The following is a 461,373-nucleotide window of genomic DNA, read 5'->3' on the forward strand; positions in this document are numbered from 1 at the left end:
TGGTGGGTGATCGATATGCGGATAACGCCAACACCGTGGTGTTACCGGGTTATGGCCGCTGGGATGCACTGGCCGGGTTCCGGCAGAAGGAATGGGATGTAAGGGCGGCGCTGAACAATATCAGCGACAAGACGTACTACGCCTCGGCGACCAGTGCGGCGCAGATTCAGTTTGGGGACCCGCGGAGCCTGGTGGTTACCGGAACATACAGTTTCTAAACAGCAGCGCACTTTTCTGTGGCGAGGGAGCTTGCTCCCGTTGGGGTGCGAAGCGCCCCCAAAATAAGGCGACTGTGTTTTTTCAGATAGAACCCGGTGATCTGTTTTGGGGCTGCTGCGCAACCCAACGGGAGCAAGCTCCCTCGCCACAAGGTCCAGTGCAACATTGAAAAACAACCGTCAGTCTTTCATCAACTCACACAACGCCTGCACCTCATCCTCGCTGAACAGCCCCGCCGGGTACCGTTCGCTCATCACCCGGCGCGGGTCGGGCGTCCTGATCTGCCTCGAACCGTTTGCCTTCAACCAGAGCGCCAGCGCATGGATCGCGTCGCCGTTCACCCGCAAAGGGTGGAACGTACGCGTGTACATCAGGTTGATATCGGCATTCATTTCAGCGCTCTCTCCGACGGCTTGAGCGGCTAACTTACTCAAGGTTTATGACAGAACCGCTTAGTCATACACCCTGCTCTGTGTCCCAACTGCGATACAAGAGCTATGCCAATGTGCCCGGTTTGTCGGCACATGGTCACAAAAAAGCCCACGAACCTGACGGGCCGTGGGCTTGCTGTGAGCGCCCAAACCGCGGCGCGCCCGATTGCCGCTCAACCGGGCATCACGCTGTTACAAGTGCACTCAGTTTTTGTGCGGCGCCGGCTGTTGCTGGGTCAGGCAGTGGATGTTGCCGCCCCCCAGTAACAGTTCGCGGCCAGGCACCATCACCACTTCGTGCTGCGGGAACAGGTTCTGCAGAATCTCCTTGGCGCGGCTGTCCAGCGGGTCGTCGAAGCTCGGCGCGATGATGCCGCCGTTGACGATCAGGAAGTTGACGTAGGAACCGGCCAACCGCACGGTGGGGTTGCGCTCCTGGGTGCCGTCGACCGGATCCACCCCGGCGCATTCTTCCTCGGTGGCGTACAGCGGCCCCGGGATCGGCATTTTATGCACTGTGAACGAGCGGCCCTGGGCGTCGGTGCTGCTTTGCAGTACGTCCATGGCAGCATGGCAGCGTGCGTAGTTCGGGTCTTGCGGGTCATCGGTCCAGGCCAGCAGGACTTCACCCGGGCGCACGTAGCAGCAGAAGTTATCCACATGCCCGTCGGTTTCGTCGTTGAACAGGCCGTCCGGCAGCCAGATGATCTTATCCACAGCCAGATTGGCACTGAGCACCGCTTCGATTTCCTCGCGGCCGAGGTGCGGGTTGCGATTGCGGTTGAGCAGGCATTCTTCGGTGGTGATCAGGGTGCCTTCGCCGTCGACGTGAATCGAGCCGCCTTCCAGCACAAACCCTTCGGTGCGATAACGCGGGCTGCGCTCGATCTCAAGGATCTTGCCGCCCACCTGGGAATCGCGATTCCACGGCGAATACAGGCCGCCATCAAAGCCGCCCCAGGCGTTGAAGTCCCAGTTCACGCCACGCACTTCGCCGCTGTTGTTGATCACGAAGGTCGGCCCGGTGTCGCGCACCCAGGCGTCGTCGCTGGACATCTCCACCAGGCGAATATTCGGCACGTCCAGCCGCGCGCGCGCGTTTTCGTACTGGCCGGCCGATACCGCCACGGTCACCGGTTCAAAGCGTGCAATGGCCTTGGCCACCGCCACATGAGCGGCCTGCGCCGGCTTGCCGCCGAGGCGCCAATTGTCCGGGCGCTCGGGCCAGATCATCCAGGTTTGGGTCTGTGGCGCCCATTCGGCAGGCATGTAGAAGCCGTCGGCGCGGGGGGTGCTGTGCAAAGTGGTCATGGCGATTCAGGACTCCAGGGAACCGTCGAGGGTTTTAAGCGCACCATACAGGTTCGGACGGCGGTCGCGGAACGAACCCCAGGCGCTGCGGATGTGTTCAAGTTCACCAAGGTCGAAGCGGTGCACCAGGATGCCCTCTTCGGTTTCGTTGAGCTCTTCTACTTTTTCGCCGTATTGGTTGGCGATGAAGGACGAGCCATAGAAGGTGATGTCGTAGCCGTCCTGCGCTTCGTTACCGATGCGATTGCTGGCCACCAGCGGCATCAGGTTGGCACCGGCATGGCCTTGTTGCACGCGCTGCCAATGGTCGCGGGACGAAATGCTCTTGTCGTGAGGCTCGCTGCCGATGGCGGTCGGGTAGAACAGGATTTGCGCGCCTTGCAGCGCCATGCTGCGGGCAGCTTCCGGGAACCACTGGTCCCAACAGATGCCCACGCCGATCTTCGCGTAGCGGGTATTCCATACCTTGAAGCCGGTATCACCGGGGTTGAAGTAATACTTTTCATGGTAGCCCGGGCCGTCCGGGATGTGGCTTTTCCGATAAATCCCGAGGTTGGAGCCGTCGGCGTCGATGATCGCGATGCTATTGAAACGCGCGCGGCCCGCCCGTTCGTAGAAGCTGATGGGCAGCACCACTTGCAGTTCCCGGGCTATGTTCTGGAAGTGCTTGATCGCGACGTTGTCTTCAACCGTGGTCGCCAGTTGCAGGTAGTCCGGGTTCGGCTTCTGGCAGAAGTACGGGGCCTCGAACAGCTCCTGGATCAGAATGATCTGTGCGCCCCTGGCAGCCGCCTCGCGCACCAGCCGTTCAGCGGTTTCAAGATTGGCTTCAAGGTCCCAGGAACAGGCCATCTGGGTCGCGGCAACGGTAACGATACGGCTCATGAATCATCTCCTCGGCGGCGGGCAAGTGGGTGCCTTTATAACGGATAAAAATCGGCTTTTGAAGCTAATAGTTATCCGACCATCGAAAAATAATCATATTTTACCGATAACAATCGAGTTTTTTATTACAGCCCTTCCTCCAATACCTTCGCCAGCATGTCGACGAAAAAATCCACACTGTGCCGGGAGGTAACCATCGGCGGTTTGATCTTGAGGATGTTCAGATAGTCGCCCGTAGGTTGCATGAAAATCCCCAGTTCCCGCAGCCGATCGCACAGCCGCGCGGTCTCTTCAGTGGCCGGTTCCAGGGTCTGCCGGTCGCGGACCAGCTCCAGCCCCAGATAGAACCCGGAACCATGCACCGCGCCCACCAATGGATACTGTTCGACCAGCGCTTCCAACCGGGCCTTGAAGTGCCCGCCCACCACCTGGGCGTTTTCCCACAGCTTTTCTTCCTCCATCACGTCCAGCACCGCCATGCCGATGCGGCAACTCACCGGGCTGCCGCCGGACGACGAGAAGAAGTAACCCTCGGCCTCCAGCGCCTCGGCAATTTCCCGGCGGGTGATCACCGCGCCCAACGGCTGGCCGTTGCCCATGCCCTTGGCCATGGTGATGATGTCCGGCACCACGCCCTGCTCTTCAAAGCCCCAGAAGAAATGGCCCATGCGGCCGTAACCCACCTGCACTTCATCGGCGATGCACACGCCACCCCGCTCCCGAACCCGTGCGTACACCTGCTGCAAATAGCCCGGCGGCAAGGAAATCCCACCGGCATTGCCGTACACCGGCTCACAAATGAAGCCGGCCAACTGGCGGTTCTGCGCGGCGATTTTCGCCAGGTTGTGTTCCACGCTGCGTACGTAGTCGGGCGCACTGTCCTGCCCGCGAAATTCACCGCGATAGGTGTTCGGCGCGGTCACCGGGTGCACCCAGTCCGGGCGACTGCTCAGGGCCTGAGGGTTGTCGGCGATCGAGGTCGACACCGCATCCGCCGCCACCGACCAGCCGTGGTAGGCCTCCAGCACGCTGAGCATGTCGCGCCCGCCGCTGTAGGCCCAGGCCAGGCGGATCGCCAGGTCATTGGCTTCGGTGCCGCTGTTGACCAGGAACACCCGGTCCATGGAATCCGGCGCCAGCGCCAGCAGACGCTCGGAAAATTCGGCAATCGCCGCATAGTGAAAGCGCGAGTTGGTGTTGAGCAACGACCATTGCCGCGCTGCCACCTGGGCCATGCGCGGGTGACCGTGGCCGAGCACCGCGACGTTGTTGAGCATGTCGAGGTAGGAACGGCCCTGCATGTCGATCAGGTGATTGCGCCAGCCGCGCTCGATGCGCGGCGGGTCGACGTAATAGTGCTTCTGCGAACGGGCGAAACTGGCGTCGCGGCGGGCCAGCAGGGCCTCGGGGTCCAGCTCCGGCTCGGCGTCGCAGGCCAGCCCCAGCAGGGTGGCCGGAGAGGGGCACAACGCTTGCCAGGCCGGCGCCCGGGACGGCGTGCAGAACAACGGCGGCTCAAGCTCGGCGCGGCACAGTTGCACCGTCAGCGGGCCGACAACCTCGCCGAGCACTTGGCCCTTTACCACCGCCGCGCCGTGCTGCAACAAGCCGTTCACGCCCCACAACCGAACGCTCAACTGCGCACTGTGCAGGCATAGCAGGCCGTCGGCGGCGTAACGCAAGGTGCCGGCAAACGGCGCCTCCACCGTGGCGCCCAAGGGCATGTGCAGCTCTACGTGAAGCGGGAAGGTGTCCGGTTCGATGGCGCTGTCGGGCTGGGTGCGGGACAGCCGATATTGGCCATAACGACTCGCGGCCAGCCCATGCACCAGGGCCGCCTCCTCTAGAAGCCGTCGATCAATACCTTCCTGCTGCCAATTCCCCGCCTCGAAATGCGGGCTGAGCACGCCCAGGTCGATCAGCGCGAACTCACGTCCAACCAGCCCCGGCAGCAACGGCGCAAACCCTTCGCCGACAATCGGCGGCAACTGGGCACCGACACTCCTCAGGATCGCCGCCTCCATCAGCTCAAAGGGCACCGATGTCGCCACGTCGAAAATTTCCCACTCATGCTCGGCGTTCTTCAGCAAGTAGGCGTTATCCGGGTCCAGGCCCTGCTGCTGTTCACTGCTCAGCACCAACACCGCAGCCCGCGCGACGATCAGCGGCCACAGCGCCTGCAGCTCTTCGTGCTGCAACGGGGTAATCGCGTGGCATGCCTGGATCGCCGGCAGGATGGCGAACGGATCACCCTCGGCATGGTGCAGCAGTGCCGCACAGGTCACCGACAGGTCGGCAATGCGCCAGGTGCGCACCAGGTCGCCGAAATCGATCACACCCTGCACCTGCCAATGCCGCTGGGCGTCGCGCTGCCAGACCACGTTGTCATCGGTGATGTCCATGTGCACGGCCTGCCACGGCAGGTGATCGGCCAAAGGCCGCACACGGCGTTCCACCTGCTCGGCCACTTGCTCCAGCGCAGCCCGCTGGGGGAGATTTTCGAGGGTCGAGAGCAGATGGTTGATCAGCTCAAGGGCATGACGCGGGTCCCATTGCAGGGTGCGTTCCAGCCCAGGATGCTCAAAACCGGCCAGCGCCAGGCTCATCCGCCCGCACAGTTCGCCGAAGCCGGCGATCACCTCACGGCCCAGATGAGGCAGGTGGGTGAGCGGCTGGCCGTCGATGTAGTCCAGTAACCGCAGGTGCACGGTGTGCCCGGCGACGGTTTCGGTCAGCAGTTCTTCGCCGTTAAGGGACGTGATCACCTTGGGGACCCGCACGTTCGAATGTTCCTGCAGGTGCTTGAGGGCCGCGTGCTGGGCCTGCAGTTCGACGGCGGCATAGTCGCCCCGGCAGATTTTCAGCACAAAACGGCCCCGGTCACTGTCGATGCGGTAGTTGAGATCTTGCTGGCTGCCGAGGGACTTTAGCGCGCCGCCGAGGTCGTAATGCTGCTCCAGTAGCCGTGCCGCAGGGTCCGGTCCGACTTGCGGGCATGGCAGACTGGCGCGATGAATCAACGTGGCGAGCAACATGTGACGACCCCTGGTGTTTTTATCAGGCGCTTATATCGCCATTGTTGACGGGGGTTACGCAACCCCTGCAAATGCGGTGTTTCGGCACGCAAATTGCCCTCGCCCCTTGCACCGCCTCGCTTCACAACTCAAGCTATGCTCCATTCGCTTAATGTCCGTCTAAGGAAAAGGGCTTCCGACATGCGCATTCTCATCACCGGCGGCGCCGGATTTATCGGTTCCGCTCTGATCCGGCACCTGATTCAACACACCGAGCACGAAGTGCTCAACCTCGACAAACTGACCTACGCAGGCAATCTCGAGTCGCTGACCAGCATCGCGACCAATAGCCGCTATGAGTTCGTCCAGGCCGACATCATCGACCAGACCACCGTCAGTGCCGTGCTGGCGCGCTTTGAGCCGCACGCGATCATGCACCTGGCGGCCGAGTCCCACGTGGACCGGTCCATCGACGGCCCGTCGGATTTTATCCAGACCAATATCGTCGGCACCTACAGCCTGCTGGAGGCCGCGCGCGGCTATTGGCAGAAGCTGGAGGAACCGGCCAAAAGTGCCTTCCGCTTCCACCACATCTCCACGGATGAAGTGTACGGCGACCTGCACGGCGTCGATGACCTGTTCACCGAAACCACGCCTTACGCGCCCAGCTCGCCATACTCCGCCAGCAAGGCCGCGTCCGATCACCTGGTGCGCGCCTGGCAGCGCACTTACGGCCTGCCGGTGCTGCTGACCAACTGCTCGAACAACTACGGGCCGTTCCACTTCCCCGAGAAGCTGATCCCGCTGGTGATCCTCAACGCCCTGGCGGGCAAACCGTTGCCGGTGTATGGCGATGGCCTGCAAGTGCGCGACTGGCTGTTCGTCGAAGACCACGCCCGTGCGCTGTTCAAAGTGGTGACTGAAGGCGTGGTGGGCGAGACCTACAACATCGGCGGCCACAACGAGCAGAAGAATATCGACGTGGTGCGCAGCATCTGCGGCCTGCTGGAAGAGTTGGCGCCACAACGCCCGACGGGTGTGGAGAAATTCACTGACCTGATCACCTTCGTCAAGGATCGTCCGGGCCACGACCAGCGCTACGCGATCGATGCCAGCAAGATCGAACGCGAACTGGGCTGGGTGCCCGAAGAAACCTTTGAAACCGGCCTGCGCAAAACCGTGCAGTGGTACCTCGATAACCTGGAATGGTGCCGCAGGGTCCAGGACGGCAGTTATCAGGGTGAACGACTGGGCAACACCGACGTTAAGGATCTGATCGCATGATGAAGGGAATCGTATTGGCCGGTGGCTCCGGCACCCGTTTGCACCCCATTACCCTGGGCGTTTCCAAGCAGCTGCTGCCGGTGTATGACAAGCCGATGATCTACTACCCGATCTCGGTGCTGATGCTGGCCGGCATCAAGGAAATCCTGGTGATCTCCACCCCCGTGGACCTGCCCCAATACCGCAATCTATTGGGCGATGGCAGCCAGTTTGGCGTGCATTTCACCTACGCAGAACAACCGTCGCCGGATGGTTTGGCGCAAGCGTTTTTGATTGGCGAAGAGTTCATCGGCGATGACCCGGTGTGCCTGATCCTGGGCGACAACATCTTCCACGGCCAGCATTTCGGCGACCAACTGCGCACCGCTGCAGAGCGCCCATCTGGCGCTACGGTGTTCGGTTACTGGGTGAAGGACCCGGAGCGTTTCGGCGTGATCGATTTCGACAGCGAAGGCCGCGCACTTTCCATTGAGGAAAAACCCGCCAAGCCAAAGTCGAGCTACGCGGTAACCGGCCTGTATTTCTACGACAACGACGTGATCAAGATCGCCAAGGCGGTCAAGCCATCGCCGCGCGGTGAATTGGAAATCACCGACGTCAACAACGCCTACCTCCAGCGCGGCGACCTGCACGTGGAGCGCTTCGGCCGTGGCTTTGCCTGGCTGGACACCGGCACCCACGACAGCCTGCTGGAAGCCTCGACGTACGTTCAGACCATCGAACACCGCCAAGGCCTGAAAGTGGCGTGCCTGGAAGAAATCGCTTACGAGAACGGCTGGATCGACCGTGATCATTTGCTGGAACGGGCCAAATATTTTGGCAAAACCGGCTATGGTCAGTACTTGTTCACGCTCGCTGGGGAAACTAAATGAATGTAACCGCCACTGAACTGCCCGGTGTATTGATCATCGAGCCGAAGGTTTTTGGCGATGAGCGCGGCTTTTTTTATGAAAGTTTCAACGCCCGGGCTTTCGCCCAGGCCACCGGTTTGCAACAAGAGTTTGTGCAGGACAACCATTCGCGCTCTCAAAAGGGTGTGCTGCGTGGCCTGCATTACCAAGTGGAACACGCTCAAGGCAAGCTGGTGCGTGTAACCGCCGGTGAAGTGCTGGACGTGGCGGTGGATATCCGTCGCGGCTCACCACTTTTCGGCAAATGGGCCAGCGTGCATTTATCCGCGGAGAATAATCGCCAACTGTGGATTCCACCGGGATTTGCCCATGGATTTGTGGTGCTCAGCGACTACGCCGAGTTCCTCTACAAAACCACGGATTACTACACGCCCTCGGCAGAACGCTGCATTCGCTGGGACGATCCTGACCTCAACATCGACTGGCAACTGACCGGCACGCCAACCTTGTCCGCCAAGGACCAGAACGGTAAAAGCCTGAAAGAAGCCGACCTGTTCCCATGAACAGCCCGTTGAAAATCCTCATCAGCGGCCAACACGGCCAGGTCTCCCGGGAGCTGCAACAGCGCCTCCAGGGCCTGGGCGAGTTGATCGTGTTGGGCCGCGACCAGCTTGACCTGACGCATCCCGAGCAAATCCGCCAGCAAGTGCGCGCCCATCGCCCGGGTCTGATCATCAACGCAGCCGCCCACACCGCCGTCGATCAAGCCGAGAGCGAGCCGGACGTGGCCTTCGCCATCAACGCCACCGCGCCCGGGATTTTCGCCGAGGAAGCCAAGGCACTGGGCATTCCGCTGATCCACTACTCCACCGACTATGTATTCGACGGCAGCAAGGCCGCGCCCTACAACGAGGGCGACGCAACCAACCCGCTGGGCGTCTATGGCGCGAGCAAGCTGGCAGGCGAACGGGCGATCGCGGCCGTCGGCGGTGAGCACCTGATTCTGCGCACCAGTTGGGTCTACTCGACCCACGGCAAGAACTTCTTGCTGACCATGCAGCGCCTGCTGCAGGAAAAGCCGCACATGCGCATCGTTGCCGACCAGATCGGTGCACCGACTTGGGCCGGCACCATCGCCAACAGTACACGCGCGCTGATCGAACACTGGCAAGCGGGCCAGGCCGGGGCTTGGGGCGTCTATCACCTGACGGCCCAGGGCGAGACCTCCTGGTTCGGTTTTGCCCAGGCCATTGGTGAGCAATTGCGCATCGAAGGCAAGGCGTGCGCCGAACTGGAGGCGATCCCTTCCAGCGCCTATCCAACGCCCGCCAAGCGCCCGCTGAACTCGCGCCTGGATTGCAGCCGACTGCAACAACAGTGGCACGTCTCGCAGCCGCAATGGCACGACGCATTGCGCGAGTGTCTTGCCGGGCAGGCGTAGGCATAATGCGCCTGTACCCACAGGCGCACGACTCCCATGACTCCACCCCTTCCGCGAAGACCCCGCTGGCGCAGCCTGGCCTTGCTGGCGCTGTGCCTGGCACCGCTGTTGTGGCCGCTGGAGCACTTGGCCGAGCGTTATTACCGCAGCGAACTGGCCGGGCAGAACCGCCAGACGCTGGACCTCTACGTCGCCAACCTGCTGGGCACCCTGCACCGCTATGAAGTGTTGCCGCAGATCCTCGGCGACCTGCCGGCCCTGCGCACCGCGATCGACGCGCCCCACGTCAGCACCAACCTGGTCAACGCCAACCACCTGCTCAAGGACGTCGCCGCCCAGGCCGGGGTGGAAGTGATGTACCTGATGGACACCACCGGCAAGACCCTCGCCGCGTCGAACTGGGACAAACAGGACAGCTTCGTCGGGCGTAATTTTTCCTTTCGCCCGTACTTCAGCGAAGCCATGGCCGGGCGCCTGGGGCGATTCTTCGGGCTGGGCACCACCTCGGCCAAGCGCGGCTACTTCTTCGCGGCGGCCGTGCGCGATGGCGACACGATCATCGGGGTGCTGGTGGTCAAGGTCGACCTGGACCACACCGAAAGCCTGTGGGGCAATACACCCGAACAACTGCTGGTGACCGACCACAACGGCGTGGTGATCCTCACGTCGCGCCCGCAATGGCGATTCCGCGCTACTCGGCCGCTGACTGACGAAGAACGCCGCGCCATCATCGCCATCCAGCCTTACCCGACCCGCGACCCGCAGCCGCTGAACCTCAGTGCCACGGCCTGGGTGCGCCAGTCTACCGACATCGCCGAAACCGGCTGGAAGGTCGAAATTCTCGCCCCACGCACGTTAATCAGCCGCCCGGTGCGTACCGTGGTTGCGGTAGGGGGCGCCACCTTGCTGGTGCTGATGCTGTTGCTCGGCCTGATGATGCAGCGCCGTCGTCACTACCTGGAGCGCATCGCCTTCGAAGCCAAGGCCCGTCGCGAGCTGGAAATGCGCGTGATCGAACGGACCAGCGACCTCGAAGGCCTCAACCGACGCCTGAAACAGGAAGTGCTGGAGCGTGAACATGCCCAGCAGGAACTGGTGCGCGCCCAGGATGATTTGGTACAGGCCGGTAAGTTGTCGGCGCTGGGCACCATGTCGGCGAGCATCAGCCACGAGCTTAACCAGCCGCTGGCGGCGATTCGCAGCTACGCGGAAAACGCAGGGATTTTGCTCGACCACGAGCGCACCGACGACGCCCGTGGCAACCTCAAGCTGATCAGCGAATTGACCGGACGCATGGCCTCGATCATCGCGCACTTGCGCGCCTTCGCCCGGCGCGACCGGCATGCGCCGGAGAGCGTGGCCTTGCAACCGGCGCTGGACGATGCGCTGGCGCTGCTGGCCAAGCGGCGGCGGGCGATGGAAGTGGAGCTGATCCGCGACCTGCCCGAGGCAACCTTGTGGGTGGCCGCCGGGGAAACCCGCCTGCGCCAGGTGCTGGGCAACCTGTTGGCCAATGCCCTGGACGCCCTGACCGAAAAAGGCCCGCCGCGAAAACTCTGGTTGAGTGCCCAAACCACCGAACAGGGCGTCAACCTGTACATTCGCGACAACGGCCCGGGGTTCTGCATGGAAGCCCTGGGCCGCGCCAGCGAGCCCTTCTACACCACCAAGACCCGCACCCAGGGCCTGGGGTTGGGCCTGGCGATCTGCGACACCCTGATGCGCGCCTTTGGCGGTGAACTGTTGTTCGCCAACCACAAGGAAGGTGGCGCGCTGTTAACCTTGAAACTGCGCGCCGGAGCACCGGGTGTCAGTCTGCAACCGTCCGAGGACCGCAGTGTATGAGTATCGATAACCAGATTCAGGTGGTGTTGATCGACGATGATCCACACCTGCGTCAGGCCCTGTGCCAGACCCTGGACCTGGCCGGGCTGAAAGTCCTGACCCTCGGCGAAGCCCAGGGTCTGACGTCGCGCCTGTCCCGGGATTGGCCGGGGGTGGTGGTGAGCGACATCCGTATGCCCGGCATGGACGGCCTGGAACTGTTGAGAGAGCTTCATGCCCAGGACCCGGAGCTGCCGGTGCTGCTGATCACCGGCCACGGCGACGTACCGCTGGCGGTGCAGGCCATGCGGACCGGCGCCTATGACTTCCTGGAAAAACCCTTCGCCAGCGACGCCCTGCTCGACAGCGTGCGCCGCGCCCTGGCCCTGCGCCGCCTGGTGCTGGACAACCGCAGCCTGCGCCTGGCCCTCAGCGACCGTCAGCAATTGAGCACGCGCCTGGTGGGGCACTCACCGCAGATGCTGCGCCTGCGCGAGCAGATCGGCGCGCTGGCGGCGACCAAGGCTGATGTGCTGATTCTTGGCGAGACCGGCGCCGGCAAAGAGGTGGTGGCGCGTGCGCTGCACGACCTGTCGAACCGCCGCACCGGCCCGTTCGTGGCGATCAACGCCGGGGCGTTGGCCGAGTCGGTGGTGGAAAGCGAGTTGTTCGGGCATGAGCCGGGTGCCTTTACCGGCGCCCAGAAGCGGCGCATCGGCAAGTTCGAATTCGCCAACGGCGGCACGCTGTTTCTGGATGAAATCGAAAGCATGAGCCTGGATGTGCAGGTCAAACTGCTACGGCTGTTGCAGGAGCGCGTGGTGGAACGTCTGGGGGGCAATCAGTTGATCCCGCTGGATATCCGCATCATCGCCGCCACCAAGGAAGACCTGCGCCAGTCCGCCGACCAGGGGCGCTTCCGGGCCGACTTGTATTACCGCCTCAACGTCGCGCCGCTGCGCATTCCGCCACTGCGCGAGCGGGGCGAGGATGCGCTGATGCTGTTCCAGCACTTTGCCGACGAAGCCAGCACCCGCCACGGGCTACCCATGAAAGAGCTGCAACCGGGGCAACGCGCGCTGCTGTTGCGTCACAGCTGGCCGGGCAATGTGCGCGAGCTGCAAAACGCCGCGGAGCGTTTCGCCCTGGGCCTTGAGTTGGCGCTGGACAGCACCCCGGACAACCCTTCGGCCGGCGTCCTGACCAGCACGCCCGGCGGGTTGAGCGAACAGGTCGAGCAGTTTGAAAAAAGCCTGATCGCCGCCGAACTGGCACGCAGCCACAACTCCATGCGCAGCCTCGCCGAAGCCCTGGGCGTACCGCGCAAGACCCTGCACGACAAACTGCGCAAGCACGGGCTGAATTTCGCCGACAGCGGCAACAGCCACGCTGACGACGAATGACCCTTTTCCCCCTGCCACGAGGCCACCATGAGTCGCGATAGCCGTTACCTGGAATCGATCCTTCACCACGACATTCCCCTGACCCGGGAAATGGGCCTCAAGGTGCTCGACTGGCAGGACCGGCAACTGCAACTGCGCTTGCCGCTGGACGCCAACATCAACCACAAGAGCACCATGTTTGGCGGCAGCCTGTATTGCGGCGCCGTACTGGCGGGCTGGGGTTGGCTGCATTTGCAGTTGCGTGAGGAAGGGATCGAAGACGGGCATATCGTGATTCAGGAAGGGCAGATCAGTTATCCGCTGCCGGTGACCACGGATGCGACGGCGGTTTGCCAGGCACCTGATGACAAGGTGTGGAAGCGGTTTTTGGCCACCTATAAGCGTTACGGCCGGGCGCGACTGGCGCTGGAAACGTGGATCGTCAACGAGGGCAGTGAAGAGCGGGCCGTGGCCTTTACCGGGCAGTACGTCCTGCACCGCTAGAAGCCATTACCCATAACCACTGTGGGAGCTGGCTTGCCTGCGATAGCGTACTGTCAGTCGATATTTTTGTTGGCTGGCCCACCGCTATCGCAGGCAAGCCAGCTCCCACAATTGATCGGTGTTTGGTTTAAGACCGGGCCAGGGTCAGCAACCGCTCACGCCACTCGGCCTTGGCTGGCAACGCCAGGAAAAACGGATTCAACAGCGACTCCCGCGCCGGATAGCTGAACGGCTGCCCATCCAGTTCAAGCACTTCACCGCCCGCCCCTTCCAGCACGCCTTGCGCGGCCGCCGTGTCCCACTGTGAGGTGGGCGCCAGTCGCGGGTAGCAATCGGCGCTGCCTTCGGCCAACAGGCAGAACTTCAGCGAACTGCCGATATTGGCCAGTTTCAACTCGCCCAACCCGGCACTCAAGCCAGCGAGCAAGCGATCCTGTTCAGGGCTGGTATGGCGACGACTGGCAACCACGGTAAACGCTTCACCGCTCGCCGGGGTCTGGCGCACCTGGATTTGCTTCGGCGCAGCACCTACATCGGAACGCCAGGCACCCAGCCCGGCACCACCGAAATAGCACCGACCGCTGGTAGGCATCGACACGACACCGAACACCACGCGGCCTTTTTCGATCAGCGCGATGTTGACGGTGAACTCCTCGCTGCCGGAGATGAACTCCTTGGTGCCGTCCAGCGGGTCCACCAGCCACCAGCGCTGCCAGCCAGCGCGCACACTTTGGTCGATATCGGCGTCTTCTTCCGACAGCACCGGAATGCTCGGGTCCAGGGCAGTAAGCCCGGCGAGGATCAGATGGTGGGCCGCCAGGTCGGCAGCGGTGACCGGTGAATCATCGGTCTTGGTGGTCACGGCCACGTCGGCACGCCAATACGGCAGGATGACCTCGCCGGCCTGACGGGCCAATTCAATCACGGGGGCAATAAACGGGTGACCCAGGAACAGTTCGCTCATGGCTGGAACGCTCCACGCTGGGTCAACAGGTCGCGTACCAGATACAGCGCCGCCAAGGCGCGGCCCTCGCTGAACTGCTCGTTCTGCGCCAACTGCGAAAGCTCCCGCAGGTTGACCCGGTCAACGCGCATCGGCTCCGGCTCGTCGCCTTCCAGGCGCTCTTCGTACAGTTCGGTGGCCAGTACCACCTGGATTTTCTGGCTCATGTAGCCGGGGGACAGCGACAGTTCGGTGATGTGTTCCAACTGGCGGGCGCCAAAACCGGCTTCTTCCTTGAGCTCCCGGTCTGCCGCTGCCAACACGTCTTCACCCGGCTCGATCAGGCCCTTGGGCAATGACAGTTCGTACTCGTCGGTACCGCCGCAATATTCTTCGATCAACAGCGCATGGTCCGCGTCGATCATCGCCACGATCATGACCGCGCCATAACCGGCTCCCCTGCCCACCAGGCGTTCGTAGGTCCGCTCCACGCCATTGGAAAAGCGCAATTGCAACTCCTCCACGCGGAACAAACGGCTACTGGCGACTATTTCGCGGGCGAGGACGGTGGGTTTCTGGCGCATAAGCGGCTCCTTGGCGTGATCGGGTTACTATACCGTGGCTTTTCCGATTGTCTGTGTCGGATATCTTTTCTTACATGAGTGTTCTTTATGCCTCCACTGCCCTGGCACGCCATCGACACCGTCCTGCTGGACATGGACGGCACCTTGCTCGACCTGCACTTCGACAACCACTTCTGGATGGAGCACCTGCCCCAGCGCTACGCCGAACTGCATGGCGTGAGCCGGGCCATGGCCGAAATGGAACTGCAGCCGCTGTTTGAGCGTAACGCCGGACAGTTGCAATGGTATTGCCTGGATTTCTGGAGTACCGAACTCAAGATCCCGGTACGTGAACTCAAGTTGGAAACCGCTCACCTGATCGCCTTGCGCCCGGACGCCGATACCTTCCTGGCGGCAATCAAACAGGCCGGCAAGCGAGTGATCCTAATCACCAATGCCCATCGGGACTCGCTGTCGTTAAAGCTGGAACGCATCGAACTGGCGCCTTATTTCGAGCGGTTGATCAGCTCCCATGACTACGGGTTCGCCAAGGAAAACCCGCAGTTCTGGGACGCCCTGCACGCCGACATCGCCTTCGACCCGGCCCGTAGCCTGTTTATCGATGACACCTTGCCGATCCTGCGCAGTGCCCGGGATTTTGGCGTAGGGCATTTGCTGGCCGTGAAAGAACCGGACAGCCGGAAGGGGCCTAAGGACACGGCGGAGTTTGCAGCGGTTGGGGACTATCGGGAATTGATCGTAGGTTTGTAACAACGCTGAAGATCCAATGTGGGAGCGGGCTTGCTCGCGAATGCGATGTGTCAGCCACTGAATATATTGACTGATCCACCGCATTCGCGAGCAAGCCCGCTTGTATGCTAGGACTTGAAGGGAGGAGGAGGGACAAAGCCCGATTCTGACTGTTGGCGCAGTACAGACCGTGGGAGATTTCGCCCCTCCTCCTTTCACCCAAGCGCCGATAAAGAATGCATCTGGCTATGACCGACGATAGGAACAAGCCTGCGCCTCTGGGTGAGCCCTTCAAGTGCTCAAAACCATAGCCCGGAGGAAGTCTCATGGCAATGCCAGTTCCTGTCTCAAAGCCGATCATTGGCGTCGATGTTGCTAAAAATGAGCTGGTGATTTACCACGCCGAGCTCGACCTGTTGGAAGTGATCCCCAACAACAAAACCGCCATTAAAAAATGGCTGAAAGCCCTGCCGGGCGCTGTGTCCGTTGCGATTGAAGCGACCAACACATATCACCTGGAGTTCGCTGACCTGGCCTATGAAGCTGGTTGCGTGATCTACATGGTGGGCGGTTATGAGCTCAGCCATTATCGTAAAGGTGTGAATATCCGGGCTAAGACCGACGCCCAGGATGCCAAGTTGCTTGCTCGCTATCTAAAAAACGAAGCCGATGAACTTCGCCCTGGACGCCGCCATCTCCCCTGTATCGCCAGCTTTTGAGTCTTTTTCGTCGCCGGGCGGCGCTGGTTCAGGCACGCGTCAGCCTGACTCAAAGTTGGGCGAATGAGCCGTTGCTGAAGGCCTCTTTTGCCGAGCAAATGAAGTCGATGCAAAAGCTAGAAAGCCTGATTGAAAAGATGATCGCTGATCGGCTGAAAGAAGCTGGACTATCGGATCAACTAAAGCGTTGCCTGAAAGTTGAAGGTATCGGCTTTTTGACTGGAGCCCGTTTGGTTACCAGCTTCCAACGCGGTGATTTTAGAAACGCGGACGCGTTTATCGCTTTCTTGGGTATGGATTTACGCGTTTCTAAGTCAGGACAGAAAGATAATCGTCGCAGCTTGAGCAAGCGTGGCGACTCAGAAGCGCGTCGTCTTTTGCACAACGCAGCAATGGCGGCCAGCCGAACGGCTGCATGGAAGGAGTTTTATCAAGCACAACGGGCGCGGGGTTATAGCACCACTCAGGTACTGGTAATGCTGGCCCGTAAGCTTGCTCGAGTGGTATTTGCATTGCTGAAAGGACAAAGCGAATACCAACCAAAGGTTGGTTGAGGGTTGCCCCTCAACCATAGAATCTCCCACATTTGGTCCGCGTATTACTCAGGAATACGCAGCGTCTGCCCTGGGTAGATTTTGTCCGGATGGGACAGCAGCGGCTTGTTGGCCTCGAAGATTTTGTTGTACTGGTTGGCGTTGCCATACACCGCCAGCGAAATCGCACTCAGGGTGTCGCCCTTTTTCACCACTACAAAGCGGGCGGCAGCGACAACTGGACCGGACACGGTGATCTGGTCATCAACACTCGCAACGCCGGCGATGTTGCCCAGCGCCAACAGGATTTTCTCTTTCTCTTCCTGGCTGGCGACTTCACCGGTCACGGTCACCTTGTCACCGTCAACGGTGGTTTGCACATTGGGGTTACCCAACCCGACCTTGGCCACGTGATCTTTCAACTGCTCGCTGGCGTTGGCATTACCCGGCGTCAACAGATCAATCAACTTCTCGCCTGCTTCCTTAACAAAACTGAAAATACTCATGGTGCGCTCTCCTTGGGATTTGAATTCCAGATGCCAAAGACTAGACCAGTCCTACAGAATTGGGTTCCTGCCTGACCAAAGACCCAAACGCGCTAGAATCACCCCGCATTGGAATAAGCCCTGGAGCGAAGATGGACATCAAGCAGCTGAAATTCCTCATCGCCCTCGACGAAACCCGTCACTTCGGCCAGGCCGCTGCACGCTGCCATATCACCCAGCCGACCCTGTCGATGCGCCTGCGCAGCCTGGAAGAAGAGCTTGATCTTCCGCTGGTCAATCGCGGCCAGCGCTTCGAAGGCTTTACCGCTCCGGGTGAACGCGTGTTGGCGTGGGCACGCACGGTGCTGGCGGCGTACGACGGGCTGCAGGCTGAAGCGGCGGCCTGTCGCGGCAACCTGGTGGGTACGTTGCGCCTGGGCGTGGTGCCGTTGTCGAGCTTCGATCCGCTGGCATTGATGCAGAAACTGCATAAAGAGCACCCGAGCCTGCGCTTCGAGTTGTCAGCCCTGAGTTCCGAGCAAATCCTCGAACAACTGGCGAGCAACCGCCTGGACCTCGGCGTGTCGTACCTCGAACGCCTGGACGCCGAGCGTTTCGACTCCCTGGCCTTAGGCGAAACCCGCATGGGCCTGCTGTACGACCAACGGTTCTTCAGCTTCGGTGACAAGCCCCTGAGCTGGGAAGCGCTGATCGAACTGCCCTTGGGCATGCTCACCAGCGGCATGCACTTTCGCCAGTCCATCGACCACAATTTCCACAGCCGCGGCCTCAACCCGCAGCCGCTGTTGCAGACCGATGCCGTCCATCAATTGTTACAAGCCGTGCACGGCGGCCTGTGCTGCGCGGTGATGCCGCTGGACGGCGGCCTCGATGCGCTCACCGAGCACCTGCGCCTGCAACCCATTGAAGACGCTCACACTCTGGCCCGCCTGGGGCTGATCATGCGTCGCAGCGCACCGCGTTCGGCGTTGGCAGAAGCCTGTTTTGCGCTGTATCAGAAATCGCTGCCGGCGCCTTGATCGACGTCATCTATCGGTAGATCAGTACTGACGATTAGACGCGACCCTTTGTCGCGCCTAGTCTTACAGCTGAATACTCCCGGTGGTAATGCCCAATGAACGCCCAGCGCCCAGTTTGCGCGGCGCCCGCCCTCGAAACGCCCGCGCCCGCCGCCAGCCAGAGCTACCAGTTTTGTAATCTCGAACACACCGAATCGGCCAGCACCGCGCTCGCCGAAGAAGTAGCGTTGGCGATTGCCTATAACGACATCAGCCAGGCGGTGATGCTGGTGACGCCGACCGACCTTGAAGATTTTATTGTCGGCTTCAGCATCGGTAGCGGCATTATCGAAGACGTTAGCGACATTTATGACCTGAAAATCAGCGGATCGGGCTCGACCCAATACGCGCAGGTGCAGATTTCCAGCCGTGCGTTCTGGAACATGAAACAGCAGCGCCGGCAATTGGCGGGCACCAGCGGCTGTGGCCTGTGCGGCGTAGAAGCGGTGGAACAGGCGCTGCCCAACCTCAAGGTGCTGCCCGGCGCGCCCCTGCCGCCCGCCGAATGGCTGGAGGGCCTGCGCCAGCGCATCAGCGCGTTCCAGCCCTTGGGCCAATACAGCGGCGCGGTGCATGCGGCGGTGTTCATGAACAACCAGGGTGAATTGCTGCTGGGCCGCGAAGACATCGGCCGGCATAACGCCCTCGATAAGCTGATCGGCGCGCTGATCCGCCAAAAGATTCCGACCGACGGCGGCCTGGCGATTGTCACCAGTCGCTGCAGCCTCGAACTGATCCAGAAAGTATTGCGCGCAGGCATCCAGACCCTGGTCAGCCTGTCGTCGCCCACCGGCCTGGCCCTGCAATGGGCCCGCCGGCACAACCTCAATCTCATCCACCTGCCGCAGAAAAGTGCGCCGCGGGTCTATAGCCCTGCGATGGAGAATCAAGCGTGAGCACTCATCATCAAGCCGACGACAAACCCACCCCGCGCTACAAGCCCTACAAAGGCCCGGCGGGTGGCTGGGGCGCACTGATCAGCGTGGCGCAAGCCTGGCTGACCAGTGACAACGCGCTGAAAAATATCCGCATGATGCTCAAGACCAACCAGAACGGCGGCTTCGACTGCCCGGGCTGCGCCTGGGGCGACTCGCCGGAAAGCGGCATGGTCAAGTTCTGCGAGAACGGCGCCAAGGCGGTCAACTGGGAAGCCACCAAGCGCCGGGTCGACGCGGCATTCTTCGCCAAGCACAGCGTCAGCGCGCTGCTGGAGCAGAGCGACTATTGGCTTGAGTATCAGGGCCGCCTGACCGAGCCAATGAGCTACGACGCCGAAACCGACCGTTACAAGCCCATCAGTTGGGAGTCGGCGTTCGACCTGATCGGCAAGCACCTCAATGCACTGCCAAACCCGGACATGGCCGAATTCTATACCTCGGGCCGGGCCAGCAACGAGGCGGCTTATCTGTATCAACTGTTCGTGCGCTCCTACGGCACCAACAACTTCCCGGATTGCTCGAACATGTGCCACGAAGCCAGCGGCGTGGCCCTGGCGCAAAGCGTCGGCGTGGGCAAAGGCACCGTGACCTTCGATGACTTCGAACATGCGGACGCGATTTTTGTCTGGGGCCAGAACCCGGGCACCAACCACCCACGGATGCTCGAACCGCTGCGCGAAGCGGTAAAACGTGGCGCCCAGGTGGTGTGCATCAACCCGCTGAAAGAGCGTGGGCTGGAACGCTTCCAGCACCCGCAACACCCGCTGGAAATGCTCACCAACGGCGACAAGCCGACCAACACCGCCTACTTCCGCCCGGCACTGGGTGGCGACATGGCCATTCTGCGCGGCATGGCGAAATTCCTGCTGCTGTGGGAGCGCCAGGCCCAGGCCGAAGGCAAAGAGGCCGTGTTCGACCACGACTTCCTCAATGAACACACCGCCAACGTGCTGGATTACCTGGGCAAGATCGACGACACCTCCTGGGATGAAATCGTCGAACAGTCCGGCCTGACCCTGGTGGAGATCGAGCAAGCGGCGCGCATGTACGCCAAAGGCAAGAACGTGATCATGTGCTGGGCGATGGGCATCACCCAACATCGCCACTCGGTGCCGACCATCCAGGAAATCGCCAACCTGATGCTGCTGCGCGGCAACATCGGCCGCCCAGGCGCCGGCCTGTGCCCGGTGCGTGGCCACAGTAACGTGCAGGGCGACCGCACCATGGGCATCAACGAGCGGCCGCCGGTGGCGTTCCTTGATTCCCTGGAACGTCGCTTCCAGTTCCAGGTACCGCGAGACAACGGCCATAACGTGGTGGAAGCAATCCACGCCATGCTCGAAGGCCGCTCCAAAGTGTTTATCGGCCTGGGCGGCAACTTCGCCCAAGCCACGCCGGACAGCCCACGCACCTTTGAAGCGCTGCGCAATTGCGACCTGACCGTGCAGATCAGCACCAAGCTCAACCGCAGCCACCTGATGCACGGCAAAGACGCATTGATCCTGCCGTGCCTGGGCCGTACCGACATCGACATTCAGGCCGAAGGCCCGCAAGCGGTGACCGTGGAAGACTCGTTCAGCATGGTCCACGCCTCCAATGGGCAACTGCAGCCGCTGTCGAAACAGATGAAATCCGAGCCTGCGATTCTCGCTGGCATTGCCGCCGCCACCCTGGGCAGCAAGCCGGTGGACTGGAACTGGCTGGTGGCCGATTACGACCGCATTCGCGACCTGATCGCCGACACCATTCCGGGCTTCAAAGACTTCAACGAACGCCTGAAAAACCCGGGCGGTTTCTACCTGGGCAACTCCGCCGGCGCACGTCGCTGGAATACCCCGTCGGGCCGCGCCAACTTCCGCCCGAACATCCTGCCCAAGGACCTGGTGCACGAACGCACCCGCAACACCGGGCAACTGCCGGACCTGATCATGCAGTCGATGCGCTCCCACGATCAGTACAACACCACCATCTATGGCCTGGACGACCGCTACCGCGGGGTCAAGGGTCAGCGGGATGTGTTGTTCGTCAATGAAGCCGACATCATCCGCCTGGGCTTCAAGCCGGGGCAGAAGGCCGACATCGTGTCGATCTGGGATGACGGCCGTGAGCGTCGGGTGAAGGGCTTTACCTTGCTGGCCTTTGATATTCCGGCCGGGCAAGCTGCGGCGTATTACCCGGAAGTGAACCCGCTGGTGCCGCTGGAAAGCACCGGGGACGGCAGCCATACGCCAACGTCCAAATTCGTGGCGATTCGGTTGGAAGCAGCGAGTGCGACCGGCTTGATCATGGCGAAGTCGGCCTAAGCGACACCTCGCCACAGGCAGCACCCGAGTTTTTTACGGGCACAAAAAAGGCCGCTTTTGCATAAAAGCGGCCGTTCCGAAGTAACTAAAGACTCGCAAAAACGACTTAAGTTCCCGATAAAAAACAACAACTTATAGAATTGTATACAACCCATACCACTGGTCGGGTTTCGATTGTTTCCGCCTCGATACAACCTCAGGATCGCGCCGTCATCCTCTTGAGGTTCCTCTATGAAGTTCTCCTCGATTCTCTTGTTGTCCCTTGGCCTGGTCAGTGGCGCAGCCATGGCCGGTGGCACCACCGAAGCCGGTGTGGGCGGCGCATTGGGCGGGGTTTTAGGTTCGGTCGTAGGTCAGCAGTTGGGCGGTAACACCGGTTCGGCCATCGGTGCAGCCCTGGGCGGCGCCGGCGGCAGTGCGGTCGGCGCAGACAAGCGCAGCCGTGGCGAAGCGGCCATTGGCGGCGCATTGGGCGCGGCCGGCGGCAACGTGGTGGGCCGCAGTGTCGGCGGCAGCACCGGCAGCCTGATCGGCGCAGCAGCCGGCGGTGGCGCCGGTGGCGCGCTGGGCAACTACATGGGCAACAAGAGCGATGACGACGACCGTCGTTACCGCGGGCGCGACGACCGCCGTTATGACCGCGATGACCATCGCGGGCGCGGGCATGCTTATGGGCATCGCAAGAACAAGCATCACTATCGCCACCGCTAAGACTGGAAATACCTTCCGGAAAACGCAGCAAAATAGTGTGGGAGCTGGCTAGCCTGCGATGCAGTCGCCTCGGTGTATCAGCCAAATCGCGGCGATGCTATCGCAGGCAAGCCAGCTCCCACATAAGCGGCGTTAAGCCACCAAGCGCTGCAAGGCACCTCGCAGCGCTTCTGGAATCGACACCGGCTGGTTCGACGCCCGATCCACGAACACATGCACAAACCTCCCCGCAGCACAGGCGTCCTCTTCGCCAGCCTTGAACACCGCCAGCTCATACTGCACCGAACTGTTGCCCAACTTGCCCACCCGCAGGCCGATCTCGATGCGGTCCGGAAAGGCAATCGACGCGAAGTAATCGCACGCCGAACTCACCACAAAACCTACCACCTCGCCGTCATGAATATCCAATCCGCCCTCCTCGATCAGGTAGGTATTTACCGCCGTGTCGAAGAAGCTGTAGTAGGTGACGTTATTCACATGGCCATACACATCGTTGTCATGCCAGCGCGTGATGATCGGCTGGAAGTGACGGTAGTCGGCGCGCTGCGGCATTGAGTCAGACATGGGCAAGTCTCGGGTCAGTGAATTTACAGGTCGTTCAAATGAGCTTCAGCCCATTCCCGCACTTCGGCGTAGGGATATTCCTCAAGCGCAGCGAAGCCTGGAATGCTCTTCGCCTTGAGCTTGGTAAACAACGGCACGCTGATCCCGGCCAGGAACCGCGTCAAGCGCTCAGCGCCCGGCAAGTGGCCGTTGTACTCATGATGCCTGTGGATAAATTCACCGCACAGCGACTGGAAGTTTTTATCCACAAGCGGCGGCAAGCTCGGCGGCGCTGGCAAGTGTGCAACGTTACCGTGGCACACCGAACAATGCCCGCATTGCCGGGGCGCGTTTTCGTCGCCGAAATAGTGCGCCAGGCGGTAACCCAGGCACTCCTCTGTGGCGAACAGATCCAGCATGGCGTGAATCCGCGCCACCTCTGTCACCTCGTGCTGCTTGAAGCCTGTGTATAACTCCGTGCTCAGCGCGTGTGGATCGAAGTCGGTATTCAGCAGGCCGTAAACCTCGGTCATCTGCTTGCTTTCCATCTCGATCAGGCCCTGTTCCTGGAAGTAATCCAGAGCCTTTACCACCCGATTGCGCTCGGCCTGATGCTGCTGATAAAGCGCGTCGAAATCCACCGTCGCCCAGGTTTTTGCCCGTTTGCAGACCTGGATAATTGCCGCGACAAACTGCTGCCGCTCGCCGGAAAAACGTGCCAGCAGTGCTTCAGGCTCAATCAGGTACTTGAAGCGGTATTCGGCGTAAAACGCGTAGCGCGGCGCGATCACGCCCTTGAGCTCAAGCTGCACCAGCAAGGTCTTCAGCGGCAGCTCGCGGATGTTGCTGTGGTCCGAAAGAGAGCGGAGTAGAAACTCCCACTGCCCTTCAGCACGGGCCGCCTGTATCTCCTCAAGGACGCGGCGAATGCCTTCCTGCTCCGGCGTGTCGCCGTACACAAAGTTCTCCAGGATATTGAGGCTGTCACGGTTAGCCAAGACCAGACAATCTGACGGCTGCCCATCACGTCCGGCACGACCGATTTCCTGGCTGTAATTCTCGATGGATTTAGGCAGGTCGAAGTGCACCACGTTGCGAATGTCGCTTTTGTCGATGCCCATGCCAAAGGCAATCGTGGCGACAATGCAATTGGACTGGCCGCCCATGAATCGCCGCTGAATGCCCTCACGCTTATCGTTGGGCAACCCTGCGTGGTAAGCCTCGGCCTGGATACCGTTGCGATTCAAATGCTCGGCAATCTGTTCGGCGGTTTTCTGCAGGGTGACGTAGACGATACTCGGCTGATTGGCCCGCTCTTTCATCCAGGCCACCAGGCGTCGACGCTTGTCCTGGCCGGCGACGGGCTCAACGAGCAGGTTGAGATTGGCGCGGTAAAAGCCCGTGGTGATCACATCGTCCGGCGCAATGGCGAACTTGGCCTGCATGTCGGCGATCACCTTGGGCGTGGCCGTAGCGGTCAACAGCAGCGCCTGGGGGATGCGGAACTGGCGTTGGTAGTCCGGCAGCTTCAGGTAATCCGGGCGAAAGTTGTGGCCCCATTCGGAAATACAGTGAGCCTCGTCCACCACCAGCAGCGAGATCGGCACGCTTTGCAGGAAATTGCGAAAGCGCTCGTTCTTCAAGCGCTCCACGGAAACCATCAGGATCTTCAGCTCTCCCGAACGCGCCCGGGCCATGACGTCATTGGCGTCATCCCGGCTCTGGGCCGAATCGATGCTGCCAGCGGAAATACCGTGGCGTTGCAAGAAACCCAACTGGTCCTGCATCAACGCCAGCAACGGCGACACCACCAGCGTCAGATGCGGCAGCAACACAGCGGAAAGTTGATAGCACAGGGACTTGCCGGAACCGGTGGGGAAAATCGCCGCCGCCGAACGGCCGGCCAGCACGGCGCTGATCGCCGCCTCCTGGCCCAAACGAAACTGTGGATAACCAAAGACCTGTTGGAGGGTGTTGTGCATAAGCTGTCACTCCATTGACCGCTGAACGAGCCCAAAACATAGACCAGCGCATTCAGCGAATCGAGAAAGGTCGCAAGTTAAAAAGAGTCAGGATGATACACAGCCTGGGCAATGGAGTAGGCACCAGTAGGAAACGTTCCAACCTCGCGCAGGACGCATCTCGAAACCCATTGCGCTACAATCAAGCTTCGCACCGAGAGGACGCTGTCATGGCCGAACTGACGTTTGAGCAAAAGCAGGATCACTACAACAAGATCCGCCGATCCAACTACCTGGCCAGCCTGCGCCTGGAAGGGTTCGACACCCAGCCCGCCGACGTCGACAAGCCCCTGCCGGCCCGCGAAGCCGTCCTCGCCAAGTACCGCAACACTCCACGCTGATGCTCGACAAATACGGCGTGGGCCAGGACCCGTACTGCTACCCCGGTAGCAGCGTCCTGCGTAACCGCCTGGATTTGTTCGACGAAGAGCGCCTGCACCAGGCCGAGCGGGAACTGTCTGAAATTGCCGTAGGCAGCCTGCCACTGTTTCCCCCGCCCTACGACCTTGAACGCCTGCAACACATCCACCGCACCCTGTTCGGAGACATCTACGACTGGGCCGGCGAACTGCGTACGGTCAACATCCAGAAAGGCGACACCCTGTTCTGCACACCAGAGCGTATCCCGCCCGAAGCCGCAAAGATCATCCAGCACATGGCGCAGGCCAACTGGTTTGTCGGCGTTACCCAGGCCGAGTTGGTAACCCAGATCGCCGAGGCTTATGGCGACCTCAACGTGATACACCCGTTTCGCGAAGGGAACGGCCGGGCGCAGCGGATTCTGTTCGAGCAGATCATCGTGAATGCCGGGTTTTCAGTGAACTGGTGGCTGGTGAAGAACGCAGCGTGGATACCGGCGAACATCGATGCAGTGGCGTGTGATTACCGGGGGTTGGAGGCGATTTTTGAGCGGTGCATCAGCACCCCGCGCTAGCCCTGATCGTTAAAGCTGGTAACGATCTGTTTATTGCTCTCGCCCCGCACTCCCGCCAAGGTTCGCCCCGTCGTTGCAAATTCAGCGACCGGGTTTGGTCACTCGAAAACAGCACACATAAGTGCCATCACTTGTCTGGCGGACGTCTATCGTCTTCTCAGCGCAATGTTATGGCGGCTGTGTGTGGGACGTCCTCGGACGTGCCGGATTGCTGTTTCCGGTTGGCCAACCTGCGCACAGTCCGCCACCCATCGTTTGGCCACGGTGATGATGGTTACTTAACAGCAAACCGAGTACCTTCAAATGCAAACACCTGAAGCGATAAACCGCTACCTTCCACTTGGCACCAACTTCACCGATACCCACCCCCTGCTCATCGACACCGAAGCCGCCGCCGAAGATATCCAGTCCGCAGCCCACCAACGCATCCGCGCTGCAGCCGATCTGCTCGAAACCTTCTCCTGCCTGACCTTCGAACAGGCCGACCTCAAAGACATTTCCCACATCACCAACGCCTTGTACCTGCTCGTCCAAGACGGTTGCGACCTGCTGGAAGCCGCCCAAACCGGCATGATGCAACTCACCACCACCGACGCCGTAAAGCGAACGCCATCTGAGCAGTCGCAGAGCTAAAAATGTGGGAGCTGGCTTGCCCGCGATAGCAGAGTGTCAGACAACACTTCTACCACTGACACACCGCCATCGCGGGCAAGCCCGGCCTCCACTTTTGATTCAGTCGCCTGCGAAGTATCAATCCACTGCAAATCCAGGATAAGGCCGTAAGAAAACGCCGAGCGCCATGCCATATCCTTCCCAAACTGCTTGCCGCACCAGCCAATCCCTCTACAGAACTCACCGCAGCCTGACCGAAACTAGCGCTCCGTCATCTACTCGGCAAAAACCCCGTGAACCTCGAAAGGACTCAATACATCGGCCACTATGGCATCGCGTTCACCGTGATCCGATTTACCGTAACACCCCATAACAGACACAAACTCGCCACTCTGTGCCTGATTAGCGCGCAAGTCTCTGCTGACGCTCAAGCTAAAAGCGGAATCGGCCCTCAATGCTCTACGTCCTCAATGCACGTGTACTCAAATGAGTCATAGTCAGATGCTCTACTTACAAGCAGCGTGCTTTTTCGCCGCTTACCTGCTGCTGCACTACCAAATCACCGACGCCACAATCAGAACGCGATTTGCCCTCACCTTTCTAACGACGGGGCTAATCCTGACTTTCTGGCTACTCTACGTGGCCATCATTCTCAGCATTCAACTCCTCCCTATCGCCCTGTTCTTGATAGGCTTGGCACTGTTCATCACACGAAATAAATTTCGCCGGAAACGTAACCGCCCTCCTCACCCACTCCAGCGTGCCCCCACCATGAACCTGGCCCCCCACTTCCCCGAAGACCCCGCCATGCAGCAACTCCTGCAACTGCTGCACGACGAAATCGGCTTGCCCAAACACAAAACCATCCGCCTCGAAACCTCAATCAACTTCGACCTCGCCTGCAACGGCAGCGAAGCCAAACAACTCATGGAAACGCTGGAACAAGACTTCGCCGTCGACTTGAACGACTACGACGCTTATCGTTACTTCCAGCCTCCGGTCTTCGATGTGTTCCTGAAACGCCGAGCCAAAGGTCGCGGCGATAAAATCCCGCTGACCATCGGCATGCTCTACCTGGCTATCAAGACTCAGCGCTGGGACACCCAAACCCTGGAAAATCTCAGCTGAACTGTAGGAGCCGGGCTTGCCCGCGACGAGGCCGGCAGAGTCAATACACCTATAAGCCGATACACCGCAGCCCTCAAAAAAATAACAAGGACCTTACATGGACGTACTAATGGGCCTGCTGGCCGCCCTGCTCTGGGGCGGCACGGACTTCCTTGTGGGCCTCAATGCCCGAGCCGTCGGCGTAAAACGCGCGGTGTACTTCGGCCAGGCCTTGGGCTTCCTGATCATGACCCTGCTGCTGGTCATATTCCCGACCTTCCTCATCAAATCCCTCGCAGCGCCTTTGAGTGTGTGGCTCCTGGGCGCCGCAGCAGCCCTGCTGACCGTCTCAGGCGCCCTTGCGCTGTCCAAGGCCTTCTCGCTGGGCAAAGCGGCCATTGTCGCGCCGCTGGTGACGTCCTACGGTGTCGTGACTACTTTGCTGTCATGGGCCAGCGGCGAACACATCAGCCTGATCCAACTCGGCTGCATCGCCCTCTGCGTCATTGGCGTGATCCTGTCCAGCATTCACAAGGACAATGGCGTCCCTCACAACAGCTCCAGCCGCTCGATTGCCTACGCGATGCTCGCAGCGTTGCTCTACGGCACAAGCTTTTGGGTACAAGGCCGCTACACCCTGCCGACGCTTGGCCCGGTCACGATGCTTTGGCTTGGCTATCTGTTAGGCCTGTGCGTGCTGGTGTTGATGGTGCTCAACATCAAAGACGGCCTGAAAATCCCGCCGCTGAAAAACTGCGCAACGCTGACCGGCGCGAGCCTGATGAACCTTGGCGGGTTCTCGGCATTCTCCTGGGGCGCCATGGCCGGCTCGGTTTCCGTGGTGACGGTGATCAGTACCTTATCGGGCGGGATCGCGGCGATTCTGGGGTTTGTGTTTTTCAAGGAGCGACTGTCAGCGGTACAAGTAACCGGGGTCGTATTGGTACTGGTCGGCGCTGTGGTTTTGCACCTCGTCGACTGACCCTTCACCCACAAAAAAGCCGCCCACAAGGGGCGGCTTTTTCACAACGGCCGAATCTTACAACTTCGGACCCGCAGCCTTGATCGCATCGCTCACTTCAAACTTCTTGAAGTTCTCGATGAACAGGCCCGCCAGCGCTTTCGCGGCTTCGTCGTAAGCAGCCTTGTCAGCCCAGGTGTTACGTGGGTTCAACAGGCCAGTCTCGACGCCCGGTACTGCCAACGGCACGTCCAGGTTGATGGTGTCCAGGTGCTCGGTTTCGGCACCGATCAACGCGCCGCTCTGGATCGCTGCAATCACGCCACGGGTGGTCGGGATGTTGAAGCGCTTGCCAACGCCGTAGCCGCCGCCGGTCCAGCCGGTGTTGACCAGGTAGACCTTGGAGCCGAAGCCGCGCACGCGCTTGATCAGCAGTTCTGCGTATTCACCGGCCGGGCGCGGGAAGAATGGCGCGCCGAAGCAGGTGGAGAAGGTCGACTTGATGCCGCCGCCCGAGCCCATTTCGGTCGAGCCCACCAGTGCGGTGTAGCCGGACAGGAAGTGGTAGGCCGCTTGTTCTTCGCTGAGGATCGACACGGGCGGCAGTACGCCGGTCAGGTCGCAGGTCAGGAAGATCACAGCGTTTGGCTCGCCACCGAGGTTTTTCTCGGAACGCTTGGCCACGTGCTCCAGCGGGTAGGCGGCGCGGCTGTTCTGGGTCAGGCTGACGTTGGTGTAGTCGGCGTGCTTGGCATCGTCCATCACCACGTTTTCGAGCACGGTGCCGTGCTTGATGGCTTTCCAGATAACCGGCTCGTTCTTCTCGGACAGGTCGATGCACTTGGCATAGCAACCGCCTTCGATGTTGAACACCACGCCCTCGCCCCAACCGTGTTCGTCGTCACCGATCAGGTAACGGCTTTCGTCGGCGGACAGGGTGGTTTTGCCGGTGCCCGACAGGCCGAAGAACAGGGTCACGTCGCCAGCTTCGCCGATGTTGGCGGCGCAGTGCATTGGCAGTACGTCGGAAGCCGGCAGCAGGAAGTTCTGCACCGAGAACATGGCTTTTTTCATTTCACCGGCGTAACGCATGCCGGCGATCAGGACTTTTTTCTGGGCGAAATTGAGGATCACGCAACCGTCGGAGTTGGTGCCGTCACGCTCTGGCACGCATTCGAAGTTGGCCACGTTGAGCACTTGCCACTCTTCACGACCGGCCGGGTTGTACTGGGCAGGGTTGATGAACAGGCAACGACCGAACAGGTTCTGCCAGGCAGTCTGGGTGGTCATTTTCACGGCCAGGTAGTGGTCTTCTGCGGCCCCTACGTGAACGTGGGAAACGAAATGCTCTTGCGCGTTGTTGAATGCCTCGACGCGAGCCCATAGGGCATCGAACTTGTCGGCCGGGAACTTGCGGTTGATCGGGCCCCAGGCGATGGCAGCCTGGGTGGAAGGCTCTTCAACGATGAAGCGGTCGACTGGCGAACGGCCGGTACGATGACCGGTTTCTACGACCAGCGCTCCAGTATCGGCAAGCACGCCTTCACCGCGCTGCAGGGCTTCTTTGACCAGATCGTCAACACTCAGGTCAGTGTATACGGCGTTATTGGCTTGCGTCATGAGGTTCCCCGTCGGCCTATGGCCGAGTGCTCCAAACGTTTTGTAGTAGAAAGTTGCGCACTACTACCGCGAAAAAAGTGGGCCGGATTATGCCAGAAAAGCCCAAAAAGAGTAGGGCCCTCCGGTCAGAACGGCGGAAATCCGGCGTTTGTCAGGTGATTTACCTGTGCTTAAACGTTTTAGTGGCGGGTGCCTGAAGGGGTGTCTACGCCTGCGCCGGCGAATAATTGAGCAATATCGGCGGCGTCGAACAGGTAGCGCTGGTTGCAGAACTGGCAGTCGATCTCGATGTTGCCACCGTGTTCTACCACCAGGTCCTGCGCATCTTCCAGGCCCAGGCTGACGAGGGCAGTGGCCGAGCGCTCGCGGGAGCAGCTGCAATGGAAGCGCAGGGATTGCACGTCGAACAGGCGCACGGCCTCTTCGTGGTAAAGGCGGTGCAGGATGGTTTCGTTGTCCAGGCCCAACAGCTCTTCGGCTTTCAAGGTGCCGGCCAGGGCGGTGATGTGTGCCCAGCTGTCGGCGCGGTCTTCTTCATCCTTGATGCGGTCGGCCGGCAGTTGTTGCAGCAGCAGGCCACGGGCGCGATGGCCATCGGCGTTGAGCCAGAAGCGGGTGCCCACTTGCTGGGACATCACGAAATAGTTGGTGAAGCAGTCGGATAGGGTTTCGCCGTCGAGGTCGACGATGCCCTGGTAACGCTGGCCTACGGTCGGGTCGACGGTCAACGCCAGCACGCCGTCCGGCATCAGGTCGGCCAGGGTCGCGTCAGGGGCAATGCGGTCGGCGTCGTAACGGGCCAGGCCACGGATTTCGCGCTCGCTGGAGCACTCGATCATCAGCAGCGGGATCGGGCCTTCGGAGCGCGCTTGCAGGATCAGCAGGCCATCGAACTTCAGGGTGCCCACCAGCAGCGAGGCAGCCGCCATCAGCTCGCCGAGCAATTGCGCGACCGGCTCCGGATAGGGGTGCTTGGCAAGGACTTCGGCATAGCTGCGCTCCAGCGCGACCAGTTCGCCGCGGGCGTCGCTGTCGTCGAAGATGAAGCGTTGGGTGAAGTCGGTATCCGGTAGATCAGTCATAGGTCTGGGTATCTGAATTGATGACAAAAAGATGACAACGTTTATAGAATTACACGCTTTAGCACCATTTTGGTGCGGCCTTCTACGGGAAAACGAAGCGCTTTTAAAGCAAAGAGGAAACAGTTTATGAACAATCCGGGTTTGTTCCAAGCCAAGTGGAACCTCGGGCGATTGGCCCTGTGCAATTTACTCGCTCTGGGGCTGTTGTGTTTCTGGCTCTGGCCGGCGGGCCAAGCGCTGTGTGTGGTTTTCGACGAGTGGCTGTTTCATCTGCTCAACGACCCCTTGGCGAGCAGCCCGACGTGGCTGCATGTGTGGGCGGTGGCCAGTTTGCGGCCGTTTGACGCGGTGGTCGGGGTGATTCTGCTGACGCTGCTGATCCGCGGCGATTGGGTGTTCAAGGCGATCGAAGTACGCCAGGCGTTTTTCGGGTTCCTGGGTACTCTGCTGCTGTTGCTGTTTATCCGCATGCTGTTTTCCAAGCTGGCGGCGCAGATGGGCTGGCAACACCATAGCCCGTCGATGGTGATCAGCGGGGCGATCCAGATGAGTGACTATTTCCCCGGCCTTGAAAAAACCTGGGAACTGAAGGACCGCTCCAGCCAGAGTTTCCCGGGGGATCATGCGTCAGTGTTGTTGATCTGGGGGATGTTCATGACCGTGTTTGCCAAGCGAATCGGGCAGGTCCTGGTGATCTGGGGGCTGGCATTGCTGTTCATGATGCCGCGGCTGGTAGCCGGCGCGCATTGGGGGCAAGACGATTACATCGGGGGCGTGTTGCTGGCGCTGTTGGCGTTGGGTTGGGGTTACTACACGCCGTTTGCGGCGAGGGTTTCGGGGTTTCTGTTGCGGGTGACGAGCCCCGTGTTCGAGTGGTTTCAGCGGGTGCCGCTGGTTAATCGCTTGAGCGTCATTCGCAGCGCTTGACGGGATGTGGCAGGAGCCGGCCCGGCTCCTGCGGTTCGCCCGTTAATCATCATTGCCACTGCCGCGAAACTTGAACAGGTCACGTCGTTGTTTCTTGCTGGGCTTGCCATCGGTGGTCATGCCCAGGGAGCCCGCCTTGCGCATCGCCGCCGCGTTTTCGCGCTTGGCGATGCTGGCTTCGGTTTCGGTATACAACGCCTGCGCCTCGGGAGCGCCCCTGCGCACAATCGAGAGTGCCTGGACCACGACGGTTCGCTCATCAAAACCGGCACGAATCTGGAATTCGTCGCCAATGCGCGGCTCCTTGCCCGGCTTGCAACGCTCGCCGCGCCAATGCACCTTGCCACTTTCGATAGCCGCCTTGGCCAAGGCCCGCGTCTTGAAGAAGCGCGCCGCCCACAGCCACTTGTCCAAACGGACTTTTTCTTCCTCTTCCTGCTTCTGAGCCACTTGAATTCCTCGCTCTGAAAAATGTCGCAACTTTACCGTTGAAAGCCTTCAACGCATAAACCCTTGAGCTCACCTAAGATACGCCAGGTAGCATCCTGTTTTCGCGAGGTTAACGTGTGACCGACTTTCCCCTTTCACTCACCTCGCCCAAACAAGGCTGTGCGGGTTGCCAGCAAAGTGAACCGCTGGGCTTTGAGTTTGCCTTTGCGTATCAGCCTATCGTGGACCTGCGCGACCAGTCGGTCTTTGCCCATGAAGCCCTGGTGCGCGGCGTCAATGGCGAGGGCGCGCTGTCGGTGCTGGATCAGGTCAACGACAGCAATCGCTACCGTTTCGACCAGCAATGCCGCACCAAGGCGATCGCCACCGCCGCGACACTCAACATGCAGACGCACCTTTCAATCAACTTCATGCCCAATGCGGTCTATCGACCAGAGCTGTGCATCCGAAGCACCCTGGAGGCGGCCCGCGCGCATAATTTTCCGTTGGATCGCCTGATTTTCGAGACACTGGAAAGCGAGCACGTAGATAACTATCGCCATTTGACGAATATTCTGCGTGAATACCGCGAATTCGGCTTCAAGACCGCCATCGACGATTTCGGGGCGGGCTATTCGGGGCTGAATCTGCTGGCCGATTTCCAACCTGACTTGATCAAACTCGACATGGCGCTGATCCGCGATGTCGACCGTGATCGTGTCCGTCAGGTGATCGTCCGGGGGATTGTCACAATCTGTGAGCAGTTGGGCGTTACTGTCATCGCCGAAGGCATCGAAAGTGCTGGCGAACGAGACTTTCTCGCCGACTGTGGAATATTTCTGATGCAGGGCTACTGGTTCGCCAAGCCTGCATTCAAAGCCCTGGCCAAGGTATCACCCGACGCCTGGGCGAATTAATTGCTGGTTATTCATATTGAAGACATTTGACCATTTGACCGTTGTGGGTCTGCGTGAGTGGGTGGCACTTCCCGACCTGGGAGTGGCGGGCCTGCGCGCGAAGATCGACACCGGCGCCAGTACCTCAAGCCTGCATGCCACCGAGATCGAGCCGTTTGAGCGCGACGGTGAAAAGTGGGTGCGCTTCACCGCGCACCTGGGCAGCGTGGTGCAACTGCGTCACCGGCGCTGTGAAGCGCCGCTGGTGGCGATGAAAACCATTAAAAGCTCCAACGGCCAGGCCCAGGTGCGGTATGTGATCAGCACCACCCTGGCCCTGGGCGATCGGGTGTGGCGTGTGGAATTCACCCTCGCCTGCCGCAAAGCCATGCGTTACCGCCTGCTGCTGGGTTCCAAGGCTCTGATTGACGGCCAGTTGGTGGTCAACCCCGGCCTCAAATACGTTCAAGACAAGCCGGTGTTCCCGGTCTCTACTACCTCTGCCACAGGTGTTGCATGAAGATCGCTGTGCTGTCGCGTAACCCGCGTCTGTATTCCACCCGTCGGCTGGTTGAGGCCGGCACCGAACGTGGCCATGAGATGGTGGTGATCGATACGTTGCGCGCCTATATGAACATTGCCAGTCATAAGCCGCAGATCCACTACCGGGGCAAACCGCTGGAAGGCTTCGATGCGGTGATCCCGCGTATCGGCGCTTCGGTGACGTTCTATGGCTGCGCAGTGTTGCGCCAGTTTGAAATGATGGGCGTTTTCCCCCTGAATGAGTCGGTGGCCATTGCCCGTTCGCGGGACAAGCTGCGCTCGTTGCAACTGCTGTCGCGCCGGGGGATTGGTTTGCCGGTGACCGGCTTCGCCCACTCTCCGGACGACATTCCCGACCTGATCGAAATGGTCAACGGCGCACCGCTGGTGATCAAGGTGCTGGAAGGCACCCAGGGCATCGGCGTGGTGCTGTGTGAAACCGCGACAGCGGCCGAGTCGGTGATCGAGGCGTTCATGGGCCTCAAGCAGAACATCATGGTGCAGGAGTACATCAAGGAAGCCGGCGGTGCGGATATCCGCTGCTTCGTGGTGGGCGACAAGGTGATCGCCGCGATGAAGCGCCAGGCCAAGCCGGGAGAGTTTCGTTCCAACCTGCACCGTGGCGGTAGCGCCAGCCTGATCAAGATCACTCCGGAAGAACGCATGACGGCCCTGCGGGCAGCCAAGGTCATGGGGTTGAGTGTGGCGGGTGTGGATATCCTGCGTTCCAACCACGGGCCGCTGGTGATGGAGGTGAACTCGTCACCGGGCCTGGAAGGGATTGAGACCACCACCGGCAAGGATGTGGCGGGGATCATCATTCAGCATCTGGAGAAGAATGGTGGGCCGAATATGACGCGCACCAAAGGCAAGGGTTAAGCCCCCTGTAGGAGCTGGCTTGCCTGCGATACAGGCACCTCGGTTTTTCTGGCGAACCGTGGTGATGCCATCGCGGGCAAGCCCGGCTCCCACACAAGCCCGCTCCCACATATGCTTTTCGTTGCTGGCTAGACCGCGTCTCTAGGCAACATCAGCCCAAGCGGCAAACGCACTCGTGCCTCCAATCCGCCGTCCGGCCGGTTGCGTAACTCAACATTGCCGCCATGCATCGAAGCAATCCGCCGCACAATCGCCAGCCCCAGGCCGGTGCCCTTGCCACCCCGGGCACGGTCGCCACGGGTGAACGGGTTGAAGATGCCCTCCAGCTCCGCCGGATCGATACCGGCGCCACGGTCCATCACACTCAGCACCACGTAAGGCGCGCTGGTATCCCCGGAAACATACGCCGCCACTTCCACATCGGAACCGGCGTGATGCAGGGCGTTGCCAATCAGGTTGTTCAGCAACCGCTTCATCGATACCCGGCGCAACGCGAACGGCTGGATCGGCTCCAAACGCATGCGAACCTGCTCGCCGTTCTGGTTGTAGGGCGCCACCACCTCACGGACCAGGTCCGTCAGGTCGACCTCTTCCACCACCTCGTCCCGACCGTCACGGATAAACGCCAGGAACTGGTCGAGAATCGCGTCCATGTCTTCGATATCGCGAACCATGTCGTCGGTCAGGTCGGTGTGGTTGCCCATCAATTCCAGAGACAGCCGCAAGCGCGTCAGCGGCGTGCGCAGGTCATGGGACACCCCCGCCAGCATCAGCTCGCGCTCGCGCCCCGCCTGTTCGACATCCTCGGCCATCTGGTTGAAGGCGCTGTACACCTCGGTCATTTCACTCGGCGTGTCGCTGATGGGTAGCCGCACACTCCGGCCCTGACCCAGCTGACGTGCAGCAAATACGAGGCGTTTAAGTGGTTGGTTGAGCTGGCGCACGAAGATCCAGGCGGACGCCGTTGAAAGCAGACCAATCGCCAGGAACCAGCCCAGCACGTTCCAGATCTTCTGCCCCCGCAAGGGATGCGGATACAGCGGCACCTTCAGCCAGTCCTCGCCCAGGCTCGGCGCCCGCACCCACAGCGCTGGCGACACATGCATGCGCAGCCGCACCTCGGTGTCTTCACCCAGTTCGGCCTGCATCTGGCGCTGATAGATTTCGCTGTAGGGCCAATGTTGCTCACCCTCGGGCACGCCTGCGCCCGCCACCCGAACCAGGGTGGCGGCCTTGGCGATCTTCTCGCGGTTCTCGGGGTCTGCGGCCCAATAGGCGCGCAAGGTCAGGGCGACACCGTGGCTGTACTGCCGGTCCACCAGCACGTCTTCGTTCATCAACAGATAAACCAGTGTCAGGGCCTTGGAAAACAGTACGACGATGAGCACCAGCCAAAGGGTGCGTGAGAAGAAACTCTGCGGGAACCACAACGGGGTTTTCATAAAAGACAGCTAGACACCTGGCAGGAGCGAGCGAGGCTCGCAGAATTGCAAACGCCGGGCAACCGGCTGACTCTTATCGAATCATCACCGGCAGGCCCGCTTCTGCAAATCATTGGTCACTTGGTTGCAGTGCCATCCGGCACAAACACGTAACCCACGCCCCACACCGTCTGGATATAACGCGGCTTGGATGGATCAGGCTCGATCATCCGGCGCAGACGGGAAATCTGCACGTCGATGGAGCGCTCCAGGGCGTCCCACTCGCGGCCACGGGCCAGGTTCATCAGCTTGTCTCGGGTCAGCGGCTGGCGAGCGTTCATCACCAGTGCCTTGAGCACGGCGAATTCGCCGGTGGTCAGCATGTGCACTTCATCGCCACGCTTGAGCTCACGGGTGGCCAACGACAGCTCGTAGTCACCGAAGGTCACGCTTTCGTCTTCGCTGCCGGGTGCGCCCGGTACCGGGGCGGCCTGGCGACGCAGTACGGCCTTGACCCGCGCCATCAGCTCATCCGGGTTGAACGGCTTGGCCAGGTAATCGTCGGCACCCAGTTCCAGGCCCTTGATGCGGCTCAGCTCATCGCCCTTGGCGGTCAGCATGATGATCGGGATCTGATTGTTGGCGCCGCGCAGGCGTTTGCAGGCGGTCAGGCCGTCTTCGCCGGGCAGCATCAGGTCCAGCACCACCAGGTTGAAGACTTCACGTCCCAACAGGCGGTCCATCTGTTCGGTGTTTGGCACCGCGCGGGCACGATAGCCCTTGGAGTTGAAGAAGCGCTCCAGCAGGCTGCTCAGCCCCGGATCGTCATCAACGATGAGAATTTTTTCGCCTTCAGCAGTTTGTGCAGTGCTGCTCATTAGATGCTCCTCTTATCTCGGCGCGCATTATGGCGTAGCTGCCGTTATACGCACCGTGTGCATTGTTAGCAGATTTTTCCTCTACCGCCAGCGAACCCGCGCCTTACAACCTTGGCCGCAATCCCCCCAAGGGCGGATCGCTGGTTATAATGCGGCGCCTTTGTGCAGGGCAACGTCCGTTCGTTACCGTTTACTGCCAGAGGATTTTTTTCACCCGCTTGTAGTGATTTTTTCGATTTCGAGGGTCAATAGGCTGCCTCTTGACCCAGGCAGCGGCGCCAGTCGGGCCGCTCAACCAGCCTCGCACGCCTTGTTTTCCGGGCCTGCGAGCCTGCTTTCAGAATTTCAGGTGGTTTTATGGACAGCATCAACAGCCGCATCGCCGAGGAACTCGGTGTACGCCCACAACAGGTCGAAGCGGCCGTCGCTCTACTGGATGAAGGCTCCACGGTGCCCTTCATCGCCCGTTACCGTAAAGAAGTCACCGGCAGCCTCGATGATATCCAGTTGCGGCATCTGGAAGAGCGCCTGCGCTACCTGCGAGAACTCGACGAACGGCGCATCAGCATCCTCGCCAGCATCGAAGAGCAAGGCAAGCTGACCCCGCAACTGGAACGCGACATCAAGCTCGCCGACACCAAGACCCGCCTCGAAGACTTGTACCTGCCGTACAAGCAGAAGCGCCGCACCAAGGGCCAGATCGCCCTGGAAGCCGGCCTCGGCGAGCTGGCCGACGGCCTGTTCAACGACCCGTCCCTGGCTCCGGAAAGCGAAGCCGCGCGCTTTGTCGATGCCGAAAAAGGCGTCGCCGATGTCAAGGCAGCCCTCGAAGGCGCCAAGTACATCCTCATGGAGCGCTTCGCCGAAGACGCCAACCTGCTGGAAAAACTGCGCAACTACCTGAAACAGGAAGCCACCCTCAGTGCCCGCGTGATCGCCGGCAAGGAAGAGGAAGGCGCCAAGTTCCGCGATTACTTCGAACACGACGAGCCGCTGAAAAGCATGCCGTCCCACCGCGCACTCGCGATTTTCCGCGGTCGCAACGAAGGCATCCTGAGCTCCGCGCTGAAAGTCGGCGACGAGCTGCCGGGCACCATGCACCCGTGCGAAGGCATGATCGGTCAACAATTCGGCATCCAGAATCAGAATCGTCCTGCGGACAAGTGGCTCAGTGAAGTCGTGCGCTGGACCTGGAAGGTCAAGCTCTACACGCACTTGGAAACCGACCTGCTGGGCGAACTGCGCGACGGCGCCGAAACCGAAGCCATCAGCGTATTCGCCCACAACCTGCATGACCTGCTGCTGGCCGCACCCGCCGGCCCGCGCGCAACCCTGGGCCTCGACCCGGGCCTGCGTACCGGTTGCAAGGTTGCCGTGGTCGACGCCACCGGCAAGCTGCTCGACCACGCCACGGTTTACCCCCACGTGCCGCACAACAAGTGGGACCAGACCATCGCGATCCTGGCCGCCCTGTGCGCCAAGCACTCGGTGGACCTGATCGCCATCGGCAACGGCACCGCCAGCCGTGAAACCGACAAGCTGGCCGCCGAGCTGATCAAAAAATACCCAGGCATGCAGATGACCAAAGTGATGGTCTCCGAGGCCGGCGCTTCGGTGTACTCCGCGTCCGAGCTGGCCTCCAAGGAATTCCCGGACCTCGACGTGTCGATCCGTGGCGCTGTGTCCATTGCTCGCCGCCTGCAGGATCCATTGGCCGAACTGGTGAAGATCGATCCGAAATCCATCGGCGTCGGCCAGTACCAGCACGACGTGTCGCAGCTGAAACTGGCGCGTGGCCTGGACGCGGTGGTTGAGGACTGCGTGAACGCCGTCGGCGTGGACGTGAACACCGCCTCCGTTGCGCTGCTGGCGCGTATCTCCGGGCTCAACGCCACCCTGGCGCAGAACATCGTGACGCACCGCGACGAAAACGGCGCGTTCAAGACCCGCGCAGCGCTGAAAAAAGTCGCACGTCTTGGCGAAAAAACCTTCGAACAGGCCGCCGGTTTCCTGCGCGTCATGAATGGCGACAACCCGCTGGACTCCTCGGCCGTCCACCCGGAAGCCTACCCGCTGGTACAACGCATTGCCGCTGAAACCGACCGCGACATCCGCTCGCTGATCGGCGACGCCGCGTTCCTCAAGCGCCTGGACCCGAAAAAGTACACCGACGAAACCTTCGGCGTGCCAACCATCACTGACATCCTGCAAGAGCTGGAGAAACCTGGCCGCGACCCGCGTCCCGAGTTCAAGACCGCCGAGTTCCAGGAAGGCGTCGAAGACCTCAAGGACCTGCAACTGGGGATGATCCTCGAGGGCGTGGTCACCAACGTGACCAACTTCGGCGCGTTTGTGGATATCGGCGTGCATCAGGACGGTTTGGTCCACATCTCTGCACTTTCGGAGAAGTTCATCAAGGACCCTCGCGAAGCGGTAAAAGCCGGGGACGTGGTCAAGGTGAAAGTCATGGAAGTCGACATCCCGCGCAAACGCGTCGGCCTGTCGATGCGCATGAGCGACACCCCCGGCGAGAAAATCGACGGTGCCCGCGGCGCACGCCCAGGCTCGGCGCCACGCCAGTCCCAAGGCAGCGCACCCCGCAAGGAAACCACTGCGCCAGCCCCGGCCAATAACGCCATGGCTTCGCTGTTCGCCAACGCCAAACAACTGAAGAAACGTTAATGGAACTGCCAGCCGGCTTGACCCACAGTGCTTTCAGCGAACTCATTGGCTGCCGCCTGCAACGCCTGGAAACCGGCGTTGCCGAGGTGGCCATGACCCTGGAACCGCAACTGCGCAACCGCGCTGGCAAGCTCCATGGCGGGGCGATCTTCAGCCTGGTGGACATTGCCATGGGGCTGGCGTGTTCCAGCTCCCATGGTTTCGACCAGCAGAGCGCGACCATCGAATGCAAAATCAACTACATCCGCGCCGTTTCCGACGGTGATGTGCTGTGCGCCGCCCGGGTCATCCACCCGGGCCGGCGCACGCTGGTGGTCGAGGCTGACGTGTACCAGGACGAAAAACTGGTCGCAAAAGCACAAGGCACCTTCGCTGTCCTATAGCTCCCTGTCATCGATTTGAGTTAATTTCGGCGCTGCGAAAGTTGCGCCGAACTTTTCTTCGTGCGCGATAGCCAGATTCAAGGATGAAGCGGCACTTTCCGAGTGGGTCAATCCGGCTCGAAAACCAGGCGATAACGCCAGTTTCCACTTCACCCTTGTAGACCGTCCTGCCCACCCCCATATTGGGGCGACTGACGCGTGAAGGAATCCAACTTGAGCGAACTTCTCAACCGCCGCCTGGCATTGCTAGGCAAGCACGAACACCTCTCTTTGCTCGAGCAGTGCCTGCACGGCATCGAGCGCGAATGCCTGCGCGTCACCGGTGAGGGTCGGCTGGCACAAACGCCGCATCCCGAGGCCCTGGGCGCTGCACTGACCCACGAACAGATCACCACCGACTATTCCGAGTCGCTGCTGGAATTCATCACGCCGGCCCTGCCCAACCCGGCCGACACCCTGAGCAGCCTCGACAAGATCCACCGCTTTGCCTACAGCAAGCTCGGCAACGAGTACCTGTGGAGTCCATCGATGCCGTGCCCGTTGCCGGCCGAGGAAGATATTCCGATTGCCTACTACGGCACCTCCAATATCGGACAGCTCAAGTACGTGTATCGCAAGGGCCTGGCCCTGCGTTACGGCAAGACCATGCAGTGCATCGCCGGGATCCACTACAACTTTTCCCTGCCGGAAGACCTCTGGCCGCTGCTCAAGGAAGCCGAAGGCTTTGTGGGCACCGACCGGGACTACCAGTCCACGGCCTATATCGCGCTGATCCGTAACTTCCGCCGCTACAGCTGGCTGCTGATGTACCTGTTCGGCGCCTCGCCGGCCCTGGACGCCGGCTTCCTGCGCGGTCGCTCGCACCAGCTCGAAGTGCTGGATGCCGACACCCTGTACCTGCCGTACGCCACCAGCCTGCGCATGAGCGACCTGGGTTACCAGAGCAACGCCCAGGCCGGCCTGACGCCGTGCTACAACGACCTGGCGAGCTACACCGACAGCCTGCGCGAAGCGGTGGCAACGCCCTACGCTCCGTACGTCGAAGTCGGCACCCATAAGGACGGTGAGTGGGTACAGCTCAACACCAACATCCTGCAGATTGAAAACGAGTACTACTCCAACATCCGCCCCAAGCGCGTGACCTACACCGGCGAACGGCCGATCCAGGCGCTGATGGCCCGTGGCATTCAGTACATCGAAGTGCGCTGCCTGGACATCAACCCGTTCCTGCCAATGGGCATCGACTTGCAGGAATCGCGCTTCCTCGACGCGTTCCTGCTGTATTGCGCACTCAACGACAGCCCGCTGTTTGCCGACAACGAGTGCGGCAACGCCACCTCCAACTTCCTCAGTGTGGTCAAGGAAGGTCGCCGTCCGGGCCTGCAATTGCGGCGCCGTGGCGAATCCGTGGACATGAAGGAATGGGCCGCCGAGTTGCTGGAGCAGATTGCTCCGTTGGCAGCCTTGCTGGACCAGAGCCAGGGCATCAATGAACACAGCCAGGCGCTGGACGCCCAGTTGGCGAAGGTCAAGGATTCGTCCCTGACTCCGTCGGCCCAGGTGTTGGCGGCCATGAGCGAGCGTAAAGAGAGCTTTGCGCAGTTCTCGCTGCATCAGAGCCAGGCGCATGCGGAGCACTTCCGCAGCGAGCCGTTGAAGGCTGAGGAACAGGCACGCTTCGAGGAACTTGCGCGTAATTCGCTGGCGCAGCAGGCGGAGCTGGAGCAGAACGAAGTGGGCGACTTTGACGTGTTTGTCGGCTCGTACCAGGCGAGTATCCTCGCTATCAGCAACTGACACGCCCCTGTAGGAGCCGGCTTGCCGGCGATGGCGACCTCAAGAACGCCATCGCCGGCAAGCCGGCTCCTACACTGTTTATGCATCGACGCAGCGACCGCGTTTCCCCTCATAAGCTAATTCGAAAATGTTATTTATTTTCGGATTCTTAGATCATTTAGTCTTCTCACACGCCGACCTCCGGCCGCCTGATGAGGACTCCTCCCTTGAAACTGCATTTTCCCCTTCGCCTCCTGGCGGCCTTGTCCCTGGCCGGCGCCAGCCTGTTTGCCCAGGCCGCCGACGTGACCATCGCTTACCAGACCACCGTTGACCCGGCGAAAGTCGCCCAGGCCGACGGCGCCTATGAAAAAGCTACCAACGCCAAGATCGACTGGCGCAAATTCGACAACGGTGCCGACATCATCGCCGCCATCGCTTCCGGCGACGTGCAGATCGGCTACCTTGGTTCCAGCCCGCTGACCGCTGCGGTTACCCGCAAGGTGCCGGTAGAAACCTTCCTGATCGCGACCCAGATCGGCGGTGCCGAAGCCCTGGTGGCGCGCAACGGTTCCGGGATCAACAGCCCGCAGGACCTGATCGGCAAGAAAGTCGCCGTGCCGTTTGTTTCCACCGGCCACTACAGCCTGCTGGCCGCGTTGAAGCACTGGAACATCGACCCTTCGAAAGTGACCATCCTCAACCTCGCCCCGCCGGCCATCATCGCCGCCTGGAAGCGTGGTGATATCGACGCCACCTACGTGTGGGACCCGGCCCTGGGCGTCGCCAAGGAAAACGGCAAGGTGTTGATCACCTCCGGCGAACTGGCCAAGTTCGGCGCGCCGACCTTCGATGCCTGGATCGTACGTAAGGATTTCGCCGAGAAGCACCCGGAAATCGTCACGGCTTTTGCCAAGGTCACCCTGGATGCCTACGCCGCTTACCGCAAAGACCCACAAGCCTGGCTGGCTGACAAAGGCAACGTCGACAAACTGGTGAAGCTCTCCGGGGCCAAGGCCAGCGACATTCCGCTGCTGCTGCAAGGCAACGTCTACCCGCTGGCGGCTGACCAGGTCACCCTGCTCGGCGCACCGACCACCAAGGCCGTCACCGACACCGCCGCGTTCCTCAAGGAACAAGGCAAGGTCGACGCCGTACTGCCGGACTACGCCCCGTACGTCAGCCCGAAGTTCATCACTAACTGATACCAGGAGTTAACCGCGATGGCCTTGCTACAACTGGAGCGCATCAGCGCACAGTACCCAGGCAGCCCGGAGCCAGTACTGGCAGATATTTCCCTGAGCCTTGGGCCCCAGCAATTACTGGTGGCCCTCGGCCCTTCCGGCAGTGGCAAGACTTCGCTGTTGAACCTGATTGCCGGTTTTGTCGAACCCAGTGCCGGGCGCATCACCCTTGACGGTGTGCCGGTAAAAGGCCCCAGCGCCGAGCGCGGCGTGGTGTTCCAGGACGACGCCCTGCTGCCCTGGCAGGACGTGCTGGCCAACGTCGGCTTCGGCCTGGAACTGGCGGGCGTGCCCAAGGCCCAGCGCGAAATCCGCGCCCGGGAAATGCTTGCCCTGGTGGACCTCGCCGGTTTCGACAGCCGTCGTATCTGGCAACTCTCCGGTGGCCAGAAGCAACGTGTCGGCCTGGCCCGCGCATTGGCCGCCGACCCACGCGTATTGCTGATGGACGAACCCTTCGGCGCCCTCGATGCCTTCACCCGCGAGCAGATGCAGGAGCTGTTGCTGCAAGTCTGGCGGCGTACGGCCAAACCCGTATTCCTGATTACCCATGACATCGAAGAAGCGGTGTTCCTCGCCACGGACCTGATCCTGCTGGCGCCCAACCCCGGGCAGATCGTCGAGCGCCTGAGCCTGGATTTCGGCCAGCGTTATGCCGCCGGTGAGTCGGCACGGGCGATCAAATCCGACCCGCGCTTTATCGAAACCCGCGAACACGTGCTGGGCAAGGTGTTCTCCCAACGGCAGGTGTCCGCATGAGCAGTTACGAATTACCGGCCACGGCCGCCAAGCCGGTGGCCAAACCCGTGGTCCCTGTACGCCGCAGCCTGAGCACCCGCTGGATCAGCGTGCTGACCCTGGTGACGCTGGTTGCCATCTGGTGGGCCGTGACCGCCAGCGGGCTGATCGAACCGCTGTTCCTGCCACCGCCTTCTGCCGTGCTGCAAAAAGGCTGGCTGCTGGCAACTACCGGCTACATGGACTCCACCCTGTGGCAGCACTTGGGCGCGAGCCTCAAGCGCATCGGCCTGGGCCTCGGTTTTGCCGTGCTGACCGCCGTGCCGGTGGGCATTGCCATCGGCTCCAATCGCATCGCCCGAGGCATTCTGGACCCGCTGATCGAGTTCTACCGGCCGATTCCACCCTTGGCTTACCTGCCGCTGATCGTGATCTGGTGCGGCATCGGCGAGCTGTCCAAGGTGCTGCTGATCTACCTGGCGATTTTTGCGCCGATCGCCATCGCTACCGCCACCGGCGTGCGCACGGTCGACCCGGCCAAATTGCGCGCCGCACAGTCGTTGGGCGCCACCCGGGCCCAGTTGATTCGCCATGTGATCCTGCCGAGCGCACTGCCCGACATCCTCACCGGCGTGCGGATTGGCCTCGGTGTGGGTTGGTCGACGTTGGTCGCCGCCGAGCTGATCGCCGCCACCAGCGGCCTGGGCTTCATGGTGCAATCCGCCGCGCAGTTCCTGGTCACCGATGTGGTGGTGCTGGGGATTCTGGTGATCGCACTGATCGCCTTCGCCATGGAAATGGGCTTGCGTGCCCTGCAGCGCAAACTGGTGCCTTGGCATGGCCAGGCACACTAAGCACATCTTCGACGAGAACCCCATGAGCAGCCTGACCGTAACGCCTCTCAGCACCGCCCTTGGCGCCCAGATCAGTGGCGTCGACATCACCCAACCGCTGACCATCGAACACCGCGACGCCATCGAACAGGCGCTGCTCAAGCATTCGGTGCTGTTCTTCCGCAACCAGCCGATCAACCCGCAGCAACAGGCGCGGTTCGCGGCACATTTCGGCGACCTGCACATTCACCCGATCTACCCCAACGTGCCGGAACAGCCTGAAGTGCTGATCCTCGACACCGCCGTGACCGACGTGCGCGACAACGCCATCTGGCACACCGACGTGACCTTCCTGCCCACCCCGGCCCTCGGTGCAGTACTCAGCGCCAAGCTGCTGCCGGAGTTCGGCGGCGACACATTGTGGGCCAGCGGGATTGCTGCGTATGAGGCGTTGTCCGAGCCGTTCAAAAAACTGCTGGACGGCTTGACCGCGACCCACGACTTCACGCGCTCCTTCCCGCTGGAACGCTACGGCAACACGCCGCAAGACCTGGCGCGCTGGGAAGAAGCCCGGCGCAAGAACCCGCCACTGTCCCATCCGGTGATTCGTACGCACCCGGTGAGCGGGCGCAAATCGCTGTTCGTCAGTGAGGGGTTCACCAGCAAGATCAACGAACTGGAGCCGGCGGAAAGCGAAGCGGTGCTGAAGCTGTTGTTTGCCCATGCCACCCGGCCGGAGTTCACCATTCGCTGGCGCTGGCAGGAAAATGACGTGGCGTTTTGGGACAACCGCGTGACCCAGCACTACGCCGTGGATGACTACCGGCCGCAACGGCGGGTGATGCATCGGGCAACGATTTTGGGGGATGTGCCGTTTTAGGGGGCTCCCGCCGTACATGACAACATCCCAGCCTTTAAACTGGATAAAAAAACAGTAGACCACTTCCATAACGAATAAATATGGAGTAAAAATCCGTTTACCGAATAGTGAGTGGTGTTTTCATGGTCACAAAAGAAGAAATACAAGAGTTCATTCGCGCGCAGGTAGACAGGGAGTTTTTCGAGGAGTTGGGGGTATTACTCCCTCAGACCTTTCAAAAAGCGCTTAAGGAAACTCAAGAGCTATTGATTCATACGCCACCTGAAGATTTGCGAGGGCATTTACGGCACTCTCTGATCCAAGAAGCCTTGGCGGGCATGACAAGATGGAACCCAATTCTTAAAACAACCGATCCAAAAGGGCACAACTATGTGCTCCTTGAGCTCGGCTCGCTGCGTATTACGGCTGTGGTGTTGCCATGGCAAAAAGAAATCCGCACAGCCAAACATCGAAACGAGCTAAAAACGCTGAATGAATCTCTGGCGTCGGCTCAGATGGATTGGATTGACGGGCTCACACAAACCGTCACCGAACAATTGATTCACGCGCTTGTCGTAGTCCATGCGCCCCCGCCGCGCATCGGAGATCAATCTGAACCGCGAGCAATCATGATGGCCGTGCCATATTTCAACGGCAACGGATTCCATATGAATTGCACCTTCGACGATTTGCTTCAAAGCTATTCTGAAAACGAGACAGTTCAGCAGGAACCGGTTGAACTGGTGAAGTTACGAGATAAGATGCGCCGCGCGGAAGAAACCGACGAGCAAGCTGATGACGAGCAAAACGCCAAGAGGTAAACCATGAGAACGGGAGTCGCGGGCTTTCAGTCAGAGCGCCTCAAGCAGTTGCGCCTGGCATTTGGTATGACCCAAACGGCTTTGGCCGAGATGGTGGGACGCGCCTCTGGAAATATTTCCAAGTGGGAAAATGGCCTGCAGGTTCCAGAGGTTGATGCCTTTCAGCGTTTATGCGAGGTCTTTGGCGTGAGTGAAAATTGGCTCCTTGAAGAGCAAATTGCTCATCACGAAAACACACCATTTTTCTTTCGGTCACAGGTCAGCACCACAACCAACGCGAGAGAAATAGCTGAAGTACGCTTAGAGTGGCTGCAAGAAATTTCGTACAAGCTTCAAGAAAGTCTCGAGTTCATTGAGGTCAACGTACCCCATTTGGAAGAGCGCAACTGTGAGCTGATCTCCGACGAGGAGATCGAGCAAATGGCTAGTAAGTGCCGCCAAGCTTGGGGGCTAGGAATTGCACCAATCCCAAATGTGATTGAGGTCATGGAGAACGCTGGCATCGTTTGTGCTCGTACCTTACTTGGCCATCTGAAAATGGATGGCGTATCAAACTGGTATAACCTTGATCGGCGCCCCTACGTGCTTCTTGTCGCAGACAAAGCGAATGGGATCAGAAATCGATTTGATGCCGCCCACGAGTTGGGACACATCGTGCTCCATAGGCATGTCTCAAAAGCTCAGTACGACTCAAATTACAACCTTCTTGAATCCCAGGCTCATCGCTTTGCAAGCGCTTTTTTGCTGCCTTCCGAGAGCTTTTTGAGAGAGGTACGCTGGCCTACTCTGGATACATTGCTAGCTCTGAAGCCACGCTGGAAAGTATCAGTGGCTGCAATGGTAAGACGTTGTCTTGACCTGAAAATCATCAACGACACCACAACCACAAGACTATGGAAAGCTCGCTCAGCAAGAGGCTGGGTCAAAGGCGAGCCTCTGGATGGCGACTTTGATTTTGAAAAGCCTCAGTTACTTAGCCGTGGCGTCAAAATGCTTATTGAAAACAAAGTGCTTTCTCGATCTCAGGTTAGACAGTTGCTGGGGCTTCCTATTCCAATATTGGAAAGCCTTTGCTGCTTGGACGAAGGTTATTTCAACCTCCCGGACAAGTCGCAGGTTATAGATATGCAGTTGAGAACCAGGTCCCCAAGGGAGACTTTCTTTAGCGACACCGCTGAAATACTCGGTTTCCCGAACAGGAAGTAACAGCCAGCCACCTTCCCTATTGCCGACAGCAAGCCCTCCCCCTTTAAAGGTCGGGCTTGTTGGCATCACTACTCAGCCGTAGACGGCTTCTCCCACAAGTTAATCCCGCCTTCCTGGGCAAACCGGTCAATCTCCGCCAGCTCTTGCGCACTGAAGCTCAGGTTCTGCAACGCGCCGACGTTTTCGATGATCTGCTCCGGCCGGCTCGCACCGATCAGGGCGCTGGTGACGCGTGGATCACGCAATGTCCACGCCAACGCCATCTGCGCCAGGCTCTGGCCACGGCGCTTGGCGATTTCATTCAACGCACGCGCATGGGCAATGTTGGCCTCGGACAAGTGCTTGGCCTGCAATGAACCGCCACCCGGACGATTCACCCGCGCATCCGCCGGTACGCCGTTGAGGTATTTGTCGGTCAGCAAACCCTGAGCCAACGGGGTAAACGCAATCACCCCGGCGCCGAATTCTTCGGTGACGTCCAGCAGGTCTTTTTCCACCCAGCGGTTGAGCAGGTTGTAGGCCGGCTGGTGGATCAGCAGCGGAACTTTCCACTCCTGAAGCAGCGCTGCGATCTCGCGGGTTTTTACCCCGGAATAGGACGAAATCCCGATGTACAACGCCTTGCCCTGTTGCACGGCGGTGGCCAGTGCACTGGCGGTTTCTTCCAGTGGGGTGTCGGCATCAAAACGGTGGGAATAGAAAATGTCCACGTAGTCGACGCCCAGGCGTTGCAGGCTCTGGTCGAGGCTCGCCAGTACGTATTTGCGCGAACCGCCGCCCTGGCCGTAAGGGCCCGGCCACATGTCCCAGCCGGCCTTGCTGGAGATGATCAGTTCATCACGGTAGTGCTTGAAGTCTTCGCGCAGCAAACGGCCAAAGTTGATCTCGGCGCTGCCGTACGGAGGGCCGTAGTTGTTGGCCAGGTCGAAGTGGTTGATACCCAGGTCGAACGCGGTGCGCAGCAAGGCGCGCTGGGTCTCGATGGGGGTGCTGTCGCCAAAGTTGTGCCACAGCCCCAGGGACAGTGCCGGCAGCACCAGTCCGCTGCGACCTACGCGGCGGTAAGGAATAGATTCATAGCGGTTTTCGGCAGCAATGTAAGTCATCGAATCCTCTCTGGTCTTATGAGCAAATAAGGCCTGGGAATAAGGATATTCCCAAGCCTTTTAAGCAGCTGAATCGCTTAAGTGTGCTTGCTCTTTGTACAGCAATTTCCTACCAGAGTGGAACGACGTAGCTCACATAGAAGCGGTTTTCATCTTGCACGGTGGCACCGGTGATATCCGGGCTGGCGTGGGCATTTCGCCAGGTTACGCCGAGGCCCTTGAGGGTGCCGGTGGGCACTTGGTATGCCACGGTGACGTTACGTTCCCATTCGCTGGTGGTGCCTTGGGTGGTGCGGATGTCATCACCGTGTGCGTAGGACGTGGCGAAGGTCAGGCCATTGAGGCCGAGCTTGCCGAAGTCATATTTGTACTGGGCCAGCCAAGTGCGCTCGCCGGCGTGCTGGAACTTGTTCAGTTGCATGTTGGTGAGTGCCGGGGTGTCGGCACCTGAACCCGGGCCCTGGTTGCTGGCACCGCTGTTCAGGCCGGAATCCAGGTACGGGAAGTCGCTGTCGCCGCTGTTTTTCTGGATGCCCAGGCCGACGGTATGGCCGTCCAGGCTGTAGCTTTCCAGCAGGCTGACGGTGGACTGGTTGATGCGGCCCTTGGAGGTGCCGTCACCGTAGAGACCGGCGGCGGAATAGTCTTTGTCGCCGGCGGCGTTTTCACCCACACCCAGGCTGCGGTACAGGCGCATGTCGGTGTCGATCGCGCCGACAGGCAAGGCGTCATGGCGCTTGGCACCGAGGAAGAACTGCTGGTAGTAATCCTCAAGGTTCGAGTACCACAGGCTGACGGTGGTGTCCGGCAAGCCTTTGTAGTCCGCACCGCCGTAGAGGAAGCGATCACTCTCTTTGGTGCCGCCGGCGGTGATCATGCCCTGGTCGCCGGTTTCGTTGCGGATCTTGGTCTTGAGGATGTCACCGGCGGTAAAGGTGAAGTCGGTCAAGTCTTTGGAAACCAACTGCACGCCGGTGTTGGTCTGCTGGTACAGGCGGCCGTCGGTGTTGGCCAGGACCGGGTTGTTGCCGTAGAGCGTACCGACGCGCAATTCATCCTGGGCGAAACGCATCTTGAAGGTCGGGCTGAGCACGCCGAACTGGTCGGCCGATTTGCCGTCATCCAGCGGGAACATACTGCCGGGGTAGCGGCCCTGGTGATCCTTGTCGTTGAGGTCGCCACCGGAGTCCAGTTTCAAACCGTAGAACGCCTGCAGGTCCAGACCAAAACCTACGGTGCCTTCGGTGTAGCCCGACTTGAAGTTGAATTCAAAACCCTGGCCCCAGTCACGGATGCTGTGGGCCTTGTTATTGCTGTTCACCACATCGCGCCCCTGCTGATTGAGGTAGCGGTTGAGCAGGGTCACGTCGGCGTGGCTGTCATCGATAAAATCGGCGTGGGCGGACAGCATAAAGCTCGCCATGGCGGCACCCACCATGGGGCTTAATAACGTCTTCATTGGTACCGGTCTCCGTCACTGTTCTGAAATGAAAGCGTCAAACGCTTCACACAATTAGGCGATGGCCATGTGACAGTTCGGAGTCAAAACACCCTTTACCCGGATGAAATTAAATTTAAGAAACCCAGTAAGTACGCGGGTTAGCGGGCAGTGGCGAAGATTTCGGCGAGCCAATCGACGAACACTCGCACCCTCGGCGACATGTGTCGGTTCTGCGGGTAAAGCACCGACACCGGCATCAAGGGCGGCGGTGTATCGGTGAGGATTTCCTGCATCACGCCCTGGGAAATCAGCTCGGCCATGCGGTAGTGCGGGCACTGGATAATGCCCAGTCCGGCCACCGCGCTGGCGGAATAAATCTCTGCGCCGAACACCGACAGCGCCCCCTCGATCGTGACTTCCTGCACCTGGCCGTCGACCACGAATTCGAACGGAAACAGCTTGGCGGTGGTGCGCGAAACGTAGTTCACCGCCCGGTGCTCACCCAGGTCGTCGAGGCTTTTCGGCTCGCCGTATTTGCGCAGGTACGCCGGGCTCGCGCAGGTCACCTGGCGCAGCGTCGCGACACGCCTGCCGATCAACGCCGAATCCCCCAGGGTGCCTGCCCGCAGCACGCAATCCACGCCTTCGGCGATCAAGTCGACGAAGCGGTCCGCCTCGCTGATGGACAGTTCGATTTCCGGGTAGCGCGCCATGAATTGCGGGAGTGCCGGGATCACGAAGTACTTGGCCAGGGTGCCGTGCAAATCCACGCGCAGGCGGCCCTTGGGCGCCACCGAACGGAACGCCAGTTCCGCCTCTTCCAGCTCGGCCAGCAGCTGCACGCAACGCAGGTAATAGGCTTCGCCATCGAGCGTTGGGCGCACGCGGCGGGTGCTGCGCTCCAGCAACCGCGTGCCCAGCCAGGCTTCGAACTGGTTGAGGGTGTGGGTCAGGGTCGCGCGCGGCAGGTTCAGGTCATCCGCGGCGAGCGTGAAGCTGCTGCGCTCGTAGATTCGTACGAACACCTTCATCGCTTTGACCTGGTCCACGTTGAGTCTCCATTGTTGGCGATTTTTGAACAGTCAAGGCAACTCTGGCGCATTTATCGGCTTGGGTAAACATGTGAATCTGCTTCCACACCCAGCCACTCTCCCAAGGAAACCTGATCATGACCACTCAAGTTGCTATCATTACCGGCGCCTCCCGTGGCATCGGCGCCGTGATTGCCAAACAACTGGCCGCCGACGGTTATGCCGTCGCGATCAACTACGCCAGCAGCGCCACTGAAGCGTCGAAACTGGTGGTGGAGTTGCGCCAGGCCGGGCACCAAGCCATAGCGATCCAGGGCGACGTGGCCAGCGCCGCCGACGTCAAGCGCCTGTTCGACGAGACCGAAGCCCAACTGGGCAAGGTCGATGTGCTGATCAACAACGCCGGGATTCTCAAGGTACTGCCGCTGGCCCAGCACAGTGATGAGCTCTACAACCAGAACTTCGATATCCACACCCGTGGCACCTTCAACGCCCTGCGTGAAGCGGCGACCCGCCTGAATGACGGCGGGCGCATCGTCAACTTTTCCAGCAGCACCGTCGGCCTCAATTTCCCCGGCTACGCGGTGTACATCGCCAGCAAGGCAGCCGTGGAATCCCTGACCCAAGTGTTCGCCAAGGAAATGCGCGGCCGTCGCATCACCGTCAACGCCGTGGCCCCCGGCCCGGTGGCTACCGAGCTGTTCCTGCATGGCAAAAGCGAAGAGCAGATCCAGGGCCTGGCCAAGATGGCGCCACTGGAACGCCTTGGCCAACCCGAAGATATCGCCCGCGTGGTGTCGTTCCTGGTGAGCCCGGCCGGTGCCTGGGTAAACGGGCAAATCCTGCGGGCCAATGGCGGCCTGGTCTGAAACCACACAACCACTCACTCTACGACGCACTAATATTGTGGCGAGGGAGCTTGCTCCCGCTGGAGTGCGTAGCCCTCCCAAGATTTTGGGGCCGCTTCGCAGCCCAACGGGAGCAAGCTGCCTCGCCACAGATTTGGTGTTCACTGTGAATCAGCGGGTATCAGGAGACTTCAGCCATGCACACCGCACTCGTCATCACCTCCGGCCTGATCCTGCTCGTGTTGATGCTGTTTATCGGCCAAAAGCTTGGCGTCAGCCGGCACATTCTGGCCTACAGCTTTGTCGGGGTCTGGCTGGTGGTGGCGGTGGTAAACGGCGCGGTAGGCGTGGTCACTGCCGGCCAGCCCCTGGTCTCGGAGCTGGTGATCGGCAGTGTGGTGTTTGGTGCGCCGTTGGTGGCACTGGCCCTGTTTATCAGGGCCTGAGCCTCAGCGAACCAGATGCAGGAACTGCATGTGCCGTTCGTACTGGTCGAGGATGTCGTTGATGATCTGCTCCTTGGTGTAGCCCACCAGGTCGTAGTCCTGGCTGCCCTCACTCAAGTGCACTTCCGCGCGGTAGTAGCGGCGGTTGTTGAGTTGCTTGGAACCCATGCCGCCCCGTGCGAATGACGGCGTGAAATAGCCGCGCATCTGCACCTGGTACACGAACGGATGCTGTTCACCATGACCGATTTCCAGGCTGACGCTGTCGTTGGCCGGGTCGGGCTGGGTGACGACACTCAGGCCCTTCTCGACAAACACCGCCGTCACTTCTTCGATCGCCGGACGCACCGTGGTCTCAAGGAAGCGATACACCTCATCCCGTGACGGGAAATGCACCGCCTGGCTCAAGCGCTGGCGCCAACCGCCCGTGCCTTTACGCGAGCCCGACACTGGCGCAAGGGAATGCATCTGCGCGATCTGCTTCTGCGACTCAAGGTAGAACGCCTTGTGCAGCCCCCACATCATCAGCAGCAAAATCATCGAGAACGGCAGCGAGGTCAGCACCACGGCCGACTTGAGCGAGTCGATACTGCCGGCAAACAGCAGCGCGCTGGTGACCAACGCCGTCATCGCGCCCCAGAACACCCGCAGCCACTTCGGCCCGTCTTCATCGGCGTTGCCGCCTTTGGCCGACAAGGTCGAGAGCACCACAGTGCCGGAGTCGGCCGAGGTGACGAAGAACACGAAGCTGATAAACACCGTGACCGCGATGACCGTCTTGCTCCACGGGTAGGTTTCCAGCAGCAGGTACAGGCTCATCGATGGATCATCGATGGCCGACTGCCCCAGCGCCGTGAGGCCGTGGTTGAGCACCTGGTCGATGGCACTGTTGCCGAAGATCGACATCCACGCCAGGGTGAAACCCAACGGGATCAACAGCACGCCGAAGACGAATTCGCGGATGGTACGACCGCGGGAAATACGCGCGATAAACAGGCCCACGAACGGCGACCATGCGATCCACCAGGCCCAATAGAACACGGTCCAGCCGCCCAGCCAGTCGCTGGGTTTGTCATAGGCGTAAAGGTCGAAACTCTTGGTCGGCAACGCGCCCAGGTAGTCGCCAATGTTTTGGATCAGGGTGTTCAGCAAGTGCTGAGTGGGCCCGGCGAACAACACGAACAGCAGCAGCGCACAGGCCAGCAGCATGTTGATGTCGGACATCACCCGCACGCCCTTGTCGACGCCGGAAACGGCCACCAGGATCGCTGCGCCCATCATCAAGGTGATAAGGCCGACCTGGATCCACTGGGTGTGGGCCACGCCGAACAGGTAGTCGAGCCCGGAGTTGAGGTGCAACACACCGAAGCCCATGTCGGCGCCGAGGCCGAACACCGTGGCGATGATGCCGAAGCCGTCCACCGCGTAGCCGATGGGGCCGTTGATGCGCTTGCCGATCAGCGGGTACAGCGCCGAGCGCAACGCCAGCGGCAGGTTGTGCCGGTAGGCGAAATACGCCAGGGCCATGCCGACGAAGGCGAACACGCCCCAGCCATGCAGGCCCCAATGCAGAAACAGGATCTGCATGGCCTGGCGCGCAGCGTCACCGTTCAAGGCTTCGCCCTGGGGCGGTTGCACCAGGTGCGTCAATGGCTCGGAAACGCAGAAGAAAAACAGCGTGATGCTGATGCCGGCGGCGAACAGCATGCCGGCCCAGGACAGGTAACTGAATTCGGGCTCGTCGTGGTCGGCACCGAGTTTGATCTTGCCGTAGCCCGATAACGCGGTGACCACCACGAAGACCAGATACAGGGTCATCGCCAGCATGTAGTACCAGCCGACCGTATTGGCCGCCCAGTTTTGTGCCGCCAGCAGCCAGGCGCCGGCTTGTTCGGGAATCGCGATGACGGTCAGGCCGAACAGCAGGATGAAGCTCGCGGCGAAGTAAAACACCGGCGGGTTCATGCGGACCAGACCGCTGGAAGGTGTGGACGATGCACTCATGTAGGGCGCACCTCAAGGGTGTGGGATGTGGCTGTGAAAAACAGACTCAGCAAAGGTAAGCCTCCTGTTGTGAGCGGGCAGCGAACCACCGATTTAACTTGAACGAACAGTCAAGTTAAACATGGATAGGGGTTTGAGGACTAATCGCAGGGCCGAGTGGTAGGTGTTTCCTACACTAGCTCAAGGAAAGGTATGACGTGTGGGGATGACAAAACGTTCAGCGATTGCTGAGTGAAATACTGGCCGAGACTGGAATGCGATCCATTGTGGGAGCTGGCAAGCCAGCTCCCACATTTGATCTGTGTGATCGTTAGAGAGAGCAGTGTTTTACTTCTGCGTCCCGTCATCATGCTGCAGGTTCGCCTGGGTCAGGTTCGCCCCCGCCGGCACGCTGCGCGTCAGCCACACGTTGCCGCCAATGGTCGAACCCTTGCCAATCGTGATCCGCCCCAGGATCGTCGCCCCGGCGTAGATCACCACATCATCCTCAACAATCGGATGCCGCGGATGGCCCTTCTGCAACTGCCCGTCTTCATCCGCCGGGAAGCGCTTGGCGCCCAGGGTCACGGCCTGGTAGATCCGCACCCGCTCGCCGATGATCGCGGTCTCGCCAATCACCACACCCGTCCCGTGGTCGATAAAGAAGCTCGGGCCGATCTGCGCGCCGGGGTGGATATCAATCCCGGTCGCCGAGTGCGCGATTTCCGCACTGATGCGCGCCAGCAACGGCAAGCCCGCACGGTACAGGTGGTGAGCCAGCCGATGGTGAATCACCGCCAGGATGCCCGGGTAGCACAACAGCACTTCATCCACGCTGCGGGCCGCCGGGTCGCCGTGGTAGGCGGCAAGTACGTCGGTATCCAGCAGGCTGCGCAAGGCGGGCAACGCCAGGGCGAAATCCTGAATCAGGTGGATCGCATGGGCGTCCACCTCGCTGTCATCCTGGCCACCTTGCCGCGCGGCGTAACGCAACTCCAGCCGCGCCTGGGCGAGCAACGCATTCAGCGCCACATCCAGGGTGTGGCCGACGTAGAAGTCTTCACTCTCTTCACGCAAATCCACCGGCCCCAGACGCATGGGGAACAGCGCACCGCACAACGCCTCGAGAATCTGCGCCACGGCTTCCCGTGAAGGCAGCTCGCGCCCGCCCTGCTCGCCGCTGACCCGGCCGTTGCGGGTGCGCCACTGGTCCCGGGCGCTGCGCAGCTGGCTGACGATGGTCTGTAATTGCCAATGACTGGAACGCTCACTCACGGTCTTCACTCCTGACGAAATGCCCATCACTTTACGGCAAGGCACCTGAGCGCCCTTAAGAACCAATAGTGCAATGCTAATAACCCATCGACATAAGCGATTGACGGTTGCCCACGCAAAAGTGCCTGCCTATAGTCGGTGCATCTCTGACCACCCGTGCGTAGCCATGATCAAACAACAGCTCGACCGCTTTAACCGTCTGGAACTGCTGGGCGGCGCCACCGCCCTGGAAAAACTCGAGCGGCTGTCGGCCTGGCTGGGGCGTGATATCTACGTCAAACGCGACGACACCACGCCGCTGGCCCTGGGCGGTAACAAGCTGCGCAAACTCGAATACCTTGCCGCCGATGCGATTGCCCAAGGCGCCGATACCCTGGTGACCGCCGGCGCGATCCAGTCCAACCACGTCCGCCAAACCGCCGCGCTGGCGGCCAAGCTCGGCCTGGGTTGCGTCGCGCTGCTGGAAAACCCGACAGGCACCGAAGACCCCAACTACCTGGCCAACGGCAACCGCCTGTTGCTGGAACTGTTCGACGCCAAGGTCGAGTTGGTGGAAAACCTGGACGACGTCGACGCCCAGCTCAACGCCCTCGCCGACCGCCTGCGCAGCAACGGCAAGAAGCCGTACCTGGTGCCCATCGGCGGCTCCAACGCCCTGGGCGCCCTGGGTTATGTACGCGCCGGGCTGGAACTGGCCGGGCAGATCGAAGACAGCGGTATCAAGTTCTCCACCGTGGTGCTGGCTTCCGGCAGCGCCGGCACCCACAGCGGCCTGGCATTGGCGCTGAGCGAAGTACTGCCGGACCTGCAAGTGATTGGCGTCACCGTGTCCCGTACCGACGAAGCCCAGCGCCCCAAGGTGCAAGGCCTGGCCGAGCGCACGGCCGAATTGCTCGGCGTGCCGGTACCGGACGCGTTCAAGGTGATCCTGTGGGATGAGTACTTCGCCCCCCGTTATGGCGAGCCGAGTGCCGGCACGCTGGCGGCGATCAAGCTGGTGGCCAGTCAGGAAGGCCTGCTGCTGGACCCGGTCTACACTGGCAAGGCCATGGCCGGCTTGCTGGATGGCATTGGTCGCCAGCGCTTTGAAGAGGGGCCGATCATCTTCCTGCATACCGGCGGTGCACCGGCGTTGTTTGCATATGATTCAAGCTTTTGATATTCCATAAAAGAATATCAATCTGATTTTATATTATTTTCAAGTCTTAAAAACCGGCTTTATAGTCGCGCCGTAGGCGAAGACGCGCATCTCGCTTTAAGGCAGGATACGACTACCGCGTCACCTGCATCGCTCAACATAAAAAACACAGGGGCTCTTCATGACTATTTCTGTATTCCGTCGCACGTTACTGGTTGGCACGTTGGGGCTGGCGCTAGGCGCCGGGTGGCTCGGTCAGGCAGTGGCCGGCGAGCAGTTGGATAACATCAAGAAAGCCGGCGAAATCAAGATTGGCCTGGAAGGCACCTACCCGCCGTTCAGCTTCGTCGATGAAAGCGGCAAGCTCAGCGGTTTCGAGGTCGAGTTGTCTGAAGCCCTGGCCAAGAAGCTGGGCGTCAAGGTCAAGCTGCAAGCCACTCCGTGGGACGGCATTCTCGCCGCCCTGGAATCCAAGCGCCTGGACGCGGTCGTCAACCAGGTGACCATCTCCGACGCGCGCAAGGCAAAGTATGATTTCTCCACGCCGTACACCGTCTCCGGTATTCAGGCGCTGACCCTGGCGAAGAACGTCGACACCATCAAGACCGCCGACGACCTGGCCGGCAAGAAAATCGGTGTGGGCCTGGGCACCAACTACGAACAATGGCTCAAGGAAAACCAACCGAAAGCCATCGTCAAAACCTACAACGATGACCCAACCAAGTTCCAGGACCTGCGCATCGGCCGTGTCGACGCCATCCTGATCGACCGCCTGGCCGCGCTGGAATACGCCAAGAAAGCCAAGGACACCGCCGCTGCAGGCGCTGCGTTCTCCCGCCAGGAAGCCGGCATTGCCCTGCGCAAAGGCGAGCCTGAACTGCTGGCTGCGGTGAACAAGGCCCTCGACGAACTGCGTGCCGACGGTACCTTGAAGAAGCTGTCCGAGAAGTACTTCAACGCTGACGTTACTCAATAATGGAAGCAGGTTTCCAACTCGCGCTGGACTCCGCGCCCTTTCTGCTCAAGGGCGCGTATTTCACGGTAATTCTTAGCCTTGGCGGGATGTTTTTCGGCTTGCTGCTGGGCTTTGGCCTGGCCTTGATGCGCCTGTCGCGCTTCAAGTTGCTGAGCTGGATCGCCCGGGTCTATGTGTCGTTCTTTCGCGGCACGCCCTTGCTGGTACAGCTGTTCCTGATCTACTACGGCTTGCCGCAAGTGGGCATCGAGCTGGATCCGATCCCGGCGGCCATGATCGGCTTCTCGCTGAACATGGCCGCTTATGCCTGTGAAATCCTGCGTGCCGCCATCGGTTCCATCGAGCGCGGCCAGTGGGAAGCTGCGGCCAGTATCGGCATGACCCGTGCGCAGACCCTGCGCCGGGCCATCCTGCCACAGGCCATGCGCACGGCCTTGCCGCCGTTGGGCAACAGCTTTATTTCCCTGGTCAAGGACACCGCCCTGGCCGCCACCATCCAGGTGCCGGAGTTGTTCCGCCAGGCGCAACTGGTCTCGGCCCGTACCTTCGAAATTTTCACCATGTATCTGTCCGCCGCCTTGATCTACTGGATTCTTGCCAGCGTTCTGGCGCACGTGCAAAACCGCCTGGAAGCACGAGTCAACCGGCATGACCTGGAGTCTTGAAGCATGATCGTGGTTGAAAAACTGACCAAACAATTCAAGGGTCAGGTGGTGCTTAACGGGATCGACCTTGAGGTCAAGGAAGGCGAAGTCGTCGCCATCATCGGCCCCAGCGGTTCCGGCAAGACCACCTTGCTGCGCTGCCTGAATTTCCTCGAAGAACCCACCAGTGGCCGGATCAAGGTCGGTGACATCGAGATCGACAGCAGCCGCCCGCTCAACCAGCAGCAAAACCTGGTGCGGCGCCTGCGCCAGCACGTGGGTTTTGTGTTCCAGAACTTCAACCTGTTCCCCCACCGCACCGCCCTGGAGAACGTCATCGAAGGCCCGATCGTGGTCAAGAAGATGCCCCGGGCCGCCGCAGATGCCCTCGGCCGCAAGCTATTGGCCAGGGTTGGCCTGGCGGGCAAGGAAGACGCCTACCCACGGCGCCTGTCCGGCGGGCAGCAGCAACGGGTAGCGATTGCCCGGGCATTGGCGATGGAGCCGGAGGTGATCCTGTTCGATGAACCGACCTCGGCCCTGGACCCGGAGCTGGTAGGCGAAGTGCTGGCGACCATTCGCAGCCTCGCTGAAGAAAACCGCACCATGGTCATCGTGACCCACGAGATGAGTTTTGCGCGGGACGTGGCCAACCGGGTGATCTTCTTCGACAAGGGGGTGATCGTTGAACAGGGCGAAGCCAAGGCACTGTTCGCCAACCCGAAAGAAGAACGTACCCGGCAGTTTCTCAGCAAGTTCATCAACAACTAACGTGCGCCCATCGCTTGTAAGAAACTTCGCTTTATAGAGTTGCCGAAAGGCAACTCGCCTCTTTAGTGTTTTTTGGGAAAAGCCCTTTATTCACTGGGTAAAAGTCACCTCGAAACACGCACTTGCAGCGCCCCGCCAGTCAGACCCTTCTGAATAATCCATAACCCCCTGTTTGCCCCGCCCAGCCTCTTGACGCCAACTAACCGAGCCTCTTATCTAACGCCCAGAGGATTGGATCCATTCTGGTTTTTCATTAAATCGTTCCTTTCGGACTACGTCGCCCGCCCGCGCTTAATGTCCGGAACGATTGCTGCTGGCTGCATCAAGGAGATTATTTATGACGCGTATTTCCCCCCCCGCGCTGCTCACTGCCCCGACCTTGCCTGAGGCCCATCGAGAGGGTATCAATGCCCTCGCCGCCACCCACCTGCAGGTCGATATCGCGCCTTACGATGGCATGGACGAGGGCGACCTGATCGAGTTGTTCTGGAACAACTGCTTTGCGGCTTCCCGACGCATCACCGCCGGCAAAATCGGCATGCCCACTCGCCTGCGGGTGCCGGAAAGCTTTGTGCTGGATGGCGAGGCACGGATTCATTACCGGGTCATGCAAGTCGGCCACGGCCCGGCGCGTTCGGCGACCACCCGGGTGCAGGTCAAGACTGATTATCCCGGCGGCCACCCTTCTGCATTGAGTAACGACGAAAACCAGAACCTGGCCGCCGTCGGCCTGCCCGAGACCATTCGCCGCCACGGCGTCAACAGCAGCCAGATCCGTCGTGGCGTACCGTTGACCATCGAGCCGTACCTGAACATGGCGACCGATGACGAAATCACCCTGCGCTGGGGTGACGTGCGCCTGGACCTGCCGAAGATCCAGGCCGGCGATGTGGGCAAGGCGGTGCAGGTGTGGGTGCCGTCGGCGATCATCATCGAGGCCGGAGATGACCATCGCCTCGAAGTGACCTACTGCATTCTCGACCGGGTCGGCAACAATTCGCGCTGGGCACCAACCCGCACCTTGCGCATCGCTGCGCTCGTTCCCCAGGCCCCGGCCAGTCCCGCCAAGGCCCCGCTGGTCTACCAACCCCGCCGCCCCGGCTCACCTTGTGAACCCGGGTGACAGACCTTCTATGCATATTCCTAAAAGTTAGTTTATTAAAAAATTTAACACGCTTAGGGTATATGCACCGGACCACCGGACATTCCTGATTTTTTTATCTTTTCAACGGATGTGAGGTAGGTATGGTCAAAATTACCCCGGTGCGTAACGCCAGGGCATTGCGTGCAGCCAAGGAGCGGCGCTGATGTCTAACTTGGCACAAACACCCCCCCAGAGTGATCTGGACGTCGCCCCGCTGTTGTTGCCCGCCAAGGTGCTGCGCAACGACGCCGAGGCCCTGAGCGCTGCTCATGAGCTGGCACAGGCTGCACGCCTGCAAGCGGCCAGGCGCGATCAGCAACGCAAACTGCCCTGGGCTGAAATCGAGCATTTCACCCGCAGCGGCCTGGGCAGCATTTCCATTCCCCGTGAGTACGGCGGCCCGCAAGTGTCCTTCGTGACCCTGGCCGAGGTGTTCGCGATCATCAGCGCGGCCGACCCGGCGCTGGGGCAAATCCCGCAGAACCATTTCGGCATCCTGCACGTGCTGCAAGGGGCGGCCAGCGAGCGCCAGAAAAAGCAGCTGTTCCAGAGCGTGCTCGAGGGTTGGCGCATCGGTAACGGCGGCCCGGAACGCGGCACCAAAAACACCCTGGACCTCAAGGCGCGCATTACCGCCAAGGACGACGGCTACGTCATCAGCGGCCAGAAGTTCTACTCCACCGGTGCGCTGTTCGCCCACTGGGTGGCGGTCAAGGCGTTGAACGATGACGGCAAAGTCGTCATGGCGTTCGTGCGCCGTGGCACCGAAGGCCTGCGTATCGTCGATGACTGGTCAGGCTTTGGCCAACGCACCACCGCCAGCGGCACAGTGTTGCTGGATCAAGTGGCGGTGGACGCCGAACTGGTGGTGGAAACCTGGCGACTCGGCGAAACACCGGGCATCCAGGGTGCAGTCTCGCAATTGATCCAGGCGGCCATCGACGCCGGCATCGCCCGTGGCGCGATCGACGACACCATCAGCTTTGTACGCGAACGCTCGCGGCCCTGGATCGACGCCAAGGTCGAACGGGCCAGCGATGACCTGTATGTGATCGCCGATATCGGCAAGCTGAAAATCGAACTGCACGCAGCCGAAGCGCTGTTGCGCAAGGCGGGCCAGGTGCTGGACCAAGTCAGTGCCGCGCCGATCACCGCGCAGTCCGCGGCTCGTGCCTCGATTGCCGTGGCCGAAGCCAAGGTGCTGACCACCGAGATTTCCCTGCTCGCCAGCGAAAAGCTGTTCGAGCTGGCCGGCAGCCGCGCGACCCTCGCCGAATTCAACCTCGACCGCCACTGGCGCAACGCCCGGGTGCACACCCTGCACGACCCGGTGCGCTGGAAGTATCACGCGGTGGGCGCTTACCACCTCAACGGCACTTTACCTGCCCGACATTCCTGGATTTAACCGACCAGACCTCTGGAGAATACGCATGACCCTTTCTCATCACGTCGCGGTTATTACCAGCGATGAACAAGCCCTTATTGTCGCCAGTGACCTGGCCGAAGACTTCCGCCGCGACAGCGCCCTGCGTGACCGCGAACGCCGCCTGCCCTTGCCTGAGTTGGACGTGTTTTCCCGCTCCGGCCTGTGGGGCATCAGCGTACCCAGGGAGTTCGGTGGTGCCGGCGTTTCCAACGTCACCCTGGCCAAGGTCACGGCACTGATTGCCCAGGCGGATGCGTCCCTGGGGCAGATCCCGCAAAACCACTTTTATGCCCTCGAAGTGCTGCGGGTGAACGGCAGCCCGGCGCAGCAAAAACGCCTGTACGCCGAAGTGCTCGCCGGCCAACGCTTCGGCAATGCCCTGGCAGAACTGGGCACCAAGACCGCCCACGACCGCATCACCAAGATCACCCGCGACGGTGACGGTTTCCGTATCACCGGCCGCAAGTTCTACTCGACCGGCGCGATCTACGCCCAACGTATTCCCACTTCCGTGGTGGACGAAAACGGTGTGCAGCAACTGGCCTTTGTCACCCGTGACAGCGAGGGCCTGAGCGTGATCGACGACTGGAGCGGCTTCGGCCAGCGCACCACCGGCAGCGGTTCGGTGGTGTTCGATAACGTGTGGGTCGCGGCCCAGGACGTCATCCCGTTCCAGAGCGCCTTCGAACGCCCGACCACCGTCGGCCCGCTGGCGCAGATCCTTCACGCCGCCATCGACACCGGCATCGCCCGCGCCGCCTATGAAGATGCCCTGCACTTCGTGCGCACCAAAACCCGGCCATGGATCGATGCCACCAGCGACAAGGCAACGGAAGACCCACTGACCCTGAAAAGCTTCGGCCACCTGAGCATCCGCCTGCACGCCACCGAGGCATTGCTGGAACGCTCCGGTGAGTTCCTCGACCGCGCCCAGGCCGACAGCAATGCCGACTCCGTCGCCGCCGCATCCATCGCGGTCGCCGAAGTGCGCGCCCTGAGTACGGAGATTTCCCTGGCCGCCGGCAGCACCCTGTTCGAACTCGCCGGCAGCCAGGCAACCCTCGCCGAACACGGCCTGGACCGCCACTGGCGCAACGCCCGGGTGCACACCCTGCACGACCCGGTGCGCTGGAAGTACTTTGCTGTGGGCAACTACTACCTCAACGATGAAAACCCGCCACTGCGGGGGACTATCTGATGGCGAAGAAAAAGATCCTGCTCAATGCCTTCAACATGAACTGCATCGGGCATATCAACCATGGCCTGTGGACCCATCCACGGGACAACTCGACCCAGTACAAAACCATCGAGTACTGGACCGAACTGGCGCAGTTGCTGGAACGCGGGCTGTTTGACGGCCTGTTCATCGCCGACATCGTCGGGGTGTATGACGTCTACCAGAACTCGGTGGACGTGCCGCTCAAAGAGTCGATCCAGCTGCCGGTCAACGACCCGTTGCTGTTGGTCTCGGCCATGGCCGCCGTCACCAAAAACCTCGGCTTCGGCCTCACCGCCAACCTCACCTACGAACCGCCGTATCTGTTCGCCCGGCGCATGTCCACGCTCGATCACCTGAGCCGTGGCCGGGTGGGCTGGAACATCGTCACCGGCTACCTCGACAGCGCCGCCAAGGCCATGGGCCTCACCGAGCAGGTCGAGCATGACCGGCGCTACGACCAGGCCGACGAATACCTGGAAGTGCTCTACAAACTCTGGGAAGGCAGTTGGGAAAACGACGCGGTGATCAACGACCCGCAGGCGCGGGTGTATGCCCAGCCAGAGAAGGTGCACAAGGTCGAGCACAAGGGCGAGTTCTATCAGGTGGAGGGTTATCACCTGTGCGAGCCGTCGCCGCAGCGTACGCCGGTGCTGTTCCAGGCGGGCAGTTCGGACCGTGGTTTGCTGTTCGCCGGGCGCCATGCCGAGTGCGTGTTCATCAGCGGGCAGAACAAGGCCTCGACCAAGATCCAAGTGGACAAGGTGCGCGCCAGCGCCGTGGAAGCCGGGCGCAACCCGGACGATATCAAGGTGTTCATGGGCCTGAACGTGATTGTCGGCGCCACCGAAGAAGCGGCGTGGGCCAAGCACGCCGAGTACCTGAGGCATGCCAGCGCGGAAGCCGGCGTGGCGCATTTCTCGGCCTCCACCGCGATTGATTTTTCCCAATACGAACTGGATGAACCGATCCAGTACGTGAAGAGCAACGCCATCCAGTCGGCGACCAAGAACCTGCAAAACAACGACTGGACCCGACGCAAGTTGCTCGAACAACACGCCCTCGGCGGCCGCTACATCACCCTGGTGGGTTCGCCTGCGCAGGTGGCTGACGAGCTGGAGTCATGGATCAGCGAAACCGGCCTGGATGGCTTCAACCTGACGCGCATCGTCACCCCGGAAAGCTACGTCGACTTCATCGAACTGGTGGTGCCGGAACTGCAGCGCCGGGGCTCGTACAAGACCGCGTATGAGACCGGGACGTTGCGGGAAAAAGTCTTCCAGCACTCAGCGCACTTACCTGAGCGACACACCGGTTCCACCTACCGCCACTGAACCAAAATGTGGGAGCTGGCTTGCCTGCGATTGCGGAGTGTCAGTTGAAGAAATGTCGCTGACCCACCGCTATCGCAGGCAAGCCAGCTCCCACAGTTGACCGAGTTGCTCACACAAATACCTTATGACTGGAAATCCACTATGAAAAAAACATTGCTCAGCCACCCAGTCAAAGCACTGGCTCTCGCCCTCGGATTGTTCAGCTCGGCGGTATTCGCCGCTGACGCTCCCTTGAAAGTCGGCACCACCGCCGCCTTCGCCATTCCCCTGGAGGCCGCCGTCGAAGAGGCCGGCAAACAGGGTTTGAAAGTCGAACTGGTGGAGTTCACCGATTGGATCGCACCCAATGTCAGCCTGGCGGCCGGCGATATCGACGTGAACTACTTCCAGCACATCCCGTTTTTGGAAAACGCCAAGGCCGCTGCAGGCTTTGACCTGGTGCCGTACGCGCCGGGCATCATCAACAACGTCGGGCTGTATTCGAAGAAGTACAAGAGCATCAACGACCTGCCCCAGGGCGCCAGCGTGGCGATTGCCAACGACCCGATCAACAGCGGTCGCGGCTTGCAACTGCTGGCCAAGGCCGGCTTGATCACGCTCAAGCCGGGCGTGGGCTACAAGGCCACTGAAGAAGACATCGTCACCAACCCGAAGAAGATCAAGATCCTGCAAGTCGAAGCCGTGCAACTGGTGCGCGCTTATGACGACGCCGACCTGGTGCAGGGCTACCCGGCGTATATCCGCCTGTCCAAGACCTTCGATGCCGAGTCGGCGCTGCTGTTCGACGGCCTCGACCACCCGGAATACGTGATCCAGTTCGTGATCCAGCCCAAGAGCAAAACCGACCCGCGTGTGATCAAGTTCGTCGACATCTACCAGCACTCGCCGGTGGTGCGCGCCGCGTTGGATAAATCCCTTGGCAAGCTCTACCAAGTGGGCTGGGAAGATAAAAAATGACCGCCGCCCACTCTCAACTGCGCGACCTGGGCCTGCCACCCAGGGACGCCGAGCAGACAGAACTGCACCCGGATCTGAACCGCGCGCACGTGCGCTTTATCAACCTGGGCAAGACCTATGACGGCCAATCCGTGCCCGCCCTGCAAGGCATCGACCTGGCGATCCAACGCGGCGAAGTCTTCGGCATCATTGGCCGCAGCGGCGCCGGCAAGTCGTCGCTGATCCGCACCATCAACCGCCTGGAACAACCGAGCAGCGGCCGGGTGTTGATTGACCAAGTGGACATCGGCGACTTCGACGAAGACCGCCTGGTCGCCCTGCGCCGACGCATCGGCATGATCTTCCAGCACTTCAACCTGATGTCGGCCAAGACTGTGTGGCAGAACGTCGAACTGCCGTTGAAGGTCGCAGGCGTGCCCAAGGAGCAGCGCGAGAAGAAGGTTCGTGAACTGCTGGAATTGGTCGGCTTGCAGGATAAGCACAAGGCTTACCCGGCGCAGCTGTCCGGCGGGCAGAAACAGCGGGTGGGCATCGCCCGCTCACTGGTGCATGACCCACAGATTCTGTTGTGCGATGAAGCCACTTCGGCGCTCGACCCTGAGACCACGCAATCCATCCTCGGCCTGCTGCGGGAGATCAACAAACGCCTGGGCCTGACCATTGTGCTGATCACCCACGAAATGGCCGTTATTCGCGAAATCTGCGACCGCGTGGTGGTGCTGGAACACGGCCATGTGGTCGAGCAAGGTCCGGTGTGGGAAGTGTTCGGCAACCCGCAGCATGAGGTCAGCAAAACCCTGCTGGCGCCGCTGCAACATGGCCTGCCTGAAGAGTTGCAAAGCCGCCTGCAGGCCAATCCGACCTCAAAGGACGCCGCCGTGGTGCTGCGCTTGCAACTGACTGGCAGTGCCGAAGACGAACCCGATCTTGCTGCGTTGTTCAGCGCCCTCGGCGGGCGCGTGCGCTTGCTGCAAGGCGGTGTGGAACGCATCCAGGGCCACGCCTTGGGGCAATTGCTGCTGGCGGTGAGCGGCTCGTCCCTGACCGCCGAAGAACTGCGCAGCCGCGCCGGGCGCTGGGCACAACAGGTGGAGGTGCTGGGCTATGTGGTTTGATCGTTTATTGCAGGGCGCCATCGATACGCTGTTGATGGTCGGAGTGTCGTCGTTGATTGCATTGCTGGTGGGGATTCCGCTGGCGGTGTTCCTGGTGACCAGCGACAAGGGCGGCATCTATCAGGCGCCCGCGTTGAATCGGGTGCTGGGGGCGTTCGTTAACCTGTTCCGCTCGATTCCGTTTTTGATTTTGATGGTGGCGCTGATTCCGTTCACCCGGCTGATCGTCGGCACCACCTATGGGGTGTGGGCGGCGGTAGTGCCGCTGACCATCGCGGCCACGCCGTTCTTTGCGCGGATCGCCGAGGTCAGCTTGCGCGAAGTCGATCACGGCCTGATCGAGGCGGCGCAAGCCATGGGTTGCCGGCGCTGGCATATCGTCTGGCACGTGCTGTTGCCCGAGGCGCTGCCGGGGATTGTCGGCGGGTTCACGATCACCCTGGTGACCATGATCAACTCCTCGGCCATGGCCGGGGCGATTGGTGCCGGTGGCCTGGGGGATATTGCCTATCGCTATGGATATCAGCGCTTTGATACCCAGATCATGCTCACCGTGATCGTGCTGCTGGTGATCCTGGTGGCGGTGATTCAATTGGGCGGCGATCGGTTGGCCAGGGTTCTGAACAAGAGGTGAGGTATAGTCGGGCCCTCTCAGCGCCCGGTATGACCCGCCATGAAACTCGCCCCTGATGACCTCGACCAGATCACGTCCACCACCCTCGGCCACTACAACAAGGTGGCCGAGGATTTTCGTGAAGGCACCCGCGATCACGACGTGAGCCAGAACATCGAAGCGTTGCTGCGGCATATCCACGGCGACGCGCCGTTTACCGTGCTGGATTTCGGCTGCGGCCCGGGCCGGGATTTGCAGACGTTTACCCGCATGGGCCATATCGCGGTGGGGCTTGATGGCTCGGAGCGCTTTGCGCAAATGGCCCGGGAAGACAGCGGCTGTGAAGTGCTGCAGCAGGACTTTCTGAAGCTGGATTTGCCCGCCGGCCGTTTTGACGGGATCTTCGCCAATGCGATGCTGTTTCATATCCCCAAGCAAGAGTTGCCGCGCATTCTTGGGCAGCTGCATGGGGCGTTGAAGGTCGGTGGGGTGTTGTTCAGCTCGAACCCTCGGGGTGAAAACCAGGAAGGTTGGAATGGGCCGCGGTATGGCTCGTACCACGACCTGCAGGCGTGGCAGGAACTGCTGACGGCGGCGGGGTTTGTGGAGCTGGAGCATTACTACCGGCCGGCGGGGTTGCCTCGGGAACAGCAGCCGTGGTTGGCGAGTGTGTGGAAGAAAGTTTAGAGCTGCATTGCCTGAACTGGCCTCATCGCGGGCAAGCCCGGCTCCCACATTTGATCGGTGCAAGTGCTGGCAACGCTGTCAAATGTGGGAGCTGGCTTGCCTGCGATGGATTCACAGCCCCCCCTGATCCACCTGATACACCACCGCCTGCGCACCCGGCACAAACGCCGTAATACGCCCCTCAGCAAAATTCGCCACCAACCGCGTCCCATCCGCAAACGTGGTCTGCTGCACCTGCCTGTCTGCCGTCAACCAGCGGAAATCCGTCATGGCCTGAGTCGCCAGCCGTTCATGCAGCGGACGGAAAAATTCGTCCTGGCGCTGAATCACCGGCAAGCGCTGCTTCACCGTCGCCGCACTCAGGTGATACAGCGGCGGCACGTTGTAGAGCAGTTGCGTCAGCTCGTTCTCCCGCCGCACATTGCTCAGTTTCAGGCTGTCGAACAGCCAATGGTGCGTGGTGATCACCGAGCCATGGAACACCGCCTGATACAGCGGCAGGCGCATTGCCGGGTCAAAGTAGACCGTGCGAAACGGCTCCTTCAACGGCACCGGTTTGAAGAACACCGCCGGCTGTTCCGGCGGGTACCAGGCGCCCACGTAATAGGGCGACTGCTTATCCCGGGTCATCTCCTTGTCTCCCCAGCCCAGCACCGGCGTTTGCATGCCGTGGGCAAACAGGATGCCTTGGGCGGTAATCGCGTTGCCGTCCTCGGACCCTGCCGGCAGCTTGAGCACGGTGCTGATCCAGCGGGACGCGTCGATATTGCCTTCGGCATTCTGTGCCTGGGTCATGCTCGCGCCGGTGCGATAGCTGTCGAACAGCATGCTGGTGGCGTAGGCGTCGAGGAACCAGGCGTTGAACCCGGACCTGGCCTGCACCGCCTTGATCCGCGCCTCCAGCAATGGCCGCACGCAACGCGGGTCGGTGTAGTGGCCGGACTTCTGGAAGCCGGTCTTGAACTCGCCGCCCTTCAACACGATCGCGCATTCGCGCCAGGCCTTGCTGCCCAGGTGCGCGGTGGTCCAGTCAGGGTTTTCGGTGGCGGACAAGGCGGTTTCATAAGAGTCGTAGGGCGCCATCAGGTAACCGGCGTCGACCCCGGCCTTGACCGTTTCAGGGTGCCAGAGCCCGCCTTCCCAGCCTTCGCCCTGGGTCACCAGCAGGCGTTTGAGACCCGCGCCTTTCAGCGCGTGGGTGACCGACAAGGTGTTACCCCAGGTCTCGGGCGTAGCGCTCAAGGCCCCGGCAAAGGCCACCGCCAATTCGCGGCGCAGTGCGCCATAACCCTCAGCGAGTTGGGTCATGTCCGGCTCGGTGGAGGGCTGCCAATTCTGCCGAGCTTTTTTGTTGATCGCAGCATTCAAGCCCCGCAGGAGCACGGCCTGCTCATACGGCTGCTTGACCTGTCGAACCTGAGCCGACTCCTTATCGAGCAAACCATTCAATTCAGCCGCCAAGCCTTTGCCGCTGCGCAGCAGCTTGAGCAGCTGCGGCCAGTCGCGCACATCACCCGGGCCCAGCAGGTCATTGCCCCACAGGTAGATATGGCTGGCACCCAGCAGTTTTTCCGCTTCCGGGGTTTGCCGCAGTTTGTCTGCCAACGGCTCATAACGTCCCTGCTCCACCAGCCACTGGCGATAACGCTTGGCGCCGGCGAGCGGGTCGCTCTCGCCGAGGTGCAGCAGCAGCGTCATCGGCGTCGCGGGATGCAGCGTTGTGAACTCATGGGAGGCCGACAACGCGAGTCCCTTACCGTCGGCCTGCCAGTGCAAGCGGTTGTTGTAGGGATTGGTCATCAGCCAGTTGAGGGTGAACGCACCGTGGTCCACACCCCACAACGGCAGGCTGAGGTCTTGGGTGGTGTTGACGTCGCCCTGCTCCAGCAGGAATTTTTGCCACACGGCATTGCCCGCCGGCACGTAGTGCCCTTCGGCCAGGGGCCAGATCAGGCCGTTGCCCATGGCACTGGCGGGTTGCCGCAAGATGGCCAACTCACCGGCATCACGGGCAGTAATCGTCAGCGCGAGATCACGTTGATCGAGGGTGGCGCTCAAGCGGTAGGCGCCGTTGTCCCATTCCCAGATGGCCTGGCTGGTGCTTTGGGAAAGCGGGTTGACCGTGTGCGCAGGTACTCCGCTTGAAACCTGCACGGCGCGCTGGTCGCTGGGGATAACGTGGATCGCGAGGGTCGCCGGGTCAAGCTCAACTCGCCACAGGGCGTTCTCCAGCACCGTGCCCGCAAGGGCCACAGGTGACAGCAACAACGAACAAACCAGCAGGAAATGACGCATGGCGCAGGCCTTTGCAAACAGGATCAGGCCCGGAGGGTAAAACAATCGGTCAGGTGCGAAGGGCAAAAAAATGTTTCAGAGAACATTCCCACGTCCGTGTAGGAATGTCATCGCAGTGGCTGTCAGGCTTGTTCTTTCTTCGGCTCGCGAATCTTGTACCAGGCCACATACAGCGCCGGCAAAAACAGTAGCGTGAGCAAGGTGGCGATGATGATCCCGCCGATCATCGCGTAGGCCATTGGCCCCCAGAACACTTCCCGGGCGATGGGGATCATGCCCAGGCTGGCCGCCGCTGCGGTCAGCAGAATTGGCCGGCGCCGGTGCTCGGTGGCTTCCACCACCGCGTCCCACGGCGTGTAGCCGTCGCGTTCGTAAGCGTCGATCTGCGTCACCAGGATCACCGAGTTACGGATGATGATACCGATCAACGCAAGGATCCCGAGGATCGCCACAAAGCCCATGGGCGTGCCCGTGGGAATCAGCGCCAGCACCACGCCAATCAACCCCAGCGGCGCAACGCTGGCCACCAGGAACATCTTCTGCACGCTGTGCAGCTGGATCATCAGGAAGGTCGCCATCAAAAACAGCATCAGCGGCACCACCTTGGCAATCGGGCCCTGGGCCTTGCCGCTTTCTTCCACGGTGCCGCCGGTAGCGACCTTGTAACCCACCGGCAACGCAGCGCTGAACTTGTCGATTTCCGGCTTGAGCTGTTTCACCAGGTCGGTCGGCTGCATGTCGTCCCGCACCGCCGCCTTGATCGTAATGGTCGGCTTGCGGTCGCGACGCCACACCAGCGGCTGCTCAAGTTCATAGCGCACGGTGGCAAACGCCAGCAGCGGAATCGAGGTGCCGTTGGGCGTGACGATCTGCAGGTTCTGCAAGGTCTCCGGTGTACCGCGCTCGGCGTCTTCGGCGCGGCCGACCACGTTGATCAGGTAGATATCATCGTGCACCTGGGTCACCGACGCACCGCTGACCACGCTGTTCATCAACTGCGCCACGTCTTCCGACGACAGCCCCAGTTGCCGCGCCTTGTCCTGGGCAATGTCCACCCGCAGGACTTTGCCCGGCTCGTTCCAGTCGTAGATGATCTCGCCCATGTGGGTATTTTTATCGAGCATGGTCGCCAGTTCGATCGCATGTTTGCGCACCTGGTCGATGTCCTTGCCAGACACCCGGTACTGGATTGGACGCCCCACCGGCGGGCCCATTTCCAGCGGCTGCACAAAGCTGCCCACGCCGACAAAATCTTCCCGCAGGCGTTTTTGCAGGCGGGCAATCAGCGCGCCGCGCTCTTCCAGGCCCTTGCTGACAATCACCAACTGCGCGTAGTACGGGTTCTCCAGTTGCTGGTCCAGGGGCAGGTAGAAACGGATCGCGCCCTGGCCGATATAGGTGCTCCAGCGGGCGATGTCCGGGTCGTCCTTGATGATGGCTTCAAGGCGGTCGACGGCCTTGCGGGTTTCATTGATCGAGGCGTTTTGCGGCAGGTTGAGGTCGACGAGAATTTCCGGACGGTCCGAGGACGGGAAAAACTGGTTCTGCACGAACTGCATGGAAAACACCGATGCCACAAACAACAGCACGGTGATGCCGATGGCCCACCAGCGATTGCGCATGGCCCACAGCATGCCGCCGTTGAACGCCCGGCCGACCCGGCCCGGCTCGGCGTTATGAGGTTTTACCTTGCTGCTGAGGATATGCACGCCCAGCACCGGCGCGAACAACACCGCGACCACCCACGACACCAGCATCGCCACGGCAATCACCGCGAACAAGGTGAAGGTGTACTCGCCCGCCGAACTGGCGTTGAGGCCGATCGGCACAAACCCGGCGACGGTCACCAGGGTGCCGGTCAACATCGGGAACGCGGTGGAGGTGTAGGCAAAGGTTGCCGCCTGCTCCTTGGTTTCGCCTTTTTCCAGGCGCGTGATCATCATCTCCACGGTAATCATCGCGTCGTCCACCAACAGGCCGAGGGCGATGATCAAGGCGCCCAGCGACACCCGCTGCATGGTGATGCCGCTGTATTCCATGAACACAAACACCAGCGCCAGCACCAGCGGAATCGAACAGGCCACCACCAACCCGGCGCGCACACCGAGGCTGATAAAGCTCACCACCAGCACGATGATCACCGCTTCAAACAGCGCGCTGGTGAAGCCGCCGACGGCCTCTTCCACCACTTCTGCCTGGTCGGAAACCTTGTGCACGCCCACCCCCACCGGCAGGTCGGCCGTCAGGTCGTCCATACGCTGGTGCAGGGCCTTGCCGAAGTCCTGGATGTTGCCGCCCTTCTGCATGGCGATGGCCAAACCGATGGCGGGCTTGCCGTTGAAGCGGAACATTGGCGTCGACGGGTCGACATAGCCGCGGGTGATTTCCGCCACGTCGGCCAGGCGATAGAACCGGTCATTGAGCCGCAGGTTGACGTTGGCCAGGTCTTTCTCCGAGGCGAACTGCCCGGAGGTGCGCACCGAAATCCGCTCGGGCCCGGCCTCGATCACCCCGGCCGGGGTCACCGCGTTCTGGGATTGCAGGCTCTGCACCACCTGGCGCTGGTCAATCCCCAGGGCCGCGAGTTTGCGGGTGGAGAAATTCAGGTAAATCACTTCGTCCTGCTGGCCGATCATCTCGACCTTGCCCAGCCCCGGCACCGAGCGAATTTCGGCGCGCACCTGCTCCACGTAATCGCGCAGTTGGCGCATCGACAGGCCATCGGCGGTAAACGCGTACACCGAGCCGAATACATCACCGAACTCGTCGTTGAACGCCGGCCCCTGCAAGCCCTGGGGGAAACTGCCGCGAATGTCGTCGATCTTCTTGCGGACCTGGTACCAGATCTCCGGGATGTCCTTGGCGCTGGTGGTGTCCCGCAGGAACACAAACACCGTGGATTCGCCGGGCCGGGTGTAGCTTTTCACGTAGTCGAGGGAGTCCAGCTCTTCGAGTTTTTTCTCGATGCGGTCAGTGACCTGCTTGAGGGTTTCTTCCTGGGTCGCGCCCGGCCAGCGGGTCTGGATCACCATGGTCTTGATGGTGAACGACGGGTCTTCCTCACGCCCCAGGTTCATGTACGAGAACACGCCCATCAGCAGCGCGACGAACATCAGGTACCACACGAAGGACTGATGCTTGAGGGCCCAGTCGGATAAGTTGAAGCTCCCTTTCATCGCGGGCTGTCCTCGTCGATTTTGACTTTTTGCCCGGGCTTCAGGCTGTTCACGCCGGCACTCACCACGCGTTCGCCGGGTTTGACGCCGGCGTTGAGCAAGGCGCTGTCGGCGTCACGGCTGACGATGGTGACGTCACGGGGCTGCACGGTCTGGCTTGGGGTGTCGATGACCCAGATGCGGGTCTTGCCGTCAGCCTCCTGCACGGCGCTGAGGGGCAGTTCGATGCGCGGGGCGATGGCGGAGCTGAGGGTTACGCTGATGGCGGTGCCAAGGCGAAATGCGGGCGGCGTTTCGGCCAGGGTCAAGCGCGCACGACGGGTGCGAGTGGCGCTTTGGGCCTGGGGTTCGATCTCGCGTACGGTGGCGGTGGTGCTGACGCTCGGGTCCATTTGCCCGGCCACCAGGAACACCACGTCCGGCGGCAGGCGCTCGGCAAGGCCGGCGGGCAGGTCGATCACCGCTTCCTTGATGTCCGGTCGTGCCAGGGTCACCACTTGCTGCCCGGCGCTGACCACCTGGCCGGCCTCGGCATTCCAGGCGGTGACGATGCCCGCGTGGTCGGTGCGCAGTTCGGCGTAGTTGAGCTGGTCCTTGGCCTGGTTGACCGAGGCCCTGGCCTGGTCGAGGGAAGCCTGGGTGGTTTTCAGGTCAGTCTGGGCGATGTCCAGTTGGGCCTGGGCGCCGACGCCACGGTTGAACAATTCCTGCTGGCGGCGTGCGTTGGCCTGGGCGTTGATCCACTGCGCCTGGACGCGGGCCAGGTCGCCCTGGGCAGCACGAAGCTGGTTCTGCTGATCGGTGGGGTCGAGCACGGCCAACAACGCGCCCTGCTCCACCTCAGCGCCTACGTCGACGGCGCGCCGGGCGATGCGGCCGGGCACACGGAAACCGAGATTGCTTTCGTAGCGGGCCTGGATCGTACCGGCAAAGCGGCCGAGGTTTTCCTGGTCTTCGGATTTCACTTCAATCGACAACACCGGGCGCACCGGTTCCGGCGCCGGTTCTTCCTTGGAGCACGCCACCAACAGCAGGCTGGCGGCGAGTAATACCGTCAGTTGCTTCATGGCTGCACTCCCTGGGCCTGGGCCTGATCCGGCGGCTGGGCGATTTCCACGATCATGCCGGGATGCAGCAATTGCCCGCCGGCCACCACGACTTTTTCGCCGCCCTTGAGGCCGTCGCTGATGATCACCTTGCCGGTGAGGTAGCGCGCGACCGTGACCTTGTGCAGTTGCGCCTTGCCGTCGTCGTCAATCAGCCAGACCGCCGGCGCGCTGATGTCTTTGGTCAGCGCGGCCCATGGCAACTCGATGCTGGCCTTGGCCGGCCCGTTCGCGGTGGCGCTGACCACCGAGCCCAACTGCATGCCCTTGGGCAGCGCGTCGAGGGCGATTTTGACTTGCACGGTGCCGGTATTCGCAGCCACCGCCGGGGTGACTTCGCGGACCTTGCCCACGGCAGTAATCTGCGGGTTTTCCAGCAGGCTGACGGTAATCGGTTTGTCCGGTGGCGGCTCTACCAGCAACGATTCATAGACGTTGAACACCGCGTCGCGCTCGCCGTCCCGGGCCAGGCTGAAAATCGGCACGGTGGCTTGCACCACCTGCCCCACCTCGGCCTGGCGCGCGGTGATGATGCCCGGCGCGTCGGCGATCAGCGAGGTGTAGCCCAACTGCTCGCGGGCGTTGGCCAACTGCGCCTGGGCGGCGGTCAGTGCGCTCTGGCTGCTGCGTAGCGCGGCCTGGGCGGAGTCGTATTCGCTGCGACTGGTGTAGCCCTTGGGCAGGAGTTTTTCCTGGCGCACAAACGCGGCGGCGGTCTGTTTGACCCGCGCCTGCTCGGCGACCACCTGGGCCTGGGCGGAGTCGACGTTGGTCTGCAAGTCTTTCGGGTCGAGCTTGGCCAGCACTTGTTTGGCGCTGACCCGGTCACCGACATCCACCATGCGCTGGATGATCTTGCCGCCGACGCGGAACGACAGATCGGTCTGCACCCGCGCCTGGATATCGCCGGTCAAGGTGACGGCGGCGGCAAAGTCGGTGGACTTCACGGTCTGCACAAACACCCGGGAATGTTCCTTGGGTTCGGCTTTTTCCTGGCCGCAACCGCTCAACAGCGCCAGCAGGCCAAGGCCGAAGATAAATGTCGAGGTGGGACCGCCCATGCAGGCTCCTTTTGCGTGATGCCGCCGTGCCAGTGTCTATGCGACTGTGAGCTTAGAACAGGGTTCCTTATCTGCATGGAGAATCCCATACTCCGGGGGTTCCCACGCCGATAATTTTTCTCATGCTCAAGACCCTCGCGGTGGCCAATTACCGCTCGATCAACAAATTGGTGGTGCCGCTGGATCGGTTGAACCTGATCACCGGCCCCAATGGCAGCGGCAAGTCCAACCTGTACCGCGCCCTGCGGCTGCTGGCGGAGACGGCCCAGGGCGGGGTGATCAACGCACTGGCCCGCGAGGGCGGGCTGGACTCGACCTTCTGGGCCGGCCCGGAAAACATCAGCCGGCGCATGCTCAACGGCGAAGTCGCGGTGGAGCCCGTCGTTCGCCAGGGCGCCAAGCGCCTGCGCCTGGGGTTTGCCGCCGAGGACTTCAGCTACGCGATCTCCCTGGGCTTGCCTGAGCCAAGCCAGTCGTATTTCTCCCTGGACCCTGAGATCAAGAAGGAATGCATCTGGGCCGGCCACGTGTACCGCCCGGCGAGCCTGCTGGTGCAGCGTTCCGGCCCGATGGTGCGCGCCCGGGATGGCCGTGCCTGGGATGTACTGGCCCAGCACACGCCGAATTACCACAGCCTGTTCGATCAGGTCGGCAGCCTGCGGGGTTCGCCGGAGGTGCTGCTGTTACGCGAAAGCATTCGCGGGTGGCGCTTTTATGACCACTTTCGCAGCGACATCGACGCCCCGGTGCGCCAGCCACAACTGGGCACGCGTACGCCGGTGCTGCATCACGACGGTCGGGACTTGGCGGCGGCGTTGCAGACCATCCGCGAGATCGGCGACCCCGAGGCTTTGCAGCGGGCGATCAGCGATGCGTTTCCCGGGGCGCGGTTGAATATCGAGCCGTTGCAGGGCGGTCGTTTTGCCATCGAGTTTTATCAGGAAGGGTTGCTGCGGCCCTTGTCGGCGGCGGAGTTGTCGGACGGGACCTTGCGTTATTTGTTGCTGGTGGCGGCGCTGCTGACACCGAGGCCGCCGACGATGATGGTGCTGAACGAGCCGGAAACCAGTTTGCACCCGGACCTGTTGCCGGCGCTGGCGCGGTTGATCATCCAGGTTTCGCAGCAGTGCCAGGTGTGGGTGGTGTCCCATGCCAGCCGCTTGATTGCGGCGTTGCAGCAGGACGAAGGGTGTAATTCGATTGTGCTGGAGAAGGTGATGGGGCAGACGCAGGTGGTGGGGCAGCGGGTGCTGGATGAGCCGGCGTGGCATTGGCCCAGCTAGGCGGTGCCTGACAGGGCCAATCGCCGGCAAGCCGGCTCCTACAGTTGATCGTATTCCTCTGTAGGAGCCGGCTTGCCGGCGATCGCGGTCTACCTGATCAGCCCTGCCACTTCCCGCCTTCAACAATCACGCTTTCCGGTTTGGTGTCATCGCTCAGTTCCTTGCGAACATACTGGTCATACAGCTTGAGCAAATATTTCTCCTCGCCCAGCTTGGCCAGTTCGGCATTCACCCAATCGCGCAGTTCGATGTTGCCCTTCTTCACCGCCGGCGCAATCGGCGCTTCATCGCCCAGCTTCTGCTCCAGCACACGGTAGCCCGGGTTCTGCTTGGCCCAGCTGAACAGCACCAGGTTGTCCTGCGCGTACGCATCACCACGGCCTGCCGACAACGCTTGCAGCGACTCGGAGTTTTTCTCGAACTTCAGCAGTTTCCAGTCCGGGTGGTTCTTGGTCAGCCAGATATCAGCGGTAGTGCCGGTGGTGACGATCGTGGTGCGGGTCGCCAGGTCGTCCAGGCTTTTCACCGGGCTGCCGTTGGCCACCAGCGCCTGCACCGCCACTTTCAGGTTTGGGTTGGTGAAGTCCACCGCTTCCTTGCGCTCAGGGGTCACGGTCATGTTGGCAAGGATCAGGTCAACCTTGTCGCTTTGCAGGAACGGAATGCGGCTCGCCGGTTCCACGGCGACGAATTCGACCTTGTTCTCGTCGCCCAGCAGGTCCTTGGCGAAGCGGCGGCCAATGTCGGTATCGAAGCCGACGTAGCGGCCGGACTCATCCACAAAACCAAACGGTGGTTTGTCGGTGAATACGCCGACGATCAGCTTGTCCCGCGCCTTGATCTTGTCGATGTAACTCACCGCCGCCGGTGCCGGGGCGGCCGCAGCAGCCGTCTTGGCGGGCTCTTCGGATTTATTGCAGCCGGCCAGCAGCGCGAGGCCAAACAGGGGGAATAACAACTTGGCAGTTTTCATAACAGCTCCAGTTCCTTGGTTCTTTTGGGCAGTGTTGAAACGAAGGAGAACTTCTCCAGGAACTGCTGCGCGCGTGCGGTTTGCGGGTTCGTAAAGAATGCCTCGGGGGTGTTTTGTTCGAGGATGCGGCCGGCCTCCATAAACACCACGCGGTCGGCGACCGCGCGGGCGAAGGCCATTTCATGGGTGACGATCAGCAGGGTCATGCCATCCCGGGCCAGGCCCTGGATTACTTCCAGCACTTCCTTGACCATTTCCGGGTCGAGGGCGGCGGTGACTTCATCAAACAGCATCACCTGCGGGTTCATGCACAACGAACGCACGATGGCGATGCGTTGTTGCTGGCCACCCGAGAGTTGGCGCGGGTAGGCGTCGCGTTTATCCGCCAGGCCCACCCGGTCCAGCAGTTTTTCAGCCTGGGCGCGGGCTTCGCGGGGGTCGCGTTTTTGCACTTTGAGCGGGCCGAGCAAGATGTTGTCGAGCACGCTCATGTGCGGGAACAGGTGATAACTCTGGAACACCATGCCCACGTCCTGGCGCACCTGGCGCCAGTCGGTGGCCTTGTCCAGCAGCTCCTTGCCGGCAAACCGCAGGCTGCCGCTGTGGGCCACTTCCAGGCCATTGAGGCACCGCAGCAGCGTGCTTTTGCCGCAACCGCTGGGGCCGAGGATCACCACCACTTCGCCGCTTTCGACGCTCAGGTCGATGCCCTTGAGCACCTGCTGCTCGCCGAAGTATTTGTTGAAACCCTGGAACTCGATCAATGCGCTCATGCTTGGGCCCAGCGCCGTTCCAGCACCTTGGAGGCGGCCGACAACGGGTAGCAGATAAAGAAGAAAAACAGGAACAGCGCGCCGTAGATCAACACCGACTCGTAGGTGCGCTCGATGATTTGCTGGCCGACCTTGATCACGTCCACCACGCCGATCAGCACCGCGAGGGAGCTGGTCTTGATGATGCGGGTATAGACGTTGATGGTCGGCGGGGTCATGCGTTTCAGGGCCTGGGGCAGCAACACGTAGCCGTACAGCTGCGGGTCTGACAGGCCAATCGACAGACCGGCTTCGCGCTGGCCGCGGGGCAACGAATGCAAGGCACCGCGCACCACTTCGCCGACTTCACTGGCGCCCCACAGTGACAAGACCAGCACCGCGCACCAGAAGCTCGGGATGCTCAGGCCAAAGAAAATCGGCAGGCCGAAGAACAGCAAATACAGCCACACCAGCACCGGGATCGCGCGAAACAGCTCCAGATAAACCCGCAGCACCAGGTTGATCGCTTTCGAATTCAGGGTGCGCAGCACGCCATACAACACGCCGCCGACCGTGCTGAAGGCGATGCTCAAGAATGAGATCGACAGGGTTTGCGCAGCGCCCTTGCCCAGTTGCGGCAACGACACCCAGAGTAATTCAAGACCCGAACTGGCCATGCTGGAGCCTCCTTTCAAGGCGGCTGAGCAGCAGCGACAGCGGCAGGAATAACAGCACGCAGATCAGTGTGAGCACCGCGAGCATTTCGTAGGTTTTGTAGTAGAGGGCGATGTAGCTTTTGGTGGTGTAGAGAATCTCCGGCACCGCCACGGCTGAAACGATGGTGGTTTCCTTGAGCAGGAAAATGAAGTTCGCAAACAGCGCCGGCAGGCTGAGGATCCCGGCCTGGGGCAGGATCACATGGCGCAGCAGTTGCCAGTGGGACAGGCCGATGGACTTGCCCGACTCGATCTGTGCCAGCGGTACCGCCTCCACACCCGCGCGCAGCACTTCGGTCAGGTAAGCGCCGCCCAGAAAAGTCATGGTGATGATCGCCGCCCAGAACCCGGAGATATTCAGCCCCAGGGCCGGCAACGCGAAGTAGACGAAAAACAGTTGGATCAGCAGCGGTGTGTTGCGCGCCAGCTCGACGTACAGCGCCACCAGGCGCCACACGTAAGGGGTGCGAAATACCAGCAGCGCGGCGTTGATCAAGGCCACCAGCATGGAGGTGCCGATGGCGATCAGGCCGACTTGCAAGGTCACGCCCACGGCCTTGAGAAACGCCGGCAGCGTGCTGAGGATAAATGCGTAATCGAAGGTCATCTGAAATCCCTGACGCCGCAGGGGTAATGCGGCGTTGGTGCGGTCCGGTTCAGCGTGGGTAACGCTGAGTAGCACCGACTTTAAAGGTATAAAAAGTAAAATTTAAATACCGAAATAGAATATTGATATCACCCAAATAGATAACCTGCGGATTCGCGGTGCAGGCGGATGACAGCTACTGTTCCCGTGGAAGTAGGAAGGGTCTTTTTATCGGCGCTGCACTTCAGGGATAGGCAGCGCCTGGCCAGACTGATGGCCCATCAACAGGCGAGGGAATGAGCGATGACCGAGGCAAAACCGATTGACCCGCAGGAACTGGTGAAGTGGCTGGTGGCGTTGCGCAGGGCCATTAACAGCCGGAATGTCTGACCTGACGCAGTACCAAATGTGGGAGCTGGCTTACTGTGGTGAGCGGGCTTGCTGTGGTGAGCGGGCTTGCCCCGCGCTGGGCTGCGAAGCAGCCCCATCAATCTGCGGTGTACCCGACGGTGGACAAGCCCCCTCACCACAGCAAGCCAGCTCCCACAGTTTTGACCGCATTCCAACCATAAAAAACGCCGACGCTATAAAAGCCGTCGGCGTTTAAACCTTGAAGGAGGTTTTGGGGCTCGATCAGAACGCCGGCACAACAGCGCCGTTGTATTTCTTCTCGATGAAGGCTTTCACTTCAGGACTGGTCAGGGCTTTGGCCAGCTTCTGGATCGCATCGCTGTCCTTGTTGTCCGGGCGGGCAACCAGGAAGTTCACGTACGGCGACTTGGCGTCTTCGATGATCAGCGCGTCCTTGGCCGGGTTCAGGCCGGCTTCCAGGGCGTAGTTGGTGTTGATCAGGTCCAGGTCAACCTGGTCCAGAACGCGTGGCAGCAAGGCCGATTCCAGCTCTTTGAATTTCAGGTTTTTCGGGTTGCTGGCGATGTCTTTCGGCGTGGCCAGGGCGTTGGTCGGGTCTTTCAGGGTGATCACGCCAGCCTTTTGCAGCAGCAGCAGGGCACGGCCGGAGTTGCTGCCTTCGTTCGGGATGGCCACGGTGGCGCCATCTTTGAGCTCAGAGATGTTTTTGATCTTTTTCGAGTAACCGCCGAAAGGTTCGACGTGCACACCGATCACGGTGACCAGGTTGGTGCCTTTACCCTTGTTGAAGTTTTCCAGGTACGGCAGGGTCTGGAAGTAGTTGGCGTCCAGACGCTTCTCGGCCACCTGTACGTTCGGCTGTACGTAGTCGGTGAAGACTTTGATTTCCAGGTCCACGCCTTCTTTGGCCAGGGTCGGTTTGACCAGCTCAAGGATCTCGGCGTGGGGGATCGGGGTAGCGGCAACCACCAGTTTCTCGTTGGCCTGGGCGAAGCTTGCAGTCAGGGCAGCCGCCAGTGCGGTAAACAACAGAACCTTTTTCATGCAGTGTCCTTATCGAAAATCCGGGTCGTCTGTGACGGCCGCTTTTTTAGTGGATGCCAGCGAAGTGCTATCGCGGCGTGGAGCGGACAATACCGAGGTTTTTTATTCCAGAACAATACTTTTTATTCACTTTGATATTCCATTTTGTTCATGCAGGAGCCCGGCTTGCCGGCGATGGCGGTCTTGAGCCTTGCGATGCTCCTGAGGACGCCATCGCCGGCAAGCCGGGCTCCTACAAAACAGCGTGTTCTTTCAGATAGCTTTTCAGGGCTTCAATCTCGGCGGCGCTGGCGTGGCCAAGAATTCGCCGCACCTGCTCCACAGGCGAACCCGCCACGGGCAGGTTCAAATGCTCAGGCAGAATCTCGTCGCCACTGCTGACCAACAGGGCAAAGTGAATCACGTTCTCCAACTCCCGGGTGTTGCCCGGCCAGCTGTGATGCTCCAGCACGCGCTGGGCTTCGTCGCTGATCAGCGGCACCGGCAGGTCGAGACGCTGGCTGTAGATGCCGAGGAAATACTCTGCCAGCGACAGGATGTCGCCCACCCGCTCGCGCAGTGCCGGCAACTCCAACTGGCCTTCGCTGAGGTAATGGAACAAGCGCTCGTGGAACTTGCCGGCCGCCACGGCCTGGGCGAGGTCGATGCTGGTGGCCGCCACCAGGCGTACATCCACCGGGCTTGGCTGATGGGCACCGACGCGGGTGACTTCGTGGTTTTCCAGCGCCGCCAGCAACTTGACCTGGATCGGCAACGGCAAGTCGCCGATTTCATCCAGGTACAAGGTGCCGCCGTTGGCCGAGCCAAACCAGCCGGCCCGGCTGCTGGCCGCGCCGCTGTGGCTGCCGGCGGCATAGCCGAACAATTCGGCGTCGGCGTACGTCGGGCTGATGGCGCCGCAATTGACCGAGACAAACAAACCGGTGCGGTCGCTGCCACGGTGGATGTGGCGCGCGAGCAATTCCTTGCCGCTGCCGGTTTCACCGCGAATCAGCACGGGCAAGGCACGGGGGGCGAGGTTTTCGAGGTCTTCACGCAATTGGCGCGAACGCGGGTCGACAAACACCAGCGCCTTGGCCCGGATGCTCAGGGGGCTTTTTTCGGCGTCGGGGAAGGTCAGCAGTGGCTGACCGAAGGTTTCATGCAGGCTCATGGCAGACTCCCGCCCCATCCACGAAGGGGAAGGGGCGTTTAAAAAATTTTATGCACGGCGCCGGGAGTGATGTTCCAGGCGATTTTGCAGGCGATAGAGGTAGGCGAAGCCCTGTTCCCAGCGTTGATGTCCGGACTTCACATTGATGTGCCCGGCGCCCGCGAGAATCCCCGCTTCGGCGCCCCAGTTACGCGCCAGTTCAAGGGCGCGGGTGGCGCTGACGGCGCTGTCGTTGTCGGAACTGACCACTTGGCTGGGGAACGGCAACAGGTCGCTGGGGATTGGCGCAAAGTTACGCAGGGCGGGTGCGCAGGCGGGACGTTCGACATCGGCCGGGGCCACCAGCAGGGCGCCGCGTACCTGACGCAGAAACTGCACCGGTGCGGTGGCCGCCCAATGGGCAACGGTGATGCAGCCCAGGCTGTGGGCAATCAGAATTACCGGGGTGCTGTCGGCGGCAATGGCTTCGGCCAGTGCTGCCACCCAGTCTTCGCGGCGCGGGGTGAGCCAGTCGGCCTGCTCCACGCGTGCGCTGTTGGGCAGGCTGTTCTGCCAATGACTTTGCCAATGATCTTCTGGCGATCCTTGCCAGCCCGGCACGATCAGATAACGAATCGACTCGCTGTGCATGGGTGTGCCCTCCTGCAGCGTTTAACGTTGTGGGTCAGTATAGGCACGAGGTATATATTCGTTAAGGAATAAGAAGCTATTTATTAATAACCAAAATGTTGGATTGAGGGTGGTGTGGGGGTTTAGGGGTTGAGGGTACATATCCGTTATTCAGGTAACGGCGGCTTATGGTTTCGCTCTTACAGCGACTCACTTTGGAAAAGCCCCAAAGTAAGCAAAAGGCTCTGCCCCGCCTGTCGGCACCTCGCCTAGGCTCGGTGTTCCCTCACTCCGGCATTGCTCCGCGGGCCGCCGCGACGGGGCGTCCCTGCCCCGTCGCGGCTAAACCGGCGTCCTGCCGGTTTACCCGCTCCTCAATCCCTGCGTTCGGCCTCGGGCTTATTGGGGCAGTCAGAGCCAGATCAAGATCAAAAGCCAAAGCACAGCGGCCTACAGGCCGGCTTGAGTGGTAGAAGCCACAGCAAAAGCCAAAGCGAAAACCAAATCTGAAACTGCTGCGGCTCTGCTTTTCTGTGGGAGCTGGCTTGCCTGCGATGCAGACAACTCGGTTTTTCAGGTACATCCAGTTGATGCCATCGCAGGCAAGCCAGCTCCCACATTTGGACCGTGGCCGCTTTAGATTTTGATTTTGCTTTTGCTTCACACCACTCAAGCCGGCCTGTAGGCCGCTGTGCTGTTGATCTGCTTTTGATCTTGATCTTAGGCGCCCCGTTAAACCACGCTGGCCGAACGCAGGCTTTGGAGCGTGGGTAACCCGGCAGGACGCCGGGTTAGCCGCGCTGGGCCAAGGATGGCCCATCGCGGCGGCCCACGCTCCAAAGCCGGAGTGAGGGCACACCGAGCCTAGGCGAGGTGCCGAGTGGTGGGGCAAGAGCGTTTTGCTTACTTTTGCGCTGTTCAAAAGTGAGCCGCTGTAAGAGCGGAACCCATAGCCGCCATTACCTAAATAACGGATATACACACCACCCCAAACCAAAGGCAAAAAAAAGGCCGCACCCTGCCAAGGAGACGGCCAAAAAAATTGTCGAGGCATTTGAAACTAACGTGCAGTAATCACCGACAGCTTGGTAATCCCCGCGCGCTCGATAGACGCCATGGCTCGCGCCACTTCGCCGTAGTTCACTCCATCATCAGCCTGCAGTTGCACCCGAACGTCCGGGTCCTTGGCCTTGGCCGACTGCAGGTTGAATTCCAGCAGGTCCGGCTGGATTTCGTCCTTGTTGATAAACAGTTTGCCGGCCGCATCAATGCTCACCACCAGCGGATCTTTCTGCTCCACCGGGGCCACCGCCTCGGTCTTGGGCAGGTTGATCGGAATCGCGTTGGTCAACAGCGGCGCGGTGACGATAAACACCACCAGCAGCACCAGCATCACGTCCACCAGCGGGGTGACGTTGATCTCGCTCAGCACCTCATCACTGTCTTGCGTGGAAAAGGCCATCTCAGGACGCCTCCTTCACTTTTTGCGCGCCGCCCTGAGCACCACCTGCCTTGCTCAGCGTCGGGTGCAGCAGCACGCGGAAGGAGTTCTTCTGCGCCAGGCTGTAGAAGTCGTGGGCGAAGTCATCCAGGTCGGCGGCGGTGAGTTTCAGGCGACGCAGGAAGTAGTTGTAGACCAGCACCGCCGGCACCGCGACGGCGATACCCACGCCGGTGGCAACCAGTGCCGCACCGATCGGGCCGGCCACGGTTTCGAGGCTGGCGGAACCGGCGGCGCTGATGCCTTTCAAGGCTTCCATGATGCCCCACACGGTGCCGAACAGGCCGATGAACGGCGAGGTGCTGCCGATACTCGCGACCACGGCCAGACCGGTTTCCAGGGAGCGGCGCTCACGTACGATTTGTTGGCGCAGGGCACGTTCGAGGCGGTCCTGATGGTTGATCGCCTGGCTCAAGTCCGCAGCGTGTGGCGCCTCACCGACCTGGATCGCGGCGTAACCGGCCTGGGCCACGCGGGCAGCGGCGCCGGGTTTGGTTTCGGCGAGTTCTGCGGCCGAGTCAAGACTCGATGCCGCCCAGAACTGTTTGTGGAATTTGCGATCCTGGGACTTGAGGCGGCCGAACTGGACGCCCTTGAGCAAGGCCAGGCCCCAGGTGGCGACCGAAAAGACCACCAGCAGCCAGATAACCGCGCTTTCGATGGATTCAGTTGGAGATGCTAATGCCATGATGTTTTCCCTCTGTGCAGGTCGCGATGTGTCCAACACACCGCATCCCAATAATTAATGAATCTTGAAATCGATCGGTACGCTGACCCAGCCGTCCTGGGCCACATCGCCCTGCTTGGCCGGTACAAAACTCCAGCGCTTCACGGCAGCCAGTGCGGCTTCGTCGAGTTGCTGGCGACCACTGCTCTTCTGGATCTGGATCTCACCCGGTTTGCCGGTAGCCAATACATGCACCCGCAACAACACCGTGCCTTCCCAACCCCGGCGCTGGGCCAGTGACGGGTATTCGGGCGCCGGGTTCTTCAGGTACGCGGCGTTGGCCGAGGCCGGCGTTACCGGCGCTGGCGCAGGCGGTGCCGGGGCTGGAGCCGGTGGCGCAGGTACGGGCGGCGCGGGCGGCTGCTCCGCCACCGGTTTCGGTGCGGGCTTGGGCACGGGCTTTGGTACCGGCTTGGGTTTCGGAATCTTTTTCGGCGCCGGCTTGGCGGCCAGCTCATCGACCACCGGTGGCGGTGGCTCGACGACCGGTGGCGGCGGCGGTGGCGGCACTGGCGGTGGCGGCTCCACAACCGGCGGCGCCGGCTGGGAAAATTCGATCGTCATCGGCGGAATTTCCGGCGGCACAATCGGCAGCACCGGGGTTGGCTTCTGGCTGACCCAATAGATCACCGCGCCATGCAAGGCCAGCGCGAGAATCCCCAACAGGATCGCTTCACGCCGACTCAACACACCCTTGGGGGTTTTCTGCGTACGCAACTGCCCCAACGGCGCGCGATGCGGCCGGCCAAGGTCGACCAACTCACCACCCGGTGCGTGGCGCCACTGCGCCTCTTGTGCACTGGCGGCGGTCTGGACATTGCCCATTGATTAACTCCCCTGCGGTCTTAAGCAAAAAAACCGACGGGCCTGCCTTGGCGGCCGTCGAGGGGTGAATCATCGGGGGCAGACGCTTATCTCTTAAAGTAATCTTTAAAGTTATGGATAGATCTAAAGCGAATAACCGAAACATCCGGATACGCCGAAGCCACGGCCTGCGCGGCCTGGCGCCGAGGGGCTAAATCTGAATGCTTTTGAGGCATACAAAATATTCCCTAAAGGCATGGCTCAGCGCGGGTTACTGGCACATAAATCCAGCAGTTGGCTCAACAATGCCTGCCCCGCCGCACCCAGGCCGTTACGGCCATACAGCGCCAGCCGCACGCCTTGCACGGCCGGCAAACCGCTGTCCGCGCCCAACACCACATGCCCGGGCTGCACCACCCGCACCGGCAGCAGGCTGATCCCCAGCCCCGCCGCCACCGCCGAGCACACGCTGGCCAGGCTCGCGCTGGAATAACCGATGCGCCAGCGCCAGCCGCCCACCTCCAGGTGATGCAGCATTTCATTGCGGTACAGACCGCCTGCGGGAAATGCCACCAGCGGCAGCGGGTCACGCCCCAAAGAAGGCGCACTGCGGCTGTCGACCCAGCACAACGGCTCCGGCCAGGACGCCAGGCAGTCATCGCTGTCGCCCATTTGCTTGACCAGCAGCACGTCAAACTCACCGCCGCGATAAGCCCGCAGCAACTCGGGCCCCAAGCCGCTGGTGACCTCCAGCCGCACCCGTGGATAAGCCTGCACAAACGCCGACAGCAGCGGCATCAGGCGCTCGGCCGCAAAATCTTCGGGCACCGCCAGGCGCAGCACACCGTCGCTCTGCTGATTGATCAGCACGTCGGCCGCCTCTTCGTGCAGCGCCAGGATGCGTCGCGCATACGCCAGCAACCGCTCGCCCTCCACCGTGGCCACCACGCGGCGCTGATCCCGGTCGAGCACCTGGCTGCCCAACGCCTCTTCCAGGCGGCGGATCTGTTGGCTGACCGTGGATTGAGTCAAATGCAGGCGCTCGGCCGCGCGGGTGAAATTACCGCAATCAACCACGGCGACAAAACTGCGCAATAACACGGGATCGAACATGGGCTCACCATTCCATTTGCCACTGATTGGCATGGTTATATTTAATTTCAGAATACCCCTGCGGCTGCCCATACTTCACGCCTCAATGCGCACGAGGGGTTTTGCATGACTGACGATCAACGGCACCTGCACCACGCGGTGCAACTGGCCCAGGCCAACATAGCCGCCGGTGGCCGCCCGTTTGGCGCTGTACTGGTGCGCGACGGCGAGGTGCTGGTGGAAGCGGTCAACGAAATCCACTTGAGCCAGGACCCCACCGCCCACGCCGAGATGCTCGCCATCCGCGCCGCCAGCCAACAACTCGGCCCGCGCCTGGAAGGCTGCGTGATCTACGCCAGCGGCCAGCCCTGCCCGATGTGCCTGAGTGCGATGTACCTGTGCGGGGTATCCCGCGTGGTATTCGCCGCCAGCAACGAAGTGGCTGCGCCGTTTGGCCTGTCCACAACCGCGATCTACCAGCAACTGTCGCTGCCGCTGGCGGAGCAAAAGTTGCCCGTACAGCACCTGCCGCAGGCGGCGATGCAGGCCCTTTACGCGCAATGGCAGGCCCTGCATGACGCTGAATAATTCGGTCGCCGGCAAACTCGCCGGCTGGGGCTTGCTGGTGGTGCTGGGGCTGAACCTGCGACCCATCCTCAGCTCCATCAGCCCGTTGCTGGGGGAAATCCGCCTGGCCACCGGCCTGAGTTTCCAGAGCAGTGCCTTGCTCACCAGCCTGCCGGTGATCTGCATGGGCCTGGTGGCATTGGTGGGTGTGCGCCTGGAGGCCAAGCTGGGGGAGCGTCGCGGGATCGCCCTCGGCCTGATGATGATTCTGCTGGCGTGCCTGGCGCGCTGGCTGTTTGGCCAGGCGCCGGCACTGCTGGCCACGGCGCTGTTCGGCGGCGCGGGTGTGGCGCTGATCCAGGCGTTGGTGCCGGCGATGATCAAGCGCCAGTTTCACCAGCGCGTGCCGTTGGCGATGGGGGTTTACTCGGCGTCGCTGATGGGCGGCGGTGGCTTGGCGGCGCTGCTCAGCCCGCTCGTGGCGGGGCACTTCCAGCAGTGGCAGGCGGGGCTTGGGATCTGGTTGCTACCGGCGCTGGGAGCGTTGTTGCTGTGGGCCTGGCTGCCATTGGGCGCGGCAAAAAACCCGCAGGTGACGGCGCCGTTCCAGGGCCTGCGCAACCGTCGCGCATGGCTGCTGGCGCTGTATTTCGGTTTGGTGAATTGCGGCTACATGAGCATGGTCGCGTGGTTGCCGGCCTACTACCAGCAACTGGGTTGGGACGTATTGCCCAGCGGCTCGCTGCTGGCGTTCATGACGATCTTCCAGGTCATCGCCGCGCTGTTGATGCCCGCATTGGCGCAACGCGGCATCGATCGTCGACCGCTGCTGAGCATCAGCCTGTTGGCCCAGACCGTGGGCTATATCGGCTTGCTGACGGCGCCGCTGCAATTCCCGCACCTGTGGGTGGCGCTGATCGGCTTCGGCCTGGGGGCGTGTTTTGCCCTGAGCCTGCTACTGACCCTGGATCACCGCCGCGACCCTCGGGAAGCCGGCCAGTTGGCTGCGTTCGTCCAGGGCGTGGGCTTTTTGATCAACGCCATTTCGCCGTGGCTGACCGGCTGGCTGCGGGAACTGACCGGCAGTTTCGTCAGCGCCTGGATGGTGCTGACGCTGACCGTGGTGGCGATGCTGATACTCACCCGGGTGTTCAGCCCGGCGACTTATCGCACCGCGCCGGCTGTGGCCTAGAAGTCGTAGCGACCGGTCACCCCAAGCGTGCGCGGGGTGCCCAGCAGCCCTTCATACCCACCGTTACCACCGGTCCACAAGGTGGTGTAGTAGGTCTTGTCGAAGGCGTTCTTCAGCCACAGCGACACGTCCCACTGCCCTTGCTGGTAGTTGCCCCGCAGGCCGGTGGACAGGTTGACCACCGCGTAGGCCGGGATCTGCCCGTAATCGGAATCTTCCACCGTGCCCACCGCCTTGGAGCGGAACGCATAGCTGGCGGTGACGTAGGGTTCGAAGCCGTTATCGAGGTTCCACGTGTATTCGCCATTGGCGTTGGCAATCCACTTCGAAGCCCCCACCACCTGGTGACCACTCAGGTCGCATGAAGCCGGCGCACCTGGCCGCAGGCTGACTTCCGGCGGGCACGGCGCATCCTTATACGAGAGGTATTGCACGTCGTTGTACGAGCCGTTGAGGTTGAGCGTGAGGCCCTTGATCGGGATCAGCGTGCTCTCCACTTCCACGCCCCGTGAGCGCACCGAGCCGGCGTTGGTCAGGTACTGCACGCGGTTGTTGTCGTCGTAGGCGTTGGTCTGATAGCCGTTGACCTGGGTCCAGAACAGGTTGGCGTTGAGCTGCAGCCGGCGGTCCCACAGGGTGCTCTTGAACCCCAATTCGGCGTTGTTCGCGCGCTCGGTGCCGATCAACAGCGAGTCCGGCCCGGCCGTGGGCGCGGAGCCTACCGCCAGGTTGACCCCACCGGATTTCTCGCCATGAGACAACGTGGCGTAACCCAACACGTTGTCGTTGAAGCGATAGCTCAGGTTCAACAAGCCGGACGGGCTGGTGCTGTATTGGTTGAGGTCGCCGGAGTCGTAAGCCCCTGCTCGCCCGCGTCGTGCAGTGGCCGCCGCACCGGTGACTGCGTCGCCGCCAATGGGCGCGTTACGGGTTACCCAGGCGCTTTTCTGTTCATAGGTGCCACGCAGGCCGGCGGTGAAATCCAGGCGTTCGGTGAGGTGCCAGGTGCCTTGGGCGAACAGCGCAAAACTGTCGGTGCGGATATGCCCGTTGCCCACGCTGCTGACGTTGTTCAGGGCGCCCGTGGGCGTGCCGTTCCAGATGTCGGCCTTGGGCCCGTAATAGGCGAAGGATTTGTTGTCCAGGTCGGAACCGAAGTAGTAGGCGCCGAGCACGTAATCGAAAAAGCCGCCGGTGGGCGAAGCCAGGCGAAATTCCTGGGACCACTGCTTGTCTTCCACCGACACGCCGGCGTTATAGGACGCCGGTACGTTGAGGCCGTCGTCGTTGCGCGGGGTGAAATTCCACCAGCGGTAGGAACTGACCGAGGTCAGGGTAAAGTCGCTGGGCAGGGTCCAGTTGGCTTCCAGCGAGGTGCCGCCCTGGAACACGGTGACGTGCTGGTCGCTGTCGAGGTTGACCTTGCGGTGTGTGCCGTCGACCAGGGTCGCCCCCGCCGCCGCGGCCCGCGATTGATACAGGTTGGTGCCATTGATGGTCGGCCCGGTGCTGTACAGCACGCGAGTGCCGGCGCTGGAGTCTTCTTCGTTGTAGTCGCCGATCCAGCGCAGGTTGAACGTATCGCTGGGCTTGTACAGCAGTTGCCCGCGAAAGCCCTGGCGTGAGCCTCCGTTGAGGTCGTGGCCGTTGTACTCGTTCTTGATGTCGCCGTCGCTGCGGGTGCGATACGCGGAAAACCGTCCCGCCAGGTCCTCGGTCAGCGGGCCGGAAATCGTGCCCTTGGTCTGGAAATAACCGTCCTCGCCCAGTGACGTTTCAATGCTGCGCTCCGGGGTAAAACTCGGCGCGCGGGTGCTGATATTGATCACCCCGGCAGTGGTGTTCTTGCCGAACAGCGTGCCTTGGGGACCGCGAAGTACCTCAAGCTGTTCGATGTCCATCAAGTCGAACACGGCCATCCCCGGCCGGCCCAGATACACGTTGTCGATGTACAGCCCCACGCTGCCTTCCAGGCCGTCACTGGCCGGGTTATTCCCCAGCCCGCGAATCGACACGCTGGACTGGCGCGCATGCATGTAGGCGACGTTGACGCTGGGCACCAGTTGCTGCAAATCCTGAATCCGGTAGACCCGCTGGCTCTCCAGGCCCTGGCCGCCGATCACGCTCATGGGCGTGGGCACGTCCTGGGCACTTTCGGTACGCCGCCGCGCCGTCACCGTGACCGTTTCCAGTTGCCCGCTGGCGCTCTCACCCTTGGGCGCAGGCGCGGGCTCCTCGGCCGCCTGGCTGCTGGACCAACTGGCACTGCCCGCCAGCAACAGCGCCACGGGCAAGCGTTTCAGCCGCCAGGAAGAGGGAGGGACAGCGCGATTCAACAGGCTCATAAGCGGCTCCAGTGTCAGGAAATACGCTGGATCGCATATTCCTAAAGGCTATTTATTTATGTTTTTACAAACATTTACTGCATAAGAGATAGCCTTTATAAGGAGTCGACCTAATGCATAGCCAATGCATTTCCCCGATATTTTCAATGTGAAAAATGCATATCGACCTGCGCCAACTTCGCCACTTCATCGCCCTTGCCGAGCAACGCAGTTTTGTCGCGGCGGCGGTGACCGTGAACCTGTCGCAATCGGCCTTCAGCCGCAGCATCCAGGCGCTGGAACTCAGCGCCGGGTGCCAGTTGGTGGACCGTGGCCGCAAGGACCTGGCGCCGACCAAACAAGGCCAGGTGCTACTCGAACATGCGCGGCGGCTGGTCAGTGGCGCCCAGCAACTGGCCAATGAAATCAGCCAGTTCAACGGGCTGGAGGCCGGCGAGGTGCGTTTCGGTTGCGGCCCGGCGCCCGCTGCCGGGCTGATCCCGAAAGCCATCGGCAGTTTCATCGGGCGCTATCCCAAGGCCCGGGTGCAGTTCCAGGTGGACGACTGGCAAAGCCTGAGCAAGCGCCTGCTCAGCGAAGAGTTCGAATTTTTCGTCGCCGACACCCGGCACTTCGAAGCCAACCCGGACTACCAGACCCACCGGCTGCGCCCGCGCAAATGGTATTTCTGCTGCCGTGCCGGGCACCCGTTGGCAACCCGGGAAAGCGTGACCGGTGCAGAGTTGATGAGTTATCCGCTGGCGGTGACCATCCGCCCGCCGAACCTGCGCAAGGTCATCGTCGACCTCAGTGGCCGGCCCGACTACACGCCCAACGTCGAATGCGAAAACGGCTATAGCCTGCTGGGCGTGGTGCTGCGTTCGGACGCCATCGGCATCGTCAGCGCCAACAGCGACGTGCTGCACATGGCCCGTGGCGAACTGGTGTGCCTGCGCATTGAAGGCCTGGCCGAAGACCTGGAGGAGCGCTACACCCGCTACGGGATTGTCAGCCGCGCAGGGTATCGCCTGTCACCGCTGGCCGAGGCGATGATCGAGCAGATCAAGGTGATCGACGAGCAGGATGAAGAGGTGTGTGCGCTGGAAAATTTTGCTGTCTGAACGACCGCTATCGCAGGCAAGCCAGCTCCCACAGGGGAATGCATTTCAAAGGTGGGAGCTGGCTTGCCCGCGATAGCACCGGTCGCCACACCCATGCGCCCACTGCATGAAACCCATTCCCCGAATGCACTTGCTTCAACGCCTGCCAAGCGGCGAAATCGTTCGCCTGTCCTCCGCTCGGTGAAGCCTCATGTCCCACCCCAAACCTGTGCGCAACGTGCTCTACATCATGTGCGACCAACTGCGCCGCGATTACCTCTCGTGCTATGGCCACGCCCATTTGCACACCCCCCATATCGACCGCCTGGCCGCCGCCGGCGTGCGCTTCAGCCGGGCCTACACCCAAGGCACGATTTGCGGCCCGTCGCGAATGTCGGCCTACACCGGGCGCTACGTCAGCAGCCACCAGGTGGCCTGGAACGCGGTGCCGCTGCCCCTGGAAGAACTGACGATCGGCGACTACCTGCGGCCCCACGGCATCCGTACCGCGCTGGTGGGCAAGACCCACGCCACGCCCAATCTCGAGGCCTTGCAACGCCTGGAGATCGACCCCGACAGTGCCCAGGCACAGCCGCTGAACGAAGTGGGCTTCGAGGCGTATTTCCGGCACGACGGAATCTTCCCCGACAGCCCGCTGTTCACCGAAAAACGCGAGTCCGCGCCCTACACCCACTACCTGCGCGAGCAGGGCTACGACAGCGCCAACCCGTGGCACGAATGGGCGAATGCGGCGGCCGGCGAATCCGGGGAGATCCTCAGCGGCTGGCACATGCGTAACGCTCACCTGCCGGCGCGGGTGGACGAGCAGCACTCGGAAACCGTCTACACCACCGATCGCGCCATCGATTTCATCACCGAACAGGGCGAGCAGCCGTGGTGCCTGCACCTGTCGTACATCAAGCCACACTGGCCCTACATCGCCCCGGCGCCGTACCACGCGCTGTACACCGCCGAGCAGGTGCAGGCACCGATCCGACCCGCCTCCGGAAAGGCAAGCGATCACCCGGTGTACCACGCCTTCCGGCAGCACCAGGAGAGCCTGAATTTCTCCCGGGACGAAGTGCGGCTTAACGTGATTCCGACCTACATGGGCCTGATCAAGCAGGTCGACGATCAACTCGGCCGGCTGTTTGATTTCCTCGAAAGCAATGGCCGCTGGGACGACACGCTGATCGTGTTTACCAGCGACCACGGTGACTTCCTCGGTGATCATTTCCTGGGTGAAAAGGAATTCCTGCTGGAGCCGGCGGTAGGCATTCCACTGATCGTGCGCGACCCGCGTGCCGCCGCCGATATCAGCCGAGGCACGGTGGATGAGCGCCTGGTGGAAACCATCGATGCCTTGCCGACGTTCCTGCAAGCCTTGGGATTACCAGGTGCCGAGCATCGCCTTGAGGGCCGCTCGTTGATTCCGCTGCTGCACGGCGAAGACATCGACTGGCGCCGCTACGCCATCGCCGAATACGACTATGCGTTCCAGGCCCCGGCACGCGAACGCCTGGAGCAGCCCATCGACCGCTGCCGCATGACCATGGTGCGCAGCGAGCGCTGGAAATACCTGGCCTACGACGGTTACCGCGCGCAGTTGTTCGACTTGCAGAATGACCCGCAGGAACTGCATGACCTGGGCACCGACCCGGCGCATGCCGATGTGCGCGAGGCGCATCGGGGTTATCTGTTCGAATGGCTGCGGGGCTTGAAGCGGCGCACCACCATCAGCCACGCCGAGATCGATTTGCGTGGCCAACGGTTTCGGTATGGCGAGCCGGAGGCAGAGAAGGTGGTGCAGATCGGCGTCTGGTGACGCCGAAACCCGCTTTTGTGGCGAGGGGGCTTGTCCCCCGTTGGGCTGCGAAGCAGCCCCAATAAGGTACATGCGGTCTGCCAGATACAATGACGTTGGCAGTTCCTGGGGCCGCTTCGCAGCCCAACGGGGGACAAGCCCCCTCGCCACAGCAAGCCCCCTAGCCACGAATATTGCGGTGGTTTTATAGGCCGCGGGTGGTCTGGCTGCGCTGCCCCTGCACGCTCACCGGCACATCGCCCTTGAGCGTCACCCGGCGCACGATGCGCTCCTGGGTGCCGTAGTCATCCACCGCGTAATGCTGGGTGGCGCGGTTGTCCCAGATCGCCACGTCGCCGGTGTTCCAGCGCCAGCGCACGGTGTTTTCCAGGCGTGTGACGTAGCTTTGCAGCAGGTTGAACAGGTGCGCCGAATCCACCTGTGAATAGCCCTTCAGGCGTTTGACGAAGTGCCCCAGCAGCAAGGTTTTTTCGCCGCTGACCGGGTGCACGCGCACCACCGGATGTTCGGTCTCGTAGACCGTCGAGGTGAAGACCTTGCGGTACTCCTCGAGCTTCTCCGGCGACACGTCCGGCTTGCGCGCGGCGTAGTCGTATTCATTGCTGTGCACGGCCCAAAGCTTGTCCGCCAGCTCACGCAGTTCGGCGTTCAGGTCGTTGTAGGCGGCAGCGGTGTTGGCCCAGACGGTGTCACCCCCCGAAGCCGGCGCCAGCACCGAACGCAGGATCGAGGCCTTCGGGTAGGCATCGACGAAGGTCACGTCGGTGTGCCACGAGTTGGCGCGCTGGCCACGGGCGCCGTCCAGTTCCAGCAGGAACCGGGTGCCGTCGCGCACCGGTACGGTGGGGTGGGCAATCGGCTCGCCGAGCAGATGGGCGAAGGCTTCCTGGCTCTGGTCATCAAGGTGGGTCTGCTCGCGGAAGAAGATCACCTTGTACTGCACCAGAGCCTGCTGGATGGCTTCGACCGTGGCGGCATCCAGCCCGCCGGATAACGTGATGCCTCGGATCTCGGCGCCGATGCGTCCGGCCACCGGGTGGATATCCAGCGCCAGGGCGACGGGTTGAACAGCTAGTGCGGCGTTGCTCATGGTGATGACCCTCATGTGCCAGCTTTCGGTTGGGAGTAGCGTGCAACAACGCTCTATTCATATGCATTTTAGGTCTAGCAAATGAACACATGCTTCGTTGACGGAATAAGAGCTTGCATTTAAAACCTCAGCTCCCCCGGTCGCAAATGCCTTCGACCTATTTTTCAGATGCCAGGAAAGCATATGGATCTTCGCCAACTGCGCTACTTCATTGCCCTCAACGAACACCGCAGTTTTGTGCGTGCCGCCGACGCCATGGGCATCACCCAACCGGCGTTCAGCCGCAGCATCCAGGGGCTGGAGCAGGAGTTCGGCTGCGTACTGGTCGACCGTGGCAACAAGGACCTGCGTCCCACACCCGAAGGCCAGGTGGTGCTGCAGCACGCCCTGACCCTGGTGCACGGCGCCGCGTTGCTGAGCAGCGAAGTCACGCGCATGACCAAGCTCGATGCCGGCGAACTGCGCTTCGGTTGCGGCCCGGCGCCGGCGGTGAAACTGGTACCGGACGCGGTGGCGCGCTTTATCACCGCCCACCCGAAAATCCGCACCAGTTTCCAGGTGGATAACTGGGAAAAACTCAGCCGCAGCCTGAGCCGCGAAGAGATCGAATTCTTTATCGCCGACATCCGCCAGTTCGAGTCCGACCCGAACTTTCAGACCCGGCCACTGACGCCCAAGCGCGGGGTGTTTTTCTGCCGGCCGGGGCACCCGCTGTTGGCCAAGGACAGCCTGTCCACCAACGACATGTTCGATTACCCGTTGGCCGCGCCGCTGATTTCCCAGGGCATTCGCAAACTGCTGGCGAACCTCAGCGGGCGCATGGATTTTTCACCGAGCATTCACACCGAGCACTTCCCGGCCTTGGTGAAGATCGTGTTGCAGTCCAATGCCATTGGCGTGGGCACCGAGGAAGCGTTCGCCGAGGACGTTGCCAAAGGTGAGCTGGTGCTGCTGCACTGGCGCAACCTGCCGCAGAACCTGGAGAGCCTGAATGCGCGTTGCGGGATCGTCAGCCGCACCGGTTTTCGCTTGTCGCCGGCGGCGAAGGCGATGATCGAGACGCTGGTGGCGGTGGATCAGCAGGAGGTGAGTGTGGCGGTTTGAGAACCGCCCCCTCGCTTCAGATTCCGGCTGCCGCCAGCTTCGGCGCTACCCAATCACTCACCTGGAACGGCTTGCGGATCAACCGCTGCTGGGACGCCAGGTCCACCTTGTCCTGCAATTTGGCGAGGAACACCGGGTCGAGGGTCGACGGGAAAATCTCGCTGAGTTTCTGGTCTTTCAAGTCGTTGGTCAGGATCACCGGTGGATAACTCGCCAGCCCCGACACCAGTTGGATGTAGGCCTGCTTGTTGTTGTCATCGGTCAACCATTGCACCGCCTGCTGCTGTGCCTTGAGCAGTGTGGCCACGGCTTCAGGGTGCTCATCGACAAACGTGCCACTGCCCACCAGCACACCCTGGATACTGCCGGCATCGCCCAAATCCTTGGTGCTCAGCGGTATCTCGGCCAGGCCCTTGGCTTGCAGCGCACTCAGCCCCGAGCTGCCCCAGGTCGCGTCAATCTGCTTGGCAGCCAGTGCGGCGACGGCGGCGTTGAAGTCCAGGTTGATGACTTTCAGATCCTTCTCACTCAAGCCCTGGCTGGCCAATGCGCTGTCGAACGACAGCTGGCTGGCGGTGCCTCGGAACACCGCAACGCGCTTGCCCTTGAGGTCTTGCAAGGTCTTGATGCTCGAACCGGGCACCACCCCCAGATAATGTTTCACGCCTCGGGCGCTGGCACTCAGCAGGCGCGTGTCGAGGCCGTTGGACTTGCCGATGATCGCCGCCAGGTCGCCCAGGTAGGCAAGGTCCACTTGGCCATTGGCGAAGGCCTCGTTAATCACCGGGCCTGCGCCCTTGAAGAAATTCCACTGGATCTTGATGCCCTGCTCGGCGAAGGCCTTTTCGAAGATCTGCTGTTCGCGCAGCACGTCCACCACCCCGCCGCCGCTGTGCTGGGTACCGGCGCTGAGGTCGGGCACGGCAATCCTGATTTCCTTGAGGTCGGCAGCCTGTACCAGCCCGGCCAACGCCGTACCGGCGACCAGCGTGATCAAGCGTTTGAAGGGCAGCTTCATGGGTGTTGCTCCTGAGGGCGGCGGTTGCCTGGGGAGCAGAAAGTAGGCACAAGCAGGTCAAAACTTTAAATACTATAAATTCACAATTTAATAGCTTTCGGGTCTATAGGCGGCCAAACGCAGGCTCCAGAGGGTTATGCATCAACAGCATGGAAAATATTCTTCAAATGCATTGGATGCGTGTCGGGTCGCGGCTTTAAATGGTTTTTCTTATCCCTCAATCGTCTTGATTGTTTGTTTATAAGATCAAAAAAACATAACGCCCACCGGACAACGGAGGTCATCCATGGCCCGAATCTCGCTGTTGAGCCTGCCACTGGCGGCCCCTGCCCAAGGGCGGCAGCCACGTTGGCCGCACCTGGGCGAGCGCCTGTTGCCCTGGCTGCTGCCGCTGGCATTGTTTGCCCTGTGGTGGCTGGCCAGCCGCAATCACTGGATGAGCGAACAGATTCTGCCTGCACCGTCGCTGGTGTGGAGCAGCGCCGTGGAGCTGGCTGGCGGCGAGTTGTGGAGCCACTTGGCGATCAGCCTGCGACGACTGTTCTGGGGCTTGTTGGCGGGCGTCAGTGCCGGCGCCGTGCTGGGCGCCCTTTTGGGTTTCAGTCCCCGGGCCGAGCGCCTGGTGTTCCCGACGTTCAGCGCGCTGTCACAGGTCCCGACGCTGGCGTGGATCCCGCTGTTCATGGTGTTTTTCGGGATTGGCGAAACCTTGAAACTGGTGGTGCTGGTCAAGGCCATTGTGGTGCCGGTCACCCTGCATACGCTGGTGGGCGTGCGCGATGCCCAGCCCGGCCTGCGCGAAGCCGCACGGGTGCTGCGCCTGCCGTCTCACCTGTTGATCCGGCGCCTGATTCTGCCCGCCGCACTGCCGGCGTTCATGGCCGGTGTGCGCCTGGCCCTGGCCGCCGGCTGGACCTCGTTGCTGGCGGTGGAGCTGCTGGCCTCCAGCGAAGGCATCGGCTACCTGATGGTGTGGGCGCGGCAGCTGTTCATGCTGGATATCGTCTTCGTGTGCATCGTGGTGATCGGCGTGCTGGGGGTGGTCATGGACCGTGGGGTCGGCTGGCTGGACCGCAAGTGGGTGCACTGGCCGCACCCGGCCACCGCACAGATTCGCCGTGGCCCGCGCTACCAGGGCTGGCAACGCTTGCAGCCGTGGCTGCTGCCGCTGGGTTTGTTGGCACTGTGGCAACTGGCAACGCAGCAGGCCTGGGTGGATCCGAACATCCTGGTCAGCCCATGGGCCGTGCTGCAAACCACAGCCGCTGGCGTGCTCGATTTGAGCCTGGTCAACGCGCTGACGCTGAGCCTCGGGCGCACCTTGGGCGGCTTGGTGCTGGGCGGCGGCCTGGGCTTCTTCGTGGGCTTGCTGCTGGGCCTGTCGCGCACCAGTGAACGCGTGCTCGGCCCGACCCTCGCCGCCCTGCGCCAGATCGCGATTTTCGCCTGGGTGCCGCTGCTCACCGCCTGGTTCGGCCTCGGTGAATTGGCCAAGTGGGTATTCATCGCCCTTGCGGCGTTTTTCCCGCTGTTTATCGCCACCCAACGCAGCGTGCTGAACCTGTCACCCCAACTGAACGAAGCCGCCCAGGTCCTGCGCTTGAGCCTCGGCCAGCGCCTGCGACGGCTGGTGCTGCCGGGTGCGGCAGCCGGGATTTTCGCCGGCCTGCGCCTGAGCCTGATCTACGCCTGGCTGGGCACCATCGGCGCCGAATATTTCATGCCGTCCAACGGCGGCATCGGCAGCCTGATGATCGGCGCCCAGCAGTTGCTGCGCATGGACCTGATCATGAGCGGCATGCTCCTGGTGGGCCTTACCGGCGCCACTCTCAACCTGATCGGCCAACGCATCGAAACCCGCGCCACCCGCTGGAGACACGCATGAACGCACCTATCGTCAGCTTCACCCATGTGGGCAAATCCTTTGATGTCGACGGCTTCGAACTGGAGGCCATCCGCGAATTCAACCTGGACATCGCCGAAGGTGAATTCGTCGCGATTGTCGGCTCCAGCGGCTGTGGCAAATCCACCCTGCTGCGCTTGCTGGTGGGCCTGGATACGCAGTTTCGCGGCCAGATCAGCGTAGATGGCAAGGCGGTCAGCGGCATCGGGGGCGAACGCGGCATCGTGTTCCAGGAGCACCGTTTGTTCCCCTGGCTGACGGTGGAAGAAAACATCGGCCTGGGGCTGGTCAACGAGCCCCTGAGCGCCGCCGAAAAGCAGCAGCGCGTCGGCGATTTTATCGAACTGGTAGGCCTGACCGACTTCACCCGCGCCTACCCGCACCAACTGTCCGGCGGCATGGCGCAACGGGTGGCAATCGCCCGTGGCCTGGTGGCCAGCCCGCGCATCCTGCTGCTGGACGAGCCCTTCGGCGCCCTCGACGCCCTGACCCGCCAGCAAATGCAGGACGAGCTGTTGGCTATCCGCGCGCGGGCCAGAATCACCACGATCCTGGTGACCCACGACGTGGAAGAAGCGATTTTTCTCGCCGACCGCGTGGTGGTGATGGAGCCCCGCCCGGGGCGGATCAAGCAGGTGGTGGATATCGCCCTGCCCCATCCACGCCAGCGCAGCAGTTTCGACTTTCATCAGTTGCGTGAAGAACTGCTGCACGAACTGATCAGCGATGACCACTACCAGCCACCGGTGCGCGAACAGATCCGCGACCTGCCCCTGGCCTTTATTGCCTGCTGACGAGGAGCGTATTGATGCCGCAACGTCCCAACTTTTTAGTGATTCTGGCCGATGACATGGGCTTCTCCGACCTGGGCGCCTTCGGTGGCGAAATTGCCACGCCGCACCTCGACGCCCTGGCACTCAACGGCCTGCGCCTGACCGACTTCCACACCGCGCCCACCTGCTCGCCAACCCGCTCGATGCTGCTCACCGGCACCGACCATCACATCGCCGGGATCGGCACCATGGCCGAGGCGCTCACCCCGGAGCTGATCGGCAAGCCGGGCTACGAGGGTTACCTCAACGACAAAGTGGTCGCCCTACCGGAACTGCTGCGCGACGCCGGTTACCAGACCCTGATGAGCGGCAAATGGCACCTGGGCCTGACCGCCGAACTGGCGCCCCACGCCCGGGGTTTCGAGCGTTCGTTCTCGCTGTTGCCGGGGGCGGCCAACCACTATGGCTTCGAGCCGACCTACGACGACACCACGCCGGGCCTGCTCAAATCCACCCCGGCGCTGTACATCGAAGACGACACTTTCGTCGAACAGTTGCCGGAGGATTTCTACTCCTCGGACGCCTTCGGCGACAAGCTGCTGCAGTACCTCAAGGAGCGGGACCAGAGCCGGCCCTTCTTCGCCTACCTGCCGTTTTCCGCTCCGCACTGGCCGTTACAGGCGCCGGCAGAGATCGTCGAAAAATACCGCGGCCGCTACGATGCCGGCCCCGAAGTGCTGCGCCTGGAACGCCTGGAAAAACTCAAGGCGCTGGGGCTGATCGATGCGGATGTGGAGCCCCATCCGTTGATCGAACTGAATACCCAATGGGCGGCCTTGAGCGAGGAGCAACGCCAGGTCTCGGCGCGAGCCATGGAGGTGTATGCGGCGATGGTCGAGCGCATGGACTGGAACATCGGGCGGGTGGTCGAGTACCTGCGCCGACAGGGGCAACTGGACAACACCTTTATCCTGTTCATGTCGGATAACGGCGCCGAAGGTGCCCTGCTGGAAGCATTCCCCAAGTTCGGCCCGGAGCTTCTGACCTACCTCAACCAGCACTACGACAACCGCCTGGAGAACATCGGCCGCGCCAATTCCTATGTGTGGTACGGCCCGGCCTGGGCCCAGGTGGCGACCGCGCCGTCACGTCTGTTCAAGGCGTTTACCACCGAAGGCGGGATCCGCGTGCCGGCGCTGGTGCATTACCCGCAGCTGTCCCTCAAGGGCCGGATCAGCCATGGCTTCGGCACGGTGATGGACATCACGCCGACCATTCTCGACCTCGCCGGCGTGCGCCATCCGGGCAAGCAGTGGCGCGGCAAGCCGGTGGCGCCGTTGCGTGGCAAGTCGTGGTTGGGATTCCTGTCCGGCGAAACCGAACAGGTGCATGACGAACACACCGTCACCGGCTGGGAGCTGTTTGGCCGCCGGGCGATTCGCCAGGGCCAGTGGAAAGCCGTGTACATCCCGGGGCCCGTGGGGCCCGCTACCTGGCAGCTGTACGACCTGGGCCAGGACCCCGGCGAAATCCATGACCTTGCTCAGAGCCATCCGCAAAAACTGGCGACCCTGATCGGCCACTGGCAGCAATACGTCGAAGAAACCGGGGTGATCCTCAGCGCGTCGCCGTTTCAGCCGGATTGATCGCCACCGACGGATGGGTGGCGCGCTCGAACCGATTGGCCCGTGCAAACGTGCCGAAATCGTTGAAGCGCACGCCCATTTCGGCCATCACCTTGTGCGCCGTTTTCACCGTCATCTGGCGGATGTAGAACGGCTCCTTGACCACGAAATGATGAATCCCGTGGGTGCTGCCGAAGTTGAAGCAGAACGCCTGCAACGGCCATAGCCACCAGGGGTTGAGCACCTGGGTTTGCTGGATCACATTGCCCGGCTCGATGTCGCCGTAGTAGTGCATGTTGGAGCTGACAAAGTGCAGGCAGAAGGTGCGCAGTACGTTGGGGCCGATGATCACCACGGCGGCGATGTCGATCACGTGCATCACCGCCAGCGTGTTGGCCGACCAGTCGATCGGCGCGCCCAGCAGGCTGGCGATGCCATTGGCCGCATGGAAGCCGAGGAACACATACCACGCGCCCCAATGCAGCAGCGCCAGCGGTGCGTAGACCAACGCCGTGCGCTTGAGAATGCCCAGCTTATGCTTCCAGGACGGAGCCCTAAACACCCGGATCAGCGCCGACATGATGTTGTCGCCGACCATCAACAACCGCGCCAGGCCCCAGGGTTCACCGTTGGTGATTGCCCGCTCTTCGATGTCGGTTTCGCTGCCGGACACCTTGTGGTGATTGAGGTGGAGATGGCGCCGCACCCAAGGGTTGATGGTGCTCGGCCGCGCCAGCCACACCAGGCCCATCATCAGGTTGTGGGGCAGGCGTTGCTTGCGAAAGTACATGCTGTGGATCAGGTCGTGTTCCAGCTCGTGGGTCAGTGACGCCAGGAACGCGTTGAGCAACAGGCACACCCACCACGCCATATGCCCGGTGATGTACAGCGCCGCGGAACCCAGCATGCCCACCAGGGCAAAGGCCAGGATGCCCGCGCCCAACGCGTCCTGATGCAGCAGCCAGGGGTGGCGCTGGCGCAACAACAGCCCCTCGGCCAGCACCACTTCACGGATATGCGCTGAACGCTGTTGCGCGTTCATCTGCCGGGGGCTTGCAGAAGTACCGTCCATGCTTCCATCCTCTGTCTTATTGATGCGTACATCCTGCCCTATGCGATCTGGCGGGACGCTAGCCCCACACGCCAACCTGTTGACCGCAAGCGCCAATCAACATGACCGAACCGACCTCCCTCGCCAGCTGGACCCGCGCCCTGCGCAAGCAGCTCGACGCCCTGGACCTCGACAGCGCCGCACTGTGCGCCCAGGCCGGGCTCGACCCGCAGTTGATGGACGATCCCAATGCACGTTATCCGCTATCAGCCACCACGCGCCTGTGGGAACTGGCGGTGCAAGCCAGCGGCGACCCGGCGATTGGCTTGCGGGTATCGCGGTTTGTCAGCCCCACCACCTTTCATGCCCTGGGTTATGCGCTGGTGGCCAGCGGCAGCCTGCGGGAAGTGTTCGAGCGGATCGTGCGCTATCACCAGGTGGTCAGCGACGCCCTGAGCCTGGAGCTTAGCCGGGAGGGCGAACGTTACCGCTTTCGCCTGCAGCAGCCCGCCGGCACGCCCGCGCCGGCGTTTGAGGCAATTGATGCGTTCGCCGCGATCTACGTGCGCACCTGCCGCAATCGGCTGGGCCGCGAGTATGCGCCGCTGGCGGTGTACCTGCGGCGGCCCGAGCCGGCCGACCCCAAACCGTGGCACACGGTGTTTCGCGCGCCGGTGTTTTTTGCCGCCGAGGAAGACCGGCTGGAATTCGCCGCCCGGGACTTCGACAGCCACCTGGACGATGCCAATCCGGAGTTGGCCGAACACAATGAAACCGTGCTCAAGCGCACCCTGGCGCAACTGCGCCCGCTGACCTGGGAGCGCAAAGTGCGTTCGGCCATCGAAGCGCAACTGCCCGACGGTGAGCCGAGCGCCGAGCGGATCGCCCAGGCGTTGCATTTGAGTTTGCGCAGCCTGCAGCGGCACCTGGCGGACGAGGGTTGCCGGTTCGATGCGCTGCTGAATGAGTGCCGGGAGAACCTCGCGCTCCTGCATTTGCGGGATCCCGAGTGTTCACTGGCGGAAATCAGTCATTTGTTGGGGTTTGCCGATACCAGCAGCTTTAACCGGGCGTTCAAGCGCTGGACGGGGATCACGCCGGGGCAGTTTAGGGATGGGTTAAGGTAGTGAGTATGCGGTGGTTGTGAGGGCCTCATCGCGGGCAAGCCCGGCTCCCACAGTTGACCGAGTTGTCTTGGGCAACAGTGTTCAAATGTGGGAGCCGGGCTTGCCCGCGATAGCGATGGTTCAGCCACCACAAAAGCCAAAGGCAGTCAGCGCCCCCGGTCCCGCCGCAACACCTTCTTCACCCGCGCCACTAACGCCCGGGCCTCAAACGGCTTGAGCAAATAATCATCCTCGTGCAATTCCAGCCCACGCAGCCGATCTTCAATCCCGTCGGGCGTGGTCAGAAACAACATCGGCGTCTCGCCTTTCAACCGAATCGCCTGTTGCAGCTTCCAGGCATTCAGCCCCGGCAGCATCACATCCAGGATCACCAGATCGTATTCAGTGCTTTCCACAAAGCGCAGGGCCGCCATGCCATTGGCCGCCACCTCCACCGTGTAGCTGGCCTCCTCAAGACTGCGGCCCATAGCCTCGGCCGCCTCTGACTCGTGTTCCACTAGCAGGACGCGCATAACACACCTCGAATAATCGTGAACGCAGGCTAACACCCTCAGGCGTGCGCCGCCTCGCGCAAACGCTGCGGGTCGAGGATTTCGATCTCGCCATAGCCCAGGCGCACAATGCCCTGGCCTTGCAGGTCCTTGAGCAACGCATTGGTGGTCTGGCGTGACAGGCTCAGCATCGCGGCCAGGTCTTCCTGGGGCAGTTGCAATACCTGTCGCGCCTGTTCGATGTCGCCGTAGCCTTCGGCGATCATCAGCAAGCGGTGCGCCACCCTCACCGAGGCCGGCATCAGGCTCAGTTGCTCGATGTTGATAAAGGTCAGGCGCAACTTCTGGCTCATCAACAGGGCCATGTCGCGCCAATAACGCGGTGCCTCTTCAAGGATTTGCAGCAACGCCGGCTGCGGCACCTGCAACAGCGTGCAAGGCCCGACGGCGCAGGCGTCATGGGTGCGGGGCAGCCCGTCGAACAGGGAAATCTCGCCGAACCAGTACGGCAATTCCGCCAGGCTCAACACGGCTTCCTTGCCCTGCTCATTTACCGCGCTGATGCGCAGGGAGCCTTCCAGCACCGCGTACAACCCGCACGGTGGGTCGCCGCGCTTGAACAGGTACTGCCCCGCTGTCAGCTGCCGCAGCCGGGCGCTGGTCAGCAAGCTATTCTGTAAATCAGCAGGCAGATGGCTGTACCAGTGACCGGTGGCCAGCCGCGGGTGCCATTTCTCTGCATCCATGAGAACTCCGAAGATTGTCGGCCAGCTGACAGTGTGTCGCAGGCCTACAGGGCATGATCAAACATCCTACAGGAGGAACAACAATGAAAAGCCTCGTCGACCATCTCAGTCAATACGCTGCCTACCACCGTGACCCGCGCAATATCGCCAGCCACTTTATCGGCATCCCGCTGATTGTGGTGGCGGTGGCCGTGTTGCTGTCACGCCCCGAATGGACGGTGGCCGGGCTCTGGCTCTCGCCGGCCGTGGTAGTGGCGCTGCTCTCGGCGTGGTTCTACCTGCGCCTGGAACTGGCACTCGGTGTGCTGATGACGGTGCTGATGGGCCTGTCGGTGTGGGCCGGGCATGTACTGGCAGCGCAAAGCACGCTGGTGTGGCTGAGCAGCGGCATCGGCATGTTCGTGGTGGGCTGGGTGATCCAGTTTGTCGGGCATTACTACGAGGGCAAAAAACCGGCGTTTGTCGATGACGTGTCCGGGCTGATCGTAGGGCCGTTGTTTGTGGTGGCGGAGTTGGCGTTTCTGGTGGGGCTGCGGCATGACCTGAAGCAGCAGATTGAAGAGCGCTCGGGGCCGGTGGCCGTGCGGCACAAGAACGCCACAGCCTGACAAGCAACACAAACTCACTGTGGGAACCGGTTTTCTGTGGGAGCTGGCTTGCCTGCGATACCGGCACCTCGGTGTCTCAGGCATACCGAGGTGATGCTATCGCGGGCAAGCCAGCTCCCACATAAGCCCGCTCTCACATTGGGTTTTGCAGCGGGTCTTAAGCCTTTTGCCAGACCTTGGGCTTGAAGAACAGCGTCTCGCCCCGCGCCAAACCGGTCAGGCTGTCATGGTCTTTCACCACTTCAGCTTCGATCAGTTCGCTCTGGCCTTCGACCTTCAGGGTTACCCGGGTGGTCGCGCCAAGCGGGCGAATATCACGCACTTCAGCCGCGTGGTGGTCTTCCAGCTCATGGCGCGACAACGACACTTCATGCGGGCGGAACAGCACGTGCTTGTCTTCACCCAAGTGCAGGCGGTTGGAGTCACCGAGGAAGTGATAAACGAAATCGCTGGCCGGGTTTTCGTAGACTTCGCCCGGTGAGCCGATCTGCTCGATCACGCCCTTGTTCATCACCACGATGCGGTCCGCCACTTCCATGGCTTCTTCCTGGTCGTGGGTCACGAACACCGAGGTCAGGTTGATGTCTTCGTGCAGGCGCGCCAGCCAGCGGCGCAGCTCTTTACGGACCTTGGCATCCAGGGCGCCGAACGGTTCATCCAGCAGCAGCACTTTAGGTTCTACCGCCAGGGCGCGAGCCAGGGCGATACGCTGGCGCTGGCCGCCGGAGAGTTGTTCCGGGTAGCGATCGGACAACCAGTCGAGTTGCACCATGTTCAGCAGCTCGTGGACTTTGACCGCGATCTGGCTTTCGGTCGGGCGCTGGTTTTTCGGTTTCATGCGCAGGCCGAACGCGACGTTGTCGAACACGGTCATGTGGCGGAACAGCGCGTAGTGCTGGAACACAAAGCCGACATTGCGATCACGCACGTCGTGGCCGGAAACGTCTTCACCGTGGAACACGATGCTGCCGTTATCCGGGGTTTCCAGGCCGGCGATGATGCGCAGCAAGGTGGTCTTGCCGCAGCCGGACGGGCCCAGCAACGCCACCAGCTCGCCACTCTGGATGTCCAGATTGATGCTGTTCAGGGCCTTGAAGGCGTTGAAGTTCTTGCTGACATTACGGACTTCGATCGACATGACTTATTCCTCACCAGCGCTTTTGCGCAGGCGGTTGATACGGTTCTCGCTCCACTGCTTGAGCAGCAGGATGAAGAGCGCCAGGATCAGCAACAGGCTCGCGACGGCAAACGCGGCGACGTGGTTGTATTCGTTGTAGAGGATCTCGACGTGCAGCGGCAAGGTGTTGGTCACGCCGCGAATGTGGCCGGACACCACCGACACCGCACCGAACTCACCCATCGCCCGCGCCGTACACAGCACCACGCCGTAGATCAGGCCCCACTTGATGTTCGGCACGGTGACATGCCAGAACATCTGCCAGCCGTTGGCGCCCAGCAGGCGCGCGGCCTCTTCTTCCTGGGTGCCTTGTTCCTGCATCAACGGGATCAGTTCACGGGCCACGAACGGCACGGTGACGAAGATCGTCGCCAGCACGATGCCCGGCAAGGCGAACACGATCTGGATGTCATGGTCTTGCAGCCAGGGGCCAAAGAAGCCCTGGGCGCCGAACATCAACACGTACACCAGACCGGCGATCACCGGCGATACCGAGAACGGCAGGTCGATCAGCGTCACCAGGATACTTTTGCCACGGAACGAGTACTTGCTCACGCACCAGGCGGCGCTGACGCCGAACACCACGTTGAGCGGCACCGAGATCACCACGGCGATCACCGTGAGTTTCAGCGCCGACAGCGCGTCCGGCTCGAGAATCGCGGTGAAGAACGCCCCCAGGCCATTCTTCAGGCCCTGGGACACCACGATAAACAGCGGCAGCAGCAGAAACAGCGCGAAGATCAACCAGCCGAGGCTGATCAGAATGCGTCGGGACACCGCGCTGCCGCGACGGGCAGCGTTGGCCGAGGACGCGGCGGAAATAGACGATTGGGACATGTTCCGCGCCTCCTTATGGGTGTTCGATGCGCCGCTGCAGCAAGTTGATCAGCAGCAGCAGGACAAAGGAAACCACCAGCATCATCACGCCGATGGCCGTGGCGCCGGTGTAGTCGTATTGGTCGAGCTTGACCATGATCAGCAACGGCAGAATCTCGGTTTTCATCGGCATGTTGCCGGCGATGAAGATCACCGAACCGTACTCACCCACGCCTCGGGCGAACGCCAACGCGAAGCCGGTCAACCAGGCAGGCAACAGCGCCGGCACCAGGATGTAGCGGAACACTTGCAGTGGCTTGGCACCCAGGCAGGCGGCGGCTTCTTCGATTTCCCGGGGGATATCGGCCAGCACCGGCTGCACGGTACGCACCACGAATGGCAGCGTGACGAAGGTCAGCGCCAGGGTAATACCCAAAGGGGTGTAGGCGATCTTGAAGCCCAGGTCGGCGGCGAACTGACCGACCAGACCTGTCGGCGTGTACAGCGCAGTGAGCGCAATACCGGCGACGGCGGTGGGCAAGGCAAACGGCAGGTCGATCATCGCATCGATGATCTTGCGACCCGGGAAGGTATAACGCACCAGTACCCAGGCCAGCAGGGTGCCGATAACGCCGTTGATGATCGCTGCGCAAAACGCGGTGCCGAAGCTCAGTTTCAACGCCGCCAGCACGCGTGGTGCGGTGATGATGTTCCAGAACTGATCCCAAGTGAGTTGAGCGGCATGTACAAACATCGCCGCCAGCGGGATGAGTACGATCAGGCTGAGGTACACCACGGTGTAGCCCAGCGTCAGCCCGAAGCCGGGTATGACGGGGGAGATACGACGCGACATAAGAGTCCTTGGTTAGCGGGTAGATGCCACTGTAGGAGCGAGCTTCTGTGGGAGCTGGCTTGCCTGCGATGCCGGCACCTCGGTGTATCAGTTACACCGAGGTGATGCTATCGCGGGCAAGCCCGGCTCCCACAGAAAGCTGGCTCCTACAGTTTGATTTTGCTTACTGCGCCGAGTAAATCTGGTCGAACACGCCACCGTCATTGAAGAATTTCGGTTGGGCAGTTTTCCAGCCGCCGAAGTCTTTGTCGATAGTCACCAGGTCCAGTTTCGGGAACTGCTGGGCGTATTTGGCGGCGACTTTCTCATCGCGTGGGCGGTAGAAGTTCTTCGCCGCAATCTCCTGGCCAGCCGGGCTGTACAGGTGCTTGAGGTAGGCGGTAGCGATTTCGGTGTTGCCCTTTTTCTCGGCGTTCTTGTCGACCACGGCCACGGGAGGCTCGGCGAGGATCGACAGCGAAGGCACAACGATGTCGAACTTGTCGGCGCCGCCGTCTTCTTTCAGGGCCAGGAAGGCTTCGTTTTCCCAGGCCAGCAACACGTCACCCTGACCGTTGTTGACGAAGGTGATGGTCGAACCGCGAGCGCCGGTGTCGAGGATCGGCACGTGCTTGAACAGCTCTTTCACGTATTCCTGGGCCTTGGCTTCGCTGCCACCGGCTTTCAGGCCGTAGGCCCACGCGGCGAGGAAGTTCCAGCGGGCGCCGCCGGAGGTTTTCGGGTTCGGGGTAATCACGGAAACGTCTTTCTTGATCAGGTCGCCCCAATCCTTGATGCCTTTAGGGTTGCCCTTGCGCACCAGGAACACGATGGTCGAGGTGTACGGGGTGCTGGCGTCCGGCAGGCGGGTTTGCCAGTTTTCCGGCAGGGTCTTGCCCAGTTTTGCGATTTCGTCGATGTCGCCGGCCAGGGCCAGGGTCACGACGTCAGCACGCAGGCCGTCGATCACCGCGCGGCCTTGCTTGCCCGAACCACCGTGGGACTGCTGGATCTTGACGTTGTCGCCCGGGTGCTCTTTCTTCCAGAAGCTGGTGAATTCAGCGTTGTAGTCCTGGTAGAGCTCGCGGGTCGGGTCGTAAGACACGTTGAGCAGTTCGTAATCCTTGGCAACAGCGGAACCGGCAAACACGGCACTGGCCAGTGCTGCCAGGGCATAACGGCGAATCGACGACATAGAAGGCTCCTGAAATTCTTGGGTGTTGGCTTTTTTCTTATAGTTGCGGGTCTTGCAATCGAATCGCCGATCTTGCTCAGCTCGGTTTGTTGCCCGGGTTCTGCAAACGGAATTTCTCTTTGCGTTCGATTTGTACTACCTGGGCGTTGTGCACAGTGATTTCCACCGCACCAAACCGCAGGTCGCGCAGGGCGCTCTGGATCTCGCGCAAAATGGCTGCTTCGTCCTGGCCGTCAACGCTACGTAGAGATGCGCTCATGGTCGTGCTCCTGAAATGAGAAGTGCCTCGCAGTGGCGGCACTGCTTGCGGCGTGAGGGCGATAGTAGATAAGCGCGGATATTCTTAAAAATACTATTTAAGAATGTTTATATAACCAGAAAGAATTTTCTGATGGGACGTGGGGTTGCGCGGGGTTTGGGGGCTGAAAATACCGAAGCAAGAACGAGTGCTGTATTTGTGGCGAGGGAGCTTGCTCCCGCTGGACTGCGTAGCAGTCCCATTTTTGGGGGGCGCTGCGCACCCCAGCGGGAGCAAGCTCCCTCGCCACAAAACCCACATGATGTTCAGCGAATGATCGGCGCCCTCGCCCAATCCAGCTCACTGGCCGGCATCGGCCGACCAAACCAGTACCCCTGGCCCAGGTCACACCGCTGCTCCAACAGAAACCGCGCCTGCTCGACCTGCTCGATACCCTCGGCGTGCACCTGCATGCCCATGCTCTGCGCCAACGCGATCACCACCCGCACGATCGCCGCGTCGTCTTCATCCCACGGCAACCCGGCGACAAAGCCCTGATCAATCTTGAGCTTCTGCACCGGCAACCGCTTGAGCCGCAGCAGCGATGAGTAACCGGTGCCAAAGTCATCAATGGCCAGGCGCAAGCCCAACTCCCGCAGGCGGTGCATTTGTTCAAGGGCGACTTCCGGGTCTTCCATTACCGCGCTTTCGGTGACTTCCAATTCCAGGAATGCCGGATCCAGCCCCGTATCGTGCAGCACCTTGGCCACTTGCTCATACAGCTCGCGCCGGGCAAACAGGCGGCTGGACACGTTCACCGCGAGGAACGTAAGCGGTGCGCCGCCGGCCAGCCACTGGCACATCTGGCGGCAGGCCTGGTCCATGACCCAGGCGTCGATATCGGCGATCAGCCCGGTACGCTCGGCAATCGGGATGAATTCCCCCGGCGGCACCAGCCCGCGCTCCGGGTGCTGCCAGCGCACCAGGGCTTCGACGCCGATCAGGCGGCTGTTCTGCAGGTCGTGCACCGGTTGGTAGTAAACCCGCAGCTCTTGCTGGTCGAGGGCGCGGCGCAGTTCGCCGGCCATTTCGACACGGTGCTGGGCGTGGGCGGTGAGTTCTTCGGTGTACAAGGCGTAGCCTTCGCGGCCGGCGCTCTTGGCCTTGAACAGCGCCGAATCGGCGTTGCGCAGCAGTTGCTCGGCGCTCAGGGCATCGCTGGGGAACAGGCTGATGCCAATGCTGGCGCTGATAAACAGCTGATGGCCGTCGAAGATGAACGGTTCTTTCATCCCATCGAGAATACGTTGCGCCAGGGCGGCCGCCTGAACCACCTGTGGACAACTTTCCGCCAGCACCGCGAACTCGTCGCCCCCCAGGCGCGCCAGGGTCACGCCGGGGCCGAACAGGCCTTGCAGGCGTTCGCCGACGGCCTTGAGCAACTGGTCGCCGACGTTGTGGCCAAGGCTGTCGTTGATGATCTTGAAGTGGTCCAGGTCCAGCAACAGCAAGGCGCAGCCGCGTTTATGGATCTGCGCCGAGGCCAGGGCCTGTTCGGCGCGGTCGGTGAACAGCAGGCGGTTGGGCAGGTCGGTCAGCGGGTCGTGGTGGGCGAGGTGCGCCAGTTCGTGCTCGGAGTGCTTGATGGCGCTGATGTCGGAGAACACCGCGACGTAGTGGCTGATGTTGCCCTGCTCATCGCGGATGACGCGGATGGTCTGCCACTGTGGATAAATTTCGCCGCTTTTACGGCGGTTCCAGATTTCGCCGCTCCATTCGCCTTCGCGCTCCAGGGTCTGGAACATCTGTTGATAGAAGCTCGCGGAGTGGCGCCCGGACTTGAACAGGCTCGGCTGGCGGCCCAACACGTCTTCGCCCTGGTAGCCGGTGATTTCGATAAAGGCCCGGTTGACGTGCACGATCAGCCCCTGCGCATCGGTAACCAGCACGCCTTCGCGGGTGCAATCGAACACAGCGGCGGCCTGGCGCAGCCGCTCGCGGTTTTCCTTGAGGGGCTGCTGGATCAGGTTTGCCCGGGCAAAACGGGCGCAAAGCAGATAAATCACCAGGGCGCTCAGGCCAATCCAGATATAGCCCCGCAGCGCCAGCCAATGGATCACTTGCGCCGGTTCGTCGGAAAGTTTGATCAACAGGTGCTGGCTGAGCTGTATCCACACAATGGAAACCAGCAGGTACAACAGCCCCGCACGCAGGGCACCTCGGTATGAAAACAGCATATGGTCAGTAATCCTTACTAAAAAACCAGAATCGCCCTACAAAGGGTCAGGATTATAGAATAGGAAACACCTTGTAAGTCTTATCTGAAACGGTGACTGGTTTTATCCGCAAAGGGAGTGATAATGCGGATGCTGTTTTTTTCTTTATCTGAGGGCCATACAGCCTATGTGGTACAACGGTTTTCTTGACTTGTCGGCCTGGCAACTGGTGGCAGTCACTCTGTTGATGACCCACGTGACCATTGTCGGGGTCACGGTCTATCTGCACCGCTATTCAGCCCACCGCTCCCTGGAGCTCAATGCTGGCCTGAAACACTTCTTCCGCTTCTGGCTGTGGCTCACCACGGCGCAGAACACCCGCGAGTGGACCGCTATCCACCGTAAACACCACGCCAAGTGCGAAACCGTCGACGATCCCCACAGCCCGGTGATCAAGGGCCTGTCCACTGTTCTGCGCAAAGGCGCCGAGCTGTACCGCGCCGAGGCCGAAAACCCCGAGACCCTGCGTATCTACGGCAAGAACTGCCCGGAAGACTGGATCGAACGCAAGCTCTACACCCCGTACCCGCTGCTGGGCGTGGCAATCATGGGCGTGATCGACCTGCTGCTGTTCGGCACCATCGGCATCACCATCTGGGCCATCCAGATGATGTGGATTCCGTTCTGGGCCGCCGGCGTGATCAACGGCCTGGGCCATGCCATCGGCTACCGCAATTTCGAATGCCGCGACGCGGCGACCAACCTGATTCCCTGGGGCATCATCGTTGGCGGCGAAGAGCTGCATAACAACCACCACACCTACCCCAACTCCGCCAAGCTGTCGGTGAAGAAGTGGGAGTTCGACCTGGGCTGGGCCTGGATCAAAGTGTTCAGCTTCCTGCGCCTGGCCAAGGTGCAACGGGTCGCGCCGATCGCCCACCGGGTCGAAGGCAAGGGCCACCTGGACATGGACACCGCCATGGCGATCCTCAACAACCGTTTCCAGATCATGGCCCAGTACCGCAAGTTGGTGATTGGCCCGCTGGTCAAGCAGGAACTGGAGAAGGTCGATCACTCGGTGCGCCACCAGTTCCATCGCGCCAAGCGCCTGTTGTCGCGGGAAACCAGCCTGCTGGATGACCGTCACCACGTGCGCATCCAAAGCATGCTGGAACACAGCCAGGCCCTGAAAGTGATCTACGAAAAGCGCCTGGCGCTGCAACAGATCTGGCTGAAAACCAGCACCAACGGGCATGACATGCTGGCGGCGATCAAGGAATGGGTACACGAGGCCGAGGCCAGCGGGATTCAATCCCTGCGGGACTTTGCCCACCAGTTGAAAACCTATTCGCTACGGCCTGCCGCGGTCTGATCACGGCTGTAGCGAGCCGATTTTTTGTGGCCAGGGAGCTGCTGTGGCGAGGGAGCTTGCTCCCGCTGGGCTGCGTAGCGGCCCCAAAATCTTGGGAGCGCTGCGCGCTCCAGCGGGAGCAATCTCCCTCGCCACAGCAAGCCCCTCACCCCAACAGGCTCGCTCCTACAGGTTTCTGGCGCCATTTCTTGGTCGCCTCAAATCGACGCTGATAACGGAACTTCGCTGCAAATTCCCCCTCTCAAACAACACTTCGCCATCCCGGCGGCCCTTGTTGTGACCGCTGCCCAACCCCGCGGCATGCCCAGAGAGAGTTGTGCCGATGGTCCCCGAACAGACCTTCACCGACCCACCCGTCCTCGACCAGCCACGACCGGCCGCCGCCGCTACGTTGCTGGCGCTGATGCATGCCCAGGGCGAAGTGGAGCGCTTGAGTGAACGCGAGCAACTGCTGAGTTCGCTGCTGGTCAGCGTGAACGCCGTGCTCTGGGCCATCGAGTGGGACACCCGCCGCGTGCTGTATGTCAGCCCGGCCTATGAGCGGGTTTTCGGACGTACGGCAGGCATGTTGCTCGCCGACTATCGGGAATGGCGCAACAGCATTCACCCCGAAGACCTCGACTACGCCGAACACAGCCTGGCCCAGGTGCTGCACAGCGGCGCCGTGGAAGACCGCGAGTACCGCATCATCACCGCCGACGGGCAGATCCGCTGGCTCAGCGACAAGTGCTACATCAACCAGCAGGCCGAGCCTGGCCAGCCGGTGATCGTCGTGGGCATGGCCGAAGACATCACTGAAAAGAAGCACCTGGAACTGGAGCTGCACCGCCTGGCCACCACCGACGTGCTGACCCGCAGCAGCAACCGCCGGCACTTCTTCGAGTGCGCCCACCACGAGTTCGAACGCGCCTGCCTGCAGGGCACGCCCCTGGCGTTCCTGCTGCTGGACATCGATGACTTCAAGGTGGTCAACGACACCTACGGCCACCTGGAGGGCGATCAGGTGTTGCAGCGTATCGCCGAGAGCGGTCGAGGAGTGCTGCGCCGTGGCGACCTGTTCGGGCGCATTGGCGGCGAAGAATTCGCCGCCGTGCTACCCGGCTGTGCGCCGGAGATGGCAATGCAAGTGGCCGAACGCCTGGGGCACGAGATTGCGCAACTGAGTTTCAGCCATGACGGTGAGAGCTTCGCGGTCACGGTCAGCCAGGGCCTGGCCAGCCTGACCGCCGAGGACGCCAACGTAGACAGCCTGTTCGCCCGTGCCGACGCCGCAATGTATGAGGCCAAGCGCCAGGGCAAAAACCGCGTGCTCACGGGCTGACGCACCACGACTCCCTGTGGGAGCTGGCTTGCCTGCGATAGCATCACCTCGGTGCAACTGACACACCGAGGTGCCTGCATCGCGGGCAAGCCCGGCTCCTACAAAAGCCAGCTCCCACACTGGCCCGCATCGCCTGTCAGGTTTTGCGCATACGCGCCAATTCCGGCAAACCCACCTTGAGCAAGCGTGCGGTCTTGCCTTTGGCCAGCGCCTCGACGCCTTCATGCTCGGTCAGCCGTGCCAGTTGCGCCGCCAGGTTCATCACCAGCGCTTCCCGGGAATACACCCCGCCTTCCAGCGAATAAATCGCCGCGATCAACTGGCGCAACTCCAGCGGCAAGCGCCAACGGGTGCGCAACGCCGAGCCATAGGCTGCACCGAAGGTGTAAAGAGACTCGCCTATCGCTTCGTCATCCAGTTCGCCGCCGCCCTGCAGCCAGTCTTGCAGGCACCGCAGCAAGGCCAGGTCGCCGAGGCGATGGAGGATGCCGGCGCTGTAGCAGCGCTCGTGATCCAGGTCGAGCATGCGCGCCAGGCTGCGGGCGTAGTCGGCGGTGCGTTGGGACAGTTGCCAGTGACGCTCGGCGTAATCCACAAGGCTTGGGTCGCTCAGCACCACGTTGTGCTTGAGGGCGAGCCCCAGGATCAGGTTCATGCTCTGCCCGGCCGCCAGCTTGTGCAGGGCCATGGACAGGGTTTGCACCGGCGAACCGTGATGGCCTGCGCTGTTGGCGGCAGCGATCAGCACGGCAGTGATTTGCGGGTCCATGCGCACCTGCTCTTCCAGGCGCTTGAGGTCCAGGCCTTCCGGCTCCAGGCTGTGCTGCACCGCGGCCTGCACGTCGACCCGCAGCGGCGCGCCATCGGAGGCTTCGCGGCGCCGTTCCAGAAACACCGGCAAAGTCATGCCCGGCGCCAGGGCCGGGACTTCGCAGTACACCGTCTCGCCTTCATTCAGCAGCAGGTCTTGCAGGCGCTGGGTCAGGCCTTCCATGTTCAGCGGTTTGGTCAGGTACGCCGTCGGCGCCAGGGGCAAGGCTTCGCGCACGCTGGCGCTGTCGTTGCGGGTGCTCAGCAGGATAAACGGCAGCAGCGGCGAACGCCGTTGCTGGCGCACGCTGCGCAACAGGCTCAGGCCATCGACGCCGGGCAGCTCCCAGTCGGCGATGATCAGGTCATAGGGTTTCTCTCGCAGCAGCTCGGCGGCCCGCTGGCCATCGGCACACACATCCAGCCGTGCGTCACAGCGCACATTCAGCAACACCTGCTTGAGCAAATCCCGGGACCAGGGTTCGGCCTCGGCAATCAACACACGGGGTACAGCCGGTAAATCAACAGCAGTCATCCAGCACGCTCCATCGGCAATACCAGCACCTTAGACAAAGGAGCCGCCTGCGTACAATGAACAACGGCTGAATACCGTTCATCGGGCACAAAAAAACCCGCCTGAGCGGGTTTTTTTGTCGATCAGGTCAACTTTTGATCACAGCTCGGAGAAGCACTCTTCGATGATCGCCAGGCCTTTGTCCAGCTGCTCGTCCGGCGAGGTCAGCGGAACCAGCACGCGCAACACGTTGCCGTAGGTGCCGCAGGACAGCAGGATCAAGCCCTTGTCGCGAGCCTTGGCCACCACGGAAGCAACGGCAGCGGCGTTCGGCTTGTGGCTGTCGCCACCTTCAAACAGCTCGACCGCAATCATCGCGCCCAGGGCACGCACTTCGCCGATCACCGGGTACTTGGCCTGGATAGCTTTCAGGCCGGTGACCAGGCGCTCGCCGACAGCCTTGCAGCGGTCCAGCAGGTGCTCTTCTTCGAACACTTCCATCACGGCCAGGGCCGCGGCGCAAGCAATCGGGCTACCGGCGTAGGTGCCGCCCAGGCCGCCTGGAGCAATGGCGTCCATGTATTCAGCCTTGCCGCACACACCGGCCAGCGGGAAGCCGCCTGCGATGGATTTGGCGAAGGTGGTCAGGTCGGCAGCAACGCCCATCTGTTCCATGGCGAAGAAGGTACCGGTGCGGCCGGCGCCGGTTTGCACTTCGTCGGCGATCAGCAGGATGCCGTGCTTGTCGCACAGTTCACGCAGGCGCTTCATGAAGGATTTAGGCGCGACATAGAAACCGCCTTCGCCCTGCACCGGCTCGATGATGATGGCAGCGATATCACGCGGCTCGGCATCGTTCTTGAAGATGCGTTCGATGCTGGCGATGGAGTCGTCGTCGCTCACACCGTGCAGTTCGTTCGGGAACAGTGCGCGGAACACGCCGCCTGGCATCAGGCCCATGCCGGCCGAGTACGGCACGACTTTGCCGGTCAGGCCCAGGGTCATCATGGTGCGACCGTGGTAGGCGCCAGTGAACGCGATCACGCCGGCACGGCCAGTGGCGGCACGCGCAATTTTCACGGCGTTTTCTACCGCCTCGGAACCGGTGGTGACCAGCAGGGTTTTCTTGGCGAAATCACCCGGGACCTTGGCGTTAACTTTTTCGCACAGCTCAACGTACGGCTCGTAGGCCAGTACCTGGAAGCAGGTGTGAGTCAGCTTGTTCAGTTGCTCGGTCACGGCCGCGATGATTTTCGGGTGCACGTGGCCGGTGTTCAGCACGGCGATACCGCCGGCGAAGTCGATGAATTCGCGACCTTCAACGTCGGTCACGGTGGCGTTCTTCGCCGACTCGGCGAAGATCGGGTGAATCTGGCCAACACCGCGGGGTACAGCGGCTTCGCGGCGTTTCATCAGGGATGCGTTGGTCTTGCTCATAAAGTCCTCATTCGCCACTCATCGGGTGGCGTGGTCCAAGGAATACGTGGCGGGGAGGCAACTACGGCAGCATGCGATGATCGACTGCCACAGCTTTCCCGGCCACTACGAATAACGGGGTGAAACACGCAAAGGGACAGCGCTCTCGTGCCCTCTGCGTTTACTGCAATCTCGCGCCGGGCTTAGATGCCCAGGCAGAGGTATTTGATTTCCAGGTAATCCTCGATCCCGTACTTGGAGCCTTCACGGCCCAGGCCCGAAGCCTTGATGCCGCCGAACGGCGCCACTTCGTTGGAGATCAACCCGGTGTTGACGCCGACCATGCCGTATTCCAGGGCTTCCGCCACACGGAACACACGGCCCAGGTCGCGGGCATAGAAGTAGGACGCCAGGCCGAACTCGGTGTCGTTGGACATCGCGATCACTTCGGCTTCGTCTTTGAAGCGGAACAGCGGCGCCAATGGGCCGAAGGTTTCTTCCTTGGCCACGGCAGCGTCTTTCGGCACGTTGACCAGGATGGTCGGCTCGAAGAAATTGCCATCGATGACCTTACCGCCGGCCAGCAGGGTGGCGCCTTTGCTCAGGGCATCAGCGATGTGCTCCTGAACCTTGGCCACAGCCTTCTCGTCGATCAGCGGGCCAGTGGTGGTGCCCTCTTCCAGACCGTTGCCGATCTTCAGCTTGGCCACGGCCACTTTCAGTTTCTCGGCGAACGCGTCGTACACCGAATCCTGAATGTACAGGCGGTTGGCGCAGACGCAGGTCTGGCCGTTGTTGCGGTACTTGGAAATGATCGCGCCTTCGACGGCCTTATCCAGGTCTGCGTCGTCGAACACGATAAACGGCGCGTTGCCGCCCAGTTCCAGGGAGACTTTCTTGATGTCCTTGGCGCATTCGGCCATCAACTGGCGACCGATTTCGGTGGAGCCGGTGAAGGACAATTTACGCACGATCGGGTTGCTGGTCAGCTCGCTGCCGATATCGCCGGCGCTGCCGGAGACCACGCTGAACACGCCTTTCGGAATGCCGGCACGCTGGGCCAGCTCAGCCAGGGCGAACGCGGAGAACGGGGTTTGCGACGCAGGCTTGAGCACCATGGTGCAACCGGCGGCCAGGGCCGGGCCGGCTTTACGGGTGATCATCGCGGCCGGGAAGTTCCACGGCGTGATGGCGGCGGTAACGCCGATCGGCTGCTTGATCACGATCAGGCGCTTGTCCGGCTGGTGGCCGGGGATGACGTCACCGTAGACACGCTTGGCTTCTTCGGCGAACCACTCGATGAACGAAGCGGCGTAAACGATTTCGCCCTTGGCTTCGGCCAGTGGCTTGCCCTGTTCCAGGGTCATCAGGCGGGCCAGGTCGTCCTGGTTCTCGATGATCAGTTCGAACCAGCGACGCAGCTTGTTGGCGCGGTCCTTGGCGGTGAGTGCACGCCAGGCCGGCAGGGCCTTGTCAGCGGCTTCAATGGCGCGACGGGTTTCGGCGGCACCCATTTTTGGCACGGTACCGAGGATTTCGCCGGTAGCGGGGTTGTTGACCTTGATCGTTTGACCGTTGTCCGCATCGACCCAAGCGCCATCAATAAAGGCTTGCTGGCGGAACAACTGGGTGTCTTTGAGCTGCATGTCGGCTTTCCTTAACAGCACCGCGCACGCGCGGAGCGAATTAGAGTTGTTGAAAGGCGCCTTGAGGGCTGCCGTCAGGGAAATCATTCACTGGGCTGAAGCACGTAAATAGCGCACGAAAGGACAAATGTGCGGTTCAGCACCCAGACAAGAGCGTTTGAAATCTCAAACGAATCCTAGGATCAATGGGGGTACAGGGCAATAGTCTGTTCGAAAAAAAGAACGAAAACGGCGCATTTGCTCCATTTTTCTGATCAGCGTATTTCAGGCGAGTTCCACCTCAATCCGTCGAAACGCCCGGCACAGGGCATCAGCGACGCGTAATCCTACGGGAGGGCGGCCAAAAAGCGGCATGGACGCCCATGGTCGACATGGGTATGATGTCGCCCGCACAAGCATCCGTAGCTCAGCTGGATAGAGTACTGCCCTCCGAAGGCAGGGGTCGTGGGTTCGAATCCCGCCGGGTGCACCAGATACAGACGAAAAAGCCCCAGGTCGAAAGACCTGGGGCTTTTTTTGTGGGCGCCGATTCAGGGTTTCTGCAACGCCTCCAACCGCGCCGGCAAATCCTCCTTGGGAAAGCGCTTGTGCAACTCCAGCAGTTTCTCATCCGCCGCCTTGGCCTCTCCCGCCTGCCGCAACCGCAGGATCTCCTGCAAGCCTTGCTCCAGTGGCGGCAGCACAACAGCCGCGCGTTTGCTCATCTTCGCCACCGACTCATCCGCCAGCACACCGGCGACTTCGGCCTGCACCTGCGGCGCACTGTCGGCCTGCGGAGCCACGGAGAATCGAGCCATCGGCGCGGCTGCCGGGGCCGGGCGGGCCAGTTCCTGCGGGGCGGCCGCGTAAGTCCCTGTGGATAACTCCGGCTGCGGCACCGGCGAGCGCGTGACCAAACCAATCATCAGGGCCACTCCCGCGACGGTGGCAAACGCCATCTGCCAGCGCGGCCGTTGGCAGGCCTGTAACCAGCGCTGCCACAGATTGGGCTGGCGCACCGGGGTTTCGCGGTGGGCGGTGGCCAGGATGAAGGCGTCCAGGGAAGCCGGCGGCTCGCCGCGGGTGTGTTGACGGAAATGCTCGATCAGCACGTCGTCGTTTGAATCCGGGGTCTGTCGGGAGTCAGTCATGCGGGTACCTCCTCGGCCAGCAGTCGGCGCAGTTTCTGCTGGGCGTAACGCAAGCGGCTTTTTACCGTTTCCAGTGGGGCGCCGGTGAGCGCGGCAATTTGTGGCACTTCCAGGTCGCCGTGCAGGCGCAGCAGGAACACTTCGCGCTGGTCTTCGGGCAAGTCTTGCAGTGCGGTGTCCAGGCGCGCCTGGTCGCGGCTCAGGCTCAGCAGTTGCTCGGGCCCGGCGCTGTCGTCGGGCTGGCCGTGCAGTTGCTCATCGTAGCTATCGTGCAGCGGGTTGTGGATGCCGTGCTTACGCCAGTGGTCGATCAGGCGGTTGCGGGCAATCTGGAACAGCCAGGTACGAAAACTCGCCCGGCCCTGTGGCTCGCTTGTGCTGCGGATCAGGCTGAGCCAGGTGTCCTGGAACACTTCCTCGGCCAGTTCGGCCTTGTTGCTCAAGGACACGAGGAAACGGTAAAGGCCCTGTCGATGCCGCGCATACAGGGCCTCGAACGCCGCACCATCGCCGCTGCGGTAGCGGGACAGCAGGGCTTCGTCGCTGGGTGAATCCATCAGGTGGCGCACTCCTTTGAGGTGGATCAGTGTTTGGCCGGTGCCTGGAGGCTCTGGGCCAATTCAACCAGTTGCACAAACTCGCCGCGCAAACCGAAGGGGTCGTCGCCCCGGGCGGAGCGGGCCAGTGCGGCCGTGTCCTTGAAGCTCATGCTGCCAGTGTAGCGGCCATCACCCTTGAGTTGCTGGGCGAAGGCGGCCACGGCGGCAGAGAAGCGCAGGTCGTCGCTGGGTTTGGCGTTCTGCTCGTTGTTGATCGGGTGTTCGATCAGTCGGCTATTGCCGCCTTCAGCCGGCTTGTAGCGTACTCGCAGCATGGCCAATTCGGAGGTTTTACCGTCAGCGTTGGGTGGCGATGCGTAGCGCAGTGGCTCCAGCCAGCCCTGCGCGCCCTTCGGGACAATTTCATACAACGCGGTCACCGTGTGCCCTGCACCGATCTCTCCGGCATCGACCTTGTCGTTGTTGAAATCCTCTCGCTTCAAGGCGCGGTTTTCATAGCCCAGCAGTCGGTATTCGCTGACCTGTGCCGGGTTGAATTCCACTTGCAGTTTCACATCCCGGGCCACCACCGCGAGGGTCGAGCTGAGTTGGTCCACCAGCACCTTGCGGGCTTCACGCAGGTTGTCGATGTAGGCGTAGTTACCGTCACCGGCGTCGGCCAGTTGTTCCATCAGCTGTTCGTTGTAGTTATCCACACCAAAGCCGAGGGTGGTCAGGGACACGCCGCTTTTGCGCTGGTCCACGGCCATTTGCTTCAGGCTGTCGAAGTCACTGACACCCACATTGAAGTCGCCGTCGGTGGCCAGCAGGATGCGGTTGATGCCTTTGTAGATAAACCCTTCGCGGGCCATTTGGTAGGCCATTTCGATACCCGAGGCGCCTGCGGTGGAGCCGCCGGCGGTCAACTGGTCGATGGCGTTGCGGATCGTGGTTTTGTCCCGACCCGACGTAGGCTTGAGCACCACCCGCGATTCACCGGCGTAGACCACCAGCGACACGCGGTCCTGGTCACGCAGTTGGTCCACCAGTAATTTCAGGGTGCTCTTGACCAGCGGCAGGCCTTCGCGCCGGTTCATCGAGCCGGACACGTCCACCAGGAACACCAGGTTGGCCGGTGCCAGGTCCGCCACGGCGCGGTCCGAGGCCTTGATGCCAATGCGCAGCAATCGGGTGTGGGGGTTCCACGGTGACGGTGCCACTTCGGTGGTCACGCCAAAGGGCGTGCCGTCGGTGGGCAACGCGTAGTCGTAGGTGAAGTAATTGACCATCTCCTCCAGTCGCACAGCACCTTCAGGTGGCAGGCTGCCTTGGTTGAGGAAACGCCTTACGTTGGCATAGCTGCCGGTGTCGACATCGACGCTGAAGGTGGAGACCGGCGTTTCGGCCACGCTGCGGATCGGATTGTCCGGGAGGTTCTGATATTGCTCCCGGTACTCCATGGCGGCCGAGTCACGCATCACAAACTGCGACGCCATCGGTGCCGGCGCAACCATCCGCTTGACCGTGGCACCCTCAGCGCGGACGGGTTCGCTTTGCAGCTGCGCAACGGGTGCAGATTCAGCCGGCTTGGCCACATCACGGGATGCAGAAAGCCCACATCCGGCAAGCGCCACCAGCAGGGTCACGGTGAAGCCTTGGGCGGCAGGGCGCAACAGCAGAAGAGGACGGGACATGGGCTGAACCTCGTGAATGAATGATCCGTTCACAAGGTCAGACGCAAGGGACTGGCGATTCGGGTTAACGCACTTTAGCGCGAAGGGATATCGCGCAAGTCATCGACGATAAAGCGGCTCAGCACGCCCGTATAAAACGGCTCGACGCTGGAGTTGCCGGTATTGCTGACGATCCCGCCGATCGTCTTGTATTGCTGCCATTGGCCAAACAAGCCCGCGGGAACCAGGCCGTCACGGTCCTTGGCAAAGTGCAATACCTCACCACCGGCCTTCTTGACCTTGACCAGGTAGTTGAAATCCACACTGGTCAGGACCGTGTTGTCGTCAACGAGCACGGTAGCGATCCCGCCCTTCGAATCCTGGAAATGACGGGCATAGACGACCTTCACATCCAACAGATAGTCAGCGCTTTCCTTACTGGTGGCGTAGCGCTTGGCCTTGAGCAGGCGGTTGACCAGGTCGACGCCCAGTTGCTCGCGGACTTTTTCATCCGGCAGGAAGCGCTCGTTCTTGCCCACTACGTCAACGTCGAAGGTGTCGAGCCAATAGGTGGCGGTCTTGGGGATCTGAACCGGGGCGGGGGAAATGTAGTAAGCCGGCTTGGAGGCGCAGCCCGCCAGAACGGTGAGGGCCAGGAGTAAAGCAAAAGCGCGCATGTCTGAGTTCTTCCCTGAATGATGTCAATTTGACTTCATTTTACGGAGTCGCACGTGGCTTTTCGAGCCCTGCTTCAATTTGAAGCAATAGCCCCAAAGAAACGACGTCATTACCCCGGTATTCCTGCGCGAGTCCTGGTTAAACGGCTACTCATCAATTTGGACCATCAACCCGCTCGCCACTGGCCTTGTCCCGCACTTCGAGACTCCAAACCTTGGAATTGACCTCTGCGGTCAACAGATAGCCGTGCCCCGCCAGCAAGTCGACATCCCTGATGATTGGAAAAGACAGGCCTGACCCCATCCGCGCAACCACCTTGATGCGGTGCCGGCCTGGAGCAAACTGGTAGTCCTTGTAATTGACCAGCCAAAACAGGTTGTCTTTACCATCGACTTCAACGATGACGATGGAGGGGTGAGACATCTGAAGCGTGGCAATACCTGAAGCGGGTACACCCTCAGCGCTTTTATCCACATACGAAACACAACCCGCTGACACAACCAATACCCACGCCAGGGCAATCCAGCGCGAACATCCTTTAAGGCAATGGAACATGAACACTCCCTGAGCGCCGGGCAGCCGCCGGCGCGTGATCTTCATTTCAACCGCTGTATCCGCTGCGGGCTTAAATACTTGATTGCCGATAAGCACCTTTACATCGGCATCAGCCCGCAGCGCCTGTCGCCGCTGCCACAGTCGCCACCGGGATACGCTCATTGGGCGCAGTCACGTCGTACACATGCTGCTCACAGCCCTTCCCGATAATCACGAACTCCACCAGGTAAACCTTTTGCTTCTCAGGCTTGAAGGTCGAACTCATGGGGCCGCATTCATACACATAGGTTTTGACGAGGCCGACGTAGTTAGCGTTGTAGACCCGTGACTCACCGATCACTTCAAAGGGCTGCCCCGGGTCTGCCTGCACTTCCAACTGTGGGAAGCGTTTGGCGACGGCGCTGTTGCCCACTTCGCTCATCTTGGCGATCCAGCCAAATACCTTGCCACGGCCGGAATCCACCACGGTCCCGAGAATTTCCGGACGCTGGTCTGCATCGGAACTACGGCGTACGGAGAACTGCACCGGGTAGGTAAAACCGGTCGCCTTCATGATGACCTTGGCGTGATCAGCGTCCACCTCGACCTTTTTTTGCTGCAACTGAACGCCGTCCGTGAGCAGGCTTGGCGAGGAGTTCCTGGCAGTGGAGTGGCAGCCGGCCAAGGCCAGGGCGAGGATCAAGAGTGAGGTCTTTTTCATGGTTATTTCCCTATTTCAAAACAACGAGAATCCGGCGTCGGGCTACCTGGAAATCCGTAGCCCGACGCCATTTTTTTATCGGCTGCAATGCTTAAAACGCGTACCGCGCCTTGAGCATGACGCCATCGGCATCAAACCCGCTGCGCGCCTGGCGGGTGTAACTGGCACCCACGGTCAACGCCGACACTTGGTAGTTCAGGCCCACACTGGCTTCGTAGCTGTCGCGGGCCACGGAAGCACCGGTGACGGTGAACGCCGAGCCGCCCTGCACGAAGCTGGACGTCTGCGCCACACGGTCGCCCATCAGGTCGTGGTAGGCCATCAAGGTGGCCTCCGGTTGCAGGCTGCCGGTGGACAACGGCAAGTTGCCCGCCAGGCGCAGGCCTGCACCCAACTCGCCCACTTCATAACGCTGTGAACCGGTGCTCAGCGCCGCAGAAGAACCCTTCTCGTTGAAACCGTCCATGCGCACGCTGGAATAACGGGCTGCCACCCGCGGCTCGATCAACACGGCATCCGAGAGTTTGAAGGTGTAGCCACCGAGCACGCTTGCCGACAGCACATCGCTGCCGTAGCTGCCCTTGGCCGTGGTGCCTGCTACATGGCGCTTGCTGTCGTTGTCGTTATGGCCGTAGCTCAGGCTGCCATCGACGAACCAGTTCTGCAGCGACCAGTTGCCGTACAACGACAGCGCGTTACCCTGCACTTCCGTCTTGTTGCCCAAGTCGGAATGGATATTGGAATTGAGGTAGCTGTAGGCCACGCCGAGGATCGTGGTGTCGTTCAACCGACCGTCCGCCCCCACTGCCATGCCGCTGCTGTTGGCCGAGTAACCGTTGTCACCGCCACGGCCGTCCTGGTCCATGTTGCTGCTCAGGCCTTGCACCCACACGCCAGCGGCTTCGCGATTTTCGCGCTGGCCGGTGAGGCGGTTGAGGATCGCGCCGTTGATCACGGTCTGACCCGACAGTGCCACATCCAGCGCGCCACGGTTGACGTCCGGCTTTAGCTGCTCACCGATCTGCGCCAGTTGCTGTGCGGTGCCGGCGTTGGCCAGGGACTGGAATACCGGGTCGTCCTGGCTGAGACGGCTCAGTACGCCGTTCTTGAAAGTGTTCACTGATGTAGCTGCCGTTGCGCTGGCGCCCACGCCAGCCAGCGCTTGCTGCACTTGCTGGTTGTCCTTGACCGCCACCACCGCCTTGACGGTTTGCGCGTCGGCCGAGTAGCTGAGCACATCCAGCAGCGATGACGAGCTGGCAACAGACAGGCCGTTGTCTTGCACGCTGGTGGCTTGCAGCAAGGTGTACTGCGTGCCGTTGTTGGTCGTGGCGAAGTCGCCAGGTTTGGCGCTCACGGTCAACGTCGAGGCCTGGGCAAAACTGGCGCCACCGTTAACACTCAGGTACGGCGTGGTCGGCAACACGCTGTCGGACAGGCGCATGTCGATACCCGCGCCGCTGGCGACATTGAGGTTGCCGGTGATCGCAGTGCCGGGTGCGGAGAGATTCAGCGAGCCTGAGTTGACCGATACCGGCGCGATGATGCGGCTGCCGGTGAAATCTGCCTGGCCAGCGATATTCACGGCGTTGACGTTGAGTACGTCGCCGATGATCTTCCCGCCGGTCCAGTTCAGGGTGGCCAGGTTTGCCGCGTCGATGGCGATGCCGGCGTTACTGCGGATCTCACCGGCTTGCTGGTTGATCTCAAACGCCGAAATCTGATCGGCAGCGTCCACGCGAATGGCTGTGCCATCGGCGCTGATCGTGCCGCGGTTAACGATGCCGCGCGCGCCGGTTGCGCTGTTCTGGGCAAAGGTTGCCCCGGCAAACTCGAAGGCATTGGCGTTGGTACCCGTGGCCTCAAGGGTGCCGGTGTTGAGGATGTAGTCGACCGTACCGTTTAGAAACATCACCGTCTTGGCGTCATTGCCGTTGGCAGAAAGCAGCCCACTGTTTTCGATGCGCAGAGGGTTGGTGTCAGTTTCAACCTCGATACCCCAGGCGCCTTCGCCTGTTGCCTTGAGCGTGCCGGCGTTGAGGATTTTGCCGCCGACGGTGGTGCCCAGATTGTTCTGGCGGTCGAGGATCAGGCCGATGGCGTAATCACCGTTCAAGTCGATTACGCCGGTGTTGGAGACGTCGCCGGCGATGGTGGTGCCATGCAGGTAAATGCCTTCACCGCCATCCACGTAGGAGGGTGAAGCCGGCGCCGTCAGGGGCAGTGTGGAACGGATGGTGCCGGAGTTGATGACACTTCCGCCGATAGTCGTCGCGCCGATCTCAAGCCCCTCGTAACCCCCATTTTTCATAAGAATGTTGCCCGCCTGAACCACGTCCCCGGTGACAGTTCCCGGGCTCAGATTTTGCGGGCCCGACCAGAACAGCGGGTCCAGGGCAATCGCTCGGATGGCGGCGCCCTGGGAATCCAGGGTGATGTCGGCACGGTTGATCAACGAACCCTGGATAGTGGTGTTGGCCACACCCAGTCCGGCAGGGTTGGTGGTGGTCGGCACCACTACTTGGGAGAACGTCCCGTTGATGGTCAATGACTCATTGAAGGTCTCGCCGACCCAAATGTTCTTGCCCTGCCCCAGGTCGAACTCCACCGCCAGCGCTTGCGAACTGATTGCGCCGACCATGAGTGCCAACAGGCTTTTCTGGAACTGCTTACGCTTCATTTCAAACTCCATGAACTACATTAAAAGCCGCCAATAGGCCCGGCGGCAGTAGGTGTACTGAGAAGGATCAATTGATCCGAATGCATTCCCCCGCGGTGCCTTCCTGAAACGCAGGCGCGCGCCTGTGCACCGCAGCGGGCGGTGACAGAAAAGAGGTTTGGGGGGCAAGGTTCACATTAATCCTTAATGTCATTTGAAAACGCTGCAGTCCATGCAGCCCGACCGGTTGCGGGTGGGCGAGGTAAAGACACTGGGATATACAAAATGTTCAAGGCGCTCGGCGGGCTCTATCAATAACCACCGGCGTTGAGATCAGCCACCGCAAGCCAGAGCATCTCGTCGCCACGGTCCATCCGCGCCACCACGGTGAGCGTCGGATAGACCACGCTGCTGAAGCCCCACTCGCCTACCGTCAGTTGAATCTGCGCATCGGCTGGCTCATCGTCCCCCACCACCTTGAGCGATGAGGTCTTACCCACCCATGCGCCCCTCGACGTCCTCCACGACGCCGCCGTGTACCGGATTCGCGCCGTCACCCGACTGCTGGAAAACCTGGCATTCCGCGACCCGCTCAGCAGCGATGCCGTGGTGCTTCAAGACTTCGCCCAATTGCTGGCGATTCCGCTGCGCGATGGGTGTGATCTGCTGGATGTCATCAGTCGCCGGCTCACTGCCGACCCCTCCTGAGTGAAAGCCGGGCGGCGGTAGCGCCGCCCCCTTGATGGCCAGGGCGAAGATAAAAACGGGGCTTTGACTGCTTTCATGTTCCACCAAAAAAACGCCTGTAAGCGGATTCAACCCTTACGACCAGTTCCTCAGGTGAGAAAACCAAGTGTCTCAATGCCGCCGTTCCCACGTAAAGCAGCGGGTTCGTCACGGTAGGTGATGGCAGGCCAAGCTGTTGGCGCGCCCGGTAAATCGCGCCAACCTCCACCAACAACAAATCAAACGGCGGGCTTTTGAATTCGGGTTTCCAGGCGCCGCCATTGTCCTGCGCATTGGCCAGGTGATACCGACCAAGCTCCTCCAGCACCACTGCCAACTGTTGCTCGTCATTCCAGTTGTCTATCACCGACTGATAAATGCCCAGGTTCATCGACTCGATTTGTGCAACGGCGCCTTGCTGCGAATAAACGGAGTAAAGCCACAACATGAAAGGCTCAAAGTGGCGTGCTTTCATAAAACGCGCATCAACGGCGCCCGGCACAGACAGCATCCCGGCCAACACATCGGCCGTCGATGACGCCAGGTCACGCCGGTCTGCCGCCATGAAGGCCGCGAGCAGACACGCGGCATGGCTCAGATGATTGCTCAGGTCAGGCACCGTCTTGATGCCTTGAAGAAAACGCGTGTTGGAGAAGGACCTGGCTTTTAACATCAGTGCCCAGTAGCGATACATCATCGAACGGGCGACGTTCTCCCAGCCGGTTTCATCGCCGTCGAAAATGGCAACTTCCCCCTGAATGCCATAATGAACCGCAAGCATTCCCAGTGAGTCCGAAACGTTGTCAAACCCCAGCAAAGAATCACTGGCCAAGTCCTCGTCCAGAAACTCAAGCTCTTGAGCAACCACGACAGGCGAACGGGACAGCCAGTGTCGGTGCTTTCCAAGAATGCTGCTTACTTTCTTCACTCTCGTTTTCCTCATGGAAACAGCGGAAACAGGGGTCAGACCACAATTCTTCTCTTTGCAAAACAGGGGCTAGACCACCAATACCCGCCCTCACATTAATCGTGGCCCGCCCCCGCTTTTCCTAAAGCGCTTCTTTTTATCTTGCTGAAACAGCACAAACAAAATCATTTATAGCCATTTGATCCGTATCATTTTTCGCAAAACGCTCCAGCACCGGAATTAAATAATACTGCATCAAATCACACCTGGCCGGATCCTTCGGTACAGCGTCCTTAAGGCACGCAATCATCAGTTTAATAGACATAATTGACGCGAACGCTTCATAGCCTCTTCCACTTGAAAAAGGGACATTCTTGAAATAGTACTCCGCTAAGAGTCTTTGTTCGGACTTCTTCCAAGATCGGTGAGGTATAAGCACCAAAGCCTCACTCCAATGTTCAGAATTGATAGGATACTCACTCATTATCCAAGCAGCAGCCTGATCAGAAGTCATCTTCACTATTCCTTTACAAAGTGACGTTAACCGAGCGTCCATATCAAACCTACTTTCTTGGATTAAATGTTTTTTCTGGAAGCCTCAAGTTACCTTTTAAGGTGGCCGGTGGCTGATAGTGGCCAGAACTATTATCCCCTTTAGTTTGGGATTCAAAAACACCGGCGCTAGGCCGGCGCGGAGATTGTCAGATCAAGTTGAAGTTTCTCTACAGTTCAAAGCAGCCAGCTCATCTTTCAACCATTGCTCATGCTCATGAACAACATGTTCATAGTTCGACGCAGAATGGTATTGATGCTGCGGCAAATTCACCGCACCAGGAATCATCGACAGTGGAGCATCAGCCGGCCACTCCCAACTTGACCAAAACTCAGACAAATTTATCAACCCATAGAGCGGATCCGAGTCTAGGTTCGTTAGCAATTCTTCCAATGCAACCGCTCGCCATATTCTCCTGGCTCGTTGCATATCCGCATTTTGAAACTCGCTCATTTTTTGCAGCTGCGGGAATAGCTCAGATACAGGCAGATCACTATCGGTAGCCAAGCTAACAATCACGTCGAGCAAGGGATGATTCCCTGCCACCTTTTCAAGCTCAGCGTTTGCAAAATCCTCTACACAAGACGCTGGCAATCGCCCCAAAAGGCTAGGAATACCACAGACGCCCTGAAGCAAAACGGCCCAGTCAGTCAAGCCGTGTTTGGTAATTCGTTCAAAGACTGCTTGAATCATGGTTTCACCGGTATGCCGTTAACAGTTCCATTTGGTACAAACATTCTGTGTGTTACACCGCCCAACTTCGGATCTACAATCCATTCAAATCTACCCGCCACACCATTATAGCTACCCAATGCTTGGTAAATCGACGAGCCGTTATTGAGAGGAAATTTAGTCGCGCTGTTTGCATAGTTATCAACAATATCGGGAAAACCATGCGCAACCGGAGTCGATGGGAACTCTTGGGTGGCATAAGGACCGTTGCGCGTCTCTAGCTCTGAGTACACAGGCATTGGTTTTCCATCAGCCCCAACAACTTGTTTGTTAGGAAGTTGGTCTACTTTATTTCCGCTACCTTGACCCTTCGTACCATTCCCGATACGCGCTTCGACTAGGACATCATTAGATAGCGCTGCTCCTCCTTTTACATCACCGCTGACAACATCCGCCCCGACTGCTCTGGGCTCATTACCTGCGTACCGTTGCCAATCCGAATGGTAAGGATCGGCCTTCATCTCGTCCGTAACCTTGGTAATGCTAGTCGGCTTGGGAGCTTCCGCTGTCGCTTTTGCACCAGTGGTAAGCTCTCCAGCTAACTTACCATTAAAGTATTTACTCGCGCCGCCAAACAGAGCCGCCTGAGCTGCGGATTTCGCCGTGCTCCATGCCAGGTCAGACGTTGCGCTCGACTCTCCTGGAAAGGTTTCCGGAAAGAAAGAAGCTAGCACTCGGTCGGGCTCACTGGATTTAAAATCCGCCGTAATCCGGCTAGCAGAATCCCATGCCCCCACCATCGAGGTAGTGCCAAGCGCTCCTAAGCCGATGGGTAAGGCACAGGTAACAACGCCAACACATGCGGGTGACGACATCACCATCCCGGTATATGCAGTAGCCCCTCCGACTAGGCCAAAGGCAGTGTCTTTGCTTGCTCCTACGACCTGCACCGCCTTGCCGTGAGCATTGAGCGTATCGTCGCTCCAATCCTGCCAACTACGCCCACCAAACTGGCCGGTCGCCTCAAGTAACGCGATCTCCTCACTAAAAGTGGCGCCACGATCCTGAAGTGCCTTGAAGTCCTTATAGGTTTCATCGTTGGTCGGGATCGACTCTGCGCAACTAACCAAAGCGCAGGCCGCCGCATTCAAACGATCAGCCTTTTCCGGATGGAACCGTCGCTGTTCATCCAACGCATCGGCTTGAGACTTGTGAAGCTGGTGGTTGTACTGCGTGGCATTTTTCGCCACCCAGCCACCCTTCTCCAACTTGCTAGCATCTGCATCTTTTTGTGTGGCCGCAGCTAAAACACCGACCAGTTGAGAACTCATGGACAACAATGTCTTGTCGCCCTTCACGATGTCGTTAAGCTGTACGACCAGTGCCTCATTGGCGCCGGCTGCCAATGCGCCTGTACGGAAATCTCCACCCGTTGCTTCGGCCAAGAGGCCACCGACCATCGCATGAATCGCGATCTTGGGAATTGAACCGTTTTCGATGTTCCACTTTTTCGTGTAGTCGCCGACGGCATTGAAGCTGGCCGCTGCCAGGGTATTGAACAGCGCAGTTTTCAGCGCCTCACTCCCACTGCCGCCCTGCCCCAATGCTTTACTCAACAGCGTTGAAGTACCGCCTTGCAATGTCTGGTTCGCGGCAAACTGCCCTACACCAGTCCATGTGTTGAGCTGTGGCCCCGTTATTTGCTTAGTCGCCTGATCAGTATGAGTTCCGGTCCAGCCATCAAAATAAGCTGCGGTCAATCCAGCGGTCACACCGGAAATCGTATACCCCTTCAAAGCATCCGAAGAGGTGACATCCTTGAACACCGCCCCTAAGTTGCCACGATTATTAACGACACTAACCGTCGCATTGGTCGCAGCGCCTGCCGCTACGGCTCCCGCACCTGCCGCGACAGCGACGCCCGCTCCAGCACCTGCAGCCGCAGTCATTGCCAACGGCCCGACAAATGCGGCCATCAGAATTGCTATTACAATCTGCGAACCCGCACCTAAACCGGAGTTACTGTATTTGAAGCTATCGTGGATCTCTTTGACTTGGCGCCAGTCCACGTCACCGCGCTTCTCAGCATCCTTGAGCCAAGCCAGATTCGGATCGGCTTTGACCATGGTATCGATGGTCTGACTAACGGTTTGCTGATCGATCTGCCTGACATCAATCTTCAATCCGTCGACAGCTTTGATAACGACCTGCCCTTGAGCGATCATTTCACTCTGGCGCAGCGTTTCGTCAGTGTTGCCTTTACCTTTGGCGCTGAACCAAGCGAGGTCACCCTTGCTCTTGGTATGGCTCTCGTCATGAAGGTCTTTGACGCCTTCAAAGGCGATGGCCCCGCCACTGTTAAGAATGATGTCATTACCACTATCAAGCTTCGCGACCTGGTAACGCTGGTCACCTTCGCTGATCAACGTGAGGTTGCCGCCAGTCTTGATCTCGGTCCCAACGTTCGTGGTGCGGGTTACTTCGTCTCGCTGCTCTTTCTTCGCGCCCCAGCCACCGTTCTCCTTCATGTCATACAAAGTATGCGTACTGTTCTCAGCCGCCAGCAAATTCAACTTATCCCCGCTGTACAGATAAGCCTCATTCCCCGCACTGATCTTGCTCGCCACCAGCGTAGTGTCGCGCCCGGCCTGGCTCGTAAAGTCCCTGCCCGCCGTCAACACACTGGCTAACTGCGTGGTCTGCTCATCCGCGGTCTTGATGCGTTTCTTGCCGTCTTTTTCCTTGCCTTCGACGTTGTGCACATCGCTGACAGACGCCACGTTGAAATCGCGCCCGGCCTGAATGTTCAGGTCCTTACCCGCGGTGGCGTTGCTGCCGATGATGTTGACGTCTTGCCCCGCCACCATGCTCAGGTTGCCGCCGGCCGTGACCGTGGCCGCTTGGTTTTTCACGTCGGTGGTGATGGTGGATTTGTGCCCGCCGTCGCTGATGGCGTGGATCTCGCTGGTGTCGCTGACGGCGATCAGGTTGAGGTCGCGCCCGGCTTTCAGGTCGGCATCGCCGCCGGCGGTGAGTGCACCGTGGTTGGTGAGGTCGCGGCCAGCGTCGATGGCCAGGTTTTCGCGGGCGGTGATGGTGCCGGCGCTGCTGTCGGTGAGGGTGCGCATGCCGGCGCCCTGGCGCACCTGGATGGCGGTGTTGTCGTTGGTGATGTCGCCCTTCAGGGTGGTGAGGCTGACCTGGGTGCCGCGTATCTCGCCAGCCATGGAATTGCGGATGCTGTCCTGGGCCAGCAGGCTGAGGTTGTTGCCGGCCTCGATCAGGCCGCCGGTGTAGAGGCTGCCGCTGCTGGCCACCGAGAGGTTGTTGCTGGCGCGCAGGGTGCCGACGTTGATCAGGTCGCCGCCGGTCATCAGGTTGAGGTCGCGGCCCTGGATCAGGCTGTTGCCGCGCACGTTGCGGGAGTCGGCCTGGGCCAGGTAGAGCACCGGCACGAGCACGGTCTGGCCGTCGACCACGCGGTTTTCCATCCACACGATGTCGTGGGTCAGGGCGCCGACTTGCTGGTCAGTGAGGGACACGCCGACGCTCAGGCGCAAGGCGTCCTTGCTGGCCAGGGCGTTGTCCATCAGGTAGCGGAACTGGTCGTAGTCGCTGGTCAGGCCACCGGCGAGGAAGCGTTGCCCGGTTTGCGCCAGCACCGCATCGCGGATCAGCCGTGACTCGTATTGCCCGTCACCCAGGCGACGCCAGGCGTTGTCGGGACTGTAGCCGAGCTTGCCGAGCATGTAGTCGGAGCTGAAGAAGCCCGCCACAGTGGTGAGGTTCGGGTTGGTCTCGATCAGGTAGTGACTGGTGGGGTCGGCGTTTTTGATGAACAGGCCGTAGTCGCCCTTGGGCAACTGGAAGCCGGGCGCGGTGGTGGGGTCGACCGGGGTGAAGGACTCGCCGGTGTAGTCCACGGGTACGTAGCGGCCGTCGGGCGCGATGCTGGTCACCGGCAATACGCTGCTCGGCGCCTGGGCGGTGGCGTCGTTGACGTGCTTGCTCAGGTTGATGTTGATGCCGCCGACGGGGATGCCGGTCTGGTCGTCACCGAGGGTGCCGGTCAGTTGCTCCAGGGTGTTTGTGTGCAACGTGCCATTTTGCAGGGTGCGCGCAACGTTGAGGTTGACCGCGCCACCGGCCTGTATCGTCGCGGTGTAGCCCGGGCCGCCGTTGTCGGTCCAGGTGGTGACGTTGCTTTGTTCGGAGAAGCGCCAGTCGCTGGACCGGGCCTTGAGCACCTCAAAGCGCGCCTTATCGAAATTACCCGCCGCCACCGCTGCGTTGAAGGCGGGTACGTCGAGGTATTCCATCCGGTCCCACTCATCGGTGTCGATGCGCTGCGGGGTGCCGATGACGATGGTGTTCTGCCCGGTGCGGGTCGCGGCGCCCTGGTTGAGCAGGTCGTTGGCGGTGATGCTCAGGTTGCCATTGGCCGCCAGCAGGCTATAGCGGTTCTGGACGTTGTCGCCCTGGATCAGCAGGTCTTTGCCCGCCACCAGGCGCGCAGAGGCCGAGTCCTTGATCGCGGATTCAAGGAAGGTCTGGTTGATGGTGATTTGACCGCGCTTGAACGAGTCGTGCCCGCCGCAGTGCTGGCCGCAGTGCCAATTGAGGCTGCCGGTGGTGACGGTCTGGCCCAACTCGAATTCAGCCTTGGCGTTCTCCACATTCCGCGCACTGATGCCGATATTGCCTTCGCTTTCAACCGTGCCGGAAAGGTTGCTGAAGCCTGCCGCCATGCCGCCATCGAGCGCCGCGAAACTCAGGTTGCCCTTGCTGTAGACGTCGCCGTACAGGTTGCTGAAGCTGTTCCCGCGCAGAGTCAGATCGCCGCCGCTGAACAGCAGCGTGTCCGCGCCATTGCTGATGCCATTGCTCGCGCTGAGGTTGACGTTGCCTTGTGAACCGAGGGTGCCGCGGTTGTTGATGTGTGCGGCGGCAATGTCGAGTTGCTGGCGTGCGGTGAGGTAGCCGAGGTTATCCAGCGTACCGCCCAGGGTGATCCGGGTGGTGGTGCCGCCGGCCAAACGCCCGCCGTTCTGGCTGAGGTTGTTGGCGACCACACTCAGTTTTTGCTGGGCCGAAAGGCGGCCGCTGTTGGTCATGTCGCCGGTCAGGGTGACGCTCAGGTCACCGTCGCTGAGCAACTCGCCCGCGTTATCCAGGCTGGCGACATCCAGGGTCAGACCCTTGGCGCTGGCCAGGCGATCGCCGGCCTTGAGGCTCAGGCCCTGGGTGCTGGTGTAGTGCAAGGCTTCATTGAGTTGCACGCGGCCGAGGCCATCGACCCGGCCAAACGACCAGTCGGCGGTGCCCAGGCCATTGATGCTGCCCTGGCTGCCGGTGAGGCTGGTGGTATTGAGGCTGAACACGCCGGTGCCAGCGTGCTGCAGTTGCCCGGCCTGGTTATTCAGATGCCCGGCGCTGAGGCTGAAGGCCTGGCTGCCGAATTCAAGAATGCCGTTCTGGTTATTCAGTTGGTCGGTGACCGTCAGCGTGCTGCTGGCGCCTTCCATCGCCCGCAATTGGCCACCCGCGCTGTTGTCGAGGTTACCGACATTGAAGGTCAGGCCCTGGTTGGACTCAATCAGGCCGCCCTGGTTGGTCAGCTGGGTACGCGAGGTCAGGCTGAGCTGGTTGCCGCTGATCTGGCCGTTGGCGCTGTTGTCCAGGGTGGCGCCGGAGACGGTGACGTGCTCCTTGCCGAACAGTTTGCCGCCACGGTTGGTCAAGGCCTCGACCGTCAGTTGCAGGTCGCTCTTCAAGGCGGTCATCGAGCCGGCCTTGGTGCCGTCGTGGCTGTTGTCGACGCTGTCGGCGGTGACCGTCAGGCTGTCGCCCTGCACGGTGCCGCCCTGATTGTTCAAGGTGCCCAGCGTCAGGTCTGCCGCCGCACCACCGCTGAGGATCATGCCCTGACGGTTGTTCAGGTCCTGGCCACGGTAGCTCACGCCCTGGTTGCCGGCCAGGAGTTGGCCCTGGTCGTTGTCGAGGGTTTGCGCCGCGATATCCAGGCGCTTGCCCCGCAAGGTGCCGCCCTGGTTGTTGAGGGTGGTCAAGGCCTTGACCAGCACACTGCGTTCGGCGGCGTCGATCACACCGTTGGTGTTGGTCAGCAGGTTGCTGATGTTGAGGGTGATGTCGCCGTCATTGCTGACCAGCGCGCCCTTGCTGCTGTTGTCGAGGTCTTGCGCGGTGACAGTCAGGGCCTTGCCCAGCAGGATCCCGGCGCTGTTGCCCAGGCGGTTGCCGGTCAGCAGCAGGTCACCCTCACTTTGAATGCGGCCCTGGGTGTTGAGCAATTGGTCGTTCAGCACCACGCTCACACCCGGCACACCACCGGCCAGCAACCCGGCACTGCGGTTGTCGAGGCTGCCGGCGCGCACGTCCAGTTGGTCACCGACGATACGCCCGGCGCGGTTGTCGATCTGCCCGCTTCGCGCATCCAGCAGCAACTGCTTGCCGATGATGGCGCCGCCCTGGTTATCCAGGCTCGCGGCGTGCAGTTCGATGTCGCCCTGGGCGGCCTGCAAGTGACCTTTGGCGTTGTTCAGCTGTTGGGCGACGGTCAAGGTCAGCTTGCCGGCATCCGCGCTGAGCACGCCAGCGTCGTTGTTGCTGAGGCTGCCGAGGGTCGCGGTGAGTTGCCCACCCACCAGCTTGCCGTCCTGGTTGGCGAGGTCGCCGGCGGTGAGGTTCACGTCAGTGCCAGCCTGGGCATGACCCTGGCTGTTGTTGAAAGCGTTGGTGACGGTGAGGTTGAGCGCGCCTTTTTCGGCACTGATCAAGCCCTTGCCACTGTTGTCGAGGCTGGCGGCGTTCACCGTCACGACGTCGGCGACAATCTGCCCGCCGTTGTTATTCAGCGCGCCGCTGTTGAGGGTCAAGCTGCCGCCCGCCACCTGGATACGGCCCTGACGGTTATCCAGCGAATCGGTTTGCAGCGTCGCCGCCTGCTCGGCACCGAAGCGAATCAACCCGCCCAGGTTGACGATCGCCGGCGCGCTGATCGCCAGGCTCTGCTCGCCGAACAGGCGCGCGGTGGCGCCCTGGTTGGTCAGCTTGGCGGTGCTGACGCTGACGGTCTTGGCCTGGATGATGCTGCCCTGGTTGGTCAGCGCCTGCGCGGCGGTGATCGCCAACGCGCGACTGGCCAGCAGGTTACCGCTGGTGTTCACGGTTTGCGCGTTCACCACTACATCGCCCGTGGTATTGCGGCTGTTGTCTACCTGCACCCCCGCCTCGATGATGCCCGGGTTGGTGACCTTGACCGCATTGAGTTCGATGCGTTGGCCGGCGGCCAGGCTCTTCTGGTTGACCAGTTCCTCGGCGCTGCTCACCTGCACATTGCCGGTGGCGTAAACCTTGTCGGTCAGGTTGACGCTTTGCGCGGTGACCTTGAGGTTACCGGTGGCCGCTGTCTGCGCCATGCTGAGGTGCCCATTGGCATCGAGCTGGATATCGCCGCCGCTGGCAGCCAGTGTGCCGTCGAGCTTTACGCCCACGCCGGCTTCGGTGCCCACGAGTTTGATCGCCCCGGCGTACATGCCGCCCAGCGCCGAGGAGTCGATGGCCAGCTCGGGCTTGGCGCTGCCGTCATCGGCGCGCACGGTGGCTTTCAAACTTTTGGCATCGACGTCGTTACGCCCGGCGATCACGGTCAATTCCCGTGCGTTGATCTGCGCATTGATCTTGGCCGAGCGGGTGATGATTTCGAAGCGGTCGACGTTGCTGGCATTCAGGCCCTGGCCGTCGATGGTCACGACGCCGCCGTCAACCTGATAGCGTTGCAACTGGCCACTCGCGTCGAGCACCGGTTTGCCGGTGGTGAGGGTCACGTTCGGGGTGTTGATAAAGCCGCAACCGCTGCACGTAACGCCATACGGGTTGGCAACGATGACCTTGGCCGACTGGCCCGCCACTTCGGTGTAGCCACGCAGTTGGCTGGGGCTGCCGCCGTTGACTTCGTTGAGGATAACGCTGGCCGCGCCGCCCTTGAGGTTGGGGTTGCCGACGATGTAGCCACCCAATTGGGTGTTTGTGATGGGGCCGTTGGCGTTGTTGAGGATCACGCCGTTGGGGCCGACGTTGTAGTCCTTGAATTGGTTATGGGACAAGCCACTGCCATTGGGGGTGGCGATGTTCACCACCGGTACGCCATTGCCGGCCTGGCCGACGGTGGTGCCCGGCGCGCTGACCACAATGCCTTCGGCCTGGGCCAGCAGCGGCTGCCAGAACAGCGCGTTGGCCAGGATCAGCACCAGGCCACGCTTGGGCAGGCCGAAGAACGAGTCTCGCGGTTTCAGCGCAGCAGAAGGTTGGCGGGCCAGGAAGGCAAAGTGGCGAACATCCATTGTCATATTCTCGATGTAACGGGGCGTTGAATTACAGGAAGAAATCCATGCGGAAGTAGATCGGCGCTTCGCGCTCGCTCATCACTGCCGGGCGTTCCAGGGAATGGGCAAAGGTCACGCTGGTGCTGACGTATTTGCCACGGGCGAACAGCTCCAGGGAGTTGCTCGAAACCCGGCCATGCACTTCACCGTTGTAACGGTCGTTGCGGATCACGCCCTGGTCATAGCCGACGCTGGCGCCATATTCAGCGAAGGCCGGGCGCATCCAGTCCCAGGTCACCGGGCGCGCCCAGCGCACGTCGTTGCGCCAGTAGCCGCCGCTGTCGCCGGTGAGCTGCTGGTCTTTGAAACCACGCACCGAGGCCGAACCGCCAAGGCTCATGCGCTGCGGGCTGAACAGGATGTCTTCACTGCGTTGGCCGGTGGCCAGGCTGGAGAAACTGAACGACTCGCCCCACAGCGTGAACGGCTGCAAGTAGCTGACGGTGGCGGTGTATTTGCGATAGCGCGCGTTGGGCAGGCGATTGCCGTACTGATCGCGCTCGTTTTCGGCTTGGGCGTCGAAGGCGCCGATACCGTTCTGCATGCCCAGGTCGAGGTTGACGAAAGCATTGCCGATGCGTCGGCCGTGATTGATGCCCAGTTGCAGTTCGCTGAGGCGGTTACTGCTGGGCTCGGTGCGGATGTCGAGGATGTAGTTGTTGGTGCGCAGGTGCGACAGGCCGACGTTCACCGAGGTCTTGCTCACGTCGTCACGATGGATCACGCGCTCGGCGCGCAATTGGTGGTTCTGGTTGTCGCCGTTCTGCTTGAATTTAAAGGCGTTGGTCACGCCATAGGTGCGGTAATCACTCTCGCTGTAGGTGTAGCTGAAGTTCCACCAGCCCCACGGCACGTTGTAGTAGAGCATGGTGTTTTTCGAGGTCTTCTGGTGATCGCTGACGGCGTCGTGGCCACCGCGCAACACCAGTTGATCGGCCAGTCCGAGCGGGCTGTCCCACTCCAGGCCAGCGCCCCATTGCTGTTCGCCGGTGCTTTTCTGCCCGTCGTTATTGCGCGACAGGCTCGCGCGCCAGGGCTTTTGCGGGACGTTCTTGACCTGTACTTCACTGCCGCCCACCTGGCTGCCGGGGGTCAGTTCCATTTGCGCCTGCTTGGACGGCAAGCGGTTCAACTGGTCCACCAACTGCTCGATTTCCCGCAGGTTGAGCTGCTCGCCGACCTTGCCGGGAAACGCCATGGCCAACTCGCGTTGGGACAGGTTGCTGCCGTCGGCACCCTTCAGGCCTTCGAGTTTGCCTTCCACCACCAACACCTGGAGGTGGCCCGTGGAAAGGTCCTGCTGCGGCAGGTAGGCACGGCTGGTGACCATGCCTTTGTCGATGTAGTAGTCAGTGATCGCCTTGAGCACTTGATTGAGCTGGGAGACGCCCAGGCACTGGCCGATATAAGGCTTGAGCAGGCGCTCGCGGTCCGTCGCGGGCAGGCTGTCGGCGCCCTTGAGCTCGATGTCTTTGATCGGGAAGCAACGGGTATCGGCCGGGGTGGCAGGCGCCTGGGGTTTGGCTTCTTTACCGGGCAGGTCCTTGAGTTCTTCAAGGCGCCGGCGCTGTTCTTCCAGCAGGCGGTTTTGCCGGTCGCGGATCAGGTCCTGATCGCCAGGCGTAGGCGCCGCCACCGCACTATTGAGTGCGAAGCAAGTCAGCAGGCAAACGCCCAGCAGCAGCCGAGTCCGTGGCAGTAATAAAGACATGTTCGATCCGTCGAAAAAGCGGGGGCCGGCAAACTAACATCGAACTTCCGGTGGGCCAAGATTCTGGCTTAGTTGGAAACTATGATTAACAGGCCTATAAGTCGCTGATTATTAACAATAAATAAATCATGCAACGTTTAATCGCTTGCAATTGGAATTTTTATTCCGACAAGCGGTAACAGTTTTGATACAACTTTAACGGGCCACTTACAGTTGCCACTAGTTAGCCATCAAGTTGTATCAAGACTGATTAGTAGCCAAAAGACGAGAAAAGTTCGGGTTAATTTTGTGAATTGGATCCCATTTATCGGCCTGAAGCCTCTTTGACCCGCTCCTGCCCCGGCACCAGCTTCAATCCTGCTCGCTCGACATGCCGCGACACGTGCGCAGTCACCTCCTGCACCCCGCCTTCGTGGTCGTTATGAATCACCAGCACACCCGGGCGACGCAGTTGCTCCAGGTCGCCTTCGCCCAGGCTGAAGCTATGGCTCAGGCGTTGGTCGCTCAAGGCCTTGGCCGCCGAGCGCCGCCGGGCAAACTGCTTGCCGCGCCGCTGCTGGTAACGCGCCCAACTGATCAACACCACCGCGTTGAACACGGCGATCCACAGGTAAATCTGCAAGGTATCCAGCGCCGCAAAAATCGGTGCTTCAACCCGGGGGCCGCCGTGGCTGTCGAGCATCGGTAGCAGCCCGCGCACCAGCAGGATGATCAGGCCGGCCCAGGCCAGCAGGGTCAGAAATACGTCGATTGCCCACATCACCGGGCGCTGTTGGGTACGGATCAGGTTCATGGTTGCAGTTCCTTGGTGGGGGCTTTGATACCGCGATCCGGGCTGACCCAGCGCGCGCGTTTCTGGTGTTGGCGGAACAGCACTTTGGGGAAGCTGACCAGGGTGGTGAACAGGCTCACCAGCCAGAACACCAGCGGGTACCAGACGGTCCAGAACAGGGTTTTCCACAGGCCCTTTTCATAGCGCCGGTCGATCATGATGCTCACCGCGAACTGCACCAGGCACACCACCGCCAGCAGCAGGCCGGTAAAGGCCGGCGGCATCAGCGAGTCGACGGCAATGGCGGCGGGCAGCGTCACGACTTTGCCCACGGCCCAGAAAATCACCGAGAGCAAAAAGGTGAAGGCCCAGCCGGTGGACAGGCAGTACTCGAACAGCAGTGGCCACAGGTAGCGATGGCGCCATTGCCAGATGCCCCGGATGTTCTTGAACAGCACTTCGGCGCCGCCCTGGGCCCAGCGCAGGCGCTGCTTCCACAGGCCGCCGAGGGTTTCCGGCATCAGGATCCAGCACAGCGCGCGGGGCTCGTAGAAGATGCTCCAGTGGTCCAGTTGCAGCTTCCAGCTCACGTCGATGTCTTCGGTGATCATGTCGGTGCTCCAGTAGTCGACCCGATCCAGGGCCGCCCGCCGAAACGCCACCACCACGCCGGAGACGGTGAAGATCCGCCCGAATACCCGTTGGGTGCGCTTGATCAAACCGATGATCGAAGAGAACTCGCCCACCTGTACCCGGCCGATCAAGGTCGAACGCGTACGAATCCGCGGGTTGCCGGTGACGGCCCCCAGGCGCGGGTTGTCGAGCATCGGCGCCACCAGGTACGCCGCCGTGTTCGGCGCGAGCAACGCATCGCCGTCGATGCACACAAGGTATTCGCTGCGCGCCGCCACCGCGCCCATGCGCAGGGCCACGGCCTTGCCCTGGTTCTGCGCCAGGTGCAGCACCCGCAGGCGCGGCTCTTTCAAGGCCAATGCATCGAGCACGGCGGCGGTGTTGTCGCTGGAGCCGTCGTTGATCGCGATCACTTCGATGTTGCGGTACTGCTGGGCCAACGCGGCGCCGATGGTCTCGGCGGCGTTATCGCCTTCGTTGTAGCAGGGGATCAGGATCGAGATCAGCGGTTCGCCGGCCAATACCGGCGCCGGGGTGTCGTCAGCCCACGGCCAGTGGCGCTCCCAGTGCAGCCAGAAGTACAGGCCGCCGGCGATCCACAAGCCGGACATGAACAGTGGATAGAAGAACACGAAGTCCATCAGGAACTGCCCGGTGACCAGAAAGATCAGGCCCAGGGGCACACCCAATACCAACGACAAGACAATAAGCGCGAGGATTCTGTCGAACATGAGTCAAGGATTCCACTGGTTGGAAAGGGCCGGACGCACGGTTTTCAGATCCGGCGAATTCTCCAGGAAGTTGTCGGGGTAGTAGCCAAAACTGGTCACGCCCTGACGCTTGAGTACGCCCATCCACTCGGCCATTTGGGCGCCGGAAAGGTCCGGGGCGGCCGGGGTACGCCAGTCCTTGGCTTGCAACTCGAAGACGGTGCGGTGCAGTGCGCCGGGGCGGACCTTGACGGTGGCCACGAGTTTTTCCAGCCAGGCGTTGGAGCCCTTCAGGTCCTGACCTTCCATCAACGGCATGGCCATCGGCGCGGTCCAGTCGTAGCTGGTGAGGAAGTCGTCGAGGTTCTGCGCGAACCAGGCCTCGCTGCCGGGGTTGAGCATCGGCTCGGCGAAGATATTGCGTGCGGTCTGCACTTGCGGGCCGCGCAGCGTGCGGACCTTGGCCGTCAGCTCATGGGTGAAGTCGATGAGGTAGCGGCTCTTGAACCGCGTCCAGCGCTGCATCACCGCAGGGTCGGCGCGCAGGGCTTCGATGGTGTCGGGCAGGCCGTTGGCGGCGTAGGCCTTGAGCGCCAGCGGGCTGGCGTCTTCAAAGTCCGACAGCACCGCGTCGTCGTGGAACAGCACACCGTCGATGGCACTGGTGCGGGCCAGGTCTTCGTAGATCTCACCGATGACCTGCCGCACTTTCGGATCAAACGGCGACAGGCGCTGGTACTGGTCCGGGTCGATGGCGACCTTGCCGGTTTCCGGGTCCCAACGGGTGACGCCGGGCAGCTTCGAATCGAGGGCAAAACTGAGCACCGGCATCCAGGCAAACACATTCACGTGAGCCCGGGTGCGCAGTTGCCAGGTGACGCGGTTGAACAGGTCGGCGCGCACCGGCAAATGGCGGTTGGGGAAGTACAGCGAATGCACCAGGCCATCGCCCTTGGGGTCGGCGAAAGCTTGCAGGAACACGGTGCTGGCGCCCATGTCGACCACGCGCTGGATCAGCTTGTCGAGGTTGCGCACCTGTTGTTCCGGGTCCGGGTCGTAGACGTTGTCCAAGTCCACATGCAGCACCCGCAGCGGCGCTTCGGCCTGGGTCGCGACGATGGCGTTGGCATAGTGCTCGCCGTCCGGGTCGGAGGCCACCAGGAAGCGCGGGCTGCTCATCAGGTTGCCGAGGCTGTCGAGGCCGTCTTCCAGGGTCAGGGCCATCTGGTAGCCCTGCTCGCCCACCACGGCCAATGAGGTACCGTCGGCAGCGCCATACGGCCACACCCAGACACGCGGGGCCTTGCCGGTGACGGCGCGGATCTTGTTGGAGATCGCCGTGACGTCGGTGCGCATCCGCGCCTGGAACTGGGCTTCGGTTTCGTAGCGGTTGGTCTTTGGATCAAAGCGTCGCGTAGTGGCGGCCGGTTGCAGGTTGCCCTGGGGGTTAGCGAGCACGCCCTTGTGATTGGCGTCGGTGTGGGCGGCGATTTCCACCAGGCCGGACTGGGCGATTTCGCGCACCTGCTGCCAGGTCAGGAAGTCCGAACGCGGCCGTGGCGTGCCGGCGAAATCCACCGGTTGGTTCAGCGGCGTATCCACCCACGAACCCACCGGCGCCAGCAGCGCGTGCCAGTTGTAGCTGCGCAGGATCGGCATCACACGGGTGTAGAAGCTCGCGTAGCCGTCATCGAAGCTGAGCATGATCGCCTTCGCCGGCAGCGCCGGACCACCGCTGCGGGCCGCCAGGATTTGGTCAACGGTGACCGGCTGGTAGCCGTTCTCCCGCAACCACGCCAACTGCTCGATCAAGCGTTCGGTGCGCACCGCCACCACCGCCTGATCGGGGTCGCGGTCCTCGATGTCGTGGTAGGCAATACCGAGAAAATGGTTCTTCGGCCACGGCGCTTCGTTGGCAGGCTTTAGCCGCTCGGCGGGTGGAGTGAAAGGCGCGGGTTGCTGGGCGCAGGCGCTGCTCAGCATTAACCCCAGGGCCAACAGGCAACGGGACAAGACAGGCATGATCGGACTCTTCTAGAAGCGGTAGGTGAGGTCGACGATCAGGCGCAGGTCGCTTTCGCGCTCACCGTCATAAGGTCGGCTGATCCAGCTGAGGTTGGCACCGGTTTCGAGCACGTCGTTCCAGCGAAAACGCTGGCCGTAGCCCACCAATGCAACGCCGCCAGTGCCGTAATCGCGCTGGCTGTAAGTGCCCGCGCCCACCTGGAACTGCTGGCTCCATTGGGTCTCGTAGCGGTGGTAGAGCACGTGGTTGACGGTGGCCGTGGGCAGCACGCTGAAGTCCGAGCGCGGGTTGAAGTACGGCGTGTCTTCCTTGGTGTTACGGCTGGCGCCGACTTCCAGGCCGAGGTCGACTTGCACCCCCGGCGAGCTGTACACGCCCTGGCGGCCGGTGAGCAGCGCTTCGAGGCGGTTGTTGCCGTCGCTGAAATGGGACGGGCTCAGGGCCAGTTTCCATTCGCGGCTTTCATTGGCGCGCCAGCGGATAAAACCGCTGCCGCCGTTGGCGGTGATGTCGGCGTTCAGCGCCCGCAACGGGGTGCTGGCGGAGAGGTAGTCGAGGCTACCGCCGTACTGCCATTGGTCATTGATGTCCCGGGCAATCGCGACCCGCGCGCCCTGCTTGGAGCCAAAGCCGTAGGAGTGATTGGACACCTCGGCTTCCAGAGTCATGTCGCGGGTGCGCCGCTCTACGCCGAGGCGCTGCCAGCGGTGCTGGCCGGTGCCTTCTTCGAAATCGGCGGTGGCGTAGCCGGCACCGCCGAACACCCGCCAGTCTTCATCGATGGGTGGGCTGTAGAGCAAGGTTTCGATACCGAAGTCGCGGCTGCCGGATACCGCGCCCGCGCCGTTATCACCGCCACTGTTGCTTTTGCCGGTGTAGGCCTCGACGCGCAATTCGGCCATGTCGTGCACATCCCGCAGGCGGCTGAGGCGCTGCACCTGGCGATTGTCCGGGGCGCGGTCAACCACGTCGTCGGTGAGTGCGTCGAGCTGACGCCACTCCTGCAAATCCAGGGCAGTGTGGCCTTGGGAAACCTCCAGGCCGATGTCACGCGGGGCCTGGGCTTCAGTTTCCTTGAGGGTGTTCTCGGCGCGCCGTGGCCAGTCGCGGGCACGGTACATGTCGGCCTGGGCCAGGCGCAGGCCGATATTGCCGGGGGCCTGTTGCACCAGGGCTTCCAGGCCTTTTTCGCTGGCGGGCAAGTCGGCGCCATAGGTACCGGCCTGCGCCGCTAATTGTTGGGCGTCCATCCACGCGTCGTTGGGGTTGCCGATGGGCAAGCCCTTGAGTTCGACCCGGGGTTTCTGGGTGCTCGCCAGGTTGTCGGCGACTTCGCGGGCTTGCGCCACTTGATCGTTTTCGAGCAAGGCGTAGAACAGCGCGGTGCTGTCTTCGACGTGATCGCCGGCGTCCGCGTCGCTCGCCGCCAGGGCCTGGCGATACAGAGGCGCGGCCTTTTCCGGCTGGCGCTGGTCGAGGTAGGCGGCAGCGACCCAGCGCAGGGCGTAGGTCGGCAGTTGCACGCCTTCGCTCTTGAGCACTTCGTAATCGCGGATCACCTCGGCGGTGCGCGCCCGGGCTTTCAACGCGCCCAGACGGTCGATGCGCCAGCGCACCACGTCGTCATGGGCGCTGGCCTGCGGCGTCCAAGTGGCGAGCAGTTGGTCGTAATCCTTGAGGGCGCGGTCAGCAATCACGTAGCGCTCTTTTTCACTGCGGGTCGCGAACTCGGCCATGCGCACGCGTTCGGCCGCCAGGTCGCCTTCGAGGCGGCGCTGGGTGACCGGGTCCAGCAGGCCCGGGCGTTTGGCAGCCAGGCGCAAAGCCGGCTCCGGCAGGCGTGCGCGTTGCAGGGCGACGATGTATTCGCGGGCGACTTCGGGTGTGTTGCCGGCACGGATGAAGGCCTGGTCGAATTCGAACAGTGCGTCGTAGGTAAAACCTGCGCGGGTCAGTGCGTAGCCCAATGCCATGCGGCGGTCGGCGTCGTCGGGCTTGGCGGCCACGAGGGCGCGGGTGCGCTGCACGGCTTCGGCGGTCTGGCCGGCATCCGCCTGGGTCAGGGCCAGGCCCAGTTGCAGGTCCGGGTTATTCGGTTTGCGTTGCAGCGCCTGACGGTACACGGCAAGCGCCGGTTCCCAACGCTGCTGGTTGCGATAGGTGCGGGCAACGGTGGCCAGCGCTTGGGTGGTGAGGGTGCGAGTGCGGCCCTGGGCCTCGTAGACCGTCAGCACCTCGGCGTCCTGGCGCGCCCAGCTGGCGATCAGCAGATGATCGCTGACCTGCCCCGGCGTCTGGCGCTCGGCAGGCAATTGGCGCAACAGGTTGAGGGCCGGACCGTAGTTGCCGCTGCGGGCCTGGTTGATCAGCGAATCATAGGCCGCATCGGCCGAGGCCACAACGGGCCACAGCAACTGGCCGCACAGGGCCAGGCGGATAAAGGGATGAACATTACGCGACATGTCGTCAGCTTCCTCACCAGGGAAAGCTGTAGCGATAAGTTCACCTGCACGACACTCCAGGCGGCCGGCATCTGATGACGCGGCCAAGCTTTCCCGGGGCGCAATATCCTTGAGGGGGGTATAAAAAAGGCCAATTCAGAACAATTGTTCAGAATTGGCCTACATCACTTTGAGCCGAGTCTTATTGAGCGCCGCTGACCGCGCCGAACTTGCCCAGTACAAAACCAATGAATTGCTCGACGGTCATTTTCTGGCCGTTGAAAGTCACTTCATTGTTGGCGTAGTGCAGCTTGGAAACGATATCGGTGCCCACCAGGGTCGCCAGTTGAGTGCCCACGGCCATGCCGCTGATCATCTCGCTGGCCATCTGGGATTGCTGCTCGATGGCTTTCGGGTCGGTCACACCACCGATCTGCGCTTGCAGGCCGGCCACGTCCTGGATCATCGGTTTGGACAGGGTCAGGTTGGCGTCCAGCAGGGCAACGATTTGCTTGCCCAGTTCAACCGGCGGCAGGTCCATGCTCGACGGCTTGGCCAGGTCTACCACCAGGTTGAAGCGGCTTTCGCCATTGGTGGTTTTCAGCGACAGGTTTTCTACCGCCACTTGCGGCTTGGCAGCCAGCAGTTGGTCGACGTTGGACTGGGCCAGGGCTTGCTCGGCGTCAGTCAGTTGCAACTCAGGCACGGGCTGGCCGGCAGCGGCAGCGGCTTGGGCCGGTTGGACCTTTTCCTGGTAGAGCTTGGTCAGTACCAGCATCGACGGGATGTCGACGTTCTTCATGCTGACCGCCATGGCCGCCGAACCCACTGGCTTGCCCTGGTAACCGATCTCGTCGATCTTGTAGTCGACACGGCCGGCCAGGTTGTTGTCCTTGGTTTCGCTGCTGTCTTTCTGCTCAAAGTTCTTGAGGGTCAGCACCGCTTGTTGCGGGCCGAACGTGACCTTGGTGTTGGTCAGTTCGACGGTGTTTTGCCCGGTGTAGAAACCAAAGGTGGTTTTTTCCAGGTTGCTGGCAATGGTCAGGCCGCTCAACTCGGCATCCAGCTTGGCGTTGTTGGCGTCGGTGACCGAGACCTTGAGGCTGTCCATGTAGCCGCTGGCCTTGACCTTCTTGCCTTCGGCGGTGGAGTCGAAGTCCAGGTTGGCACCGGAGAAGCTCACGGCCGACTTGTCGTCCTTGAGTTCCAGGGGCAGCAGTTCAACGTTGCCGCTCACCGAGCGGTTGTAGCCGATGTTGGCCACGCCTTTGAGTGGCGACACGTCTTTGCTGGCGGCGAACCATTTTTCGGTGGTCGGGTTTTTCTCAAGCTCATAGTGACTGGTGGCCATGACGGGCAGCCACTTCAGCGACACCAGTCGCGAGAACGGCAGCGGGCCGTGTTCGATATGGTCGACGAACAGCAGTTCGGTGTCCTGGTGGTTTTCGCCGAACACCGCGCCCTGGGCCTTGAGGCGATAGTGGGCGGTGCTGCTGAACAGCTGGCGGTCGAGGGAGACCAGTTCGAGGGTCACCGTGCCGTCAACGCCGGCCATGGAGGTCTGCAGTTCCTTGTTGGCGTCCTGGATGGCGGTTTGCAGCACCGGCTCCAGTTGCTTGCCGGTGTACCAGGCACCGCCTGCGCTGATTGCACCAATGGCGACGACGATACCCAAGAGAACGACTGCTGGCTTATTCATGTAGTGACCTGATCAAATCCTGTGAAGTGGGCTGTCTTCCCTGAACCCCGAAGGGTGTCGGCTCAAGCCCGCCGAAATCCGGGGAAGATTAGCATAGGCACCCAATCACAGTGGAAGGTCCCTCAGGAATACTCGGTTTCGATCTCATCGAGTTGATGATCGAAACTCTTCAGCCGCGCCGTCCACGTATACACCAGCACTTCAAACTCACGGTGAATCACCGCATTGCCCGGCGTATCGGACTTGGGATCGTAAAAATCCAGCTGGTAACGCTCCCGTGCCATGGCGGTGGCCACGTCGGATAATTCCCGCGCGTTATTCAGCCAATGCCGTCCGTCGGCGACCTGCCGGTCGAGCATCACGCATTGTTTTTTCAGGGCTTCGAGGCTTTTTTCCAGCGGCGTGCCGGTCAGTTCACCCATGACTTCCTGGAACGTACGCCCCGGCTGCCAGTAACTGCCCCAGAAGTAGCGGTCGAACACCGTCTCGACCCGCCGCAGGGCAACCTTGGTGTCCCAGATCGCCACGCGGGTCTTGCCTTGTTCCAGAAGTCTTCGCTTGATGCGCTGGCCCTGGTAGGAGGCCCAGGCCACCACGCCAATGGACAACACCGCGATCAGCGCGCTGGCGCTGTCGAGGAACACCATGGCCTTGTCGATCTGATGGGCCAGCATGATGCCGTAGAAGTAAGTCGCCGATAGCAACACCAGTGCGAAGAACACGCACCAGAAAGCGGGAGCATAAGGGTTTTTCATTATTGGAATCCCCATGAGCAAACGCGAGCAGTGACCAGCAGGCCATCACGGCGGCCTGCTGTTCAAAGCATAGCAATCAGCTCAGGGTTTGCTGGCTTGTGTGGCTTGCGTTCGTCCACTTTCCCAGCCGCCGCCCAGGGCCAGGAACAAATCGATCTGGCTCATGGCAACCTGGGTATTCGCCGCTGCCAGCTGCGCCCGCACGTCGGTGTAGGTGCGGGTGGCTTGCAGGTCGGCCAGGAACGAGGCGCGGCCGGCCTGGAAGAAGCGGTGCGTCTGCTCCGCCGCCTCTTTGGCCGACGCGCCGGCATCGGCCAGGGCATCGCGGCGTTGCAGTTGGGCGGTGTACTGCGCGAGGCCCGTCTGGGTTTCGCGGATGGCATTGAGCACCACCCCGTCGAAGTGCGCCAGGGCGCCCTGGGTCGCGGCTTCGGCTTCGTGGATGCGGGCGCGGGCGCCGTTGGTCGGCAGCGTCCAGCTGATCAGCGGGCCAAAGCCCCAACGGTTGGTGGCCGGCGTGCCGAGGTCATCCAGGATGCCGACGGTACCCACGGTGGCGCCGATGCTGATATCCGGGTACAGCGCGCCGGTGGCCACACCGATTCGCGCGGTGGCCGCCGCCAGTTGGCGTTCGGCCTGGCGCACGTCAGGGCGACGCTTGAGCAGCGTGGCGCCATCGCCTACCGGCAGCAATTGCGCGATATGCGGCAGCTCGGCGCATTGGGCGGTGCCGGCCGGCAGTTGATTCAGCGGCTTGGCCAGCAACATCGACAGGCGGAACAGCCCGGCCTGGCGCAGTGCTTCATAGCGCGGCATTTCGGCGCGCAAGGATTTGTATTGGGTTTGGGAACGGGTGACCTGGGTTTCATCACCGCGACCGGCGTCCCGCAGGCGCTGGGTCAGGTGTGTGCTCTGGGCTTGAAGGTCCAGGGACTCGTTGGCGATCGCCAGCTCTTCGTTGGCCGCGCACACCTGGGTGTAGGAACGCACAACGTCCGCCACCAGGGTGATACGGGCGATATCGGCCGCCGCCTGGGCCGCATCGGCACTGGCCTGGGAGCTTTCAATGCCGCGCTGCAGGGTGCCGAACAAATCGAATTGGTAGGAGGTGCTGATGCTGGCACTGCCGATGTTGGCCACCGGGACTTTTTCCGTCAGCAAATAGGCTTCGCCGGACTCTTGCAGGCGCTGGGCCTCAGCCTTGGCGCCGGCACTCCAGCCGCCGGCAGACTCGGCTTGCTGCACCTGATAGCGCGAGCGCTGCAAGTTGGCCGCAGCCACCCGCAGGTCGGTGTTGGAAGCCATGGCCTGCTCCACCAGCTTATCCAGGCGCGGGTCCTGGTAGAGCTTCCACCAGTCCGCCGGCACCGGCGCCGACACCACATTGTTGCCCTCCCCGGCCAACTGGCCCTGAAGGTCACCGCGGTTCACGGCCGCCTTGTCCGGCAGCTTGTAATCGGGCCCCACCACTTGGCAGGCCGACAGCAACAACCCCAGCCCGGCGGTTGCTAAGAGCCGTTTCATGGTTTTTCCCCCGACTCGGGTTTGTCGCCGATGATCGACACGGTGGCGGTGCGCCCGGCGATCATGCGGAAGTCTGCCGGCACATCGTCGAACGCGATGCGCACGGGGATCCGCTGGGCCAGGCGCACCCAGCTGAACGCCGGGTTGACGTTGGGCAGCAGGTTGGAGCCGCTGGTGCGGTCACGGTCTTCGATACCGGCAACGATGCTCTGCACATGCCCGCGCAGGCGGGCGTTGTCGCCGATCACGCGGATGTCGACGCTCTGGCCGACGTGGATGCCGTCGAGCTTGGTCTCTTCAAAATAACCGTCGATGTGGAAGGAGTTGCTGTCCACCACCGACAACACCGGCCGCCCGGCGGTCACGAACTCCTGGTTACGCGGCGCACGGTCATTGATGTAGCCGTCCACCGGGCTGCGAATCACCGAGCGGTCCAGGTTGAGTTGCGCGGCATCCACCGCCACTTGCGACTCGGCCAGGGCCGATTGGGCACGGGCAACGCGGGACTGGCTTTCTTCCAGTTGTTCGCTGGCCACCAGGTTGCCGAGGCCACGGTTACGCTTGTTCTCGCGTACGGCCTGGGCCAGGGTTTCCTGGCGGTCGGCCACGGCGGCCTGGGCTTGGCGCAAGGCCAGCTTGAAGCGGTCCTGGTCGACGGAGAACAGCACTTGGCCGCGTACCACCAACTGGTTATCGCGCACGTCCACCTGCTGGATCAGCCCGGACACGTCCGGGGCGATCTGCACAATGTCGGCACGGATGTGGCCGTCACGGGTCCACGGCGCAAACATGTAGTACATCACCATGCGCCACACCACGACGCAGGCGAAGGTCACCACCAATAACGTCAGGACTACACGGCCGATGGTCAAAAAAGGTTTTTTCATGTCATGAGGTATCGACTGAGTGAATCCACTGCGCCCAGCAACAGAGCGTAGAGACCCACATTGAACAATGCCCGGTGCCAGACCAGGCGATAGAAGTGGACGCGGGTCAACAGCCCGTGCACCACCAGATACAGCACATACGTAATGCCCATCAGCACCAGCAGCGTAGGCAGGAACACCCCGCTGATATCCAGATCACCGATCATAAAGGCGCTCCATCGGGTAACGGCGCTTCCATTTCTGTGCCGCCGAGAAACTCCACGCCCGGCAACAGCGACAGGCGCAGGCCGCTCAGGGCGTGCAGCAAGTGCAGGCGGGTTTCGTCTTCGCCTTGCAGGCCCTGGCCGTTGAGGGCGCGGCGGGTACGGTCGAGGGTCATCAGCAGACCGCTGGGGGCCGGCAGACGTTCACCGGCTTTCAGGCAGGCCTTGAAGTAACCACCAACGCCTTCCACCACCTGGTTAAGCAGCACCCGCGGCACCCCGAGGATGCGCGGCGAGTAGGCCAGCAGGTCCAGCAGGTTCAGCGCCACGCGCACTTCGCGCAGGGCGATGCCGGTGTCCTGGCCGGTCATGGCCAGGCGCGGCAGGTGTTGCATCAGGCGGTCGAGCATTTGCACGCCCATCTTGCGGTGTTCGGCCAGGGTCGCAGGCTCCGTGAGGGTGACGATGTCGCGCCAGCTGAAACGGGTCAGGCGCTTGGCCGCCAGCTCGGCGCCGAACGGCCGTGCGATCAATGTCCAGACGAAAGCGAACAACAAGCCCACCGGGCCGGCCAGGTTGGAGTTGGCGAAGGCCAGGAAGTCCGCGTCGTAGGCGCCCTGGATGCTGATGAACGACGAGGTGTTGACCAGCGTCAGCAGCATGCCCAAGTAGAAGCGCGGCTGTACCGTGAGCGTGCCGATGCAGATAAAGGGCACCGAAAACGCCAGGACCAGCATCGGGAAATCGTGCAGGTTGGGCAGCACCAGAAACAGGTACAGGCTGGCGAACAGCACCGACATCGCTGTCCAGAAAAAGAACCGGTAGATCTGCGGCGCGGGGTCATCCATGGAGGCGAAGAAGCTGCACGCGACCGCCGCCAGGATCACTGCGCTGCCGCCGTCGGTCCAGCCCAGCAGGATCCACAGCACCGAGGCGACGATGATTGCGGTGACGGTGGAAAACGCCGAGTAAAACATCAGGCCCCGGTCGAGGAACGGCGTCAGCCGGCCCAACCGCCAGTGGCGGTACACCGCGCGCCAGTTGTCCTGGCTTTCGCACTGGATGGCGGCTTGCAGGCTGCGGCAGTCTTGCCATAAATCCACCCACTCGCCCAGGCGAAACAGGGCGTTGGAGAACAGCAACTGGTGGCGATCATCCAGGGCTTCGGCGTCGGGTTGCAGGGCTTCGATCTGGTCACGCAGCGCCCGCCAGCGTTCGAGGGGTGCGTCCTTTTGCGTGCTGTCCAGCCATTCGGTGGCGGCGCTCAGCAGCGGCGTGAAGCGGTCGAGCAACTCCGGGGCGCGATGTTCCAGGGCATACACGGCGTCGTCGAGGGCGTCGATTACCGGCAGCAGGTGGATCATCCGCCCACGCAGCTCCTTGGTGTTACGCACCGTTTGCGGCCGGGAGCCCTCGTGGGGCAGTTGGCCGATCATCAATTCCAGGGTGTTGAAGGTGGCGACCATGCCACCGCGCAAGGTGCTGATTTCTTCGGGTTGCACGTTGCGGCTGAGGAAGCGCTGGCTGTAGACCTGCGCGTCGGCAAACCACTTGCTCACCGAATCGTCAAACACCGGCGCCAGCCGTCGCGGCCAGAACATCGCCCCCACGACTGCCGCCACGGCGATGCCGAGGAAAATTTCTTCGGTTCGCGCTTCCGCCACGTCCCACACCGCCAGCGGGTTATCCACCACTGGCAGGGCGATCAGCGGCAAGGTGTAGCCGGCCAGCATCAACGCATAGCTGTTGGCGGTGCGCAGGTGCAGGGACAGGAACAGCAGAATCCCGGTCCACAGCGCGATTACCACCACCAGCACGTAAGGCGTCTGCACAAACATCGGCACAAAAAACACCGCGGCGGCCGCGCCCATGAAGGTGCCGACCGCCCGGTACAGCGCCTTGGAGCTGGTAGGGCCGACAAACGGGCTGGAAACGATATACACCGTGGCCATCGCCCAATACGGACGCGGCATTTGCATCAGCATGGCGATGTACAACGCGATCATTGAAGCGGCGAATGTCCTGACGCCATAGAACCAATCCCTGGCCGGCGGCATGCCGGTAAAAAATCCGTTCAAGAACTCACAACCATGGGATGTTGATTGGCGCCTTCGAAGGCCCGCAACACACGCAGGGCAGCTTCCAGGTCATCGGGATCGATCGTCGCCAGCACCTCGCGGCGCAGGCGCACCAGTTGTTCCTCCACCGCCTGCACCAGCTCGCGGCCACGCTCGGTAAGGCTCAAGGCCTTGGCGCGGCGGTCGTGGATGTCTTCGGTGCGGCACACGTAGCCGGAGCTGCACAGCTGGTCCAACAGGCGCACCAGGGACGGGCTTTCCATCCCGGCGGCCTGGGCTACCTTCACCTGGTGCACACCGTCGCCGAGGCGGCCGATCATCAGCAGCGGCACGGCGCAGGCTTCGGAGATGCCATAGCTGACGAGCGTGGTCTGGCAGATTTTGCGCCAGGTCCTGGCACCTACCACCATGCTGCTGCTGATGTTCATCTGGAGTTGTTCGAGGGTCTGGGACACTGGATTATTCGCATACAGTTAGTTTGCTAACTATCAATATGGTCGATGGATCCAAAGCCGTCAAGTTTTGATACAAATTTTGGGATGGGTGGTGGCGGCGCGAAGATGTGGGTCAGTCAAGCGGGTTTTAAACCCCGCGCCCCTCTCTCAACCGCAAATTCAACTCATCCACCACCTCCGCCCAATCCGCGTCCTCCAAAATTTCTTCACGCAAAAACGCGCGCTGGCCTGGCGTCCAGAAAAACGCATCCGCCAGATGCAGTTCGGGTTTGAGTGGGGAGTGGACAGCGATGAACCGCTCGATACTGACCGGGTCATCCGGCAAGCCGAGCTGTTTGAACAAGGATGGCAAGCTGTGTACCGGGGATTCCATGATGTGTTCCTGAAAAGAGGGTTCACCTGAGTCTAGCCCCCCAGGCGAACATAAACCTCTCAGGTGTTGCGCAGATTAATCGCAGCCTTCGCGGTGCACACCCGCCGGCGCGTTACACAGCACGAAGAGCCGGGCGCGAGCGCCGCCGCCATCCTGCTGGCTGAGCTGGCGCCAGCCTGCCGGCAACGGGGCAAAATCATCCGGGCCGTCAGCGGCGCTGATCAGCCACACACGCTGGATGTCTGCCGGCAACGCCGACAAGCGATCGAGGTAGATGCGCCCGCCATCCTGGTCCACCAACGTGCCAAAACCATAGGCATTCGGCCGGGTCGATTTGCCGGCGGCGGTCGGTGGGGTGAAGAGCTGCAACTGGGCGTCGGTCTCGTCGTAATAGACGTAGGGCAGGTACCAGAGCATGTCGCTGATGACGATGCGGTCATCTTCCTGATAGTTGCGGTTGACGAATTCCACCGCGACGTTGAATTGATCATGTTCATCGACGGTGGCGTTGGTCTTCACGCCCACCAGCTCGATCCCGACAAACAGCACGAACAATGCGGCGCCCGCCAGCGTCAGGCGCGGCGACAGACGGTCGACAGCCAGCGCCACGATGATCGGCAAACTCATCGCGTACGCAGTGAGATATCGCTCGATAAACACCGGGGAGATAAACGAAACCCCATAGACCAGCAGCACCGGCAGCATCAAAAAAAGCCCCAGCAGCCAGCCGAAGCGATAGCGGCTTTGATCGCGCCAGGCGGTCACACCGACCAGCGCCACCAGCAATAACGGAAACACGACAAAGAGTGGCCGCCACAGGTGGTCGCCCGGGTCCTGAATCAGGAACTGCCACACCATCGACGGCACCGAATACAGGTTGACCGGGTCTTCCCAACCAATATCCCCGCCCACCTTGAGCTCTTCGGTGTGCTGCACCAGGCCCAGCAAATTCGGCAGCCAGGGCAGGTACAGCAACACAATGGCAACGTTGGCCAGCCACCAGCCCGGACGTGTGACAAGGCGCAGGCCGCCGGCCCGTGGCAGGCGCAGCAATACCAGCCATGCCCAGTGCACCAGCACGCACAAGGCGGTGAAGTAGTGGGTATAGAAGGCCGCCGTCATCAACAGCGCATAGGCCACCAGGTACCGCTTGCGCTCAGGCTGGCGAACCCAATACACCAATGCCAGGGTCGCAGCCAGCAGCCACACACCCAGCAGCGAGTACATTCGCACTTCCTGGCTGTAGCGCACCGCCGTGGGCAGCAACGCCAGCAGAATCCCCGCCAGCACCGCCGCGCGGCGGGTCGCGATCAGCCGCGTCAGCCAGATGCCCAGGCCGACCGCGACCACGCCGGGGATCGCACTCATGCTGCGCAGGGAGAAAATACTGTCGCCAAACACCTCGATCCAGCCACGCAGCATGACGAAATACAGCGGCGGGTGAACGTCATGGGCGGCGTGAAACCACAGGTCTTCCAGGGAATACTCGGCAAGCAGCAGGCTTGAACCTTCATCGCCCCAGATCGCGGAGGCGGTCAAACCGTAGAAGCGCATGGCCACGGCCAACGCCAAAAGCGGCACCCACCACAATCGAGCGAGCCAGCCGGCGTTCTCCCACAGGCCAGGATTGAGCACGGGAAATGCCCCGGCCTTGTTGTCTTGTTCCGCCACAGAGCGTCGCACCTCTACTTCCTCACCTACTACTGAACTACGCTTGCGCGAACAACCGCCACTCTAGGTCAAAAGGCCTCGATTCGCCTGCTGTTTTGCGCGCATTTGAACAGCGATCCGCCAATCGGACAAATCTGAATTTTGCGCAGGGCTTCTCCGACGCTTTGGTGGGTTCACGCTATGATTGCCACCTTCCATGGATTCAGGATCAAGGACACTTCATGCGTATCGGTCTTCTGTCACCCCTGGCACTGACAGTGCTCGCCACCCTTCCCCTCCAGGCCCACGCCAGCGGCGATGACTCCTGCTACCCGGATTGGCGGGTGTCGCGTAACAGCCTGGACGTGTGCAGCAACCTGCCCTTCCTGAGCCCGGGCAATGACAGCCGGGTCAACCTGCGCCTGTTGCTGGCAGACAAGAACGTCATGCCGCTGGCGCCGAATGCCCTGGGCGAGCAGGACTTTTCCGAAGGCTTTGGCCAGGTGCCATTCCCGGTGTATCGGCTTACACCCGCCGCGGATGAGCCCGACAACGAGCCCGACGACTCGCGCACCGCCGAACTGGACCAACTGCTGAGCCCGCTGGGCATCAAGCGCGATGACTACAAGACTGCGGGCGAGGCCTTCCTTTCCGGCGAAGGCAGCCGTTGCCGCAGTAACGCCGATGACAGCGCCACGGCGTTTATCAGCCAGGTGGTGAAAGCCGATGTACCGCAGGCCGAACGCCAACTGCTGGCCAAATTGCGGTTGCAGATGCTCGGCAGTTGCTCCTCCGACGGCGTAGCGGCAGGCGAGGCCGATCAAATTAAATCGACAGACGGCCAGGCATTGCTCGCCTACCTGCAAGCAGCCGGCGATTTTTACAGCGGGCGCTTCAGCGACGCACAAAAAGACTTCGCGGCGCTGACGAGCAGCGCGCTGCCCTGGCTCAAGGAAACGGCGCTGTACATGACCGCCCGCACCGCGCTGAACGACGCCCAGCAAAATGCCTTCGACGAATACGGCACGCCGTCCCTTGAGCATGTGGATAAGTCCGCGCTGCAACGGGCCGAGAGTGGCTTCGACGATTACCTGAAAACTTATCCACAGGGCGACTACGCCGCCTCCGCCCGTGGCCTGCTGCGCCGGGTGCACTGGCTGGCGCCCAACCCCGACAAGCTGGCCAATGACTTTGCCTGGCAACTGACCCAGGCCACCGATGCCCAGCGCAACGTGTCGCTGGATGAACTGGTGCAGGAAGCTGACACCAAGCTGCTGACCAGCACCACCGCACCGGTGGGCAACCCGTTGATCCTGGCCCTCAACGACCTGATGTGGATGCGCGCCGGCGAGCCGCCGAAACTCACTCGCGAAGCCCTCGACGGGCAAAAGTCGATATTTGCCCAGGAACCGGCGCTGTATGCCTATGTGCAGGCGGCGTTCGCGCTGTACGTCGAGCATCAACCCGACCGTGCCTTGAAGCTGCTGCCGCAAGACGTGCCGGCCAGTCTCGATTACTTCGCCTTCAGCCAACAGACCCTGCGCGGCCTGGCACTGGAAGCCAAGGACGACTGGAAAACCGCCGAAGCGTTGTGGCTGCAACTGCTGCCGCTGGCCAAGCAACCGCTGCAACGGGACCAGCTTGAGCTGGCGTTGGCCATGAACTACGAACGCAGCGGCCAACTGGCCAAGGTGTTCGCCGCCGACTCACCGATCAGCGCCAAGCAGGTGCGTTACATCCTGCTGCGCAACGTCGCCGGCCCTGAGCTGCTGCGCCAGCAGCTTGCCAATGCGGGCGACCCGGTAGAGCGCCAGACCGCGCAATTCACGCTGCTTTATAAAGACCTGTTGCGCGGCCAGTTCGAGACGTTTGCCGAGGACTTGAAACAGCTGCCCGCCTCGCCTCCCGACGACAAGCTCGGCACCAGCCTGGGCTACGTCTACAGCGGTGGCCAGTCGTTGAAACTGTTCCGCTGGAACGGCGACAAGGCCGAATCCGGCTACACCTGCCCGAGCATCGCGCAAATCGCCAGCACCCTGCAGGCCGACCCGAAAAACCCCCAGGGCCTGAATTGCCTGGGTGAATTCGTCCTGCGTAACGGCCTGGACGGCATGCCCCTGGAACAAGCGCGCTCCGCCGGCAGCCTGGGCAGTACGGCCTCGCCTTTCAAAGGTGAAACCTTTTCGCGGCTCGAAGGCTACAAGCGGGTGATCGGCAATCCCAAGGCACCGCATAACGACAAGGCCTACGCGCTGTTTCGCGCCATCAACTGCTACGGGCCTTCGGGCTACAACAGCTGTGGTGGCGAAGACGTCGACAAGGCCGTGCGCAAAGGCTGGTTCCGCCAGTTGAAAACCGGATTTGCCGATACCCAGTGGGGCAAGTCGCTGCAGTACTACTGGTAAGGCGTGAAGCACTTCTGGCTGGCCCTGCTCCTGCTGGCACGCCCGGCCTTCGGCGCGGTGGACGCCCGCGACCATGATGCATTCTGGCTGTGGAGCGGTGTCGCCCCGCAGCCGGTGCTCAAGCAGGCGAAAACCCTGTACATCCTCCAGGGCCAGATCAACTCGACCCGCCGCGCGCCCTCGCGTGGCGTGCAGTTCATCGCCCAGGGCATGAGTGTGCCGCGCATCACCCAGGGTGAAATCTGGGTGGTGTACCGCGCCCACACCCTGCGCTGGCCCGAGTCGGTCTACCGCCAGATGCTCGGCCAGGTGCAACGCTGGCGGGACGCGGGCAATCCGGTGGTGGGTATCCAGATCGACTTCGACGCCCGCACGCAATACCTCAACGAATACGCCGACTTCCTGCGGGACCTGCGCCAGCGCCTGCCCAAGGACTTGCGCCTGAGCATCACCGGGCTGATGGACTGGAGCAGCAATGCCGACCCGGCGGCCATCGCGCAACTCAAGGGCGTAATTGATGAAGTGGTGGTGCAAACCTATCAGGGCCGCCACAGCATTCCGGATTACGCGGCGTATTTGCCACGGATGAATCGGCTGGGCGTGCCATTCAAGATTGGGTTGATTCAGGGTGGAGAGTGGGAGGAGCCGGGGTATTTGAAGGGCAGTGAGTGGTTTCGAGGGTATGTGGTGTTTTTGCAGAATCCTTGAGTGCCCACGGTCCTTGGACTGTGGGCACTAATGGCTAAAAAACGCCCGCGAATGCCCGATGGTTACCAGTCATAGGTCAAGCTCGACACCACCGTGCGCCCTTCCCCGTAGTAACAATCCAGGTCGCTGGTGCATTGCGATACGTAGGTCTTGTTGGTCAGGTTCTGCACATTCATCGCCAGCCTCACGCCTTTGAGCTTGAACGGCGAGGTGCCCAAGTCGTAGCTCAAGCTGGCGTCGTAGACGGTATAGGACGGGATGCTGAACGCCCCTGCGTAGTAATCGCCAAAGCTGCTGCGGGCGTAACGCGCGCCCAAGCCTGCGCCAACACCGGCCAGCGGTGTGTCGCCAAGGACGGTGTAGTTGACCCAGACCGAGGCGGTAAGCGGCGCAATGCCCGCCGGGTGGCGGCCCTGGCGGCCGTCGTTGTCCTTGGTGTATTTGACGTCGTTACGTGCCGCCGAGGCGACCACATCCCAGGCGTCGCTGAGGGATGCCTTGGCTTCCAACTCCACACCGCGCGAGCGCATGGCTCCGCTCTGGGTGCTGAAGGTGGTGTCTACCGGGTTGGTGGTCAGTACGTTTTCCTGGTCCAGTTGATAGACCGATACCTGAACAAAGCTCTTCTGGCCCGGCGGCTGGTATTTCAAGCCGACTTCGTACTGGTTGCCGGTAGATGGATCGAAAGGCTTGCCACTGATATCGGTGCCCGATAGCGGCAGGAAGGATTCGGAGTAGCTGACAAACGGCGCCAAGCCGTTATCGAACAGGTACACCAAACCGGCCCGGCCGGTGAAGGCCTGGTCTTTGCTGCTGGTGCGGGTGTCGGCCAGTGGTTCCTTGTTGACCACGTTGGCCCAGTCGTAGCGCCCGCCCAGCACCAACGCCCACTTATCCAGCTTGATCTGGTCCTGCACGTACAGGCCGGTCTGGGTCACGGTGCGGTCCCATTGGTAAGGCTGGCCGAAATTCAGCCGCTGGCCATAGACCGGCTTGAACAGGTCGATCACCGGCGGATTACGGTCGTACAGGCCGTGGAATTGAGAGTTGAAGTGGTAGTAATCCAGGCCAACGATCAACGTGTGGGACAGTGCGCCGGTGTCGAACTCCGCCTGGGCGATGCTATCCACACCGAATACTTTGTTGTGCTGCGACCAGTCCACGCCGAAGCGTTGCAGGTAGCGCTGGTCTTGCGCGCCGGTTACCGGGTTGGGCACAAATCTGTAGCCGTGCAGCGGTGCGGTGTAGCGGTCGTCCACTTCGGCGTAGCGAGCATTTTGCTTGAGGGTCCAGGTGTCGTTCAGGCGATGGGACACCTCATAGCCCAACACGTACTGCTCGCGGTTGTACTGGTTGACGCCTGGCTCGCCGAGAAACAGGTCACGCTTGATCTTGCCGTTGGGGTTGTCCCAGATCGTCCCGGACGCGGGCAACCCCTGGGCCTCGGGCACGCCTTTGTCTTTCTGGTACTGGGCGAACACGGTCAGGCGGGTGTCGTCGTTGGGTTGCCAGGTCAGGCTGGGTGCGATGAACTGGCGTTTGTTCTCGACATAGTTGATCTCGCCCTGTTCGTCCTTGGCCAGGCCAGTCAGGCGATAGAGAAACTGGCCCTGCTCATCCAGCGGTCCACTGAGGTCAATGGCGGCGCTTTTGTGCTCGTAGGTGCCGGCCTCCAGCACCACTTGATGCACCGGGGTTTCGCTGGGGCGCTTGCTGACCATGTTGACGATGCCGCCCGGCTGGTTCTGCCCGTACAAGACCGAGGCAGGGCCTTTGAGCACTTCGATGCGCTCCAGGGAATAGGGCTCGATCTGCAATGCACCGCCGGTGCTGCCGCCGCCATAAGGCAGGTGCAAGCCGTCGAGGTACAGCGGCGTAGGCGAGAAGCCACGGGAGGTGGGTTCATCGAACAGTTTGACCCGATCGGAAAAACCGCCGGCCGTCATGCCCGGTGTGTAGAGCAGTGCCTGGGTGACACTTTGGGCACCGCGCGCCTTGATCTCGGCGGCGGTGATGACGTTGATGGTCTGGGGGATTTCCACCAGCGCCGAATCGGTCTTGCTGCCGGTGGCGCTGCGCTTGGCAACGATGCCGTCGACCGGGCCCCAGGCAGTTTCTTGATCCTGTTGGCCACTGATCTGTGTCGCACCGAGTTGCAGCGCACCGCTCGCGGGCAGCGCCTGCAACGACCAGCCACCCTGGGATTGCACCGCAACCAATCCGCTGCCGACCAACAAACGTTCCAACCCGGGCCCGGTGGCGTAGCGCCCCTGCAAGCCGGCGCTGCGCTTGCCTTGGGTCAGCGAGGCGTCCACCGACAACAGAATTCCCGAGGCGCTGGCGAAGTGGTTCAAGGCCTGGTCGAGGTTGCCTGCGGGAATGTTGTATTGGCGTAAGGCTTCAGCGCTCTCCTGCGCCTGGACCAGGCTCGGCACCACTGGCGCCGTCGCCAGCAAACTGACAAACAGGCCACGGCGCAGGGCGCGGGCCAGGGGTTGGATTGGGTGGTGCGACATTGCAGGGCTCCCCGTGAGAACGCTTCTTGATTGGCTTTCAAGAGGTATCCCGGACGGGGTTGAAAAACCGACAAGCCGAAGGCAAAAAATTTTTTACACCCGCGCCTTGATCGTGACCCAATAGCGCGTAACCGCCTGCACCTGCACCGGCAACGAACGCTCAAGCGCGTGGAGAATCGCGTCGGTGTCGTTGAGCGGAAACACCCCGGTCAACAGCAAGCCCGCCACCGCAGCATCGCAACGCAGCAGGCCCGGGCGGTAGCGGCCCAGTTCGGTGATGAACTGCCCCAACGGCTGGCGCTCGGCGACCAGGCGGTTCTGGGTCCAACTGCTGGCGTTGACATCCACCGGCACCCGCGTCGAAGTCTGACTGGCGCTGAACCACAGGCTGTCTCCGGCGCTCATTTGTACCGCCGCACCGTGCACCGGACGTACCTGCACACGCCCCTCATACAGGTCGACACGACTGCCATCGTCCCCTTCACGCACGGCAAACCGGGTGCCCAGGGCCTGCACATCCCCCGCCGGGGTTTCGACGATCAATGGCCGGGACGGGTCGTGGCCGCTGGTCAGCAGGATCTCGCCGCGTATCAGGCGGATACGTCGCTCACTGGTACTGAACCGCAGGTCGACCGCGCTGTTGCTGTTGAGGTCCAGGCGCGTGCCGTCACTCAAGGTCAGGTGGCGAATCTCGCCGGTGGCGGTACGGTATTCGGCAAACGCCGCCTGCCACGGCTGGCTGCCCTGCACCAGATAGCCGCTGCCGCCGGCCATCAGCAACAGCCCGAGCAGCTTCAAGGCTGCGCGGCGCTGGGTGTCCGGTGTATCGCGTAAAACCGCGCGGGCACTGTCGGCGGGCACGCCACCGAGGGTGTGCTGCAATTGCTGCAAACGTTTCCAGGCACGCCGGTGTTCAGGGTCGGCCGCCTGCCAGCGCGCAAAGGCCTGGCGCTGGTCGCCATCCAGTTCGCCGCCCCATTGCAGCATCAGCCACTCGCTGGCTTGCTCGACAATGGCCGGGGCAATCGGCGCTTCAGACCGCATTCTCATTCTTCGTAGGCGACCTGATAGCAGGCAAGAATCGCCCGGGTCATGTACTTCTGCACCGAGCTGACGGTCACCTCCAGGCGCTCGGCAATCTGTGCGTAGCTCAGCCCCTCGAACTGCGACAACAGGAAAGCCCTGCGCACGTTGTCGGGCATACGATCGAGCATGGCGTCGATCTGCATCAGGGTCTCGAGGATCAGTGCGCGGGTTTCCAGGGACGGCGATTCGGGCTCCGGCAGGTGGGCGATCTGCGTCAGGTAGCTGCGGCTTTCCTTGGCCCCGGGAAAGCGTCCCGACACCAGCAAACGCAGGAAGGTGTCCTGCGCCACATCAGCGGCGTGTTCACGATCCCCCAGGCGCTTGCGCAGCCAGCCTTGCAGCCAGCCGTGATGGTCGCGATACAGGAGATGAAGCTGTTGCCGGCCGTCAGTCGCGGTGTCCATGAAAAGCTCAGGTGCGTTATTGAGAGCAATTATCATTACACCTTGTTGCGCGGCTGGCAAAGTTCTTTGTCATTCAGCGCCCAGCCGTTTGCAACGGATACACCGACTCCCAGCCCCCGCCCAACGCCTTGTACAACCCGACCATGGCCAGGGAAACGCCGGTGGAGCTTTCCACCCACTGCTCCTGAGTCGCCAGCAACGCACTTTGCACCGTCAGCACGTTGACGAAATCCACCACGCCTTCGACGTACTGGTGTTGCGCCGTGGTGAGGGCAATCTGGTTCTGGCGTACCGCTTCGGCAAGGCTGTCGCGGCGCAGTTGGCTGGCGTTGTAGCGGGTCAACTGGTCGTCGATTTCATGCCAGGCCCGCAGTACCGTTTGCTGGTAGGCCAGGGCCGCTTCCTGTTGCTGGGCTTCGCGCAAATCGAGCATGCCTTGCAAGCGACCACCGTTGAAAATCGGCAAGCTCAGTTGCGGGCCGAAGGCGAATGCCCGCGAACTCCACGAGCCGAAATCCGCCAGCTGCAACGCCTGGGAACCCACGCTGCCGGACAAGGTGATACGCGGGTAGAAGTCGCCCTTGGCCACACCGATGGAGGCGGTGGCGGCATGCAATCGCGCTTCGGCCTGGCGAATGTCGGGGCGCCGCTCAGCCAGTTGCGACGGCATGCCGATAGCGACCTGGCGTTGGGTTTGCGGTACGGCGGCGTCCTTGGACAGCTGGGCATACAAGGCTTGCGGTGGTTCACCCATCAGCAGGCTCAGGGCGTTGATCAACTGGTCCTGGCGTTGCTGCAAGTCTGGCAGGCGCGCCTCGATGGCGGCGACTTGAGCGGCGGCTTCGGCGACGTCCAGGTCAGTGGCCACCCCGTCGGCCAGACGCAGCTGCGACAGCTTCAAACTGTGGCGGGCCACGTCGAGGTTTTGTTCGGTGACGGCCCGGGTGTTCTGCACGCCGCGAAGCTGGATGTAGTCCTGGGCGGTTTCCGCCAGCACTGATAACAGCACCGCGCGGCGGTCGTTTTCAGCGACTTGCAGGGTGGCGTCGGCGGCTTCGGTTTCGCGTTTTACCCGGCCCCAGAAATCCAGTTCCCAGGCAGCGGAGAAACCCATGTCCCACTGGTTGTAGGCCGCGCGGCCGTTCTTGCCCGACGCGTCGCTCAAGCCATCGGCACTGTTGCGCTGGCGCAGGTAATCGCCGGTGGCGTTGACGGTCGGGTAGCGCTCGGCGGTGATCACCTGGCGCGCGGCGCGGCTTTGTTGCAGGCGGCTGCTGGCGAGTTTCAGGTCGAGGTTATCGGTCAGCGCGCGACGTGTCAGCGCGGTGAGTTGCGCATCGTGGAACACTTCCCACCAGCGCTCCTCCAGCGGGTCGTTGACCGCGTGGCTGGCGGCTTGCTGGCCATGAGGCTCGGTCCATTGGCCGACGGGATTTTGCGGGCGCTGAAAGTCCGGGCCGACGGTGCAGGCGCTCAGGCTGAGCAGGCTTAAGGTAAACCAGGCGAGGTGTCTCATTGCTGCGCCACCTCACGTGGCTGGGCGGCGGCGTGGGTGTTGACGCTGGCTTCCACCGACATGCCGACCCGCAGGCGCTCGGTCAGTGCCTGGCCGGGTTCCAGGATGATTTTCACCGGAATGCGCTGCACCACCTTGGTGAAGTTGCCGGTGGCGTTGTCGGGCTTGACCGAGGCAAACGTCACCCCGGTGGCCGGCGCCAGGCTTTCGAGGTGCCCCTTGAGCACTTCGCCATCGAGGCTGTCGACCTTCACGTCCACCGTTTGGCCTGCGTGCATGTGGGACAGTTGGGTTTCCTGGAAATTGGCCACCACGTAGGCCTCGGCCAGGGGTACCACAGCGAGGATCTTGCTGCCCGGCGTCACATAGGCGCCGACCCGCACCGCCCGCTCGCCGACCATGCCGTCTACCGGCGCGACGATGCGGGTGTACGACAACTGATAGCTGGCCATTTCCAGCGCCGCCTGGGCGCGTTTCAGGCCACCTTCTGCCGCATCCCGCTGGGCGCTGAGGATTTCCACTTGCTTGCGTTCGGCCGCCAGCACCGCCGTGGCATTGGCCAGGCGCGCGGTGGCCTGCTCGATGCGGGTCTTGGCTTGCTGGGCGTTTTGTACGGTACCGGCGCCTACGCCCGCGAGGTGGTTGTAGCGGTTCAGTTCATGTTCGGCAAATGCCACTTCGGCGCGATCCGCCGCCACGGTGGCCTGGGCCTGGGCAATCACCGAGCTTTGCCGTTCCAGGGTCGCCGTGGCATTTTTCAGCTGCGCCTGGGCCACCAGCGTATCGGCATCGGCCGCCTGGGCAGCGGCACGGAAGTCACGGTCATCGATCAGCGCCAGCAACTGCCCGGCCTTGACCCGCTGGTTGTCGTCCACCAGCACTTCCTTGATGAAGCCGGCCACACGCGGTGCCACCAGGGTGTAGTCAGCGGCGACGAAGGCATCGTTGGTGCTCTGGCGCTTGCTGCCGAACACGCCCGGCGCCAGCAGGTAAACCAGCACCCCCACGGCAAACACAGTGATGACGGTTACAGCGATTTTGTCTTTGCGTTTCATAGCAATCCTTTTGGCTCAGTGAGCAATCAAGTCGGCGCGCGGGGCGGATAAATCCGCGTCGGCATCCAGAAAATCAGCAGGATCAACGCCGCCGCGACACCGGCCATGACGTAGTAGAGATCCGAAGAGGTGAGCACCGCGGCCTGCTCGTGCAGCCGATGGGCGAGGCCGGCGGCATCGCTGTCGGCCAGGGGCGAGTTGCCCAGGCTGTCCACCAACATGGTCGAGTGGAAATGCAGGCGGTGGGTCGTCAGGGCGTCGAGCACGCCGGTGGCGACCACGGCAGCCAGGCCTTTGACGGTGTTGAACCAGGCCGAGGCGAACGGCCCGTCCTGGGGTGTGATGCTGCCGGTAGAGAGCATCAGCAGCGGCAGCACCGCCATCGGTTGCCCGAAGATTTGCAGCAGTTGCAGCACGTAGAAATCATCGCGAATCCAGGCCGACGTCAACTGCGCGCCGCCCACGCACGACAGGATCAACATGCTCAAGCCGATGCCCAATACCCAGCGGCAATCGACCCAGCGCAGGTTGCACAGCGCCGCCACCAACGGCAGCGCGATCAACTGCGGCAGCGCCATGATCAGCATCACCGGGGCGGTTTGCAGCGGGCGGTAGCCTTGCACCTGAGCCAGGTAGCTGGACGGAATGATGGTCACCGCCAGCAGCACTATCAGCACCCCGGCCAGTACGATCAGCGCGAATGACAGGTTACGAATGCCGAGCATCTGCAACTTGAAAAACGGCATCGGGTGCGACCACTCGTTGATCATGAACAGCACCAGCAGCACCAGGCCGCCGATCAACAATGAGGTAATCAACGGCGACTCGAACCAGTCCAGCCGATTGCCCTGCAACAGGCCGATCACCAGCATGCAGATCGCCGGAAAACCCAGCAGCAAGCCACGCCAGTTGAACTGCTTGAAACGCTCAAGGCGCAGCGGGTCCTGAGGCAAGCCGTAGGCCACGGCCGCCATGGCCAGCAGGCACGGCCCGACGATCTGCCAGAACGCCCATTGCCAGCCGACGTATTCAGTCCACATTGCCGCCAGCGGTGTGCCGAGGCTGGGGCCGAACGTCGCCGTCAGGGCGTAACCCGCCAGGCCGTAGAGTTTGACGTTGGCGGGCAGGAAGCGCAGGGCCACGGTCATCAGCATCGGCGGCAACGCGCCGCCGGCCAGGCCTTGCACGGTGCGCAACACCAACAGGCTTTCGTAGTTCGGTGCGAACGGGCACAGCACGCCGAGCACGGTGAACAGGCCGATGGCACAGAGGGTGAAGCGGCGCAGGGAAAAGGTCACCGAGCACCACGGCGCGAACGCCATGGCCGAGACGGAGGTGGCCGTGTAGGCGGCTACCAGCCAGGTGCCTTCGTCGAAGCCGATGTACATCGCACCGCGAATATCGGCGAGGGCGACTTTGGTCACCATCTCGTTGAGGCCGGACACCAGTACCGCGAGCAATACGCCCACCAGGCCGATGATGATGCGTGGACCGAAAACGGGCGGGGCGATGGCGGTCGGCTTGGCTGCGGCCAGGGGTGCGGGAGCAGCGAGGGACGTCATGAACTACAACTCGGAATAGGAAATACCCGAGCAGTTTAATAAGGCTTAGACATGACAAAAAGTGACTTATAGGAAGCTTATAAGTGCACCAGACGCAACGATCAAAAGGTATGCGATCTCTGTGGGAGCCGGGCTTGCCCGCGATGGCATCACCTCGCTATTCCTGAAAAACCGGGTCGCCCGCATCGCAGGCAAGCCAGCTCCCACATTGACCGAGCTCACTTCCGACTCACGTGGGTTGCGCTTCTTGCCACGTCGCCTCGCAGCATTCGCGCATGGTTTCGCGCAGCCATTTATGGGCCGGGTCTTTGTCGAAGCGCGGGTGCCAGGCCTGGGTCAGCACCAGGGTCGGCAGGGAGATAGGCAGGGTAAACGCCCGCAGCGGCAGCTTCAGGCGATTGGCGCTGTAGAGCGCTTCCTTGGGTACCGGCAGGATCAGGTCCGAGTCGGGCAGCATGAACATCGCGCCGTGAAACCCCGGGGCGATCATCGCGACCCGGCGTTCCAGGCCCTGGGCATTCAAGGCGGTATCGATCGGCCCGCGGGCGATGCCGCGCCGGGAGATGCTGATGTGGGAATAGCTGGCGAACCGTGCGGCGGTAATCTCTCCATCGAACAATGGGTGCCCTTCCCGCGCCAGCCCGACAAAGGTGGTGGTGAACAGGTTCTGTACCTTCACTTCCGGGGTGATCGGCATGGTGTTGCCCACCCGCAGGTCAAGCCGGCCTTCACGCAGGGCTTCATCGTCGGTGTCGCCCTCGGGCACAAAGCGCAGTTCGCACAGCGGTGCCATGCGCTCCATGGTATCGAACAGCCGACCGCCATACACACCGACAAAGAAGTCATTGGCCCGCACGCTGAACCGCCGGCGCAGGGTGCGCAGGTCTACGTCGTCCGCCGAGCGAAACAGCAGCGCCGCCTGTTCCACCACGTTACGCACCTGGCCTTGCAACTCCAGGGCCTTGGGCGTCGGCACCAGGCCGCGACCGGCGCGCACCAGGATCGGGTCGCCCACCGCCTCACGGATGCGTGTGAGGGTGCGGCTCATGGCGGCCGGGCTCAAGTTCATCCGCCGCGCGGCGCCCACCACACTGCCCTCGTCGAGCAGCGCGTCGAGGGCGACCAGCAGGTTCATGTCGGGTAATTGCATGCCAAGCACTCGTGATCGGTTGGGAGTGAACTTGGCGCAATCGTAGCAGACTGTGGCGAGGGAGCTTGCTCCCTCGCCACAGGATGGGTGTTTCAGTCAGCGCTGCATGCCCCAGCGCTTCACGGTGACGCGCTCCAGGGTGTCAAACACCAGGTTCTCCACCAGCAGGCCGATCAGGATCACCACCGCCAACCCGGCAAACACCTTGTCGGTGTACAGCTCGTTGCGGTTCTGGAAGATGTACCAGCCCAGCCCGCCCTTGCCGCTGGTGGCGCCGAATACCAGTTCGGCAGCAATCAACGTGCGCCAGGCAAACGCCCAGCCGATTTTCAGCCCCGCGAGGATCGACGGCAGCGCGGCCGGGATCAGGATGAACAACACGAAGCGCATGCCTTTGAGGCCATAATTGCGGCCGGCCATGCGCAGGGTTTCCGAGACACCGAGGAACCCGGAATAGGTATTCAGCGCCAGCGCCCACAGCACCGAATGCACCAGCACGAAGATCAGGCTGTTCTGCCCCAGGCCAAACCACAGCAGCGCCAGCGGCAGCAGGGCAATCGCCGGCAACGGGTTGAACATCGAGGTCAGGGTGCTCAGCAGGTCGCGGCCCAGTTGGGTCGACACCGCCAGCGTCGTCAGGGCGAACGCCAGCACAATGCCGATCAAATAGCCTTTGATCAGCACCACCAGCGAGATGCTGACCTTACTCAACAGCTCGCCGCTGGCCATGCCGTCGTAGAACGCGCTCAGCGTCTGCAGGAAGCTCGGCAGCAGCAGGTCGTTGTTCTGATAACGGGCGGCCGCCTCCCACAGGATCGCGAGCACGAGCAGGATCAGGCTTTTACGCAGCCAGCCTTGTTGCCACAGGCGCTGACGCCACGGCAATTCGCGTTCAACGCGAACACCGGGCAACGGTTCGAGAGTGATTTCATATTCCTGGCGCATGGTGAAAACCCTTCAATAAGCGATGCGGATATCGGCGAAACCCAGCTCGGTTTCCGCCTCGGGCGCTTCATCAAACAACAGCCGATGAATGCGCCGCGCCGAAGCCTGGAACGCCACACCGCCGAGGCTGTGAAGGTCGTATTGATGGCTGTGGATTTCCGCCCGCACCCGGCCCGGATGCGGCGACAGCAACAGGATGCGGTTGCCCACCACCAGCGCTTCTTCGATGGAGTGGGTGACGAACAACAGGGTGAAACGCACCTCTTCCCAGAGCAGCAGCAGCTCTTCCTGCATCTTGCGGCGGGTCAGGGCATCGAGGGCGGCGAAGGGTTCGTCCATCAGCAGGATTTTCGGCTGCATGGCCAACGCCCGGGCGATCGCCACGCGGGCTTTCATGCCGCCGGACAGAGTGTGCGGGTAGGCGTCGGCGAACGCCGTCAGGCCGACTTTTTCCAGGTAATACAGCGCCCGCTCTTCGGCCTCGCGACGCTTGAGAGTCTTGGAGGCCAGCAGCGGAAACATGACGTTCTGCTTGACGGTTTTCCACGGCGGCAGTTGGTCGAATTCCTGGAACACCACGATGCGATCCGGGCCCGGTTGCTCGACTTTTTGCCCGAGCAGACGAATCTCGCCCTCGCACGGTTTGATAAAGCCGGCGATGGATTTCAGCAGCGTGGATTTGCCGCAGCCCGAAGGCCCCAGCAGTACAAAGCGGTCGGCCGGGTCGATCGCGAAACTGACCTGGTGGGTGGCCCGCACGACCCGTTCAGGCGTGCGGTATTCAAGGCTGACTTTATCCACCGAAAGCAGGGCTTCGGTAGCCGTCGGGTTGCTGGCCGTGTGGCCTTGCAAGGGCGCGTTCATGTCAGCTCCCTTGCAGCGGTTTGGCGTCCTGGAAGAAGTAATCCTTCCACGATTCGGGTTTGTTTTTGATCGCGCCGACGCGGTAGAGGAATTCCGCCAGCGGGTAGGTATTTTTCGGGGTGACGCTGAATTCGAACTGCGGGTTCTCGATGATTTTCAGCAACTCGGCACGGTCGATCTTGGCCTTGGTCACGCGGATGTAGGTGTCGGCGGCGGCGCCTTTGTCGTTCTGGGCGAATTGTGCCGCTTCGGTCAGTGCCTCGACGAACGCCTTGTAGGTTTTCGGGTTGTCGTTGCGGAATTTCTCGGTGGCGAACAGCACCGTCGGCGAGTTCGGCCCGAGGATGTCATAGGAGTTGAGCACCACGTGCACGTTCGGGTTGGTCAGGGCCTGTTCCTGGAACGGCGGGTTGGAGAAATGCCCGGTCAGTTCGGTACCACCGGCAATCAGCGCAGCGGTCGCATCCGGGTGCGGAACGGCGACGGTGTACTTGTCGAGGCGATTGAATTCCTTGTCGCCCCATTGCTTGGCAGCGGCGTATTGCAGGAAACGCGACTGCACGGAGACGCCCACCGCCGGCACCGCAATGCGGTCTTTTTCGGTGAAGTCCGCGATGGTCTTAACCTTGGGATTGTTGCTTACCAGGTAGTACGGGAAGTTGCCCAGGGAGGCGACGGCTTTCACGTTCTGTTTGCCGTGGGTGCGGTCCCAGATGGTCAGCAGCGGGCCAACACCGGCCCCTGCAATGTCGATGGAGCCGGAGAGCAAGGCGTCGTTGACGGCTGCACCACCGGACAATTGGGTCCAGTCGACCTTGATGTCGATGCCTTCCTGCTTGCCGTACTTCTCGATCAGGTTCTGGTCGCGCACCACGTTGAGCAGCAGGTAGACGATGCCGAACTGCTCGGCGATGCGAATCTCGCCTTCGGCCTGGGCGGCGGCAGGTGCAACCAGGCTGCCGGCCAGCAGGCTGATGCCCAGGCCAACCGTGGCGGCCAGGCGCGCAAATGGGATTTTCTTGGACATGGTCATGCTCCGGATCAGAAAGGCGCGTCGCCCTGGATGGTGGTGCGGTACAACTTGCGCCGCAGGTGGCTCGGGCAGCCGGCCGCCAGGTGGATCAGCGAACGGTTGTCCCAGAACACCATGTCGTGGGGCTGCCACTGGTGGCGGTAGATGTTTTCCGGCAGCACGCTATGGGCGTAGAGCTGGGCCAGCAAGTCGCGGCTTTCATCTTCCGGCAGGCCGACGATGCGGGTGGTGAAGCCCTCACTGACGAACAGCGCCTTGCGGCCGTTTTCCGGGTGGGTGCGCACGATCGGGTGCACCACTTCCGCCACTTGAGCCAGTTGCTCTGGGGTGAGGGTTGGGCGCCAATTGCCTTCGAATTTGGTTTCGCTATAGCGTGCGGTGTACGAATGCGCAGCACTGCGGCCTTCTACGGCCTTGCGCAGGGGCTCGGGCAGGTTGTCCCAGGCTTTGTGCATGTCGGCGAACAACGTGTCGCCACCCTCGGACGGCAGCTCCTGGGCATGGAGCATCGAGCCCAGGCTCGGCAACTCTTTATAGGAAAGGTCCGAGTGCCAGAATTTGCCGGCATCTCCCAGGCCGATGGATTGGCCGTTTTCGATGATGTTGGAGACGATCAGGATTTCCGGGTGGTTGGCCAGCAGGAACTGTTTGAGCACATGGATTTGCAGCACACCGAAGCGGCGGCTGAAGGCGATCTGTTGTTCGGGGGTGATGCGTTGGTCGCGGAAGACCACGACGTGATGGTCCAGATGCGCGCGGTGAATGCGCGCGAAGTCCTGGTCGCTGACCGGGCGGGTCAGGTCCAGGCCAATGATCTCGGCACCGACGCTGCCGGGAAATGGACGGATCTCGAAGGTTTGTGTGGTGTCGGTCGCTGTTGGAACAGTAGAGGTGGCAGACATGAGTTCACTCCCGGGCGGTCAGGAGAGTGACTTTATAGTCATAAGAACGGCATTTTAAATACCGTTAGTGAATATCGATATGCAGCAATACCGCTGTAGCCGCGACTTTCGGGAATAAAGTGTGTCTCACAGACGTTAAGCCTGTAAGACCTGACAAAAGGGCGTCGTGGGCCGGTGGAACGCGCTGTTGAGTCGCTTACAAGCCGAAACCTTGCCCGTTTGACAAGCTTGTGGACAATCTCTAGTGTGCATTGGATCCAATTAGCCACCTCACCCTGAAAAGGAGGATAGCGTAGTCGTGACGCAGAAGCCGAACCCTTTGAGCAGCATCCAGATCAGCGGGCCTATCCCCGCCCATCTCGCCCGCTCCGTGATTGAAGAAACATTGCGCAACGCCATCCTGGATGGTCGCTTGCCCTGCGGCACCGCCATGCGCCAACAGGAGTTGGCCAGCTTGTTCGGGGTCAGCCGGATGCCGGTGCGCGAGGCATTGCGTCAACTGGAAGCGCAGTCGCTGCTGCATGTGGTTACCCATAAAGGGGCGGTGGTGGCGCCGCTGATTGAAGACCATTCGGCGGAAACTTACGCCCTGCGCATCCTCCTGGAATCCGAAGCGCTGCGCTTGTCGATTCCCCTGCTCACGCCCGATGACATTGCTCAGGCTGGCGCCTTCATTGATGCGCTGGAGCGGGAAACCGATTACACCGAAATTGGCCGGCTCAACCGCCTGTTCCACATGGCGCTGTATGGCAAGGCGGGCAATCAGCGGTTGCTCAAGCTGGTTGAACACGGCTTGAACGAAGAAGAGCGTTTCCTGCGCTTCAACCTGGAGGCCATGGGCCTGGGCAAGACGTCCCAGGAAGACCACCGCGAACTGCTCGACCTGGTGGCACAAAAGAAAGTCGAGGAAAGCATCCTGACCTTGCGTAACCACCTCACCCGCGGCATGGAGGTGATTACCGGTTATCTCAAAAGTCTTGAAGAGACTGAAGAGAACGCCCCGCTGTAAATTCTCCGTGGAACCGAGACGCCTCCTTCGACCACAAAGCGCTGCGCAGCGACCTTGGCCGATGGAGGTGAACTCACAACATTCACGCCCGTTAAAAGATTAATCCGAAAAAACACTTCCTACACTTCACAGAGCCATTCAACTACCGCAATATCTTTATTCGTAACAACTAATAAAACCAAAAGCGCCTGAATACCTAATCAGACTATTACAACCTCCAAACTCTCCCCAATCGACAGCGTGAACCCTGCTCGGGCGTCACTGCGCGTGACGTTCCTTTAAATAAAGCTTTGGTGTTTTTGTCATAGCGTGCTGCTTGTTAATCAATAACAGCACGTGGCTGCTTGTTATCAGGGAAGAAACAACGACTTATAGGCATCAATCATGCTCCAGCACTCACACCTGCTTAAACAAAAAAAGCAGAAGTTACACAGCCATCCATTATTTACACAAATAAACACACTTCCAAAGTTGCGATACTTTATGGAAAACCATGTGTTCGCTGTTTGGGACTTCATGACGCTGACCAAACGCCTGCAACATGACCTGACGGGTATGCGCCTGCCGTGGTTGCCGCCGCCGGACCCGCAAGCGGCACGCCTGATCAATGAGATCGTGTTGGGCGAAGAGTCGGACGCCTGTCCCGGTCACGGCCACGGCAGCCACTTCGAGTTGTACCTGGAAGCCATGCGTGAAGTCGGCGCCAGCACCACGGCCATCGAAAAATTCATCACCCTGCAACGCGACGGCAGCGATGCAGAAACGGCCCTGCAAAGCGTCGATGCCCATCCTGCCGTGGCCCATTTCGTCAGGAGCACCTTGCAGGTTGCCCTGAACGCACCGACCCACTGTGTGGCGGCCGCCTTTCTCCACGGCCGCGAGAGCGTCATACCGGCGATGTTCAAGCGTGTCCTGGAGGGGTGCGAGAAGCTCCACCGCCAAGCCCCGACCTTCTGCTACTACCTCAAGCGCCACATGGAGGTTGACGCAGAGGAGCATGGCCCGGCGGCGGAGCAACTGCTGCAACGCCTCACACTGGCCGACCCGAGCCGCGAGCAGCAGGCCAACAGTGCCGCCCTGAGCGCCGTGGAAAGCCGCCTGGCCTTATGGGACGGGTTGCGCCTGTGCCTGCCGGAGGTACGCGTATGAACCCTGTCGACTATCGCTCATGTGCCGACGATTGGGAGCGCCGCGCGACCATCCGTACCCGCCCGCGCCGCCTGCTGGAAAACGATCAAAAGCTGATCTATCCCTTGAGCCGACAACCCTTGGTGCTGAGTGCGACCTTTGTCGATCAATGCCCACAGTGCCGCGATGTTGTCTTGTTGCAGACGTTCTACAAGTTCATCAACGACGTGGTGATCTTTGAAACCGAAATCGTCGACAAGACCGCACGCCGCATTGCCAAGAATCGCTTTTCGGTGCCCTTCCCGCTCGCCTGTCGCTACGACGCCATGACCGTGGTGGTGGACGAGGATTACCACGCCCTCGTCGCCCTCGACTTCATGCAACAGGCCGTCGAGATGACGGGCATCGCGCCCCTTGAACTGCCCGGGCAAATCGAACTGAGCCGCGCCTTGCCTGCCGCGCTGGCGCTGGCTCCCGAACACCTGCGCGATGCCGTGGAGTTGATCGCAGTGGCCATCGCCGAGAACACCGTGACCCATGACGTGGCGGCGTTTTCCAAGGACGACAGCGTCAAGCAATCCATCCGTGGATTGATGGCCGACCACTTGTTTGACGAGGGCCGTCATGGGGTTTTCTGGACGCGACTGGTACGGATCTATTGGCAGTCTGCGAGCGCCGAAGACCGCGACTGCATCGCCCGGATCCTGCCAGTATTCCTCCAGCATTACCTGACCCACGACCTGCAAAAGAACTTCGACCTGCAACTGATCGAGCACCTGGACATCAGCGCCAGCACTCGCGCTGCGTTGCGTGCCGAGGTGCACGCGATGGACTTTCCCATCACCCGCCAGCACCCGTTGCTCGGCAATATCAAGGCGTTCCTGAATCACAGCGGCCTGCTGCAAACGGCGAGCGTGGTCCAGGCCCTGGACGCCTTTCTTCCGACGCCAGGAGTTCACCCATGAGGCGCCTGAAGATTGGGTTGGTGGGCATCAGCGCGGCGTTGGATGAAGTGGGGCAGACACTGGAGCAATACGGTCATGCCCTTACGCAAACGAGCGACGCAAGGGACGTCGACCTGCTGATTGATGACGGTAGCGAGGCAATCCCGCCGGGCCTGGTTCACACGGCCTTGATGAGCTTGCGCCTGGGCCTCGGGACGCAGACTGACGGTGGGCTGCCGACCCTGCAATTCAGGTGCTACGCCAGCGCACACCGACTCCTGGCGGTCCTGAACGTTGACGCAGAACCCAGCGGCAACGGCCAACGGTTGCGGCGCCAGGCAGCTACTCGCCTGGTGGAATGGGTGGCCCAACACGTCAGCGGTTTCTCCCGGGACGCGGGCTATTTTTCGCAAACCGCGATCGCCTCCGATGCTCCCGAACACAGCCTGCAAGCGCTCGCATCGTTGGCGTACCTGCATCGCTTTAACCAGACCGCCGACTCGGCGCTGCAGCAACAAGCCCAGGTGCCCATGATCGAACGACTGGAGATCAGTCTTCAAACCTTCGCCGAACGACCGGCGCTGAACATCGCCGGGAACGTGCTGAGTTATCGACAGTTGCATCGCAAGAGCCTGGCTATCCAGCAGCATCTTTGGCCTTTGCTTGAGGCCGGCGACACACCGCAGGTAATTGGCGTTTGCCTGGGCAAGTCCCTTGAGCTGTACGCCAGCATCCTCGCGGTGCTGGGCTGCGGCGCGGTGTACCTGCCACTGGAGCCGGGCCACCCGCCACAACGCCAACAAGCCATGCTGGAAAACGCCGGCGTCTCGGTGCTGCTGGAGGACGGCCGGCATCCACTGCGAGGCCGTTTTACCGCCCTGAATGTCAGCCCCCTCGACACGCACGCCACCCCGCCGCTACTGCGCCAGCGCCCGGCCATGGACGCCCCTTGCATGGTGCTGCACACCTCGGGCACCACCGGCCAGCCCAAAGGCGCGCTGCTGAGTCAGTACAACCTGGCCCACTTCACTGCCTGGTTCGGCAGCCATGTGCAACTGAGCGAGCACAGCCGGGTGCTGCAGTTCTCACCATTGAGCTTCGACTCTTCGCTGATTGATATTTTCGCCCCCCTGATCGCAGGCGCCGAGCTGATCGTGCCCGGTGAAGACGCGCGGCGCGACCCGCAACAACTGGTGGAACTGATCCGGCAACAGCGCGTGACCCATGCCTTCCTGCCGCCGGCACTGCTGAGCATCCTCCCGCGGGATCAACCCTTGGGCCTGGCGCACCTGATAACCGGAGGTGATGTCTGCGAGCCCTGTGTCATCGAGCAACTGGCGGGACAGTGCTCCTTGCACAACTTCTATGGGCCGACGGAAGCCACCGTGCTGGTGACCCACCGCGCGCTGCAGCCGGGCGACAGCAATCGCAACGTGGGGACGCCCATCGCCAACAGCCGGGTACTGATCCTCGACGAGCAACGTCAACCGGTGGATGAACAGGTGATGGGCGAGCTGTACATCGTCGGTCCCGGTGTCAGCCTGGGTTACCTCAATCAGCCGCAGAACACCGCCGAGCATTTCGTACACCTGACGTTGCCCGACGGCCAGACCTTGCGGGCCTACCGCAGCGGCGATCTGGCGAAATGGACGGAAGATGGCATCGAGCTGGGCGGGCGTCGGGATCAGCAGGTGAAGATCCGTGGCTTTCGGGTCGAGCCCCAAGAGATCGAACACTGCCTGCGCAGCAGCCAGCTGTTTCGCCAGGTGGCGGTGGTGATCGACCGTGATCAGCGGATCCTGGCGTTTGTCGCGCAACCGGAGGCCCAGGGCACCCTGTCTGCGCTCCAGCAACATGCCCGGCAAACACTGCCCGACTATCTGCAACCTGCCCTGTGCACGGAGCTTGGGAGCATGCCGTGTACGCCCAATGGCAAGGTCGACCGCCAGGCCTTGCTGGCGCTGCCGATTCAACCGGTGCCGGCCATCAACCGCTGCTCGCCGCAGACACCGGTGCAGGCGCAGCTGCTGAAGCTATGGAGCGAGTTGCTCGGCGTGCCCGTTGCACAGCTGTCGACGCAGGACAGCTTCTTCGAGCTCGGCGGCCATTCCATCCTGTTGTCGACGATGTTGCTGCGTATCCGCGAGCAGTTCGGTCGCAGCCTCTCCCTTAACCGTTTTTTCGAAACGCCCACCGTCCGTACCCTGGCGGCGCTGATGGGTGACGGCGCGGTCCCTGAAGCGCCGGCCAGCCAGGCAACACGGGATGCGCTGCGTGAACTGGACATGCAGATGTTGCCAGCGGACCAGGCGGGTGAACCCCGCAAGGTGATCGTGACCGGGGCCAACAGTTTTCTCGGGGTGCATATCGTCGAGGCGTTACTGGCCGAGGGCGCACTTGAGGTGGCGTGCCTGGTGCGTGAGCGCCCCGGGCATTCAGCCACTGTGAGGTTCGCCGAGGCGCTGCGCGATTACCGCCTGGAACACCTGGACCTGAGTCGGGTACGGGTATACGCCGCCGACATCAGTCAGCCGCGCCTTGGCCTGGCCAGCGAGGTGTATGACTACCTCGCCGGGGAGTTCGGCGTGCTGGTGCACAACGCCGCCCACGTCAATCATGTGATGGATTACGCCACGCTGGCCAAGGACAACGTCGAGCCCGTGCTGGAATGCCTGCGCCTGTGTGAAACCCGGCGCAAGAAGGTCTTCAATTTCATCTCGACACTGTCGGCGGCCAGCAGCATCGACGCACAAGGCCAGGTACTCGAAACGCCCGCTGCCACCACACCGCCGCTGTATATCCAGAATGGCTACAACCTGTCCAAGTGGGTCGCGGAACGCCTGCTGGGGCGTGCCGTCGAGCAAGGGGCCTGGGTCAATATCCACCGTCCCGGCAACATCAGTTTCAACTGCCGCAATGGTGTCTGCGAGCCACAGAAAAATCGCCTGATGTTAATGCTCAAGGGCTCACTGCAACTGGGCCTGATGCCCCGCCTGGGGTTGAATTTTGACCTGATGCCGGTGGACTTTCTCGCGCGGTTTGTTGCGTTCCACAGCGGGCGCTGCAGTGCTGGGGGAAATGTGTTCAACCTGCACAATCCGCAACCCTTGAGCTGGGAGTCCTACGTCGATGCGTTTCGCCAGGCCGGCCATGGGTTCGAGTGGGTGAGCGTGGCCCACTGGCAACGTCACCTGCACACGGTGGATAGCCGCAATGCGCTGTTCGGCGTGCTGGGTTTTTATCTCAATGGTTTGGAGGAGGACATCGGCGACACCTCGATGATCGGCCATGACAACGCCCGGCGTGGTGTCGAGCAGATGGGCGCGCACTACCCCGAAAAAAGTCCGGCGCTGTTGCGCAAGGGCTGCGAGTACCTCAAGAGCATCGGCTTCCTGTAATCAGGCGCTTAACCGAAGGAAAATCTAATGAAACCCGATACGTTGATTCGCAACCCATGCGCCAGGCCAGTGGTGTCTTCAGTGGTGATTGCCCGTGACGCCGCCCACGTGTGGGCAGTGGTGGGGGACTTTGCAGGGTTTGACAGATTCATCCCCGCGCTGGCGCACATAGAGATGACCGGCGCGGGCATGGGGTCGCTGCGCAAGAAATTCTTCCACGACGGAAACCTGGTAGTGGAGCAACTCAACAGCCGCGACGAACAGGCCATGCAGATGACCTGGACAACGATTTACAACACCCTTGGTGTGGCCCGGCTATGGGCGGCGATACGTGTGGAGGCTTTGGGGGAGTGCAGTTCGAAAGTGACCTGGACGATCATTGCCGAGCCGGTTGAGCACGGTAAGGAGGGGTTTGAAGCATTTGTGCAGGCGTTCGCCGACAGCGCGCTGGAGAATGTGCGGCAGATGTTTGGCTGACCTTACTGTAGGAGCGAGCTTGCTCGCGAAAAACGAGAAGGCAACGCGGGCTATCTGATAGCGCTGCGTTATCGTTGACGCTCTTCGCGAGCCAGCTCGCTCCTACAGGGTCATCGTCAGATTTTGAAGCTGTCGACCAACTGCTTCAGCCGGTTGGCCTGTTGAGACAACGCGTCGCAATCCTTCAAGGTTTCGTTGAGGTTGGCCACGCCCTGCTGGTTCAACAGGTTGATCTGGTTGATGTCCACATTGAGGGTTTCCACCACCGCGGTCTGCTCCTCGGTCGCGGCCGCTACCGACTGGTTCATCCCGTCGATCTCGACAATTCGCTGAGTCACGCTGACCAGGCGCTCGCCGGCCTGGTTGGCGACCTCGACGCTTTCTTCGCTGGAGGTCTGGCTGGCGTTCATAGTGGTGACCGCCTCACGCGAGCCAATCTGCAGCGACGTGATCATTTTGTGGATCTCTTCCGCCGATTCCTGGGTACGGTGCGCGAGGTTGCGCACCTCATCCGCCACCACCGCAAACCCACGACCCGCTTCACCGGCACGCGCGGCTTCAATCGCGGCGTTGAGGGCCAGCAGGTTGGTTTGCTGGGAGATGCCTTTGATCACATCCAGGATGTGCCCGATGTTGTCGGTGCTGGCGTTCAGGGTTTCAATCTGCGTGCAGGACAGGCTGATTTTCTGCGACAGTTCTGACATCGCCAGGATGGTTTTCTCCACCACTTTGCGCCCGTCATCGGCCTGCTCACTGGCACCGCTGGCGTGCTGCGAAGCATCGGCGGCGTTGCGCGCGATTTCCTGAGTGGCGGCCCCCAGTTCGTTGATCGCTGCAGCCACGCTGTTGGTGCGGGCGCTTTGTTCGTCGGAGCCGATGATCGACGCGTTGGACGAAGCCATTACCCGCTGGGACAGGTCGTGCACCTGGCGGGTGGCCGAGGACACTTCGGAAATTGACGCATGAATACGCTCGACGAACTGGTTGAAAGCACTGCCCAGGTCACCGAATTCATCTTTGCTTTCCACGGTCAGGCGGCGAGTCAAATCACCCTCGCCCTGGGCGATGTCCTGCATGGCGCGACCCATGGTGGTCAGGGGACGCATCAAGACCTGGATCAGCAGGCTCAGGAACACCGCAATGGCGGCGACCGCGATGAACATGGCGATCAATGCCGAGGTGCGGAACTTGCCCAATGGTGCGTAGGCTTTGTCCTTGTCGATCGACAGGCCGATGTACCAGTCTGCATTCGGCAATCCGCTGATCGGGGTGAAGGACAGAATCCGTTCCTGACCATTGAGAACCACTTCCTGATTGAGCTTCTCGATGCGCACGTTGCTGCCCGGGTAGATGTCCTTGAGGTTTTTCATCACCTGGTCCTGGTCCGGGCTGACGATCACCTGGCCGTCACCGCTGACCAGGAACGCATGGCCGATACCACCGAAATCCACCGAGTTGATGATCTTCACCAGGGTTTGCAGGCTCAGGTCACCACCGACCACGCCGAGCAATTCACCATTCTTTTTCACCGGCATCGCAATGGTCACGATCAGCCCACCCACCGCTGCCATGTAGGGCGGCGTGAGCATGGTCTTGTCGGCCGCAACGGCTTGCTTGTACCAGGGGCGCTGACGCGGGTCGTAGCCATCGGGCATTTTGGCGTCGGGCCGTTGGGTGAATACACCGTTGGTTGAACCGACGTAGGTGAACTGGAAGTTGGAGGTAAATGCCGACTGGTCGACCAACCCCGGAAGGTCGGCAGCACTGCCTTGATGGGCCACGTTTTGCGCCAGGCTTTCCAGTACCAGTACCCGGCCACTGAGCCAGTTCTGCACACTGCTGGCGGTCAGTTCACCGGATTGCTGAATCGACGACTCCAGGTTTTGCCGGATGGTGTTGCGCTGCAGGTAGTCGTTGTAGAACGTGAATAACGCGAAGGCCAGAACCACTACGCCTGACGCGGCCAACAGAATTTTATGACTGAACTTGAGATTCATTTCATTGACTTCTTTTTGCCAAAAGGGGGTGAGCGTGCCGGATGCAACATTCCATGTAACGGTATAGGCAGACTCTGCGACTGCTCTATTTCGGTGCACGCATGGCTCGTCAGGCTTTCGGCCACTCCAGGATAAATCTTAGGAATTTGTGAGAAGCATCCTCTTTTAGCGTCAGAAGCCGACCGGCGGTAGCCATCTGACGGCGGGAGTTGCAAAATTTTTCAGCCTTGTCGACAATGCGACTAATTATCATTTGTGACGCTTCGCCAGGCCGTGTGAATGCCCTCTCCCGAGTACGCAGTACAGACGCTTTACAGCAACCATCACGGCTGGCTCAACACCTGGCTGCGCAGCCGCCTGGGTAACGCCGCGGATGCTGCGGACCTGGCCCAGGACACGTTCGTGCGCCTGCTGCAAAAAACCGAACGCTTCGAACTCAAGGCCCCTCGCGCCTTTCTGCGCACCATCGCCCGGGGCTTGGTGATTGATCACTGGCGTCGCGAAGAAATCGAACGGGCTTATCTGGAATCCATCGCCCACTTGCCCGAAGCCGTGGCACCGAGCGCTGAGGAGCGTGCGTTGATTCTGGAATTGCTGGAGTCCATCGCCCGGCTTCTGGACGGGCTCAAGCCCAAGGTGCGTAAGGCGTTTTTACTGGCTCAGTGCGACGGCCTGACTTACAAGCAGATTGCGCAGCAGATGGGCGTGTCGTTGCGCTCGGTGGAGCGGTATGTCGCCGAGGCGCTGTATCACTGTTATGTGCTGCGGTATGAGGCATGACCCCGATGGATAACACTGCACGCGCAGGAATCGATCCGCAGGTGGTGAAACAGGCCATCAGCTGGATGCTGCGCTTGCGTAACAATCGCACCAATATCCGCCTGAAGGCGCAATGCGAGCACTGGCGCGAGGCTCATCATGAACACGAGCTGGCCTGGCAACGCGTGCAAGCACTGCAACATGAACTGAGCAGCCAGCTGGCGGCAATTCCCGGGGCCCATGTGGCGCTGGAGAACAGCGCCCAGCGGCTCGGGCGCCGGCAAGCGTTGAAGGTGTTGTCGGGTGTGGTGTTGATCGGTTCGGCGGCCTGGGTCAGCAGAGACCTTACCGGCTGGCAACGCTGGACCTCGGACCTGGCCACCGCCACCGGCGAACGCCGCAGCGTGCAATTGCCGGATGGCACACGCCTGCAACTCAATACCGACAGCGCGGTGGACCTGGACTTCAACCCGCAGCAACGCTTGATCACGCTGGTACGCGGGGAAATCCTGGTGACCTGCGGCGCTGCAACGACGGCACCGCTGCTGGTTCGCACGCGTCATGGTTTGTTCGAAGGCATCGACGGGCGGTTCGTGGTGCGCCAGGACAGCGATTGCACTCGCTTGAGTGTGGCGTCAGGCAATGTGGCGATTCATTCGCCCCATACGGCGGACAGCCTGTTCACTCAGGTGCATGCAGGAGAAAGCTACCTGGTGCGTCAGAACGAGGCCATTCTGGCGCCGCCTTTGGATATGGATGCCGGGGCCTGGGCGGATGGATTGATCGTCACCCGCAACATGCGCCTTGCCGACTTCCTGGCAGAGGTGGGGCGCTATCGCCATGGTTACCTGGGCTGCTCAAGCGATATCGCAGACTTGCGCCTGTCCGGCGTTTTTCGGTTGGAAGACACCGAGAAACTGTTGGCGATCCTTCCGCAGACGTTGCCTGTGCACCTGCGCTATCGCACCCGCTGGTGGGTGAGCCTGGAGCGTCAGGCCTGACTATTGTTGTCGCGCCCGATTTATTTTTGGCGGCTTTTTTCCGTGAGTCCGGCTTAGACAGTAAGCATTTCAATCTGCCTTCAGCGACCTCTACGGACCTCGATAATGACTGTGCGTTTTTTCAGTAACTCACCCTCTTCCTACCCTTTGCTCGGTAAAGCCGTACGGGCAGCGCTGCTGTCGACCACGATGGGCATCGGCTTGTTGCCGGTGGCCGGGGTCGCGGCGGATAGCGGGGTCGAGCGCATCAGCCAGCGCTATGACATCCCTGCCGGGCCGCTGAGCGATGTGCTCAACCAGTTTGCCCGTCAGGCAGGCATCACCCTTTCCAGCACGCCTGCGCAGACTCAGGGCCGCCAGTCTGCCGGGCTGCACGGTGAATATTCCGCGGAGCAGGGCCTGAGCCAGTTGCTCAATGGATCCGGCTTGCAGGCACAGCCACAGGACGACGTAAGTTTCGTGTTGCAGGCCCAGCCCGAAAGTGAAGCGCTGACCTTGCCGACTACCGACATCAAAGGCTTCGCCCTGGGTAACGCCCTGGGCAGCATGGACGGCTACAACGCAACCCACAGCCAGATCGCCACCAAGACCAGTACTGCGCTGCTGGAAACATCACAAACAGTTTCGGTGGTGACCCGTGAGCAGATGGACGACCAGGGCTCGCAAACCGTTGCCCAGGCCATGCGTTACACCCCAGGCGTGCTTACCAACCCGTACGGTGCCACTCACCGTTATGACTACGTGGCGATGCGTGGTTTCAACGACGGTTCGGTGGATAACATCTACCTCGACGGCTTGAAGTCCATGGGGGACAGCGGGACCTATAGCACCATGCAAGTGGACCCCTATTTCCTCGAGCGGGTGGATATTCTCAAGGGCCCGTCGTCGGTGTTGTACGGGCGCAGCTCGCCGGGTGGGCTGGTGGCGCTGACCAGCAAGAAGCCGTTGTTTGAGCCTTACCATCAGGTGCAGGCCACCGTGGGATCGCAAGGGCAGCGAGGCATGGGTTTCGACTTCAGCGGCCCGGTGGATGACGACAAGCGTATTGCTTACCGACTGACCGGGCTTGCGGATAAGTCCGACACGCAGTTCGACCACGCCAAGGAAAAACGCTACGCGCTGGCGCCGACCTTGAGCATCGACTTTACCGATGACACGTCGCTCACGCTCCAGGCCTATCTGCAACACGATCCCGACGGTGGCTACCACGGAGGCATGCCGGCAGATGGGGCGTTGCATCAGCGCAATGGCCAGCGGATCTCCAATCACTTCTTCGAGGGTGAGCCGGGCATTGATGGGTACAAGCGTGATCAGCAGTCGTTCGGCTATCAGTTTGAGCACCGCTTCAATGATGTTTTCACGGCGCGGCAAAACTTTCGTTATCTGGACTCCAAGGTCCGCCTGGATCAGGTGTACGCCTATGGATGGACTACGCCCACGAGTAATGAGCTGAATCGCTACTACTCAGGCGGTGACGAGAAGTTGCATGCGTTCATCATCGACAACATGCTGCAGGCCGAATTTTTTACCGGCGCGACCAAACACACCGTGCTGATGGGGGCGGACTATCAGCGGCGCAAAACCGTGGTGGATTGGAGCAGCGGATCGCTGGCGCCCATCAATGCATTCACTCCGGTGTATGGTAATTCCGAGATCAGTTATTACAGCCCGACCAGCTATCTGCGTAGGCTTGAGCAGACCGGCGTTTACCTGCAAGACCTGATTGAAATGGACAAGTGGCGGTTCTCCCTCGGGCTGCGTCAGGACTGGGTCGAGACCTCTGATGAGAATCGCATTGCTGAGGTTGGCCGGCCCCTGGGCACGGAGATCAGTGATAAACGCACCAAGCTGACCGGACGTGCAGGGGCACTTTACCTGTTCGATAACGGCGTTGCGCCCTACGTCAGTTATTCCGAGTCCTTCAATCCGAACTCCTATTCGGACAGCGCTGGTAATCCTTTGGCGCCTACCGACGGCACTCAGTGGGAGGTCGGCTTGAAATATCAGCCGCCGGGTACCGACAACCTGTTCACCGCGTCGCTGTTCCGCATCGATCAGGAGAACCTGGCGACCAAGCTGCCGCAGGAAAACTTCTATCGCGCGGTCGGTGCTGTGCGCTCCCAAGGCCTGGAGCTGGAGGCGCATATGCAGTTGACCGACAACCTCAAGTTGTTGGGCAGCTATACCTTCACCGACATCGAGTATTCGAAGTCGATGGTCAGCACGTTGAGCACGGCGGACAACGTGATCGAGAACAAGGGTAATTCGCCAACCCAGGCGCCACGTCATATGGCTTCGGTGTGGGCAGACTACAAATTCGACAGCGGCGCCCTGGACGGCCTGCGTCTTGGCGGCGGTGTTCGTTATGTCGGCTACAGCTGGGCAGATGCGGAGAACACCATGAAGGTACCTGCCTACACGTTGTTTGATGCATCGATGGGTTATGACCTGGGCAAGGTGGGGTTGAAGGGTGTGGATGTGCGCCTGAATGCCAACAACCTGACGAACGAGTCCTACGTGGCGTCGTGCGCCAGTCTGAACTTCTGTTACCTGGGTGAAGAGCGCAACGTGAGTGCGACGGTGAGCTACCAGTTCTAATCCTACTCGATTCATACAAAGCCAGTTCCTGATTCCAGGCGCTGGCTTTGTCGTTTTTGCAGGAGATTTTTATGCGCGCATTGATGGTTTTACTTCATCGCTACATCGGACTGGCAACGGCGTTGTTTTTGATGATGGCGGGAATTACGGGCAGTCTTTTGGCGTTCAACCACGAGCTGGATGAATGGCTTAATCCCGGCTTCTACGAAGCAACGGCCAAGGGCTCGGCATTGCCGCCAGGTGACCTGGTGGAAAAGTTGCAGCGGCAACATCCAACGCTGCAAGTCTGGTACATGGAGTATCCACAAGAGGCAGGGCATACCGCTCTGCTGGCGGCGGTAGCGAGAAACGACCCGGCGACGGGCAAGCCCTTTGACGAGCCTAACCAGGTGTTCTATCTCGATCCGGTCACCGGCGAAGCAATGGGCCGGCGTTTTTGGGGCGCGTGCTGCTTTCAGCGTGAGAACTTCATACCGTTCATTCTGGAGTTTCACTACAACCTGACACTGCCGGGTAACTGGGGGTTGTGGCTGATGGGGCTGGTGGCGATTGCCTGGGTATTCGATTGCTTTATCGCGCTGTGGTTGACCCTGCCAAGGGGCAAACCCTTCTGGAAGAAATGGTCAACGGCGTGGAAGATCAAGGGCGGTCACGCGTACCGCTTGAACTTCGATCTGCATCGAGCAGGCGGGTTGTGGCTTTGGTTGTTGTTGCTGCCGATCGCGGTCAGCAGCGTGGCGATGAATTTGCCGAGCCAGGTATTCAAGCCGGTTGTCTCGCTGTTTTCACCGGTCGAGGCCAGTGTGTATGAGGCCCGTGGCAGGCTGCCGATTGGGCAATTGGGCGTGACGCAACTGAGCTATCAACAAGCCTATGAGCGGGCCCTGGAGGAAGGCAAACGGCTTGGGCTGACGGCGGCGATTGGAGAGCTGTACTACAGCTTTGAGTACAACTTTTATGGGGCTGGTTTTGGGCAACATGATACCGAGGCCCATGGGAAATCCTGGTTGTTTTTCCACGGGACGGATGGGCGTTTACTAGGGCAGGAAATAGCAGGGCAAGGTACGTTGGGGGAGCGCTTTTATCGGCTGCAGCTACCAATCCATGGGGGCAGGATCATCGGGGTGACGGGGCAGGTGTTGATTGCACTGCTGGGGGTTGTGATCGCGATGTTGTCTGCTACCGGAATCTACATCTGGTGGCGCAAGCTACTGGCCAGGCGAAGCAGTAAGGCACGCAAAGGATGAGTCGGTTCTAGTTCTTTGGCCAGCGCTTAAACGACAAAACCCCTGTCTGCGCTAGCAGACAGGGGTTTCGGAATTCAATCTTGACGATGACCTACTCTCACATGGGGAAACCCCACACTACCATCGGCGATGCATCGTTTCACTGCTGAGTTCGGGATGGGATCAGGTGGTTCCAATGCTCTATGGTCGTCAAGAAATTCTGTGTACCAGACCGTTGCGTTCGCAACGTGCCGGTGAAAATCATGGACTTCTACAAAAACAAAACCCCTGATCGCGTTAGCAATCAGGGGTTCTGGAATTTAATCTTGACGATGACCTACTCTCACATGGGGAAACCCCACACTACCATCGGCGATGCATCGTTTCACTGCTGAGTTCGGGATGGGATCAGGTGGTTCCAATGCTCTATGGTCGTCAAGAAATTCGGGTACTGAGTCGTGGCCAGTTGGCCTCGCTTCAGCAAATTGGGTATGTGACAGCTTTCGGTGTTTGCAAGAATCGAACTTTCGGTTCATTTCGTCTTCACACACCGCAATCTGGTGCCTTTTCAGGTCAGCAAATTGCTTGGGTGTTATATGGTCAAGCCTCACGGGCAATTAGTATTGGTTAGCTCAACGCCTCACAGCGCTTACACACCCAACCTATCAACGTCGTAGTCTTCGACGGCCCTTCAGGGAACTCAAGGTTCCAGTGAGATCTCATCTTGAGGCTAGTTTCCCGCTTAGATGCTTTCAGCGGTTATCTATTCCGAACATAGCTACCCGGCAATGCCACTGGCGTGACAACCGGAACACCAGAGGTTCGTCCACTCCGGTCCTCTCGTACTAGGAGCAGCCCCTCTCAAATCTCAAACGTCCACGGCAGATAGGGACCGAACTGTCTCACGACGTTCTAAACCCAGCTCGCGTACCACTTTAAATGGCGAACAGCCATACCCTTGGGACCGGCTTCAGCCCCAGGATGTGATGAGCCGACATCGAGGTGCCAAACACCGCCGTCGATATGAACTCTTGGGCGGTATCAGCCTGTTATCCCCGGAGTACCTTTTATCCGTTGAGCGATGGCCCTTCCATACAGAACCACCGGATCACTAAGACCTACTTTCGTACCTGCTCGACGTGTCTGTCTCGCAGTCAAGCGCGCTTTTGCCTTTATACTCTACGACCGATTTCCGACCGGTCTGAGCGCACCTTCGTACTCCTCCGTTACTCTTTAGGAGGAGACCGCCCCAGTCAAACTACCCACCATACACTGTCCTCGATCCGGATAACGGACCTGAGTTAGAACCTCAAAGTTGCCAGGGTGGTATTTCAAGGTTGGCTCCACGCGAACTGGCGTCCACGCTTCAAAGCCTCCCACCTATCCTACACAAGCAAATTCAAAGTCCAGTGCAAAGCTATAGTAAAGGTTCACGGGGTCTTTCCGTCTAGCCGCGGATACACTGCATCTTCACAGCGATTTCAATTTCACTGAGTCTCGGGTGGAGACAGCGCCGCCATCGTTACGCCATTCGTGCAGGTCGGAACTTACCCGACAAGGAATTTCGCTACCTTAGGACCGTTATAGTTACGGCCGCCGTTTACCGGGGCTTCGATCAAGAGCTTCGCGTTAGCTAACCCCATCAATTAACCTTCCGGCACCGGGCAGGCGTCACACCCTATACGTCCACTTTCGTGTTTGCAGAGTGCTGTGTTTTTAATAAACAGTCGCAGCGGCCTGGTATCTTCGACCGGCATGAGCTTACGGAGCAAGTCCTTCACCCTCACCGGCGCACCTTCTCCCGAAGTTACGGTGCCATTTTGCCTAGTTCCTTCACCCGAGTTCTCTCAAGCGCCTTGGTATTCTCTACCCAACCACCTGTGTCGGTTTGGGGTACGGTTCCTGGTTACCTGAAGCTTAGAAGCTTTTCTTGGAAGCATGGCATCAACCACTTCGTTAACTAAAAGTTAACTCGTCATCAGCTCTCGGCCTTAGAATCCCGGATTTACCTAAGATTCCAGCCTACCACCTTAAACTTGGACAACCAACGCCAAGCTGGCCTAGCCTTCTCCGTCCCTCCATCGCAATAACCAGAAGTACAGGAATATTAACCTGTTTTCCATCGACTACGCTTTTCAGCCTCGCCTTAGGGACCGACTAACCCTGCGTCGATTAACGTTGCGCAGGAAACCTTGGTCTTTCGGCGTGGGTGTTTTTCACACCCATTATCGTTACTCATGTCAGCATTCGCACTTCTGATACCTCCAGCAAGCTTCTCAACTCACCTTCACAGGCTTACAGAACGCTCCTCTACCGCATCATCCGAAGATGATACCCGTAGCTTCGGTGTATGGTTTGAGCCCCGTTACATCTTCCGCGCAGGCCGACTCGACTAGTGAGCTATTACGCTTTCTTTAAAGGGTGGCTGCTTCTAAGCCAACCTCCTAGCTGTCTAAGCCTTCCCACATCGTTTCCCACTTAACCATAACTTTGGGACCTTAGCTGACGGTCTGGGTTGTTTCCCTTTTCACGACGGACGTTAGCACCCGCCGTGTGTCTCCCATGCTCGGCACTTGTAGGTATTCGGAGTTTGCATCGGTTTGGTAAGTCGGGATGACCCCCTAGCCGAAACAGTGCTCTACCCCCTACAGTGATACATGAGGCGCTACCTAAATAGCTTTCGAGGAGAACCAGCTATCTCCGAGCTTGATTAGCCTTTCACTCCGATCCACAGGTCATCCGCTAACTTTTCAACGGTAGTCGGTTCGGTCCTCCAGTTAGTGTTACCCAACCTTCAACCTGCCCATGGATAGATCGCCCGGTTTCGGGTCTATTCCCAGCGACTAGACGCCCTATTAAGACTCGCTTTCGCTACGCCTCCCCTATTCGGTTAAGCTCGCCACTGAAAATAAGTCGCTGACCCATTATACAAAAGGTACGCAGTCACAGAACAAAGTCTGCTCCCACTGCTTGTACGCATACGGTTTCAGGATCTATTTCACTCCCCTCTCCGGGGTTCTTTTCGCCTTTCCCTCACGGTACTAGTTCACTATCGGTCAGTCAGTAGTATTTAGCCTTGGAGGATGGTCCCCCCATATTCAGACAAAGTTTCTCGTGCTCCGTCCTACTCGATTTCATGACTAAGAGATTTTCGCGTACAGGGCTATCACCCACTATGGCCGCACTTTCCAGAGCGTTCCGCTAATCTCAAAGCCACTTAAGGGCTAGTCCCCGTTCGCTCGCCACTACTAAGGGAATCTCGGTTGATTTCTTTTCCTCAGGGTACTTAGATGTTTCAGTTCCCCTGGTTCGCTCCATACACCTATGTATTCAGTGTAAGGTAACCATCTTATGATGGCTGGGTTCCCCCATTCAGACATCTCCGGATCAAAGTCTGTTTGCCGACTCCCCGAAGCTTTTCGCAGGCTACCACGTCTTTCATCGCCTCTGACTGCCAAGGCATCCACCGTATGCGCTTCTTCACTTGACCATATAACCCCAAGCAATCTGGTTATACTGTGAAGACGACATTCGCCGAAAATTCGAATTTCTCAACTAAGAGAACTCACAAATTTTACCTTAGCCTGATCCGTTACCAGTGAAAGTAACGTTCAGTCTATCTTTCTATCACATACCCAAATTTTTAAAGAACGATCTAATCAAAGACTAGAAATCAACATTCACCATCGCATTGATGGAATGCTCATTTCTAAGCTTTCATGACAGAAGCAGTTAGTGGTGGAGCCAAACGGGATCGAACCGTTGACCTCCTGCGTGCAAGGCAGGCGCTCTCCCAGCTGAGCTATGGCCCCGTATTTCTACAGGCGTTTCCCACACAAAATTGGTGGGTCTGGGCAGATTCGAACTGCCGACCTCACCCTTATCAGGGGTGCGCTCTAACCAACTGAGCTACAGACCCAATTTCGGGCTGCTTCTTTATCGTCTTCTTCAATGAATCAAGCAATTCGTGTGGGAACTTATGGAGCAGCTGATGTCGTCGATTAAGGAGGTGATCCAGCCGCAGGTTCCCCTACGGCTACCTTGTTACGACTTCACCCCAGTCATGAATCACACCGTGGTAACCGTCCTCCCGAAGGTTAGACTAGCTACTTCTGGTGCAACCCACTCCCATGGTGTGACGGGCGGTGTGTACAAGGCCCGGGAACGTATTCACCGCGACATTCTGATTCGCGATTACTAGCGATTCCGACTTCACGCAGTCGAGTTGCAGACTGCGATCCGGACTACGATCGGTTTTCTGGGATTAGCTCCACCTCGCGGCTTGGCAACCCTCTGTACCGACCATTGTAGCACGTGTGTAGCCCAGGCCGTAAGGGCCATGATGACTTGACGTCATCCCCACCTTCCTCCGGTTTGTCACCGGCAGTCTCCTTAGAGTGCCCACCATTACGTGCTGGTAACTAAGGACAAGGGTTGCGCTCGTTACGGGACTTAACCCAACATCTCACGACACGAGCTGACGACAGCCATGCAGCACCTGTCTCAATGTTCCCGAAGGCACCAATCTATCTCTAGAAAGTTCATTGGATGTCAAGGCCTGGTAAGGTTCTTCGCGTTGCTTCGAATTAAACCACATGCTCCACCGCTTGTGCGGGCCCCCGTCAATTCATTTGAGTTTTAACCTTGCGGCCGTACTCCCCAGGCGGTCAACTTAATGCGTTAGCTGCGCCACTAAGAGCTCAAGGCTCCCAACGGCTAGTTGACATCGTTTACGGCGTGGACTACCAGGGTATCTAATCCTGTTTGCTCCCCACGCTTTCGCACCTCAGTGTCAGTATCAGTCCAGGTGGTCGCCTTCGCCACTGGTGTTCCTTCCTATATCTACGCATTTCACCGCTACACAGGAAATTCCACCACCCTCTACCATACTCTAGCTCGTCAGTTTTGAATGCAGTTCCCAGGTTGAGCCCGGGGATTTCACATCCAACTTAACGAACCACCTACGCGCGCTTTACGCCCAGTAATTCCGATTAACGCTTGCACCCTCTGTATTACCGCGGCTGCTGGCACAGAGTTAGCCGGTGCTTATTCTGTCGGTAACGTCAAAACAGCAAAGTATTAATTTACTGCCCTTCCTCCCAACTTAAAGTGCTTTACAATCCGAAGACCTTCTTCACACACGCGGCATGGCTGGATCAGGCTTTCGCCCATTGTCCAATATTCCCCACTGCTGCCTCCCGTAGGAGTCTGGACCGTGTCTCAGTTCCAGTGTGACTGATCATCCTCTCAGACCAGTTACGGATCGTCGCCTTGGTGAGCCATTACCCCACCAACTAGCTAATCCGACCTAGGCTCATCTGATAGCGCAAGGCCCGAAGGTCCCCTGCTTTCTCCCGTAGGACGTATGTGGTATTAGCGTCCGTTTCCGGACGTTATCCCCCACTACCAGGCAGATTCCTAGGCATTACTCACCCGTCCGCCGCTCTCAAGAGAAGCAAGCTTCTCTCTACCGCTCGACTTGCATGTGTTAGGCCTGCCGCCAGCGTTCAATCTGAGCCATGATCAAACTCTTCAGTTCAAACATCTTTGGGTTTTTAAGAAACCCTAAACTTGGCTCAGCAATCGTTGGTTACATCTTTGATTTCTCGCGGAGTAACTTGTGATGCTGATAATCTTGTTGACTATCAGTCTGACTCCACAAGCACCCACACGAATTGCTTGATTCAGTTGTTAAAGAGCGGTTGGTTAAGATCTTTCGTCTCAACCGAGGCGCGCATTCTACAGCAGCCTCATTTGCTGTCAAGTGATTATTTTTAGAAGTTTTCAAAGTTTCCTTTGTAACTTCAACCACTTGCGCTTCCGATCTCTCGTTAGCGGGAGGCGAATTCTACAGCGTTACACGCTGCTGTCAACACCTCTTTTTCTCCGCTTTCGACCGAGAAGATCGAACCGTTAATAGAGCCAAACTACACCGCTCTATCAACTCCTTCCAGGCTTCGATGATCTGAAGCAGCTCGCTGTCGAAACCTACATAACTCTTTGTTTACCAAGGAGTTTTCCGTTTCGACTGCGCCGGAAGTGGGGCGAATTATAGACTTCCAGAATCTGCCGTCAACCCTTAATTCAGGATTTCTATCAAATAGACATTCCTGGCTAAAAATCAACCAACTCCCCTCTATATAGAGAACTTAAACAGCCCTCTATATAGAAGGGAAGCTTCAGATGACCCCGGCACCCCTTAACGCCGACACACTCGCCGGCGTTAAACCCAGCACCTGCTGCAGGACCTGATGAGTATGCTCACCCAACAGGGGAGGCGCACTGCGGTATTCAACAGGCGTCTTGGACAGTCGCATAGGGCTCGCCACCTGGGGCACCATCCCCGCCAACGCATGAGGCAACTCCATCGCCAGCCCGCGCGCCTTTACCTGCGGGTCGGCAAACACCTGCGCCAAGTCATTGATAGGCCCGCACGGCACGCCCACCCGCTCCAACTGAGCCACCCATTCAGCAGTTGTCTTGAATACAGTCGCCTGGCGAATCAACGGGATCAGCGTTGCTCTGTTGGCCACCCGCAGCTTATTAGTCGCAAACCGCGGATCATCCGCCCACTGCTGATGCCCGGCCACCTCGGCAAACTTGCGAAACTGTCCATCGTTGCCCACGGTAAGAATGAAGTCGCCATCTGCCGTAGGAAAATCCTGGTACGGCACGATATTCGGATGAGCATTGCCCAAGCGCTTGGGAGGAACGCCCGTCGTCAGGTAGTTCATCGCCTGGTTAGCCAGACAAGCCACCTGCACATCCAGCAGCGCCATATCGATATGCTGACCACCACCATCATGATCCCGGTGAGCCATGGCGGCCAGAATCGCCACTGTCGAATAGAGCCCCGTCAGGATATCCGTCAGCGCCACGCCCACCTTGACCGGGCCGGCACCGTCTTCACCCTCGGGACGGCCAGTCAGACTCATTAACCCGCCAAGCCCCTGGATCATGAAGTCGTAGCCCGCCCGAGCTGCATAGGGCCCAGTCTGGCCAAACCCGGTAATCGAACAGTAGATCAACTCCGGATTGATCTCTTTGAGCGACTCATAGTCCAGCCCATAGGCCGCCAAGCCACCCACCTTGAAGTTCTCGATCAGAATGTCGGACTTCGCCGCCAGGTCACGTACCAGCTTCTGCCCCTCCGGCCGCGTAAAGTCGATGGTTACCGACTCCTTGTTACGGTTGGCCGACAGGTAATACGCCGCCTCAGTGGTGTTCTCCCCATACGCATCCTTGAGGAAGGGCGGCCCCCAGGCACGAGTGTCGTCTCCATTACCAGGCCGCTCGACCTTGATCACTTCAGCGCCAAGGTCCGCAAGTATCTGCCCGGCCCAAGGGCCCGCCAGCACTCGCGACAAATCCAGTACCCGCAGGTGCGATAGCGCGCCCATGGTCGCTCTCCTATTAATAGAACGCCTGAATACCGGTTTGCGCACGCCCCAGGATCAGCGCATGCACGTCATGGGTACCCTCATAGGTGTTCACCACCTCAAGGTTGACCAGGTGACGGGCAATGCCGAACTCATCGGAGATACCGTTGCCACCGAGCATGTCACGTGCCATCCGCGCAATATCAAGAGACTTGCCACAGGAGTTGCGCTTCATGATCGAGGTAATCTCCACCGCCGCCGTACCCTCATCCTTCATGCGACCCAACCGCAGGCAACCTTGCAGGGCGAGGGTGATCTCGGTCTGCATGTCTGCAAGCTTCTTCTGGATCAATTGGGTGGCCGCCAGTGGACGCCCGAACTGCTGACGATCAAGGGTGTATTGGCGCGCGGTATGCCAGCAGAACTCCGCAGCCCCCAATGCACCCCACGAGATACCGTAGCGCGCCGAGTTAAGGCAAGTGAAGGGACCTTTCAAGCCACGCACATCCGGGAAGATGTTTTCCTCAGGCACAAACACGTTATCCATGACGATTTCACCGGTGATCGAGGCGCGCAGCCCGACCTTGCCGTGGATCGCCGGAGCACTCAGGCCTTTCCAGCCCTTCTCCAAGACAAAGCCACGAATGTCGCCCGCATCGTCCTTGCCCCACACCACGAACACATCGGCAATCGGGCTGTTGGTGATCCACATCTTGCTGCCGGTGAGGCTGTAGCCGCCATCCACCTTGCGTGCACGGGTAATCATCGCGCCCGGGTCAGAGCCATGGTTAGGCTCGGTCAGACCAAAGCAGCCAATCCATTCGCCAGAAGCCAGCTTCGGCAGGTATTTCTGCTTTTGCGCTTCGGTACCGAATTCATTGATAGGCACCATTACCAGCGATGACTGCACACTCATCATCGAGCGGTAGCCGGAGTCCACGCGCTCGACTTCACGAGCGATCAGGCCGTAGCTGACGTAGTTCAAACCGCTGCCACCGTACTGCTCGGGAATCATTGCACCCAGCAGACCGGTCTCGCCCATTTCGCGGAAGATCGCAGGGTCGGTCTTTTCATGGCGAAAGGCTTCGAGCACACGCGGCGCCAGCTTGTCCTGGGCGAACTGCTCGGCGCTGTCGCGCACCATGCGTTCTTCTTCAGTGAGCTGTGAATCCAGCAGCAGTGGATCGATCCAGTTGAAGCTTGCCTTACCGCCCATGAGTGAGTCCTCGCGAAGTAAATCAAAAGTCGTGCATGGAGCCTAGGCCGGGCAGGCGAGGAGGGCAAACGAGGTTTTTGCATAGCCTTGTGCTAATTTCTCACTCCGAAACATAAAAAACCGCCATAGATGCTAGTTACTTGTGAGGCTACGGTACATGCGCAGAAAGATTCCCAGCACCACGGCCCTGGTCAGTTTTGAGGCGGCGGCCCGCCACGAAAGCTTCACCAAGGCTGCGCAGGAGCTTTCGATCACCCAAGGCGCAATCTGCCGACAGATCGCCAGCCTCGAAGAGTTTTTGAGTGTCGAGCTGTTTCGACGCTCGCGCCGAGGCGTGAAGCTGACAGAAGCCGGGCTTTCCTACAGCCGCCGGGTAGCCACTCAACTGGACGCGGTCGAGCGCGACACCTTGTCGGTGATGGGCCAGCAGGGCACCAACGTTATCGAACTGGCGGTAGTCCCCACCTTCGGCACCCAGTGGCTGATCCCGCGCCTCAAGGACTTTCAGCATCAGCACCCGGAGGTCACCGTCAACCTGACCAACCGCACGCGGCCGTTCCTGTTTGCCGACACCGAATTCGACGCGGCGATCTACTTTGGCGACGCCGACTGGTCCGGTACCGAATCCCACAAACTAATGGGAGAAAACCCGCTCCCTGTGTGCAGCCCGCGCTTGCTGGGTGAACGTACGCACTTCAGCGCGCAGGAAATCGCCGAACTGCCCCTGCTGCAGCAAACGACTCGCCCCTACGCCTGGCGCCAGTGGTTCAACGCGCAACAGCTGGACATACCCCGCGACATGACAGGCCCGCGTTACGAGCTATTCTCCATGTTGTCCCAGGCAGCCATGCACGACATGGGCATTGCACTGATCCCGCCGTTCCTCATTCAAAGGGAATTGAACGAAGGGCACCTGGTGATCGCAAGCCCCCAGGTACTGGCGAGTTCAAAGGCGTATTACTTGATGATTCCCGAGAGAAAAGTCGAATCGGCTTCTCTTCACGCGTTCAGAGACTGGCTGATCGATCAGTCACTGCGCTACAACCCCAATAGCTAAAGGCAAACGCTGGCTTATTGACTCTGTAGTCAGCAAATTAAAATACCTACATATGTATATATATGTCGCAATTTAGAAGACCGCATCTTTTGACGGTAAATCGGTCTTAAAGCCATACAGATATTGGCCTGTAGCCATAATGTGACAGCGATAGACAGCCATTCACATCAACCATGACGACAAGCCAATATTTTAGCTAAACCCCTTTAAATACCTGTATTTGAAAGAGTTATACCCAAGCATTGCGACAATCAGTCACAGGGTGACTTGTAGTTAATTTTTCGTCACCCGTCATAATCTCTTGAAGGCCGTAAAGTTCGCCTGCAAAATGCCGCGCCCCGCTGTATTTCAGCGGGATCGTGCTGATCGGCCGCCCAGATGCACCTCTTGCGGTGCACTGGCCTTTTACAAAAATCAAAGCAAAAAGATCATGCAGGAGATTTGACGTGCACATTGGTGTTCCTCTCGAAACCCAGACCGGTGAAACGCGGGTGGCTGCCACCCCGGAAACCATCAAGAAGCTGATCGGCCAGGGCCACAAGGTCACTGTGCAAAGCGGGGCAGGCATCAATGCCAGTGTCGTCGACAGTGCCTATGAAGCGGCAGGCGCAACCATTGGCAACGCCAGCGAGGCATTCGGCGCCGAACTGATTCTCAAGGTCGTAGCCCCGAATGACAGTGAACTGACGCTGATCAAAAGCGGCGCTGTGTTGGTGGGCATGCTCAATCCGTTCAGCAACGAAACCATCACCCGACTGGCCGAGCATGGCATCACGGCCTTTGCCCTTGAGGCCGCACCGCGTACCTCCCGAGCGCAAAGCCTGGATGTGCTGTCTTCCCAGGCGAACATTGCCGGCTATAAGGCCGTGTTGCTCGCCGCCCATCACTACCCACGCTTCATGCCAATGTTGATGACCGCCGCAGGCACGGTGAAAGCCGCTCGCGTGCTGATCCTCGGCGCGGGCGTAGCAGGGCTGCAGGCGATTGCTACCGCGAAACGTCTGGGCGCAGTCATCGAAGCGTCCGACGTGCGGCCGGCCGTAAAGGAACAGATCGAGTCCCTGGGTGCCAAGTTCGTCGACGTGCCCTACGAAACCGATGAAGAGCGCGAATGCGCCGTCGGTGTTGGCGGCTACGCACGTCCGATGCCCACCAGTTGGATGCAGCGTCAGGCCCTGGCCGTGCACGAGCGCGCCAAGCAAGCCGACATCGTCATCACCACTGCATTGATCCCGGGCCGCAAGGCGCCAACCCTGCTCAGCGCCGAGACCGTCGCACAGATGAAGCCAGGTTCGGTGGTCATCGACCTCGCGGCAGCCCAGGGCGGCAACTGCCCACTGACCGTGGCAGACCAGGTGGTCGTGGAAAACGGAGTGACCATCTGCGGCCCGACCAACCTGGCAGGCGCCGTCGCAGCCGATGCCTCGGCGTTGTACGCGCGCAACCTGCTGGACTTCCTGAAGCTGGTCTTCAACAAGGAAGGGCAGTTTGAAATCAACCTCGAAGACGACATCGTCGCCGCGTGCCTGATGTGCCGCGACGGCCAAGTCATCCGCAAAAACGCCTAAGCAGGGATTCAGACGATGGAAGAGCTTATCTCCCCCGGTATCTACAACCTGATCATCTTTGTGCTGGCAATTTATGTCGGTTACCACGTGGTCTGGAACGTCACCCCAGCCTTGCACACCCCGCTGATGGCCGTGACCAACGCAATTTCGGCGATCGTAATCGTCGGCGCCATGCTGGCGGCCGCACTCACCGTGACACCGCTGGGCAAGACCATGGGCACCCTGGCCGTGGCCCTGGCTGCGGTCAATGTATTCGGCGGCTTCCTGGTTACCCGCAGGATGCTTGAGATGTTCAAGAAGAAAGCCCCGAAAGCAAAAGAAGAGGCGCCGAAGTAATGAGCATGAATCTGGTTACGACGCTCTACCTGATCGCGTCGATCTGCTTTATCCAGGCCCTCAAGGGCTTGTCACACCCAACCACTTCGCGGCGCGGCAACCTGTTCGGCATGCTCGGCATGGCGCTGGCAGTGCTCACCACCGTGGGCCTCATCTATAAGCTCGGCGCGGAGCTGGCGACTGCCGGCATCGGGTACGTCATCGTTGGCCTGCTGGTCGGCGGCACCGCCGGCTCGATCATGGCCAAGCGCGTAGAAATGACCAAGATGCCGGAACTGGTGGCGTTCATGCACAGCATGATCGGCCTCGCTGCGGTGTTTATTGCCATTGCCGCAGTCGTGGAGCCGCAATCTCTGGGCATCGTCAAACACCTGGGGGATTCGATCCCTGCCGGTAACCGCCTGGAGCTATTCCTTGGTGCTGCCATCGGTGCGATTACGTTCTCCGGCTCCGTCATTGCCTTCGGCAAGCTGTCGGGCAAGTACAAGTTCCGCCTGTTCCAGGGCGCACCGGTACAGTTCGGCGGTCAGCACAAGCTGAATCTGGTGCTGGGCCTGCTGACCCTGGGCCTGGGCCTGGCCTTCATGCTCACCGGAAACCTCAGCGCATTCGCATTGATGCTGGCCCTGGCGTTCGTACTGGGCGTGCTGATCATCATCCCGATTGGTGGCGCCGACATGCCAGTGGTCGTCTCGATGCTGAACAGCTACTCCGGCTGGGCGGCGGCGGGTATCGGTTTCTCGCTGAACAACTCGATGCTGATCATCGCCGGCTCCCTGGTGGGTTCAAGCGGCGCGATCCTCTCGTACATCATGTGCAAGGCGATGAACCGTTCCTTCTTTAATGTGCTGCTCGGCGGTTTCGGCAACACGGCAGACGCCGCGGGCCCCGCGGGCTCTAAAGAAGCTCGCCCGGTGAAGTCCGGTTCGGCTGATGACGCAACCTTCCTGCTGACCAACGCGGACACCGTGATCATTGTCCCGGGGTATGGCCTGGCGGTGGCACGGGCGCAACATGCGCTGAAAGAGCTGACCGAGAAGCTGACCCATCGCGGCGTGACCGTGAAGTACGCGATCCACCCGGTTGCCGGCCGCATGCCCGGCCACATGAACGTACTGCTGGCCGAGGCAGAAGTGCCTTACGACCAGGTGTTCGAGATGGAAGACATCAACTCCGAGTTCGGCCAGGCCGACGTGGTGTTGGTGCTCGGCGCCAACGATGTGGTCAACCCGGCCGCCAAGAATGATCCCAAGTCGCCAATCGCGGGGATGCCGATTCTCGAAGCGTTCAAAGCCAAGACCATCATCGTCAACAAGCGCTCCATGGCCAGCGGCTATGCCGGCCTGGACAACGAACTGTTCTACCTGGACAAGACCATGATGGTCTTCGGCGACGCCAAGAAGGTCATCGAAGACATGGTCAAAGCCGTCGAATAAACACTGCGCCAGCGCAATACCCAAAACCCTGGCCTTTAGTAGGCTGGGGTTTTTTATTGCCGGTAAAAAACCGACAAAAGGCTCTAAATCGCTGCCTGGCATTCGACCATGGTAGCGGGACGAAATTTTTTGAAATCACTAGACTGCGCATCTTGCTTCCGTAGCCCGAGATAACAATCCATGTACCGTGATCGTATCCGCTTGCCTTCGTTGTTGAACAAGGTCATGAGCGCGGCTGACGCTGCCGCACTGATCCAGGACGGCATGACCGTCGGCATGAGCGGCTTCACCCGCGCCGGTGAAGCCAAGGCCGTGCCCCACGCCTTGGCCGAACGCGCCAAGACCTCGCCGCTGAAAATCACCCTGATGACCGGTGCCAGCCTGGGCAATGACCTGGACAAGCAACTGACCGAAGCCGGCGTACTGTCGCGACGCATGCCATTCCAGGTAGACAGCACTTTGCGCAAGGCGATCAACGCCGGCGAAGTGATGTTTATCGACCAGCACCTGTCGGAGACCGTCGAGCAGCTGCGTAACAATCAGCTCAAGTTGCCGGACATCGCGGTAATCGAAGCCGTGGCCATTACCGAGCAAGGCCATATTGTGCCGACCACTTCCGTGGGCAACTCTGCCAGTTTCGCGATTTTCGCCAAGCACGTGATCGTCGAGATCAACATGGCGCATAACCCGAACCTGGAAGGCCTGCACGACATCTATATCCCGAGCTATCGCCCGACCCGCACACCGATTCCGTTGGTGGCCGTGGACGACCGCATCGGCAGCACCGCAATTCCGATCCCACCCGAGAAGATCGTCGCCATCGTCATCACCAATCAGGCCGACTCGGCCTCCACCGTGACGCCGCCCGACAGCGACACCCAATCGATCGCCAACCACCTGATCAACTTCCTTAAAGAAGAAGTCGACGCCGGGCGCATGACCAATAAGCTTGGCCCGCTGCAGGCCGGCATCGGCAACATTGCCAACGCGGTGATGTGTGGCTTGATCGAGTCGCCGTTCGAAGACCTGACAATGTATTCGGAAGTACTCCAGGACTCGACGTTCGACCTGATCGACGCCGGCAAGCTGAGCTTCGCCTCGGGCAGCTCGATCACCTTGTCAGAACGGCGCAACGCCGACGTGTTCGGCAACCTGGAGCGCTATAAAGACAAATTGGTGTTGCGGCCCCAAGAAATCTCCAACCACCCGGAAGTGGTACGGCGCCTGGGCATTATCGGCATCAACACTGCGCTGGAGTTCGACATCTACGGCAACGTCAACTCCACCCACGTCTGCGGCACGCGGATGATGAACGGGATTGGCGGCTCGGGTGACTTTGCACGCAACGCGCACCTGGCGATCTTTGTCACCAAGTCGATCGCCAAGGCCGGGGCAATCTCCAGCGTCGTGCCGATGGTCAGCCATGTGGACCATACCGAGCATGATGTCGACATCCTCGTGACCGAGATCGGCCTGGCAGACCTTCGCGGCCTGGCGCCGCGTGAGCGGGCTCGGGTCATCATCGACAACTGCGTGCACCCGGCATACCGCGACGCCCTGAACACGTACTTCACCCAAGCCTGCGCGCTGGGCGGTCACACCCCGCACATCCTGCGGGAAGCACTGAGTTGGCACATCAACCTGGAAGAAACCGGGCATATGCTGAAAGCGTAATTGATACAGATTCGGACTGATGCAAACACAGTTTCATCAGTCCGGGTTTGCAAACCCATCTTTTAGAAAAAACTGTACTGCTGTACCGGTCATTTCCTACCTAAATCTCCTACCCAAATCTCTAAAAACGCCTAAAACGCACCATAAAAGTGCCGACAGGTACAGTTGCCCCAATTTCATACAGTACAGCCCCTATAAACAGTTAACTGGCCCCTCACAATACAGGTGAACTGTATCTAGAGAGTCTTGCGCCGGAAGAGGATCATTGGCATCAGTTAAACCACTACCTAATCCCGCCACAAGCGGAAGGATGTCATCATGGAACGTACACTCAGTTCCGATCTGTTCTTCGAAGAAAAAGCTGTAAACACCCAGGCTTCCCTGCCTCTGCGCGTTATCGCCAACCTGATGTTGTGGCAGCGCCGCATCTCCAGCCGCCATCAACTGGCTCGTCTGGATTCGCGTCTGCTGGCTGACGCCGGTATCAGCGAAGCACAACGCTACGAAGAGCTGAGCAAGCCGTTCTGGCGCTAATTAGCGTCCGCTGGCCCTGACCCACCGGGTCCACAGCCAGCACTCAGAATTGATCAAGCAAAACCCGCCCCGGGTAACCGGAGGCGGGTTTTGTTGTTTCTGGGATTTGGATTTTTAAGAGCAAAAACAATAGGCTTTCATATCAACAGGTACAGTTTAAAAAACATAACAATTAAGCAGTACAATTTAGCCTTGGTGTATCTGTACCGGTAAAACTTTCGCGCCCAACATGGAGTTTCAGAACCTCATAAAAGGCGCTCGCCATGAACACCCAAGCCCAGCAACGCCCTCTATTGATAAGGCTACTGCAACGCACGGCCTCGGGACTCGCCCGCTGGGAGCAACGTGCCCGTACACGCAGGTTGCTGGCTCAACTGGACCCGCGGGAATTATCTGACGCGGGCATCAGCCACGGCGACCGAGCAGCCGAACTGTCCAAGTCGTTCTGGAGCGAGTAATCACCACGGGTGACTATCCGAACGGATAAACGGCGGCTTAATATCCGGTTACCACGTGGCGAACCCTGTAGAACGGGCGTCTGATGCCCATGGTCCCGCTGATCAAATAGCGGCTTTGTGCCACTTTTATTCGTTCATTTACAGGAGTCACCCCATGTCCCGTCTTCGTCTGCTGAGCGCTGCAGCCCTGCTGGCCCTGGCTGCCAATGCCAACGCCTCCAGCCTGATCGTGACCACGGATTCGATCGTCGGCGCTCTGAAAGCCACCTCGGATGCGACCTCCGATGCCACGTCCTCCCTGCGTGACAACAAGGTCGTACGTGCCGCCCGCGACGACGCCGCCAGCTTTGTGGCCAGCGACGGCGCCATCCGTGGCGTGAAACTGGAAAGCGCCCTGGCCCAGATCCGTCAACAGGCTCCACAACTGAATACCGCGACTGACGCTCAACTGGCCCAGGCGATCCTGGCCATCTGACCGCGGGTGGGGAAGACGGGAGCGCCAGGCGCTCCCTGATCCTGCGCGCTGGCTCTCGCCCGGGCATTGCGCTAGCCTTGGCGCTCGTTTTCAGTTGTCGAGTCCCATGGCTTTTTCATACCGCCTGTTGATCGCTCCCGTAGTGTTTTGCACCTGCTGGTCCACCCAAGCTCCGGCCTTTGACCTGTCAACCCAGAGCCTCGTTGTCAGTGCGTATGCCACCAGCAAAGTGACCTCCGCACCGTTCGACCATAAACTGATACTGGCCGCCCAGGATGACGCTGCCGCTTTCATTGCCACTGACGGCCAATGGCGGGGAGCCCGACTGGAATCAGCGCTGGATTATCTGCGCCATACCCAGCCAAAACTTAACGCCAGTGACCTTGAACTGGCTCAAGCAATTCTCGTCCAATAATCATCTTTGTATTTCGGAGTCATTCCATGCGTAGCCCGCTGATCGCCGCCGCTCTCGGCCTGCTGTTGTTGGCCGGTGTTGCCCAGGCGCAAACCCTGAAGGCCACCAGTAACATCATCGTCCGTGCCTCGGCCCGTACCATTGATTTCACCTCGGACACCACCACGTCCATCCGCGACTCCAAAGTCGTGCGCGAAGCCCACGACGATGCCGCCAGTTTCGTCGCCAGCAATGGCGAGATTCGCGGCGCTCAGCTGGAAGCCGCGTTCGATACCCTGCGAACCCGCGTGCCAGAAGCCCGCGACGCCAGCGACCAGGTCCTCGCCGAAGCTATCCTCGCACTGTGAGGCGAATTGCCGCCTGGCTACTGGCCGGCACGCTGCTGCTCGGCGCCAGCGCGGCTCAGGCCGCCCTGCAACTGCGGCTCAAGACTGATGGCTTGAGCCCGGCCCAGCAGCAGGCCAGCCAGGCGTTGCTGGATGAAGCGATGCAGGCGTTGCCGCCGCGCTTCATCGAGCAACTGGACCGGACCATCGACGTCGGCTGGACCGACAAGATGCCCGAGAATGCCTACGGCCAGGCCTCGCTGGTGTCCGAACTGGACCTCAACAGCAACCTGCTGGAAAGCCTCACCGACGGCAGCGCCGCGACACAAAAAACCAACCGCCCCCATGGCACCGTGCGCCGGGAAATGCTCGCCACTGTGTTGCATGAACTGACCCACATCTACGACCGCGCCCGGCTGTGGTCCAGCGCCGACCGCACGCTGATCCAGCGTTGCAGCCGCCAGAACAACATCACCGGCCTGATCGGCCTGCCCGATCAATGCCGTGGCCAGAACGATCGCCGCTTTACCCTCAGCGATGACCCACGCCTGCTGGACCTTGCCGGCTGGCCGCAATACGTCGGGCGTCGCGGCGAACGTGAACAGAACAACCACCAGGTCGCCCGCAGCCCGGACATCTACGAAACCACCAGCCCGCTGGAATTCGTCGCGGTCAACATGGAGTACTTCCTCCTCGACCCGAGCTACGCCTGCCGCCGGCCTTCGTTGTACCGCTATTACAAGGAACACTTTGGCTGGGCACCACCGGCCAAGGACACCTGCGCCAAGACCTACGCCTTCCTCAACGCCGGCAACGACTTCGCCAAGACCCCGCTGGGTCAGGTCGACCCCGAGAGAGTCTACGAAATCGACTACCTGCTGGCCGAGGCCAACCAGAACCTGGTAAGCCGCTGGGGCCATAGCATGTTGCGCCTGGTGATCTGCGCCCCAGGCCGGCCACGGGGCCCGGATTGCCGGCTGGACCTGGACCAGCACCTGGTTCTGTCCTACCGCGCATTCGTCGGTGACGTACAGCTGTCGAGCTGGGACGGCTTGATCGGCAAATACCCATCACGGCTGTTCGTGCTGCCGCTGTCACAAGTCATCGACGAGTACACCAAGACCGAACTGCGTGGCCTGGCGTCAGTGCCGCTGAAGCTGACCCGCCAAGAGATCAACGACACTGTCGAACACGCCGCCGAAATGCACTGGAGCTACGACGGCAACTACTTCTTCATCTCCAACAACTGCGCGGTGGAGAGCCTGAAACTGTTACGCAGCGGCAGCGCCAACCCGCAGCTGACCGGCCTGGACAACATCACGCCCAATGGCCTGCTGGAAGTCCTCAAGGGCCGGGGCCTGGCCGATACCAGCGTGCTGGATGACAAAAAACGCGCGCTGCGCCTGGGCTATCACTTCGATTCTTTCCGCGAGCGGTACCAGGCGATGTTCGAGGTGCTGAAAAAGCGCCTGCCGATCAAGCAGGCCGAAGTGGAGGACTGGCTGTCACTGAGCGCTGAAGAGCGGCGCCCATGGTTCGCCGAGGCCGACCTGCGCACCAGCGCGGCCTTGTTGCTGCTCGAGCAGGCAAGCTTTCGCAAGCAACTCATGCTGGCCCAGGATGAAGTCAAACAACGTTACCTCGGTGCCCGCGAGCTGAAGAACGGCGGTATGGAGAAGGCCAACGCGACCTTGCAGCAGATCCTCGCCAACAGCGGCTTCCTCAGTCGTCCGGCAGAGCTGTTGGGCACCAGCGGTTACGGCCTGCCGCAGCCGACCGAATCCCAACGCCTGGAATCTGAAAGCGCCGCGCGCCAGAAACAATTGCAGTCGCTGACCGGCGACCTGGACAAGGAGGTGAGGGCGCTGCTGGAGCCGTCCCGCGCGGCGGAAATTGCCGCGTGTGAAGCCAACCTCAAGCAATTGGGCGAGCACTTGCGTGCGCTGCACAAGGCCTCCGGCGGGTTCGAGCTGCCCTAGAGCGTCTCCCCATCCTCTTGCGGCAACTGTTCATCCAGGCGCAGCCACGGCAATCGGCTCTCTACCCAGATGTGCCGTTCTGCCGGGGCCTGTTCCGGATGATCCAGGGTCGCGATGGTCACATCGATACTCTCGGGACTCAGACGAGTTTCCAACGCCAGGTGCGCCCCACAGTTCGAACAGAAATACCGCACGCATGTCGATGACGATTCGTACTGCGCCGGCGTTCCCGCCACCCACGCAAACGCGGGACGGGGCAGGGTGATCCAGGTGGTCACCAACCCACCGCTGACCCGCCGGCAAACCGAACAGTGGCAGTGGGCAATGTCCACCAACGCCCCGCTGAACTGATAACGCACCCGCCCGCAATGGCAGCCGCCTTGGTGTTGCTCATGCATGCCCCGTCTCCCACATCCCTATTTCATATAAGACCAGTCGTCACTCAACGTAGCCTGTTTCTTAAGCGAAAGCTGGCTGAAAGCTTCCGGGACTAGGATCGCCCACCACTGCCGGCAACAGACCGGTTGTTAACAACAACAATGGTGATTCCCGATGTCCGCTCGTACCCGCCTGTTTGCCCCAACTCCACCCGTACGCCTCGTGCTGTTCGTTCTGCGCTGACCCCAACCGGTTCGCCATTCCCTAGCCGCGCTACGCCTGGAGTATTCCTATGCTGACTTTCCTTGGCTTTGCCATGGTCATCACGTTCATGTACCTGATCATGACCAAGCGCCTGTCTGCGCTGATCGCCTTGATCATCGTGCCAATCCTGTTCGCGCTGTTCGGCGGCTTTGCACCGAAGATCGGCCCGATGATGCTCGAAGGCATCACCAAGCTCGCGCCGACCGGCGTGATGCTGATGTTCGCCATCCTCTATTTCGCCTTGATGATCGACTCCGGCCTGTTCGACCCGGCCGTGCGCAAGATCCTCAAGCTGGTCAAGGGCGACCCGCTGAAGGTCTCGGTCGGCACTGCCGTACTGGCCCTGGTGGTCTCGCTCGACGGTGACGGCGCCACCACTTACATGATCTGCGTGGCCGCCATGCTGCCGTTGTACAAGCGCATCGGCATGAGCCCGCGGATCATGGCCGGCCTGATCATCCTGGCCGGCGGCGTGATGAACATGACGCCATGGGGCGGCCCGACCGCCCGTGCGGCCAGTGCGCTGCATGTAGACCCGTCGGACATTTTCGTACCGATGATCCCGGCGATGCTGGCCGGCGTGGTTGCCATCCTGGTGATTGCCTACATGTACGGCAAACGCGAACGTGCGCGTCTCGGTGAACTGCACCTGCACGGTGACGAAATTGACCACAGCGAAATCAGCGTTTCGCAGTACCCGGACGCCCGCCGTCCGAAGCTGATCTGGTTCAACGGCGCCCTGACGCTGGCCCTGATGTGCACCCTGATCGCCGGCCTGCTGCCGCTGCCCGTGCTGTTCATGGTGGCCTTCAGTATCGCGATGATCGTCAACTACCCGTGCCTGCAAATGCAGAAAGACCGCGTCGCCGCCCACGCCGGCAGCGTATTGGCGGTGGTCGGGTTGATCTTCGCCGCCGGTATCTTCACCGGCATCCTGTCCGGCACCGGCATGGTCGATGCCATGTCCAAGAGCCTGCTGGCGGTCATCCCCGACGCCCTCGGCCCTTACCTGGCCGTGATCACCGCACTGGTGAGCATGCCGTTCACGTTCTTCATGTCCAACGACGCGTTCTACTACGGTGTACTGCCCGTATTGGCCGAAGCCGCCAGTCACTATGGCATCACCGCCGTGGAAATGGCCCGCGCCTCGATCGTTGGCCAACCCGTGCACTTGTTGAGCCCACTGGTTCCATCCACTTACCTGTTGGTGGCTCTGGCGGGTATCGAATTTGGCGATCACCAGCGCTTCACCCTCAAGTGGGCGGTACTGGTGTGCCTGTGCATAATGGTCGCCGCATTGCTGATGGGGATTTTTCCGCTGTTCAGCACTCTATAATCGTACAACTCACTGCGCCGGCGCTTAAAGCCGGCGCGGTCTAACACTCGTTCAAAGGAATACACATGGAATGGCTGACCAATCCGGAAATCTGGATTGCTTTCTTCACCCTGACGGCCCTCGAGATCGTCCTGGGCATCGATAACATCATCATGATTTCGATCCTGGTCAGCCGCATGCCCAAGCACATGCAGGCGCGTACCCGGATCTTCGGCCTGGCCCTGGCGATGGTCACGCGAATCCTGTTGCTGCTGTCGATCACATGGGTGATGCGCCTCACCGACGACCTGTTCGTGGTGTTCGGCCAAGGCATTTCCGGTCGCGACCTGATCCTGTTCTTCGGTGGCCTGTTCCTGCTGTGGAAAAGCTCCCAGGAGATGTACCACGCCCTGGAAGGTGAGGACGAAACCCACGACGAGCCAAAAGGCGCCGGTGGCAAGTTCATCTACACCATCATCCAGATCGCGATCATCGACATCGTGTTCTCCCTGGACTCGGTGATTACCGCAGTCGGTATGGTTTCCCACGTACCGGTGATGGTGGCTGCGATTATCGTCGCCGTGCTGGTGATGATGCTGGCCGCTGGCACCATCAGCGAATTCATCGACAAGCACCCGTCGTTGAAGATGCTCGCGCTGTCGTTCCTGCTGGTGGTGGGCACCGTTCTGATCGCTGAAGCCTTCGATGTTCACGTGCCAAAAGGCTACGTTTACTTCGCCATGGCGTTCTCCCTGGCGGTGGAAGCGGTGAACATCAAGATGCGTACCGCCATCGCGAAAAAGAAAAAACAGCAGGACCCTGTGAAACTGCGCAAGGACATTCCGGGTCAGTAACCTTGAATCGCTGCTGAAAAAGGGGCTCTCGAGCCCCTTTTTTTCATCTGCAAAAAACTGATTTCATGACAGTTTTGTTTCAATCCCGACTTTAGCTATGCGATGCTGGCGCAGAGCCCATTCGCCAACTACAGCTTAAGTACAAGACGTAGAACGGCACGCGGCAATTCTTATTTGCTCTTTTTGAGCTAACCCACACGGGGGGCCGAGCATGCTGACCTTGCTCAATCTGCTTTCCGCCGTGACCCTGCTTATCTGGGGCACGCACATCGTCCGTACCGGCATCCTGCGGGTCTACGGTTCCAACTTGCGCCAGGTCATCGGGCAGAACATGTCCAAGCGCTGGCTGGCGTTTATCGCCGGCATCCTGGTGACAGCCATGGTGCAAAGCAGCAACGCCACGGCGATGCTGGTGACCTCGTTTGTCGGCCAGGGCCTGATGGGCCTGATGCCCGCCCTGGCGACCATGCTCGGTGCCGACGTCGGTACGGCATTAATGGCCCGGGTGCTGACCTTTGACCTGTCGTGGCTGTCGCCGCTGCTGATTTTTCTCGGGGTGATTTTCTTCCTCTCGCGCAAACAGACGCGCGCCGGACAGATGGGCCGTGTCGGTATTGGGTTGGGCCTGATCATTCTTGCGCTGCAATTGATCGTCGAAGCCGCAGGCCCGATTACCCACGCGCAGGGCGTGAAGGTCCTGTTCGCCTCGCTGACCGGCGATATCTTGCTCGATGCCTTGGTCGGCGCACTGTTCGCGATGATTTCCTACTCCAGCCTGGCCGCCGTCCTGCTGACCGCGACCCTGGCCGGCGCCGGCGTGATCGGCCTGCACGTGGCCATCGGCCTGGTGATCGGCGCCAACATCGGCAGTGGCGTGCTGGCCTTCCTCAGCACCAGCATGCAGAACGCCGCCGGTCGCCAGGTGGCCCTGGGCAGCCTGCTCTACAAGCTGATCGGCCTGCTGCTGATCATCCCGGCCCTCGACCCGCTGGCGCTGTGGATGGACACCCTGGACTACAGCGCCCAAGGCATGGTGATCACCTTCCACCTGCTCTATAACGTCATCCGCTGCCTGATCCTGTTGCCGACTATTGGCCCGATGTCCCGCTTGTGCGCCTGGTTGCTGCCGGAGCGTGAAGAGGTCAACGGCCTGGCCAAGCCCCGCCACCTGGACCTGGCGGCGCTCGCCACGCCAAGCCTGGCGCTGGCCAACGCCGCCCGCGAAACCCTGCGCCTGGGCGACTTGATCGACAATATGCTGACCTCGATGCTGGAAGTGCTGCGGGGCAAGCAGACCGCCATCACCCAGGAAATGCGCAGCCTGAGCGACGACGTTGAGGCGCTCTACAGCGCGATCAAACTCTACCTCGCGCAAATGCCCCGCGAAGACCTCAGCGAGCACGACAGCCGACGCTGGGCCGAAATCATTGAGCTGTCGATCAACCTGAAGCTGGCCGGTGACCTGATCGAACGCATGCTGCGCAAGGTCCAGCAGCAAAAAACCTCCCAGCGCCGCTCGTTCTCCGAAGTCGGCCTGGAAGAGCTCGCCGGCCTGCAAACCCAGTTGATCGCCAACCTGCGCCTGGGCCTGTCGGTGTTCCTCAGCGCCGACCCGGAAAGCGCCCGGCAATTGCTGCGGGAGAAACGTCGCTTTCGCGCCCAGGAGCGTCGCCTGGCCCACGCTCACGTCAGCCGCTTGCAACGTAAAATCGTACAGAGCCTGGAGACCAGTTCCCTGCACCTGGAGCTTATTGCCGACATGAAGCGCCTCAACTCGCTGTTCTGCAGCAGCGCGTATGTGGTGCTGGAAACCACCGACACCGGCGCCCTTTCGGCGGACGATATTGCCGACATCACCCATTCGCCCTGAACGTAAGGTGGCGAGTGAAGTCAGTTAACAAGGACCTCACTCGCCAGGAAGCTTGTTATGCGTCGCCTGTTATTCGCCTGCCTGCTTATGGGCTCGGCACACACCTTTGCCTTTGACCGCTTGCAAGTCGAGGGCTACACACTGCCCAACGGCCTGCAACTGCTGCTCAAGCCGGGCACCGAGCGCGGCCACGTGGCCATTCGCCTGGTGGTAGGCGTCGGTCTGGACGACTTCAGTTGCGAAGACAAAGAGCTGCCGCATCTGCTGGAACACCTGCTGTTCAGCGGAATCGACGGTGGCGGCGAAGGTGAGCTGGAGGAACGCATGCAAGCCCTCGGCGGCGACTGGAACGCCTATACCAGCAACGCCGACACCACTTTCGTCATCGAGGCACCGGCGCAAAACCAGCGCAAGGTGCTCGACCTGCTGCTGGCCATCATCACCCGTACCGAATTGACCGACGCCAACATCAATGCCGCCAAACAGGTGGTGGAACGCGAAGACGGCGGCCATTACTCGCACCTGCAACGCCTGCTGGACCGCCAGGACCTCGGCCACAAGGCCAGCAGTCAGCTTGCGGTGGAACTGGGGCTCAAATGCGCCGAACGTGCCGACGTCGACCATCTGACCCGCGACCAATTGGAAAAACTGCGCAAGGCCTGGTACGCCCCCAACAACATGACCCTGATTATCGTCGGCGACCTCGACAAGCTGTTGCCGGCCTACCTCGAACGCACCTACGGCGAGCTGGATCCGGTTGACCCCACGGAACATCGTGCACTGCCGGAGATTCAACACGCCGCCGCGATTCGCCGTGACCTGATCCATGGCTGGGTGGGTGACAACGCCAAGCTGCACTGGTTGTTCCCCGAGCCGGTGATGGACGACCAGTACGATGAAACCTTCGACCTGCTCAAGGACTATCTGGACTGGGCGTTGTATCGCCAATTGCGGCTGCAGCACGGTTTGTCCTACGGCCCATGGAGCGAACGCGAAGTGCTCGGCGGCGTCGGCTTCATGAGCCTCAACGCCGACCTCGAGCGCGAAGACTTGCCCGAAGCCGAACAGGTGCTGGAAACCCTCAAGGCCCAACTGCTCCAGGACGGCCTCGACCCCGCCACCTTCGCCCGCCTGCAACAAGCCGCCATCGCCCGCCAGGCGTGGGCGGTTCAGGGCAACAGTGCGTTGGCCGACTATTACTGGAGCGCGTCGGGCGACTACGCCAAGGGGCGTTTCAGCGACCCGGCCAAGCGCATCAAGGCCGTCAGCCTGGAGCAAACCAACCAGGCCATGCGCGAGCTGTTCAAGCAGAACGGCTACTGGCGCATCGAGAAGCCGCTGTTCAGCTACGACACCCTCAACTGGATCGCCGCCGGCGCGCTGGGGCTGATCGCGATTGGGTTGCTCGGCGTGTGGCGTTATCGCAAAGGGATTGCGTAATGAGGCCCCGGGAAAACGGCTAAAACGTTATTCTGTCTGGGATTTTTCCTACGAAGACTGTGAACTGCCGAATGCCTATCCTGACCCAGACCATCCAGCGCGTCCTCGAACTGATGAAGCGCTACCCAGGGGTGATTGCACTCGGCGGTTTCATCTCCGGTGTGGGCAGCTTCATCCTGGTGGATCGCCAGCAAGGCATGGCCAGCTGGATCGCGATCATCATGCTGGTGAGCTGGTTATGGCTGATGCTGGAAAACAGCTTCACCCAGCTGTTCAGCAAAGTCTTCAAACGGGAAATCCCCGAACCGCTGCTGCGCTACGCCACGCAGATGATCCACCAGGAAAGCCTGTTTTTTGTCCTGCCGTTCTTTTTTGTCACCACCACCTGGAACAGCGGCCAGTCGATCTTTACTGGCCTGTTGGGCGCGGCGGCGCTGGTCTCGATCACCGACCCGCTGTACTACAAGTGGCTGGCGCCCAAGCGTTCGCTGTTCCTGGCGCTGCACACCCTGACCCTGTTTGCGGCCCTGCTGACCGCGCTGCCGATCATCCTGCACCTGACCACCGCCGAGAGTTACAAACTGGCCCTCGGTGTGGCGATGCTGCTTTCGATCCCGAGCCTGGCCGTGAGCCTGCCGCTGCGCAGTATCAAGGGCTGGGCGATGCTGTTGGGGGTTACGGCAGCGATTGGTTGCGCCGGCTGGTTCCTGCGCAGTTGGGTGCCGCCCGCGACGTTGTGGATGACCGAAGTGGCCATCAGCACTCAATTGCAGGACCGCACGCCCGGCGATGACCTGAAAGAAGTCAGCGCCGCCCAACTGCGCAGCAGCGGGTTGTATGCCTACACCGCGATCAACGCACCGCGCGGGCTGGATGAGCGGATTTACCATGTGTGGAAATTCAACGGCAAGGAAGTCGACCGCATCGCCCTGGACATTCACGGCGGGCGCAAGGAAGGCTATCGGGCCTGGACCCACAAACAGAACTTCCCCCCCGACTCGGTGGGCCGCTGGCAGGTACGGGTGCTGACCGAAGATGGCCAAGTGATCGGCGTGCTGCGCTTCAAGGTGACTGACGCCGGTCAGGCCCCAGCAACGCCGGACGCGCCAAAGTAGGCAGGATCGTGCTATTACGTAGGAATTCTGGAATAGCCAAACAAGCTCGGAGCTTATGACCAGTAGCACAACGGCCGGTGCAGCCCATCTGGACACGTCCACCCAACCTCCACAGCTGAGGATTACGGGGGATTGGACGCTTGCCCACTATGCCAACCTGAAGAAGCTGTCGGAAAAGCTCGACGGCCAGTACGACGCGGGCACCCGCATCGACCTTAACGGCCTGGGCGCCCTGGACACGGCCGGCGCTTCGCTGCTGGTGGAGCTGCTCGGCCCCGAGCGCATCGAACAATCCGCCGAACACACCGACTGCAGCCTCTCGACCGCCGACCGCGCGCTGTTGAAAACCGTCTACCGCTCCCTGAACGACTTCTGTGTGCCGGTCAAGGAACCGGAAGAGGCCGCCGGCATTATGTTGCTGGCACGCATCGGCAGCGCGGTGTACACCGTCTGGCAAGACGGCATGAAGTTGCTCGGCTTTATCGGCCTGATCCTCGAAACCTTCGCCCGTGGCGTGTTCCGGCCCAAGCGCTGGCGCGTGACGCCGATGGTTGCGCATATCGAACAGACCGGCCTCGATGCGGCACCCATCGTTGCCTTGCTGACCTTTCTGGTGGGCGCGGTGGTGGCGTTTCTCGGCGCCACCGTGCTGGCCAGTTTTGGCGCGAGCATTTTTACCGTCGATTTGGTGGCGTTCTCGTTCCTGCGGGAATTTGGCGTGTTGCTCACCGCGATCCTGATGGCCGGCCGCACCGCCAGTGCCTTCACCGCGCAAATCGGCTCGATGAAGGCCAACGAAGAAATCGACGCGATCCGCACCCTGGGCCTGGACCCGATGGAATTGCTGGTGTTGCCCCGGGTGCTGGCGTTGCTGGTGGCGCTGCCGATGCTGACGTTCCTGGCGATGATCTCGGGGATTATCGGCGGCGGCGTGGTGTGCGCCGTGGCCCTGGATATTTCGCCGGCGATGTTCCTGTCGCTGTTGCAATCGGACATCGGCGTGCAGCATTTCCTGGTCGGCATGGTCAAGGCGCCGATCTTCGCCTTTTTGATCGCCGCCATCGGCTGCCTCGAAGGCTTCAAGGTCAGCGGCAGCGCCGAGTCGGTCGGCGCCCACACCACCTCGAGCGTGGTGCAATCGATTTTCGTGGTGATCGTGCTGGATGCGGTCGCAGCGCTGTTCTTCATGGAGATGGGCTGGTGAGTCGCTTACGCCGTGCGCCCACCGAGGCGGTGATTGAAGTCCGTGGCCTGTGTAACCGCTTTGGTCCGCAAAGCGTGCACGAGAACCTCGACCTGGATTTGTACAAGGGCGAGATCCTCGCGGTGGTCGGCGGGTCGGGCAGCGGCAAGTCGGTGCTGCTGCGCAGCATCATTGGCCTGCGTCAGCCGAGCGAAGGGCAGGTGCGGGTGTTCGGGCAGAACTTGCCGAGCTTGTCGGAGCATGAGCGTTCGATGGTGGAACGGCGCTTCGGCGTGCTGTTCCAGAAGGGCGCGCTGTTTTCCTCGCTGACGGTCACGGAAAACGTCGCCTTGCCGCTGATCGAGCATGCCGGCCTCAGCCGTCCCGACGCCGAACACCTGGCAGCAGTGAAACTGGCGTTGGCCGGGTTGCCGCTGTCGGCCGCCGACAAATACCCATCGTCACTTTCCGGCGGCATGATCAAGCGCGCAGCCCTGGCCCGCGCCCTGGCGCTGGACCCGGACATCCTGTTTCTCGACGAACCTACCGCCGGCCTTGACCCGATCGGCGCCGCCGCCTTCGATCAACTGATCCTGACCCTGCGCGATGCGCTGGGCCTGAGCGTGTTCCTGGTCACCCACGACCTCGACACGCTGTACACCATCACCGACCGCGTGGCGGTGCTGGCACAGAAAAAGGTACTGGTGGCGGACGCCATCGATGTCGTCTCGGAAACCGACGACGCCTGGATTCACGAATACTTCCATGGCCCACGGGGCCGCGCGGCATTGGATGCCGCTCAACTGCTCAACGAGGTATGACATGGAAACCCGAGCCCATCATGTGATGATCGGTCTGTTCAGCGTGATCGTCGTGGTCGGTGCCATGCTGTTTGGCCTGTGGCTGGCCAAGTCGAGCGTCGACAGCGCGTTTCAGGATTACGAAGTGATCTTCAATGAGGCCGTCAGTGGCCTGTCCCAGGGCAGCGCGGTGCAGTACAGCGGGATCAAGGTTGGCGATGTCACCAGCCTGCGCCTCGACCCGAAAGACCCGCGCCGGGTGCTGGCGCGCATCCGCCTGGCCGGGCAAACGCCGATCAAGGAAGACACCCAGGCCAAGCTGGCCCTGACCGGCATCACCGGCACGTCGATCATCCAGCTCAGCGGCGGCACACCCCAAAGCCCGGAACTCAAGGGCAAGGACGGCGAACTGCCGCAAATCATCGCCTCTCCGTCGCCTATCGCGCGCCTGCTGAACAACAGCAATGACTTGATGACCAGCATCAACCTGCTGCTGCACAACGCCAATCATATGTTCTCCCGAGAGAACGTCGACCGCCTCAGCAATACCCTGGATAACCTGCAACAGACCACTGGCGCGATTGCCGATCAACGCGGCGACATCAAAGTGGTGATGCAGCAATTGATGCAGGTGAGCAAACAAGCCAGTGCCACGCTGGAGCAGACCACCGCGCTGATGCGCAACGCCAACGGTTTGCTCAACGACCAGGGCAAGCAGATGTTTGGCAGCGCCGAGAAGGCCATGCAATCCCTTCAACAAAGCACAGCCACCATCGACACGCTGCTGACCAACAACAAGGATTCCCTGAACAGCGGCATGCAGGGCCTCAACGAACTGGCGCCTGCGGTACGCGAGCTGCGGGAAACCCTGGGCTCGTTACGCGCGATTTCCCGCCGCCTGGAAGCCAACCCCAGCGGTTACCTGCTGGGCAGCGACAAGAACAAGGAGTTCACGCCATGAAGCGTGCTTACCAAATGATCGCCCCCGTTGCGCTGGCATTGGTCAGTGCGTGCTCGATCTTGCCCAAGGCAGATCCTTCGGACGTGTACCGGTTGCCATCGGCACAGACCACCGCACAGGCCAGCCCTGTGGCGTGGTCCCTGCGGGTGGCCAAGCCGCAGACCAGCGAATTCCTCGACAGCCCGCGGATTGCCGTGGTGCCCAATGGCGACTTGATCAGCAGCTATGCGAATTCACGCTGGAGCGATCCGGCGCCGGTGCTGTTGCGTAACCGGTTGCTGGACGGGTTTCAGCGGGATGGACGTGTGACGTTGCTCAGTACCGACGAGACCAATCTGCAGGCGGACTTTGAGCTGGGCGGGCAGTTGCAGGCGTTTCAGAGTGAGTATCGCGGCAGCGCGGTGGAGGTGGTGATACGGCTGGATGCGCGGCTGGTACGCGGGAGTGATCAGCGGATTATTGCCAGCAAGCGGTTTGAGGTGAGGCAGCCGGTGGGGGATACGAAGGTGCCGGCGGTGGTGGCGGGATTTGGTCAGGCTGGGGATACGCTGAACAAGCAGGTTGTGGATTGGGTGGTGGGTCAGGGAAGCCGCGCTTTCGTGGCAAGGGAGCTTGCTCCCGTTGGGTTGCGTAGCAGCCCCAAAACCAGCCAATGAGCTGTGACTGACACACTGCGAAACCTTGCTGGGGCCGCTTCGCGGCCCAACGGGAGCAAGCTCCCTCGCCACAGTTGACCTAGGTGTTAACCGAAGAACCAGTAGCAGACGGCAATCGCCGCCACTACACCAGCAAACTCCGCCAACAACGCACACCCCACCGCATGCCGCGCCCGCTGGATGCCCACCGAGCCGAAGTACACCGCCAGCACATAAAAGGTGGTTTCGGTACTGCCCTGGATCGTCGCCGCCACCAACGCCGGGAAGCTGTCCACGCCCTGGGTCTGCATCGTCTCAATCAGCATCGCCCGCGCCGCACTGCCAGAGAACGGCTTGACCATCGCCGTCGGCAACGCATCGACAAAGCGCGTGTCCATGCCGGTCCAGGCCACCAGATGGCGAATGCCTTCCAGGCCGAAATCCAGCGCGCCGGACGCGCGCAACACGCCTACCGCACACAGCATCGCCACCAGATACGGCAGCAGGTTCTTGGCGACGTCGAAGCCTTCTTTGGCGCCTTCGACAAACGCCTCGTAGACCTTGACCTTGCGCAACGCGCCAATCACCAGGAACAGCATGATCAGCCCGAACAGCGTCAGGTTGCCAAGGATCGAAGACAGCCCCGCCAGCGCAGTGGCTGAGAGCGTCGCCAACAAGGCCATGAAGCCACCCAGTACCAGCGCACCTGGAACCAGATACGCAAGCACCACCGGGTCCCACAGCCGCAGGCGTTGCATCACCGCCACCGACAGCAGGCCCACCAGGGTCGAAGCGCTGGTGGCCAGCAGGATCGGCAGGAACACCAGCGTCGGGTCAGCCGCACCTTGCTGGGCGCGGTACATGAAGATCGTCACCGGCAGCAGGGTCAGGGAAGACGCGTTGAGCACCAGGAACAGGATTTGCGCGTTACTGGCCGTATTGGGAATGGGGTTGAGCTCTTGCAACGCCTTCATGGCTTTGAGGCCGATGGGCGTGGCGGCGTTGTCGAGGCCCAGGCCGTTGGCGGCGAAGTTGAGGGTGATCAGACCGATGGCGGGGTGGCCGGCGGGGACTTCCGGCATCAGGCGGCGGAACAGCGGCCCCAACGCCTTGGCCAGCCAGTCGACGATCCCGGCTTTCTCGGCGATGCGCAGGAAGCCCAGCCATAAGGTCAGGGTGCCGAACAGCAGCACCATCACCTCGACCGACAACTTGGCCATGGCGAAGATGCTTTCCACCATTGCTGCAAAGATGCCGGCGTTGCCGCCGATCAGCCATTGCGCCAGCGCGGACACCATCGCCACGATAAAAAAGCCAAGCCACAGGCCATTGAGCATCAGTTGAATCCCCCGAAAGATGGGGCGAATGATAGCGGGGCTGGTAGAAACGACAAACCCCGGATTTTCCGGGGTTTGTGTAGGAGGCAGTCCTGGCGATCAGCCGCGAGTGGTCTCGCCGGCCGGCAGTGCTTCCTTGGTGCGCCAGTGCGGCAGGGAGTTCCAGTAGCGCTCGCCCTTGGCGTCGTCGTACATGCCTTCCCAGCGGGAGATGACCAGTACGGCCAGGGCGTTGCCGATCACGTTCAGTGCGGTACGGGCCATGTCCATGATGCGGTCGACACCGGCGATAAATGCCAGGCCTTCCAGCGGAATGCCAACGCTGCCCAGGGTCGCCAGCAGCACCACGAAGGACACGCCCGGCACGCCGGCGATGCCTTTGGAGGTGACCATCAGGGTCAGTACCAGCATCAGTTGCTGGCCAATCGACAAGTCGATGCCATACAGCTGAGCGATAAAGATCGCCGCGATACTCTGGTACAAGGTCGAACCGTCGAGGTTGAACGAGTAGCCGGTGGGTACCACGAAGCTGCAGATCGCTTTCGGCGCGCCGTAGGCTTCCATCTTCTCGATCACACGCGGCAGCACGGTTTCGGAACTGGCGGTGGAGTAGGCCAGTACCAGCTCATCCTTGAAGATGCGCATCAGCTTGAGAATCGAGAAACCAAACAGGCGAGCGATCAAGCCCAGCACCGCAAAGGCGAAGAACAGGATGGCGACGTAAACCAGCACCACCAGCTTCGCCAGCGGCAGCAGGGAAGCGAAGCCGAAGTTGGCAACCGTCACCGCGATCAATGCAAACACGCCGATCGGGGCGTACTTCATGATCATGTGGGTGACTTTGAACATGCTCTCGGACACGCCCTGGAACATGGTCACCAGGGGCTCGCGCAGTTCAGGCTTGAGGCTCGACAAGCCGAGGCCGAACAACACCGAGAAGAAGATGATCGGCAGCATGTCGCCACGGGCCACGGCGGCGAAGATGTTCGACGGGATCAGGTTGAGGATCGTCTCGATGAACGCGTGCTCGTGCTGAACCTCGGCGGCGGTGGCGGTGTATTTGGAGATGTCGACGGTACCCAGGGTACTCATGTCGATGCCAGTACCCGGATGGAACAGGTTGGCCAGCAGCAGGCCGACCACAATGGCGATGGTGGTGACCACTTCGAAGTAAAGGATGGTTTTCACGCCGATCCGACCGAGCTTTTTCGCATCCCCAACGCCGGCGATTCCCACAATCAGCGACGAAATCACGATCGGGATAACGATCATCTTGATCAGGCGGATAAAGATATCGCCAGCGGGCTGCAACACGTTGCTGATCCACCAGGCCTTTTCAGCACTGAAATGGTTAAGCACCGCACCGATTGCAATCCCCAGCACCAGACCGATGAGGATCTGCCAGGCGAGGCTTAGCTTTGCCTTCTTCATGTCATTACCCTTACTTCAAGTGGACTCAGGCAGATGCGCCAGCAGCTGGAACGCTCGAGAGCGAAAAAGTGTGTGCATCTGCCCCCGTAGAAGGTCACCGCAGTTGGCCGATATGGCTCACTGGCAGGCGAAAAAAGGCGCAACTATTCCGATGCAAGGAGGCGACGTCTAATGCCGTAAACGCCTACCCTATGCCGAATCGGCATGAGATTTTTTGAGTTTTTCTGTCTGACCGGTCAGTTCGAATACGACATTTCGGCAGGCATAAATGCCGCGAACCGGCCATTTCAGGCTCGCGCAGGGTTTTTTGAAAATCTACGGCCTCAGCTGAAAACCCCTGAAAATTCCTACGCATACCATTGAAAAACTCGTCTGGCAGGAGACAAACTTTCTCGATAGATGGTCACGTGGAAACACCAGGAAATGGTTGAGGCGATGCAAAAAGGAAAATTGCCGCTATGGGCGGTATGACGGAAGCGGGGATAAGAGCCATAAGCCCGTCGCAAGTTCCACAAGCCATCGGCTTGCGAACTTGCGTCGCAGCTTTTCACCTGACCCGGCCCTTGCGCAGGCACTCCCTGTCCCCGTAGGTCACGCCGATCCTATCGATCAGAGCAACCCGGCCCCTTGGTCATGCACCGCCCTTGTCGGGCCGTGCAAACAGAAAGAAGCGTGGCGCTCCTTTCTATGGACGATAAGCCGGTAGACGACAGCGTCGTCAGACCAAACCTAGTACCAATTCGGATCTTTCTTGAGCTGTTCCATCAACAGCTTCTGCATGCCTTCGTCCGGCTTGCCAAGAAAACGGTAGTCGGCGTGCCGTGTTGGCGATTTGTCCGACGGCAGGCCGGCCGGAACTTCCACCAACATGGCATAGGCATCTTCCTTGTCAAAGCTGAAGGCGACGATCAGGCGCTTGTTCAGGCACGTATCTGCGGTTTCGCAGAGTGGCCCTACCAAGTACTTGTCACCATCCTCTTCAACGGCGTTCATTTGTTCAGCGCTGCCCGACAGGTTCATCACCCATTCCGGCAGACGCTCTTCCTTCTTGACCACGCTCTGCCAGGTTTCGCGGTACTGCGGGTCCGCACTCAGCAGTTCGTTGGCCCGGGACTGGCCGTCATTGGCGGCCAGTGCCAGACCGCTGCCGCCCAACAACAGGGCGGCAGCCAGGGCTTTAAGGGACGAATTGAACATGTTTAGCCTCGGCCACGACGGCCAAAGAAGAAGGACGCGATGAACATCACCAGGAAGACCACAAACAGAATCTTGGCGATACCCGTGGCGGTGCCCGCGATGCCACCGAAGCCCAGGACTGCAGCCACAATGGCGATGATCAGAAATGTGATTGCCCAACTCAACATGGTGATTCTCCTTACGCTTCTTTTAGGGGTAACAGCGGTGATGCGTGCGGTCGCTCGATTGAAGGACCGTGTCGTGCCTAGAACACCCAGCGTTCCTGATAAGGCAGGTCGCCGAGGGTGGAATCCTGTTCAACCGCCGTCAGTTGCGGGGTTGTCACGTCGGCGGCGGAACCACCGACGGAACGGAAATGGGTCTGGGTCATCATCGGGCGTTCAAAATGCGCGGCCTGCGGCTGACTCTGCTGCCAATGCGCCAATTGCTGACCGCCGATCAAGGTCACCATCAGGGCCAGGCTGGCAAACAACCCCTGTTGCAGACGCAGTGGCGATACACGCAGTTGGGTGAGGCTTTGGCGAGTCATGCTGTATCTCTCCCGCATTCTGATTATTCGTTGATGAAGCTCGTATGAGGTGTATTGCAGCCGGCGTGCCAGTTTTTTAACAAAATAAAACTCAATAAAATCAATTAGTTAAAAACAAAAGCGCTTTGACACCACGAGCATCCTGCACGATGCCCCTATCCATACCGTGCGAAATGCACGATGGTCACTGGTCGGATCGGGGGATAGGAACGCAACGTTCGGCTGCCGAAGTGGCTAGAGGGAGATAAAAACGCCTTGAATCGGCGTCTCTGTAAGAAGAAGCGCAGATAGCTGCACGATGACGGCTTTAATCAATCAGAATAAACCATGCAACTTGCCCGATTATTCCGGGACTAAACAACATCATTCATTCTTAAGGAGCGCGGGACAGATGGAATCAGCCAAGGAACTTCAAGGCCGCATTCTTTTAGTGGATGACGAATCCGCGATCCTTCGCACCTTCCGTTACTGCCTGGAAGATGAAGGCTACACCGTAGCCACCGCCAACAGCGCCGCCCAGGCCGATGCCTTGTTGCAACGTCAGGTGTTTGACTTGTGCTTCCTGGACCTGCGGCTGGGCGAAGACAACGGCCTCGACGTCCTGGCGCAAATGCGCATTCAGGCGCCCTGGATGCGCGTGGTAATCGTCACCGCCCATTCGGCCGTCGACACCGCCGTGGATGCGATCCAGGCCGGCGCTGCCGACTACCTGGTCAAACCGTGCAGCCCCGACCAATTGCGTCTGGCCACGGCCAAGCAGCTGGAAGTGCGCCAGCTCTCTGCGCGCCTGGAAGCCCTGGAAGGCGAAGTGCGCCAGCCCAAGGACGGCCTCGACTCCCACAGCCCGGCGATGATGGTGGTGCTGGAAACCGCACGCCAAGTGGCCGGCACTGACGCCAACATCCTGATTCTTGGCGAGTCCGGCACCGGTAAAGGGGAGCTGGCCCGGGCCATCCACGGCTGGAGCAAGCGGGCGAAGAAGTCCTGTGTCACCATCAACTGCCCATCGCTGACCGCAGAATTGATGGAAAGTGAACTGTTCGGCCACAGTCGCGGCGCGTTTACCGGCGCCAGCGAAAGCACCCTCGGCCGCGTCAACCAGGCAGACGGCGGCACGCTGTTTCTCGACGAGATCGGCGATTTTCCGCTGACCTTGCAACCCAAGTTGCTGCGTTTCATCCAGGACAAGGAATACGAGCGCGTCGGCGACCCGGTGACTCGCCGTGCCGACGTGCGAATCCTCGCCGCCACCAACCTGAACCTGGAAGACATGGTCCGCGATGGCCGTTTCCGCGAAGACCTGCTGTATCGCCTGAATGTCATCACGTTGCACCTGCCGCCCCTGCGCGAACGCAGCGAAGACATCCTGACCCTGGCCGACCGCTTCCTTGCGCGCTTCGTGAAGGAATATGCCCGACCGGCTCGAGGATTCAGCGATGAAGCCCGTGAGGCGCTGCTCAACTACCGCTGGCCGGGGAACATCCGTGAACTGCGCAACGTGGTGGAGCGGGCCAGCATCATCTGCCCACAGGAAAAGGTCGAAATCAGCCACCTCGGCATGGCCGAACAGCCAACCAACAACGCCCCGCGTATTGGCGCGGCGCTCAGCCTGGATGAATTGGAAAAAGCCCATATCGGCGCAGTGCTGGCCACCAGTGACACCCTGGACCAGGCAGCCCGGACCCTTGGCATTGATGCGTCGACGCTGTACCGCAAACGCAAACAATACAACCTGTGAGCTGTAACTTATGAAGCTTGCGATGAAGCTGCGCACTCGGCTGTTCCTGAGCATTTCTGCGCTGATCACCGTTGCCCTGTTGGGATTGCTGCTGGGGCTGGTGAGTGTCATGCAAATGGCCAAAACCCAGGAATCGTTGATTCGCAGCAACTTCATCACCCTGGACCTGGGGCTCAAGCTTCGGCAAACCCTCGGCGACCAGTTGATGATCATGCTCAACGAGCAGCCCAATCGTGCCGCCCTTGAGGACTCCAAGCAGCGCTATTTCAGCCTGTTGCAGCAAGGCATCGATCACGAGCACAAGGATGCCGCAACCAGCGGCTTTACCCAGGCGAAAACCAACTACCTGAGCTTTCTCGAGGCATTCGACAAAAATGAAAATGCCCCGCCGGCACTGCGCAACAACGACGAGCTGACCGAGCGCTTCAACATCTTGCGCAACGGCCTGATCGCCGAGCACAAGAAGGCCCTGGACAACATCAACGACACCGAACACAAGTCCCGGGAACGCGCACTGTTGATTGCCGGTCTGCTGGGCCTGGTCGGGCTGGCAGTGCTGATCATTGGCTTCGTGACCGCTCACGGTATCGCCCGGCGCTTTGGCGGGCCAATCGAAGCCTTGGCCAAGGCCGCCGACAAGATCGGCCAGGGTAACTTCGAAGTCACCTTGCCCATTTCCTCGGCCGCCGAGATGAACCTGCTGACCCGCCGCTTCGGCATCATGGCCGAAGCCTTGCGCCAGCATCAGGCAACCAATGTCGATGAACTGCTCGCCGGGCAGCAACGCCTGCAGGCGGTGCTCGACAGCATCGACGATGGCCTGCTGATGATCGACCGCCAAGGCCGCCTTGAGCACCTCAACCCGGTGGCACAGCGCCAACTGGGCTGGGACGAGGAGCGCCTGGGCCAGGGCCTTGGTGATGCATTGGACCGCCCGGAACTGGATGAACAACTGCACCTGGTGCTGCGCGGCGGCAACCTGGAGCGCGCACCCGAAGACCTGGAAGTGGAGGTCGAAGGCGAGTTGCGCTTGCTGACGTACAGCCTGACGCCGGTCAGCCATACCCAGGGGCATATTCTGGGGGCGGTGATGGTGCTGCACGACGTCACCGAACAACGTGCCTTTGAACGGGTGCGCAGTGAGTTTGTATTACGCGCATCCCATGAGTTGCGCACGCCGGTAACGGGAATGCACATGGCATTCGGCTTGTTCCGTGAACGGGCGAAGTTTCCTGCGGAGTCTCGCGAAGCGGACTTGCTGGATACGGTCAACGAGGAAATGCAGCGCCTGATGCAGTTGATCAACGACTTGCTCAACTTCTCGCGTTACCAGAATGGCTTGCAGAAGCTCACCCTAGGCCTGTGCGACATCAGCGACCTGCTCGAACATGCCCGCGCCCGCTTCGCCGAGCAGGCGAATGCGCAAAACATCGAATTGCTGGTTGAGGAACAGTCCCCGCTGCCGAGGTTGCATGCCGATCGGGCGCAGTTGGAGCGGGTGCTCGACAACTTGCTGGGCAATGCCCTGCGACATACGGCCGACGGTGGTCAGATCCGCCTGCAGGCGCGTCGCCATGGCGAACGAGTGATTGTCAGCGTCGAAGACAACGGTGAAGGCATTGCCTACGGCCAGCAGGGACGGATCTTCGAACCGTTTGTGCAGGTAGGCCGCAAGAAAGGCGGCGCCGGCCTGGGCCTTGCGCTGTGCAAGGAAATTGTGCAGTTGCACGGTGGGCGCATGGGGGTTTATTCACGGCCGGGGCAGGGGACGCAGTTCTACATGGCGCTGCCTTTGTAGAAGCAAGGCTTGCCGGCGACGGCGATGCTGAGGAGGCTATCGCCGGCAACAGTTACTGGTGATTCAACGCCCGCAGGATCGCAGCACTTTCGGCATCCGGCGTCCCGTCAAACAGCGACGCCCGGAAGTGCATCTGGAACGCGGCCATTACATGCCGCGTCGCCACATCCAGCTCGCCGGTCTGCGGCGTCGGATAGCCCAACTTCGCCAACTCTTCCTGGAACCAGGTAATGCTCGGCAAATCGCTGGCGTACTGCACCTGGTAACGGGCAACCGCCTTGGCGTCCGGCCACATGCCCAGCCCTTCATCCGCCAGGCGCTTCCAGGGGAACAGCGGGCCCGGGTCCAGCTTGCGCAGCGGGGCAATGTCGCTGTGACCGATGATGTTCCGCGGGTCGATGCCGTTGCGCTTGCTGATGTCCTTGAGCAGCACTACCAGCGACTGCACCTGCGCCTCGGTGTACGGGTACCAGACGCGGCCTGTCGGCAAATCGCGGTACCCCGGGTTCACGATCTCGATCCCGATGGAGCTGGAGTTGAGCCACGTGCGGCCCATCCACTCACTTTCTCCGGCGTGCCAGGCGCGCTGGCTTTCATCCACCAGCTTGTAGATGGTGCCTGAAGCATCGTCGCCGATCAGGTAATGGCTGCTGACCTGGCCGTGGGTCAACAGCGCGAGGGAACGCTCAAGGGACGCCGAGGTGTAGTGCACGATGACGAACTGCACACGGTTGTCGTGGTTCGACGACGGGTGGCTGGTGTCCAGGCGAGGACCGCTCGCGCAACCGGCGAGCAGGAGAAGCAGAAAGGCAGAACACAGAAATTTCATGGCAGCAGACAATACACTTAAGACGATAATGCAACAGTGTAACGTACCGTTTGCTGCCCAGCGGCCAAATGCGACGTTTTAAACAAAATGGAACATTTTCAGGCCGCCTGCACCTGGTTACGCCCCGCTGCCTTGGCGCGATACAACGCCTCGTCGGCGCGCTTGAGGGCCAGGTCACTGCGTTCGCCCGGCTGAAACTGCGCCATGCCCATGGACACCGTAATCGTCACCGGCTCGCCTTTGAAGTGAAACGGGCAGGCTTCGATGGCGGCCCGCAAGGTTTCACCCACGGCCAAGGCATCGGACAACGATGAGTTGGGCATCAGCAGCACAAACTCTTCACCGCCAAAGCGCGCAATGAAGTCGTTGGGGCGCAGGCGTTTTCGAAGCACCGTGGCGATGATTTTCAGCACCTTGTCGCCCGCCAGATGACCATAACCGTCGTTGATGCGTTTGAAATGGTCGAGGTCCAGCATCGCCAGCGACAGGCTATTGCCACGCTGGTGCCAGGCGTTGACCTCGTGCTCCAGGCGCTCGCTCCAGGCGGCGCGGTTGGGCAAGCCGGTGAGTGGGTCGATCAAAGCTTTCTGGCGCTGAACCTCCAGGTGCTCACGGTAGCCTTGAGCCTCTTGCTCCATATTGGCCACCCGTTCGGCCAGGCCTTTCAGGCGCGCGGCGACTTCCTGTTCGCGCTGGTCACGCTGGTGCTGGTGTTCGTCCATGGTGCCCAGCAGACCTTCGAGATGGCTCTCCAGCACATGCTTGAGGCTGTCGAGGTCGGCGGCGTCCTGGACGCTGGTTTGCAAGCCATCCACCTGTTCACGGATCTGGGTATCCAGTTCTCTGGCGGCCGAGCGACTGTCCGCGTGGCCATCACTGGCCACCTGCAAGTGCCCCTGGAACGCTTCGAGGCGCTCATTAAGCTGCTTGAGGTAGGCCTCAAACTCGTGCTGGCCGCTGTCGGTGATTGCCAGCATCAACACCGCCAGGTCATCGAGGATCGGCAGCAGTTCGTACCAGTTCAACCCATGGGCCAGACGTTCACGCATGGCTTCGGCCTGGGGCCGATGGCGCTCTGGCAGCGACAGGTCTTCCAGCAAGCCGATCAGGGTGTCTTCAATGTGTTTGGCCACCGAGCTGTAAGACGGCTCGGGGGTGTCGGGCAAGGCGTAGGCCTGATCCGCTTGCAGCTCGTCGGGGTTCAGCTCTGCCGACTCGGGCGACTCTTCCAGCTCGTCAGCCAGGACCGGTGGCAAGGAGAGACTGCCGATCTCCGTCTGCTCCGGCTCCCGGACCTGCACCTCTGGCGCTTCGAGCATGGCGGCGAGCGCGCTCTCAACGGCAGGTTCAACGTCCGTTTCGACCGGTTGTTCGGGCTCCAGCGGTTCGATCATCGCTGCGAGCACTTCGATGACGGGCGCGACGGCCACGACGTCGGGAGCCACAGGCGCCACTTCGATGACAACCTCGGCAGCCTTTACTTGCGGTACACGCTCAGGCAGTGGTTCAACGGAAGCCGGGGCTTTCGGCTGCGGCGCAAAAGCCCGCAGTGCTTGAGTCAGCTCCGCCGATTGCGCTGGCACATCAACCTCATCCACAGGCTTTGGCGCAGCAGGCGCGTGAACCACAGGACGGGATGGCGCGGGGGCCTCCACCTCCGAAGCTTCTGCCGCGGCGTCCCTGGCGCCAAACAGACGCTGCAACAGCCCCGGGCTCGAACGGCTGGTTTCGCCCTCCGGCTCCAGGTTACTCAATGCCTGGCCCTGAAGGCCGCTCAACTCACTCAGTAATAGCGGGATCTCCCGCGCCTGGCCGACCCGACCGTCCAGCTGTTTGGCAAACGCCTTCAGCGGGCGACTCACCTCACGCGGCAAGGGCAGTTTCTGTAACTGGGTGACCAGGGCCGTCAACGCCGTGCCGATCTGATCGACCCGGGTTTCACGGCGCTGTTCCGAATCCAGTACGGCCTTTTCCAGGCGCGGCAGCAACGCGGCGAGGGCGGCGTCCATGTCGTCCGTGCGGACAACATCGCGCATTTCCTTCATGCATTGGTCAACCGCGCGGTCGGTGCCTTCAGCTGCCAGGGTGCTGCGCACCAGCCCGCGGCGCAGCAGGTCGAGACGGGCGGCCCAGCGGCGTTCGAGCTTTTCTTGTTGCTCGATGCTTTTAAGGTATTTTTCTTTCCAGCGCTGGGCGTCGTCGCTCATGCAAGGGGTCCGCGAGGGCCGGGGCTCAACGCGGGCAATGCATCAGCCGTGAGCGAACCCGGCAGACGAATCTCTACCGCGACCGGCAGGTGATCGGAGATGGGCTGCGCCAGTACCTGCACACTTTCGAGTGTCAGGGTCGGGCTGAGCAGGATGTGATCAAGACAACGTTGCGGACGCCAGCTGGGAAAGGTGGCTTCGACTTGCGGCGCCAGCAAACCAAGGTCACGCAACGGGGAATTCTGTAGCAGGTCTGTGGCATGGGTGTTCATGTCACCCATCAGCACCTGGTGTTTGTAGTTTCCAATCAACTCACGGATATAGGCCAACTGCAGGGTGCGGGTTCGAGCCCCCAGCGCGAGGTGCATCATGACCACCACCAACGCTTCCGGCCCTTCGCCGAACCGCACGAGAATCGCCCCGCGGCCTTTCGGGCCGGGTAACGGGTGATCCTCGATCGCCCACGGCTTGAGGCGGCTGAGCACACCATTGCTGTGCTGGCCGAGTTTGCCGAGGTTGCGATTGAGTTGTTGATACCAGTAGGGAAAGGCGCCGAGCTGGGCCAGGTGCTCGACCTGGTTGATGTAGCCGGAGCGCAGGCTGCCACCGTCAGCCTCCTGCAGGGCTACCAGGTCGAAGTCGCCCAGCAGGTCACCGATCTTTTGCAGATTGCCGGCACGCCCGTTGTGGGGGAGCAGGTGCTGCCAGCCACGGGTCAGGTAGTGCCGGTACTTCTCGGTACTGATGCCCACCTGGATATTGAAACTGAGCAGGCGCAACCGGCTGTCTGCCGGCAGGCCCGTTGATTCCAGGTGGTGTTCGTTGACCTTCGGGTCATGCAGGCCAACGACACGTTCAGTACCCCAGCGACGCATGACGGGCCCCTTACTTGGCTGCGCGCTCTTTGGCGATCAACTGGTCAGCCACGTTCAGCGCTTGCTCTTCGCCACCGGCGCTGCCGATGTCAAAACGGTATTTGCCGTTGACGATCAGGGTCGGTACGCCTTGCACGCCGTATTTCTGGGCGAGTGCCTTGTATTGGGCCATCTTGCCCTTCACGGCGAACGAGTTGAATGTTTCAACAAACTTGGCTTTATCGACACCCTGAGTGGCGACGAAATCAGCCATGTCCTCAGGCTTGAGCAGGCGCTTGCCTTCTTTCTGGATGGCATTGAACACGGCGGCGTGGACCTTGTGCTCTACACCCATGGTGTCCAGGGTGATGAAGAGTTGGCCATGGGCATCCCATGGGCCACCGAACAGGGCCGGGATACGCACGAAATTGACATCCGCAGGCAGTTTTTCGATCCACGGATTAATCACCGGCTCAAACGCGTAGCAATGCGGGCAACCGTACCAGAACAGCTCCACCACTTCGATCTTGCCCGGCACGGAAACCGGTACAGGCGTCTCCAACTGAACATAGGTTTTACCGGCTTCAAGCGGCACGTCGGCAGCTTGTGCGGTCATGCCGAAAAGGCTGGCAGTGACGAGAGCGGCGCTGAGGATCAGATTACGCATGCTTTACTCCTGGACAAATAAAGTCGCCTCACGCGACCTTTGTTGTGACAGGTCTACGCGGACATGAGTTCGTTAGTGTAACGGCACCGGCCACAAAAAAGGGCGGCCTAGGCCACCCTTTTTATGCTTGCATCGACGGATTAATCGAGCGTTAACGTAGCCGGGGCGCTTAGTGCAGGCCCTGGATGTATTGGGACACGGCTTCGATGTCCTTGTTGCTGAGTTTTCCGGCGATGCTCTGCATGATTTTGGTGTCGCCGTCGTTGGTACGATTACCTTCACGGAAATCGGTCAGCTGTTTGCCGATGTATTGGGCATGCTGGCCGCTCAAGTGCGGGAAGCCGGCAGCCGCGAGGCCTGCGCCATTAGGCGAGTGGCAACCGATGCACGAAGGCATGCCTTTTTCCAGGTTGCCGCCACGGAACAGTTCTTCACCGTGGGCCACCAGTTTCGGATCAGCAGCCCCCACGCTGCCCTTTTGGCTGGCAAAATACGCCGCGATGTCTGCCAGGTCCTGATCGCTGAGGTTGGTCAACAAGCCGGTCATTTCCAGGACCGTACGCTTGCCGTCCTTGATGTCGTGCATCTGCTTGGTCAGGTAACGCTCACCCTGGCCGGCCAGTTTTGGAAAGTTTGGCGCCGGGCTATTACCGTCCGGTCCATGGCAAGCACCACATACGGCGGCTTTCGCCTGGCCGGCAGTGGCGTCGCCTGCGGCATGGGCAACACCGGTGATGCCCAAGGTCAACAGCAGACTCACGATCAGTTTGTTCATCAGCTAATCCAACTACGGCTAAGGGTTAAAGAGTTATGGACCGGGTTTACTCACCATCAACTGAATGACGGCCTGGTAATCCTCGGTACTGCAGTCCATGCACAAACCACGCGGCGGCATCGCCTTGAAACCCTGGGTCACGTGTTGCACCAGCGTGTCCATACCTTGAGCCAATCTTGGCTTCCAGGCTGCCTGGTCACCCCGTTTCGGGGCGTTGGGCAACTGTCCGGCATGGCAGGCCCCGCAAACGCGGTTGTACACAGCCTCCGGATCCTGTGTAGCCTGCGCACTGTAAAGTGGCATCAAGACACCGAAAGCCAGCAGCCACTTGGTCATACATCGACCTTTTCAGGGTTTGAGAGCGTTTTGCGTTCTAATGCGCAATAAAGGTCTATCGCTCCCGTGAACTTCATCCTTCGCTGGGACAAAGCACACACAAAATCTGCGGCATTATATACTGGCGCTACTGAAACGGAAACGACACCGCTTGCCGCACCCATTCCCGGCACCGCCCACATCGGAAAACTCATGCAACTCAAGAATCCCATCCTCGGCCTGTGCCAACAGTCCACCTTCATGCTCAGCGCCGCCAAAGTCGACCAATGCCCCGATGACGAAGGCTTCGAAGTCGCATTCGCCGGCCGTTCCAACGCCGGTAAATCCAGCGCGCTGAACACCCTGACCCACGCCAGCCTGGCTCGCACCTCGAAAACCCCGGGGCGCACACAGCTCCTCAACTTCTTCAAGCTAGACGATGATCGGCGTCTGGTCGACCTTCCGGGCTACGGTTACGCAAAAGTACCTATCCCGCTGAAGCTGCACTGGCAGCGTCACCTGGAAGCCTATCTGGGTGGCCGGGAGAGTTTGAAGGGTTTGATTCTGATGATGGACATCCGTCATCCAATGACCGACTTCGACCTGTTGATGCTCGACTGGGCCGTCGCCAGCGGCATGCCGATGCACATCCTGCTGACCAAGGCCGACAAACTCACCTACGGCGCAGCGAAAAACACCCTGCTCAAAGTGCAGGCCGAAATCCGTAAAGGTTGGGGCGATGCGGTGACCATCCAGCTGTTCTCGGCGCCAAAACGCCTGGGCCTGGAAGACGCCTACACTGTTCTGGCAGGCTGGATGGAACTGGCTGACAAGGGTTCGGAGGTCGCCGAGTAAAAACTCGGGGCAAAAAAAACCCCGGACTTCGTATGGGGAGGGGAAGTTCGGGGTCCAAGTTCCGGACCGCTAGGGCGGGGTCCAGATATCTGCCAACACTTAACACAACATAGGAGCATTGAAGGGCTTCACCACCCATTCAGTAACTCTGAGTAGCAATTCACGGGTTAAGTTCCGGCACGCTCCAAAAACTATTGGAAATAACTCGCCGCGCTTTCCGATCTAAAGCGCGGCCGCGGCATGATGCCGCGGCCCAAGCCCTGCGCTTAGTGCGCCTCGTCCCAGTTGTTGCCCACGCCGACATCCACCACCAGCGGCACATCCAGCTTCGCCGCCTCGCTCATGTGCTCACGAATCTTCGCGCTGACTTCAGCCACCAGGTCCTCACGCACCTCCAGCACCAATTCATCGTGCACCTGAAGGATGACCTTGGCGTCCAGCCCAGAGTCCGTCAGCCAGTTGTCGACCTTCACCATCGCCTTCTTGATGATATCGGCTGCGGTGCCCTGCATCGGCGCGTTGATCGCCGTACGCTCGGCGCCAGCACGCTCCTGAGGCTTGTTGGAGTTGATATCCGGCAGGTACAGGCGGCGCCCGAACAGGGTTTCCACGTAACCCTGGTCAGCTGCCTGGGCACGGGTGCGGTCCATGTACTCGCGAACCCCCGGGTAACGGGCGAAGTAGACGTCGATGTAAGCCTTGGCGGTCTTGGTGTCGACGCCGATGTCCTTGCCCAGCTTCTGGGCCCCCATGCCGTAGATCAGGCCAAAGTTGATCGCCTTGGCGCTGCGACGCTGATTGGACGTGACCTCAGCCAGTTCAACCTTGAACACCTCGGCCGCCGTCGCGGTGTGCACGTCGAGGTCGTCGCGGAACGCATTGAGCAAGCCTTCGTCCTTGGACAAATGCGCCATGATGCGCAGCTCGATCTGCGAATAGTCCGCCGCCAGCAGCTTGTAGCCCTTGGGCGCGACAAATGCCTGGCGAATCCGACGGCCTTCAGCGGTACGCACCGGAATGTTCTGCAGGTTCGGATCGCTGGAAGACAGACGCCCGGTCGCCGCGACGGCCTGGTGATAGGACGTGTGAACGCGCCCGGTGCGTGGGTTGATCTGTTCCGGCAGGCGGTCGGTGTACGTACTTTTCAACTTGCTCATGCTGCGGTACTGCATCAGCACTTTCGGCAACGGATAGTCGTCTTCGGCCAACTTGGCCAAGACTTCCTCGGCCGTCGAAGCCTGGCCCTTGCCGGTCTTCTTCAGCACCGGCAGCCCGAGCTTCTCGTAGAGGATCGCCCCCAACTGCTTGGGCGAACCCAGGTTGAACTCCTCGCCTGCGATTTCGTACGCCTGGCGCTCGAGGTCCACCATTTTGTTGCCCAACTCGATACTCTGGATGCCCAGTAAGGCCGCATCCACCAGGGCACCCTGGCGCTCAATGCGCGCCAGCACCGGCACCAACGGCATCTCGATGTCAGACACTACGCTGGCGAGGCTAGGGATAGCCGCAAGCTGCTTATGCAGTTCCTGATGCAGGCGCAGGGTTACATCGGCGTCTTCCGCCGCGTAAGGCCCGGCCTGCTCCAGGGCAATCTGGTCAAAGGTCAGCTGCTTGGCGCCCTTGCCGGCAATGTCCTGGAAACTGACGGTGTCGTAATCCAGGTACTTCTTCGCCAGGCTGTCCATGTCGTGGCGGGTCGCGACGGAGTTCAGCACGTAGGACTCAAGCATGGTGTCGAAGGCGATGCCGCGCACGGTGATGCCATGTGCCGGGTCGCCACCGATGGCGCAGTTGGCCAGGATGTTCATGTCGAACTTGGCATGCTGGCCGACCTTGAGTTTTTCCGGGTCTTCGAGCAACGGCTTCAGGGCCAGCAGCACGGTGTCCCGATCCAGCTGTTCCGGCGCGCCGATGTAGGAATGGGTCAGCGGGATGTAGGCTGCTTCGTGGGCTTTTACCGCAAAGGACACACCCACCAACTGGGCTTGCTGGGCATCGACACCGGTGGTTTCGGTATCAAAGGCAAACAGCTTGGCGTCGTTGAGCTTCTTCAGCCAGGCATCGAATTGAGCCTGGGTAAGGATGGTTTCATACACCGGCTCCACAGAAACCGGGGCGACCGTCTCAACCGCTTCTTCAGTGACAGCGGCCGAGGGCGCCGCACTCAACTCGACACGCTTGGCGTCACGCTGAATCTCGTCAATCCAGCTCTTGAACTCCAGCAGCGTGTACAGCTCCAGAAGCTTCTCGCGATCCGGCTCGATCAGGTGCAAATCGTCCAGGCCCACATCCAGCGGCACGTCGATCTTGATCGTCGCCAACTGGTAGGAAAGGAATGCACTTTCCTTGTGCTCTTCGAGCTTGGCGACCAGGGTCTTGGCGCCACGGATCGGCAGGGTCGGCACGATATCGAGCTGCTCGTAGAGCTCCTTCAAACCGCCGTTGACGCCTACCAGCAAGCCGGAAGCCGTCTTTGGACCAATGCCCGGAACCCCCGGGATGTTGTCGGACGAATCGCCCATCAGCGCCAGATAATCGATGATCTGCTCGGGAGCGACACCGAATTTCTCCTTCACGCCCTCAACGTCCATGGCGCTACCGGTCATGGTGTTGACCAAGGTAATGTGCCCGTCCACCAACTGCGCCATGTCCTTGTCACCGGTGGAAATCACCACCGGCCGGTCGGCGGCCGCGCTGCTACGGGCCAGGGTGCCGATCACGTCGTCCGCTTCAACGCCTTCGACGCACAGCAGCGGGAAACCCAGGGCGATCACGCTTTGGTGCAGCGGCTCGATCTGCACGCGCATGTCATCCGGCATGCTCGCGCGGTTGGCCTTGTATTCGGCGTACAACTCATCGCGAAATGTCCCGCCCTTGGCGTCGAACACCACCGCGAACGGGCTGTTCGGGTACTGCTTGCGCAGGCTTTTGAGCATGTTCAGCACGCCCTTGACCGCGCCGGTGGGCAGGCCTTTGGAGGTGGTGAGCGGGGGCAGCGCGTGAAAAGCGCGGTACAGGTAAGAAGAACCGTCCACCAGGACGAGGGGGGCTTGGCTCATGAGCAGGATCAACCTTTTCGGCGGGTCAGGCGCTAGAATAGCCGGACCAATGACGACAAAGGGACAAGGTTATCATGCGTACAGTAAATCGCCTGTTGTTGACCGGCTTGATTGCACTTACTCCGATGGCAGCCATGGCGGCAGATACTGCCCCTTCGGGCGACCCGGAAGTCACCATTCGCACGGAGGGCGACAAGACCATTCAGGAATACCGCCAAAATGGTTTCCTGTACGCGATCAAGGTGACCCAGAAAGGCTTTCCGCCGTATTTCCTGGTGCGCGCGGACGGAACCGATGCGAACTTCATCCGCTCTGACCAGCCGGATATGCTGATCCCGTCATGGAAGATCTTCGAATGGAAATGATTTCTTAACTTTAATCGGCGCTGCTCCCCGCAGCGCCCGTAACGGCAGTTTTAACCATGTCTGTGTTCACCCCCCTGGCTCGGCCCGAGCTGGAAACCTTTCTTGCCCCTTATGGGCTCGGCCGCCTGCTTGATTTCCAGGGGATTGCCGCTGGTAGTGAAAACACCAATTTCTTCATCAGCCTGGAACAGGGCGAATTCGTCCTGACCCTGGTTGAACGCGGCCCCGTGCAGGAAATGCCGTTCTTCATTGAGCTGCTGGACGTACTCCACGACGCCGACCTGCCGGTGCCTTACGCCCTGCGCACCACCGATGGCGTGGCCTTGCGCGAGTTGGCCGGCAAACCGGCGCTCCTGCAACCGCGCCTGGCGGGCAAGCACATCAAGGGCGCCAACGCCCAGCATTGCGTGCAAGTGGGCGAATTGCTCGGCCACCTGCACCTGGCCACCCAAGGCGAGAAGGTACTGGAACGCAAGACCGATCGCGGGCTGGACTGGATGCTCAGCGAAGGCGCGCAACTGATTTCGCACCTCGACGCGGAACAACAAGCCCTGCTGCAAGCCGCGCTGACCGAGATCGAGGCGCATAAGGCAGAGATCCTCGCACTGCCCCGGGCGAATATCCACGCCGACCTGTTTCGCGACAACGCGATGTTCGAAGGCACGCACCTGACCGGGCTGATCGACTTCTACAACGCCTGCTCGGGGCCGATGCTGTACGACGTGGCGATTGCCCTGAATGACTGGTGCTCGGACGCCGACGGCGTGATCGATGGCCAGCGGGCGCGGGCATTGCTGGGAGCGTATGCGGGCTTGCGACCGTTTACCGCCAAGGAAGCGGAGCTGTGGCCGGCCATGTTGCGCGTGGCGTGCGTGCGGTTCTGGCTGTCACGCCTGATTGCCGCGGAATCGTTTGCCGGGCAGGACGTGCTGATTCACGACCCGCGAGAGTTTCAAGTGCGCCTGGCGCAACGCCAGCAGGTCAAGACTCCGCTGCCGTTCGCGTTGTAGCACACGGTCAGTGTGGGAGCTGGCTTGCCTGCTCCCACATTTGATCTTCGTTGTGGCTTATAAAGACTCCAGGCACCCTGCCAGGTCATTCCCCAGCTTCTCCAGCACCTGCTCATAACCCTGAGCCGTGGCCGGCGTATAGCCGCCCAACGCATCCAGTTCAGCCAGCTTCACCGGCAGACCGGCTACCAGCGTTTCCGCCAGACGCGGGCGCAGCGGTGGCTCGCTGAACACGCAGGTCTTGCCCACTTCCTGCAAACGCGTGCGCATCGCCGCCACATGCTGGGCGCCCGGCTGTACTTCTGCGGCCACGCTGAATACGCCCGTATGCTTGAGGCCGTAGGCATCTTCGAAGTAATCGAACGCCTCATGGAACACGAAGTACGGCTTGCCGGCGACATCCGCCATGCGCGCCTTCAAACGCGCATCCAGCGCGTCCATACGGCCATCAAACGCCTTCACGTTGCTTTGATAACGCTCGGCATTCGCCGGGTCGGCAGTGCTAAGGTCTGCCGCCATGCGGTTGGCGATCACCCGGGCGTTGACCGTCGACAACCACAAATGCGCATCCAGGCTGCCAGGGCGATGATCGTGATCGTGTTCGTCAGCCTCTTCGGCGTGGGAGTGGCTATCTTCGGCGAACCGGCGCAGTTTCATCCCCGGAAGGTCCTGCACCGCCACTGTCGGCAAGCTGCGGCCTTTCAACACTCGTGGCAGAAAGCTCTCCATGTCCGGGCCAATCCAATACAGCAGGTCCACCGACTGCACGCGCCGTACGTCGGAAGGCCGCAGCGCATAGTTATGCGGCGACGCGCCCGGCGGCAGCAATACCTCGGGAATCGCCACGCCGTCCTGCACGGCGGCGGCAATCAGCTGTAACGGTTTGATGCTGGTCAGCACCCGAACCTCCGCCTGAGCGGCACCGGCAAGGAACAAACTGGTGACAAATACGACAAAAACGGGAAAAAGTCTGGACACGATGACCACTCAAGGAGGCAGGAACAGGTAACATAATAACGTCTCTCACAAATATCTGTCGCCGCTCATGCCTAAAACACCGCTTGCCAGCCGTCCCCATGACCACTCTCACTGCGTGCACAGCGCACTGTCAGAGGCCGACGCCTTGTGTGCGCGCCAAGGCCTGCGCCTGACCGCCCTGCGTCGCCGGGTGCTGGAGCTGGTGTGGCAAAGCCACAAGCCGCTGGGTGCCTACGACATCCTCGGCGTGCTCAGCGAGCAAGATGGCCGCCGCGCCGCCCCACCCACGGTGTACCGCGCGCTGGACTTCCTGCTGGACAACGGCCTGGTGCACCGCATCTCCTCGCTCAACGCCTTTGTCGGCTGCAACCACCCGGAACACGCGCACCAGGGCCAGTTCCTGATTTGCCGCGAATGCCACGCCGCCATCGAGCTTGAGCAAAAAAGCATCAGCGACAGCATCATCAAGAGCGCCGGCGACGTCGGCTTCAAGGTCGAAGGGCAAACCGTCGAAGTCGTCGGTGTGTGCTCGGGCTGCCAGGGGGCTTGATGAGCACTGCGTTAATCCGCCTGGAGCAGGTCGGGGTCACGTTCGCCGGGCAAAACGTGCTGGACAACATCGCCCTGAGCGTCGAGCCGGGGCAGATCGTCACGCTGATCGGCCCCAACGGCGCTGGCAAGACCACGCTGGTGCGCGCCGTACTCGGCCTGCTCAAGCCCGACAGCGGCAGCGTGTGGCGCAAGCCGAAGCTGCGGGTCGGCTACATGCCGCAGAAGCTGCATGTGGACCCGACCTTGCCCCTCTCGGTGTTGCGCTTCCTGCGCCTGGTGCCCGGCGTGGACCGTGCCCGCGCACAGTCGGCCCTGAAGGAAGTCGGCGCCGAACAGGTGATCGACAGCCCGGTGCAAAGCATCTCCGGCGGCGAAATGCAGCGCGTGCTGCTGGCCCGCGCCTTGTTGCGCGAGCCGGAACTGCTGGTGCTGGATGAACCCGTGCAAGGCGTCGACGTAGCAGGACAAGCCGAGCTGTACAGCCTGATCACCCGTCTGCGCGACCGCCACGGCTGCGGCGTGCTGATGGTTTCCCACGACTTGCACCTGGTGATGAGCACCACCGACCAGGTGGTGTGCCTCAATCGCCACGTGTGCTGTTCCGGCCACCCGGAACAGGTCAGCGGCGACCCGGCCTTCGTCGAGCTGTTCGGCAAGAACGCCCAGAGCCTGGCGATTTATCACCACCATCACGACCACGCCCATGACTTGCATGGCGCCGTCGTCGACGACCCCGCCACACCTCACACCCACGTTCATGGAGATAGCTGCAAGCATGGCTGATTTTCTGCTCTACGCCCTGCTGGCAGGCTTGGCTCTGGCGCTGGTGGCGGGCCCGCTGGGCTCGTTCGTGGTCTGGCGGCGCATGGCCTATTTTGGCGACACCTTGTCCCACGCCGCGCTGCTGGGCGTGGCCATGGGCTTTCTGCTGGACGTCAGCCCGACCATCGCCGTGACCGTCGGCTGCCTGCTGCTGGCGGTGCTGCTGGTGACCCTGCAACAGCGCCAGCCGCTGGCCTCCGATACGTTGCTCGGCATCCTGGCGCCGAGCACGCTGTCGCTGGGCCTGGTGGTGCTGAGCTTCATGCACGAAGTGCGCATCGACCTGATGGCCTATCTGTTCGGCGACCTGCTGGCGATCAGCCCCACCGACCTGGCCTGGATCCTCGGCGGCAGCGCGGCGGTGCTGGTGTTGCTGGTAACGCTGTGGCGCCCGCTGCTGGCAATCACCGTCCACGAAGAACTGGCCACCGTCGAAGGTTTGCCCGTGGCCGCGTTGCGCATGACCCTGATGTTGCTGATCGCCGTGGTGATTGCTGTCGCGATGAAGATTGTCGGCGTATTGTTGATCACATCGCTGCTGATCATCCCGGCCGCTGCGGCCCAGCGCCACGCCCGATCACCGGAGCAAATGGCGGTCGGCGCCAGCCTGTTGGGGATGCTTGCGGTGGGTGGTGGCCTGGCGCTGTCCTGGTTCAAGGACACCCCGGCCGGGCCGTCGATTGTGGTCACGGCGGCCGCCCTGTTTCTGCTGAGTTTTGTCCTGCCCCGTCGTGGGGTGTAGACTTGCTCGCTTTTTGCGCAATTAGAGAGTCGCAGGAATGAAGTTGTTCAACTCCCGTTATCTGCTCCTTGCCGCATTTTCCTTGCTGCTGGGCGCCTGCCAAAGCACCCCGCCCGCCGCCCCTGAGGCCCCGGACGCGCGCGCTGCGGCGATCGCACAGCTGGAGCAAAACCTCGCCAGCAGTGAACTGGCCACCGCCGAAGACGAACTGGCCGCGTTGCAGGCCCAGTCGCCCAACGACCCCGCGCTGGAGCCTTATCAGCGCCAACTGGCCGAAGCCTACCTGCAGCGCAGCCAGATCGTGCTGCAAAAAGGTGACGTCAACGCTGCCGCCACGGCCCTGAGCCGTGCACGGGCACTGATGCCCAAGGCGCCAGCGCTGACCGGTGGCGTCAACAGTGCAATCGCCCACGCCCGCAAAGCCGAGCTGGATAAAGCCGAGGCCGCCCTGAAAGCCGCCGAAGCCAAGCCGCCCGCCAGGGTCATCGACCCCGCAGCTGAAAGCACAACCGTTGCGCTGAACCTCACCGATATTGAAGCGCTGCGCCACCAACTGGATGAGATCGCCACCGATGTGGTGAATTACCAGTGTGATGTGAGCATCCAGGCGCCGCGCACGGAAGATTACCCATGGCTGGCCACGTTGCTGACCAAACGGGTAAAACGCATCGATTCGGGGTATGACCTGAAGATTCACCGGCAGATTCTGAAGAAGGTCCCGGCGCAGGTTGTGCTGATTCCGCGCAAGGCTGAATAAAGCATCGCCGGCAAGCCAGCTCCCACACTTGAATGTATTCACAATTCAAAATGTGGGAGCTGGCTTGCCTGCGATAGCGGTCTAACAAACAACCAATAGCTTAAGCCGGAACAGCTTTGGCCTTAGGCTCCCGCTCCCAGACCCGATGCTGGGCAATCGCGGCAAAAAACGCCTTCAACGCCTTCCCATCACCGCCCACGATCAACCCCGCATCCGCCTCAAGCTTGAGCACATCCAGCAACTGCTTCGCCTCACCGGCCAAGGCGATCGCCTTCAGGTGCTTGTACGCTTCAAGCAGGTAATGCAACGCCACACCATCACCGCTCAACGCCTGCACCGACTTGGCGCCGCCCGGCACAAACACCGCGTCGAACGCCACCGACGGCAAGCCTTCCATGGACGCATCCACCGGCAGGCTCTTGCCATCCGCCGTGGTCACCGGTGCCGACGTAGGCCCCAGCAGCTTCGCATGTGCTCCCGCAGCCTCAAGGGCCTTTTTCAACGCATCAATTGCAGCACCATCAACACCGTTCGCCGCCAGAATCGCTACTTTCCGAGTCTTGATATCACCCGACAGCAAGTTGGCCTGACTCAAGGCTGGCGAACGTTCCGGAGACGTCTTGCGCTCCGGCACGGTGCCTTTCTTCGGCGCCGGCAAGCCCAGGTTCTGCGCCACGCGCTTGGCCAGCTCCAGGTCGATGTTGGCGAGGATCTCATTCACTTGGCGAGCGCGGATAAACTCACGCTCCACCTTGCCCAGCTCGAAGCTGTAGGCCGCGATGATGTGCTCCTGCTCGTGCTTGCTCATGCTGCGGAAAAACAGCCGCGCCTGGGAGAAGTGATCGCCGAACGACTCGCTGCGCTCACGGATCTTGTGGGCATCGATACGCTCTGGATAGGTCTCAAACCCACCGTCCTGCGCCGCAGGTGGGGTCTCTTTCGGCCAGCCACCGTCAATCGAATTCGGCTCGTATGCCGCGCGGCCCTTGTCGATGGTGGTGCGGTGCATGGCATCCCGCTGGCCGTTGTGGAACGGCGCTACCGGACGGTTGATCGGCAGCTCGTGAAAGTTCGGCCCGCCCAGTCGGCTGATCTGCGTGTCGGTGTAGGAAAACAGCCGACCTTGCAGCAGCGGGTCATTGGAGAAATCGATGCCCGGTACGATATGCCCCGGGCAGAACGCCACTTGCTCGGTCTCGGCGAAGTAGTTGTCCGGGTTGCGGTTGAGCACCATCTTGCCCAGCGGCGTAATCGGTACCAGCTCTTCGGGGATCAGCTTGGTCGGGTCGAGGATGTCGAAGTCGAACTTGTGCTCGTCTTCCTCGGCGATGATCTGCACGCCCAATTCCCATTCCGGGTAATCGCCGCCTTCGATGGATTCCCACAGATCGCGACGGTGGAAGTCGGTGTCTTTACCCGCAAGCTTCTGCGCCTCGTCCCACACCAGGGAACAGGTGCCGACGGTAGGCCGCCAGTGAAATTTGACGAAGTTGGATTTGCCCTCGGCATTCACCAGGCGGAACGTGTGCACACCAAAACCCTGCATGGTCCGCAGGCTTTTTGGAATTGCGCGGTCAGACATGGCCCAAATCACCATATGCGCCGACTCTGGCTGCAGCGAGACAAAATCCCAGAACGTATCGTGAGCCGAGCCGCCGGTAGGAATCTCGTTATGGGGCTCAGGTTTTACCGCATGCACGAAGTCAGGAAACTTGATCGCGTCCTGAATGAAAAATACCGGCATGTTGTTGCCCACCAGGTCGAAGTTGCCTTCGTCGGTGAAGAACTTCACGGCAAAACCACGCACGTCACGCACGGTATCGCCGGAACCGCGAGGGCCCTGCACCGTGGAGAACCGCGCAAATACCGGGGTTTTATGCTCAGGGTTACGCAGGAAGCCGGCCTTGGTCAGCGCCGAATGGTTTTCATAGGTCTGGAAATAACCATGGGCGCCAGTACCGCGGGCATGGACGATGCGCTCCGGGATGCGCTCATGGTCAAAGTGCGTGATTTTCTCACGCATGATGAAGTCTTCCAGCAGCGAGGGGCCACGGGAGCCGACCTTCAAGCTGTTCTGGTTATCGGAAACCTTCACGCCCTGGTTGGTGCGCAGCGCCTGGCCGGTCGCGTCGGAGCGGAATGTTTCCAGGCTTTGCAGCTTGGCGTTGGTGTTGCCACGGTCCAGCGTGTCGGTACCCGCAAGTTCGCTCTTGGGCGGGGTGACTGGCTTTTTAGTGCTCATCAGACAAAAACTCCTCGTTTGCGTAGGCCAGAGCGATCCCCGGCTCTTCTTGAGCAAAACCCCAGGCACGGCACCCGGGAATTTCGAGTTGCTTAAGTAGTGACTGACACGGTTTTGGACCGTTCCTTTTTTATGACCTTTGATCGCGTTATTGCCAAATCGCTGGTCAGATGAGAAATAAATGCTAAGAAACACTATACGGACAGGCTAAAATGCGCGCCCGGCTAACCGCTGATCCCTTTTTAATGCGCCCCACAAGGTTCGCTACGTGATCGAGTTTCATAACGTCCATAAAACCTACCGGGTCGCCGGTAAGGATATCCCCGCGCTGCATCCCACCAACCTGCGCGTCGAAAATGGCCAGGTGTTTGGTCTGATCGGCCATTCCGGTGCGGGAAAAAGTACCCTGCTGCGTCTGATCAACCGCCTGGAGCAGCCCAGCGGCGGCCAGATCAAGGTCGATGACGAAGAAGTCACCGCCCTGGATGCCAACGGCCTGCGCCGTTTCCGGCAACAGGTCGGGATGATCTTCCAGCACTTCAACCTGCTGGCGTCCAAGACCGTCGCTGACAACGTGGCACTGCCGCTGACCCTCGCCGGCGAACTTTCCCGCAAGGAAATCGACCTGCGGGTAGCCGAACTGCTGGCCCGGGTCGGCCTGTCTGACCACGCCAGGAAATACCCGGCGCAGTTGTCCGGCGGCCAGAAGCAGCGCGTCGGCATCGCCCGCGCCCTGGCTACCAAGCCAAAGATCCTGCTGTGCGACGAAGCCACCAGCGCCCTCGACCCGCAAACCACGGCCTCGGTTCTGCAACTGCTGGCCGAGATCAACCGCGAGTTGAAGCTGACCATCGTGCTGATCACCCATGAAATGGACGTGATCCGCCGGGTCTGCGACCACGTGGCCGTGATGGACGCCGGTGTGATCGTCGAGCAAGGCACCGTCGCCGACGTGTTCCTGCACCCCAAGCACCCGACCACCAAGCGCTTTGTGCAAGAGTCCGAGCAGGTTGATGAAGGCGAACAGCGCGATGACTTCGCCCACGTCCCGGGCCGCATCGTGCGCCTGACGTTCCAGGGCGAAGCGACCTACGCGCCGCTGCTGGGTACCGTCGCCCGCGACACGGGTGTGGACTACAGCATCCTCGCCGGTCGTATCGACCGCATCAAAGACATTCCCTACGGGCAACTGACCCTGGCCGTCACCGGTGGTGACATGGAGGCCGCGTTCGCCGCCTTCACCGCGGCAGACGTCCATATGGAGGTGCTGCGCTAATGGAAATCCTGTTGAGCTTTTTCTCGAACATCGACTGGTCGGAAATCCTGCTGGCCACCGGCGACACCATGACCATGCTGTTCGGCTCGCTGCTGTTCACCGTGCTGCTGGGCTTGCCGCTGGGCGTGTTGTTGTTCCTGTGCAGCCCGCGCCAGTTGTTTGAACAGAAGAACCTGTACGCCTTGCTGTCGCTGATCGTGAACATCCTGCGTTCGCTGCCGTTCATCATTCTGTTGATCGTGATGATTCCGTTCACGGTGCTGATCACCGGCACCTCGCTGGGGGTGGCCGGTGCCATTCCGCCGCTGGTGGTAGGCGCCACGCCGTTTTTTGCGCGCCTGGTGGAAACCGCGCTGCGTGAAGTGGACCGCGGGATTATCGAAGCGACCCAGGCCATGGGCGCCACGACCCGGCAGATCATCACCAACGCCTTGTTGCCCGAAGCCCGCCCCGGCATCTTCGCAGCGATTACGGTGACGGCGATTACACTGGTGTCCTACACGGCCATGGCCGGTGTGGTCGGTGCCGGCGGCCTGGGTGACCTGGCGATCCGTTTCGGTTATCAACGCTTCCAGACCGACGTGATGGTGGTCACCGTGGTGCTGCTGTTGATCCTGGTGCAAATTCTGCAAACCGTCGGCGACAAGCTGGTGGTGCACTTTTCTCGAAAATAACGGCTATTGCCGGCGCGAAGCCGGCCAATACCCGAACAAGGAGCTTGTTGAATGAAAAAACTACTGGTTGCTTTCGCCGCCGTTGCCGCGTTTTCCGTCCACGCCGCCGAAACCCTGACCGTGGCTGCGTCCCCGGTGCCTCACGCTGAAATCCTCGAATTCGTGAAGCCGGCCCTGGCCAAAGAAGGCGTGGACCTGCAAGTGAAAGTCTTCACCGACTATGTTCAGCCAAACGTACAGGTGGCCGAAAAGCGCCTGGACGCCAACTTCTTCCAGCACCAGCCGTACCTGGATGAATTCAACAAAGCCAAGGGCACTCACCTGGTGAGCGTTGGCGCTGTGCACCTCGAGCCTCTGGGCGCTTACTCCAGCAAGTACAAAAAGCTGGAAGAACTGCCAAGCGGCGCCAACGTCGTGATTCCGAACGACGCCACCAACGGTGGCCGTGCGCTGTTGCTGCTGGCCAAGCACAACCTGATCACCCTGAAGGACCCGACCAACATCCTCTCGACCATCAAGGACATCACCGGTAACCCGAAAAGCCTGAAATTCCGCGAACTGGAAGCCGCCACCCTGCCGCGCGTGCTGACCCAGGTCGACCTGGCGCTGATCAACACCAACTACGCGCTGGAAGCCAAGCTGGATCCGTCCAAGGACGCCCTGGTGATCGAAGGCAATGACTCGCCTTACGTGAACATCCTGGTGACCCGCGAAGACAACAAGGACTCGGATGCAGTGAAGAAGCTGGTTGCAGCCCTGCACACCCCGGAAGTGAAAGCGTTCATTCTCGAGAAGTACAAAGGCGCGATCCTGCCGGCGTTCTGATCCAGAGCTGAAACCCGATCTCCCAAACACTGGAGATCAAATGTGGGAGCTGGCTTGCCTGCGATGGCATCGCTGCGGTGTATCAGTAACACCGCGCCGCCTGTATCGCAGGCAAGCCAGCTCCCACACTTTTAAGCGCTACATGCCCGGCAACACCTTGGGCATATCCCGCAGCCGGATCCACGGCTCATTGCGCCACCGCAGCACACTCAAACTCACCGTCGACCAGGCCAACCAACTCAGGGCCGGGCTTTCGCTTGCCTGCTGTTTGCCGCGCAGGGCCGGCACCACTTCGTGAGTCAGCCATTGGCGCAGGGCGCGGTTTTCCGGGCAGTAGTGATAGATCAACATCGCGTACACACCTGACTCGCTGAGCATCAACGTCGGCACAGCGTGACCGTGGGTGATCGCAGTTAATGTTTGCTGTTGGTCAGGATCGAGTTTGCGCAGTAAAGCTTCGTTGAGATGCAGGCCCATCAGGTGGCCAATGTCGCGGGCGCTGAACCAGGCTTGGGCATCGATGAGGATGGCGTGCAGTTGCTGGTGATGGCGGGTGAAGACTTCGGGGGTGCAGGGTGGGTCTGGGGTAAGCATTGTCATGGCTTGGCTCCTAACGTATTGAGGGGCCGCCAAGCACTACTTCCACGTAATGGGTGGCGGCTGTACGCAGGTGTGGAAGACCGGGACGTTAGGCACCCGGCGCGCTCGAAAGCGCCCCGCGCACAACCACCATAAAACACAGACGATAAAAAGCGCCTGACTCTAGGTGGCGCTTTGTGCGCCTAACGATATAAGGGCTTCCACACCCTGTCACTGAATTTGCAGCGACAGGGCACAGACTAGTCAGTCGACGCATGCCAAACAAGTTCGCGCCGACCGCTACACGTTGCGGGAAATATCCGACGACATAGCTTCAATGCCGTCCACACAACCAATGTGGGTGCGGGCTTGCTGTGGTGAGCGGGCTTGCCCCGCGCTGGGCTGCGAAGCAGCCCCATCAATCTGTGGTGAACCCGACGGGGGACAAGCCCCCTCACCACAGCAAGCCAGCTCCCACATTTGATTTTGTGTCGCCCAGGGAATTGTCGGAGGCTTATTTACGCTGCAACAACCCCGGGAACTGCGCCACCAGCTTCTGGTTATTCAACGGCGCCCGGATAAACCCGCGTTGCGTCCCATCCGGCCCGATCAGCGCCAGGTTGCCGCTGTGGTCGACGGTGTAGTTGGGCTTGCTGGTGTCCGCTGGAATAAATGGAATGCTCACCGCGTTCGAAACCTTCTGCACATCCTCCACATTCGCGCCGGTCAGGCCTTCGAACTGCGGATCGAAGTAACCCAGGTACTGTTTAAGCTGCGCCGGGGTGTCGCGGTTGGGGTCGACGCTGACCAGGATCACCTGCAACTTGTCCACAACGTCTTTCGGCAGCTCACTCTTGATCTGGCGCAGTTGGGCGAGGGTGGTCGGGCAGATGTCCGGGCAGAAGGTGTAGCCGAAGAACAACACGCTCCATTTGCCCTTCAGCTCATTGACCACCACCGGCTGGCCGTCCTGGTTGGTCATGGTCACGGGCGGCAGCTGGCGGCTTTGCGGCAACAGGATGATGCCCGCGTCGATCAAGGCCGTTGGGTCGCCCTGGCCTTTGCCACTCAGTACTTTGTTGACGGTCAGGCCCATGATCAACGCGACGATGGCCACCAGAATGAAGACAGTTTTTTGAGTTCGAGTCATAGGTTCAACAATAGGTAATGGTCTACGAGCAGGGCGATAAACAGCATGAACAGGTACCCAATAGAGTACTTGAAGGTGTTGATCGCCGCGTGCGGCCGACTGCCACGGTACAGCACCCAGGCCCATTGCAGAAAGCGCCCGCCCAGAACCAGCGCACACACCAGGTACAGCACGCCGCTCATGTGGATGACATAGGGCATCAGGCTGACCGCCAGCAGGGCGAAGGTGTAGAGCAGGATATGCACCTTGGTGTAGTGCTCGCCGTGAGTCACGGGCAGCATCGGGATGTCGGCCTTGGCGTATTCCTCCTTGCGGTGAATCGCCAGGGCCCAGAAGTGCGGAGGCGTCCAGGCGAAGATGATCAGCACCAGCAGCAACGGCTCGGCACTGACGTGGCCAGTAACGGCGACCCAACCCAGCAACGGCGGCGCGGCGCCGGCAAGGCCACCGATGACGATGTTCTGCGGCGTGGCACGCTTGAGGAAGCCGGTGTAGATCACGGCGTAGCCCAACAGCGAAGCCAGGGTCAGCCACGCGGCCAGTGGGTTGGTAAACGCCAGCAGCAGCGCCAGCCCGGCCACCGCCAGCACCAGCGCGAAAACAAGGGCCGCTACAGGCGATACGCGCCCTTCCGCCAGCGGGCGTTTGTGGGTGCGCGCCATCAGCGCATCGATGCGCCGGTCCACCACATGGTTTACCGCCGCCGCACCACCGGCACACAGGGCGATTCCCAGATTGCCGAAAATCAGCACCGGCCACGGCACCCCGGCGCGGGTGGCGAGGAACATGCCCACCAGCGAGGTGATAAGCATCAGCACCACCACTTTTGGCTTGGTCAGCTCCAGGTAATCACGCCAGATCGCCTGGCTGTGACGCTCGCCGATCAAGGTCGCCATGGCATCTCTCCTTTTATTGTTATGAGGCCCGACACGTGTTTACGCGGGCTGAAGCGCCAGCCGAACGGCAACTGATGCCGCACCCGGACCAGGCTGGTACGGGCGTGGTAATTGACCAGCACCAGCGACAGCAGCAACGCCGCACCGCCGGCGTTATGGGCGACCGCCACCGGCAGCGGCAGGTGGAAATACACGTTGCTCAGCCCCAGGCATATTTGCGCCGCCAGGGCGATCAGCAACAGGCCAGCCAGGCGGGTCATACCGACCACCTTGAGCTGCCAGGCCAAGCCCAGCAGCACGACGGTGACCAGCAGCGCGCCAATCCGGTGGGTCAGGTGAATTGCCGTACGCGCGTCACTGTCCAGTTGCCCGCCGAGGTAATTAGGGCCGATATGCTGGGTCAAGTGGAAACCATTGGCGAAATCTGCCGCCGGCCACCATTGGCCGTGACAGGTCGGCAGGTCGATACAGGCCACCGCCGCATAGTTGGAGCTGACCCATCCACCCAGGGCAATCTGGCCGATCACCAGCACCAGCCCGGCCGTGGCCCAGTACTGCAAACGCCTGGGCACGATCAGCGCCGGCAAAACGCCGGACAGGCGCAGTGTCAGCAAGAACAGCAGGCTCAACGTCGCAAACCCGCCCAATAAATGCCCGGTGACCACCTGCGGCCAGAGCTTCAGCGTCACCGTCCACATCCCGAACGCCGCCTGGGCAAACACCACCGCCAGCAGGAACAACGGCAGCTTCAACGGCTGCCCCGGATGATGCCGATGGGTCCAGGCGCGCGCTGCCAGCAGGACGATCAGCAACCCGAGGGTGCCGGCGAAATAGCGGTGGGTCATCTCGTTCCAGCCCTTGTCCGCCTCTACCGGCGCGTCCGGGTAATGCAGTTCGGCATGGGCCAACTGGGCTTCGCTCTTCGGCACGCTGATAAAGCCGTAGCACCCCGGCCAATCCGGGCAACCGAGGCCCGCGTGGGTCAGGCGGGTATAGGCACCCAGCAGCACTACGATCAGCGCCAGCAGGGTGGCAAACAACGCGAGGCGAAATCCAGGTTTGGCCATGACGGTGTCCTTATCCGATGTTCGACAGTTTCAGCAGCAGGCGCAGGTCGTTGAGCAGGTCCCTGCCCTTGACCCGGGCGTCGTAGCGCAGCACCAGGTTGCCGTGGGGGTCGACGATCCACAGCTGGGCATCGCCGCTGCCTTGAGCGGCGGCGTCTTTGTTGAAGGTCGAGAGGTCCAGGGAGTAGCGCTGCAGTTGCGGGTATTCGGCCTTGAGCTTGGCGTCGTAGGCGGTACTCACCGGCTGCGCGCTGGCCAGGGCGTGGCTGGCGCGGGAAGCATCACGGCCCAGGCCGATTTGCAGCTGGCGCGCCAGGTACACCAGTTGCTGGCAGTCAGCTGCGCAGGCAGTGGGCGCGGTGACCAGCAGTTGCCAGCGGTCTTCGTCGGCCTGTACGCCAATGTCGGCACGGGTCTGGCCATTGCCGATCATCTCGCCGTGGTAGCTGCGACTGTCCGGCACCCAGAACTGCAACTTGTACATAAAGGTGGCGAGCACCATTGGGCCGACCACCATCAGCAGGATCAGGATCAGTTGCCAGCGCCCCTTGCGCCGGTTGGGCGCTGCCGGCGCGTCAGACATGTTGAGTGGATTCATGGCCGCTCCCATGGCGCTTCTCCTTTTTTGTGTTGTGCCATCCGAGGTAGAGGTAAAGACCGAACAGCGCCACCGCCATGGCGAACCACTGCACGGCATAGCCCAGGTGTTTTTCCGGGCCCATGGCGACCACAGGCCAGTTGGTTTCGTAGGTGGCCGGGCCCGCTTCAGCCCGCAGTTCATAGGCGAATCCGCTGCGGTCCAACTCGGTCCATAACGCTTCGGGATGCAGTGCAGTCAGCAATCGCGGCCACTTTGCGCCCGCCGGATCGGCGTGCAGCTGGAAGGTCTCGCCCGGGGCCACATAGACCCAGGCGTCGACATTCAGCGGTTGTTCGGGGGTAGTGAACACGGGCGGCGTGCGCCGGTCCGGCCAGGGCAGCCAGCCGCGGTTGAGCAGCAGCCACTGGCCGCTGGCCTGATCATGGAACGGTTGCAGCAACTCGACACCGACCTTGCCGTCCCGAAAGCGGTTGTCCAGCAATACGCTGTGCTCGGCGTCGAACTGCCCGCGCAAGTGCACGCGGCGGAAGGCCGGGTCTTCGGTGGCCTGCAGTTGCGTACTGCTCATGAGCTCGGCGGCGCGACGCTCGGCGTAGGTTTCCAGCAACGCCTGTTTTTCATGGCCGCGCGACAGCTGCCAAAATCCGAGGGACACCAACAATGGCAGCAGCACAAGCACCACCAGCGTCGGCGCGATACCGGGGCGAAAGGGTTTCATGGCATTGCCGCAGAGGTCGGTGCTGCGCTGGCTATACTGAATCTCATTGCTCGCCCCCTCCAAAAAAGAGCCCCGGAGCCCACCATGCTCAAAGCAGCCATTGCCCTGATGCTGATTGCTACCGTCGTGAGCCTGTTCAGTGGCTTGTTCTTTCTGGTCAAGGACGAAGGCAACTCCAACCGCCTCGTCACTGCCTTGACCGTGCGTGTGGTGCTGGCCGTGATCACCCTGGGGTTGATCACCTGGGGGTTCTTCAGCGGCCAGCTGGTGTCTCATGCGCCGTGGTGAAACACCTCAAAGCACGTAAACGAAGAAAAACAGCCCGATCCACACCACGTCCACAAAGTGCCAATACCAACTGGCCGCCTCGAACCCGAACTGGTGTTCGTTGTTGAAATGCCCTTTCAGGATGCGCATCAGCATCACAAACAAAATGATGGTGCCGATGGTCACGTGAGCACCGTGGAAGCCGGTGAGCATGAAGAAGGTCGCGCCATACACACCGGAGCCCAGGGTCAGGCCCAGCTCCTTATAGGCATGGATGTATTCCTCGGCCTGGAAGCCGAGAAACGCCCAACCCAGCAGCACGGTGATCGCCAGCCAGATCTTCAATGCGCCGCGATGGCCTTTGCGCAAGGCATGGTGGGCGATGGTGATGGTCACGCTGGAGCTGACCAGCAAGATCGTATTGACCAGCGGCAAGCCCCACGGGCTGATGGTGCCCTTGGGTGCGGGAAACAGTTTCGGGTCAGGATTGTTCAGCAGCGGCCAGGCAAATTCGAAGTTCGGCCACAGCATGTGTGCGATGCCCTTGTGGCCTTCGCCCGCCAGCCACGGCGCCGACATATGCCGCACATAAAACAGCGCACCGAAGAACGCGACGAAAAACATCACCTCGGAAAAGATGAACCAGGTCATGCCCCAGCGAAAGGAGCGGTCCATCTGCGAACTGTACAAACCGGCGCGGCTTTCCTTGATCACGGCGCCGAACCAGCCAAACATCATGTAGGCCAACAGCAGGCCGCCGACGAAAAAGATCAGCGGGCCGTGGGATTCCGGGCGTGCGGCCTTCAGATCGTTGAACCAGGTAGCCAGCCCGAACACCGTAATCAGCATGCCCAACGTGGCAATTATTGGCCATTTGCTTTGCGCTGGTACGTAGTACGTATCATGAGTCGACATGTATTCGTTCTCCTAATCGAGCCCGCAAGCAACGCCTAGCCGCCGGTATGGACAGCCACGGGCGGTTGGCGCGCGGTGATATCGAACAGCGTGTACGCCAGGGTCAAATGCTTCACATCCTTCGGCATGTCGCGGTCGACAATGAAGCGCACCGGCATCTCTATGCGCTGACCTGGCTGCAGCACTTGCTGGGTGAAGCAAAAACACTCGGTCTTGTGGAAGTACATCGCCGCCTCGGCGGGCGAAATGCTCGGCACCGCCTGCGCCGTCATCGGCTTGTCGGTGGGGTTGTAGGCCACGAACAGCATCTCGGTGACCGCGCCAGGATTGACCACCACCTCGTCGGCCTTGGAGTGGAACTCCCAGACCATGTCGATGGCGTTGGTGGACAGGAATTGCACCCGCACCTGGCGCGTCGGGTCTACCACCTGCTCGCCTTCGTACTGCCCGGCGGTCTTGCCGTTGATGCCGAACGCCTTGCACATCACGTCGTAGATCGGCACCAGGGCAAAGCCGAAGGCGAACATCGCCACCACCAGGATCAGCAGCCGCGTGACCAGGCGCTTGATAGGCACGGACTCAAGCATGGCGGCCACCTGCGAACGAATGTTCTGTGAATAGCTTTTCTGTGGGAGCTGGCTTGCCTGCGATGCTGGCAACTCGGTCTTTCAGGTACACCGAGGTGATGCCATCGCAGGCAAGCCAGCTCCCACAGGATAGGGAGGTGTTCATTTGACCTCCGGCGGCGTGGTGAAGGTGTGGTACGGCGCAGGCGAAGGGATGCTCCACTCCAGCCCTTCGGCGCCATCCCACGGCTTGGCCGGCGCAGGCTTACCGCCACGGATGCACTTGATGACGATGAACAGGAAGAAGATTTGCGTCGCGCCAAAGGTGAAGGCACCGATGGAGGAGACCATGTTGAAATCGGCGAACTGCAGGTTGTAGTCCGGCACCCGACGCGGCATGCCGGCCAGTCCTACGAAGTGCATCGGGAAGAACGCCATGTTCATCCCCACGAACGACAGCCAGAAGTGCAGCTTGCCCAGGGTTTCGTCGTACATGTGCCCGGTCCATTTCGGCAGCCAGTAGTAGGCCGAGGCGAAGATCCCGAAGATCGCGCCGGGCACCAGTACGTAATGGAAGTGCGCCACCACAAAGTAGGTGTCGTGGTACTGGAAATCCGCCGGGGCGATGGCCAGCATCAACCCGGAGAACCCGCCGATGGTGAACAAAATCACGAAGGCCACGGCGAACAGCATCGGCGTCTCGAAGGTCAGCGAGCCTTGCCACATGGTGCTCACCCAGTTGAACACCTTCACCCCCGTGGGCACCGCGATCAGCAGGGTGGCGTACATGAAGAACAGCTCGCCCACCAGCGGGATGCCCACCACGAACATGTGGTGCGCCCACACGATGAACGACAGGAACGCGATGCTCGCCGTGGCGTACACCATCGAGGTGTAGCCGAACAACGGCTTGCGCGAGAAGGTCGGGATGATCGAGCTGACGGCACCGAAGGCCGGCAGGATCATGATGTACACCTCGGGATGCCCGAAGAACCAGAACACATGCTGGAACAACACCGGGTCACCGCCACCGGCGGCACTGAAGAAGCTGGTGCCGAAGTGGATATCCATCAGCATCATGGTCACGCACCCGGCCAGCACCGGCATCACCGCGATCAGCAGAAAGGCTGTGATCAACCAGGTCCAGACGAACAGCGGCATTTTCATCAGGGTCATGCCGGGGGCGCGCAGGTTGAGGATGGTGGCGACCACGTTGATCGCCCCCATGATCGAGCTGATGCCCATCAGGTGGATGGCGAAGATGAAGAACGTCACGCTTTCCGGCGCGTAGGTGGTGGAGAGCGGGGCGTAGAAGGTCCAGCCGAAGTTGGGCCCGCCGCCAGGCATGAACAGGGTGGACACCAGCATCAGGAACGCCGCCGGCAACAGCCAGAAGCTGAAGTTGTTCATCCGCGGCAGGGCCATGTCGGGCGCGCCGATCATCAACGGGATCATCCAGTTGGCCAGGCCGACAAACGCCGGCATCACCGCACCGAACACCATCACCAGGCCATGCATGGTGGTCATCTGGTTGAAGAACGCCGGCTCCACGATCTGCAGGCCCGGCTGGAACAGTTCGGCGCGGATCACCATGGCGAACGAGCCGCCGAGCAGGAACATGGCGAAGCTGAACCACAGGTACATGGTCCCGATATCTTTGTGGTTGGTGGTCAGCACCCAGCGCATCAGGCCCTTGGCGGGGCCGTGAGCGTGGTCACCGACATGACCGTGGTCATCGATCACAGCGCTCATGGCTTTTCTCCTGCGAACGAGTGGGCGGGACGGTTCAGGGAAGACGCAATGAAGGAAGTCATTTGCTTTCCGCCTGTTTCAAAGCCAGCACGTCTTTAGGGGTGACCATGTCGCCTTTGTTGTTGCCCCAGGCGTTACGTTCGTAGGTCACTACCGCCGCGATATCGACTTCCGACAGTTGCTTGCCGAACGCCGCCATGGCGGTGCCGGGCTTGCCGAAGTACACGCGGTGCAGGTGGTCTTCCTTGGAGCCAGTAGCAATCGGCGAGCCTTTGAGCGCCGGGAACATCGGCGGCAGGCCCTGGCCTTCCGCCTGGTGACAGGCGACGCAGGTGGTGTGATAAACCTTGTCGCCACGGGCCACCAGTTCATCCAGGGTCCATTCCTTGGAGGTCAGCTCCTTGAGCTTGGCCGCCTCTTCCTTGCGCTCGCCGAGCCAGGTGTCGTAGTCGGCCTTGGATTTGACCTCCACCACGATCGGCATGAAGCCGTGGTCCTTGCCGCACAATTCGGCGCACTGGCCGCGGTAGATGCCGGGCTTTTCAACCCGGGTCCAGGCCTCGTTGACGAAGCCTGGAATCGCATCACGCTTGACCGCAAACGCCGGCACCCACCACGAGTGGATCACGTCGGCGGCGGTCACCAGGAAACGCACCTTCGCACCCACCGGCAACACCAGCGGCTGGTCGACTTCCAACAGGTAATGCTCGCCTTTGACGGCCTGGTTATGGATCTGCTCGGCGGGCGTGGCCAGGTTGCTGAAGAATTCGACGTCCTGACCCAGGTATTTGTAGTGCCACTTCCACTGGTAGCCGGTGACCTGGATGTCGATGTCCGACTCAGTGCTGTCGTAGATGTTGATCAACGTCTTGGTGGCCGGAATGGCCATCGCCACCAGGATCAGCAAAGGCACCACGGTCCAGAGAATCTCCACCGTCGTACTCTCGTGGAACTTGGCCGCCACTTGGCCCGTGGAGCGCCGATGGATGATCATCGACCAGAACATCGCGCCAAACACGACGATGCCAATCGCCACACAAATCCAGAAAATGGTCATGTGCAGGTCAAACACGGCGTGACTGACTTCAGTGGCCCCTGGCGCCATATTCGTTGTCCAGGCGGCTTGCGCCTGGCCGAATACTGACCACAACAGTAGGCCCATCCAAACATGTGGATGTCGCGTCATTGCGGGTTCCCCTTATCATTCTTGTTATCCCGCCGGTTTGCACCTGCGGCCAAGGGAGCGGCTTCCATACTGCTTACAACCGCCAAGCCTTGCCTGCTCATGCAGTCGGGCGTCATCAGCTAATTGCGTACAAAACCGAGTATAGACAGCGACCGCCACCCCGCAATGTGATCGGGCAAATGAACGAAAATGGACGAACCGACCACACAACAGGACCGATGGCGGGCGTTATCCGACGAACGATGGCGATTTGATATAACAGCAGTGCATAACCATGAAATAATTATGACAAATGCGTCTTAGGCTCTCGTATAAACGAGCTACCTTATGCTCTCCCTATTTCCTACGCCTGCATCACTGGAGCTTTCATGAACACCGCCGCATTGCGCGAGCAGATTTCCCGTGCCCATCAACACGAAACCAGCACTGGCCAGCTTGCTCAGCAGCTGGAAGTCCAGTTACCGCACCTGCACCCGGCTATCTCCCTGCCGGATGTCGACGCCAAAGGCGTGATGACGCGTTTTGTCAGCGCCTACATCGACCAGGTCCCGGATCTGCTGGACGCGGCCAACGATGTCGCCCGCGAAGCCGGTATTGAGAGCCAGATCAAACCGGTGCTGAAAATCGCCGAGCATTTCTTCCTGCAGCCTCCGGCGATCCTGGCCGGGCATGAAGGCCTGGACGGCTTGCTGGACGAGGCCTACCTGGCGCATCGCCTGGTGGAAGAGGTCAACGATCTGTATATCAAGCACTTCGGCCAGCCGTTGATTCCGCTGGATACCACCGTGGCGAACGTGATTGCTCACCAATTGATCGGCGAGACCTTTGCCAATCAGCTGGATGAAGCGGTGCACCACGCCGTGGACGAGATGCTCAACGAAGAGAGTTTTGCGCTGGAGTCGGTTGAAGCGTATCGCGACAAGCTCAAGAGCCCGGACACGGAAGCCGCCTGGAAGCGCTGGCCGTGCCTGTCGCGGCAGTTGGGCGTGGGGCTTGAGCTGGATCAGCCGGCGTAAATCTCCGGACTGACATAGATCCAATGTGGGAGCGGGCTTGCTCGCTCCCACATTTTGATCCGGTTTTGTCAGCCAATGGACGGAGCCGAGCCTATTCCGGTCGTCGTTCTTACCCTACCTTCCAACCTGCGCTTCAACCCCCGCGCCTCGATCACCAACGTCGAGCCCTTGGCCGCATTGGCGCGCCCCCATTCCTCCAGCAGCTCAAGGCAGGAATGGTCGATATAACTCAGGTTACTGAGGGGCACATGCACCGTGGTGCCGGCGGGCACCGTCGACAGCACCTGGGTCAACGCCGGCACCTTGAGAAAGGTCGCCGCGCCCGTCAAGCGCAACTCCATCTCGCCCTCCGGCGGCAGGTCGATCAGGCTTATCTTCAGGCGCGAAGCCTTGAACGCCAGCTTGACCAGCGTCAGCCCGAAGCCCACCAGCACGCCCGTCAGCAAGTCGGTAAAGATGATCGCCAGGGCCGTCGCCGCATAGGTAAACATCGGCATCCGGCCGTAACGCGCCAGGCCACGAAACGCCTTCATGTCCACCAACTTGATCCCGGTGTACACCAACACGCCCGCCAGGCTTGCCACCGGAATGCTTTGCAGCACACTGGACAGCAACAGCACGAACGCCAGCAGCCATAAGCCGTGGAACATCGCCGACAACCGCGTGGTAGCGCCGGCCTGGACGTTGGCCGAACTGCGCACGATCACGCCGGTCATCGGCAGGGCGCCCACCAGGCCACACAGCATGTTGCCCACGCCTTGTGCCGACAATTCCTTGTCGAAGTCGGAACGTTGCCCGGCGTGCATACGGTCGACAGCCGCCGCCGACAGCAATGTTTCGGCGCTGGCGATAAACGCCACGGCGAACGCAGCGATCAACAGGTTGGGGTCCGCCAGGTTCAGCAAGTCGCTGGGGCGCAGCCAGTCGATGGCGTCCGCCAGGTTTTCCGGCACCTCCACACGCTTGACCTGCAGCGCCAGCACCAGGCTGGTAACCGTTGCCAAGCCCACGCCGAGCAGGGCGCCCGGCACGAAGCGCAGCTTTTGTGGACGGAATTTGTCCCACAGCCACATCACCAGAATCGTCGACAGCCCGAGCAAACCGGCCTGCCAACCGAGGCCGCCGCCGAGGGTCGGAATCGCCTGGACCAACGCCGCCGGAAAGCCGGCGAGGTTATCCAGCCCAGAAGGTTTGGGTGCACCGTCGAGCATCACGTGGACTTGCGACAGGACAATCAGCACCCCGATACCCGCCAGCATCCCGTACACCACCGCAGGCGCAGTGACGCGAAACCAACAGCCCAGACGCAAGCGCCCGGCCACCAGTTGCAGGAAGCCCGCCAGCAACAGAATGGGCCCGAGCATGGCCATGCCATGCTGGCGCACCAACTCGAACACCAACACCGCCAAACCCGCCGCAGGCCCGCTGACTTGCAGCGGCGACCCCGCCAACCAACCCACGACAAGACCACCGATGATCCCGGTGATCAGGCCTTTGGCTGGCGGCATCCCTGATGCGATCGCGATCCCCATGCACAGCGGCAGGGCAACCAGAAACACAACCACGGAGGCCAGCAGCTCCCGTGGCAGTACAGCTTTTAATTGAGCAGCACGCATGATGACTCTCCCGAGGCATTCGCCGGGCGTGGCAAGGCCTGGCTGCTCGAATGGCAGCCATCGCTTTACCCGACAGGGGATTGTTTTAGAAGCGCGCTTTAGGCGTCGCGGATGGGATCGGTTGGGTACCGTTCAGGGGCAGGAACGCTGCCTGATCCGCATCGTAGGCCCTGATTTCGCTGGTCTCGATGTCGTAGACCCAGCCATGGATAAACAGATGCCCGTTGGCCATGCGCGAAGCCACCGACGGGTGAGTGCGCAGGTGCTGCAACTGGGCAATCACGTTTTCCTCGGTGAGTACGTGCATGCTTTCGTGTTCGTTGGCGCAGTCACAGTTGTCCTGGACCATGGTCTTGGCGACCTCGGCGTGGCGCAGCCAGGCCTTTACCGTGGGCATTTTTTCCAGGCTTTGGGGGTTGAGCACTGCGCGCATGGCGCCGCAGTCGGAGTGGCCGCAAATGATGATGTGCTGCACGCCAAGGGCCAGTACCGCGTACTCGATGGCCGTGGAAACACCGCCGTTCATCTGCCCATAAGGCGGCACGACGTTGCCGACGTTACGGGTCACGAACAAATCCCCCGGGGAGCTGTGGGTGATCAGTTCGGGCACGATGCGCGAGTCGGCGCAAGTAATGAACATCGCCCGTGGGCTCTGGGCCGTGGCGAGTTTTTTGAAGAGTTCTTCCTGCTGCGGAAAGATCTCGTTATGGAAATGCAAAAAGCCTTCAACGATGTGCTGCAGCGCTGCATCGGCGGATTCCGCCTCGTGAGGGGCTGAAGCCGACGCAGCCAACGGCTGTTTATCCTTGTCACTCATGATTCATCCTCTTGGTTGGAGCAGGGGAGTTTTCCAGTGCGGTTGGCGCCCAAACCGGAGCGCCGACTCATTAGTCACTCGATGAACAAGGTACCCGCCGAAACTTAACTGAAACTGAATGAACCGCTCTAGATCGGGGCTTTCAGTGATATCAAAACGCGACTATTCCGACAGGAAAAGTACGCTTGCCCAGCAGTTTACAATAATGCCATCTGCCTGCCCGGTGGACAAAACGCCGTGCAATCCAGATTAAACCCTTCCCGGCGGTTGAGCCCCAATCGTTTGATCGCCTTGGCGAACCGTTGCGCCAACAGATCGGCAAACGGCCCTTCGCCGCGCATGCGTACACCGAAGCGGCTGTCGTAGACCTCACCGCCGCGCACCTGCCGCACCAGGCTCATCACATGGGCTGCCCGCTGCGGGTAATGGGCCGCCAGCCATTCCTCAAACAGCGGCGCCACTTCCAGGGGCAGGCGCAGCATCATGTACGCCGCGCTTTGTGCACCAGCGGCATGGGCTTCGGCCAGCAGGCTTTCCAGCTCGCTGTCGTTGATCATCGGGATCATCGGCGAACACAACACGCCGACCGGGATTCCCGCCTCGCGCATCACCCGAATCGCCCGCAGCCGGGCCTTGGGCGCAGCCGTGCGCGGCTCCAGGATACGCTTGAGCTCATCGTCCAGGCTGGTGAGGCTGATCATCACCGCCACCAGCCGCTGCTGCGCCAGCTCGGTCAGCAGGTCGAGGTCCCGCAGGATCAGCGAGCCCTTGGTAATGATCGTCACCGGATGGCGATAGCGCAGCAGCACTTCCAGGGTCTGCCGGGTGATCTTGTACTCGCGCTCGATAGGCTGGTACGGGTCGGTATTGGAGCCCAGGTTGATCGGCGCGCAGCTGTAGCCCGGCTTCGACAGTTGCTGCTCCAGCACATCGGCGGCGTTGGTCTTGGCGATCAGCTTGGTTTCGAAGTCCAGCCCCGGCGACAGGTCCCAATACGCGTGACTGGGCCGCGCATAGCAGTAGATACAACCATGCTCGCAGCCGCGATACGGGTTGATCGCCCGATCAAACGGGATATCCGGCGAGCTGTTGCGGGTGATGATGGTTTTCGCGGTTTCGATACGGACTTCGGTACCCTGGGTCTGTGGCACTTCCTGATACCAGCCGTCGTCTTCCGCCACGCTGACAGTGGGAGCGAAACGATTGTGCAGGTTGGTGGCCGTGCCGCGCCCGCGAGGCGGCAGAGGAGTGGACATGAAAGCGCCTCTATACTGTTTTTTTATACAGTATAGAGGCGCAGCGTTTCTGACCAGTGCCGTTGGGCGGCCGATGTCCAATCAGTGTTTGGACGTCACCTGGCCAAGGTCATCGCCGGAGGTCGTCTGCATGTCATTCTTGCGCAGGTTCGCCACGTCGCTGGCTTTCACCGGCGCGCCTTTATTACCCCAACTGCCCCGAACGAAACTGACGACATCCGCCACCTCCTGGTCCGACAACCGCCAGGCAAACGCCGGCATGGTGAAGGTGGACGGCGCTGTGTGAGTCGCCGGCAACGTGCCGCCGTTCAACACGATGTTGATCAACGAGGTGGCATCCGCCGTCTGTAGCACCGGGTTGCCCGCCAGCGCCGGGAATACCCGGGTGTAGCCATGGCCGTCAGTGCGGTGACAGGCTGCACAGTTGTCGATGTATACCGAAGCCCCCGGCTTGCTGTCATCGCCCTTCCACAGCGCGTCGGCGACCTGCTTGTCGTACTGGTGCGGCTGGTCCTTGGGATCCACCGCCGGCAGGCTCTTGAGATAACGAGCGATAGCCGTCAGGTCCTCTTCCGACATGTACTGCATGCTGTGTACTACAACGTCGCTCATGCCACCAAACACCGCACTGCGATCACTGCGCCCGGTCTTGAGGAATTGCACCAGTTGCTCCTCGCTCCAGCTACCCAGGCCGTCCTTGTGGTCGCCCCGCAGGCTCTTGGCAATCCAGCCTTCCAGCGGCGCACTGCCGGAAAGGAAAGCGCTGCCATCCGACGCACTCAAGGATTTTTCCTGCATGGTCAGGGCCCGTGGTGTGTGGCAAGCGCCGCAGTGGCCGAGGCCTTCCACCAGATACGCGCCACGGCTGATCACCGGATCGGCGCCCGCCTGGGCCTTGTAGTCCTCGACCTTGGGCGCAAACATCCAGCGCCATCCGGCCAACGGCCAGCGCATGCTCAACGGCCAGGGAATGTCGCTGTCCTTGTTCACCTGCGCCACTGGCTCCACGCCCTTCATGAAGTACGCATACAGCGCCTGCATGTCGCTTTCGCTGACCCGCGCATAAGACGGGTAGGGCATCGCCGGGTAAAGGGTACTACCGTTCTTGGCGACGCCATGGCGCACGGCCTGGTCGAAGTCTTCGAAGCTGTAGTCGCCCAGGCCGGTTTTGTCCGGGGTGATGTTGGTGGAGTAGATAGTGCCGATCGGGGTTTCCATCGGCAGGCCACCGGCGAACGGCTTGCCCCCCTTGGCGGTGTGGCAGGCCACGCAGTCACCGGCGCGAGCCAGGTATTCACCCTGTTTGACCAGATCGGTTTCAGCCGCACTCACCGAGCAGCTGCTGAACAAGGCCAGGGACGCGATAACAAATGCTTTCATGGTCATCGCTCCTTATGCCTGAACCAGTGGGCCGGGGTTTTTCAGGTACTGCTCGCGAATCGCCCGCGCCGACCAGTAGGTCAGCGCCGCTACCAGGCCCGTAGGGTTGTAGCCCAAGCCTTGTGGGAACGCGGACGCGCCCGGGACAAACACGTTGTGCACGTCCCAGCACTGCAAGTAGCGGTTCAAGGCACTGGTTTTCGGGTCGGTGCCCATGATCGCGCCACCGTTGAGGTGGGTGGTCTGGTAGGCCGCGGTGTTGAAGTGCTCACCGACTTTTTTGCCCAACAAGGCGATCGCCTTGGGGTTCATCGCTTCGGCAATCTTGCTCATTTTGTCGACCATGAAGCGGTTCATCTTGATGTCGTTTTCCTGCCAGTCGAAGGTCATGCGCAGCAGCGGCAGGCCGTAGGCGTCGCGGTAAACCGGGTCCAGATCGAGGTAGTTGCCACGGTAGGATTGATGAGCGCCGTGGGCATCCATCGACACCTGGTGGGTGTAGTAATCGGCGGTGGCGCGCTTCCAGGCGCTGCCCCAGGCCGGCGTGCCCGGCGGGTTGGACGTACCGGCAATCGGCCGGCTGCCCGCCTGGTTGACCCACATCGGCGAGCCGCCCACAAAGCCGTGAGGCCCGTGGTCAAAGTTATCCGCGTTGAAGTCATCGATCGCCACACCGTTGCCGCCGGCACCGATGAAGTTGTTGGTGTGCACGTCCTTGTCGAAGAACGCCTTGATGGTGGCCATGTTCTGATAGGCGAAGTTCCGGCCCACCACGCCCTCGCCGGAGATCGGGTCGTAGGGTTTGCCGATGCCCGACAGCAGCATCAGGCGTACGTTGTTGAACTGGAAGGACCCGAGGATCACCAGGTCTGCCGGCTGCTCGCACTCGCGGCCTTGGGCGTCGACGTACGTCACGCCGGTGGCCTTGCGCTTGGTGCTGTCGAGGTTGACCTTCAACACGTGGGAATTGGGCCGCAGTTCGAACTTGGGCTCCTGGCGCAAGGCCGGCAGGATGTTCACGTTCGGCGAAGCCTTGGAATACATGTAGCAGACATAGCCGCTGCAGAAACCACAGAAGTTGCACGGGCCCATTTGCGCACCGTAGGGGTTGGTGTACGGCCCCGACGTATTCGCGGAAGGCAAGTTGTAGGGCTTGTAACCCACGGCGGTGGCGGCCTTCTGGAACAGCTGTGCGGAGACGGTGTTCTTCTGCGACTCCAGCGGGAAATGATTCGAGCGATCCGGCGCGTAAGGGTTGCCCCCCTTGCCTTCGCCCACCAGTTGGCCTTTCACCGTCCAGGCTTGGCCGGAGGTGCCGAAGACTTTCTCGGCATAGTCGAAGAACGGCTCCAGCTCTTCATAGGTGACGCCGAAATCCTGGATGGTCATGTCCTTGGGAATGAAATTTTTCCCGTAGCGCTCTTCGTAATGGCTGCGCATGCGCAACTCGATCGGGTCCACCCGAAAGTGCACGCCCGACCAATGCAGGCCGGCACCGCCGACGCCGTTGCCGGGCAGGAAAGCGCCCAGTTGGCGGTTGGGCATCGCCACATCATTCACGCTATGGCGAATGGTCACGGTTTCCTTGGAGATGTCCTGGAAGAGTTTTTTACGCACACTGTAGGTCAGTTCGTCGATGACCTGGGGATAGTTGCCGTCGGGGTAGGTGTCCTGCATCGGGCCGCGCTCCAGCGCTACCACGTTGAGGCCTGCTTCCGTCAGCTCCTTGGCCATGATCGCGCCGGTCCAGCCGAAGCCGACGATCACCGCATCCACTTTCTTCATGATAGTCGCCACGTTTATGCCCTCTCGCCACGGATGGAAACAGCCGGGAAGGGGTATTGCTCGTTGCGTTCAACCCAATCCATGAAATCGGCGCGGGCGCCGGGGAAGCCGATCATGGTCCAGCCGACCATGCCTTTGTTGCCACCGTGGACCGGGTCGCAGAAGAAACCTTCCTTGGTGTTTTGCAGCAACAGGTTGAAGAAAATCTTCGCCGGGACGCTGTCGAACTGCGCGTCGCCGGCCTCCAGACGCTGTAGCAATCTTTCCTGGGTAGCGCTGTCTTGCTCGGCAAATAGCTTACCGTTCATCGCCTTCGACCAGGCATCCGTGGCGGCGATGCCGAGGCGATAGATCTCCTTGGGCACCAATTTGCTCTGCCAACCCATTTCAGGCGGCGCGTCGGCGTTGAACGGGCCTTGCATGAACCACAGGGCACCCGCCGCGTAGGGCGTGTTCATCTGGCGGTCGATGTATTCCGGCGCGCCGGCTTCCAGGGCACCCGGGCCTTGGTCATCCGCCGGGATCAAGCGGGCCACGGCCGCGTTGATAAAGGCCCATTCCTCGGCAGTGAAATAGCTCGGCTCATACGCCTGGGTGCTGACAGGCGCCTTTTCGGGGTTGACTTGAACCGGCTCGGGAAGGGCCATCAGCATCGAACCGCCCAGGCCCGTGCTGGCGACAGTGACCACGGGGATCAAGGTCAAGGATTTGCGCAAAAACTCACGCCGGGGGTTGTCTTGATCTTGATCAGACATGGTGGCACCTCATCATGTGGTCACGGATTTATCAGCCGCTTCATGGAGCGACTTATTAGTTTTGGCAGCAAATGGGATCCAAAGGACCCAAAGGGATAGAACACAGCAGCAAACAATAGTTACAAAGGATAGCAGGCTAAGGATCGAGGAGAATCGATTCAGCCGGAAAAAACAGCATGCGTTCACGATTCTTTGACGAGAGCCTCACGCGGCATTGACCCTCCTTGGGCGAATCTGGGCCCCATCAGCCCTTTCCTATTCGGTTACATCGCCCATGTTCAACCATCAATTGCTGCCCGCCCTCAGCCTGGCGTTCATGGCGCTGTTTACTACCTTCCACGCCCAGGCCGAAGAGCTCACGCCCATCCGGTCAGCGGAATGGGCCCAGCCGGTGGGCAACCAATACAACCTGTATCAAATGTCGCCCACCCTCTATCGCAGCGCACTGCCGGATAGCAGCGCCGTTCCGGTCCTGGAAAAGCTGAAGATCGGTACGGTGATCAATTTCCTGCCCGAATCCGACGGCAACTGGCTGAAATCGACTGGCATCAAACAAGTCCAACTGACCTACCGCACCAATCATGTCGACGACAGCGACGTGCTGGCCGCGCTGCGCGCCATTCAGGACGCAGAAGGCAATGGCCCAGTGCTGATGCACTGCAAACACGGCTCCGATCGCACCGGCCTGATGGCGGCGATGTATCGGGTGGTGGTTCAGGGGTGGAGCAAGGAGGAGGCGCTGAGCGAAATGACCTTGGGAGGCTTTGGTGCAAGCAGCGGCTTTAAAGACGGCGTTCGCTACATGATTAAGGCCGATGTCGACAAGTTACGCACGGCACTGGCCAACGGTGAATGCAGCACCAGCGCGTTTGCACTGTGCTCGATGAAAAGCTGGCTGAATACCGCAGACACCGCCAAGGACGCTGCAGCCGAAAAAACAGCCTTGGTGATCACCCCCTGAGCCATCCGCTCAGGGGGCGTAGACCCGTCAGTCTTTTTTCAACTTCGGATTCGGGAAAAACTGCACCGCCTGCACCTTGGGATCCGGTGCTTTCAGTGCCGATGTGTTCACCCGTGTGCCCAATTCCTTGGGCACTGACAGACCTTGCTCATTGAGCGTGTCGGAATAACCGCAAGCCACGCATTCGCGGTGCGGCACGTCGTCCTCGCTCCACATCATCAACTTGTCCGGCTCGCTGCACGCCGGGCAGACCGCCCCGGCGATAAAGCGTTTTTTGGTTTTCACAGGTGCTTCACTCATGCTGCCGCGTCCTCACTCAGGCCGCTGTGGCGCAAGAGTGCGTCAATCGACGGCGCACGTCCGCGGAAATCGACGAACAGCACCATCGGCGCCTGGGAGCCACCACGGGCCAGAATCGCCTCGCGGAACGCCCGGCCTGTCTCGGCGTTGAGCACGCCGTCTTCTTCGAACTTGGAGAAGGCATCGGCCGACAGCACTTCCGCCCACTTGTAGCTGTAGTAACCCGCCGCGTAACCGCCGGCAAAGATGTGCGCAAAGCTGTTGGGGAAGCGGTTGTAGGCCGGCGGACGCATCACCGAGACCTCGTCACGCACGCCTTCCAGCACCTGCAACACGCTGCGGCCATCGCCGTGGGTGGCGTGCAGCTCAAAGTCGAACAGCGAGAATTCCAACTGGCGCACCATCATCAGGCCGGACTGGAAGTTCTTCGCCGCAAGCATTTTTTCCAGCAGGTCCTGGGGCAGCGGCTCACCGGTTTCGTAGTGACCGGAAATCAGCGCCAGGCCCTCAGGCTCCCAGCACCAGTTCTCCATGAACTGGCTCGGCAACTCCACCGCATCCCAGGCCACGCCGTTGATGCCAGACACGCCAGCGTGTTCAACGCGGGTCAACAGGTGGTGCAGGCCGTGGCCGAATTCGTGGAACAACGTGGTCACTTCATCGTGGGTCAGCAGGGCAGGTTTGCCGCTGTCCGCCGGGGTGAAGTTGCACACCAGGTTGGCCACCGGGCTTTGCAGCACGCCATTGAGGGTGCGGCGGCGGTCACGGGCACCGTCCATCCAGGCACCGCCACGCTTGTTGGCGCGGGCGTACAGGTCAAAGAAGAAGCGGCCGACGTGTTGGCCGTTTTCCTTGATTTCGAACAGGCGCACGTCCGGGTGCCAGGTGTCGAAGCCTTTCTGTTCGGCGATCTCGATGCCGTACAGGCGCTGCACGATGGCGAACAGGCCGCTGAGCACCTTGTCGATCGGGAAGTAGGCGCGCAGGGCTTCCTGGGCCACGCTGTAGCGTTGTTCACGCAGCTTTTCGCCGTAGAAACCGCTGTCCCAGCTTTGCAGGTCCGGGCAGCCTTGTTCGGCGGCGTAGGCCTTGAGCTGTTGCAGGTCCTGGGTGGCGAACGGCTTGCTGCGCTTGGCCAGGTCCCGCAGGAAGCTCAGCACCTGGTCGCTGGACTCGGCCATTTTGGTGGCCAGGCTCAGTTCGGAGAACGAGGCAAAGCCCAGCAGTTGCGCCAGCTCCTGACGCAGGTCGAGGATCTGTTCCATGACCGGGCCGTTATCGTTCTTACCGGCATTCGGGCCTTGGTCCGACGCACGGGTGCAGTACGCCGCGTAGATTTCTTCACGCAGGGCACGGTCGTGGGCGTAGGTCATCACCGCGTAGTAGCTCGGGAATTCCAGGGTGATCAGCCAGCCGTCGAGGCCTTTGGCCTGGGCAGCGGCAGCCATTTGCGCCTTGGCCGAATCGGTCAGGCCGGCGAGCGTCGTTTCGTCAGTGACGTGCTTGGTCCAGGCCTGGGTGGCGTCGAGCAACTGGTTGGAGAACTTGCTGCCCAGTTCGGAGAGCTTGCTCTGCACTTCGGCATAGCGTTTTTGCTGCTCAGGCGGCAAATCGATACCCGACAGGCGGAAGTCCCGCAGCGAGTGTTCCAGAATGGTTTTTTGCGCCACGTCGAAGCCGGCGGCTTCCGGGCTGTTGGCCAAAGCTTCGAAGGCCTGGAACAGCTCGCGGTTCTGGCCCATCTCGGTGGAGTAGGCGCTCAGTGCCGGCAGGCACGCCTCGTAGGCTTCGCGCAGTTCGGCGCTGTTGCACACGGCATTCAGGTGGCTGACCGGGCTCCAGGCGGCGCCCAGGCGGTCATTGAGTTCGTCCATGGCCAGGACCAGCCCGGCCCAGGTCGGATTTTTACCCTGGCTTTGCAGGATGCCTTCGATTGCGACGCGGTTGTCGGCGAGGATCTGTTCAATGGCCGGCTGTACGTGCTCGGCACGGATCGCCGAGAACGGCGGCAGGTCGTAGGACTGCAGAAGAGGGTTGTTCGCGCTCACGGTTGGCACCTTGGCTGAAGAAACATGTAAGAACAAAGATGGGGCCATCTTAATTACAATCAACGCCCACCGCAGCTATCAGCAGAAGAGAGAGAGCCTATCGTGACCCTTCGCACCTACCAGAATCACACGCCGGCCTTGGCCGCCGGGGCTTTCGTCGATGCATCGGCGGTGGTGATCGGCGACGTCGAAATCGGCGCCGACAGCTCGGTATGGCCGCTGACGGTGATCCGCGGCGACATGCACCGCATCCGCATCGGTGCGCGCACCAGCGTGCAGGACGGCTGCGTGCTGCACATTACTCACGCAGGGCCCTTCAATCCTGATGGCTTCCCGCTGCTGATCGGTGACGACGTGACCATCGCCCACAAGGTCATGTTGCATGGCTGCACGGTGGGCAGCCGGATCCTGATCGGCATGGGCAGCATTGTGATGGACGGCGCCGTGGTGGAAGACGACGTCATCATCGGTGCCGGCAGCCTGGTGCCACCGGGCAAGAAACTCGAAAGCGGCTTTCTGTATGTGGGCAGCCCGGTTAAACAAATCCGCCCGCTGACTGACAAGGAACGGGCGTTTTTCACCTACAGCGCCGCGAACTACGTGAAGCTCAAAGACCTGCACCTGGCCGAAGGCTTCGACCAATGACAAGGACCTCCATGCATTACCAAACCGTTTTGTTCGACCTGGACGGCACCCTCACCGACCCGCGCGAAGGCATCACCCGTTCGATCCAGTACGCCCTCGCCAAACTGGGCATTGATGAGCCGGACCTGACCAAACTCGAACACTTCATCGGCCCGCCACTGCTGCAAGCCTTCATGCAGTTCTACGGCTTCGACGAGGCCAAGGCCTGGGAAGCGGTGAATTTTTACCGCGAGCGCTTCAAAGTCACCGGACTGTACGAAAACCGCGTGTTTGACGGCGTGATGCCGCTGCTGGAGGCGCTGAACGGCCAGGGTCGCCAGCTGTATGTGGCCACGTCCAAGCCTTGGGTGTTTGCCCGGGAGATCGCCCGGCACTTTGATTTTGCCCGGCATTTCAAGGTGATCTACGGCAGCGAGCTGGACGGCACCCGCACCAACAAGGTCGAGCTGATCGCCCACCTGATGGCTGAAGAAGGCCTGGACGCGGCCAGCACCTTGATGATTGGCGACCGCAAGCACGACCTGATCGGCGCCCGCAGCAATGGGCTGGATTCGGCGGCGGTAGGTTATGGGTTTGGCAGCCATGAAGAGCTGAGTGCCGAGGCGCCGACCTGGCATTTTGAAACATTGGCTGAGATGCATCAGGCGTTTTTGCAACGCTGATGCCTAGGGCTTCTGCGCGGCCTCTAGCCGCGCAAGGGCCGCCTTGCGCTGATCCACCGGCAACCCGCCCAGCTTCTCCACCGCGACGAAAAACTTCGCCCAATTCCCGCCTTCCTGCCGGAACAATGCGGCGAACGCCGGCACCCACTGGTCATACAGGCCAAACGGCAACAACCTTGCGTTGTTCATCGGCAAGTTCATCCAGGCGTCGTAGCGCTTGTCACCACCCCACTGGCTATCACGCATTTGCCGGTAGTCACTGCGCAGGCGCTCGAATTCGGCCGCCTTGGCCTGGCGCATGGCATCGGCTGCCAGCGGCTGCGCATACAGCTGCTCCAAGCGCTTGCGGGTGTCGAGCACCAGCCGGGTGAACTGGTCGCGCTGTTTCAACGCCGACTCGCTGGCCGGCGGCAAACCCCGTGCTGCGCGCCATTGGCGAGTACCTTCCTGCTCGACAAAGGTGGCATACGACTCGTTGAACTCGGTGTCGTCCTTCACATAAAACCGCTGGTGCGCCAGCTCATGGAAAATCAGCGTGGCCAGGCGCTCGTCGCCCCAGTTCATCATCGAATTCATGATCGGGTCGTTAAACCAACCGAGGGTGGAATAGGCCTCGACGCCGCCAATCGACACGTCCATGCCTTGCTGCTTCAACAACGCCGCCTGGCCGCGCGCGGCGCCCTGGTTGTAATAACCGCGATAGGCCACGCAGCCGGCAATCGGGAAGCAGTGGGTCTGGGGCGAGAGGGAAAATTCAGGCGTGGCGAAGACGTTCCAGACCACGTACTGGCGGCCGATATCGGCATACAAGCGGTAACTCTGGTTATCCGGCAGGTGCAGGTGCTCGCTCGCGAACGTGCGGGCTTTCTGCGACTGCGCCAGATGCTCACGCAGCACCTGCGGGCGGGACGGGTCGGCGATGACCGTGGAGACCGGCTCCCGGGCCCGCAGCAATTGCCATTGGCCGTCTGCCAGTTGGCTGTAATAGCTGACGCTGGAACAGCCACTGAGCCACAACAGCATCAACCCGGGAAGTAAACGCCTGACCATTCCAACCTCTCACCGGTAATCATCCCGCCAGACTATCTCGCCTGTGGGGAATTTTTCCATGGCGTGGCGTGTTTATACTCATAGGGAGTCTGCTGCCGAATGCAGCCGCTCGAAAAATCATTCCTACAGTTGAGTGCTTAACATGCGTCAGCTACTGCTTCCCGTCGCCGCGATTTTTCTCAGTGCCTGCGCGTCGACGCCGCTCCCTGCGGTTGACCCGCAACAAGCCTGGGTCGACTTCGCCACCCCGACACCCGGTGCCAAGCTGGTGATGGCGCAACGCCTGGACGGGAAGAACCTGAACGACGGGCGCTTCTTCCAGGTGCCGCCAGGCAGCCATGAATTGATGGTGCGCTTTGATTTCGAGGTGCCTACCGGCGGAAGCTTCGGCGGGTTTGGCCAAACCACTGACCGCACCTGCTTCATGACCCTGCAATACGAGCGTTTCGAGGCAGGCCAGCGTTATCGCCTGGAAGGGCGGTCACTGGGCTACAACCCGAATATCCGGCTGTACAACAAAGCGGGTCAGTTGCTGGCGGAAGAACGTAGCGTCAACTGCATCTGATCAGTCGTTGTTCTTCTGGTAGAGGATGCGCTTGGTTCCGTTCTCACAAGAGCCGACGATCATGGCGCTGTCATGATTTTTGGCCTCTTCGGCGGTAATGATTTCCAGGGTGTAGGACGGAATCGCCTTGGCCTGGATGTTGACCTCGATCTCTTTCCTCAGCTCTTCACAGTCTTTCGGCGCGGCCAGGGCTGATGTGGCCAGCGCACCGCAGATAACCGCCAAGGCAATACGTTTCATGTGTGAAGCTCCCTGAATGCACGCGCACGGGTGTGCGCTAAGTCTGCAATCGGCTATTCGACCACACTTGCACCTGCAGGAGCGAGCAAGCTCACCCCTGCAAGGGGGCTGGATCAACTAACGAGGGTGCCATCCAGGGTGATGGTTGCATTCAACACCTTGGACACCGGGCATCCTTCCTTGGCCTTTTTGCTCAGTTCATCGAACTGCGCCTGGCTGGCGCCCGGGATCTTCGCCTTGAGGATCAAGTGCACCGCAGTGATCGCAAAGCCACCGTCCACCTGGTCCAGGGTCACTTCGGCCTGGGTGTCGATGCTGTCGGCCTTGAGCCCGGCGTCGCCGAGAATCATGGAGAAGGCCATGGAGAAACAGCCGGCATGGGCCGCGCCGATCAGTTCTTCAGGGTTGGTGCCCTTACCGCCTTCGAAACGTGCCTTGAAGCCGTAGGGCGCTTCGCGCAGCACGCCGGTCTCCGTGGAGATGGAACCCAGGCCAGTCTTCAGGTCGCCTTCCCAATGCGCGGATGCTTTTTTAACGATACTCATAGCGGTCTCCTCGAACGGTGGTTTTGCGTCAGTAAGGGTTCTGAGGATAGACGCCCCGGCAAAGTTCATCTTGTCGGAGAAACCTAGCGATTAAGTAGGAAATTTCACAGTCGCTATTGAATCTCGGGTATATGCCCTCATTGCATAGACATGCACATGAAGCGGCAGGTTTTGGCTCGACATAAAACCTGCGGCCCCCTTGGAGAAGCAGGCTTATGAAACCGCTGTCCGACGTAAAATTCTCGACCCTCGACCTCGTGCCCGTGCGCGCCAACGGCAGTCCGGCACAGTCGCTGCGCAATTCCCTGGACCTGGCCCAGCACGTGGAAAAATTTGGCTACAACCGTTTCTGGGTGGCCGAACACCACAATATGGACGGCATCGCCAGTTCGGCGACCTCGGTTTTGCTGGGTTACCTGGCCGGCGGCACCTCGACGATCCGCGTTGGTTCCGGCGGCGTGATGCTGCCCAACCATGCGCCGCTGGTGATCGCCGAGCAGTTCGGCACCCTCGAAAGCCTGTACCCGGGCCGCATCGACCTGGGCCTTGGCCGCGCACCAGGCTCCGACCAGATGACCGCCCGCGCGCTGCGCCGTGAACGCTCTGGCAGCGCTGATGATTTCCCGGAAGACGTGGCAGAACTGATGGCCTACCTTGGCCCGCGCACCCCGGACCAGCGTGTGATCGCCGTACCCGGCACGGGCACCAATGTGCCTGTGTGGCTGCTGGGCTCGAGCCTGTTCAGTGCGCAACTGGCGGGCGAGCGCGGTTTGCCTTACGCCTTTGCCTCGCATTTCGCACCGCGCCTGATGCATGAGGCGATTCGCGTCTATCGCAACCACTTCAAGCCTTCAGCCGTGCTGGACAAGCCCTACGTGATGCTCGGCATCCCGCTGGTGGCCGCCGACACCGATGAGCAAGCCGATTACCTGGCCACCTCGGTGTACCAGCGAATCCTCGCGCTGATGCGTGGGCAAAGCCTGGTACAGCGCCCGCCGGTCAAGACCATGGACGGCCTGTGGCTGCCCCATGAGAAAGACGCCGTAGGCAGTTTCCTTGGCCTGGCGATGGTGGGGAGCCCGCAGAAGATCCGCGCCAAGCTGGAGGTGTTGGTCGAGCAGACCGGCGCTGATGAGCTGATCTTTACCTGCGACCTGTACGAGCACGCCGACCGGATTCATTCCTACGAGCTGCTGGCGCAGGTCATGAAGGGCTAAACCGCAGGCATAAAAAAACCGACGCACTTGCGTCGGTTTTTTACGTCTGCAACACGGGATCACCCGCGCTTGTAGGCGATTTCCTTGGTACCGGCTTCACAGCTGCCGACAACCGTGTGGTCACTAGGTGCAGCACCTTTGTCCACGATTTCCAGGGAGTAGCCCGAAGCGCCTTTAGCGTCGATTTTCGCCGCAATCTCGCTTTTCAGCTCTTCACAAGGCTTGCCCGCCGCCAGGGCTGTGCCCGCAATACTCAACAAACCTACCGCCAACAAAAAGTTCTTCATCCGTCACTTTCCTTGGGTTGATCGAAAGGAAGCATGCCGACGCTCGTCACGTCGGCATGCCTAAAGGTTGTAGCGGAGTTTATGGCAATCGGCCAGCGCGCAAGTTCAACCGGCGGGATCAACTACTGGCAATTCGGAACCCCACCTTGAGGGTGACCTGGAAATGCGCGGCCTTGCCGTCCTTGATGTGGCCACGGGTTTCGGTCACTTCAAACCACTCCAAGTGCTTGATGCTCTTGTTGGCTTCAGCCAGGGCGTTATTGATGGCGTCCTCGATGCTGGTCGCAGAAGAGCCCACCAGTTCGACTTTCTTGTAGGTGTGATGATCACTCATAAGGTTTTTCTCCTGGATGGTTTATGAAGCCTAGCAGTGAATTCTCGTACTGCTTCTGGCGACCATTCCCACGCGAAAGTTCAGATTTACTGCACTTTCTGAAACCGCCGCAGTCGGAAACAACACACGCCACTCAATCACTCCAGGAGAGCCCACATGGCCAACACCTCTTTACGCAAAGCGTCATTGGAAAGCATGGAAGCCGAGATTTCGAGCCTGCTCAAATCTCTGGAAAGCCTCAAGGACGATGCGTCTGACGAGTCGCGCAAAACCCTGAAGGCCCTGAAAAGCAATGCCGAGAATGCCCTCAAGCATTCCCGTCACCTGATCAGCGATGCTTACGAAGAAAGCAAAGTCAAAATCCGCGAAACCGGTGTTGCAACACGGGACTACGCGCAAGAGCACCCATGGACTACCGCTGGCGTCGCCGTCGGTGCGCTGGGCCTGCTGGCTGCTTACTTGCTGTGCAAACGCGGTGACTAAACGTCCTGGCGCCCAAGCTCAGCCCTGAGCCACTGCGCCAGTTGCCGGGCGCGCCCATCCGCGGCGCGCTTGGGTAGCCACAACGCCAGTTGCGCCGGGGTTTCACTGAAACCCCACGGCGCAACCAGGCGGCCCGCTCGCAGGTCTTCTGCCACCAGCGGCTGCGGCGCAATCGCCACTCCCAGCCCTGCCACCGCCGCTTCCAGCAAATAATACAAATGCTCAAAACCCTGGCCGTACTTCAACGCGCCGGCGTCGATCCCGTGGTGCTGCGCCCAGCTGGGCCATGCTTGAGGGCGTGAGGTGGTGTGCAACAAGGCTTCATTCTGCAGCGCCTCGGCAGGCGCGTGGCGCAACCGTTCGTAGTGGGCAAAACGCGGGCTCATGACCGGGCCGATGCGCTCGCTGGCCAATTCGTACACCTGCATGTCCGCCGGCCACGGCGGCTCGGCGAACACCAACAGCGCATCCAGCCCGGGGCGGCGCGGGTCGAGGTCGCCTTCGCCCGCCGACAGGTGCAGGCGCAAATCCGGCAGCTCGGCATTCAGGCGGCCCAAGCGGGGAATAAACCAGCGCGCCAGCAGGCTCCCGGAGCAGCCGAGCACAAACGGCGCGTCGGCGCTGCTTTGCGTGAGCTCTGCGCAGGTATCCCGCAAACGTTCGAAGGCCTCGAAACTGGCGTCCCGCAGGCGGACACCGGCATCTGTGAGTTTGAGGCCGCGCCCGTCCTTGACGAACAGGCTGACGCCCAGGTGCTCTTCCAGCACCTTGAGCTGCCGGCTGACCGCGCCATGGGTGACGTGCAGTTGCTCGGCAGCCTGGCTGACGCTGTTCAAGCGTGCCGTCGCCTCGAAAGCGCGCAAGGCATTCAGTGGGGGAAGGTCTCGGCTCATCTGTGAGTTTTCCTGACAGGTTGTGGCGATCTTATCGGTTTTCACCTCGAAGCGTCAGGGGTAGAGTGACCGTCATTGCCTCTTACACATTTTCTACCTGGAGCGTCCCATGACTCAGACCCAGACCGATTTACGCAACGGCCCAGATGCCAATGGCCTGTTTGGTTCGTTCGGCGGCCGCTACGTGGCGGAAACCCTGATGCCGTTGATCCTGGATCTGGCCCGCGAATACGAAGCGGCCAAGATCGATCCGGCCTTCAACGAAGAACTGGCCTACTTCCAGCGCGATTACGTCGGACGTCCAAGCCCACTGTATTTTGCCGAACGCCTGACCGAGTTCTGCGGCGGCGCCAAGATCTACCTCAAGCGCGAAGAGCTGAACCACACCGGCGCGCACAAGATCAACAACTGCATCGGCCAGATCCTGCTGGCACGGCGCATGGGCAAAAAACGCATCATCGCCGAGACCGGCGCCGGCATGCACGGTGTGGCCACGGCCACCGTCGCCGCGCGGTTTGGCCTGCAATGCGTGATCTACATGGGCACCACCGACATCGAGCGCCAGCAGGCCAACGTGTTCCGCATGAAGCTGCTGGGCGCCGAAGTGATTCCGGTCGTTGCCGGCACCGGCACCCTGAAAGACGCGATGAACGAAGCCCTGCGTGACTGGGTGACCAACGTCGACAGCACCTTCTACCTGATCGGCACCGTGGCCGGCCCGCACCCGTACCCGGCGATGGTTCGCGACTTCCAGGCCGTGATCGGCAAGGAAACCCGTACCCAGCTGCAAGCCCAGGAAGGCCGTCTGCCCGACAGCCTGGTGGCGTGCATCGGCGGCGGTTCCAACGCCATGGGCCTGTTTCACCCGTTCCTGGATGACACCAGCGTCGAAATCATCGGCGTTGAGGCGGCCGGCTACGGCATCGAAACCGGCAAGCACGCGGCCAGCCTCAACGGCGGCGTACCGGGTGTACTGCACGGCAACCGCACGTTCCTGCTGCAGGACGACGACGGCCAGATCATCGACGCCCACTCGATTTCCGCCGGCCTCGACTACCCGGGCATCGGCCCTGAACACGCCTGGTTGCATGACATCGGCCGTGTGCAGTACACCTCGGTGACCGACGACGAAGCCCTCGACGCGTTCCACAAATGCTGCCGCTTGGAAGGGATTATTCCTGCACTGGAAAGCGCCCACGCCCTGGCCGAAGTGTTCAAACGCGCACCGACCCTGCCGAAAGATCACCTGATGGTGGTGAACCTGTCCGGCCGTGGCGACAAAGACATGCAGACCGTGATGCACCATATGGAACAGTCTCAGCAGGAGAAACACTAAATGAGCCGCCTGCAAACACGTTTTGCGCAACTGAAAGAACAAAACCGCGCCGCCCTGGTGACTTTCGTCACCGCCGGCGACCCGGGTTATGACACTTCGCTGGCGATCCTCAAGGGCTTGCCGGCGGCCGGCGCCGATGTGATCGAGTTGGGCATGCCCTTCACCGACCCGATGGCCGACGGCCCGGCCATTCAACTGGCCAACATCCGCGCACTGACCGCCAAGCAGAACCTCACCAAAACCTTGCAAATGGTGCGTGAGTTCCGCAAGGACAACAGCGACACGCCGCTGGTGTTGATGGGTTACTTCAACCCGATCCACATGTACGGCGTGCCACGCTTCATCAGCGACGCGAAAGAAGCCGGCGTCGACGGCCTGATCGTGGTCGACATGCCGCCCGAGCATAACGGCGAACTGTGCGACCCGGCCCAGGCTGCCGGTATCGACTTTATCCGCCTGACCACGCCGACCACCGACGACGTGCGCCTGCCGACCGTGCTCAACGGCAGCTCCGGGTTTGTGTACTACGTGTCGGTGGCCGGTGTGACCGGTGCCGGCGCCGCGACCCTGGAACACGTCGAAGAAGCCGTGACCCGTCTGCGTCGCCATACCGACCTGCCGATCAGCATCGGTTTTGGTATCCGTACCCCGGAGCAGGCCGCTGCAATCGCCCGCCTGGCAGACGGTGTGGTGGTGGGTTCGGCGCTGATCGATCACATCGCCAATGCCAGCAACGATCAGCAGGCCATCGACGGTGTATTGACCCTGTGTTCGGCGCTGTCGGAAGGTGTGCGCAACGCCCGTAAGTAAGCGGCTCGTAAGCGATAGGTAAAGTTCCTGATACAGAGGAATCATGCTGGCAAATCAGTACCTAAGCTAACAAGACCAAGGGATTTCGAACATGGTTCGAAATCCCTTTTTTGTTCGTGCAGTACTGAGGAAGCAGCCCCATGAAAATCCCCAAACGCTTGATCGCAGGTGTAGGCGTGCTGGTGCTCGGCGCCAGTGCCCTGGTGCAAGCGGCACCGTATGACCAAGGTGGCGGTCCTGACCGTGGCGGCCCCCAGGGCCAACAAAACGATCACCGTGGCGACGACCGTCGTGGGCCGCAGGACAACCACCGTGGCGGGCCTCCTCAGGACTTCGGCCCGGTACGGCAAGTGATCCGCGATAACCACGGCGACTTCCGCCGTGGCGCGCCGCCGCCTCCGGGCATCCATCTGGTGCGCGGCCAGCGCCTGCCGCCGAACTACTATGGTGAGCGTCTGGACCCACGGGCGCTGGGCCATCTGCCGCAATACCCGGGTTACGAATGGCGCCGTTCGGGCGGGGACATCGTGTTGATCGCGGTGGGCACCAGCATCGTCTATCAGATTCTGGATGGCGCGCTGTACTAGAGCCGGACTGCTTTTTTGTGGCGAGGGAGCTTGCTCCCGCTGGGCTGCGCAGCGGCCCCAAAATCATGGGAGCGCTGCGCACTCCAGCGGGAGCAAGCTCCCTCGCCACAAAAGCTCCCTCGCCACAGATACTTATCAGTCCTCTAAAGTTCGATACGCTCGACCTTGCCCACCAGCAAGATGTACGAAAGCGCCCCCAGCAACGCCAGCACCGCGATATACGTGATCGCCGGCGCAAACGAATCCCCGGTGGCCAGAAAGCCAATCACAATCGGTGTGGTAATCGCCGACAGATTGCCGATGAAATTGAACACCCCGCCCGTCAGCCCCAGCAGCCTTGCCGGCGCCAGGGTCGACACCAGCGACCAGGTGATCGACGCCAGCCCATTGCCGAAAAACGCCACCGCCAGAAAGGCAATGACCCACGCCGTGGAGTCAACAAAGTTGGCGCCAATGATCGCCGTGGAAATCAACAACCCGCCAATGATCGGCAACTTGCGCGCGAAGCCCACCGACGTTCCCCGGCGAATCAGCCAGTCAGAAAACAACCCCGAACACAGCACGCCGACAAACGCCGCGAGAAACGGCAGCGACGCCAGCAGGCCGGACTTGATGAAGTCCATGCCGCGATATTTCACCAGGTAGGTCGGGAACCACGTCAGGAAAAACCACAGCGTGGAGTTCAGGCAGAACTGCCCCAGGTAGATCCCCCACAGCTTGCGCTTGCTCAGCACGATGCCGAGGTCGACCCAACTGAACGGGGCCTTGGCCGCCTGCGCTTGAATGTCCACCAACCCGCCGCCTGCGCGAATCAGCTCGATTTCTGCCGCATTGGCGCCCTTGAAATCCCGTGGCTCGCGGTACACCGCGTACCAGATCAACGCCCACACAATGCCCACGCCGCCGGTGGCGACAAACACCATGTGCCAGCCAAAGGTGTGTTGCAGCCAGGCCAGCACCGGCGTGAGAAACGCCAGCCCGACAAACTGCCCGGAGGTGTAGACCCCAATCGCCGTGGCCCGCTCACGCTCGGGAAACCAGGTGGTGACCACGCGGCTGTTGATCGGGTAAGCCGGGGCTTCGAGGGCGCCCACCGCCATGCGCAATACGAACAGCGCGATAAAGCTGGCGGCAAAGCCGAGCATCACCGTGGCGATTGACCACAGCAGCAGGGCAACGCTGTAGAGAATACGCGGCGGCACCCGGTCCACCAACCAGCCACCGGGGATTTGCATGGCAGCGTAGGTCCAGCCGAACGCGGAGAAGATCAGCCCGACATGCACCGGGTCGATCCCCAGCTCGCTGGTCAGGGCCGGGGCGGCAATCGACAGGTTGCTGCGGTCCAGGTAGTTGATCACTACCGTGATGAACAGCAGCACCATGATGAAGAAACGCTTTCGGCTGGGCGTGACTAAAGAAGCCTGCCCGGTGAAGGACTCGGATTGCATGGGGGTTGCCTCTTCTTATGGTTATTGAGGACAGGTCTTACTGACAAAACATCGGTTCATGTGGGAGCTGGCTTGCCTGCGACAGCGGAGTGTCAGTGCCGCAGATGCAAGCTGACACTCCGCTACCGCAGGCAAGCCAGCTCCTACAGAGACCGTGTTCCGTCAGGAATAAAGGCTTACCACTCCGCAAAACTGCCATCGGCATGGCGCCAGATCGGGTTGCGCCAGCGATGCCCGATGGCCGCGCGCTCAATCACGTATTCCTCGTTGATCTCGATGCCCAGGCCCGGCCCGTTGGGGATCTTCACGAAGCCCTGGTCATAGTCGAAAACGCCCGGATCGCGCACGTAATCCAGCAGGTCATTGCTCTCGTTGTAGTGAATGCCCAGGCTCTGTTCCTGGATGAACGCGTTGTAGCAAACCGCGTCCAGCTGCAGGCACGCCGCCAGGGCAATCGGGCCGAGCGGGCAGTGCAGGGCGAGGGCCACGTCGTAGGCTTCGGCCATGTTGGCGATCTTGCGGGTTTCGGTGATACCGCCGGCGTGGGAAGCATCCGGCTGGATGATGTCGACGTAGCCTTCGCTGAGCACGCGCTTGAAGTCCCAGCGCGAGAACAGGCGCTCGCCGAGGGCAATCGGGGTGCTGGTGAGCGGCGCCAGCTCTTTCAGCGCTTCGTAGTTTTCGCTGAGCACCGGCTCTTCGATAAACATCAGTTTGTAGGGGTCGAGTTCCTTCATCAGCACCTTGGCCATGGGCTTGTGCACCCGGCCATGGAAGTCGACGCCGATGCCCACGTTCGGGCCTACCGCATCACGCACGGCGGCCACGTTGGCCAGGGCCTGGTCGACCTTTTCGAAGCTGTCGAGAAATTGCAGTTCTTCGGTGCCGTTCATTTTGACGGCGGTAAAACCACGGGCCACGGCTTCCTTGGCGGCGCGGGCGGTGTCTGCCGGGCGGTCGCCACCGATCCACGAGTACACGCGGATCTTGTCGCGCACCTGGCCACCCAGCAGGTCGCTGACCGACACACCAAGAGCCTTGCCCTTGATGTCCCACAGCGCCTGGTCGATACCGGCGAGGGCGCTCATATGGATCGCGCCGCCACGGTAGAAACCGCCGCGGTAGAGCACGGTCCAGATGTCTTCGATATTGCGTGGGTCTTTGCCGATCAAGTAGTCGGAAAGTTCTTCGACGGCGGCCGCCACGGTGTGGGCGCGGCCCTCGACCACAGGCTCGCCCCAACCGGTCACGCCCTGGTCGGTTTCAACCTTGAGGAAGCACCAGCGCGGCGGGACGATGAAGGTGGTCAGTTTGGTGATTTTCATCTTCTTATCTCTCTTGTAGATGGAGAACGCTGGTCAGCCCAGGGCATTCCAGGCTGTGACGTAGGCCTGGGCGTTGCTGGCAACCTGGTCGACGCTCATGCCCGGCTTGAATAACCCGGAGCCCAGGCCGAAGCCTTTGACGCCCGCGTCGAAAAATACCTGCATGTTGTCCGGGGTGATGCCGCCCACCGGCAGCAGCACCGTGCCGGCGGGCAGTACCGCGAGCCAGGCCTTGACCACCGCCGGGCCCATTTGCTCGGCCGGGAACAGCTTCAGCACGTCGGCGCCTTCAGCCAGCGCGGCAAACGCTTCGGTCGGGGTGGCCACACCTGGCGACAGGTACAGGCCCGCGGCCTTGGCAGCCCGCAGCACCTTGGCGTCACTGTGGGGCATGACGATCACTTGGCCACCGGCCGCTTTGACTTGATGGACCTGCTCCGGGGTCAGCACGGTGCCGGCGCCGATCAGGCAATCGGCGGGCAGGCTGTCCCGCAGGATACGGATGCTGGTGTAGGGATCCGGCGAGTTGAGCGGTACTTCGATGACCCTGAAGCCCGCCTTGTACAACACCTCGCCGATCGCCAATGCCTCGTCCGGTCGCAGGCCGCGCAGGATCGCGATCAAACCGTTGTGTGTCAGTGCTTGCTTGAGCATGTCGGGCCTCTCGTCAGGTTGCAGGCAGCAGCCCCGCCGCCATGGCCAGTTGCCAAAGGCCACGTTCGGTAGCCTCCTGCGCCAGGGTCACGTGGGGGAAGCCGCAGAGTTGGAGTGCACGCTGGTAGCGGGTGCAGAGTTGGGTTGCGCCCACCAGGACGATGTCTCGCTGTCGGGCAGGCTGGCGGGTGCGCAGGCCCATGAGTTCGTGGCCGATCAGCAGGCCGGACAAATAGTCCGGCTGCTCGTCCGGCGCCAGCTCGCCGGTCAGGCCCAGGGTGCGGGCGCTGAACAAGGTCGATAACAGGCCGGCCTGGCCGTCTGCCGACTGCGCCACCTGCACGCCGCGATCAAAAGCCGCCGCCTGGAACTGTTCGGAAGGGCGTTGGGTTCGCCCCAAAATACTGTGCTGGCTGAGCACGGCGAACAGCTCGCCGGTCATGAAGGTGTCGAAGTGGGTGATGCAGCCTTCCACCACGTCCACCCACTTGGAGTGGCTGCCCGGCAGGCCGATCAGTACGTCGCGCCCGTTCGTCGCAGGCAGGCTTTGCAACACGCCGAGCACCTGGGTTTCTTCGCCGCGCATCACGTTGGGCAACGCGCCGCGTTGAATCACGCCAGGCACGATGTGCACCAGAGCGCCGCGCAAGCTGCGCACACCCTGCAGCGCCTGGCCGAGGGTGGAAACATCCGCCGGGGTGTCGCGGTAAGCCGCCTCGCTCCAGCCCTGGGCGCTGCCGACCATGCCGCAGGCGATGACGGGGAGGCCGGGTTGGGCGTCGAGCCAGTCACCGCAGGCCGCGTCGAATGCCAACTCGAAACCGTTACTGCTGCGAACACCGGCAATGTCCCGGGGTTCGGTGGGCAAGTGCATGATCCCCGACGCCAGGGCACGTCGTTCGATCACGACGCCTGCCGGGCCGAGCTTATAAGCACGAAGGGAACTGGTTCCCCAATCGAGCGCGATCAATTGCGCCTGCATCGCTTCACCTGAGTGTTCTGAGCGGATGAGGCGAATATAAACCCAAGACCGTTAAAGTCTCAATATATAAATATCAGTCCCATATATAGGGAATGCGAACACTCAGAATATCGACAAGTCCAGCGTGCGCATCGCCCCCATCCAGATCGCGTGTTCGGTGTGGTCCTTGAGGTCATCGCCGGTGGTGGGGTGCAGGAACACCACCAGGCCGTTGCGGTTGAGTGCCAGCCACGGCAGCACGACGCCGATGTATTCCGGGTCGAACGCCAGCTGGCAGCTCCAGTCCGGGTGCGGGCCCACCGGGCGCTCATGCACCCGGCCCATGCGCAGCGGGAACATTTGCGCGGCGTCTTCGCAGAGTTTGCGCGCCTGATCGATCGTGTTGGCGTCAAAGTAGATGTGGGCGTGGTAGCCCTTGATACGTTGCATGACAGGCTCCGGGCTCAATGATCGGCAAATCCTAGACCGCAATGGACGGCAGGGCCAGACCGGTCAGCGATTGTGCGCTACTGGCCTGCTCGGCCATCAGCCAGTCGACGAAACGCTCGATCAACTGGCTGCGACGTTTGCGCTGGGGCAGCACCACGTAATAGCCGAAGCGCGAGATCACCGTGTCGCCAATCGGCCGGCACAGCCACTTTTGCTCCAGCAAGTTATCCACAAGGTGGCGCCAGCCGATGGCCACGCCCTGGCCGGCAATCGCCGCCTGGATCAACAGGGTGTAATTGTCGAAACGCAATTGGCCCGGAGTGGGCGCCGTGGTGATGCCCAGTTCGCGGAATACGCCACCCCAGTCGAACCACTGGTTGTTGTTTTGCTGGCGCAGGTGCAGCAAGGGAAACTCCAGCAGGCTTTGCACCGGCAGCGGCGCGTCGCGGCCCTGAATGAGCTGCGGGCTGCACACCGGGAACACTTCCTCGTTGAACAGCCAATGACTGTCGCCCTGTTTGAAGCGGCCATCACCGAACAGCACCGCCACATCGATATCGCTGCGCAACGTGGCGTGATTGCGTTCGCTGGTGACCAGGCTCACGTCCACCTGCGGGTTGGCTTCATGGAAGCGGTGCAGGCGTGGCATCAGCCAATAGGCGGCGAAGGCAAAGTCTGTCGCCACCTGCAGGACTTCGTGCTGGTCCTGCTCGGCAATCGCACTCAGGCCCTGGTTGATGCTCTGTAGACCAGCCTGCACCTGCTCGAACAACAGGGCGCCCGCGTCGGTCAACTCGATGCCCCGGTAAATGCGATCAAACAGCCGCACCTTCAGCTGTTCTTCCAAACGCTTGATCTGCTGGCTGATGGCCGGCTGGGTGGTGCCCAACTCCATGGCCGCCGCCGTAAAGCTGCGTTGGCGCGCAGCGGCTTCAAACGCGCGCAGCAAATCGAGTGACAGGTGACCGAGGGATTCATACATAAGCTGGGCTTATCCTAGACATTGCTTCTCATGGGCTTTACCACGATTTCCATGGCCTGCATGCTCATTCGCATAAACGTTGACTATGGAATGCCGCGAAACCATGAAGCGCAAGAACATTCTTTTCATCATGGCCGATCAAATGGCCGCGCCGATGCTTCCGTTCTACGGTCCTTCGCCTATCAAACTGCCGAACTTGAGCCGCCTCGCCGCTGAGGGCGTGGTGTTCGACGCCGCTTACTGCAACAGCCCGCTGTGCGCACCCTCGCGCTTTACCCTGGTGAGCGGCCAGTTGCCGAGCAAGATCGGCGCCTACGACAACGCAGCCGATTTCCCCGCCGACGTGCCGACCTATGCCCACTACCTGCGTCGCCTCGGCTACCGCACGGCGCTGTCCGGCAAGATGCACTTTTGCGGTCCCGACCAACTCCACGGTTATGAAGAACGCCTGACCAGTGATATCTACCCGGCCGACTATGGCTGGGCAGTGAACTGGGATGAGCCGGAGGTGCGCCCCACCTGGTACCACAACATGGCGTCGGTGCTGCAAGCCGGGCCGTGCGTGCGTACCAACCAGCTGGATTTCGACGAAGAGGTGGTGTTCAAGGCCCAGCAATACCTGTTCGACCATATCCGCGAGGACGGCGACCAGCCGTTCTGCCTGACCGTGTCGATGACTCACCCACACGACCCGTACACCATTCCCAAGCCGTTCTGGGACCTGTACGACGACAACGACATCCCGTTGCCCACAACCCCGCCACAGGCTGACCTGGACCCGCACTCCCAGCGCCTGCTCAAGGTCTACGACCTGTGGGACAAGCCGCTGCCGGTGAACAAGATCCGCGATGCGCGCCGCGCCTACTTCGGCGCGTGCAGCTACATCGACAGCAACGTCGGCAAGCTCCTGCAAACCCTGGAAGACACAGGGCTGGCCGACGACACCATCATCATCTTCTCCGGCGACCACGGCGACATGCTCGGCGAGCGCGGGCTCTGGTACAAAATGCACTGGTTTGAAATGGCCGCCCGGGTGCCGCTGCTGATCAGCGCGCCGGGGCAGTTTGCCGCCGGCCGCGTGACGGCCGCCGTGTCCACCGCCGACCTGCTGCCGACCCTGGTGGAACTGGCCGGCGGTAAGCTGGACCCGAGGCTGCCGCTGGACGGCCGCTCGCTGGTCTCGCACTTGCAAGGGCAGGGCGGGCATGACGAAGTGTTCGGCGAATACATGGCCGAGGGCACCATCAGCCCGCTGATGATGATTCGCCGTGGCGCCTACAAGTTCATCTACAGCGAGGACGATCCTTGCCTGTTGTTCGATGTACCCAACGACCCGCACGAGCGGGAAGACCTCAGCCAGTCACCGGAACACCGGCCACTGTTCGAGGCGTTTTTGAGTGAGGCGCGGGCCAAATGGGACATCCCGGCGATCCACCAGCAGGTGCTCGCCAGCCAACGCCGTCGCCGCCTGGTGTTCGAGGCGCTGACCCAAGGCAAGCTGAAGAGCTGGGACCACCAGCCACTGGTAGACGCCAGTCAGCAATACATGCGCAACCACATCGACCTCGACGATCTGGAGCGCAAGGCACGTTTTCCACAACCCTGCCAAAACCAATAAAACTGAGGGGAAGGCCATGCAAAAGTTATCCACCGTGGTGAGCGTTGCGCTGCTGGCATTGAGCAGTGCCGGCGCCTACGCGGACACAAGCTGCGACACCGTGAAGATGGCCGATCCGGGCTGGAGCGATATCGCCGCCACCAATGCCATTACCGGATTTTTGCTGAACGGCATGGGCTACAAGGCCAAGGTCGACACCCTCGCGGTACCGATCACCTTTGGCGGGCTCAAGGACGGCCAGGTGGATGTGTTCCTGGGTAACTGGATGCCGGCGCAGCAGGGCTTCTACGACAAGTTCGTGGCCAATGGCGATGTGGTGCAACTGGCGAAGAACCTCGACGGCACCGAGTTCACCCTCGCCGTGCCGGACTACGTGTGGGACGCCGGGGTGCATGACTTTGCCGACCTGAACAAGTTTGCCGACAAGTTCGACAAGAAGATCTACGGCATCGGTTCGGGTGCGCCGGCGAATATCTCGCTGCAGGAAATCATCAAGAAGAACGACTTTGACCTGGGCCAGTGGAAGCTGATTGAGTCCAGCGAACAGGCGATGCTGGCGGAAGTGTCGCGAGCGGTGAAGAAGCAGAAGTTCGTGACCTTCCTCGGCTGGACGCCGCACCCGATGAACGTGCAGCTGAAGATGCATTACCTCAAGGGCGGGGAAAAGTACTTTGGTGACACCGGCAGCGTGTATACGTTGACCCGCAAGGGCTATGCGCAGGCGTGCCCGAATGTGGGCAAATTGCTGACCAACCTGAGCTTCACCCAGGAGATGGAGAACGCCATCATGGCTGAGGTGGTGAACAAGAAGGTCAGTAATGCCGAGGCGGCGAAGGCGTGGATCAAGGCGAATCCGACGGTGCTGGACAAGTGGCTGGACGGGGTTAAAACCGTCGATGGGCAAGATGCGCTGGCCGCTGTAAAAGCCAAGCTCTAACGGCTGACGCCGCACCCTGTGGGAGCCGGGCTTGCCCGCGATGGCATCACCGCGGTGTCCCTGTAGGACCGAGGCGCCTGCATCGCGGGCAAGCCCGGCTCCCACAGTCAGCGGACTCCCACAGTCCGGCGTTTGTCCTGATACCCTGATTCAAACCTATCAATCCGAGCCCCAAATGCCCTGGCCCAACCGCCATACACTCTTCCCCTTCCTCAACTGGCTCCCGCGCCAAACCCGCGCCAGCGTCGGGCGAGACGCGATCGTCGGCCTGAGCGGTGCAGTCCTGGCATTACCGCAATCCATTGCCTACGCGCTGATCGCCGGGCTCCCACCGGAATACGGCCTGTACGCTGCAATCATCCCCGTACTGATCGCCTGCTTGTGGGGCTCCTCATGGCACCTGATCTGCGGCCCCACGGCGGCGATTTCCATCGTGCTCTACGCCAGCGTCAGCCCACTGGCCGTGCCCGGCTCCCAGGACTACATCACGCTGATCCTGTTGCTGACCTTCCTGGCCGGCGTCTTCCAATGGCTGCTGGGCATGCTGCGCTTCGGCGCCCTGGTGAATTTCGTCTCGCATTCGGTGGTACTCGGCTTCACCCTTGGCGCTGCGGTAGTGATCGCCCTGGGCCAACTGCCCAACTTGCTGGGGCTGGACCTTCCGAGCCAGGCCACGGCGATCAACAGCCTGCTGGCGCTGATCAACCATGCCGGGGAGTGGAATCATCCTTCACTGGTGCTCGGGCTCGGAACCTTGCTGGCAGGAATACTGCTCAAGCTCTGGGTACCGCGCTGGCCCACGCTGTTGATCGCATTAGCCCTGGGCAGTCTCGTGCCGTGGCTGTGGCCGGCGATGTTCGGGCAGGTGGCGCTGGTCAGTTCATTTGTTGGCAAGCTGCCGCCGTTCAGCCCGCTGTCGATGGACCTGGACATGGTCCTGCGACTGCTGCCAAGCGCAGTGGCCGTGGGCATGCTGGGGCTGGTGACCAGCCTGTCGATTGCGCGCTCGTTGTCGGCTCGCTCTCAGCAATTGCTCGATGCGAATCAGGAAGTGCGCGCCCAGGGTTTATCCAACATCGTTGGCGGATTTTTCTCCGGGTACTTGTCGGCGGGTTCCTTCACACGGTCGGGCCTGAGTTACGAGGCAGGCGCCTGTTCGCCGCTGGCGGGGGTGTTTTCCGCGCTGTGGGTGGCGCTGTTTGCGTTGTTCGGCGCAGCGTTGATCGCGCATATTCCGATCCCGAGCATGGCCGCGAGCATCCTGCTGATTTGCTGGGGGTTGGTGGACCATCGTGGTATTCGGGCGTTGTTCCGGGTCAGCCGTGCGGAGTTCGTGGTGATGAGCCTGACCTGCATCGCCACGCTGTTGCTGGAGCTGCAAACGGCGATTTACGCCGGGGTGCTGGCGTCGCTGTTTTTCTACCTCAAGCGCACCTCGCAGCCGCGGGTCCAGCAATGGCGCGACGGTGAGGACGATGTGCTGCGAGTCGGCGGGTCGATCTTTTTCGGCGCCAGCCATTACCTGCAAGTGCGGCTGCAAAGCCTCCACGGCCAGCGCGTGGTGATCGAGGCGCAGCAGATCAACTTTATCGACTATTCCGGGGTGGAGATGCTGCACCAGGAGGCGCGCCGATTGAATGGACTGGGGCGCAGCCTGGTATTGCGCAAGGCCCGGCCGCAGGTGGTGGAGGAGCTGAAGAAGCTGGAAGGGGCCGACCAATGCCCCATCCATTTCGAAGACTGAACGCGGTTGAAAATGTGGGAGCGGGCTTGCTTCAGGCCAGTTGCCTGCGCAGCTCAGCTAATACCGGCGCGGAGTCCGGGCGCACCCCGCGCCACAGGAAGAACGCTTCCGCGGCCTGCTCCACCAGCATCCCCAGGCCATCCATCGCCACCGCGGCGCCCTGCTCACTGGCCCAGCGGCAGAACGCCGTAGGCTCTTTGCCGTACATCATGTCGTAGCAAAAAGTCTTTCCGGATTCGATCAGGCTGCCTGCAATCGGCGGTACATCGCCTGACAGGCTGGCGGACGTGGCGTTGATGATCAGGTCCACCGGCTCACGCAGCCAGTCGAAACCGCTGGCAGACACCGGGCCGAGGTCGTCGAACAGCTCGGCCAGCAATTCGGCCTTTTCCACGGTGCGGTTGGCGATAATCAGCGACGCCGGTTGCTCGGCCAGCAACGGCTCCAGGGCGCCGCGCACGGCGCCACCGGCCCCTAGCAGCAGGATGCGTTTACCTTGCAGGCTGAACCCGGCATTCACCGTCAAATCCCGCACCAGGCCGGCGCCGTCGGTGTTGTCTCCCAACAGGCTGCCGTCAGCGAGCTTGCTCAAGGTATTCACCGCGCCGGCGCGCTGGGCGCGCTCGGTCAGGGTGTTGGCCAGGCGATAAGCCTCTTCCTTGAACGGCACGGTGACGTTGGCGCCACGGCCTTGCTGGAAAAACTCACGGGCGCAGCCGGTGAAATCCTCCAGCGGCGCGAGCAAGTTGCTGTAGTCCAGTTGCTCACCGGTTTGTTCGGCGAACAGGCGATGAATCAGCGGCGACTTGCTGTGGCCAATGGGGTTGCCGAAGACGACATAACGATCCATCAGACTGCCGCCTTGGGCAGCACGCCCAGCCAGTCGCGGTCTTGCAGGAAGTAGTCGGTGAGGCGCGCTTCTTCGCTGTCGGGTACGGCTTTCCAGTCATAGCTCCAGCGCACTTGCGGTGGCAGCGACATCAGGATCGATTCGGTGCGCCCGCCCGATTGCAGGCCGAACAGCGTGCCACGGTCGTAGACCAGGTTGAACTCGACGTAGCGGCCACGGCGGAATTCCTGGAATTCGCGCTGCTGCTCGGTATAGGCCATGGCTTTGCGGCGCTGGACGATCGGCAGGTAGGCGTCGATGTAGGCATCGCCGATGGCACGCATGAAGGCGAAGCTGGTGTCGAAGTCCCACTCGTTCAAGTCATCGAAGAACAAACCGCCGATGCCGCGCGGTTCGTTGCGGTGCTTGATGTGGAAGTAGGTGTCGCACCAGGCCTTGTAGCGCGAATACACATCGGGGCCAAACGGCGCACAGGCCTGTTCGGCCACGCGGTGCCAGTGGATGCAGTCTTCTTCGTTGCCGTAGTAGGGCGTCAGGTCGAAGCCGCCACCGAACCACCACACCGGCTCTTCGCCGTCTTTTTCGGCGATGAAAAACCGCACGTTGGCGTGGGAAGTCGGCACATGCGGGTTGTGCGGGTGAATCACCAGCGACACGCCGAGGGCTTCAAAACCGCGACCGGCCAATTCCGGGCGATGCGCACTGGCGGACGGTGGGAGGCCGCTGCCAAACACGTGGGAAAAGTTAACGCCGCCTTTCTCGATCACCGAGCCGTTTTCGATCACACGGGTGCGACCGCCGCCGCCGGCAGGCCGGGTCCAGGCGTCTTCGATAAAGCGAGTGTCCGTCTCGAAGGTTTCCAGGGCGCTGCAAATGCGGTCTTGCAGGTCAAGCAGGTAGGCTTTGACAGCCTCGGTGCGGGTAGTCATGACATCACCTTGAATCGGGCAAAGCTACGCGAGGCCATTGGGCGTCGGCGGCAAATGGGCGCACAGGATACCACTGCACCCGCTACTGCCGCAGTTGACGAAGATCAAGCTTAGGAGTCCGATAGAAAAGTGCCCTGTCCCACCAATGCTGTTCCTTTTGGGCGGCGTCTGTTGCCGTCATACTGCGTTGCCGCTCCTCCCCATAGCACGCTATGAGTCGTCGCGGCGCCTTGCCTGACGACAACAGCCACTCGCCCAAAAGGAACGCATTGGCGAGACAGGGCACTATCGCGAAATTGACTTAAGGAGAGTGCAGATGGCCAAACGTATCCAGTTCCGTGCCCATGGCGGCCCCGAAGTGCTTGAGTATGTGGACTACACCCCGGCCGAACCCGGCCCGCAGCAGGTTCGCGTGCAGAACAAGGCCATTGGCCTGAACTTCATCGACACGTATTTCCGCAGCGGCCTGTATGCACCACCGGCCTTGCCGTCGGGCCTTGGCGCGGAAGGTGCCGGCGTGGTTGATGCGGTGGGCAGCGAAGTCACTCAATTCAAGGTCGGCGATCGCGTGGCCTACGGCAGCGGCCCATTGGGTGCCTACAGCGAATTGCATGTGCTGCCGGCTGCCAACCTGGTGCACCTGCCGGACGATATCAGCTTCGAACAGGCCGCCGGCGCGATGCTCAAGGGCCTGACCGTGCAGTACCTGCTGCGCCAGACCTATGAGTTGAAAGGTGGTGAAACCATTCTGTTCCATGCCGCTGCCGGTGGCGTCGGTTCGCTGGCATGCCAATGGGCCAAGGCGTTGGGCGTGAAGTTGATCGGTACCGTCAGTTCGCCGGAAAAAGCGGCGCTGGCCAAATCCCTCGGCGCCTGGGAAACCATCGACTACAGCAAGGAAAACGTCGCACAACGCGTATTGGAACTGACTGACGGCAAGAAATGCCCGGTGGTGTACGACGGCGTAGGCAAAGACACCTGGCTCACCTCGCTGGACAGCGTGGCGCCACGCGGGCTGGTGGTGAGTTTTGGGAATGCGTCAGGTGCTGTGGATGGGGTCAACCTGGGGATTCTGGCGGCCAAGGGCTCGCTGTATGTCACCCGGCCGACTTTGGCGACCTATGCCAACAACCCGGAAAACCTGCAGGCGATGGCGGATGATCTGTTTTCGATGATCATCAGTGGGAAGCTGCAGATTGATATCAATCAGCGGTTTTCGCTGGGGGATGCGGCGAAGGCGCAGGCAGAGTTGTCGGCGCGGCGCACGACTGGGTCGACCATTCTGTTGCCTTAGGGCTTTAGGTCTCTGGGGCCTGTAAGGGCCTCATCGCGGGCAAGCCCGGCTCCCACTGGAGTCTGCGGTGAACATAAATTTTGTGTTCGCTGAAGATCCGTGTGGGAGCCGGGCCTGCCCGCGATGGCCTCGACTCGGCCTTAAGACGGCCGCACAACCTCGCCCGTCGCCAGATCCCGAATCAGACTCGGGTTCTTGCGCCCCCCCAGATTCCCGCCCAACACCAGATCCACCTGCCCACGGAAATACTGCTCCACACGAATCCGCGTGCGCGCCGCCGGGCGGCCCTGTGGGTTGGCCGAGGTGGAAATCAATGGCCCGACCAGCGAGCACAGATCCCGCACTTGCGGATGATCAGTAACCCGCAACGCCACCGTGTCATGCACGCCGGTAATCCACTCGGGCAACAAGTCCTGATGGGGCACCAGCCACGTATTCGGGCCAGGCCAGGTACTGGCCATGCGGTCCATCCACTCATCGGGAAAGTCTTCGAAGAGAAAATCGAACTGACGGATATTGTCGGCAATCAGGATCAGCCCCTTATCCACAGACCGGCCTTTGATCGCCAGCAAACGATCCACGGCCTCTTCGTTCCAAGGGTCACAGCCCAAGCCCCAGACCGCCTCAGTTGGATAGGCAATCACTGCGCCTGCGCGAATTTCTCGTGCGGCTTCTCGCACACGCCACCTGTTGACCATTGCTCACTCTCCGGACTAAAGCTCTGCGCAGTTTACCGATCTTCGTTACAAAACCTAGCCGCGCGCAAGCCAGCGTCCGCTTTCGCAGATCACCCGGCCCTCCAGTTCCAGCTCCGTGAGGCTGGCCAGCACCTCGGACAAGGCCCGTCCGCTGGCAATCGCCAAGGCTTCACTGGTGTGGGGCGCGGCGTGCAACAGCGCCACCAGCGGGTGAGTGACCGCGATCGGCGCCGGGCGGGATAACGCCTGCCAGCCGCGCAGGTTCTCGAGAATGTGTTCGATGGTTTCCACCAGCACGGCGCCATCGCGAATCAGCTGATGGCAACCTTTGGCGCCAGGGTGATGGATGGAGCCCGGGATGGCGTATACCTCGCGCCCTTGCTCCGCCGCCAACCGCGCAGTGATCAGCGAACCGCTGGCCATGCTGGCCTCCACCACCAGCACGCCCAGGGACAGGCCACTGATAATGCGATTGCGCCGTGGAAAATTGCCGGCCTGGGGCGGGGCGTCCAACGGAAACTCGGAAACCACGGCGCTGCCTTGGGCAATCATCGCCTCGGCCAGGCGACGGTGGCGCTGTGGATAAAAGTTTTCGAGCCCGGTGCCCAACACACCGATTGTATGTCCACCAACATCCAAAGCCGCCTGATGAGCCGCGCCGTCGATACCCAGGGCAAGACCACTGGTGATGACAAAACCGGCACTCGCCAGGCTGCGGGAAAACGCGGCGGCGGTGTCCATTCCTGGCCGGGAGGCACGGCGGCTGCCGACCATCGCCAGCTGCGGTTTTTCCAGAATCGCCGGGTTGCCGGCGACGAATAACAGCGGGGGCGCGTCATCCAGTTCGGCGAGCAACGCGGGGTAGTCAGGTTGGTCCCACATCAGCAAATGCTGGGCCGGACGATCCAGCCAGGCCAGTGCCGCGCTGGCGCCATCGCGTACTTCTTCGCTGCGACGGGCATCGGCGCTGATCATCTTGAGGCCCAGGGAGCGCCAGGCACTGGCCGGTGCACTGATGGCTTTTGACGCAGAACCAAACGCCTCGATGAGTTTTTGAAAGCCCTTGGGACCCAGTTCCGGCAGCCTGTGCAAGCGTAGTCGAGCTTCCAGTTCTGCCGGGGAAATTTCACGGTTATTCGTCGGTAACATTTGATCGTCCTTGATCGGAACAAGCTGTGGATAACTCTGTTGGTAACTTATTTAGCCACCTAATTATTGCCTTCGTTCAGGCACCTCGAAACGGTCCATTACGGCCAGGGACCGCGACGCGTTGAGGACCAAGGCATAACTGAGCTTTTCGTAAGTGCGAAACACCAACAGCGTTCCGGCAGGTTCGTCGGGAATCTTCACCGGAGCGCCGGTTACCCTGTCCCGAACGGTTTCTCCGGCTTTCACCACGGCCAGCAAATGACCTTCCATCAGGCCGTCACGCCGGCCCTTGTTCAACGTGACCGCGTCCAGTACGCCGATCTGCGTCACGCCCCGGGGCACGTCGATGATGCGTCCGGCGATGGCGCGAGCAGGCCACTGCATCACCAGGCTCGCCAGGTCCGTGGGCGCTGGCGGGCGAAGTAATCGGTCGCCGGGGCGCACTTCCTGGGTGACCCGCTGCACACCCAGCGTGCTGACATCGCCTGCGGTCACAAAGCGTGCAGTGCCGATGTCGTCAGCGTTGATGCCCAGCAATTCCTGGCTTTGCGGGTCGGTGTAGACCTTGCCCCGGCGAAAGATCCCGTAGCTTTGGACGGCAGGGTCCAGTGTGCCCCGCGCATAAACACGCTCGCCATTGGCGCCCAGTACCCGGCCGGCATCTGCTGCAACAATATAGGGTGCGTGGTCCAGTTCCTGGGGCGAATCGAGCATGTGGTTGTGCAGTAAAAAGCGCTGGATGGCTTGCTGCGTATGAAGCGCCAGTGGCTGACCGGCCTGTGGAAAGCTCGCAGGAACCTGGGCAACAACGGCCTGGGCCCACAGCAGCAAGACGAGTAGCGATTTCCTCATGGGGTGAATCTCCTTTATTATGTGCATTCGCGTGAAACGCCTTGGCCTTCGCGGCTCTCGGACGTTTTCCCACGGCACTTACACCGGTACAGCAGGGGTCCATCCCCGGCGCCGACTTGCCTTTACCTCACATGTGCAGCAATTACGCTTATGGCTATTTTGAACATCCTCGAATTTCCGGACTCACGCCTGCGCACTATCGCCAAGCCAGTGGCCGTAGTGGACGCCAAGGTTCGTCAGTTGGTCGATGACATGTTTGAAACAATGTATGAAGCCCCGGGTATCGGCCTCGCCGCGACCCAGGTCAACGTGCATCAGCGCGTCGTGGTCATGGACCTGTCCGAAGACCGCAGCGAGCCTCTGGTGTTTATCAACCCTGAGTTCGAAACCCTGACCGACGAGATGGGCCAGTACCAGGAAGGCTGCCTGTCGGTGCCGGACTTCTACGAGAACGTCGACCGTCCCCAGCGCGTCAAGATCAAGGCCTTGGACCGTGACGGTAAGCCGTTCGAAATGATTGCCGAAGGCCTGCTGGCGGTGTGCATCCAACACGAATGCGACCACCTCAACGGCAAACTGTTTGTCGATTATCTGTCCACGCTTAAACGCGACCGGATCAAGAAGAAACTGGAAAAGAAGCATCGCCAGCAAGCTTGATTCCCTTCTTTCAAAGGCTTGCTCCGGCAAGCCTTTTTCTTTTGTGAGACGTTTCCCATGACCGAGCCACTGCGCATCGTTTTTGCCGGCACCCCCGAATTCGCCGCCGAACACCTCAAGGCCCTGCTCGCCAGCCCTTATGAAATCGTGGCGGTCTACACCCAGCCCGATCGCCCGGCCGGTCGTGGGCAAAAACTGATGCCCAGCCCGGTCAAGCAGCTTGCACTTGAGAACAACATTGCGGTGTTGCAGCCGCCGACGCTGCGCAACGCCGATGCCCAGGCTGAATTGGCGGCGTTGAAGCCGGACCTGCTGGTGGTGGTGGCCTACGGCTTGATCCTGCCCCAGGCCGTGCTGGATATCCCGCGTCTGGGCTGCATCAACAGCCACGCCTCATTGCTGCCGCGCTGGCGCGGTGCAGCGCCGATCCAGCGTGCGGTCGAAGCCGGTGACGCCGAAAGCGGCGTGACCGTGATGCGCATGGAGGCCGGCCTGGACACGGGCCCGATGCTGCTGAAAGTCACCACCCCGATCACGGGTGAAGACACTGGCGGCAGCCTGCACGATCGCCTCGCCGAAATGGGCCCGCCAGCTGTAGTCCAGGCCATCGCCGGCCTGGCCGCCGGTACCCTGGAAGGCGAAGTGCAGGACGACAGTCTCGCCACCTATGCCCACAAATTGAACAAGGATGAAGCCCGCATCGACTGGAGCCGCCCAGCCGTGGAGCTGGAGCGCCTGGTGCGTGCCTTCAACCCGTGGCCGATCTGCCACAGCACCCTCAATGGCGAAGCCTTGAAAGTCCTGGCCGCTACCCTGGCCGACGGCAAGGGCGCCCCCGGCGAAATCATCGGCGCCAGCAAGGACGGTCTGCTGGTGGCCTGCGGTGAACAGGCGCTGTGCCTGACCCGTCTGCAATTGCCCGGCGGCAAGGCGCTGAACTTCAGCGATTTGTTCAACAGCCGCCGTGAGAAATTTGCCGTGGGTATCGTCCTCGGCCAAGCGGTGGACGCTCAATGAACCCACGTCTGGCCGCCGCCAAGGCCCTGGCCGCCGTACTCAACGGCAAGGCTTCCCTCAACAGTTCGTTGCCGACCCAACTGGATAAAGTCGAGGACCGTGACCGCGGCTTTACCCAGGACCTGGCCTTCGGCACCGCCCGGTGGCAGCCACGATTGTCCGCGCTGGCGGCCAAGCTGCTGCAGAAACCATTCAAGGCAGCGGACGCCGATGTGGAAGCGTTGCTGCTGGTGGGCCTGTACCAACTGCTCTATACCCGCGTGCCAGCCCACGCCGCCATCGGCGAAACCGTCGGTTGCGCCGACAAGCTGAAAAAGCCCTGGGCCAAGGCCCTGCTCAACGCCGTGCTGCGCCGTGCCCAGCGCGAAAGCGAAGCGCTGCTGGCCGAGCTCGAACATGACCCGGTGGTGCGCACCGCCCACCCGCGCTGGCTGCAAAAATCCTTGAAAGCGTTCTGGCCCGAGCAATGGGAAGCCATTTGTGCCGCCAACAACGCCCACCCGCCAATGATTTTGCGGGTCAATCGCCGTCATCACACCCGCGACGCTTATCTCTCTTTGCTGAGCGAAGCCGGTGTAGCGGCCACGGCCTGTGTCTACAGCCAGGACGGTATCGTTCTTACAGAGCCAGGCGATGTGCGTAACCTGCCAGGCTTCGCCGAAGGCTGGATCAGCGTGCAGGACGAAGCAGCACAACTCGCCGCTGATCTGCTGGACCTGGCCCCGGGCCAACGGGTGCTGGACGCCTGCTGCGCCCCCGGCGGCAAGACCTGCCACATCATGGAAGTGCAGGCGGACCTGGCCGGCGTCGTCGCCGTGGACCTGGAAGCCAAGCGCCTGGTGCGTGTGCGGGAAAACCTCGCCCGCCTGGGCCTGAGCGCCGAGCTGATCGCCGCCGATGGCCGCGACACCGCCACCTGGTGGGACGGCAAGCCGTTCCAGCGCATCCTGCTGGACGCGCCGTGTTCCGCCACCGGCGTGATCCGCCGCCACCCGGACATCAAGCTGACCCGCCAACCTGACGACATCGCAGCGCTTGCCGTGCTGCAAGGTGAGTTGCTGGACGCGCTGTGGCCAACCCTGGAAGTCGGCGGCATCCTGCTGTACGCCACCTGCTCGACACTGCCGACCGAAAACACCGAGGTCATCGACGCCTTCCTCGCCCGCACCAGCGGCGCACGGGAACTGGACCTCGACATCCAGGCCGGGATCAAGCAGCCTCATGGCCGCCAGTTGCTGGCCCAGGAAGGCGGCCACGACGGGTTCTATTACGCCAAGCTGATCAAGATTGCCGCCGCTCGCGGCTGAATGGTTTTAAGGGAGTGACCGGATGAAAATCATCATCCTCGGCGCAGGGCAGGTTGGCGGTACGCTGGCCGAGCATTTGGCCAGCGAAGCCAACGACATCACCGTGGTCGACACCGACGCCGAGCGTCTGCGGGATTTGGGCGACCGCCTGGACATCCGTACCGTACAAGGCCGCGCCTCGTTTCCTACGGTGCTGCGCCAGGCCGGCGCCGACGATGCCGACATGCTGGTGGCAGTCACCAACAGTGACGAGACCAACATGGTCGCCTGTCAGGTCGCCCATACCCTGTTCCACACCCCGACCAAAATCGCCCGGGTGCGTGAGGCGGCTTACCTGACCCGCGCCGGACTGTTCGACAACGACGCGATCCCGGTCGACGTGCTGATCAGCCCGGAACAAGTGGTCACCCACTACATCAAGCGCCTGATCGAACACCCGGGCGCCTTGCAGGTGATCGACTTCGCCGAAGGCAAGGCGCAGCTGGTGGCGGTCAAGGCCTACTACGGCGGGCCGTTGGTGGGCCAGCAACTGCGCCAGTTGCGCGAGCACATGCCCAACGTCGAGACGCGGGTGGCGGCGATCTTCCGTCGCGACCGGCCGATTTTGCCCCAGGGCGATACGGTGATCGAGGCTGACGATGAGGTGTTTTTCATCGCCGCCAAAGCGAACATTCGCGCGGTGATGAGCGAAATGCGCCGTCTGGATGAAACCTACAAACGCATCGTCATCGCCGGCGGCGGGCAGATCGGTGAGCGCTTGGCCGAGGCCATCGAAAGCCGCTATCAGGTGAAGATCATCGAGATGAATCCGGCACGCTGCCGGTATTTGTCCGACACCCTCGACAGCACCGTGGTCCTGCAAGGCAGCGCCTCGGACCGTGACCTGCTGCTGGAAGAAAACATCGCCGACGCCGACATCTTCCTGGCCCTGACCAACGATGACGAAGCCAACATCATGTCGTCGTTGCTGGCCAAGCGGCTGGGGGCGAAGAAGGTGATGACCATCATCAATAACCCGGCCTATGTCGACCTGATCCAGGGCGGCGACATCGACATCGCCATCAGCCCGCAACTGGCGACCATCGGCACCTTGCTGGCCCACGTGCGGCGCGGCGATATCGTCAGCGTGCACTCGTTGCGCCGGGGCGCGGCAGAAGCCATCGAGGCGATCGCCCACGGTGACTCGAAGTCGAGCAAGGTAATAGGCAAGGCGATCCGCGATATTGGCCTGCCGCCGGGCACCACCATTGGCGCAATCATTCGCGATGAAGAAGTGATCATCGCCCACGACGACACGGTGATCGCCACCGGCGACCACGTGATTTTGTTCCTTGTGGATAAAAAACATATCCGCGATGTGGAGAAGCTGTTCCACGTGGGCCTGAGCTTTTTCTGATCAGACGGAGTGACCGACATGCTCGAATCCCTGGAAAAAATGCTCGCCAAGGGTGTGGATAACTCACTGCTGCGGTTTGGCTTGGGCAAGGGTTACCTTGACCTGAAGGACAACGCCAAAGCGGCGGAGCATTTGCAGAAATGTGTCGAGTTCGATCCGAAGTATTCGGCAGCGTGGAAGCTGTTGGGTAAAGCGCAGTTGGGGCAGGGTGATCAGGCTGCGGCTCGGCTGGCATGGGAGCAGGGGATTACAGCGGCCCAGGCCCATGGCGACAAACAGGCCGAAAAAGAAATGACGGTGTTCTTGAAGAAACTCGATCGCGTATAGGCACTGGCTTTTGTAGTGAGCGAGCTTGCCTCGCGCGGGGCAAGCCCGCTCACCACAAAAACATCAGAACAGCTTCAACATCAGTACCACCGCGCCTCACCCGGCGGGCGTTTCTTGAAGCGCTTCATGCTCCACATGTACTGGCTCGGGTAAGCGCCCACATACCGCTCCACCACCTTGCTCATCGCCGCGCATGACGTCGCGGTATCCGTGCTGTACATGTCTTCCGGCGCCGCTTCCAGAATCACTTTGTAGCCCGAGCCATCCGGCAGCCGCAAAGCATGCAGGAACACCCCGACCGCCTTGTGCCCCGCCAACATGTTCGGCACGAACTTGCTGGTCAGCGCCTGGGTAGCAAAGAACGGCACGAATATCCCGGCCGATTCCGCAGGCTCAGGGTCGGCAGGAATGCCCACCTGGCCGCCTTTACGCACTTCCTTGATCACACTGAGGATGCCTTCCTTAGTGGACGCCGCCACGCGGTTACCCAACTGCACCCGTTGCTTGCGCAGCAAGTCATCCACCGCCTTGAGCTTGGGCGGACGGTAGAAAATGATCGGTTTGCACTGGCTGCAATAGAAGTGGTTCAACACTTCCCAGTTGCCCAGGTGGCTGGTGATGCCCACCACGCCTTTACCCGAGGCAAGGGCTTCGTGCAGCACTTCCAGGCCTTCGACTTCGCGTACCAGGTCGATGGAGCGCTGGGCCGGCCAGATCCAGGCGCAGGCACTTTCGGTCAGGGACTTGCCGATGTCCATCAGGCTGCGTCCAACGAGGCGCTCGCGCTCGGCCGGGTCCATGTCCGGGAAGCATTTGGACAGGTTGATCCGCACCGTCTCGCGGGAGCGGTTAGGGGTTTTCCACATGATCCAGCCAATTGCCGAACCGACCGCTTGCACCGCGCGCCAAGGCAGCAGGGCAAACAACCGAAGAGCGCCTACCAGCAAGGCGCCTTTAAACTTTTCCACAGGTCACTCCTGATCGTGTGTGGTGCGCAAAGCGCCCATTCTAACCGGCGTTGGCGAGGTCCGCGTAACGGTCGCAGTCCTGAGTGTGGTCCATGACCATCCCCGAGGCCTGCATGAACGCGTAGCAGATGGTCGGCCCGACGAACGTGAAGCCGGCTTTTTTCAGGGCTTTGCTCATGGCTTCAGCCTCCGGCGTAATGGCCGGGACCTGGCTGCGATCCTTGAAATGATTGACCTTGGGCGCGCCGCCCACAAACGACCAGAGCAACCCCACCGGGTCCTCCAGCGCCAGCCAGGCGGCGGCATTGCGCCGGGTGGCATTGAGTTTCAGGCGGTTACGCACGATGCCCGGATCGAGCATCAGCGCGTCGATCTCGGCGTCGCTCAGTCGGGCCAGACGCTGCGCATCAAAACCGAACAAGACCTTTCGATAATGCTCGCGTTTGCGTAAAACGGTGATCCAGGACAGGCCCGCCTGGAACCCTTCGAGCAAAAGCAACTCGAACAGTCCCTGCGCATCGCGCAGCGGCGTTCCCCACTCCTGATCGTGATAAGCCATGTACAGCGGATCTTCAGAACACCAAAAGCAGCGTGGCATAAGGCTCCAGGGGATGGTGGCGCGGCCGAATCGGGTATACTCCCGCTCTTTAAATCGCAGCCCAAGTAACAGGTGAATTTCGTGAGCCAGCCTACGCCAGCCGTGCGTACCTTCCAAGACTTGATCCTCGCCCTCCAGCAATACTGGGCCGAGCAAGGTTGTGTGGTACTTCAGCCCTACGATATGGAAGTAGGCGCCGGCACTTTCCACACCGCTACCTTCCTGCGGGCCATCGGCCCGGAAACCTGGAACGCCGCTTATGTGCAGCCCAGTCGTCGCCCGACTGACGGCCGCTACGGCGAAAACCCGAACCGCCTGCAGCACTACTACCAGTTCCAGGTGGTGTTGAAGCCGAACCCGGACAACTTCCAGGAGCTGTACCTCGGCTCGCTGAAACACGTCGGCCTGGACCCGCTGGTCCACGACATCCGTTTCGTCGAAGACAACTGGGAATCGCCAACCCTCGGCGCCTGGGGCCTGGGCTGGGAAGTCTGGCTCAACGGCATGGAAGTGACGCAGTTCACTTACTTCCAGCAAGCCGGTGGCATCGAGTGCTACCCGGTAACCGGCGAGATCACCTACGGTCTCGAGCGCCTGGCCATGTACCTGCAAGGCGTGGATTCGGTCTACGACCTGGTGTGGGCTGACGGCCCGTTCGGCAAGGTCACCTATGGCGACGTGTTCCACCAGAACGAAGTGGAGCAGTCCACCTACAACTTCGAACACGCCAACGTCGAGAAGCTGTTCGAACTGTTCGACTTCTATGAGAGCGAAGCCAAGCGCCTGATCGAACTGGATCAGCCGCTGCCGTTGCCGAGCTATGAAATGGTGTTGAAGGCATCCCACACCTTCAACCTGCTGGACGCCCGCCGTGCCATTTCGGTGACCGCGCGCCAGCAATACATCCTGCGTGTACGCACCCTGGCGCGTTCCGTCGCCCAAGCCTATCTGCTGGCGCGCGCCAAGCTGGGCTTCCCGATGGCAACCCCGGACCTGCGTGATGAAGTGTTGGCTAAGCTGGAGGCTGCACAATGAGTGCTCAAGATTTCCTGGTTGAACTGGGCACCGAAGAGCTGCCACCCAAGGCACTCAACACCCTGGCCGACGCATTCCTGGCCGGTATCGAAAAAGGCCTGCAAACCGCTGGCCTGAAGTTCGCCGCAAAGAAGGTCTACGCCGCGCCACGTCGCCTGGCTGTGTTGCTCACCGCGCTGGAAACCCAGCAGCCGGACCGCAGCATCAACCTCGACGGCCCGCCACGCCAGGCCGCCTTCGACGCTGAAGGCAACCCGACTCAAGCCGCCCTTGGTTTCGCCAAGAAGTGTGGCGTCGAGCTGAGCGAGATCGACCAGAGCGGCCCGAAACTGCGTTTCAGCCAGGTCATCACCGGCAAGCCGACTGCCAGCCTGTTGCCGACCATCGTCGAAGATTCCCTGAACGACCTGCCTATTCCCAAGCGCATGCGCTGGGGTGCGCGCAAGGAAGAGTTCGTGCGTCCGACCCAATGGCTGGTGATGCTGCTCGGTGACCAGGTCATCGACTGCACCATCCTCGCCCAGAAGGCCGGCCGTGATTCCCGTGGCCACCGCTTCCACCATCCTGAAGCGGTGCGCATCACCTCGCCCGCCAACTACCTCAATGACCTGCGCGCAGCCTACGTGCTGGCAGATGCCAATGAGCGTCGCGAGCTGATCAGCAAGCGCACCGAAGAGCTGGCACGCCTGCAGGAAGGCACCGCCATCGTGCCGCCAAGCCTGCTGGACGAAGTGACTGCCTTGGTTGAGTGGCCAGTGCCGCTGGTGTGCTCGTTCGAAGAGCGTTTCCTCGACGTGCCGCAAGAAGCGCTGATTACCACCATGCAGGACAACCAGAAGTATTTCTGCCTGCTGGACGTGGACGGCAAGTTGCTGCCGCGCTTCATCACCGTGGCCAACATCGAAAGCAAGGACCCGCAGCAGATCATCGCCGGTAACGAGAAAGTCGTTCGCCCGCGCCTGACTGACGCCGAGTTCTTCTTCAAGCAAGACAAGAAGCAGAAGCTCGAAGACTTCAACCTGCGCCTGCAAAACGTGGTGTTCCAGGAAAAACTCGGCAGCGTCTACGACAAGGCTGTGCGGGTTTCCAAGCTGGCGGCCTACATTGCGCCACGCATTGGTGGCGACGCCGCCTGGGCTGCGCGTGCCGGTCTGCTGTCCAAGTGCGACCTGGCCACCGAGATGGTCGGCGAGTTCCCGGAAATGCAAGGCGTTGCCGGTTACTACTACGCCCTCAATGATGGCGAGCCGCAAGACGTTGCCCTGGCGCTGAACGAGCAGTACATGCCGCGCGGTGCTGGCGCCGAGTTGCCGACCACCCTCACCGGTGCGGCCGTGGCCATCGCGGACAAGCTGGATACCCTCGTCGGCATCTTCGGTATCGGCATGTTGCCTACCGGCAGCAAAGACCCGTATGCCCTGCGCCGTGCGGCCCTGGGCGTGCTGCGCATCCTGATCGACAAAAAGCTCGACCTCGACCTGACCCAGGCCGTGGTGTTTGCTGTCGGCCAGTTCGGTGCCAAGGTCAAGCAAGCAGGCCTGGCCGAGCAAGTACTGGAGTTCGTGTTCGATCGCCTGCGTGCGCGTTACGAAGACGAAGGCGTGGACGTGTCGGTGTACCTGTCGGTGCGTGCCCTGCAACCGGGTTCGGCGCTGGACTTCGACCAACGCGTACAGGCCGTTCAAGCCTTCCGCAAGCTGCCGGAAGCCGATGCACTGGCCGCCGTGAACAAGCGTGTGTCGAACCTGCTGAGCAAGGCCGACAACCTCGGCAATGCCGAAGTCGACCCAGGCCTGTTCGCCGATGCCAAGGAGTTCTCGCTGAACTCGGCCATCGCCAAGGCAGAAAATGCTGTGAAACCGCTGATCGCCGAACGCAACTACGCCGAAGCACTGGCGCGCCTGGCCACCTTGCGTGAGCCGGTGGATGCGTTCTTCGAAGCGGTGATGATCAATGCCGAAGACGCGGGCGTGCGGAAAAACCGCTACGCCATGCTGGCGCGTCTGCGTGGCCTGTTCATCAATATCGCTGACATTTCCGTACTGGGCTGATCATGTTCAAACTGCTGATTCTCGATCGGGACGGAGTGATCAATTACGACTCCGACGCTTACATCAAATCGGTGGCGGAATGGATTCCGTTACCCGGCTCGATCGAGGCCATCGCGCAGTTGAGCAAAGCGGGCTGGACGGTGGCCATCGCCACCAACCAGTCCGGCATCGCCCGCGGCTACTACGACATCGCCACCCTCGACGCCATGCACGCGCGCCTGCGCACGCTGGTGGCCGAGCAGGGCGGTGAAGTAGGGCTGGTGGTGTATTGCCCCCACGGCCCGGATGAAGGCTGCGATTGCCGCAAGCCCAAACCGGGTATGCTTAAAACTATTGCTGAACATTACAACGTGCCATTGGCTGGGCTATGGTTTGTCGGGGACAGCCTCGGTGACCTGGAAGCCGCCAAAGCCGTCGACTCTCAGCCAGTTTTGGTAAAAACCGGGAAAGGCGAAAAGACCCAGGCTAAAACCCTGCCGGTAGGCACCTTGATTTTTGACGATCTGGCGGCGGTTGCCGCAGAACTTATCAACAACTAGCAGCCCTTCTGACTTCCTGACCAAGGACTGTTCGGGAGCGCGCTTTTAACAGGCGGGCGTTGTCCCGCAACGGTAAATGCCGCCATGTCGATTTTGCAGGCCATCAGAACCTTCTTCTTTTACCTGCTGCTGGGCACCAGTTCTTTTCTCTGGTGCACCCTGAGCTTTTTTATCGCGCCTTTTCTGCCGTTCAAGGCGCGCTATCGTTTCATCAACGTCTTTTGGTGTAACTGCGCGTTGTGGTTGACCAAGGTGTTCCTGAACATCCGTTTCGAGATCAAGGGCGCCGAAAACGTCCCGGACCAGCCTTGCGTGATTCTGTCGAACCACCAGAGCACCTGGGAGACCTTCTTCCTGTCTGCGTACTTCTCGCCCCTGAGCCAGGTGCTCAAGCGCGAGCTGCTGTACGTGCCGTTCTTTGGCTGGGCCATGGCCATGCTGCGACCGATCGCCATCGACCGCGACAACCCCAAGGCTGCGCTCAAGCATGTGGCGAAGAAAGGCGACGAGCTGCTCAAGGATGGCGTCTGGGTGCTGATCTTCCCGGAAGGTACGCGGGTGCCCTACGGCACTGTGGGCAAGTTCTCACGCGGCGGTACGGCCTTGGCGGTGAACGCCGGCCTGCCGGTGCTGCCGATTGCCCACAACGCCGGCAAATTCTGGCCAAAGACGGGCTGGGCCAAGCGTGAAGGCACCATCACCGTGGTCATTGGCGAACCGATGTATGCCGAAGGCGAAGGCCCACGCGCGATTGCAGCGCTGAACGACCGTGCCCAGGCATGGAATGAAGCGCAACAACGGGCCATGGGTTCACTGCCGCCGGAGCCGGTTGTGGTCGACACGCCGGTGATTTGAGTTTCTGTGGATAACCTGTGTACGGTTTGTTGGCGAATTACGCTTTTTGGTTCATAGGCATCTGATTTACTTACATATTTCCCAAGCTCATAAAACAGCGGAAAAGGTGCATAAGTTTTTTCCGCATTAAAAAACCGGTCCTTGAGACCGGTTTTTTATGCACAGGTAAAAAGCCGCGGTTCACTCGCTCCACAACGGCAGTTGAAGGATGAAGGTCGTACCTTTGTCCACCACACTTTCGCAGCCAATCCGCCCACCATGGCGATCCACGACGGCCTTGACCATGGTCAGCCCCAATCCCAATCCCTCACTGCCCTGAGCTGACGCGAAGCGCCGATATTGGCCAAAGAGTTCGGGCAGGTCCTGCGGCGCGATGCCTCGGCCCTGGTCGCTGATACGGCATTCCAACCGGTCTTCACTGCGGGTCAGGCTCAATCTGACGGTGGTACCCGAGGGGCTGTATTTGACCGCGTTTTCCAACAGGTTGAACAAGGCACGGGTGAGCAGCGATTGATCCGCCCAGACCATCTCGTCGCCGTCTTCATCCAGGTCGTGGACCAACTGTATGCCTTTCAACTGGGCATGCACCGCCACTTGATCAAAGGCATCCAGCACCAGCATGGCAAACAGGCTGGGTTGGAATTGGTAGCCATCAGATTCGGCTTTCGCCAGTTGCACGAAGGATTCGGTGAGGTTCAAGGCACGACGGACTTGTTGCTCGATCTGGGTAAATATTGGCGCGGCGCTGTCCTGGACATCCAACAAGGCGAGGATCGCCGAATGCGGCGCACGCAGGTCATGGGACAGAAAGCGCAGCAGGGTTTCCCGTTGCTGCTGTGCGTCGCGCTCAATGCTCAGGTCTGTGAGGCTTAGCAGCCAGCCCAGAGCCACGTCACCGTCTGCCGGTAGCAGTGGGGCCAGGTCGAGGCGTAGGCTGCGATTCAGGGTGTCACGAAACTCGACGATGTCCAGCGCCGACAGGGCAGGGCGAACGCCATTCTGCAGCGGTGGATAACCCAACGCCGCAAGCTGCTCCAACAGGTTTTCAGCCGCCAGTTCTCTGCCGAACACATCACGCGCGATCCGGTTGGCCAGCAGGATATTGCCCTTGGGGTCGGTAATCAGGGTCGCTACCGGCAAGCACTCCAGGCCATCCGCCATAAAGCGCCGGGTGTCCCGGGTACGGCTGACCGCCTGTTCCAGGGCAAAGATCCGTCCCTGCAATACATCGCCCTGGCTGGCGGGCGCTCTACGGCGCTCCGGGAGCACTTTGGGTTCGTTGTCCAGGCGTGCCAGCTCCCAGCCGAAGTAGGCCAGGATCACGCTCAGGCGCCGCCAGTTCCAGATCAGGTAACTGAGCAGCATGCCGATCAGGCACGCCGCCGGTGACCACCAATGGCCCAGGCGCAGCAGGCCCCATGAACCGAGGAGTGCGGCCCCCATGCAACCGAGGGTCAGCCACAGGGCATAACGCGGGCGAAACAACAGCAAGCCCAATAGCAGCGCGACCATCGCAGTGGCCAGCAGCGTCGCCCTCCATGCGGGCAGGTCAACGATGCTGCGCCCTTGCAGCAAGCCGTTGAGGATATTGGCCTGGATCTCCACACCCGGCGTGGTGCCGACGCTGGCCGACAGCGGCGTAACATAACGGTCGCCCATGCCCGGCGCAGTGGCGCCGATCAGGATCAAGCGGTTGCGCAGCAACTCCGGCGGCACGTCACCGCGTAATACGCTGATATACGGCACGCTGGGAAAACCGGCATGGCTCGCGATGAAAGGTATTCGAATGGCATTTTCCCGCTGCCAGTGGGTGCTGTCCGACGGACCAGGCGCCCCCGGCATTACGGATTGCTGGCCGCTCAGTTCAAACGCCAACCAGGCCAGTTGGGGTGCCATATTGCCGGGCGGGCCTTCACGCAAATACAGGCTTCGAACGATACCGTCGCTGTCTGCCTCAACGTTGATATGGCCAACACTCCTGGCGCAATCACGCAGGGGTAGCACGGGCAGTATTTGTGCAACCGGTTGGCCGTAGCGGGGCGTGCCTTCGCGAATCAAGGGCAGCAGGACAGTGCCAGCGTTGCACATGGCCTCGGCCAGCCTTAAGTCATTGGCCGGTTCCCGGGCGGGCTCACTGAAGATCACATCGAACAGAATGCCCGCAGGCTTGGCGGCACTTAGCCGATCCAGCAGGTCGGCATGGACGCGCCGGGACCACGGCCATTGGCCGAGTTCTTTCAGGCTCCGGTCATCGATCGTCACCAGCAGGATGCGCGGATCCACCGGCAACGGCGCCAAGCGCCGAAGGCTGTCATACAGCAGATTATTGAGGGCCAGGCCCGGGCTCAGTGACAAAAAGGCTGTGATGGGCAGCAGCAACAGGCTGACCCAAAGCCATTCGCGTACCAGGCCATTGAACAGCCGCTGCGCCTGAGTCGGTTGGCGCTTTTCAGCCCTGCGCCACAGCCTCACCAGTGCGCTTCCGAAGCGCTACTGCACACGCGTCGCGGGCGGGTAATAGAAGATGTCATAGACGCCGGTTTCTCCCTCCAGCCCATGTTCATCATAGGCCGACAAACGTACGTGATAGAACGATGCTTTCAGCCCAGTGAAGCGCATTTGTGGCGTGTCGGAGAAGTTTTCCTGCTTGATGTTCAGGAACTCCTTATCGGTCGCGACCTGGGCCCTGTAACGTTGGGCACCGGCCAAGGGACGCAGGAACAGGGTCCATACCGGCGCATCGCCCTTCTGGCCGTCCTGGCCGACCAACCGTGGTGCATTAAGCAGTTCCACGGGTTTGAGTTCGCCCTGCTTCTTGAACGCCAGCCCCTGTCGCGCGCCGACTTTCACTTCGCCAGCAACCGGCCCGGTTATAGCCTTCTTCTTGATGGGCCGTGGGGTCGGCGGAGCGTCATCACGATTGACCGCCACTTGCCCATTGAGCACTTCCACCAGCGATTGTTCGCCATCGTTGCGCACACGGAAATGCGTGCCGCGCACACCCAGGACGCCTACCGGGGTCATGATCTGGAAACGGTCATAGTCGCTGGCACGCTTGATCACGTACGCCTCGACCTGACCTTCTTCAAGGATCACCTGGGGAATGGATTGTTCTTCGACCAGGTGCAATCGGACCTGGGAACTGGATGGCAAGACGATCCGCGAACCGTCCCCCAGCAACAGGCTGACAAACGCGCCCGGTGAGGTTTTCACGCTCTCTTGTTCATCGATGACCATACCTTCTTCCAGGTCGGTGGACACGCCCTTGGCATCCAGCTTCCAGGCTTCGCCGGTCAGGTGCTGCACCACCGCCGGCAGAGGCTGCGCGCGGCACATCTGCTTGTCATCGATATAGGGTGCGCGGGGAGGGGCGGGACGCGCCAAGGCCGGCAGACTCACTACGCCAAGCGTAACGATCAAGCCAGAACCCAACAGGGTAGAAACGGCAAAGCGGAGTCGGCAGGGGAAAAAGGTCATGGCGCTCATCAAGATTCTAGTTCTAATGGGTCATCAGAAAGCACGTTCAGGAAGCGTCTTGCAGCGAGAAGACCTTGAGTACCGTCTACGATACTCGATGAGGTATCGCCGTCGATAGCCGAAATGTCTGGGGAGTGGGATCCATACTGAAGATGACACGTCCCTGTGTCGGAGCAATTCCATCGCTCCAATCCGTGTGTCATCCAGCGAGAGCGAATTTACCTACAACGAAGGTGCATCGGATCGATTCGCAACATTTGTTCAGATTTGGCGGTACTTAAAATACCCAGCGTTGGGTCTGCTGATGTTCGCTGAGTTGCTGCATCGGCGAGCTGGCGAAGCCCATGCCATCACCGGACTCACTCAGGGTTTGACGCTCCTCGAACGGTATAGGGGCCACCGGCTTGGATGCACCGACCGTTTCCGTCCCCAGGGTTGCCGCCATGACCACCAACACCATCCGGCCCCATACATTAACCTTCTGCAGAACACTCACTCGTCTCGAAACAGCATAAAACCAGATTGCCATTGATCCTTTTCCTGAAGGTCTCGAGCCGGTATCTTCCCAGCTTGGGTATTGACGATTTCCAATGGCTTACGGCCATTTGATATCAGCGTACCGAGAGATTCATAGGGTCTGAGAATCTGACCATAATTGTTCAGATTCAAGTCCCCGTTTTTAAACAAGAAAGGACCCTGCCATGCGTGTCGCAATACTGGATGACGAACCTGCTGAACTGCGGCGGGTGGAACAGACACTGCGACAAATCCCCAGCGCTGCGGATCAGCCATGGACCCTGCACTGCTTTGAGCGTGGAGAAGACCTGCTGCGCCAACTGCGCCGGGAAACCTTTGACCTGCTGATCCTCGACTGGCAACTGCCCGACCTCAGCGGCCTGGCATTGCTGCGCTGGACCCGCGAGCACATGGAAGTACCACCTGCCGCCATCATGCTCACCAGCCGCGATGCCGAGAGTGATATCGTCCAGGCGTTGAACAGTGGCGCGGATGATTACGTCAGCAAGCCGTTTCGTCCCAACGAGTTGAAGGCACGGGTCAATGCTGTGCTGCGCCGTCACGGACTGCAAAAGTCCGCGGCCAGCGAAGTGCTGACCTTCAACGACCTGACTTTTGATGATGCTGAACTCACGGTGAGCAGGGCAGGGAAACCCATCAGCCTGACGGAACGCGAATATCGCCTGGCTCGGTGCCTGTTCGAGAACCTGGCCCGGCCGCTGTCTCGGGAATATCTGTATGAGCGGTTCTGGACCCACGAAGAAATGGTGTCGTCACGGCCGCTGGATACGCATATTTATCGGCTGCGAAACAAGCTGGGACTGACGGCGGATCGAGGTTGGCAGTTACTGACAATCTATGGGTATGGGTACCGATTGGAGAGCGTGACAGCAGCATCCGACGAGTGAGATGTTCCACGTGGAGCATTTATAAAACCCCATATTCCACCCAATAAAAAAGGCCAACGCTAAGCGTTGGCCTTTTTGTTTTGAGCTACAACCTGATCAGAAGTCCAGGTTGGACACCGCCAAGGCGTTGCTCTCGATGAAGTCACGACGAGGCTCGACCGCATCACCCATCAGGGTATTGAAGATCTGGTCCGCGCCAATGGCGTCTTCGATGGTCACACGCAGCATGCGACGCTGAGCTGGGTCCATGGTGGTTTCCCACAGCTGATCCGGGTTCATTTCGCCCAGACCTTTGTATCGCTGAATGGTGTGACGCTTGGTGCTTTCTGCCATCAACCAGTCCAGGGCTTCCTTGAACTCTTTGACGGCTTTCTTACGTTCGCCACGCTGAATGTAGGCACCGTCGTCCAGCAGGGTGCTCAGTTGCGCGCCGAGGGTCACAACCGTCTTGTAGTCGTTGCTGCCGAAGAAGTCGCGGTTGAAGGTGACGTAGTTCGACAGGCCGTGGGAGATCAGTTCGACCTCTGGCAGCCAGACGTTACGTTCACGGTCTTCACGCAGGCTGGCTTTGTAGACCAACCCGGATTTTTCGACAGTACGCAGACGGACTTCGTACTGGGCTAACCAAGCCTGCATATGGGCATGATCACCCAACTGTTCCAGGCTGACGGATGGCAGGTAGATGAAGTGCTCGGTCAGTTCCTGAGGGTACAGGCGCGACAAACGCTTGAGGGTCTTCATCACCATGCGGAAGTCGTTTACCAGGCGCTCCAACGCTTCACCGGAGATGCCCGGGGCTTCGTCGTTCAAGTGCAGGCTTGCATCTTCCAGGGCCGACTGCGTCATGTACTCTTCCATGGCGTCGTCGTCTTTGATGTATTGCTCTTGCTTGCCCTTTTTCACTTTGTACAGCGGCGGCTGGGCGATGTAGATGTAGCCACGCTCGATCAGCTCCGGCAACTGACGGAAGAAGAACGTCAACAGCAGGGTACGGATGTGCGAACCGTCGACGTCAGCATCGGTCATGATGATGATGTTGTGGTAGCGCAGCTTGTCGATGTTGTACTCATCGCGGCCGATGCCACAGCCGAGGGCGGTGATCAAGGTGCCGACTTCCTGCGAGGAAATCATCTTGTCGAAACGGGCCTTCTCGACGTTGAGGATCTTACCCTTCAACGGCAGGATGGCCTGGGTGCGACGGTTACGACCCTGCTTGGCGGAACCGCCAGCAGAGTCACCTTCCACCAGGTACAGTTCGGAGAGGGCAGGGTCTTTCTCCTGGCAGTCAGCCAGTTTGCCCGGCAAGCCAGCGATATCCAGCGCGCCTTTACGACGGGTCATCTCACGGGCTTTACGCGCCGCTTCACGAGCCCGCGCCGCGTCGATCATCTTGCCGACGACCAGCTTGGCTTCGTTCGGGTTTTCCAACAGGAAGTCGGAGAAGTACTTGCCCATTTCCTGTTCAACTGCGGTCTTCACTTCGGAAGACACCAGCTTGTCTTTGGTCTGGGAACTGAACTTCGGATCCGGAACCTTGACCGAAATAATGGCGGTCAGGCCTTCACGGGCATCATCACCGGTAGTGGCGACTTTGTGCTTCTTCGCCAGGCCTTCCGCTTCGATGTAGGTGTTCAGGTTACGCGTCAGTGCAGAACGGAAGCCCACCAGGTGAGTACCGCCATCGCGCTGAGGAATGTTGTTGGTGAAGCACAACAGGTTCTCGTTGAAGCTGTCATTCCACTGCAGGGCGATTTCCACGCCGATGCCGTCTTCACGCTGGATGTTGAAGTGGAACACCTGGTTGACCGCAGTCTTGTTGGTGTTCAGGTATTCAACGAACGCACGCAGGCCACCTTCGTACTTGAACAGCTCTTCCTTACCGCTGCGCTCGTCCTTGAGGACGATACCCACACCGGAGTTGAGGAAAGACAGCTCACGAATCCGCTTGGCCAGGATGTCCCAGCTGAAGTGGATGTTCTTGAAGGTTTCAGCCGAAGGCTTGAAGTGAATCTGAGTACCGGTGCTTTCGCTGTCACCGACGATTTTCATCGGCTCTTGTGGAACACCGTGGACGTACGTCTGTTCCCAGATTTTGCCGCTACGGCGTACCGTCAGGATCAGTTCTTCGGAGAGGGCGTTTACTACCGAAACACCTACACCGTGCAAACCGCCGGATACTTTATAAGAGTTGTCGTCGAACTTACCGCCGGCGTGGAGCACGGTCATGATGACCTCTGCCGCCGAAACGCCTTCTTCTTTATGCACATCGACCGGAATGCCGCGACCGTTGTCGCGTACGGTGATGGATTCGTCCGGGTGGATGATGATGCTGATGTCGTCGCAGTGACCGGCCAAAGCTTCGTCGATCGAGTTATCGACCACCTCGAACACCATGTGGTGCAGACCGCTGCCATCATCGGTATCACCGATGTACATACCGGGACGTTTGCGTACGGCATCCAAACCTTTAAGCACTTTAATGCTGGTCGAGTCGTACGTATTCGTATTTTCTTCGCTCATGCCTTCACTCCCGATGGTCGTGGGTCTGGGTGATACGGCCTTGTTCCACGTGGAACAAAGCGACTGGCGTTTCCGTCTGCCAGCCTTCCCTCAATAATTCGTGGTCTACACAGGTGATAAACACCTGGCAGCGTAAGTCTTCCAACAAGCGGCATAGCGCGCGGCGGTGCTGCTCGTCCAGTTCGGACGGCAAGTCATCCACCAGATAAATACATTGCCCACGCCGGGCCTGGCTAACCAGATGCCCCTGGGCGATACGCAGGGCGCAGACCACCAACTTCTGCTGACCGCGGGACAAGATGTCCGCGGCATTATGTGCGCCCAATCTAAGGCGCAAATCAGCCCGTTGTGGTCCGGCCTGGGTGTGACCAATTTGCTGATCCCGTTGCAAGGACGTCGCGAGCACTGCACTCAGTTCCCGGTCTTTGTCCCAACCACGGTAGTAGCTCAAGGTCAGCCCCTCGAGTTCAAGCAACTCGCTCAAGGTCTGCTCAAAGACTGGTTTCAAGGCTTTGATATAGGCGCGGCGGTATTCATCTATTTCAGCGCTGGCCAGGCACAGTTCCCGGTCCCAAGCAGCTTGCGAAGCGGCGTCAAGTGTACCATGCCGCAGCCATGAGTTCCGCTGCCGCAGGGCCTTCTGCAGGCGCTGCCAAGTGGCCATGAAACGCGGTTCCACGTGGAACACTCCCCAATCGAGGAACTGCCTGCGGATTTTTGGTGCGCCTTCCAGCAGCCGGAAGCTGTCTGGGTTGATCAGTTGCAGTGGCAGGATTTCCGCCAGTTGGGCAGCACTGCGAGCATTTTGCCCGTCGATGCGGATTTGAAACTCTCCCTGCCGGTCTCGAGATATCCCCAGGCTGCTATGACCACCTTCCGCCAATTCGACTTGGCCAAATACCGTGCACGCCAGTTGTTCGTACTGAATCACCGGTAACAGGCGAGCACTGCGAAAGGAACGGGCGAGCCCCAGCAAGTGAATGGCTTCCAGCACACTGGTTTTGCCACTGCCGTTGGCGCCGTGGAGGATGTTGATGCGGGGGGAGGGGGAGAAGGTCACCGGATGCAAATTGCGCACCGCGGTGACCGAGACGCGACTGAGGGACATCTAGCTTCTGCTGAACATGGTTACAGGCGCATCGGCATGACAACGTAAGCCGAGTCATCGTTGTCGGATTCTTGTACAAGGGCGCTGCTGTTGGAGTCGGACAGGATCAGACGAACCTGTTCGGTGGTCATCACACCCAGCACGTCCAACAAGTAGCTGACGTTGAAGCCGATTTCCAGGTTGCCACCGTTGTAGTCGACGCCCACTTCTTCTTCCGCTTCTTCCTGCTCCGGGTTGTTCGCCTGGATTTTCAGTTGGCCGTTGGCCAATTGCAGACGAATACCGCGGTATTTCTCGTTGGAAAGAATGGCGGTACGGCTGAACGCTTCGCGCAGGGCCTGACGATCACCGATCACCAGCTTGTCGCCGCCTTTAGGCAGTACGCGCTCGTAATCCGGGAATTTGCCGTCAACCAGCTTGGACGTGAAGGTAAACTCGCCAGTGGTCGCGCGGATGTGGTGCTGGCCCAATACGATACTGACATTGCCGTCCGGCTCGGTCAGCAGACGCGCCAGTTCCAGAATACCTTTACGCGGCACGATGACCTGGTGGCGATCCGGTTGTCCGATATCGGCCTTCATCGAGCACATGGCCAGACGGTGACCGTCGGTGGCTACAGCACGGATGATGCCTTCGGAGACTTCCAGCAGCATGCCGTTCAAGTAGTAACGCACGTCCTGCTGGGCCATGGCGAAGCTGGTGCGCTCGATCAAGCGGCGCAGCCGGCTTTGTTCCAAGCTGCAGGTGAGCGAGCCAGGACCTTCTTCCACGGTCGGGAAGTCGTTGGCGGGCAAGGTCGACAGGGTGAAACGGCTGCGACCAGCCTTGACCACCAGCTTCTGCTCATCAACCTTGATATCGATCAGCGCGTCGTTGGGCAGGCTTTTGCAGATGTCCATCAGCTTGCGCGCCGGCACGGTGATCTCGCCGGGCTCGGCGGGTTCTTCCAGCTGGACACGACCGACCAGTTCGACTTCCAGGTCGGTACCGGTCAAGGACAGTTGCTGGCCTTCTACAACCAGCAATACGTTGGAAAGCACCGGCAAGGTCTGTCGGCGCTCGACGACGCCTGCGACCAGTTGCAGGGGTTTCAACAGGGCTTCGCGTTGAATGGTGAAATGCATGGTCTAGTCCCTTGCCTTAATAAGCTGCGCTGGTGTTCATCAAGTAGTCAGTGTACGCAGCAGGTTCTTGTAGTCCTCGCGAATATCCGCGTCGGATTCCTTAAGTTCGTTGATCTTGCGGCACGCGTGCAAGACCGTGGTGTGGTCGCGACCGCCAAACACATCACCAATTTCCGGCAGGCTATGGTTGGTCAGCTCTTTGGAGAGCGCCATCGCCACCTGACGAGGCCGTGCTACCGAACGCGAACGGCGCTTGGACAGCAGGTCGGAAATCTTGATCTTGTAGTACTCGGCCACGGTGCGCTGGATGTTATCCACACTCACCAGCTTGTCTTGCAACGCCAGCAGGTCTTTCAGGGATTCGCGAATCAGCTCGATGGTGATGTCACGGCCCATGAAGTGCGAGTGAGCGATGACCCGCTTGAGCGCGCCTTCCAGCTCACGCACGTTGGAACGAATGCGCTGTGCGATAAAGAATGCCGCGTCGTGAGGCAAATCGACTTTAGCCTGGTCAGCCTTTTTCATCAGGATCGCGACGCGGGTTTCCAGTTCCGGCGGCTCGACCGCTACGGTCAGGCCCCAGCCGAAGCGCGACTTCAGACGCTCTTCCAGGCCTTCGATTTCCTTCGGGTAACGGTCACTGGTCAAGATGACCTGTTGACCACCTTCGAGCAACGCGTTGAACGTGTGGAAAAACTCTTCCTGGGAACGTTCCTTGCGGGCGAAGAATTGAATGTCATCGATCAGCAAGGCATCAACAGAACGGTAGAACCGTTTGAACTCGTTGATCGCGTTGAGCTGCAGTGCCTTGACCATGTCGGCCACGAAGCGCTCCGAATGCAGGTACACGACCTTGGCATTCGGGTTCTTCTTTAATAGGTGGTTACCCACAGCGTGCATCAAGTGAGTTTTACCCAAGCCAACGCCGCCATAAAGGAAGAGCGGGTTGTAACCGTGCTTGGGGTTGTCGGCGACCTGCCAGGCAGCCGCGCGGGCCAGCTGGTTGGATTTACCTTCGACAAAGTTCTCAAAGGTGAACGTACGGTTCAGGTAACTGGTGTGCTTGAGCGCGCCCTCTACCTGGACGGTGCGCTGTTCAGCACGAACCGGGGCCTGTTGGGAGCTGGCGCCGGCCATTGGGTCAAAGCTGTCGCGGGACGGCTCTTCATTTATAGGCGCGTTTTTCTGCGACGAGGATTTCGAAGGCGTTTGGGCAACCGGTGCTGGCGAGTTATTAACAGGCGCCGCCGCGGCCTGAGCCTGCGAAGCACTCGCTGCCAACGGCGCATTCGGCGCAGCACGGGGTGCCGAGCTGCGTTTGCTGCCTATTAATAAGGAGAGCACCGGAGCAAGCCCGTTGCCGTGTTCGTCGAGCAATTCGAGAACGCGGCTCAGGTATTTCTCGTTGACCCAGTCGAGAACAAAACGATTGGGTGCGTAGACACGCAACTCGTCGCCTTCGGCTTCGACCTGTAGCGGACGGATCCAGGTGTTGAATTGCTGGGCAGGCAGCTCATCGCGCAAAAGCTCCACGCACTGCTGCCAAAGTTCCACTGACACGGATATCCCCTAAGTTGAAAGCCGGTGAGGCAAAAACAGCCGCCATTGTAGCGGCCAGCCGTCCACTTATCCACATGTAGGTTGCTCACAGGGCGCCAAGAATCAATGCCTTAACTGTAAAAAAGGCGACAAATGGTCTGTGCATAAGCTCTGTGGATAAGCGACCCTAAGCCCGTTGTACAAGTGGGGTCGAAAGTCTGTGGGTAACTGGCCTGTGGATAAGTAGCCATTCCACACACAGCTTATCCGATAGCGCAGCACAGGCAGAGCACCGTTTCTCCCCCGTGTTGTCATTCTCTGTACATCAGGTGGAATATGGCCTCAAGGCAGTTATCCACAGAAGATCGCCTGCCTAGCTTTTATAAGCTTTACAGAAAAGCTTTAAATAACTTCCTTCTTTATTTTTATATCTATGGCATTGCTCGTGAAAGCCGAACCGCCCGGATTCGGTCCAGAGGCCTCCAGATATCTAATTAAAGGAAAAGCTGGTTGGAAATTGACCTAGAGGCTTGCTTTCTCTAGAATCGCCGGTCTCTTAAAACGGGGGCCATTCCGGCCCGTTGTGGACGAACCAGGTAACACGCCATGAAACGTACTTTCCAACCAAGCACCATCAAACGCGCCCGTACTCACGGCTTCCGTGCTCGCATGGCCACCAAGAACGGCCGTGCTGTCCTGTCGCGTCGCCGCGCCAAAGGTCGTGCGCGTCTGGCAGTTTGATAATCCGGTACTGGTGGTGAGTCAGGACTTCAGTCGGGAAAAGCGTCTGCTAACCCCCCGGCATTTCAAGGCAGTCTTTGACTCCCCCACCGGCAAGGTTCCGGGGAAAAATCTCCTGCTCCTTGCGCGTAACAACGATCTGGATCACCCCCGTCTCGGGTTGGTGATCGGCAAGAAGAGCGTAAAGCTCTCCGTTGAGCGCAATCGCCTCAAGCGTCTGATGCGCGAATCGTTTCGCCTCCACCAGGAGACTCTGGTTGGTTGGGATATTGTTATCGTCGCGCGCAAAGGCTTGGGGGACGTAGAAAACCCCGAATTGATTCAGCATTTCGGCAAGCTCTGGAAACGTTTGGCTCGTACCAACAAGCCAGCACCAGCTGTCAGCACCGAAACTGTAGGGGTAGACAGTACTGATGCGTAAACTGGCGCTCGTTCCGATCCAGTTTTACCGCTATGCCATTAGTCCCCTGATGGCAAATCACTGTCGTTTCTACCCCAGTTGTTCCTGCTACGCGTTGGAAGCCATAGAAAATCATGGCCTTCTGCGCGGTGGCTGGCTGACCTTTCGTCGTTTAGGTCGCTGTCATCCGTGGAATCCCGGTGGTTATGACCCGGTTCCACCTATCCCTACCTCCCGTTCTTCTTCGATGGCCGAGTAATCATGGATATTAAACGCACGATCCTGATCGTCGCCCTGGCAATCGTGTCCTACTCTATGGTTCTTAAGTGGAACCAGGATTATGGCCAAGCTGCCCTGCCGACTCAGAATGTTGCTACCAATCAGTCGGCGCCGGCTATTCCGGATACGCCACTGGGTAACAATGCTGCCGCCAGTGCCGATGTACCCAGCGCGAATGCCGATACCAGCACCCCGGTAGAAACCCCGGTCGTCACCAATAAAGACCTCATCCATGTAAAAACGGATGTACTGGACCTGGCTATCGATCCACAAGGTGGTGATATCGCCCAGCTGAAGCTGCCGCTGTATCCACGTCGCCAAGACCATCCGGATGTTCCGTTCCAGCTGTTCGATAACGGCGGCGAACGTGTATATCTGGCGCAAAGTGGCCTGACCGGTACTGACGGTCCGGATGCTCGTGCTACCGGTCGTCCGGTTTATTCGACCGAACAGAAGACTTATCAACTGGCTGATGGCCAGAATCAGTTGAACGTCGACCTGAAATTCAGTCACGACGGCGTCAACTACATCAAGCGTTTCAGCTTCACCCGCGGTTTGTACGATCTGAAAGTCACCTACCTGATCGACAACGAAAGCGCGAAGCCGTGGACTGGCAACCTGTTTGCCCAGCTCAAGCGTGACAACAGCGCCGATCCTTCTTCCAGCACCGCCACCGGCACCGCGACTTACCTGGGCGCCGCCCTGTGGACAAGTAACGAGCCGTACAAAAAAGTGTCGATGAAAGATATCGACAAAGGCGCGCTGAAAGAAACCGTTCAAGGTGGCTGGGTTGCCTGGTTGCAACACTACTTCGTGACCGCATGGATCCCGAACAAAGGTGATGCCAACCTCGTTCAAACCCGCAAAGACAGCCAAGGCAACTACATCATTGGCTTTACTGGCCCGACGTTGACCGTCGCTCCGGGTGCCAAGGCTGAAGCCAGCGCTACGTTGTATGCCGGTCCGAAGAGCCAGGCCGTCCTCAAAGAGTTATCCCCAGGTCTGGAACTGACTGTGGATTACGGCATTTTGTGGTTCATTGCCCAGCCAATCTTCTGGCTGCTGCAACATATCCACAGCATTGTGGGTAACTGGGGCTTCTCGATCATCCTGCTGACCATGCTGATCAAGGGGATCTTCTTCCCACTGTCGGCCGCCAGCTACAAGTCGATGGCTCGCATGCGTGCCGTGGCCCCGAAACTGGCCGCGCTGAAAGAACAACATGGCGATGACCGGCAGAAAATGTCGCAGGCCATGATGGAGCTGTACAAGAAAGAGAAGATCAACCCGCTGGGTGGATGCTTGCCGATTCTGGTGCAGATGCCGGTGTTCCTGTCGCTGTACTGGGTGCTCCTGGAAAGCGTGGAAATGCGCCAGGCACCGTTCATGCTGTGGATAACTGACCTGTCGATCAAAGACCCGTTCTTTATCCTGCCGATCATCATGGGCGCGACCATGTTCATCCAGCAGCGTCTGAACCCGACGCCTCCGGACCCGATGCAGGCCAAGGTCATGAAAATGATGCCAATCATCTTCACCTTCTTCTTCCTGTGGTTCCCGGCTGGTCTGGTGCTGTACTGGGTGGTCAACAACTGCCTGTCGATCTCCCAACAGTGGTACATCACACGTAAAATCGAAGCGGCTACCAAAAAAGCCGAGGCGTAATTTACTCTGTGGATAACACCACTCAAGACGCCCCCTAGTGGGGCGTTTTGCTTTCCGTCACTTTTATCCGGGTACCCGCCATGAGCGCTCCTCGTGAAACCATCGCCGCTGTCGCCACCGCTCAAGGTCGTGGTGGTGTCGGTATCGTTCGTATTTCCGGGCCGCTCGCCGGCGTGGCAGCCCAGGCCGTCATTGGGCGGGAGCTGAAGCCTCGGTATGCGCATTACGGGCCTTTTCTGGGGGCCGATGAAGAAGTGCTCGATGAAGGTATTGCCCTTTATTTCCCGGGCCCGAACTCATTTACCGGCGAGGACGTCCTGGAACTCCAGGGCCACGGTGGCCCGATCGTTCTGGATATGCTGCTGCAGCGTTGCCTGCAATTGGGTTGCCGCCTGGCACGCCCGGGCGAATTCAGTGAACGTGCGTTTCTCAACGACAAACTCGACCTGGCCCAGGCCGAGGCGATTGCCGACCTGATCGAAGCCAGTTCTGCACAAGCGGCGCGCAATGCCTTGCGTTCGCTGCAGGGCGCTTTTTCCCTGCGTGTGCATAACCTCACCGAGCAGTTGATCAGCTTGCGCATCTACGTTGAGGCCGCGATCGATTTCCCGGAGGAAGAAATCGACTTCCTTGCCGATGGCCATGTCCTGGCGATGCTGGACAGAGTTCGTGACGAGTTATCCACAGTACTGCGTGAGGCTGGGCAAGGTGCCTTGCTGCGTGACGGTATGACCGTGGTGATTGCCGGCCGTCCAAACGCAGGCAAGTCGAGCCTTCTCAACGCCCTGGCCGGGCGAGAAGCAGCCATCGTCACTGAGATCGCCGGGACTACGCGGGATATCTTGCGCGAACATATCCACATTGATGGCATGCCACTGCACGTGGTGGACACCGCCGGGCTGCGTGACACCGATGACCAGGTGGAAAAGATCGGTGTGGAACGCGCTTTGAAGGCGATCACAGAGGCCGATCGTGTGCTGCTGGTAGTGGATGCCACCGCGCCAGAGGCAGCAGATCCGTTTGCGCTGTGGCCGGAATTTCTCGAACAACGGCCAGACCCGGCCAAGGTCACGCTGATTCGAAACAAGGCCGACCTGACGGGCGAGGCGATCGCCCTGGAAGTCAGTGAGGACGGCCACGTGACGATCAGCTTAAGTGCCAAGTCTGCGGGAGAGGGGCTGGAACTGCTGCGCGATCATCTGAAAGCGTGCATGGGCTACGAGCAGACCTCGGAAAGCAGCTTCAGCGCTCGTCGCAGGCACCTGGAGGCGCTACGGCATGCCAGCGCCGCCCTCGAGCATGGCCGCGCGCAGCTGACGCTGGCAGGAGCCGGTGAGCTGCTGGCTGAAGATTTACGTCAAGCGCAGCAGCTGTTGGGTGAGATCACCGGCGCATTCAGCTCCGATGATTTGTTGGGGCGGATTTTTTCAAGCTTCTGTATCGGGAAATAGACGGGTTATCCACAGCTGACACGTCACCAGTTGTACGAAACTGTTCCGAGTAGCGTCCGGCTTTCACCCCAATAGCAGCGGCCCGCATCGTTGCAGCCGGACACATACTCCTTGTCGAACAGGTTCTTCGCGTTCACGTCCACCGACCAGTGCTTGTCAATCTGGTAACCGATGGCGGCATCCACCAAGGTTACGCTTCCAGCATCCAGCTTCCCGTAAAGGGAAGGCGCGGTGTAAGCGAAAGTGCTGTCGAAGTAGCGGATGCCGCCGCCCACGGACAAGCCCTTAAGTTGGCCATCAAGAAAGCGGTACTTGCCCCAGACCGAAGCCTGATTACGTGGGACACCGGTCATTTGGTGACCCTCCACGAGCGACGTTGCCGAATCCTTGGTAATTCGAGCATCGGTGTAGGTGTAGGCCGCAGTCACGTTCAAATTAGGTGTGAGGTTGCTGTTGACCTCAACTTCCACGCCCTTGGCCCGACTTTCGCCAACCTGGCGGTAGGTATTGGTAGTGGCGTCGAGGTACGTGTCGTCCTGCTTGCGCAGGTCATATACCGACAACGTCATCGCGGTGTCCCAGCCGATCGGCTCGTACTTGAGGCCTACTTCGTATTGACTGCTGGTGATCGGGTCCAGCGGTGTGCCGGCATTGGAGATCTGCTGTACAGGGACGAACGCAGTCGAGTAGCTGACATACGGCGTCAGGCCGTTGTCGAACTGGTACATGATCCCGCCCTGATAGGTGAATTTGCGGTCTTCAGAGCTGATATTGCCGGCCTTGGCCACCTTGTCGCGAAAATCACTGTCGACCCAGTCCTGGCGCCCGCCGAGCAAGAATAACCAGTGGTCATACTTGCTCTGGACCTGTGCATAAACGCCTTTCATCTGCTGTTCGAGCAACGTGTTTTGCACCGCGAGAGGCGTCAATGGGTCCTTCAGGTACACCGGGTTATACACATTGATCGTGCCTGCAAATCCGGCATTCCAATCCTGGCTGAACGAGGTACGGTCATAGCTGGCACCAAACAGCACGGTATTTTCCAGGCCACCCACCTGGAATTTGCCTTCCAACTGGTTATCCAGCGAGTAGACCATCGATTTGTTGTAGCGGTCGTAGGCATTCATGTTCAGCTGGGTGCCGAACCCCGCATTATTCAGGTTGCCTGGCCAGGTTTCATGGCGGGCGATTCGCGACTGCATGTAGCGCGAGTTCTGCCGAAACTGCCAGTCATCGTTGAAGCTGTGGCTGAATTCGTAGCCGGTGCTCCAGGTTTCCCGTTCGAAGGTGTTCCAGTCCGGGTCACCGAGCATGGTGTGCTTGGAGAGCTTCCCGTTGGGGTTGGTCAGTAACGTACCGGCGGCAGGTAGGCCAAGTTCAAGATTAGTGTGGTCTTTCTGGTAGTTGGCCAGCAGCGTCAGGGTGTTGTAGTCGTCGAAATTGAGGGTCAGGGATGGTGCGATATACAGGCGGTCATCGGGAACGTGATCGGTCTGGGTGTCGGACTTCCTGCCGAGCATCACCACGCGTCCAAGAATATTGTCGTTGTCGTTCAACGGACCGGAGATATCCACACCCACCTGGCGGCGATTATTCGAACCGTAGGTCAGCTGAACTTCGCCTTGTGGCGTAGCTGTCGGGTGTTTACTCACCAGGTTGACCAGACCACCGGGTGCATTTTCGCCGTAGAGCAGGGAAGAAGGGCCACGGAATATTTCTACCCGTTCCAGCCCATAAGGTTCGCTGGTGGTGTCATACCGGTTGCCTTGTACTCGCAAGCCATCGCGCAGCAGGCCGTAGCCATAATCCGTGGCGTTGAAGCCGCGAATGAAGAACAGGTCACCGGCCAGGCCGTCGCCCGCAGCAAAGGGAGGGGCAAAGATTCCCGGCACATAGCCCAGCACTTCGGTGAGCGTCTGGGATTTTTGATCCTTGATGCGCTGGCCGGTCACCACTGACACCGAGCGCGGAGTTTCCGACAACGGTGTGCTGGTCTTGGTACCGATTCGGCTGTTTTGCGCCTTGTAACCTACGTCCCCGGCAATCTCCTGATTGAAACCGGCCTGTTGATAAGTGCTGACAGTAGTCGGGGCCAACATGAGTTGTTCCCCGCTCGTGGCCGGCTGCAGCGCATAGCTGCCGGGGCCTTGAGCCGCCGCCTGCAATCCCGAGTTCTGCAGCAATAACGCAAACCCTTGTTCCACCGAGTAGTCACCTTCCAGCCCAGGACTTTGCAAGCGCGCCGTCTGCTGCGGCGAGAATGACAAAATCACATTGGCCTTCGCCGCGAACTGGCTCAAGGCATTGTCGAGTGGCCCGGGGGCGATCACATAATGTTGCACCGAGCTTGCAGCAATCGCCTGGGTGCATGACAAGGTGCTGGCAGTCGCTGCCGTGGTCAGCAGCAAGCCATACGTGATGCCGTGATAGGAGAGACGCTGGCGAAATTTTGTAGGAAGGCGCATGTGTGAGTAAGCCCTGAAGGTAGCATCGTGATTACCTGTAGGGCCGCGCCAGGTAAAAAAAAGATAACCCCTGCTGAGAGTATTTTTTCGGTATTAACCTGTAAGCGTAACGGCGACCCAGTAGCGGGTGAAATACTTCACCTGGATCGGCAACGTGACCTGCAGGTTGGCCAGTACGGCGTCGGTGGAATCGAGGCGGAAGGTGCCGGACACCCGCAGCCGGGCTGATGCGGCGTCGCACTGCATGACGCCCGGCCGATAGCGCGCGAGTTCGTCGATGACATCCCCCAGTCGCGCGTCCAGAACGATCAGTTGCCCGTCAACCCATGCGGCTTGGTTCCTGCGATAGATACGGCTGGGGCCTACGTCTAGCGTGCCGAAATCGGCAGTCTCACCGGGGCCGAGCAGTCGGCCATGACCCGGTTGGTCGACGGGTTGCACGCTGACCCGGTCATCCAACACGCCAACCCGGGTTGACCCCTGCAATTGGCGAACAGTGAACCGCGTGCCTAAAGCTTGAATACGGCCTTCACGGGTTTCGACATAAAACGGTGTTTGCCGCCCCGACTTGCCGGTGTGGATAAGTACTTCCCCCTCACGCAAACGGACCAGTCGCTGCTGCCCATCGAAAAGTACGTCGATAGCGGTATGGGTATTGAGGTCAATTTGAGTACCGTCGGCCAACTCGATTCGCCGTCGTTCGCCGACCTTGGTTCGATAGTCAGCCCAAAGATTGCCCAGGGACGTGTGTTGTTGAACGTTCCACCCCAAGTACCCGGCGGCGCCGAGCATCAACATCAGCTTGAGCACTTGGCGCCGCTGTTGACTGGTCGAGAGCGCGCGACGGGTGAAATCCTTGGGTAGCGCACCGAGGCCACGTTGCAACTGTTCCATCTGGTTCCAGGCCGCCTGATGGGAAGGATCGCCGTTGAGCCATTGCTGCCAGGCACTGTGTTCCGCAGGTGTCGGTGGTTGCGATTGAAATTGCACATACCAACTGGCGGCGGCTTCGAACGTCTTGCGATCCGGGGCGGCCATTACGCGCCCGCCATGATCAGGGCGCATTCTGTCAGGGCGCGGACCATATGTTTCTTGACGGTGGTCAGCGAGACCCGCATCTGATCGGCGATCTGTTGATAAGTCAGGCCTTCGACCTGGGACAGCATGAAAATTCGCCGAGCCCGCTCACCCAGCCCATGCAAGGCTTTATCCACAGCCACGAGGGTTTCAATGATGATCGCCTTGTCTTCTTCACTGATTGCGGTTGCTTCTGGCCGGTCTGCGAGGGTTTGCAGATAGGCTTGTTCAATGGCGCGGCGGCGATAGCGGTCAATCACCAGTCCCCTGGCGACAGTGGCCAGGTAATCCCTGGGCTCAAGGATCTGCGCCGCATTGCGGCCACCCAGGATCCGCACGAACGTATCGTGTGCCACATCGGCTGCATCGCAGGCGTTATGCAACTTTCCCTTGAGCCAGCTGTGCAACCACGAATGGTGCTGCTCATAGATGTGCTGGACTGCGATGGTATGTGGGGGAAGGGCCATGAGAGGTGACGAGGCAGGTTAATGATAATAACTATTATTAACTGCCGTGACGCTTTCTCACAATAGGCCTGCCATCAACCCGTTTCACAAATGCAAACGAAGCGTTTCCTGCCTATCCGAAGATTCCTGGAGGCCGCCGTGTGCCTGAAACTTATCGTAATCCGTATTTTCTGTGGATTAAGCCCTGTGAATAACCGCCCCTGTGCCCAGTTGATAACAGGGCCTAAAACCTGAGTAAAAACCCATCTGTGGATAACCACCTGTTTAATCCACAGGCTTAGACCACTTATCCAAGGGCCTCCTTGGCACCTAACCACAGACTTTTGAATCTCTGTACATTACGTAAATAAAGGCCTGTAGGGATCTATCCACAGAAACAGGCCTCAGTAGAAATAAACATAAAAACAAAGATTTAATAAATTTCTCTCTTTTAATTTCTATTGTCCGTGATTCATCCACAGCTGGTTAAATTTTGTGCAAAGGGTTCTTTAGGAAGGGCGAAGTCCCTATACTTGCCGACTCGTTCGAAAACCTGATCTCGAACGCTCATTCCTAATTACCTACAGAAGCAGGCACGAGGTGCGTGGTGGATTTCCCTTCCCGTTTTGAAGTGATCGTCATCGGCGGCGGTCATGCCGGTACCGAGGCAGCACTGGCGTCAGCACGCATGGGGGCAAAAACCCTGTTGCTGACGCATAACGTGGAAACCCTCGGCGCCATGAGCTGCAACCCCGCAATTGGCGGGATTGGCAAAAGCCACCTGGTCAAGGAAATCGATGCCCTGGGCGGCGCGATGGCCATGGCTACCGACAAAGGTGGTATTCAATTTCGCGTATTGAACAGCCGCAAAGGCCCGGCCGTACGAGCCACTCGTGCTCAAGCCGACCGGATCCTGTACAAGGCCGCTGTCCGCGAAACCCTGGAAAACCAGCCGAACCTGTGGATATTTCAGCAGGCAGCCGATGACCTGATCGTTGAGCAGGACCAGGTACGCGGTGTTGTCACGCAAATGGGCCTGCGTTTCTTCGCAGAATCCGTGGTGTTGACCACCGGTACGTTCCTCGGCGGACTTATCCACATCGGTATGCAGAACTATTCCGGTGGTCGCGCCGGTGATCCGCCGTCAATCGCCCTGGCTCAGCGCCTTCGCGAACTGCCGCTGCGTGTCGGTCGTTTGAAAACCGGTACGCCGCCGCGTATCGATGGCCGTTCGGTGGATTTTTCGGTAATGACCGAGCAAGCCGGCGATACACCGATCCCGGTCATGTCGTTCATGGGCTCCAAGGAACAGCATCCGAAGCAGGTCAGTTGCTGGATTACCCACACCAATGCCCGTACCCACGAAATCATTGCCGCGAACCTCGACCGTTCGCCGATGTATTCCGGGGTGATCGAAGGTATTGGCCCACGCTACTGCCCGTCGATCGAAGACAAGATCCACCGCTTTGCCGACAAGGAAAGCCACCAGGTGTTTATCGAGCCGGAAGGTTTGACCACCCACGAGCTGTACCCGAACGGGATTTCCACTTCCCTGCCGTTCGACGTGCAAATCCAGATCGTGCAGTCGATTCGCGGTATGGAAAACGCTCATATCGTTCGACCTGGCTACGCCATCGAGTACGACTACTTCGACCCACGTGACTTGAAATACAGCCTGGAAACCAAGGTGATCGGCGGTTTGTTCTTTGCTGGCCAAATCAACGGGACCACCGGTTACGAAGAAGCCGGCGCCCAGGGTTTGCTGGCCGGAGCCAACGCCGCACTGCGCGCACAGGGCAAAGACAGCTGGTGCCCGCGTCGCGATGAGGCGTACATCGGTGTGTTGGTCGACGACCTGATCACCCTCGGAACCCAGGAACCGTACCGGATGTTTACGTCCCGGGCCGAATATCGCCTGATCCTTCGGGAAGACAACGCCGACCTGCGCCTGACCGAGAAAGGTCGCGAGCTGGGCTTGGTCGACGACGTGCGCTGGGCTGCCTTCTGCAAAAAACGCGAAAGCATCGAACTGGAAGAGCAACGCCTGAAAAGTACCTGGGTTCGTCCGGGCACCGAGCAAGGCGATGCGATTGCCGAAAAATTCGGCACGCCGCTGACCCACGAGTACAACTTGCTGAACCTGCTGTCCCGTCCGGAAATCGACTACGCTGGTCTGATCTCGGTTACCGGCGGTGGTGCAGAAGATCCACAGGTCGCCGAGCAGGTCGAAATCAAGACCAAATACGCCGGTTACATTGACCGTCAGCAGGATGAGATCGCTCGTCTGCGGGCCAGCGAAGACACCAGGCTGCCTGTGGATATCGATTACACAAATATTTCCGGTCTGTCGAAAGAGATTCAAGGCAAGCTGGGGATAACTCGACCTGAGACCCTGGGCCAGGCGTCCCGTATCCCGGGTGTCACGCCGGCAGCCATTTCGCTGTTGATGATTCATTTGAAAAAACGCGGCGCGGGCCGTCAGTTGGAGCAAAGCGCTTGAGTTCGTTGGTCACCTCGCAACACGCCGAAGAGTTATCCACAGGTGCTCGCCAGCTTGGCGTCGACCTGACCGAAGCCCAGCACGAGTTGCTGCTGGGTTATCTGGCCCTGTTGATCAAATGGAACAAGGCTTACAACCTCACTGCGGTGCGTGATCCGGACGAAATGGTTTCTCGCCATCTGCTCGACAGCCTCAGCGTGATGCCGTTTATCGAAAACGGCCGTTGGCTCGACGTTGGCAGCGGGGGCGGCATGCCCGGCATCCCGTTGGCAATCCTGTTTCCCGAGTCGCAGGTGACGTGCCTGGACAGCAACGGCAAGAAAACCCGCTTCCTGACCCAGGTCAAACTCGAACTCAAGCTGGATAACCTGCAAGTTATCCACAGTCGCGTCGAAGCCTTCACGCCTGAACAGCCTTTCAACGGAATTGTTTCCCGGGCCTTCAGCAGCATGGAGAACTTCAGCAACTGGACCCGCCACCTTGGCGACCGCGATACCCGTTGGCTGGCAATGAAGGGCGTTCATCCAAGCGACGAGCTGTTAGCATTGCCGGCAGACTTCCACCTCGATAGCGAACACGCCTTGGCCGTACCCGGTTGCCAAGGCCAACGCCATCTGCTGATACTGCGCCGCACGGCATGATTGGGAACACAAGCAAGAATGGCTAAGGTATTCGCGATAGCGAACCAGAAAGGTGGCGTGGGCAAAACCACCACCTGCATCAACCTCGCAGCATCCCTGGTCGCTACCAAGCGTCGGGTGCTGTTGATCGATCTCGATCCACAGGGCAACGCCACCATGGGTAGCGGTGTGGATAAACACGGCCTGGAAAACTCGGTCTATGACTTGCTGATTGGCGAGTGCGACCTGGCCCAGGCCATGCATTTCTCCGAGCACGGCGGTTATCAACTGCTGCCGGCCAACCGCGATTTGACCGCGGCGGAAGTGGTGCTGCTGGAAATGCAGATGAAAGAAAGCCGTCTGCGCAGCGCGTTGGCGCCGATCCGCGAGAATTACGACTACATTTTGATCGACTGCCCGCCGTCGCTGTCGATGCTGACGTTGAACGCATTGGTCGCCGCCGACGGGGTGATTATCCCCATGCAGTGCGAGTACTTCGCGCTGGAAGGTCTGAGCGACCTTGTGGATAACATCAAGCGTATCGCCGAGTTGCTCAACCCGAACCTGCAAATCGAAGGCCTGCTGCGGACCATGTATGACCCGCGCCTGAGCCTGATGAACGATGTGTCGGCACAGCTCAAGGAACACTTCGGCGATCAGCTCTACGACACCGTGATTCCACGCAACATCCGCCTGGCCGAAGCGCCAAGCTATGGCATGCCCGCGCTGGCGTACGACAAGTCATCCCGCGGCGCCATTGCCTATCTGGCTCTGGCCGGCGAGATGGTTCGTCGTCAACGCCGCAATTCACGCACCGCTGCAGCCCAGCCAACTTAAGGAATCCCCATGGCCGTCAAGAAACGAGGTCTCGGACGTGGACTGGATGCACTGCTGAGTGGTCCGACTGTCACTTCGCTCGAAGAACAAGCGGTGCAGGCTGACGAGCGTGAGCTGCAGCACCTGCCGCTGGACCTGATCCAGCGCGGCAAATACCAGCCGCGCCGGGACATGGACCCCCAGGCGCTGGAAGAGTTGGCGAATTCGATCAAGGCCCAGGGTGTGATGCAGCCGATCGTGGTGCGCCCGATTGGTGCGGGCCGCTTTGAAATCATCGCCGGCGAACGCCGCTGGCGCGCGAGCCAACAGGCTGGCAAGGAAACCATCCCGGCGATGGTGCGCGATGTGCCGGATGAAACCGCCATCGCCATGGCGCTGATCGAGAACATCCAGCGCGAAGACCTCAATCCGATCGAGGAAGCGATCGCGCTGCAGCGTTTGCAGCAGGAATTCAAACTGACCCAGCAGGAAGTCGCGGATGCGGTGGGCAAGTCACGGGTTACCGTGTCCAACCTGCTGCGTCTGATCGCGCTGCCGGAAGTCATCAAAACCATGCTTTCCCATGGCGACCTGGAAATGGGTCATGCCCGTGCTTTGCTCGGTTTGCCGGAAAATCAACAGGTTGAGGGGGCGCGACACGTTGTCGCACGAGGCCTCACCGTTCGTCAGACCGAGGCCCTGGTTCGCCAGTGGCTCAGTGGCAAACCTGCACCGGTCGAAACCGCCAAACCTGATCCGGATATTGCACGACTGGAGCAGCGCCTGGCCGAACGCCTAGGCTCTGCGGTGCAAATTCGCCACGGCAAGAAAGGCAAAGGGCAATTGGTCATCGGATATAACTCATTGGATGAGCTTCAGGGCGTCCTTGCCCACATCCGCTGAAACAATTGCTTCTGTAGCGCGCAGTCGGAAATCACTACCCGGCAGTTGAATAGGGGCAGAACCGCCCCTATACTCTGCGCGCATTTTGTCGGCACAAATTATGCCAAGTTATTGATTTCCGGCAGCCGACCATTGAGGAGCAAGAGTGATGGAAACCCGCACGCCAAACACGTTGCCGTTCCATCGCTTGGCCGTTTTCCCGGTTTTAGTGGCTCAATTTGTCATTTTACTGATCGCCTCTTTGGCGCTCTGGTATTGGTATGGAGTCGTAGCCGGATACTCAGGACTCTGCGGAGGCCTGATAGCCTTGCTGCCCAATATGTATTTTGCTCACAGGGCCTTTCGGTTTTCCGGCGCCCGAGCAGCCCAGGCTATCGTCCGGTCTTTTTATGCCGGCGAGGCGGGGAAACTGATTTTGACGGCAGTGCTGTTTGCACTGACCTTTGCAGGTGTGAAGCCATTGGCGCCGCTGGCTGTATTCGGCGTCTTCGTGTTGACCCAACTGGTCAGCTGGTTCGCTCCCCTGCTAATGAAAACAAGACTTTCGAAACCTTAGGGCGTTTGAGGCAACCATGGCAGAAACAACCGCTTCGGGCTATATCCAGCACCACTTGCAGAACCTGACCTTCGGTCAGCTTCCCAACGGCGGCTGGGGCTTTGCCCACTCCGCAGCAGAAGCCAAAGAAATGGGCTTCTGGGCATTCCACCTGGATACACTGGGCTGGTCTGTCGCATTGGGTCTGATCTTCGTCCTGATTTTCCGCATGGCGGCGAAGAAGGCGACTTCCGGTCAGCCAGGTGCTTTGCAGAACTTCGTTGAAGTATTGGTCGAATTCGTCGATGGCAGCGTGCGGGACAGCTTCCATGGTCGTAGCGCGGTGATTGCACCGTTGGCACTGACCATCTTCGTCTGGGTCTTCCTGATGAACGCCGTCGACCTGATCCCGGTCGACTGGATTCCTCAGCTGGCCATCCTGATCTCCGGCGATCAGCACATTCCATTCCGTGCGGTTTCGACCACGGACCCTAACGCCACCCTGGGCATGGCCCTGTCGGTGTTTGCGTTGATCATTTTCTACAGCATCAAGATCAAGGGCATCGGCGGCTTCATCGGCGAACTGACCCTGCACCCGTTTGGCAGCAAGAACATCTTCGTTCAAGCCCTGCTGATCCCGGTGAACTTCCTGCTGGAATTCGTAACCCTGGTTGCCAAGCCGATTTCCCTGGCCTTGCGACTGTTCGGCAACATGTATGCCGGCGAGCTGGTGTTCATTCTGATCGCTGTGATGTTCGGCAGTGGTCTGCTCTGGCTTAGCGGCCTGGGCATTGTTCTGCAGTGGGCGTGGGCTGTGTTCCACATCCTGATCATCACCCTGCAGGCGTTTATCTTCATGATGCTGACCATCGTCTACCTGTCGATGGCGCACGAAGAGAACCATTAAGACCAGTCTCGACTAGTCTGATGTCCCTCCCGGTCAAACGGGAGGGTAGCCCTGAAGGGCTATGAAACGATTTGTTTTACCGCTTTAAAATCTAAAAAACCTAAACCATACGACGTAAAAGTCGGGAGGAAAGATGGAAACTGTAGTTGGTCTAACCGCTATCGCTGTTGCACTGTTGATCGGCCTGGGCGCCCTGGGTACTGCCATTGGTTTCGGCCTGCTGGGCGGCAAGTTCCTGGAAGGCGCAGCGCGTCAGCCAGAAATGGTTCCAATGCTGCAAGTTAAAATGTTCATCGTCGCCGGCCTGCTCGACGCCGTGACCATGATCGGTGTTGGTATCGCTCTGTTCTTCACCTTCGCGAACCCCTTCGTTGGTCAACTCGCCGGTTAATCACTCGTTTTTTCGAGTGATTGGTGTGTTGTGCAACGAACGAGCGAGGTATTGGCGTGAACATTAATGCAACCATTATTGGTCAGTCCTTAGCGTTCTTGATTTTTGTAGTTTTCTGCATGAAGTTCGTATGGCCTCCGGTCATCGCGGCTTTGCACGAACGTCAGAAGAAGATCGCAGACGGACTGGACGCTGCCGCACGAGCAGCTCGCGACCTGGAGTTGGCCCAAGATAAAGCGGGTCAGCAACTGCGCGAAGCGAAAGCTCAGGCAGCTGAAATCATTGAGCAAGCCAAGAAACGCGGTAACCAGATCGTTGAAGAGGCTGTTGAAAAAGCCCGTATCGACGCTGACCGTGTGAAGGTTCAGGCTCAAGCCGAGATCGAGCAGGAACTGAACGGTGTCAAAGATGCGCTGCGTGCCCAACTGGGTGCTCTGGCCGTCGGCGGTGCTGAGAAGATCCTGGGTGCCACAATCGATCAAAACGCGCACGCGGAGCTGGTAAACAAACTGGCTGCTGAAATTTAAGCGAGGGCGATCATGGCAGAATTGACCACGTTGGCCCGACCTTACGCTAAGGCAGCCTTCGAGCACGCCCAGGCCCACCAGCAGCTGGCCTCTTGGTCAGCCATGCTCGGCCTGGCTGCAGCAGTGTCGCAAGACGACACCATGCAGCGCGTGCTCAAGGCCCCGCGACTGACGAGCGCAGACAAGGCCGCCACGTTTATTGACGTGTGCGGCGACAAGTTTGATGTAAAAGTGCAGAACTTCATCCACGTCGTTGCCGAAAACGACCGTCTCCCGCTTCTGCCGGAGATCGCCGCTCTGTTTGACCTGTACAAGGCCGAACAAGAGAAATCGGTAGATGTTGAAGTGACCAGTGCTTTTGCATTGAACCAAGAACAGCAAGACAAACTCGCCAAGGTTCTCAGTGCACGACTCGACCGGGAAGTGCGCCTGCAAGTTGCGGAGGATGCCACCCTGATTGGTGGTGTCATCATTCGCGCCGGCGACCTGGTTATCGATGGCTCGATTCGCGGCAAACTCGCGAATCTTGCCGAAGCATTGAAATCTTGAGTTTGAAGGGGCAGCAGAGCAATGCAGCAACTCAATCCTTCCGAAATAAGTGAAATTATCAAGGGCCGCATCGACAAGCTCGATGTGACCTCCCAAGCCCGTAACGAAGGCACTGTCGTCAGCGTATCTGACGGCATCGTGCGGATTCACGGTCTGGCCGACGTAATGTACGGCGAGATGATCGAGTTTCCGGGCGGCGTCTACGGTATGGCCCTCAACCTGGAGCAAGACTCTGTAGGTGCCGTTGTATTGGGCTCCTACCAGACTCTGGCTGAAGGCATGAGCGCCAAGTGCACAGGCCGCATCCTGGAAGTTCCGGTGGGTAAGGAACTGCTGGGTCGCGTTGTCGACGCACTGGGTAACCCAGTTGACGGCAAAGGTCCGCTGAACAACACCGAGACCGATGCGGTCGAGAAAGTTGCTCCAGGCGTGATCTGGCGTAAGTCGGTAGACCAGCCTGTACAGACTGGCTACAAGGCTGTCGATGCCATGATTCCTGTCGGCCGTGGCCAGCGTGAGCTGATCATCGGTGACCGTCAGATCGGTAAAACCGCTCTGGCGATCGACGCGATCATCAACCAGAAAGACAGCGGGATTTTCTGCGTCTACGTAGCCATCGGTCAGAAACAATCGACCATCGCCAACGTGGTTCGCAAGCTGGAAGAAAACGGCGCCCTGGCTAACACCATCGTCGTGGCCGCCAGTGCTTCCGAATCCGCTGCACTTCAGTTCCTGGCACCGTACTCCGGTTGCACCATGGGCGAATACTTCCGCGACCGCGGTGAAGACGCGCTGATCGTTTATGACGATCTGTCCAAGCAAGCAGTGGCTTACCGCCAGATTTCCCTGCTGCTGCGCCGTCCACCAGGCCGTGAAGCTTACCCAGGCGACGTGTTCTATCTCCACTCCCGTCTGCTGGAGCGCGCATCCCGCGTTTCGGAAGAATACGTAGAGAAGTTCACCAACGGCGCAGTGACCGGCAAAACCGGTTCCCTGACCGCATTGCCGATCATCGAAACCCAGGCTGGCGACGTTTCCGCGTTCGTTCCGACCAACGTGATTTCCATCACCGACGGTCAGATCTTCCTGGAATCGGCCATGTTCAACTCCGGGATCCGTCCTGCAGTGAACGCCGGTGTTTCGGTATCCCGTGTGGGTGGTGCCGCTCAGACCAAGATCATCAAGAAGCTCTCCGGTGGTATCCGTACCGCTCTGGCTCAGTACCGTGAACTGGCGGCATTCGCCCAGTTCGCTTCTGACCTGGACGAAGCGACCCGTAAGCAACTTGAGCATGGTCAGCGCGTTACCGAGCTGATGAAGCAGAAGCAATACGCACCAATGTCGATCGCTGACATGGCGCTGTCGCTGTATGCCGCTGAGCGTGGGTTCCTGACCGACGTTGAAATCACCAAGGTCGGCAGCTTCGAACAAGCGCTGATTGCTTACTTCAACCGCGATCACGCCGAATTGATGGCGAAGATCAACGTGAAGGGTGACTTCAATGACGACATCGACGCTGGCATCAAAGCCGGTATCGAGAAGTTCAAGGCCACCCAAACCTGGTAAGCCGCAGCGGGGGCCGCGAGGCTCCCGCTTGCTAACCTGATAGGTGTTACATGGCAGGCGCAAAAGAGATTCGCAGTAAGATTGCGAGCATCAAAAGCACGCAAAAGATCACCAGCGCCATGGAAAAAGTGGCGGTCAGCAAAATGCGCAAGGCACAAATGCGCATGGCTGCTAGCCGTCCCTACGCGGAGCGTATCCGCCAGGTTATTGGTCATCTGGCCAACGCCAACCCGGAATATCGCCACCCGTTCATGATCGATCGCGAAGTAAAGCGCGTCGGTTATGTCGTGGTGAGCAGTGACCGTGGTTTGTGCGGTGGTTTGAATACCAACCTGTTCAAGGCCCTGGTCAAGGACATGGCGGTAAACCGCGAAAAAGGCGTCGAGATCGATCTGTGTGTGGTCGGTAGCAAGGGTGCGGCCTTTTTCCGCAACTTCGGCGGTAACGTCGTTGCAGCTATCAGCCACCTGGGTGAAGAACCGTCGATCAATGATTTGATCGGCAGCGTCAAAGTGATGCTGGATGCATACCTGGAAGGCCGGATTGACCGCCTGTCCGTGGTATCCAACAAGTTCATCAACACCATGACGCAACAGCCTACCGTGGAGCAGTTGATTCCATTGGTGGCCACCCCGGAACAAGAACTCAAGCACCACTGGGACTACCTCTACGAACCAGACGCCAAAGAGCTGCTTGACGGCTTGATGGTGCGCTACGTGGAGTCGCAGGTGTACCAGGCGGTGGTCGAGAACAACGCGGCTGAACAAGCTGCGCGGATGATCGCGATGAAGAACGCTACCGACAACGCCGGTGATTTGATCAGCGATTTGCAGCTGATCTACAACAAGGCGCGTCAGGCTGCGATCACCCAAGAGATCTCGGAAATCGTCGGCGGCGCTGCCGCGGTTTAACGGTTCAAATATTCAGAGGATCCAGCTATGAGTAGCGGACGTATCGTTCAAATCATCGGCGCCGTTATCGACGTGGAATTCCCACGCGACAGCGTACCGAGCATCTACAACGCTTTGAAAGTCAAAAGCGATGCAGGCACCACCCTGGAAGTTCAGCAGCAGCTGGGCGACGGCGTGGTTCGTACCATTGCAATGGGTTCCACCGAAGGCTTGAAGCGCGGTCTGGAAGTCACTGACTCTGGCGCAGCCATCTCCGTACCCGTCGGTAAAGCGACCCTGGGCCGGATCATGGACGTCCTCGGTAACCCGATCGACGAAGCCGGTCCAATCGACACCGAAGAGCGCTGGGGCATTCACCGTCCTGCGCCTTCCTTCGCGGAACAAGCGGGCGGCAACGACCTGCTGGAAACCGGCATCAAGGTTATCGACCTGGTTTGCCCGTTCGCCAAGGGCGGTAAAGTCGGTCTGTTCGGTGGTGCCGGTGTAGGCAAAACCGTAAACATGATGGAACTGATCCGTAACATCGCCATCGAGCACAGCGGTTATTCCGTGTTCGCCGGTGTGGGTGAGCGTACTCGTGAGGGTAACGACTTCTACCACGAGATGAAGGATTCCAACGTTCTGGACAAAGTGGCACTGGTTTACGGTCAGATGAACGAGCCGCCGGGAAACCGTCTGCGCGTAGCACTGACCGGCCTGACCATGGCCGAGAAGTTCCGTGACGAAGGTAACGACGTTCTGCTGTTCGTCGACAACATCTATCGTTACACCCTGGCCGGTACTGAAGTATCCGCACTGCTGGGCCGTATGCCTTCCGCAGTAGGTTACCAGCCGACCCTGGCCGAAGAGATGGGTACTCTGCAAGAGCGTATCACTTCGACCAAAAACGGTTCGATCACCTCGATCCAAGCGGTATACGTACCTGCGGATGACTTGACTGACCCGTCGCCAGCGACCACGTTCGCCCACTTGGACGCCACCGTCGTACTGTCCCGTGACATCGCCTCCCTGGGTATCTACCCAGCGGTCGATCCACTGGACTCGACTTCGCGCCAGCTGGACCCGAACGTCATCGGCCAGGAACACTACGACACCGCTCGCGGCGTCCAGTACGTTCTGCAGCGTTACAAAGAACTGAAGGACATCATTGCGATCCTGGGTATGGACGAGCTGTCGGAAACCGACAAGCAGTTGGTATCCCGCGCTCGTAAGATCCAGCGCTTCTTGTCGCAGCCGTTCTTCGTGGCTGAAGTCTTCACCGGTGCCTCGGGTAAATACGTTTCCCTGAAAGACACCATTGCTGGCTTCAAAGGCATCCTCAACGGTGACTACGACCACCTGCCAGAACAAGCGTTCTACATGGTCGGCGGCATCGAAGAAGCGATCGAGAAAGCCAAGAAACTGTAATTCCGGCGCCCGGTAACGGGCGCTAATCAGGTTGAGGCAAGCAGATGGCTATGACATTCCATTGCGATATCGTCAGCGCGGAAGGGGAAATCTTCTCCGGTCAGATCGAGAGTGTGATTGCACACGGCGAACTGGGCGACCTGGGTATTAACTTTGGCCACGCGCCATTGATTACATCCTTGAAGCCTGGTCCGATCACTCTGACCAAGCTGGGCGGGGAAAGGGAGGTGTTTTACATCTCCGGTGGTTTCCTCGAGGTTCAGCCGAACATGGTCAAGGTACTTGCCGACACCGTGCAACGTGCTGCCGACCTGGATGAAGCCTCCGCTCAGGAAGCCGTCAAGGCTGCCGAGAAGGCCCTGAACGAAAAAGGCGCAGATTTCGACTACGGTTCTGCTGCTGCACGTCTGGCCGAGGCCGCAGCTCAGCTGCGCACCGTCCAGCAGATCCGCAAGAAGTTTGGCGGCTAAGCCGTCAAGCCTCATGCGTGATTGATTAAAAAGGGTAGCCTCGGCTACCCTTTTTCTTTTTTTGCAAAACACTTCTTTGGTCTGAAGTCTGACCGCCCAGGATTGGTAGCCATTCATGTCTCTCGAAATCGTAATTCTTGCCGCAGGCCAGGGCACCCGCATGCGTTCGGCCCTGCCCAAGGTGCTGCACCCGGTTGCCGGCAACTCCATGCTTGGCCATGTTATCCACAGCGCCCGGCAGCTTGATCCACAGCGCATTCATGTGGTGATCGGCCACGGTGCCGATGTGGTGCGTGAGCGGCTGGCAGCGGACGACTTGAATTTCGTATTGCAGGACAAGCAATTGGGTACCGGCCACGCCACCGCGCAAGCCGTGCCGTTCATCCAGGCCGATACCGTGCTGATCCTCTACGGTGACGTGCCGCTGATCGAAGTGGAAACCTTGCAGCGCCTGCTCAAACACGTCGTGCCTGGCCAGATGGGCCTGCTCACTGTTGAGCTGGACGACCCGACCGGCTACGGCCGCATCGTGCGCAACGCTGACGGAAAGGTTGCCGCCATCGTCGAGCATAAAGACGCCAGCGAAGCCCAGCGTGCCATCACCGAAGGCAACACCGGGATCCTCGCGGTGCCGGCCGATCGCCTGGCGGACTGGATGAGCCGCCTGTCCAACAACAACGCCCAGGGCGAGTACTACCTGACCGACGTCATCGAGATGGCCGTCAGCGATGGCCTGGTGGTCGCCACCGAGCAGCCCCACGACCCGATGGAAGTGCAGGGCGCCAACGACCGCAAGCAACTGGCCGAGCTGGAGCGCCACTATCAATTGCGTGAAGGCCGCCGCCTGATGGCGTTGGGCGTGACGCTACGTGATCCGGCACGTTTCGACGTGCGGGGTGATGTCACGGTGGGCCGCGACGTGCTGATCGATATCAACGTGATTCTCGAAGGCCGTGTGGTCATTGAAGATGGCGTGGTCATCGGCCCGAACTGCGTGATCAAGGACAGCACCCTGCGCCAAGGCGTGGTGATCAAGGCCAACAGCCATATCGACGGCGCCGTGATGGGCGAGGGCAGTGACGCGGGTCCATTCGCGCGTCTGCGTCCGGGCAGCGTGCTGGGGGCCAGGGCCCATGTGGGTAACTTTGTAGAACTGAAAAACGCACAGATGGGCGATGACGCCAAGGCCGGGCACCTGGCCTACCTCGGTGATGCGGTGATTGGGGCGCGCACCAATATCGGCGCCGGCGCTATTACCTGTAACTACGATGGCGCCAACAAGTACCAGACGACCATTGGCGAAGACGTGTTTATTGGCTCCAACAACTCGTTGATTGCACCCGTCACCATTGGTGATGGTTCAAACACTGCGGCAGGCTCAACCATCAACCAGGATGTGGATAAGTCCCAACTGGCGGTTGCCCGCGCCCGCCAGCGCAACATCGACGGCTGGAAGCGCCCGGTCAAAATCAAAAAGACCTGAGTTATCCACAACCTCAATAAACCTGTTGGTGCCATCCATGCGGCCCCAACAGGTTTTTTTACGTCCCCCGCTTGACGATCCTCAGCCAATAGGTTTTGATTGCCTTCGTTATCTTTCGAAACGAAACTTATCTTCACCATGTCGAAACGAAATACACCCCAACGTCGCCACAACATCCTTGCCATGCTCACCGAGCAAGGTGAAGTCAGCGTGGACGAATTGGCGAAGCGTTTCGAAACCTCGGAAGTGACCATCCGCAAGGACTTGGCGGCCCTCGAAAGTAACGGCCTGTTGCTGCGTCGCTACGGCGGCGCTATCACCATGCCCCAGGAACTGGTCGGCGACCCGGCCCAGCCCATTTCGGTCTACAAGCGCGCCATCGCCCGTGCTGCCGTCCGGCGTTTGCGTGAACACGCACGCATCATCATCGACAGCGGCAGTACCACCGCCGCCATGATCCCCGAACTGGGCCATCAGCCCGGCCTGGTGGTGATGACCAACTCCCTGCACGTGGCCAGCGCGTTGAGTGAACTGGAACACGAGCCGGTACTGTTGATGACTGGCGGCACCTGGGACCCGCATTCGGACTCGTTCCAAGGCCAGGTCGCCGAGCAGGTGCTGCGTTCCTACGATTTCGACCAGTTGTTCATTGGCGCCGATGGCATCGACCTGGAGCGCGGTACCACCACCTTCAACGAATTGCTGGGGCTGAGCCGCGTCATGGCCGAGGTCGCCCGCGAAGTGGTGGTGATGGTCGAGTCCGACAAGATTGGCCGCAAGATCCCCAACCTGGAACTGCCCTGGAGCAGCGTCCATACCCTTATTACCGATGATCGCCTGCCGTTTGAGGCCCGCGACCAGATTCAAGCCCGCGGCATCACGCTGATTTGCGCGGCAGTCATCTAGGAGAGAAACCATGTGTGGAATTGTTGGCGCAGTCGCTGAACGAAACGTCACCGCCATTTTGCTCGAAGGCCTCAAACGCCTGGAATACCGTGGCTACGACAGCGCCGGTGTGGCGCTCTTTACCAACGCCGGCAAGCTTGAGCGCATGCGTCGCCCGGGCAAGGTCAGCGAACTCGAACAAGCGTTGGCTGGTGAGCCGCTGGTAGGCCGCCTGGGTATCGCCCACACCCGTTGGGCCACCCACGGCGCACCGTGCGAGCGCAACGCTCACCCACACTTCTCCGGTGACCTGGCTGTTGTCCACAACGGCATTATCGAAAACCACGAAGTGCTGCGTGAGCAGCTGAAAGGCCAGGGGTATGTCTTCACCTCGGACACCGACACCGAAGTCATCGCCCACCTGCTGAACCACAAGCTCAAGGACCTCGGCGACCTGACCAACGCCCTCAAGGCCACCGTCAAGGAACTGCATGGCGCCTATGGCCTGGCCGTGATCAGCGCGAGCCAACCTGACCGCCTGGTCGCCGCCCGCAGTGGCAGCCCATTGGTGATCGGCCTGGGCCTGGGCGAGAACTTCCTGGCCTCCGACCAACTGGCCCTGCGCCAGGTCACCGACCGCTTCATGTACCTGGAGGAAGGCGACATCGCCGAGATCCGCCGCGAAAGCGTGTCGATCTGGGACGTCAACGGCCAGTCCGTTGAACGTGAAGCCGTGCAGTACCGCGACGGTGCCGAAGCCGCCGACAAGGGCGAATTCCGCCACTTCATGCTCAAGGAAATCCACGAGCAACCGTCTGTCGTGCAACGTACCCTGGAAGGTCGCCTGAGCCAGAACCAGGTGTTGGTACAAGCCTTCGGCCCGCAAGCCGCCGAGCTGTTCGCCAAAGTGCGCAACGTGCAAATCGTCGCCTGCGGCACCAGCTACCACGCGGGCATGGTCGCCCGTTACTGGCTCGAAGAACTGGCCGGCATCCCGTGCCAGGTCGAAGTCGCCAGCGAATTCCGCTACCGCAAGGTGGTGGTGCAGCCCGACACCCTGTTCGTGACCATCTCCCAGTCCGGCGAAACCGCCGACACCCTGGCCGCCCTGCGCAATGCCAAGGAACTGGGCTTCCTCGGCAGCCTGGCGATCTGCAACGTCGGCATCAGCTCCCTGGTGCGCGAGTCCGACCTGACTCTGCTGACTCAGGCCGGCCGCGAAATCGGCGTGGCCTCCACTAAAGCCTTCACCACCCAGTTGGTGGGCCTGTTGCTGCTGACCCTGTCCCTGGGCCAGGTGCGCGGCACGCTGGAAGACGGCGTCGAAGCCAAGCTGGTGGAAGAACTGCGCCGCCTGCCGGCCCGCCTGGGCGAAGCGCTGGCCATGGACAGCACCGTGGAAAAAGTCGCCGAGTTGTTCGCCGACAAACACCACACCCTGTTCCTCGGCCGTGGCGCGCAATACCCGGTGGCGATGGAAGGATCCCTCAAGCTCAAGGAAATCTCCTACATTCACGCCGAAGCCTACCCGGCCGGTGAGCTCAAGCACGGCCCGTTGGCCCTGGTGGATGACGACATGCCAGTGGTGACCGTCGCGCCGAACAACGAACTGCTGGAGAAGCTCAAGTCCAACCTGCAGGAAGTGCGCGCCCGTGGCGGCCAACTGATCGTGTTCGCGGATGAGAAGGCCGGCATGACCAATGGCGAAGGCACCCACGTCATCAACATGCCGCACATCCACGACACCCTGTCGCCGATCCTCTACACCATCCCGTTGCAACTGCTGTCGTACTACGTCGCCGTGCTCAAGGGCACTGACGTGGACCAGCCGCGCAACCTGGCGAAGTCGGTGACGGTGGAGTAAGCCTCACCCGTACCAGCAAAACCTGGATTTAGAGAATTAAAACTGTCGCTAGCTAATTAAAACTGTCGCAGCACAGGGGAGCGCTCGCTGGCTCTCTTGATGTCGCGACAGGCTTCTCCCGCCCGGTTCCTAAATTGGCACCAATGCACCGGCGTTTCCGATGCTCTTGCAAATACGACCTGATGAGTCACTTACTTCCTTTGTAATGCGAAACCTCCTTATAAACAGGTATGCATCCGATATGGAGGTCTTTATAGAGCTGGCAAAGCGTGCCTCATTCGGTAGAGCCGAGGTAAAGAAATTAGCGTCGGCTATAGGATGGCAGGGGTGTTATGGATTCAATCGCCTAATTCATTACCACACAGATGTGGCAAAGCTGTTTGTAATTAAGAACTCTCAAGATGTTTCCTATTCTGGAAAGCACTATGCTACTGAGGAAGTTCGCTATAGCGACTGGGATGCTTCTTATTGCCCTGACTGTGTAAGAGAAGATCTTGAGAGCTTCGGTTTTTCGTATTGGAAACGCTTCTGCAACCGGTACGTGAATGTCTGCTACAAGCACAACGTAGTCCTTCTTAACCACTGCCAATTTTGCGGAAAACCGTTTTCACGCAAAGGCCATACATTGGATGTAATGTGGCGGAATTGTGATGGCAAACATCTTGCTGAGGCACCGTCCCTGCGTAACGACAATTTATCGGAACTCAAGCGTGCCATTACCATCCATGGACTTTGTTCGTCTTCACATCACATCTGTGATGAGGTGGCGCTCCGCGTCTTGCAGGAAAAGGCCGGGTCTCTAATTTCGACCGTGCCTAAAGCTCGCGCTGTGGAAATGGAGTCTGACCTCCAAAGGATTGATAGCTACTTAAAAATGTTGGCTGAATCGCGTTCGAACAACAAAGCGAATTGTATAGGCTACTTAAACCTTTGGATCATTGATGCTATTGCAACTTTCTATGAGCGGTTTGATGATTTTTTGACAGACCTGAGATCGAGGCAGGCTGATACCCGACCTATAGACTCGCTATGGGGAACTTATCAGTCAGGCGGGATAGAGTCCGCTCACTATGTTGAAGAAGATTACGTCTCCGGGATAGGTCGTTGGTTCTGCCCTTATCCAAGCTCGCTATCTGAAAATGATCGCAGTGGCGACGGGTATTACAGACGGCGGCCCAAGCAATATCCTTGTTGTAATTTTCCTCACCCTAAAGTTAAGGGGCAAAAATTAAAGATGGAAAGGCTGAGCGAGATTTTACCAGGCATCCCCCAAATAAAGCCCTAAACCTCTGCGGATATCGGATGAATGCTTTAAGTGGGCCAAGCGGCCGCTCAATCTATAATAGGAAATCCGGTAACTCCGCTTCACGAAAGCTTCCATACGCGGCACTAATTGGCCAAGTTCAGCGGTTGCGCAAAATGGCCTCAGCGAATTGATGCAACGACGTAAATGTGCCACGGCCTTGCCGGTCGAGCCAAAAACCGTGCATACCAAATGCGATGGGTCCTTCGCAATCACATCGCTTTGAGTCACCGACCATCCAAGTGTGAAAGGGCGTTGCCGATACTAGTTGTGTGGCGTGGCGATAGATGTCGAAGGAGGGCTTGATGGCGCGTACAGCAAAGCTGTAGCTGTAACCGTCCAATCTTGGGTAGAGGTTTTCGATAGCTGCTGCATAGGGTTTAGCCAGATTGGAACACACCACCACTTTTACTCCAGCGTCTTGAAGTGCCTCTACCGCAACAACGCCGTCCGGATAGGCTCGAATATCTGCTAAATCATTGTGTAGATCGGACTCTAAACGTGACATCACGGATGGATCGACCAGGATGCCAAAAAAATCCGCAGCCTGGCGCAGGTCCATTGGTAAAGTAAGGAGCTGTTCAGCATCAGTAGGTTGGGGCCGACGTCCCTGTTCAATGCCGAGTTTGAGAATTTTTCGAAAGGGGTGACTGCCTTCGTTGATTTCTATCAGCGTACCGAACGCGTCAAAAATAGCTGCGGAAACAGGCATACAAACTCGCTCACGTTGGAGTAATGTGGTGTTTTTTACGCCCCACCGGATGGGTGTATTGGCGGCAGAGCAAGCTCCTTTGCCTAAGACTAGCTCATTGATACCTAGCGGCTGAACCGTATACGGCCCAATGGAGTCAAATTTCGAATTGCGGAAGCTCTCAACCGAGGAAGATGAGGTGAGCGCCCGGCTCAATATGATGTTTAGTCAGCTCCAAGAGATATGAATCCAGTAGTCCGAAGCTAAGTGAAACTCTGCCGCATTTCAGAGAGAAACTTTCTAGTTTTAGGGTAATGCGACCTCTTCTCAAGTGATGAAAATAAACTTGGCACCATCAGGTATAAGTCACTCTTGCGAAGTTTGGTAGGGTGCTCGATCAGCGTTAATTTAATTAGAGTGCGTAACTTTTCATCGCGGCTGTCCCAGTCCATGCAAACATGATTACCGCGTCTGCCACTCGGTAGATTACTGGTTCGATTAGATAACCAAGAACGATCGTTTCGATAAAGCCAAGCGTAGACATTAGGATTCAACTTTTTAATATCATTCGTGCTGAGGTTGGGGTTTAGACTGACACTGGTGTCCCATCTGTTTCGTTGTTGCTCTTGCTTTCTAAGATAAATTATCTTGTTGAATTCTTTTTCAACTAAAGGGTTAAAGCGCAGCACCCGATTCACTGTACTTATTGATAGTTCAAATCTTGAACAGATTTCTTTTTTGGATGTACCTACCATCAATGACTTTATAATTTTATCTTTCAGTTCCTTGATTAGCTTTTTTGGTTTTGGAATGCATGCTTCTAGTTCTAATTTTGGTAGCGGGCACTCATTAGGTTGAATTTGACTAATCAGTTTAGCATTCCTTGATACTGATATTTCCTGCTGTGCGGCGAGCTGTTGGTACGAGCCCACGAACAAATCGAAGCGTCCGAATAGAAACATTATGAGAGTCAAATGCTTCAGCGGATGGCAATAACTACGCGGCTTGCGAGTCATTTGAGTCATGAAACGTATTGCACAATACGCGTCGCAGGGTAATGCAGAAAAAGGCGGATAAGGTTGAAGAATAGAGCAATATTCCGCAAAGCGCTCTGCAGTCGCCTCTCGCGCATGAGGGGAAATTCCCTGAAGATTGATCGCGGCCTTGTAGACTTGAACGACCATGCTGGGCTCAAAACGACAAGAGCTACCCCATTTACCGAGCGCTACCACTGCGATAGACATAGCCTGCAGCGTTTTGAGGGTTGAAGCACTAGGTGTACGTGAACCAATCGTAATAAGGGCCGCCTCATCTGGAAGAACCCACTGAAAGCGTCTCGACCATTGTCTATTTTCCGTGGATTCCATAAGTAAGCAATTATGAAGTGGGCATATCGATACGCCTGGAAACTGGTGAGATAGATGCCAATAAGCTACTCCATGAAGCGCACGATCAGCAGTCATACATTGAGTACAAGCCTTTAAAGGGTGTTCTCCTCCAAACCTGCCGGTGACAAGTCCTAGTCTGTATTTAAAAGAACCCAGCGTGGGCCTGTTCATGGCTTGCTCAAGAGCACCTACATGTTCAGGTGATTGGAAAGGGAAGAATATAGGGGAAATCGTATGCTTACGAATTATTTCCTCTGAGCTACCCCATGTTAATTTTGCATCTTCATTCAGCAGTTCGAGGCTTCGGGGGAAGTCGTGTGAGAACGACGTAGTTTCGCTTCCAAAGAGATAGCTTAGTGTTTCCGCAGATGAATGGTTGGCGCAAAGAAGATGTTGCCGACTACATAGGCTAAAAAAGCACTCGTCCTCTAACCAATGCAGATACGCAGTTCGCATTTTGATGGCGCGCCCTTATCTCGTAGCTCAAAGGAGTCACCATAATTCCACGTTGTAAAATTGTGAAATCTCTTTAAGTTATTAATTAGCTAGTTATTATTTTGTTTTGTTCAAAGCCTTCAGAGTCGAGGCGTCGTACCGCCAGCCAAAGTTCAAAACGGAAAATAATCCGTCCATGGACCGGAATCTTGTGTACGCCTAGGTAGGTGCAGACTGATGCCGCTTTTATCAACGACTCAGATCATGCTTGGTTGGTGCGCAAACTTGTTGTCAGTTAGGAATTACCGGCTGTAACATATTCTGCTTAATCGAAATGCTAGCGAAGGAAACACTATGCTCGTAACGCCTGAAATAGGCTTCGTCATGGTGGGCGGTTCACAATCGGCGATGACGCCTAAGGTATGCCCTATTCGAAAAATCAGATGACAGCTCGTTAAACGTGAGCGCTGTATGTCAGATAGACAGAGGCCCAAGTGCGACCTTGGGCCTCTGTGGATAAGTCAGATTTCGATCCCTGACTCATCCATTTTCTATCCCTAACATGTGAGACGTCAAGTCTCGCACGGCTTCGCTCATCCACAAGACGCTGCGCGTTATCCACAACCGGACGCGCGGTTACCTGCCCGCAGGATAAGGGTTTCGCCGGAGCGTATGCTGTTATCCCCAGCAAATGTAGCTCGCGCGATCCTGATGAGATTGGAATATTCGGATGAAACCGCAAGACAGATTTGCCCTCATTATGAGTCGCCAAAGCCGGTTCGAATGGGGCGGTGAATACATACCGTCCACGCTGGCTGTTCCCCGCGAGGCGCCAAAGGGATCCCGAATCAGTAGGCTGCGCAGTCGAAAGCTGAAACGCACACTTCATCTACTTTCTGGACCCGAGAAGGTATTTACGCAATTAGCCCTTTATCACCCTGATCTGTTTGAGCTCCACGAGCAGAAAATGCTCTGGCCAGTTAATTCAGGCCATCCACTTCGAGGACATCCCCTGACGAAAGGGACCTTCCCGCCCCCTCTGCGCGGCACTGTTGATGTCGCGAGGGAGATTGGTTTTAAGCATTTTGAAATCGTAGTGGAGGATGCGAGCGGGAACAGGCACAAAATGCCATTCCCCTACCAAGGGGACCTGCTGCTGTACCTTTTCAACAGTCGAGGGGAACCCTTCGCCGTAAACTGGACTGTCAAAGACCAGGCTCTAGCTTTTCGTGAACGCCGAAGCATGGCGCCCAAGACACCTGTCCAGCAGAGGAAAGACCGTGAGCATGCAGAACTAAGGGGCGAGTTAGAGCGGCGCTACTATGCAAGCGCCGGAATCCGAACCGTTGAAGTTTCTCGCGATCTTGTATCACCTACGATCCAAGCGAATCTGGATCTCTTGTTTGGCATGCACGATCTTGATTTCTCGCTTGGGGCAGCTCTGCTGGAAGACTTCAGTGGTGCAGTGACTGATGCCATAAAAATTGGAAAACCAGTCGCTTATGTGGCGATTGAACATAGCGCTAGATGGGGCTTCCGCGATCAGTTCATTGCCAAGATTTACCAGGATATTTGGGATAGAAAGCTCCTCGTCGACTTCAACGAACCTATCCTGATCGATCGCCCGCTCATCACGGGTGGCTGCGATCTACTTCAGGCTTTTGGCTCGTTTTTCGAAGAGGCGGCGCCATGAGAGCAGGTTCACGGATCATCGCCCCAGAGGGGTTTCTCAGTCTCGTACAGGGCATTATCTACCACTTCCTCGTGAGCGATGGTCGGCGAAACCGGGTTCGTCTGGTCGAGTTCAAGGACGATGGGAAAAGAATCAGTACTCATCTGATTCAGCTGAGCCAGATTGACTTTGAGGACGCGGTTGAGAATGGATGGTTGGCGGAGGATGGCTTGGCCGATTCAACCCCCCCTTGGCTGATACCCATCGAAGGTGTGGCCATCGAGCATCTGGAAAGCCGTCGGGCCTCATCGAAACAGAGTTACGAGCAGAAGGTGAATAAGCGTTTTGCTGCAATCTCGAGCCTGGTCGCTCGCCGAGATGAAATTTTTGCGAGCGCTGATCCTGACGCTCTCATCAACGCTCACGCTAAAGCGCTGCGCCCCTATCAGAACGCTGCAAGGATGAGGCTTTGGTTCTATTCCTATGTAGTGTTTGGCCAGACCAAATGGTCCCTGTTGCCACCTTTTCACCGAATCGGGGCATGGAGTCGAGAAGGACCTGGTCGAACGAAGAAGCTTGGTCGCCCCTCTCGCAAGGGGAAAAGACATGGCTATCGTTGTGATGCAGCCATGCAGCAACTGATATTGGAAGGCTTTCTCACTTATAAGTCTCCCCACAAGACTCAAAACAAGATTTACAGCGAAGTCCTCACGAGAGTTTTTGGTTGTGTTTCAGCCAAACAGAGCAGTAAGACAGTGGAGTTTAGACATCCCCAAAGTAAGCCTTTCCCGTCCTTCCCCCAGTTTAAGTATTGGGTATCTAAAATGATTAGTCCGAAAGAGCTTCGTATCTCTTTAAAAGGAAAGCATGGCGCTCGTGCTCAATCAGGCTCCGAAGGAAGTTTTGCCGACAATCTCATCAATGTTAACCAACGCATTGAGTTTGATGGCTACTACATATCGGAGAAGCTTTCAGGTCTAACTGAAGGTAGTGCTGTAGATAGTTTCTGTGTTGTCCGAGCTGTCTGTGCGCTGTCAGGGATGGTGCTAGGGATTGGCTTTTCGGAAGGCAGCGAAAATATGGCTGCTTATCGCATGGCGATCTATTCCATGGCGTGCGACAAGGTCAAATACTGCGAGCAGTATGGTGTGGAGATCAGCGCGGAAGAATGGCCTAGTATTGGTCTGTCAGGTGGAATCGTACTGGATAGAGGCCCCGCAGCTGGCTACGAGGTAGAGCCAGAAATTCACTGGCTGAAGTCAGTAGAGCTGACACCTGTCTATTCTGGTCAATCCAAGGCCTCCGTAGAGTCGTCTCACCCGAGGGATAAGAAAATACTCGGACAGCCGACCTATTTTCATAGCAGGCTGGATTTTGTGCAGATGGCCAAGCGCGAGATTCTGCGCGTTCTGAAGGACAACCACACCTCTGACGCACGACTGCGTATGGACGAGGAAATGATTCTGGCTGGCATTAAGCCAACGCCCCATGACATCTACAGCTACTGGAGCGTGCGTGGTCGAGATTCCTCGATCGGCGTACCTTTCGATACCGCTGTAAAGGAGTTTCTTGATGTGCGACCAGCCGCGATAAGAAAAGATGGCGTCTATTTTTACGGACGTAAATATAGATCCCGTGCTCTGGAAGAGACGGGAGTTTTTGATTTGGTAGCTCGGCAAGGCGTCATCAACACTTCAGCATATGTATTAGTCATGTGTGTTCGCCACATCTGGATAGAAGTTAAAGGGATTTTGTATGAGTTAGATTTTATGAGATCGGTGCGTACGTCGCAGGGCACCATCGATATCTCACTTCGCCAACTGCAGGAAATTGACCATGTGCGACGAGATACTGATGCTGATCTTCGAGAAGAGAGGCCTGCTCATGATCAACATTTCGAAGACAGATTCAAACTGAATACAGGCGAGGATTGGGACGCAGGTGAGCGGAAAATAGGGCGGCCTTCCAAAGGCGGCGCTGCACTGCGTGACAGTGCCGATTACAACCGTTTCAGAGGTGCAACGAAATGAACAAAACCATCGAATCTCGTTTCGACGGTTATATGGACATTGAAAGCATCCGTAGACGAGTTGTCGTGCGACCCGAGCCCGTTTCAGATTTGGAGACGCTTCACCCTTCGATTGGCGCTCAACTCCTCGCTGAGAGGCTGATGGAGATATACATCCCCAGCGAATTATCTCTCAACTTTATTCATGAAATGATCGGTTTGGCTTATCTGCACAACCTCAAAGTTTTCAGCAGCGAGGCTGGGTACGCGGCCAGAATCTTCACACCTCCAGAGGTGGAGGTTTCACCAATCTGTCTTACCGGCCTGGCGGGCGTGGGTAAGAGCCAGACGATTGCTGCTCTATGGAGGGCTCTCCCTCCACCGATAGCACTCACTTGTGACCTGTACCAAGGAACCGTCGAGCTGATGTCACTGTGGTATGCGAGCGCTCGCGGCAAAGCTGGTGGTAAGCAGCTTCTCCTGGATTTCGTTCATGGCAGTGGTCACGACGGTCGTGGGGGCAATCTAAAGAAATTGCTCGTGGACTGCCGTCGGTTAGCCAACCGGGATGGCGTCACGCTGGTCGTTCTGGATGAAACCCAGCACATCAACACTGGTGAGGGCGCGTCTAAAGTGACCGACATCCTGCTGACGATGGCAGTCATCGGACCCCCTATGATCTTTGTGTCCAATTACAGCCTGGTGCACAAGTTACTCCGTCGTAACAGCGAGGATAAGCAGAGACTGCTTTCCGAGCCACGGATCATGCTGCCCGATGATCCCAAGAGCCAGGATTGGGCTGACTATGTTGACGAGTGCATGAGGGTTAGTGGGGGCCGTGTCAAAGTCGGCAATGATGAGTTTGGGGTGGAGCTTTACCGTTCCACCTTTGGTATCAAGCGACTCGTTGTACAGTTGCTAAAGCTTGCTTACATTGAATGTCGTGCCGCTGGCAGGCACCGGATTGAAGTCGATGACCTTCATACGGCCTACCGGTCCAGTGCGTATACCAGCAACGCGAGAGATGTCGAATACCTGCAGTTGGAGACGATCAGCAGAGGATCCAGCAAGCGCTTGGACCTGCGTTGCCCATTCGACTTACCCGTTGAGTACAAGTCGAACGTAGTGAGCTTCACACGGGCAGATCGCGACCAGCGTGTGCAGGCAAGGGTTTTTAATTCGTCGGCTACTGAGGCGGAGCGCTCGCTGCTAAAGCATATCGCCTTGCCAGAAGATAAAACCCCTGCCAAATCCACCCGACGCTTGCCTGTCCCAAAGGCGACCGACGAGGACTTAATGCGCTCCTTCCGTCAGTACATGGAGTCACCGTCATCCAGTCCCAAAAAGCCTAAATAGCTGACCTGATCATGGGGGGCGGTCAGTGACTGTCACGGAAAAAGTCATCTTTAGCGGCCAGCCCGAAATCGTCTCCCGGCCTTTTAGGGCCAGTCTCAAACATGTGCGCTTTGCGTTTCTCCTGCTTGAGGTAAGCGAGGGTAGCTAAAAAACAGTTTTCGCAGAGATGCACCTCATAGCGTTCACCGTCGTGCAAGGCACCATAGCCCCAATGCGCATGGAGGTTCCCATACTCCAAGTTGCCGCTTCCTAGACGGGTAGAGCAATCGCATACGTCACAACGCACGTCGGTCACAGCTTCGACTTCTACACGACCTGTGATTTTCATCCCATCCAAGCCTCGGTTAACACATAACTCAAGTTTAGAGGTTCAAAGCTTGGCCGCTTTGCCATCGGTCAGTTCTTACAGAACCGCCCAGTCGCAATAGCTTGAGGGGCTGTGGGGGGGCAGATTGGAATGCACTCGGCTACAGCTGACGAGGATTTCATCAAATGGTATTAGCGCCAACGCTGAATTGACCCCCCTGCTGACGTGGGATTAGCCCACCCTCAAGTCAACACAAATCCAGTAAAAGTAGTGGTTGCGAGGGGGCTGCCCGGGTCAGTGATATCTCGGCAACTGGATCAATTCGGCGCTGGCGCCAACACTTCTGGTCGCCTGATGGTTGGCTAACCCTGGGGGGACTTGTCTGTTGTGTCCATTGCGGTCCAGCGGGCCACGTTTTCGTGCCGCGACTCGAGCCAGGCCTAGCAACCGACCTGACTCTGCATTTCGAGATTCAGTCTTAAGCGGTTCACTACCTTAGTGTACTGGCACAAGATCTATATCCCCAGAATCGTGTAGACATTATGCCGTTGCCTTGCATCCGATCCCTCCAACGTGATGCGCACCAAGGTATGGCTGTAAAGGATGTCGAGTGCCGGTCGAATATGAGCCCTTTGGCAACCCAAATATCCCAACATCGTCTCGTAGTTTATTGGGATGGACTCCGATCCGTTAGGACGCAGCGAGATCAACAGAAGGTAGATTTTCAAAGCTGTCAGTGGAATAGCACCCCGATTCAGAATTTCGGGCAACTGCTTACGGATACGCTCGTAAGGAATCTTTCCCCAGCCCTCATCTTTCCTCGTTGACGTCAGTTCGTACTCATAAATGTGTGCGGTTTTGTCCACCTTGACCATCCCGCGCTCAACGAGTACTTGAAGGCCACGTATGACCATTGGCCTTGATAGGCCGGTCAGAGCTTCCAGGTCTGAGATAGACAATTTTGCTTTTTGCGAGTGAAAGTCGATCGAGGTTGAAATTGCCAGGAAGCATTTCAATGCAGCGATGTTTAACCCCGCGCTTTTTCCACCACCAAATTTGATTAGCCCTATCTGCGGATCCCTAATCCACCAGGTAGGGCACTTGCTGAAACGGATTGCCATTAATCATCTCCTTTTGAAATCGCGCGGCAAAGCTGACGGACGCACTCGGCTACAACTAGGAGGGCAACCACAGAAATAACAGTTACTAAAACCAACGGATTAGCATTGGAAATTGCAGAAATAAACGAAACAAAGGTATTCATCGCAGCACCTATTCATCGAGAGTGTCAGCGCAGGCTACGACAATATTCTACGTCTATCTAGAAGGAGTGTTTTTTGTTATTTATAAAATATATGTATTTTTTCTATGAAAATCAGTACCTTACGTAAGATGTTTTTGGTAAATGAGTTGCGCATAGTAGTAAATGAGAAGCCAAAAAATGCACAAAATCGGTAAATGAAAATTGATGGCCGTTGGTCTGAAAGTAAATGGGAAGGGCATTTTTTATAAACATGGATGCACTGAGCATGTCTAGCATTGGGTGATCCCGTCCTTGGGGTGTTTCCGTTGCTACGCTGCGGGCCGGGCTTTCGTGCTGATTATCGAGCCAGGTCAAACAGCCGCCCCGTCTCACCCACTCGGCCTCAATCCCTAACACCATTCGGGCGGGCTAATACGAGTAATGTGTCGCGTTCCTCCGCCATTGAAGCGTTGCAGCTGTACATCGTGCTGATGACGGTCTCGATCAGTTCTGGACGATGAAGTGCTAATGGCTCAACGCCTGTCAGGAAGCTCTCGTTCTCGAAGGCTGCACTCCTTGTCCTGCTACAGCAAATGGGTGATGGCCCACCCTTGATCGGCCAATGCCGTTTTACACTCGTCCGAAACCCGTTCTGCGTTGACTGCCAAGCATAGAAAGCTGGTAGGTCGCGACATACCGACATACAGGTTTCGAAATTGAGAAAGCTGAGTCTCAGGCATTTTCCCGGAGCGAGTGCCAATCCCAGCGATGATGGGCAATGCTAGCTCCAGGTCGAAGCGACGACTTGGATGGCCTAGTGACTCCATGACGAGGGTCGCCAGATGCGTTTCGCCTTTCATCGAGGCGAGGGTACCGATATGAATACCTAAGCTGCGACCATTTTTTTCGATAGAGCACATGGACCGGTGGGCTCCTTGAATAGCCATGGCCTCTGATCGCTCAAAAACCGGGAGCGCGGCGAATATCTGTGGCGTCATGTGATTAGGTAGCAACGGACGCAGTCTGACGTATAAAGAATTCACGATACGGATACGCCTAGCTTCATCCGCATCGCTCACGTTTGCCATGCACAGATCACGAATCAGTAGCCGGAAGGCTGAAACATCTCCATCAGCATCACGGAGTTTTCGAATTAGCTGATGATCGGTTTTTAAGCCTTCGACAATCTCTGCCTTGGCCGCGCGCAGTACCAGAAACAATGCTCTGCGGATCTCCTCAAATCTTAATGAAAATGATGCGTTTACAGCAGGCTTGGCTCCCCCGAGAAGCGCCCAGATTCGCACAAGCTTGAGTCCGGGTGATTGGTCGCCACCCGAGGCCGGCCAGTAGTCTAAGAGGGTACGGCCTGCTAACTGTTTTATGGCATCTCCCTGTTTGCGAGCGCAAAGGGCTTTGACTTTTCCACTGGTCAGATCGGTATCGCTGAACCGGTCTAGTACATGATCTCCAAAGGTCGAAATCACATCCTTTATTCGCCCTGTGCTGTAGACGATCAGCATGGACGCGTGGCGGTCTACGGCCTCTCCAGTAACAGCGGTACCTGCCAGCTGTGTTCTAGACACAGACTTAGCGATGTGGGGACCAAAGCGCTTGCTGGAGGAGATAGAAAGTACGTCGCCTCGGGGGAAAGTCAGGTTTTCCGCGCCTTCCGAGCTTCCAAGGATTCGTTGGTTGATGTCGCCGAAGCGCTGAACGATAACGGTCTCATCGAACATCAGTTTCAACAAACGCTCTTGCTCCCAGGACGTGTCCTGCATTTCGTCGATAAAGACGATAGGGAATCTTCGGGATAGCTGGGTACGAACCTTAGGGAAAAGGGTCAGCAAACGTTCTGCGTACGCGAACATGTCCGCGTGCCGGAAAACCCCTTCAGCAACGAGCTTTTCTTTGATACCGACGATTGCCGGAAGGGTTTTCGCGCCTGGTTTAGGGAGCGAGCCAAACTCGCTGGCGAGGTCCAGAGAGGCACCTTTGTACACCAGCCCCTCTAGCATGGGCGCCACGCTTGCATTATTTTGCATATAAAGCTTCAAACCAAAGCTAGCTTGGGCTAACGCCAATGCTCGCCGAGCAAAGATATCGTTGTCGATCACATCGACAGTCATTCCATTGCTTCGCAGGTAGGGTAGAGCCAGAAACTGATTCACCATGGCGTGAATCGTCCCGATGAAGTGGGGATGCGAGAGCAGGCGACTCCCGTCATGGCTTGTACCTAACCGGTGTTGAATCTCATCCCGTGCGACATTGGTATGACTGAGCACACAAACGCCCGCGCGAGTTGAGGTCCATTTGCGGCTCAGCATCAGGAGCTTCGCAGCTAGTACCGTGGTCTTGCCGCTGCCTGGTGCCGCGTTAATGTCTCGAGACTGGTTCTCCAGCAATACGGCACGCCGCTCTTGATCATCGAAGTTTAAGTCGGGTGTCAGTTCACTTAGAGCCGCAAGATCGGCAGCATCGATCACAGGAACTGTCATGGCTCAGCCCTACCAGTCAGATGCCGTAATGCCTGCTGTAGGTAAGGCGGCAGCTTGTTGAACAGCTCATCGCCTTTTCCATAGTCGCCTGTTGAGATCAGGTGAGCAGCGTATTGAGCGGTGATCGCTTTTGATGCCTCTTTTTCAACGAGCGGCTGGTAGATGAGTGACGCCAGTTCCACTGGCGAATGGCCGGCGTTCGAGAGTTCTTTCCAACGCTCGCCTGCCTCGAGAATGGTCTTCTTCTCATCGTCCTCCGTCAGCCGTTCACCCCTCGAATCTGCCTTCTTCGCCAGGTGAATTGCGTCATGCATCAACTGGGCACATCCATGAAGGGCGAGATCGAATTCCAGCGTCCAGTTGTTGGATACGCAGACAATTGTGCTGCCACCTTGGGCGCGGTCGACCTTCGCTTTGACTAGTACGTCGACTTCCTCTGGCGTGTAGTCTTTTTCGAATCGTTTACGGTTGTTCTTGGGAGGAGATATGTATGTGGCCTCATTGGGAACGATGTCACGATCCGTGATGCAGGCGACAGGAATGGGAATCGCCGAGCCATCAATCGGCTGTAGGATTCGCGCGTAGTGATAAAGCCCAACTCCGCCGACGTTAACGCAAGAAATGCCGTGTTCGTTGAACGAGTATCCTGAAGCTGCAGCCAAAGCGGGCAGTAGCAACGCTTCTGCTGGCCCTTCCACGATCGCAACGCCCCGAGCGAAGAACAGATTCGCTTTGGTGGCATCGATAAAGCGCCTCAAAAACTCGTAATCGCTTTTTAGCAGTTTGGTCTTCCCGTGAGCCAGGCTGAATAGGTGGGCACGGTTTACCAAGGTCAGGCTTGCGATGTCCGCACCCGCCGCCAGAGATGGGCTGTGAGTAGTCATGATGATCTGAACAGCGCGGCTATCTGGCTCCGCTGCCTTGGAGGTGCGTTCGAGCAGCTGTTGAACGCGCTCCTGCAGTTGCGGATGGAGATGGGCCTCGGGTTCCTCGATCAGAAGCAATCCGAGTTCATCACCGTCCCGCAGCAGAACAAGCTCGGTCGCCATGAACAGAGCGTTGTTATAGCCGAGTCCGCGAATGCACCGCTCACCTGGGTCTATGGTGGAGGATGGCAGCAGCGCTAATTCGAAGCGCTCCAGAATGGGCTGCAGGCCCAGCTCCGGAGCGATCTGGATACGTGAGGACAGCGCATCGCCGGCGAACGCGAACTTGTTCAGGTAGTTGTCGTTGATGTCGTCCTGGACATCTCTGATGACCTGATGCCCGCCCAAGTGGTGCTGAGCAAACGCCATCAGCCCTACCAGGTTGCTGGGGACGGTAGCTGGGGCCGCTAGGTCGAAGTCATTTTGCTCTTGGCCATCAATGCGTTTATGGGCGCCCAAAATTTGAGACAGTCGAGACTGGCGACCAGGGCGCAACTCGGCTTCGGCATCTCGAAGGGGGCGCAAGTAGGTGGCCCGTATGAGCTCGCGAACCGCCGTGCCGATCTCTGGCCCCGTGCCGTTCGGGCCCGAGCAGGTGATTGCCTCGACCCGTCCACGCTTGTTGGCCTTCGGTGGTATCCAACGCGCATACACATGGACGATCAAGCTATGAGACCCGTCTGCTTCGTGGGTCATCCATTCGAGAACGGAAGCTTCTTGCGCGGGGTCCAGGTCCACAAGGGTAGCCTCGATGAACAGGGAGCGGGCTCGTGTTGTGCCCCTGATGTGAAAGTCAGTTTCGAAGAGGCGAATGAACTCGTAGCTGGTTGTCCACAGAACGTAGCGGATCGCGTCGATTACAGAGGTTTTGCCGGAGTCGTTTTCCCCGACAAGGATGTTCAGTCCTGGGGCAAGCTCCCAATCAAGTGATGGGGCAACCGTACCGTCGCCAAACGCACGAAAATTTGACGCCCTTATCCGCTTCAAATGCATCTTGCTTCTCCGTCCTGTTGGAAAGCCTGTCCCAAATGGCGTAAGGCAGTCCGTGCGCTCTATTGGTGTGATTGGCTTTTATCACGGGAGAAAGCGGGTCGGAAGGGTAATTTAGTGGCTGGAAGCCATTAATGAGAGTGGAATGAGGACTCCATGAACATTTGGATGCTCATTCCATGAATACTTGGACACTCATTTCACGGCCACTTGGACAGTGACTTTCCACTGATCCTATCCAAGCCAAAGCATTGCAGCCGGTCCCCGACGGAGTCAGTGAAGCAGCTAAGCGCGCTGAAAACATCAAGATATCCTCCTCAACCTCACTCGGTTGACTAGCAATCTCACGCAGTTGAGAGGTTTTTACGGTACCGGACATGGCAAGGACGGCCAACATCGCGGGCTGCAGCCCAGGCATGCTCGGCTTGCGGTTGCCGCAGCAGTGGCATTTATCGATTTCGTATCGGAAACGCATCGATACCGAGAAGCTTCCGAGCCGCAGAGGTAAAGAGCTTGGCAGATCAGTTGTTTGATAGACCCGATGGGCATAGCGTCAACCGGTTCGCTTCCAGCCAGACGCTTCTAGATACCCCTATCAACAAGCTGCGGGTTGGCGCCCTCTGGGCCGAGAAAAATTTAATGCGGTGTCCGAAATTAGTTGACCATTACAAGTCTTCTCGATTTCGGGTGTTGCGGAGCTTGCTTAATATTCGTCGAGATTTAGAAAATAATATCTGTTCCGCTGCATTGTATAAGTTCCTCGGCGATTTTTAAAAGTAATCGGACCTCATGTATTAGTATTTTCTCCTCTCCTGAAAATGGAGTAAATCGAGATTTTTCTCCCTCCTTGTTATGAACTAAAGCGTTCCGTATGCTATAAATTCTGTTGCTTGTGTTCGGGAAGATTTGATTGCTCGAAAGTCCGATGCAATAGGTCTTTCCAAAAATATCACGTTCTTTCGTATAGACGGCGCCTGTAGCGGCCTCGTATACCTCAATCCATTCCTTTAGGCCTTCCTCACTTATATATTTTTCTAGTACCGTTTTTAACATGGTTTGCTCATTCATTTTCATATCAAATGTTCGGATCAGTCTTGCAAGTGACCTGAGCTTGGCAGGCTTGGTATGTGAGAAGTCAGGTAGCAGTAAGTGGTCTTTAATTTTTTTGTGCAAAATCGATTCGGATACTGAGGTGTAAAAGTATTCAACTATTTTATAGAGAGCTAAGTAGGATAGTATAGGACTTTCAGAACCTAGTGCCATTTGATAATACGCCACTAGATCGCTATTATAAATCTGAAGCGGGAATTGAACTTCTTCAGATCGTTTTTTTAAGGAGAACATAAACGATCGCTCCCAAGATTTAAGGAACAAGAGACTTACGCCGTGCCCGTAAGAGACATTATAGAGTCCCGACTCCGCTATATTTTTTAGCTGGTCGACCTTTTTGCCAATAGCGTGATCCTTAGGAGTAGATACTTTTATTGATAGAAATTTATGAAATAAATCTCTCAGGTTCAAGTTTTGTCGGCCATATATGCCGCCGGCAGATGTTCGAGCTCGAATCGCTTCTAGAACATCCTTATCTAAGGTTTCTACGTCGAACAGGCTCAAGATGAAGTTTGATGACGCAGGGCTTATTTCTAATTCAAATTCCGATTGCTCATTCTGCAAGTATATACTTCTAAACTCGCGAGAAAACAAAAATGCGCTGGGCCCGCTCCCATGAATTTCAATAATATGTTCATAGTATCCTTCGTGATAAATACTAGTCCCGTAGAGCATAGGTCTTTTCTGCAAAAACTCTTTGTATAAGCTTATTTCTTCGGTTGTTATTATGACTGAGGAGCCTCGGAAGTTGAATCTGTAAGAGTTAATGTCTTCCGTGAGCTCAGCAGAGCTGATGCCAATACCGCGCAATATCGACAGGGCTTCTGCTTTGTTCGTATTGTTAGTACTTATGTTTGTTTTATCCATTGTATTGTTCTATTTCACTAGTTTGGTGTTTTTTTACAAAAATTAGGTTGGCCAATTTGAATTGGGTTTTCTAAATTTTTCTTGTATTAAGGCTGTACGCCATCCTACTGGAGCAAGGGGCGCAATAGCAGATGGAGACTATTTTCGGCCGAGGTGCTTTTCAATGAACCCTCTAAGCATCCCACGAGTCAATCTCGGCTTTGCCCCTTCCCCAGCCATGTGGTCCGAGGCCTACTAGCCGGCGATGATTGTAGCCGGACAACGACCGGCTTTCCGTAGCATAGCAGTCATCAGTAATGAGGTCCCACGGTGAAGGAAGGCCACGGGCCGCCCTTCAACAAGGGGACCTAGTTAAAGAGTTAACCTTCTACGAATGGCATCAGATACTCAGTAAGCTTGTCCGCCCGTATTGGCGACCGTTCAATCAGTTGCTGGCAGTGGCTTTCAAGCTCAATGTCGGTGAGTTGGGACTCGCACAGTTCCCGCAGCAGCACCCGTGCATCTGCCACCATTGCTGTCAGGCGGTCGAGCGTCAACGCATAGCTATCGTGAGCTACTGCGGCTACCGTTGCCTTATTGGTTGGATGAACGACAACTCGTACGCTGGTATATCCACCGTAGTTTTTGTCGAACCACTGCTGGGCAACTAGTAGTTGGCCGTGCTCTTCTTTGGTCAGCGCATTTTTTTCCAGCTTGCGGCTCTTGGCTTCCAAGATAAGTGCCGTTTTTGTGGGGAGGAGCCATAGCACATCTGGACCTTCGCCACCGTCGTCATGGCGTTCTGTCGACACACCAATTAACTCACCAAGATCTGCCAACGCCTGCTCGAACTGATTGGCGGATGCATTTGAATTGAGTTTCGAGACCACTTGCTCAAAGCGTTGAAGCAGACCACGGCGTATCCTGTATCCACGAAGTTGTGAAGCAATCGCAGCACCCTGCACACCTGGAATTGGCAGCGGTCGATAAGGTGGGCTGATTCGCGGCCTCAAAAGGTTACGGTTTGAGGCGAATGCTGACCGCTGCAACTCGTCGCTGCGATCATTTTGTCCCCAGTTGTTCGCGATACGGCCTGCCAGTTGGAAGAGCCAGCCACGTGTTTGTTCATCTGGTGCGTCCTGGCCATTTGCCGCTTGATCTAACTTTGCGATCGCTCTGTCGTGATATCCGTCGGCCCAATTGTTGAATGCCTTGCGCTCAGCAGCGGCCAGATCAAACCGCTTGGGATCGGGGGCATCTTGCGTGACGTTCTCTGCAAGGGTAGCAGCGTGATACTCGACCCAGCCAACATCCCTGTTGATACTCAAAGCGATTGTATTGGTTAGATCATTGACATCCTTAACTTCTTTGCTGACTGTCGAACCTATTTCGAGTTGTGCACGAGTCGCGCTCGTGAGCAGCTTGAAGTTTGCATCTTTGGCGATCCAACCTGCTAAATCTGAGCCGAGAAGTAGTACTACGCAGTGGTCACCTGCTCCGCGAGCTCCGCGTCCAATGCCCTGCTCTATACGTTGTGCAAGCATACGGCTGATGGTTGCACCTCCATACAGTGTGGCTGCTCGCAATAACTCATAGTCAGATGTGCCGGCCGGTAAACCTTCCATGACAAGAAGCCTGCACGAGTCTCCTGGCAGATCGATGCCATCGTATCGATTTGCGAATACAACGGGACCGGAGGTTTTCCGTGATTGCAATTCCTCGATCTTTTTCTCCACCTGAACCGAGCCCTCTGAGAACGTTGCCACGCTCTCCCAGGCCTTGGCTACATAATTCGAGTGCACAAGAACAACTGCGCCGAGGTTGTGATTTGCGACCTTCTGGAGTAAATCTTTCGCTACCAGGTGCGCGTTGAAATCGAACTTCATCAGGCTTGGAATTAAGATCATGCGTTCGCTGATGCCTGCGAGTGACCTTGACGTCAACGCGCTGTTGACGTGCCGTGGCTCGGCATCAAATGTACGCACTATTTCACTATCGTCCGCAATAGTGGCCGACATGTAGATGCGGCGAGGGGCATCCGCAAAGGTTGGGAAGCAGTTAACTAGCGGAAGCACAGTGGTAACTGTGAAAGCATTGCTGCTGATAAGCGCGTGACACAAGTGGAGATTGTCGCGCAATAGCGGCCAAGCGTAGGGGGTATCACCGCCGTCGTTGCGCAGTAGCCCGAGAACTGTATCGATCTGTTCGTGCCAAGCCCAATAAGGCACTTCGACTACGACATTACTTCTCCCCGAGACAGTGTCGTCGAAGGTCCCCAGTCGGTCTATTCCCTTAAATGCAGCTCGGAACAGCGTACAGAGGGCGTCGTACCTCTCTTTGTCATCCGCAGATGAAATTTCGAGGGTGAACGACTCGCGTACTACGGAAAACGCCACATGAGCATCATCTAGGATTACCGCTCCCGCTTTTACCGGCATTTTGCTGCCGCGGACTCCGAACTTACTGAAGCCATTGAACAGCGCTTTGTAAGAAGCCACCATTACTGCCTTGCCGTTTACGAAATCATCCGCCAAAGGCTGACCCGATACGTAAGGTACTGCGGCGATACCAAGCGATTGCGCTTTTTCCAAAGTCTGCTTGACCAGCTGTTTAGTCGGTGCCAGATAGAGCACCGGCTCTTTGAGCTCGTTCAGTGTTGACTGTGCAATTAGCAGTCCAACCAGAGTCTTTCCGCCACCGGTATGCAGCTTAACTACCGTATCCCGCTCGTCTTTGCGCTTGAACCATGCCTCCAAAACCTCTGCCTGGCTGGTGTATAAATCGTTGATGCCTTGAGGTTTGGGTAGACGTCTAAAAATTTCCAGAGGATCAATCGGTGCGGGTCGCTGAGACTGTGACCGGAGTTTGTTGAAATCCACCATCCTTGTTTCTCTCTCTGCCGTCATCGAGCTGCGAAGTAGATGATCGTATGGCCCTTCTGAGATTTGGAGCAACTGGTGAGTGAGCTAAATTGTTTCAGCAACGAGCCAAGAAACTGGCCGTCGCAGTCTCAGTCGTTTCGCGCGTCCACCATCTGCAGAACACGTTGAGGTTAGGTGATCGGCACTTTGAACGCGTGCCATGAATGAAAAGTGATTTATATCAATTGGTTATAATTCGGAAGCAGTTTGATTTTGGTTGGCTGGCAATCTGCTTTTCGTACCATTGCGACAGTTTTGGGGGGGTAAGTGCAGCCTTTAGAAGGATAAACGCTATCAGGGAGGTTGCACTGGCTGGTCTCGATAGATCGGCTTCCATTTGCGGAGGACGTTGGCGTTGATGCTGTGGCTGATGATCTAGGTGGATTCGGTAATCGCGTACGAAGCTAGAGGAAAAGGCAAACCATCGCTGGGTGCATGGCAGTTGGCCGTGGCGAGCGCGGCTTGCGTATGATGCCGAGCTAGCCCTCGCAAGGTCGAATTCTGCATTTCAAACCTTGCTTGCAGCTTCAGCAACGCGGGGCATCCACAGTCACGATTAGTCAGCTAAGGAACTCTACTCCATGGACTTGGATGAATTCATTTCATTACAACCAGCAGCCTTCAAGAAATTGATTGAAGATGGATATCTCGATCACCACGGCATCTGGATCGTCGATATATACAACGCACTGATAAAGAGTGCGAAGGAGCATCCAGCTCACGTCGAGCAACTCGCGGCTAGTGCTGTAGAGGCATACCTCAGCTCCGGGCTCCTTAACGAGGCCATTTTATACCTGGAGCTGCAGGTTCGCGCGCTGCTCACTCAGCACAAGTTCAAAGACGCAGTTGTGCTTGTCGAACGCATCGCTGATTTGGAAAGCGATGCCAGTGAAAGCACGGTTCTTGAGTTGGCTGATGACATCTTAGCTAGTGCAGACTCATATGGGGTTGGTGTCGATCAGCGGCCGCGAGTAATGGCGGAAGTCGCTCGCTTGCTTCAGCGCTATGGGCAGGAAGAAAAGGTGGTGGTTCTCTATCTAGAGGCCGCAAAAATCTACTCAGGGCATGGTGCTACCCAGCCGGCATATCGATGTGTGAATGACGCGGAGATTCTTGCTCATTCGCTCTGGTCGCTAGAGCTTATCGCACAGTGCTACGCCACCGCATTGATCGTCGCTTGCGAGGAGGGCGATTACCCATTTGGAGTTGGAGCAGGTGAGAAGGCCTTGAGTGTGTATCAAGAGCTTGCCGTTGAGCCGCCCCCGGAGTTGCTAGGAAATCTGGCAGTGGCGTACATGAATACTGGTAACGAAGAGAAGGCGATTGAGTATTGTGAAATCGCTTTGGCTAGCAGTCTTTGCACACTGGGATTGTCGGTTTTCATCCATGGAAATCTATCTATATGCTTGAGGCGCTGTGGCCGGCTAGCAGATGCTGAAGCAGTGCTTGCGCAGGCAGAGGCAGCTATTTCCCCGGAGGGGCAGAGCGTTGAGGTATTCCTCGAATTATGCCTGAGCGGTTCTAAACTGGCGGCAGAGAACAGCGATGCCCCCAAATTGGCTCGACGGCTCAGCGATGTAGCCCGGCACCTTGATGATGTTCTTTCAAATGTGCTCAGGTTGCACCATCGACGCGGGATCCGCACTCGCTACATCTGCCGAATTGAAAGTCTGATGCGGGATCTCCCAAGCAAAGGTAATGCAACGGACGTTTTGCTGCCCATGCTCGCAGTTCGGGGCAATGCCATGGGGGATTGGCTGACGATACTGAGCTGGGCGAGCAAAGTCGCTCAATCGCGGCCTGCATCGGATAGGCTGATTGAGAGGCTGAATAGGGTCCTGCTACAGATTCGTGCAGTTGGTGCCCCACACATCTATGGATTTCGGGAGAAGTGGGACGACGCATGGAATTCATACAACAGGGTTGAGTTGTGGGACGAGTTGTCAAACATTGCCGCAATGCTTCACTCCGAAGCGATTGGTCGCCCATTGGATCTTACAAGCGCCGAGAGTCAATCAGAGCTTTGCCGCTCTCGATTGAATGCCGGTCACTGCTTGATGATGATGACCTATGCAGGGGAAACCGTGCTCCTGTGGTACTTCATTGGTGGTGAGTACAAACGGGTGGAGTTACCGCTAGAGCTGATCAAGGAGTGGCATGTAGCGCAGCTAAAGTACGCGCAACAGTTCATTTCTCAGGGCCAATTCATGAGCGAGTTGAGTAGTCTTATCAACGCGATTGCTCCGGTGCTGGATCCTGTATTTGCAGAAGTTGCTGATGCTGGTTGCAAGTCCATCCGACTCATCGAGGACTGCTTTAACGACGTTCCGCTGATTGAATTCGCTCTTCGCAATTCCGAGCTATCCGTTCGAATGTCCGAAGGACATTTTGAGGTCAGGACGGTTCCGGCATTGACTGAGTGTTGTGAAGATGAAGGCCCTATTTCCTCAACGATTGCCATTGTTGATCCGCAGGAAGACCTTTTGCTTGCTTCGTTTGAAGCGAAGGCGTTCACGCAGTCGGCGGGTTTACCCCCGGCGGTTTCATTGGCTAAGGATGACGAGTCAAATCTTGAGGAAGTGCTTCAGGGATATGACGCGTTGGTGGTGTCTACCCACGGTCATTCGATTAAATTCTTCAGAGATGCCTACTTTGCGCAACTGGGCACCCCCGAGAATCCCCACCTCTTGAGCGTCAGCGCGCTTCAGGTTGCGGCTCCGATTCTCCAACTGCGATTGGTCTTGTTGAATACTTGCTTCTCCGGGACCAGATCGGCTCGCAACTTTCAGAAGAGCTTCCGTACAAGTGATTCTGTGGCTTTGCCCAATCTCTTTCTACTGAATCGGCGAGCCATTGCATTGGCCGGCAGCTGGAAATCCTCAGATACGGCGTGCTTTGTTCTTTCCTATCTGGTGGGCGAAAGTCTTAAGCTGGGATTCCCTCCCTCGGAAGCTCTGGCTAGAGCAATTGCCCGATTGCGAGCGAGTACGCGCGCGGCCGTGATTGAAATATTGGAATCGCAGCTATCGGGTAAGGAGCTGGAGAAAGCAATTAGGCGACTAGCTGGCGCGCCTGAAACCGGCATGTTCTCTCATCCCTACTTCACAGCAGGATTAACCATCCATGGCCTTATCTAAGGAAGTTTCTGGTTATCGCTGGCCTTCGATGATGGTGCTGGACACGCCGGTCCGGATGATGGCGCCGCAGCTAATTTGATCACCGACGCCCGCCACCAAAGTGCTGCCCACCGCTGACGATAGTGACGGTGCAGTGGAGTGGGTGTTGGTAACCAACTAGGAGGATGGGTTTCGATTCGTTTCATCACCGTCGACTGACACTCTGTTGGGAGGTAATCCGGCTGGCAGCGGAGGAAGTGGCGTCGCCGTCTCGGACAGGGTCTACATCTCGTAAGCGGGGTTATCTGAAGGGAAGGCACGCTTGCAGGTTCAGGGAATGAGGACCACAAGTAGGGAAAGGGCTGAAAACTGAAAGGCATGCGAATGGCCCCTGGTTTGCTGGGCATGCCTCGGGTTTAGCTTTTCACCGACCTATCTATTTTTTGATAGCAGATGGCCCTTCCTGCTAGCTACGATGACTCTCAGTTATCTGGATTGGGGGGCCGTATGGAGCAAACCGAAATTGAGCCGCTTTTGGCGACGGTATACGCGGTTCTCCGCGCAGAGGGTGCTGATGAAGCGGCGGAGGTAGTCCGCGGTCATCCTGCGAATGCGATACTGACAGGCAACGACAACTGGAATGGCGGAACCAACTATTGGGAAATCCACTTTATCATTCCTGCTTTGGAGTACGCCAAGCTTGGGGTCAAACGGGTCCAGCTCCAGGAAAGGATCACAACCGCGCTAAGGGCGGTAACTGAGCACGAGCAAAGCGACGCGTACTCAGCGCTGATCGTGCCTGCACGTGAGTATCAGGTGGATTGGCGTTCCGGGAAGTCTTCCAACCTACCGAAATCGGTGCGGCAAAACATCACGGATGGCCTACGTCTAGAGAACGTAAAGTGGTATGGCGAGCTCAATGATGTTGAGTTTCTGAGTCGCCTGTATGAGCTCGAAACCCTTCCTTCCACAGACAATCGCTACAAAGACGCCGTCGGCGACATTTGGCAACATCGCTATAACAACGATGACTGGGACGATGACTGGGTCTTCAGCGACTCCCGATTCAACCTCTTCGATGGGAGCGCTGAGGCATTTCTCCGGTTTCTCTGCGAAACGGTGCACCCCGTAGTTCGCCCCCAACGAGAAGAAGCGATTAAGCTCGTTGAGCATTTCAACGATCAACTCCAGAACGCCGGCTGGGAGTTGTACCAGGAGCAGCAAATCGCCGGCCGCCCGCGCTTTTCCTACCGGTTGATAAGCAGCGCTTCGACAGAAGCGAACGCAACCAGGTCGGTCATGCGAGCGAGAGTTGTTGTCGAGGCGCTGAGCGCCGGATGGATGGCGAAGCAAATTGAACGTCTGGAATATGCCGTAGATTCAGACCCCGAATTGGCGATCGGGACGGCCAAAGAACTGTTAGAAAGCTGCTGTAAGTCCATTCTCACGAAACGAGAAATTCCGTTCACTAAGGCCGATGACCTAGGCAATCTGACGAAGAAGGTTACCAAAGCATTGCAGCTGGTTCCCGACGGAGTCAGTGAAGCAGCTAAGGGCGCTGAAAACATCAAGAATATCCTCCGCAACCTCACTCAGTTGACCAGCAATCTCACGCAGTTGAGAGGTTTGTACGGTACCGGACATGGCAAGGACGGCCAACATCGCGGGCTGCAGCCCAGGCATGCTCGGCTTGCGGTTGCCGCAGCAGTGGCATTTATCGATTTCGTATCGGAAACGCATCGATACCGAGAAGCTTCCGAGCCGCAGAGGTGAAGAGCTTGGCAGAGCAGTCGTTTGAAGGACCCGATGGGCATTAGCCCCGACCGGCTCGCTTCCAGCCAGACGCTTCCAGATAAGCGAAGACGCTCCACTTCGTGTACTGGGGGGCCAACGCCCTCCGCTTCATGCGACTGTCGTATGGTCTCAAGTACTTGCCGTATCAGTGGCTCGCCAGTCTCGACCATCCCAATGAAGGTACGCTCCACACCGTCATGCTCCGATCAGTTGATGACGCATATAGGTTGCTGAGGCAAACAAAATCGTTGATTTGAGGAACTGCGATGGACGAAAGGATTTTGCAGCTGGTAGGTGACTCTCGGTTCGAGCGAGACCTGTACGAAGCGGCGATGTTTAATCTCGAAGACCACCGGAACAAACTGCGTTTTCATAATTTCGCCTTCGCTATGCGCGAGCTGGTGGGGCACACGCTTGCTCGCTTAGCCCCAGATGATGAGGTTCAGAAGTGCATATGGTGGAAAAAGAAGCCGGAAAATGTGGTCCATCAGGTCACAAGGGTTGAGCGATGCGTATATGCAACCCAGGGCGGGCTATCCAACCATTATGTGATGAAAAGGCTTGGGCTAGACTTCAGCAGGGAGTACGAAGACCTCCGAGACGCTGTGGTCCGATTGAGCGAGTACGTCCATATCACGCCACAAGTCTTTACGTTGGAAGATGACGATATTGACCGCTTGGCGGAAGAAACAATTGAAGCGGTGGCGGGACTGATGGCCTGCATTCAGGAATGCAGAGCGGCGGTAGGTGATCGTCTCTCGGAGGCGATTAGTGATGCTGCCGTTCATCAGGTTGTAGGGGAAAGCCTTGACGCTGTAGACGAGCTAGCCACGCACTACTACCTCGAAGATGTTTACGTCGACTCGCATGAGGTCACCCGCATTACCTCAGAAGCGGTTCATTTCAAGGTAAGCGGTACGCTCGACGTGACATTACAGTGGGGCTCGAACTCTGATCTCCGAAATGGGGATGGAGCGGAAATGGACGAATCGTTCAATTTCACTTGCGAATTAACCTGCGAAACGCCAAACCCCGACTCTAACGGACTAGAGTTCGTTGACAACTCCCTGATGGTAGACATAGGGGGCTGGCACGATCGTGAGGATGAATGGGGCGACCAGCTGGAAGATGATGCTCCTGAAGACCAACTTCTGCCTATCATGGAAGACCCTCGGACTAACTTTTAGCTCCAATCATTCAGCTTCGTTACCCCTTACCCGGAGCTGCAACAACATGTATATCGCACTCTACAAATGTTTAAGCCTCTGCACGTCGCCCATCTATAATCTCTTCAGCAGGGGACAAGCCTACATATTCCAGCTTATATGAGCCATTAAACGGACTGTTGACAGTAAAATTCTTAATATAAGATTTTTTAGTATTTGATCTTTTTCGAATGTTGCCTTTTTTACTGGCGTCGACTAACCTTTGAGAAGGTTTCGTAGTTGCTGGTTTGGCAGAAAATTTTATGTTGTCTTTAACTGAAAGTTCCTTTGGCTTCGACGCTTGATTAACAGGCTTGGTATTTGCTCGGGAAGTACGTACTGGGGCAGATTTTGCTTTTGATTTAGTGTGCTTCAGCAGAGTTAGCCCTACAGTTGGAGATTCAAGTAGTTCCCCAAGAGCTACTTTTAGCTGATCGATAGAATCAATTATTACCTGTGTATCATCGTAAATAATAGAAAACGAAAAATCAGAATCCGTTTGATGCCAGTCCGCGATTCGATCTATTTTTTTGCTGTCAGATGAATATAAGAATATAGATCCATTTTTTCTCGTGGTAACTTTATGATCCTTCGTGTGATTTATAAGGCTCGCGGGGTCTTTGGCTTTAAGATTGTTCGGGCCTTTGATTATTTGAACTTTATTTTTTGTAAAATTTTTAATCGCTAAATTAAGCTCGTCGAATATATCTTGGACTTGTTGTTGGTTTTTGTCATAACTTTTGGCAGCTTGGATGCCTTTTTTTAAAGATTCTGCAAGCTTAGACATTAGGTCCTCCTGATTTGGCTGATAACCGGGAAGTGATCTGAAACTCTTTTCCGCCAGTCCTTGAACCGAGCATCTAATGATGGTTCAGAACAGATTCTAGTTTTAGATTCGATCAAATGCCAGCCTCTGTTACCGATGAATTCGCTGGAAAATAGTATCTGATCAAAGGTTTTCCAGTAAGTCATTTCTTTTTTTTCCTTGTACAAGCAAGTACCCCCAACGCGGTTCCACGTATCCTTGCTCTCATAATCGTATGGAGAATGGGACCCCAGTGTCCGCCAAAATGGATTGTAAAGAACTGTAGGGTGATCTCGCACAAGGCTTTTATCACGAGAAGAGACAAGCTCCATGTTGATTGAGTCGTCAAATGGTTCGTCATTGAAGTCCCCCATCAAAATTATGTGAGGAGACTGTTTTTCTTGAAAGACTGTGTTAAGTGCAACGCGCAGCAGACTACCAAGTTTTCTTCTATGCTTAGCTCTCATGGATAACTGACTTTGCCAGTGAGATAAAAATAGAAAAAATTCATCGTTGTTGATTTCTAGGGTTACTCTAATTCCGATTTTGTAATAGGTGCCAACCTCATCCCGGCAGTACTTGAGTTCTAGTTTTTCTTTGTATTCAATTTTTTTTGAGTTAATAATTAAGCAATAATCGTCGATGCGTGCTTCAGTCTTGTTATAGAGAGGAATTACCTTGAAGTGATCAAGCTTTGCAGCTATCAGATAAAGTTTTATTTGCTCAATATCAATTAAATCTACCTCGCACAGGCCGAGCAGGTCGACGTTTTCAGTGGCTATTAAATGCTCAATTATGCGCAGGTATAATCCTGATCCCTTTTTGTCGAATTTATCTTTTTTTGTCTTAGTTATAGGAGGGGAAAGACTAGTGTTCCACCATCCAATATTAATATCCATATTCGAACCTAATTTTAAGAAATCGAAATCGTTACTCGTAATACCCGCGATCCTCCGCCTGTCTGCGGCGTGCCTCATGGTATTCGCTCAAGATCCCACTGTAATTGGTCATAAGGTGTTAGTAGCTGTGGTAGCCTTGATCAAAGCTCCATACCCGGTTGGCATACCCAAAGTGAAAACGGTCGAATAGTCTGCGTCAGTCAGGTCGTGTAGTGGTAGCAATAAGTCTCTTTCCCATGTGAACGGTGGATCTGGGTTTGAATAGTATGCTCCACTGCCAGCGTGCTTCTGCAATAAATCCCGTCATGCGTCAACTGAGTTCGACCTCAACCAAATAAGTAGGCACTACCTTTTTATTCATGGCCGTACTGAAGTCGCTAACGCGCATTTCACCAACTTGGACTTGGCGTACACGACGAAGCTTCGCTCCGCTTGCGAAGACGACTTCTTTTTCGTGGCCATGCTCGCCCTCGCGACTGTAAGCATAAGCCTTGGTCTGAGGCCGGGTGACTTGCACCACCATCAGATCGATCCGGCCCGATTCGTAGGCCTTGCCATCCCATTCGGCATTTCTGAGAGCAACCTGAGGGCAGAATGATGTGGAAAACGGTCTCGTCGTAGTGAGGGTCTGACTGTCGCTCGACCAAACACCCCCATGAAACAAGAACTGGCCGTCTGCCATCTCAACGCCGTTAGCCTTAATCGCCTCGTCAGCAGGGACCCAATCGCGTTCAGTGAAGGAGCCTTGGTATGAGCTAAGTGCTTCGGGCTCGTCCGTTGGCATCAGGTTCCGCAAAGCTTGGTACTGAGCACTTGAATCCAGGGCGTATTCAACATGACGCTCAAGCCCAGTATCTGCGCCCTGTTTCAGCATGCGGGTAGCTGCTTGAATAGGGGTCGACACCAACTCAACAAGCTTGTCGTTGACCTCGGTAGCCTGACTGATGTGCACGCCCTTGTTTTCAACAAGGTCCATTGCCTCCTCAATACTGGTCCTGCGCCTGGTCCAAACCTCGTACGGCGGAGCGAATGCATCGATAAGTCCTGCTTTCCTTTCCATGTGCTTTCTCCTGCTTTGACGATGCTGGCTGCTGAGATGGCCGTTTGAGTAAAAACGGCCGAGAATGATTTACCACAGCTGCACAGCACCAGCCACTCCAAAAGGCTTTATTCGGGCTGCCCGCTTTCGCCCCTAAGTCAATATATGTACGGCAGGGAAGACGTCAAGCTGGTTGAAGCGGTGACGGCCACCGGCCGCAAGAAGCTGATCATGGGGCTCTATGAATCGATGTCTGCCTGACCTTCCCAGCTCTGGAGGCGTACTACGAAGTGCGCTGGTCGTCTTCGTCCGCTTCGCTACGCTAAATCCAAACCATCGAGACTGAACATAATGCGCTCAGAGACCTCCCCAACTGAAGCTTCAATGATCGTGATCTCCCATGAAGTCAGCAGTTGAGCAATGAACCGAGCGCAACGCGGAGAGCTTTTCGCCGAGCTTGATCCCGCCATGGCCGCGATCGGCAGTGTGCTGTGCGGGGCGTTGTATGCATTTAACAATTCATCTCCAGATTGGCTTGGCGAATAGTCGGGAGCGTACGAGAGTCGCCTATTGGTCAGTACGGCGAGCTCAACCAGCTGCAAAGTGGCGTCATTGCTGGCTGCGACAGATTTAATTCGCTAGAGCTTGCTCTCGCAGCACCGATTTTGGCTGTAGCGACAGTTTTGCGTTTTCTCTCGCCAGGGCTACAGACCGCGAAAAATGGGACCTCGCTGCGACAGTTTTAATTCTCTAAAAACAAACCCCCGTTCTTCGGGGGTTTTGCTTTTTCAGGCTACCGGGCATCGGCTCTTGCCGTTTCTGTGGACTAATTCCGCGAGTATTCCCCCGCTTTACCCCTAGAATGCCCCCTGTGGATAACTAGCCAGGGAATGCCGCCACCATGAACATAGAACTGCTGATCGCCGGTATCGTCGTGCTGATTATTGTCGTCGGCCTGGTCGGTCGGCTGGTGGGGGTCTACAACGGCCTGGTGATGCGGCGCAACGATGTGGATAAAGCCTTCGCCAACATCGACGTGCTGCTCAAGCAACGGGCTGACCAGATTCCCGACCTGATGCGCGTGGTGCAAACCGCGATGAACCATGAGAACGCATTGTTCACCCGCCTCAGCGACGCCCGTACCGCGTACCTCAATGCCAGCAGCCTCACCGATAAGGTCGACGCCTCCAACCAGCTCAATACGGCGCTCAAGTCGGTGATTGCGGTGGCCGAGAATTATCCGACGCTGATCTCCGGCCCCAATATGGTCGAGTTGCAGCAGGCGATCTCGGCGGTGGAAGAGCGCATCGCCGACCGCCGCGAGTTCTTCAATGAGTCGGTCAACCTCTACAACATCGCCATCGCGATTTTCCCCGACCTGTTCTTCGCAAAAATGCTCGGCTACCAGCGCATCCCGTTGCTGGCCATCAGCGCTGAAGAAACCCGCTATGAGGGTGTGAAGCTTGAGGTACCGGGGGCATGAAAACCACTCAGGCGGGCGTTGTCGCGAAAAAGCCGGCGTGGAAAACCCTGGTGGCACTGGTCTTTCTCGCCGGCTTCATCGGCCTGATGGTTTACGCGCCGACGATCCTGGTGGCGCTGTTTTTTCCCGTCTGCATCCTGATCGGCCTGCTGGCCAGCGTTGGCCCCAACTTCTATCGCACCGAACAGCGCCTGGCCACCAGCCAGATACGCTCTTTGGCCATGGGCCTGGTGGAAGTGAACGGCAAGGTGATCGTCGACACGCCGCTGATCTCTCCGGTCAACGGCAAACCCTGTGCCGGCTACGTGTGGATCATTGAGGAAGGCACCAAAGACAAGGACGGCGATTGGAGCTGGAGCCAGGTGTCTGCCGAGGCCCGCTGCAATGACTTCCGCCTGCAGGACGCCACCGGTGAAGTGACGGTGATTGCCGAAGGCATCGACCTGTTCGGCAAGAAGTGTCCTGACGACCATGAATGGATCAGCAGCTCCCGCCGCCAGGGCGAACTGCTCCTCACCCAGGACATGCAGGTGATGCTGATTGGCGACGCCTGCGAGCGTGAGGGCAAGACGGTGATTGCCCAGGGCAGGCAGCGGGACGCGGTGTTCGGCCTGGCCGAGACCAAGGAGGTGGAAAACCGCCGGGTGCTGGCGCCGCTGTGGCGCGCCGGTGGTTTCTACGCGGTAGTGGTGGGATTGATCGGTGTTGGCATCATGGCCATGACCCCGGAACATTTTGCCCAACTGCATTTGCCGGGCCCCGCCACCTACCAGCAGATGGCAGCGCTGAACCCGGCCTATCGTTTTCTGGCCTGGTTGTACCGTGACAACGGCTTCGTGATTCCTTTCATGGCCGCATTTGGCTTCTTGCTGTCGATGTTTGTGGTGTTGCTTGCACTGCGGCTCTTGCTGCCCAAGGGCATGCGCCTGGCGGTAGGCCGTGTGCTGGGCGCCTGGATGGGTTTGGGCATGGTGATTGGCGGCGTGGTGACCTTGTTGCTGGTGGTGGCCCAGGTGGACACCATGAAGGTCTTCCTGGTGTGGATGATGATTCTGCTGGGCACCCTGGTGTTCTCGATCTTTGAGCAACGCAAGCTCGGGGTGGCGTACAAGCATTTTACAAAAGACGCAGGCACCGCCCGTTTCGGCGACGAAGACGCCTGATCACGGCACGAACTCCACCTTCAAGCCCCGGCTGGCGCTGCGCCCCTGATCATCTGTGACCCGCAGCCGGTACTCCCCCGATTTACCCGGCCGCCAGTTCAGCGTGGTTTGTGGCGGGCCCTGGCCGATCAGGGTCTGGTCGGCAAACCAATACAGCGTCAGCGCATCACTGGCCGCGTTGGCGTTCAGCGGAATACTTTCCTGGGGCTGTGACAGGCGCAGGTGGTAGCTGACCTGGGTCAGCGGCGAACGGATCTGCGGCGCTTCGCTCTGGTCGCCGATTCGATTGGGTTGGCAGCTTTTCTGCACATTCGGTGGCGTGCGCCGTGGCAGTCCGGCGGCGCGGAACAGCCGCTGTACATCGCTGGGCCAGAATTCGAAGACTTCTTCACGGGTGTACTGCGGGTCGAACGGCGGGCACGCGGCTTTGCCGGTGCGGGTGTCGATCAGCACCGGGCGGTGCAGGTTGGACACGCGAATCGGTGATACGCCGGGGATGTACCAGGTCTTGCGGGTGCGCGGGCACCAGCGGTTGGGCAACTCGCCGGAAGCGGCGCAGACATCGATGCGGATCAGCCCGGCGGGTGGCTTGTCGGGTTTGATCACCACGTTGGGCAAGGCCAGGGGCAGGGCGTCGGCGATGCGGAAAAATAGCGGTGCGGCGGTTTTCGCGCCGATGAATTCCGGATTCGGACGGCCGTCAAAGTTACCTACCCACACCACCAGTACGTACGGGCCTACGAGGCCGGCGCTCCACGCATCGTGAAAACCCCAGGAGGTGCCGGTCTTCCAGGCCGTGCGCCAGTGGCGTCCCGGCAACCCGTCCGGGCGCGGGTTGCGCCGCAGCATGTCGCGCACCATAAACGCGGCCTGCGGGGTGAGTAGCGGGGCGCCGGTGGTTTGCGGCTGCTCCTGCAAGTAGCGCAGGGGACGCAAATGCCCGTCACCCGCCAACATCACATACAGCCGCGCCAGTTCCTCGGGCGTCATCTCGCCGCCGCCCAGGGCCAGCGCCAAGCCGTAATGGCTTTCGCCGCGCAGGCCCTTGATGCCGGCGCGTTGCAGCAATCCATAGAGTGACGGCGACCGGGTCTGACTGGCCAGCCACACCGCCGGGATATTGCGGCTGCGGATCAACGCATCGCGGGCTGTCACCGGGCCGACAAAACTGCCGTCGAAGTTTTCCGGCTGGAAGTAGCCGAAATTACTCGGCATGTCCTTGAGGATGCTCATGGGGTGGATCACCCCTTGGTCGAGCGCGAGCCCATACAGGAATGGCTTGAGGGTAGAGCCCGGCGAGCGTCGCGACAGCACGCCGTTGACCTGGCCGTGGATGCCTGTGGATAAGTAATCTGCCGAGCCCACCAGGGCTTTTACACTTTGGTCGCGGCTGTCGACCAGGATCGCCGTGGCGTTTTCCACACCGCTGCTGCGGCGCTCGGCGATAAAGCCGGTGATCAGGCGCTCCAGCAATTGTTGCAGCGGCAAGTTCAGGGTGCTGTTCAGCTCATTGCCGGTTTGCGACGCCAGCAGTTGTTCGCTCAGGTGCGGCGCCAGAAACGGGATCTGCTGGCGATTGCGGGCTTCCAGTGGCAGGTCCAGCAAACTGTCGTTACGCGGGTCCTGTGGATAAGTTTCCCGCCAGTCAGCCATCAGCCGCTGCCGGGCGGTTTGCAGCGAGGGACCGAAGCGCGCGCGGCGACCGGGCTGTTGGGGAATCACGGCCAGCGCCAGCGCTTCAGACAACGACAATTGCGCCGCCGACTTGCCAAAGTAAATCCGGCTGGCCGCCTCGGCGCCTTCGATATTGCCGCCCATGGGCGCCAGGTTGAGGTAGGCCTCCAGAATGTCGTGCTTGCTATAACGCGCCTCCAGCCACAACGCCAGGGCCATCTGCTCCAGCTTGCCGGGCACCTGGCGGGTGTTGAGGTCCCACAGGCGCCTGGCCAGTTGCATGCTCAACGTCGAGCCGCCCTGGCGCTGGCCGCCGCTGTAGGTGGCCATGGCCGCCCGCAGCAAGGCCGGGGGATTGATCCCCGGGTGCCAGTAGAAATTGCGGTCCTCCTTGAGCAGCAGCGCTTCAACCAGTGACGGAGAAATCCGCTCCAGGGGTAGCCACAAGCGATATTGCCCGTCAGCCGCCAGGGTCATACGCAGCAGCGAACCGTCGTCGGCCAGCACCACCCGTGAGGAGGTGGCGGCCTGTTCCAGCGGTGCATGGGGCCACAATCGCAGCCCCGCCAGGATCAACGCCGCTGCCAGCAGCGGCGTCAGGCGTTTAAGGCTTGGTAATTTCAAGCTGGCCTACTTTGCCGCGTCCTTGCAGGGTGGTTTCGTACATGCCCTCGGCGTAGGCCGGTGGCGTATTGAAGGTACCGGCGTTGGTGGCGCGCACGCGGTACACGAAGGTGCCTACATCCCGCAGGGCGGTGCCGTACAACACCACTCGGTCATCACGCACGTCGACGTAGTCCGGCTGCCAGTTGCTCAGGTCGGTCTCGCCGATCGGCGCTTGCCAGGCGTCGGCTTCCTCGGTGTCTTCGCTGGTTTCAACGTACTCCGAATCGTCACCTTCGCTTTCCTCGCTGCTGGCCGCTTCCGGCTCCGGCGGCAAGTTATACACAGGCTCGACGCCGCCCGGCAGCAGGTCGACCACGGCCACTTGCTGTACCTGATCACGGTCGGTGGCCCGCAAGCGCAGGCGCACCAGGAACTCATCACCGACCGCGACCTTGCTGACCGGGTTGCCTTTGAGGTCGAGGTATTCGTGGATGACTTCCAGGCCGTTGTTGATCGGCTTGAGGTTGGCGCCCTTGTCATAGCCGGCTTCGCTCAGCATGTAGAACGCCGCCGGGCCATCGGATTTTTCCATCTGCAGTTTTTGCGTACCGGCAGGCACTGCTGCACGTGGCGGCTGGCCGGCCATCTGCAACAACTGTTGCTGCTTGTCGCTGAGCCACGCGGTGGCCTTGAGGGTCATGTCGCTTTGGGCGCGCTGGCCATAGTTGTCCAGGGCCCGCAGCAATAGTGCCGCCGACAGCGAGTTGTAGCGTTGCTCGTTGAGGCGCTTGCCGAGTTTATCCAGCAGGCTGGCCGGCACATCGTCGAGCAACTCGGGGAAGTGCCGGGCGAGCAAGTGCAGGTGCTCGGCGTCGTGCACCAGCGGGTCGTAATACAGGCCGTCGCTGTCCCATTTATCCGACAGGGAAAGCCATGGCACCTTGCGGAACAACGCATCGGCCTGACGATCCTGCTTGAGCAGCTTGTAGCTGGCGGCCAGGTACGCAGCGCCAATGTCGTTCTGCCAGGTGTCTTTGAAGTAGCTTTCGTAGCGCTCGCGGATATCGCTCAAGGCGCCGCTCACCAGAATCCCCTGACGGCTCAACAGGTAACTGGCGTAGGCGCGGTTGCGCAATTCCGACAGGCCTTCGCTTGGGCCGTTGGCCAGGTCGGTGAGGTACGCGTTGGAACGTTGCAGCAAGTCTTCCGGCACCGGCAACCCGCGTTCCCGGGCTTCGATCAGGAAGTCAGTGGCGTACAGGCTGGCGTACGGCGCCACGTCCGGGTTGGCCGCCCACAAACCGAAGCCACCGGCCTGGTTCTGCCGCTGACGCAGCATGCGCACCGCGCCGCTGAAGGCCTGCTCGGCCTCCGGTGCATTACCGCCCCAGATCAACGCCGGCATCGCCTTGGACACCAATTGCTCGGTGCACGCGTAGCCGTAGTCATCCAGGTAATGCTTGAGGCCATTGGCCCAGACCAGCGGAGAAGCGGCGACGCCCAATTGCACATCGCGCAACTGGCCGAACAACTCGCGGGTCGGCTTCACTTCTTTGCTGGCGCTGTCGAAACGGCCCAGGCTCAGGGCCACCCGATGCTCGCTCAATGGCCGGATCGACGTGGTTTCCGCCACCTGGATCCGCTTGCCATCCGGCAGCACCGCGACGAAGCGCAAGTCTGCCGAGCCGAGGGTTTCACCGACCTTGATCTTGAACTCGGCGACGCCTTCCTTGCGCGGTTGCAGCGCCAGGGTGCTGGCCTTGTCGCCCTGCACCTGCAAGCCATCGCTGGTCTGCACTTCAAACTTCACGTCGGCTGCGGCTTCCAGGTTGCTGAACACCCCGGCGCTGACGCTGAACACATCTCCCGGTGCGACAAAAGCCGGCACGTTCGGGGTGATCACCAGCGGCCCGCGCACTTCGGTGTTGGCCTCGCTGACGCCTACGCTGTCGCTGTCCACGGCCACCGCAAACAGGTGCAGCTTGCCGTTGAAGCTGTCCGGAACCTGGTAATGCAATACGGTTTCACCGGCCGGCAAGTCCACCAGGCCAGACCACCAGGCCACTGGCGGCTGATGTTTACGCTTGAACGGGTTGAGGTGGTTGGCCAGGGCGCCTTCGGTATCGCCACCGGGCGCTGCCCCACTGAGCAGGCGGCTGAATTCCGGCAGGATCAGGTCAAGGATCTGACTGGTACCCACCTCCAGCGCACGCTTCTGGAAGAAGAAGCCCAGCGGGTCCGGCGTCTGGTAGCGCGCCACTTGCAGGATGCCTTCGTCCACCGCGTAGACCACTGCGCGGCCAGGGCGGTCGGCGTTGACCTTGATGTCCAGGGTCTGCCCCGGCTCGATCTTCGCCGGGCCTTCGACTTTCAGCGCCATGCGCCGCGCGTCCAGGTTGATGCTGAACGGCACCACGCCGTAGGACAGCGGGCTCATGTAGACCTCGGACGAGCCGATGTCCCGCACGAACTGCACGTTGACGTAGGCATTGCCCTCAAGCCCCGCAGGAACGCGGATGTGTTGCACGCTGTTGGTGCTGTCGGCCTTGAACCACTGCTGGGTGTAGACCTTGTCCCGCTCGATGGTGATCAACCCTGCACCGGTATACGGCGCGCGAATGCTGATGGCGATTTCATCACCGGTGGCGTAGCTGCGTTTATCCAGGCGCAGTTGCAACTCGGCATTGCGCTCCAGGGAGCGCGAGGTATTGCCCCGGCCGGCCACGCTGTAGTCGATCTGGTTCAGCAGGTTGCCGTTGGCGTCTTTCAGTTGCAGGGTGAAATCGCCCGGGGCGCCGGTGTTCAGGGTTTGCTTGGCGCCGTCCTTGGTCATCACCAGCGGCGAGGCCGGCTGGCTGATGTTCTTGATCCGCGACTCGTATTTGTAGGTGCCGTTGGACTGCTTCACCAGCACCGAGACGTAGCGGTGTTCGACCACTTCACTGGTCAGGCCGTCGACTGCGACCGGCGTGAGGTCTGGCGCGACGGCCAGCCATTGCACCTCACGCGGGGCGTCCTTGGCGACGAACGACAGCGAATCCTTGCTCTTCACACCCACCAGGTACGGCGCCGCCGAGACCAGCAACGCGCTTTGTGCGGCGACGTTGCGACCGCCTTCGGCTTCGTACACCTGGGTCATCACTTGCAGGCGGTAGGTGCTGTTGGCAAAGCGTTGCAGGTTCAGGTCGAGAACGGCCTGGCCATTGTCGTCGACAGTGGTTTCGGCCAGGTCTTCGGAACTGGCTTCTTCCAGCGAGTCATTCAGGCGGAAGCGGTAATCCGGGTAGCGATCAAAAGCCGCAAGCGTCGGGCTCAGGGACATTTTTGCCGTGACGCGACGGCCCGCCGCCGGCGCGCCGAACAAGTGCATCGCGGTGACCTTGGCCACCACCTGGTCCGGCGGTATCCAGCCCGGCACCGGCGTGTCGTGCAGGCTCAGGCTGACCTTCATGCGGTCTGGTTCAAAGTCGCGGACCTTGAAGCTGACGCTGCCCAGGTCAGTGCGTCGCTGCTTCTCGCCGATCAGTTGCAGGGTCGCGGTGTAGTCGCCGGAAGGCGCCACTTCGCTGCTCGGGAAATCAAAGGTTTCAAAGCCGCTGGCGGAGAGCTTCAGTGGTTGGCGAATCACCTCCAACCCACGAGGGTCGGTGATTTGCAGTTCCACCGGCAGGCCTTGCAGCGCGCCTTTCCAGTCGCCGCTGCGCACGATCATGCCCAGGTGCGCGGTTTCGCCGGGTCGGTACAGGCCACGGTCGGTAAACAGGTAGGCGCTGAGGCGATTGATCGCACCGTCTTCTTCCAGGCCGCCGACATCAAAGCGCGACAAATCCAGCTGCTGGGACTGACGGGCAATCGGCAGGAAGGATTGGTCATTGCCGCGACTGACCACATACATCAGCGGGGTTTTCTCGCGGCGCAGTTCGTCCAGCTTGGCAAAGTGCGCATGGCCTTCGGCGTCGGTATGGCCGCTGGCGACCGGCAAACCGTTGCGGCCGATGATATCGACCTGGGCGTCGGACACCGGCGAGCCGTTGCCGATGGACTGTACATACACGTCGTGGCTGCCATCGCTGGAGCGCTTGGCGATGATGCCCAGGTCGGTGACCACGATGAAACGCAGGTCGCTGGTGGTGTTGCGTTCGTACTCGAAGGTGCGATCAGCCGGGTCGTCCTGCGGGCTGAGCTTGAGCACGAAAATGCCTCGGCGGCCACCGTTGGCCGTCAGGTAGTTGCTCAGGTCGACGTTGTCGTAGACAGTTTTGGACGGGTCACCAGCCGACAACGGAATGTCCAGGCTCTGACGCTCCACCATCCGGTCGAAGTAGTCATTGGCAAAATTCGGTCGGGCAAAGCTGCCGCTGCTCTGGTCCACCAGGTGTTGCAACTGGTTGGGCAGCAGACGGGCGATTTCCACATGGGCGCCGGGCACGCCACGGGCCATGAAGCCCAGGCGTTTTTCGCCGGTGAGGCTGAGCAGGGCGCCGTCGGACAGGAACTGCAACGTGCGCGGATAAGCCGGCATGCTCACGAGGGAGGCTGTCGGGTTTTTCGCCAGGTAGCCGCCGATGGCTTCCAGGTTGGCCGGTACCCGCACATACAGGGCGCGGCCAGGCGGGGCCTTGAATTTGAAGGCGTGCAGGGTATTCAGCGGTTCGACGCTCGGCACGTGGGTCAGTTTGACCTTGGTGCTGCTGGCCAGCAGCTTGTCGTCGATATCTTGCAGGTTCCAGGGCCGGGTATCGTCCTCGGCTTTTTCCGGCAGCATCCAGGCCTGCACCTTGTTGGCGATGGTCTCGTCGGCCACGGCGCTGGAACTGCTGAACATCAGCACCGGCTCGGGCTCGCCGCGCTCGTTGTCGACAAAGCTGACTTCGGCGCCGGTAAAGGTCAGGCGATAGCGGCCGGGCACGGTGACTTCGGCCACCAATGGCGCAGGGCTGGCATTGCCGCCGTCGCGGGCCTTGAGGCCTTCATCGAGCTTGGCGCTGACCGGGGTGCTTTCCAGCGGCGTGGCCAGGGCCGCCGAGCGTACAAAGGCGTTGAGCTTGTGTTCGTCGAAGGTGATTTCCGGGCGGTTGGGCAGTTGTGCGTCGCGGTAGGCCAAACCTTTACCCAGGGTGACCGAGGCGCGCTTGCGTACGCTGTCTTCGTCTACCGGGTGGGAAAAGTGGAAGGTTGCGACCAGCTGTTTCTGCGTCGGGTTGCTCGGGTCCTGGTACAGCTCGTTTTGCGTCAAGGTGGCGCGGAACGGCTGGGTGGAGAATTGGCTGCTGTATTGGCTGAGCAGAACGCCGTCGGCCAACAGGTTCTTCTTGGCCAGGTCGATGGTGTAGTGGGCGTCGACGGGCCAGTCTTTTTCCGGGGTGAACACCAGGCTGCGGTCATCCGCCCAGCGCCAGGCGCCGGCGATGGCAGGCTTGAGGGTGATGCCTTCGGTGACCGGCTTGCCAATGGCCGCCAGCGGTGCCACGGATTCGGCGAAGCGTACCTGCAAGTTATCCACAACCGGCTGCGGCTGGGTGTAATCCGTCAGGTTGGGCTTGTGCAGCGAATAGCCCACGGTGTGGGGTTGCGGCAGGTGGGAATACCAGTGCCAGCCATAAAAGCCTGCGGCCACCAACAACACCAGGGCCAGGACTCCGCCGGCCGCCTGGCGCGGATAAGCCCGGGCCTTGTGGCCGACGTTGACCAGGCCGTTCCCCGTGGCTTGCAGCCAGCGCGGCGGCTGCCACTGGCCGAACAGGCTGCGCGCCAGCCATCGGACGGCGTTGAACAGAACACTCACCACTGAGATCAAGGCCCCGAAAAAACGGCGGCTGGTCGCTTTTAACGAATCAAACATGGTGAGCATCCCTGGCAATGTGTCGCGTATCTTACACGTCTCTTTGATACAAAAGATGACGGCAAATGCGCCGCAAAGCTCAGGCTTGCTGTACGAAGGTGAGGCGTATCGCAAAACCGATCAAAAGGCTGCCAAACAGCCATTGCTGAAGGCGCTGGGCGGATGGGCTACGCTCCAGCCAGCGGCCGATTCTGGCACCGGCCAATCCATAGCAACTGTCGAAAGCCAGGCCGACCGCCACCAGAATCGCGCCTAACAGGGCGAACTGTGCCGTCACCGATGCGCCGTGTGGGTCGATGAATTGCGGCAGCAATACGGAGCAGAACAGCAGCGCCTTGGGGTTGAGCAGGTTGGTCAGCAGGCCGCGCTGGAAGGCTCCGCGCCAGGCGTGGGCCGGTGCGGTGCCGTCCTCGGTGTTCAGGTTGGGCAGCAGGTTGGCGCGCAGGCACTGCACGCCGATCCACAGCAGATACGCCGCACCGCCCAGGCGCACCACGTCGAAGGTCCAGGGCGCGACCTTGAACAGCGTCGCCAGGCCCATCCCAGCCAGTGCCACATGGCAAGCCCGGGCGACGCCCAAACCGGCTGCGGTTGCCAGTGCCATCGCCTTGCCTTGGCGTGCGCCGGTTTGCAGCAACAAAATCATGTCCGGGCCGGGCAACAGGTACACCACCGCCAGCGCGACTAAAAACAACCAGAGTTCTGCCATGTGCCTGCCCCTTGCGTTACGTGATTCGTAGGGCAATTTTAGGGGCGAAGGCCGGGGCAGGTGCTTGCGTAGTCAGCCGGAAAAGCGTCTAGTCTTGGCACAATCTGCCACTTATGTTGGGCGAAACACTTCACTTATGCCAAATCTGAAACTGGATGCGTTTGACCGCAAGATTCTTGAAGCCCTGCAACGGGATGGCCGCCTGAGCAATGTGCAACTGGCGGATGAGATAGGCCTGTCGGCGTCACCCTGTTTGCGCCGGGTGCGCCTGTTGGAAGAAGCCGGTGTGATTCGCGGCTATCAGGCCAGCCTCGACCGGGATGAGGTTGGGCTGGGGCTGACGGTGTTTGTCGGGGTGAAAGTGGAGCGGCATAACGACGAACAGGCGGAGGCGTTTCGGTTGGCGGTGACGGCGCTGCCCCAGGTGATTTCGGCGTTTCTGGTGTCGGGGGAATCTGACTTTCTGCTGCAGGTGGTGGTGCCGGACCTGCGCGGGTATGAGCGATTCCTGACCGGGAGTTTGTTGAAGCTGCCGGGGGTGAGTGATATCCGTAGCAATTTTGCGATTCAGACGGTGAAGACGCCGGGGGCGTTGCCGTTGGGGCATCTTCCCAATTAATGATCGAATTGCGTTGGTGAGGAGCACTTTGTGGTGAGGGGGTTGCGTTGCGGGTACTTGGGGTGAGGGGTGGGGCTCAGGTCCACCAATAGCGCACGAGATGAAAGAAAATCGGCGCCGCAAAACATACGGAATCCAGCCGGTCCAGCATCCCGCCATGCCCTTCGATCATGTGCCCCCAATCCTTCACGCCCCGGTCGCGCTTGATCGCTGACATCACGATTCCGCCGGCAAACCCCAGCAGGTTGATCAACAGCGCTATCAGGAACGACTGCCAGGGATTGAACGGCGTGGTCCACCACAGCGCCGCACCGATCAGCGATGACAGCAAAATCCCGCCGACAAAGCCTTCCACGGTCTTCGACGGCGACAGGTTGGGCGCGATTTTGTGTTTGCCGAACAGCTTGCCGCACACGTACTGCAGCACGTCCGACAGCTGCACCACGATCACCAGGTAGGCGATCAGCAGCAGGTTGCGGCCTTCATAGCCGACGATGTCCAGGGTCAGCAGCGCCGGCACGAAGGACACGCAGAACACCGCGATCATCAACCCCCATTGCACCTTCGATGCCCGTTCCAGGAAGTGCGTGCTGTCGCCGCCCAAGGACGCAAGGATCGGCAGCAGCAGGAACACGTACACCGGGATGAAGATCGAGAACAGCCCGTACCAGTCGAAGTAGATCAGCAGGTATTGCAGCGGCAACGCCAGGTAAAACGCCGCTACCAGCGCCGGGTAATCGCTGCGCCGGGTCGGCGTGAGGGTGAGGAATTCCCGCAGCGCATAGAACGACACGGCGTAGAACAGCAGGATCACCGCGCCGGTGCCGAGCCAGAAGGCGATGCCGATCACCACCACCATCACCCACCAGGCATTGATGCGGGCGTTGAGGTTGTCGATGACCGCGTTGGGCGTGCCACGGGTGCGCAGTTTGAGGATCAGGCCGATCAGTGAGGCGAGCACCAGGATCGCGCCGATCCCGCCGAACAACATCAGGGTTTGGCTATCCATGTCAGGAGTGCTCCGGGGCGAGGGCGAGCAAGGCGTCGCGGGCGCGGGCGAGGAAGAGTGCCTTGTCTTCACCGTCCTCCAGTTGCAGCGGTGCGCCGAAGCTGGTGGTGCACAGCAATGGCAACGGCAGCACGCGGCCCTTGGGCATGACCCGGTTGAGGTTGGCGATCCACACCGGGATCAATTCGGCGTGTGGATAACTCTTTGCCAGGTGATACAGGCCGCTTTTGAAGGGCAGCAGGCCGTCTTCCAGGTTGCGGGTGCCCTCGGGGAAGATGATCAGCGAGTCGCCGTTTTCCAGGGCCTGGAGCATCGGTTGCAAAGGGTTATCCACAGGGTCCTTGCGCTCGCGGTCGATCAGCACGCCGTTGAATACGCGGTTGATGATGTAGCGGCGCAGGGCGCTTGTGTTCCAGTAGTCGCTGCCGGCCACCGGGCGTGTGAATTTACGCAGGTTCTGTGGCAGCGACGCCCACAGCAGCACGAAATCACCGTGGCTGCTGTGGTTGGCGTAATAGATGCGTTGCACCGGCACGGGCGCACAGCCAAGCCACAGGCTGCGGGCGCCGGTGACGGTGCGGGCCATGGAGGTAATCAGGGTGGCGACCACGGGTTCGAACATGAGGATTCCTTATCCGGCGAAGGGCAGCCAGGGGCTGGCCAGGATGACGGCCACGGTCAGCAGCACTTGCGCCGCCAGCAGGTAGGCTTGCTTGCGCAACAGTTTCAGGGCGCCGCGACGGCGTTCGGTCCAGGGCCGGCCCGCGCGTTTGGCGGATTGCAGGCCAAGGGTTTGCATGGCCTGGTCGAAGTCGGGTGTACGGTCGGTGTCGCGGGCGAGCAGGGCGAACAGGTCGGCGTCGAAGGCCACCCGCAACGCCCAGTATTTTTGCAGCAGCCCGAGCACAATCATCCACAGGCTGAGGATCAGGCAGATTGGCGTGATGCTGGCCATCAGCAGTTGTGCGAGGCCGAACAGCACGCCGAGCAAGGTCAGGCCTGTGGATAACTGGTCCAGGGAGCGGCCCCGGCGCAGCAGGCTGGCGACGACCTGTAATTCCATATCAGCCGGCATGGGTTAAACCCTCCAGGGCTTCACGGTGAGCGGGATGCAGGACCACACGCGGGCGTGCTGTACGAATAATAGCCACCGCCTCGTCGACATTGGCTGCGCGCCCGGTGTGGAGCAGCCAGGCGGCCACGGCGGTGGCGCTGCGCGAGTAACCGAGGGCGCAGCACACCAGCAGCGGCCCGGCTGAGCGTAGGCGTTCAATGGCCTCGGCAGCTTCCAGGCATTGCGCCGCAGTAGGTGCCGTGAGATCCAGAACAGGCAGGCTGTAATAGACGCGGTCCTGTGGATTAATCGGCAATTCGGCGCACAGATCGACCACCGCTTTGAATGAGTCCAGCTCCCTGGCTGTGGGAATTCGCCCCAGCCAGACGTTATCCACAACCTGATCGGGCTGTGGATGTTTACGCGTCCACAGCCGGGAATTGATCCAGGCTGCTGCCAGATAAGGCGCCAACAACCAGCGTGCTGCCGGAGCAAGTCGCCCGTCGGCACGCTTCTGAAAGCCCGAAACGCCCAGCACCAGATAATTCGCCTTCATCAATCCAAGGGAAACCGCCGGCCAAAGCAGCCACAACCAACCGCCACCGAGGCTGAACGCCAGGATCAAACACACCAAAGAACCGAAGCCATAGCGCAACCCCAGCCGCCAACGCTGGCGGTCCCGGGTCAACTGGGCATTCAGCAACGGGCTCGGATGTTCCAGCGGCCAAAGCCACACGCACAGCCAGCCGGCAAGGGCGCCTGTGGGTAAGTCGATAAAGTGATGTTGATAAGTGGTCAGCACCGAAAGGCCGATCAATGCGAACCAGCCGTGCACCAGCCAGCGCCACAGGCCCCGGCTATACCGCTGGTACATTATCCACAGCACCACCAGCAGGGCGATGTGCAACGACGGCGCCTGATTGAACGGCTTGTCGAACCCGGCGAGTACCGCAAACAGCCAGCCGAACACGCCGTCCAGCTCCGGCCGTTCGAAGGTGAAGCGCAATGGCCAGATCAGGAAGCACGTGACAGCAATCACCTGGGCCGTCAGCAGGCGCAGGGCATGCTGTTTCAGCTCATGGCGCGTACTGGGCAGCAGCAGGGAGAAACCGTAGAGCAGGTCGATCGACCAGTAGGGCACGATGGTCCAGGCCCAGAACGGGATATGGGTTTCCCAGCCGAACACCAGGGTGCCCACGTCGCTACGCTGGCTGGTGACCCACGTGGCAAAGCCGTAGGTGCTGAAAAACAGCGGCGCCAACAGCAGCAGCCACAGCACCGCCGGTTTTAACAGGCCCGGTTCACGCATGGGTCAGACCCGCTGTGCCAGGGACACGCTGAAAATTCCCCATTCATCCACGCGTTGGGTGATCTTGCGGAAACCGGCAGCTTCCACCAGTTGATCCATTTCCGCCTGGCTGCGCCGGCGCATCACCCAGGCCTGGCCCTGACGGTGGCTGGTGAGGGCGCGGGCGATCAGTTCCAGTTGCGGGTGCCATGGTTGGCCGGTGTACACCAGATAACCACCGGGCTCGACAGCTTCAGCCAAACCGGCGAGCGAGCCACCGACCATCGCGTTATCCGCGAACAGTTCATACAGCCCGGACACCACCGCCAGCGTTGGCTTTGGCTCAAGCGCCGCGAGGTCTTCCCGGTCAAACGCATCGCCTTTGACGAACCGGGCGATGTCTCCCAGGCCTTTCTCACGAATCAGTGCTCCACCGTCGCGCACGTTGATATCGCTGTAGTCCCGCAACAGGATCGATTCCGGCAGCGGCGAAACGCCCTGCAAGGCTTCCAGAATGTACCGGCCATGCCCGGCGGCGATATCGACGATACGCACCTCGCGAGCCTCCTCCCGCAGCTTGCCCATCGCCAGGCGCAGCAGCTCTTCCACGTTCAACTTGCGTTGGCGAATACCGCGCCAGCCGATGGAGTTGAGGTAGTTGGTGTCGATCATCCGCCCCAGCCCGCCTTTGCCGGTGGGCGTGTTGCGGTACACATAGTCCAGGGTGCTGCCGGAGTCGAAGCCGGTGTCGAAACCGAGCTTCACGCCATCCGACAGCTTGCTGCCCAGGCCCATGCTGGCACGGGTCATGCGCCAGTACAGGTCGCGCAGCGAGTTGCGGGGCAACGGTGCGGCCAGGGATTCGGATTCGGCGCAGGTCAGGCCAATTTTGTCGGCATCCAGCAAGTTGGCACGGTCCAGCGGGTGCTCGAAGTTCTGCAGGATAAAGCGCCGGGCGCTGCTCAAGGCCACGGCGCGGCCACGTTCACCGAGGGTGTCGTGGAAGAAACCGGGCAGGATGTGCAGTTCTTTCTTCAGGCTGCCCAGGCGGTCGAAAAATTGCTGCTGGGGTTTGCGGTGCACCACAAAGTCCGAGCCGGAGATGAACAGTTGGGTGGGCACCTGAATCGCCTGGGCATCGGCTACAACCCGGTCGGCCGCTTCGTACAGGCCCAGCAGCACATTCACCGAGATGGCTTTGGTGATCAGCGGATCAGTGTCGTAGGACGCCACGCGCTCCGGGTCATGGCTCAGGAACTTGGCCTTGACGTAGCTGTTGACGAAAAAGTTGCCGCGAAACCTGCGCATCAACCCCAGGCCCGGTCGGGCGAAGGGCACGTAGAGCTTGACCTTGAACGCAGGGGAGGCGAGCACCAGTGAACGAATCTTCGGCGCGTAGTCGTGCACCCAGGTCGCCGCGATCACCGCGCCGACGCTCTGGGCGATCACCGCGAGGTTTTCTTCCTCGATGTTGTAGGTGGCGCCGATATGGTCAACGAAGGTCTGCACATCCCGGGCGCTGGTGGCAAAGCTGGGGCTGTCGCCGCGTTCGCCGGGGGATTGGCCGTGGCCACGGGCGTCCCAGGCGAAGAAGTCGAATTCCGGCAGGTTGAGTTCGTCCACCAGGTGGGCGATACGCCCGGAGTGCTCGTGGCCGCGATGGAACAGCACAATCGCCTTGCGCGGCGCGAAGCCCGCCGGTGCGGTGGCGGGCCAGTGACGGTAGAAAAGCGCCACCCCGTCATGGGTGCTGAAGGTGTGCTCTTGCTGTTCGCGCATCGCAAAATCCTTATGCAGAAGGGGAGGTTTGTTCTTCTTTCAAGCCTTGGCGCACGCGGTTGACCATCGTGTAGGCCAGCAACGCCGCGACCAGCCACATCACCGCATCGACCCAACCGGCACCGAGCCAGCCCAGCGCCACACCGGTGGCCAGCACGCCGAGCACAAACGCCCGGTCACTCTTGCCCATGGGCCCGTCGTAGCGCCGCGAAGCCCCGACCATCGGCCCGAGCACGCCGGCGTACTCGCTGAACACCGCCAGCAGTGTCACCAGCAGCACCGGCGCCAGGCTGACTTCGGGGATCAGCGCAAACGGCAGGATCAGCGCGCTGTCGGCGATCACGTCACACAGTTCATTGAGGTAGGCGCCGAGCCGCGACTGCTGGCCGAATTCCCGGGCGAGCATGCCGTCGATGGCGTTGAGGGCCATGCGCAGGATCATCCACAGCGGGATCAGCGCAAACAGCCACACATGTTGCGCAAAGCCGGCGATCAGCAATCCCACCAGCAGGGAAACCACCCCGGCGAGCACGGTGATCTGGTTGGCGGTGGTGCCGTTGTCGTAGAGGCGCTGCACCAGCGGGCGCAGCAGGTTCTGAAAACGCGGTTTAAGCTGATAGATCGAAATCATGGGGAGTGACGCTTCCTTGTCCGTAAGCCCGCGAAAAACTGTGGGGAGTGTGCCGATTTATCACGGCTGAAACCAGTGATGGCTCCGGTTTCTGGGGGTTTCGTCACTATCCCCGTGAAACCAAACAAAAATTTCACGCGCCGGGTTATAGAGTAACTAATTGTTTCTGGGTGGGCGTTTGGGGATGCGAGTGGATCTAGACGCTGATGACGTGGCTATCGAAGGGCTGCCGCGTTTTCAGCAAGGGTTGTTTCATGCCCGTCGGTTAAGGCAGGCCGGCATTGGCCTGACGGTGCTGGCGGTCGGCGGCTGGATGCTGGCCCTGTTTGTGGCGCTGTTTGCACCGCTGTCGATCTGGCCGGTAGTGTTGATCAACTGTGCCTCGGCGTTGCTGGTGCTGGTGGCCGGTTTGCAATCGGCGTGGTGGGTCGCCGATTGGCGGGCCATGGCGCTGGAAGAGCCGGCGGCACTGCTGATCGAACAGCCGCTGCCACAGGAAGAACCTGGCTGGCTCAACCGTTTGTTCGGCCGTGTCGGTAGCGGCTTGCTGACGCAGATCGGCGCGCCGGTGTTTTGGCTGTGCGGCTGGTCGTTGCTGGCGCTGTTCAGCGTCCTGGAATTCTGGAACCTGACATTGCCCACCGCAGCGGTGGGCCAGGCGGCCAGCGTGGGCGCGGCTATCGCTCTGGCGCTGGCGTTCGGCTTGCTGGTGTTTGAACGGCGCATGGCCCAGGAAAGCACCGCCCAATGGCCGGAAGCAGCGCAACTGGCGCAACTGAGCCGGGTGGCGATTATCTGCCTGGTGATCAGTGCGATTTGTCTGTTGTTTGCCGGTGAAGAGTCCGTGTGGCCGTTACGTCTGGCGGTGTTGATCGGCTTGTTGCCGGCCCTGGTGGCGCTGGAGTTTCTGTTACGCGGCCTGCTGTCGCTGTTCAGCCCGCGCCAGGAGCGCCTTGAACCACGGCTGATGGCGCAGAGTTTTATCGCCGGGATGCTGCGCTGGCCGCCACAACCGTTGCTCGCCTTGCAGCACGAACTGCACAACCGTTTCGGCATCGACCTGCGGCAAATCTGGGCCTTTACCTACATGCGCCGGGCATTCCTGCCGGTGCTGGTGGTGGTGCTGGCCGTAGGCTGGTTGCTGACCGGTGTGCATGAAGTCGCCCTGCAAAGCCGTGGGATTTATGAACGCTTTGGCAAGCCGGTCGAGGTCTTCGGGCCCGGCCTGCATGCCGGTTTGCCGTGGCCGCTGGGCCGCGTGCTGAACGTGGAAAACGGCGTGGTCCATGAACTGGCCACCAGCGTTGGCGAAGCGGCGGCCACCGACGTCGCGCCCGCTGAAGGCCCGGCGCCGTTGATCGCCAACCGCCTGTGGGACGCGAGCCACGTGAATGACAAATCCCAGGTGATCGCCAGCAGCAGCGGCGACAAGCAGAGCTTCCAGATCGTCAATATGGATGTGCGCTTCGTGTACCGCATCGGCCTGACCGACCAGGCCGCGCTCGCGGCCACCTATAACAGCGCCGATGTACCCACGCTGATTCGCAGCACCGCCAGCCGTATCCTCGTCCACGAGTTTGCCTCGCGAACCCTCGACGAATTACTCGGCGAACAACGCAACAGCCTCGCCGATGAAATTGGCCAAGCGGTGCAAGCGGACCTGAAAAAGCTCGACAGCGGCGTAGAAATTCTCGCCACCGTGGTGGAAGCCATTCATCCGCCGTCCGGTGCGGCCAACGCCTACCACGCGGTGCAGGCCGCACAGATCGGCGCCCAGGCGCTGATCTCCCGGGAGCGCGGCGCTGCCAGCGAGCAGACCAACCAGGCGTTGCTGCAGGCCAGTACCGCCCGTGACCTGGCCCAGGCCACGGCCTATGAGGTCGGTGCTGGCGCCAGGGCCGCAGACCTGCGTTTCAGCGCCGAACAAAAGGCCTATCAACAAGCTGGCCAGGCCTTTGTGCTGGAGCAGTACCTGAGCCAACTGAGCCAGGGCCTGGCCCACGCCAAATTACTCATTCTTGATCATCGCCTGGGCGCCAGTGGCGCACCGACCATCGATCTGCGTTCCTTTACCTTACCGGCCGACCCTGCGGTGCCGCGTAAAGCCGTTCAATAAGGAGTTCATCTGTTGAGCGCTCATTCTCACGATCACGCAGGCCATGGTCACCACCACGGCCACCATCATCACCATCACGGTGATGAACATGAAGCCGGCCCGTTTCCCTGGCGGCGTATGGGCTGGGCGGTGTTGCTGGTGCTGTTTGCCGTCGCCGCGGCGAGCCTGGTGCAGGTGCGCTCCGGCGAAGCCACGGTGATTACCCGCTTCGGCAACCCGTCGCGGGTGCTGCTGGAGCCGGGCCTGGGCTGGCGCTGGCCGGCGCCGTTTGAAGCGGCGATTCCGGTAGACCTGCGCCTGCGCACCACGTCCAGCGGTTTGCAGGATGTGGGCACCCGCGACGGCCTGCGGATCATCGTGCAAGCCTACGTGGCCTGGCAGGTGCAAGGCGACCCCGACAACGTGCAGCGTTTTATGCGCGCGGTGCAGAACCAGCCGGATGAAGCGGCGCGGCAGATTCGCACCTTCGTCGGCTCGGCGCTGGAAACCACCGCCGCCAGTTTCGACCTGGCCAACCTGGTGAACACCGATGCGAGCCAGGTGCGCATTGCCGATTTTGAAGCGCAGTTGCGCCAGCAGATAGATCAACAATTGCTCACCACCTATGGCGTGCGCGTGGTGCAGGTCGGGGTTGAGCGGCTGACCTTACCCTCGGTGACCCTGGCCGCCACCGTCGACCGCATGCGCGCCGAGCGCGAGACTATCGCCACTGAACGCACCGCCGTAGGTAAACGTGAAGCGGCGCAGATTCGTTCTGCCGCCGAGCGTGATGCGCGGATCGTGCAGGCCGATGCCACGGTGAAAGCCGCCGATATCGAAGCGCAATCCCGGGTGGAAGCCGCGCAGATTTATGGGCGTGCCTACGCCGGGAATCCGCAGCTGTATAACCTGCTGCGCTCCCTCGACACCCTCGGCACCGTGGTTACGCCGGGCACCAAAATTATCCTGCGCACCGACGCTGCACCGTTCCGCGCCTTGGTGGATGGGCCGAAGGATGTTCAGCCATGAGTGAGCGGGAAAGCCTCGACAGCCCGTGGATCCAGGCTGGACGGCTGACGTTCCTGGCGCTGTATGCGGTGACGGTATTGGCCGCGTTGGCGTGGGCGTTTTCCAACGTACGGCAGATCGACCCGCAGAACCGCGCCGTGGTGTTGCACTTCGGCGCGCTGGACCGGATTCAGAATGCCGGGCTCCTATTGGCCTGGCCGCGCCCGTTTGAGCAGGTGGTGTTGTTGCCCGCAGCGGACCGGGTGATCGAACGCCGGGTGGAAAACCTGCTGCGTTCCGATGCGGCCACGCAAGCCGATCGCGTGGCCAGTTTTGCCACGCCGCTGAGCGATGCCCTGGCCGGCTCCGGTTACCTGCTGACCGGCGATGCCGGCGTGGTGCAGCTGGATGTGCGGGTCTTCTATAAGGTCACCGAGCCCTACGCCTTTGTGTTGCAGGGCGATCACGTGCTGCCGGCGCTGGATCGGCTGGTCACCCGCAGCGCTGTGGTGCTGACCGCTGCGCGGGATCTGGACACCATTCTGGTGGCGCGCCCCGAGCTGATCGGTGCCGACAACCAGGCCGCCGAACGCCGCGAACGGCTGCGCGGCGATCTGGTGCGCGGCATCAATCAACGCCTGGCTGACCTGGCGTCCACCGGGCTTGGCCTGGGCATCGAAGTCACCCGGGTCGACGTGCAATCGAGCCTGCCGGGCCCGGCAGTCAACGCCTTCAACGCGGTGTTGACCGCCAGCCAGCAAGCCGACAAGGCGGTGGCCAATGCGCGCACCGACGCCGAAAAACTTACCCAGACCGCCAATCAGGACGCCGACCGCGCCGTGCAGGTGGCCCATGCCCAGGCCAGCGAACGCCTGGCCAACGCCCACGCGCAAACCGCCACCGTCGCCAGCCTGGCCCAGGTCAAAGACCCTGGCCTGTTGCTGCGCCTGTACCGCGAGCGCTTGCCGAAGATTCTCGGCCAGGCTGGTTCCGTCACCACGGTTGACCCTAAAGACGATTCCCGCCTGATCATTCAGGGAGCCGAACAATGACTGCCCACGCCGCCCCGATGCTCTCATCGGCCGAACAACGCAGCGCCGCCCGGCAACTGACCCTGGCGATGCTCGCCCTGGGCCTGCTCAGCCTGGGCCTGGTATGGCGCTGGCTGGCGCCGGACCAGACCGGCGTCAGCCAACTGCTGCTGGGCGTCGCCTCGTTGCTGGTGGCGGTGCCGGTGATGCGCTCGGCCTGGTACAGCCTGCGTTATCCGAGCCTGCATGGCATCACCGACCAACTGATCGCCCTGGCCATGCTCGGCGCCTGGGCCACCGGTGACCTGCTGACCGCCGCGCTGCTGCCGATCATCATGATCTTCGGCCATGTGCTGGAAGAGCGCAGCGTTATCGGTTCCCAGGAAGCGATTCATGCCCTGGGCAAACTGACCCGCAGCCATGCGCGCCTGGTGCAGGCTGACGGGACCATTCTGGAAGTCGACAACGGCATCCTGAAGACCGGCGATATCGTCGAGGTGCGCGCCGGTGACCGGGTGCCCGCCGACGGCGTGGTGTTGTCGGGCCAGGCCAGCCTCGACACCGCGCCGATTACCGGCGAGTCGGTGCCGCTGGAAGCGAGTGTGGGCGTGCAGGTGTTTGGTGGCGCGATCAACCTCGACGGTTTGCTGCGCCTTGAAGTGACCCGCACCGGTAACGAATCGACGTTGGGCAAAGTCATCGCCCTGATGCAGAGCGCCGAACGTTCCAAGCCGCCAATCACCCGGTTGCTGGAGCGTTACGCCGGCAGTTACATGGTGCTGGTGTTGTTGCTGGCGGCGGTGACCTGGTTTGTCACCAATGACGCCCAGGCGATGCTTGCGGTGTTGGTGGCGGCGTGCCCATGTGCATTGGTGTTGTCGGCACCTGCCACGGCGATTGCGGGCATTGCGGTGGCCGCGCGTCACGGCATTCTGATTCGCAGCTCGGCGTTTCTCGAAGAGCTGGCGGACTTGACGTCTCTGGTGGTCGACAAGACTGGCACGCTGACGTTTGGCACCCTGCGTTTGCAGTCCATCGACACCACGGAGCCGGATCGGCAAGTGCTGCTCAATCTTGCAGCCAGTCTCGGCTCAGCCAGCAGCCATCCGGTCAGCCGGGCGTTGGCGGGGTTGGCCACGCAAGAGCAAATGCGGGTGCTGTCGGATATTCGCGAGCGTCAGGGCCTTGGTGTCGTCGCTCAGACAGAGCAGGGCGAAGCCGCTCTCGGTCGGCCGGAGTTGTTTGAGCAACTGGGTATCACGACCACAGCAGTTCCCCATCACGACGGCCCGATTGCCGGGCTGGCGCTGAACGGGCAATTCCTCGCCTGGTTGTTGCTGGCAGACAGCGTCAAGCCGGAAGCCCGCCAGGCGATGAAAGAGCTGCGTGAACTGGGCCTGGGTCGCCAACTGCTGCTGACCGGCGACCGGCAAAGCGTGGCCGACAGCCTGGCGCTGGAAGTGGGTATCAGCGACGTCGAGGCCCAGGCCTTGCCGGAAGATAAACTCAACCGCGTGCTGGGGGAGATCGGCAGCGGTTTCCGGCCGATGGTGGTGGGCGACGGGATCAACGATTCCCTGGCGCTCAAGGCCGGCGTGGTCGGTGTGGCGATGGGCGCGGGCGGGGCGGATATCGCCCTGGCGTCGGCGGATGTGGTGCTGATCGGCAGCGACCTGCGGCGCCTGGGCACGTGCGTACGTTTGAGCCGCCAGTGCCGGCACACGCTGCAGGTCAACGTGATCATCGGCCTGGGCTGGACGCTGGCCATCGTGGTGTTCGCGGCATTCGGCTGGCTGGGCGCGGCGGGGGCGATGATTGCGGCGGTGTTGCACAACCTCAGTACGCTGCTGGTGCTGGGTAATGCGGGGCGCTTGTTGCGGTTTCAGGAGCCGTTGTTGAAACTGGACGAATAAATTTTAGAAATTTTTCAGTCTCGCTGTAACGCCTTGGGGGAACCTCACTCTAGTGCTATGTCGAGACTGAACAATCCGTTCAGACCGGCTCCACTACCGATCATGAGGACTACAAAATGAACTTCAAAAACGCAGTGTCTGGTGCCGCCCTTGCTATCGCCGCCGCTGGTATGTTTGCCGGTGTTGCAACCCAGGTACAAGCGGCTGACGCCCCGGTTCATTGCTATGGCGTCAACGCCTGCAAAGGCCAGAACGACTGCAAGACCAAAGACAACGCTTGCAAAGGCCAGGGCGTTTGCAAAGGTCACGGCTTCCTGTCGATGAGCAAGGCGATGTGCGACCAGAAAGGCGGCACCGTCGGCGAGTAACCGGCCACCGCGTCGAGTGCAACCGCAGCGGGCCCCCGCCGCTGCGGACACTTTCCCCAGGAGTGTTTTTATGTCCGCCTCCCTTCCGAGTCTGGGTTACGGCCTGGGTCTACGCAGCGAGTACTACCAGCAGATCCTTGAACAATCGCCGGCCGTGGATTGGTTCGAAGTGATCTCCGAGAATTATCTGGTTCAGGGCGGCAAGGCCTTGTACTACCTGGACGCGATCGCCGAGCGTTATCCGTTGGTGATGCACGGTGTGTCCCTGTCCATCGGCGGGCCCCATGCCCTCGATATCGATTACCTGAAACAACTCAAGCAGCTGTCGGAACACATCCAGCCGGCATGGATTTCCGATCACTTGTGCTGGAGTCGCGGCAACGCGCACCAGTTGCATGACCTGCTGCCGCTGCCCTACACCGAAGAAAGCCTCTACCACGTCGCCGGTCGCGTGCGGCAAGTGCAGGACGTGTTGCAGCGTCCCTTCGTGCTGGAAAACGTCTCCAGCTATGTACGCGCCAAGGCGGACGAGTTTACCGAGTGGGAGTTTCTCAACGCCCTGACCCATCTCACCGGCTGCCAGTTGCTGCTGGACGTGAACAACGTGTACGTCAGCTCGCGCAACCACGGGTTCGATGCCTGGGAATTTATCCGCAACCTGCCGCCCGAAAGTATCCGCCAATTGCACTTGGCCGGGCACATGGATTACGGCGACTACGTGATCGACACCCATGACCACCCGGTATGCGATCCGGTGTGGGCGCTGTATCAGCAGACGCTGGAGCACCTTGGGCCGGTTTCGACGTTGCTGGAGCGTGATGATCATTTCCCGCCGTTCCAGGAGTTGCTCGACGAGCTGAGCAAGGCCCGCGAGCTGGGCGCCAGCGCATTGGACAGGAGGGCGTTATGCGCCTGATCGATTGGCAATTGGCGTTTGAACAGCAGTTGCTGGCGGAGACGTTCACCGCCGACAACCGCTTCAGCGCCACCCTGATCGGTGGCCCGACCCTGGATGTAGAGACGGGCCTGGCGATTTACCACAACGCCTATCACGCACGGTTGCAGGAAGTGTTGCGCGATGACTTCAGCGCCGTCTGGTATTGGCTGGGGGACGAGGAGTTTGCAGCGTTGGGTTCGGCCTATATCCGCCGCTATCCCTCGGCCCACTACAGCCTGCGCTGGTTTGGCGAGCGTTTTCCCGGGTTTATCCTCGAGCATTACGCCGGCCAAGGCGCGCCGTTGGCCGAGCTGGCGCGGCTGGAATGGGCCTTCACCCTGGCCTTTGATGCGCCGCAGGGCGAGCCGTTGGCCCTGCAAGACATGGCCACGCTGCCGCCTGAAGACTGGCCCGGGTTGCAGGTGCAACTGGCCCCGTCGGTGCAGCAAGTAGCGTGTGACTTCAACAGCCTGGGTATCTGGCGCGCGAGCAAGGGCGAGTGGGACTTTCCCGGCAGCGAGGCCTTACCGTTGGCGCAGGTCTGCCTGGTCTGGCGCCACGACAATGTGTGCCAATACCGTAGCCTGGAACCGGCGGAAGCCAGCGCGCTGACGGGCATGGTCAGCACTGGCTGGAACTTTTCCGAACTGTGCGCCGAGTTGGCAGTCACTTACCAGGAGGGCGCGCCATTGCAAGCGGTTACCTGGCTGAAACAGTGGGTCCAGGACGGTTTGCTCCAGCGGCGGGCACCATAGAAAAGGGCTATTGTTTCGATAGCCTGCTAATTTTTCTGTGAATGGTCTACCCTCATTTCAGACGTCTGAAACAAGGGGGACTACTCATGCTCGCGCAACTTCCACCGGCCTTACAGAATCTCAAGCTACCGCTGCGTCTTCGACTCTGGGACGGCCATGAATTTAACCTGGGCCCGGATCCCAGCGTCACCATTGTGGTCAAGGACCCCATGATGGTTTCAACGCTCAGCCATCCAACGCTCGACTCACTGGGCGAAGCCTTCGTCGAGGGCAAACTGGAGCTGGAAGGCTCCATTTCCGAAGTGATCAGGGTGGTCGACGAGTTGAGTCATGCCCTGGTTGAGGACGAGGAGGACACTCGTCCGGTGCGCTCGATCCACGACAAGGCCACTGACGCAGCCGCTATTTCCTACCATTACGACCTGTCCAACGAGTTCTACCAGCTTTGGCTGGACCGTGACATGGCCTATTCCTGCGGGTATTTCGAGACCGGCAGCGAATCCCTCGATCAAGCCCAACAAGACAAATTCCGCCACCTGTGCCGCAAACTGCGGCTGCAGCCGGGCGAGTATTTGCTCGATGTGGGCTGCGGTTGGGGCGGGCTGGCGCGGTATGCCGCGCGGGAATTCGGGGTCAAGGTGTTCGGCATCACCCTGAGTAAGGAGCAGCTGGAGCTGGCCCAGGAGCGAGTGAAAGCCGAAGGCCTGGAAGATCAGGTGGAGCTGACGCTGCTGGACTACCGCGACCTGCCCCAGGATGGCCGCTTCGACAAAGTGGTGAGCGTGGGGATGTTTGAACACGTCGGCCACGCCAACCTGGCGGAGTACTGCAAGATTTTGTACGGCGCGGTGCGTGAGGGCGGCCTGGTGATGAACCATGGCATTACCGCCAAGCACACCGATGGCCGGCCTGTGGGCCGTGGCGCCGGGGACTTTATCGAGCGCTATGTGTTTCCCAATGGCGAGCTGCCGCACCTGGCGATGATGACCGCCGAGATCAGCGAAGTCGGGCTGGAAGTGGTCGACGTCGAAAGCCTGCGCCTGCATTACGCGCGCACGCTGGATCACTGGAGCGAGCGCCTGGAAGACAACCTGGAAGCGGCGGGCAAGATGGTGCCGGAGCAAGCCTTGCGCATCTGGCGGCTGTACCTGGCCGGCTGTGCCTATGCGTTTGCCCGGGGCTGGATCAACCTGCACCAGATTCTGGCGGTGAAACCCCATGCCGATGGTAGCCACGAGCTGCCGTGGACGCGGGATGACCTGTATCAGTAAGCAGTGGCACCGGTGATCTAAATGTGGGAGCAAGCCCGCTCCCACATTTGGTTCGGTGCAAGCCTTACAAAATTGGAGAAATAAGCCGCGCGACCCGCATGCCCAGTTGTTGCAGGCGATGGGTCTGGCGGCTTTCTTCCTGGCTGATTTCATGGGCCAGGGCGAAGTCATCCAGCAACATATGCTCCACCTGACTGGCGAAGGTGTCATCCACCGTCAGCAACATCACTTCGAAATTCAGCCGGAATGAACGGTTATCCAGGTTCGCACTGCCGATGGCGCTGATTTCACTGTCCACCAACACCACTTTCTGATGCAGGAACCCTGGCGTGTAGCGGAATACCCGCACCCCGGCGCGCACAGCTTCGATCGCGTACAGGCTGGAGGCCGCGTAGACGATGCGGTGATCGGGCCGCGACGGCAGCAGCAGGCGTACATCGACCCCGCGCAACACCGCCAGCCTGAGTGCGGAAAACACCGCTTCATCAGGAATGAAATACGGGCTGGTGATCCACACTCGCTCGGTCGCCGCATGAATCGCCTCGACGAAAAACAGCGAGCACGTCTCGTAGGGATCCGCCGGGCCGCTGGCCAGCAACTGGCAGAGCACGCCGTCATCGGGATAGGTGTCCGGCAGCAGCAGCGGCGGCAGCTCGCGCGCGGCCCAGAACCAATCCTCGGCAAACGATTCCTGCAAGCACGCCACCACCGGGCCGCTGACTTGCACATGGGTGTCGCGCCACGGCGCCAGGGGCGGTTTCTTGCCCAGGTATTCGTCGCCGACGTTATGCCCGCCGACAAACCCGGTAATGCCATCGACCACCACGATCTTGCGGTGGTTGCGGAAGTTGACCTGGAAGCGGTTTAGCCAGCCACTGCGCGTGGCGAAGGCCTTGACCTGCACCCCGGCGTCCCGCAGCGACTGCACATAACGATGGGGCAGGGCATGGCTGCCGATACGGTCATACAGGACGAAAATCGACACGCCTTCGGCGGCCTTTTCTTTGAGCAACGTGTGCAACCGGCGGCCGAGTTCGTCGTCATGAATGATGAAGAACTGGAACAATACGGCTGTCTTCGCGGAACGGATGGCTTCGAAAATCGCACTGAACGTGGCCTCGCCATTGATCAGCAAGCGCACCTGATTGTTCGCCAGGCACGGCATGCGCCCCAGCTTGGGCATGGCCCGCAGTGACGCATAGGCTTGGGAGTTGCGCGCGGCCAGTGCTTCTTCGACCCACGGGCGCCAGTTCAGCTCGGTGATCGCCTTGTGCATTTCCTGGTTGGCCTGGCGCCGCGCCTGGATGTAGGCGTCGAAGGTGCTGCGGCCGAAGATCAGGTAGGGAATCAGCGTCAGGTAAGGGATGAACATCAGCGACAAGGCCCAGGCAATCGAGCCTTGGGCGGTCCTGACGGTCAGCACCGCATGGATGGCGGCAAGGGTGCCCAGAAAATGCAGGGTGGCGATGAAATAGGCGAGCAGGTGCGGGCCAAAGAAATCCATGGACAACGGTACTCCTGACAAACAAGTGCCTAACAGACCATGTTCGGCCACGAATGTCGCTATTTTATTTGCTGTGCAACACTGGCGCTTTTGCGGCGTCTAACGCCGACAATTACCCAGGAGTTACCCGATGAATGCTCGTCTGCTTGGTTTGGCCATGGTTGTTGGTTTAACGCTGCCCGTGGCGGCGCAAGCGCAGATGTTGGCGCCGGGCTTGTGGGAATTGACCACCAGTAACATGAAGGTCGATAACCAGGACCTGCCGGACTTGTCGCTGATCCTTGGTCAGCTCAAGCAACAGATGACTCCCGAACAACGGGCCATGCTTGAGAAGCAAGGCATCACCATGGCCGGCAAAGGCGTGCAGGTGTGCCTGACACAAGCCCAGGTGGCGTCCGACTCCATCCCGCTGACCGACCCGCAATCGGGCTGCAAACAGGAAGTGACGGACAAGACCGGCAACCAGTGGAAATTCCGCTTCAGCTGCCCGAAAGCCCAGGGCACCGGCGTGGCGACGTTCCAGAGCCAGCAGGAGTTCACCACCACGGTTAACGGTACTTTCAACGCCACCGGCGTGCAGCAGAAGGGCAGCCTGGACACTCACGCGCAGTGGCTGGGCAGCAACTGCGGTACGGTCAAACCCCGCGCTTAAGAACAACCGCACCAAAGTGTGGGAGCTGGCTTGCCTGCGATTGCATCACCTCGGGTTTACTGAGAAACCGAGTCGCCCGCATCGCAGGCAAGCCAGCTCCCACAGTGGGTTGGGTTGCCGGCCCCAATCCTTGTCAGCGCTGAAAATGCAGCGGCAACCCCTGGCAACTGTCGTGCACGCGCCCGTCGTGCCAGGCCAGATGGCCGGAGACCAGCGTGGTGCTGACGCTGTGCCGGAAGCTGCGCTCGGCAAAGGGCGTCCAGCCGCAGCGCGCCAGGATAGGCTCGCTGCTGACGGGCTTGCCGAGGGGCTCGGGTTTGATCAGCACCAGGTCGGCCCAATAACCTTCCCGCAGGTAGCCACGGTCGGGGATCGCAAACAGGTCCGCGACGCGATGGCTGGTTTTCGCCACCAGGGTGGTCAGCGGCAACACGCCGTCAGCCACCAACTCCAGCAGTGCCGGCAGGGCGTGTTGCACCAGCGGTAAGCCCGACGGCGCCTCTCGATACGGCAGCTGTTTTTGCGCCCAGGTGTGGGGCGCATGGTCACTGCCGATCACATCCAGACGGTCACTCAACAATGCCAGGCGCAGGGCGTTGCGGTCGGCGCGTGTCTTGATCGCCGGGTTGCATTTGATCTGGTGGCCGAGGCGCGCGTAATCGCGGTCATCGAACAATAAGTGGTGCAGGCAGACCTCCGCGGTGATGCGTTTTTCCGCCAGGGGCTTGTCTTCGAACAGCACCAACTCCCGCGCGCTGGTGATGTGCAGCACATGCAGGCGCGTGCCATGCCGCTTGGCCAGTTCCACCGCCAAAGACGACGAGCGATAACAGGCCTGCGCATCGCGAATCAGCGGGTGCGCCACGGCAGGGATGTGGTCGCCAAAGCGTTCGCGCATTCGCTGCTCGTTGGCGTGGATGCTGGGCGTGTGCTCGCAGTGGGCCAGGAGAATGGTCGGCACCTCGGCGAACAGGCGCTCGAGAATCTTCGGGTCATCTACCAGCATATTGCCGGTGGAGGCGCCCATGAACACTTTGACGCCGGCGACTTCACGCGGGTCCAGCGCGGCCACGGTGTCGAGGTTGTCGTTGCTCACCCCAAAGTGAAAGCCATAGTTGGCCACCGAATGCAGGGCGGCACGGCGCTTTTTGTCGGCCAGGGCTTCCAGGTTCAGGGTGGCCGGGCTGGTGTTGGGCATGTCCATGAAACTGGTGATGCCCCCGGCCACCGCCGCGCGGGATTCGCTGTAGAAGCTGCCCTTGTCCGGTGCGCCCGGCTCACGGAAATGCACCTGGTCGTCGATCATCCCGGGCAACAGCCACTGGCCTTGGGCGTCGATTTCCACCGGGGCATTTACGTTGTCGATGCTGCTGGCGATCTTCTCGATGCGGCCATTGGCGACCAGCAGGTCGGCCTCGAATACCTGGCCTTCGTTTACCAGGCGGGCGTTGCGGATCAGCAGGCGACTCATGGTCAGAACTCGTTTTGCAGGGCTTTGTAACCCAGCACCAGGTCGACGTTGGTGCGTGCCACGTCTTCGGAAAACTCCGAAGCGCTGACGCTCACCGGCGGGAACTGGGACAGGTCGGTATTGGGGCCGATGCGGGTGGTGGAGGGCACGTAGAACGCGGCGGGTAAATCGCGGCCGTCGACTACGGAGTTGTGCCGCACCACGCAGCCGTCGCCGACCACGCAGTTGAACAGCACGCTGTTGAAGCCGATAAACACCCGGTTACCGACGGTGCACGGGCCGTGGACGATGGAGCGGTGGGCAATGGAGGTGAACTCGCCGATGGTCACGGCGGCGCCGGATTTGGAGTGGATGACCACGCCGTCCTGGATATTCGAATTGGCGCCGATGGTGATCGGGTCCATGTCGCCGTTGGCGTTGACTTCGTCGGCGCGGATCACCGCGTAGGGGCCGACAAATACGTTCTCGCCGATGATGACCTTGCCGCAGATGATCGCGGTTTTGTCGACGTAGGCCGATTCGGCAATCACGGGCAGGTCGCCGGAAGGGTTCTTGCGGATCATGGGTCAGGTTCCTTGAGGGGCGCGGTGATGATGTGTACGTGGCTGCCTTCGATGGCGTTGTAGAAACAGGTGGGCCGGCCCGTGTGGCAGGCCGGGCCTTGCTGGTCGACGATCAGCAGCACGGCGTCGCCGTCGCAATCCAGGCGCGCCTCCACCAGCTGTTGCCAGTGGCCGGAGCTTTCGCCCTTGCGCCACAGTTGCTGGCGCGAGCGGGACCAGTAGCAGACCTGCCCCGTGGCCAGGGTTTCGTCGAGGGCCCGGCGGTTCATCCAGGCCAGCATCAACACCTCGCCGCTGCCGTGTTGCTGAGCGATGGCGGCAATCAGGCCATCGCTGTTCCACGGCAGGGCGTCGAGCACGCTAGCGAGTGGAAAGCGGCTGCCGATGGCAGCCTTTTCCAGGTCGAGCATGCTCAGGGTCATGGCTTGCTCAGGGCCGCGCACAGGGTGTTGAGGTTGTATTCGAACAGGCCGGTAAAGGTGCTGGCCGGGCCTTCTGCGGCGAGGGCGTCGGAGTACAGGGTGCCGCCGATTTGCGCGCCGCTTTCGTCAGCGATCTGCTTGAGCAGGCGCGAGTCCTTGATGTTTTCCATGAACACGGCCTTGACCTTGTCCTTGCGGATCTGGGTGATCAGCGTGGCGACTTCGGCGGCAGACGGTTCACGTTCGGTGGACAAACCCTGAGGCGACAGGAACTCGATACCGTAGGCCTGGCCCAGGTAACCGAAGGCATCATGGGAGGTCACGATGCGGCGGTTACCCGGTGGCAGGGCGCCGAACTTGGCCTTGGCTTCCGCCAGCAGGCGGTAGATTTCTTTCAGGTACACCTGGCTGTTGTGCTCGTAGTCCGCCTTGTTGGCCGGGTCGGCAGCGATCAGCGCCTTGGTGATGTTGTTCACGTAGATAACGGTGTTGGCCAGGTTGTGCCAGGCGTGTGGGTCGGGAATGGTTTCGCCGTCTTCTTCCATGGTGTGGGACAACACGCCTTTACTGGCGGTGACCACAGTCGCCTTGGTCTCGGTGCTGGTGACCAGTCGATCCAGCCACGGCTCGAAGCCCAGACCATTTTTGATGATCACCTTGGCCTTGAGCAGGGCCTTGGCGTCGTCTGGCGTTGGTTCGTAGGTGTGGGCGTCGGCGTCGGGGCCGACCATGTTGCTGATCTGGATATGATCGCCACCGACCTGGTGGGTCATGTCGTCAAGAATACTGAAGCTGGTAACCACCTGAAGCTTGTCGGCAGCCTGGGCCGTCGCGAACGACAGCGGCAGCAACACACTGAACAGCACGAGTAGAGCGCGCATCGGGAAACACCTCATTGGGATGTAAGCAAAGGCGGGCGGCGCAGCAAGCCGTGCACCGGACCGAAGACCACGGACAGCAGGTACAAGCCGCCAGCCACCAGCACAATCGCCGGGCCGCTGGGCAGCGAGTAGTAGAACGACAACAACAAGCCAAGCCACACCGACAGGCATCCCAGCACCGCCGATATCGCGATCAACACCGGCAGGCGCCGGCTCCAGAAGCGTGAAGCAATCGCCGGCAACATCATCAAGCCGACCACCATCAGGGCGCCGATGGCCTGGAAACCGATCACCAGGTTCAGCACCACCAGGGTCAAAAACAGACCGTGGGCCAGCGGGCCGAGGCGGCTGACGGTTTGCAGGAACAGCGGATCGAGGGTGTCCAGCAGCAGCGGTTTGTAGATCACCACCATGGCGATCAGGCTGAAGCCCGAGACCCAGAGCATGCCGGTGAGGGTCGGGCCGTCGACCGCCAGGGCCGAGCCGAACAGCAGGTGCAGCAGGTCCAGGCGCTTGCCGGCGAGGCCGAGGATCAGCACGCCGCTGGCCAGGGAAATCGGGTAGATGGCGGCGAGGCTGGCGTCTTCCTTCAGCCCTGTGCGGCGGGTGATCCAGGCGGCGAGGCCGGCCATGCTCAGGCCGGCGCCCAGGCCACCGATGGTCAGCGCGGGCAGGCTCAGGCCGGCAAACCAGAAGCCCAACGCGGCGCCGGGCAGGATGCCGTGTGACACCGCGTCACCGATCAGGCTCATGCGGCGCAGGATCAGGAAAACCCCCAGCGGCGCGGTGCTGCACGCCAATACCAGACCGCCGAGAAGCGCGCGGCGCATAAAAACAAAGTCGAGAAACGGCATCCACAAGTGAGCGGCGAAGTGCATCAGGCCACCTGCATGTGCGGCTGCGGGCGGATCAGTTCTTTGCTGGAGCCGAACACGCAGCCACTGCTTTTGATCTGCACCACTTGCTGGGTGTGCTGGCGGACGGAGCCGAGGTCATGGCACACCACCACCACCGTGCGGCCTTCGTCGTGCCAGGCGTGAATGTGTTTCCAGCACAGGGCCTGGCCGTCTTCGTCGAGGGCGGCGTGGGGTTCGTCCAGCAGCAACACCGGCGACTCGGCCAGGCTCATGCGGGCGAGCAGGGCGCGTTGCAGTTCACCACCCGACAAGGCCATCAACGGCCGATGCTCCAGGCCACTGAGGCACCAGTCTTCGAGCACGGCGTTCAAGCGTTCGGTGCGTTGTTGCGGGGTTTGCTTGCTGCCCCAGAACCCGGCGGCCACCAACTCTTGCAGGCTGATGGGGAACTGGCGGTCAAGGTTCTGTTGCTGGGGCAGGAACGACAGCCCACCGCGGCGTGGAACATCAATCGTCACTTTCCCGGCCAGGGGCTTCTGCAGGCCGGCGATGACTTTCAGCAGGCTGCTTTTACCAGTGCCGTTGGCGCCGATGATGCCGGTGAGGCTGCCTTTTTCCAGGGTGAAATCGATAGCCGGGGTGAGTGGTTGGCCGGGGGCGCCCCAGCGCAAGGCGGTGCAGGTGATCATTCGGAAGGTCTCGTCCAGCGGCTTTCAGCTACGGCATCGTGCGCGTGCAGGCTTTCGGCGTGGATCACTTTCAAGTGGAAGGCTTTGACTGCATCCGAGCGTTTCAAGGCGAGGTTGAGGCGGCGGGCGGCGTCTTCGCAGAACATCAGGTTCTGCCCGTTGGCCAGGGCGAAGGCTTGTTCGTCCGCGCGCTTTACGGCGGTTTGTACGGCGGTGCCGAGGGCGGCTTCGGTCTCGTCGATCAGTTGTTTCAACGGCAGTGTTGGTTGATCGCCCTCAAGGAGGATCTGCAACAGTGCACTGCTGCGCTGGCTGTGGGGCGTGGCGACGATGCCGTTGGCGCTGCCCAGCCAGGTCAGCACGTCTTCGTGTTGCAGCGGCGTGTTGGCAAAGTCTTCAATAAATTGCTGCTGAATCAATTGCCTGGCGAGGGCAGCCGAGCATGGGCAGGTTGAAGAGTAGGTAACGTCAATTTTTAGTTCCACGTGGAACATCTGGTTTTCCAGGCGCGCTTCGATGCTCACCGGATAGCTTTTCCAGCCGGCCAATGGGCTGACCAACGCGGGACGTTTCAGCAACAGGTCTGCATGAATTCGCAGGTAGGCATTTGTGGATAAACCTTCATGACTGTCGAGAAAACGTTGCAATACACTGCGCAGCAGTGCTGGCGAAAGCGGCTGTTGCTCAAGCATCTCCAGCGCCAGGTAAAGCCGCGACATATGAATACCTCGGGCCTCACCGTCGTCCAGGCTAACGCCGGCATCGGCTTTGGCGCTGAGGCGCTGGCCGTCGATCTGAATGGGCAGGGCAATGCCGCACATGCCCACCCAATCGAGCGGCAAGGCTTGGCGTGAAGCCTGCGCGGCGATATCGGGCAGAGTCAGCGCGTTCATGAGCAGGTCCATCGTTGGAAATAAAAAGACATGTTATATTATTACTATTGAGTCGACGAAAGTTTTTCTGCTCTGTCTTTTATTCAGTCATGTCGAGTACGGAAGCTCCTTTATTTGCGGTGTAAGTCATGCACAGACGTCAACTCCTCAACCTGCTGCTGGCCAGTGCGGTGTTCACCTTGCCCTTGGGCGTGTCTGCCGCGCAGATCCGCAATGCACGGCTGTGGCGTTCGGATAACAAGCTGCGGCTGGTGCTGGACCTCAGCGGCCCGGTGCAATACAAGACCTTTACCCTGACCGCGCCGGAGCGGTTGATCATTGATTTGAGCGGCGCGAAGCTGACCGGGGATTTCAGCCAACTGGCCCTGACCAACAGCGGCATTACCTCGATTCGCTCGGGGCACTTTGGCCAGGGTGATACGCGGATCGTGCTGGATCTGAAGGCGCCGATGCAGCTCAACAGCTTTCTGCTGCCGCCGCAGGATGGCCAGGGCCACCGCCTGGTGCTGGACCTGACCAGCGCCACTCACGCACCTCAGCAAATCGCGGCAGCGCCGGCGGCCTTGGCTGCACCCTTGGCGGCACCCGTGGACAAGGCGCATCCGAAACGCGACATCATCGTGGTGGTCGACCCCGGCCATGGTGGCAAGGACCCGGGCGCTATCGGCTCGAAGGGCCAGCGCGAAAAAGACGTGGTGCTGTCCATCGCCCAACTGCTGGCCAAGCGTCTGAAGCGCGAGAAGGGCTTTGATGTGAAGCTGGTGCGCAACGACGACTTCTTCGTGCCGCTGCGTAAACGCGTGGACATCGCCCGCCAGCACAAGGCCGACATGTTTATCTCGGTGCACGCCGATGCAGCGCCACGGCTGACGGCGTCCGGCGCTTCTGTCTATGCGTTGTCGGAAGGTGGCGCGACGTCCGCCACTGCGCGGTTCATGGCGCAGCGGGAAAACGGCGCCGACCTGTTGGGCGCCACCACCTTGCTCAATCTCAAGGACAAGGACCCGATGCTGGCCGGGGTGATTCTCGACATGTCGATGAACGCCACCATCGCCTCCAGCCTGCAACTGGGCAGCTCGGTGCTGGGCAGCCTGCAAAGCATCACCACGCTGCATCAAAAGCGCGTGGAGCAGGCCGGTTTTGCGGTGCTCAAGTCGCCTGACGTGCCGTCGATCCTGGTAGAAACCGGGTTTATCTCCAACACCCAGGACGCCCAGCGGCTGGTCACCGCACGCCATCAACAGGCGGTGGCAGACGGTTTATTTGAAGGGCTGAAAAACTACTTCCAGAAGAACCCGCCGATGAACAGCTACATGGCCTGGGTTCAGGAGCAGAAGAATGGCCAGGTCTAACAGCCGGTAATCCGGCTACAGGTGAACTTGGCGCTGGCGCCACCCGAACTGGAAAACCGGTTGAGGGTGGTCCAGCCCACTCGCCGCGTGTAGCCCACCCACGCTTCACCATCGGACGCCAACCCGGTAAAGAACGTCAGTTGCCCGTAGCGGCTGCTGGTCTGTGCCCAATAGCGTTTGCCGATCACCTCGAAGCCCCGCAAATACGTAGTGCTGCCTGCCGTCGCGACGCTGTAGGCGTTGCCCTGCGCGTCGACGCACGCCAGCAGGTTGGCGCTGCGGGTGCAGTTGGCCAGCAGGCTGGGTACTTGGGCGTTGGCCTGGCCCGCCACGATCAGCAACACAGCGCACAACAGGTATTTCATAGAGGCTCTCGGGGCGTTAGTCGGCTGCAAGCATTGCGCCCTTCGTCACTGCGGGCAAGGGGGATTGGCTTATTTGCACTGTTATACTATAACATTAAAAAACAGCCTGACCCGTGAACCCTCTCCGATGACCGAACAAGACCTTCTCGCCCAACCGTCCGCCGATTACATGAATGAAGCCCAGCAAGGGTTCTTCCGCGAGCTGTTGCTGGCCCAGCGCACTGAGCTGCAAACGCGCATCGACGCTGAATTCATGGTACTGCGCGAACAGGAACCCAACAGCGACCCCGCCGATGTCGGCAGCGCTGAAGAACAGCGCCAATGGCAACTGCGCCTGCTGGAGCGCGAAAAGAAGCTGTTGGACAAGATCGACGAAGCCCTGGAGCACCTGGCCCGCGGCGAATACGGCTGGTGCCGCGAAACCGGCGAGCCCATCGGCCTCAAGCGCCTGTTGCTGCGCCCCACGGCCACCCTGTGTATCGAAGCCAAAGAACGTGAAGAGCTGCGCGAACGCCATCAACGGGCGATTTGACCGGCCAACCCTGATGAGGAACACCTGATGCCCAATCGTCTCCCCGTTACTGTGTTGTCCGGATTTCTCGGCGCCGGTAAAAGCACGCTGCTCAACTACGTCCTGCGCAACCGCGAAAACCTGCGGGTGGCGGTGATCGTCAACGACATGAGTGAAATCAACATCGACGGCAGTGAGGTCCAGCGCGACGTCACCCTCAATCGCTCCGAAGAAAAACTGGTGGAGATGAGCAACGGCTGCATCTGCTGCACCTTGCGCGAAGACTTGCTTGAAGAAGTCGGAAAGCTCGCCAAGGAAGGTCGGTTTGATTACCTGTTGATCGAATCCACCGGCATCTCCGAACCGCTGCCGGTGGCCGAAACCTTTACCTTCCGTGATGAGGAAGGCCAGAGCCTGGCAGACATCGCCCGGCTCGACACCATGGTCACCGTGGTCGACGGCATGAACTTCCTGCTCGACTACCAGGCTGCCGAAAGCCTGGCGTCCCGGGGCGAAACTCTGGGCGAGGAAGACGAGCGCTCGATCACCGACCTGCTGATCGAGCAGATCGAATTTGCCGACGTGATTTTGATCAGCAAGATCGACCTGATCAGCAGCAGCGAGCGCCAGGAGTTGATGGCGATCCTCGAACGCCTGAATGCCCAGGCGGAAATCATCCCGATGGTCATGGGCGAAGTGCCGCTGGCGAAGATCCTCAATACCGGTCGTTTCGACTTCGAGCGCGCTTCCCAGGCGCCGGGCTGGTTGCAGGAACTGCGGGGCGAGCATGTGCCGGAAACCGAAGAGTACGGCATCGCTTCTACCGCCTATCGTGCCCGCCGCCCCTTCCATCCACAGCGGTTTTTCGACTTTATCGATCGGCCCTGGGTGAATGGAAAACTGCTGCGCTCCAAGGGCTTTTTCTGGCTGGCCAGTAAACACCAGGACGCCGGTAGCTGGTCCCAGGCCGGCGGCCTGATGCGCCATGGTTTTGCCGGGCGCTGGTGGCGTTTCGTGCCGAAAACCCAGTGGCCGCAGGACGAGGAAGGTATCGCCGCGATCATGAAAAACTGGCAACTGAGCACCGGCGATTGCCGCCAGGAACTGGTGTTTATCGGGCAGAACATCGACTTCGCGCAGATGACTGCCGAGCTCGACGCCTGCCTGCTGACCGACGATGAAATGGCCACGGGTGTCGAAGGTTGGCGCTTGTTGGCTGATCCCTTTGGCCCTTGGTTCGACGAGGCAGCCTGATGCTGGCACCGACCCTGAAACTGCGCCCGGTGATTCGCCAGATCCACGGCGAAACCCCGGCCGTGCTCACGGATATCCTTGAGGACGGCGTAAACCTTGCCGTGTGGCAGCGCCAGTTGCCTCTGCATATCGCCGAGTTTGGCGCGTTGCTGGTGGCGCTCAACGAGCCGCTGGCCGAGTCGCTGGTGGTTGAGCTGAATACTGAAGACGCCGCGCCCAACTTGCAGGACTTCGCAGCAGGCTGCCGAGACCTTGAAGGCTACGAAGGCTTTATTGCCGATGTGTCGTGGCTGATCAGCGCCTTTGCCTGTTTGCTGGGTGCCAAGCGCATCGGCGTGCGTTTGCGGTTGTTGGACAAGGCCATGTGCCCGCGTTTTCACGTGGACCACGTGCCGGTGCGGCTGATCACCACCTACGCCGGCATCGGCAGCCAATGGTTGCGCGAAGGCGTGATGGAGCGGCGGCACCTGAGCCAGGCGAGTGCGGAGCCGCAAGAGCGCATTGAGCAAATCCACTGTGGTGAAGTGGCCTTGCTCAAAGGCGAAAAATGGCACGGCAACGAAGGTTTTGGCCTGATCCATCGCTCGCCGCCGCTGCCAGCGGATGAGCGACGGTTGATTCTGACGCTGGATTGGTTGGCGTAACCGGGTAGGATCAAAACTCTCTACACGGTCTGAATGATGCCCGCCATGCTGCAGAACATACCTACCCACGTGATTGCCGGTCCCTTGGGCGCCGGCAAGACCAGCCTGATCAAGCACCTGCTGGCCCAGCGTCCGGCCAACGAGCGTTGGGCGGTGTTGATCAATGAATTCGGGCAGATTGGCCTGGATGCCGCGTTGCTGACCCGTGATGACGACGGTATTGCCCTTGGTGAAGTGGCGGGTGGCTGCCTGTGCTGCGTTAACGGGGCGCCTTTCCAGGTAGGGCTGGGCCGTTTGTTGCGTAAGGCCCAGCCCGACCGGCTGTTTATCGAGCCGTCTGGGTTGGGGCATCCGGCGCAGTTGCTCAAGCAACTGCGGGAAGCGCCCTGGCAGCAGGTGCTGGCGGTGCAGCCGTGCGTTCTGGTGCTCGACGCCCAGGCGTTGGCGGCGGGTAAGCCCCTGCCTGAGGCCCAGCGTGAAGCCTTGGCCAGTGCCGGGCTGCTGGTATTAAACAAGAATGAAACCCTCAGTGACGCGCAGCGCCTGGCGGTTCAAGGGCAATTGCCTGACCGGCCGATTTATTGGACGCAGCAGGCGCAGTTGCCCCTGGCGCAATTACCGGGGTTGAACGCACAAGCCGCAGCGGCTGTGGATAACTTCGAGGTGCCCAAGGGTGTGGGGCAAATGCCGGCAATCTGGACGGACCCTGCATTGCCGATCTGCCTCAGCCAAGGTCAGGAAGGTGGCTGGAGCATTGGCTGGCGCTGGCATCCTGGCCAACAATTCGACCGACAGCGCCTTCAAAACTGGCTGGCGTCGTTGGCCTGGCGACGGGCGAAACTTGTTATCCACAGCCTGGATGGCTGGGTGTCGGCCAACGCTGTGGATAACGCCCCGTTAGCCTGGCAACCCAGCGAGTGGCGCCGGGATTCGCGTATCGAATTGATCTTCAGTGAAGCGCAGGATGTTGCGCAATTGCAGGATGCGTTAGCCGCTTGCCGTCAGTGACGGGTCTTGCTGTTGCCGTGCTCCTGGCGCCACTGGCTAAGCTCGATGATCTCGGCGCTGGGCAGCGGCGTCTTGATCTCGAACGGGTAGGGCGCCAGCTCGATTTGCGCGCTGTGGGCGCCGAATTGGGTGATGGTCCCCGGGTGCCGCGCTTCGCCGGTCACGGTGAATTCGAAGTTGTAGATTCGCGCCAGGCGCCGCCGACCGCTGGCATCCTTCACAAAACCGATGCGCTTCAATGCCACAGCGCCATCGAGCAGCTCGATGTCGAGCTTGGCGCAGTGCTGCTTGACCCGTTCCAGCGCCCGCTCGCGCAGGCCGTGGTTGTGCCACAGCCAGGCAGCACCGGTCGCCAGCAGCATCAGCACGAAGATATTTCCGAGGGTCAGCATTCGATGAACTCCAACAAAGTATGGCCAGCTTAACTGCGTCTCCGGTCTGTCGTACAGGCCGCGTTTAGTCGCATACTGCGCAGCCAGAATTTCAACGGCTTTACGGAAATCCCCTGCATGAAACGTACGCCCCATCTGCTTGCGATCCAGTCTCATGTGGTCTTTGGCCACGCCGGAAACAGCGCCGCCGTGTTCCCCATGCAACGGGTCGGGGTGAACGTGTGGCCGCTCAATACCGTGCAGTTCTCCAACCACACTCAGTATGGTCAGTGGGCGGGAGAAGTGTTGGCGCCGCAGCAAATTCCTGCGCTGGTGGAAGGCATTGCGGCGATTGGCGAGCTGGGCAACTGTGATGCGGTGCTGTCAGGTTACCTGGGCAGCGCGGCCCAGGGCCGGGCGATTCTTACCGGCGTGGCGCGGATCAAGGCGATCAACCCCAAGGCCCTGTACCTGTGCGACCCGGTGATGGGCCATCCGGAAAAAGGCTGCATCGTGCCCCAGGAGGTCAGCGACTTTCTGCTGGACGAAGCGGCAGCCATGGCCGACTTCCTGTGCCCCAACCAGCTGGAGCTGGACAGCTTTGCCGGGCGCAAGCCGCAGTCGCTGTTCGATTGCCTGGGCATGGCCCGTGCTTTGTTGGCCCGTGGGCCGAAAGCGGTGCTGGTCAAACACCTGGATTACCCCGGCAAACTGCCGGACGGCTTCGAGATGTTGCTGGTGACGGCCGAAGGCAGCTGGCACCTGCGCCGGCCGCTGCTGGCGTTCCCGCGCCAGCCGGTGGGCGTGGGTGACCTGACGTCGGGCCTGTTCCTGGCGCGGGTGTTGTTGGGCGACAGCCTGGTGGCGGCCTTTGAGTTCACGGCCGCGGCGGTGCACGAAGTGCTGTTGGAAACCCAGGCGTGCGCCAGCTATGAGTTGGAACTGGTGCGCGCCCAGGACCGGATTGCCCATCCGCGGGTACGCTTTGAGGCAACGCCCATAGGGCTGTAGGCAAATTCCTGATTGAGCAAGGCAAAGGGCGTCCGGTAGTATCGGCCGTCTTTTTGCCCCCGCGTTCATCAAGGAAGATCATGTCGCTATCCCTGCTTCATTCGCCACGGGCATTGGCTGCCCTGGCCCTGGCATCTCTGCTCAGCGGATGCAGTATCCACGGTGCCTACACGGATGCCAGCGCGCCCGACGCGGCGAAGCTGCGGTTCATCTCCAACACGTCGAACACCACCCTCGATATCTACGACGCACAACACTGCACGGGCCAGAACACGGGCATGCTCAACAACTTCCTGGTGGTGGACACCAAGCGCCGGGCCGACATGCTCGTGCCGCCGCCGGCCAAGGCCCGGGGCATGCTGGAGGTCAAGCTGGCACCCGGCAAGGAAACCATGTTGGCGATCAACACCAACGGTGGCTCCTACATCTGCGGCAAGACGTTCAGCTTCACGCCCAAGGCGGGCGAGGAATATGAAGTGACTTTTGATATGGAGCGCGGCCGTTGCAGCACGTTGTTCCAGCGTCTGAGCCGATTTGGCGGTAAAGATGTGCGTATCCCGCAGCCGGTGTTTGATACGGGTTTCCCGGTTTGCCAGGGTCAAAGTCCGATATTTGCCAAGCCGTTGCCCGACACGGCGCAGCGCACGGTGCTGATTGACCGCATCCTCGCGGAAAACGCCCGGGCGATCACAACGCTGGACCCGCCCAAGGCTGATAGTCCGACGTTTTCACCGGAAAAAATCGACGAACTGATCGCCAAGCGCAAGGCATTGATGGGCACGCTCACCCTGCCGGACGATTACTGGGCTCAGTACCGGCAGAACCTGAAGCAGTTTAGTGACGAAGCTTCCGGCCGCCAGGCGCGGGCGCTGGGCATGTATACCGATGTGTACCGCCTGCGCCTGCGCAGCACTGATGACGGCATGTTGCAGCAGTGGCTGCAGCCGACGGACGACGCTGTACGCCAGCGGATTACGGCGAGCGACGAGTACATGCTTCGGTACTACATGAACACCAGCAAAAGCGTGGCGCTGGACACCATCAACCACCACATGGAGCGCATGGCCCAGTTGGACCAGCGCTTTGATGTGTGTACGCGCTTTAACGATTGCTGGCACTGGTAGGAGAGAGCTTGCTCCTACAAAAAAAGCGGCGGGCTCTTACGGCCCGTCTGCCTTGATTTCCTGATAGCGCTTCTCCAGCTCCTGGCGAATCTGCCGGCGCTGTTGAGCCTGCACAAACCGGCGCTTGTCTTCACTGTTCTGCGGTTGCAGCGGCGGCACGGCGGCCGGTTTGCGCTGGTCGTCCACCGCAACCATGGTGAAGAAGCAGCTATTGGTATGGCGCACCGAGCGCTCGCGGATGTTCTCGGTGACCACCTTGATCCCCACTTCCATCGACGTGTTGCCGGTGTAGTTGACCGAGGCCAAAAAGGTCACCAGCTCACCGACATGGATCGGCTCGCGAAAAATCACCTGGTCCACCGACAAGGTCACCACATAGCGGCCGGCGTAACGGCTGGCGCAGGCGTAGGCCACTTCGTCGAGGTACTTGAGCAGCGTGCCGCCGTGCACATTGCCAGAGAAGTTGGCCATGTCAGGGGTCATCAATACTGTCATCGACAGCTGGGCGTTTCCGGGTTCCATAGCACACTCACGGGTTGTAGGCATTGGGTGGGGAGGCACCTCTGCGGGTGCTGGAATCTTTGCAGAGCCATTCATAACGGGACGCTGGGGCCCGGCTTGCCGTCACGCCAGGGGCGATCTGTTTCCATATATTGCACCGGCTTTCTGTCGCAAGTCGCGGTGTTACCCTTCAAAAGCCCGCCTCAAGGGCATTTCTTACGATTTAGGCAGACTTTTCTTTCCGTTCATTACGTCCTTTCGGGGCGAATGCGTGGAAATGGGAAAAGCGCCAGTACCCCTCAAGGAGCCCCTCGCCATGCACGCCATCAGCTTTATCCAGGACCTGGCCGTGATCATGCTGGTGGCCGGGGTGGTGACGATCCTGTTTCATCGGCTCAAACAGCCGGTGGTGTTGGGGTATATCGTCGCCGGCTTCATCATCGGCCCGCACACCCCACCGTTTGGTTTGATCCACGACGAAGACACCATCAAGACCCTGGCCGAACTGGGGGTGATCTTCCTGATGTTCTGCCTGGGCCTGGAGTTCAGCCTGCGCAAGCTGTTCAAGGTTGGCGCCACCGCATTTATCGCGGCGTTCCTCGAAATCATCCTGATGATCTGGATCGGCTATGAAATTGGCCGCTGGTTCGACTGGAACACCATGGACTCACTGTTCCTCGGCGCGATCCTGGCGATTTCCTCGACCACCATCATCGTCAAGGCGCTCAACGACCTGAAGATGAAAAACCAGCGCTTTGCCCAGCTGATTTTCGGGGTGCTGATCGTCGAAGACATCCTCGGCATCGGGATCATCGCCTTGCTGTCGAGCATCGCCGTCAGCGGCACGGTCAGCTCCGGTGAGGTGTTTTCCACCGTCGGCAAGCTCTCGCTGTTCATGATTGTCGCGCTGGTCATCGGGATTTTGCTGGTGCCACGCCTGCTGGAGTATGTGGCCAGGTTCGAAAGCAACGAGATGCTGCTGATCACCGTGCTGGGCCTGTGTTTCGGCTTCTGCCTGCTGGTGGTCAAGCTGGAATACAGCATGGTACTGGGGGCATTCCTGATTGGCGCGATCATGGCCGAGTCCCGGCAGTTGCTGAAGATTGAGCGCCTGATCGAACCGGTTCGCGACATGTTCAGTGCGATCTTCTTTGTCGCCATCGGCCTGATGATCGACCCGCAAATCCTCCTGCAATACGCCTGGCCCATTGCGGTGATTACCGTGGCCGTGGTGCTGGGCAAGATGTTGTCTTGCGGCCTTGGGGCGTTTATTGCGGGTAACGATGGCCGCACTTCATTGCGGGTGGGGATGGGCCTGTCACAGATTGGCGAGTTTTCATTCATCATCGCCGCGCTGGGGATGACGTTGCAGGTCACCAGTGACTTCCTGTATCCGGTGGCGGTGGCTGTTTCAGCGATTACCACGTTGCTCACGCCGTATCTGATTCGTGGTGCCGACCCGCTGTCGCTGAAGATCGCCGCAGTGATGCCCAAGCGTTTGAGCCGGGTGTTCGGGATGTATGGCGAGTGGTTGCGCAGTATTCAGCCCCAGGGCGAGGGCGCGATGCTGGCATCGATGATCCGCAAGATCATTTTGCAGGTGGGTGTGAACCTGGCGCTGGTGGTGGCGATCTTCTTTGCCGGCAGTTTTTTCGCGGCGCGCATTGGCAGTTATCTGGAAGGCTGGGTCAGCGATCCGAGCTGGCAGAAGGCGTTGATCTGGGGTGGGGCGTTGCTGCTGTCGCTGCCGTTTTTGATCGCGGCGTACCGCAAGCTCAAGGCGCTGTCGATGTTGCTGGCAGAGATGAGCGTGAAGCCGGAAATGGCCGGGCGCCACACGCAGCGTGTACGACGGGTGATCGCCGAAGTGATCCCGATTCTGTCGCTGCTGGTGATTTTCCTGCTATTGGCAGCCTTGTCGGCCAGTATCCTGCCGACCAACAAGTTGCTGGTGCTGATCGCGGTGGTGACGGCCGCGGTGGCCGCCGTGCTCTGGCGCTGGTTCATCCGCGTGCATACGCGGATGCAGGTCGCCTTGCTGGAGACCCTGGATAACCACAAGGACACGCCGGAGCACTGATGAGGCTGGGGGCTGCTTCGCAGCCCGGCGCGAGCAAGCTCGCTCGCCACAGGTAACCGGTCTCAGCTTTCCAGCCAGACGTCCCGCGCCCAGTGCCACACCGATTCCCAGGTTTCTTCGGTGACGAGTTCTTCTTCGCCGGACCACAGCACCACAGTGCCGTCTTCTTCGACGCAGTAGTAGTCGTCGCCGTCCTGGCAGATCGGGATCATGCTGCGGTCAACACCGGCGTCCCAGGCGTTGGCGGCAACGTCCGGCAGGTAGGTGTGGGACTGTGGGTCGGTGACAGTCACCGGCTCCAGGCTGCCGTAGACCACATCGCTGACGGTCAGCAAAAATTCGCGGAAGACGAACGGGATATCGATGAACAGTTGTTCCTCGATTTCCACCAGTTGGTCTTCGTCAGGCAGCTCCAGAGGAACCGGTACCGGTTCGTTGGCTTCACGCAATTGTTCGATAACTTCTTCCACGGCCGGGATCCTCTTGCTAGATGGCGCGGTTTATAGGGGCGTTTTATACAGTAGCTCGCTATAAGTGCAACCGTGAAATAGAAAACCCCGGACAAGTCCGGGGTTTTTGTTACTGCTTACTCAAAGCGAGCAGGGATCAGCCGTTCTGGCGGATACCGGCGACCAGCCAAGGCTGGTTTTCGCCTTGCGGACGTTCCATGTTCCAGCTTTCGCTGAACACTTCGCCCTGGTCGAAACGCGAAGTCTTCGACACGCCGCTGAAGGTCAGGGTGGCGATGGTCTTGTCGGCGCGGTCGTCCACACCTTCAAGCTGCACTTTCAGGTCTTCGATGTAGGTCGACTGGAAGCCGTCGCCCAGGTCGGCACGTTCGCGCTTGAGGAACTCCAGCAATTGCGGGGTCACGAACTCGGCGATCTTGTCCATTTCGTTGGCGTCCCAGTGTTGCTGCAGGGCCTGGAAGTGGCCACGTGCGGCTTCGACGAAACGCTCTTCGTTGAACCAGGCTGGCGCATTGATCACCGGACGAGCAGCGGCAGGTGCAGCCGAACCACCAAACATCGAGTTCAGTGCTGGCTTTTGCTCGAACACTTCACGCTGCATCGGCGCGCCGGCTGGAGCCAGGTGCTCCTGTTGCTTGCGGCGACGGGCGGCGATAAAGCGGAAGATCAGGAAGGCGATGACCGCCATGATCAGGATGTCGAAGATCTGCATGCCCTGGAAGCCGCCGCCCATGAACATGGAGGCGAGCAGGCCGCCGGCCGCGATACCGGCCAGAGGGCCCAACCAGCGCGAAGCACCGCCAGCCTTGGCAGCAGCGCCTGCGGCACCGGCAGCACCAGCGGTCGCAGCTGCGCCGCCCATGCCGCCCCCGGATGGGGCCATTTGGCTGGTCTGGTGGCTCGGCGCCGAACCCATGGATTTGCCGCCACCGAAGCGCTTGGCGTTGGCGTCGAGGCTCATCGTCAGGCCGATGCACAACGCCATGGCGATGCTAAGAAAACGTTTCATAAAGGGAATTCCCATTTGTGGATTGCACGCGCGCCATGTTGCACAGGTGTGATGGCAGTGGCTAGCGGCATAGTGTTTCGGGCTTTTGCGTAGGGCCAACACCGAATCGTCTGTAGGACTTATTACAGATATTGGCCCCACCCCTGCCAAATACAAGGGGTGGCCAACATCCTTCATGTTCTACAGTTGTTTCAGATTGCTTCGAGCTTGGCGTAACCCATCATCAGCCACTTGCTGCCTTCGGCGAAGTTCACCTGCACCCGGGCCTGGGCGCCGGCGCCTTCGAAGTTGAGGATCACGCCCTCGCCGAAGATCGCATGCTTGACCTGCTGGCCAAGGCTGAACGGTGTTTCGGGGATCTCCGAGCCGGCAAACATGCTGCTGGAGTTCTGCTGCTGGCCGCCGCCGAACGGTCGGCTGACGCTGTTGGACAGGCGCACTTCCTGGATCAGCCCTTTTGGCACCTCACGTACGAAGCGCGACACCTTGTTGTAGGTCTCGCTGCCGTACAGGCGTCGGGTTTCGGCGTAGGTCATCACCAGGTTCTGCATGGCCCGGGTGATGCCCACATAGGCCAGGCGGCGTTCCTCTTCCAGGCGGCCGGGTTCTTCCAGGCTCATCTTGTGGGGGAACAGGCCTTCTTCCATGCCCACCAGGAACACGTACGGGAATTCCAGGCCCTTGGCGCTGTGCAAGGTCATCAGCTGGATGCTGTCTTCATGCTCGTCAGCCTGGGTGTCGCCGGCTTCCAGCGAAGCGTGGCCGAGGAATGCCGCCAATGGCGTCAGGTCTTCGTCTTCTTCGGTGTTTTCGAACGCGCGCGCGGCGCTGACCAGTTCCTCAAGGTTTTCTACCCGGGCCTGGCCTTTCTCGCCTTTTTCCGCTTCGTGGTACGCGATCAAGCCGGACTGCTCGATCACGGTCTGGGTCATCAGGTGCAGGGGCATTTCCATGCACTTGGCGGCCAGGTTTTCGATCAGCTCGACAAACACGCTCAGGGCGCCGGCTGCGCGGCCGGTCAGGCCCTTGTTGGCGATCAGCAGGCGCATCGCTTCCCACATCGACACATCGCTGTGGCGGGCGTGGTCACGAATGGCCTCGACGGTCTTCTCGCCGATGCCACGGGCCGGGATGTTGATCACCCGCTCCAGCGCCGCATCGTTGCCACGGCCTTCCAGCAAGCGCAGGTAGGCCATGGCGTTTTTGATTTCGGCGCGTTCGAAGAAGCGCTGGCCGCCATAGATGCGGTACGGAATGCGTTCGCGCAGCAAGGCCTCTTCCAGCACCCGCGATTGGGCGTTGGAGCGATAAAGAATCGCAATGTCGCTGCGGGCCAGGCCGGTTTTCAGGGCGCTTTCGATGGTTTCCACCACGTAGCGCGCTTCATCGTGTTCGTTGAAGGCGGCGTACAGGTTGATCGCTTCGCCTTCGCCGCCGTCGGTCCACAGCTCTTTGCCCAGGCGCCCGGTGTTGTTGGCGATCAAGGCGTTGGCGGCCTTGAGGATCCCGGCGGTGGAGCGGTAGTTCTGCTCCAGGCGGATAGTCTCGGCGTCCGGGAAGTCGTCGCTGTACTGGTAGATATTCTCGATTTTCGCGCCGCGCCAGCCGTAGATCGACTGGTCGTCGTCGCCGACCACCATCAGGCTGTCGCCGCCTTTTGCCAGCAGGCGCAACCAGGCGTACTGCACGGCGTTGGTGTCCTGGAATTCGTCCACCAGGATGTGCCGGAAGCGTTTCTGGTAGTGCGCCAGCAAGCCCGGGTTGTCGCGCCACAGGTCGAGGGCACGCAGTAGCAACTCGGAGAAGTCGATGACGCCAGCGCGCTGGCAGGCCACTTCATAGGCTTCATAAATGCTGCGCATGGTGGCCAGGAACAGGTCGCCGCTGGCCTGGATATGTTGCGGGCGCAGGCCTTCATCTTTCTGGCCATTGATAAACCACTGGGCCTGACGCACCGGCCAGCGTTGTTCATCCAGGCCCAGCTCGCGGATCACCCGCTTGACCAGGCGTTGCTGGTCGTCGCTGTCGAGAATCTGGAAGGTCTGGCTCAACCCGGCTTCCTGCCAATGGGCCCGCAACAGGCGGTGCGCCAGGCCGTGGAAAGTGCCCACCCACATGCCGGCCGGGCTGATGCCCATCAACTGCTCGATGCGATGACGCATCTCGGCAGCGGCCTTGTTGGTGAAGGTCACCGACAGGATGGAGTGAGGTGAGGCGTTCTCGACCTGGATCAACCAGGCGATACGGTGCACCAGCACTCGGGTTTTACCGGAGCCAGCACCGGCCAGGACCAACTGACGGCCAACGGGGGCGGCTACGGCCTGGCGTTGGGCATCGTTGAGGGAGTTCAGCAAAAGGGAGAGATCATCGCGCATCGGCGCATTCTAGGGTGCCCGGGGGAGTCGGGCAAATCCCAATGCCGGATGGTCGATGTAAAACCCGACAGGCTATGCCTGGCAGGCAAACAATCTGCCCCCGGTGATGACCGGTCGGTCATTGGCCGCAGCCCGCGTCCTGTCTCACTCGAGCCGTCTGGCCCCAAGGTTTGCGGCTGATTATTGCGATATTTTAATGACGTGGAGCAGTTTGGCCCGGGCGCTGGCTTGTGTATGCTCCGTGCACGTTTCGGGCTCACCATTATAAGAACACTGCCTATGACCCTTAGCATTGACCTGGCTGGCCCCTCGGTGGCGCCGGCGCAGGTTATCCGCAAACATTACGCCATGGAGATGGCGGTCGAGCGCACGCGCCTGCTTTACCAGGGCTCACTGCTGCCTACCTTATTAATGCTGGTGAACGGACTGGTCTGCGCCTGGTTGCTCTGGAGCCCGCAGCGCTACCTGCTGGACAGCATTTGGCTGGTGTGGCTGCTGGCGCTGGTGGCCCTGCGGGTGATTCAAGTGGCGGCGTTTGATTCCGCGATGCCCAGCCGCCAGGCGCAGCCGATCTGGCGTCGCATGTTCATGCTGGGGTCTGCGGTCAGCGGCCTGACATTGGCCAGCGCCGCCATCGCCCTGGTGCCGGTGGACAGCTTTGCGCAGCAGGCCTGGGTGTTCGGCCTGCTGGGGGCGGCGACTTTATCCGCCAGCGTTGCCTATGCGGTCAGCCTGCCGGCGTTCCTGTCGTTTGCCGTGCCCTGTCTGGTGCCGGCGATTATCTATTTGTTCTGGAGCGGCGACCCGCAGCAGCAGGGTTGGGGCTTTTTGGGCCTGATTTTGCTGGCGTCCCTGAGCCTGGTGGCGTGGCAGGTCAATCGCCTGATTCAGCGCGGGCTGTTGCGGCGTTTCCAGAACCAGGCGTTGATCGAACATTTGCAGCAGTCTCAACAGCGCAGCGAGCAGCTCAATCAGGAACTGGTGCGCGAAGTGGAGCAGCGGCGCCAGGTCGAGCAGGAACTGCGCGAGGCCCAGATCGGCCTGCAACACCGCGTCGATCAGCGCAGCCAGGAGCTGGATGCCGCCAGCCTGGCCCTGAGCAAAAGCGAAGCGCGCCTGGCGATGGCGTTACAGGCCAGCGAACTGGGCCTGTGGGACTGGAACCTGCAAACCGACGAGGTCCACCACACCCAACTCAAAGAGCTGTTCGGCCTGGAGCCGGAATACGTTACGGCGATGCTCAGCCACCTCAAGCCGCGGCTGCACCCGGATGATCTGCCGCTACTCAAGCGCGCGCTGGTGGAGCACCTTAAAGGCCGCAGCGACGATTACCTTGTTGAATACCGGGTGCGCCATGGCGATGGCCACTGGGTTTGGATTCAGGACCGTGGCCGCGCGGTGGAGCGTTCCCCCAGCGGGCGTGTGACGCGGATGCTTGGCACCCGTCGTGACATCAGCGCCGGCAAGGCCGTGGAGGAACAGCAGCGCCTGGCGTCGACGGTGTTTGAGGCCGCCAGCGAAGGTATTGTGATCCTGGACCCGGACTACGTGCTGATCGCAGTCAACCAGGCGTTCAGCCGCGTCACCGGCTTCGACATTGACGACATGATCGGCCGCAATGTTGTCGAGCTGCCCAGCAGCCGGGACGCACGCCGCCACTTTCCGGTGATCCGCCAGGCGCTGCTCAGCCACGGCACTTGGCAAGGTGAGCTGGTGGAAACCCGCAAGAACGGCGAGCTCTACCCACAGTGGCTGCAATTGAACGTGGTGCGCGATATTCGGGGAAACGTGAGTCATATCGTGGGATTCTTCGCCGATTTGTCTGCACGGCGCGAATCCGAAGAACGCATGCGCTACCTCACGCATTATGACGAATTGACCGGGCTGGCCAACCGTTCGCTGTTCCGCGAGCGGCTGCGCGAAGCCCATCAGCGGGTGCGCCAGGGCGGCCGCAGCCTGGCCCTGCTGCATATCAACCTCGACCGCTTCAAGCTGCTCAACGACAGCCTCGGCCATGAAGTGGCCGACCAGTTATTGCAGAAAATGGCCCGTCGCTTGATCAATGCCTTGCCCGAAGCCGACACCATTGCGCGCCTTTCAGGCGATGAATTCGCGGTGCTGTTCGACGCCTACGGCAACCTGTCGAGCCTGGCCCGGGTGGCCACGCGGTTGCTGGCCAAGTTGCGGGTGCCGGTGACGGTGGAAGGGCACGAACTGGTGGTCAGCGCCTCAATGGGCGTCAGCCTGTTGCCCGATAATGCGCGGGAAATCTCCGCGCTGGTCAGCCAGTCGAACATGGCCATGCAGCACGCCAAGCACCTGGGCGGTAATAATTTCCAGTTCTACACCGACAGCCTGCAAGCCAGCACCCTGGAGCGTTTGCAGTTGGAGAACCATCTGCGCAAGGCGATTGATGAGCGCCAACTCGCGGTGTTCTACCAACCCAAATTGTGCCTGGCCAGCGGCAAGCTGAACGCGGCCGAGGCGCTGATCCGCTGGGAGCATCCGCAGTGGGGCATGGTGCCGCCCGGCGACTTTATCGGGCTGGCCGAAGAAACCGGCTTGATCGTGCCGCTTGGGGAGTTTGTGTTGCGCCAGGCGTGCTGGCAGGCCTGTGAGTGGCAGCGTCAGGGGCTGGAGCCGATTCGTGTGTCCGTCAACTTGTCGGTGCACCAATTGCGCCAGGGCAAGCTGGTCAGCCTGGTGCGCCAGGTGCTGGAAGAAACGGGGCTGGATCCGCAATACCTGGAGCTGGAGCTGACCGAAAGCCAACTGCTCGACAGCGTGGAGCACATCATTTCGACCTTCCAGCAACTGCGCGACCTGGGCGTGAAGCTGGCCATTGACGATTTCGGCACCGGGTATTCGTCCCTCAGCTACCTCAAGCGCATCCCCGTGGACTACGTGAAGATCGACCAGACCTTCATCCGGGGGCTGGGCCAAGGACGCGAAGATGCCTCGATCACCCGCGCAATCATCGCCATGGCCCACGGGTTGTCGCTCAAGGTAGTGGCCGAGGGCGTGGAAGATCAGCAGCAGCTGGATTTCCTGCGGGCCGAACAATGCGACGAGGTGCAGGGCTATTTGGTCAGCCGGCCGATGGAAGCGGACGGCTTGGCGGATTTGTTACGAAAAAATGCCAATTTTCTGTAGTTGAGCCCAAGCCGCACGCGGGGCTACATCGGGCCTGCCCGCTGAATCAGTGGGCAACAGCGCGATTAAGTGATGCATCGAACGGGCAAATCGGCAATTCTTGTAGTATAACTACAAGCTTGCTACATCCCCTGGCTCCGCCAATAACAAGAGTCCTGCCCTTTGAACCTGTTGCAACATATCGCCCAGTCGCGCCACCTGTTACGCAAATCGGAACTCAAGGTTGCCGATCACGTGCTGCTTGACCCTGCGGCTGTGATGCACAGTTCCATGGCAGACCTGGCCCACAGCGTGGGCATCAGCGAGCCGACCATCGTGCGCTTCTGCCGCGCCATCGGTTGCTCCGGGTTCCAGGACTTGAAACTCAAGCTGGCCCAGAGCCTGGCCGCCGGTGCGAGCTTTGGCCAGTTTGCGATTCACGAAGACGATTCCGTCGCCGACTACAGCCTGAAAATCTTCGACACCACCCTGCACACCCTGATGGAAGTGCGGGAAAAGCTCGACCCGGTGGAGCTTCAAAAAGCCGTGACCGCCATGTCCCAGGCCCAGCGCGTGGAGTTCTACGGTTTCGGCGCGTCCGGTGCCGTGGCGGCGGATGCCCAGCACAAGTTCTTCCGTTTGCTGCTGACCGCAGCGGCCTACAGCGACCCGCACATGCAGGCGATGTCGGCGGTGACGTTGAAACCTACCGACGTGGCGATTTGCATTTCCCAGTCCGGCCGCTCCAAAGACCTGCTGATCACCGCCAACCTGGTGCGTGAAAGCGGCGCGACCCTGATTACCCTGTGCCCGAGCCAGACGCCGTTGGCGGAGCTGTCGACCGTCAACCTGGCGATCGATGTGCACGAAGACACCGAAATCTACACCCCGCTGACGTCACGTATCGCCCACCTGGTGGTGATCGACGTACTGGCGATGGGCGTGGCCATGGCGCGCGGCCCGAGCCTGGTCAACCACCTCAAGAGCGTGAAGCGCAGCTTGCGCAGCCTTCGGTTGTCGCCCAAATCCGTCAAAGCCCTCGACGACTGACTCAAGGGCATACTCGGTCAAAATGTGGGAGCTGGCTTGCCTGCGATAGCGATCTGTCAGTTGCCATCTTCATTGGCTGAGGCACCGTTATCGCAGGCAAGCCGGCTTCTACAGTTGATCGTGTTTGAGCCTCAGAAGATTCATCGTCCTGTCATCCCCGCGCCGCCAAACCGTCATCGCACACGCCCATCCTGAACTCCCCGTACTCGCATTGGGAGACTCGAAATGGCTCGGCAATACGAAGAAAGCAACAGCACCGTCAAGACCCGTCGCCAACAGGAAGACCAGCGCCGCATGGCCTTCCGTCGTGCAATTGAAGACCGCTGCGACCAGCGTCAATTGCAGCAGAACATCAGTGACTTTCCGGAACTCCATTGGCAGGCACCCGCGGCTGCCCAGCGAAGCGCTCAGCCAGCGCGCTGATCTGCAACCGCTCGCTGCGGATAAAGCCCAGGAACGCATGGGCCACCGGTGACAGGCGCTTGGCCTTGGCCTGCACCAGGCACCAACTGCGGTACAGCGGCAGTTCTTCCACCGGCAGCTCCCTGAGCCCGCCGGTGGCCAGTTCCAGGTTGACCGCGTGGCGCGTCAGCAGCGCCACGCCCAACCCGGCGGTCACGCACTCGCGCTGCGCTTCGGCCGAAGACACTTCCACCGTCTGGGTGAAGTGCACACGCTTTTCCTTGAAGTACTCCTCGCACGCCATTCGCGTCCCGGAACCCGGCTCGCGCAACAGCAGCGTGTAAGGCTCCAGGTCCTGCAGGCGCAATGGCCCTTGATGACTCAGCGGATGATCGTGGGGCGCCACAGCGACGATCGGGTTGTTCAGGAACGGCAGGAATTCCAGGCCCATGTCCTGAGGCACCATGGACATGATCACCAGGTCATCCCGGTTGTCTGAAAGCCGGCGAATCACCTGGGCGCGGTTGACCACCGTCAGGTGCAGGTTGACCTCCGGGTGCTGGCGCTTGAAGGCGGCAAACAGGTGCGGCACGAAGTACTTGGCGCTGGACTCCACCGCCAGTTTCAGCTGGCCTTGCAGCGAGCCCTGCATGTCGGAGAGCTGCATGTCGAGGTTTTCCAGGCGCCCGAAAATATCCCGGCTAGCCCGTTGCAGGGCTTCGGCCGCTTCAGTCATATAGAGCTTTTTGCCGACGTAATCGAACAACGGCTGGCCAAGCAGCTCTTCCAGCTGTTTGATTTGTAGGCTAACGGCCGGTTGCGTGAGTGACATTTCCTCGGCTGCGCGGCTGTAGGAACGCAAATCACAGACTTCATTGAAAATCTGCAATTGACGCAATGTCATACGCATCAATGACTTACGCATTATTAAAGCCTTCCCGCCAACCCCTGATGCGCTGACTATAAGTCTTTACTTATACACAGCCCAATTATTATTGATTTTTGTTAATCCCTGCGGGGGCATAGTGTGTGTCACGCGACTGCCATGAAACATTTGGTCACGCGCCGACCCGGTTCCATCGGGTCGAAGTAGGTAGCAATCGGCTCAAGGGAATTTCCAAGTGATAAAAAAGATCCTGATCGCCAACCGTGGTGAGATTGCCGTACGCATCGTGCGTGCCTGCGCCGAGATGGGCATTCGTTCGGTCGCGGTCTATTCCGATGCCGACCGCCATGCCCTGCATGTAAAGCGTGCAGATGAGGCCCACAGCATCGGTGCCGAGCCCTTGGCCGGTTACCTGAACCCGCGCAAGCTGGTGAATCTCGCGGTGGAAACCGGTTGCGACGCGCTGCACCCCGGCTACGGCTTCCTCTCGGAAAACGCCGAGTTGGCAGATATTTGCGCCGAACGCGGGATCAAATTCATCGGCCCGTCGGCTGAAGTGATCCGCCGCATGGGCGACAAGACCGAAGCCCGCCGCAGCATGATCAAGGCCGGCGTGCCGGTGACCCCGGGCACCGAAGGCAACGTTGCCGACATCGCCGAGGCGCTGACCGAAGGCGACCGTATCGGTTACCCGGTGATGCTCAAGGCCACTTCCGGTGGTGGCGGTCGCGGCATTCGTCGCTGCAACAGCCGTGAAGAACTCGAACAAGCCTTCCCTCGCGTGATTTCCGAAGCCACCAAGGCGTTCGGGTCGGCGGAAGTGTTCCTGGAAAAATGCATCGTCAATCCCAAGCACATCGAGGCGCAGATCCTCGGTGACAGCTTCGGCAACGTGGTGCATCTGTTCGAGCGCGATTGCTCGATCCAGCGCCGCAACCAGAAGCTGATCGAAATCGCCCCAAGCCCCCAGCTGACCCCGGAACAGCGCGCCTACATCGGCGACCTGTCGGTGCGCGCAGCCAAGGCCGTGGGCTACGAGAACGCCGGCACCGTGGAGTTCCTGCTCGCCGAGGGCGAGGTGTACTTCATGGAGATGAACACCCGGGTGCAGGTGGAACACACCATCACCGAAGAAATCACCGGCATCGACATTGTGCGTGAGCAGATCCGCATCGCGTCGGGCCTGCCACTGTCGGTCAAGCAGGAAGACATTCAGCACCGGGGTTTCGCGTTGCAGTTCCGCATCAACGCCGAAGACCCGAAGAACAACTTCCTGCCCAGTTTCGGCAAGATCACCCGTTACTACGCGCCCGGCGGTCCCGGCGTGCGTACCGACACGGCGATCTACACCGGCTACACCATCCCGCCGTTCTACGACTCGATGTGCCTGAAGCTGGTGGTGTGGGCGTTGACCTGGGAAGAGGCCATGGACCGTGGCCTGCGCGCCCTGGACGACATGCGTCTGCAAGGCGTGAAGACCACCGCCGCCTATTACCAGGAAATCCTGCGCAACCCGGAATTCCGCAGTGGCCAGTTCAACACCAGTTTCGTGGAAAGCCACCCTGAGCTGACCAACTACTCGATCAAGCGCAAACCCGAAGAGCTGGCCCTGGCCATCGCCGCCGCCATCGCCGCCCACGCAGGCCTGTGAGGAATATAAGAATGAGCAAGAAGATCTTCGTAACCGACACCATCCTGCGCGACGCCCACCAATCGTTGCTGGCGACCCGCATGCGTACCGACGACATGCTGCCGATCTGCGACAAGCTCGACAAAGTCGGCTACTGGTCCCTGGAAGTCTGGGGCGGCGCGACCTTCGACGCCTGCGTACGCTTCCTGAAAGAAGACCCGTGGGAGCGCCTGCGCAAATTGCGTGCGGCACTGCCTAACACGCGCCTGCAAATGCTGCTGCGCGGCCAGAACCTGCTGGGCTACCGCCACTACAGCGACGACGTGGTCAAAGCCTTCGTCGCCAAGGCCGCCGTCAACGGTATCGACGTGTTCCGCATCTTCGACGCCATGAACGACGTGCGTAACCTGCGAGTGGCCATCGAAGCGGTAAAAGCCGCCGGCAAACACGCCCAGGGCACCATTGCCTACACCACCAGCCCGGTGCACACCATCGAGGCGTTTGTGGCTCAGGCCAAACAAATGGAAGCCATGGGTTGCGACTCGGTGGCGATCAAGGACATGGCCGGCCTGTTGACCCCGTACGCCACCGGCGAACTGGTCAAGGCGCTGAAGGCCGAGCAAAGCCTGCCGATCTTCATCCACTCCCACGACACCGCCGGCCTGGCGTCGATGTGCCAACTCAAGGCCGTCGAGAACGGTGCCGACCATATCGACACCGCCATCTCCAGCTTCGCCTGGGGCACCAGCCACCCGGGCACCGAGTCGATGGTCGCGGCCCTTAAAGGCAGCGAATTCGACACCGGCCTCAGCCTGGAACTGCTGCAGGAAATCGGCCTGTACTTCTACGCCGTGCGCAAGAAGTACCACCAGTTCGAAAGTGAATTCACCGCCGTCGACACCCGCGTGCAAGTCAACCAGGTACCGGGCGGGATGATTTCCAACCTGGCCAACCAGTTGAAAGAGCAGGGCGCGCTGAACCGCATGAGCGAAGTGCTGGCGGAAATCCCGCGGGTGCGTGAAGACCTCGGCTTCCCGCCGCTGGTGACTCCGACTTCGCAGATCGTCGGCACTCAGGCGTTCTTCAACGTGCTGGCCGGCGAGCGCTACAAGACCATCACCAACGAAGTGAAGCTGTACCTGCAAGGCGGCTACGGCAAGGCGCCGGGCACCGTGAATGAAAAACTGCGCCGCCAGGCCATCGGCAGCGAAGAGGTGATCGACGTTCGCCCGGCTGACCTGCTGAAGCCGGAAATGACCAAGTTGCGCGGGGAAATCGGCGCGTTGGCCAAGTCCGAAGAAGACGTGCTGACCTACGCGATGTTCCCGGACATCGGGCGCAAGTTCCTCGAAGAACGTGACGCCGGCACCTTGAGCCCTGAAGTGCTGTTGCCGATTCCTGAAGCCGGCGGCGTGGCCCGCGCCGGTGGTGAAGGCGTGCCCACCGAGTTCGTGATCGACGTGCACGGCGAAAGCTACCGCGTGGACATCACCGGTGTTGGCGTCAAGGCCGAAGGCAAGCGCCACTTCTACCTGTCCATCGACGGCATGCCGGAAGAAGTGGTGTTCGAACCACTCAACGAGTTCGTCAGCAGCGGCGGCAGCAAGCGCAAGCACGCCACTGCGCCAGGCCATGTCAGCACGGCGATGCCGGGCAACATCGTCGACGTACTGGTCAAGGAAGGCGACGTGGTGAAAGCCGGCCAGGCCGTGTTGATCACTGAAGCGATGAAGATGGAGACCGAAGTGCAGGCGGCCATCGCCGGCAAGGTCACCGCCGTTCACGTGGCCAAGGGCGACCGGGTCAACCCGGGCGAGATCCTGATTGAAATCGAAGGCTGAGTAACAGCCTTCGAAACTACCGCTTAATCCTCGGGGGGGCATGTGCCCCCTTTTTTTTCGCCTGCACGAATCAGAAGGCCAGGGTCCATTGGCCAGTCAGCCCTTGGTTGCGACTGTTGCTGCCAGCCTCGAAGGCGTAGGTCAGGCCCACGGTGTGTTGCGGCGACAGCACGAGGTCCAGCCCGGTGTGCAAGGCCAGGCTGTCACGGTCCAGGGCGGTGCCTTCAACCGTGAAGTCACTGTTGAACCCCGGTCGTTTTACCCAGGCGGAAGAGTGGCGCACGCTGCTGTCCACGTCGCCATAGAGATGCTTCCAGCGGGTGCTCAGGTGGGGTTTGAGGGCCATGTCGTTGTCCAGGGTGTAGGCGCTGGCCAGACGCACACCGAAGGTGCTGCTGAGGTTTTCCTGGGTCTGGGCGCCGACGTTCAGCGCGGTGAAACCGCCTTTTTCCTTGTAGCGGTCGCGGTGGTAACGCTGATACCCGACGCCGCCAAAAGGTTCGACACTGAAGCTGCCCGCGTTCACCTGATAGCCCATCTCGGCAAAAGCGTTTTGGCTCTGGGCGTTGTATTTGCCGGTGGGCTGCTCGCGGTGATCAATAAAATCAAAGTCCACGGTGCGTTTGTTCTTGCCCGCATGGCTGCTGTAGATCGCACCCAGGCGCAGTGCCAGCGGCCCGTCCTGGCGCACGGCGTACCCGCCCAGGTGCCAGCTGTCCAGTTCGCCCTTGAAGCGGTTGGCGCTCAGTTCGCTGGTGGACTTGGCACCCATCACGCCCACCCGCCAGGCAGGGTCCACGGCCCAGTCGGTACCCAGCACCAGGCCTTGGGTGCGTTGCTGCAAACCGAGGCTGCCGTGCTGCCCTTCGAGGTTGCCGGCATTGCCCAGGCCCTGGAGCCAGAAGCGGCCATGGCCCGGCGTATCGCGGTCGTCGCTCACCTGGCGCATGGCTGAAAGCAGGCTGGCGTTCAGCTGTTCCATGCTGTTTTGAGTGGCGCTGGCCAGGTTGGCATTCTGGCTGCCCGCCAGTTGCTCAAGCACCGCACCCACACGCCCTGGCTGCAGGTTGCCCAGCTCCCGGCCATAGTTTTCAAGTTGGTATTCTTCCCATTTGCTCAGTTCGCCCGATGCCAGCAGCGTATCCACGGCGTTATCCAGCACCTGGGCAACGTGCTGGCCATTACGGGTGGTTGCGTGGTCGGCGAAGTAAAAGTCCTCGCTCGGCTTGGCCGGAGCGGGGGGCTTGTGGCTGGGGGCCTGGACAAGCCACTCACTGTCTGGCTCGATCTCTGTCCGTGCCTGGGCGTATTGGAGGCTGGTGGCACCCATCGTGAGGGTGATCGCGAGCGCGAGTTGTTTCTTGATGAACGGCATATGAACCCGACTTCATTGATGAATTAGGCCGGGAATTTAGCGAGGTGAAGGGCAGATAAATGTCAGGCTACCGACCCTTCGTATGCGGGAGAAGTCTCTAGTGGGCGGCGATTAAAAACTCATCTGCCATTGCCCGATCAGCCCGTGATTGCGGCTATTACTGCCGATTTCACCGGTATAGCCCACACCCACCGTATGGCGGGCCGACAGGCCTACATCCAGTCCGGCCTCCAACAGCAGGCTGTCGCGGTCCAGAGCGCTGCCTTCGACATTGAATGCCGTGCCACCCATCAGGAAAGCCTGGCGCGTGCTGCTGTCCACATCACCGTAGGTGTGTTTCCAGCCGGCACTGACCCGTGGCGTGAGGCTGACGCCGTTGTCCAGTTGGCTCAGGTGGGCCAGTCGCAGGCCGAAGGTGCTGCTGAAATTGTCCTGGGTCTGCCCATCGACATGCAGGGCGGCGGCACCGCCTTTTTCGTTGTAGCTGTCGCGGTGGTAGCGCTGGTAGCCGAGGTTGGCGAACGGTTCGGCACTCAAGCGCCCACTGCCCATGGCGTAGCCCAGTTCGGCAAAGGCTTGCTGGCTGTTGGCGTCGTAGTCGCCTTTTAGGCGGTCACTGAAACCGTCGAAGGCCACGGTGCGCTTGCTGTCGCCTTGGTGCCCGCTGTACGCGGCGCCCAGGCGCAAGGCCAGTGGGCCGCTTTGACGCATGGCGTAGATGCCCGCGTGCCAGCTGTCGACGCTGCCGTCGACGCCGGTGGTGTCCAGGTCGGTCTTCGAATAACCGCCCAGCACGCCTACGCGCCAGTCGCTATCTACGGCCCAATCGGCGCCCAGCACGCTGCCCCTGGTGCGCTGGGTCAGGCCGTTGCTGCCGTGGTCGCCGTCGAGCTTGCCGTAGCTGCCGATGCCTTGCAGCCACAGACGGCCGCGAGCGTTGGGGTCGTTGAGGTTGCGCGCCTCGGCGGGTACGCCGGTGGCGGCCAATGCGGGTGTGTCTTTTTGATCAAGGCCAACGAGCAACCCGGCACCGCCGCCCAATTGATGCATGGCGCTCAGCATGCTGCTGCCGACCTGGGCGCTGGCGCCGAGGGTGGCGCTGGTCAGGTTGGCGGTGCTGCTGCCCGCGAGTTGCTCGATGGCGGCACCGGCGCTGCTGTTGGTGGTGTTGAGCAGGGCGTTATACAGCGTGTTGTTCTTGCCCAGGCTCGCCAGGGCGTTGGCGGCGCTGGCGCCGTTGCCGCTGTTGGCGAACTGATTGAAGGCCACGTCGTTGCGGGTATAGGTCAGGCCAACCTGAGTGGGGCTGTAATCCAGCGTCGGGGTGAGGAAGGCGTAGTCGCTGGTGACCTTGCCGAACGTGCCGTTGATACTGCCGGCTTGCAGCACCGTGTAGTGGCTCTGCCACGGGTAGGTGCCGGTGCCGGGATTGATCGCCAGGGTCGCGCCATTCAGGTAGGCGGTGCCACCGACCTGGACCGGTGCGCTGCTGCCGTCGGCATTCACGCCGTAGGCCAGGGTCGAGCCGCTGGTCATGGTCAGGTCGCGGGTGATAGTGGCGGTGCCGAGCGCCGTGTTGGTCTGCAAGGTGCCTTTGACCAACAGGCTGCCGACGCTGCCGCCACCGGCATAAATACCGCCTTCATCGACGGTCAGGTTGCCGGCGATCCCGCCCTGGTTGATCAACTTGGCGCCGCTGAAAATCTCGCCGCCGTCGCTGAAGTCGCCGCTGCCGGTGAGGGTCCAGGTGCCTTGCTTGACGTCCAGCCATTCGAAGTTGCGACTGTCACCAAAGCTGCCGCCGGTGGCGTCGTCCATGGTCAGGCGGTCGTAGCCGGTGCCGCCGTCCACCACACCCACAAAGCGGCTGCCGCCGAGCAGGGTCAGCGTGTCATTGCCACCGCCCAAATCCAGGGCCAGGCCGTTGCTGCCGCTGATCAAGCCGGCGTTGACCACCGTGTCGGCAAATTCGCCGACGAACTTCACGCCGAAGCCGTTCAGGCCCTGGATGGTGCCGTGGTTGATCAGGGTAGTCGCGGCAAGTCCCGGGCCGTCGCTGCCATCGTCCACCAGTACGGCGTTATTGGCGCCGCTCACCAGCGCGCCCGCACCGTTGAACACGTAGCCACCGCCGAGGGCGATGCCTTCGCTGCCGTTGGCAAAACCGTTCTTGTCGACGCCACCGGCGCCCACACCCTGGATGATCCCGTAGTTTTCGATGTGGGCGATCTTGTCGATGTCCACGCCGTCACCGTCGCCATCGGGTTGCAGCCCGGAGTAGGCACCCGTGATGGTGCCGTAGTTGATCACGGTGCCGTCGCCGTCGGAGCCAAAGCCCGAGCCGTTGCGGCCGATCACCGTGCCGTAGTTGGTCAGCGTGGCGCCCAGGTCGGTGGTGATGCCGTGGCGCCCGCCGGAAATCAGGCCGTAGTTGGTGACCGTCACCCCGGTGGCGGAGTCGATGTCGACACCGTCGAACTTGTCATCGCGCGAGTGGGTATCGCCGGTGGAAATCTCGCCGTAGTTGGTGATGGTGGCGTTGGCACCGGTCTTCATGCCGTCGCTGGCATCGCCGCGAATCAACCCGCCGAGGCGGTTGATGATAGTGGTCGTGACGTTGGGGCTGCGGATCGCATCCAGGTCCAGCCCTTGGCCAGTGGTGGAGCGAATGGTGCCGCTGTTGTCGATCAACAAGCTGCCGCTGGCGAAGTTGCTGTCGATGCGCAGCGCGTCGTTGGCCCCCTGGATCACCCCGCCGGCACGGTTGTAGAGGGTGTAATTGCGCGTGCCGGTGAGGTCACCGTTGCTGTCGATGGCGCGGCCGCCGGTGGAAGTGATTTTGCCGGAGTTGTCGATCACCACGCCGGCACCGCTGGTGCTGCCCGCCAGGGTAACGGCGACTTTGGAGGTGGTGATGCTGCCCGGCGCCGAAATCGTCAGCGAGTCGCTGCCACCCAGGGTTTGCCCGGTGGTGGTCGGGGTGTCGATCTGCAGGGTTTTGGGCGGAGCGGGGGCTGCGTCAGCAAAGCCGCTGCTTACCAGCAGGCCAAGGGTGAGTGCGAGGCGCTGAGGTGACGGGGGCATGGCGGGCGACCTTGTTTTTAGAAAGAGTCGACCTGTATAGCGGAGGTTTTTTACAGAATGATGGCGGGGAGGTGACAGCAGGCAGTGTTGGCCGGGCTTGCCCGCGATGGGGGTGTGTCAGTCGACATATTCATCGTCTGAACCACCGCCATCGCGGGTAAGCCCGGCTCCTACAGGGATGGGTGGTGTTTACAGATTCAGGCTCGGCACTCCACCAGCGTCTTCAGTTGGCCCGAACCTGCCTGGTTTTCATCCGATAACCAGCGCTCAAACCCTGCTCCAATCGCCGGCCATTCCCCATCCAGGATCGAATACCACGCCGTGTCGCGGTTCTTTCCTTTCACTACGGTGTGTTGGCGAAACACGCCTTCAAAACTGAATCCCAATCGCTCTGCCGCGTTTTTGGAGCGGGCGTTGGCGTTGTTGCACTTCCACTCCAGCCGGCGATTGCCCAGCTCAAACGAATGCTTGGCCAGCAGGTACACCGCTTCGGTGCTTTTCGGCGAGCGTTGCATCGGTGCACCGAAGGTCACGTGGCCGATTTCGATGCGGCCCTGCTCGGGCACGATGGACATCAGGCTGAGAATGCCTTGCACGTCGCCGCTGGCCTTGTCGATCACGCTGAAGAAGTACGGGTCGTTGTGGGTCGCATGGTTGTTCAGCCAGGCATCGAAGGCGGCGCGCTCGGGGAACGGGCCGTAAGGCAAATAGTCCCACAACTTCGGATCAGCACCGGGGCCTTGCAGGGCGTTGAACAGGTCATCGCCATGGCGGGCCGGGTCGAGTTTTTCCAGGCGCACGAAGCGCCCTTCGATAAGGGTGACGGTGGGCGCCGGAACGCCTTTCCAATCGGCCAATGATGTCGACATGCTGCTCTCCTTAAAGACCTTTGCGAAACTGGATAAAGCCGGGGCGTTCGGCAATGCGTTCGTACAGCTGGATGGCGGTGGCATTGGTCTCGTGGGTCAGCCAGTGGACCTTGCAGCAGCCGTCCGCCTTGGCGGTGGCGTAGACGAATTCGATCAGTTTGCGACCCACCCCGGTGCCGCGCTGGGCCGGGTCTACCAGCAAATCCTGCAGGTAGCAGGAGTTCTCGATGCTCCAATTGGAACGGTGGTAGATGAAGTTGACCATACCCACGGCCTTGCCGTCCTGCCAGGCCAGGGCCGAATGGGTGGGCTCATTGGCGTCGATTAGGCGTTGCCAGGTGCTCTGGCTGACGGCGTCCGGCAACTCGGTATTGTAGAAGCGCAGGTAGGCCTGCCACAGGGGCAGCCACGCGGCGTGGTCGGCGGCAGTGACTGGGCGGATCTCGATCTGGCTCATGTTGGCTCCTTGGGAATAAAGCGGGCGAGGGTCTGGTCGCGTACGTCGGTGCTGGCCGCCAGTCCTTCGCGAACACCGGCAATGTCGGCGGCACTGCGGTTCTGGCTGAGTTTGCGCTTGCCTTCCAGGCGCTGGATCGGCAGGGCAAAGCCGACAATGGCCTTGAGCATGCCGTCGATGTAGTCGGCCGGGGCGTCGCTGACTTTCCAGGGCTGGGCGCGCGGGGATTCGTGGCGGTCCGTCAGGGCGGTGACCAGGCTGAGCAGGCGGTCGGCGTCGGTGAAGACGTCGGCGGTGCCGTAGGCGTGTACCGCGATGTAGTTCCAGGTCGGCACGACTTTGCCGTGTTCGGCCTTGGCCGGGTAAAACGCCGGGCTGATGTAGGCCTCGGCGCCGGCAAAAATCACCAGGGCCTCGCTGCCATTCTGCAAGTCTTGCCACTGCCGGTTGGCTTTGGCCAGGTGCCCGTACAGCGTGCCGTTGGGGCCTTCGTCGGGATTCAGCAGCAGCGGCAAGTGACTGGCCTGCAGGCCTTGCTCGCCAAAGGTGATCAACTGCGCCAGGCGGGTGTGGCGGATCAGTTGCTGGATTTCGGGCAAGTCATCGAGGGCAAAGGCGCGTGGTGTGTACATGAAGATTTTCCTTGGCGAATGCCTGCATCCTAGGCAGGCTATTGGTTCGATGTAAGAGCCATCTGTGCTCCATTTCATAGGTCCAATTTGCCGGAGCGTGTGCCATGCCCCCGTTAGAGCCGCCGCTGTCGTTCAACCCTGCCGGCATCGAGCTGGACCGCCGCCAGGGCCTCACGCGCCAGCTGTACCAGGCCCTGCGCCAGCGGGTACTGGACGGGCGGCTGGTCAGTGGCACCCGGCTGCCGGCCAGCCGTGACCTGGCAGCGGCGCTGTCGATTTCCCGTAACAGCGTGGTTCGCGCCTACGATCAGCTGTATGCCGAAGGCTTCATCGAAGGGCGGGTGGGCGATGGCACCTATGTGGCGCAACTGCCGCAGACACCCCTCAGCTCCAAAAAACTATCCACAAAAGTATCCACAGGGTTATCAACAGGCTTATCCCCAGGGTTATCCACAAAACGCCCGGATTTACCTGTAATTTCATCCAGTCAAGTTATCCACAGTGCGGCCCTGGGGCGGGTAGAAAACAACCATTTGCCGTTGCCGCCGACCGGTCCTCCGCGGGCGTTTCGCGTGGGTATTCCGGCGTTCGACCTGTTTCCCTTCGACGTCTGGGCCAAGCTGAATGCGGCTTTCTGGCGCAAGCCGGACCTGCAGCAGCTGTGTTATGGCGACCCGGCAGGGGATGAGCGCTTGCGGGGGCTGATCGCTGCCTATTTGCGCAGTTCCCGGGGCATGCACTGCACGGCTGAACAAATAGTGATCACCAGCGGCGCGCAGCAGGCAATCAGCCTTTGTGCACAGCTGCTGGTGGCGCCGGGGGATGGGGTGGCGGTGGAAAACCCGGGTTACCGTGCGGCAGGCCATGCGTTCGCACTTGCCGGGGCAAAACTCCACGGGGTGGCCGTGGACAGTGAAGGCATTGATTGCTCGGCGCTGAACGCCATCGACAGTTGCCGCCTGGCCTATGTCACGCCCTCGCACCAATACCCGATGGGCGTGGTCATGAGCCTGGCCCGGCGTCTGGAATTGCTGGCCTGGGCCGAGCGCACCGGCGGCTGGATCATCGAGGACGACTACGACGGCGAATACCGCTACAGCGGCGCGCCGTTGGCGCCTCTGGCGGCGCTGGATCGCAGTGGGCGAGTGCTCTATGTCGGCACGTTCGGCAAGGTCGCGTTTCCGGCGTTGCGCCTGGGTTACCTGGTGCTGCCGATGGCACTGGTGCAGCCCTTCGCCCGGCGTCGGGCGGTGGATGTGCGCCATTCCGAGGTCAGCACCCAGGCGGTGATGGCCGAGTTCATGGCTTCCGGGCACTTCCAGCGGCATGTGCGGCGCATGCGTCGCGCCGCCTTGAGCCGGCGCAACGCGTTACTGGCCGAATGGCCACAGGGTGTCGACGGTGTGGGCAGCGTGCCAGCGGTGGCGGCGGGGCTGCATTTGACGATACCGGTGCAAGGGCTGGAGCGCGAGCAGGCATTGATCGCGAAAGCGGCTGGCGTCGGGGTGGAAATCAACGGCCTGAGCAATTATTGGTTGCCGGATTCCGTCACGCCGCAGGATCGGCGTGCCGGCCTGGTGTTGGGCTTCGCGGCCGTGCCCGAGGCGCAGATCAGCCAGGCGCTGGCACGGTTGCGCCTGGCCTGGCAATAACCCGGCTCAGGTGGCGGGCGCGGGGGCCTTGCCCAAGAACAGTGACCGGGCCAGGTGCGGGCCGATTTTGGCGCGATAGATGGCCCGGCGTAGCTGTACGGACATGCCTTCATATTCTTCGAAGGCGCCCCCTAGCCGACGTTGTTCCGGGGTTTTCAGGTGGGCCACAATGTATGCCTCGTTGGGCGCATTCAGGCTTGCGTAGTGAAAGTGGGCATACCACAGCGCCCGGCTGGTTTTCTGGTCGCGTATCTCGTACTCCTGCATGAAATCCTTTTTCGGGCCTTTGAGCCTCCGGCGAACACCTGACGCATGAATGGTCACCTCTCCTTCGGTGGACAACAGTTCTATATGGGCGGCCGTGGGCAGGCGATTCTTGAGCATGTCGAGCCTGACGCGCCGACCTGTGCGGTAGAGCTTTTTCACGGCCTCATCAAGTTGTCGGTTCATCGCTTCGGAGGCGATATTGTCGGTTTCGTTAGTGGCGTTGGCGGCTTGCTCGACGACGCGCTTGGCCTGTTCCAGGGTTTGCGCCCGGCGCTCGAATTTTTCCTCGATCTCCACCGGCAGCCGTTGGGGTTGGTCAGCCTTTGCGGTGGTACGCTCGATAAAAGCATCGACATCGTCCAGCAATGCCTGGGCCTCTTTCAGGCTGTTGGGCACGCTTACGGCAGGTGCACGAGTGGCGGGCGGGGACGGGTGCGCGTGTTCTACCCAGTTGCCTGAATCCTTTTTGTGAAAGGTGGCAATGACCTTATGGGTCAGGGGTTCCTTGATGTCTACAAAGTCGGGATCGTTTTCGCGAGGTTCACCGACGACCACACCCTTGAAGCGAGTCTTGATGACCGTCTTTTTGGGCCGGGCAGATGCGCTTGATGACGCGCCTGCCTCGGCTCTGGCGTCCTTGGCTTTGCGTTCCCGCAGCGCAGAGCTCAGAGACTGCATGGCCCGTTGGGCGTACTCGTCGATCTGTTTGCGCAGGTCCTCCACCGAATCCTTCACTATCAGCTCGGGGTATTCGCCTGGCAGATCCAGCAGATTCTGGTTGATCAAGGTGAATTGATCGGCGACGTCATCCAGCGCCTCGATGTGCGCGTCCAGGTCGAGTTCAGCCCGCGTCTCCACCAGCTCACGGGAACTCTGGACGGTGAGTTGGGCGGCCTGGACAATGTCGTTGATGCTGTTGCGCGCCTCAGTCATGTCTGCGGTGCTGTTCTCCTGGAGGCACAGGGTGCGAGCGAGTGAAATACGGAAACCCTTCAAGTCATCCAGGTCAAACTGCGGCAGGTTTTCGCGGGTGCGCAGTTCCAGCTTTACCCCCTCGGCGCCCAGTTCCCTGAGGTATTTGAAGCGCGAACGAACGTACTCCAGCTGGGTGATCATATTCAGGGTTTTATCGGCCACGCGCCGACGGGCGAAGACCTCCTGCGGGTCACTGTCCATACCCTGTCCGCTGGCGGCCAGGTCTTTTTGGAAATCCGTCACTTGTTCGTTGATGCCGGCTTGCGCAATGAGCAACTGGCTTTCCAGGTAGTTGAGCATGCGTTTCGAATAGTCCGGCACAGCGTCGAGCAGGTTCAATGACTTCAGTTGGGCGATCGGTGCGTCGTACTCCCCCCGACGTTTATCCAGCGTGGCAATGAAGGTGGTGAGTGCGCTGGCGGACGTGCCGGGTGATGCGGCTCTGCTGACGCTACGGGCGGCCTCAAGCGCGGCACTTTCTTTGGCTTCCTGGCGGTCGAACGCCTCCAGTTGTTCACGCAGCCCGGTAATCGTGACGGGTTTGAGCCGCTGGCCTTTCTTCATCCGGCTGCGAAACCCTGCGCCGCGCAGGCGCAGGCGTGTATCGATAAACCATTGGCCCACGCGGTTGTTGACCAACACCGGGCCCAGGCGCTCGGGCTGTTTGGCGTCGATGATCATCGCCGTATCGTTTTCGTCCACTTGCACCTTGAACCAGCGTTCGCCCACCGGCGCATACCACTGATCATTGAGCGGGTAGAGGTGCTGGTGCGAGCCAGGCTGGGTTTGCTGCGCGCCCAGTGTTTCGGGGCGCGTGACGCTGAAGCTGTCGAGGGTCTTTTTCAGGCTCAACGGCTTGCGGGTCAAGGCGCCGAGGGTGTGCAGCGAAAGCTCGTGGCCGCCGGGCAGGTCGGGTGTCTGGATATCCGGTAGCTGAGTCGTGGGCAGTTGGCTTGCCGTTTCGGTCGTGGGGAATGTTTCCGGAGCGCCCACGACGGGTTTCTCGGCCCGCACAGCTGACGGCTGACGGCTGGCCAGGTGCAACGCCAGGGCCATGCCCAGGTTGAGGAAAATGTCGGTCAAGGCGGACCATTTGGCCTCGCTGTCGCCACGTTCGCTGGCGTCGATGGCTTCCTGCACGTCATTGATCAGTTGGCCGATCCAGGCCGCAGTGCCAACGGTTTTGCCCAAAAAGGGCAGGGCGGCATTGAAGATCGTCCAGCCGGCCCGTTTGAAACTTTCCCAGCGGGATTCTGCGTTGGACACCGACTGCTTGTCGGCGAGGTCCACCAGTGCCTTCGCGTTGGCGGCGAACAGCGCCGCCAAATCGTCGTCGTGGAGGGTCTGGCTGCCGAGAATGACCGGCCCGGTCATGCTCAACGCCAGCCACGGCTCTACCACCAGCGCGGACAAGGTCCTGGGCGAAGCAAGGAGGGCGCCGGGAAACACAAACTGTGCGTAGTCGGAACGCACGCTGTCGGGTAGCCAGGCCAACACCGACTCGCGCAGTTCGGTGGATTGTTTGATGGCGTAAATCAGGTTGTTCGGTGAGGCGAACTGCATCAACTGTCTCGTGGCCTGGGGGCGATACAAGAGGCAGGGGCCGTTGGCCGGGTTCTGCGGGCCTATGACGAACATGTTGCTGACCTGATCGGCGGCCTGGCTGGTGCGGCGCGTGGGAATAAACGCCAGGGGCCGAATGACCACGGTGTAGCCGTTCACGCGGCGCAGGTTGGGGTCGGATGCCATGGCCGCGCAGACATAACGGTAGCCTTGCTCATCCACACCGTACTGGCTGCGAATCTTGTATTGCAGCGCCAGCAACGGCAGTTGCAGGCGCAGTTGATCGGTATAGAGGGTTTGCCGCGCCAGTGACTGCACCGGGTCGTCGAGCAGGGTGGTTTTGACCAGCTTGGGATATTGATCGCCAATGTTCACTTGGGTGATCAGGTCTTGCAGGTACGTCACGCTCATCCAGCTCGGCAGGCTACGACCATCGTTGTACTGCGCGACCTTGTTGCCCAACGGCAGCGCGATCAGGTTTTGCAGGGCCAGTTCTTCGAGGCTGAAGGTGACGGTGCTGGTCAGGCCGGGGGCGGTGAATAACCCCCAGACGACCTGGCTGGTCACGGTAATTTGCACGAGCCTGAGCTTGAGCATCAGTTGCTGGCTGAGTTGAGTACCATTTGCCACCAGGCCCAGGTCGGTTTTCTGGGCGGGTGTCAGGGTCTTGGCCATGGCGTCGGCGATGGCCTGCAGGGCGTAGTCGCCAATCAGCGGAATGCTGTCCTGGTAGGTTTTATTGCCGGTGCGGTTATTGAGTGCGGCGATATCGAACAGGTAGCGGCTATAGCGGGACAGGTCGGCAGAGCTTGCGGTGTTCAACCAATCGGGCAGGGCATCGCTGATTTTTTCCAGCTTGTCCCTGTCGTCCGACGACAACTGCCCGAACTCCAGTTGCCCACGCTCGGCGATCTCATCGTTGGTCCCCAGGGACGGGGTCCCCGGGGCGATTCTGCCAATGGCATCGAGTTGCAGGCCGATAAGGGCGCAGGCCTGGTACTCGAAAAAATCCCCCTGGGGTTCGTAGAGCCGCCATTGCAGCGCTTTATCCTCGGGGTTGGTCGCTTGCAGGACCAGCGCCTTGCCCAGGTCGTCCAGGCTGTCGAACGGTTGGTACCCGTTGGCAATCGAGTACGTGAGGATCATCGTGTGTTGGTCATGGGTGCCGATCAGGATGGCGAGCGCGGCGAGGCTGATGTGTCGGGTATGGGGACCTTGGTCGATATCGATGTCGATCAGGTAGGCCCGGCTGCGGTATTTGTCATTGGGCAGGCGCACGGCGTAATCCGGGTACAGGAATACGTTCTTCGCCATGGCACATTCGTCCTCGCCCCAACCCACGGAGTCCTTGATATCCCAGGCATTGCGCAAGGCGTTGGCGAAGGCCTGCCAGCGAGTGCCCCGGGGGCCATCGGTCTGGTTCCAGAACTCCAGTTGTTGTTCCTGATACGCGATGAACAGCAGCGGAGCACATTCATTGATCAGCCGGGCGATGGCGTCGATACGCACCGGCAGGTGGATGTCCGGGCCGCTGGCGGCGCGGTCGGTCAGGTAGTGCTCACCGTCGATGTACACCACTGGTTTGTTGGAAACGGCGCGCCGTGCGAGTGCGCCGGTGACCGACTCGTGATGAGGCAAGCCGGGCACGACCTGGTCATTGACGATTAACCAGACTGGCGAGACGACAACGGCCAGGTCCGGGTCGATATCCAGTTCGGGATACAGCTCCTTCAACGCCGGCCGCAAAATTTTTGCAGCCACTTCGCGGATGGACGGGCCGGTGGTCAATTGGGTCAGCAGCGAATTGCCGTTGAGGGATTCTAATTCGGTGGAGGGCTGAGGCATGCAGGCATTCCTTGCTGGCAGAAGAGCGATCGGAGTGCCAGAAAGTAGCGGTGCCTGCCGGGGGGCGGGTAGTAGTTAACTGTGCAACGTGTGGCGAGGGACCCATTGCCCTCGCCACAGGTGCGTCAGGTCCCGGATTTGATCTTGGTCCAGGCCCGGGTGCGGGCGCGCTCGGCATCACGGCCCAGGGGTTTCAGGGTGTAGAGCGTGGCCATGGCCGCTTCGGTGGGGTACAGGTTGGGGTTGTTGCGAATCGCCGGGTCCACCAGGTTGGTGGCGTCCTTGTTGGGGTTGGGGTAGCCGACAAAGTCGCTGATCGGCGCAATCACCCCGGGTTGCAGCAAGTAGTTGATGAAGGTGTAGGCGTCCTCCGGGTCTTTGGCACCTTTGGGAATTGCGAGCATGTCGAACCAGATCGGCGCGCCTTCCTTGGGCAGGCGCATGTCCACGGTCACGCCGTTCTTCGCTTCTTTGGCGCGGTTGGCGGCCTGGGAGAAGCTGCCGGAATAACCGACTGCCACACAGATGTCACCGTTGGCGATGTCCGCCATGTATTTGGAGGAGTGGAAGTAGGTGATGTACGGACGGATCTTCATCAGCAAGGCTTCGGCTTTCACGTAGTCCTTGGGGTCGCTGCTGTTGGGGTCCAGCCCGAGGTGTTGCAGGGCCAGCGGCAGAATTTCCGACGGTGAGTCCAGCAGGGCCACGCCGCACTGTTTGAGCTTGCTGATGTTCTCTTCGTTGAAGATCAGGTCCCAGCTGTCCACCGGCGCATTGGCGCCCAGCGCAGCCTTGACCTTGTCCGGGTTGAAGCCGATCAGGATGGTGCCGTACATGTAGGGCACGGCGAATTTGTTGCCGGGATCGTTGGCCTCGATCAGCTTCATCAGCTTGGGATCGAGGTGGTTCCAGTTGGGCAGCTTGCTGCGGTCCAGGGGCTGGAACACCGAGGCTTCGATCTGCTTGGCCAGGAACACGTTGGACGGCACCACCACGTCGTAGCCGGAGTTACCGGTGAGCAGCTTGGCTTCCAGGGCTTCGTTGGTGTCGAAGATATCGTAGACCAGTTTGATCTTCGGGTTCTGGGCCTTGAAGTCTTCCAGGGCCTTGGGGGTGATGTAGTCGAACCAGTTGTAGACCCGCAAGGTAGTTTCTTCGGCGTGTGCCACGCCGCTGAACACTGCGGCGCACAGGACCAGATGCTTGAGCATGTTCATGATGCTGCCCCCTCAAAACCTTCCAGAACGTTGACGGCGTTGATGCCGATTTCTTCGACGGCGTAACCGCCTTCCATCACAAACAGGGTCGGCTTGCCCAGTTGGGCGATGCGGGCGCCCATGGCGAGGTAGTCCGGTCTGTCGAGCTTGAACTGCGAGATGGGGTCGTCCTTGAACGTGTCGACGCCCAAAGACACCACCACGACGTCGGCGCCATAGCGCTGGATCTCATTGCAGGCCTGCTCCAGCGCCGCGCTCCAGGTAGCCCAGCCCGAACCGGCTGGCAGCGGGTAGTTGAAGTTGAACCCTTCACCCGGGCCTTCCCCCAGCTCATCGGCATAACCGAGGAAGAACGGAAACTCCGCTTCCGGGTGGCCGTGAATCGAGGTGAACAGCACATCGCTGCGCTCATAGAAAATTGATTGGGTGCCGTTGCCGTGGTGGTAATCCACGTCAAGGATCGCGACCTTCTTGTGGCCCTGGTCGAGAAACGCCTGGGCGGCGATGGCGGCGTTATTGAGGTAGCAATAGCCGCCCATCAAGTCGCTGGCGGCGTGATGGCCGGGCGGTCGACACAGGGCGAACGCACTGCGGGCGCCTTGCTGGATGGCCTGTTGGGCGGTCAGTGCAACCTGCGCTGCGCTGTAGGCCGCTTGCCAGGTGCCGGCGGTAATGGGCGCGCCGCCGTCGAAGCTGTAATAGCCGAGTTGGCCGTGCAGGCTGGTGGGAATCACCTTGCGCAAGGTGCGGGCGGGCCAGGTGTAGGGCAGCAAGTCGCCGTCCTGGTTGAATGCTGTCCAGCGTTGCCAGGCGCTCTTGAAGAAGTCCAGGTAGGCCGCGCTGTGGATGCGTTGCAGCGGAGCCAGGCCAAAATCCACGGGCGCGAGCACCGGGCCCAGTTCGCGGTCCTTGACCCGTTGCAGCACATGGTCGGCGCGGGAGGGCATTTCAAAGCAGGGCATCAGTTGCCCGTCCATCAGTTCGCAGCGGCCGTGGTGCAGGTGGTGATCGTCCGAGTAGATCGTCAGCATATTGTTGTTCTCCGCAGGCTGTATCGGTGCAGGCAGTCTTGCGGCGGGCGGGGTTTATGAGAACGGCAGGAGCGGCCAAAAGGGGATAAATACGGCCAATGTGTATGACCGCAATTCGCCCCTCAATGGGGCGTCATGCGCGAAATTGGCTCGGCGCTACGCCGCTCCAGCGCACAAACGCGTGGCGGAAACTTGCGGTTTCGCTAAACCCCAGTGCTTCGGCAATCCGGTAGATCGGCAGCTCGTCCTCGCCCAGCAGCTGCTTGGCCCGCTCGAAGCGTAGCTCGTCGAGCAGTTCCTGGTAGCTGCAACCCTGGTCGTGCAGGTGTCGGCGCAAGGTACGTGCCGAGCAGTTCATCTGTTGGGCCAACCCCTCAAGGCCCGGCGCCGCCTGCAATTGGCTGGCGAGCACTTGGCGAATCCGGCCCAGCCACGCCTGGCGCCCGGTGAACTCCAGGTTCTGCTTGCGGCAACGCTCGGCCATGGCCTGGTGGGTGACGGCGTCGGCCAGGGGTAACGGCTGGTCCAGCCAGTGCTTGTCGAACGCAAAGGCATTGGCGGTGGCTTGAAACTGCAACGGGCAGTCGAAGCGCTCGCGGTAACGCGCCTGATAGTCCGGCGCGTCGTATTCAAAGCGCGCACCGCGCAATGGCAGCGGATGGCCGAGCAGGTCGTCGCAGATGACTTTCAATGAGACCAGGCAGAACTCGACGTTGAAGGTTTCCAGCGCCGGGTTCTCCCGATAATCACTGGCGCTGAACCAGATGCGCTCGCCGTCCTCCACCAGGCTCAGCTCGAAAAGTGTTCCCAACAGCGCCGGATAACGCAGGGCCAAACGTAAAGCGTCACCGAAGGTGGCACTGGTGAGCAGGGCGTAGCCGAGCATGCCGTAGGACGAAACGTGCATGCGCCGGCCCAGTTCCAGGCCGATATCCCGCTGCAGCGCCACGGCGTTGGCACACACGCGCATCTCCTGGTTGGTGGTGATGCGCGTGTCGGCACGGCTCAAGTCCGCCGGGCAGATGCCGCTGCCTTCGAGCAACGCGTCGCCGGGCAGGCCCTGGTCCTTGAAGGTGCCAAGCACCAGGGAGACGGCGTTGAGGGTGGTGAGGTGGGAGTGCAGCATGGGTGCTTCCAGCCAGGGGATGGCTGGAAGCGGAGCAAGTTATATGCCGGTCAGCTCAGCTCGCCACACAGGTCGAGCTCCACCAGGCGCCGGATTTCGGCATTCCCCAGCCCGGCGCCGATCAGCGCATTGAGCTTGCCGAATGCCGCTTCGCGGGTCATGCCGCCGCCCGACAACACGCCCACGCCGCGCAAGCGGCTGCCGGCTTCGTACACATCCAGCTCTACGCCGCCTTCATGGCACTGGGTGATGGCGACGACGACCACGCCCTGGTCCTGCGCGCGCTGGAGGCTGGCAAGGAACTCGGGGTTGTCGCTGGGGCCAGTGCCGCTGCCGAAGCATTCCAGCACCAGCGCTTGAATACCGCTGTCGATCAACGCGTCCAATTGCGCGGCGGCGATGCCCGGCACCAGTGGCAGCACACCCACATTGGCCAGCGCCTTGGCCTGGCGGTAATGCAGCGCCGCCGGAACCAACTCGGCTTGGGCCACGCCGCCGTTACGCTGCAACGCGGCAAACGGGTGGCGACCAAAACTGCGGATTTTCGCGCAACGGGTCGGGGCCATCAGTGCACCGTGGAAGTACAGTTGCACACCCGGCGCCAGGCCTGCGCCCAAGGCCACCAGCGCGCCGCTGACGTTTTCCCAGGCATCGCTGTCGGGTACGCCGGCGGGCAGCATCGAGCCGGTAAACAGCACCGGCGCCGGCAAGCCCAGCAACTGGAAGCTCATGGCCGCCGCGCTATAGGCCAGGGTGTCGGTGCCGTGCAGGATCAGCACGGCGTCGCAGCCGGCATCCACCGCTTCGATCACCGCCACACGCAAGCGCTGCCAGTAGGCGGGCGTCATGTTGGCGCTGTCGATCAGTGGCGACATTTCCCGGAAGCGCCAGGCAGGGACGTTGATATGGGGTTGGCTGGCGAGGAACTCGCTCATGCGCGCTTCAAAACCCGAAGCGGGTGCCAGGCCGTTGGCGCTGGCCTGCATGCCGATGGTGCCACCGGTGTAGAGCACCATGATGTTAGTAGCTGGGGACATCGAAGAATCTCCTGAACGAAAAACGCCGCCGGGCCCAGAGCATGCCCAAGGCCGGGCGGCGTGTCATCTATCTAGGCGTGCGACGCTTAGCGCTGCGCTTGAGCGTTCAGCTCTGCCGTTGCTTGAGCGGCAGGTTCCGGCTTCACCGGATTGGCCGGCCAGGCCTTGCGGTCCAGGTCTAGGTCCGGGAACTTGCTGGAATCAAACACCGGGGTCTTGATGCCCGCAGCACGCTGGCCGTCGTAGTCATTCAGGATGCGCATGGCGATCTTGAACAGGAACGCCAGGGCGAACAGGTTGACGAACGCCAGCATGGTCATGGTGATGTCGGCGAAGGCAAACACGGTGCTCAGGTTCTCGATGGAACCCCAGAAAATCAGCACCAGCACCAGCGCGCGGTAGCCCATCAACACCTTGCGGTTGTCGCCCACAATGAAGCGCAGGTTGCTCTCGCCGAGGTAGTAGTTGTACATGATCGAGGTGAACACGAACAACGCCAGGGCCACCGAGATGAACATCCGGCCCCAGTCACCGACCACCGCCGCCAGGGAGTTCTGGGTCAGGGCAATGCCGTCGCCTTCGAAGCCCGGGGTGTAGAAACCGGAAAGCAGGATCAGCAACGCGGTGCAGGTGCAGATCACGAAGGTGTCGAGGAACACGCTGAACGCTTGCACCACGCCTTGGGCGATCGGGTGTTCAACCGAGGCCACTGCGGCCACGTTAGGCGCACTGCCCAGGCCGGCTTCGTTGGCGAACACGCCGCGTTTCACGCCCATGATGATCGCGCTGCCCACCAGGCCACCGAAGGCTTGGTCGAGGCCGAAAGCGCTCTTGACGATGGTCGCGAGCATGGCCGGCACGTGGTCGAATTGCAGCACGATCACGTACAGGGTCACGGCGATGTAGACCAGGGTCTTGACCGGCACCAGCAGGTCGGCGATCGAGGCGATACGCTTGATCCCGCCGATGAACACCAGGCCCAGCAGCACGGCCAGGGCCAGGCCGGTGTAGGTGGTGTCCAGGCCAAACGCATTGTTCAGCGAGTGAGTCACGGCGTGGGCTTGCAGACCGTTGAAGGCGAAACCGAAGGTCACCAGCAGCAGGAACGCCATCACCATGCCCAGCCAGCGTTTTTGCAGGCCGTGCTGAATGTAGTAAGCCGGGCCGCCACGGTAGGTGCCTTCAGCGTCGGTGCGCTTGTAGAGTTGGCCGAGGGAGCACTCGATAAAGCTCGAAGACATGCCCACCAGTGCGGTAACCCACATCCAGAATACGGCGCCCGGGCCACCCAGGGTCACGGCAATGCCGACGCCTGCGATGTTGCCGGCACCCACGCGCCCGGCGAGGCTGAGCATCAGCGCCTGGAACGAGCTGAGTTGGCCGGTGCTGCTTTTCAGGCTGTCGCGAAACACCGAAAACATGTGGAAAAAGTGACGCAACTGAACGAAACGCGAGCGGATCGTGAAGTAACCACCGAGCCCGACAATGAGCACGATCAATACTTTCCCTGAGAGGAAGTCGTTGATGACTTCTAGCATGGAGTGTTCCTCGCTGATTTTTCTAATGGCAAACGCAGGACGGTCCGACGCATCGTTTAGCACCAGGCAGTGCACGACGCTTCGACCCCAATCCTTTTGCGGGTGTTGTTATTCATGCGGTTTCGCGCTTCCCAGGGTCTCGTTACCGACGACCGCTGACGCGAAGAGGGGCGGCACTATACCTAGGAGTGTGTGATCCGTCTGCACGAGGCGATTAAAGGTTTCAGCCAAGGCGTTACGGGCAAGGCGGGTTTGTGGGGCGATCTTGGAGTTTTTATTGGCGTCATTTCACAACCTTGAGGCAAAAAAAAGGGCCTGAAGAACGAGCCTTCAGGCCCTCAAAAGGTGAGAGGTGTCTAGTCCCTCAACCTGGTGAGCGGTGCAACAAACGCTTAGGCCTTCAGCGGGACCAAACGTGGGGCAATCATGTTTTCGGGGCGCAGGATGTCGTCGAGCATGGCGTCGTCGAGCAAGCCTTCTTCGCGCACCAGTTCCAGTACGCCGCGGCCGCTTTCAAGGGCGATACGGGCGATACGGGTGGCGTTTTCATAGCCGATGTACGGGTTCAGCGCGGTGACCAGGCCGATGGAGTGTTCCACCAGCTCGCGGCAGCGGGCTTCGTTGGCAGTGATGCCGACGATGCAGTGCTCGCGCAGCATGTCCATGGCGCGTTGCAGCAGGCGGATCGAGTCGAAGATCTTGTAGGCGATCAGCGGCTCCATCACGTTCAGTTGCAGCTGGCCGCCTTCGGCCGCGATGGTCAGTGCCAAATCGTTACCGATGATTTGGAACGCCACCTGGTTCACGGCTTCCGGGATTACCGGGTTGACCTTGCCGGGCATGATCGAGCTGCCTGGCTGGCGGGCCGGCAGGTTGATCTCGTTGATGCCGGTGCGTGGGCCGCTGGACAGCAGGCGCAGGTCGTTGCAGATCTTCGACAGCTTCACCGCCGTACGTTTGAGCATGCCGGAGAACAGTACGAAGGCGCCCATGTCGGAGGTGGCTTCGATCAGGTCGGCAGCCGGTACCAGCGGCTGGCCGCTGATGGTGGCCAGGCGTTGAACGGCCAGGGCCTGGTAACGCGGGTCGGCGTTGATGCCGGTACCGATGGCGGTACCGCCCAGGTTCACTTCGGTCAACAGCTCGGGTGCCAGGGTTTTCAGGCGGGCCAGGTCTTCACCGAGGGTGGTGGCGAAGGCGCGGAATTCCTGGCCGAGGGTCATCGGCACGGCGTCTTGCAGCTGGGTACGGCCCATTTTCAGGACGTGGCTGAATTCTTCACCCTTGGCGGCGAACGACTGGATCAGGCTGTCGAGGCTGGCCAGCAGTGCGTCGTGGCCCAGCAGCAGACCCAGGCGGATCGCGGTCGGGTAGGCGTCGTTGGTCGACTGCGCCATGTTCACGTCGTTGTTCGGGTGCAGGTATTGGTATTCGCCCTTGTTGTGGCCCATGGCCTCCAACGCGATGTTGGCGATGACTTCGTTGGCATTCATGTTGGTTGAAGTGCCAGCGCCGCCTTGAATCATGTCCACCACGAACTCTTCGTGGAAATCGCCGCGGATCAGGCGGGCACAGGCTTCGCTGATGGCAGCGTGCTTGGCTTCGCTGAGCTGGCCCAACTCGCGGTTGGCGTCAGCGGCCGCTTGCTTGACCATTGCCAGGCCGACCACCAATTTCGGGTAATGCGAAATCGGAACGCCCGAGAGGCGGAAGTTATTCACCGCTCGCAGGGTCTGGATGCCGTAATACGCTTGAGCGGGTACTTCGAGTACGCCAAGCAGGTCTTTTTCTGTGCGGAAAGATGCAGCGGAGGACATGACGGAAATCATCTCGATATGGACCCGGGCTAGGCCGGAACGCTGTGAATGCTAGGCTTGCGGGAGGTTTTGGGCCAATGCTGTTAAACACTGGCCTATGCATAAACGGCATAATGTCGGTGTGACCCCGTTACCATGACGGACGTGTGTGCCAAAATGGTGCGTGCCCCGGGAGGATGTGATGAACCTTGAAAGCAAATGGCTGGAAGACTTTAGCGCCCTGGCTGCCACTCGCAGCTTCTCCCAGGCGGCGGAGCGGCGCTTTGTCACCCAGCCGGCGTTCAGTCGGCGCATCCGCAGCCTGGAGGCGGCGCTGGGGCTGACCCTGGTCAATCGCTCGCGCACGCCGGTCGAACTCACGGCGGCGGGGCAGTTGTTCCTGGTCACCGCGCGTACCGTGGTCGAGCAGCTCGGCGAGGTATTGCGCCACCTCCATCACCTGGAAGGCGGGCAGGGCGAAGTCATGCAGGTGGCGGCGGCGCACTCCCTGGCGCTGGGCTTCTTCCCGCGCTGGATCGCCCAGCTGCGTAATGAAGGATTGAACATCGCCACCCGGTTGGTCGCCACCAACGTCGGCGACGCCGTGCATGCGCTGCGCGAAGGCGGCTGCGACTTGATGCTGGCGTTCTACGACCCGGACGCTGCGATGCAGATGGACCCCGAGATCTTCCCGTCGCTGCACCTGGGCAACACCGAGATGCTGCCGGTGTGCGCCGCCGATGCCGACGGCAAGCCGCTGTTCGACCTCGAAGGCGAAGGCAGTGTGCCGCTGCTGGCCTACAGTGCCGGCGCCTTTCTCGGGCGTTCGGTAAACCTGTTGCTGCGCCAGCGGGCGCTGCGCTTCACCACCATTTACGAAACCGCCATGGCCGACAGCCTGAAAAGCATGGCCCTCGAAGGCCTGGGCATTGCCTGGGTGCCGCAGCTGAGCGTGCGCGCCGAGTTGGCGCGGGGCGAATTGGTGGTGTGCGGCGGCCCGCAATGGCATGTGCCGCTGGAGATTCGTTTGTACCGCTGCGCCCTGGTGCGCAAGGCGAATGTGCGGTTGCTGTGGCGCAAGCTGGAAGGGGGTGCGGCGCAGAATCCGGCGGCTGAACGCGGTTAAATGTGGGAGCTGGCTTGCCTGCGATTGGGGTGGGTCAGCGCCTGAAATGTTGGCTGATACACCGCTATCGCAGGCAAGCCAGCTCCTACAGGGTTTTGCGGTGTTTTCGCTGACCTGAAAGTCAATAAAACCGCTACTTTGCGCCACTGGACAGATGGTCATTCCAGGGGCTGTTTATCTGCATTATTACGGTATACTGCGCGGCCTTCGGCCGGTCCAACCGGCCTTAATTCGTACACCAAGCCACGCCGGATTTCCCGCGTGGCTTGTTGTTTTTTGACGCGCCTGCGGGCGCCCAGAGAGAAGAGGCACGACGATGAGTGCATTGGTTGGCGTGATCATGGGCTCCAAGTCCGATTGGTCCACCCTTAGCCACACCGCCGATATGCTGGAAAAACTCGGCATTCCCTACGAAGTGAAGGTGGTTTCCGCCCACCGCACTCCGGATTTGCTGTTCCAGTATGCCGATGAAGCAGAATCCCGTGGCATCGAGGTGATCATCGCCGGTGCCGGCGGTGCAGCTCACCTGCCAGGCATGTGTGCAGCCAAGACTCACCTGCCCGTGCTGGGCGTGCCGGTGCAGTCGTCGATGCTCTCGGGCGTGGATTCGCTGTTGTCCATCGTGCAGATGCCCGCCGGTATTCCGGTGGCCACCCTGGCGATCGGCAAGGCCGGCGCGATCAACGCAGCATTGCTGTCCGCCAGCATCCTCGGTGCCAAGCACCCGCAGTTCCATGCGGCGCTGAAAAAATTCCGGGCTGAGCAGACAGACAGCGTCCTGGACAATCCAGACCCACGCATTGCCTGAGGTTGTTGACGATGAAAATCGGTGTAATCGGTGGCGGCCAACTGGGCCGCATGCTGGCCCTGGCGGGTACGCCGCTGGGGATGAACTTCGCTTTCCTGGACCCGGCGCCAGACGCCTGCGCGGCGGCGCTGGGTGAACACCTGCGGGCTGACTACAGCGACCCGGACCACCTGCGCCAACTGGCCGATGAAGTCGACCTGGTGACCTTCGAGTTTGAAAGCGTCCCGGCTGAAACCGTGGCCTTCCTGTCGCAGTTCGTGCCGGTGTACCCGAGCGCCGAAGCCTTGCGCATCGCTCGCGACCGCTGGTTCGAGAAGAGCATGTTCAAGGACCTGGGCATCCCGACGCCGGCCTTCGCCGACATCCAGTCCCAAGACGACCTGGACGCTGCAGTCGCCTCTATCGGCCTGCCGGCCGTGCTGAAAACCCGCACCCTGGGTTACGACGGCAAGGGCCAGAAAGTCCTGCGCAGCGCTGCCGATGTGGTCGGTACCTTCGCCGAGCTGGGCAGCGTCGCTTGTCTGCTGGAAGGCTTCGTGCCGTTCACCGGTGAAGTCTCGCTGATCGCCGTGCGTGCCCGCGATGGCGAAACCCGCTTCTATCCGTTGGTGCACAACACCCACGACAGCGGCATCCTCAAGCTGTCCGTGGCCAGCACCGATCACCCGCTGCAAGCCCTGGCCGAAGATTATTCGAGCCGAGTGCTCAAGCAGCTGGATTACGTCGGCGTGATGGCGTTCGAGTTCTTTGAAGTCGACGGTGGCCTGAAAGCCAACGAAATCGCCCCGCGCGTGCACAACTCCGGGCACTGGACCACCGAAGGCGCCGAGTGCAGCCAGTTCGAAAACCACCTGCGGGCGGTGGCGGGCTTGCCGTTGGGCTCCACGGCCAAGGTCGGCGAGAGCGCGATGCTCAACTTCATCGGCGTGGTGCCGCCGGTTGAGCGTGTGATCGCGATCGATGACTGCCACCTGCATCATTACGGCAAGGCCTTCAAGGCTGGGCGCAAGGTCGGCCACGCCAACCTGCGTTGCAAGGACCGCGCGACGCTGCAAGCGCAGATCCTCAAGGTCGAAGCGCTGATCGCCGAGCAATAACCCAAAGCGGGGCGGGAACCATTGGTACCCGCCACCCTCTGATTGCAGGAAGCCAAAGTCTGACTAGGCTTTGACTGAGTTCACTTCATTCAGAGGGAAATGCCATGGGTATCATTGGAACCATCTTTATCGGCTTGATCGTTGGCCTGCTGGCGCGTTTCCTGAAGCCAGGCGACGACAGCATGGGCTGGATCATGACCATCCTGCTGGGTATCGCCGGTTCGCTGGTTGCAACCTATGGTGGCCAGGCACTGGGTATCTACCAGGCGGGCCAGGGCGCAGGCTTTATCGGTGCACTGATCGGTGCGATCGTGTTGTTGGTGATCTACGGTCTGCTGAGAAAGAAGTAATTTAGCGACCAGGCCCTCTGCGCTGCGCAGGCGCAGAGGGCTAGAATGCCGGCACTGTAATCCTTGCCGAGCCTCTCCATGCGCCGTCTTCTGTTGACTCTCCTCTTGCTGGGCTGTGGCCTGGCGCACGCTGGCGAACTGCCGGAAACCGACTGGCTGGAACTGATGCCCAAGTCGGACCAGAAAGCCCTCGAAGAAATGCCCGAAATCGACCACAACTCCCCGGAAGCCCAAGGCACCTTCACGGCCAAGGGCGGCCTGAAGCAGAGCAAGGGCTTGCCGGCGGTGATGTATTCGACCAAGACCGTGGCCGCCATGAACGGCAAGAACATCCGCATCGGCGGCTACCCCGTGCCACTCGAAACCGACGCCAAGGGCCGCAGCACGCTGTTCTTCCTGGTGCCTTACCCGGGCGCGTGCATCCACGTGCCGCCACCGCCGCCCAACCAGTTGGTGCTGGTGCGTTATCCCAAGGGGTTGAAGCTGGATGATATCTACACGCCGCTGTGGGTGACGGGCACGCTGAAGGTGGAGAAGGTCAACAACGACCTGGCCGATGCGGCCTATGCGCTGGATGCGGGGAAGGTGCGGGTGGTCAAAGAGTCGGACTTGTAAGCCGCGACGCCATTCAAAATGTGGGAGCTGGCTTGCCTGCGATGAGGGCCTGACAGTCGACATCTCTGTCGCCTGACACTCCGCTATCGCAGGCAAGCCAGCTCCCACATTTGATTGGGTTTACAGGGCGATACCGCTGATGCTCACACCCAGGGTATGGCTTTCGCCCGGCGCGAGCGTTACCGCATCGTCCAGCACATTCGCGGTCTCGATGCAGAGCATGCCCTGCCAGCCGTCGTCGGCCATGTCGCTGAAGGCCTTGGCGCGTTCGGTCCACGGGTTCCAGATCACCGTCGAGCGCGAGCCTGTGCTGCTGAGCTGAACACGGCGCTGCCAGTCTTTGTCGACAATGTTCAGCTGCGCCGGCGTGTCGAGGTAGATGCGGTCGGTCTCGGCGGTGAAGTGCAACAGCCCGGATTGTTGCTTGTGGGTCCAGCCGTCGGCGGTATCGATATAGGCCAGGCCGTCCAAACCTTCGACCTGCACATTGCGCACATCGCTGACCGCAAAGTAGCTGTGCAGTGCCTGGCTGAGGCTGACGGTCTCGGTGCCACGGTTATGGCTGGTCAGGCGAATGTGCAACTGATCATCCAGCAGGAGGCTCATCTTCAGGTCGACCTGATGGGGCCAGCCCGGGAAGCCACCTTCGGGCACCGGCAGTTCCAGCTCCACGCGCAGTGCTGTGCCTTCAGCTTCAACGCCCACCAACGCCCAGTCGGCGGTCCGCACGAAACCATGCGCGCCCGCCGGCTCGTCACCCTGATACATGGCCTTGACGCTCTGCGGGTTGCGGTCGAATACACCAAACCACGGCCAGCACACCGGCACACCGGTGCGAATGCCTTTGCCTTTCTTGAACACCACGTCGTCGTTGGGCCAGATCAGCGGCTTTTCGCCGGTGCGCTGGTAACTGACGATATGTGCGCCTTGCTGGGCCACCACCAATTCGGCGCCGTTATGGCGGATGCGCCATGCGTTCAGCTCATCCAGTTTGACGGTTTCAACGTTGGGTGTAGACATAGGCACGCGCTCTCAATGGCAGACAATGGGGCAATGGACCGTCAAAACGTCGCGATGTTTAACGCGCCCGCGACGGAACCGACCTGGTGCGACCGCTGCCGTCGATGGCAACGAACACAAACACCGCCTCGGTGACCTTGCGCCATTCGCTGGACAGCGGGTCGTCGCTCCACACTTCGACCATCATCTGGATCGAGCTGCGGCCGATTTCCAGGGCCTGGGTATAGAAGGACAACTGTGCGCCGACTGCCACGGGCACCAGGAATGCCATGCGGTCGATCGCTACGGTCGCCACGCGGCCACCGGCAACCTTGCTCGCCATGGCCGTGCCGGCCAGGTCCATCTGCGCGACCAGCCAGCCGCCGAAGATGTCGCCGAAACCGTTGGTTTCACGCGGGAGTGCGGTGATTTGCAGGGCGAGATCGCCTTGCGGGATAGGATCTTCTTGTTCGAGTTCGATCATGCCGGTGCCTCTGACCCGTGACGCTTCATGGGTATTTCAAGTGGATAGCCGTCTTCTGGAAAAACGTTTCAGCACCAACATACACCGCTCGATGCGTTTCTCGTAAGGCGTACTAAAGGGAAACTCTGCCAAATCGGCTGGCGGGCCGCCAACGGCGTTTTGGCACAGCAGCCCCTCAAGGATGCGGGTCTGGCGCTTGCAATGGCCGAGTATATCGAGCCGTCGGCGCCACGACGACCTCCTGCGGCTCATTTGGTCGGTAAATAGACGCTGTATCGCGGCTTTTTCCGGCAACTGTGCTCCTGCTCATGTTAATTGCACGTCTGCGACGGGAATATTTCGCTCATCTGAACTGTTAACTGCTCAACGCTGTGCTTTTTCAAGCGATTTGCTATCTTGCCAAGCCTGCCGCAAGTCCCGGGCTTGCCGTCCTGACTACTATAAGAGAAGCCTTGCCATGTCCTCCGTGCCCGCAAGCAGCGCGCAACCTTCGCGCCCGCTGACCCGCAACGACTACAAAACCCTGTCGCTGTCTGCCTTGGGCGGGGCGCTGGAGTTCTACGACTTCATCATTTTCGTGTTTTTCGCCACGGTGGTCGGAAAGCTGTTCTTTCCCGCCGACATGCCCGAATGGCTGCGCTTGATGCAGACCTTCGGCATCTTCGCTGCGGGCTACCTGGCGCGGCCGTTGGGCGGGATTATCATGGCGCACTTCGGCGACCTGCTGGGGCGCAAGAAGATGTTCACCCTGAGCATCTTCATGATGGCCGTGCCGACCCTGATCATGGGCCTGCTGCCCACCTACGCACAGATCGGCCTGTGGGCGCCGATCCTGCTGTTGCTGATGCGCGTGATCCAGGGCGCAGCGATTGGCGGTGAAGTGCCGGGCGCCTGGGTGTTCGTGTCCGAGCACGTGCCGCCGCGTCATATCGGTTATGCCTGCGGTACCCTGACCAGCGGCCTGACGGCGGGCATCCTTTTGGGGTCGCTGGTGGCTACCGCCATCAACACCCTCTATAGCCCGGAGCAGGTGTCGGATTACGCCTGGCGGATTCCTTTCCTGTTGGGCGGTGTGTTTGGCCTGCTGTCGGTGTACCTGCGCCGCTGGCTGCATGAAACCCCGATCTTCGCCGAGATGCAGCAGCGCAAGACCCTGGCGGCTGAACTGCCCTTGCGCGCGGTGTTGCGTGATCACCGTGGGGCCATCGTGCTGTCGATGCTGCTGACCTGGTTGCTCTCGGCCGGCATCGTTGTCGTCATCCTGATGACCCCGACTGTGTTGCAGACCGTCTACCACTTCAGCCCGACTGTTTCGCTGCAAGCCAACAGCCTGGCCATCGTTACCCTGAGCATTGGTTGCATCATTTCAGGCGCCCTGGCGGACCGCTTCGGGGCGGGCCGTGTGCTGATCGCCGGTTGCGCATTGCTGCTGGCAACTTCCTGGACGCTGTACCACAGCCTCGCCAATCATCCTGACTGGCTGTTCCCGCTGTATACCCTGACCGGCCTGTTTGTGGGCACGGTCGGCGTGGTGCCCTACGTGATGGTGAAAGCCTTCCCGCCAGTGGTGCGCTTCAGCGGTCTGTCGTTCTCCTACAACGTGGCGTACGCGGTGTTCGGCGGCCTGACGCCGCTGGTGGTGTCGCTGCTGATGAAGGAAAGCCCGATGGGCCCGGCGTACTACGTGGCAGTGATCTGCACCATGGGCATGCTGGTGGGTGCTTATCTGTGGAAGCGCGGGCGCTAACTTACGAATACCCTTGTGGTGAGGGAGCTTGCTCCCTCACCACAGATTTTGCTCGGCAACCCTTACAGAGTGTTTCCAACGAACTGCTCCATTCGCCTTAACCTCCTCGCAAGCCCCCGGATTTATTGAACTGCCCCTTCCTGTCAGGTTTTTCATGAATGATGGCCTTTCATCTAATTGTCATATTACGGACATAGAGTGTTCACACGGCCTACCGATACTTGGCCCCGATCCAATTATCCCTATCTGCTAGGAGCAAGGCATGAAACTTAAACGTTTGATGGCGGCAATGACTTTTGTCGCTGCTGGCGTTGCGACCGCTAACGCGGTAGCCGCTGGTGTTGACCCGGCCATTCCGGCTTATGTGAAGACCACTGGTGTGTCGGGCAACCTGTCCAGCGTTGGTTCCGATACCCTGGCAAACCTGATGACCCTGTGGGCTGAGGGTTACAAAAAGGAATACCCGAACGTCAACATCCAGATTCAGGCCGCCGGCTCCGCCACTGCACCTCCTGCGCTGACTGAAGGCACCTCCAACCTGGGCCCGATGAGCCGCAAGATGAAGGACACCGAACTGGCTGCCTTCGAGCAGAAGTACGGCTACAAGCCAACCGCTATCCCGGTTGCCGTGGATGCCCTGGCCGTGTTCGTGCACAAGGACAACCCGATCCAGCACCTGACCATGGAACAAGTCGACGCGATCTTCTCCTCGACGCGTCTGTGCGGCGCCAAAGCTGACGTCAAGACCTGGGGCGACCTGGGCGTGACCGGCGACCTGGCCAACAAGCCAGTGCAACTGTTCGGTCGTAACTCGGTATCCGGCACCTACGGCTACTTCAAGGAAGAAGCCCTGTGCAAAGGCGACTACAAACCTAACGTGAACGAACAACCAGGTTCGGCGTCGGTTGTGCAGTCCATCAGCTCCTCGCTGAACGGCATCGGTTACTCGGGCATCGGTTACAAAACCGCCAGCGTGAAAACCGTGGCCCTGGCCAAGAAAGGCAGCACTGACTTCATCGAAGACAGCGAAGAAAACGCCCTGAACGGTAAATACCCGCTGTCGCGCTTCCTCTACGTTTACGTCAACAAAGCCCCGAACAAGCCTCTGGCCCCGCTGGAAGCCGAGTTCGTGAAGCTGGTTCTGTCCAAACAGGGCCAGGAAGTGGTAGTGAAAGACGGCTACATCCCGCTGCCAGCCAAAGTTGCCGCCAAGGCACTGGCTGACCTGGGCCTGAAAGAAGGTGGCAAATAAGCCGCCGGTAAACTTGTCTTGAGCCGGGGTTTAGCCGCGGTTCAAGGCCTGGGCGGGGTCTGCAGGACCTGGACCTCGCCTCCCATTTTTCAGTCTGCTGCCAGCTACGCTGCGCGGCGGATTTCTTGCGTCACTGCATTGTCATCTTTCTGTCATACAGGATCGCTAGGGTGTGCGCATGAATGATCTGGCCAATTCCACCATGACGACGACTTCTCCCCCCAAGCGCATTGATTTCAATACGCCTGAGCTGCAACGCAAGCGCCGAATCCGCGCGCTCAAGGATCGCCTGACCCGCTGGTACGTGCTGATTGGCGGCCTCGCCGTGCTGGGCGCGATCACCTTGATCTTCTTCTTTCTTGCCTATGTAGTCGCGCCGCTGTTCCACGGCGCCAACCTGACCAAGGAAGAGGCCCTGACGCCGGCCTGGCTGCAGGACGCCGGCAAGCCGCTGATGATTTCCATGGAAGAACAGAACCAGGTCGCGATGCGGGTTTCCGACAAGGGCCAGGCACTGTTCTTCAGCGTTGATACGGGGGCCGAACTCAAGCGCGTTGACCTGCCATTGCCGGCCGGTGTGACAGTTGCTTCCATTGGTGAAGACCAGCCGGGCAGCCCGCTGGTGATCCTCGGCCTGTCCAACGGCCAGTCCCTGGTGTTCCGCCATACCTATAAAGTGTCGTACCCGGACGGCAAGAAGACCATCTCGCCCGCCATTGAATACCCTTACGGCGAAACGCCGATCGTCCTCGACGAACAAGGTCGCTCCCTTGAGCACGTAGCCTTGAATGCTACCGACTCGACGCTGGTGGTGGCCGGTTCCAGTGGCGCCCATCTGAACGTGCTGTCTATCAGCCGTGAAGAAAACATGATGACCGAGGAAGTCACCACCGAGCAGAAGCGCATCGAACTGCCGCAAATGACCGAGCCGGTGAAAGCCATTTTCGTCGATCCGCGCCAGCAGTGGCTGTACGTGATCAACGGCCGCGCCCAGGCCGACGTGTTCAGCCTGCGGGACAACAGCCTCAACGGTCGATACAAATTACTGGAAGACGGCGTTGCGCAAGTCACCGCCAGTACCCAACTGGTGGGCGGCATCTCGCTGATCATCGGTAACTCCAGCGGTGGCCTGGCGCAGTGGTTCATGGCCCGTGACCCGGACGGCGAACAGCGTCTGAAGCAGATTCGTACTTTCCAGATGGGCACCGCGCCTATCGTTGAAATCACCGCTGAAGAACGTCGCAAAGGCTTCACCGCCCTCGACGCCTCCGGCAAGTTCGGCGTGTTCCACAGCACCGCCCACCGTACGCTGCTGGTGGACCCGGTGGTCGAGGGCACCGGGATCTTCGGCATGTCGCCACGGGCCAACCGGGTGATCGTCGAAGCCGGCGGCAAGCTGCAACCGCTGCTGCTGGACAACCCGCACCCGGAAGTGTCCTGGAGCGCGTTGTGGAGCAAGGTCTGGTACGAAAACTACGACGAGCCTAAATACGTCTGGCAATCGACCGCCGCCAACACCGACTTCGAACCCAAGATGAGCCTGGCCCCGCTGACCTTCGGCACCCTGAAGGCCGCGTTCTACGCCATGCTGCTGGCGGCGCCACTGGCGGTTGCCGCTGCGATCTACACCGCTTACTTCATGGCCCCGAGCCTGCGCCGCAAGGTCAAGCCGGTGATCGAGTTGATGGAAGCGATGCCGACAGTAATCCTCGGCTTCTTCGCCGGCCTGTTCCTGGCGCCGTATGTGGAAGGGCATCTGCCGGGGATTTTCAGCCTGCTGATGCTGCTGCCGATCGGCATCCTGGTGGCCGGCTTCATCTTCAGCCGCCTGCCGGAGTCGATCCGCCTGCGGGTTCCGGATGGCTGGGAAAGCGCGATCCTGATCCCGGTGATCCTGTTTGTGGGCTGGCTCTCGCTGTACATGAGCCCGTACCTGGAAACCTGGTTCTTTGGCGGCGACATGCGCATGTGGATCTCCCACGACCTGGGCATCACCTACGACCAGCGCAACGCCCTGGTCGTCGGCCTGGCCATGGGTTTTGCGGTGATCCCGAACATCTACTCCATCGCCGAAGACGCCGTGTTCAGCGTGCCGCGCGGCCTGACCCTGGGCTCGTTGGCCCTGGGCGCCACGCCATGGCAGACCATGACCCGCGTGGTGATCCTGACCGCCAGCCCGGGCATTTTCTCGGCGCTGATGATCGGCATGGGCCGTGCGGTGGGTGAAACCATGATCGTGCTGATGGCCACCGGTAACACGCCGGTGATGGAGATGAACCTGTTTGAAGGCCTGCGCACCCTGGCGGCCAACGTCGCGGTGGAAATGCCCGAGTCGGAAGTCGGCGGCAGCCACTACCGCGTGCTGTTCCTCTCGGCGCTGGTGCTGCTGCTGTTCACCTTCATCATGAACACCCTCGCCGAGCTGATCCGTCAGCGTCTGCGCAAGAAATACTCGTCGCTTTAAGAAAGGTAGAAGTCTGTGAAACAGAACTCCCTGAATGGATGGTTCAAGAGCGGCGCCCCGGGCGTCTGGATCAGCGGTGGCGCGGTGTCCATCGCGGTCATCATGACCATTGGTTTGCTGGCCGTGATTGCCGTGCGTGGCCTGGGCCACTTCTGGCCGGCCGACCTGATCCAGGCCAACTACAACGTGCCGGGCCAGGAAAACCACATTGTCATCGGCGAAGTGGTGCAGAAAGAAGAAGTGCCCCGCGAGCGCCTGAAAAGCGCCGGCTTGCCGGTGCCGGACCAGGGCCCGGAGTTCATGACCCGCGAGCTGATCAAGGTCGGCAACCGTGACTTGAACGGCAACGACTTCACCTGGATCGTCGGCGAGTGGCTGACCAACCAGACCAAGCCTGCCGAGCTGATGACCATCGAGCGTCGTGAGTGGGGCAACTTCTACGGCACCCTGGTCAACGTCAAACAGGACGGCAAGGTCATCGCTGAAGGCGAGGCCGCCTGGCCGGAACTGCAAGCCCGTGTCGACCGCGTCAACAAGCTCGCGGCCCAGCTCAAGACCCTTGAGAAGTCCGACATCGGCGCGATCAACGCCGGCCTCGAACGGATCCGCCTGCACGGTCGCAAGCTGGAGCTGGAAGGCAAGCTGGACGCCACCGCCCAAGCCGACATGGACAGCGGCCGCGCCGAGCTGAACAACCGCTACAAAGACATCGAAGCCCGCCTGGCGGACCTGCACACCCAGTTCAACCGCGACAGCCTCACCGCTCGCGATGGCAACGGCAAAGAAATCGAAATCGGCATCGGCAAGGTGGTGCACGCTTACCAGCCGAACGCCATGGGCTACCTGACCAAGGTCGGCTTCTACTTCAGCAAGGTCTGGGAATTCCTCAGTGACGACCCACGGGAAGCCAACACCGAAGGCGGGATCTTCCCGGCGATCTTCGGCACCGTGATGATGACCCTGATCATGGCGATGATTGTGACCCCGTTCGGCGTGCTGGCAGCGGTGTACCTGCGTGAATACGCCAAGCAGAACACCCTGACCCGCATCATCCGCATCGCGGTGAACAACCTGGCCGGTGTGCCTGCCATTGTTTACGGCGTGTTCGGCCTCGGCTTCTTCGTTTACGTACTGGGCGGCTCGCTCGACCGGCTGTTCTTCGCCGAAGCCTTGCCGGCACCAACCTTCGGAACGCCTGGCCTGCTGTGGGCGTCCCTGACCCTGGCGCTGCTGGCGGTGCCGGTGGTGATCGTGGCCACCGAAGAAGGCCTGGCGCGGATTCCCCGCACCGTGCGTGAAGGCTCTTTGGCACTGGGCGCAACCAAGGCGGAAACGCTGTGGAAGATCGTGCTGCCCATGGCCAGCCCGGCGATGATGACCGGCATGATCCTGGCCGTGGCCCGTGCTGCCGGTGAAGTGGCGCCGCTGATGCTGGTAGGTGTGGTGAAACTGGCGCCGTCGCTGCCGGTGGACGGCAACTACCCGTACCTGCACCTGGACCAGAAGATCATGCACCTGGGCTTCCATATCTATGACGTCGGCTTCCAGAGCCCCAACGTCGAGGCCGCACGGCCGCTGGTGTACGCCACCGCGCTGTTGCTGGTGCTGGTGATTGCCACGCTTAACCTGTCGGCGGTGTGGATTCGTAACCACCTGCGCGAGAAGTACAAGGCGCTGGACAGTTAAGTGGGCACCTGTGGGAGCTGGCTTGCCTGCGATGCCGGCGACTCGGTTGAACAGGTACACCGCGGTGATGCCATCGCAGGCAAGCCAGCTCCCACAGGGTTAGCGCTAGACACAGATTTTGAGTAAGCCGCCCCGGCGGTTCAACGAAACGAATTGGTAGCACAGGGAGCATCCCATGCAACAAGACACTCATTCCCACGGCATCAACATGTCAGCCCTGGGTCGCGACAAGCAGAGCCTGAGCCTGGCCCAGGAAACCGTGGCCATCGAAGTGCCGGGCCTGAGCCTGTACTACGGCGACAAGCAGGCGCTGTACGACGTCAGCATGAACATCCCCAAGCAACGCGTGACCGCCTTCATCGGCCCGTCCGGCTGCGGCAAGTCGACCTTGCTGCGCACCTTCAACCGGATGAACGACCTGGTGGACGGCTGCCGCGTCGAGGGCGCCATCAATCTGTACGGCACCAACATCTACCGCAAGGGCGAAGACGTGGCCGAGCTGCGTCGCCGAGTGGGCATGGTGTTCCAGAAGCCGAACCCGTTTCCCAAGACCATCTATGAAAACGTGGTCTACGGCCTGCGCATCCAGGGCATCAACAAGAAGCGCATCCTCGACGAAGCCGTTGAGTGGGCACTGAAAGGCGCGGCGCTGTGGGACGAGGTCAAGGACCGCCTGCACGAGTCGGCCCTCGGTTTGTCCGGCGGCCAGCAGCAACGTTTGGTGATCGCGCGCACCATCGCCGTGGAGCCTGAAGTACTGCTGCTCGATGAACCGTGCTCGGCACTCGACCCGATCTCCACGTTGAAAGTCGAAGAGCTGATCTACGAACTGAAATCCAAGTTCACCATCGTGATCGTGACCCACAACATGCAACAGGCGGCGCGGGTTTCCGACTACACCGCGTTCATGTACATGGGCAAGCTGGTGGAATTTGGCGACACCGATACCCTGTTCACCAACCCGGCGAAGAAGCAGACCGAAGACTACATCACCGGTCGCTACGGCTAGCAGCTGGCAGGTTGCACACTGAACTGATGCTGCGGTCGACCGCACCTTACCGGACGTTCCAAGGACGCCAACATGATTAGCAAAGAAGGCCTTACCCATCACATCTCCGCGCAGTTCAACGCCGAGCTTGAGGAAGTGCGCAGCCACCTCCTGGCCATGGGCGGGCTGGTGGAGAAGCAAGTCAACGATGCGGTCACCGCGCTGATCGAGGCCGACTCGGGCCTGGCCCAGCAAGTGCGCGAGATCGATGACCAGATCAACCAGATGGAACGCAACATCGACGAAGAATGCCTGCGCATCCTGGCCCGTCGTCAGCCGGCGGCGTCCGACCTGCGTTTGATCATCAGCATCTCCAAGTCCGTGATCGACCTGGAGCGCATCGGCGACGAAGCCACCAAGATCGCCCGCCGCGCCATCCAGTTGTGCGAAGAAGGCGAAGCGCCGCGCGGTTACGTCGAAGTGCGCCACATCGGCGACCAGGTGCGCAACATGGTCCGCGACGCCCTCGACGCGTTTGCCCGCTTTGACGCCGAACTGGCGTTGTCGGTGGCGCAGTACGACAAGATCATCGACCGCGAATACAAGACTGCGCTACGCGAGCTGGCGACCTACATGATGGAAGACCCGCGCTCTATCTCGCGGGTGTTGAGCATCATCTGGGTCCTGCGTTCGCTGGAGCGCATCGGCGACCACGCGCGCAATATCTCGGAACTGGTGATCTACCTGGTGCGGGGTACCGACGTGCGGCACATGGGCCTCAAGCGCATGAAAGCCGAAGTTGAAGGCACTGCCGATCAAATCCCTAATGTTCCGGGCGTTCCTGACGATAAGTAAGATTGCCCGAGAAATAAACGCCCGGCCTTTGGTCGGGCGTTTTCGTTTGTGGCGTACGAATTTTGCGCGGCGGGGAAACGTAAAGTCCTGGCGTGACTGAAGAGTTTTGGCGAAATGCCATCAGCGAAGCGTTATGCTTGCCGGGGTTTTTATAGGATGAAGGGTCGATGAGCAAAGTCAGTGTGTTGGTGGTGGATGACGCCTCGTTTATTCGCGACCTGGTGAAGAAGTGCCTGCGCAACTACTTCCCGGGGATCAAGATCGAAGATGCGGTGAACGGCAAAAAGGCCCAGGCCATCCTGATGCGCGAAACCTTCGACATGGTGCTGTGTGACTGGGAAATGCCGGAAATGTCCGGCCTGGAACTGCTGACCTGGTGCCGCGAGCAGCCTCATCTGAAAGCCATGCCGTTCGTCATGGTGACCAGCCGTGGTGACAAGGAAAACGTGGTGCAGGCGATCCAGGCCGGGGTTTCCGGCTACGTCAGCAAGCCCTTCACCAACGAGCAGCTGCTGAACAAGGTCAAGCAGGCGCTGAACAAGATTGGTCGCCTCGACGCGTTGATCGCCAGCGCGCCGACCAAGATGAACTCGGCGTTCGGCAACGACTCCCTCAGCGCCCTGACGGGCGGCAAGCCTGAAGCAGTAAAGCCGGCTCCGGTGGCCGCACCCAGCAAAGGCTTGCTCAACAGCCCGCCGGTGCAGGCCGCTCCGACCGCATCGCCTGCCAGCGGTCGTGGCCAGGGCCAGTTGCGCCTGTCCAGCGGCACCCAGCAATGTGTGATCAAGGCCTTGAGCATCAAGGAAGCGCTGCTGGTGGTGCGTCGCGGCGAAGTCCTGCCTCAGGTACTGGAAAGCGCCGTGCTCGACCTGGAGCAGGGTGAAAATGCCGAGGTGGCGCGCCTTAACGGCTACCTGCACGCCGTCGTGGCCTACGAGCCCAAGCCGGACAGTGATTGGCTGCAACTGACCTTCCGGTTTATCGACCAGGACGCGCAGAAGCTCGATTACATCTCGCGGCTGATCGCTCGCGGCACCGCGCAGAAGCATTTTGTGCCGGGTGCGTGACCTGGCAGTCATTTCAGGCCAACGTTTTACCTGTGGCGAGGGAGCTTGCTCCCTCGCCACAGGGGCAGTGGACGGTTCACATAGCACTGTCATGATCCCTTGTTAGCCTGCCATTCAGTCGTCCCTGGCAGGCCAACCCCATGCTCGCGCGCTCACTGCTGTTCTGTGGATTGTTAATCACCGCCCCGTCGGCGATGTCCATGACCCTCTACAAATCCATCGACGCCGACGGCGCCGTGGTTTTCAGTGACCGGTACACGCCCGGGGCGCAGGCGTTTGTGTATCAGGAGCGGGTGATGCC

At 60.3% G+C, this 461,373-nt stretch carries 395 protein-coding genes, 3 tRNA genes, 4 rRNA genes and 1 pseudogene (2 of these 403 only partly in view); 197 read left to right on the forward strand and 206 right to left on the reverse strand.

The features are described 5' to 3' along the window. On the forward strand, positions 1-218 hold the 3' portion of the coding sequence (locus HKK54_RS09090; RefSeq protein ID WP_169386618.1) for a TonB-dependent receptor. Its footprint begins 1,855 nt before the window's first position; 218 of the gene's 2,073 nt are visible here — the last part of the coding sequence; the start codon falls outside the window, past its left edge; the stop codon is at positions 216-218. A gap of 180 nt (positions 219-398) precedes the next feature. Here HKK54_RS09090 and HKK54_RS09095 read toward each other — a convergent pair whose 3' ends face one another. The 4 genes from HKK54_RS09095 to HKK54_RS09110 form a co-directional block, all read right to left on the reverse strand. Continuing rightward, positions 399-611, reverse strand: a complete 213-nt coding sequence (locus tag HKK54_RS09095; RefSeq protein ID WP_010168987.1) for a hypothetical protein — start codon at positions 609-611, stop codon at positions 399-401. A gap of 243 nt (positions 612-854) precedes the next feature. After that, positions 855-1,961 carry an agmatine deiminase gene (gene aguA / locus HKK54_RS09100; protein ID WP_169386619.1) on the reverse strand — a complete coding sequence of 369 codons (1,107 nt, stop codon included), beginning with the start codon at positions 1,959-1,961 and terminating at the stop codon, positions 855-857. A 6-nt stretch (positions 1,962-1,967) separates the two neighbouring features. Beyond that, positions 1,968-2,846: an N-carbamoylputrescine amidase gene (gene aguB / locus HKK54_RS09105; RefSeq protein WP_169386620.1), complete on the reverse strand. Its 879-nt coding sequence runs from the start codon at positions 2,844-2,846 to the stop codon at positions 1,968-1,970. A gap of 125 nt (positions 2,847-2,971) precedes the next feature. Then, positions 2,972-5,881, reverse strand: coding sequence for an aminotransferase (locus HKK54_RS09110; protein ID WP_169386621.1), 2,910 nt, complete (start codon positions 5,879-5,881; stop codon positions 2,972-2,974). A 180-nt stretch (positions 5,882-6,061) separates the two neighbouring features. Between HKK54_RS09110 and rfbB the strand changes: the two genes are divergently transcribed. The 7 genes from rfbB to HKK54_RS09145 are packed head-to-tail and all read left to right on the forward strand — an operon-like array spanning position 6,062 to position 13,146. Next, entirely contained in the window at positions 6,062-7,144 is a 1,083-nt protein-coding gene (rfbB, locus tag HKK54_RS09115) for a dTDP-glucose 4,6-dehydratase (RefSeq protein WP_169386622.1), read from the forward strand. Then, a complete protein-coding gene (gene rfbA, locus HKK54_RS09120) occupies positions 7,141-8,016 on the forward strand; it encodes a glucose-1-phosphate thymidylyltransferase RfbA (protein WP_169386623.1) in 876 nt (291 codons plus the stop codon). The genes rfbB and rfbA overlap by 4 nt, the downstream gene beginning before the upstream one ends. Next, positions 8,013-8,558: a dTDP-4-dehydrorhamnose 3,5-epimerase gene (gene rfbC / locus HKK54_RS09125; RefSeq protein WP_010168978.1), complete on the forward strand. Its 546-nt coding sequence runs from the start codon at positions 8,013-8,015 to the stop codon at positions 8,556-8,558. The genes rfbA and rfbC overlap by 4 nt, the downstream gene beginning before the upstream one ends. Continuing rightward, positions 8,555-9,436, forward strand: coding sequence for a dTDP-4-dehydrorhamnose reductase (rfbD, locus tag HKK54_RS09130; protein WP_169386624.1), 882 nt, complete (start codon positions 8,555-8,557; stop codon positions 9,434-9,436). Before rfbC ends, rfbD begins: the two co-directional genes overlap by 4 nt. Positions 9,437-9,472: 36 nt before the next feature. Continuing rightward, entirely contained in the window at positions 9,473-11,281 is a 1,809-nt protein-coding gene (locus HKK54_RS09135) for a sensor histidine kinase (protein ID WP_169386625.1), read from the forward strand. Then, positions 11,278-12,663 (forward strand): sigma-54-dependent transcriptional regulator, encoded by a 1,386-nt coding sequence (locus HKK54_RS09140; RefSeq protein WP_169386626.1) that lies wholly within the window; start codon positions 11,278-11,280, stop codon positions 12,661-12,663. Before HKK54_RS09135 ends, HKK54_RS09140 begins: the two co-directional genes overlap by 4 nt. Before the next feature lie 27 nt (positions 12,664-12,690). Continuing rightward, positions 12,691-13,146, forward strand: a complete 456-nt coding sequence (locus HKK54_RS09145) for a YiiD C-terminal domain-containing protein (RefSeq protein WP_169386627.1) — start codon at positions 12,691-12,693, stop codon at positions 13,144-13,146. Between the two features lie 127 nt (positions 13,147-13,273). Here the strand turns inward: HKK54_RS09145 and cysQ are convergent, their stop codons facing one another. Together cysQ and nudE are read right to left on the reverse strand one after the other, a co-directional pair. Beyond that, entirely contained in the window at positions 13,274-14,110 is an 837-nt protein-coding gene (cysQ, locus tag HKK54_RS09150; protein ID WP_010168973.1) for a 3'(2'),5'-bisphosphate nucleotidase CysQ, read from the reverse strand. After that, complete coding sequence (nudE, locus tag HKK54_RS09155; RefSeq protein ID WP_010168971.1) at positions 14,107-14,673, reverse strand: ADP compounds hydrolase NudE; 567 nt, start codon at positions 14,671-14,673, stop codon at positions 14,107-14,109. Before nudE ends, cysQ begins: the two co-directional genes overlap by 4 nt. A gap of 87 nt (positions 14,674-14,760) precedes the next feature. On the opposite strand from nudE, the gene yrfG reads away from it, so the two are divergent. Next, positions 14,761-15,423, forward strand: coding sequence for a GMP/IMP nucleotidase (gene yrfG / locus HKK54_RS09160; protein WP_169386628.1), 663 nt, complete (start codon positions 14,761-14,763; stop codon positions 15,421-15,423). 305 nt (positions 15,424-15,728) lie between these two features. Beyond that, positions 15,729-16,675, forward strand: a pseudogene (locus HKK54_RS09165) (IS110 family transposase). A 44-nt stretch (positions 16,676-16,719) separates the two neighbouring features. On the opposite strand, the gene lysM reads toward HKK54_RS09165, so the two are convergent. Beyond that, positions 16,720-17,160, reverse strand: coding sequence for a peptidoglycan-binding protein LysM (lysM, locus tag HKK54_RS09170; protein ID WP_010168967.1), 441 nt, complete (start codon positions 17,158-17,160; stop codon positions 16,720-16,722). Positions 17,161-17,291: 131 nt separating this feature from the next. Between lysM and HKK54_RS09175 the strand changes: the two genes are divergently transcribed. The 4 genes from HKK54_RS09175 (at position 17,292) to HKK54_RS09190 (ending at position 22,170) form a co-directional block, all read left to right on the forward strand. Beyond that, positions 17,292-18,179, forward strand: a complete 888-nt coding sequence (locus HKK54_RS09175; RefSeq protein WP_010168964.1) for a LysR family transcriptional regulator — start codon at positions 17,292-17,294, stop codon at positions 18,177-18,179. 95 nt (positions 18,180-18,274) lie between these two features. Continuing rightward, entirely contained in the window at positions 18,275-19,114 is an 840-nt protein-coding gene (gene fdhD / locus HKK54_RS09180) for a formate dehydrogenase accessory sulfurtransferase FdhD (RefSeq protein WP_169386629.1), read from the forward strand. Then, a complete protein-coding gene (locus tag HKK54_RS09185) occupies positions 19,111-21,459 on the forward strand; it encodes an FdhF/YdeP family oxidoreductase (protein WP_010168960.1) in 2,349 nt (782 codons plus the stop codon). The genes fdhD and HKK54_RS09185 overlap by 4 nt, the downstream gene beginning before the upstream one ends. Before the next feature lie 231 nt (positions 21,460-21,690). Continuing rightward, positions 21,691-22,170, forward strand: coding sequence for a glycine zipper domain-containing protein (locus HKK54_RS09190; RefSeq protein ID WP_010168957.1), 480 nt, complete (start codon positions 21,691-21,693; stop codon positions 22,168-22,170). 132 nt (positions 22,171-22,302) lie between these two features. On the opposite strand, the gene HKK54_RS09195 is transcribed toward HKK54_RS09190, so the two are convergent. Next, positions 22,303-22,734, reverse strand: coding sequence for an acyl-CoA thioesterase (locus HKK54_RS09195; protein WP_029615809.1), 432 nt, complete (start codon positions 22,732-22,734; stop codon positions 22,303-22,305). 23 nt (positions 22,735-22,757) lie between these two features. Next, entirely contained in the window at positions 22,758-24,695 is a 1,938-nt protein-coding gene (locus HKK54_RS09200; RefSeq protein WP_169386630.1) for a RecQ family ATP-dependent DNA helicase, read from the reverse strand. 209 nt (positions 24,696-24,904) lie between these two features. Between HKK54_RS09200 and HKK54_RS09205 the strand changes: the two genes are divergently transcribed. From HKK54_RS09205 to HKK54_RS09225, 5 genes are all read left to right on the forward strand, one after another. Then, a complete protein-coding gene (locus HKK54_RS09205) occupies positions 24,905-25,075 on the forward strand; it encodes a YhfG family protein (RefSeq protein ID WP_169386631.1) in 171 nt (56 codons plus the stop codon). Next, positions 25,075-25,668, forward strand: coding sequence for a putative adenosine monophosphate-protein transferase Fic (locus HKK54_RS09210; RefSeq protein WP_010168949.1), 594 nt, complete (start codon positions 25,075-25,077; stop codon positions 25,666-25,668). The genes HKK54_RS09205 and HKK54_RS09210 overlap by 1 nt, the downstream gene beginning before the upstream one ends. A 303-nt stretch (positions 25,669-25,971) precedes the next feature. Then, positions 25,972-26,301: a hypothetical protein gene (locus tag HKK54_RS09215; RefSeq protein ID WP_088424383.1), complete on the forward strand. Its 330-nt coding sequence runs from the start codon at positions 25,972-25,974 to the stop codon at positions 26,299-26,301. 750 nt (positions 26,302-27,051) lie between these two features. Beyond that, positions 27,052-27,408, forward strand: a complete 357-nt coding sequence (locus HKK54_RS09220) for a DUF1493 family protein (RefSeq protein WP_169386632.1) — start codon at positions 27,052-27,054, stop codon at positions 27,406-27,408. A 109-nt stretch (positions 27,409-27,517) separates the two neighbouring features. Continuing rightward, complete coding sequence (locus HKK54_RS09225; RefSeq protein WP_169389264.1) at positions 27,518-28,369, forward strand: DMT family transporter; 852 nt, start codon at positions 27,518-27,520, stop codon at positions 28,367-28,369. Positions 28,370-28,426: 57 nt separating this feature from the next. Here HKK54_RS09225 and HKK54_RS09230 read toward each other — a convergent pair whose 3' ends face one another. Both HKK54_RS09230 and hslO read right to left on the reverse strand, forming a co-directional pair. Further along, entirely contained in the window at positions 28,427-29,968 is a 1,542-nt protein-coding gene (locus tag HKK54_RS09230; protein WP_169386633.1) for a phosphoenolpyruvate carboxykinase, read from the reverse strand. Positions 29,969-30,147: 179 nt separating this feature from the next. Beyond that, positions 30,148-31,050 (reverse strand): Hsp33 family molecular chaperone HslO, encoded by a 903-nt coding sequence (gene hslO, locus HKK54_RS09235; protein WP_010168945.1) that lies wholly within the window; start codon positions 31,048-31,050, stop codon positions 30,148-30,150. A 126-nt stretch (positions 31,051-31,176) separates the two neighbouring features. On the opposite strand from hslO, the gene HKK54_RS09240 reads away from it, so the two are divergent. Next, the gene (locus HKK54_RS09240) at positions 31,177-31,977 is read left to right on the forward strand and encodes a phosphatase PAP2 family protein (RefSeq protein WP_010168944.1); all 801 of its coding nucleotides are present in this window, start codon (positions 31,177-31,179) and stop codon (positions 31,975-31,977) included. Positions 31,978-32,019: 42 nt separating this feature from the next. Here HKK54_RS09240 and HKK54_RS09245 read toward each other — a convergent pair whose 3' ends face one another. Continuing rightward, complete coding sequence (locus HKK54_RS09245; RefSeq protein WP_003213184.1) at positions 32,020-32,427, reverse strand: RNA-binding S4 domain-containing protein; 408 nt, start codon at positions 32,425-32,427, stop codon at positions 32,020-32,022. 116 nt (positions 32,428-32,543) lie between these two features. On the opposite strand from HKK54_RS09245, the gene rimA reads away from it, so the two are divergent. The 3 genes from rimA to rimK are packed head-to-tail and all read left to right on the forward strand — an operon-like array spanning position 32,544 to position 34,724. After that, positions 32,544-33,323: a S6 modification regulatory phosphodiesterase RimA gene (gene rimA, locus HKK54_RS09250; RefSeq protein ID WP_010168940.1), complete on the forward strand. Its 780-nt coding sequence runs from the start codon at positions 32,544-32,546 to the stop codon at positions 33,321-33,323. A 16-nt stretch (positions 33,324-33,339) separates the two neighbouring features. Then, entirely contained in the window at positions 33,340-33,822 is a 483-nt protein-coding gene (rimB, locus tag HKK54_RS09255; protein WP_010168938.1) for a retropepsin-like aspartic endopeptidase RimB, read from the forward strand. Further along, complete coding sequence (gene rimK, locus HKK54_RS09260) at positions 33,819-34,724, forward strand: 30S ribosomal protein S6--L-glutamate ligase (protein ID WP_003187674.1); 906 nt, start codon at positions 33,819-33,821, stop codon at positions 34,722-34,724. Before rimB ends, rimK begins: the two co-directional genes overlap by 4 nt. Positions 34,725-34,852: 128 nt before the next feature. Here rimK and HKK54_RS09265 read toward each other — a convergent pair whose 3' ends face one another. Together HKK54_RS09265 and ompR are read right to left on the reverse strand one after the other, a co-directional pair. Further along, positions 34,853-36,166 (reverse strand): ATP-binding protein, encoded by a 1,314-nt coding sequence (locus HKK54_RS09265; RefSeq protein WP_003213176.1) that lies wholly within the window; start codon positions 36,164-36,166, stop codon positions 34,853-34,855. 116 nt (positions 36,167-36,282) lie between these two features. Further along, the gene (gene ompR / locus HKK54_RS09270) at positions 36,283-37,023 is read right to left on the reverse strand and encodes an osmolarity response regulator transcription factor OmpR (protein WP_003213175.1); all 741 of its coding nucleotides are present in this window, start codon (positions 37,021-37,023) and stop codon (positions 36,283-36,285) included. Between the two features lie 357 nt (positions 37,024-37,380). On the opposite strand from ompR, the gene HKK54_RS09275 reads away from it, so the two are divergent. The 9 genes from HKK54_RS09275 (at position 37,381) to HKK54_RS09315 (ending at position 47,565) form a co-directional block, all read left to right on the forward strand. Then, complete coding sequence (locus HKK54_RS09275; RefSeq protein ID WP_010168933.1) at positions 37,381-39,705, forward strand: Tex family protein; 2,325 nt, start codon at positions 37,381-37,383, stop codon at positions 39,703-39,705. After that, entirely contained in the window at positions 39,705-40,088 is a 384-nt protein-coding gene (locus HKK54_RS09280) for a PaaI family thioesterase (RefSeq protein WP_169386634.1), read from the forward strand. The genes HKK54_RS09275 and HKK54_RS09280 overlap by 1 nt, the downstream gene beginning before the upstream one ends. 213 nt (positions 40,089-40,301) lie before the next feature. Next, positions 40,302-41,885: a glutamate--cysteine ligase gene (gene gshA / locus HKK54_RS09285; RefSeq protein WP_169386635.1), complete on the forward strand. Its 1,584-nt coding sequence runs from the start codon at positions 40,302-40,304 to the stop codon at positions 41,883-41,885. Positions 41,886-42,091: 206 nt separating this feature from the next. Further along, on the forward strand, positions 42,092-43,069 hold the full coding sequence (tauA, locus tag HKK54_RS09290; RefSeq protein WP_003213167.1) for a taurine ABC transporter substrate-binding protein: 978 nt from the start codon (positions 42,092-42,094) through the stop codon (positions 43,067-43,069). A gap of 18 nt (positions 43,070-43,087) precedes the next feature. Next, entirely contained in the window at positions 43,088-43,867 is a 780-nt protein-coding gene (gene tauB / locus HKK54_RS09295) for a taurine ABC transporter ATP-binding subunit (RefSeq protein WP_029615807.1), read from the forward strand. Further along, a complete protein-coding gene (gene tauC / locus HKK54_RS09300) occupies positions 43,864-44,700 on the forward strand; it encodes a taurine ABC transporter permease TauC (RefSeq protein WP_169386636.1) in 837 nt (278 codons plus the stop codon). Before tauB ends, tauC begins: the two co-directional genes overlap by 4 nt. Positions 44,701-44,722: 22 nt before the next feature. Beyond that, complete coding sequence (gene tauD, locus HKK54_RS09305; protein ID WP_169389265.1) at positions 44,723-45,559, forward strand: taurine dioxygenase; 837 nt, start codon at positions 44,723-44,725, stop codon at positions 45,557-45,559. 122 nt (positions 45,560-45,681) lie between these two features. After that, positions 45,682-46,359 (forward strand): hypothetical protein, encoded by a 678-nt coding sequence (locus tag HKK54_RS09310; RefSeq protein ID WP_169386637.1) that lies wholly within the window; start codon positions 45,682-45,684, stop codon positions 46,357-46,359. 3 nt (positions 46,360-46,362) lie between these two features. Next, entirely contained in the window at positions 46,363-47,565 is a 1,203-nt protein-coding gene (locus tag HKK54_RS09315; protein ID WP_169386638.1) for a helix-turn-helix domain-containing protein, read from the forward strand. Between the two features lie 68 nt (positions 47,566-47,633). On the opposite strand, the gene mgrA is transcribed toward HKK54_RS09315, so the two are convergent. The 3 genes from mgrA to HKK54_RS09330 all read right to left on the reverse strand — a co-directional run bounded on the left by mgrA (position 47,634) and on the right by HKK54_RS09330 (position 51,161). Further along, entirely contained in the window at positions 47,634-48,671 is a 1,038-nt protein-coding gene (mgrA, locus tag HKK54_RS09320) for an L-glyceraldehyde 3-phosphate reductase (protein WP_169386639.1), read from the reverse strand. A gap of 109 nt (positions 48,672-48,780) precedes the next feature. Next, a complete protein-coding gene (locus HKK54_RS09325; RefSeq protein WP_178121018.1) occupies positions 48,781-50,109 on the reverse strand; it encodes an OprD family outer membrane porin in 1,329 nt (442 codons plus the stop codon). A gap of 161 nt (positions 50,110-50,270) precedes the next feature. Beyond that, positions 50,271-51,161 carry a LysR family transcriptional regulator gene (locus HKK54_RS09330; RefSeq protein WP_169386641.1) on the reverse strand — a complete coding sequence of 297 codons (891 nt, stop codon included), beginning with the start codon at positions 51,159-51,161 and terminating at the stop codon, positions 50,271-50,273. 119 nt (positions 51,162-51,280) lie between these two features. Between HKK54_RS09330 and HKK54_RS09335 the strand changes: the two genes are divergently transcribed. Together HKK54_RS09335 and HKK54_RS09340 are read left to right on the forward strand one after the other, a co-directional pair. Further along, positions 51,281-52,012 (forward strand): SDR family oxidoreductase, encoded by a 732-nt coding sequence (locus HKK54_RS09335; protein ID WP_010168919.1) that lies wholly within the window; start codon positions 51,281-51,283, stop codon positions 52,010-52,012. Positions 52,013-52,188: 176 nt separating this feature from the next. Beyond that, positions 52,189-52,437: a hypothetical protein gene (locus tag HKK54_RS09340; protein WP_010168918.1), complete on the forward strand. Its 249-nt coding sequence runs from the start codon at positions 52,189-52,191 to the stop codon at positions 52,435-52,437. A 3-nt stretch (positions 52,438-52,440) separates the two neighbouring features. Here HKK54_RS09340 and betT read toward each other — a convergent pair whose 3' ends face one another. Both betT and epsC read right to left on the reverse strand, forming a co-directional pair. Next, entirely contained in the window at positions 52,441-54,402 is a 1,962-nt protein-coding gene (betT, locus tag HKK54_RS09345) for a choline transporter BetT (protein ID WP_169389266.1), read from the reverse strand. Between the two features lie 366 nt (positions 54,403-54,768). Further along, positions 54,769-55,695: a serine O-acetyltransferase EpsC gene (gene epsC / locus HKK54_RS09350; protein ID WP_010168915.1), complete on the reverse strand. Its 927-nt coding sequence runs from the start codon at positions 55,693-55,695 to the stop codon at positions 54,769-54,771. A gap of 166 nt (positions 55,696-55,861) precedes the next feature. On the opposite strand from epsC, the gene HKK54_RS09355 reads away from it, so the two are divergent. From HKK54_RS09355 to HKK54_RS09410, 12 genes are all read left to right on the forward strand, one after another. Then, the gene (locus HKK54_RS09355; RefSeq protein ID WP_169386642.1) at positions 55,862-56,854 is read left to right on the forward strand and encodes a D-cysteine desulfhydrase; all 993 of its coding nucleotides are present in this window, start codon (positions 55,862-55,864) and stop codon (positions 56,852-56,854) included. 160 nt (positions 56,855-57,014) lie between these two features. Continuing rightward, the gene (gene tcyJ / locus HKK54_RS09360; RefSeq protein WP_010168911.1) at positions 57,015-57,809 is read left to right on the forward strand and encodes a cystine ABC transporter substrate-binding protein; all 795 of its coding nucleotides are present in this window, start codon (positions 57,015-57,017) and stop codon (positions 57,807-57,809) included. Beyond that, a complete protein-coding gene (tcyL, locus tag HKK54_RS09365; RefSeq protein ID WP_010168909.1) occupies positions 57,809-58,474 on the forward strand; it encodes a cystine ABC transporter permease in 666 nt (221 codons plus the stop codon). Before tcyJ ends, tcyL begins: the two co-directional genes overlap by 1 nt. Before the next feature lie 3 nt (positions 58,475-58,477). Beyond that, positions 58,478-59,224, forward strand: a complete 747-nt coding sequence (gene tcyN / locus HKK54_RS09370) for an L-cystine ABC transporter ATP-binding protein TcyN (RefSeq protein WP_010168907.1) — start codon at positions 58,478-58,480, stop codon at positions 59,222-59,224. 337 nt (positions 59,225-59,561) lie between these two features. After that, positions 59,562-60,347 (forward strand): hypothetical protein, encoded by a 786-nt coding sequence (locus tag HKK54_RS09375; RefSeq protein ID WP_169386643.1) that lies wholly within the window; start codon positions 59,562-59,564, stop codon positions 60,345-60,347. 184 nt (positions 60,348-60,531) lie between these two features. After that, the gene (locus tag HKK54_RS09380; RefSeq protein ID WP_169386644.1) at positions 60,532-61,773 is read left to right on the forward strand and encodes an SfnB family sulfur acquisition oxidoreductase; all 1,242 of its coding nucleotides are present in this window, start codon (positions 60,532-60,534) and stop codon (positions 61,771-61,773) included. A 25-nt stretch (positions 61,774-61,798) separates the two neighbouring features. Then, positions 61,799-62,992, forward strand: coding sequence for an SfnB family sulfur acquisition oxidoreductase (locus HKK54_RS09385; protein ID WP_169386645.1), 1,194 nt, complete (start codon positions 61,799-61,801; stop codon positions 62,990-62,992). Further along, the gene (locus HKK54_RS09390; RefSeq protein ID WP_169386646.1) at positions 62,992-64,344 is read left to right on the forward strand and encodes an LLM class flavin-dependent oxidoreductase; all 1,353 of its coding nucleotides are present in this window, start codon (positions 62,992-62,994) and stop codon (positions 64,342-64,344) included. Before HKK54_RS09385 ends, HKK54_RS09390 begins: the two co-directional genes overlap by 1 nt. Before the next feature lie 141 nt (positions 64,345-64,485). Beyond that, positions 64,486-65,301 carry a MetQ/NlpA family ABC transporter substrate-binding protein gene (locus HKK54_RS09395; protein WP_010168897.1) on the forward strand — a complete coding sequence of 272 codons (816 nt, stop codon included), beginning with the start codon at positions 64,486-64,488 and terminating at the stop codon, positions 65,299-65,301. Beyond that, the gene (locus HKK54_RS09400) at positions 65,298-66,416 is read left to right on the forward strand and encodes a methionine ABC transporter ATP-binding protein (RefSeq protein WP_003211842.1); all 1,119 of its coding nucleotides are present in this window, start codon (positions 65,298-65,300) and stop codon (positions 66,414-66,416) included. Before HKK54_RS09395 ends, HKK54_RS09400 begins: the two co-directional genes overlap by 4 nt. Further along, complete coding sequence (locus HKK54_RS09405; RefSeq protein WP_003211840.1) at positions 66,406-67,050, forward strand: methionine ABC transporter permease; 645 nt, start codon at positions 66,406-66,408, stop codon at positions 67,048-67,050. Before HKK54_RS09400 ends, HKK54_RS09405 begins: the two co-directional genes overlap by 11 nt. A 39-nt stretch (positions 67,051-67,089) precedes the next feature. Further along, positions 67,090-67,716, forward strand: a complete 627-nt coding sequence (locus HKK54_RS09410) for a class I SAM-dependent methyltransferase (RefSeq protein ID WP_169386647.1) — start codon at positions 67,090-67,092, stop codon at positions 67,714-67,716. A gap of 111 nt (positions 67,717-67,827) precedes the next feature. Here HKK54_RS09410 and HKK54_RS09415 read toward each other — a convergent pair whose 3' ends face one another. The 4 genes from HKK54_RS09415 to HKK54_RS09430 all read right to left on the reverse strand — a co-directional run bounded on the left by HKK54_RS09415 (position 67,828) and on the right by HKK54_RS09430 (position 75,354). Next, positions 67,828-70,011 carry a glycoside hydrolase gene (locus HKK54_RS09415; RefSeq protein WP_169386648.1) on the reverse strand — a complete coding sequence of 728 codons (2,184 nt, stop codon included), beginning with the start codon at positions 70,009-70,011 and terminating at the stop codon, positions 67,828-67,830. Between the two features lie 122 nt (positions 70,012-70,133). After that, positions 70,134-73,187: an efflux RND transporter permease subunit gene (locus tag HKK54_RS09420; RefSeq protein WP_010168889.1), complete on the reverse strand. Its 3,054-nt coding sequence runs from the start codon at positions 73,185-73,187 to the stop codon at positions 70,134-70,136. Further along, the gene (locus HKK54_RS09425; protein WP_169386649.1) at positions 73,184-74,254 is read right to left on the reverse strand and encodes an efflux RND transporter periplasmic adaptor subunit; all 1,071 of its coding nucleotides are present in this window, start codon (positions 74,252-74,254) and stop codon (positions 73,184-73,186) included. The genes HKK54_RS09420 and HKK54_RS09425 overlap by 4 nt, the downstream gene beginning before the upstream one ends. After that, positions 74,251-75,354 (reverse strand): efflux RND transporter periplasmic adaptor subunit, encoded by a 1,104-nt coding sequence (locus HKK54_RS09430; protein WP_169386650.1) that lies wholly within the window; start codon positions 75,352-75,354, stop codon positions 74,251-74,253. Before HKK54_RS09430 ends, HKK54_RS09425 begins: the two co-directional genes overlap by 4 nt. A gap of 122 nt (positions 75,355-75,476) precedes the next feature. On the opposite strand from HKK54_RS09430, the gene HKK54_RS09435 reads away from it, so the two are divergent. Next, a complete protein-coding gene (locus tag HKK54_RS09435) occupies positions 75,477-76,637 on the forward strand; it encodes an AAA family ATPase (protein WP_169386651.1) in 1,161 nt (386 codons plus the stop codon). 97 nt (positions 76,638-76,734) lie between these two features. Here HKK54_RS09435 and HKK54_RS09440 read toward each other — a convergent pair whose 3' ends face one another. The 11 genes from HKK54_RS09440 to HKK54_RS09490 all read right to left on the reverse strand — a co-directional run bounded on the left by HKK54_RS09440 (position 76,735) and on the right by HKK54_RS09490 (position 86,987). Further along, positions 76,735-77,610, reverse strand: a complete 876-nt coding sequence (locus HKK54_RS09440) for a transporter substrate-binding domain-containing protein (protein WP_169386652.1) — start codon at positions 77,608-77,610, stop codon at positions 76,735-76,737. After that, the gene (locus tag HKK54_RS09445) at positions 77,607-78,383 is read right to left on the reverse strand and encodes an amino acid ABC transporter ATP-binding protein (RefSeq protein WP_169386653.1); all 777 of its coding nucleotides are present in this window, start codon (positions 78,381-78,383) and stop codon (positions 77,607-77,609) included. The genes HKK54_RS09440 and HKK54_RS09445 overlap by 4 nt, the downstream gene beginning before the upstream one ends. Then, the gene (locus tag HKK54_RS09450; RefSeq protein ID WP_010168880.1) at positions 78,380-79,039 is read right to left on the reverse strand and encodes an amino acid ABC transporter permease; all 660 of its coding nucleotides are present in this window, start codon (positions 79,037-79,039) and stop codon (positions 78,380-78,382) included. Before HKK54_RS09450 ends, HKK54_RS09445 begins: the two co-directional genes overlap by 4 nt. Further along, positions 79,020-79,685, reverse strand: coding sequence for an amino acid ABC transporter permease (locus HKK54_RS09455; RefSeq protein ID WP_003211825.1), 666 nt, complete (start codon positions 79,683-79,685; stop codon positions 79,020-79,022). The genes HKK54_RS09450 and HKK54_RS09455 overlap by 20 nt, the downstream gene beginning before the upstream one ends. 612 nt (positions 79,686-80,297) lie before the next feature. Beyond that, positions 80,298-81,080 carry a MetQ/NlpA family ABC transporter substrate-binding protein gene (locus HKK54_RS09460; RefSeq protein WP_010168878.1) on the reverse strand — a complete coding sequence of 261 codons (783 nt, stop codon included), beginning with the start codon at positions 81,078-81,080 and terminating at the stop codon, positions 80,298-80,300. A gap of 232 nt (positions 81,081-81,312) precedes the next feature. After that, positions 81,313-82,233 (reverse strand): sigma 54-interacting transcriptional regulator, encoded by a 921-nt coding sequence (locus HKK54_RS09465; protein WP_169386654.1) that lies wholly within the window; start codon positions 82,231-82,233, stop codon positions 81,313-81,315. A gap of 48 nt (positions 82,234-82,281) precedes the next feature. Further along, positions 82,282-82,863, reverse strand: a complete 582-nt coding sequence (locus HKK54_RS09470; protein WP_010168877.1) for an alpha/beta hydrolase — start codon at positions 82,861-82,863, stop codon at positions 82,282-82,284. A 1,039-nt stretch (positions 82,864-83,902) separates the two neighbouring features. Next, complete coding sequence (locus HKK54_RS09475; RefSeq protein ID WP_003218118.1) at positions 83,903-84,304, reverse strand: ExbD/TolR family protein; 402 nt, start codon at positions 84,302-84,304, stop codon at positions 83,903-83,905. Between the two features lies 1 nt (position 84,305). Beyond that, positions 84,306-85,034 (reverse strand): MotA/TolQ/ExbB proton channel family protein, encoded by a 729-nt coding sequence (locus HKK54_RS09480; protein ID WP_085989906.1) that lies wholly within the window; start codon positions 85,032-85,034, stop codon positions 84,306-84,308. 51 nt (positions 85,035-85,085) lie between these two features. Next, positions 85,086-85,895 (reverse strand): energy transducer TonB, encoded by an 810-nt coding sequence (locus HKK54_RS09485; protein WP_063033616.1) that lies wholly within the window; start codon positions 85,893-85,895, stop codon positions 85,086-85,088. Between the two features lie 240 nt (positions 85,896-86,135). Then, the gene (locus tag HKK54_RS09490; RefSeq protein ID WP_169386655.1) at positions 86,136-86,987 is read right to left on the reverse strand and encodes a LysR family transcriptional regulator; all 852 of its coding nucleotides are present in this window, start codon (positions 86,985-86,987) and stop codon (positions 86,136-86,138) included. Between the two features lie 105 nt (positions 86,988-87,092). Here HKK54_RS09490 and HKK54_RS09495 point away from each other — a divergent pair, with 105 nt between their 5' ends. Both HKK54_RS09495 and HKK54_RS09500 read left to right on the forward strand, forming a co-directional pair. After that, a complete protein-coding gene (locus HKK54_RS09495) occupies positions 87,093-87,554 on the forward strand; it encodes a nucleoside deaminase (RefSeq protein ID WP_169386656.1) in 462 nt (153 codons plus the stop codon). Beyond that, a complete protein-coding gene (locus tag HKK54_RS09500) occupies positions 87,541-88,725 on the forward strand; it encodes a CynX/NimT family MFS transporter (protein ID WP_169386657.1) in 1,185 nt (394 codons plus the stop codon). Before HKK54_RS09495 ends, HKK54_RS09500 begins: the two co-directional genes overlap by 14 nt. On the opposite strand, the gene HKK54_RS09505 is transcribed toward HKK54_RS09500, so the two are convergent. After that, complete coding sequence (locus HKK54_RS09505; protein WP_169386658.1) at positions 88,722-91,070, reverse strand: TonB-dependent receptor; 2,349 nt, start codon at positions 91,068-91,070, stop codon at positions 88,722-88,724. The genes HKK54_RS09500 and HKK54_RS09505 overlap by 4 nt on opposite strands. A 155-nt stretch (positions 91,071-91,225) precedes the next feature. Between HKK54_RS09505 and HKK54_RS09510 the strand changes: the two genes are divergently transcribed. Both HKK54_RS09510 and HKK54_RS09515 read left to right on the forward strand, forming a co-directional pair. Further along, positions 91,226-92,170 carry a LysR family transcriptional regulator gene (locus tag HKK54_RS09510; protein WP_169386659.1) on the forward strand — a complete coding sequence of 315 codons (945 nt, stop codon included), beginning with the start codon at positions 91,226-91,228 and terminating at the stop codon, positions 92,168-92,170. A 190-nt stretch (positions 92,171-92,360) separates the two neighbouring features. After that, positions 92,361-93,974: an alkaline phosphatase family protein gene (locus tag HKK54_RS09515; protein ID WP_169386660.1), complete on the forward strand. Its 1,614-nt coding sequence runs from the start codon at positions 92,361-92,363 to the stop codon at positions 93,972-93,974. 184 nt (positions 93,975-94,158) lie between these two features. Here HKK54_RS09515 and HKK54_RS09520 read toward each other — a convergent pair whose 3' ends face one another. Beyond that, positions 94,159-95,064: a TauD/TfdA dioxygenase family protein gene (locus HKK54_RS09520; RefSeq protein WP_169386661.1), complete on the reverse strand. Its 906-nt coding sequence runs from the start codon at positions 95,062-95,064 to the stop codon at positions 94,159-94,161. A gap of 183 nt (positions 95,065-95,247) precedes the next feature. Here HKK54_RS09520 and HKK54_RS09525 point away from each other — a divergent pair, with 183 nt between their 5' ends. After that, positions 95,248-96,168 (forward strand): LysR family transcriptional regulator, encoded by a 921-nt coding sequence (locus HKK54_RS09525; RefSeq protein ID WP_010168852.1) that lies wholly within the window; start codon positions 95,248-95,250, stop codon positions 96,166-96,168. 16 nt (positions 96,169-96,184) lie between these two features. Here the strand turns inward: HKK54_RS09525 and HKK54_RS09530 are convergent, their stop codons facing one another. Then, on the reverse strand, positions 96,185-97,186 hold the full coding sequence (locus HKK54_RS09530) for an ABC transporter substrate-binding protein (RefSeq protein WP_010168850.1): 1,002 nt from the start codon (positions 97,184-97,186) through the stop codon (positions 96,185-96,187). Between the two features lie 286 nt (positions 97,187-97,472). On the opposite strand from HKK54_RS09530, the gene HKK54_RS09535 reads away from it, so the two are divergent. The 3 genes from HKK54_RS09535 to HKK54_RS09545 are packed head-to-tail and all read left to right on the forward strand — an operon-like array spanning position 97,473 to position 101,508. Further along, entirely contained in the window at positions 97,473-99,071 is a 1,599-nt protein-coding gene (locus tag HKK54_RS09535) for an ABC transporter permease (RefSeq protein WP_169386662.1), read from the forward strand. Continuing rightward, positions 99,068-99,883, forward strand: coding sequence for an ABC transporter ATP-binding protein (locus HKK54_RS09540; protein WP_010168848.1), 816 nt, complete (start codon positions 99,068-99,070; stop codon positions 99,881-99,883). The genes HKK54_RS09535 and HKK54_RS09540 overlap by 4 nt, the downstream gene beginning before the upstream one ends. 14 nt (positions 99,884-99,897) lie before the next feature. Further along, a complete protein-coding gene (locus HKK54_RS09545; RefSeq protein ID WP_169386663.1) occupies positions 99,898-101,508 on the forward strand; it encodes an arylsulfatase in 1,611 nt (536 codons plus the stop codon). Here the strand turns inward: HKK54_RS09545 and HKK54_RS09550 are convergent. Further along, positions 101,480-102,559: a fatty acid desaturase gene (locus HKK54_RS09550; RefSeq protein WP_169386664.1), complete on the reverse strand. Its 1,080-nt coding sequence runs from the start codon at positions 102,557-102,559 to the stop codon at positions 101,480-101,482. The genes HKK54_RS09545 and HKK54_RS09550 overlap by 29 nt on opposite strands. 101 nt (positions 102,560-102,660) lie before the next feature. Between HKK54_RS09550 and HKK54_RS09555 the strand changes: the two genes are divergently transcribed. Further along, entirely contained in the window at positions 102,661-103,665 is a 1,005-nt protein-coding gene (locus HKK54_RS09555) for an AraC family transcriptional regulator (RefSeq protein WP_169386665.1), read from the forward strand. Between the two features lie 146 nt (positions 103,666-103,811). On the opposite strand, the gene HKK54_RS09560 is transcribed toward HKK54_RS09555, so the two are convergent. Both HKK54_RS09560 and HKK54_RS09565 read right to left on the reverse strand, forming a co-directional pair. Beyond that, on the reverse strand, positions 103,812-104,177 hold the full coding sequence (locus HKK54_RS09560; RefSeq protein ID WP_003218132.1) for a response regulator: 366 nt from the start codon (positions 104,175-104,177) through the stop codon (positions 103,812-103,814). Between the two features lie 38 nt (positions 104,178-104,215). Next, positions 104,216-104,902, reverse strand: coding sequence for a Crp/Fnr family transcriptional regulator (locus HKK54_RS09565; RefSeq protein WP_169386666.1), 687 nt, complete (start codon positions 104,900-104,902; stop codon positions 104,216-104,218). Between the two features lie 83 nt (positions 104,903-104,985). On the opposite strand from HKK54_RS09565, the gene HKK54_RS09570 reads away from it, so the two are divergent. Continuing rightward, complete coding sequence (locus HKK54_RS09570) at positions 104,986-105,510, forward strand: Mpo1 family 2-hydroxy fatty acid dioxygenase (RefSeq protein ID WP_169386667.1); 525 nt, start codon at positions 104,986-104,988, stop codon at positions 105,508-105,510. A gap of 157 nt (positions 105,511-105,667) precedes the next feature. Here HKK54_RS09570 and HKK54_RS09575 read toward each other — a convergent pair whose 3' ends face one another. From HKK54_RS09575 to dibA, 6 genes are all read right to left on the reverse strand, one after another. Then, positions 105,668-106,648, reverse strand: coding sequence for a sulfate/molybdate ABC transporter ATP-binding protein (locus HKK54_RS09575; RefSeq protein WP_010168838.1), 981 nt, complete (start codon positions 106,646-106,648; stop codon positions 105,668-105,670). 3 nt (positions 106,649-106,651) lie between these two features. Next, on the reverse strand, positions 106,652-107,524 hold the full coding sequence (cysW, locus tag HKK54_RS09580) for a sulfate ABC transporter permease subunit CysW (protein WP_010168836.1): 873 nt from the start codon (positions 107,522-107,524) through the stop codon (positions 106,652-106,654). Positions 107,525-107,537: 13 nt separating this feature from the next. Continuing rightward, positions 107,538-108,356, reverse strand: coding sequence for a sulfate ABC transporter permease subunit CysT (cysT, locus tag HKK54_RS09585; RefSeq protein ID WP_010168834.1), 819 nt, complete (start codon positions 108,354-108,356; stop codon positions 107,538-107,540). 163 nt (positions 108,357-108,519) lie between these two features. Continuing rightward, complete coding sequence (locus HKK54_RS09590) at positions 108,520-109,530, reverse strand: sulfate ABC transporter substrate-binding protein (RefSeq protein WP_010168832.1); 1,011 nt, start codon at positions 109,528-109,530, stop codon at positions 108,520-108,522. Between the two features lie 76 nt (positions 109,531-109,606). Next, complete coding sequence (gene oscA / locus HKK54_RS09595; RefSeq protein WP_003170956.1) at positions 109,607-109,789, reverse strand: sulfur starvation response protein OscA; 183 nt, start codon at positions 109,787-109,789, stop codon at positions 109,607-109,609. Between the two features lie 305 nt (positions 109,790-110,094). After that, positions 110,095-112,005 (reverse strand): phosphodiesterase DibA, encoded by a 1,911-nt coding sequence (gene dibA / locus HKK54_RS09600; protein WP_169386668.1) that lies wholly within the window; start codon positions 112,003-112,005, stop codon positions 110,095-110,097. Between the two features lie 166 nt (positions 112,006-112,171). Between dibA and desA the strand changes: the two genes are divergently transcribed. Further along, positions 112,172-113,356: a delta-9 fatty acid desaturase DesA gene (gene desA / locus HKK54_RS09605; RefSeq protein WP_010168824.1), complete on the forward strand. Its 1,185-nt coding sequence runs from the start codon at positions 112,172-112,174 to the stop codon at positions 113,354-113,356. A 322-nt stretch (positions 113,357-113,678) separates the two neighbouring features. Further along, the gene (locus HKK54_RS09610) at positions 113,679-114,677 is read left to right on the forward strand and encodes a GGDEF domain-containing protein (protein ID WP_010168822.1); all 999 of its coding nucleotides are present in this window, start codon (positions 113,679-113,681) and stop codon (positions 114,675-114,677) included. 136 nt (positions 114,678-114,813) lie between these two features. Here HKK54_RS09610 and HKK54_RS09615 read toward each other — a convergent pair whose 3' ends face one another. The 3 genes from HKK54_RS09615 to gabD form a co-directional block, all read right to left on the reverse strand. Further along, positions 114,814-116,022: an HDOD domain-containing protein gene (locus HKK54_RS09615; RefSeq protein WP_010168820.1), complete on the reverse strand. Its 1,209-nt coding sequence runs from the start codon at positions 116,020-116,022 to the stop codon at positions 114,814-114,816. Positions 116,023-116,160: 138 nt separating this feature from the next. Continuing rightward, on the reverse strand, positions 116,161-117,438 hold the full coding sequence (gabT, locus tag HKK54_RS09620; RefSeq protein WP_010168817.1) for a 4-aminobutyrate--2-oxoglutarate transaminase: 1,278 nt from the start codon (positions 117,436-117,438) through the stop codon (positions 116,161-116,163). 182 nt (positions 117,439-117,620) lie between these two features. Next, positions 117,621-119,063, reverse strand: coding sequence for an NADP-dependent succinate-semialdehyde dehydrogenase (gabD, locus tag HKK54_RS09625; RefSeq protein WP_010168815.1), 1,443 nt, complete (start codon positions 119,061-119,063; stop codon positions 117,621-117,623). A 395-nt stretch (positions 119,064-119,458) separates the two neighbouring features. Here gabD and HKK54_RS09630 point away from each other — a divergent pair. Further along, positions 119,459-119,535, forward strand: a tRNA-Arg gene (locus tag HKK54_RS09630). A gap of 58 nt (positions 119,536-119,593) precedes the next feature. Here HKK54_RS09630 and HKK54_RS09635 read toward each other — a convergent pair. The 8 genes from HKK54_RS09635 to HKK54_RS09670 form a co-directional block, all read right to left on the reverse strand. Next, positions 119,594-120,193 (reverse strand): hypothetical protein, encoded by a 600-nt coding sequence (locus tag HKK54_RS09635; protein ID WP_169386669.1) that lies wholly within the window; start codon positions 120,191-120,193, stop codon positions 119,594-119,596. After that, positions 120,190-120,750 carry an RNA polymerase sigma factor gene (locus tag HKK54_RS09640; protein ID WP_169386670.1) on the reverse strand — a complete coding sequence of 187 codons (561 nt, stop codon included), beginning with the start codon at positions 120,748-120,750 and terminating at the stop codon, positions 120,190-120,192. The genes HKK54_RS09635 and HKK54_RS09640 overlap by 4 nt, the downstream gene beginning before the upstream one ends. A 26-nt stretch (positions 120,751-120,776) precedes the next feature. Beyond that, the gene (locus HKK54_RS09645) at positions 120,777-122,426 is read right to left on the reverse strand and encodes a vWA domain-containing protein (RefSeq protein WP_169386671.1); all 1,650 of its coding nucleotides are present in this window, start codon (positions 122,424-122,426) and stop codon (positions 120,777-120,779) included. Positions 122,427-122,500: 74 nt separating this feature from the next. Further along, a complete protein-coding gene (locus HKK54_RS09650) occupies positions 122,501-123,082 on the reverse strand; it encodes a hypothetical protein (protein WP_169386672.1) in 582 nt (193 codons plus the stop codon). Positions 123,083-123,236: 154 nt separating this feature from the next. Continuing rightward, positions 123,237-123,800, reverse strand: coding sequence for a hypothetical protein (locus HKK54_RS09655; protein WP_169385830.1), 564 nt, complete (start codon positions 123,798-123,800; stop codon positions 123,237-123,239). Continuing rightward, positions 123,748-124,338: a hypothetical protein gene (locus HKK54_RS09660; RefSeq protein ID WP_010168792.1), complete on the reverse strand. Its 591-nt coding sequence runs from the start codon at positions 124,336-124,338 to the stop codon at positions 123,748-123,750. Before HKK54_RS09660 ends, HKK54_RS09655 begins: the two co-directional genes overlap by 53 nt. Positions 124,339-124,429: 91 nt before the next feature. Then, complete coding sequence (locus HKK54_RS09665; protein ID WP_169386673.1) at positions 124,430-127,018, reverse strand: autotransporter family protein; 2,589 nt, start codon at positions 127,016-127,018, stop codon at positions 124,430-124,432. Between the two features lie 290 nt (positions 127,019-127,308). Continuing rightward, positions 127,309-127,497 carry a hypothetical protein gene (locus HKK54_RS09670; protein WP_010168790.1) on the reverse strand — a complete coding sequence of 63 codons (189 nt, stop codon included), beginning with the start codon at positions 127,495-127,497 and terminating at the stop codon, positions 127,309-127,311. Here HKK54_RS09670 and HKK54_RS09675 point away from each other — a divergent pair. Beyond that, a complete protein-coding gene (locus HKK54_RS09675; RefSeq protein ID WP_169386674.1) occupies positions 127,475-127,705 on the forward strand; it encodes a hypothetical protein in 231 nt (76 codons plus the stop codon). The genes HKK54_RS09670 and HKK54_RS09675 overlap by 23 nt on opposite strands. 73 nt (positions 127,706-127,778) lie before the next feature. Here HKK54_RS09675 and HKK54_RS09680 read toward each other — a convergent pair whose 3' ends face one another. From HKK54_RS09680 to HKK54_RS09765, 18 genes are all read right to left on the reverse strand, one after another. Next, positions 127,779-128,651, reverse strand: coding sequence for a hypothetical protein (locus HKK54_RS09680; RefSeq protein ID WP_169386675.1), 873 nt, complete (start codon positions 128,649-128,651; stop codon positions 127,779-127,781). A gap of 136 nt (positions 128,652-128,787) precedes the next feature. After that, on the reverse strand, positions 128,788-129,144 hold the full coding sequence (locus tag HKK54_RS09685) for a hypothetical protein (RefSeq protein ID WP_010168787.1): 357 nt from the start codon (positions 129,142-129,144) through the stop codon (positions 128,788-128,790). A 192-nt stretch (positions 129,145-129,336) separates the two neighbouring features. Beyond that, positions 129,337-129,876, reverse strand: a complete 540-nt coding sequence (locus tag HKK54_RS09690) for a DUF2247 family protein (protein WP_029615799.1) — start codon at positions 129,874-129,876, stop codon at positions 129,337-129,339. After that, positions 129,873-138,218 carry a two-partner secretion domain-containing protein gene (locus HKK54_RS09695; protein ID WP_169386676.1) on the reverse strand — a complete coding sequence of 2,782 codons (8,346 nt, stop codon included), beginning with the start codon at positions 138,216-138,218 and terminating at the stop codon, positions 129,873-129,875. Before HKK54_RS09695 ends, HKK54_RS09690 begins: the two co-directional genes overlap by 4 nt. Positions 138,219-138,249: 31 nt before the next feature. After that, positions 138,250-139,971 (reverse strand): ShlB/FhaC/HecB family hemolysin secretion/activation protein, encoded by a 1,722-nt coding sequence (locus HKK54_RS09700; protein ID WP_169386677.1) that lies wholly within the window; start codon positions 139,969-139,971, stop codon positions 138,250-138,252. 304 nt (positions 139,972-140,275) lie between these two features. Then, the gene (pgaD, locus tag HKK54_RS09705; protein WP_169386678.1) at positions 140,276-140,764 is read right to left on the reverse strand and encodes a poly-beta-1,6-N-acetyl-D-glucosamine biosynthesis protein PgaD; all 489 of its coding nucleotides are present in this window, start codon (positions 140,762-140,764) and stop codon (positions 140,276-140,278) included. Further along, entirely contained in the window at positions 140,761-142,107 is a 1,347-nt protein-coding gene (pgaC, locus tag HKK54_RS09710; RefSeq protein WP_010168780.1) for a poly-beta-1,6-N-acetyl-D-glucosamine synthase, read from the reverse strand. Before pgaC ends, pgaD begins: the two co-directional genes overlap by 4 nt. Before the next feature lie 3 nt (positions 142,108-142,110). Then, positions 142,111-144,108 carry a poly-beta-1,6-N-acetyl-D-glucosamine N-deacetylase PgaB gene (gene pgaB / locus HKK54_RS09715; protein WP_169386679.1) on the reverse strand — a complete coding sequence of 666 codons (1,998 nt, stop codon included), beginning with the start codon at positions 144,106-144,108 and terminating at the stop codon, positions 142,111-142,113. A gap of 12 nt (positions 144,109-144,120) precedes the next feature. Then, positions 144,121-146,574, reverse strand: coding sequence for a poly-beta-1,6 N-acetyl-D-glucosamine export porin PgaA (gene pgaA / locus HKK54_RS09720; protein ID WP_169386680.1), 2,454 nt, complete (start codon positions 146,572-146,574; stop codon positions 144,121-144,123). Positions 146,575-146,755: 181 nt separating this feature from the next. Further along, positions 146,756-148,252 (reverse strand): YdgA family protein, encoded by a 1,497-nt coding sequence (locus tag HKK54_RS09725; RefSeq protein WP_169386681.1) that lies wholly within the window; start codon positions 148,250-148,252, stop codon positions 146,756-146,758. Between the two features lie 122 nt (positions 148,253-148,374). Beyond that, positions 148,375-149,007: a hypothetical protein gene (locus tag HKK54_RS09730; protein WP_003218188.1), complete on the reverse strand. Its 633-nt coding sequence runs from the start codon at positions 149,005-149,007 to the stop codon at positions 148,375-148,377. An 81-nt stretch (positions 149,008-149,088) separates the two neighbouring features. Then, entirely contained in the window at positions 149,089-150,531 is a 1,443-nt protein-coding gene (locus HKK54_RS09735) for an efflux transporter outer membrane subunit (RefSeq protein WP_169386682.1), read from the reverse strand. Continuing rightward, the gene (locus tag HKK54_RS09740) at positions 150,528-151,418 is read right to left on the reverse strand and encodes an efflux RND transporter periplasmic adaptor subunit (protein WP_010168764.1); all 891 of its coding nucleotides are present in this window, start codon (positions 151,416-151,418) and stop codon (positions 150,528-150,530) included. Before HKK54_RS09740 ends, HKK54_RS09735 begins: the two co-directional genes overlap by 4 nt. Beyond that, entirely contained in the window at positions 151,415-151,624 is a 210-nt protein-coding gene (locus HKK54_RS09745; RefSeq protein ID WP_003218193.1) for a DUF1656 domain-containing protein, read from the reverse strand. Before HKK54_RS09745 ends, HKK54_RS09740 begins: the two co-directional genes overlap by 4 nt. Further along, on the reverse strand, positions 151,621-153,699 hold the full coding sequence (locus HKK54_RS09750; protein WP_010168760.1) for an FUSC family protein: 2,079 nt from the start codon (positions 153,697-153,699) through the stop codon (positions 151,621-151,623). The genes HKK54_RS09745 and HKK54_RS09750 overlap by 4 nt, the downstream gene beginning before the upstream one ends. Beyond that, positions 153,696-154,127 carry a MarR family winged helix-turn-helix transcriptional regulator gene (locus HKK54_RS09755; RefSeq protein ID WP_010168758.1) on the reverse strand — a complete coding sequence of 144 codons (432 nt, stop codon included), beginning with the start codon at positions 154,125-154,127 and terminating at the stop codon, positions 153,696-153,698. Before HKK54_RS09755 ends, HKK54_RS09750 begins: the two co-directional genes overlap by 4 nt. 154 nt (positions 154,128-154,281) lie before the next feature. Further along, a complete protein-coding gene (locus HKK54_RS09760; RefSeq protein ID WP_076015581.1) occupies positions 154,282-154,527 on the reverse strand; it encodes a DUF2789 domain-containing protein in 246 nt (81 codons plus the stop codon). 75 nt (positions 154,528-154,602) lie between these two features. After that, complete coding sequence (locus tag HKK54_RS09765; protein WP_169386683.1) at positions 154,603-156,210, reverse strand: glycosyltransferase family 39 protein; 1,608 nt, start codon at positions 156,208-156,210, stop codon at positions 154,603-154,605. A 209-nt stretch (positions 156,211-156,419) separates the two neighbouring features. On the opposite strand from HKK54_RS09765, the gene HKK54_RS09770 reads away from it, so the two are divergent. Together HKK54_RS09770 and HKK54_RS09775 are read left to right on the forward strand one after the other, a co-directional pair. Next, the gene (locus HKK54_RS09770) at positions 156,420-158,582 is read left to right on the forward strand and encodes an outer membrane assembly lipoprotein YfiO (RefSeq protein WP_169386684.1); all 2,163 of its coding nucleotides are present in this window, start codon (positions 156,420-156,422) and stop codon (positions 158,580-158,582) included. 3 nt (positions 158,583-158,585) lie between these two features. Beyond that, entirely contained in the window at positions 158,586-159,290 is a 705-nt protein-coding gene (locus HKK54_RS09775; protein ID WP_169386685.1) for a DUF3142 domain-containing protein, read from the forward strand. A gap of 62 nt (positions 159,291-159,352) precedes the next feature. Here HKK54_RS09775 and HKK54_RS09780 read toward each other — a convergent pair whose 3' ends face one another. From HKK54_RS09780 to HKK54_RS09830, 11 genes are all read right to left on the reverse strand, one after another. Further along, positions 159,353-161,806, reverse strand: coding sequence for a TonB-dependent siderophore receptor (locus HKK54_RS09780; protein ID WP_169386686.1), 2,454 nt, complete (start codon positions 161,804-161,806; stop codon positions 159,353-159,355). Between the two features lie 93 nt (positions 161,807-161,899). Further along, positions 161,900-162,850: a FecR domain-containing protein gene (locus HKK54_RS09785; protein WP_169386687.1), complete on the reverse strand. Its 951-nt coding sequence runs from the start codon at positions 162,848-162,850 to the stop codon at positions 161,900-161,902. A 2-nt stretch (positions 162,851-162,852) separates the two neighbouring features. Continuing rightward, the gene (locus HKK54_RS09790; protein ID WP_169386688.1) at positions 162,853-163,296 is read right to left on the reverse strand and encodes a sigma factor-like helix-turn-helix DNA-binding protein; all 444 of its coding nucleotides are present in this window, start codon (positions 163,294-163,296) and stop codon (positions 162,853-162,855) included. Positions 163,297-163,369: 73 nt separating this feature from the next. Then, positions 163,370-164,812, reverse strand: a complete 1,443-nt coding sequence (locus HKK54_RS09795; protein ID WP_169386689.1) for an efflux transporter outer membrane subunit — start codon at positions 164,810-164,812, stop codon at positions 163,370-163,372. Beyond that, positions 164,809-165,867 (reverse strand): HlyD family secretion protein, encoded by a 1,059-nt coding sequence (locus tag HKK54_RS09800; RefSeq protein ID WP_010168742.1) that lies wholly within the window; start codon positions 165,865-165,867, stop codon positions 164,809-164,811. Before HKK54_RS09800 ends, HKK54_RS09795 begins: the two co-directional genes overlap by 4 nt. 26 nt (positions 165,868-165,893) lie before the next feature. Next, positions 165,894-167,429, reverse strand: a complete 1,536-nt coding sequence (locus tag HKK54_RS09805) for an MFS transporter (protein WP_169386690.1) — start codon at positions 167,427-167,429, stop codon at positions 165,894-165,896. A 229-nt stretch (positions 167,430-167,658) separates the two neighbouring features. Beyond that, positions 167,659-168,579 (reverse strand): LysR family transcriptional regulator, encoded by a 921-nt coding sequence (locus HKK54_RS09810; RefSeq protein WP_010168740.1) that lies wholly within the window; start codon positions 168,577-168,579, stop codon positions 167,659-167,661. A gap of 96 nt (positions 168,580-168,675) precedes the next feature. After that, complete coding sequence (locus tag HKK54_RS09815) at positions 168,676-169,524, reverse strand: ABC transporter permease (RefSeq protein WP_169386691.1); 849 nt, start codon at positions 169,522-169,524, stop codon at positions 168,676-168,678. A gap of 12 nt (positions 169,525-169,536) precedes the next feature. Continuing rightward, positions 169,537-170,388, reverse strand: coding sequence for an ABC transporter ATP-binding protein (locus HKK54_RS09820; RefSeq protein ID WP_169386692.1), 852 nt, complete (start codon positions 170,386-170,388; stop codon positions 169,537-169,539). Between the two features lies 1 nt (position 170,389). Next, positions 170,390-171,415 carry an ABC transporter substrate-binding protein gene (locus tag HKK54_RS09825; protein ID WP_169386693.1) on the reverse strand — a complete coding sequence of 342 codons (1,026 nt, stop codon included), beginning with the start codon at positions 171,413-171,415 and terminating at the stop codon, positions 170,390-170,392. A gap of 14 nt (positions 171,416-171,429) precedes the next feature. Continuing rightward, positions 171,430-172,323, reverse strand: coding sequence for a TauD/TfdA dioxygenase family protein (locus tag HKK54_RS09830; protein WP_169386694.1), 894 nt, complete (start codon positions 172,321-172,323; stop codon positions 171,430-171,432). Between the two features lie 298 nt (positions 172,324-172,621). Here HKK54_RS09830 and HKK54_RS09835 point away from each other — a divergent pair, with 298 nt between their 5' ends. The 5 genes from HKK54_RS09835 (at position 172,622) to HKK54_RS09855 (ending at position 179,279) form a co-directional block, all read left to right on the forward strand. Then, on the forward strand, positions 172,622-173,332 hold the full coding sequence (locus tag HKK54_RS09835; RefSeq protein ID WP_169386695.1) for a GntR family transcriptional regulator: 711 nt from the start codon (positions 172,622-172,624) through the stop codon (positions 173,330-173,332). A gap of 384 nt (positions 173,333-173,716) precedes the next feature. Further along, positions 173,717-174,481 carry a DUF3050 domain-containing protein gene (locus HKK54_RS09840; protein ID WP_169386696.1) on the forward strand — a complete coding sequence of 255 codons (765 nt, stop codon included), beginning with the start codon at positions 173,717-173,719 and terminating at the stop codon, positions 174,479-174,481. Further along, entirely contained in the window at positions 174,478-175,425 is a 948-nt protein-coding gene (locus HKK54_RS09845) for a diiron oxygenase (protein WP_010168727.1), read from the forward strand. The genes HKK54_RS09840 and HKK54_RS09845 overlap by 4 nt, the downstream gene beginning before the upstream one ends. Continuing rightward, a complete protein-coding gene (locus HKK54_RS09850; protein WP_169386697.1) occupies positions 175,422-178,802 on the forward strand; it encodes an amino acid adenylation domain-containing protein in 3,381 nt (1,126 codons plus the stop codon). Before HKK54_RS09845 ends, HKK54_RS09850 begins: the two co-directional genes overlap by 4 nt. A 27-nt stretch (positions 178,803-178,829) precedes the next feature. Further along, on the forward strand, positions 178,830-179,279 hold the full coding sequence (locus HKK54_RS09855) for an SRPBCC family protein (RefSeq protein WP_169386698.1): 450 nt from the start codon (positions 178,830-178,832) through the stop codon (positions 179,277-179,279). A 116-nt stretch (positions 179,280-179,395) separates the two neighbouring features. On the opposite strand, the gene HKK54_RS09860 is transcribed toward HKK54_RS09855, so the two are convergent. Continuing rightward, positions 179,396-181,276, reverse strand: coding sequence for a methyl-accepting chemotaxis protein (locus tag HKK54_RS09860; RefSeq protein ID WP_169386699.1), 1,881 nt, complete (start codon positions 181,274-181,276; stop codon positions 179,396-179,398). Positions 181,277-181,555: 279 nt separating this feature from the next. Here HKK54_RS09860 and HKK54_RS09865 point away from each other — a divergent pair, with 279 nt between their 5' ends. From HKK54_RS09865 to HKK54_RS09880, 4 genes are all read left to right on the forward strand, one after another. Then, positions 181,556-182,056: a sigma-70 family RNA polymerase sigma factor gene (locus HKK54_RS09865; RefSeq protein WP_169386700.1), complete on the forward strand. Its 501-nt coding sequence runs from the start codon at positions 181,556-181,558 to the stop codon at positions 182,054-182,056. Then, positions 182,053-183,036, forward strand: coding sequence for a FecR domain-containing protein (locus HKK54_RS09870; protein ID WP_178120974.1), 984 nt, complete (start codon positions 182,053-182,055; stop codon positions 183,034-183,036). Before HKK54_RS09865 ends, HKK54_RS09870 begins: the two co-directional genes overlap by 4 nt. 105 nt (positions 183,037-183,141) lie before the next feature. Then, positions 183,142-185,634 carry a TonB-dependent siderophore receptor gene (locus tag HKK54_RS09875; RefSeq protein ID WP_169386702.1) on the forward strand — a complete coding sequence of 831 codons (2,493 nt, stop codon included), beginning with the start codon at positions 183,142-183,144 and terminating at the stop codon, positions 185,632-185,634. A 71-nt stretch (positions 185,635-185,705) separates the two neighbouring features. After that, positions 185,706-186,881, forward strand: a complete 1,176-nt coding sequence (locus HKK54_RS09880) for a PepSY-associated TM helix domain-containing protein (protein ID WP_010168716.1) — start codon at positions 185,706-185,708, stop codon at positions 186,879-186,881. 78 nt (positions 186,882-186,959) lie between these two features. Here HKK54_RS09880 and rrf (HKK54_RS09885) read toward each other — a convergent pair. From rrf (HKK54_RS09885) to HKK54_RS09920, 8 genes are all read right to left on the reverse strand, one after another. Next, positions 186,960-187,075: ribosomal RNA gene (rrf, locus tag HKK54_RS09885) — 5S ribosomal RNA — on the reverse strand. 109 nt (positions 187,076-187,184) lie between these two features. Next, positions 187,185-187,300, reverse strand: a 5S ribosomal RNA gene (rrf, locus tag HKK54_RS09890). Between the two features lie 156 nt (positions 187,301-187,456). Continuing rightward, a 23S ribosomal RNA gene (locus HKK54_RS09895) occupies positions 187,457-190,350 on the reverse strand. Between the two features lie 246 nt (positions 190,351-190,596). Continuing rightward, positions 190,597-190,672, reverse strand: a tRNA-Ala gene (locus HKK54_RS09900). 30 nt (positions 190,673-190,702) lie between these two features. Further along, a tRNA-Ile gene (locus HKK54_RS09905) sits at positions 190,703-190,779 on the reverse strand. A gap of 83 nt (positions 190,780-190,862) precedes the next feature. Next, a 16S ribosomal RNA gene (locus HKK54_RS09910) occupies positions 190,863-192,399 on the reverse strand. Together the 16S, 23S and 5S rRNA genes with 2 tRNA genes alongside form the textbook arrangement of a ribosomal RNA operon. A gap of 640 nt (positions 192,400-193,039) precedes the next feature. Next, positions 193,040-194,260, reverse strand: a complete 1,221-nt coding sequence (locus HKK54_RS09915; protein ID WP_169386703.1) for a CaiB/BaiF CoA transferase family protein — start codon at positions 194,258-194,260, stop codon at positions 193,040-193,042. 13 nt (positions 194,261-194,273) lie between these two features. Next, positions 194,274-195,455, reverse strand: coding sequence for an acyl-CoA dehydrogenase (locus HKK54_RS09920; protein ID WP_010168706.1), 1,182 nt, complete (start codon positions 195,453-195,455; stop codon positions 194,274-194,276). A 157-nt stretch (positions 195,456-195,612) separates the two neighbouring features. Here HKK54_RS09920 and HKK54_RS09925 point away from each other — a divergent pair, with 157 nt between their 5' ends. From HKK54_RS09925 to HKK54_RS09975, 11 genes are all read left to right on the forward strand, one after another. Next, positions 195,613-196,512, forward strand: coding sequence for a LysR family transcriptional regulator (locus HKK54_RS09925; RefSeq protein ID WP_169386704.1), 900 nt, complete (start codon positions 195,613-195,615; stop codon positions 196,510-196,512). 446 nt (positions 196,513-196,958) lie between these two features. Further along, entirely contained in the window at positions 196,959-198,080 is a 1,122-nt protein-coding gene (locus HKK54_RS09930; RefSeq protein ID WP_169386705.1) for a Re/Si-specific NAD(P)(+) transhydrogenase subunit alpha, read from the forward strand. Positions 198,081-198,095: 15 nt separating this feature from the next. Next, positions 198,096-198,416: an NAD(P) transhydrogenase subunit alpha gene (locus tag HKK54_RS09935; RefSeq protein ID WP_003220416.1), complete on the forward strand. Its 321-nt coding sequence runs from the start codon at positions 198,096-198,098 to the stop codon at positions 198,414-198,416. Continuing rightward, positions 198,416-199,852 carry an NAD(P)(+) transhydrogenase (Re/Si-specific) subunit beta gene (locus tag HKK54_RS09940; RefSeq protein ID WP_010168698.1) on the forward strand — a complete coding sequence of 479 codons (1,437 nt, stop codon included), beginning with the start codon at positions 198,416-198,418 and terminating at the stop codon, positions 199,850-199,852. Before HKK54_RS09935 ends, HKK54_RS09940 begins: the two co-directional genes overlap by 1 nt. 180 nt (positions 199,853-200,032) lie before the next feature. Further along, positions 200,033-201,526 carry an acetyl-CoA hydrolase/transferase family protein gene (locus HKK54_RS09945; RefSeq protein WP_169386706.1) on the forward strand — a complete coding sequence of 498 codons (1,494 nt, stop codon included), beginning with the start codon at positions 200,033-200,035 and terminating at the stop codon, positions 201,524-201,526. A 318-nt stretch (positions 201,527-201,844) separates the two neighbouring features. After that, on the forward strand, positions 201,845-202,060 hold the full coding sequence (locus HKK54_RS09950; protein WP_010168694.1) for a DUF1127 domain-containing protein: 216 nt from the start codon (positions 201,845-201,847) through the stop codon (positions 202,058-202,060). Positions 202,061-202,323: 263 nt separating this feature from the next. Further along, entirely contained in the window at positions 202,324-202,518 is a 195-nt protein-coding gene (locus tag HKK54_RS09955; RefSeq protein ID WP_010168692.1) for a DUF1127 domain-containing protein, read from the forward strand. 154 nt (positions 202,519-202,672) lie between these two features. Next, positions 202,673-202,993 (forward strand): DUF2388 domain-containing protein, encoded by a 321-nt coding sequence (locus HKK54_RS09960; protein WP_010168690.1) that lies wholly within the window; start codon positions 202,673-202,675, stop codon positions 202,991-202,993. A 106-nt stretch (positions 202,994-203,099) separates the two neighbouring features. Beyond that, positions 203,100-203,408 carry a DUF2388 domain-containing protein gene (locus HKK54_RS09965; RefSeq protein ID WP_008439654.1) on the forward strand — a complete coding sequence of 103 codons (309 nt, stop codon included), beginning with the start codon at positions 203,100-203,102 and terminating at the stop codon, positions 203,406-203,408. A gap of 26 nt (positions 203,409-203,434) precedes the next feature. Beyond that, a complete protein-coding gene (locus HKK54_RS09970; protein WP_010168687.1) occupies positions 203,435-203,755 on the forward strand; it encodes a DUF2388 domain-containing protein in 321 nt (106 codons plus the stop codon). Continuing rightward, a complete protein-coding gene (locus tag HKK54_RS09975; RefSeq protein ID WP_169386707.1) occupies positions 203,752-205,713 on the forward strand; it encodes a DUF7844 domain-containing protein in 1,962 nt (653 codons plus the stop codon). Before HKK54_RS09970 ends, HKK54_RS09975 begins: the two co-directional genes overlap by 4 nt. Here HKK54_RS09975 and HKK54_RS09980 read toward each other — a convergent pair. After that, entirely contained in the window at positions 205,710-206,111 is a 402-nt protein-coding gene (locus HKK54_RS09980) for a GFA family protein (protein WP_010168683.1), read from the reverse strand. The two genes, HKK54_RS09975 and HKK54_RS09980, sit on opposite strands and share 4 nt — an antisense overlap. 272 nt (positions 206,112-206,383) lie before the next feature. Between HKK54_RS09980 and HKK54_RS09985 the strand changes: the two genes are divergently transcribed. The 9 genes from HKK54_RS09985 (at position 206,384) to HKK54_RS10025 (ending at position 216,549) form a co-directional block, all read left to right on the forward strand. After that, entirely contained in the window at positions 206,384-207,691 is a 1,308-nt protein-coding gene (locus HKK54_RS09985; RefSeq protein WP_010168681.1) for a CitMHS family transporter, read from the forward strand. Between the two features lie 65 nt (positions 207,692-207,756). Then, positions 207,757-208,524, forward strand: a complete 768-nt coding sequence (locus HKK54_RS09990; RefSeq protein WP_010168680.1) for a TerC family protein — start codon at positions 207,757-207,759, stop codon at positions 208,522-208,524. 211 nt (positions 208,525-208,735) lie between these two features. Continuing rightward, a complete protein-coding gene (locus HKK54_RS09995; RefSeq protein ID WP_169386708.1) occupies positions 208,736-210,394 on the forward strand; it encodes a Na/Pi cotransporter family protein in 1,659 nt (552 codons plus the stop codon). A gap of 57 nt (positions 210,395-210,451) precedes the next feature. Beyond that, complete coding sequence (locus tag HKK54_RS10000; RefSeq protein ID WP_169386709.1) at positions 210,452-211,834, forward strand: M16 family metallopeptidase; 1,383 nt, start codon at positions 210,452-210,454, stop codon at positions 211,832-211,834. Positions 211,835-211,905: 71 nt separating this feature from the next. After that, positions 211,906-212,949 (forward strand): DUF5924 family protein, encoded by a 1,044-nt coding sequence (locus tag HKK54_RS10005; RefSeq protein WP_169386710.1) that lies wholly within the window; start codon positions 211,906-211,908, stop codon positions 212,947-212,949. A 55-nt stretch (positions 212,950-213,004) separates the two neighbouring features. Next, positions 213,005-214,153, forward strand: a complete 1,149-nt coding sequence (locus HKK54_RS10010) for an ABC transporter permease (RefSeq protein ID WP_010168671.1) — start codon at positions 213,005-213,007, stop codon at positions 214,151-214,153. Beyond that, on the forward strand, positions 214,150-214,953 hold the full coding sequence (locus HKK54_RS10015) for an ABC transporter ATP-binding protein (RefSeq protein ID WP_010168669.1): 804 nt from the start codon (positions 214,150-214,152) through the stop codon (positions 214,951-214,953). The genes HKK54_RS10010 and HKK54_RS10015 overlap by 4 nt, the downstream gene beginning before the upstream one ends. A 1-nt stretch (position 214,954) precedes the next feature. Then, positions 214,955-215,893 (forward strand): MlaD family protein, encoded by a 939-nt coding sequence (locus tag HKK54_RS10020; protein ID WP_010168668.1) that lies wholly within the window; start codon positions 214,955-214,957, stop codon positions 215,891-215,893. Further along, on the forward strand, positions 215,890-216,549 hold the full coding sequence (locus HKK54_RS10025) for an ABC-type transport auxiliary lipoprotein family protein (RefSeq protein WP_169386711.1): 660 nt from the start codon (positions 215,890-215,892) through the stop codon (positions 216,547-216,549). Before HKK54_RS10020 ends, HKK54_RS10025 begins: the two co-directional genes overlap by 4 nt. Positions 216,550-216,635: 86 nt before the next feature. Here HKK54_RS10025 and HKK54_RS10030 read toward each other — a convergent pair whose 3' ends face one another. The 5 genes from HKK54_RS10030 to HKK54_RS10050 form a co-directional block, all read right to left on the reverse strand. Further along, positions 216,636-217,865: a nucleoside recognition domain-containing protein gene (locus tag HKK54_RS10030; RefSeq protein ID WP_169386712.1), complete on the reverse strand. Its 1,230-nt coding sequence runs from the start codon at positions 217,863-217,865 to the stop codon at positions 216,636-216,638. A gap of 99 nt (positions 217,866-217,964) precedes the next feature. Beyond that, positions 217,965-219,296, reverse strand: a complete 1,332-nt coding sequence (gltP, locus tag HKK54_RS10035) for a glutamate/aspartate:proton symporter GltP (protein ID WP_169386713.1) — start codon at positions 219,294-219,296, stop codon at positions 217,965-217,967. A 729-nt stretch (positions 219,297-220,025) separates the two neighbouring features. Further along, on the reverse strand, positions 220,026-220,493 hold the full coding sequence (locus HKK54_RS10040) for an inhibitor of vertebrate lysozyme family protein (protein WP_010168664.1): 468 nt from the start codon (positions 220,491-220,493) through the stop codon (positions 220,026-220,028). 2 nt (positions 220,494-220,495) lie between these two features. Beyond that, a complete protein-coding gene (locus HKK54_RS10045; RefSeq protein WP_003170804.1) occupies positions 220,496-220,660 on the reverse strand; it encodes a DUF1328 domain-containing protein in 165 nt (54 codons plus the stop codon). Positions 220,661-220,737: 77 nt separating this feature from the next. Continuing rightward, positions 220,738-221,022, reverse strand: a complete 285-nt coding sequence (locus tag HKK54_RS10050; protein WP_010168659.1) for a hypothetical protein — start codon at positions 221,020-221,022, stop codon at positions 220,738-220,740. A 391-nt stretch (positions 221,023-221,413) separates the two neighbouring features. On the opposite strand from HKK54_RS10050, the gene algB reads away from it, so the two are divergent. Further along, complete coding sequence (gene algB / locus HKK54_RS10055; RefSeq protein WP_010168658.1) at positions 221,414-222,760, forward strand: sigma-54-dependent response regulator transcription factor AlgB; 1,347 nt, start codon at positions 221,414-221,416, stop codon at positions 222,758-222,760. A 10-nt stretch (positions 222,761-222,770) separates the two neighbouring features. Further along, complete coding sequence (locus tag HKK54_RS10060; protein WP_169386714.1) at positions 222,771-224,558, forward strand: KinB sensor domain-containing domain; 1,788 nt, start codon at positions 222,771-222,773, stop codon at positions 224,556-224,558. A 52-nt stretch (positions 224,559-224,610) separates the two neighbouring features. On the opposite strand, the gene HKK54_RS10065 is transcribed toward HKK54_RS10060, so the two are convergent. The 6 genes from HKK54_RS10065 to HKK54_RS10090 form a co-directional block, all read right to left on the reverse strand. After that, positions 224,611-225,387 carry an N-acetylmuramoyl-L-alanine amidase gene (locus HKK54_RS10065; RefSeq protein ID WP_010168656.1) on the reverse strand — a complete coding sequence of 259 codons (777 nt, stop codon included), beginning with the start codon at positions 225,385-225,387 and terminating at the stop codon, positions 224,611-224,613. Positions 225,388-225,485: 98 nt separating this feature from the next. After that, a complete protein-coding gene (locus HKK54_RS10070; protein ID WP_169386715.1) occupies positions 225,486-227,594 on the reverse strand; it encodes a GGDEF domain-containing protein in 2,109 nt (702 codons plus the stop codon). After that, positions 227,591-228,469 (reverse strand): endonuclease/exonuclease/phosphatase family protein, encoded by an 879-nt coding sequence (locus tag HKK54_RS10075; RefSeq protein WP_010168652.1) that lies wholly within the window; start codon positions 228,467-228,469, stop codon positions 227,591-227,593. The genes HKK54_RS10070 and HKK54_RS10075 overlap by 4 nt, the downstream gene beginning before the upstream one ends. A gap of 10 nt (positions 228,470-228,479) precedes the next feature. Further along, positions 228,480-229,115, reverse strand: coding sequence for a thiol:disulfide interchange protein DsbA/DsbL (locus tag HKK54_RS10080; RefSeq protein WP_010168650.1), 636 nt, complete (start codon positions 229,113-229,115; stop codon positions 228,480-228,482). A 169-nt stretch (positions 229,116-229,284) separates the two neighbouring features. Beyond that, positions 229,285-229,890: a c-type cytochrome gene (locus HKK54_RS10085; RefSeq protein ID WP_010168648.1), complete on the reverse strand. Its 606-nt coding sequence runs from the start codon at positions 229,888-229,890 to the stop codon at positions 229,285-229,287. 33 nt (positions 229,891-229,923) lie between these two features. Beyond that, complete coding sequence (locus HKK54_RS10090; protein WP_010168645.1) at positions 229,924-230,226, reverse strand: c-type cytochrome; 303 nt, start codon at positions 230,224-230,226, stop codon at positions 229,924-229,926. A gap of 192 nt (positions 230,227-230,418) precedes the next feature. On the opposite strand from HKK54_RS10090, the gene yihA reads away from it, so the two are divergent. After that, positions 230,419-231,060: a ribosome biogenesis GTP-binding protein YihA/YsxC gene (yihA, locus tag HKK54_RS10095; protein WP_010168644.1), complete on the forward strand. Its 642-nt coding sequence runs from the start codon at positions 230,419-230,421 to the stop codon at positions 231,058-231,060. A 266-nt stretch (positions 231,061-231,326) separates the two neighbouring features. On the opposite strand, the gene polA is transcribed toward yihA, so the two are convergent. Then, entirely contained in the window at positions 231,327-234,119 is a 2,793-nt protein-coding gene (gene polA / locus HKK54_RS10100; protein ID WP_169386716.1) for a DNA polymerase I, read from the reverse strand. A gap of 74 nt (positions 234,120-234,193) precedes the next feature. Between polA and HKK54_RS10105 the strand changes: the two genes are divergently transcribed. Both HKK54_RS10105 and HKK54_RS10110 read left to right on the forward strand, forming a co-directional pair. Beyond that, complete coding sequence (locus tag HKK54_RS10105; RefSeq protein WP_010168640.1) at positions 234,194-234,484, forward strand: DUF2782 domain-containing protein; 291 nt, start codon at positions 234,194-234,196, stop codon at positions 234,482-234,484. 56 nt (positions 234,485-234,540) lie between these two features. Next, entirely contained in the window at positions 234,541-235,494 is a 954-nt protein-coding gene (locus tag HKK54_RS10110) for a homoserine kinase (protein ID WP_169386717.1), read from the forward strand. A gap of 57 nt (positions 235,495-235,551) precedes the next feature. On the opposite strand, the gene HKK54_RS10115 is transcribed toward HKK54_RS10110, so the two are convergent. Further along, positions 235,552-236,481 (reverse strand): zinc ABC transporter substrate-binding protein, encoded by a 930-nt coding sequence (locus tag HKK54_RS10115; protein WP_169386718.1) that lies wholly within the window; start codon positions 236,479-236,481, stop codon positions 235,552-235,554. Between the two features lie 58 nt (positions 236,482-236,539). Between HKK54_RS10115 and HKK54_RS10120 the strand changes: the two genes are divergently transcribed. Genes HKK54_RS10120 through HKK54_RS10135 form a run of 4 tightly spaced genes read left to right on the forward strand, consistent with a single transcriptional unit; the run spans position 236,540 to position 239,345 of the window. Then, a complete protein-coding gene (locus HKK54_RS10120; RefSeq protein ID WP_003214819.1) occupies positions 236,540-237,022 on the forward strand; it encodes a Fur family transcriptional regulator in 483 nt (160 codons plus the stop codon). Further along, positions 237,022-237,807, forward strand: a complete 786-nt coding sequence (gene znuC, locus HKK54_RS10125; protein WP_010168633.1) for a zinc ABC transporter ATP-binding protein ZnuC — start codon at positions 237,022-237,024, stop codon at positions 237,805-237,807. The genes HKK54_RS10120 and znuC overlap by 1 nt, the downstream gene beginning before the upstream one ends. Beyond that, a complete protein-coding gene (gene znuB / locus HKK54_RS10130; protein WP_169386719.1) occupies positions 237,800-238,588 on the forward strand; it encodes a zinc ABC transporter permease subunit ZnuB in 789 nt (262 codons plus the stop codon). Before znuC ends, znuB begins: the two co-directional genes overlap by 8 nt. A 37-nt stretch (positions 238,589-238,625) precedes the next feature. After that, complete coding sequence (locus tag HKK54_RS10135; RefSeq protein ID WP_169386720.1) at positions 238,626-239,345, forward strand: PA5502 family lipoprotein; 720 nt, start codon at positions 238,626-238,628, stop codon at positions 239,343-239,345. A gap of 100 nt (positions 239,346-239,445) precedes the next feature. On the opposite strand, the gene katE is transcribed toward HKK54_RS10135, so the two are convergent. Continuing rightward, on the reverse strand, positions 239,446-241,587 hold the full coding sequence (gene katE / locus HKK54_RS10140; protein ID WP_010168627.1) for a catalase HPII: 2,142 nt from the start codon (positions 241,585-241,587) through the stop codon (positions 239,446-239,448). A 268-nt stretch (positions 241,588-241,855) separates the two neighbouring features. On the opposite strand from katE, the gene HKK54_RS10145 reads away from it, so the two are divergent. The 3 genes from HKK54_RS10145 to HKK54_RS10155 are packed head-to-tail and all read left to right on the forward strand — an operon-like array spanning position 241,856 to position 244,362. After that, positions 241,856-242,863 carry a methionine ABC transporter ATP-binding protein gene (locus HKK54_RS10145; RefSeq protein WP_010168624.1) on the forward strand — a complete coding sequence of 336 codons (1,008 nt, stop codon included), beginning with the start codon at positions 241,856-241,858 and terminating at the stop codon, positions 242,861-242,863. Further along, complete coding sequence (locus tag HKK54_RS10150; protein WP_010168623.1) at positions 242,863-243,537, forward strand: methionine ABC transporter permease; 675 nt, start codon at positions 242,863-242,865, stop codon at positions 243,535-243,537. Before HKK54_RS10145 ends, HKK54_RS10150 begins: the two co-directional genes overlap by 1 nt. Before the next feature lie 51 nt (positions 243,538-243,588). Then, a complete protein-coding gene (locus HKK54_RS10155; protein WP_169386721.1) occupies positions 243,589-244,362 on the forward strand; it encodes a MetQ/NlpA family ABC transporter substrate-binding protein in 774 nt (257 codons plus the stop codon). A gap of 138 nt (positions 244,363-244,500) precedes the next feature. On the opposite strand, the gene HKK54_RS10160 is transcribed toward HKK54_RS10155, so the two are convergent. The 6 genes from HKK54_RS10160 to HKK54_RS10185 all read right to left on the reverse strand — a co-directional run bounded on the left by HKK54_RS10160 (position 244,501) and on the right by HKK54_RS10185 (position 249,373). Next, a complete protein-coding gene (locus tag HKK54_RS10160; protein ID WP_169386722.1) occupies positions 244,501-244,962 on the reverse strand; it encodes a BRO-N domain-containing protein in 462 nt (153 codons plus the stop codon). Between the two features lie 493 nt (positions 244,963-245,455). Beyond that, positions 245,456-246,091: an SCO family protein gene (locus tag HKK54_RS10165; protein WP_010168617.1), complete on the reverse strand. Its 636-nt coding sequence runs from the start codon at positions 246,089-246,091 to the stop codon at positions 245,456-245,458. Continuing rightward, the gene (cyoE, locus tag HKK54_RS10170; RefSeq protein WP_169386723.1) at positions 246,088-246,987 is read right to left on the reverse strand and encodes a heme o synthase; all 900 of its coding nucleotides are present in this window, start codon (positions 246,985-246,987) and stop codon (positions 246,088-246,090) included. Before cyoE ends, HKK54_RS10165 begins: the two co-directional genes overlap by 4 nt. Beyond that, positions 246,975-248,054 (reverse strand): COX15/CtaA family protein, encoded by a 1,080-nt coding sequence (locus HKK54_RS10175; RefSeq protein ID WP_010168615.1) that lies wholly within the window; start codon positions 248,052-248,054, stop codon positions 246,975-246,977. Before HKK54_RS10175 ends, cyoE begins: the two co-directional genes overlap by 13 nt. 10 nt (positions 248,055-248,064) lie before the next feature. Further along, positions 248,065-248,664, reverse strand: coding sequence for a hypothetical protein (locus HKK54_RS10180; protein ID WP_169386724.1), 600 nt, complete (start codon positions 248,662-248,664; stop codon positions 248,065-248,067). Next, the gene (locus HKK54_RS10185) at positions 248,630-249,373 is read right to left on the reverse strand and encodes an SURF1 family protein (RefSeq protein ID WP_169386725.1); all 744 of its coding nucleotides are present in this window, start codon (positions 249,371-249,373) and stop codon (positions 248,630-248,632) included. Before HKK54_RS10185 ends, HKK54_RS10180 begins: the two co-directional genes overlap by 35 nt. 84 nt (positions 249,374-249,457) lie before the next feature. Here HKK54_RS10185 and HKK54_RS10190 point away from each other — a divergent pair, with 84 nt between their 5' ends. Continuing rightward, positions 249,458-249,661, forward strand: coding sequence for a twin transmembrane helix small protein (locus HKK54_RS10190; protein WP_010168612.1), 204 nt, complete (start codon positions 249,458-249,460; stop codon positions 249,659-249,661). A 6-nt stretch (positions 249,662-249,667) separates the two neighbouring features. Here HKK54_RS10190 and HKK54_RS10195 read toward each other — a convergent pair whose 3' ends face one another. The 4 genes from HKK54_RS10195 to coxB all read right to left on the reverse strand — a co-directional run bounded on the left by HKK54_RS10195 (position 249,668) and on the right by coxB (position 254,059). Beyond that, positions 249,668-250,555, reverse strand: coding sequence for a cytochrome c oxidase subunit 3 (locus HKK54_RS10195; protein ID WP_010168610.1), 888 nt, complete (start codon positions 250,553-250,555; stop codon positions 249,668-249,670). A 35-nt stretch (positions 250,556-250,590) separates the two neighbouring features. Next, the gene (locus HKK54_RS10200) at positions 250,591-251,142 is read right to left on the reverse strand and encodes a cytochrome c oxidase assembly protein (protein WP_008439615.1); all 552 of its coding nucleotides are present in this window, start codon (positions 251,140-251,142) and stop codon (positions 250,591-250,593) included. Positions 251,143-251,283: 141 nt separating this feature from the next. Beyond that, positions 251,284-252,873: a cytochrome c oxidase subunit I gene (gene ctaD / locus HKK54_RS10205; protein WP_169386726.1), complete on the reverse strand. Its 1,590-nt coding sequence runs from the start codon at positions 252,871-252,873 to the stop codon at positions 251,284-251,286. 58 nt (positions 252,874-252,931) lie between these two features. Further along, the gene (coxB, locus tag HKK54_RS10210; protein ID WP_169386727.1) at positions 252,932-254,059 is read right to left on the reverse strand and encodes a cytochrome c oxidase subunit II; all 1,128 of its coding nucleotides are present in this window, start codon (positions 254,057-254,059) and stop codon (positions 252,932-252,934) included. A 368-nt stretch (positions 254,060-254,427) separates the two neighbouring features. On the opposite strand from coxB, the gene HKK54_RS10215 reads away from it, so the two are divergent. Beyond that, on the forward strand, positions 254,428-255,075 hold the full coding sequence (locus HKK54_RS10215; RefSeq protein WP_010168604.1) for a hypothetical protein: 648 nt from the start codon (positions 254,428-254,430) through the stop codon (positions 255,073-255,075). A gap of 68 nt (positions 255,076-255,143) precedes the next feature. Here the strand turns inward: HKK54_RS10215 and HKK54_RS10220 are convergent, their stop codons facing one another. The 6 genes from HKK54_RS10220 to HKK54_RS10245 form a co-directional block, all read right to left on the reverse strand. Beyond that, complete coding sequence (locus HKK54_RS10220; protein ID WP_169386728.1) at positions 255,144-256,691, reverse strand: SulP family inorganic anion transporter; 1,548 nt, start codon at positions 256,689-256,691, stop codon at positions 255,144-255,146. 85 nt (positions 256,692-256,776) lie between these two features. Continuing rightward, on the reverse strand, positions 256,777-257,508 hold the full coding sequence (locus tag HKK54_RS10225) for a carbonic anhydrase (protein WP_003214859.1): 732 nt from the start codon (positions 257,506-257,508) through the stop codon (positions 256,777-256,779). A 197-nt stretch (positions 257,509-257,705) separates the two neighbouring features. Beyond that, a complete protein-coding gene (locus HKK54_RS10230) occupies positions 257,706-258,764 on the reverse strand; it encodes a PA0069 family radical SAM protein (protein WP_169386729.1) in 1,059 nt (352 codons plus the stop codon). Between the two features lie 81 nt (positions 258,765-258,845). Continuing rightward, positions 258,846-260,144, reverse strand: a complete 1,299-nt coding sequence (locus tag HKK54_RS10235; protein WP_010168598.1) for a cytochrome c — start codon at positions 260,142-260,144, stop codon at positions 258,846-258,848. Between the two features lie 12 nt (positions 260,145-260,156). Next, entirely contained in the window at positions 260,157-261,941 is a 1,785-nt protein-coding gene (locus HKK54_RS10240) for a GMC family oxidoreductase (protein ID WP_169386730.1), read from the reverse strand. Positions 261,942-261,943: 2 nt separating this feature from the next. Continuing rightward, positions 261,944-262,684, reverse strand: coding sequence for a gluconate 2-dehydrogenase subunit 3 family protein (locus HKK54_RS10245; RefSeq protein ID WP_169386731.1), 741 nt, complete (start codon positions 262,682-262,684; stop codon positions 261,944-261,946). 274 nt (positions 262,685-262,958) lie between these two features. On the opposite strand from HKK54_RS10245, the gene HKK54_RS10250 reads away from it, so the two are divergent. Further along, positions 262,959-263,645, forward strand: coding sequence for a dual specificity protein phosphatase family protein (locus HKK54_RS10250; protein WP_169389267.1), 687 nt, complete (start codon positions 262,959-262,961; stop codon positions 263,643-263,645). A gap of 27 nt (positions 263,646-263,672) precedes the next feature. Here HKK54_RS10250 and HKK54_RS10255 read toward each other — a convergent pair whose 3' ends face one another. After that, positions 263,673-263,945, reverse strand: a complete 273-nt coding sequence (locus tag HKK54_RS10255) for a YheV family putative zinc ribbon protein (protein WP_003214872.1) — start codon at positions 263,943-263,945, stop codon at positions 263,673-263,675. Next, on the reverse strand, positions 263,942-265,993 hold the full coding sequence (gene prlC, locus HKK54_RS10260; RefSeq protein ID WP_169386732.1) for an oligopeptidase A: 2,052 nt from the start codon (positions 265,991-265,993) through the stop codon (positions 263,942-263,944). The genes HKK54_RS10255 and prlC overlap by 4 nt, the downstream gene beginning before the upstream one ends. A 102-nt stretch (positions 265,994-266,095) precedes the next feature. On the opposite strand from prlC, the gene HKK54_RS10265 reads away from it, so the two are divergent. Both HKK54_RS10265 and HKK54_RS10270 read left to right on the forward strand, forming a co-directional pair. Further along, positions 266,096-266,638, forward strand: coding sequence for a gamma carbonic anhydrase family protein (locus HKK54_RS10265; protein ID WP_169386733.1), 543 nt, complete (start codon positions 266,096-266,098; stop codon positions 266,636-266,638). Between the two features lie 11 nt (positions 266,639-266,649). Next, entirely contained in the window at positions 266,650-267,300 is a 651-nt protein-coding gene (locus HKK54_RS10270) for an HAD family hydrolase (protein ID WP_010168585.1), read from the forward strand. 3 nt (positions 267,301-267,303) lie between these two features. Here HKK54_RS10270 and HKK54_RS10275 read toward each other — a convergent pair whose 3' ends face one another. Beyond that, on the reverse strand, positions 267,304-268,350 hold the full coding sequence (locus HKK54_RS10275) for an aminopeptidase (RefSeq protein WP_169386734.1): 1,047 nt from the start codon (positions 268,348-268,350) through the stop codon (positions 267,304-267,306). A gap of 142 nt (positions 268,351-268,492) precedes the next feature. Here HKK54_RS10275 and HKK54_RS10280 point away from each other — a divergent pair, with 142 nt between their 5' ends. Beyond that, a complete protein-coding gene (locus HKK54_RS10280; RefSeq protein ID WP_010168582.1) occupies positions 268,493-268,915 on the forward strand; it encodes a PA0061/PA0062 family lipoprotein in 423 nt (140 codons plus the stop codon). On the opposite strand, the gene HKK54_RS10285 is transcribed toward HKK54_RS10280, so the two are convergent. Further along, positions 268,916-269,155, reverse strand: coding sequence for a DUF1161 domain-containing protein (locus HKK54_RS10285; protein ID WP_010168581.1), 240 nt, complete (start codon positions 269,153-269,155; stop codon positions 268,916-268,918). 113 nt (positions 269,156-269,268) lie between these two features. Continuing rightward, positions 269,269-269,700 carry an OsmC family protein gene (locus HKK54_RS10290; RefSeq protein ID WP_010168580.1) on the reverse strand — a complete coding sequence of 144 codons (432 nt, stop codon included), beginning with the start codon at positions 269,698-269,700 and terminating at the stop codon, positions 269,269-269,271. Positions 269,701-269,915: 215 nt separating this feature from the next. Between HKK54_RS10290 and HKK54_RS10295 the strand changes: the two genes are divergently transcribed. Beyond that, a complete protein-coding gene (locus HKK54_RS10295; protein ID WP_010168579.1) occupies positions 269,916-270,917 on the forward strand; it encodes an LLM class flavin-dependent oxidoreductase in 1,002 nt (333 codons plus the stop codon). Positions 270,918-270,976: 59 nt separating this feature from the next. Here HKK54_RS10295 and HKK54_RS10300 read toward each other — a convergent pair whose 3' ends face one another. Continuing rightward, positions 270,977-271,204, reverse strand: a complete 228-nt coding sequence (locus HKK54_RS10300; protein WP_003214893.1) for a DUF1161 domain-containing protein — start codon at positions 271,202-271,204, stop codon at positions 270,977-270,979. Positions 271,205-271,322: 118 nt separating this feature from the next. Further along, positions 271,323-271,538, reverse strand: a complete 216-nt coding sequence (locus HKK54_RS10305) for a dodecin (protein WP_003187305.1) — start codon at positions 271,536-271,538, stop codon at positions 271,323-271,325. A gap of 156 nt (positions 271,539-271,694) precedes the next feature. Between HKK54_RS10305 and HKK54_RS10310 the strand changes: the two genes are divergently transcribed. Further along, positions 271,695-272,021 (forward strand): DUF883 family protein, encoded by a 327-nt coding sequence (locus HKK54_RS10310; RefSeq protein WP_003170746.1) that lies wholly within the window; start codon positions 271,695-271,697, stop codon positions 272,019-272,021. Here HKK54_RS10310 and HKK54_RS10315 read toward each other — a convergent pair. Continuing rightward, positions 272,018-272,914 (reverse strand): LysR family transcriptional regulator, encoded by an 897-nt coding sequence (locus HKK54_RS10315; RefSeq protein ID WP_169386735.1) that lies wholly within the window; start codon positions 272,912-272,914, stop codon positions 272,018-272,020. The genes HKK54_RS10310 and HKK54_RS10315 overlap by 4 nt on opposite strands. Before the next feature lie 109 nt (positions 272,915-273,023). Here HKK54_RS10315 and trpB point away from each other — a divergent pair, with 109 nt between their 5' ends. From trpB to HKK54_RS10330, 3 genes are all read left to right on the forward strand, one after another. Beyond that, positions 273,024-274,250, forward strand: a complete 1,227-nt coding sequence (gene trpB, locus HKK54_RS10320) for a tryptophan synthase subunit beta (protein ID WP_010168558.1) — start codon at positions 273,024-273,026, stop codon at positions 274,248-274,250. Further along, entirely contained in the window at positions 274,251-275,060 is an 810-nt protein-coding gene (gene trpA / locus HKK54_RS10325) for a tryptophan synthase subunit alpha (RefSeq protein WP_010168557.1), read from the forward strand. 140 nt (positions 275,061-275,200) lie between these two features. Then, positions 275,201-275,647 carry an anti-virulence regulator CigR family protein gene (locus HKK54_RS10330; protein ID WP_010168555.1) on the forward strand — a complete coding sequence of 149 codons (447 nt, stop codon included), beginning with the start codon at positions 275,201-275,203 and terminating at the stop codon, positions 275,645-275,647. Between the two features lie 143 nt (positions 275,648-275,790). On the opposite strand, the gene HKK54_RS10335 is transcribed toward HKK54_RS10330, so the two are convergent. The 6 genes from HKK54_RS10335 to HKK54_RS10360 form a co-directional block, all read right to left on the reverse strand. Further along, on the reverse strand, positions 275,791-277,095 hold the full coding sequence (locus tag HKK54_RS10335) for an MFS transporter (protein WP_169386736.1): 1,305 nt from the start codon (positions 277,093-277,095) through the stop codon (positions 275,791-275,793). 176 nt (positions 277,096-277,271) lie between these two features. Beyond that, complete coding sequence (gene dgoD / locus HKK54_RS10340) at positions 277,272-278,420, reverse strand: galactonate dehydratase (RefSeq protein WP_003213645.1); 1,149 nt, start codon at positions 278,418-278,420, stop codon at positions 277,272-277,274. Positions 278,421-278,453: 33 nt separating this feature from the next. Then, complete coding sequence (locus HKK54_RS10345) at positions 278,454-279,074, reverse strand: 2-dehydro-3-deoxy-6-phosphogalactonate aldolase (protein ID WP_010168551.1); 621 nt, start codon at positions 279,072-279,074, stop codon at positions 278,454-278,456. Positions 279,075-279,087: 13 nt separating this feature from the next. After that, positions 279,088-280,056: a 2-dehydro-3-deoxygalactonokinase gene (locus HKK54_RS10350; RefSeq protein WP_010168550.1), complete on the reverse strand. Its 969-nt coding sequence runs from the start codon at positions 280,054-280,056 to the stop codon at positions 279,088-279,090. 102 nt (positions 280,057-280,158) lie between these two features. Next, a complete protein-coding gene (locus HKK54_RS10355) occupies positions 280,159-280,485 on the reverse strand; it encodes a DOPA 4,5-dioxygenase family protein (RefSeq protein WP_010168549.1) in 327 nt (108 codons plus the stop codon). Between the two features lie 31 nt (positions 280,486-280,516). Next, positions 280,517-281,467: a choline sulfate utilization transcriptional regulator gene (locus HKK54_RS10360; protein WP_010168548.1), complete on the reverse strand. Its 951-nt coding sequence runs from the start codon at positions 281,465-281,467 to the stop codon at positions 280,517-280,519. A 103-nt stretch (positions 281,468-281,570) separates the two neighbouring features. Here HKK54_RS10360 and betC point away from each other — a divergent pair, with 103 nt between their 5' ends. From betC to HKK54_RS10375, 3 genes are all read left to right on the forward strand, one after another. Further along, the gene (betC, locus tag HKK54_RS10365; RefSeq protein ID WP_169386737.1) at positions 281,571-283,085 is read left to right on the forward strand and encodes a choline-sulfatase; all 1,515 of its coding nucleotides are present in this window, start codon (positions 281,571-281,573) and stop codon (positions 283,083-283,085) included. 16 nt (positions 283,086-283,101) lie between these two features. Continuing rightward, positions 283,102-284,022, forward strand: coding sequence for a choline ABC transporter substrate-binding protein (choX, locus tag HKK54_RS10370; protein ID WP_010168546.1), 921 nt, complete (start codon positions 283,102-283,104; stop codon positions 284,020-284,022). Positions 284,023-284,197: 175 nt separating this feature from the next. Then, positions 284,198-285,766 carry a SulP family inorganic anion transporter gene (locus HKK54_RS10375; protein ID WP_169386738.1) on the forward strand — a complete coding sequence of 523 codons (1,569 nt, stop codon included), beginning with the start codon at positions 284,198-284,200 and terminating at the stop codon, positions 285,764-285,766. Between the two features lie 31 nt (positions 285,767-285,797). Here the strand turns inward: HKK54_RS10375 and aroE are convergent, their stop codons facing one another. Both aroE and hemF read right to left on the reverse strand, forming a co-directional pair. Then, complete coding sequence (gene aroE / locus HKK54_RS10380) at positions 285,798-286,616, reverse strand: shikimate dehydrogenase (protein ID WP_169386739.1); 819 nt, start codon at positions 286,614-286,616, stop codon at positions 285,798-285,800. Further along, positions 286,616-287,545 (reverse strand): oxygen-dependent coproporphyrinogen oxidase, encoded by a 930-nt coding sequence (hemF, locus tag HKK54_RS10385; RefSeq protein WP_169386740.1) that lies wholly within the window; start codon positions 287,543-287,545, stop codon positions 286,616-286,618. The genes aroE and hemF overlap by 1 nt, the downstream gene beginning before the upstream one ends. Before the next feature lie 316 nt (positions 287,546-287,861). On the opposite strand from hemF, the gene HKK54_RS10390 reads away from it, so the two are divergent. Further along, positions 287,862-288,839, forward strand: coding sequence for an NADPH:quinone reductase (locus HKK54_RS10390; RefSeq protein ID WP_008439566.1), 978 nt, complete (start codon positions 287,862-287,864; stop codon positions 288,837-288,839). Positions 288,840-288,979: 140 nt separating this feature from the next. Here HKK54_RS10390 and HKK54_RS10395 read toward each other — a convergent pair whose 3' ends face one another. The 3 genes from HKK54_RS10395 to HKK54_RS10405 form a co-directional block, all read right to left on the reverse strand. Next, a complete protein-coding gene (locus HKK54_RS10395) occupies positions 288,980-289,537 on the reverse strand; it encodes an L-threonylcarbamoyladenylate synthase (RefSeq protein WP_003213622.1) in 558 nt (185 codons plus the stop codon). Between the two features lie 54 nt (positions 289,538-289,591). Further along, positions 289,592-290,686 (reverse strand): DNA-processing protein DprA, encoded by a 1,095-nt coding sequence (gene dprA, locus HKK54_RS10400; protein ID WP_169386741.1) that lies wholly within the window; start codon positions 290,684-290,686, stop codon positions 289,592-289,594. A 63-nt stretch (positions 290,687-290,749) separates the two neighbouring features. Continuing rightward, positions 290,750-291,538, reverse strand: a complete 789-nt coding sequence (locus tag HKK54_RS10405) for a peptidoglycan-binding protein (protein WP_169386742.1) — start codon at positions 291,536-291,538, stop codon at positions 290,750-290,752. 150 nt (positions 291,539-291,688) lie between these two features. On the opposite strand from HKK54_RS10405, the gene def reads away from it, so the two are divergent. Genes def through HKK54_RS10430 form a run of 5 tightly spaced genes read left to right on the forward strand, consistent with a single transcriptional unit; the run spans position 291,689 to position 296,242 of the window. Then, positions 291,689-292,195 carry a peptide deformylase gene (def, locus tag HKK54_RS10410; protein ID WP_010168531.1) on the forward strand — a complete coding sequence of 169 codons (507 nt, stop codon included), beginning with the start codon at positions 291,689-291,691 and terminating at the stop codon, positions 292,193-292,195. A gap of 57 nt (positions 292,196-292,252) precedes the next feature. Continuing rightward, positions 292,253-293,212 carry a methionyl-tRNA formyltransferase gene (fmt, locus tag HKK54_RS10415; RefSeq protein WP_169386743.1) on the forward strand — a complete coding sequence of 320 codons (960 nt, stop codon included), beginning with the start codon at positions 292,253-292,255 and terminating at the stop codon, positions 293,210-293,212. After that, entirely contained in the window at positions 293,209-294,519 is a 1,311-nt protein-coding gene (gene rsmB / locus HKK54_RS10420) for a 16S rRNA (cytosine(967)-C(5))-methyltransferase RsmB (protein WP_169386744.1), read from the forward strand. Before fmt ends, rsmB begins: the two co-directional genes overlap by 4 nt. A gap of 22 nt (positions 294,520-294,541) precedes the next feature. After that, on the forward strand, positions 294,542-295,915 hold the full coding sequence (gene trkA / locus HKK54_RS10425; RefSeq protein ID WP_003213611.1) for a Trk system potassium transporter TrkA: 1,374 nt from the start codon (positions 294,542-294,544) through the stop codon (positions 295,913-295,915). 18 nt (positions 295,916-295,933) lie between these two features. Continuing rightward, a complete protein-coding gene (locus HKK54_RS10430) occupies positions 295,934-296,242 on the forward strand; it encodes a tetratricopeptide repeat protein (protein WP_010168510.1) in 309 nt (102 codons plus the stop codon). 80 nt (positions 296,243-296,322) lie between these two features. On the opposite strand, the gene HKK54_RS10435 is transcribed toward HKK54_RS10430, so the two are convergent. Together HKK54_RS10435 and HKK54_RS10440 are read right to left on the reverse strand one after the other, a co-directional pair. After that, entirely contained in the window at positions 296,323-297,210 is an 888-nt protein-coding gene (locus tag HKK54_RS10435; RefSeq protein ID WP_003213605.1) for a lysophospholipid acyltransferase, read from the reverse strand. A 40-nt stretch (positions 297,211-297,250) separates the two neighbouring features. Next, on the reverse strand, positions 297,251-297,808 hold the full coding sequence (locus HKK54_RS10440; protein WP_169386745.1) for a DNA-3-methyladenine glycosylase I: 558 nt from the start codon (positions 297,806-297,808) through the stop codon (positions 297,251-297,253). 81 nt (positions 297,809-297,889) lie between these two features. Between HKK54_RS10440 and glyQ the strand changes: the two genes are divergently transcribed. The 4 genes from glyQ to HKK54_RS10460 all read left to right on the forward strand — a co-directional run bounded on the left by glyQ (position 297,890) and on the right by HKK54_RS10460 (position 302,288). Continuing rightward, complete coding sequence (glyQ, locus tag HKK54_RS10445) at positions 297,890-298,843, forward strand: glycine--tRNA ligase subunit alpha (protein WP_003213601.1); 954 nt, start codon at positions 297,890-297,892, stop codon at positions 298,841-298,843. Further along, complete coding sequence (gene glyS, locus HKK54_RS10450) at positions 298,840-300,894, forward strand: glycine--tRNA ligase subunit beta (RefSeq protein ID WP_010168508.1); 2,055 nt, start codon at positions 298,840-298,842, stop codon at positions 300,892-300,894. Before glyQ ends, glyS begins: the two co-directional genes overlap by 4 nt. Further along, on the forward strand, positions 300,894-301,433 hold the full coding sequence (gmhB, locus tag HKK54_RS10455) for a D-glycero-beta-D-manno-heptose 1,7-bisphosphate 7-phosphatase (RefSeq protein ID WP_177324990.1): 540 nt from the start codon (positions 300,894-300,896) through the stop codon (positions 301,431-301,433). Before glyS ends, gmhB begins: the two co-directional genes overlap by 1 nt. Positions 301,434-301,517: 84 nt before the next feature. Further along, positions 301,518-302,288: a lysophospholipid acyltransferase family protein gene (locus HKK54_RS10460; protein ID WP_010168506.1), complete on the forward strand. Its 771-nt coding sequence runs from the start codon at positions 301,518-301,520 to the stop codon at positions 302,286-302,288. A gap of 180 nt (positions 302,289-302,468) precedes the next feature. Here the strand turns inward: HKK54_RS10460 and HKK54_RS10465 are convergent, their stop codons facing one another. From HKK54_RS10465 to HKK54_RS10475, 3 genes are all read right to left on the reverse strand, one after another. Continuing rightward, positions 302,469-304,760: a CHASE2 domain-containing protein gene (locus tag HKK54_RS10465; RefSeq protein ID WP_169386746.1), complete on the reverse strand. Its 2,292-nt coding sequence runs from the start codon at positions 304,758-304,760 to the stop codon at positions 302,469-302,471. An 18-nt stretch (positions 304,761-304,778) separates the two neighbouring features. Further along, positions 304,779-305,774 carry a FecR family protein gene (locus tag HKK54_RS10470; RefSeq protein ID WP_237151051.1) on the reverse strand — a complete coding sequence of 332 codons (996 nt, stop codon included), beginning with the start codon at positions 305,772-305,774 and terminating at the stop codon, positions 304,779-304,781. Positions 305,775-306,042: 268 nt separating this feature from the next. Then, the gene (locus tag HKK54_RS10475) at positions 306,043-306,294 is read right to left on the reverse strand and encodes a hypothetical protein (protein ID WP_169386747.1); all 252 of its coding nucleotides are present in this window, start codon (positions 306,292-306,294) and stop codon (positions 306,043-306,045) included. Positions 306,295-306,466: 172 nt separating this feature from the next. On the opposite strand from HKK54_RS10475, the gene HKK54_RS10480 reads away from it, so the two are divergent. Then, a complete protein-coding gene (locus HKK54_RS10480) occupies positions 306,467-307,189 on the forward strand; it encodes a response regulator transcription factor (protein WP_010168499.1) in 723 nt (240 codons plus the stop codon). Positions 307,190-307,285: 96 nt separating this feature from the next. Here the strand turns inward: HKK54_RS10480 and gyrB are convergent, their stop codons facing one another. From gyrB to dnaA, 4 genes are read right to left on the reverse strand one after another with little or no spacing between them, the layout of a single operon-like run. After that, complete coding sequence (gene gyrB / locus HKK54_RS10485) at positions 307,286-309,709, reverse strand: DNA topoisomerase (ATP-hydrolyzing) subunit B (protein ID WP_003213587.1); 2,424 nt, start codon at positions 309,707-309,709, stop codon at positions 307,286-307,288. Positions 309,710-309,713: 4 nt separating this feature from the next. Next, positions 309,714-310,817: a DNA replication/repair protein RecF gene (recF, locus tag HKK54_RS10490; protein ID WP_003213585.1), complete on the reverse strand. Its 1,104-nt coding sequence runs from the start codon at positions 310,815-310,817 to the stop codon at positions 309,714-309,716. A 20-nt stretch (positions 310,818-310,837) separates the two neighbouring features. Further along, on the reverse strand, positions 310,838-311,941 hold the full coding sequence (dnaN, locus tag HKK54_RS10495) for a DNA polymerase III subunit beta (protein WP_003213582.1): 1,104 nt from the start codon (positions 311,939-311,941) through the stop codon (positions 310,838-310,840). 39 nt (positions 311,942-311,980) lie between these two features. Beyond that, positions 311,981-313,501 (reverse strand): chromosomal replication initiator protein DnaA, encoded by a 1,521-nt coding sequence (dnaA, locus tag HKK54_RS10500; protein WP_032868695.1) that lies wholly within the window; start codon positions 313,499-313,501, stop codon positions 311,981-311,983. Positions 313,502-314,086: 585 nt separating this feature from the next. Here dnaA and rpmH point away from each other — a divergent pair. The 5 genes from rpmH (at position 314,087) to mnmE (ending at position 318,016) form a co-directional block, all read left to right on the forward strand. Continuing rightward, a complete protein-coding gene (gene rpmH, locus HKK54_RS10505) occupies positions 314,087-314,221 on the forward strand; it encodes a 50S ribosomal protein L34 (RefSeq protein WP_003213577.1) in 135 nt (44 codons plus the stop codon). A 16-nt stretch (positions 314,222-314,237) separates the two neighbouring features. Further along, a complete protein-coding gene (gene rnpA / locus HKK54_RS10510; RefSeq protein WP_010168490.1) occupies positions 314,238-314,642 on the forward strand; it encodes a ribonuclease P protein component in 405 nt (134 codons plus the stop codon). After that, complete coding sequence (gene yidD, locus HKK54_RS10515; protein ID WP_003213574.1) at positions 314,635-314,880, forward strand: membrane protein insertion efficiency factor YidD; 246 nt, start codon at positions 314,635-314,637, stop codon at positions 314,878-314,880. The genes rnpA and yidD overlap by 8 nt, the downstream gene beginning before the upstream one ends. Before the next feature lie 2 nt (positions 314,881-314,882). Beyond that, positions 314,883-316,565 (forward strand): membrane protein insertase YidC, encoded by a 1,683-nt coding sequence (gene yidC / locus HKK54_RS10520; protein ID WP_010168487.1) that lies wholly within the window; start codon positions 314,883-314,885, stop codon positions 316,563-316,565. 80 nt (positions 316,566-316,645) lie between these two features. After that, positions 316,646-318,016, forward strand: a complete 1,371-nt coding sequence (gene mnmE, locus HKK54_RS10525; RefSeq protein WP_169386748.1) for a tRNA uridine-5-carboxymethylaminomethyl(34) synthesis GTPase MnmE — start codon at positions 316,646-316,648, stop codon at positions 318,014-318,016. A gap of 23 nt (positions 318,017-318,039) precedes the next feature. Here mnmE and HKK54_RS10530 read toward each other — a convergent pair whose 3' ends face one another. The 3 genes from HKK54_RS10530 to HKK54_RS10540 form a co-directional block, all read right to left on the reverse strand. Next, complete coding sequence (locus HKK54_RS10530; RefSeq protein ID WP_169386749.1) at positions 318,040-320,481, reverse strand: TonB-dependent siderophore receptor; 2,442 nt, start codon at positions 320,479-320,481, stop codon at positions 318,040-318,042. 93 nt (positions 320,482-320,574) lie between these two features. Further along, on the reverse strand, positions 320,575-321,519 hold the full coding sequence (locus HKK54_RS10535; RefSeq protein WP_169386750.1) for a FecR domain-containing protein: 945 nt from the start codon (positions 321,517-321,519) through the stop codon (positions 320,575-320,577). Then, the gene (locus HKK54_RS10540; protein ID WP_169386751.1) at positions 321,519-322,025 is read right to left on the reverse strand and encodes a sigma-70 family RNA polymerase sigma factor; all 507 of its coding nucleotides are present in this window, start codon (positions 322,023-322,025) and stop codon (positions 321,519-321,521) included. Before HKK54_RS10540 ends, HKK54_RS10535 begins: the two co-directional genes overlap by 1 nt. A 586-nt stretch (positions 322,026-322,611) precedes the next feature. On the opposite strand from HKK54_RS10540, the gene mnmG reads away from it, so the two are divergent. The 17 genes from mnmG (at position 322,612) to HKK54_RS10625 (ending at position 339,623) form a co-directional block, all read left to right on the forward strand. Continuing rightward, a complete protein-coding gene (gene mnmG / locus HKK54_RS10545; protein ID WP_169386752.1) occupies positions 322,612-324,504 on the forward strand; it encodes a tRNA uridine-5-carboxymethylaminomethyl(34) synthesis enzyme MnmG in 1,893 nt (630 codons plus the stop codon). Continuing rightward, positions 324,501-325,145, forward strand: a complete 645-nt coding sequence (gene rsmG, locus HKK54_RS10550; RefSeq protein WP_093203411.1) for a 16S rRNA (guanine(527)-N(7))-methyltransferase RsmG — start codon at positions 324,501-324,503, stop codon at positions 325,143-325,145. The genes mnmG and rsmG overlap by 4 nt, the downstream gene beginning before the upstream one ends. Positions 325,146-325,163: 18 nt before the next feature. Further along, positions 325,164-325,961, forward strand: a complete 798-nt coding sequence (locus HKK54_RS10555; protein WP_003213559.1) for a ParA family protein — start codon at positions 325,164-325,166, stop codon at positions 325,959-325,961. Between the two features lie 9 nt (positions 325,962-325,970). Continuing rightward, complete coding sequence (locus HKK54_RS10560) at positions 325,971-326,843, forward strand: ParB/RepB/Spo0J family partition protein (protein ID WP_063033750.1); 873 nt, start codon at positions 325,971-325,973, stop codon at positions 326,841-326,843. 148 nt (positions 326,844-326,991) lie between these two features. Beyond that, a complete protein-coding gene (locus tag HKK54_RS10565) occupies positions 326,992-327,399 on the forward strand; it encodes a F0F1 ATP synthase subunit I (protein ID WP_003213556.1) in 408 nt (135 codons plus the stop codon). A gap of 16 nt (positions 327,400-327,415) precedes the next feature. Next, entirely contained in the window at positions 327,416-328,285 is an 870-nt protein-coding gene (gene atpB, locus HKK54_RS10570) for a F0F1 ATP synthase subunit A (RefSeq protein WP_010168470.1), read from the forward strand. Between the two features lie 133 nt (positions 328,286-328,418). Next, positions 328,419-328,676: a F0F1 ATP synthase subunit C gene (gene atpE, locus HKK54_RS10575; protein ID WP_002555987.1), complete on the forward strand. Its 258-nt coding sequence runs from the start codon at positions 328,419-328,421 to the stop codon at positions 328,674-328,676. A 56-nt stretch (positions 328,677-328,732) separates the two neighbouring features. After that, a complete protein-coding gene (locus HKK54_RS10580) occupies positions 328,733-329,203 on the forward strand; it encodes a F0F1 ATP synthase subunit B (RefSeq protein ID WP_008439543.1) in 471 nt (156 codons plus the stop codon). Between the two features lie 12 nt (positions 329,204-329,215). After that, positions 329,216-329,752, forward strand: coding sequence for a F0F1 ATP synthase subunit delta (locus HKK54_RS10585; protein WP_003213551.1), 537 nt, complete (start codon positions 329,216-329,218; stop codon positions 329,750-329,752). 21 nt (positions 329,753-329,773) lie between these two features. Further along, complete coding sequence (gene atpA, locus HKK54_RS10590) at positions 329,774-331,318, forward strand: F0F1 ATP synthase subunit alpha (RefSeq protein ID WP_003213549.1); 1,545 nt, start codon at positions 329,774-329,776, stop codon at positions 331,316-331,318. A 50-nt stretch (positions 331,319-331,368) separates the two neighbouring features. Next, positions 331,369-332,229 (forward strand): F0F1 ATP synthase subunit gamma, encoded by an 861-nt coding sequence (gene atpG / locus HKK54_RS10595; protein WP_169386753.1) that lies wholly within the window; start codon positions 331,369-331,371, stop codon positions 332,227-332,229. A 27-nt stretch (positions 332,230-332,256) separates the two neighbouring features. Next, positions 332,257-333,636, forward strand: coding sequence for a F0F1 ATP synthase subunit beta (gene atpD, locus HKK54_RS10600; protein WP_003213545.1), 1,380 nt, complete (start codon positions 332,257-332,259; stop codon positions 333,634-333,636). 44 nt (positions 333,637-333,680) lie between these two features. Continuing rightward, entirely contained in the window at positions 333,681-334,106 is a 426-nt protein-coding gene (locus HKK54_RS10605; protein WP_008439541.1) for a F0F1 ATP synthase subunit epsilon, read from the forward strand. 115 nt (positions 334,107-334,221) lie between these two features. Further along, positions 334,222-335,589: a bifunctional UDP-N-acetylglucosamine diphosphorylase/glucosamine-1-phosphate N-acetyltransferase GlmU gene (gene glmU / locus HKK54_RS10610; RefSeq protein WP_169386754.1), complete on the forward strand. Its 1,368-nt coding sequence runs from the start codon at positions 334,222-334,224 to the stop codon at positions 335,587-335,589. Positions 335,590-335,727: 138 nt separating this feature from the next. Then, positions 335,728-336,495, forward strand: a complete 768-nt coding sequence (locus HKK54_RS10615; protein ID WP_010168447.1) for a DeoR/GlpR family DNA-binding transcription regulator — start codon at positions 335,728-335,730, stop codon at positions 336,493-336,495. Between the two features lie 10 nt (positions 336,496-336,505). Then, positions 336,506-338,338, forward strand: coding sequence for a glutamine--fructose-6-phosphate transaminase (isomerizing) (glmS, locus tag HKK54_RS10620; RefSeq protein ID WP_010168445.1), 1,833 nt, complete (start codon positions 336,506-336,508; stop codon positions 338,336-338,338). Positions 338,339-338,579: 241 nt separating this feature from the next. Further along, on the forward strand, positions 338,580-339,623 hold the full coding sequence (locus tag HKK54_RS10625) for a hypothetical protein (RefSeq protein WP_169386755.1): 1,044 nt from the start codon (positions 338,580-338,582) through the stop codon (positions 339,621-339,623). Between the two features lie 118 nt (positions 339,624-339,741). Here HKK54_RS10625 and HKK54_RS10630 read toward each other — a convergent pair whose 3' ends face one another. Beyond that, a complete protein-coding gene (locus tag HKK54_RS10630; protein ID WP_169386756.1) occupies positions 339,742-340,353 on the reverse strand; it encodes an HAD family hydrolase in 612 nt (203 codons plus the stop codon). 242 nt (positions 340,354-340,595) lie between these two features. Next, positions 340,596-342,176: a TnsD family Tn7-like transposition protein gene (locus tag HKK54_RS10635; RefSeq protein ID WP_169386757.1), complete on the reverse strand. Its 1,581-nt coding sequence runs from the start codon at positions 342,174-342,176 to the stop codon at positions 340,596-340,598. Positions 342,177-342,885: 709 nt separating this feature from the next. Here HKK54_RS10635 and HKK54_RS10640 point away from each other — a divergent pair. From HKK54_RS10640 to HKK54_RS10650, 3 genes are read left to right on the forward strand one after another with little or no spacing between them, the layout of a single operon-like run. Then, on the forward strand, positions 342,886-343,848 hold the full coding sequence (locus HKK54_RS10640; protein ID WP_237151052.1) for a hypothetical protein: 963 nt from the start codon (positions 342,886-342,888) through the stop codon (positions 343,846-343,848). Beyond that, positions 343,845-345,857 carry a transposase gene (locus tag HKK54_RS33560; protein WP_237151053.1) on the forward strand — a complete coding sequence of 671 codons (2,013 nt, stop codon included), beginning with the start codon at positions 343,845-343,847 and terminating at the stop codon, positions 345,855-345,857. The genes HKK54_RS10640 and HKK54_RS33560 overlap by 4 nt, the downstream gene beginning before the upstream one ends. After that, a complete protein-coding gene (locus HKK54_RS10650) occupies positions 345,854-347,191 on the forward strand; it encodes an AAA family ATPase (RefSeq protein WP_169386758.1) in 1,338 nt (445 codons plus the stop codon). The genes HKK54_RS33560 and HKK54_RS10650 overlap by 4 nt, the downstream gene beginning before the upstream one ends. A 22-nt stretch (positions 347,192-347,213) precedes the next feature. Here the strand turns inward: HKK54_RS10650 and HKK54_RS10655 are convergent, their stop codons facing one another. The 4 genes from HKK54_RS10655 to HKK54_RS10670 form a co-directional block, all read right to left on the reverse strand. Then, positions 347,214-347,519, reverse strand: coding sequence for a hypothetical protein (locus tag HKK54_RS10655; protein WP_169386759.1), 306 nt, complete (start codon positions 347,517-347,519; stop codon positions 347,214-347,216). 494 nt (positions 347,520-348,013) lie between these two features. Then, positions 348,014-348,619: a helix-turn-helix domain-containing protein gene (locus HKK54_RS10660; protein WP_122736360.1), complete on the reverse strand. Its 606-nt coding sequence runs from the start codon at positions 348,617-348,619 to the stop codon at positions 348,014-348,016. Between the two features lie 706 nt (positions 348,620-349,325). Beyond that, complete coding sequence (locus HKK54_RS10665) at positions 349,326-351,236, reverse strand: UvrD-helicase domain-containing protein (protein WP_169386760.1); 1,911 nt, start codon at positions 351,234-351,236, stop codon at positions 349,326-349,328. Next, positions 351,233-353,155 carry an ATP-dependent nuclease gene (locus tag HKK54_RS10670; RefSeq protein WP_169386761.1) on the reverse strand — a complete coding sequence of 641 codons (1,923 nt, stop codon included), beginning with the start codon at positions 353,153-353,155 and terminating at the stop codon, positions 351,233-351,235. The genes HKK54_RS10665 and HKK54_RS10670 overlap by 4 nt, the downstream gene beginning before the upstream one ends. A 349-nt stretch (positions 353,156-353,504) precedes the next feature. On the opposite strand from HKK54_RS10670, the gene HKK54_RS33565 reads away from it, so the two are divergent. Further along, the gene (locus HKK54_RS33565; RefSeq protein ID WP_237151078.1) at positions 353,505-353,660 is read left to right on the forward strand and encodes an abortive infection family protein; all 156 of its coding nucleotides are present in this window, start codon (positions 353,505-353,507) and stop codon (positions 353,658-353,660) included. Positions 353,661-353,872: 212 nt separating this feature from the next. Here HKK54_RS33565 and HKK54_RS10680 read toward each other — a convergent pair whose 3' ends face one another. Continuing rightward, on the reverse strand, positions 353,873-355,129 hold the full coding sequence (locus tag HKK54_RS10680) for a hypothetical protein (RefSeq protein WP_169386762.1): 1,257 nt from the start codon (positions 355,127-355,129) through the stop codon (positions 353,873-353,875). A 359-nt stretch (positions 355,130-355,488) separates the two neighbouring features. Next, positions 355,489-357,990, reverse strand: a complete 2,502-nt coding sequence (locus tag HKK54_RS10685; protein ID WP_169386763.1) for a DEAD/DEAH box helicase — start codon at positions 357,988-357,990, stop codon at positions 355,489-355,491. A gap of 620 nt (positions 357,991-358,610) precedes the next feature. Between HKK54_RS10685 and HKK54_RS10690 the strand changes: the two genes are divergently transcribed. From HKK54_RS10690 to HKK54_RS10700, 3 genes are all read left to right on the forward strand, one after another. After that, positions 358,611-361,166, forward strand: coding sequence for a tetratricopeptide repeat protein (locus tag HKK54_RS10690; RefSeq protein ID WP_169386764.1), 2,556 nt, complete (start codon positions 358,611-358,613; stop codon positions 361,164-361,166). Between the two features lie 486 nt (positions 361,167-361,652). Continuing rightward, entirely contained in the window at positions 361,653-362,918 is a 1,266-nt protein-coding gene (locus tag HKK54_RS10695; protein ID WP_169386765.1) for an abortive infection family protein, read from the forward strand. Between the two features lie 287 nt (positions 362,919-363,205). Then, entirely contained in the window at positions 363,206-364,126 is a 921-nt protein-coding gene (locus HKK54_RS10700; protein ID WP_169386766.1) for a hypothetical protein, read from the forward strand. Between the two features lie 70 nt (positions 364,127-364,196). Here the strand turns inward: HKK54_RS10700 and HKK54_RS10705 are convergent, their stop codons facing one another. From HKK54_RS10705 to HKK54_RS10715, 3 genes are all read right to left on the reverse strand, one after another. Continuing rightward, entirely contained in the window at positions 364,197-364,931 is a 735-nt protein-coding gene (locus HKK54_RS10705; RefSeq protein ID WP_169386767.1) for a hypothetical protein, read from the reverse strand. Next, entirely contained in the window at positions 364,931-365,848 is a 918-nt protein-coding gene (locus tag HKK54_RS10710; protein WP_169386768.1) for an endonuclease/exonuclease/phosphatase family protein, read from the reverse strand. The genes HKK54_RS10705 and HKK54_RS10710 overlap by 1 nt, the downstream gene beginning before the upstream one ends. A 310-nt stretch (positions 365,849-366,158) precedes the next feature. Then, positions 366,159-366,908, reverse strand: coding sequence for a hypothetical protein (locus tag HKK54_RS10715; RefSeq protein ID WP_169386769.1), 750 nt, complete (start codon positions 366,906-366,908; stop codon positions 366,159-366,161). An 880-nt stretch (positions 366,909-367,788) separates the two neighbouring features. Here HKK54_RS10715 and HKK54_RS10720 point away from each other — a divergent pair. Together HKK54_RS10720 and HKK54_RS10725 are read left to right on the forward strand one after the other, a co-directional pair. After that, positions 367,789-368,370 carry a LemA family protein gene (locus HKK54_RS10720; protein WP_169386770.1) on the forward strand — a complete coding sequence of 194 codons (582 nt, stop codon included), beginning with the start codon at positions 367,789-367,791 and terminating at the stop codon, positions 368,368-368,370. After that, positions 368,367-369,533, forward strand: coding sequence for a hypothetical protein (locus HKK54_RS10725; RefSeq protein WP_169386771.1), 1,167 nt, complete (start codon positions 368,367-368,369; stop codon positions 369,531-369,533). The genes HKK54_RS10720 and HKK54_RS10725 overlap by 4 nt, the downstream gene beginning before the upstream one ends. Here HKK54_RS10725 and pbpC read toward each other — a convergent pair whose 3' ends face one another. From pbpC to HKK54_RS10740, 3 genes are all read right to left on the reverse strand, one after another. Then, positions 369,534-371,831 carry a penicillin-binding protein 1C gene (pbpC, locus tag HKK54_RS10730; protein WP_169386772.1) on the reverse strand — a complete coding sequence of 766 codons (2,298 nt, stop codon included), beginning with the start codon at positions 371,829-371,831 and terminating at the stop codon, positions 369,534-369,536. Then, positions 371,812-377,655 (reverse strand): alpha-2-macroglobulin, encoded by a 5,844-nt coding sequence (locus HKK54_RS10735; RefSeq protein WP_169386773.1) that lies wholly within the window; start codon positions 377,653-377,655, stop codon positions 371,812-371,814. The genes pbpC and HKK54_RS10735 overlap by 20 nt, the downstream gene beginning before the upstream one ends. 79 nt (positions 377,656-377,734) lie before the next feature. Beyond that, positions 377,735-378,364 carry a LysE family translocator gene (locus HKK54_RS10740; protein WP_169386774.1) on the reverse strand — a complete coding sequence of 210 codons (630 nt, stop codon included), beginning with the start codon at positions 378,362-378,364 and terminating at the stop codon, positions 377,735-377,737. 145 nt (positions 378,365-378,509) lie between these two features. Here HKK54_RS10740 and HKK54_RS10745 point away from each other — a divergent pair, with 145 nt between their 5' ends. After that, positions 378,510-378,983: an Lrp/AsnC family transcriptional regulator gene (locus HKK54_RS10745; protein ID WP_029615789.1), complete on the forward strand. Its 474-nt coding sequence runs from the start codon at positions 378,510-378,512 to the stop codon at positions 378,981-378,983. A gap of 76 nt (positions 378,984-379,059) precedes the next feature. On the opposite strand, the gene HKK54_RS10750 is transcribed toward HKK54_RS10745, so the two are convergent. Genes HKK54_RS10750 through HKK54_RS10775 form a run of 6 tightly spaced genes read right to left on the reverse strand, consistent with a single transcriptional unit; the run spans position 379,060 to position 384,744 of the window. Further along, the gene (locus HKK54_RS10750; protein WP_003213523.1) at positions 379,060-379,992 is read right to left on the reverse strand and encodes a phosphatidate cytidylyltransferase; all 933 of its coding nucleotides are present in this window, start codon (positions 379,990-379,992) and stop codon (positions 379,060-379,062) included. Position 379,993: 1 nt separating this feature from the next. Continuing rightward, positions 379,994-380,614, reverse strand: a complete 621-nt coding sequence (locus HKK54_RS10755; protein WP_169386775.1) for a lysophospholipid acyltransferase family protein — start codon at positions 380,612-380,614, stop codon at positions 379,994-379,996. 9 nt (positions 380,615-380,623) lie between these two features. Continuing rightward, positions 380,624-381,067 carry a hypothetical protein gene (locus HKK54_RS10760; protein WP_169386776.1) on the reverse strand — a complete coding sequence of 148 codons (444 nt, stop codon included), beginning with the start codon at positions 381,065-381,067 and terminating at the stop codon, positions 380,624-380,626. Further along, positions 381,057-382,355, reverse strand: a complete 1,299-nt coding sequence (locus HKK54_RS10765; protein WP_169386777.1) for a phosphatase PAP2/dual specificity phosphatase family protein — start codon at positions 382,353-382,355, stop codon at positions 381,057-381,059. Before HKK54_RS10765 ends, HKK54_RS10760 begins: the two co-directional genes overlap by 11 nt. Before the next feature lie 3 nt (positions 382,356-382,358). After that, the gene (locus HKK54_RS10770) at positions 382,359-384,113 is read right to left on the reverse strand and encodes a bifunctional alpha/beta hydrolase/class I SAM-dependent methyltransferase (protein WP_169386778.1); all 1,755 of its coding nucleotides are present in this window, start codon (positions 384,111-384,113) and stop codon (positions 382,359-382,361) included. Between the two features lie 10 nt (positions 384,114-384,123). Further along, the gene (locus HKK54_RS10775; protein WP_169386779.1) at positions 384,124-384,744 is read right to left on the reverse strand and encodes a CDP-alcohol phosphatidyltransferase family protein; all 621 of its coding nucleotides are present in this window, start codon (positions 384,742-384,744) and stop codon (positions 384,124-384,126) included. 184 nt (positions 384,745-384,928) lie between these two features. On the opposite strand from HKK54_RS10775, the gene hflK (HKK54_RS10780) reads away from it, so the two are divergent. From hflK (HKK54_RS10780) to cfaB, 8 genes are all read left to right on the forward strand, one after another. After that, complete coding sequence (gene hflK / locus HKK54_RS10780; RefSeq protein ID WP_169386780.1) at positions 384,929-386,860, forward strand: protease modulator HflK; 1,932 nt, start codon at positions 384,929-384,931, stop codon at positions 386,858-386,860. A 9-nt stretch (positions 386,861-386,869) separates the two neighbouring features. Beyond that, on the forward strand, positions 386,870-387,868 hold the full coding sequence (hflC, locus tag HKK54_RS10785; RefSeq protein ID WP_161635746.1) for a protease modulator HflC: 999 nt from the start codon (positions 386,870-386,872) through the stop codon (positions 387,866-387,868). Next, on the forward strand, positions 387,865-388,899 hold the full coding sequence (hflK, locus tag HKK54_RS10790) for a protease modulator HflK (protein ID WP_169386781.1): 1,035 nt from the start codon (positions 387,865-387,867) through the stop codon (positions 388,897-388,899). Before hflC ends, hflK (HKK54_RS10790) begins: the two co-directional genes overlap by 4 nt. Further along, positions 388,896-390,791, forward strand: coding sequence for a cation-translocating P-type ATPase (locus HKK54_RS10795; RefSeq protein ID WP_010168420.1), 1,896 nt, complete (start codon positions 388,896-388,898; stop codon positions 390,789-390,791). Before hflK (HKK54_RS10790) ends, HKK54_RS10795 begins: the two co-directional genes overlap by 4 nt. A gap of 116 nt (positions 390,792-390,907) precedes the next feature. After that, positions 390,908-391,159, forward strand: a complete 252-nt coding sequence (bufA2, locus tag HKK54_RS10800; protein ID WP_010168419.1) for a BufA2 family periplasmic bufferin-type metallophore — start codon at positions 390,908-390,910, stop codon at positions 391,157-391,159. A 70-nt stretch (positions 391,160-391,229) separates the two neighbouring features. Continuing rightward, entirely contained in the window at positions 391,230-392,075 is an 846-nt protein-coding gene (gene bufB, locus HKK54_RS10805) for an MNIO family bufferin maturase (RefSeq protein WP_169386782.1), read from the forward strand. Further along, complete coding sequence (locus HKK54_RS10810) at positions 392,066-392,851, forward strand: HvfC/BufC N-terminal domain-containing protein (RefSeq protein WP_169386783.1); 786 nt, start codon at positions 392,066-392,068, stop codon at positions 392,849-392,851. Before bufB ends, HKK54_RS10810 begins: the two co-directional genes overlap by 10 nt. Positions 392,852-392,937: 86 nt before the next feature. Continuing rightward, positions 392,938-394,122 (forward strand): C17 cyclopropane fatty acid synthase CfaB, encoded by a 1,185-nt coding sequence (gene cfaB / locus HKK54_RS10815; RefSeq protein ID WP_010168413.1) that lies wholly within the window; start codon positions 392,938-392,940, stop codon positions 394,120-394,122. A gap of 64 nt (positions 394,123-394,186) precedes the next feature. Here cfaB and cls read toward each other — a convergent pair whose 3' ends face one another. After that, a complete protein-coding gene (cls, locus tag HKK54_RS10820) occupies positions 394,187-395,626 on the reverse strand; it encodes a cardiolipin synthase (protein ID WP_169386784.1) in 1,440 nt (479 codons plus the stop codon). 130 nt (positions 395,627-395,756) lie between these two features. Here cls and HKK54_RS10825 point away from each other — a divergent pair, with 130 nt between their 5' ends. Next, the gene (locus HKK54_RS10825) at positions 395,757-396,278 is read left to right on the forward strand and encodes a DUF3617 domain-containing protein (RefSeq protein ID WP_010168411.1); all 522 of its coding nucleotides are present in this window, start codon (positions 395,757-395,759) and stop codon (positions 396,276-396,278) included. 133 nt (positions 396,279-396,411) lie between these two features. Here HKK54_RS10825 and HKK54_RS10830 read toward each other — a convergent pair whose 3' ends face one another. The 7 genes from HKK54_RS10830 to folE2 are packed head-to-tail and all read right to left on the reverse strand — an operon-like array spanning position 396,412 to position 402,054. Continuing rightward, positions 396,412-397,749, reverse strand: coding sequence for a dihydroorotase (locus tag HKK54_RS10830; protein WP_169386785.1), 1,338 nt, complete (start codon positions 397,747-397,749; stop codon positions 396,412-396,414). Positions 397,750-397,751: 2 nt separating this feature from the next. Further along, positions 397,752-398,312: a gamma carbonic anhydrase family protein gene (locus HKK54_RS10835; RefSeq protein WP_010168409.1), complete on the reverse strand. Its 561-nt coding sequence runs from the start codon at positions 398,310-398,312 to the stop codon at positions 397,752-397,754. Then, the gene (gene hisI / locus HKK54_RS10840) at positions 398,309-398,734 is read right to left on the reverse strand and encodes a phosphoribosyl-AMP cyclohydrolase (protein WP_169386786.1); all 426 of its coding nucleotides are present in this window, start codon (positions 398,732-398,734) and stop codon (positions 398,309-398,311) included. The genes HKK54_RS10835 and hisI overlap by 4 nt, the downstream gene beginning before the upstream one ends. Then, on the reverse strand, positions 398,731-399,615 hold the full coding sequence (locus HKK54_RS10845; RefSeq protein WP_010168406.1) for a metal ABC transporter substrate-binding protein: 885 nt from the start codon (positions 399,613-399,615) through the stop codon (positions 398,731-398,733). Before HKK54_RS10845 ends, hisI begins: the two co-directional genes overlap by 4 nt. A gap of 11 nt (positions 399,616-399,626) precedes the next feature. After that, a complete protein-coding gene (locus HKK54_RS10850) occupies positions 399,627-400,493 on the reverse strand; it encodes a metal ABC transporter permease (protein ID WP_010168404.1) in 867 nt (288 codons plus the stop codon). Then, positions 400,493-401,161: a metal ABC transporter ATP-binding protein gene (locus tag HKK54_RS10855; RefSeq protein ID WP_169386787.1), complete on the reverse strand. Its 669-nt coding sequence runs from the start codon at positions 401,159-401,161 to the stop codon at positions 400,493-400,495. Before HKK54_RS10855 ends, HKK54_RS10850 begins: the two co-directional genes overlap by 1 nt. After that, positions 401,158-402,054 carry a GTP cyclohydrolase FolE2 gene (gene folE2, locus HKK54_RS10860; RefSeq protein ID WP_169386788.1) on the reverse strand — a complete coding sequence of 299 codons (897 nt, stop codon included), beginning with the start codon at positions 402,052-402,054 and terminating at the stop codon, positions 401,158-401,160. The genes HKK54_RS10855 and folE2 overlap by 4 nt, the downstream gene beginning before the upstream one ends. 128 nt (positions 402,055-402,182) lie before the next feature. On the opposite strand from folE2, the gene HKK54_RS10865 reads away from it, so the two are divergent. After that, positions 402,183-403,406: an N-acetylmuramoyl-L-alanine amidase gene (locus tag HKK54_RS10865; RefSeq protein ID WP_010168395.1), complete on the forward strand. Its 1,224-nt coding sequence runs from the start codon at positions 402,183-402,185 to the stop codon at positions 403,404-403,406. Here HKK54_RS10865 and HKK54_RS10870 read toward each other — a convergent pair. Then, positions 403,403-403,771: a glutamine synthetase gene (locus HKK54_RS10870; RefSeq protein ID WP_169386789.1), complete on the reverse strand. Its 369-nt coding sequence runs from the start codon at positions 403,769-403,771 to the stop codon at positions 403,403-403,405. The genes HKK54_RS10865 and HKK54_RS10870 overlap by 4 nt on opposite strands. A gap of 127 nt (positions 403,772-403,898) precedes the next feature. On the opposite strand from HKK54_RS10870, the gene dksA reads away from it, so the two are divergent. Genes dksA through HKK54_RS10890 form a run of 4 tightly spaced genes read left to right on the forward strand, consistent with a single transcriptional unit; the run spans position 403,899 to position 407,188 of the window. Next, the gene (gene dksA / locus HKK54_RS10875; RefSeq protein ID WP_169386790.1) at positions 403,899-404,303 is read left to right on the forward strand and encodes an RNA polymerase-binding protein DksA; all 405 of its coding nucleotides are present in this window, start codon (positions 403,899-403,901) and stop codon (positions 404,301-404,303) included. Between the two features lie 27 nt (positions 404,304-404,330). After that, the gene (gene zigA / locus HKK54_RS10880; RefSeq protein WP_169386791.1) at positions 404,331-405,536 is read left to right on the forward strand and encodes a zinc metallochaperone GTPase ZigA; all 1,206 of its coding nucleotides are present in this window, start codon (positions 404,331-404,333) and stop codon (positions 405,534-405,536) included. Continuing rightward, on the forward strand, positions 405,536-406,180 hold the full coding sequence (locus HKK54_RS10885) for a DUF1826 domain-containing protein (RefSeq protein ID WP_010168386.1): 645 nt from the start codon (positions 405,536-405,538) through the stop codon (positions 406,178-406,180). Before zigA ends, HKK54_RS10885 begins: the two co-directional genes overlap by 1 nt. A gap of 45 nt (positions 406,181-406,225) precedes the next feature. Continuing rightward, positions 406,226-407,188 (forward strand): CobW family GTP-binding protein, encoded by a 963-nt coding sequence (locus HKK54_RS10890; RefSeq protein ID WP_169386792.1) that lies wholly within the window; start codon positions 406,226-406,228, stop codon positions 407,186-407,188. On the opposite strand, the gene HKK54_RS10895 is transcribed toward HKK54_RS10890, so the two are convergent. After that, positions 407,182-407,580 (reverse strand): DUF3301 domain-containing protein, encoded by a 399-nt coding sequence (locus tag HKK54_RS10895; protein WP_010168378.1) that lies wholly within the window; start codon positions 407,578-407,580, stop codon positions 407,182-407,184. The two genes, HKK54_RS10890 and HKK54_RS10895, sit on opposite strands and share 7 nt — an antisense overlap. A gap of 117 nt (positions 407,581-407,697) precedes the next feature. Here HKK54_RS10895 and pdxY point away from each other — a divergent pair, with 117 nt between their 5' ends. After that, on the forward strand, positions 407,698-408,570 hold the full coding sequence (gene pdxY, locus HKK54_RS10900) for a pyridoxal kinase PdxY (RefSeq protein ID WP_063033787.1): 873 nt from the start codon (positions 407,698-407,700) through the stop codon (positions 408,568-408,570). Between the two features lie 80 nt (positions 408,571-408,650). Continuing rightward, positions 408,651-409,694: a hypothetical protein gene (locus tag HKK54_RS10905; RefSeq protein ID WP_010168376.1), complete on the forward strand. Its 1,044-nt coding sequence runs from the start codon at positions 408,651-408,653 to the stop codon at positions 409,692-409,694. Positions 409,695-409,730: 36 nt separating this feature from the next. On the opposite strand, the gene HKK54_RS10910 is transcribed toward HKK54_RS10905, so the two are convergent. Further along, on the reverse strand, positions 409,731-410,216 hold the full coding sequence (locus HKK54_RS10910) for an acyl-CoA thioesterase (RefSeq protein ID WP_003213461.1): 486 nt from the start codon (positions 410,214-410,216) through the stop codon (positions 409,731-409,733). A 295-nt stretch (positions 410,217-410,511) separates the two neighbouring features. On the opposite strand from HKK54_RS10910, the gene HKK54_RS10915 reads away from it, so the two are divergent. Next, complete coding sequence (locus HKK54_RS10915; RefSeq protein WP_010168375.1) at positions 410,512-412,275, forward strand: cation:proton antiporter; 1,764 nt, start codon at positions 410,512-410,514, stop codon at positions 412,273-412,275. A 62-nt stretch (positions 412,276-412,337) separates the two neighbouring features. On the opposite strand, the gene HKK54_RS10920 is transcribed toward HKK54_RS10915, so the two are convergent. The 3 genes from HKK54_RS10920 to uvrD form a co-directional block, all read right to left on the reverse strand. Further along, entirely contained in the window at positions 412,338-412,745 is a 408-nt protein-coding gene (locus HKK54_RS10920) for an SMI1/KNR4 family protein (RefSeq protein WP_003213456.1), read from the reverse strand. Between the two features lie 136 nt (positions 412,746-412,881). After that, complete coding sequence (locus tag HKK54_RS10925; protein ID WP_010168374.1) at positions 412,882-413,754, reverse strand: Tim44 domain-containing protein; 873 nt, start codon at positions 413,752-413,754, stop codon at positions 412,882-412,884. 191 nt (positions 413,755-413,945) lie between these two features. Further along, a complete protein-coding gene (gene uvrD, locus HKK54_RS10930; protein ID WP_003213452.1) occupies positions 413,946-416,129 on the reverse strand; it encodes a DNA helicase II in 2,184 nt (727 codons plus the stop codon). A 279-nt stretch (positions 416,130-416,408) separates the two neighbouring features. Here uvrD and HKK54_RS10935 point away from each other — a divergent pair, with 279 nt between their 5' ends. The 3 genes from HKK54_RS10935 (at position 416,409) to HKK54_RS33570 (ending at position 420,734) form a co-directional block, all read left to right on the forward strand. Then, positions 416,409-419,282 carry a GGDEF domain-containing phosphodiesterase gene (locus HKK54_RS10935; RefSeq protein WP_169386793.1) on the forward strand — a complete coding sequence of 958 codons (2,874 nt, stop codon included), beginning with the start codon at positions 416,409-416,411 and terminating at the stop codon, positions 419,280-419,282. A gap of 162 nt (positions 419,283-419,444) precedes the next feature. Beyond that, entirely contained in the window at positions 419,445-420,311 is an 867-nt protein-coding gene (gene hexR, locus HKK54_RS10940) for a transcriptional regulator HexR (protein ID WP_010168370.1), read from the forward strand. Between the two features lie 225 nt (positions 420,312-420,536). After that, entirely contained in the window at positions 420,537-420,734 is a 198-nt protein-coding gene (locus tag HKK54_RS33570) for a PA3496 family putative envelope integrity protein (RefSeq protein ID WP_169386794.1), read from the forward strand. Here the strand turns inward: HKK54_RS33570 and HKK54_RS10950 are convergent. Continuing rightward, positions 420,664-421,638, reverse strand: coding sequence for a LysR family transcriptional regulator (locus tag HKK54_RS10950; protein ID WP_169386795.1), 975 nt, complete (start codon positions 421,636-421,638; stop codon positions 420,664-420,666). The genes HKK54_RS33570 and HKK54_RS10950 overlap by 71 nt on opposite strands. A 196-nt stretch (positions 421,639-421,834) precedes the next feature. Between HKK54_RS10950 and HKK54_RS10955 the strand changes: the two genes are divergently transcribed. Further along, positions 421,835-423,250 carry an acetyl-CoA carboxylase biotin carboxylase subunit gene (locus HKK54_RS10955; RefSeq protein ID WP_003213442.1) on the forward strand — a complete coding sequence of 472 codons (1,416 nt, stop codon included), beginning with the start codon at positions 421,835-421,837 and terminating at the stop codon, positions 423,248-423,250. Positions 423,251-423,261: 11 nt separating this feature from the next. Then, entirely contained in the window at positions 423,262-425,070 is a 1,809-nt protein-coding gene (oadA, locus tag HKK54_RS10960) for a sodium-extruding oxaloacetate decarboxylase subunit alpha (protein ID WP_010168367.1), read from the forward strand. A 70-nt stretch (positions 425,071-425,140) separates the two neighbouring features. Here oadA and HKK54_RS10965 read toward each other — a convergent pair whose 3' ends face one another. From HKK54_RS10965 to HKK54_RS10985, 5 genes are all read right to left on the reverse strand, one after another. Then, positions 425,141-426,445: an autotransporter outer membrane beta-barrel domain-containing protein gene (locus HKK54_RS10965; RefSeq protein WP_169386796.1), complete on the reverse strand. Its 1,305-nt coding sequence runs from the start codon at positions 426,443-426,445 to the stop codon at positions 425,141-425,143. Between the two features lie 111 nt (positions 426,446-426,556). Then, positions 426,557-429,529, reverse strand: a complete 2,973-nt coding sequence (locus HKK54_RS10970) for an autotransporter outer membrane beta-barrel domain-containing protein (RefSeq protein WP_169386797.1) — start codon at positions 429,527-429,529, stop codon at positions 426,557-426,559. A 197-nt stretch (positions 429,530-429,726) separates the two neighbouring features. After that, positions 429,727-430,398: a GNAT family N-acetyltransferase gene (locus HKK54_RS10975; protein ID WP_010168359.1), complete on the reverse strand. Its 672-nt coding sequence runs from the start codon at positions 430,396-430,398 to the stop codon at positions 429,727-429,729. 10 nt (positions 430,399-430,408) lie between these two features. Further along, entirely contained in the window at positions 430,409-430,855 is a 447-nt protein-coding gene (locus HKK54_RS10980; RefSeq protein ID WP_169386798.1) for a GNAT family N-acetyltransferase, read from the reverse strand. Further along, positions 430,852-431,487 (reverse strand): FMN-binding negative transcriptional regulator, encoded by a 636-nt coding sequence (locus HKK54_RS10985; RefSeq protein ID WP_169386799.1) that lies wholly within the window; start codon positions 431,485-431,487, stop codon positions 430,852-430,854. The genes HKK54_RS10980 and HKK54_RS10985 overlap by 4 nt, the downstream gene beginning before the upstream one ends. A 104-nt stretch (positions 431,488-431,591) precedes the next feature. Here HKK54_RS10985 and pdxR point away from each other — a divergent pair, with 104 nt between their 5' ends. Further along, positions 431,592-433,139, forward strand: coding sequence for a MocR-like pyridoxine biosynthesis transcription factor PdxR (pdxR, locus tag HKK54_RS10990; RefSeq protein WP_169386800.1), 1,548 nt, complete (start codon positions 431,592-431,594; stop codon positions 433,137-433,139). A gap of 6 nt (positions 433,140-433,145) precedes the next feature. On the opposite strand, the gene HKK54_RS10995 is transcribed toward pdxR, so the two are convergent. From HKK54_RS10995 to aspA, 7 genes are all read right to left on the reverse strand, one after another. Beyond that, on the reverse strand, positions 433,146-437,789 hold the full coding sequence (locus HKK54_RS10995) for a dermonecrotic toxin domain-containing protein (protein WP_169386801.1): 4,644 nt from the start codon (positions 437,787-437,789) through the stop codon (positions 433,146-433,148). Positions 437,790-437,914: 125 nt separating this feature from the next. Continuing rightward, on the reverse strand, positions 437,915-439,006 hold the full coding sequence (locus HKK54_RS11000; protein ID WP_010168351.1) for a polyamine ABC transporter substrate-binding protein: 1,092 nt from the start codon (positions 439,004-439,006) through the stop codon (positions 437,915-437,917). Further along, complete coding sequence (locus HKK54_RS11005) at positions 439,003-440,037, reverse strand: histone deacetylase family protein (protein ID WP_169386802.1); 1,035 nt, start codon at positions 440,035-440,037, stop codon at positions 439,003-439,005. The genes HKK54_RS11000 and HKK54_RS11005 overlap by 4 nt, the downstream gene beginning before the upstream one ends. Positions 440,038-440,170: 133 nt before the next feature. Continuing rightward, positions 440,171-441,163: an AraC family transcriptional regulator gene (locus tag HKK54_RS11010; protein ID WP_010168349.1), complete on the reverse strand. Its 993-nt coding sequence runs from the start codon at positions 441,161-441,163 to the stop codon at positions 440,171-440,173. A 50-nt stretch (positions 441,164-441,213) separates the two neighbouring features. Further along, positions 441,214-442,200 (reverse strand): asparaginase, encoded by a 987-nt coding sequence (locus HKK54_RS11015; protein WP_169386803.1) that lies wholly within the window; start codon positions 442,198-442,200, stop codon positions 441,214-441,216. Between the two features lie 86 nt (positions 442,201-442,286). Then, the gene (locus HKK54_RS11020) at positions 442,287-443,738 is read right to left on the reverse strand and encodes an alanine/glycine:cation symporter family protein (protein WP_169386804.1); all 1,452 of its coding nucleotides are present in this window, start codon (positions 443,736-443,738) and stop codon (positions 442,287-442,289) included. 392 nt (positions 443,739-444,130) lie between these two features. After that, complete coding sequence (gene aspA / locus HKK54_RS11025; protein ID WP_010168341.1) at positions 444,131-445,555, reverse strand: aspartate ammonia-lyase; 1,425 nt, start codon at positions 445,553-445,555, stop codon at positions 444,131-444,133. A 181-nt stretch (positions 445,556-445,736) separates the two neighbouring features. Between aspA and HKK54_RS11030 the strand changes: the two genes are divergently transcribed. The 5 genes from HKK54_RS11030 to HKK54_RS11050 all read left to right on the forward strand — a co-directional run bounded on the left by HKK54_RS11030 (position 445,737) and on the right by HKK54_RS11050 (position 449,530). Further along, positions 445,737-446,660, forward strand: a complete 924-nt coding sequence (locus HKK54_RS11030; protein ID WP_010168340.1) for a LysR substrate-binding domain-containing protein — start codon at positions 445,737-445,739, stop codon at positions 446,658-446,660. A gap of 316 nt (positions 446,661-446,976) precedes the next feature. Then, complete coding sequence (gene purE / locus HKK54_RS11035) at positions 446,977-447,468, forward strand: 5-(carboxyamino)imidazole ribonucleotide mutase (RefSeq protein ID WP_003213411.1); 492 nt, start codon at positions 446,977-446,979, stop codon at positions 447,466-447,468. Positions 447,469-447,479: 11 nt separating this feature from the next. Then, complete coding sequence (locus tag HKK54_RS11040; RefSeq protein WP_169386805.1) at positions 447,480-448,565, forward strand: 5-(carboxyamino)imidazole ribonucleotide synthase; 1,086 nt, start codon at positions 447,480-447,482, stop codon at positions 448,563-448,565. Positions 448,566-448,669: 104 nt separating this feature from the next. Next, positions 448,670-448,915: a GlsB/YeaQ/YmgE family stress response membrane protein gene (locus HKK54_RS11045; protein ID WP_010168336.1), complete on the forward strand. Its 246-nt coding sequence runs from the start codon at positions 448,670-448,672 to the stop codon at positions 448,913-448,915. Positions 448,916-448,993: 78 nt separating this feature from the next. Beyond that, positions 448,994-449,530, forward strand: a complete 537-nt coding sequence (locus HKK54_RS11050) for a DUF3299 domain-containing protein (protein ID WP_169386806.1) — start codon at positions 448,994-448,996, stop codon at positions 449,528-449,530. A 120-nt stretch (positions 449,531-449,650) separates the two neighbouring features. Here HKK54_RS11050 and HKK54_RS11055 read toward each other — a convergent pair whose 3' ends face one another. Together HKK54_RS11055 and HKK54_RS11060 are read right to left on the reverse strand one after the other, a co-directional pair. Beyond that, a complete protein-coding gene (locus HKK54_RS11055; protein WP_169386807.1) occupies positions 449,651-450,550 on the reverse strand; it encodes a D-hexose-6-phosphate mutarotase in 900 nt (299 codons plus the stop codon). 58 nt (positions 450,551-450,608) lie between these two features. Then, positions 450,609-451,013: an acyl-CoA thioesterase gene (locus HKK54_RS11060; protein WP_003176975.1), complete on the reverse strand. Its 405-nt coding sequence runs from the start codon at positions 451,011-451,013 to the stop codon at positions 450,609-450,611. Between the two features lie 457 nt (positions 451,014-451,470). Here HKK54_RS11060 and HKK54_RS11065 point away from each other — a divergent pair, with 457 nt between their 5' ends. The 8 genes from HKK54_RS11065 to HKK54_RS11100 all read left to right on the forward strand — a co-directional run. Then, positions 451,471-452,760 (forward strand): MFS transporter, encoded by a 1,290-nt coding sequence (locus tag HKK54_RS11065; RefSeq protein WP_010168327.1) that lies wholly within the window; start codon positions 451,471-451,473, stop codon positions 452,758-452,760. 262 nt (positions 452,761-453,022) lie between these two features. After that, positions 453,023-454,012: a phosphate ABC transporter substrate-binding protein PstS gene (locus tag HKK54_RS11070; protein WP_003213401.1), complete on the forward strand. Its 990-nt coding sequence runs from the start codon at positions 453,023-453,025 to the stop codon at positions 454,010-454,012. 430 nt (positions 454,013-454,442) lie between these two features. After that, entirely contained in the window at positions 454,443-456,476 is a 2,034-nt protein-coding gene (locus HKK54_RS11075) for an ABC transporter permease subunit (protein ID WP_177324989.1), read from the forward strand. 15 nt (positions 456,477-456,491) lie between these two features. Then, a complete protein-coding gene (gene pstA / locus HKK54_RS11080) occupies positions 456,492-458,162 on the forward strand; it encodes a phosphate ABC transporter permease PstA (protein ID WP_010168323.1) in 1,671 nt (556 codons plus the stop codon). A gap of 175 nt (positions 458,163-458,337) precedes the next feature. Beyond that, positions 458,338-459,171, forward strand: a complete 834-nt coding sequence (gene pstB / locus HKK54_RS11085; RefSeq protein WP_010168321.1) for a phosphate ABC transporter ATP-binding protein PstB — start codon at positions 458,338-458,340, stop codon at positions 459,169-459,171. Positions 459,172-459,243: 72 nt separating this feature from the next. Continuing rightward, on the forward strand, positions 459,244-460,005 hold the full coding sequence (phoU, locus tag HKK54_RS11090; protein ID WP_010168319.1) for a phosphate signaling complex protein PhoU: 762 nt from the start codon (positions 459,244-459,246) through the stop codon (positions 460,003-460,005). A gap of 167 nt (positions 460,006-460,172) precedes the next feature. Continuing rightward, positions 460,173-461,072 (forward strand): response regulator, encoded by a 900-nt coding sequence (locus HKK54_RS11095; protein WP_010168318.1) that lies wholly within the window; start codon positions 460,173-460,175, stop codon positions 461,070-461,072. Between the two features lie 140 nt (positions 461,073-461,212). Next, positions 461,213-461,373, forward strand: the 5' portion of a protein-coding gene (locus HKK54_RS11100) for a M23 family metallopeptidase (RefSeq protein WP_169386808.1). It continues 490 nt past the right edge of the window; 161 of the gene's 651 nt are visible here — the first part of the coding sequence; its start codon is at positions 461,213-461,215; the stop codon falls past the right edge of the window.

It is taken from the genome of Pseudomonas sp. ADAK13 (assembly GCF_012935715.1).
In the GTDB taxonomy this organism is placed as follows: Bacteria; Pseudomonadota; Gammaproteobacteria; order Pseudomonadales; family Pseudomonadaceae; genus Aquipseudomonas.

Excerpts from the sequence above, each read along its gene's own strand:
- HKK54_RS10335 (WP_169386736.1), bottom strand. The coding sequence starts at position 277,095 with ATGCAATCCGAGTCCTTCACCGGGCAGGCTTCTTTAGTCACGCCCAGC.
- HKK54_RS09195 (WP_029615809.1), bottom strand. The coding sequence starts at position 22,734 with ATGTCTGACTCAATGCCGCAGCGCGCCGACTACCGTCACTTCCAGCCG.
- HKK54_RS09960 (WP_010168690.1), top strand. The coding sequence starts at position 202,673 with ATGTCCCGTCTTCGTCTGCTGAGCGCTGCAGCCCTGCTGGCCCTGGCT.
- HKK54_RS09560 (WP_003218132.1), bottom strand. The coding sequence starts at position 104,177 with ATGCGCGTCCTGCTAGTGGAACACGAGTCAGAGGCGGCCGAGGCTATG.
- HKK54_RS09190 (WP_010168957.1), top strand. The coding sequence starts at position 21,691 with ATGAAGTTCTCCTCGATTCTCTTGTTGTCCCTTGGCCTGGTCAGTGGC.
- HKK54_RS09325 (WP_178121018.1), bottom strand. The coding sequence starts at position 50,109 with ATGGTGGGTGCCGCCATGGCGAGCTTTATGCTGTCCGCCCACGCCGAT.
- HKK54_RS10025 (WP_169386711.1), top strand. The coding sequence starts at position 215,890 with ATGAAGCGTGCTTACCAAATGATCGCCCCCGTTGCGCTGGCATTGGTC.
- HKK54_RS09275 (WP_010168933.1), top strand. The coding sequence starts at position 37,381 with ATGGACAGCATCAACAGCCGCATCGCCGAGGAACTCGGTGTACGCCCA.
- betC (WP_169386737.1), top strand. The coding sequence starts at position 281,571 with ATGAAGCGCAAGAACATTCTTTTCATCATGGCCGATCAAATGGCCGCG.
- trpB (WP_010168558.1), top strand. The coding sequence starts at position 273,024 with ATGACTCAGACCCAGACCGATTTACGCAACGGCCCAGATGCCAATGGC.
- HKK54_RS09785 (WP_169386687.1), bottom strand. The coding sequence starts at position 162,850 with ATGCGGTCTGAAGCGCCGATTGCCCCGGCCATTGTCGAGCAAGCCAGC.
- HKK54_RS10635 (WP_169386757.1), bottom strand. The coding sequence starts at position 342,176 with ATGCGAACTGCGTATCTGCATTGGTTAGAGGACGAGTGCTTTTTTAGC.
- HKK54_RS10845 (WP_010168406.1), bottom strand. The coding sequence starts at position 399,615 with ATGCGCGCTCTACTCGTGCTGTTCAGTGTGTTGCTGCCGCTGTCGTTC.
- HKK54_RS10865 (WP_010168395.1), top strand. The coding sequence starts at position 402,183 with ATGCACAGACGTCAACTCCTCAACCTGCTGCTGGCCAGTGCGGTGTTC.
- HKK54_RS10355 (WP_010168549.1), bottom strand. The coding sequence starts at position 280,485 with ATGCAACGTATCAAGGGCTACCACGCCCACATCTACTTTGACGCCAAC.
- HKK54_RS09465 (WP_169386654.1), bottom strand. The coding sequence starts at position 82,233 with ATGAGCCTGCATGAAACCTTCGGTCAGCCACTGCTGACCTTCCCCGAC.
- HKK54_RS10295 (WP_010168579.1), top strand. The coding sequence starts at position 269,916 with ATGAAACCGCTGTCCGACGTAAAATTCTCGACCCTCGACCTCGTGCCC.
- HKK54_RS10075 (WP_010168652.1), bottom strand. The coding sequence starts at position 228,469 with ATGCGTCGCTGGGGTACTGAACGTGTCGTTGGCCTGCATGACCCGAAG.
- HKK54_RS09335 (WP_010168919.1), top strand. The coding sequence starts at position 51,281 with ATGACCACTCAAGTTGCTATCATTACCGGCGCCTCCCGTGGCATCGGC.
- HKK54_RS10120 (WP_003214819.1), top strand. The coding sequence starts at position 236,540 with ATGCCTAAAACACCGCTTGCCAGCCGTCCCCATGACCACTCTCACTGC.
- HKK54_RS09135 (WP_169386625.1), top strand. The coding sequence starts at position 9,473 with ATGACTCCACCCCTTCCGCGAAGACCCCGCTGGCGCAGCCTGGCCTTG.
- aspA (WP_010168341.1), bottom strand. The coding sequence starts at position 445,555 with ATGTCCTCCGCTGCATCTTTCCGCACAGAAAAAGACCTGCTTGGCGTA.
- HKK54_RS10050 (WP_010168659.1), bottom strand. The coding sequence starts at position 221,022 with ATGACTCGCCAAAGCCTCACCCAACTGCGTGTATCGCCACTGCGTCTG.
- HKK54_RS10985 (WP_169386799.1), bottom strand. The coding sequence starts at position 431,487 with ATGTACACACCACGCGCCTTTGCCCTCGATGACTTGCCCGAAATCCAG.
- HKK54_RS10310 (WP_003170746.1), top strand. The coding sequence starts at position 271,695 with ATGGCCAACACCTCTTTACGCAAAGCGTCATTGGAAAGCATGGAAGCC.
- HKK54_RS10160 (WP_169386722.1), bottom strand. The coding sequence starts at position 244,962 with ATGACAATGCTTACCCCAGACCCACCCTGCACCCCCGAAGTCTTCACC.
- glmS (WP_010168445.1), top strand. The coding sequence starts at position 336,506 with ATGTGTGGAATTGTTGGCGCAGTCGCTGAACGAAACGTCACCGCCATT.
- HKK54_RS09395 (WP_010168897.1), top strand. The coding sequence starts at position 64,486 with ATGAAAAAAACATTGCTCAGCCACCCAGTCAAAGCACTGGCTCTCGCC.
- HKK54_RS09825 (WP_169386693.1), bottom strand. The coding sequence starts at position 171,415 with ATGTCCAAGAAAATCCCATTTGCGCGCCTGGCCGCCACGGTTGGCCTG.
- HKK54_RS09650 (WP_169386672.1), bottom strand. The coding sequence starts at position 123,082 with ATGCGCGCTTTTGCTTTACTCCTGGCCCTCACCGTTCTGGCGGGCTGC.
- bufA2 (WP_010168419.1), top strand. The coding sequence starts at position 390,908 with ATGAACTTCAAAAACGCAGTGTCTGGTGCCGCCCTTGCTATCGCCGCC.
- HKK54_RS09635 (WP_169386669.1), bottom strand. The coding sequence starts at position 120,193 with ATGACTGACTCCCGACAGACCCCGGATTCAAACGACGACGTGCTGATC.
- HKK54_RS10180 (WP_169386724.1), bottom strand. The coding sequence starts at position 248,664 with ATGGGAGCGGCCATGAATCCACTCAACATGTCTGACGCGCCGGCAGCG.
- HKK54_RS09495 (WP_169386656.1), top strand. The coding sequence starts at position 87,093 with ATGACTGACGATCAACGGCACCTGCACCACGCGGTGCAACTGGCCCAG.
- hisI (WP_169386786.1), bottom strand. The coding sequence starts at position 398,734 with ATGACCCTGAGCATGCTCGACCTGGAAAAGGCTGCCATCGGCAGCCGC.
- HKK54_RS10390 (WP_008439566.1), top strand. The coding sequence starts at position 287,862 with ATGGCCAAACGTATCCAGTTCCGTGCCCATGGCGGCCCCGAAGTGCTT.
- HKK54_RS09210 (WP_010168949.1), top strand. The coding sequence starts at position 25,075 with ATGCTCGACAAATACGGCGTGGGCCAGGACCCGTACTGCTACCCCGGT.
- polA (WP_169386716.1), bottom strand. The coding sequence starts at position 234,119 with ATGAGCCAAGCCCCCCTCGTCCTGGTGGACGGTTCTTCTTACCTGTAC.
- HKK54_RS10660 (WP_122736360.1), bottom strand. The coding sequence starts at position 348,619 with ATGGCAATCCGTTTCAGCAAGTGCCCTACCTGGTGGATTAGGGATCCG.
- HKK54_RS09440 (WP_169386652.1), bottom strand. The coding sequence starts at position 77,610 with ATGAAAACTGCCAAGTTGTTATTCCCCCTGTTTGGCCTCGCGCTGCTG.
- HKK54_RS10460 (WP_010168506.1), top strand. The coding sequence starts at position 301,518 with ATGTCGATTTTGCAGGCCATCAGAACCTTCTTCTTTTACCTGCTGCTG.
- cysQ (WP_010168973.1), bottom strand. The coding sequence starts at position 14,110 with ATGAGCGAACTGTTCCTGGGTCACCCGTTTATTGCCCCCGTGATTGAA.
- HKK54_RS09830 (WP_169386694.1), bottom strand. The coding sequence starts at position 172,323 with ATGTCTGCCACCTCTACTGTTCCAACAGCGACCGACACCACACAAACC.
- HKK54_RS09590 (WP_010168832.1), bottom strand. The coding sequence starts at position 109,530 with ATGTCGTCGATTCGCCGTTATGCCCTGGCAGCACTGGCCAGTGCCGTG.
- HKK54_RS10270 (WP_010168585.1), top strand. The coding sequence starts at position 266,650 with ATGCATTACCAAACCGTTTTGTTCGACCTGGACGGCACCCTCACCGAC.
- HKK54_RS09540 (WP_010168848.1), top strand. The coding sequence starts at position 99,068 with ATGAACGCACCTATCGTCAGCTTCACCCATGTGGGCAAATCCTTTGAT.
- HKK54_RS09865 (WP_169386700.1), top strand. The coding sequence starts at position 181,556 with ATGCCCTCTCCCGAGTACGCAGTACAGACGCTTTACAGCAACCATCAC.
- HKK54_RS10150 (WP_010168623.1), top strand. The coding sequence starts at position 242,863 with ATGGAAATCCTGTTGAGCTTTTTCTCGAACATCGACTGGTCGGAAATC.
- HKK54_RS09645 (WP_169386671.1), bottom strand. The coding sequence starts at position 122,426 with ATGTCCCGTCCTCTTCTGCTGTTGCGCCCTGCCGCCCAAGGCTTCACC.
- HKK54_RS10605 (WP_008439541.1), top strand. The coding sequence starts at position 333,681 with ATGGCTATGACATTCCATTGCGATATCGTCAGCGCGGAAGGGGAAATC.
- oadA (WP_010168367.1), top strand. The coding sequence starts at position 423,262 with ATGAGCAAGAAGATCTTCGTAACCGACACCATCCTGCGCGACGCCCAC.
- ctaD (WP_169386726.1), bottom strand. The coding sequence starts at position 252,873 with ATGAGCGCTGTGATCGATGACCACGGTCATGTCGGTGACCACGCTCAC.
- rfbA (WP_169386623.1), top strand. The coding sequence starts at position 7,141 with ATGATGAAGGGAATCGTATTGGCCGGTGGCTCCGGCACCCGTTTGCAC.
- HKK54_RS10375 (WP_169386738.1), top strand. The coding sequence starts at position 284,198 with ATGCCCTGGCCCAACCGCCATACACTCTTCCCCTTCCTCAACTGGCTC.
- HKK54_RS10740 (WP_169386774.1), bottom strand. The coding sequence starts at position 378,364 with ATGGCAGAACTCTGGTTGTTTTTAGTCGCGCTGGCGGTGGTGTACCTG.
- HKK54_RS09700 (WP_169386677.1), bottom strand. The coding sequence starts at position 139,971 with ATGTCTTTATTACTGCCACGGACTCGGCTGCTGCTGGGCGTTTGCCTG.
- trpA (WP_010168557.1), top strand. The coding sequence starts at position 274,251 with ATGAGCCGCCTGCAAACACGTTTTGCGCAACTGAAAGAACAAAACCGC.
- HKK54_RS10535 (WP_169386750.1), bottom strand. The coding sequence starts at position 321,519 with ATGGCCGCCCCGGATCGCAAGACGTTCGAAGCCGCCGCCAGTTGGTAT.
- HKK54_RS10640 (WP_237151052.1), top strand. The coding sequence starts at position 342,886 with ATGAAACCGCAAGACAGATTTGCCCTCATTATGAGTCGCCAAAGCCGG.
- pgaA (WP_169386680.1), bottom strand. The coding sequence starts at position 146,574 with ATGTCGCGTAATGTTCATCCCTTTATCCGCCTGGCCCTGTGCGGCCAG.
- HKK54_RS10235 (WP_010168598.1), bottom strand. The coding sequence starts at position 260,144 with ATGAAAGCATTTGTTATCGCGTCCCTGGCCTTGTTCAGCAGCTGCTCG.
- HKK54_RS10430 (WP_010168510.1), top strand. The coding sequence starts at position 295,934 with ATGCTCGAATCCCTGGAAAAAATGCTCGCCAAGGGTGTGGATAACTCA.
- HKK54_RS09685 (WP_010168787.1), bottom strand. The coding sequence starts at position 129,144 with ATGACTTCTGATCAGGCTGCTGCTTGGATAATGAGTGAGTATCCTATC.
- HKK54_RS11050 (WP_169386806.1), top strand. The coding sequence starts at position 448,994 with ATGCGCCGTCTTCTGTTGACTCTCCTCTTGCTGGGCTGTGGCCTGGCG.
- HKK54_RS11030 (WP_010168340.1), top strand. The coding sequence starts at position 445,737 with ATGAACCTTGAAAGCAAATGGCTGGAAGACTTTAGCGCCCTGGCTGCC.
- yidD (WP_003213574.1), top strand. The coding sequence starts at position 314,635 with ATGCGTAAACTGGCGCTCGTTCCGATCCAGTTTTACCGCTATGCCATT.
- HKK54_RS10615 (WP_010168447.1), top strand. The coding sequence starts at position 335,728 with ATGTCGAAACGAAATACACCCCAACGTCGCCACAACATCCTTGCCATG.
- HKK54_RS09790 (WP_169386688.1), bottom strand. The coding sequence starts at position 163,296 with ATGGACACCGCGACTGACGGCCGGCAACAGCTTCATCTCCTGTATCGC.
- yidC (WP_010168487.1), top strand. The coding sequence starts at position 314,883 with ATGGATATTAAACGCACGATCCTGATCGTCGCCCTGGCAATCGTGTCC.
- HKK54_RS10530 (WP_169386749.1), bottom strand. The coding sequence starts at position 320,481 with ATGCGCCTTCCTACAAAATTTCGCCAGCGTCTCTCCTATCACGGCATC.
- HKK54_RS10995 (WP_169386801.1), bottom strand. The coding sequence starts at position 437,789 with ATGCCTCAGCCCTCCACCGAATTAGAATCCCTCAACGGCAATTCGCTG.
- atpE (WP_002555987.1), top strand. The coding sequence starts at position 328,419 with ATGGAAACTGTAGTTGGTCTAACCGCTATCGCTGTTGCACTGTTGATC.
- rfbB (WP_169386622.1), top strand. The coding sequence starts at position 6,062 with ATGCGCATTCTCATCACCGGCGGCGCCGGATTTATCGGTTCCGCTCTG.
- pstB (WP_010168321.1), top strand. The coding sequence starts at position 458,338 with ATGCAACAAGACACTCATTCCCACGGCATCAACATGTCAGCCCTGGGT.
- dibA (WP_169386668.1), bottom strand. The coding sequence starts at position 112,005 with ATGCTGTTTTCATACCGAGGTGCCCTGCGTGCGGGGCTGTTGTACCTG.
- nudE (WP_010168971.1), bottom strand. The coding sequence starts at position 14,673 with ATGCGCCAGAAACCCACCGTCCTCGCCCGCGAAATAGTCGCCAGTAGC.
- HKK54_RS10350 (WP_010168550.1), bottom strand. The coding sequence starts at position 280,056 with ATGCAGGCGCAATTGATCGCGCTCGATTGGGGAACCAGTTCCCTTCGT.
- atpA (WP_003213549.1), top strand. The coding sequence starts at position 329,774 with ATGCAGCAACTCAATCCTTCCGAAATAAGTGAAATTATCAAGGGCCGC.
- HKK54_RS10280 (WP_010168582.1), top strand. The coding sequence starts at position 268,493 with ATGCGTCAGCTACTGCTTCCCGTCGCCGCGATTTTTCTCAGTGCCTGC.
- HKK54_RS10045 (WP_003170804.1), bottom strand. The coding sequence starts at position 220,660 with ATGTTGAGTTGGGCAATCACATTTCTGATCATCGCCATTGTGGCTGCA.
- HKK54_RS09515 (WP_169386660.1), top strand. The coding sequence starts at position 92,361 with ATGTCCCACCCCAAACCTGTGCGCAACGTGCTCTACATCATGTGCGAC.
- yrfG (WP_169386628.1), top strand. The coding sequence starts at position 14,761 with ATGCCTCCACTGCCCTGGCACGCCATCGACACCGTCCTGCTGGACATG.
- HKK54_RS10360 (WP_010168548.1), bottom strand. The coding sequence starts at position 281,467 with ATGTATGAATCCCTCGGTCACCTGTCACTCGATTTGCTGCGCGCGTTT.
- HKK54_RS10040 (WP_010168664.1), bottom strand. The coding sequence starts at position 220,493 with ATGTTCAATTCGTCCCTTAAAGCCCTGGCTGCCGCCCTGTTGTTGGGC.
- HKK54_RS10060 (WP_169386714.1), top strand. The coding sequence starts at position 222,771 with ATGAAGCTTGCGATGAAGCTGCGCACTCGGCTGTTCCTGAGCATTTCT.
- rfbC (WP_010168978.1), top strand. The coding sequence starts at position 8,013 with ATGAATGTAACCGCCACTGAACTGCCCGGTGTATTGATCATCGAGCCG.
- HKK54_RS10220 (WP_169386728.1), bottom strand. The coding sequence starts at position 256,691 with ATGCGTGCTGCTCAATTAAAAGCTGTACTGCCACGGGAGCTGCTGGCC.
- HKK54_RS09455 (WP_003211825.1), bottom strand. The coding sequence starts at position 79,685 with ATGACCTTCGATTACGCATTTATCCTCAGCACGCTGCCGGCGTTTCTC.
- HKK54_RS10895 (WP_010168378.1), bottom strand. The coding sequence starts at position 407,580 with ATGCTGACCCTCGGAAATATCTTCGTGCTGATGCTGCTGGCGACCGGT.
- HKK54_RS09175 (WP_010168964.1), top strand. The coding sequence starts at position 17,292 with ATGGACATCAAGCAGCTGAAATTCCTCATCGCCCTCGACGAAACCCGT.
- cfaB (WP_010168413.1), top strand. The coding sequence starts at position 392,938 with ATGCTCGCGCAACTTCCACCGGCCTTACAGAATCTCAAGCTACCGCTG.
- HKK54_RS09955 (WP_010168692.1), top strand. The coding sequence starts at position 202,324 with ATGAACACCCAAGCCCAGCAACGCCCTCTATTGATAAGGCTACTGCAA.
- cls (WP_169386784.1), bottom strand. The coding sequence starts at position 395,626 with ATGGATTTCTTTGGCCCGCACCTGCTCGCCTATTTCATCGCCACCCTG.
- pdxR (WP_169386800.1), top strand. The coding sequence starts at position 431,592 with ATGCCCCCGTTAGAGCCGCCGCTGTCGTTCAACCCTGCCGGCATCGAG.
- HKK54_RS10885 (WP_010168386.1), top strand. The coding sequence starts at position 405,536 with ATGCTGGCACCGACCCTGAAACTGCGCCCGGTGATTCGCCAGATCCAC.
- HKK54_RS10770 (WP_169386778.1), bottom strand. The coding sequence starts at position 384,113 with ATGCGCGAACAGCAAGAGCACACCTTCAGCACCCATGACGGGGTGGCG.
- HKK54_RS09400 (WP_003211842.1), top strand. The coding sequence starts at position 65,298 with ATGACCGCCGCCCACTCTCAACTGCGCGACCTGGGCCTGCCACCCAGG.
- HKK54_RS10255 (WP_003214872.1), bottom strand. The coding sequence starts at position 263,945 with ATGAGTGAAGCACCTGTGAAAACCAAAAAACGCTTTATCGCCGGGGCG.
- tauC (WP_169386636.1), top strand. The coding sequence starts at position 43,864 with ATGAGCAGTTACGAATTACCGGCCACGGCCGCCAAGCCGGTGGCCAAA.
- def (WP_010168531.1), top strand. The coding sequence starts at position 291,689 with ATGGCTATTTTGAACATCCTCGAATTTCCGGACTCACGCCTGCGCACT.
- HKK54_RS09880 (WP_010168716.1), top strand. The coding sequence starts at position 185,706 with ATGCGCGCATTGATGGTTTTACTTCATCGCTACATCGGACTGGCAACG.
- HKK54_RS09425 (WP_169386649.1), bottom strand. The coding sequence starts at position 74,254 with ATGAAGCAACTGACGGTATTACTCGCCGCCAGCCTGCTGTTGGTGGCG.
- HKK54_RS10735 (WP_169386773.1), bottom strand. The coding sequence starts at position 377,655 with ATGTTTGATTCGTTAAAAGCGACCAGCCGCCGTTTTTTCGGGGCCTTG.
- gabD (WP_010168815.1), bottom strand. The coding sequence starts at position 119,063 with ATGCAGCTCAAAGACACCCAGTTGTTCCGCCAGCAAGCCTTTATTGAT.
- HKK54_RS09725 (WP_169386681.1), bottom strand. The coding sequence starts at position 148,252 with ATGAATAAGCCAGCAGTCGTTCTCTTGGGTATCGTCGTCGCCATTGGT.
- lysM (WP_010168967.1), bottom strand. The coding sequence starts at position 17,160 with ATGAGTATTTTCAGTTTTGTTAAGGAAGCAGGCGAGAAGTTGATTGAT.
- HKK54_RS09970 (WP_010168687.1), top strand. The coding sequence starts at position 203,435 with ATGCGTAGCCCGCTGATCGCCGCCGCTCTCGGCCTGCTGTTGTTGGCC.
- HKK54_RS09810 (WP_010168740.1), bottom strand. The coding sequence starts at position 168,579 with ATGCAATTACCCGACATGAACCTGCTGGTCGCCCTCGACGCGCTGCTC.
- hflK (WP_169386781.1), top strand. The coding sequence starts at position 387,865 with ATGAGTGAGCGGGAAAGCCTCGACAGCCCGTGGATCCAGGCTGGACGG.
- HKK54_RS09485 (WP_063033616.1), bottom strand. The coding sequence starts at position 85,895 with ATGGGCAATGTCCAGACCGCCGCCAGTGCACAAGAGGCGCAGTGGCGC.
- pdxY (WP_063033787.1), top strand. The coding sequence starts at position 407,698 with ATGAAACGTACGCCCCATCTGCTTGCGATCCAGTCTCATGTGGTCTTT.
- HKK54_RS09780 (WP_169386686.1), bottom strand. The coding sequence starts at position 161,806 with ATGTCGCACCACCCAATCCAACCCCTGGCCCGCGCCCTGCGCCGTGGC.
- rfbD (WP_169386624.1), top strand. The coding sequence starts at position 8,555 with ATGAACAGCCCGTTGAAAATCCTCATCAGCGGCCAACACGGCCAGGTC.
- folE2 (WP_169386788.1), bottom strand. The coding sequence starts at position 402,054 with ATGAACGCGCTGACTCTGCCCGATATCGCCGCGCAGGCTTCACGCCAA.
- pgaD (WP_169386678.1), bottom strand. The coding sequence starts at position 140,764 with ATGAACCTGATCCGTACCCAACAGCGCCCGGTGATGTGGGCAATCGAC.
- HKK54_RS10850 (WP_010168404.1), bottom strand. The coding sequence starts at position 400,493 with ATGCACTTCGCCGCTCACTTGTGGATGCCGTTTCTCGACTTTGTTTTT.
- HKK54_RS10725 (WP_169386771.1), top strand. The coding sequence starts at position 368,367 with ATGAAAACCACTCAGGCGGGCGTTGTCGCGAAAAAGCCGGCGTGGAAA.
- purE (WP_003213411.1), top strand. The coding sequence starts at position 446,977 with ATGAGTGCATTGGTTGGCGTGATCATGGGCTCCAAGTCCGATTGGTCC.
- pgaB (WP_169386679.1), bottom strand. The coding sequence starts at position 144,108 with ATGCCTGTCTTGTCCCGTTGCCTGTTGGCCCTGGGGTTAATGCTGAGC.
- mnmE (WP_169386748.1), top strand. The coding sequence starts at position 316,646 with ATGAGCGCTCCTCGTGAAACCATCGCCGCTGTCGCCACCGCTCAAGGT.
- tcyN (WP_010168907.1), top strand. The coding sequence starts at position 58,478 with ATGATCGTGGTTGAAAAACTGACCAAACAATTCAAGGGTCAGGTGGTG.
- HKK54_RS10970 (WP_169386797.1), bottom strand. The coding sequence starts at position 429,529 with ATGCCCCCGTCACCTCAGCGCCTCGCACTCACCCTTGGCCTGCTGGTA.
- HKK54_RS10250 (WP_169389267.1), top strand. The coding sequence starts at position 262,959 with ATGTTCAACCATCAATTGCTGCCCGCCCTCAGCCTGGCGTTCATGGCG.
- HKK54_RS09140 (WP_169386626.1), top strand. The coding sequence starts at position 11,278 with ATGAGTATCGATAACCAGATTCAGGTGGTGTTGATCGACGATGATCCA.
- dgoD (WP_003213645.1), bottom strand. The coding sequence starts at position 278,420 with ATGAAAATCACCAAACTGACCACCTTCATCGTCCCGCCGCGCTGGTGC.
- HKK54_RS09795 (WP_169386689.1), bottom strand. The coding sequence starts at position 164,812 with ATGAGACACCTCGCCTGGTTTACCTTAAGCCTGCTCAGCCTGAGCGCC.
- coxB (WP_169386727.1), bottom strand. The coding sequence starts at position 254,059 with ATGACGCGACATCCACATGTTTGGATGGGCCTACTGTTGTGGTCAGTA.
- phoU (WP_010168319.1), top strand. The coding sequence starts at position 459,244 with ATGATTAGCAAAGAAGGCCTTACCCATCACATCTCCGCGCAGTTCAAC.
- HKK54_RS09225 (WP_169389264.1), top strand. The coding sequence starts at position 27,518 with ATGGGCCTGCTGGCCGCCCTGCTCTGGGGCGGCACGGACTTCCTTGTG.
- atpD (WP_003213545.1), top strand. The coding sequence starts at position 332,257 with ATGAGTAGCGGACGTATCGTTCAAATCATCGGCGCCGTTATCGACGTG.
- HKK54_RS09415 (WP_169386648.1), bottom strand. The coding sequence starts at position 70,011 with ATGCGTCATTTCCTGCTGGTTTGTTCGTTGTTGCTGTCACCTGTGGCC.
- HKK54_RS10475 (WP_169386747.1), bottom strand. The coding sequence starts at position 306,294 with ATGGCAATCTGGTTTTATGCTGTTTCGAGACGAGTGAGTGTTCTGCAG.
- HKK54_RS10175 (WP_010168615.1), bottom strand. The coding sequence starts at position 248,054 with ATGGCCAAACCTGGATTTCGCCTCGCGTTGTTTGCCACCCTGCTGGCG.
- HKK54_RS10980 (WP_169386798.1), bottom strand. The coding sequence starts at position 430,855 with ATGAGCCAGATCGAGATCCGCCCAGTCACTGCCGCCGACCACGCCGCG.
- HKK54_RS09990 (WP_010168680.1), top strand. The coding sequence starts at position 207,757 with ATGGAATGGCTGACCAATCCGGAAATCTGGATTGCTTTCTTCACCCTG.
- HKK54_RS09850 (WP_169386697.1), top strand. The coding sequence starts at position 175,422 with ATGAGGCGCCTGAAGATTGGGTTGGTGGGCATCAGCGCGGCGTTGGAT.
- HKK54_RS09510 (WP_169386659.1), top strand. The coding sequence starts at position 91,226 with ATGCATATCGACCTGCGCCAACTTCGCCACTTCATCGCCCTTGCCGAG.
- mgrA (WP_169386639.1), bottom strand. The coding sequence starts at position 48,671 with ATGACTTACATTGCTGCCGAAAACCGCTATGAATCTATTCCTTACCGC.
- HKK54_RS10010 (WP_010168671.1), top strand. The coding sequence starts at position 213,005 with ATGACCAGTAGCACAACGGCCGGTGCAGCCCATCTGGACACGTCCACC.
- HKK54_RS09875 (WP_169386702.1), top strand. The coding sequence starts at position 183,142 with ATGACTGTGCGTTTTTTCAGTAACTCACCCTCTTCCTACCCTTTGCTC.
- HKK54_RS10720 (WP_169386770.1), top strand. The coding sequence starts at position 367,789 with ATGAACATAGAACTGCTGATCGCCGGTATCGTCGTGCTGATTATTGTC.
- HKK54_RS09215 (WP_088424383.1), top strand. The coding sequence starts at position 25,972 with ATGCAAACACCTGAAGCGATAAACCGCTACCTTCCACTTGGCACCAAC.
- HKK54_RS09745 (WP_003218193.1), bottom strand. The coding sequence starts at position 151,624 with ATGATCGGTGATCTGGATATCAGCGGGGTGTTCCTGCCTACGCTGCTG.
- HKK54_RS10695 (WP_169386765.1), top strand. The coding sequence starts at position 361,653 with ATGGAGCAAACCGAAATTGAGCCGCTTTTGGCGACGGTATACGCGGTT.
- HKK54_RS10230 (WP_169386729.1), bottom strand. The coding sequence starts at position 258,764 with ATGTCCACTCCTCTGCCGCCTCGCGGGCGCGGCACGGCCACCAACCTG.
- HKK54_RS10085 (WP_010168648.1), bottom strand. The coding sequence starts at position 229,890 with ATGAACAAACTGATCGTGAGTCTGCTGTTGACCTTGGGCATCACCGGT.
- fdhD (WP_169386629.1), top strand. The coding sequence starts at position 18,275 with ATGAACGCCCAGCGCCCAGTTTGCGCGGCGCCCGCCCTCGAAACGCCC.
- HKK54_RS10020 (WP_010168668.1), top strand. The coding sequence starts at position 214,955 with ATGGAAACCCGAGCCCATCATGTGATGATCGGTCTGTTCAGCGTGATC.
- HKK54_RS10065 (WP_010168656.1), bottom strand. The coding sequence starts at position 225,387 with ATGAAATTTCTGTGTTCTGCCTTTCTGCTTCTCCTGCTCGCCGGTTGC.
- HKK54_RS09535 (WP_169386662.1), top strand. The coding sequence starts at position 97,473 with ATGGCCCGAATCTCGCTGTTGAGCCTGCCACTGGCGGCCCCTGCCCAA.
- HKK54_RS10655 (WP_169386759.1), bottom strand. The coding sequence starts at position 347,519 with ATGAAAATCACAGGTCGTGTAGAAGTCGAAGCTGTGACCGACGTGCGT.
- HKK54_RS09690 (WP_029615799.1), bottom strand. The coding sequence starts at position 129,876 with ATGATTCAAGCAGTCTTTGAACGAATTACCAAACACGGCTTGACTGAC.
- HKK54_RS09450 (WP_010168880.1), bottom strand. The coding sequence starts at position 79,039 with ATGGCCAGTTCGGGTCTTGAATTACTCTGGGTGTCGTTGCCGCAACTG.
- HKK54_RS09915 (WP_169386703.1), bottom strand. The coding sequence starts at position 194,260 with ATGGGCGCGCTATCGCACCTGCGGGTACTGGATTTGTCGCGAGTGCTG.
- HKK54_RS10915 (WP_010168375.1), top strand. The coding sequence starts at position 410,512 with ATGCACGCCATCAGCTTTATCCAGGACCTGGCCGTGATCATGCTGGTG.
- HKK54_RS10080 (WP_010168650.1), bottom strand. The coding sequence starts at position 229,115 with ATGCGTAATCTGATCCTCAGCGCCGCTCTCGTCACTGCCAGCCTTTTC.
- tcyL (WP_010168909.1), top strand. The coding sequence starts at position 57,809 with ATGGAAGCAGGTTTCCAACTCGCGCTGGACTCCGCGCCCTTTCTGCTC.
- HKK54_RS10285 (WP_010168581.1), bottom strand. The coding sequence starts at position 269,155 with ATGAAACGTATTGCCTTGGCGGTTATCTGCGGTGCGCTGGCCACATCA.
- betT (WP_169389266.1), bottom strand. The coding sequence starts at position 54,402 with ATGAACCCGCCGGTGTTTTACTTCGCCGCGAGCTTCATCCTGCTGTTC.
- HKK54_RS11095 (WP_010168318.1), top strand. The coding sequence starts at position 460,173 with ATGAGCAAAGTCAGTGTGTTGGTGGTGGATGACGCCTCGTTTATTCGC.
- HKK54_RS09840 (WP_169386696.1), top strand. The coding sequence starts at position 173,717 with ATGCTCCAGCACTCACACCTGCTTAAACAAAAAAAGCAGAAGTTACAC.
- HKK54_RS10855 (WP_169386787.1), bottom strand. The coding sequence starts at position 401,161 with ATGATCACCTGCACCGCCTTGCGCTGGGGCGCCCCCGGCCAACCACTC.
- HKK54_RS10765 (WP_169386777.1), bottom strand. The coding sequence starts at position 382,355 with ATGCGTGAACCGGGCCTGTTAAAACCGGCGGTGCTGTGGCTGCTGCTG.
- HKK54_RS10315 (WP_169386735.1), bottom strand. The coding sequence starts at position 272,914 with ATGAGCCGAGACCTTCCCCCACTGAATGCCTTGCGCGCTTTCGAGGCG.
- HKK54_RS10395 (WP_003213622.1), bottom strand. The coding sequence starts at position 289,537 with ATGGTCAACAGGTGGCGTGTGCGAGAAGCCGCACGAGAAATTCGCGCA.
- HKK54_RS09660 (WP_010168792.1), bottom strand. The coding sequence starts at position 124,338 with ATGAAAAAGACCTCACTCTTGATCCTCGCCCTGGCCTTGGCCGGCTGC.
- HKK54_RS09530 (WP_010168850.1), bottom strand. The coding sequence starts at position 97,186 with ATGAAGCTGCCCTTCAAACGCTTGATCACGCTGGTCGCCGGTACGGCG.
- HKK54_RS10625 (WP_169386755.1), top strand. The coding sequence starts at position 338,580 with ATGGAGGTCTTTATAGAGCTGGCAAAGCGTGCCTCATTCGGTAGAGCC.
- HKK54_RS10225 (WP_003214859.1), bottom strand. The coding sequence starts at position 257,508 with ATGAGTGACAAGGATAAACAGCCGTTGGCTGCGTCGGCTTCAGCCCCT.
- HKK54_RS09385 (WP_169386645.1), top strand. The coding sequence starts at position 61,799 with ATGACCCTTTCTCATCACGTCGCGGTTATTACCAGCGATGAACAAGCC.
- hemF (WP_169386740.1), bottom strand. The coding sequence starts at position 287,545 with ATGACTACCCGCACCGAGGCTGTCAAAGCCTACCTGCTTGACCTGCAA.
- atpB (WP_010168470.1), top strand. The coding sequence starts at position 327,416 with ATGGCAGAAACAACCGCTTCGGGCTATATCCAGCACCACTTGCAGAAC.
- HKK54_RS10795 (WP_010168420.1), top strand. The coding sequence starts at position 388,896 with ATGACTGCCCACGCCGCCCCGATGCTCTCATCGGCCGAACAACGCAGC.
- dnaN (WP_003213582.1), bottom strand. The coding sequence starts at position 311,941 with ATGCATTTCACCATTCAACGCGAAGCCCTGTTGAAACCCCTGCAACTG.
- HKK54_RS09615 (WP_010168820.1), bottom strand. The coding sequence starts at position 116,022 with ATGACTGCTGTTGATTTACCGGCTGTACCCCGTGTGTTGATTGCCGAG.
- HKK54_RS09095 (WP_010168987.1), bottom strand. The coding sequence starts at position 611 with ATGAATGCCGATATCAACCTGATGTACACGCGTACGTTCCACCCTTTG.
- zigA (WP_169386791.1), top strand. The coding sequence starts at position 404,331 with ATGCCCAATCGTCTCCCCGTTACTGTGTTGTCCGGATTTCTCGGCGCC.
- HKK54_RS11005 (WP_169386802.1), bottom strand. The coding sequence starts at position 440,037 with ATGCTGACGATCTACTCGGACGATCACCACCTGCACCACGGCCGCTGC.
- HKK54_RS10105 (WP_010168640.1), top strand. The coding sequence starts at position 234,194 with ATGCGTACAGTAAATCGCCTGTTGTTGACCGGCTTGATTGCACTTACT.
- HKK54_RS09380 (WP_169386644.1), top strand. The coding sequence starts at position 60,532 with ATGTCTAACTTGGCACAAACACCCCCCCAGAGTGATCTGGACGTCGCC.
- HKK54_RS10835 (WP_010168409.1), bottom strand. The coding sequence starts at position 398,312 with ATGATCCGCAAGAACCCTTCCGGCGACCTGCCCGTGATTGCCGAATCG.
- HKK54_RS09405 (WP_003211840.1), top strand. The coding sequence starts at position 66,406 with ATGTGGTTTGATCGTTTATTGCAGGGCGCCATCGATACGCTGTTGATG.
- HKK54_RS10480 (WP_010168499.1), top strand. The coding sequence starts at position 306,467 with ATGCGTGTCGCAATACTGGATGACGAACCTGCTGAACTGCGGCGGGTG.
- HKK54_RS10440 (WP_169386745.1), bottom strand. The coding sequence starts at position 297,808 with ATGCCACGCTGCTTTTGGTGTTCTGAAGATCCGCTGTACATGGCTTAT.
- HKK54_RS10670 (WP_169386761.1), bottom strand. The coding sequence starts at position 353,155 with ATGCATTTGAAGCGGATAAGGGCGTCAAATTTTCGTGCGTTTGGCGAC.
- HKK54_RS10470 (WP_237151051.1), bottom strand. The coding sequence starts at position 305,774 with ATGAGCGCCATGACCTTTTTCCCCTGCCGACTCCGCTTTGCCGTTTCT.
- HKK54_RS09735 (WP_169386682.1), bottom strand. The coding sequence starts at position 150,531 with ATGAAACGGCTCTTAGCAACCGCCGGGCTGGGGTTGTTGCTGTCGGCC.
- gabT (WP_010168817.1), bottom strand. The coding sequence starts at position 117,438 with ATGAGCAAGACCAACGCATCCCTGATGAAACGCCGCGAAGCCGCTGTA.
- HKK54_RS11045 (WP_010168336.1), top strand. The coding sequence starts at position 448,670 with ATGGGTATCATTGGAACCATCTTTATCGGCTTGATCGTTGGCCTGCTG.
- HKK54_RS09375 (WP_169386643.1), top strand. The coding sequence starts at position 59,562 with ATGACGCGTATTTCCCCCCCCGCGCTGCTCACTGCCCCGACCTTGCCT.
- recF (WP_003213585.1), bottom strand. The coding sequence starts at position 310,817 with ATGTCCCTCAGTCGCGTCTCGGTCACCGCGGTGCGCAATTTGCATCCG.
- ompR (WP_003213175.1), bottom strand. The coding sequence starts at position 37,023 with ATGAGCAGCACTGCACAAACTGCTGAAGGCGAAAAAATTCTCATCGTT.
- HKK54_RS10700 (WP_169386766.1), top strand. The coding sequence starts at position 363,206 with ATGGACGAAAGGATTTTGCAGCTGGTAGGTGACTCTCGGTTCGAGCGA.
- HKK54_RS10750 (WP_003213523.1), bottom strand. The coding sequence starts at position 379,992 with ATGGATAGCCAAACCCTGATGTTGTTCGGCGGGATCGGCGCGATCCTG.
- HKK54_RS10275 (WP_169386734.1), bottom strand. The coding sequence starts at position 268,350 with ATGGTCAGGCGTTTACTTCCCGGGTTGATGCTGTTGTGGCTCAGTGGC.
- HKK54_RS09145 (WP_169386627.1), top strand. The coding sequence starts at position 12,691 with ATGAGTCGCGATAGCCGTTACCTGGAATCGATCCTTCACCACGACATT.
- HKK54_RS09460 (WP_010168878.1), bottom strand. The coding sequence starts at position 81,080 with ATGAAAAAGGTTCTGTTGTTTACCGCACTGGCGGCTGCCCTGACTGCA.
- znuC (WP_010168633.1), top strand. The coding sequence starts at position 237,022 with ATGAGCACTGCGTTAATCCGCCTGGAGCAGGTCGGGGTCACGTTCGCC.
- aguA (WP_169386619.1), bottom strand. The coding sequence starts at position 1,961 with ATGACCACTTTGCACAGCACCCCCCGCGCCGACGGCTTCTACATGCCT.
- HKK54_RS09820 (WP_169386692.1), bottom strand. The coding sequence starts at position 170,388 with ATGAACGCGCCCTTGCAAGGCCACACGGCCAGCAACCCGACGGCTACC.
- uvrD (WP_003213452.1), bottom strand. The coding sequence starts at position 416,129 with ATGCGCGATGATCTCTCCCTTTTGCTGAACTCCCTCAACGATGCCCAA.
- HKK54_RS09815 (WP_169386691.1), bottom strand. The coding sequence starts at position 169,524 with ATGCGCCAGGAATATGAAATCACTCTCGAACCGTTGCCCGGTGTTCGC.
- HKK54_RS09965 (WP_008439654.1), top strand. The coding sequence starts at position 203,100 with ATGGCTTTTTCATACCGCCTGTTGATCGCTCCCGTAGTGTTTTGCACC.
- HKK54_RS09860 (WP_169386699.1), bottom strand. The coding sequence starts at position 181,276 with ATGAATCTCAAGTTCAGTCATAAAATTCTGTTGGCCGCGTCAGGCGTA.
- tcyJ (WP_010168911.1), top strand. The coding sequence starts at position 57,015 with ATGACTATTTCTGTATTCCGTCGCACGTTACTGGTTGGCACGTTGGGG.
- HKK54_RS10975 (WP_010168359.1), bottom strand. The coding sequence starts at position 430,398 with ATGTCGACATCATTGGCCGATTGGAAAGGCGTTCCGGCGCCCACCGTC.
- HKK54_RS09520 (WP_169386661.1), bottom strand. The coding sequence starts at position 95,064 with ATGAGCAACGCCGCACTAGCTGTTCAACCCGTCGCCCTGGCGCTGGAT.
- HKK54_RS09525 (WP_010168852.1), top strand. The coding sequence starts at position 95,248 with ATGGATCTTCGCCAACTGCGCTACTTCATTGCCCTCAACGAACACCGC.
- HKK54_RS09935 (WP_003220416.1), top strand. The coding sequence starts at position 198,096 with ATGGAAGAGCTTATCTCCCCCGGTATCTACAACCTGATCATCTTTGTG.
- HKK54_RS09550 (WP_169386664.1), bottom strand. The coding sequence starts at position 102,559 with ATGGACGGTACTTCTGCAAGCCCCCGGCAGATGAACGCGCAACAGCGT.
- HKK54_RS09220 (WP_169386632.1), top strand. The coding sequence starts at position 27,052 with ATGAACCTGGCCCCCCACTTCCCCGAAGACCCCGCCATGCAGCAACTC.
- HKK54_RS09985 (WP_010168681.1), top strand. The coding sequence starts at position 206,384 with ATGCTGACTTTCCTTGGCTTTGCCATGGTCATCACGTTCATGTACCTG.
- HKK54_RS09950 (WP_010168694.1), top strand. The coding sequence starts at position 201,845 with ATGGAACGTACACTCAGTTCCGATCTGTTCTTCGAAGAAAAAGCTGTA.
- HKK54_RS09575 (WP_010168838.1), bottom strand. The coding sequence starts at position 106,648 with ATGTCGATCGAAGTCCGTAATGTCAGCAAGAACTTCAACGCCTTCAAG.
- HKK54_RS10680 (WP_169386762.1), bottom strand. The coding sequence starts at position 355,129 with ATGGATAAAACAAACATAAGTACTAACAATACGAACAAAGCAGAAGCC.
- glyS (WP_010168508.1), top strand. The coding sequence starts at position 298,840 with ATGAGTGCTCAAGATTTCCTGGTTGAACTGGGCACCGAAGAGCTGCCA.
- tauD (WP_169389265.1), top strand. The coding sequence starts at position 44,723 with ATGAGCAGCCTGACCGTAACGCCTCTCAGCACCGCCCTTGGCGCCCAG.
- HKK54_RS09420 (WP_010168889.1), bottom strand. The coding sequence starts at position 73,187 with ATGAAAGGGAGCTTCAACTTATCCGACTGGGCCCTCAAGCATCAGTCC.
- oscA (WP_003170956.1), bottom strand. The coding sequence starts at position 109,789 with ATGAGCGCATCTCTACGTAGCGTTGACGGCCAGGACGAAGCAGCCATT.
- HKK54_RS09755 (WP_010168758.1), bottom strand. The coding sequence starts at position 154,127 with ATGAACATCAGCAGCAGCATGGTGGTAGGTGCCAGGACCTGGCGCAAA.
- HKK54_RS10585 (WP_003213551.1), top strand. The coding sequence starts at position 329,216 with ATGGCAGAATTGACCACGTTGGCCCGACCTTACGCTAAGGCAGCCTTC.
- HKK54_RS09470 (WP_010168877.1), bottom strand. The coding sequence starts at position 82,863 with ATGCACAGCGAGTCGATTCGTTATCTGATCGTGCCGGGCTGGCAAGGA.
- HKK54_RS09855 (WP_169386698.1), top strand. The coding sequence starts at position 178,830 with ATGAAACCCGATACGTTGATTCGCAACCCATGCGCCAGGCCAGTGGTG.
- HKK54_RS09310 (WP_169386637.1), top strand. The coding sequence starts at position 45,682 with ATGGTCACAAAAGAAGAAATACAAGAGTTCATTCGCGCGCAGGTAGAC.
- bufB (WP_169386782.1), top strand. The coding sequence starts at position 391,230 with ATGTCCGCCTCCCTTCCGAGTCTGGGTTACGGCCTGGGTCTACGCAGC.
- HKK54_RS09995 (WP_169386708.1), top strand. The coding sequence starts at position 208,736 with ATGCTGACCTTGCTCAATCTGCTTTCCGCCGTGACCCTGCTTATCTGG.
- HKK54_RS10300 (WP_003214893.1), bottom strand. The coding sequence starts at position 271,204 with ATGAAGAACTTTTTGTTGGCGGTAGGTTTGTTGAGTATTGCGGGCACA.
- cysT (WP_010168834.1), bottom strand. The coding sequence starts at position 108,356 with ATGTCGCGTCGTATCTCCCCCGTCATACCCGGCTTCGGGCTGACGCTG.
- HKK54_RS10825 (WP_010168411.1), top strand. The coding sequence starts at position 395,757 with ATGAATGCTCGTCTGCTTGGTTTGGCCATGGTTGTTGGTTTAACGCTG.
- HKK54_RS09870 (WP_178120974.1), top strand. The coding sequence starts at position 182,053 with ATGACCCCGATGGATAACACTGCACGCGCAGGAATCGATCCGCAGGTG.
- HKK54_RS10540 (WP_169386751.1), bottom strand. The coding sequence starts at position 322,025 with ATGGCCCTTCCCCCACATACCATCGCAGTCCAGCACATCTATGAGCAG.
- cyoE (WP_169386723.1), bottom strand. The coding sequence starts at position 246,987 with ATGGCGACCTTGATCGGCGAGCGTCACAGCCAGGCGATCTGGCGTGAT.
- HKK54_RS11060 (WP_003176975.1), bottom strand. The coding sequence starts at position 451,013 with ATGATCGAACTCGAACAAGAAGATCCTATCCCGCAAGGCGATCTCGCC.
- HKK54_RS10000 (WP_169386709.1), top strand. The coding sequence starts at position 210,452 with ATGCGTCGCCTGTTATTCGCCTGCCTGCTTATGGGCTCGGCACACACC.
- dksA (WP_169386790.1), top strand. The coding sequence starts at position 403,899 with ATGACCGAACAAGACCTTCTCGCCCAACCGTCCGCCGATTACATGAAT.
- gltP (WP_169386713.1), bottom strand. The coding sequence starts at position 219,296 with ATGAAGAAGGCAAAGCTAAGCCTCGCCTGGCAGATCCTCATCGGTCTG.
- HKK54_RS09655 (WP_169385830.1), bottom strand. The coding sequence starts at position 123,800 with ATGAGCGTATCCCGGTGGCGACTGTGGCAGCGGCGACAGGCGCTGCGG.
- HKK54_RS10905 (WP_010168376.1), top strand. The coding sequence starts at position 408,651 with ATGTCGCTATCCCTGCTTCATTCGCCACGGGCATTGGCTGCCCTGGCC.
- HKK54_RS10155 (WP_169386721.1), top strand. The coding sequence starts at position 243,589 with ATGAAAAAACTACTGGTTGCTTTCGCCGCCGTTGCCGCGTTTTCCGTC.
- HKK54_RS10775 (WP_169386779.1), bottom strand. The coding sequence starts at position 384,744 with ATGATTTCGATCTATCAGCTTAAACCGCGTTTTCAGAACCTGCTGCGC.
- HKK54_RS09845 (WP_010168727.1), top strand. The coding sequence starts at position 174,478 with ATGAACCCTGTCGACTATCGCTCATGTGCCGACGATTGGGAGCGCCGC.
- HKK54_RS10405 (WP_169386742.1), bottom strand. The coding sequence starts at position 291,538 with ATGAGGAAATCGCTACTCGTCTTGCTGCTGTGGGCCCAGGCCGTTGTT.
- HKK54_RS10195 (WP_010168610.1), bottom strand. The coding sequence starts at position 250,555 with ATGTCGACTCATGATACGTACTACGTACCAGCGCAAAGCAAATGGCCA.
- algB (WP_010168658.1), top strand. The coding sequence starts at position 221,414 with ATGGAATCAGCCAAGGAACTTCAAGGCCGCATTCTTTTAGTGGATGAC.
- HKK54_RS10215 (WP_010168604.1), top strand. The coding sequence starts at position 254,428 with ATGAACACCGCCGCATTGCGCGAGCAGATTTCCCGTGCCCATCAACAC.
- HKK54_RS10345 (WP_010168551.1), bottom strand. The coding sequence starts at position 279,074 with ATGCTCAAGCAAGCACTGACACACAACGGTTTGATCGCGATCCTGCGC.
- HKK54_RS10630 (WP_169386756.1), bottom strand. The coding sequence starts at position 340,353 with ATGCCTGTTTCCGCAGCTATTTTTGACGCGTTCGGTACGCTGATAGAA.
- HKK54_RS09110 (WP_169386621.1), bottom strand. The coding sequence starts at position 5,881 with ATGTTGCTCGCCACGTTGATTCATCGCGCCAGTCTGCCATGCCCGCAA.
- HKK54_RS10870 (WP_169386789.1), bottom strand. The coding sequence starts at position 403,771 with ATGAAATACCTGTTGTGCGCTGTGTTGCTGATCGTGGCGGGCCAGGCC.
- HKK54_RS10560 (WP_063033750.1), top strand. The coding sequence starts at position 325,971 with ATGGCCGTCAAGAAACGAGGTCTCGGACGTGGACTGGATGCACTGCTG.
- HKK54_RS09490 (WP_169386655.1), bottom strand. The coding sequence starts at position 86,987 with ATGTTCGATCCCGTGTTATTGCGCAGTTTTGTCGCCGTGGTTGATTGC.
- hflK (WP_169386780.1), top strand. The coding sequence starts at position 384,929 with ATGCGAGTGGATCTAGACGCTGATGACGTGGCTATCGAAGGGCTGCCG.
- HKK54_RS09570 (WP_169386667.1), top strand. The coding sequence starts at position 104,986 with ATGAAAAGCCTCGTCGACCATCTCAGTCAATACGCTGCCTACCACCGT.
- HKK54_RS33560 (WP_237151053.1), top strand. The coding sequence starts at position 343,845 with ATGAGAGCAGGTTCACGGATCATCGCCCCAGAGGGGTTTCTCAGTCTC.
- rimK (WP_003187674.1), top strand. The coding sequence starts at position 33,819 with ATGAAGATCGCTGTGCTGTCGCGTAACCCGCGTCTGTATTCCACCCGT.
- aguB (WP_169386620.1), bottom strand. The coding sequence starts at position 2,846 with ATGAGCCGTATCGTTACCGTTGCCGCGACCCAGATGGCCTGTTCCTGG.
- HKK54_RS09240 (WP_010168944.1), top strand. The coding sequence starts at position 31,177 with ATGAACAATCCGGGTTTGTTCCAAGCCAAGTGGAACCTCGGGCGATTG.
- tauB (WP_029615807.1), top strand. The coding sequence starts at position 43,088 with ATGGCCTTGCTACAACTGGAGCGCATCAGCGCACAGTACCCAGGCAGC.
- dprA (WP_169386741.1), bottom strand. The coding sequence starts at position 290,686 with ATGTTACCGACGAATAACCGTGAAATTTCCCCGGCAGAACTGGAAGCT.
- HKK54_RS10810 (WP_169386783.1), top strand. The coding sequence starts at position 392,066 with ATGCGCCTGATCGATTGGCAATTGGCGTTTGAACAGCAGTTGCTGGCG.
- HKK54_RS09640 (WP_169386670.1), bottom strand. The coding sequence starts at position 120,750 with ATGGATTCACCCAGCGACGAAGCCCTGCTGTCCCGCTACCGCAGCGGC.
- desA (WP_010168824.1), top strand. The coding sequence starts at position 112,172 with ATGTGGTACAACGGTTTTCTTGACTTGTCGGCCTGGCAACTGGTGGCA.
- HKK54_RS09475 (WP_003218118.1), bottom strand. The coding sequence starts at position 84,304 with ATGGCCTTTTCCACGCAAGACAGTGATGAGGTGCTGAGCGAGATCAAC.
- HKK54_RS10565 (WP_003213556.1), top strand. The coding sequence starts at position 326,992 with ATGGAAACCCGCACGCCAAACACGTTGCCGTTCCATCGCTTGGCCGTT.
- HKK54_RS10190 (WP_010168612.1), top strand. The coding sequence starts at position 249,458 with ATGCTCAAAGCAGCCATTGCCCTGATGCTGATTGCTACCGTCGTGAGC.
- HKK54_RS09355 (WP_169386642.1), top strand. The coding sequence starts at position 55,862 with ATGATCAAACAACAGCTCGACCGCTTTAACCGTCTGGAACTGCTGGGC.
- HKK54_RS09920 (WP_010168706.1), bottom strand. The coding sequence starts at position 195,455 with ATGGGCGGTAAGGCAAGCTTCAACTGGATCGATCCACTGCTGCTGGAT.
- HKK54_RS10200 (WP_008439615.1), bottom strand. The coding sequence starts at position 251,142 with ATGCTTGAGTCCGTGCCTATCAAGCGCCTGGTCACGCGGCTGCTGATC.
- HKK54_RS09445 (WP_169386653.1), bottom strand. The coding sequence starts at position 78,383 with ATGAGCGCATTGATCGAGTTCCAGGGTTTCAACAAATACTTCGGCGAG.
- HKK54_RS09505 (WP_169386658.1), bottom strand. The coding sequence starts at position 91,070 with ATGAGCCTGTTGAATCGCGCTGTCCCTCCCTCTTCCTGGCGGCTGAAA.
- HKK54_RS09315 (WP_169386638.1), top strand. The coding sequence starts at position 46,363 with ATGAGAACGGGAGTCGCGGGCTTTCAGTCAGAGCGCCTCAAGCAGTTG.
- HKK54_RS09265 (WP_003213176.1), bottom strand. The coding sequence starts at position 36,166 with ATGAAAACCCCGTTGTGGTTCCCGCAGAGTTTCTTCTCACGCACCCTT.
- pgaC (WP_010168780.1), bottom strand. The coding sequence starts at position 142,107 with ATGTTCGACAGAATCCTCGCGCTTATTGTCTTGTCGTTGGTATTGGGT.
- aroE (WP_169386739.1), bottom strand. The coding sequence starts at position 286,616 with ATGGATCGTTATGTCGTCTTCGGCAACCCCATTGGCCACAGCAAGTCG.
- HKK54_RS10710 (WP_169386768.1), bottom strand. The coding sequence starts at position 365,848 with ATGGATATTAATATTGGATGGTGGAACACTAGTCTTTCCCCTCCTATA.
- HKK54_RS09610 (WP_010168822.1), top strand. The coding sequence starts at position 113,679 with ATGGTCCCCGAACAGACCTTCACCGACCCACCCGTCCTCGACCAGCCA.
- rpmH (WP_003213577.1), top strand. The coding sequence starts at position 314,087 with ATGAAACGTACTTTCCAACCAAGCACCATCAAACGCGCCCGTACTCAC.
- HKK54_RS09565 (WP_169386666.1), bottom strand. The coding sequence starts at position 104,902 with ATGGATGCAGAGAAATGGCACCCGCGGCTGGCCACCGGTCACTGGTAC.
- znuB (WP_169386719.1), top strand. The coding sequence starts at position 237,800 with ATGGCTGATTTTCTGCTCTACGCCCTGCTGGCAGGCTTGGCTCTGGCG.
- HKK54_RS09500 (WP_169386657.1), top strand. The coding sequence starts at position 87,541 with ATGACGCTGAATAATTCGGTCGCCGGCAAACTCGCCGGCTGGGGCTTG.
- HKK54_RS11070 (WP_003213401.1), top strand. The coding sequence starts at position 453,023 with ATGAAACTTAAACGTTTGATGGCGGCAATGACTTTTGTCGCTGCTGGC.
- HKK54_RS10965 (WP_169386796.1), bottom strand. The coding sequence starts at position 426,445 with ATGCCGTTCATCAAGAAACAACTCGCGCTCGCGATCACCCTCACGATG.
- HKK54_RS10715 (WP_169386769.1), bottom strand. The coding sequence starts at position 366,908 with ATGGAAAGGAAAGCAGGACTTATCGATGCATTCGCTCCGCCGTACGAG.
- HKK54_RS10830 (WP_169386785.1), bottom strand. The coding sequence starts at position 397,749 with ATGAGTCGCCTGCTGATCCGCAACGCCCGCCTGGTAAACGAAGGCCAG.
- HKK54_RS10935 (WP_169386793.1), top strand. The coding sequence starts at position 416,409 with ATGACCCTTAGCATTGACCTGGCTGGCCCCTCGGTGGCGCCGGCGCAG.
- HKK54_RS09805 (WP_169386690.1), bottom strand. The coding sequence starts at position 167,429 with ATGACGTCCCTCGCTGCTCCCGCACCCCTGGCCGCAGCCAAGCCGACC.
- HKK54_RS09730 (WP_003218188.1), bottom strand. The coding sequence starts at position 149,007 with ATGAAAAACCCTTATGCTCCCGCTTTCTGGTGCGTGTTCTTCGCACTG.
- fmt (WP_169386743.1), top strand. The coding sequence starts at position 292,253 with ATGACCGAGCCACTGCGCATCGTTTTTGCCGGCACCCCCGAATTCGCC.
- HKK54_RS09205 (WP_169386631.1), top strand. The coding sequence starts at position 24,905 with ATGGCCGAACTGACGTTTGAGCAAAAGCAGGATCACTACAACAAGATC.
- HKK54_RS10090 (WP_010168645.1), bottom strand. The coding sequence starts at position 230,226 with ATGACCAAGTGGCTGCTGGCTTTCGGTGTCTTGATGCCACTTTACAGT.
- glmU (WP_169386754.1), top strand. The coding sequence starts at position 334,222 with ATGTCTCTCGAAATCGTAATTCTTGCCGCAGGCCAGGGCACCCGCATG.
- HKK54_RS10755 (WP_169386775.1), bottom strand. The coding sequence starts at position 380,614 with ATGTTCGAACCCGTGGTCGCCACCCTGATTACCTCCATGGCCCGCACC.
- HKK54_RS10760 (WP_169386776.1), bottom strand. The coding sequence starts at position 381,067 with ATGCCGGCTGATATGGAATTACAGGTCGTCGCCAGCCTGCTGCGCCGG.
- HKK54_RS11040 (WP_169386805.1), top strand. The coding sequence starts at position 447,480 with ATGAAAATCGGTGTAATCGGTGGCGGCCAACTGGGCCGCATGCTGGCC.
- HKK54_RS11015 (WP_169386803.1), bottom strand. The coding sequence starts at position 442,200 with ATGTCCCCAGCTACTAACATCATGGTGCTCTACACCGGTGGCACCATC.
- gyrB (WP_003213587.1), bottom strand. The coding sequence starts at position 309,709 with ATGAGCGAAGAAAATACGAATACGTACGACTCGACCAGCATTAAAGTG.
- HKK54_RS09945 (WP_169386706.1), top strand. The coding sequence starts at position 200,033 with ATGTACCGTGATCGTATCCGCTTGCCTTCGTTGTTGAACAAGGTCATG.
- HKK54_RS10690 (WP_169386764.1), top strand. The coding sequence starts at position 358,611 with ATGGACTTGGATGAATTCATTTCATTACAACCAGCAGCCTTCAAGAAA.
- HKK54_RS10555 (WP_003213559.1), top strand. The coding sequence starts at position 325,164 with ATGGCTAAGGTATTCGCGATAGCGAACCAGAAAGGTGGCGTGGGCAAA.
- HKK54_RS09230 (WP_169386633.1), bottom strand. The coding sequence starts at position 29,968 with ATGACGCAAGCCAATAACGCCGTATACACTGACCTGAGTGTTGACGAT.
- HKK54_RS10135 (WP_169386720.1), top strand. The coding sequence starts at position 238,626 with ATGAAGTTGTTCAACTCCCGTTATCTGCTCCTTGCCGCATTTTCCTTG.
- HKK54_RS09545 (WP_169386663.1), top strand. The coding sequence starts at position 99,898 with ATGCCGCAACGTCCCAACTTTTTAGTGATTCTGGCCGATGACATGGGC.
- hslO (WP_010168945.1), bottom strand. The coding sequence starts at position 31,050 with ATGACTGATCTACCGGATACCGACTTCACCCAACGCTTCATCTTCGAC.
- HKK54_RS09770 (WP_169386684.1), top strand. The coding sequence starts at position 156,420 with ATGCGTATCGGTCTTCTGTCACCCCTGGCACTGACAGTGCTCGCCACC.
- HKK54_RS11065 (WP_010168327.1), top strand. The coding sequence starts at position 451,471 with ATGTCCTCCGTGCCCGCAAGCAGCGCGCAACCTTCGCGCCCGCTGACC.
- choX (WP_010168546.1), top strand. The coding sequence starts at position 283,102 with ATGCAAAAGTTATCCACCGTGGTGAGCGTTGCGCTGCTGGCATTGAGC.
- HKK54_RS09280 (WP_169386634.1), top strand. The coding sequence starts at position 39,705 with ATGGAACTGCCAGCCGGCTTGACCCACAGTGCTTTCAGCGAACTCATT.
- HKK54_RS09435 (WP_169386651.1), top strand. The coding sequence starts at position 75,477 with ATGCTCAAGACCCTCGCGGTGGCCAATTACCGCTCGATCAACAAATTG.
- HKK54_RS10070 (WP_169386715.1), bottom strand. The coding sequence starts at position 227,594 with ATGAGCGACGACGCCCAGCGCTGGAAAGAAAAATACCTTAAAAGCATC.
- HKK54_RS09800 (WP_010168742.1), bottom strand. The coding sequence starts at position 165,867 with ATGAAACGCAAAGACAAAATCGCTGTAACCGTCATCACTGTGTTTGCC.
- HKK54_RS10890 (WP_169386792.1), top strand. The coding sequence starts at position 406,226 with ATGCTGCAGAACATACCTACCCACGTGATTGCCGGTCCCTTGGGCGCC.
- HKK54_RS09980 (WP_010168683.1), bottom strand. The coding sequence starts at position 206,111 with ATGCATGAGCAACACCAAGGCGGCTGCCATTGCGGGCGGGTGCGTTAT.
- HKK54_RS10245 (WP_169386731.1), bottom strand. The coding sequence starts at position 262,684 with ATGTCTGATCAAGATCAAGACAACCCCCGGCGTGAGTTTTTGCGCAAA.
- HKK54_RS09200 (WP_169386630.1), bottom strand. The coding sequence starts at position 24,695 with ATGCACAACACCCTCCAACAGGTCTTTGGTTATCCACAGTTTCGTTTG.
- rsmB (WP_169386744.1), top strand. The coding sequence starts at position 293,209 with ATGAACCCACGTCTGGCCGCCGCCAAGGCCCTGGCCGCCGTACTCAAC.
- HKK54_RS11020 (WP_169386804.1), bottom strand. The coding sequence starts at position 443,738 with ATGCTAGAAGTCATCAACGACTTCCTCTCAGGGAAAGTATTGATCGTG.
- HKK54_RS10005 (WP_169386710.1), top strand. The coding sequence starts at position 211,906 with ATGCCTATCCTGACCCAGACCATCCAGCGCGTCCTCGAACTGATGAAG.
- HKK54_RS09555 (WP_169386665.1), top strand. The coding sequence starts at position 102,661 with ATGACCGAACCGACCTCCCTCGCCAGCTGGACCCGCGCCCTGCGCAAG.
- HKK54_RS09940 (WP_010168698.1), top strand. The coding sequence starts at position 198,416 with ATGAGCATGAATCTGGTTACGACGCTCTACCTGATCGCGTCGATCTGC.
- HKK54_RS10290 (WP_010168580.1), bottom strand. The coding sequence starts at position 269,700 with ATGAGTATCGTTAAAAAAGCATCCGCGCATTGGGAAGGCGACCTGAAG.
- HKK54_RS10330 (WP_010168555.1), top strand. The coding sequence starts at position 275,201 with ATGAAAATCCCCAAACGCTTGATCGCAGGTGTAGGCGTGCTGGTGCTC.
- HKK54_RS10925 (WP_010168374.1), bottom strand. The coding sequence starts at position 413,754 with ATGAAACGTTTTCTTAGCATCGCCATGGCGTTGTGCATCGGCCTGACG.
- HKK54_RS10705 (WP_169386767.1), bottom strand. The coding sequence starts at position 364,931 with ATGTCTAAGCTTGCAGAATCTTTAAAAAAAGGCATCCAAGCTGCCAAA.
- HKK54_RS10650 (WP_169386758.1), top strand. The coding sequence starts at position 345,854 with ATGAACAAAACCATCGAATCTCGTTTCGACGGTTATATGGACATTGAA.
- katE (WP_010168627.1), bottom strand. The coding sequence starts at position 241,587 with ATGAGCACTAAAAAGCCAGTCACCCCGCCCAAGAGCGAACTTGCGGGT.
- HKK54_RS10685 (WP_169386763.1), bottom strand. The coding sequence starts at position 357,990 with ATGGTGGATTTCAACAAACTCCGGTCACAGTCTCAGCGACCCGCACCG.
- HKK54_RS10185 (WP_169386725.1), bottom strand. The coding sequence starts at position 249,373 with ATGAAACCCTTTCGCCCCGGTATCGCGCCGACGCTGGTGGTGCTTGTG.
- HKK54_RS11010 (WP_010168349.1), bottom strand. The coding sequence starts at position 441,163 with ATGCTGCACTCCCACCTCACCACCCTCAACGCCGTCTCCCTGGTGCTT.
- trkA (WP_003213611.1), top strand. The coding sequence starts at position 294,542 with ATGAAAATCATCATCCTCGGCGCAGGGCAGGTTGGCGGTACGCTGGCC.
- HKK54_RS09410 (WP_169386647.1), top strand. The coding sequence starts at position 67,090 with ATGAAACTCGCCCCTGATGACCTCGACCAGATCACGTCCACCACCCTC.
- HKK54_RS10910 (WP_003213461.1), bottom strand. The coding sequence starts at position 410,216 with ATGGAACCCGGAAACGCCCAGCTGTCGATGACAGTATTGATGACCCCT.
- HKK54_RS10305 (WP_003187305.1), bottom strand. The coding sequence starts at position 271,538 with ATGAGTGATCATCACACCTACAAGAAAGTCGAACTGGTGGGCTCTTCT.
- HKK54_RS10950 (WP_169386795.1), bottom strand. The coding sequence starts at position 421,638 with ATGCGTAAGTCATTGATGCGTATGACATTGCGTCAATTGCAGATTTTC.
- HKK54_RS09925 (WP_169386704.1), top strand. The coding sequence starts at position 195,613 with ATGCGCAGAAAGATTCCCAGCACCACGGCCCTGGTCAGTTTTGAGGCG.
- HKK54_RS09430 (WP_169386650.1), bottom strand. The coding sequence starts at position 75,354 with ATGGGCGGTCCCACCTCGACATTTATCTTCGGCCTTGGCCTGCTGGCG.
- HKK54_RS09390 (WP_169386646.1), top strand. The coding sequence starts at position 62,992 with ATGGCGAAGAAAAAGATCCTGCTCAATGCCTTCAACATGAACTGCATC.
- HKK54_RS10110 (WP_169386717.1), top strand. The coding sequence starts at position 234,541 with ATGTCTGTGTTCACCCCCCTGGCTCGGCCCGAGCTGGAAACCTTTCTT.
- HKK54_RS11055 (WP_169386807.1), bottom strand. The coding sequence starts at position 450,550 with ATGTCTACACCCAACGTTGAAACCGTCAAACTGGATGAGCTGAACGCA.
- yihA (WP_010168644.1), top strand. The coding sequence starts at position 230,419 with ATGCAACTCAAGAATCCCATCCTCGGCCTGTGCCAACAGTCCACCTTC.
- HKK54_RS11000 (WP_010168351.1), bottom strand. The coding sequence starts at position 439,006 with ATGAACATGCTCAAGCATCTGGTCCTGTGCGCCGCAGTGTTCAGCGGC.
- HKK54_RS09740 (WP_010168764.1), bottom strand. The coding sequence starts at position 151,418 with ATGAAAAAACCTTTTTTGACCATCGGCCGTGTAGTCCTGACGTTATTG.
- cysW (WP_010168836.1), bottom strand. The coding sequence starts at position 107,524 with ATGTCCCAATCGTCTATTTCCGCCGCGTCCTCGGCCAACGCTGCCCGT.
- HKK54_RS09760 (WP_076015581.1), bottom strand. The coding sequence starts at position 154,527 with ATGGAATCCCCGGTACACAGCTTGCCATCCTTGTTCAAACAGCTCGGC.
- HKK54_RS09665 (WP_169386673.1), bottom strand. The coding sequence starts at position 127,018 with ATGAAGCGTAAGCAGTTCCAGAAAAGCCTGTTGGCACTCATGGTCGGC.
- HKK54_RS10665 (WP_169386760.1), bottom strand. The coding sequence starts at position 351,236 with ATGACAGTTCCTGTGATCGATGCTGCCGATCTTGCGGCTCTAAGTGAA.
- HKK54_RS09695 (WP_169386676.1), bottom strand. The coding sequence starts at position 138,218 with ATGGATGTTCGCCACTTTGCCTTCCTGGCCCGCCAACCTTCTGCTGCG.
- HKK54_RS09340 (WP_010168918.1), top strand. The coding sequence starts at position 52,189 with ATGCACACCGCACTCGTCATCACCTCCGGCCTGATCCTGCTCGTGTTG.
- atpG (WP_169386753.1), top strand. The coding sequence starts at position 331,369 with ATGGCAGGCGCAAAAGAGATTCGCAGTAAGATTGCGAGCATCAAAAGC.
- HKK54_RS10030 (WP_169386712.1), bottom strand. The coding sequence starts at position 217,865 with ATGCTCAATGGCCTGTGGCTTGGCTTTTTTATCGTGGCGATGGTGTCC.
- HKK54_RS33570 (WP_169386794.1), top strand. The coding sequence starts at position 420,537 with ATGGCTCGGCAATACGAAGAAAGCAACAGCACCGTCAAGACCCGTCGC.
- HKK54_RS10165 (WP_010168617.1), bottom strand. The coding sequence starts at position 246,091 with ATGACTCGAACTCAAAAAACTGTCTTCATTCTGGTGGCCATCGTCGCG.